We start from the raw sequence: 457,885 nt of genomic DNA on the forward strand, positions 1-457,885 counted from the left end.
GGTTGATCAGGCGCTTGCCCTTGTCGCTCGACTCGGCGTACTGGCGGTTAACGTACATGTCGCCCATCACCTTCCCATCTATGTGGCTGACGTTCTGTAGCCAGGCCCCGACGTGGTACTCGTTCACCGCCCGGACATCGCGCGCCGACACATGCTTGCCGTCCACTTTCGGGTGGCCCAGCGGCATCGGGTTACGCTCGAGCGTGTTGTAGGCCTTTTCGATTTCTGCTGCCGGGTACAACTTCCGGTTCATCACAATATCGTCCACGACAGGCGTGATGCCGCGAACCACGATATGTGGCTTGCCGTCGATGGTTTCAGTGGTGATGTTTGAAGCGGAGTTGACGACGGTCAGCACGTTAACGCGGTTGCGTTTCATGCTGGGTCCTCGTTAGTGGATTTCAGGCAATAAAAAAGGCCGCCGTGGCGACCTTGTCAGAATTTATGGCTTTAAAGCTCTATATGATTTTCATAGGCTTTATCAATACTATCCGCACCTTCATCTATCAGGGTGCTCAATCTCCGAGAACTCAGCTTTGCCCAGTTGCCTGTTGTAGCCATAACCATGAAACATAAATCGTCATCATGGTTTTCAACCAGCATCCAACCTAATTCTGCGAGCTCATAGTCAAGCTCAGAAAGGAAAGAAGCACGGATAGAGCTCCGGCCAGACATAGCGCGAAGAGTATTTTTCGAGATCTTGTATCGCGAAATATGTTTATCTTTTTCCTGCCCATAAAAATAGGCATTGAGAACAATCAGTTTTGCTGTGTGGGATGCGGATAAGCGATGATTTGACATGATATACCCTAATGTTTTGTAAATTAAGTTATGAGCCACTTCCTGGCTCAAACTAAATATCACACAACACCATTTAAGTGTCAATAACACCGTATCAACTAATTATATTTGGCGATATCAGTTTTCCATTGCTTTTGCTCTTTAGCCAACTTATCCGCTAACCCCTCATTGAAGATGCTTCCATCGTCGTTGAGCAGCACCGGGATCTGTCCGCAATAGCAGTGGTATTTATTACCATCTACTGCATACCAGTCGCGCACCTCTTGCACGGTTCTGACCTTTCCATGCCAGAATGCGTGCGTTGTCCTGGTGGTAGGCTTCAGCGCAGAAAGATGGAGAAGACCAGTATTCAGCCCGAGCCTCTCGGAAGCCCAGTCCGTCTCATTCCATTGAGCTTCACGAAGCGCGCCGACCTGCTCGGTCTGAGCAATGTTCTTCGCCTTCGACATAGACACATCGAGGCGCTTACTGATGAGGCTGGCCGTCTCGCGAGGATTCACGCCGCGCGCTACCGCATCGGTGATGATGTTGGTCAGGTCGCCGCGAGCGGTGTCGCTGATGACCTTCCAGTCACTGAACGTTGTCAGCCTGGCCGCCGATATCTGATTAAGATAACCGGGGCTGCTTAAAAGCTGCTGTAGCGTCGTCTGACTGGCGTAAACCTGGGACTGCTGCGAGAGGTTATTGAATGCCTCCAGCGTGCCGCGCTGCGCTTCTGCGACGACGTAATCCATCGCCCACAGGTTTTTCTCACCACCATCCAGCAGATAGTCATCGAGAATGCCCTGCACCGCCTCCAGCAGGTCCGCCAGTTCCTGCGCCGACATGTCGTAAATGAACTTACCGGCGTTGACCTGGTAGAGCCGCATGTCCGCGCCGTTGTCGTGGCAAAGAAAGTGCCAGTTATGGCTGTTTACCTCACGCTCTCTCCCGGTCAGGCGCTGAGCGAATAGTACTTTCAACGCTACCTTTATCGCGTAATACCTATCCTCAATGTCGCGCTCCATCCTGCTGACGGACTTACGCGACATTGTGGGGTCAACTTTCGACCGAGGTATCACCGGACCTTTCGGCTTCTGATTCTGGGTCGTCCAGTGGATCAGGCTTTGGCTGGTTGCCATCTGGCGGCACCTCATCATCAAGTTCAGGCAGGGCTTGCAGTTCGCCCGCCGCGCGTATCTCGTTTTCGGTGATTGCTGAGCGGCCAAACGCGTTCGTCGACTTCACGGCCACGTCCGCGAGCTTGTCCATGTTGGCAATCTTCTCTGCCTGGCTCGGCGCCAGTAGATCGGACCATCCCACTGTAACTTCTTCGCCGCTGGCTGGAGGAATGAAACCAAGCGTCCAGAAGCGGGTAACCACCTCAGTGATTACTTCGGTCAGGAAGCCATTGCGTCGGCTCATACGGGTTTTTGCCCAGTCCTTCGCATCTTCCGTGCTGGCCCTTTCTCCTGTCTGCATGCCCACCAGCACCTTCACCGGGATCGGCACTGTGGAGCAGAACTCATTGAGCGCAGTCCGCCATGTTGGCTCCGGGTCGGCAACTGCCACGGAAAGCACGCTGGTATCGCCCTCCTGCATGATGACGGCGCTATCTGTGCTGTCATTCAGGCGACGAACCTGGTCATCCATCCCTTCAGAGAGTTGCGCCTCGCTAACGCCCAGTGCTCTTGCCAGCTGCGCAAAACTTGTCTTGGCGCTGAAGTTAAAATTGAGCTGCCGACTGGCATTCTTCAGGAACCCCTCCGCCGCGCCGCCTGATACCTTCTCAAGATCCATCAGCTTGTTGAAGCCCTCTTCCAGCAGAGACTCGCCGGAATCCAGTCTTCCATCATCTGAACCTTCCGCCAGGATGATGACGCGATCAGGATGAACGTTGATGATTCGCCCGGGCTGGCCACTGCGTTGCTGCTGAACCGGTATCTCGGTAAATGAGTACATGCTAACAGCACCGTAGTCCTCGCTGTTCTGGTCCTCGTTATAACTGACAGGGTCGAGCTGAGCCTCCCAGACCGGGATTAGCCTGACGAGCGCCCTTTCTTGGAGTCTGCCGACCATCGCCTTATCGACAGGTTCCCACCAGGGCTTACTGTCTTTAACCTGGATGAGCAGCGCTGAGTAACGGCCCACTAGGTTACGTTTGTCAGCGCCCTTAATCTGCTTCCAGCAGCGTTTAAGCAGCTTATTGACCCTCTTATCCCAGGGTGTCTGCTGTGTGGCATCCTTAGTCTGGTCGCCTTCGTAAACGTCCGGGTAATCCTCCCAGCAGCCATCAACCATGCGCGCCACTGCGGCGCCAGCGATGGCATTGCGGCGGTATGCCCGGTAAAAGTCATCGAAGCAGAGATCCTGCGGGTACCCAAACTCCTGATACAGGCGCTTACGCTTGGTATTACTGGTGCCATTGAACAGTGCATTGACGTAACGCATCCGCTCGCGGTCGATGCTGGCATTCGTGGCGAGTTGTTTATTTTCGCTTTCGTTCACGGTTTCCTCCGTCAGCGCGAGCGCACCAACATGCCGGTAATTTTCTGTGGTGAGTGCAGTACTCGGTAGCGGGTAGCATCCCAGTCGTGGTCTTCCTGTTGGGTATCTACGTCATCTGGATTTTTGCTGTCGCGAACCAGCACTGGTATGCGGCTAATCCAGCCACGGCAATGCTCGAACACGTAAAAGGCAGGCTTCTCAGGGATTCCAGATTCCAGCTTCTTACCTTCAACTACAGCCTCAAGCATGTCGGCAAATACCGAGGCCCCGTTAACTCGTGAGCCTGGCTTCTTATTGGCTTCAAGCCATTCGACACCCTGATTTTCCATTTTCTGGCCGATCGACAACTCATCGTCACCGGTATTGAAAATGGCGCTATCAGCCGGGCCCGGGATAACTTCCGAGCATATTCCCGGAACAACGTTCAATTGGCCCTGCGTAACACCGTCTATTTGAATCTCTTCCGGCTCGTCGACGTCTTCGCCCACCAGCCGCTTGTCAATCCACGCCACGCCTTTCGCGACGTTGGTGGATGACATATTCAGGCCTTTGTTCAGCTCATCAGGCGGGCAGCCATACCATTCTCCGATCAGGATTAACGTCCCTGCCGGCGGGCAGAACTGCCGACCATCAGGCAGCTCGGCGGCAGTGCCATCAGCCTGCGCCCACCACAGATTAGAGAACGGCTTCGACTCACCCCAGTCATGGGAGCGGTCAACTGTCCAGCTATCCGGTATGCGGAACGGCTTAATGACGTGCAGCGATTCATTCCAAAGGTGGTCAAAGCGTCCGCCACTGGTCACATCCCAGGAGCCCTCTACCCACGCTTTGCGTCGGTTAGGGTCTTTAATTGCCATCAGCGTAGCGATGTACTGCGGGTCGAGGTACGGGTTCTCTTTGAACGATCCGTGGATGGCCACGCGGGTCAGCGTGATTTCCTCTTCTCGTTCTGTCTGAGGGTTGAACACCATTTGCCGGTCGCGCTGCACGGTTCCGCGCGGCGCTGGCTCAATGAAGCGCTTCTTCACCCAGGTATGCCCGATGCCAAACGGGTTGGTAGTGCTGAACGTTTCCAGCGGGATCGGCCTCAGTAACTTGCCATTCTCCAGCGGGTAGTTTTCCGGCCTGAACGATGAGCGCCGGCAGGAGAACATCATTTCGTAGAACTCTGGAGACTGCTGTTTCGTCAGCTCGTTAAAGCCAATGAACGGGAATTCCTGCCCGTGGAAATCCCAGTAGTCGTCCGCCTCTTTGCCGAAGCGGAAGAGCAGCTCCTCGCCAGTAGGCCATACCCATCGCAATTCGCTCGCAGATGACAGATAGCGCGCACCGTCGTTGAACAGGCGAAACATACGCTTCGACTGAGTGATGATGTCGGCAAGGTTCTTGTATTCGGTGTCGAAAATGACGCCGCGCCAGAACGAGCCATAACCCACGCCGACATTACGCCTGAACCTGGCTAACTGCGCAGCTGTCTTGCCCGGTCCGCGAGTGCCCTCGAACAGGATTTCGTTACACGGGCAGCTCAGCGCCAGGGACTGAGATCCAGGCAGTGGCTTCCATACAGCTTTGTAATTCATCCACCGAGCACCCCGTCCTGTTGTTTCTGCGCTGCCGCCTCCCAGTCATCCACGTTGTCACTGGTTGGCACCAGCATGACGTTATGGGTGACCTCTTTCGTTTCAGCCTTATTCTCGATGCTGTACGCCTCACGCTCGAGGCCGATCAGCGTCTTCAGGCTGTCACTGAGGTCTTTCATGGATTTAACACGGGAAGGCAGGCTGATCACTTTCTGATAAATTTCATTGAGCCGGTCCCGCCCTTTATCGTCGGGGTCAAACATGATGTCGCCCAACCGCTCGAGCGCGCTTACATCTGCGCACTGCGCACCAAGTTCATCGAATAGCGTGTTGGTCAGTTCACGAGCCCGGCGGATGTCTCCCCGGTGCTCCATGCGTACCGTGGCAATTACCTCGGCAGTCGCCTCTATCAGTACGCGCTCGGTCAAAGTGCTTTCGTTGCGTACCTGTTTGCGTACCTCCTGTTTGCGTACCAGATCTTCAGCCTTTTGCTGAATCTTCGCATTGAGGTCACGCGACCAGTCGTCACGCTTGGCACGCTTACGGATAGCGCCTTCGCTGATACCGTGCTGTGACGCTATTTCTCGGAGGGACATCACTCCGGCCCGGTACGCCGTCTCGATGGCCTCCCAGTCCGGTTTGCTCATTCGTTACTCCGTTGTTTGTTCTGCTGGCTGTTCGGTTTGCTCTGCCGGTACCGGCGTAAACTGCACGCGCTTCACATCGGCCGGAGCGAAGTAAAGCCACTCGCCCGTCTCGGTCGCCAGCGGCACAAAGCCGTTAACCAGCTCAGGCTGACGTCGTGACATCTTGCCCGTGAATGTTTCGCCTGTCTGGGTGGTTAGCGTGATTTGGTAGATGTCGGACATTGAGAGCCTCTTTATCCGCTTATGGGGATAATGCCATTACGATGAGGCTACTCATGGTGATGGCAATAAAAAACCACCCAAGGGTGGTTAGATTTATAAAACCTTTAGTTTTACATTTAGTGATTCGAGAATGCCTGCAAGGCGATTGGTATCGCCGCCCCTCATTATGTAATCTCGAAACTCACCTCGAAACTTATTCCATAAGACTTCGATCTCTGTTTCAGAGAAGAGATGTTCACACATGATCCATGCTTTGGTTGAGCCACTAAATGCATCCTTGAGAGCCATTTTATTGATGTATATCTGGGCAGGGTCAGCAACTCTATTTGCAACCTCAGGCGATGCTTGTAACCTTGCCCGAGCTAAATTGATCTGATGATAAGACCAATTTCTTGGCATAGAGTCCATAGCATAAATTAATTCAAGAATAGACCTCTTGAATTCCATCTTCAGCTTTAACATCTCTTGCTGACGCCAAGTATCCAAGGCGCTGAAAGCCATACCTAGAGTACCCAAGGAAATCAGAACACTGAATATAGTCGCAGCCATTGTCCACCACGCCCAATGTGCAGAGTCCTTAGCTGCCAACATAGCCTCTAATGCAATTTGTTTTTCGTCCATAATCACCCCTAATTTATCAAGGTGATTTTACTTGATTCAATCAATTTAAGCACTGCTCTTTGATGTATTCCTGCAAATAGCCGACCTGCTTCGTCACTGTGACGATTCGCTCTCTGAGGGTGAAATAATCCCGTTCAGCAGGGTCAGTAAGTCGGGGGCCGGGAGCATCGCCCAGGCTGCCGGTACTGGTCGCTCCGTTCGCGGGACATTTTGCGTTGAGCTGCAACCGACGCTTGCCAGAAGCAACATCGCGCTCAAGCTGATCGATAGTAGCCTTGGCATCTGCCATTTCTCCGGTGTATTTGGCATCCAGTGCCGCGACATCACGCTGACGCACCTGCATGTCTTTGATGGTGGCGTTCGCCAGGCTGAGTTTCTCAGTGGCTTTATCGCGCTGGTCTTTGTAGGTGATGGCGTTGTCGCGGTAGTGGTTAATCGCCCAGGCCATGGTAACGAGCAGGAAGATAACGACAGCACAGATGATTGCGGTTAATCGGCTCATTTCACACCGTCCAGGCAGAGCGCCTCTTCTTTCCCGGCACGAGTAACCAGACCAGGCAGAACCCTGCCGCCACCCCATACCCAGCGAGGGAACTGGTGGCATGCCGCTGTGATGTCCCCACTTCTGAGAAGAGAGAACATCGTGGAGGTGCGCATGTTCCCGCAGCCAGCTCGAAACGTTACCGATACAGCTGCCGAGAAAGTATTGTCAGACAGCTTGCGTCCATTTCCGTAGCGGTTAACGCAGGACTCAGCATCAAGGATGTTGCGCTCCCACTCGGCTGCGATCTGCTGGTCAGACTTAACGGTGCCGAGCTTTACGCCATGCGTATTACCCATTCCGTCAGTAAGCACACCTGCCGGGCACACATACGGATCACGTCGGCAAGATTCAGCGTTGCCGATTAACTCCAGCCCGCGCTCGTTAGTCCTGACATGGCCCGCATTCATCACGATTGCGATAATTGTAGCCACTGAACAAACGATCCCGGCCGCGCCACTCTTCTTACTCAGCTTCAAGTTCGCCACTGGACATTCTCCGCATTGCCTCCGTTACAACCTCGGCAGATGCCGGACGTTCGGAGTGGGGTTTCTCGCTTACCTCAGCAAGGTATTTAGCCAGTAACTGTGTACGTTTCTTTTCTTCTTCCAGCCGTTCACGCTCTTCTTTCCGTTTCGCGTAATAGGTCTTAATCGTGAAGTATGCAGAGACCAGCGCGCCGAGAATAAAGACGTAGTCCTGTAAACTGAGAACGGAAAATAACCCCAGAAGAGTTGACCACCAGTAAGGCAGATTGTGTCCATCTGTTGGGTTCATACGTTGCATTCCACACCTCCGGTTCCGGGGTGCTGTGTGGTAGTAGGGGAAAGGCCGTCAGACACGTTAGCTACGTGGCATCTGGAATTGATTGTCTGCGGCCTGGAATAAAAAACCTGGCGACAAGCCAGGAAGATGAGGGTAAGGCAATGTCGGCTCTATGGCCGAAGGGTCCCAGGTAGTGGGTTTGGGTCGCCCGTCTGGATTCGAACCAGCAATCATCCAATTATGATTTGGGAGCTTTACCGCTTAGCTACAGGCAAATAAAAAGGCCGCCTAAGCGACCTGTCTGTTGAGTTGCACCTTCACCACATTTTGAGCCCACGTAAAAAGCCTCTTAGGCCTTCAGCGTGCCTCCTGTAATGCGATGTGCACTCATCGATAACATCATGAGCTGACACAAAGCGAAGCGACTTACAACCGACCTCTTTGTGCAACTTGTTTTTGACGTTGAATATTCGAACACTAAAAGCATCATCCACCTTTCTGATTTCGTAACGATAGATGATGTTGTTAGTGCCGCCAACATAAAGCTGGAAGTTCTTCATGATGAGGTCTCTCTGTTTTCACTGGAGGCCATATTTTACATAAGTAAAAAAAGATTATTAACTTTTAAAGACCACTTGGTTTACATAAAGCACAAAAAACAAAGCCCCGCACGATGGCGAGGCTCTTAATTCTTTGTCGACAATCAAAGCTATGACGACGATATCAGATTTACATGAAATATATGCGTTTCAGTTCGGTTTTGCAAGAGTTGCGTGCGAATTTGTCGCCTTTTGTTGTGAACGTGATCGCGTTACTGAAATAAGCGCACCGCTATCTAGCCGCTTAAAGCTGTTACGCATCGCCTGCCAGTGAGGCAGATAGGTTTCTGTCCAGGTGGATTTCGCAACGCCCGCCAGTTCTGCAAGCGCCTGGTATTCGTACGTCTCACGGCCAGCCAGCTCAGCCTTTACGTCCTGTGCCGCTAGCCAGATAAGATTCTTCAGGCGCTCCATCGTCTTGCCGGCCACTTTCTTCGCGCCGAGCTGCTCCTGGAACTCTGCCCATGCCCACTGGGTGATAGCCCCCTGGTATTCGAAGCGGATATTCTCGCTGTAGTTCCACAGCAACCAAGCTTTCTGGTGGTCCTCCAGCGACAGGACAGCGCGGCGCCATGAGGCGGTGCCGAACTCAACCGGGCTGACTAACGCGATAGACGATCCCTTGGCGCGTGACTGGCTGCCGCTCATCGCCGGACCGTCCGGGTTAACTTTGCGGCCGGTGACCGGATCGGTGATTTTCTTCCGGCCCCGGCTGCGCGCCGTCGCGGTGAACTGCGCGTTTTCGGCGAAGGCTACCAGCTGCCCTTTCGTCGCCCCGCTCAGATCTGCGGTCGCCACAATGAGCTGCTGACGTACGTATTCCAGTTGCTGACTGTTCATGCGGCTTCCTTATGTGGCTGGTTGGTTTTAGTCTGGCTGTGCTTTGCTACTGGTGGCATGCAGGCGCGCTTAACGCTTTCTGCCTGGTACCGCAGGAAATCGGCGTGGTTCATGCGGCCTCCTGTCGGCGTGCCCGGCGTTTTTCCAGCGCGCGGGCTTTTCGTGTAAAAATGGATTTGATGCGTTGAAGGTATTGGATATCGAACCGGCGCGGCTCGTTGTCTGATTCAAGACGTTCGACGCGCTCCAAGCCAATACGCTCAATCAGCCGAATACGATACTCGACGGCATTACCGCTCAATTGACGATTGCACCGGGTGCAGGCTGAGTGGACGTTAAACACGTTGAATTTGAGGTGTGATGCAGCTCCGCGCGAACGGTAATGACTGGCATCAATAGCGCTACCAGTGAGGTAATTGCATTTGCCGAGGAGCGGATTGCCGCAGCTGACGCATTCTTTCCCCTCGTCCCGGATCCGGATGTAGCGGTTGAAGGCCGATTGAGCCTCCTTATCCCACTGGGATTTAGACTTTAGTGACTCGCGCTTTTCTTGTCGGCGTTTTCGCCCTGCCTTCTCTGCCTCTTTCTGTTCACTGATACGCTTAGCGGCCTCTTTCACCTTCTGCTTTGCCCTCAAATCCAGCGCGTAGATGGCGCCATGCTCAGGACAGCACCACCAGACGTTGTCGAAGGTAGCGGTGAATTTCTCTTTGCAGACCTTGCAGGTTCGACGGGTTGGTTTATGCATGATTCCTCCGTGCAGCGAGACGCAGCCATTTCTGATCCACCAGGCGGGCGGTGTAGCCTTTCAGTGTCGGGATGTCGGACGGCTTAACCGCGGGCTTACGCTTGCGGCGCGCATGAACGCGGAATATTTCGTTGGTGATGACGCGGGAAAGCGGAGTAGACATCAGGCCTCCTGCTTATCGCGCAGCTGCTGGTACTCGCAGCTCTGCGGGATGGTCAGGTGACAGCCGATGTTCATCGCCCAGGCTTCGACTTTGCACAGGAAGATGTACATCTCGCCGGTTTCCAGATCAGACGTATGGCGGAGTGACTGCACGGTCGTGACCTCTCCGGACAAGACATCCACCCGGTCTTTGCTTTCGTAGCCGAGATAGGTGTGCTTCATCGCGTCTTTGACCCACTCAGGCGTAGCGAAGGTCTTGCCGCGGGCGATGAGGTACTCGCTGATTTCCGTGTACCACATGTGGCTGAGCGCGTTCTGCGACAGGCTGCGCTTATCGCGCCATGGCTTAACCTGAAGGCGGAAACATTGCCCGGCATCCAGCAATGGCTGAATCTGCTGGCCGATGGCCGCGAAGTTACCGCGATGGAGTTTGATACCGTCTACTGGCAGAGTCATACGGCCTCCTTAACGGAAACCGCAGAATGAAGAAAATCGCAGGTGCATTTCTGCATCTGTGACAAGGTGAGGAGTTCAGATTGTGGTCGCATTTAAGTCCCCTTAAATGCGCAGAAGTCACCGGAGTTGTTCAGGCTCCGATGACATGATTATGGACGGTTGATTCAACAAAATCAACGTAAGAGAAAGGCCTCCGGAGAGGCCAATGAGTTAGTCGTCCACGCGTTTAAAGCACAGCGGGCAAACATCATTTCCACCGTGCTCTTCGTATGCGCCTTTAACGGCATCAGTCATCTCTTTAAAATTTTCAAATGGATGACCACCATTGCTTTTTTTATAAGCTCCAGCTGCGTATTTATAGATGTTAGCCTCATCTATGCCCTCATCAACATAAGCGCCCTCATGATGGGGGCACTGCGTTAAAGCGCCAACCCTACCGAGCATTTCCAGTGCCCAGCACTCTTGTTTCATGCAAAGTTGATCGATACTCATAACGCCTCCTGTTGGTTTTACATCGCCAAATGAATGTACCACCAAGCAATAAGAAATGAAGCAGTTAAATTGTAAAACATGTGTATATATCAATGAGTTACAATAGCTTGCTATTTTTTCTTACAGCCTTTCTGCGTCGAATGGGTTAGGCATCATCGCTTATCCCTTTTCAGTTTTGCTATCGGGTTGTTCCACGCGTCAATATCCTCCTGGATAAGTTTTCCTTTCCCTTTGCATAGTTCGCATTTTGCCAGCAACCCAAAGCACTCAGGACACTTAACAAATGGACCAAACTCTCTCTTCCATGAAAGCACGCGAGCATTGATGATTATCTTGTTTAAACTCTGCATCACTCCTCCTGCTGCGGTGCTGCTGGATACGCACTACCTTCCTGCCCTGGCTCGTTGCTTCCAGTGCATGCATTCCGGTGGTCATTGGCGTGCGGGCAGCGTTTGTTTCCGCACTCAGGACAGACAACGAAGCGCATGTCAGTAAGGGTTATTGGTCGGCAGGTTCGGCACCAGCAGTCTGGAGCGTTGAGAGCATCACGCTCTGCAAAGATTTTCTCACCGTCAATTGCTATGCCGGAGTTGCGAATGGTATCCACCGCATCGCGCAACTTGCAAGCCGTCGTTACAGGTTCAACCATATTGTTGGAGTCACCGGAATGGTCAACCATAGCGAGCTTATCCTCGGTATGGTTGGTTATCGCTTCCTGAAAGCGTTCAAGCTCCACGTACTCCTGGCATGACCAACCGCCATCAATGAAATCACGAGCTTCAACAGCGTCGAAAGTGAATGATGTTTCGCCACCAGTTGGTGAGGTTAAGCCGTACAGGTCTGCTACCGGCTTAAACTGTGTGGCTGGAATATTTTCCGGAATATTTTGCGGTTCGTTTTGTGGTCGATCGGCACCCTGAAGCATGGCGGCGCGGCGACCAGCTTTCCACGCAGATTCAGCCATAACACCAAGCATCTGCTTAGCTGCCGTGGTGTATTGATTATGCTGATAATGCTCATGCCATTCCCTGCCAAACCAAGAATAGAAATTATCGTCAGCATCAACTGAAACTGGATTCATTATCGGTGGCGATGGGTAAGCAACACGAAAAAGGGTGGATGGTTTCGCTTCAAGCAGTTCCTCTAAATGTTGTTTGTCGTAATCAGTCCAACTTCCATCGACCAATACTTGATACACCGGCTCCGCTTCGAGCGATGCCAGCGCCAGCTTCATCGCAGCAAGTGCCATCGCCGCATCTTCGTTTACAACGCCGGGCACCGCATCGCGCTCTTCTTCAAGCTCAGCGATAGTCTTTTGCAGCCATTCTTTGGTGACGTTGCTCATTGGGCGGCCTCCTGGGCTCCAAGTTTTTCCCATATTTTAAGGCTGTTATCCGGCATCAGCGCTTCACGCACGCATGGCTTGTAGTAGTGATGGAAAGCGAACGTCAGCCCGAGCTTAGTTGCACTCTGGTTCTTCGAGCTCAGCAAGCCAAGCCCCATGCAGATAGTTGTTGCAGTCCAGCCAGAGTGAAACCCGGTAGCACGTTTCATTACGGTTTCAGCCAGGATGGTGCGGAAATCAGTGCGGCCGAAATTCGTGTTTTCGAATGCTGCATTAATCACCTCATCAGTAAGGTGCGCGTCGATAGAGTTGCTCATTGGGCGGCTCCTTCTGCTTTCTTTTCATCAACGCTCCAGGCTGTAGCCAGCGCGCCAGTAACCTGCATAAACGAGTGCTTTACTTTCACCGAGAAGGTTTCTCCTGTTGCCGATACCGTTTCGATGATGGTCAGCTCGCCGCCGCTTTCGAAATCAGGGTAGAACTGCGTTACTAAATTACTTTCGACAATCACCGATCCGTCCGGCGTGTGCATTTTCAGTTTCATACCCCTACCCTCCCCCAAACCATCAATACCCTTCTCATCGCCGGACTGTTGCGGCACTCCTGGCAGATAACGTTTGTGTCCGTCCGCTGAATTAACTTCGACTTACCCTGCTTTATGCCCGGTATCGTGTCAGGGGCGTAGCGCTTGCCGTAACTGGTAAGGCTGTACAGGCGCTGGCCGTATTTTCCTTCACAGCTGATCAGGCCGTCGGCCAGCAACGTGCTCACCGTCCCGGATATCTTTTTGGTGTCCATACCGATAAGTCCTGCCAGTTTGACGCTGTTCAGGCCCGGGTTATTACGCAGGGCTGCCAGCACCTGCTCACGGATTGTTATGGTCATGTCACACCATCCCGTTCGACTTGTTGCGGTTGTACTTCGCCAGCAGCAGCTGGATCGGCGTCGGACCATGCTCGGCAGCCGGTGCTGCAATTGCCCGGCGTACCGGCGGCACTGGCTTACCCTCGGTGACGCGCTTCTCCCACATGTCCAGCAGATCGCCCGCCTCGCGTGCCAGTTCACCATGCGTTAACTGGCGTTCAGTGCTGCGGTGGCGCAACTCGACGCAGATGTGGTACATGACCGGCTGCGACCAGGGGAATTGTTCGCTGGAGGTGAATTCGAACGAACGTTTACGCCAGTCCCAGTACTCGGCGATCACCTGGTCAACGGTGATGCCCAGCACCCCGCCACTCTGTTTGCACCAGGCGACGAACTGGCCCGGCGACGGCAGGAATGGGCGCTCCTGGCGGCGGGCAATGCGCATACCAGCATCAACCTGAGCCATTGAGTGGATCCCGTTCTCCTGAAACGCCAGCAGCCACTGACGGCGGAATTCGTTCAGGTCGTCCTGACTGCGGAAGTTCGCCATGCTGGCCGGGAACGCGGCACGCAGTTGGTTGAACAGCCCGTTGAACACTTGAGCCACCTGCTCGACCGGTGCGCGTTCCTGATACTGCTCTGGCAGGTTATGGGCCATGCGGCTCATCTGCTCGCGGTCGTGGTTACGCATCTGCTCTGCAAGAGATTTCATCGAATCACCTCATAAGCCCAGTCAGTGTTGTTGAAGTCCAGATCCGGCTTGGCGGCACGCTGTTCACTTCCGGCGTTGCGCTGCATCGTCAGCTTGTCCCACTGCTTACGCAGGCTTTCCGGGCTCAGGATGTTGGTCTGCCAGAAGTGGTGTTTGCTTGCCCAGTCATACAGCGCGCAGATGTCCTGGTGCGACCGGTTGTCTATCTGGCGCATCAGGCGAACGGTGTTAGACCAGGAGGTCATGTCCGGGGCTTTGCAGGTTGGGTTAATCAGCTTCACCCTGGAGGAAATCCACTTAGCGATCTCGAGGTCTTCAGCCGATCCCCACTTCGCACCGGATGGGGTGTAAACCGCAGCTTCTGGATGAGCTGATAAAAATTTCTTCAGACGTGCGTCAGAGGATTCGTCAGAATTCTCGGACGAAGATCTTTTAATGTTTTTATTGTTGTTATTACATTGTTGTTCATGATTCTCGGTGAAACGCTCGGGTAAATGCGCTCCGTTATGCGCGGCATAACCTTCCGAAGCCGCGCCATTACTGGATTCGCCATGCTCGGCATTAAGCGCGGAGATATGCGCGGTGATACGCTCGGGTAAATCGTCCATTTTTTGAGCATATTCAGCGTAATTTGTGATGGTTATCACAGAGCCCTTTCGCTTCTCTCCGGATCGAGAAATCATCCCTTCACGCTCGAAAACATCAAGCATCCTGTCTACGGCGTGGCGACTGCATGGCTTCCCTTCCCTGTCGCATAAATTCAGCCCGAGATCGGCTGAGGTGGTGACCAGTTGTCCGGTTTGCAGCGGCCATTGGCGCCCTTTGAAGTTTGCTGTATATGGCTGTCGAGCAGCACACAGCAGCAGGTTTTCCCACAGCGTGCGCAGGAAGACGTCCTTCGACCAGGTTTGCTTAAGAACACTCCGGTACAACGGGATGAATCCGGTTTTCTGGTTCTCCATCCGGTTGCTCCTGGCGGCGGAATGCGCCGCGAAATTTGCGTAAGCGACGTTCGACACAGTTAAACCTCCTGCGCCTGGCGTTTTGGATTAGCGTTTGTCATAATGACCTCGCAATTGACTAGCGTTTGTTGCACCAGAAAGTCGGCTCTGTTCGCGCAGACCGGCTTTCGCCATTTCTGTAGTTCTCACATGACCCCCAGCATCGACGTCACCATCGTCATCAGCGGGCCTACCTGCTCAGGCATAAGGCGAAACAGCGACGCTATACCCTCGCTTACCTCTTTCAGCTTCTGATGCTCTGGAGCGTCCAGCAGCACGGCCTGTTTAGCTTCGGCGAGTTCTTTCTCGGCTTCAGCCAGACGAGACAATTTGCAATCGGCACCGATCAGGCGAGTGCGATACTCAACAGGCAGCACGGCCATGATTGCTGGCGTCAGCTGGCGAACGTTCTCGCGGTACTGTTCGGAGTCGAAACGGTTATCCAGGAAGCGGAACAGCTTCTGGCGCGCCCGGCTGATGTCTTCCGGAAAGCTGATGGTGGTCCCGCCCTGCTCCCGGTATTCGTTGATGATCAGCGCCGAAACGACGTCCTGATTGTCCAGCGCCGAAGACCATGCCCGGACCGCATCGCGGATCTTTTCGTGGTCTGGCGCCGCCTTATGTTGAGCGCGGTTTATCATCGCTCCCGGGTGTATTCCGGTATTGTGTTGATACGCAAGTGAATGCATTTGCTATTCCTGATGTTCCTGTTTCTTACTGTGAGGAAATTCGCGGTACTCGACCGCCTTAACCTCGCCAGTAGGAAGCTTGTTGATGAAAATCTGACGGCCGACCCTGATCGCTTTGCTAATTGCCGTTTGATGGACACCAATGGCATCAGCTGCTTTTACCTGGCCAACTTCGTCGACATACTCGGCGAGTGAAATTTTCATGTTTAGCGTTGCTCCTTACCGTTAATACAAAAACAATACCACAAGTATTAGATAAATCAATACCGCCGGTATTTTAAAAATATGAGCTTTGGTATTAATATCTGATAATGGAAAAGAAAAAGATCCTCACCCCCGCTCAAGTGGCTGATTCAAAGCGTTTAAAAGCCCTTTACGAAGCGAAGAAAAAAGAACTGGGTATTACTCAGCAATCCATTGCGGACGCGCTGGACATATCCCAGGGTGCCGTTGGCCATTATCTCAATGGAAGGAACGCTTTAAATACAGCGGTAGCATCGGTCTTTGCGAGGCTTCTTGGGATTAGTGTCTCTGATTTCAGCCCGTCACTTGCGAAGGATATCTCTGATATGAGCTCGGTGGCGTCGGAAAATACTTCTTTCGCAGGGCATTATTCACCTGGCTCAAAATATCCGGTGATTAGCAAAGTTCAGGCGGGCGCCTGGTGTGAAGCGGTTGAGCCGTACACCCTAAAGGATATAGACCTTTGGCTTGAATCAGATGCTCACATTCAGGGGGAGGCGTTCTGGCTGCAGGTAGATGGTGACTCGATGACAGCCCCTGCTGGTCTTAGCATCCCTGAAGGTACCTTCGTTCTTTTCGATACGGGCCGCGAGGCGATCAACGGCAGCCTAGTAATAGCAAAGCTATCTGATTCTAACGAGGCGACGTTTAAGAAGCTGGTGATCGATGGTGCACAGAAGTATCTGAAGGGCCTTAACCCGCAATGGCCACTCGTGCCGATTAATGGTAACTGCCGGATTATTGGGGTTGCTGTAGAGACAAAGTTGCGTTTAGTTTAAATGTGCTAAATATAAAATGCACAGACTATTGATTCAAATAGTAATTTCAGAATGCCGTGCAAACAATATCATACATATTTGAGACTTCTTCCTGTTGACATTTTCACCCTGGACTTACCATAATGGTAATAAAGATATGTAGTAGGTATAAGACTGGTGCGCCAAAGGAGCCCTTGAGAGATGGCGAAGAGCGCATCATTGAGGGAGGCCCGCTGTATCCTAACCTCCTGGCCGAGTTAGCAAGGTGCCAAGTAAACTCTGTTACACATAAGACAAATGATTTTTTAGCACTTCATCGTGTGGATCTGGGGGATGTTCGTACATACGTAGAACTAGCCTTAAAAGGTGGGCGATACATCAACTCACAGTGGTGCAATGGTAACGCTCCGAAAGGACTATTTGCATGTGATGCTTATGTAGTGCCTGCGCAATTGTACATACCCCACGAACGTTGCGAGTGCACAGTTATGTTATACGTAAAAGTATGCCTTTTAGACTCTGGAAACACGGTAGCAGTCATTTCATTGCATGAATCAACTGAAAACTAAGGACAAATCATGAAACGTTATTCACTCTGCCCAATATGCGGGGATGAAGGGTTGCATGAAACGAAAACCAAAATCCTCAGGGAGTTTGAGGGTTTTAAAAAAGAGGTCCCGTTCCATGCATCTGTTTGCGAATCATGTGGCTCAGAAACTCTGACAGTTCAGCAGGCAAAATTTAACAAACGCCAGATGACTGATTTTTATCGAGAAGCTGATGGATTGCTTACAGGCGGTCAGATAAAGGCAATCAGAGAGGATTTACATCTTACCCAATCTGAAGCAGCAATCATTTTTGGTGGGGGCAAAAACGCGTTTACTAAATATGAAAATGGTGACGTTACGCAATCATTTGCGCTGGATAAGCTTTTAAGAACGGCTTACTCGGTTCCCGCTGCTTTTGAGTTTCTCCGTAAAGGTTGTCCAGCCGTAACCACCGTAGAGTATACCAATCGCACTACCGAGTTAGAGATGATCAAGACTTATCTTGTTTCAAAAACTGGTCACCTTAAATACGCGAAAAGTCCTGCTGAAGATTCGGTAAAAGTCGTCATCCAGAATTATGTGTCTGAACCAACTCAGCATAATACTTGGCATATGATTGAAACGATTGCCTTAGGTAGTAAATTATGATTTTAAGAGAAGTAAAAGATGTACTGTTGAGAAAGTCTTCTCTCACTTTTGATGCTGACACAAACATTTTTATGTTAGAGGGCATGGATCTAACCCTTCACTCGAATAACCGTATTGTTAGCGTACAAGTTGCTGAAAAGTATGAAGATGAAGAGCTAACTAAGATAAGTCGATGCGCATGTCTTTTCAGGCTGCAATGTTCGATAAGAGCAACTGAAGCAGGGCAAGATCCAGAAACATCTAAAGTTCTGTTCGAAATTGAAGCTCAGCACGATGTTGTTTTTGACTCAGACTCAGTTGTAACAATCGAAGAGATAGAAAAGTTTAGCGCTGATGACATAATTAACAATGCGGCTTGGCCGTATTGGAAAGAGCATGTTACTTCGCTTTGTTCCAAAGCTGGACTCAGCCCTTTGCAGGTGCCATCAGCTCAGAAGAATGATCCAATAAAAATTACAGCCAAGCGAGAGTTGTAAACAAAACCGGCCGCGTGCCGGTTTTTTTGTGTCTGCCGATCCCCATTCGACCACCACCACCACGTCAGCGTAACCAATTGAATATTATGGGATGCTGGCATTAACGGCGTCTATTCCCCGCCAGCTGGTAAACAACCCGATCCCTCTGGTAAACGCTGTCATCCTTGGTAAACGATTTACCATTGGTGACACCGTTAACCATCTATAAGCCTTTCCGCACTATCTCAGCCGCATCCCTGTTCACGCCCTTCCCTATCACGTTTCCTGTTTCCTTCCGGTACTGCTTCAGCTTGTCGATGATGTTTTGCTGGGTCATGGGTAAATCAGCCAGTGACAATTCCATCACCGCCCGCCCCATCGCCTGAATTTTCATGCTTATACGCTCTTCATCCAGAACCATGCACATCCCTCCTGCTGTTTTTTTAAGCGTAGCACTGGTATTTACAAAAATAAAATCACATCAAATTCATACTCTTAGTATTAATCAAAGATTTATTAATACTGGCGGTATTGCTATATATTAATACCGCTAGTATTGTTAACCCATCGAAACGAAACATCGACAGCTGAGCGAAGTTAGCCAGCGGCGGATGCCCCGCCTGCTTCTTTAACAATTCAGACTGAGTGACAGGCAAGCCGTAGCGCTCCTGGCAAAAAGAAATGGCACCCGATGGGATCGAGGTAAGCACTGAGTCCGTATGCGTACGGTAGGTGTAGAGGACCACGCTGCGATGAGCTGATAAGTCACTCAATTTGAAACGCTCCGATGATGGGGCGCTGATTCAACTTAGAGGAGTGATTCCAATGAAGCGCTAAAGCGGACAGACCGCACTTTCAAGCCGCAGTAATGATGCGGCCCCGAGTCTCCGTGAGAGAGCCAGACGCAGGTCCGAACTGCGACATACCGCTGGTCAGGGTTAAACGAGGAAAAGGGTATGCCGGTAAAGCAGCGCGAACGCCAGAAGCGCACCGGTTATAAGCGGCGATGAGCGACAAGGTCTCAAGGGCATGAGCGCGGCCACTGCGAGAGTGTGGCGAAGTGCTTTGGGCTGGCAGACGGTTATCAGCTAGTTGGTGAGGTAATGGCTCACCAAGGCGACGACGGCCTTCCCTGCTTCATTGTGGGGAGCCAGCGCCAAAGCATTTCTCCCGCATCAGCGGGTAACGATAGAGGGTTTTATGGCAGACGAAGATTATACGATGGGGGAGTTTTGGCGAGACATGAAGCCAGAACTTAAAGAGCGGCGCAGAATGGCACGCAATTCGGCACATGAAGGGATGAAGGCATTCTTTCAGCGTAATGGGGTTGAGTTCGAAGAGGGAGAAAACACACTCATATTTCGCACGCCGCAAGGGACCGTTGCTTATTACCCGCCAAGCAAGCGGATGCAGCATAAAACCACATGGCGAACATGCAGCCCTACAGCATGCATGAATTACGTCAACAAACTCAGAGCCGCCTAACCAGCGGCTTTTTTCATACCTCACCGTTCTCGATGAGTGCGGTTAGTTATGACAACCGGCGGCCATCCACCGCCCATTGAAACACTGAATAAATGCGTTGAAGTCTTGTATTAACTGTTCCGTTCGCCGCGATAAGGCCAAGAGGAAATCATGGTAAACCAGCAGCAGATCAGAGAGGCCCAACGGCTCGCGTCGTTCGCGGTACTCCATCGCAATGCTCCGGCGTGGGAAGCAGCAAAGCGCCTTTACGCCATCGCCATCGGGAGGACTCTTCACTGATGGAAACTTTATTCGCGCTCGTCCTGACCGTGGCAATGACCAACGGTGATTATCAGGACGTCATTCTCGGCGTTTACGACAGCCAACAGGAATGCAGCCAGGCAGCAACAGAGCAGAAAGTAACAGCAGAATGCTGGCCGGTAGAAAGCATCCTTCGCAACGGCGAGTTCCCGGCGAAATCCATCGCGCAACAGTAACCACCCTATTCAACCGATCGGCCTGGCTTTCTGCGGGCGGCATCTGCACATCCAAATTTCAGGAGTTCAGCCATGAACGCATACCTCACTTACGACCGAATCGAAGATCGGCGCTGGGTTGAGCAGCAGCTCACCGACGAGAAGGAGAAGTGGATCGACAACCGGGCGAAAGAACTGATCGCCATGTTCCCGAAATATGCTCTGCAAATGAGTAGCCTGTTTCTCCCAAAAGAAGCGCAAATGGCACTAGTCGGTGAAAAGGCAGAGGAAGCCTATAACGACTATGTCACACGCATCTGTTACGACCGCGCCGAAGAAGAGTGGGATCGCCTTCATCCAACCTGCCCATTTTAAGGAGGGGCTATGAGCTTAACCCTTGTTGATTTCGTCAAACAACAGGAGCCGCTTTTCATGAAGGCGGCCACAGACGAGCGGATGGTGTGGGCGAAGGAAAGCCAGTTTGCCATCCAACTATTTCAGAACAACGACTACCTCGCGAAAGTCGCTTTCCAGAACCAGACCAGCACGCAGAACGCAATCATCAACGTTGCGGCTATCGGTATTTCGCTAAACCCAGCTCAGAAGCTGGCTTACCTGGTTCCGCGTAAAGGGGCTATTTGCCTAGACATCAGTTACATGGGCCTGATGCACATCGCGCAGCAGTCTGGCGCCATTAAGTGGTGCCAGTCGGCTATTGTTCGAAGAAACGACCAGTTCCGCCGCGAGGGGCTCGATAAGCCGCCAATCCACATCTACAACGACTTCGATACTGAAGAGCAGCGCGGGGACATCGTAGGCGCGTATGTAACGGTAAAAACTGACGATGGTGATTACCTCACCCATACGATGCGCATCGATGCCATCTACTCCATCCGTGACCGCTCAGAAGCGTGGAAGAAGTACAAATCCGACAATAGCAAGAAGTGTCCATGGGTCACCGATGAAGAGCAGATGATCCTCAAGACGGTCGTGAAGCAGGCAGCAAAATACTGGCCTCGCCGTGAGCGCCTGGACGCCGCCATAGACCACGTTAACACCGAGGGCGAAGAAGGTATCAACTTTACAGCAGAGCGTCAGCCTGAGCGCGATATAACGCCGCTTAGCGAAGCCACGCAGAAAGAGATAAACGACCTCCTTGTCTCTTTGGATAAGACATGGGATGCCGATCTTCTCCCTCTCTGTTCACGCATTTTCAAACGCCCTATCTCGCAGCCAGCCGACCTAACAGAAATGGAAGGTGTTAAGGCTCTCGGGTTCCTCAGGCAAAAGGCGGCAGCATGACACCAGAAATTATCCTGGCCCGGACCGGTATCGACGTAACTACTATCCAGCAAGGCGACGAGGCATGGCACCGGCTGCGCCTCGGCGTTATCACCGCCTCTGAAGTGCACAACGTCATCGCCAAGCCAAGATCGGGAAAGAAGTGGACAGACATGAAAATGTCCTACTTCCACACGCTGCTCGCCGAGGTATGCACAGGCGTCGCGCCAGAGGTTAACGCCAAGGCACTGGCCTGGGGTAAGCAGCACGAGGAAGATGCTCGTACCCTCTTCGAGTTCACCACCGACGTGAAAGTCACGGAGTCGCCGATCCTGTTCCGTGACGAGAGCATGCGCACCGCGTGCTCCCCTGACGGCCTGTGCAGTAACGGGTTCGGCCTTGAACTTAAATGCCCTTTCACCTCTCGCGACTTCATGAAATTCCGCCTTGGCGGTTTCGAAGCCATCAAGTCTGCGTACATGGCTCAGGTGCAGTACAGCATGTGGGTGACCGGGAAAGATGCCTGGTTTTTTGCCAACTACGACCCTCGCATGAAACGCGAAGGCATTCACCATGTCGTCGTTGAGCGGGATCCGCAGTACATGACCGATTTCAACGAAATGGTGCCGGAGTTCATTGAGAAGATGGACGAGGCGCTGGCAGAGATCGGCTTCACGTTCGGGGAACAGTGGAAATGAAACGCACACCCTTTTACCGCCGGCCAGGGCGAACCGGGCAATTCTCCGGCCTCCGTGAGCGCGTTATCTGGATGATTCAGACGCGGGGCCGCCCGGTCACCGGCAGCGAAATCGCTGAGAAGTTTGGCGTATCGCTCATTGAGTTTAACCGGGTCGCCAACGGAATCACCCGCGGCTCCGGACAGATAGCGCAGATCGTTGAGTCTGAGAAATGGCTCAACGAAGACGGCATCTGCGACCGGAAATTTAGCCTGACCAGCAAGCCAAAGGTTGTAACGCCGCAGGGTAAATCGCGGCTGTTCACCCGGCGCGCCATAGAGCAGTCACGGGAAGGCCGACGGCAGGAGTGCATTGAACGTGCCGCCCGGCGTCGCCGCCTCATTGCTCAGGGCCTATACATCGACGAAATGGAGTCAGTGCTATGAAAGCGTGGTCACTCGAAGAGCTGGCGCTGCTGTGGCGACACTCAAACGCTGAAGTCGCTGAGATTACCGGCCGCTGCATTGAAGAGGTAGGAGATAAGCGGCTGCAAACCAATATTGAGCGCAATGGCTGGGATGTTAAGGATCCTGAGCGGGAGGATGCATGAGCAAAGTAGGCGATTATTTCTTTGAGTTCCCTGCGTCGCGCGGCATGCAGGGTAGCACGGCGACTTACATGATCACGGCGCCTGCCCGCGCGCTAACGCGCATACTTGCGTCCGACAATCACGGCAGCACGCTCGAGCGCTCTCAACGCGAAATTAACCAGGCGCGAGTGAAGAAGTTTTACCAGTACCTCGTCAATGCATACCAAAATAAAGAGCCCTTCATCATCCCGCCGCTGGTCGGCAACTGCGACGCGGATATTGAGTTTGAAGAGTTCGGCAATACGAATGTGGGCGTGGCACGCTTCCCTATGGATGCGGTGATCAAGCTGTTCGACGGCCAGCACCGCGCCGCCGGGTTAGCTGAGTTCTGCCGGACTTACGGAGAGCCAATCAGCATCCCGCTGATGCTGACCCATAATCTCCCGCTGAAGGCACGCCAGCAGTTCTTCTCCGATATCAATAACAACGTCTCGAAACCTTCCGCTGCGATCAACATGGCCTATGACGGGCGTAATGATGTGGCCCAGGGGATGGTGTCGTTCCTGTCTCAGCACGACACCTTCTCAGAGGTGACAGACTTCGAGCACAACGTCGTTCCGGCGAAAAGTAAGTTGTGGGTGAGCTTCAAGGCGCTTAGCGACGCGACGGCCAAGTTTGCCAACGCGGGCAGTAAGCCGCTGGAAATGGGCGACATTGAATCCATCTGGGAGGCCTGGTTGGCCCTGACGCAAATCGAAGCGATTCGCCACGGCACCAGCCAGGCAGACTACAAGCGTGACTACATTCAGTTCCACGCGGTGATGATCAACGCCTTCGGCTATGCCGTTCAGCGGCTGATGGCTGACCACTCAATCGTAGATATCGTCCAGATGATTGAGGAACTGGCGAGCAGTGCGGGCTCCTCTGAGATGGAAGACTTCTTCCTGATTTCGCGATGGGGTGGCGTTTGTGTGAATGCCGAAAAAGAACGGCCAACGATCATTGCCTCCGTTCCGGCGCAGAAATCAGCTGCTGAAAGGTTGGTGTCCGTAATAAGAAACGGTGCACTGGAGGAACAAAATGCCGCAGCATAACTATCCAAATGGTAAGCCCTGGTCTGATTCCGACATTGCTTTTCTCCGGAGAATGGCCGGCGTAATGACGTTGCGTGATATTGCGTCAGAACTTAACCGCACTCACGCTGCGGTACGTACGATGAGTACGAGACTGTCCCTCAATCTTCGAGAAAGCTACGCCAGGTGGACCTCAGTAGAGCTTCAGATATTGAGATCGTGTGCCGGCACCATGAGTGCCACTCAAATTGCTGGAAAGCTCGGGCGCACTCTCGATTCTGTTAAGGGGAAAGCCAGCCTGTTGGGCTTAAGCCTGCTATGTATTGGCGAAAGACATCATCATGCAGTTTACAGTGATCACGACGTATCTCTATGTGTTGCGCTTCACGAAGAGGGCCTGTCACAAGCAGTCATAGCTGAAAAAATGGAGATACCAGCCCATAGCGTGCATGCATTTATCCATGGCAGGAGGCTTACCCATGAGGACACTTCATGGCGCAACCTATCACGAAAGGAAAACGCCTCATGACCGATTTCACCGGCAGCAACACGCCAGCGGATCAGCGGGACCTATGGCGCACGCCGCCAGCCCTATTCTCTTCACTTAATGCTGAGTTCTGTTTCCAACTGGATGCCGCCGCAGCGCCGCATAACGCTCTGTGCAGGAAGTTCATCACCGCCGAGCAGAACACTCTGGAAACGCCATGGGCTGATTACCTGAATGTGCCTGGCTACGTCTGGCTGAACCCGCCATACAGCGACATCATGCCGTTTGTTAAAAAGGCCGCCTCCGAGAGCGCCAACCAGATCGGCACGGTCATGCTCGTACCGGCAGACACTTCGGTTGGCTGGTTCAAAGAGGCTATCCAGACAGCCAGCGAGGTACGCTTCATCACCGCCGGGCGGCTGGCATTTATCAACCCGGTCACCGGTAAGCCAGTATCGGGAAATAACAAAGGGTCGATGCTCATCATCTGGCGACCTTACCCGCGTACACACTGCCACTTCGCAACTGTGGACAGGGACGAGCTTATGGCTTTCGGGGCGAAACTTCTCGCCCGCCGGGAGGCCGCATGACACCAGCAAATGAAAACGCCATCCGCGCCGCCTGCCGCCGCTGCACCGAGGAAATCCAGCAGGCCATGCGCAAGAAGCCAAAGCCAAACTGGAACGAAACTGTGCCTCCCATCATCAACAAGCATCACAAGAAAATTGAAGCTCTGGGAGTTAGCCTCCTGGAGTTCGTCGTCAAAACTGGCCGCCTTAACGGGCGGTTTGGAGTTGAATCGTGACCAAATACGCGAAACTGGATAGCGAAGTGTTAAGCGCTATCGGCGCTCAGCCTACCTCGTTTTCTGAACTATTTAGCCCTTCCGTCAGACAGGAGTGCCTCGTCATTGCTGAAGCAGAAGGAAAGCACCCGATGGACGTATTCCGCATCCTTGACCGCCGACTCCAGTCGCTCAGGAAGCTTGGTGTCATCCAGCACGTCAAAGGCAAGGGGTGGATACAGCCATGACATCCCAAATCACAAGGTCGCTAAAGCGGCCTTTTTTATTGCTGGCATTCACATTCAACCGAATTAACCGACAGTTCGCGGAGTGAGTATGGAAGAGTTTAAAGGCACTAAAGGTCGCTGGGTTTATAGCGCAGAGACAGGAACAATCCGCGGCGATGGTGGCCTTCTCGCTGAGTTACTGATTAATGGCTCCGAAGACGATAACGGCGCGCTCATGGCCGCCGCACCAGATTTACTGGAAGCGCTACAGCTAACCGAAAAAGCAATGGCAGAAGGTCGAAACATTACATACCCGGAATGGTACGGCGTAATCAACAAAGCCCGCGCGGCCATCCACAAAGCCCCCGGTAAGGAGTGACCATGGCCGATATCATCGATACCGCAGCAGAGATTGAAGAGCTTCAGCGTAACGCTGCCCTTTCCGTTCACCGACTGAACCGTAACGCCGTATCAGCTGAGCATTGCGCGGAATGCGGCGAGGATATCCCAGCGCCGCGGCGCGCTGCCGTTCCCGGCTGCCAGACGTGCGCGGAGTGCCAGGAAAGAAAAGAACATGCGCTTAAACATATTCGATGATCAAGTTATGATGAGTACAGTTTTAATGATTTAAGGATATGAAATGACCGCCATGCCTGTGCAAACAACGCTGGATTTAACGGATGTTCTATCAAAATTTTTTGTTCCATTACTTGTAGCTGCGCTAGCAGCATATTTCTCTACCAAGTTTGCTTTGAATAAATTTTACAAAGAAAAGTGGTGGGAAAAACGATTGGAAGCGTTCACAGAAATCATCAATATTGCGTATCGGATTAAGATGAGCAATGACTACTTTCTCCGTTGCGAATATGCGCAAATGGAACCTGGTGAGTCTCGGTTCAAACCACATCCGAAAGACATTGAAGATAAGTTACGAACTGAGTATTGGCTTGATCTTCAAGAGCTTGAAAGGATAGCGCAGTTAGCTGACTTCACATTAACAAGCAAAGTTAAAAGCTTGCTCGATGCTTATGTTAATGCGAGAAAGAAAATGATGGATGATTGGCATGAGGATGCTATAGAAAGTTATGAAGCGTCAGAAAAGGATCTCACTCTCTCGGGAAAGTTGCTTAGTAATTTAGTCGCAGAAGCCAAGCGCGAATTAAAAATTAACTAAGCACTTAATCAAAATCTCTTAATATTAAACCCGCCATTGAGCGGGTTTCTTTTTGCCTGGAGACAACCATGAGCGAAATGACCTTAATTGTGCCCAACGACTGGGTAACACAAGAGAAGCTCGTCGAGATTACCGGCCTTCGCCCGGGAACTATAGAGGCAGCTCGTAAAAAGTCCTGGATGGTTGGACGCGAATATCTTCACGTTGCACCTGATGGAAATCCAAAAGAAAACAGTGAGTGCATGTACAACCGCAAAGCTGTCGACCAGTGGGTTGAGAGCATGTCAAAGAAACAGCCGGGTGCGCGCCAATGAAGATCGGTTTATGCTTAGCGGGCTCTTGGACGTCAGGAGGGAATAATGGCTAAGTCAGCATACCCAACAGGCGTGGAGAACCATGGCGGTACGCTCCGCATATGGTTCATCTATAAAGGCAGCCGGGTGCGTGAAAGCCTCGGAGTGCCGGATACACCAAAAAACAGAAAGGTCGCTGGCGAGCTGCGCGCGTCAGTGTGCTTCGCGATAAAGACTGGCAATTTCAATTATGCGGCCCAGTTCCCGGATTCACCGAACCTGAGAAGGTTTGGGGTGGAGAGCAAGGAGATCACCGTGCTCGAACTGGCGAACAAGTGGCTTGAGCTGAAGCGCATGGAGATCAGCACCAATGCGATGTCACGCTATACATCTATAGTGCGCAACATGGTGCCCAGGATAGGTGGGGACAGGCTGGTATCTGCGGTGACGCAAGAAGACCTGCTGTTTATCAGAAAGGAATTGCTGACCGGTTATCACACCCTGAAGGTCGGGCAGAAAACGCCGGTAAAAGGACGATCAGTCCGGACGGTCAACAACTACATGAAGACCATGAGCGGGATGTTTAAGTTTGCCGCTGATAGCGGTTATGTACGGGTGAACCCGTTCACCGGGATCGCCATGCTCAAGCGGTCACGATGCGAGCCTGACCCGCTGACACGAGAGGAGTTCGTCAGGTTGATTAACGCCTGCGCCCACCAGCAACTGAAAAACATGTGGTCTCTTGCCGTCTACACCGGTGTGCGCCACGGAGAACTTGTGTCGCTGGCCTGGGAAGATATCGACCTGAAAGCGGGTACGATGATGATCCGCCGAAACCACACGTTAACGAAGGAGTTCACCCTTCCGAAAACAGAGGCCGGGACGGACCGTATCATCAACCTCATTCAGCCAGCGATCGACGTGCTGAAGAGTCAGGCAGAACTGACACGCCTGGGTAAGCAGTATCAGGTTGAGGTGAAGCTGCGCGAGTATGGCCGTACCGATGTGCATCCTTGCACGTTCGTGTTCAACCCGCAGATCGCATCACGTAATGGCCGTGCCGGGCATCATTACGCAGTGGGGTCGATTAACCAATCGTGGGAAGCGGCAATGCGACGCGCCGGGATTCGCTATCGCAGAGCATACCAGTCCCGACACACGTATGCATGCTGGTCGTTAGCTGCCGGTGCAAACCCGAACTTCATCGCGAAGCAAATGGGCCACACCGACGCGCAAATGGTTTACCGGGTGTACGGATCCTGGATGGCTGAAAATAACCAGGACCAGGTTCTCATCCTCAACCAGAAATTGAGTGAGTTTGCCCCATCCATGCCCCACGCCGTGGGATCGGATGGTTATTAATTATAAATATCATTAGGTTAGATAACCTAAACTTGCATGCCCATCACTTCCTGGTATGCCGACACCAGCTTGTTACGCACCTGCAACCCCATCTGCAATGACACCGACGCTTTTTGCAGATCGGCCATCACATCGTTGAGCGCCACGCCGGGTTCGCCAAGGGTAAATCTCTCAGCCTGGGTACGGGCCGCGTTTTGCTTGTCGCTGATCCGGTCCAGCGCCGCATGCAGTTGACCGGCGAAGCTAACGCCCGGCGGCTGGTCAGCCACGCTCTGATTACGGGCGGTCATCGCCGTTGCCTGTAACTGACTGAGTACCCCTTCAATGCCCTGTATAGCCATGACTCTCCCCTGGATGGTTTTTTACGAGGTCAAGACTAACAGCTTGTCAATAAGATAATGGCGGTAAATAGCGTTAAAAAACCAGGTTATTTGACGCATAGAAAATCCCGAATCATCAAATAATGGCAGGGCCATCAGTATGGAACTTTTGTCGTGTTTGCCGACCCGGGAGTCAGTTTTGTTTCTCTACACGAATAACGTAAACCACCAGGATTTAAGAGGTGCGCAATGAGTGCGACAGCAGCATCGACAGCGCCACAGAATAAATCACTCGAGTGGATGAACCGCCTTCGCGCCAACCCTAAGATCCCGTTGATTGTGGCAGGCGCTGCCGCCATTGCGATCGTTGTCGCGATGGTCTTATGGGCAAAAAGCCCGGATTACCGCACGCTCTACAGCAACCTTTCCGACCAGGATGGCGGTGCCATTGTCACCCAGTTAACCCAGATGAACATCCCGTATCGCTTTGCCGATAACGGTGGTGCGCTTGAAGTACCGGCAGATAAAGTGCACGAGCTTCGCCTGCGTCTCGCCCAGCAGGGGCTGCCAAAAGGCGGCGCGGTTGGGTTTGAGCTGCTGGATCAGGAAAAATTCGGCATCAGTCAGTTCAGCGAGCAGGTTAACTACCAACGCGCGCTGGAAGGTGAGCTGGCCCGTACGATTGAAACCTTAGGCCCGGTGAAAAGTGCCCGCGTGCACCTGGCGATGCCTAAGCCGTCCCTGTTTGTCCGTGAACAAAAGTCCCCTTCGGCCTCTGTGACCGTTAACCTCGAACCTGGCCGTGCGCTGGATGAAGGGCAGATCAGCGCCGTCACGCACCTGGTCTCCAGTGCGGTGGCCGGCCTGCCGCCGGGTAACGTTACGCTGGTGGATCAGAGTGGTCATCTGCTGACGCAGTCCAACACCGCAGGGCGCGATCTCAACGACGCTCAGCTGAAATACGCCGCGGATGTGGAAGGCCGTCTCCAGCGTCGCATCGAAGCGATTCTGGGCCCGGTGGTCGGCAGCAGCAACGTACACGCGCAGGTCACCGCGCAGATTGATTTCTCGAATAAAGAACAGACCGAAGAGCAGTACGCCCCGAACGGGGATGCCTCCCGCGCCGTGTTACGCTCGCGTCAGATCAATGAGACGGAACAGGTCGGCGGACAGTATCCTGGCGGTGTGCCGGGCGCGCTCTCTAACCAGCCTGCGCCTGCCAACGCCGCGCCAATCTCCACCCCGCCGGCAAACCCGCAGAACGGTCAGCAAACGAATCAGCAGACGACCTCGACCGCGAACAGTACCGGCCCGCGTAACAGCAGCCGTAACGAAACGACCAACTACGAAGTCGACCGGACTATCCGCCATACCAAACTGAACACGGGCGATATTCAGCGTCTCTCTGTTGCCGTGGTGGTGAATTACAAAACGCTGCCGGACGGTAAACCGCTGCCGCTCACGGCGGAGCAGATGAAGCAGATCGAAGATTTGACCCGCGAAGCGATGGGCTTCTCTGAAAAACGTGGCGATACCCTCAACGTTGTGAACTCACCGTTCAACCCGGTGGATGAGACCGGTGGCGAACTGCCGTTCTGGCAACAGCAGGCGTTCTTCGATCAGCTGATGTCCGCAGGCCGCTGGCTGCTGGTGCTGATTGTCGCGTGGCTGCTGTGGCGTAAGGGCGTTCGTCCTCAGCTACAGCGCCGTGCTGAAGCCGAGAAAGCCGCGCTGGAACAGAAGAACGCGCGTCCGGACGAGGAAGAAGCGGTTGAAGTTCGTCTCAGCAAAGATGAACAGATGCAGCAGCGCCGTGCTAACCAGCGTATGGGCGCAGAGGTGATGAGCCAGCGCATTCGCGAAATGTCAGATAACGATCCGCGCGTCGTCGCGCTGGTCATCCGCGGTTGGATGGGTAACGAACATGAGTAATACGCTTACAGGCACCGATAAGAGCGTCATCCTGCTGATGACCATTGGCGAAGATCGCGCGGCGGAAGTGTTTAAACACCTCTCCCAGCGAGAAGTGCAGATCCTCAGCGCGGCGATGGCCAACGTGCGCCAGATCTCCAACAAGCAGCTTACAGAAGTGCTGGCGGAGTTTGAGCAGGAAGCCGAGCAGTTTGCCGCGCTCAACGTCAACGCCAACGAATACCTGCGCTCCGTGCTGGTTAAGGCGCTGGGCGAAGAGCGCGCCGCCAGCCTGCTGGAAGATATTCTCGAAACGCGCGACACCGCCAGCGGGATCGAAACGCTCAACTTTATGGAGCCGCAAAGCGCCGCCGATCTTATTCGCGACGAGCACCCGCAGATTATCGCCACCATTCTGGTCCACCTCAAACGGGGTCAGGCAGCCGATATTCTGGCGCTGTTCGACGAGCGCCTGCGCCACGACGTGATGCTGCGTATCGCCACCTTCGGCGGCGTCCAGCCAGCCGCGCTGGCGGAGCTGACCGAAGTGCTGAACAACCTGCTCGACGGCCAGAACCTCAAGCGCAGCAAAATGGGTGGCGTGAGAACGGCAGCGGAAATCATCAACCTGATGAAAACGCAGCAGGAAGAGGCGGTTATTACGGCGGTACGCGAGTTCGACGGCGAGCTGGCGCAGAAAATTATCGACGAGATGTTCCTGTTCGAAAACCTGGTCGAAGTGGACGATCGCAGCATCCAGCGCCTGCTTCAGGAGGTGGACTCCGAATCGCTGCTTATCGCCCTCAAAGGCGCCGAGCAGCCGCTGCGCGAGAAGTTCCTGCGCAACATGTCCCAGCGTGCGGCCGATATCCTGCGCGACGACCTGGCCAACCGTGGCCCGGTGCGTTTGTCTCAGGTGGAAAACGAACAGAAAGCGATCCTGCTTATTGTTCGTCGTCTGGCAGAAACCGGCGAGATGGTGATTGGCAGCGGAGACGACACCTATGTCTGATGAACTGTCGTGGAAGCGCTGGACGCCTGACGACCTCTCCCCTCCCACCGCAGAGTTCACCCCTGCCGTTGTGTCGTCCGACGAGGGCGACGCCGGGGCGGGCATCCCCGAGCTGAGTGAAGAGGAACAGCGCGCCCAGATGCTGGCCCAGATGCAAATGCAGGCGCACGAGCAGGGCTTCAACGCCGGGATGAACGAAGGCCGTCAGACCGGGCACGCACAGGGTTATCAGGAAGGGCTGGCGAAAGGTTTAGAACAGGGCATTGAGCAGGCGCGCCAGCAGCAGGCGCCGCTGCATGCCCGCATGCAGCAGCTGGTGAGCGAGTTTCAGCACACGCTGGATGCGCTCGACAGCGTGATTGCCTCGCGCCTGATGCAGATGGCGCTGGAGGCGGCCCGTCAGGTGATCGGCCAGACGCCGGTAGTGGATAACGCCGCGCTGATTAAGCAGATCCAGGGGCTGCTCCAGCAGGAGCCGCTGTTCAGCGGCAAACCGCAGCTGCGCGTTCATCCTGATGATTTGCAGCGCGTGGAAGAGAGCCTCGGCGCGACGCTGAGCCTGCACGGCTGGCGGCTGCGCGGCGATCCGTCGCTCCATCACGGAGGCTGTAAGGTCTCGGCGGATGAGGGCGATCTGGATGCCAGCGTCGCGACCCGCTGGCAGGAACTGTGCCGCCTGGCGGCACCGGGAGTCATCTGATGACCGCTCGCCTTACGCGCTGGCTTAACACGCTCGATAATTTTGAAACGAAGATGGCGCAGCTGCCATCCGTTCGTCGTTATGGACGCCTGACCCGCGCCACCGGTCTGGTCCTGGAAGCCACGGGGCTGCAACTTCCGCTCGGCGCCACCTGCGTGATTGAGCGACAGGACGGGGGGGAGACGCGTGAAGTGGAAAGCGAAGTGGTCGGGTTCAACGGTCAGCGCCTGTTTCTGATGCCCCTTGAAGAAGTGGAAGGGATTTTGCCCGGCGCCCGCGTCTACGCGAAAAACATCAGCGGTGACGGCCTGCAAAGCGGCAAACAGCTCCCGCTCGGTCCGGCGCTGCTGGGCCGCGTGCTGGACGGAAGCGGCAAACCGCTCGATGGCCTGCCCTCCCCTGATACCACCGAAACCGGCGCGCTGATCACCCAACCCTTCAACCCGCTGCAACGCACGCCAATCGAGCACGTACTGGATACCGGCGTGCGGCCGATTAACGCCCTGCTCACCGTGGGACGCGGCCAGCGTATGGGGCTGTTTGCCGGCTCCGGCGTGGGTAAATCGGTCCTGCTCGGCATGATGGCGCGTTATACCCAGGCGGACGTTATCGTGGTAGGCCTGATTGGTGAGCGTGGTCGCGAAGTCAAAGATTTCATCGAAAACATTCTGGGTGCGGAGGGCCGCGCCCGCTCGGTGGTGATCGCTGCGCCTGCGGACGTGTCGCCGCTGCTGCGTATGCAGGGTGCCGCCTACGCCACGCGTATTGCGGAAGATTTCCGCGACCGGGGCCAGCACGTGCTGCTGATTATGGACTCCCTGACCCGCTACGCGATGGCGCAGCGTGAGATTGCGCTGGCCATCGGCGAGCCGCCCGCGACCAAAGGCTACCCGCCGTCGGTCTTCGCCAAGCTCCCGGCGTTGGTTGAGCGCGCGGGGAACGGCATCAGCGGCGGCGGCTCCATCACCGCGTTCTATACGGTACTGACCGAAGGCGATGACCAGCAGGACCCGATTGCCGACTCCGCGCGAGCGATCCTCGACGGCCATATCGTGCTGTCGCGCCGTCTGGCCGAAGCCGGGCACTATCCGGCAATTGATATTGAAGCGTCGATCAGCCGTGCGATGACGGCCCTGATCACCGAGCAACACTACGCCCGCGTGCGTAACTTCAAACAACTGCTCTCCAGCTTCCAGCGCAACCGCGATCTGGTAAGCGTCGGGGCGTACGCCAAAGGCAGCGACCCGATGCTCGATAAAGCGATTGCCCTGTGGCCGCAGCTGGAGGCATTTCTGCAACAGGGTATTTTTGAACGCGCCGACTGGGAAGATTCCCTCCAGGCACTGGAGCTGATTTTCCCGCAGGTGTAACACAGGTGGAGGGCGAAGGTCATGGCGCAGAACAGTGCGTTATCAACGCTGAAAGATCTGGCTGAAAAAGAAGTTGATGATGCCGCATTGCAGCTTGGCGCAATGCGACGCGGGTGCCAGCAGGCTGAAGAACAGTTGAAGATGTTAATCGACTATCAGCATGAATATCGCACCAACCTTAACACCGACATGGCGCAGGGCATTGGTAGCCAGCGCTGGATTAACTATCAGCAGTTTATCCAGACGCTGGAAAAGGCGATTGAACAGCATCGCCAGCAGCTCAACCAGTGGACGCAAAAAGTCGATACCGCGCTGAATTTCTGGCGCGAGAAAAAACAGCGGTTGCAGGCCTGGCAAACCTTACAGGATCGGCAGGTTGCAGCCTCGACCCTGGCGGAAAACCGTCTGGATCAGAAAAAAATGGATGAGTTTGCCCAGCGCGCATCAATGAGGAAACCAGAATGATCACACTGCAACAACTGCTGATGACCGACAGCGACCCATCCGGCGGCACGCTGACCGGGAAAGGCGCTGAGGGCGCGCAAGATTTTCTCTCTCTGCTGGCGGGCGCGTTGACCGAGACCACCGGCAAAGGCAAAGATGCCCCGCTGACGCTGGCGGATCTGAAAGCGGCGGGCAGCAAGCTCTCGACAGCGGCAAAGGAAAAAAACGGTGATACCACGCTCCAGGCCAAAATTGCCGAGCTGCTCTCCCGTCAGGAGACCCTGACTGGTGAAGATACCGCCGTCTCCCTGCAAAGCCTCGTCTCCGGCCTGAAACCCGCAGCGAATACGGATGCGCTGAAGACGCTGACCCAGCCGGAGGCGAAAACAAACAGCGAGACCACGACTGAAGAAGAGGAGCTGGCCGGGTTAAGCGCGCTGATGGCGATGTTACCGCACCAGCAGACCACCACCCCGGTAGCGACGCAGCCTGCGAGCACCGGGGAGATCGCCCCCCGTGCCGCCCTCCCCTCTGCGCTAGCCCAGACGGACAACGGCCAGCATCAGCCGCTTAGCCATGCGTTAACGGGTCAGGAAAAAATGCCGGTTCAGGACAGCGACACATCGCTGCCCGCCACGGCAGCCGTTACGCCAGCCGCCGTCGCAGAGAAGCAGGACGTAGCGAGCGCGGCGTCGTCTGCCGCCAGCCCAACCGCGACGCTGGCCCCGATCGTCAGTCACCTGGCGCCTTCACAGCCTGCCGCTACCGTTGCGACAGCGCCGGTGTTAAGCCAGCCGCTGGGCACGCACGAATGGCAGCAGAATCTGAGCCAGCACATCACCCTGTTCACAAAGCAGGGACAGCAGACCGCAGAGCTGCGTCTGCACCCGGAGGATCTGGGTCAGGTGCAAATTTCGCTTAAGCTGGATGACAACCAGGCGCAGTTGCAGATGGTTTCGCCCCACAGCCACGTCCGCGCGGCGCTGGAAGCGGCCCTGCCGATCCTGCGCACGCAGCTTGCGGAAAACGGCATTCAGCTTTCCCAAAGCAGCGTCAGCAGCGAGGGCTTTGCCGGGCAACAGCAGTCCTCATCCGGGCAGCAACAGCACGCTTCGCGTTCCGGCCAGCATGGTGGGTTTAACGATGAGAGCGAAGAGTTATTGCCTGCCCCTGCCGCCTTGCAATCCGCCGCGCGCGGCAGCCGTGCCGTAGACATCTTTGCCTAAACGCCAGAGGTAACGTGATTATCCCCGTCTTTTCCACGCTTTGACCTAAGCCGGACACGGGATAATCACCGTATTAAGCTGTACCGAAACAGGAAGCTCGTATCAGATGACAGACTCCGCTATCACCAAAAAAAGCAAGCGTTCCATCTGGATCCCGCTGCTGGTGTTGATTACCCTCGCGGCCTGCGCCACCGCAGGCTACAGTTACTGGCGTATGCAGCAGGAACCCTCCAGCGCGGCCGCCAAAGCTGAAGCGCCGCCTCCACCGGCGCCGGTCTTCTACCCACTGGATACGTTCACCGTCAATCTGGGCGATGCGGATCGCGTGCTTTACGTGGGTATTACGCTGCGTCTGAAAGATGAAGCGACCCGTGCACGTCTGAACGACTATCTGCCAGAAGTGCGTAGCCGTCTGCTGCTACTGTTTTCTCGTCAGGATGCCTCCGCGCTCGCCACCGATGTGGGCAAGCAAAAGCTGGTCGATGCCATCAAACAGACGCTGGCGACCCCGCTGGTAAACGGCCAACCTAAGCAGGAAGTCACTGACGTTCTGTATACAGCCTTCATTCTGCGGTAACGACATGGGCGACAGTATTCTTTCTCAGGCAGAAATCGATGCGCTGCTCAACGGCGACAGCGATAAGAGTGACGAACCGAAACCGGGTCTGACCGGCGACGATAATATTCGTCCCTACGATCCCAATACCCAACGTCGCGTGGTGCGCGAGCGCTTACAGGCGCTGGAGATCATCAACGAACGTTTCGCACGTCAATTCCGTATGGGGTTGTTTAACCTGCTGCGTCGTAGCCCGGATATCACCGTCGGTGCGATCCGCATTCAGCCGTATCATGAGTTTGCCCGCAACCTGCCGGTGCCAACCAACCTTAACCTGATCCATCTGAAACCGCTGCGCGGTACCGGCCTGGTTGTGTTCTCGCCAAGCCTGGTGTTCATCGCGGTGGATAACCTGTTCGGTGGCGATGGCCGTTTCCCGACCAAAGTGGAAGGCCGCGAGTTTACCCATACCGAACAGCGCGTGATTAACCGCATGCTGAAGCTGGCGCTGGAATCCTACAGTGACGCGTGGAAAGCGATTAACCCGCTGGAAGTGGAGTACGTGCGTTCCGAGATGCAGGTGAAGTTTACCAACATCACCACCTCCCCGAATGACATCGTCGTGAACACCCCGTTCCACGTCGAGATCGGCAACCTGACGGGCGAGTTCAACATCTGCCTGCCGTTCAGCATGATTGAACCGCTGCGCGAACTGCTGGTGAACCCGCCGCTGGAGAACTCACGTCACGAAGATCAGAACTGGCGTGAAAACCTGGTGCGTCAGGTGCAGCATTCGCAGCTGGAGCTGGTGGCCAACTTCGCCGACATCTCCATGCGGTTATCGCAGATCCTGAAATTACAACCCGGCGACGTTTTGCCGATAGATAAACCTGACCGCATTATTGCCCATGTGGATGGCGTACCCGTGCTGACAAGCCAGTACGGCACGATTAACGGCCAGTATGCGTTACGCGTTGAGCACTTGATCAACCCGATTTTGAATTCGCTGAATGAGGAACAGCCCAAATGAGTGACATGAACAATCCGTCCGATGAAAACAGCGGAGCACTGGACGATCTGTGGGCTGACGCGTTAAACGAGCAGAAAACGACGCCGACGAAAAGCGCGGCAGACGCGGTCTTTCAGCAGTTAGGCGGCGGCGACGTCAGCGGCACGTTGCAGGACATCGACCTGATTATGGACATTCCGGTCAAGCTGACCGTTGAGCTGGGTCGCACCCGCATGACCATTAAAGAGCTGCTGCGCCTGACCCAGGGTTCCGTGGTGGCGCTTGACGGTTTAGCGGGTGAGCCGCTGGATATTCTGATCAACGGCTACCTGATTGCACAGGGCGAAGTAGTGGTGGTGGCCGATAAATACGGCGTACGTATCACCGACATCATTACCCCTTCCGAACGCATGCGTCGTCTGAGTCGTTAAGTATGAAAACCCAAGCAACACTGTCCGCGCCCTCCGCCGTACCCGGCTCACCGCTGCTCCAGGTGAGCGGCGCGCTGTTCGGTATTATTGCCTTTATCCTTATCGCCGCCTGGCTGGCAAAGCGTTTCGGTCTGGCGGGGAAAACGGCCGGTACCCGCGGGTTGAAGGTCAGCGCCAGCACCCCGCTAGGACCGCGCGAGCGCGTGGTCATTGTGGAGGTGGAAGATGCACGACTGGTGCTGGGCGTGACCGCCTCCAGCATTAACGTCCTTCACACGCTCCCCCCTGCGCCTGTCACGGTGGAGGCTAACGCCCAGGCCCCTGCGGATTTCCAGTCCGTAATGAAGAGTTTGCTCAAGCGTCCCGGGAGATCCTGATGCGCCGTTTGTTATTCCTTACGCTGACAGGCCTGGGTCTGTTCGCGCCCTCTGTGTATGCGCAACTGCCGGGGCTGGTTTCCACGCCGCTGGCGAACGGTGGACAAAGCTGGTCCCTGTCCGTGCAGACGCTGGTATTCATCACCTCGCTGACCTTTATCCCGGCGATCCTGCTAATGATGACCAGCTTCACCCGCATTATCATTGTGTTTGGCCTGCTGCGCAACGCGCTCGGCACGCCGTCCGCGCCGCCCAATCAGGTGCTGCTGGGTTTAGCCCTGTTCCTGACCTTTTTCATTATGTCGCCGGTGATCGACAAGATTTACACCGAGGCCTACCAGCCGTTCAGCGAAGATAAAATTTCCATGCAGGTTGCCCTGGAAAAGGGCGCGCAGCCATTACGTGAATTTATGCTTCGCCAGACGCGCGAAGCGGATCTGGCCCTGTTTGCCCGTCTCGCTAACACCGGTGAGTTACAGGGGCCGGAAGCGGTGCCGATGCGCATTCTGCTCCCGGCGTATGTGACCAGTGAGCTGAAAACGGCGTTCCAAATTGGCTTCACCATTTTCATTCCGTTCCTGATTATTGACCTGGTGATCGCCAGCGTCCTGATGGCGCTCGGGATGATGATGGTCCCGCCCGCAACCATTGCCCTGCCCTTTAAGATCATGCTGTTCGTGCTGGTCGACGGCTGGCAGCTGCTGGTCAGCTCGCTGGCGCAGAGTTTCTACAGTTGAGGAGCGCGCAATGACGCCTGAGTCGGTCATGATGATGGGCACGGAGGCGATGAAAGTCGCGATTGCCGTCGCCGCGCCCCTGCTGCTGGTTGCGCTGGTCACCGGTCTGATTATCAGTATTCTCCAGGCCGCCACGCAGATTAACGAAATGACCCTGTCGTTCATCCCGAAGATCATTGCCGTCTTCGTGGCGATTATCGTTGCCGGGCCATGGATGCTCAATTTGCTGCTGGACTATATGCGCAACCTGTTCACCAATCTGCCTTACATCATCGGCTGACGGACGATGCTGCATTTCACCAGCGATCAGTTTGTTCAGTGGCTCGGGATCTATTTCTGGCCGATGCTGCGCATCATGGCGCTGATCTCCACCGCCCCCATACTCAGTGAAAAGTCGGTGCCTAAACGCGTCAAAATTGGGCTGGGCATCGTTATCACGATTATCGTTGCCCCTACCCTGCCGGCGGTGGATATCCCGATCTTTTCCCCGAATGCGATCTGGATTGCCCTGCAACAGGTGATGATTGGCGTGGCGGTCGGGTTTACGATGCAGCTCGCCTTCGCCGCGGTACGAACGGCGGGTGAACTTATCGGTTTGCAGATGGGCCTGTCTTTCGCGACGTTCGTTGACCCGGGCAGCCATCTGAATATGCCCGTGCTGGCGCGTATTATCGACCTGCTGGCGATGCTGTTGTTTCTCTCGTTCAACGGCCACCTGTGGCTCATCTCGATGCTGGTGGACACCTTCCACACGCTGCCGATTGGCGACTACCCGGTAAACAGCAACGCGTTTCTGGCGCTGGTGCGGGCTGCCGGGCTGATCTTCCTCAACGGGCTGATGCTGGCGCTGCCGATCATTACCCTGCTGCTCACCGTTAACCTCGCATTAGGTTTACTCAACCGAATGGCTCCGCAGCTGTCGGTATTCGTCATCGGCTTTCCGGTGACTTTGACGGTTGGCCTTTTATTAATGTCATTATTGATGCCACTTATCGCCCCCTTCTGCGAGCATTTATTCAGCGAGATATTCAATCTGTTAGCGGATATTGTCAGCGAACTTCCACGCAAATAATAACCCGCAGTGTTTGCAATGTCTTTCTGAGGATATTCCTAAAAATAATCTCGAAAAACATCTACCAGGATATATCTGACGCGGTTTAAATGTTTCTAACCACCTCACAATACTTAATATTTACTTTACTTTAAGATGATTCCTGGCAAATTATACGTAACTTTACGGGATAGTGAGTTCGCCTGAAAGTCTTTGTCATGCTCACAGGTTTTATTAGATTTTTTCCATCCCGTATGGCTGTTTATGAGCTCTCAGGCAGGTGGTGAATTATCGTTACGCATTGAGTGAGGGTATGCCATGTCAACGATCATTATGGATTTATGCAGCTACACCCGGCTAGGGTTAACCGGGTACTTAGCAAGCAGAGGGGTAAGAAAGAGAGACATCAACGATGCACACACCGTTGAAGAACTCGCAGCCGCTTGTGACGCCCACAAGCCCGGCGTGGTGTTTATTAATGAGGACTGTTTCATTCACGACCCCGCTAACAGTCAGCACATTAAGCAGATCATTAATCAGCATCCTAAGACCCTGTTTATTGTTTTTATGGCGATCGCCAATATTCATTTCGATGAGTATTTGTTGGTGCGTAAAAACTTATTAATCAGTTCGAAATCGATTAAACCAGAGTCGCTTGATGATATCCTGGGCGATTATTTGAATAAAGAAGTTAAGAATGTAGGGGCGGTTAACTTACCCACCCTATCATTAAGCAGAACTGAATCAAGTATGCTAAGAATGTGGATGGCTGGACAAGGGACAATTCAGATCTCAGACCAGATGAATATCAAGGCAAAAACAGTATCGTCACACAAAGGAAATATTAAAAGGAAAATTAAAACGCATAATAAGCAAGTCATATACCATGTCGTACGCCTGACAGATAATGTGACGAATGGGATTTTCGTTAATATGCGCTAATTTGCACGGCCATGTTGTACCCTACCTTGATCTCTGGCCTGGCCAGAGATTTTGCTTTTCAGTAGCCGGAGCCGGGGAGAAGACGCCCCCGACGCCGCCCTATTCCGCCGTTTCCACAAAGATCCCATCCGGGTGCCCCAGTTCGTTGAAGAACCAGATGCCGAGCGGGTAATCTTCCAGCGACACCAGATACATTGTGCCTTCATTAAACTCTTCTATAGCCAGCACCACGCCCGGGCGGCGCGGCCCACCGTCCGTTTTGACGGTTACCCGATCGTTGACCTTCATACATTCCTCCTGTGGTTTTGAGCCAGTGTAGAACAAATTGCATTGCCTGGCATCGCCACCTGGCGCGAATGGCGTTTTTGTGTGCGGTCTATACTTAACTGTTGAGACGATTAAATGAGGAACCCGCCATGAAGACCGACAAAGAGTACAGCGACACCATTAAGCGTGAGGTTGAAGTGGATGTCGATGCCCTGCTTGCCGCCATCAATGAATTCAGTGAGTCCGAAGTTCATCGCGCGGAGGATAATTCCGACCGTGTCGTGGTCAATGGTAGGGATTACCATACCTACCGTGAACTGGCTGAAGCATTCGAGCTGGATATCCATGACTTTAGCGTCTCGGAGAAGAACCGCTAAGGCGAAAAAAATCCCGGTCATGGGGATGACCGGGATCAAACTTGCTTATGCAAGAAGCACTTGTAAATTCGTTACACCAGGAAATCTGATGCAGGTAAGACATTATCCCCAACGGAATAGTCTTACAAGCATATATTCTCTTAGCGAATATTATATTTTATACATGTGAATTTTGGTTATGAGTATAAACATGCGCCGCGTGTGGGTTTGTCGGGATCGTTTCCACTTCAACGGCGCGTCAATGCCTGTTTTTTTAAGATTTATCTTAGGTGAAATCATCACCCGGGAGTCGTTATGCCTTCGTTTGAGGAGACTCTGCTTGTTTTTACCGACCTCGACGGCACGCTGTTGGATTTTCACACACTCGACTGGCAGCCTGCGGCCCCCTGGCTGGAAAAGTTAATGGATGAACAGGTACCGGTCATTCTGTGCAGCAGCAAAACCGCGTCCGAGATGGATGACATCCAGCAGGAGCTGGGGCTTGGCGGGTTGCCCTATATTGCGGAAAACGGCGCGGTGATCCAGCCTGACGTACGGTGGGAAAACGCCGCACGGTTCATCTCAGAAAAGAAGCATGACGATATCCGGCAGTGTATTGCCCGGGTACGCCAGGAGATGCATCTTAAATTCACCACCTTCGATGACGTGGACGAGCGCGTGGTCGCCGAATGGACTGGGCTGAGTCGTCCCCGCTCAGTGCTTGCGCGTAAACACGAGGCTTCCGTGACGCTGATCTGGCGTGACAGTGATGAACAAATGGAACGCTTTGCCGCCGAACTCGCCCGGCAGGGGCTGAAGATTGTCCAGGGAGCACGCTTCTGGCATATCCTGGATACCTGCTGCGGCAAAGACGTGGCGGTTCACTGGCTTGTGGACCAGTATCGCCTGCACGAGGGTTCCGAACCGACGACGCTGGGCCTGGGCGACGGCCCGAATGATGCCCCGCTGCTGGACAGCGTAGGCTTTGCCGTCGTGGTGAAGGGCTTCAACCGGGAGGGCGTCAGCCTTAAGAACAACGATCCCGCCCGGGTTTATCACACTCAGCACACCGGGCCGACCGGCTGGTGCGAGGGGCTTGATTACTTTTTGACGTGATCCTGCCAGATGACCCGGTTACGCCCGCGCTGTTTCGCCTCATACAGACGCGCATCGGCGGTGGATTGCAGATTTTCGAAGTGATAATTGCCCTTCTCCTGCGCGCCAGAGACGCCAAACGACGCACTTACGCGCAGGGTGGTACTTTTCTTAATCAGGATCTCTTTGCTGTCGATACGCTCGCGGATCTGCTCTGCGACTTCCGCCGCCTCTTCAAGCGTCATGCCCGGCAGCACCACACAGAACTCTTCGCCCCCGACGCGTCCGGCAATATCTTTAGTCCGGAGGGTGCTGGCAATCAGACCCGCGGCATGGGACAACACCTTATCACCCGCCTGATGCCCGAACCGATCATTGATGCTCTTGAAGCAATCAAGATCGATCTGAATGACCGAGAAAGGCAGCGACTGCTGTTCACACTGCTTCGCCAGCATTTTCGCCTGCTCGAACAGCGACCCACGATTATTCAGCCGGGTCAGAGGGTCGTGCCAGGCCTGCCATTGCAGCGAGCTCTGCATCGAATACATATTACTGACCATGCGCCGGATCACCAGCCATGAGATGAGCAGCATCGCGGTGAACAGCGCCCAAAGCAATGCCAGCACAATGCTGATGCTGCCAAAATCACCGCGCACCCCTTCATCCAGGGTGTGCACGCGCAGGACGATGCCATCAAAATGGTCGAGACGCTCCCAGCTCACAAAACGACTCCCCAGGCGAATGCCACCTTCGGAATCCGATTCTATCGCGTGCGCTATCTGCGCTAATTCGCGCGCGTCAAAATGATTAACGTCCGCAGCAGGTGATTCAGACGTTGCAAGCTGAGTAAGCCGACTGTCATACAGTTGGTATTCCCCTTCCGGGTTATCGCCCACGGCTTCCACCAGCAGGCGACGCAGGGTGGCAAAGGTGAAATCCATCGCCACCACGCCATACCAGACGTGATTGTAATAAACCGGCACGCTGGCGGTGATCAGCGGCTTTTTGCCGACAAAGGTGGAAGGCGGCGAGATAAACCAGCGCACGGCACGCGCACGGTTTTCACGCTCGGACTGTTGGGTAAACCAGGGCTGAGTGACCAGATGGTAATAGCGCTGCACGATATCGCTGGAATTTCCCGGCGTGTCCGTTTCCAGAAAGAATCCGGCGCGAGAGACATAAATCACGCGCTCTTCGTTGCGGGAAGGGCTGGATGCCAGACGCAGCAAATACCCCACTTCAAGCGCGGCGGACAGTTCATTATCAAGGTACTCATCATCACGGTTCAGAAGGGTCGTCTTTTCAACGAAGGCATCCGAAACACCGTTGATCGGTAACGTGCGCTGTTTATCAACCGCAATTTGCCAGCTGGGGGACGTGCGCAAATGCGCAAAACGCTTTACCGCATCATGCAGCACGCCAAACGCCAGCGGCGTTTCCAGCGCATCACGCATGCTGTGGCGAAAAAACAATATCTTATCGACGCTGAACTGAAGCTGTCTGTCCAGCGCACTGGCAACCGTTTCCAGATGGTTACGCTGGCTGGAGATATAAGCATCTTCCAGTACCACAACTTCGCGCCAGGTCAGGAGGGTGGAAAAGATCAGGACAACGATAAAACAGAAGTTAACAATCAAACGGGGATTGCTACGCTTATGCAGCCACTGCAAAAATGATTGTTTTACAACAAAGGTATCGTGCTGCACACACACTCCCTGATTGTCGCTCACCATCCGATATGATAAGTCTTCTGCCAGTAAAAACGCCCGGCAAGGCCGGGCGTTGTGTGATTAAGCCTTGTCGCGTTTTTGCCTTTTATTCGCAGGCTGAAGCTCGTCTTCACGAAAAGCCTCCCGCTTAATGCCGTATCCATCATGCCACCGACACTCCACCATTCCGCTGGAATACCCGGTGACGATCATGCCTGGACCACCATTTTTAGGCTTAACTTCATCACTGATCAAAAAGACCATACCTGCCTCCTGTATCAGGGTGAAACGTTTTCAATTTAGACGAGGAATGGTCTTTTTGCATCCGGGGTCAGCAATAATTAATGCGATTTCCCGCGTACTTTTTCAACCAGCTTAACAACGGCTACCACAATCAGACCGACGATAAAGCCCAGTACGAGATTAAGCAGTGTGGGCAGAATTGCAGCTACTACCGCTCCCTGGCCTGACGCAAAATGTTCAATCATGTGATGCAGCGAAGCAACACCGTGCACGATAATGCCGCCGCCGACCAGGAACATTGCCAGGGTTCCCACCACCGACAAGGTTTTCATCAGCCACGGCGCCAGCACCAGCAGGCTTTTCCCGATGCCGCGCGCAATTGCGCTGGATTTTTTTTCCAGCCAGAAGCCGATATCGTCCAGCTTGACGATCAGCCCGACCAGGCCATAAACCCCTATCGTCACGAGGATCGCAATGCCGGACAGGATCAGCACCTGGTTCATCAGAGGGGCATCTGAGACGATCCCCAGCGTAATCGCCACAATCTCGGCTGAGAGGATGAAGTCCGTGCGGATCGCGCCTTTGACCTTATCGCGTTCAAACGTTTTTGGATCCTGCGCGGCCAGCGCTTCCAGACGCTGCTGGCGCATTTCCGGGGTGTCTTTCTCTTTGCGTGCAGCGAACATATGCAACACTTTTTCGGCACCCTCGAAGCACAGGAACGCCCCGCCAATCATCAGCAGGGGCGTAATGGCCCAGGGTATAAAGGCGCTAATCAGCAGCGCCAGCGGAACGAGGATCACCTTGTTAATAAAGGACCCTTTCGCAACGCCCCACACCACCGGCAACTCACGGTTCGCCCGCACGCCGCTGACCTGCTGCGCGTTAAGCGACAAATCATCTCCCAGTACCCCGGCGGTCTTTTTCGCCGCCAGTTTTCCCATAACCGAAATGTCATCCAGCAAGGTGGCGATGTCGTCCAGTAATGTTAATAAGCTACTTCCTGCCAAAATCTCTTTCCTTCTTTTTTTGCTAATTAAGTGAATAGTATGGAACAAAACTCACCGCCCGGAAACTGGCACCGCGCGTCAACAAAAATTTCACATCAACAACACAATTAAAGCACTCGCCAGGCTGATAGTTTTGGCGTTAACTATGAGCGAACTTTTTATTTCGTCGTGAGGGACTATGCGTTTCCGGCATTTATTACCGCTCATTGGAGCACTCTTTTCCCTGTATATCATCTGGGGGTCCACCTATTTTGTCATTCGTGTAGGCGTGGAAAGCTGGCCCCCGCTGATGATGGCCGGTATTCGTTTCCTTACGGCCGGCGTGCTGCTGATGGCGTTTTTATTGCTGCGCGGCCACAGACTACCGCCGCGGCGTCCCCTGCTTAACGCCGCCCTGATTGGCCTGCTGCTGCTGGCGGTGGGCAATGGCGCGGTAACCGTCGCCGAACACCAGAACGTGCCGTCGGGAATCGCCGCCGTGGTCGTCGCAACCGTGCCGCTGTTTACGCTCTGCTTTAGTCGCCTCTTCGGGATCCGCACCCGTAAGCTCGAATGGCTGGGCATCGCGATTGGGCTTGTGGGTATCATCCTGCTGAACAGCGGCGGTAACCTGAGCGGGAACCCCTGGGCTGCCGTTCTGATCATGATCGGCTCCATGAGCTGGGCCTTCGGCTCGGTCTACGGTTCACGCATCGAGCTGCCCTCCGGGATGATGGCAGGTGCGATTGAGATGCTCGCGGCGGGCATTGTGCTGCTGATGGCCTCCGCGTTGACGGGTGAAAAACTGACGGCGATGCCAGACCTTTCAGGTTTCCTGGCCGTCGGGTATCTGGCGCTGTTTGGCTCGATTATCGCCATCAACGCCTATATGTACCTGATCCGCAACGTCTCACCGGCGGTTGCCACCAGCTACGCCTACGTTAACCCGGTGGTTGCCGTGCTGCTGGGTACCGGTTTTGCGGGCGAAGTGCTGTCGACGATTGAATGGCTGGCGCTGGGTGTGATTGTCTTTGCCGTGGTACTGGTCACGCTGGGTAAATATTTGCTGCCCGCGAAACCGATTGTCACGAGGTGTGAGGTGGAGAAACCGTGATCGGGTGAATGCCCTGGGTATCGATCTGCGCGGCCTGACCGCCGCCGCAGATCCACTCTTCCAGCCGCTCCGTCAGTTCCACGTCATTCAGCTTCATTCTTCCGCGCAGCGCGCACTCCCAGACAATCAGCACCCGCCAGCCCTGAGCGTAAAGCTGCGAAACATCGCGTTTATCACGCTCGACGTTCCTGCCAATCTTCTCCAGCCAGAAGTCGGTGCGTGTCGCCGGGACTTTAAACAGATAGCAGTCGTGATGATGCCAGAAACAGCCGTGGGTAAAGATGATGCACTGGTACGCGTCGATGACGAAATCAGGACGCCCGGCAAGCGTGGCATCCTGAACCCTGAATTCAAACCCGACGGCGGTTAGGAGGCCCGCGATCCGTTTTTCAATCGCGGTATCACGCGTGCCGATGACACGCATGTTTTTACTGCGCGTGGCCTTATTGTGAACGTCCGCCATTGACGGCCTTGCTCTGACGAAGCTGAACGGCCTTGCTGATGCGTGAGGCCAGCAGTTTAGCTACCGCGGCAAAGGCTGGCACCACCACCGAGTTGCCAAACTGACGATAGGCCTGGGTATCCGACACCGGGATGCGAAAACTGTAGCCCTGCGGCGTCTCAAAGCCCATTAAGCGGGCGCACTCGCGCGGCGTTAAGCGCCGCGGCCGGTGCTGTTGGTTCTGGGGATGGTCAAAATCTTTTTCGCCCAGCGCCTTATCCCAGCCGCGATCGATAAGAATTTCCGCGCCATCTTTGTAATAGCGCGCCGACAGCGTACGCGTCACGCTATCAGGATTAAGCGGATTGACCATGCCAAACCCAAAGCCATTGCCTTTGGCCTGATGCTTTTTGGCATAGCGATAGAGGTATTTCCACAGCACCGGCGTCAGAATGAATTTCGCATCGACGGCGGGCTCCAGCAGATCGGCCACCGTCGGTCGGCGCGCCGGATACAGCGAAGGCAAATCACGCAGCGTAAAATCGCCTTTCAGATTGAGATCGCGGCGAAAGCCCACCAGCACGATGCGTTCCCGGTGCTGTGGCAGGAAGTGTTTGCCGTCGATAATTTTCGGATCGTCCGGCCCCATGTCCTCTGCATCCGCCACGTCGTAACCCAGTTCATCCAGCGTTTGCATGATAATGCGGAAGGTTTTGCCGCCGTCATGACTCTTTAAATTCTTGACGTTCTCCAGCACAAAAATTGCCGGGCGGCGGGCATCAATAATCCGGGCAACGTCAAAGAACAGTGTGCCCTGCGTATCGCAGGCAAAGCCGTGTGCGCGTCCCAGCGCGTTCTTCTTCGACACGCCAGCCAGCGAGAACGGCTGGCACGGAAAACCTGCCAGCAGCACGTCGTGCGCCGGAATGGTATTGCGAATGTGTTCGGCGGCCTCTTCATCGCTGACGCCGGTTTTGTGGCTCAGCGTGACATCACGAATATCCGCGTTGAACTGGTGCGCGTCGGGATCGCAATACCAGTTGGCTTTATAGGTACGGACGGCATGTTTATTCCATTCACTGGTGAACACACACTGCCCGCCAATAGCTTCAAAGCCATGGCGAATGCCGCCGATACCGGCAAAGAGATCGATAAAGCGAAAGGCATAATTTGGATGCGCAGCAGGCGGACGCGGCAGCAGGTTGCGCAGATAGCGGAACTCACCGTCGCTCAGGCGGTGCCCTGCCCTGTCGCTTATCAGCAGCCGCTTGAGTATCGCCGGGCTCCAGTGGCTCTCGCCATGGGCCACCAGCTGGTTTGCCAGCGTTTTAGCATCATACATTTCCAGCAGCTGACGCAGGAGTGCCTGCACGGCTGCCGTTGATTTCTCAACCCGCTCAGGCGCGGGCACAGTCACTGATCGATTTTCCTGCATTCTCTTAACCGGACAATAAAGACAGAAAACAGAGTACCACAGTTCAGGATCGCACACTGCGACGGAAATGGGTCAATATCTGGCTGTCGGTTCCGAGGTAATCGCCCTGTAATTCGGCACTCAGCTTCGCCATAAACTGGATCAGGAAATCGGCATTGTGACGCGCAAGTTCGCGCCCCCGCGCGGTTTGCATGGTGTCAGGCAGGCGCAGGAGTTTGGTCTGAAAGTGGTCGAGCGCGAAGGCTTTATCATCCAACTCTCGTGTTCCGGCGAACGGGTCGTCGGCATCAAACAGCGCGGCGCCCAGCGCACCGGAGACGGCAAAGACGCGCGCCAGGCCGATAGCGCCTAACGCCTCCAGCCGGTCGGCATCCTGCACAATTTTGGCCTCCAGGCTTTGCGGCGCGATACCGGCACTGAAGCTGTGCGCTTCAATAGCATGCTCAACGGCTGCATAACGATCCGGCGGAAAATCAGGAAAGTCGCGACTGAGGATCTCGCGCGTTTTTCGCGCTGCCAGCCGCGAGGAGTGGCTACGTTCCGGGTGATTTTTCGGCAGGCTGACAATGTCATGGAAGTAGCATGCGGTCAGCACAACCAGCGGATCGCTATCCTCGTCAGCCATAATACCCTGCGCCGTCATCCAGACGCGGTGAAAATGGGCGATATCGTGCGCCGCATCATCAGTAAAATGATTTTCGTCGAGCCAGCGCTCAAAACGGTGTTGCCACTGCGCAAGTTCCATCAGCCTGTCCTGTTGCTCAAAAGTGAGTGAATTATAATACACCCGAATTAAAATCCTTTATAAATAGAATTACGAAATACTTAATAATAATTACCCGCTATATTTTCAATGAATTAATTCACGTGAAAAATAAAGAGATAAAAAGAAATATTTTGTAATATTTTTACCACTTTAATTACATTTATTTTTGAACCTAAATAATAATCCATAGAATAGTATCAGCCATGTAGTTACGGAGGGTAATTACATATATTCAGACAATTTATATTTAAAGGGAATATATAATGAAAAGAAAAGTTCTGGCAATTCTCGTACCCGCGTTATTAATGGCTGGCGCAGTAAATGCGGCGGAAATGTATAACAAGAATGGCAACAAAGTTGACCTGTACGGTAAGGTTGATGCGCGTCATACCTTCTCCGACAACCCAGGCGACGACGGCGATGAAACCTATGTACAGGTGGGTTTCAAAGGCGAAACGCAGATCACGAACGACCTGACAGGCTATGGCCAGTGGGAATATAAAACCTACGCTAACGACACCGAAGGCGCAGGGGATAAATCTTTCAACCGTCTGGCATTCGCTGGCCTGAAATATGGCGACTACGGCTCATTTGATTACGGCCGTAATTACGGCGTCGTGTATGACGTTGAAGCCTGGACCGATATGCTGCCGGTATTTGGTGGAGATTCTTACACCTGGACGGATAACTATATGGTTGGCCGTACTAACGGTGTGGCGACCTACCGTAACAATGATTTCTTTGGTCTGGTCGATGGCCTGAACTTTGCGCTGCAATATCAGGGAAATAATGAAGGTGGACCAAACGAAAATCAGGAAGGCACCAAAAACGGCCATGATGACGTTCGTTTCCAGAACGGCGACGGCTTCGGTATGTCTACCACCTATGACTTCGATTTCGGCCTGACGCTGGGTGCGGCTTATTCTTCCTCTGACCGTACTAACGACCAGGTCGCTTACGGCGCTGGCACCTATAACCGCTTCAGCAAATATGCTGGCGGTGAACGTGCGGAAGCGTGGACAATCGGTGCTAAATACGATGCTAATGATGTCTACCTGGCCATGATGTATGCGGAAACCCGTAACATGACTCCGTACGGCAACGATGGCATCGCCAACAAAACACAGAACTTTGAAGCCGTAGCGCAGTACCAGTTTGACTTCGGTCTGCGTCCATCCCTGGCGTGGGTCTATTCTAAAGGCATCGATTTGGGCGGTAACGATTATCACCCAGGCAATGGCTATGACTATGTAGACCAGGATCTGGTTAACTACATCGACGTGGGCATGACCTACAGCTTCAACAAAAACTTCTCCACCTACGTTGATTATAAAATCAACCTGCTGGACGAAGATGATGCCTTCTACAATGACAACGGTATTTCTACCGATGACATCGTTGGCGTAGGCATGACCTACCAGTTCTAATTCCCATCAATATTAAAGCCCGCGATGCGGGCTTTTTTTATTTGACGCTGAAATGTTATGGCGCTTCCTGCAAGGCCAGGCGAACAAACCCGTTATTCTGCGCCAGCAATTCGTGCGCTTTCCAGGCATCCAGCCCTGTCAGCACCATCAGTACCGCCGTTTTGCACTGGTGGTTACAGCTTTCCAGCGCGGCCTTCGCCTGAGCCCGGCTACATCCCCCCGCTTCCATCACAATGGCAATTTGTCGTTCGGCCCATCTGGTATTGCTTGCCTCCAGATCAACGCGCAGGTTGCTGTACACCCGTCCGGAACGTACCGCCAGACCGGTGGTGATCATATGCAGGATCATGCTTTGCGCAATGCCTGCTTTAGCGTTGGTATACCCGGCCACCACATCCGCGCCCAGATCGGGAGCAATGACCATACTCGCCAGCTGCGCCGCTTCACTTTGCGCATCCTCCGTAATGAGCGCAACCGTTGAGCCCAGAGACCACGCATGACGCATCGCGCCCCATACCCATGGGGTTTTGCCGCTGACGGACAGCGCCAGCATCATGTCATGCTCGCCAAATTCTATCGTCTGAAGGTCGGCAACGCCGCTCGCGTAGCTTCCGGCGTTATCACCTGCTGTTAACGTAATGACGGGGTGTTTGCCCGGCGCAAACGCTTCTGCCGCCTGCTCCGCCACGCGTCCGGACGCGCCCGCGCCGGTCAGCACCAGACGTCCGCCGTGACTAAGCGTCGCCGCCGCGTTATCCACCACGCGGGCCAGCATACTTAAGTGAGGGGTAAGTGCAGAAGAGATTTGCGCGTCATCCTGGTGTATGACGTTAAGCATATCCAGCGTCGATAATCTGTCGATGTTCATCGTGCTGGCGTGCCGTCTTTCCCTGGCCGTACCGGTAAGCATAATGCTCATAAACTGCCTCCTTATTATGGGTACCCTCACACTATAAAGTGTTTTATATAGGTCACCTGAGAGGAGGCTCACGAAACGCCTCTCTTTACATGGCTTTATGAAACGCCCGTCATCAGCGATAATTAGCCCTTTCTTATTCATCGCGGAGTGTTAATGAGCGATTTGCAGCCCTTCCCCCCGACGCGCAAGCGCCCTATGAAGCTGAATACGCTGGTTACACTGATGGTGTGCGCGATTATCGGCTCGGTGCTGCTGGTGGTCTTCGCGCTGTACTCTGTGCAGATCACCCGCGCCACGCGCGATGACGTGAAAGATACCGCGCTGGGTATCGCCAGGACGCTGGCCGACAGCCCGGAGATCAAGCGTGGCCTGATGGAATCGCCGCAGGCTGGCATCATCCAGCCGATTGCCGAGGCGGTGACGAAGCGCAACGACCTGCTGTTTACCGTGGTCACCGACCTGCGTGGGATCCGCTATTCCCATCCAAACGAAGCGCTGTTAGGTTTGCATTTTATTGGCGACGATCTGACGCCCGCCCTGGAAGGGAAAGAGAATGTCTCCGTTAACCGCGGCGCGCTCGCGGAAGCGCTGCGCGTCTTTACGCCCGTGTATGACGACCAGCACGACCAGATCGGCGTGGTGGTGGTGGGTATTTCGCTGAATAAAGTTGAAGATCAGATTGCCCGTGGGCGGCTCAACGCCGTGTGGACCATCTTATTCAGCGTTCTGATGAGCTCAGTGGCGATATGGGGTCTGGTCCGGGTTCTGAAACGTATCCTCTTTGGGCTGGAGCCTTACGAAATCTCAGCTCTCTTTGAGCAGCGCCAGGCCATGTTGCAGTCCCTGCGCGAAGGCGTGATGGCCGTGGATATGCACGGGCGCGTGACGATGATTAACCACACCGCCAGAGAAATATTACTCCTGACCTCAGGCCAGCACTCCGAAAGCAGCAGTGAACCGCTGCTGGCCAGCCTGCGCGAAGTATCCAGGACCGGCATTGCCCGCCAGGATCAGGAGATCGGCTGTAACGGGCGGCTGTTGCTCTGCAACATGGTCCCCGTGAAAAGCCAGAATCAGGTGATCGGGGCGATCAGCACGTTCCGCGATAAGACCGAAATCAGCCAGTTAATGCAGCGTATTGATGGCATGGTCAGCTACGTTGATGCCCTGCGCGCTCATACGCACGAGTTTATGAACAAGCTGCACGTGATCCTCGGCCTGCTGCACATGAAGCGCTACGATAAGCTGGAGGAGTACATCATCCAGACCGCGCAGAATTATCAGACGGATATCGGCGCGATACAACGTAAAGTTAAATCCCCGGTCATTGCGGGCTTCCTGCTGGGTAAAATTAACCGCGCTAAAGAGGCCGGAGTGACCCTGACGCTGGCGGAGGAGAGTCAGCTTCCCGACACCGCCAATGAAGAGCAGGTTGCGGTGCTGATCACCGTGCTGGGCAATTTAATCGAAAATGCCCTGGATGCGATGGAAGGCCAGCCGGAAGGCGAGATCGGCCTGCTGCTGCATTATCAGAACGGCTGGCTGAGCGGTGAGGTCAGCGATGACGGTCCCGGCATTGATCCCGAGCGGCTGGAGGCTATTTTTACAAAGGGCTACTCAACAAAAGGTGAAAACCGCGGCGTTGGGCTGTTCCTTGCGCGTCAGCAGATCCAGAATCTGGGCGGAGATATTACCGCCGAGTCGGAGCCTGGCGTATTTACCCAATTTTTTGTTCAGATCCCCTGGGATAGCGAGAGGAATATCGCGTGATAAATGTGTTAATTGTTGATGATGACGCCATGGTAGCCGACCTCAACCGTCTGTATGTTAACCGCGTTGAGGGTTTTAGCTGCTGCGGCGTCGCTTCCACGCTCAATCAGGCCGAGGCGTTGATCGCCAACCCAGGCCAGCCGATCGATCTGGTGCTGCTGGATGTCTATATGCAGCAGGATAACGGGCTGGATCTGCTGCCCATCATCCGCGCGTCGGGCCGCCCGATTGACGTCATCATGATCTCGTCGGCCTCCGACGCCGCAACGATCCAGACCTCAATGCACTATGGAGTGGTGGATTACCTGATTAAACCGTTCCAGTTCCCGCGTTTTGAAGAGGCGCTGAACGGCTGGAAGGCAAAGCGCAGCCTGATGGGATCGCATCAGTATTATGAACAGGCCGACGTCGACAGGCTGATCCACGGCGGCGCGCCGGAGCTGGCCGACAGCAAAAAATTACCGAAAGGCCTGACGCCGCAGACGCTGCGCACCATTTGCCAGTGGATCGACAGCCATCCGGAGATAGAGTTTTCCACCGACGATCTGGCGAATGCGGTCAACATTTCCCGCGTCTCCTGCCGCAAATACCTGATCTGGCTGGCGCAAATTAATATCCTGTTCACCAGCATTCACTACGGCGCTACCGGCCGGCCGGTATATCGCTACCGTTTGCAGCCGGAACAGGTCGGCCTACTCAAACAGTACTGCCAGTAATTCGGTAGCTGTCGTCCAGAAGGGTAAAACGGAAGTGGTGCATCGAGGAGATCACCACTTCTTTTGTTTTGGTGACAAAGATGGCTTCAATATCGGGGCGCGAACGCAGCGCGGCGCAGCCCTTTTCCACGCCCATGCCGTAGATCAGCGTGGTCCAGATATCGCCGTCGAGGGAGTCTGGCGAAATAATCGTCACGCTGTCCAGTTCGTTATCCAGCGGGTAGCCGGTGCGTGGGTCAAGTATGTGGTGATAACGTTTGCCGTTCAGCTCGAAGTAGCGCTCATAGGTGCCTGACGTCACCACCGACCGGTTTTCGACCGTCATGGCGCCAATCAGCGCGTCACCGGCGAACGGTTTTTTCAGGCCGACGCGCCAGCCGCCCTCCGGCGAGCCTAACGTCTGGACGTTGCCGCCAAGGTTGATCAGCCCAAGTTCAACGCCCTCTTTATGCAGGTAATCCCGCACCCTGTCGGCGATATAGCCTTTAGCAATGGCCCCCAGATCGATCTCCATTCCCTGGCGAGTAAGGAACACGCTGCTGTTGGCTTCATCCAGCACCACGTCCGCAGGATGCGTGATGCCCAGCAAGGCGGCGATCTCGTCCGCGGGCGGTACAGCGTCCCCCTTAAAGCCAATTTTCCAGCGCTTCACCAGCGGGCCGATCGCCAGGTTAAAGGCGCTGTCCTTAAGCAGGCTGGCCGCTTTCGCGCAGCGGATCAGCTCGAACACCGGGCGACTGACGGCAACCGGATGCTGACCGGCTGCATGGTTGATGTCCATTACCTGGGAGTGCGCTCGGTTAACGGTAAGCAGATCTTCGTACTGTTTGATCAGGCGAAACACGCGAGAGGCAAGCGCTTCGTCATGGGAAAAGAGTTTCAGGAGGATGGGCGATCCCATCAGAACGGCGGAGTAGCTGTAAACGCGATGGCTATCAGGCATTTCATGAGTCCTCAGATGTAGCCCCGGCAGGCACCGCGCCGCCGGGGAAACAGGAGCCTTACCGTGTTTTCGAACGCATAGCCGCCTGATGTCCTGCAAGCGTACCAAAAATAATGATATCTGCCACCGCGTTACCGCCGATGCGGTTACCGCCATGGATGCCCCCGACAACCTCACCCGCAGCAAACGCTCCCGGCAATACGTTGTGGTTGCTGTCCAGCACGCAGGTTTCTGTGTTAATGGTCACGCCGCCCATGGTGTGGTGAACGCCCGGTGCAATCTGAATGGCGTAGAACGGCCCTTCGTTGATTGGTGCACGCAGCGCGGTGGTGCGGCCGAAATCATCGTCGTGCTGTTTCTCCACAAAGCCGTTGTAGCGTTCCAGCGTTGCCAGGAACTGATGGTGATCCATCCCCAGCGCTTCCGCCAGGGCTTTTGGCGAGCTGGCGGTGGTAACAAACCCTTTCGCGATGTACTCATCCGCGGCTTTGTTTTTGGCGCGAACATGCTCGTCAAAGACGATATAAGCGTATTTCTCCGGCAGCGCGATGATTGACGCCGAGACTTTATCGCGGGTCTCCATTTCGTTAAAGAATCGGTTCCCCTGTTGATTGACCAGAATCGCCCCGCCGCCGCGGATGGATTCGGAAATCAGATACGACGTTTTCTGCTCAACGGTTGGGTGGATCTGAATTTCGCCCATATCCACGGTGCCCGCACCGATACGCTCCAGCAGCGCGATGCCGCCCCCGGTCGCCCCTTTGTGGTTGGTGGTAACGAACCCTGCCAGATCCGGACGGTATTTCACCACCATCTGGCTGTTGGCGCTGAAGCCGCCCGTTGCCACAATCACGCTTTTGGTTGCCACGGTGAGGGTTTCGTTCTCTTCGGTGGTCAGACGCACACCGGTCACTTCGCCGTTCTCGAAGATGATGTCGCTCACGGAGGTATCCAGCATCACCTCGATGTTACGCTTGTTGACGTTACGCACCAGGCCGCTGATCAGATACCCGCCCACTGCGGAACCGTCTTTCGGACGGTGCGTACGGTCGATGCTCATCCCGCCGGTGGTGGTAATGTCGTTCAGCATAATGCCGCGCGTGGCCAGCCATTCGATGGCCTGCGGCGCGTTCTCGACAAAGCGACGCAGCAGTTCAGGGTTGTTCTTGTTGCCACCGCCTTTCAGACTTTCCTGGTAGAACAGCTCTTTGCTGTCCTGAATACCCTTCACGCGCTGGAAGCGGGTCTCCGCCGCGTTCATCCCGGCCGAGGCTTTAATGGTGTTCCCGCCGATGGTAGGCATTTTCTCGACGATCAGCACGCTCGCGCCTTCGTCATGCGCCTGAATCGCCGCCGCCAGACCGGCGCCGCCGCTGCCGACCACTACCACATCCACGCTTTTAGTCTCATTCGGGTCTGCGCCCTCTTCTGCAGCCAGCGCTTTGCTGGATTTCAGCATCGCCTTCGAGACCGCTTTTTTCACCGCCTCGCTCTGGCTGGTCGCGCCCGTAATCGCGTCTACATGCGGGGTGTTGGCATCCAGAATACGGGTACGGATCTCTTCGAAGCTGGTGACAAACTCGACGTCTTCACTCGGGCCGGAGGCCAGTTCGATATCGGCGATGCGGTCGGTTTCGAGGCTGACGTTAATCACCAGCTCGTTAGCATCGTCCTGCACTTTTTCAATAAAGGTGCCCGGTTTGAATTTCGATTCGCCCATGCTCATGTCGCGGATCATCGCTTCCACCAGCGAGAAGCGCCACAGCGGTTCCGGGATGCTCAGTTCTTCGCGTCGGGTGCTGTCCATAAACAGCTCCAGGCTTTCGCCCGCCGCGATGCGATCGGTCCAGTCCGGATAGGCGATGGTGGCGCGGCCAACGGCAATCAGGTCGTAACCGTGATCCAGCGCTTCATTCACATCCGTGGCATTCACCACGCCGCCAACGCCCATTACCGGTACCTGCGCCAGCGTGTCAGAGCGCATGGCGCAGTATTTTTCGATAAGTGGCGTCGGGTCCTGAGTATCGACGATAGAAGGACGCAGGGCGGCGCCAAGGGAGAAGTGGAGATAATCTACCCCGCGCGCGGCCAGTTTTTCCAGCAGATACAGGGTGTCTTCGAAGCGAATGCCCGGGACTTCAAGCTCTTCCGGAGAGAAACGGTAGCCAATGATAAACGCGTCGTCCGCGTACTGGCGCACCATCTTGTGGGTAATGTCCAGCACCGCCAGCGGGAATTTCGCGCGGTTTTCGCGGCTGCCGCCCCACTCGTCGTCGCGCTGGTTAGAGTTCGGCGAGAAGAACTGCTGGATCAGATAGGTATTCGCCCCGTGTATTTCGACGCCGTCGAACCCGGCCTGAATTGCGCGGCGCACGGCTTCGCCGAACTTGCCGATCATGCCTTCCACCTCTTCCGCGGTCAGGGCAACCGGCGTGGCGGCACCGTCACGCGGCGCGGCAACGGCGCTTGGGCCAACCGGCGTGCGGCCCCCGATCAGTTTTGGGTCGACCATGCGGCCGCCGTGGTAGATTTGCAGCAGGGCTTTAGAGCCTTTGGACTTGATGGCGTCAGCGATTTTTGCCAGCCCGGCGATTTTCTCGTCGTTATCAATACCAATTGCCCCCGGGAACGCCAGGCCGAGATCGTCAACAAAACAGCACTCAACGATGATGGTGCCGATGCTGCCCGCGCGGGCGCGGTAGTACTCCACCAGTTCGCTGGTCACGGTGCCATCGTAATAACCGGTACAGGTTGTCATCGGGGCCATTAACAAACGGTTTTTCAGTTCAGTACCATTCGGTAATGTGAAGGGGCTTAAAATACGTTCGTTAGTGCTCATAATAGAAACTCCAAACTTTCAAAATTAAGAATTCGTTATCGGGATGATTTTTTATTTCGTGTTTTTTGCCGATGTCATGATAGTAATATAAAGCTTTTTTTAGTTTCTAAAGTCATTACGTTAGTTAATAAACTATTTAATCCCTTCGATAACATTAATAACACATTGGTGTTAGCGGGAATGTTTCACTCGTTCACAAGAATTTAAAAAAAGTTAAATTATAAAAGGTCAAACCAATACACCAAATCTATAAAAAAACCATATAAAACAACGATACACAAAAGCACCAGAATTTAAATGTTATAGTTTTGATACATAAAATGCGTAAAATTAGCGAATAACCACACTACTCAGAGTGGTTATTATAAAAAATATAAAAATAGCCATTCAGTTCCGTTTTTTTGATCGCGATCAATAGTTATGGCATTCAAAAGAGCAATATAAAAACATCATCATTTTTTATTTAGCGCAAACCAAAATGCGTTAAATCGCTATTAGTGAAAACACAAAACCGCACCTTAAATAACTAAAAAAAGCAAAAAGGATATTTCAATCGAATTTGTGTTTTCGCCGGGCGACGAATTTTTGACAACTTAAGACGTGAAACTATGAATACAAAAACTGCTGTAACGCCTCCTGCGGCGAATCTGGCATCAAATGGAACAGCAAAACGACTGCTGATGATGGCTTTGCCCGTCATTGTTGCCGTCCTGCTGTTGTTTGTCCCCGTTCCGGAAGGGCTGCCGCCTTATGCGTGGCACTACTTCGCCATCTTTGTCGGCGTCATCGTCGGCTTAATTTTCGAACCGCTGCCGGGCGCCGTGATCGGTCTTACCGGCGTCGTGGCGATTGCGCTGTGCAGCCAGTGGGTACTCTTTAGCCCGGAACAGCTGGCTGACCCAAAATTCAAGCTGGCGGGCGCCTCCTTTAAATGGGCGGTCAGCGGGTTTGGTAACTCCACCGTCTGGCTGATTTTCGGTGCCTTTATGTTCGCCGCAGGCTACGACAAAACCCGCTTCGGCCGCCGTCTGGCGCTGATTCTGGTGAAGTACCTGGGCCGTCGCAGCCTGACGCTCGGTTACGCCATTACGTTTGCGGATCTGCTGCTGGCCCCGTTCACCCCGTCCAACACCGCGCGCAGCGGCGGGACCATCTACCCGATCATCGCCAATCTGCCGCCGCTGTACGGTTCAAAACCCAATGACCCAAGCGCGCGCAAAATCGGTTCGTATCTGATGTGGGTAGCCATCACCGCGGCCTGTATCACCAGCTCGATGTTCCTTTCCGCTCTGGCACCTAACCTGCTGGCGCTGGCGCTGGTAAAAAGCACGGTTGGAATTGATATCTCCTGGGGGACCTGGTTCCTCGCCTTCCTGCCGCTGGGCATCCTGCTGATCCTGACCATGCCGCTGCTGGCCTACTGGTTCTACCCGCCGGAAGTAAAAGTGAATAACGAAGTACCGCTGTGGGCGACCCGTGAACTGGAAAAACTGGGCAAACTGTCGCGCAATGAGATCCTGCTGCTGGTATTCGTGTGCTGTGCGCTGCTGATGTGGATCTTCGCCGCGGCGTGGATTGAACCGGCCATGGCTGCCCTGCTGATCGTTGGCCTGATGCTGTGGACCGGCGTGCTGGAGTGGAACGATATCACCGGTAACAAAGCCGCGTGGAATACCTTCGTCTGGTTCGCCACCCTGGTGGCGCTGGCGGATGGCCTCTCCTCCACCGGTTTTATCAGCTGGCTGGGTAAAGAAGGCGGCCTGCTGATGAGCGGTATCTCTCCGGGTGTCGCCACCATCGTGCTGCTGCTGGCGTTCTACCTGCTGCACTACCTGTTCGCCAGCACCACCGCGCACACCACGGCGCTGCTGCCTGCGATGCTGACCATCGCCTCCACCATTCCGGGCATGAATATGGAAGTGTTCGTTCTGCTGATGGTGACCTCGCTGGGCGTGATGGGGATCATTACCCCCTACGGTACGGGTCCAAGCCCGATTTACTACGGTAGCGGCTACCTGCCAACCAAAGACTACTGGCGCCTCGGTACCATCTTCGGTGCCATCTTCCTGGCAGCTCTGCTGCTGATTGGCTACCCGTGGATGTCCATGATGTTCTGATTCCTGACCGCCGGACTTCTCCTCCGGCGGTTTTATTTTTGTGGAGCAATACGCTATGTCAAACAAACCGTTTATCTACCAAAACCCCTTCCCTCTTGCGCACGATGACACCGAATACTATCTGCTGACCAAAGAGCACGTTTCCGTTGCCGAGTTCGACGGTCAGGAAGTGCTGAAAGTCGAGCCAGAGGCGTTGACCCTGCTGGCACAGCAGGCCTTCCACGACGCGGCATTTATGCTGCGCACCTCTCACCAGAAGCAGGTTGCGGCTATTCTGAGCGACCCGGAAGCCAGCGAGAACGATAAGTACGTTGCCCTGCAATTCCTGCGCAACTCCGAAATTGCGGCGAAAGGCGTGCTGCCAACCTGTCAGGATACCGGCACCGCGATCATCATGGGCAAAAAAGGCCAGCGCGTCTGGACCGGCGGCGGTGACGAAGCGGCCCTGAGCCAGGGCGTCTATAACACATACATTGAAGATAACCTGCGCTACTCGCAGAATGCGGCGCTGGATATGTATAAAGAGGTGAATACCGGCACCAACCTGCCCGCGCAGATTGACCTCTACAGCGTGGACGGCGACGAGTATAAATTCCTGTGCATGGCGAAAGGCGGCGGTTCTGCCAACAAAACCTATCTCTACCAGGAAACCAAAGCGCTGTTCACTCCGGCGAAGCTGAAAAACTACCTGGTTGAGAAGATGCGGTCCCTCGGCACCGCAGCCTGCCCGCCGTACCATATCGCCTTCGTTATCGGCGGAACCTCAGCGGAAGCCACGCTGAAAACCGTTAAGCTGGCTTCTACCCGCTACTACGATGCGCTGCCAACCGAAGGCAACGAACACGGCCAGGCGTTCCGTGATGTTCAGCTCGAACAGGAACTGCTTCAGGAAGCGCAGAACCTTGGTCTGGGCGCGCAGTTTGGCGGCAAATACTTTGCCCACGACATTCGCGTAATCCGCCTGCCGCGCCACGGTGCCTCCTGCCCAATCGGCATGGGCGTCTCCTGCTCCGCTGACCGCAACATCAAGGCGAAGATTAACCGCGAGGGGATCTGGATTGAGAAGCTGGAGCACAATCCGGGCCAGTATATTCCTGAATCCCTGCGCCAGCAGGGAGAAGGCGACGTGGTAAGCATTGATCTGAACAAGCCGATGCCCGACATTCTGGCGCAGCTTTCCTCGCACCCGGTATCCACCCGCCTGTCGCTGAGCGGCACCATCATCGTGGCGCGCGACATCGCCCATGCGAAGCTGAAAGAGCTGCTCGACAACGGGGAAGAACTGCCGCAGTACGTTAAAGATCACCCGATTTACTACGCTGGCCCGGCGAAAACGCCAGAAGGTTACGCGTCTGGCTCCTTAGGCCCAACCACCGCCGGGCGTATGGACTCCTACGTGGACCTACTGCAATCCCACGGTGCGAGCATGATCATGCTGGCCAAAGGTAACCGCAGCCAGCAGGTCACCGACGCCTGCCATAAGCACGGCGGCTTCTACCTCGGCAGCATCGGCGGCCCGGCGGCGGTGCTGGCGCAAAACAGCATCAAGAGCCTGGAATGCGTGGCGTATCCTGAACTGGGAATGGAAGCCATCTGGAAAATTGAAGTGGAGAACTTCCCGGCGTTTATCCTGGTGGATGACAAAGGCAACGACTTCTTCCAGCAGATCCAGAATAAACAGTGCAAAGGGTGCTCACAGCGCTGAACGTTTCCATAACGCCGGAAGCAGCGACAGCGTATCGTTGATCAACCCGCGCTTGTCGCTGCCCGGCTTCCAGATAGTGACCATCGTCTGGCTTATCCCCTGGCTGCCCACTTCGGTGGGCAGCCTTTTTACATTTTTCCACTGCGTTGCCTGAAGATGGGTCGGCAAAAACCCCCAGCCGCAGCCCTGCTCCAGCAGGCCGCGCAGCATCTCCAGTTCGTTAGTGAAAAGCGTGTGCCCTGAAATTTGCAGGCGACGGGCAACCGGCTCGTCTGACGCGGGATGCATAATCACCTGTGGCACCAGAGAGAGATTGAGCAGCGACACCGGCGACGCAACCTCCGCAAAAAGCGCCGTTGCGGCGTAAAAATCCATTTCGATCGCCCCCAGCGCCCGCCACTCCATCTCATTGCCCACGCTGCGGTTGCGCGCCTGGCAGATCCCCAGATCGGCCTGACCGTTTGCCAGCATCGCTTCCGCCTCATCGCGCGATGCGCTGGTCAGGCTCAGGCGGATCTTTTTCGTCGCCAGTGTGGCAATCAGCGCCTGTAAAAAAGCTCTGGGGGTGAACGGATCGTAAGCGAGGGCAATGTCCTGCGTCGCGCTGTCCGGTACCGATCTGGCAAACGCCTCAAACGCTTTGACCTGGCGCATCAGCAGGTGCGCCTGCCGCTGAAGCTGCTCCCCCTCCGGCGTCAGGCGCAGGCTGCGCCCCTCCCGCAGGAACAGAGCATAGCCCAGCCCATCCTCAAGGAAATCGATCAGATCCCGCAGGGTAGTACGATCTTTGCCGAGTTTACTGGCCGCCTTCATCAGGCTGCCGTGTTCAGCGACGGCAGTGAACGCCTCAAGCTGGGCAAAGGAATAGATCAGTGATGCCACGCCATTCTCCACGCAATTTTTACGGGGGATTTTCCCCCATAACGCGTTTTTTATTATAGGCCGCAGGTTCTTAAACTGAAGTCCTTCCTGAGCCAAACGAGATAAATATGAAAATCAAAACAAACCGCACGCTGCTCGCGGCGCTGGTTGTCAGCAGCCTGCTCTCGCCCGCCGTTATGGCGGCCTGCAACGGTACCGACCTCACCACCTGTCCGGCGCCTTTCGATGCCAGACTCCCGGACGCGCATACCATGCTCACCTGGAACCAGGCCGATCGCGTGGTGGGCTTTCGCAATGACTACCGCAACTACGCAGGGGATGTGTTCCGCCACGGCAACGCTACGCCGCTGCTGCCCGCAGAAAAACCGCTCACCGATGCCCTCTATCAGGTGAAGGGTAAGAGTTACACTCTTCAGGATTACCTGAAACGCCAGAACGTCAGCGGCATGCTGGTGCTGAAAAACGGCAAAGTGGCCTATAAATACCTGGGTGAAGGCAATACCGACTCAACGCTCTGGACGTCGCGTTCCGTGGGCAAATCGGTGGTCTCCGCGCTGGTGGGTGCTGCAATTAAAGAAGGGAAAATCCACTCCCTGGACGACCTTGTCACCCAATACGAACCTGACTTAAAAGGCACCGCCTGGGAGGGCGTAACGCTAAAACAGCTCATCACCCACACCTCTGGCGTGGCGTGGAACGAAGATTACACCAACCCGCAATCTGACTTCGCCCGGCTTACCGAATGCGAAGCGAAGCCGGGCACCTACGACTGCGTGCGCACCCTGGTGAAGGGGTTACACCGTGAACACCCGGCGGGCGAAAACTGGTCCTATTCCTCGGGTGGCGCCTGGCTGTTAGGCGATGTGCTTGAGCGCGCCACCGGCATGACGCTCGCGGCGTATCTGGAGAAGACCATCTGGCAGCCGTACGGCATGGCGAGCGACGGCGTGTGGCATGCCTACAGCAAAGGCCAGCACGACGTGGGTGCGCATGGGTTCAACGCCACGCTGGAAGACTGGGGGCGTTTCGGGGAGTTTATCCTGCATAACGGTACGCTGCCGGACGGGAAGCAGATCCTCCCCGAGGGCTGGGTGAAACAGTCCTCAGCCTGGACACAGGCCAAAGGATCGGTGTCCGACGCGCATCCGAAGGGGTTATACGGCTACCAGTGGTGGAACAACGAAGTACCAGCCACCGCCACACACGTGGAGCCGAAAGTCGAAAATTCGCTGAAGGATTCCCTGTGGGCGCTGGGTATTTTTGGTCAGATGATCATGGTTAATCAGAAAGAAAATCTGGTTATCGTTCAGTGGTCCACCTGGCCGCAGGCAGAGCCGTCATTCAGCGCCCAGCCGCTGGAAGCGTCGCTGATGTTTAGCGCGATTGCGAACGCGCTGCGCTAATAATCCCGAGCCAGGCCCCGCCTGGCTTCTCACCTGCGCGATGTCACAAAACCGATATATCAGCAACTTAGCGAAATCGAGTAAATAAAAGATCACCGAAATGTTAAGTTATTGTTGAATATGTAAATACTGGTCAACGCTTTGTCATTAATGCACCACGCGCATCAGTCCATGCGCTATTTGCGCTTATTAATTTCCACTTCCTGATCCAGTTTTCAGAAACAGACGAGCATAACGTCACTATAAAACTGGAGATAATCATGGTTTCCTCAACCTCACCTGCAACGCTTCGTGCCAAAGCGGGCGCGATTTTCCGCGTCACGTCGGGCAACTTTCTTGAGCAATTCGACTTCTTTCTGTTCGGCTTTTATGCCACCTACATCGCCCATACTTTTTTTCCGGCAAGCAGTGAATTTGCGTCCCTGATGATGACCTTCGCCGTCTTTGGCGCGGGCTTTCTGATGCGTCCGATCGGAGCCATTGTGCTGGGAGCTTACATTGATAAAGTGGGTCGCCGTAAAGGGCTGATCGTCACCCTGTCAATTATGGCCGCCGGAACCTTCCTGATCGTGCTGATCCCTTCTTACCAGAGCATTGGCCTGTGGGCGCCGCTGCTGGTGCTGACCGGCCGCCTGTTGCAGGGTTTTTCGGCAGGCGCCGAGCTGGGCGGGGTTTCGGTTTATCTGGCGGAGATCGCCACGCCGGGCCGCAAGGGTTTCTACACCAGCTGGCAGTCGGGTAGCCAGCAGGTCGCCATTATGATCGCGGCGGCGATGGGCTTCGCCCTGAATGTGGTGCTGGAAGAGAGTGCCATTCGCGAATGGGGGTGGCGTATTCCGTTCCTGTTTGGCTGTCTGATTGTGCCGTTTATCTTTTTCCTGCGCCGCAAGCTCGAAGAGACCGAGGAATTCAGCGCCCGTCGCCACCATCTGGCAATGCGTCAGGTCTTCACAACGCTGCTCGCCAACTGGCCGGTAGTCGTCGCGGGCATGCTGATGGTGGCGATGACCACCACCGCGTTTTACCTGATCACCGTTTACGCGCCGACCTTCGGTAAAAAAGTCCTGATGCTCAGCGCGTCGGACAGTCTTCTGGTCACGCTGCTGGTGGCGGTGTCCAACTTCATCTGGCTTCCGGTGGGCGGCGCGCTGTCGGATCGCTTCGGGCGTAAACCGGTGCTGATCGCCATGACGCTGCTGGCGCTGGCGACCAGCTATCCGGCGCTGACGATGCTGGCCGCAGCCCCGAGCTTCTCAATGATGCTGACCGTGCTGCTGTGGCTCTCTTTCCTCTACGGCCTGTATAACGGCGCGATGATCCCGGCCCTGACGGAGATCATGCCAGCAGAGGTGCGCGTGGCGGGCTTCTCACTGGCTTACAGCCTGGCAACGGCGGTCTTTGGCGGTTTCACGCCGGTGATTTCGACTGCCTTAATTGAGTACACCGGCGACAAAGCCTCCCCGGGCTACTGGATGAGCTTTGCCGCCGTTTGCGCCCTGCTGGCAACGCTTTATCTCTATCGTCGTCGCACGTTAATCCTGCAAACTGCCGTTAAGGAGTGATCCCTCATGCTTACATTCAGAACGGTGATTGCCGCCCTGACCTTCGCCTCCCTCAGCGCGGGCGCGCTTGCGCAGGATGTGACGGTGATGATTTCTGGCGGCTTCAAAGCGGCGCTGGAGAAGCTGACGCCGCAGTACGAAGCGCAAAGCGGCGACAGGCTCATTGTGATCTCCGGCCCGTCGATGGGCAAAACGCCGCAGGCCATTCCGGCCCGGCTCGCCCGGGGCGAAAAAGCGGACGTGGTGATTATGGTGGGCGATGCGCTGGCGAAACTGGAACAGGATCGCAGGACGGCGGCGGGCTCCCGCGTGGAGCTGGCGGATTCGCCCGTCGGGATGGTCGTCAAAGCGGGCGCGCCGGTGCCGGATATCAGTACGGTGCCTGCCCTGCGGCAAACGCTGCTGAAGGCGCATTCCATGGCTTATTCCGACAGCGCCAGCGGCCGGTATGTAGAGAGCCAGCTGTTCCGTAAGCTGGGCATCGACGGCCAGGTCCACGATAAAGCGCACCGGGTTGAGCGTATCCCGGTGGCGTCTGAAGTGGCAAAAGGGAAATACGATCTCGGCTTTCAGCAGGTGAGCGAGCTTCTGCCGGTCCCGGGGGTGACGTTTGTGGGTAAGTTGCCTGACGACATGCAGTACATTACCCGTTTCGCCGGAGCCGTAACGCAGGAGGCCGACCATCCCGAACAGGGAAAAGCGCTGCTGGCCTTTCTCTCTTCGCCACAGGCCGCCAGCGTCATTACGGCAACGGGCTTAACGCCCGTCAGTGCACCTCGCGATACTGCTCGGTAATCAGCGTTTCGAGTTCGGCAGCAATATAGGACTGGATCCGCCCGCGGCGGCGGATCAGCCCCACGGTTCGCCTGACCTCAGGCTCGGTTAAGGGCACCGACGTCAGCAGCGAATGCTCTGCGCGGGGCATTGACATGGCGGGAACGGCCGCAATGCCGATCCCGGCTTCAACCATCCCCAGCATGGTCGTCACGTGCCGCGTTTCGCAGATGCTGGGGCGCTCAGGCCGAATATGCCCGACCCGCTGGTCGAGAAGATTGCGGTTGCCGGAGGTCTTATCCAGACCGATATAATCCTGCTGATAAAAAGCCTGCCACGTCAGGCTTTTTCTTTTTGCAAGCGGGCCGTCGCGCCGGCAGGCAGCCACGTAGACATCCTCCACCAGCGGGACAAACTCGATGTCGGGCTGCAAACTCCGGGCAAAGCAGATACCAAAATCCGCCTGTCCGCGGGTGACGGCCTCGATAACATTTCCGGCGCTGCTGTCGATCAGTTTTATGCGCACGCGGGGGTAACGGGACTGAAAGCGGCGGATAACATCCGGCATAAAGTAACAGGCGGCGGACGGCACCGTCGCCACGGTGATTAGCCCCGTACGCTCCTCGCTGGCCTTATCGATATCCGAAAGCATGGACTCCACATCAGCAAGCAGCTGTCCGCACCGGTCGGCAAAGGTCTGTCCATACAGGGTCAGCGTGACGCGCCGGGTGGTTCTGTCGAACAGTTTTGTCCCCAGTGCCGCCTCGAGCTTTTCAATTCTGCGACTCAACGCCGACTGGGAAAGGCAGATAGACTCCGCCGCAAGACGGAAATTGCCATATTCCAGTAAAGCGCGGAAGGCATAGAGATCGTTGAGGTCAAAATTGACGGGCATACTGACGGGATCCTTAAGCACGGTAGGGTAAGAAGAGATTTATCATAGTCGCGCACGACATACTTCACAAAATGAAGGGGATACCCCTAAAGCGCTATCAACCTGACGGCACATAGTGATAGTTTATGCGGGCTGGATTCCTCTTAAACAGGCTGCCAGTCTGCATGCAGCCGAAGAGGAGTGTCATACTGCTTAACAGAGTATGTTGGCATGCTAACAGCCCCTGACCTTTCCATTTTGTTCACGTGCGAGTAACGAGCAAAGCGATGATTAAGTGGCCCTGGAAAACGAACGACGCTGGTCGAAATATGGCGCTGCCCTGGGATGAGGCTCTGGCGATCCCCGTGCTGGCGAATCTCTTGCCTGAAGAGCAATCAAAGCTGATTCAGCTGGCCGAGCGTTTTTTACAGCAAAAACGGCTGGTACCGCTACAGGGCTTCGAACTGGATCCGCTTAAAAATTCCCGCATCGCCCTGCTCTTCTGCTTGCCGGTGCTGGAGCTGGGTATCGAATGGCTGGATGGCTTCCACGAAGTGCTGATCTACCCGGCGCCGTTTATCGTCGATGATGAGTGGGAGGATGACATCGGGCTGGTGCACAACCAGCGTATGGTGCAGTCCGGGCAAAGCTGGCAGCAAGGGCCAATCATCCTCAACTGGCTGGATATTCAGGACTCGTTCGATGCCTCGGGCTTCAACCTGATCATTCACGAAGTGGCGCATAAGCTGGATACCCGCAACGGCGATCGCGCCAGCGGCGTGCCGCTGATCCCGCTGCGTGAAGTCGCGGGATGGGAGCACGACCTGCACGCGGCGATGGAAAACATTCAGGATGAGATAGACCTGGTGGGTGAAAGCGCGGCCAGCATTGATGCCTATGCCGCGACCGATCCCGCCGAGTGTTTTGCGGTACTGTCCGAGTATTTCTTTAGCGCACCTGAGCTTTTTGCCCCGCGCTTCCCGGCGCTGTGGCAGCGTTTTTGCCAGTTTTATCAGCAGGATCCGCTCCAGCGTCTGCGGCAAAGTGAGGACGCAGCCAGCACCTCCCCTCATCCGTTCCACTAATGTTTAAGGGGTACGATCGGTCGATCGTACCCACACGCTCACCGCGAGAAACAGCAGCGCCATTCCCCATGCGGCAGTAATCAAAAACTGCTCACCGTAAAAGCGCGTCACCACAGGTACCAGCAGCGCGCTGGCCCCGTATCCCAGCGTATGGCTGGTGGCGATAACCCCTGCGCCTTTGCCCGTCGTCAGCCGATCGTTGAGCAAAAGCTGGTATCCCGGCGTTGCCATGGCGGCCCCCAGCGAAGTGATGACAATTCCCACGTAGAACAGGGCTAAACTGGCGAGACACATCAGCCCAAGACCCGCCACCATCAAGACCGCGGCAATTAAGAGTAAAACTCTCGGGGTAAAATGCTGCGGGCGTACTACCAGAAACTGCGCCGCCAGGGTCGCCAGCGCGGCCAGGCTCAGCAGCAGCGCGACATGATGGCTGATTTGCACGGCATCGCCATTAAATAACGGGTGAAGATGCGGCGATAAACCAAGCTGCATCAGGCTGACCAGCGCCGCCAGCAGCAGTGCCAGCACCAGGAAAGGCAGCATGGGGGCCTGTAACCGCGTCGACTGGTGCGCCACCGGCGGCAGCGGGGGATCGGCGGCTTCGCGCAGCACCAGCAGCAGCGCGATAAACGGCGCCAGCGCCATCAGCCAGAGCGGTGCGACCGGGCTGACGCTGAGCATCAGCGCGGCCAGAGGCGGTCCCAGCAGACGCCCGCAGCTAAGGCCAGAGCTTATCGTCGCCAGCGCCGCCATCCTTTTATCCAGCCCCGCGCGTTGAATGGCCCACGTCTGGGCCGCAGGCACCAGCCCTGATACCGTCAGGCCGTACAGCATGCGCGACAGCACCAGGCCTGCCATTCCCCAGAAAGCATTCAGCGCGCCGTTCGCCATCGCCCAGACCACCAGCGCCATCACGACAAAGCTCGCCAGATAGCCGCCCAGCGAGGCCAGCATAACGACCTTACAGCCGTGCCGCTCGCTCTGGCGTCCCCACCAGGGCGAGGCGGGTAAAAAGAGCATCGAGCCGAACATCAGCAGCCCGGCCCAGACGGAGAGCGACAGTCCGGTCAGGGAGACCAGCTGCGGCAGCATAACCAGCAAACCGTTTTGCCCAATACCTAATAAACCGGCGCCCAGTGCCAGGGGCCAGTTAGCTTTGGGGGCCACAACGTCAGTGAGATTCTCAGTACGGGTGCGCATAAAATTGTGAAGATAATGTCAATAAATGTGTGGAAATTATGAAGTTTATGAAAACAAATATTGCAAAAATAGTTGCCACTGTAAACAGAATGAATATCATAACGAGAATTATTATCAGTCATGGAATGAGGTACAACTATGCGTACTCTGCCCCGCTCCGCCGGTACAGATGTTGCGGCCCAGTGTTTTTTGAACGCGCTGCTGCGCGAAACGAAGGACTGGCACTATCTTCCCGCAACCCGTGCGGATGAGTTATCACAGATTCATATCCCGCTCTCCCCAACCCAGGCCATTCGGGTTCCGGTACGCTATTTCTCCCCCACACAGCATCACCAGTATCGTTTTCCGGCAACGCTGATTCAGGCCGACAGCGACGGCGGTGACACGGTCACATTTCATCAACTGATTGATTTCATTCTTCAAAAAGAGACGATAAAAGGCGAGCTGGATGCCGATACGCTGGCTCGCTTTAAGCAGCGCGTCCTGGAAAGCCATACGCACACCTGGCAGGCCATTGATTTACGCCACAACTGGGCAAACCTGCGCGATAAGCCGCTGACGTTTGCCGAAGCGGAACAGGCGCTGCTGGTCGGCCATGCTTTTCATCCTGCCCCAAAGTCGCACGAGCCGTTCAACGAGGCCGAGGCGCGTCGCTATCTGCCGGATTTCGCCTCCCGCTTCCCGCTGCGCTGGTTTGCGGTTGAGCATAAGCTGATTACCGGCGACAGCCTGAATGTCTCCCTGCGGGAACGTCTGCTGCGCTTTGCAGCGCAGAGCGCGCCGGCCCTTCTCGGTCACTTCACCGACACCTGCTGGCTGCTGCCGATGCACCCGTGGCAGGCCGACTATCTGCTGGAGCAGGACTGGTGCCAGCGTCTGGTAGAAAAAGGCGCCCTGCGCGATCTGGGCGAAGCCGGTGCGCAATGGCTACCCACCAGCTCTTCCCGCTCGCTGTACAGCGAAACCAACAGCGACATGATTAAGTTTTCCCTGAGCGTGCGGCTGACCAACTCCGTGCGCACGCTGTCGGTGAAAGAGGTTAAGCGCGGCATGCGCCTGGCGCGACTGGCGAAAACGGCACGCTGGCAGGAACTTCAGGCGCGCTACCCGACCATGCGCGTGATGCAGGAGGACGGCTGGGCGGGGCTGTGCGATGAGCACGGCGTCGTCCAGGAAGAGAGCCTGATGGCCCTGCGCGTCAACCTGCTGTTCGATACTCCTGAAACGCAAACCAACGTGCTGGTGAGCCTGACCCAGGCCGCGCCGGACGGCGGCGACAGCCTGCTCGCCGCGGCGGTGCGTCGTCTGAGCCAGCGTCTGGATCTCCCGCTCGCCCAGGCCGCGCGCTGCTGGCTGGACGCTTACTGCGACCGGGTATTGCTTCCGCTGTTCAGCGCCGAGGCGGACTACGGTCTGGTCCTGCTGGCGCACCAGCAAAATATCCTCGTTGAGATGCAGCAGGATTTCCCCGTCGGGCTGATCTACCGCGACTGCCAGGGCAGCGCCTGGACCGAAGGGGCCGACGCGTGGCTGAAAGAGGCAGGTGAAACCGAGGTGGAAAACCGCTTCGGTGAGAGCCAGCTGCTGCGCTACTTCCCTTATTACCTGCTGCTGAACTCTACCCTTGCCGTCACCGCCGCGCTCGCCGCCGCCGGCTTCGACAGCGAAGAGAACCTGATGTCCCGCGTGCGTGACGCGCTGGCCGAACTGCGCACGACGGCGAAGCAGACCCGCTGCCTCGATTACGTGCTCGACAGCCCGACCTGGAACTGCAAAGGCAACTTCTTCTGCTACCTGCACGATCGCAACGAAAACACCATCGTCGATCCGGCGGTGATCTATTTCGACTTTAGCAACCCGTTTTATAAGGAGAAGGCGTGATGGCAAACGCGAATATCGTCCATTCCGGCTACGGCTTTCGCTGCACGGCCACGGAACAAAACCTGCCGCTGACGCTGGGTCTCGACGGCAGCGCGGTGCTGGAGCGGCTGACCGGGCTCCCGGACGGCTGGCTGGTGGACGCCCTCGACCAGCTGTTTGTTGCCGCGCCCGCCCTGACCGGCATTACCCTGCCGTGGGCAGCCTGGCAGGATGAACCTCAGGCGCAGGCGCTGTTTAGCCTCGTTCACGGGGATTATCTGGCGCGTGAAATTTTCTGGCAGCTGCCGCTGTGGCTGAAAGGCGAACGTCCGCAGGCGAGCGGCGGAATGCAGTTTGACGAAAGCCGTCAGCTGTACTTCCCGCTGCGCCCTCACCGCCCGCAGAGCGAGGTGTACCGCCGTTACGATCCGCAGATTAAGCGCACCCTGAGCTTCCGCGTGGCGGACGTGGCCCAGGACGGCGAGCGTTTTACCCGCTGGATGAACAACCCGCGCGTAAATGCCTTCTGGGAGATGGCCGGTCCGCAGGCCGAGCAGGAGAACTACCTGCGTCGCCAGCTCGACTCGACCTATTGTTACCCGGTGATCGGCTGCTTTGACGATCAGCCGTTCGGCTATTTTGAACTCTACTGGGCGGCAGAAGATCGCATTGGCCGCCACTATCGCTGGCAGCCGTTTGACCGCGGGCTGCACATGCTGGTGGGTGAAGAAAACTGGCGCGGCGCGCAATACATCCGCAGCTGGCTGCGTGGCCTGAGCCACTATCTGTATCTCGATGAACCGCGCACCACGCGCATTGTCGCCGAGCCGCGCTTCGACAACCAGCGTCTGTTCCGCCATCTGGCGTCCGCCGGTTTCGACACGGTGAAAGAGTTCGACTTCCCGCACAAACGCTCCCGTCTGATCATGAGCGAGCGTCACCGCTTCTTCCACGAGGTGGAACTGTGAACGCACTCTGGCAGAAAGTGAACCGCGAGATGGTGGCGAAGATCCTCGCCGAACTGGAATATGAACGCACCCTGCGCGCCGAGCCGGTTTCGGCGGACAACTGGCGCATCAGTATGGGCAACGCGTGCTGGCAGTTTCGCGCCACGCGTGGGATATGGGGCTGGCTGCATATTGACCCTGATACCCTGACCACCACCAGCGGCGCGGCGGTCGAAGCGGAAAACGCGCTGCTGCAACTGGCCACCGTGCTGGAGATGAGCGACGCGCAAACGGCGGAGCACATGGAAGATCTCTACGCCACGCTGCGGGGTGACATGCAGCTGTTGCAGGCGCGTGAAACGCTGGATGCCGATGCGCTGATCCACCTCGACCCGGACGAACTACAGTGCCTGATGCGCGGTCACCCGAAGTTTATTTTCAACAAGGGACGCCGCGGCTGGGGGCTGGATGCCCTGCGCCTGTACGCGCCGGAATATCGCGGGCGTTTCCGCCTGCACTGGGTCGCCGTGCAGCGCGAGCGTCTGGTCTGGAGCAGCGACGCCGATTGCGATATTAACGCCCTGCTCTCCAGCGCCATGGACGATGCCGAGCGCGAGCGGTTCGACGCCCGCTGGCAGGAGCTGGATCTGGACGACAGCTGGCTGCCGGTGCCGCTGCACCCGTGGCAGTGGCAGCAAAAAATTGCCATTCATTTCCTGGCGCAGCTCGCGCGCGGTGAGATGGTAGAGCTGGGTGAGTTCGGCGATGAGTATCTGGCGCAGCAGTCCCTGCGCACGCTGACCAACGCCAGCCGTCGCGCGCCGTATGACATCAAGCTGCCGCTGACTATCTACAACACCTCCTGCTATCGCGGTATTCCGGGCAAGTATATCGCCGCCGGTCCGCTGGCCTCGCGCTGGCTACAGCAGCAGTTCGCCAGCGATGCCACGCTGATTCACTCCGGGGCGCAGGTGCTTGGCGAACCCGCAGCCGGATATCTGTCGCATCCGGGTTATACCGCATTGCCTGAGGCGCCGTACCGCTATCAGGAGATGCTGGGGGTGATCTGGCGCGAGAACCCATCCTGCTATTTACAGGATGGCGAACAGGCGGTGCTGATGGCGGCTCTGATGGAAACCGATAACCAGGGGCGCCCGCTGATTGACGCGTGGATCAAACGCTCGGGGTTAACCGCTGACGCATGGCTGGAAAAGCTGTTTGAGGCGACGGTGATCCCCTTCTATCACCTGCTCTGTCGCTACGGGGTGGCGCTCATCGCCCACGGCCAGAACGTCACGCTGGTGATGAAAGATTACGTTCCGCAGCGCATTTTGCTGAAGGATTTCCAGGGCGACATGCGCCTGGTGGATGAAGATTTCCCGCAGATGCAGAGCCTGCCGGAGCAGGTAAAAGCGGTGACGGCGCGCCTCAGCGCGGATTACATCATCCACGACCTGCAAACCGGCAACTTTGTCACGGTACTGCGCTTTATATCCCGCCTCACCCTGCAATGCGGCGTGAGCGAAACCCGCTTCTATCAGATCCTGGCGCTGGTGTTACGTCGCTATATGGCCGCCCATCCGGATCTTACGGCGCGCTTCGCGAAGTTCGACCTGTTTAAGCCGCAGATTATTCGCGTGATCCTCAACCCGGTCAAACTGACCTTCTCTGAACACGACGGCGGCAGCCGCATGCTGCCGAACTACGTCTGCGATCTTGATAACCCTCTTTTTCTGGTCTCCCGGGAGTCAGCGCAATGAAAACCTATGATTTCATCGGCATTGGTATCGGTCCGTTCAACCTCAGTATTGCCGCGCTGGCAGAGGGGCTGGACGGTTTTAGCTCGCTGTTTCTTGAACGCAAGCCGCACTTCTCCTGGCACCCGGGGATGATGGTGCCGGACTGCCATATGCAGACCAGCTTCCTGAAGGATCTGGTCAGCGCCGTGGAGCCAACCAACCGCCACAGCTTCCTGAACTATCTGGTACAGCGCAAAAAGTTCTACCGTTTCCTCACCACCGAGCAGCGCACCGTGTCGCGCGAGGAGTTTGCCGACTACCTGTGCTGGGCGGCGGATAACCTCACTAACCTGGCCTTCAGCCAGCAGGTACAGCAGGTCAGCTTTGATGAGCAAAACGGCCTGTTTGAGGTCGTGACCCAGCGGGATCGCTTCCTGGCGCGCCACGTCTGCGTGGGGATTGGGAAGCAGATCAATCTCCCAGACTGCGTCACCGCGCAGGACGACACCTGCTTCCACGCCAGCGAAATGATGCTGCGCACGCCGGATTTAGCGGGCAAGCGCGTCACCGTCGTCGGCGGCGGCCAGAGCGGTGCGGATCTGTTTTTAAATATCTTCCGTGGGGAATGGGGGCAGCCGCTGAGCCTCAACTGGGTGTCGCGCCGCAACAACTACAATGCGCTGGATGAAGCCGCGTTTGCTAACGAATATTTCACGCCGGAGTACGTGGACAGCTTCTCGACCCTTGGTGACGACGCCCGACGTCAGATGTTGCAGGAGCAGAAGATGACCTCCGACGGGATCACCACGGAGTCGCTGCTGGCCATCTATCGCGCCATGTATCACCGCTTCGAAGTGCTGCGCGAAAAACCCTGGGCGCACCTGATGCCGTCCCGCTCGGTGACGGCGCTGACGCGCCAGGAAACCGGACATCGCCTCAGCATCCAGCATCACCTGGACGGCGGGCGCGAACAGCTGGAGAGCGACGTGGTGATTTTCGCCACCGGCTACCGCGCCGTGCAGCCCGCGTTTCTCGCCCCGCTCTCTTCCCGACTGCGTCTGGATGAGAATGAAGCCTTCTGCATCAACAACGATTTCACCCTTGAATGGGACGGCCCGCAGAGCAACCGCCTGTTTGCCGTCAATGCCGGGATGCACCGTCTCGGTATTGCCGAACCCCAGCTCAGCCTGATGGCCTGGCGCGCGGCGCGAATTTTGAATCGCGCTCACGATGACGAGCCGTTTGAGCTGGCAACCACCCCCGGCGTGATCCACTGGCGGAGCACCACCAGCCCGGAGAGCAGCCAGGTTTTTAAATCATTAATGAAGACCACCGAGTACTGACACACACATTCAGGATCAACATAACAATGAAACGTTCTCATCTTTGGGTTTTAAATCCGTGCTTGCTTGCCATGCTTTCTACCTCTGCGTGGGCGGAAGAACAAAAGGAAGAAGATATTGTGGTCTCCGCCAGCCGGGCACATCGCAGCGTGGCAGAGATGGCGCAAACCACCTGGGTTATTGAGCGGGCGGAAATTGAGCAGCAGGTTCAGGGCGGGAAAGAGATTAAAGACGTGCTGGCCCAGCTGATCCCCGGTATGGACGTCAGCAGCCAGGGACGTACCAACTACGGCATGAACCTGCGCGGTCGCTCCATGATGGTGATGGTGGACGGCGTACGTCTGAACTCTTCCCGCGGCGACAGCCGCCAGCTCGACTCTATCGATCCGTTCAACATTGACCGTATCGAAGTGATCTCCGGCGCCACCTCGCTGTACGGCGGCGGCAGTACCGGCGGGCTGGTGAACATCGTCACCAAAAAAGGCCAGCCGGAGACCGAAGTGGAGTTCCAGACCGGGGCAAAAAGCGGGTTTAACAGCCATAACGACCATGATGAGAACGTCTCCGCAGCCGTGAGCGGCGGCAATGACAACGCCTCTGGCCGTCTGTCGGTCTCCTATCAGCGCTACGGCGGCTGGTATGACGGCAACGGCGACGAGGTGATTATCGATAACACCCAGACCGGCTTGCAGTATTCCGACCGTATCGACGTGATGGGGACAGGCACCATCAACATCGACGATCATCAGCAGCTCCAGTTAACCACGCAGTACTACAAGAGCGAATCCGACGGCAAGCACGGTCTGTTCCTTGGGGAGAATTTCGCTGCGGTCACGGGCGATGCCAAAGCCTATAACAAAGACAACCTGAACTCTGACCGTATCCCGGGCACAGAGCGTCACCTGATCAACCTGCAATACTCGAACACCGATTTCTGGGGTCAGGATCTGGTTGCGCAGATTTACTACCGTGACGAGAGCCTGACCTACTACCCGTTCCCGACGCTGAGCAAAGGCGCGGTGACCAGCATTGGCGCATCCCAGCAGAAAACCGATTTTTACGGCGGCAAGCTGACGCTGAACAGCAAGCCGATAGACGACCTGACCCTCACCTGGGGTGTGGATGCCGACCACGAAACGTTCGATGCCAACCAGCAGTTCTTCGACTTAAGCAAAGCGGCGGCGAGCGGCGGCATGGAGCTGGACAATGCCTACAACGTGGGCCGTTATCCGGGTTACAGCATTACCAACCTCGCGCCGTTCCTGCAAGCCAGCTATGACATTGACGCCATCACCCTCAGCGGCGGCGTGCGTTACCAGTACACCGAAAACAAGGTGGACGATTTTGTCGGCTACGCCCAGCAGCAGGCAATCGCCACGGGCAAAGCGACCTCCGCTGACGCGGTGCCGGGCGGGAAAACCGACTACAACAACTTCCTGTTTAACGCCGGGATCCTTGGACGTCTTACCGAACAGCAGCAGCTGTGGTTTAACTTCTCCCAGGGCTTCGAGATCCCGGACCTGGCGAAGTACTACGGCTCCGGCACCTATCAGCTGGTCGATGGTCACTATCGCCTGCAAAACAGCGTCAACGTGAACGACTCAACGCTGGACGGTATTAAGGTCAATGCTTACGAGCTGGGCTGGCGCTTCACCGGCGATAACCTGCGTACCCAGGTGGCGGCCTACTACTCGCTCTCGGATAAAACCATCACCATCAACAAGAGCGACATGACCATCAATCTGGAGGACGATAAACGTCGTATCTATGGGGTTGAAGGCCAGGTGGACTATTTCTTCACCGACAGCGACTGGAGCACCGGGGCGAACTTTAACGCCATCAAGTCCGAAACGCGTGAAAACGGGAAATGGGAGAAGCTGACGGTCGACAGCGCCAGCCCGTCTAAAGCCAGCGCATGGGTTAACTGGGCGCCGGGCGACTGGGCCCTGCGCGTGCAGAGCACACAAACCTTCGACGTGTCTGACGCCGACGGTAAGAAGATTGATGGCTATAACACCGTTGATTTCCTGGGCAGCTACGCCCTGCCGGTGGGCAAAGTCAGCTTCAGCGTGGAAAACCTGCTGGACAAAGACTACACCACCGCCTGGGGCCAGCGCGCACCGGGGCTGTATAGCCCAACCTACGGCGCACCGGGTCTTTATACTTATAAAGGCCGTGGACGTACGTTTGGCCTGAACTACTCCGTTCTGTTCTGATCCTGCGCGCCGCCTGCGGGCGGCGCATTTTGCTGTGCAATTTGAAAGCAAATTTGCTATTAAATCATCGCTTTGCTGAAATTCTCGGCAAACGAATAAAAACGGTGTTTTCCCCTTTGACAAGGCGCACGCAGGTCGATAATATGCGCCTCGTTCACACGATTCCTCTGTAGTTCAGTCGGTAGAACGGCGGACTGTTAATCCGTATGTCACTGGTTCGAGTCCAGTCAGAGGAGCCAAATTTGAAAAGCCTGCTTTTAGAGCAGGCTTTTTGCTTTTCAGCGCATGAGAAATGCAGGACGGCGCCCGTTGCCGTTTTAGTGTTTACCCCCACCTCCTCACCTGTCCCTGTTATATATTCCACTAATAAATAGAATCATTAATATCAATAACACATAACTATCATTCATCAAATATCGATCGGCAAAAACTATTAATTACATTCCGTGTGATATTCATCACAAAACGGGATTGCTCAACGTTTATTATTTATCGCATAGCAAAAGCAAATCGTTAGACCAGGAAAAATAATCTCATCAAGAGCTAAAGTTTTTTACTTATATACCCTATGGAGGTAATTGCTTTGCCATGGAAAGACCCATCATCAAATGCATTTTTTAGCTGGCTTTACATAATATTATTTGGCGCGTGGGGAGGACTTGTCAGATATCTCCTTGACGTTAAGTCAGGCCAGTCGGGAAGAAGTTTATTTTCTGCGTTAGCACAAATTATTGTATCAGGATTTACCGGTGTACTTGCTGGGTTGATGTCACAAAGCCTTGGTTCAGTATTTCATACTTCACTTGCAGTCAGCGGTATATCAGGTGCAATGGGTGTTGTTGCTCTTAATTATTACTGGAAGAAAATCTCTGGAGATAGTAATGATAAATCATGAATTTAGTAGAAAGACTGAAAAGAACCTTAAAGGAGTACATAAAGATCTTTCGGAGGTGATGAGAAAAGCATTGAAATTATCGCCTGTTGACTTCGGTATTTCTGAAGGGGTAAGAAACCAAAAACGACAGCTTGAGCTATTAGCATTAGGAAAATCATTAACGTCTAAAAGCAGGCATTTAACGGGGCACGCCGTCGATGTATTCGCGGTCATCAACGGTACCGTTTCATGGGATTTTAAACATTATCAGACAATTGCAACGGCTGTTTTTCAGGCCGCTAAGGAGCTATCTGTTGATGTTGAGTGGGGCGGCAACTGGACGGAAATAAAGGATGGCGTTCATTTTCAGCTATCACGAAAGATGTATCCTGAATAGAACCTAACACTTTTGACATGTATATTTCCGCAGAGAATACAGCGCATCGTTATTTTCCGGATGATTAACCATGTTCTTTTTACATAAATTTTATAATAGGAGAATGAGAATACAAAATCGCTTTTAATTATCACAGCACAAAATTATCCGTCAGGCGTTTATTTACTCGTTATTTATACAGGCGATGCTTAATTGCGCTGACAAAAAAACCATATATCTTATTGAATGAAATAAAAGGAATACCATCATGACAATTACTTATATTAAAACTGAACTTGCACCAGCCGACAACCAGCTCGCTGCATACCTTTATTTTACCTCAGATACCCCGGTAAGTTATTCTTACACTGTTACAAAAAGGACGACCAGTCCAACCAGCGTAGATTTTACCTATACATCGGATCTCATTTATGGTGTTACTCAAACCATTAAAATCCCTGTTATTGGTCTTTATGCGCAATATGCAAACAGTGTGCAGGTCGTATTTAAGGATGACACGGGTACTGAAGTTTTCAATCAGCCATTTATCATCAGTACAGAAGATCAGGAATATGATACATCTGTCATCTTCCACCTCGATATTGAGCAAACCGATCCTGCACTATTTACCTCTGTATGGGGAAACAGTTGGTTAATGGAATCCACTGGCCGAGGTTATGACCAAAATGGTGACCTGCGTTTTAACTTCTTATCGGTTTATCATCTCCAACCGCTGCGGATCCACAATGGCTACCTCTATACCGGCAGCGACGAAGATATGGCGTGGTACGGCCGTAGCTTTTTCAAAATTGATATCATGGGCAATGTCGTCCTTGAATTCGACATGCGTGATGCTGATGGCAATCACTATGCAAATACTCATGATGTAGTCTGGGACTCCGCGGGCGACATTTATATGTTTGGCACCGATAGCCCTAACCGACTAACCAACACGATGGCGCAAGATGCGCTGGTTCTGAAATTTAACGATCAGACAGGGAAAATGATTTGGGCGAAAAACTATACCAGCGAATATAGTGGTTCTCAAATTCTGAATAACAATACGCCTAATGATGTCCATTTTAACTCTCTTACATGGATTGCAAGCAGCCCAAATAACGAAGAAGCCATTATTGTCCATTCTCGCACAACGAGTACAACTTTTGGTATCTCTATCGTTGATGGCAGTATCTTGTGGGCAATCGACACAGGTAATTTCAACCCTCAGTTCCCGGCAAAACAAGCGACTATTCATATTGATAATTCGGGTATTACTCATTTTGAAAATGGTGCCCATACGGTGTGCATTACGAATAATAGTGCTTTTTCTGCCAGTATCGATCCTACCGCAGGAAAATTTGTCTTATCAGTGTTCGATAACCGATCTTGCGTAGATGAAAATGGCAACCCCGTTATTCGTCCGATAAATGACGCAGCGACGTCGGACCCCTATCAAACAGATCCAGCCCGCATTCTGTTCTATGCGGTCGACTTAGCAGCAGGCACCGCTGTTGAGATTCATGCGCCTGTAGAACTCCCAACGACGCCTATCCTCCAATGGACCGACTTTATGGGAGGCGTGTTTGATCATGGTGATTATTTCACTATTTTTACCTGCCATGCGCGCTCATTCTTTATCAGTGACGTAGACGGTAATATGGTTGCCTCTATCTATGATGTGATTTCTTTATCTGATGGCGCTCCTCAATACCCAGGGGAGGCCTACCGTGCAAGATTATTTAATGAAACGGAGCTTACTGACGTCATCACTGCGGCATCTATTTATGCAAATTAATCAAATGATGTAACAATCTGGAACAGATGCAATTGATCACTGCATATGTTAATAGGGGGTCATGTCGAGCCATGACCCCTTGATGCTATATACGAAGCGCACAGGTCATGACTTCATCGCCGAAAAGATTGAGCCATTATTCATACCTGAAGGCGCTAATGTAAATTTATCGTTATAGTCTTGCGCCAGGGAAAGTAGTATTTGCGTCACCCGCCCTGCGGATAGTTGCGCGCTGCGACTAAAATGCGTTTGTTTATATAGCCAGTTGATAAAGCACCTGCTGGCCGTTAAAGAGAGCCTTTTAGCGTTACTGCTATCCCCCCCTGTTAATGGGCAAACCATCTTACGGTTTCTTCCCTGCTCCCAAAGCTGCCACTGACTTTGCCACCAGCCATGCTGTGACGTTCTCTGAAAATTCCAGGGTATATCACTATCATTATCGTTGATTTCTTCTTCTATAAACCACATTTCACCTTGCCCCAGGCGAAACAAATTTGCCCAGGCGGTAATGACTGCTCCCCGAAGAAAGCATTCGTGTGAAATAACATGCATCTTTACCTCAGGAAAGAGGAGATTCAGTATTCGAAAATGCCCGTGAGCCGCTATCACCGGGCGCACAATCGAACCTCTGGCGTTACATTTCAGAGCCGCGCTTCCATACTGTATTTCATCGAACTGGCTCCGACGCAGAAACTGTGTCTCTCGCATATCAACGCGTTTTACAATATCAGCGTGATGCAAATCAGGCTCGATATTTCCCTTCCAGTGATAACGTAATGTTTCCCCACTTTGATGCTCAGTAAAATTAGTGGAGAGATGAATAATATTACCGCGAATCGCATCAAAACTGATCAGGACATACAATTTCTGTTCTGCAATTCTCCCCTGGAACGGTACAACCAGTGACACAGTTTCAATACGTTCTGGATACACTATTTTTCTTTGCTTTTGCTGTTTGGGTGTCCAGACTTTTTTGCAGGCGCGGCACTGAACGCGCTGTGTCCCCCGTGGGTTATAACCATAACAAATAGTTTTCGGGCAATAACATTCAGGGCAAAAATAACCGTTTTCTAAGGCATAGGCGCTTAAGCAAGAAAAAAGCCATTCATTAAATTGTTGTTCATTAAACAGAGGGGGATAACTCCCACATGCCCGGCAGTGCAATGCTGGATATCCCAGCCTGTAGTCTGGCCAACTGTAATCTTCAGATGCTGAGACTGGCAGCCCTAAATTACGGCAACCAAACGATTTACAGGTATTAATCGTAAACAGAATCAATATTAATCACCAACGATTTGAATGGGTCGGTGATTTTGTCGCATAACTCTTGCATAAGTGTGTGAGCAGGTTCGCATAAAAAATCCTTTCAGAACGTAAAGTAGCGAATCTTTATATGACTGAAAGGAACGAATTATGAAGATAAAGTTAATCGCTGCGGGTATTCTGACGACGCTACCATTTTGGGCCTGCGCTAAGGATGTCACCATCCTTTATACCAATGATCTCCATGCTCATGTAGAACCTTATAAAGTGCCATGGATTGCTGACGGCAAACGGGATATTGGTGGCTGGGCGAATATCACTACTCTGGTAAAAGAGGAAAAATCAAAAAGTAAAGCGACATGGTTTTTTGATGCAGGTGACTATTTCACTGGCCCTTATATTAGTAGCTTAACGAAGGGAAAAGCAATTATTGATATTATGAATACCATGTCGTTTGATGTTGTAACGATAGGTAATCATGAATTTGATTATGGCTGGGATAATACATTATTACAGCTAAGCCAGGCGAAATTCCCTGTCGTACAGGGCAACATATTCTATGAGAACAGCAGCAAATTATTCTGGGATAAACCTTATACCATCGTCGAAAAAGATGGCGTGAAAATTGGCGTCATTGGTTTGCACGGCGTGTTTGCCTTCAATGATACCGTCTCCGCGGCAACGCGCGTAGGCATTGAAGCGCGGGATGAAATTAAGTGGTTACAGCGCTATCTGGATGAACTGAAAGGCAAAGTCGACCTGACCGTATTGCTGGTCCATGAAGGTACACCGGCGCGTCAGTCCAGTATGGGAGGGACCGACGTACGACGTGCACTGGATAAAGATATTCAAACTGCAAGCCAGGTGAAAGGTCTGGATATTCTGATTACGGGACATGCGCATGTCGGTACGCCGGAACCGATTAAAGTTGGCAATACGCTGATCCTCTCGACCGACAGCGGCGGCATTGATGTGGGGAAACTGGTACTGGACTACACGAAGCCGCATCAGTTTACGATGAAAAATTTTGAGCTTAAAACCATTTACGCCGATGAGTGGAAGCCCGATCCGCAAACGAAACAGGTTATAGACGGCTGGAATAAGAAACTGGATAAAGTAGTTCAACAAACGGTGGCGCAGTCGCCGGTTGAGTTGACGCGCGCGTATGGTGAATCAGCCCCGCTGGGTAATCTGGCTGCGGACGCTCTACTGGTGGCTGCGGGTAAAAATACTCAGCTAGCCTTGACCAACTCGGGCGGCATTCGCAATGAGATCCCGTCGGGCGCAATTACGATGGGTGACGTCATCAGTACGTTCCCCTTCCCTAACGAGCTGGCCACAATGGATCTTACGGGTAAACAATTACGCACGTTGATGGAACATGCCGCAAGTTTAAGTAATGGCGTCTTGCAGGTTTCAAAAGGCCTGGAGGTGAAGTATGACAGCAGTAAACCAATCGGTCAGCGGGTCGTCGTATTTAACCTTAATGGCAAGCCGATTGAGGATGCGACAGTCTACCACATTGCCACTCAGAGCTTCCTTGCTGATGGCGGCGATGGTTTTACCACCTTTACCGAGGGTAAAGCGCGTAATACAACAGGCGGTTACTACGTTTCTAATGCCGTGATCGATTACTTCAAAGCGGGCAACACTATTACGGATGAGCAGCTCAACGGCATGCGCGTTGCTGATGTGAAAAAGTAAAGGTTCTTACCATACAGGCTTTTGGCGCCGCATTGGTGATGAATGCATTGAAATAAAATAAACGTTTAAGGGTTCATACCTCTACATGGACCCTTTTCAAGCTATTATTTTTTCAAGGGAATTGATTATGAAGAAAAATATAAAGCTGAGCCTGATTACGTTATGTTGGTTCGCAACGTTAACCGCTCAGTTCATGCAAAAGATGTAACAATTTACTATACCAACGATCTACATGCTCATGTCTCTCCTGGGAAACTACCCACCGTTGACAAAGAACGTCTGGTAGGAGGTTTTGCGAATATAGCGACCATCGTCAATGATGCTAAGAAAATAAGTAAAGATGTTTTTTTCTTTGATGCAGGTGATTACTTTACCGGGCCCTATATAAGTACCCTGACCAAAGGCGAAGCCATTATTGATATCATGAACACCATGCCCTTTGATGCTGTGTCAGTGGGAAACCACGAATTTGACTATGGCGTTGATAACATGGTTAAGCAGTTATCAAGAGCACACTTCCCCATTTTGTTAGGTAATGTTTTTTATACCAACAGTGAAAAGCCCGTCTGGAATACCCCCTGGACGGTTGTCGAAAAAGATGGCATCAAAATTGGCGTAATCGGGGTACATCAGAAATTTGCATTTTATGACACGATTGCAGCTAAGGCTTACGCTGGTTCAGAGGCGCGTGATGAAGAGCCTTATATTCAAAAAGGGCTTGATGCCTTAAAAGGTAAAGTGGATATCATCGTGCTGCTTATTCATGAAGGTACGCCAGCGCGCCAGTCAAGCTATGGAAACAAAGACGTAGCCAGAATGCTACAAGCTGATATCGATACCGCGAAGAAATTTAAGGGTATTGATGTATTAATCACAGGCCATGCCCATGTAGGGACGCCAGAACCGATTAAAGTTAATGACACTCTCATTGTTTCAACGGATGCCTATGGTACTGACATTGGTAAATTAGTATTGGATTTTAACCCTCAGACGAAGAAAATTGAGCGTTACAAAGGTGAATTAATCACTGTATTTTCTGATGAATATAAACCTGATCCAAAAGTACAGCTTAAAATTGATGAGTGGAATGCCAGTCTGAAAAAAATCACTGGCCAGGTTATTGGTTCGACAACGGCGCACTTTACGCGTTCATATGGGGAATCATCACCCGTCGGTAATTTGATAATTGATGCCATGATGGCAAAAGTGCCGGATGCCGTCGTTGGATTACAAAACAGCGGAGGGATACGTGCTGATTTCCCACAGGGAAATTTAACCTACGGCGATGTTATTACCACCTTCCCGTTTAATAATGACCTGGTTGAAATGGATCTTACCGGAAAAGATCTCACCGATTTAATGATCCATGCGACTAATCTCACCAATGGTATTTTGCAAGTATCAAAAAGCGTTCATGTTGTCTATGACAGTACAAAACCGCTGGGCAAACGTCTCATTAAATTCACTGTCAATAATCAACCCATAGATCCGACCAGGATATATCGGGTTGCTACACACTCATTTTGTGCGACAGGTGGCGATGGATTTGAAGCATTTTTAAAAGGGAAAAATATTAAAACTATTAACAGCACTACCTCTGCCGATTCAATTATTGATTATGTGAAGGCGCATAGCCCAGTTAAACCCGATCATGAAATGAGGGTGACTGATGTAAGCGCAGCAAAATGAATTAAACAAGAAGTGATTAAATACTGACATGTATTTTAAATACCACTCGCTTTTCAACATACTCCCATTAAAGGAAATACACGCATGAAAAAAATGAAATATCTTTTACCAGGCGCATTGATAATGCTCCCCATGATTGCGTTTGCGGACTCTGGTAATAATGAATATCTATCAGACTGGTGGCATCAAAGCATTAATATAGTCGGCAGCAACTCTACTCGCTTTGGGCCACAAAAAAGGTCCGATCTCTATCCAGAATACCGTGCGTGGGCACATGTGGATTGGTTTGATTTTTACGGCTATGCGGATTTACCTAAATTTTTTGGTTTGGGAAATGACAACGACATTGGTATTTGGGACAATGGCTCGCCATTCTTTACAGAAATAGAGCCACGTTTTAGTATCGGTAAATTAACGGGACTTGATCTGAGCGTTGGTCCATTTAAAGAATGGTATTTTGCTCACAACTATATTTATGATGCGGGTACTAACGAAGGACAGCGTCAAAGTACCTGGTATATGGGAATTGGGACGGATATTGATACGGGATTACCGATGACTTTATCTGCAAACATCTACGCTAAATACCAGGGGAATAATTATAACGCCGCCAACGAAAACGAATGGGATGGATATCGCTTTAAATTAAAATATGCTATTCCTTTAACTACACTGTTTGGCGGCAAGCTAAATTACATCGGTTTCACCAATTTTGATTTTGGCTCAGACTTAAAAGACGAATCAGGTGGCGAGCAACCCTTTTACTCCCGTACTAATGATTCAATAGTTTCTACCCATATCCTCAGCTTAGTTTACTCTCACTGGAGCTATGGCGCCACCCTTCGTTATTTCTATCATGGTGGGCAATTTGAAGAAGGCAGTAAAGCATATAATAGCAAAGGGCAGATCACCCGTATAGACTCTACGGGGTGGGCCTACTATTTAACTGCCGGATACACTTTTTAAATATGTCTAAAAGGAATTAGCCATTAAGAAATAAAATAATAATGCCATTCATTTATGGATGGCATTATTTTATTTAACCCGGTACACGTATCACCCAGGAAGACTTAGAGCCACTCTTACCGTTCCCGGCAGACAATGCGCCGCCGGGCAAAAACTAAATCTGATAATCAATCGCCACCTCTTCCGGCTCCATCACCTGGCGTTTGATCTCATCTACAGAGAGCCCCGCATTGCACAGCTCGATAAAACGCCACACATAGTTACGCTGAAGCTGCCCGCGCTTCAGCCCGAGCCAGACGGTGTTCGCATCGAACAGATGACGTGTATCCAGACGCACCAGATTACCAGCCTCATATTCTCCGCCAGACTGCTCGGCCACCAGGCCAATCCCCAGCCCTAACTCGACGTAGGTTTTGATCACGTCGGAATCCTGCGCGCTCAGCACCACGTCCGGCGTGAGCCCTTTACGCTTGAACGCTTCATCTATGCGCGAACGCCCGGTAATGCCCTGCCGGTAGGTGATAAGCGGCCATTTGACGATCTCTTCCAGCGTCAACGGTGAAACCTGGTTCAGCGGGTGTTCGGCGGGTAATAGCAGGCTGTGGTGCCAGCGGAACCACGGGAACGCCACCAGCAGCGGGTCATTGCTCAGCCGTTCACTGGCGATACCGATATCGGCCCCACCGTTATGCAGCAGCACTTCAATTTCCTGCGGCGTGCCCTGGATCAGTTCGAGACGTACGTCCGGGAAGATCTCACGAAATGCTTTGATAACCGTCGGAAGGCTGTAACGCGCCTGTGTATGGGTGGTGGCGATAGTCAGCACACCGGAAGCGTCGTTGGTAAAGAGATCCGCCAGCCGACGAACGTTGCTGGCCTCGTTGAGAATGCGCTCAGCGATGGTCAGCAATGCCTTGCCTGGCTCGGTCATACCCAGCAGGCGCTTGCCGCGACGGATAAAAATCTCAATGCCTAACTCCTCCTCCAGCTCGCGGATATGTCGGCTGACGCCCGACTGAGAGGTGTAAAGCATATTGGCGACTTCGGTCAGGTTGTAATCCCGCCTGGCCGCCTCACGAATAATTTTAAGTTGCTGGAAATTCACAATTCACTCCGGCGCATCTGACATAAGGCTATTGTTAGAGTCAGCCGGGCTGGAGAACAAATAATAAAAACCAGCATCTTATGCTTATTTGGAATATCAGCTGACGAGTTGCAGCTCGCGATTTTCCAGCGACGGCTTACTGACCAGAGACATCAGGATCTCTTTCACCGCCTGCGCCTGCGGTGACAGGGAGCCGCGCGCGGACATATTCAACGACAGCGGTAAGCTCATGGATGGCGTGGTGATGCGGGCCATCCAGCCGTTCGCCGCGCTGCACAGTGAACGTGCGGCAGATTCGGGCAGAACCGTTACACCCATGCCGCTGGCAATGGCGGCAGTCAGCGTGGAAATAGAATCAATCTCGCCGATAATTTTGGCCGTCAGACGACGCAGCGAGAACGCTTCGTCAACGCGCACGCGCACGGCACTGTAGTCACGCGGCAGGAACAGGTTCATCTCTGCCACAGCGGTTAAATCAATGCTCTGACCGGGGCAATCACGGGTACCGACCAGGTAAAGATCTTCCTTCAGCAGCGGCTGGCTGGTGATCCCGGCAACCGGGGAGCGATCGTACAGCACCGCCATATCCAGCTGACCGTTGAGCAGTTTGTCATTGAGTACGGAACCACTGTTCTCATGCAGATAAACCAGCACTTCCGGTAGCTCCGCGCGCACCGCCTGTAGCAGCGGCATGGTTACCGACGATGCAGCCGTTCCCGGCGCGAGGCCGATGGAGACATGGCCACTCAGGGTCTGCCCCACATTGTGCACGGCCAGCTGCGCCTGTTCACACTGACGCAGGATCGTGCGGGCATGGGTATATAAAATTTTTCCCGCTTCGGTAGGCGTTACGCCGCGCTTGGTGCGGATCAACAGTTGCTGGTCCATTTCGCCTTCCAGAGTCGCGACCTGCTGGCTCAGCGCAGGCTGCGCGATATGCAGCACTTCAGCCGCCTGGGTCAGGCTGCCGATATCGACGATTTTTACGAAGTATTTCAGTCGTCTTAAGTTCATGTTGCCCCCTGTTCGAAAATAGCGTGCCGGTAACGGCTGTGTTGTTAAACAGGTTTTGCAATATGGATGCCAGTTTTTTGCAGCGGGTGTATGTCGCTGCTAAGCGGCTGAAAATAAGGAAAGCCAATCACTGGTGCCTGTTTTGAGTCGAGGACAACGGTTTCCGATCTGCCCCATTCGGGGTATATCTGCACAATAATGGTGCATTCCGTTGGCAAAAACGTCACTTTGCTGGTTTTGTCAGCAAACAGTTCAAAGTCGGCGATCCATCCTTTGACAAGGCGTACGCAGGTCGATAATATGCGCCCCGTTCACACGATTCCTCTGTAGTTCAGTCGGTAGAACGGCGGACTGTTAATCCGTATGTCACTGGTTCGAGTCCAGTCAGAGGAGCCAAATTTGAAAAGCCTGCTTTTAAAGCAGGCTTTTTGCTTTTCTGCGTTCGGTCAGTTTGTCGGGTGGCGCTGCGCTTACCCGACCTACATTCTGCGTTCTGTAAAATTGTCGGGTGGCGGCTTCGCCTTACCCGACCTACGGTCCTGTAGGCCCGGTAAGCGCAGCGTCACCGGGCATAGCAAGCTTCACCGGCATCCCCGACCGCCGTTCCAGCTCAGCCCCCGCCCCTTCACTTATTAGCTGCGTCCTTTGTGCGGCTGAAATGGGCAGCGGCACCTTATTTGTCGATTCAAATTCCGCGCGATTGCGTGACAGCGGCTCGTGAACCTCTACCCAACGGCTACCGTCCGGCTCGGTGGTCACCTTTAAGGGCTGATCGATAAGCTGTACCCGCGTCCCCACCGAAACGTTATCGAACAGGTATTTGATATCGTTATTACGCAGGCGAATGCAGCCCTGGCTGACGCGCAGACCAATGCCGAAATTTGAGTTGGTACCGTGGATCGCGTACAGCCTGCCGATATAGAGGGCATACAGCCCCATCGGGTTATCCGGCCCGGCGGGAACGAACGCGGGCAACGTTTTCCCCTCTTTCGCGTAAGCGCGTCGCGTATTTGGCGTGGGTGACCAGGTTGGGCCTTCCTGTTTGCGCTCAACGGCGGTTACCCAGTTACGCGGCGTTTCGCGCCCGGCCTGACCGATGCCAATAGGCAGCACCTCAACCGTGTTGCTGCCGGGTGGATAATAGTAAAGTCGCATTTCCGCGACGTTCACCACAATCCCCTCGCGCACCGTTGGCGGCAGAATAAGCTGCTGGGGTACCACCAGCTGTGTTCCGGCTCGCGGTAAAAACGGATCCACCCCCGGGTTGGCTTCCAGCATATTGCTCAACCCCTGTCCGTGCTGCGCTGCAAACGCTTCGAGCGGCAGAGTATTGCCCTCAGGCACGGTGATGGTGATCGGCGCCCCCACCAGACGGCTGCCCTCGGGAGGGAGGGGGTAGGTTACAGCAGATGCAGCGGGAACCAGAATACCAAGCGTAAAAACGAACGAGGCAAATCGAATCATAGTGTTCTGTACTCAGTCAAAGAGAAAGCCTGCCGGTAGGCAGGCTTAGCCTACTCATTCAGTCATCTTTTCGTCGTGCGCCATCTCCGGGTAAGGACTTTTTCTGCTTCAACAATCATGAACATCGCAAACCCAATCAGGAAGGTAATGATCCAGTAGCGGAACGGTAGCGCTTCGGTACCGAACAGCATTTGCATGAACGGCGCATAGATGATCAGAAGCTGAAGGGCCAGAAGTACGCCGCTCACGATCCATATCCCCTTGTTAGCCAGCAGACCTTTACTCAGGGAGAAGCCGTCGGTGACGCGGCAGTTGAGCATGTAAAACCACTGGGCGGTGACCAGCGTTTGCAGCAACACGGTGCGAATGAACTCCGGTGAGTAGCCGCGTGGTTGCAGCCAGGCCTCCAGCACAAAGGCGCTGATGGCAATCATCAGGCCGACAAACACCACTCGCCAGATGGCATAACCGTCCATCACATGCAGGTTTGACTTACGCGGCGGCCGGTTCATGATGTCCTTCTCACCCGCTTCAAACGCCAGGCCAAACGACAGCGTTGCCGAGGTTGCCATGTTCATCCACAGGATCAGTACCGGCGTTAGTGGGATCAGGTTCCCCGCCAGCAGGGCAATAATGATCAGTAAGGCCTGGGCGATGTTGCTCGGGATAACGAACAAAATGGTCTTTTTCAGGTTGTCGTAGACCCGACGCCCTTCATGGACCGCCCGGGCAATGGTGGCAAAGTTATCATCCGTTAACACCATATCGGCGGCTTCTTTGGTGACTTCAGTACCTTTGATCCCCATCGCGATGCCGACATCCGCCCGCTTCAGCGCCGGCGCATCGTTCACCCCGTCCCCGGTCATTCCGACCACTTCCTGCTTACTTTGCAGCGCCTGCACCAGGCGGAATTTATCTTCCGGGCTGGTGCGGGCAAAGATATCGTATTTTTGCGCCGCCTCGCTCAGCTGGTGATCGTCCATCGCCTCCAGCTCGCGCCCGGTGATGGCGCTCGCCGCGTTGCCAATACCCAGCATCTGTCCAATGCTCATCGCCGTTTGTGGATGATCCCCGGTAATCATTTTCACGCGAATACCCGCCTGCAAGCAGTCGGCAATGGCCGAAATGGCTTCCGGGCGCGGGGGATCCATCATGCCCGCAATGCCGAGCAGTATGACCCCTTCTTGCAGATCCGCATGCGTCAGCTCGCGCTGCCCGCTGGCGGCCGGTTTCCAGGCCGCAGCCACCATGCGCAATCCCTCGCGCGCATACTCTTCAATCTTCTCTTCCCAGTAGTGCAGGTTGAACGGCTCCAGCCCGTTTTGGGTCTGCTGGTGCTGGCAAAGACGGAAAAGGACGTCCGGCGCACCGGTGATTAACATCACCTCTTCGTCGCCCAGGCGATAGAGGGTGGACATGTATTTATATTGCGAATCAAATGGGATTTTACTGCGCAATTCGGCGTCAATTGCCGGAAGCGGGATTTTGGCCGCCAGCACCTTCAGCGCGCCTTCGGTTGGACCGCCGGTGATTTTCCACAGCCCCTGCTCATCTTTGATCAGCTGGCTGTCATTACAGAGATCGACTGTGCGCAGATAGCGCTCAAGCACAGATCCCGGGGTCACGGTGACCGGTGTCGGATCGTCAACGGGGTGAATAGTACCCACCGGCTCGTAGCTGTCTCCCTCCACGCGGTAGGTGGTGTCCGCGGTAATCACCGCTTTTACCGTCATCTCATTCATGGTCAGGGTGCCGGTTTTATCCGAGCAGATAACCGTCATCGCCCCCAGCGTTTCCACGGTAGGCAGCTTGCGAATAATCGCCTTGCGACGCGCCATCGCCTGCACGCCCAGCGAGAGGATGATCGAGATAATGGCCGGTAATCCTTCCGGCACCGCCGCTACCGCAAGGCTAATCAACGACAGCACCAGCTCTGATACGGGCATATCACGGAAGATAAGACTGAAAACGAACAGCGCCAGCATCATTACCAGAATGGTGATAAAAATGGTCTTGCCGAGCTTGTCCATTTGCACCATCAACGGGGTACGGTGTTTTTCAATGTCTGACATCATCTGGTTGATATGGCCGAGTTCGGTCTCCCCACCGGTCGCCACCACCAACCCTTTTCCCCCACCGGAGCTGACGGTGGTGCCAGAATAAAGCAGGTTGTAACGGTCGCCTAACGGCAACTCCCCGTGGAGCGCATCGCTGCTTTTCTCCACTACCGTGGATTCGCCGGTGAGAATAGCTTCTTCCACCCGCAGATTGTGCGCCTCTGTCACGCGAAGATCGGCAGGAATGCGATCCCCGGCGCGTATCACGACGATATCTCCGGGCACCAGTGCTGTCGTCGGGATAGTTTCATGGTTGCCCTGCCGGATGACCACAGCCTCGCTGGAGAGCATATTGCGAATACTTTGCAGCGATTTCTCCGCATTGCTCTCCTGAATATGGCCAATCAGGGCGTTAATGATGGCTACCCCAAGAATGACAAACATATCCACCCAGTGTCCCATTATCAGCTTCAGCATCGCCGCCGCCAGAAGGACGTAAATAAGGACATCGTTGAAATGGGCCAGAAAGCGCAGCCAGCCAGGTTTACCCGGTTTTTGCGGTAAGGCATTTTCACCGTATTTTTCCAGCCTGGCAGTGGCTTCTGTACTGCTGAGTCCATCGAGGCTGGATTGGATATTTGTCAGGGTTTCATCAACGGTCTGTTGATAATACGGACGGTGAGGCTTTTCTGTTATCATCGTTCCTTCCTCAGGTTCTTTTCAGAAATCACCTTGCTTTCATGACATTAACGAATAACGAAAACAGGAACATGCGCGTAACGAACGATACTCGCCGCCTCTGACCCTAATAAATGAGTTTGAATATTTGGATTACGCGATCCCACAATAATCGCACCGACGTTAAGCTCATCCGCCAGTTTGATTACCTCATCACGTATATTCCCGCTGCGAACATGTAGATGGACATTTGCTTCTGGCAGGTTGATTTTTTTTACCAGCGCAGCCAGTTTTTCTTTAGCATTATTAATCATATATTCATCCATCTTTCTCGCGTCTGCAATAAAACCGCGGGTCAGTTCCGCCGAGAACTTTGGCATAACGTACAGCAGATGGACATTACCCGATGCGCTTTGCGCCAGGAATTGGGCATGCTGTAGTGCTTTATCAGACAACGCTGTTTCGTATACATCCACCGGCACCAGAATCGTTTTATACATATCAAGCATCCTTTTATAACCAACACAACAGTGAGTGAATCAGAAGAGATCGCATCAAACCCATGGGTACAGGCGTGAATGCCTTTTACGGAAAAAAAGGAATGGATGCTATTAAACGTAGCACAGGAATATCAGGATGTTATTCAAAGGGGATACACCATCGTAACGCTTGTTTCGCCTGAGTATGTCACGCCACTAATAATGGTTATTTAACATTTATTTATTCACCGACTATGCTCATAGTCAGGCATGCAACACGTTTATTCTCTTTATCCCGCGCCACCTTCAACCTCATGGAGGAATGCATGTACGGTTTAAGCCTGATTCGCCTTGGTTTGTTTATTGCGCTCGCTATTATCGCCAGCACAGCAATCGGTTTATTTACCTATGTGGTCGTCTCGGCCCTGGCAGAATAGCGCCACCCCAGCATTGATGACGAAATAAATAAAACAATTATTATCAGGGGAATACTGTGAAGCGCTACCTCTCTCTTCTGCCTGCTGTTTTATTGCTGCTGACGGCGTGCGATCCGAAACCCGACCGCGCCGCGCCCCTGCCGAAAATGGTAAAAGTCGCAGAGGTGGTCAAGGCCGGCAACGCGCAGCAGCGCGTGTTTCCCGCCCGTATTGAATCCGGCGACGCCACGGATCTCGCGTTCAAACGAGCCGGGCAGATTGAGACCCTGGACATTCGCCAGGGTGCCGTTGTCAAACAGGGGCAACGGCTCGCCAGTCTTAACGATCGCGAAGCCCGGCAGCGTCTGAACGACAGGCAAACGGCGGCGACCCTGGCGCAGAGGCAATTCGACCGCTTCCAGACGCTGGCGGGACGCCAGGCCGTGTCGAAAGCCGAGATGGATGTCCAGCGCGCCAACCGTGATTCAGCAAACGCCGCGCTACAGATTGCGCGCGAAGAATTAAGCCAGATGACGCTCGTCGCCCCCTTTAGCGGGACAGCGGCCAGCGTCCATGTGCGAAATCATCAGGTCGTCTCCGCCGGCCAGCCCGTCGTCACTTTGACCCGTACCGATCTGCTGGACGTGGTGTTCAGCCTTCCAGAGAACCTGTTTAACACCTTCGATATTCGCAATGCGCAGTACAAACCGGTAGTGAGGATCAACGCCCTGCCCGGTCGCGAGTTTACCGCTGTGTACAAAGAGCACTCAGGCAGTAGCGACAGCAACACATTGACCTGGCAGGTGATTTTAACCATGCCCCGCCCGGATGATTTTCCCGTCGTGGGCGGCGTCAGCGGAACGGTCACCATCAATTTAACCAACCTTCCGGCGGGCGTGGGCAGTGAGGCGCTGGTAGTGCCGGTTGAAGCGGTCTTTAACCCGGATAACCGCCCGCGCAATGAGCCACATGTCTGGGTGGTGACGGGCGAAGGCGATACGTTGCACCTTGAAGATCGTAAGGTCAGCGTGGGGCAAGTCAGCGCTGAGGGGGTCGTCATCGTCGGTGGGCTTAAGGCCGGTGAACGCGTGGTGGCCGCAGGCGTTGGGGAGCTACATCCCAACCAGCCGGTACGTATCTGGACGCGTGAACGGGGACTGTAATGGATATCTCTCGTCAGTTTATCAGCAACCCGGTTCGCGTCTGGCTGACTATTTTGCTGCTGGGCGTAGGCGGCATTATTGCCCTGTTGAACATTGGCAGACTGGAAGATCCGGCGTTTACCATCAAAACGGCGGTGGTGATCACCCATTATCCGGGCGCGTCGGCGCAGCAGGTTGAGGAAGAGGTCACCCTGCCGCTGGAAAATGCGCTTCAGCAGTTACCTTATCTGGATAACGTCAGCTCCATCTCCTCCAGCGGCCTGTCGCAGATCACGGTCAATATAGCCTCGCGCTACCACTCAAATGCACTGCCGCAAATCTGGGATGAACTGCGTCGCCGGGTGGGAGATGCCGCCAGACAGTTTCCACCCGGCGTAGTGACCCCGTTTGTAAATGACGATTTTGGCGATGTGTTCGGCTTTTTCTTTGCCATTTCCGGAGATGAATTCAGCAATCCGGAACTGGTCCGGTATGCCGAGCTGCTGCGCCGGGAGTTGGTCCTCGTGCCAGGCGTGGGCAAAGTGGCCATCGGCGGAGCCCTCACCCAGCAGATTAACGTGGACATTTCTCTGAGCAAAATGGCCGCACGCGGGATAACGCTGAACCAGCTTTCTGCCCAGCTCAGCAGGCTGAACGTGGTCTCCAGCGCGGGAGAGATCCCCTCCGGTACTGAGTCAATTCGTCTGCATCCTACCGGTGAATTCGAAAGTATTGACGAGCTGGCCGATCTCATCGTGACCCCGCCGGGCGTTGGGGCGGCTACCCGCTTACGGGATATTGCCACCCTGTCACGCGGGCTGGATGCCTCCCCTGCCAGCATCTACCATGCCAACGGCAGAAAAGCCGTCACCATGGGCGTCTCCTTTATCCCCGGCGTTAACGTGATCGACGTGGGACATGCCCTGGAGGCGAAGCTAGAGCAGATGTCAGCCGAGAAACCGGCAGGTATCCACATCGACCTGTTTTACGATCAGGCGGCGGAGGTCGGGCATTCCGTTAACGGATTTATCATTAACTTCCTGATGGCGCTGGCGATTGTCATCGGCGTGTTGTTGATCTTTATGGGCTTACGCAGCGGGATCATTATCGCCTTTTCCCTCGCCCTCAACGTGCTGGGCACGCTGCTGATCATGTATCTCTGGGGTATTGAACTACAGCGCATTTCACTGGGCGCGCTGATCATCGCCCTCAGCATGCTGGTCGACAATGCCATTGTTATTGTCGAAGGGGTACTGATAGCCCGACAGCAGGGCTCGTCCCTGATGAACGCCATTAGCGACATTATTCGCCGTTCTGCGCTGCCGCTGCTGGGAGCGACGGTCATTGCCATCCTGGCCTTTGCGCCCGTCGGGCTGTCGCAGGATTCCACTGGCGAATACTGTAAGTCGCTGTTTCAGGTTCTGCTGATTTCGCTCATGTTGAGCTGGTTCTCAGCCCTCACCATTACGCCAGTGCTGATTAAGTGGTGGCTGTTTAAACGAGATGCTGCACCGCCAAAGGCCGACGAAACGGATCCCTATGACAAACGCATCTATCGGATCTATCAGGGTGTGCTCAACGCGCTGTTACGGCGTAAAGCGCCAACGCTGGTAGTGATGGCCGCACTGCTGGCCGCCGCCATCTGGGGCTTTGGCTCGGTGCGGCAGAACTTCTTCCCCTCCTCCAGTACGCCAATTTTCTTTGTCGACCTCTGGCTCCCTTACGGTACCGACATTAACTGGACCGAGAAGATGACCGGTGATATCGAGAAAACCATTAACGGCCAGCCAGGCGTGGAAACTACGGTCTCGACGATTGGTCAGGGAAGTATGCGATTTATTTTGACCTACAGCGGACAGCGGCAGTACAGCAACTATGCGCAAATTATGGTGAGAATGGACGACCAGCGTAACATCCCCGCCCTGACCCGCCACGTGGATGAGTACATCGCACGGAACTATCCGCAGGTTAACGCCAGCACGAAGCGGGTGATGTTTGGCCCCTCCGGCGACAGCGCCATTGAAATACGTATTAAAGGCCCCGATCCTGACAGGCTGCGTCTGATCGCCAGCCAGGTAGACAACATCCTTACGCGCGATCCGGCGACGGACAGCGTCAGGAACGACTGGCAAAATCGCAGCAAAGTGCTCCGCCCGCAGTACGTCACTGCGCTGGGACGTGAGCTTGGCGTGGATAAGCAGGACGTCGATAACGCACTGGAGATGAATTTCTCCGGCAGTCGGGCAGGACTGTACAGAGAAGGCAGCGACCTGTTGCCCGTGGTGGTGCGCCCGCCGGAAAGCGAGCGGCTGGACGCCAATCACCTGAATAACGTTCTGGTCTGGAGCCAGACCCGGCAGCAGTATATTCCGCTGAGCAACGTCATCAGCGGCTTCGCGCTGGAGTGGGAAGATCCGCTGATCCTGCGCCGTGACCGCTCCCGCGTGCTGACCGTGCAGACCGACCCTGACCCGCTAAGCCAGCAAACCTCCGGCGATATTCTCGCCCGCGTGAAGCCGCAAATTGATGCCCTGCCCCTGCCCCACGGCTACAGCATTGAGTGGGGCGGTGACGCGGAGAACTCCAGCGAAGCGCAGCAGGGGCTATTTACCACGCTGCCGCTCGGCTATCTGGTGATGTTTGTGATCACGGTGCTGATGTTCAGTTCGGTGAAAAACGCCGTCGCCATCTGGCTGACCGTGCCGCTGGCGCTGATAGGCGTGACGCCGGGGTTTTTAATTACCGGCATCCCTTTTGGCTTTATGGCGTTGATTGGCCTGCTGAGCCTGAGCGGGATGCTGATCCGCAACGGCATTGTGCTGGTGGAAGAGATAGAACAGCAGAAAGTGCAGCAGGATCAGCACAGTGCGATCGTTTACGCCGCCACGTCGCGCCTGCGTCCCATCCTCCTCACCGCCTTTACGACCGTACTCGGCCTCGCCCCTCTGCTGCTGGATGTGTTCTTCCAGAGCATGGCCGTTGTGATTATGTTTGGGCTTGGGTTTGCTACAATCCTGACGCTGCTGGTACTCCCCGTAATTTACGCGTGTTTCCATCGTAAGGACAAAGCTGAACAACAATGAATGCGACAGGGCTGAATATCATCAAGACGCTGGGGTGTATGACGGCGGTTACCTTTTTCACCATCTACAACACCTGGGATCATTACGATTATGACTATCACTGGATCCTCGGTTTTTTAACCTTCATTTCGACCATCGCCACGCCGTTATTTTTTGTGGTTGCAGGGTATCTGGACGGGCAATCCCGACACGGCACGCGCTGGCAGCTGGATAAGATCAAAAGCCTGGTGATCGTCTTTCTGTTCTGGGTAACGATTTACTACCTGTGGGAGCCCTATCAGCGCGGATATCTGATCCAGCCCTGGTTCGTGTTCGCGTTTATCGTGATTTACACGTTTCACCCGGTGGTGGAGTGGCTCAGCCAGCGACGAACGCTCTTTTGCGGGGTAATTACCGCCCTGCTGCTTTTCTCATACGGGTACGATTTACTGTCAGCCCTCTATCCTGATGCCCATGTCCTTTCATTGTCGCCGCAGTATCGCCTGTGGACGTGGCTGCTGTTTTATCTGACGGGGCAGCTCTTTTGCGATCCGCAGATCGCGGCGTGGATCGGCCGCAAAAATGTGGTCAGGGCAGCGGTGATTGCCATACCGTTTATTTATCTCTTCACGTGGTTTTACGAGCGGCACTTCTTTTTTGCGCTATTTAAAGCAGACAGAAACGCCTTTATCCTCACCGGATCGCAAATCTACATTCTGATTATTGCCCTGGTGATTGCGGCCAACGGCGTGCGGTTTCGCCGCAATGCGGAGTTTAAAGAGTCCGTGCTGGCCGCCATTAGCAAAACCATGACCGGGGTCTATATTATGCACTACTCGGTGTTTCACCTGCTGACCGCGCTCATTCCGGTGACGTCCCTGAGCACCAAACTTGCTCTGATTGTGCTTACGTTTGTTACGTCGGTCCTGTTTTCGCTGCTGATCCTGTCCAACGCAGTGGCCAAAAAAGTGATCACCCTCTAAAAGCCCAGGCGCAGCCAGGCAAACAGCACGTTGCCGTTGTTGTAGGTCCCGGGAATATAGGTGAACTGGACGGTGACGCGCTTATATCCGGCAGAGAAAAGCGGGAAGATAAACGGCAGCGGGACATAGTTGGCAAAGTCGTCGCGTGCCGTGATCCCCGCAGCGGCCCCCAGCCCCAGACGGAAATCTTTTGCGTTATCCAGATACCAGCCTTTCTCCCAGCCGTAGCCCATCGCAGGCTGCCATTCGTTATGTGAATCTTTGAACATCATGGCAAAGAGCGCGCTCCAGTTGCCCTCGTCGTTGTAGCGGGACACGCCCAGCCCCCCGCCCCACGGCATTTCGTTGTAGTTGTCGGTTTTCTCTTTGTCATACATGAATCGAGCATGCCAGCTCAGAAACGGAAGGTAGAGATCGTAACGATCCGGCTGTTCCCAGGTTTGCGCAATATCGTCCGTTACTGCATCCCACCAGCGGTGAATACGCTGTTCGCCATAGACTTTCGGCTCCGCATGCAGCGGAGATACGACTAAAAACAGGACTACCCACAGTGCAGGAAAGAGGCGTTGCATCGTTATACCCTCAGCTTACGTCACGCAGCGATCGTTATTACTGTAAACCATTCAGCCCTAACCGGAGCCAAACAGGCTGATTTATGTTGTCGCCCGATAAGATGAAATTTATTTATTCTGCGCTTTCAGGAAAGATAAAAACGTTTTCTCAGGCCGCCTGTCGCGGTAGTCTCATACATTCCGTCAATATGACGGCCGTGATGTGAGTGACCTTTTCTTATACCAATAATTAAAAATCAGTACAGACAGGACAACTATGGACTCCACCCTTATCTCCGCTCGCCGCAACGAGGAGACACCTTCGCTTAACCGCGCCCGCCGCGCCGCTTTAGGTAGCTTCGCAGGCGCCGTCGTCGACTGGTATGACTTTCTGCTCTACGGTATTACCGCTGCGCTGGCCTTTAACCGTGAATTCTTTCCCCAGATCAGCCCCGCCATGGGCACGCTTGCTGCATTTGCCACCTTCGGCGTCGGTTTTCTGTTTCGTCCTCTGGGCGGGATAATTTTCGGCCACTTCGGTGACCGCCTTGGCCGGAAACGTATGCTGATGCTCACCGTCTGGATGATGGGCATTGCCACCGCGCTGATCGGTATTTTGCCCTCCTTTGCCTCGATTGGCTGGTGGGCCCCGGTGTTGCTGGTGACGCTGCGCGCCATTCAGGGCTTTGCCGTCGGCGGCGAATGGGGCGGCGCGGCATTGCTGTCCGTGGAAAGCGCGCCGAAGAATAAGAAAGCGTTTTACAGCAGCGGCGTGCAGGTGGGTTATGGCGTGGGTCTGCTGCTCTCCACGGGCCTGGTGTCGCTAATAAGCCAGCTCACGACAGACGAGCAGTTCCTGAGCTGGGGCTGGCGTATTCCGTTTATCTTCAGCATTGTGCTGGTCGTGGTGGCCCTGTGGATCCGTAACGGCATGGAAGAGTCGGCTGAGTTTGAGCGGCAGCAGCGCGAAAAACCGGTCGCGAAAAAACGGCTGCCGGTGATGGAAGCGCTGGTGCAGCACCCTGGCGCTTTTCTGAAAATCATTGCCCTGCGCCTGTGCGAACTGCTAACGATGTATATCGTCACCGCCTTTGCCCTGAACTACTCCACGCAAAACCTCGGCCTGCCGCGGGAATTGTTCCTGAATATTGGCCTGGTGGTGGGCGGGATCAGCTGCCTGACCATCCCCTGCTTCGCCTGGCTGGCGGATCGCTTTGGCCGTCGACGGGTGTATATCACCGGGGCGCTCATCGGCACACTCAGCGCCTGGCCGTTCTTTATGGCGCTGGAGGCACAGTCGGTCTTCTGGATTGTCTTCTTCGCGATCATGCTTGCGAACATCGCTCACGATATGGTGGTCTGCGTGCAGCAGCCAATGTTCACCGAGCTGTTTGGCGCAAGCTACCGTTACAGCGGCGCGGGCGTGGGATATCAGGTGGCGAGCGTGGTCGGCGGCGGGTTTACGCCGTTTATCGCCGCCGCGCTGGTGACGTTCTCAGGCGGTAACTGGCACAGCGTGGCGATTTATCTGCTGGCGGGTTGCCTGCTTTCTGCCGCCACCGCCCTGTTGATGAAGGAAACCACGCACAGCTGATCTCCTCACTTTTGTTTCACAGGCGTGTGCCATACTATCGGGTAAAGCCGCACACCTGTGGAACAAGGAGACAGACATGAATAATAAGGGCTCCAGCCTGACCCCGGCTCAGGCGCTGGAAAAACTCGACGCGCTGTATGAACAGTCCGTCAATGCACTGCGCAGCGCCATCAGTGACTATATCGAAACAGGGAAGCTTCCCGATGAAAAGGCCAGAACCCAGGGCCTTTTTGTTTATCCATCGCTCTCTGTCACCTGGGACGGCAGCGCCAGCAGCAATCCGAAAACCCGCGCCTATGCGCGTTTCACCCACTCCGGCTGTTACAGCACGACCATCACGCGACCTGCGCTGTTCCGCCCCTACCTGGAAGAGCAGCTTACTTTGCTGTATCAGGATTACGGCGCGCATATCAGCGTTGAACCGTCCCTGCACGAGATCCCTTACCCGTACGTGATAGACGGTTCAGCGCTGACGCTGGATCGCTCCATGAGCGCGGGGCTGACCCGCCACTTCCCGACCACTGAGCTGTCGCAGATTGGCGATGAGACGGCGGACGGGATCTATCACCCGGCAGAGTTTTCACCGCTGTCGCACTTTGATGCCCGCCGTGTCGATTTCTCGCTGGCACGCCTGCGTCACTACACCGGCACCCCAGCCGAACATTTCCAGCCGTTCGTGCTGTTTACCAACTACACCCGCTACGTAGACGAATTTGTCCGCTGGGGCTGTAGCCAGATCCTCGATCCGGACAGCCCTTACATCGCCCTCTCCTGCGCGGGCGGGATCTGGATCACCGCCGAAACCGAAGCACCGGAAGAGGCCATCTCCGACCTGGCGTGGAAAAAGCACCAGATGCCAGCCTGGCACCTGATCACCGCCGACGGTCAGGGCATTACGCTGATTAACATCGGCGTTGGCCCGTCGAATGCGAAAACCATCTGCGACCATCTGGCGGTACTGCGCCCGGACGTCTGGCTGATGATCGGCCACTGCGGCGGCCTGCGTGAAAGTCAGCTGATTGGCGATTACGTCCTCGCCCACGCTTATTTGCGTGACGACCATGTCCTTGACGCGGTTCTGCCGCCGGATATTCCTATCCCGAGTATCGCGGAAGTGCAGCGCGCCCTGTACGACGCCACCAAAGAGGTGAGCGGCATGCCGGGTGAAGAGGTGAAGCAGCGCCTGCGTACCGGTACGGTCGTCACCACCGACGATCGTAACTGGGAGCTGCGCTATTCCGCCTCCGCCCTGCGTTTCAATCTCAGCCGTGCGGTCGCAATCGATATGGAAAGCGCCACCATTGCCGCGCAGGGCTATCGCTTCCGCGTCCCTTACGGCACGCTGCTGTGCGTGTCCGATAAACCGCTGCACGGCGAGATCAAACTGCCGGGCCAGGCGAACCGTTTTTACGAAGGGGCGATCTCAGAGCATCTTCAGATTGGTATTCGCGCCATCGATTTACTGCGTGCAGAGGGCGACAAACTGCATTCCCGCAAGCTGCGCACCTTCAATGAGCCACCGTTCCGCTGATAACAAGGACCCACTCACCCGGCCTGGGATTCCGTAGGTCGGGTAAGCGGAGCGCCACCCGACAAACTGACCGAACGCAGAAAAGCAAAAAGCCTGCTTTAAAAGCAGGCTTTTCAAATTTGGCTCCTCTGACTGGACTCGAACCAGTGACATACGGATTAACAGTCCGCCGTTCTACCGACTGAACTACAGAGGAATCGTGTGAACGGGGCGCATATTATCGATGCGCCCTGAGGATGTCAAAGGGTGAATGCAGATTTTCAATCGTTTGCCGATTTATTCTCCACTTCGCACATTTGTCAGGCACTTGCCGTTTCCGAAACCTCCTGCTCCGGTTTTTTTCGCGGATATTTCCACAGCCAGCGCCCGCTCACCATGCGCCAGTAGAACAGCGCCCCGCGCACGGCCCAGTCAAGGAACATCCCCAGCCAGACGCCGACAACGCCCATACCCAACATTACCCCCAGCGTGTAGCCCGCCACAACGCGACAGCCCCACATGCCGAGCATGGAGACCCACATCGCAAACCGGGCATCGCGCGCCCCTTTCAGCCCGGCAGGAAGTACCCAGGACGCGGCCCAAATTGGCATAAACGCCGCGTTGAGCCAAATGAGCACCTTCACGACCTCTTTCACGTCATTTTCATGCGTATAGAACGAGGCCATCAGCCCGGCAAAAGGCGCAGTTCCCCACGCAATCGCCGTCAGTCCAATAGTTGAAAGCCAGAAGACGTGCCGAAGTTGCCGTTCCGCCTGCCCTATCTGCCCCTTTCCGAGACGTCTGCCGGTAATGATCGTCGACGCCGACCCCAGCGCGTTTCCCGGCAGGTTAATGAGCGAGGCGATGGAGAAGGCAATAAAGTTGCCGGCGATGACGTCTGTTCCCATCCCGGCAACAAACATCTGCGTCAGCAGTTTCCCACCGTTAAACAACACGGATTCGATGCTGGCCGGAATCCCGATCCCCATCACTTCCCAGATAATGGCGAAGTTAAGCGGACGGAAATAGCTTTTCAGTGTCAGGCGCAGCGATGGCGTAATTCCCGCCATCAGTACGCCAATTATCGCCGCCGCACCAATATAGCGGGAAATGGTTAGCCCCAAACCCGCGCCGACAAAGCCCAGCCCCTCCCAGGAAAAGACGCCGTAAATCAAAACGCTGCTGATAATGATATTCAGGATGTTCATGCCGCCGTTGATCAGCAGCGGAATTTTGGTATTTCCTGCTCCACGAAGCGCACCGCTACCAATCAGCGCGATGGCAGCCGCCGGATAACTCAGCACCGTCATTTCCAGGTAGGTGAGAGCCAGATCCTTCACCTCGCTGGTCGCTTCTCCCGCGACAATGTCGATAATTTCTTTGCCGTAATAATGGATAACCGCCGCAAGGATGATCGAAAAGAGGGTCATGATCATCAGCGACTGTCTGGCCGCTTCGCGGGCACGCTTCGGATCAAGCTTGCCCAGGCTAAACGCCACCACCACCGTCGTACCGAGATCGATAGCGGCAAAGAAGGACATCACCACCATGTTGAAACTGTCCGCCAGCCCCACCCCGGCCATGGCTTCTTTACCGAGCCAGCTCACCAGAAAAGTGCTCAGCACCCCCATTAGCAGGACGCAGGTATTCTCCAGGAAAATAGGCACGGCAAGGGGGGTGATTTCACGCCAGAACAGAACTCGATAGCTCTTACGTTTTGCATACCAGGGCGTGCGCATAATCGCCTGGCGTAGGGGTGCGGTGACGTTCAAAATGGACCTTAGCGAGAAAGTTGAAACTCCATTTCAAATGATGGGGCAGAAATGCGTATCCTGCAAAGTATTTTCCATAAAATTATGTTTGGATTTACAACAAAATGACGACAGAATCATCAATCAAACGCTTTTGCCTGAGATCAGGTTTGACAAAAGTTTTTTCGCCGCTAAGATAAGCCTCCACAACGATTCCTCTGTAGTTCAGTCGGTAGAACGGCGGACTGTTAATCCGTATGTCACTGGTTCGAGTCCAGTCAGAGGAGCCAAATTTAAAAAGCCTGCTTTTAGAGCAGGCTTTTTGCTTTTCTGCGTTCGTGAAATTGTCGGGTGGCGGCTTCGCCTTACCCGACCTACGTAATAACAGTCCTGTAGGCCCGGTAAGCGCAGCGCCACCGGGCAACAGAGTGTGCGATTACTCGCCTTTAGCGTCGACGTTTTTGATTTCGCCCATCACTTTCAGCTTCTTGGAGATGTCGCGACGCTCTTTGGACAGCTCAGCGTTTTTGATGATGTAGTCATCAACGCGATCTTCATAATCGCTCTTCATGCTGGCGATGATGCCCTGAATAGCTTCAACGCTCATGCCAGGCTTGATGTAGTCGCTCAGGTTGTCCAGCAGCAGGACACGTTTCTGGTTGTCACGGATCTTCTTCTCTACGTCCTGGATTTCGCGCTGTAGCTTGTTTTTGCGGCGGAACAGGCGGACGAACTCCAGAACATCCTGGAACGAAGGCTTGGTAGTTTCCATTTTTATACCCCTGATAATGTGAGATTCGGATTCGTTAAAGCAACCGTTTTAACAGACAGCGGCTGCGAATGACAATGAGTATATCGTTTAAAACCATCATAACCCTAATTGTTGCTGAATCGAAGCAGCAGGCATCACATACGCTTTTTATTTGCGCAGCGCCCGGCAAATCAGCTGCGATAACAACTCCAGCTGTCGCGCCAGCTCCATACTCAGCCAGACATAACCATGGATGGGCGTTTCCGCCACATTGTCTCCCTGGCGCTCATTCATCAGCTGTTTAAGCTCGGCGACGATTTCGTTCAGCCGCTCGCTGTTCGCCCGTATCGGCTGTGGGTTACCTTCATATAGCGCATGGGCGATGGTCAGCAGGGTTTGTTGCGTCATCTGCTGCGTCTCTTTCAGCGTATGCGCGTTGAGCATCAGAAGATGGCTGGGGCGTGAGGCCCAGTGGGCATTGATTTGCAGTTCAAGCATACAGACCAGATTACGGCTGACCGTCTGAATAGCTTCAAAAATGGCTTTCTGGATATGGGTTTCTTTGCTTGCCGGGGTAATCAACCCGCGCATTTTGACCACATCATTGAGGATTTTTTGCAGGTGCTTTTCCAGACGCGGGCGCTCAATCAGATTCGGCGAAAACCCGGCCTGGTAGACCCGGTTAAATGCCGTGACGTAGTTTGCCATCTGAATGCGCCAGTGCAGGAAGGCGCGCTGCGGCCAGATGCCGGTAAACAGCATGGCGAGCAACGAGCCGAGGATCACGTCCCCGCTTCGCCACAATGCGGTGGTCATATCGCCCGCCGGTGCGCCGACCACAACCGCGAGCGTAATGCCAATCAGCAGCGCCTGATACGGTTTCTTGCCGAGGGCCAGCCATCCACAAAGAAACATCGCCACCGCGCACCACAGCAACATGACCGGAAACGAAATCAGCTCCAGCTTCAGGGCGATAAGCCCAAGCGCTGAGCCTAAAACGGTGCCGCCTATGCGTTCGAAAGCGCGCGGGACCACGTTCCCCCAGAATGAGATCGGCCCCATCACCACCACCAGCGTGATCAGCGGCCACGTCCCTTCCGGGATATCCAGCAGACGAACCAGTACGAAGGTCAACACAAACGCCAGCGCAATGCGGCAACCGTGCACCACGCGATAATGTTTGTATAACCGAATTTCAAAAGGGGTTAATGACTTGTCGGGGCGCACACCCGTCTCCAGCTCTACGGCAAACCACAATTGTACTGTGTTTTCAGCCGGGTGGATCGCGCCCGGCTGAAAAACCCTGCATTCCGCAGGATTATCCCACTTTGTGCTCTACCGGTACAAACATCTCAATATCCCAGTAGCCGTCAGCATTGCCATCGTTAAGATAACGTTCGAAGCAGGGTTTTGCCGCGATCTGGAATTTGTTGTCTTCCAGCAGGGAGTTGAAGAACTGATACCATGGAGTGGCGAAATCATGATTTTCGACGCGCGCGGCGGCAATCGCATACTCTCCGGCAACAATTTCGGTCATCATCACCCCTTCGCTGTTCTCAGGGATAGTGAAATCGTCCGTTACCGTTACGGCGGTAACGCAGCGGAGCTTTTCTGCCGGCACGTCATCCGGATTGTCATAATAAACGGCCACCCACTCCTGCGGCTGAATATGACGCCCGTCTACCCACATGACCAGCTGTTCAAATCCCTGCTTGACCGTCTTTTCCCACGGCCCCACGAGATGAAAGCCAGCGATCGTACGTTTCTGTTGCTGCCTGATGCTGTAGTCCATGCTGCCTCCGTTTATTACTGTATATATATACACTGTAAAGCAGAATCGAGATTATCGGCAAACCAGGAGTGTTTATTATGTGAGCAGACTCGCAACACTGCCAGTCTGCCCAAAAAGGTCAGAGTTTATGATGCAGATAATCGCCGAGGCGGGAGAAAAGGCCGCCCTTTTCAACGCTTTCCAGCGTAACCAATGGCCAGTGCGCTACCACCTTGTCACGATCGTACAGCTGGATCTCCCCTACCCGCTGATGCGCGGCGATCGGCGCTTCCAGCTCTTTTTTATCCATCACGTATTTCGCCTTGATGTTCGGCACTTCCGATTTGGGTAATGCCAGCCAGAAGTCCTGATCCGTGCCCAGCGCGATCTGCTCTTTATCGCCGTACCAGATGCGCTCGGTTCCCACTTTTTTACCGTTATGCAGGATCTGCACCGTATCAAAATTTTGCTGTCCCCAGTGCAGCAGCTTGCGCGCCTGATCTTCACGTCCTTTCGGGCTGTCTGCCCCCATCACCACCGCAATCAGTCGACGCTGACCGTCCACCGCGGAGGCAATCAGGTTAAAGCCCGCGCCCGAGGTGTGACCCGTTTTCAGGCCATCCACGTTCATGGTCTTATCCCACAGCAGGCCGTTGCGGTTCTGCTGGGTGATGCCGTTCCAGGTCAGGCTCTTTTCGCTGTACATGTGATAGAACTCAGGCTCGCCGTGAATGATGGCCCGGGAAAGCACGGCGAGATCGTAAGCGGAGCTGTGCTGACCCGGTGCATCCAGCCCGTGTACGGTTTCGAAGTGGGTATCGCGCAGGTTCAGCTTTTCAACGTAGTCATTCATCATCCTGACGAACTGCGGCTGACCGCCCGCCACGTGATCCGCCAGCGCCACGCAGGCGTCATTGCCGGAATCAACAATCAGGCCGCGGCTGAGATCGCGCACGGAAACCCGATCGCCCTCCTTCAGAAACATCAGCGACGAACCGTCAAAGACCGGATTGCCTTTTGCCCATGCGTCACGTCCGACCGTCACAATGTCATCGGGGCTGATGCGGTGGCTATCAATAGCACGATCGACAACGTACCCCGTCATCAGTTTGGTCAGGCTCGCCGGATTACGCTGCTGATGTTCGTTGCCCGCCGTTAAGATTTGACCCGTGGTGTAATCCATCAATACCCAGGAGCCAGCCTGGATGGCAGGTGGCTGAGGTGAAAAATCCAGCGGCTCGGCAGCCAGCGCGGAAGAAATACTCGAAGCGAGTAAAGAAACAGCAATAAACAGACGGCGTTTCAAAGGTATATCCTCAGGTCAGTAAAAATCGATGACCTTTTTACGGGAGTTCTGATGTCGTTACCTGCCTTAATTGCAAAAAAATGTGACAGCACGCAGATTTTTTCGGAACAAATCTCGCAAATTTCTTGCCTGACGGTGCTTTTTATTCGGACTGCTCACCCCAATCGTTTACCATAGAGACGTCAATTTTTAACAGGATGAGATTACTGGTGTCTGACTCTGCCGCGCGCCCGACTTTTTTGTTCCACGATTACGAAACCTTTGGCACCCATCCGGCGCTGGACCGACCGGCGCAGTTTGCGGCTATCCGTACCGATGACGAATTTAACGTCATCGGCGAACCCGAGGTGTTTTACTGTAAGCCCGCCGATGACTATCTGCCGCAGCCGGGCGCGGTAATGGTGACGGGCATCACGCCTCAGGAAGCGCGGGATAAAGGCGTTAGCGAAGCAGAATTTGCCCGTCGCATCCACGACCTGTTCACGGTGCCCAATACCTGCGTGGTGGGTTACAACAATATCCGTTTTGACGATGAAGTGACGCGCAATATCTTCTACCGCAACTTCTACGATCCGTATGCCTGGAGCTGGCAGAACCGTAATTCACGCTGGGATTTGCTGGATATCATGCGCGCCTGCTATGCGCTGCGCCCGGAGGGGATTAACTGGCCGGAGAACGACGACGGCTTGCCGAGCTTCAGGCTCGAGCACCTGACGCGGGCCAACGGCATTGAGCACAGCAACGCCCACGACGCGATGGCAGACGTTTACGCGACCATCGCTATGGCGAAACTTGTAAAAACCGCGCAGCCGCGCCTGTTTGAGTATCTGTTGAGCCATCGCAGCAAGCAAAAGCTGATGACGCTAATTGACGTGCCGCAGATGAAACCGCTGGTGCATATTTCAGGGATGTTCGGTGCGTGGCGCGGGAATACAAGCTGGGTGGCGCCGCTTGCCTGGCATCCGGACAACCGTAACGCCGTCATCATGGTGGATCTCGCCGGAGATATCTCCCCGCTGCTTGAGCTCGACAGCGACACCTTACGTGAACGGCTCTATACCCCGAAAGAGGCGCTGGGTGACCTGCCAGCCGTACCGGTAAAACTGGTGCACATTAATAAGTGCCCGGTGCTGGCGCAGGCCAACACGCTGCGCCCGGAAGACGCCGACCGGCTGGGGATTAACCGTCAGCACTGCCTCGACAACCTGAAAGTGCTGCGCGACAACCCGCAGGTGCGCGAGAAAGTTGTCGCCATTTTTGCCGAAGCAGAGCCGTTCGTGCCGTCTGAGAATGTGGATGCGCAGCTTTATAACGGCTTCTTCAGCGATGCCGATCGCGCGGCGATGAACATCGTGCTGCAAACCGACCCGCGTAACCTGCCCGCGCTGGATATCACCTTCGCAGATAAGCGCATTGAGAAGTTGATGTTTAATTATCGCGCGCGCAACTATCCCGGCACGCTGGATGAAGCAGAGCAGGAACGCTGGTTACAGCATCGGCGCAACGTGTTTACGCCGGAGTTTCTTAATAGCTACGCCCAGGAGCTGGAGATGCTTTACGGTCAGTATGAAGGGAATGCTGAAAAGCAGGCGCTGCTGAAAGCGCTGTTCCAGTATGCGCAAGAAATTGTCTGAGTAGCGGGTACAAAAAAGCCGGAGGCGATGTCTCCGGCTTTTTTTTGCCGGGTGGCGCTAACGCTTACCCGGCCTACGAAACTGTAGGTCGGGTTGAGCATAGCCGTCACCCGACACAGTCTTACGCGACGTCTTCGTACTGAGGAACCGGGTTGCGGAAGCTTCTGGTCACGCAAGCCAGGTAAATCAGACCGATTGCACCCCAGATCAGACCCAGAACCATTGAGCTCTCTTCCAGGTTGATCCACAGGGCGCCCACCGTCAGGGCACCACACACTGGCAGCACCAGATAGTTGATGTGGTCCTTCAGCGTCTTGTTGCGCTTCTCACGGATCCAGAACTGCGAAATCACGGAGAGGTTAACGAAGGTGAACGCCACCAGCGCACCAAAGTTAATCAGCGCCGTGGCCGTTACCAGGTCGAATTTAATCGCCAGCAGGGCAATAGCGCCCACCAGCAGCACGTTCCACGCCGGGGTACGCCATTTAGGATGCACGTAACCGAAGAAGCGGGTTGGGAACACACCGTCACGGCCCATCACGTACATCAGACGAGAAACGCCCGCGTGCGCAGCCATACCGGAAGCCAGTACGGTGACGCTGGAGAAGATCAGCACGCCCCACTGGAAGGTTTTACCCGCCACGTACAGCATAATTTCAGGCTGTGATGCATCCGGATCTTTAAAGCGAGAGATATCCGGGAAGTACAGCTGTAAGAAGTAAGACGCACCGATGAAGATCAGGCCGCCAATCAGCGCGGTCAGGAAAATCGCTTTCGGGATCACGCGCTCAGCGTCTTTGGTCTCTTCAGACAGAGAAGAGATACCGTCGAAGCCCAGGAACGAGAAGCACAGGATAGTCGCACCGGTGATCATCGGCACTACGTGAGCGCCTTCAGACCAGAACGGACGGGTGCTGGTCAGCGTACCTGCGCCTTCACCGTGGGAAACGCCGTAGATGATCAGCCCAACGATAACCGCAACAATCCCCATCTGAAGGATCACAATCAGGGTGTTGAAGTTAGCCACGGTCTTGATACTGCGCAGGTTAGAGATGGTCATAAAGGCCACCAGCGCCACAACGAAGATCCACGACGGCACGGAAGGCACCAGCGCTTCGAAGTAAATTTTTGCCAGCAGAATGTTGATCATCGGCATGAACAGGTAGTCCAGCAGTGATGACCAGCCCACCATAAAGCCAACCGCCGGGCTAATGGATTTCTGAGCATAGGTGTACGCAGAGCCTGCGGACGGGAAACGGCGAACCAGTTTACCGTAGCTCAGCGCTGTAAAGAGGATGGCGACCAGCGCAAAGGCGTACGCCGTTGCAACGTGACCGTCAGTAAGGCCTGATACGATACCGAATGTATCGAACAGCGTCATCGGTTGCATATAGGCAAGGCCCATCATAACAACCGGAATCAACGTAAGCGTTTTACGTAATTCCACGCGAGAGGTGTTTGGAGTTGCGTTATGCGACATAGTTATTCTCCTTTACGGTGATAACCGCCACGTAAGCGAAAAATTGCCCCATTTCTTTCTTCCTCAGCGACAACAACTGTCGGATTTTAGTAAATATCTATCCGGTACGAAGCCCGGCCTCTTGGTTTTTAGTTTCGTTTCGTACATGCAAAAAAAAATAACCGACGCCTTTTATATCGTCGATTATTCATTTGTTTGCAGCGGCGGCATTTTGCCCTATTCCAGATACAAAAGGCAATACATTGAGAAACCTGCCCATAAATTAATTTTACTAACTGATTGATTTCCCATCATCTGCCTGAGCGTAAACTGTGGCGATAGCACTATTTGCTAAAATTTCGTCTCGCCACCAGGCGCTGGCAAGCCCGGCGGTCTGTTCATTCCAGCCCACCCATACCGATTCGTTACTGCTCTGCGCTAAAACCTGTTTTTCCACCAGCGCTCCGCTGTCAATAAACCGCTGCGCTAAATAACGGGGAAGGTAACCGCACCCCAGGCCGCTTATTTGCAGCTCCAGCTTGGTTTTAAAATCAAAAACGGTGATGGCCTCCTGCTCATCCAGCAGCTGCGATGAAATGCCGCATTCGGGGCGAGAACTGTCTCCAACCACAATGGCGCGATAGTTTTTAATGACGCGTCGGGTAACAGGCTCCGGTTCATTCGCCAGCGGGTGATGAGGCGCAACGGCAAAAACCTGCTCCAGAACGCCCAGCCGCGCAAAACCAAATTCACTTAACTGGGGAGGCTCATGCAGCGCCCCAACGATGATATCCGCCCTGCCCTGCGTCAGGGCCTCCCAGGAACCGCCCAGCACGCCATTGATAAAAACCAGCCGGGTGACGCTGTGGCGCTGATAGAACGCCTCAATAAGCGGGGTAAGCAGGGAGAAAGGGAATGTATCATCAACCCCAATCACCAGCTCATTTTCCCAGCCCTGGTGAAGTTTGACGGCCTGCTTTTCCAGCTCGCGAACCGTATGCAGCACGTCACGCCCTTTTTCCAGCAGCATCTGCCCTGTACGGGTGAAACGCGCGCGATGCCCGGTGCGGTCAAGGATTTGGATATTAAGATCGCTCTCGAGCTTTTGCACGGTGTAGCTCAGAGCCGAAGGGGTTTTATAGAGCTTCGCCGAGGCGGCGGCAAAGCTCCCCTCTTTTTCCAGCGCATCCAGAATAACAAGAACATCCAGCAGCGGTTTCATCTTCGCCCCCTTGCGGTGTGCGATTGTCTCCGCCGGCGCAATTATTCCATGGGCATAACCAGCGGATCGGGATACTGATATTCAAATCCCAGTTCATGGCAAATACGATTGCCATCAATAATTTTGCCTTTGCGTTCCCCCTGCGCCTCGCTGAATACCGGCGGCGCCAGACCCAGCTGGCGCGCCATCAGCGGATAAAAGGTACTGCGCGGCGGATGCGAAGGCGCACATATATTATAGATGTGCCCCCCTTTCGGAGCCTGCAAAAGCAGTTCTATTGCGCCGATAACATCCTCAAGATGCACAAGATTAACCCCGTGCTGGCCATCCGGCGCGGATTTACCGGCAAAGAAGCGCCCCGGATGACGCCCCGGCCCCACCAGTCCGGCCAGGCGTAAGATATCCACCTGCGTGCCAGGCAGATTGTGCAGCCAGTCTTCCAGCTCTTTCAGTACCCGGCCGCTGGCGGTCACCGGACGGCGCTCGGTGTTTTCTTTCGCCGTACCGTCGATATCGCCATAGACGGAGGTGGAGCTGGTGAAAATGATACGCGGGATATGGTGCGCCAGGGCGCTGTCGACAATCTCCTGCACCGCCTGCAAGTAAAAAGACTCACCCGGGCCGCTGCGCCGCGCCGGTAAGGTAATGACCAGCGCGTCCACATTCATCAGTTCATCCAGCTCGTCGGTATCGCAGATAAGCTCGGGTTCGAGACGCAGCTCGACACCATCAATGCCGCACATGCGTGCCGCTTCAACCCCATCTCGGGTGGTCTTACTCCCTGTCACCTGCCAGCCTTTCGCGGCTAATGACATCGCCAGTGGCATTCCTAACCATCCTAACCCGACAATCGCGACCTTTTTCATTACATTCTCCGCTTAACGATGCCTGTTATAAGGCTACGCCAGCCTGGTGGAACGCACAATTCATACCATCAATATGAAATGAATTAATGATCAAAAAAAGCCCTTGCTTTATGGCGTACAACTGGTTTAGGTTAAAAGACATCAAATGCATAAGCATTCAACGAGAATTTATATGACACGCGTTCCTTTTAAAAACCACCATCATCACCATCATCCTGACTAGTCTTTCAGGCGATGTGTGCTGGAAGACGTTTGGATCTTCCAGTGGTGCATGAACGCATGAAAAAGCCTCCGGAAGATCTTCTTCCGGGGGCTTTTTTTTGGACCGCATTCAGACAGGTTAAAACAGGTTAACGAGGAACACAGAATGTTAGATAACTCACGTTTACGCATAGCTATTCAAAAATCAGGCCGTTTAAGCGACGATTCACGCGAACTGCTGGCCCGTTGCGGGATTAAAATCAACCTGCACACCCAGCGCCTGATCGCCCTGGCTGAAAATATGCCGATCGACATTCTGCGCGTACGTGATGACGATATCCCGGGCCTGGTGATGGATGGCGTCGTTGATCTCGGCATCATCGGCGAAAACGTACTGGAAGAAGAGTTATTAACCCGCCGCGCGCAGGGCGAAGATCCGCGCTACTTTACCCTGCGTCGTCTGGACTTTGGCGGCTGCCGCCTGTCGCTGGCTACGCCGGTCGATGAAGCCTGGGACGGCCCGGCCGCGCTGAACGGCAAACGTATCGCCACCTCTTACCCTCACCTGCTGAAGCGTTACCTCGATCAAAAAGGCGTGCAGTTTAAATCCTGTCTGCTGAATGGCTCTGTTGAAGTGGCGCCGCGTGCGGGCCTGGCCGATGCCATCTGTGACCTCGTGTCCACCGGCGCCACGCTCGAAGCGAACGGCCTGCGCGAAGTGGAGGTGATCTACCGCTCCAAAGCGTGCCTTATCCAGCGCGACGGCGAGATGGCCGACGCCAAACAGCAGCTCATCGACAAACTGCTGACCCGCATTCAGGGCGTGATTCAGGCGCGTGAATCCAAATACATCATGATGCATGCGCCAACCGAGCGTCTGGACGAAGTGATTGCCCTGCTGCCGGGCGCTGAGCGTCCAACCATTCTGCCGCTGGCGGGCGACCAGCAGCGCGTGGCGATGCACATGGTGAGCAGCGAAACCCTGTTCTGGGAAACCATGGAAAAACTGAAGGCGCTGGGCGCAAGCTCCATTCTGGTGCTGCCAATTGAGAAGATGATGGAGTAACGACCATGAGCTTTAACACAATCATCGACTGGAATACCTATAGCGACGCGCAACAGCGCGAGCTGCTGATGCGCCCGGCAATTTCCGCCTCGGAGAGCATCACCCGCACCGTGGCGGAGATCCTTGATAACGTCAAAGCCCGCGGGGACGACGCGCTGCGCGAGTACAGCGCGAAGTTTGATAAAACTGAGGTCGACGCGTTACAGGTTACCGAGCAGGAAATCATTGATGCCAGCAATCGTCTGGGTGATGACATCAAACAGGCGATGGCCGTCGCGGTGAAAAATATTGATACCTTCCACACCGCGCAGAAATTGCAGGCGGTGGATGTGGAAACCCTGCCCGGCGTACGCTGCCAGCAGGTGACACGCCCGGTGGCGTCCGTTGGCCTCTATATTCCCGGCGGCTCTGCCCCGCTGTTTTCGACCGTCCTGATGCTGGCCACCCCGGCACGTATTGCCGGTTGTCAGAAGGTGGTGCTCTGCTCTCCGCCACCGATCGCCGACGAGATCCTGTATGCGGCGAAGCTGTGCGGCGTGCAGGCGATCTATAAAGTGGGCGGTGCGCAGGCGATTTCCGCCCTGGCGTTCGGGACGGGATCCATTCCGAAGGTCGACAAAATCTTTGGCCCGGGCAATGCCTACGTGACCGAAGCGAAGCGCCAGGTCAGCCAGCGTCTGGACGGCGCGGCGATTGATATGCCTGCCGGTCCGTCTGAAGTGCTGGCGATTGCCGACAGCGGCGCTACACCGGATTTCGTGGCCTCTGACCTGCTCTCGCAGGCCGAGCACGGCCCTGACTCGCAGGTGATTTTACTGACGCCAGATGCCGACATGGCAAAACGCGTGGGCGACGCCGTTGAGCGTCAGCTGGCTGACCTGCCGCGTGCGGAAACGGCGCGTCAGGCGCTATCCGCCAGCCGCCTGATTGTGGCCCGCGATCTTGACCAGTGCATCGCCATCTCCAACCAGTACGGTCCTGAGCACCTGATTATTCAGACCCGCAACGCGCGCGAACTGGTCGACAGCATAACCAGCGCAGGCTCGGTGTTTCTCGGCGACTGGTCACCGGAATCCGCCGGGGATTACGCCTCCGGCACCAACCACGTGCTGCCCACGTATGGCTATACCTCAACCTGCTCCAGCCTGGGGCTGGCGGATTTCCAGAAGCGCATGACCGTGCAGGAACTCTCCCGCGAGGGATTTGCCTCGCTGGCGTCGACCATTGAAACCCTGGCCGCCGCCGAGCGCCTGACTGCCCACAAAAATGCCGTGACGCTGCGCGTTGCCGCCCTGAAGGAGCAAGCATGAACATCGAAGAATTAGCCCGCGAAAATGTCCGTCGCCTGACGCCCTATCAGTCTGCGCGTCGTCTGGGCGGGAACGGCGACGTCTGGCTGAATGCCAATGAATATCCCACGGCGGTGGCCTTTGAGCTTTCGCAGCAGACGCTGAACCGCTACCCGGAGTGTCAGCCGAAAGCGGTGATCGAGAACTATGCGCAGTATGCAGGCGTGAAGCCTGAGCAGGTGCTGGTCAGCCGTGGGGCGGATGAAGGGATTGAGCTGCTGATCCGCGCCTTCTGTGAGCCGGGTAAAGACGCGGTGATGTACTGCCAGCCCACCTACGGGATGTACAGCGTGAGCGCCGAAACCTTTGGCGTGGCCTGCCGCAACGTGCAGGCGCTCGACAACTGGCAGCTGGATTTGCAGGGCATCGCCGATAACCTCGACGGCGTGAAGGTGGTGTTTGTCTGTAGCCCGAACAACCCCACCGGGCAGATTATTCATCCGCAGGATATCCGCACCCTGCTGGAGATGACGCGCGGCAAGGCGCTGGTCGTCGCTGATGAAGCCTATATTGAGTTCTGCCCGCAGGCGACGCTGGCAGGCTGGCTTGAAGAGTATCCGCATCTCGTTGTGCTGCGTACCCTTTCCAAAGCCTTCGCCCTCGCCGGCCTTCGCTGTGGATTTACGCTGGCGAATAAAGCGGTTATCGACCTGCTGCTGAAAGTGATTGCCCCGTATCCGCTCTCAACGCCGGTTGCCGATATTGCGGCACAGGCGCTGGCCCCGCAGGGCATCAGCGCGATGCGCGAGCGTGTGGCGCAGATCCTGGAAGAGCGTCAGTATCTTGTCGATGCCCTTAAAACGATTCCGTGCGTGGAGCAGGTGTTCGACTCGGAAACCAACTACATCCTGGTGCGCTTCACCGCCTCAAGCGCGATATTTAAATCGTTGTGGGATCAGGGCATTATCTTACGAGACCAGAATAAACAACCTACCCTGAGCGGCTGCCTGCGTATTACCGTCGGCACCCGTGCAGAGAGCCAGCGCGTGATTGACGCCCTGAAAGCGGAGAAAGTATGAGTCAGAAGTATCTCTTTATCGATCGTGACGGCACCATCATCTCGGAGCCACCCAGCGATTTTCAGGTCGATCGTTTCGACAAGCTGGCCTTTGAACCCGATGTGATCCCGGTGCTGCTGAAGCTTCAGAAAGCAGGCTATAAGCTGGTGATGATCACCAACCAGGACGGTCTGGGCACCGACAGCTTCCCGCAGGTAGACTTTGACGGCCCGCACAACCTAATGATGCAGGTGCTGACCTCGCAGGGCATCGCCTTCGACGAAGTGCTGATCTGCCCGCATATGCCTGCCGACGAGTGCGACTGCCGCAAGCCAAAAGTGAAGCTTGTTGAACGTTATCTGGCGGAAGAGGCGCTGGATAACGCCAACAGCTATGTGATCGGCGATCGCGTCACGGATATCACGCTGGCGGACAACATGGGCATTGCGGGCCTGCGCTATAACCGCGACACGCTAAACTGGGCAATGATTGGCGAGCAGCTCACCAGACGCGACCGCTATTCCCACGTTGAACGCAACACCAAAGAGACGCAGATCGACGTGAAGGTCTGGCTCGACCGCGAAGGCGGCAGCAAGATCCACACCGGCGTCGGTTTCTTTGACCACATGCTGGATCAAATCGCCACGCACGGCGGCTTCCGCATGGAGATCACCGTTAAGGGCGACCTGTATATCGACGATCACCACACCGTGGAAGATACCGGCCTGGCGCTGGGCGAAGCCCTGAAGCTGGCGCTCGGTGACAAGCGCGGCATCAACCGCTTCGGCTTTGTTCTGCCGATGGACGAGTGCCTGGCGCGCTGCGCGATGGATATCTCCGGGCGTCCGCACCTGGAATACAAAGCCGACTTTACCTATCAGCGCGTGGGCGATCTCAGCACCGAGATGGTGGAACACTTCTTCCGCTCACTTTCTTACACCATGGGCCTGACGCTGCACCTGAAAACCAAAGGCAAAAACGATCACCACCGCGTCGAGAGCCTGTTCAAAGCCTTTGGCCGTACCCTGCGCCAGGCGATCCGCGTGGAAGGTGACGCCCTGCCCTCGTCGAAAGGAGTGCTGTAATGAACGTGGTGATTCTGGACACCGGATGCGCCAATCTGAACTCCGTACAGTCGGCGATTATGCGCCACGGCTACGAGCCGGTGGTGAGCCGCGACCCGGACGTGGTGCTGCGTGCTGATAAACTCTTTCTGCCGGGCGTTGGCACCGCCCAGGCGGCGATGGATCAGATCCATGAGCGCGAGCTGGTGGATCTCATCAAAGCCTGTACTCAACCGGTGCTGGGCATTTGCCTCGGCATGCAGCTGCTTGGCCGCCGCAGCGAAGAGAGCAACGGCGTTGATCTGCTGGGTATTATTGAAGAAGACGTGCCGAAAATGACCGACCACGGCCTGCCGCTGCCGCACATGGGCTGGAACCGCGTTTATCCGAAGGCGGGCAACAGGCTGTTCCAGGGTATTGAAGACGGCGCGTACTTCTATTTCGTCCACAGCTACGCCATGCCCGTGAATGCCTACACCATCGCCCAGTGCAATTACGGCGAGGCGTTCACCGCCGCCGTGCAGAAAGATAACTTTTACGGCGTGCAGTTTCACCCGGAACGCTCCGGCGCCGCCGGTGCGCAACTGCTGAAAAATTTCCTGGAGATGTGATGATAATTCCCGCTTTAGATTTAATTGACGGCACGGTAGTTCGTCTCCACCAGGGCGATTACGGGCAGCAGCGCGACTACGGCAACGACCCGCTGCCGCGGTTACAGGCTTACGCCGCGGAGGGCGCTGAGGTGTTGCACCTGGTCGATCTGACCGGCGCGAAAGATCCGGCTAAACGCCAGATCCCGCTGCTTAAAACACTGGTGGCTGGCGTGGACGTCCCCGTGCAGGTGGGCGGCGGCGTGCGTACGGAAGCCGATGTTGCCGCCTTACTGAACGCGGGCGTGGCGCGCGTGGTAGTGGGTTCGACCGCTGTGAAAGATCCTGAGACGGTCAAGGGCTGGTTCCGCCGCTTCGGTGCGGATGCGCTGGTGCTGGCGCTGGATGTGCGCATTGACGCGCAGGGTAACAAACAGGTCGCGGTCAGCGGCTGGCAGGAAAACTCCGGCGTAACGCTGGAAGAGCTGGTCGGGATGTATCTTCCGGTAGGGCTGAAGCACGTCCTGTGCACGGATATTTCACGCGATGGTACGCTCGCAGGCTCTAACGTCTCGCTGTATGAAGAGGTTTGCGCGCGTTATCCGCAGGTGGCGTTTCAGTCCTCTGGCGGTATCGGCGACCTGGCGGATATCGCCGCTCTGCGCGGAACCGGTGTACGTGGCGTGATCGTGGGTCGCGCGCTGCTGGAAGGCAAATTTACGGTGAAGGAGGCGATTCAATGCTGGCAAAACGGATAATTCCCTGCCTGGACGTGCGTGATGGTCAGGTTGTAAAAGGCGTGCAGTTCCGCAACCACGAGATCATTGGCGACATCGTTCCGCTGGCAAAACGCTATGCCGAAGAAGGCGCAGACGAACTGGTATTTTACGATATCACCGCCTCCAGCGATGGCCGCGTGGTGGACAAAAGCTGGGTGGCGCGCGTGGCAGAGGTGATTGATATTCCCTTCTGCGTGGCGGGCGGGATTAAATCTGCTGACGATGCGGCGAAAATTCTCTCTTTCGGTGCGGACAAAATTTCGATTAACTCCCCTGCGCTTGCAGATCCGGAGCTGATTACGCGTCTGGCGGACCGCTTTGGCGTGCAGTGCATTGTCGTGGGGATCGACACCTGGTTTGATACCGCGACGGGCAAATATCACGTCAACCAGTACACCGGCGATGAAAGCCGCACGCGCGTCACACAATGGGAGACGCTGGACTGGGTGCAGGAAGTACAAAAACGCGGTGCGGGTGAAATCGTGCTGAACATGATGAACCAGGACGGCGTACGCAACGGTTACGACCTCGAGCAGCTGAAAAAAGTGCGCACGGTCTGCCACGTTCCGCTGATTGCCTCCGGCGGCGCGGGCACCATGGAACACTTCCTTGAAGCCTTCCGCGATGCGAACGTAGACGGCGCGCTGGCCGCTTCCGTGTTCCACAGACAGATTATCAATATTGGTGAGTTAAAAACGTACCTGGCCGACCAGGGCGTGGAGATCAGGGTATGTTAACAGAGCAACAACAGGCGCAGCTGGACTGGGAAAAAACTGACGGATTACTGCCGGTGGTTGTACAGCATGCCGTTTCAGGCGAAGTGCTGATGCTGGGATACATGAACCAGGAGGCACTGGCAAAAACGATCGACAGCGGCAAGGTGACGTTTTTCTCGCGCACCAAACAGCGCCTGTGGACGAAAGGGGAAACCTCGGGCCACTTCCTGAACGTGGTCAGCATTACGCCAGACTGCGACAATGACACCCTGCTGGTGCTGGTCAACCCGATTGGCCCGACCTGTCACAAAGGCACCAGCAGCTGCTTTGGCGAGGCGAGCCACCAGTGGCTGTTCCTCTATCAGCTGGAACAGCTGCTGGCAGAGCGTAAATCAGCGGATCCCGAGAGCTCGTACACGGCGAAGCTGTACGCCAGCGGCACCAAACGTATTGCGCAGAAAGTGGGTGAGGAAGGCGTTGAAACGGCGCTGGCGGCCACCGTGCATGACCGTGAGGAGCTGACGAACGAAGCGTCGGATTTGATGTATCACCTGCTGGTGCTGCTTCAGGATCAGGAACTGGATTTAACGACGGTGATTGAGAATTTGCGGAAACGACATAAATAAAAAAAGACCGGGGAGACCCGGTCTTTTTTGTGTGTAAATCAGGCTCTTGGCTTGTAGTTTCTCAGCGCGTTACGGCCGAGGACGACAGCAGAACCGATAATTCCGCCGAGCAGTACGGCAAGGATGAGGGTAATAGCAATTTTCGGGCTGTCGCGTCGGATAGGCAGGTTCGGCTTCATGACGTAACGATAGACGTGAATAGTGTCTGGGTTAACGTTGAGGTTCTGAATATCCAGTAAATTTTGTTTGGTTTGGTAGTAAGCGCCTGAGAAGACCAGCGGGCGAGACGCTTCGTTATCAACCATTGACTTGAGCGCTACGGTACCCAACAGGAACATGGTTTCCTGAGTAACATCCTGAGTCTGTTGAAGCTGCGGAGTGGTGATCTTAGCGGCTTCTGCGTTCTTCAGCGCCTCAGTAATCTGCTTGATGCGTAGATCTTTCTGCTCCTGAGCAACTTTCTCCTGATTCTGGAGGGAGTCGTTCAGGGTTGTGATCTGCTGCTTGAGGTTATCTCTGAGATCAAGCGTCAGTTCTTTTGCCGTCTGCTCGTCAACCTGCTGAATGTACTGAGCTAATTGCTTTTGAGCTGCTTCAGCGGATTCGCCCTGATAGCTTACGGTTAAAGGCAAACTTTGTCCTTTAACGGTAGGCTCAATAGTCAGTTTTTCCGGATCTTCCTGATTCTCCAGCGCCTGAGCTAATGCCGAGAAGGAGGAATTGAAACGTCCAATAGCACGATTCTGAATGTCTAACATGGAGGGAGCTGCCCCGCCATAGAGGATATTCAATGCATTGGAATAGGTGGCGATTTGTGCCGCATCAGGCTGGGCTATGATGGCTGATGACGTCCATTTCTCTTTGGCTACAGTGATGTAAACGCCAGCAAGAACGATAAAAGCAGCAATAAAAGCCCCTATTACCCACTTACCACGCCACAGCTGTAGCATTACATCAAGTAAATCAATTTGCTCCGGGTCATTGTTACGTGCGACCAGGTTATTGTTGTTTTGCGTCATACAATCCCTAACAGATGAAAAAGGGCAAAAATAATCTTGTTTCCATAGTGTATCTGTTGCTGGGGATTTTTCTATAAGAATCCGATGAGTTATATCGGAAAGATGGGTTATGTAAGTTAAAGGCGACGCGCTATCATAGTTGGATTCTGATGTCTGGGGCATCAATAAGAACACTGTAAATGAGGGAAGCTATGAAATTTCTGGTAACGGGCGCGGCGGGCTTTATCGGTTCTCATGTCAGCAAGCGCCTGCTTGATGCAGGGCATGAAGTTGTTGGGCTTGATAATCTGAATGATTACTATGACCCTAACCTCAAACTCGCTCGCCTTGAACTGCTTAAATCCGAGAGTTTCACCTTCCACAAGCTGGACTTAGCGGACTGCGAGGGCATGGCTGCGCTCTTCGCCAATGAGAAATTTGACCGCGTAATCCATCTTGCCGCACAGGCGGGTGTCCGTTACTCGCTGGAAAACCCGCATGCCTACGCTGATGCAAACCTGGTAGGTCACCTGAACGTGCTGGAAGGCTGTCGCCACAATAAGGTTCAGCATCTTCTGTATGCGTCATCCAGTTCTGTTTACGGCCTCAACCGTAAGATGCCGTTTTCTACTGACGACTCCGTAGACCATCCGGTTTCCCTGTATGCGGCAACCAAAAAAGCCAATGAGTTGATGTCGCATACCTATTCGCATCTGTACAATCTGCCGACCACTGGCCTGCGCTTCTTTACCGTCTATGGCCCATGGGGGCGCCCGGACATGGCGCTGTTTAAATTCACCAAAGCCATGATTGAAGGCAACAGCATCGACGTATACAACTACGGCAAGATGAAGCGCGACTTCACCTATATCGATGATATTGCGGAGGCGATTATTCGCCTACAAGACGTCATTCCTCAGGCCGATGCCGACTGGACAGTCGAAACCGGTTCGCCAGCAACCAGCTCTGCCCCGTATCGCGTGTATAACATCGGCAACAGTTCACCTGTCGAACTGATGGATTACATCACCGCGCTTGAAGAGGCGCTGGGCAAGGAAGCGGTGAAAAATATGATGCCGATCCAGCCGGGAGACGTGCTGGAGACCAGTGCGGACACCAAAGCGCTGTATGACGTTATTGGGTTTAAACCACAAACCTCAGTCCAAGAAGGCGTGAAAAACTTCGTCGACTGGTACCGCAACTTCTATAACGTTTAAAAACAAAAAACCCGGCAGATTGCCGGGTTTTTTTATATCACGATTTTAATCAGTCGCTGCCGAACAAATCGCGGGTATAGACTTTATCTTTCACGTCCGCCAGCTCTTCCGCCATACGGTTGGAGATAATTACATCCGCTTCTTTCTTAAACGCATCCAGATCGCGGATCACACGCGAATGGAAGAACTCATCTTCCTGCATCGCCGGTTCATAAATAATGACCTGTACGCCCTTCGCCTTAATACGCTTCATGATCCCCTGAATGGAAGAAGCGCGGAAGTTATCGGAACCGCTCTTCATGATCAGGCGATACACGCCCACCACTTTCGGCTGACGCGCGAGAATGGAATCCGAGATGAAGTCTTTACGCGTGCGGTTGGCATCCACAATGGCGGAAATCAGGTTGTTCGGCACCGCCTGATAGTTAGCCAGCAGCTGCTTGGTATCTTTTGGCAGACAGTAACCACCGTAACCGAAGGACGGGTTGTTGTAATGGTTACCGATACGTGGGTCAAGACACACGCCCTCGATGATCTGACGGGTGTTTAGACCTAAGCTCTCGGCATAGCTGTCAAGTTCGTTGAAGTAAGCCACACGCATCGCCAGATAGGTATTGGCGAAAAGCTTAATGGCCTCTGCCTCGGTGGAATCTGTGAACAGCACCGGAATATCTTTTTTGATTGCGCCTTCCTGAAGCAACGCAGCAAAACGCTCCGCACGCTCGGAACGCTCGCCAATCACGATACGGGATGGGTGCAGGTTATCGTATAACGCCCTGCCCTCGCGGAGAAATTCCGGCGAGAAGAAGACATTATCAATACCCAACTCTTCTTTAATCGATTTGGTGAAACCCACTGGAATTGTCGACTTGATGATCATCACTGCGTTCGGGTTGATTGCCGTAACGTCTTTAATCACCGCTTCAACGGTAGAGGTATTGAAGTAGTTGGTTTTAGGATCATAGTCGGTTGGCGTGGCGATGATGACGAAATCCGCATCGCGGTAAGCATCTTCTTTGTCCGTGGTAGCGCGGAAGTTCAGCGGTTTGGTCGCGAGGTATTCTTCAATCTCTTTATCGACGATCGGGGACTTCTTCTGGTTAAGCAGGTCCACTTTTGCCTGCACGATATCCAGCGCAACCACTTCATGGTTTTGTGCAATCAGAATACCGTTTGAGAGACCAACATAGCCTGTTCCGGAGATAGTTATTTTCATTTGTTTGACTTCTACACGTTTGAGTTTTTGATGACCATAACACAGTCACCACAATGATTAACTAAGCGTTTTTTATCGCTAACCTTCATTCGCTGTCAAGGTTTCAGGTTTTTTGAAAAATGTTTTTGCTGAACAAAAAGACCTGTCGTTACACTAAGCAAAGTACCTGTTTTACAGCGACAATAAGACGTTAAAGGGCAGTCGAGAGTAAGCAGAGGAAAACTGCTTACTTCGTCAAATCAGACTAATCCCTTGGTCAGATTCAGCAGATACTGACCATACCCGGTCTTTTTCAATGGTTCAGCGAGTACCCGAAGTTGTTCGGCATCAATAAAACCTCGTCGGAACGCAATCTCTTCAGGACATGAAACTTTTAGCCCCTGTCGCTCTTCAATTGTGGCGATAAAATTGCTTGCCTCGATCATACTCTGATGCGTTCCGGTATCCAGCCAGGCATAGCCGCGTCTCATCATCGCGACAGACAATCGTCCCTGCTGCATATAGATGCGGTTGATGTCGGTAATTTCGAGTTCACCTCGCTCGGACGGCGTTAAGCTTTTGGCCATCTCAATCACATCGTTGTCGTAAAAATAAAGACCGGTTATTGCGTAATTACTCTTGGGTTGCTGAGGCTTCTCCTCAAGGCCAATTGCAGTACCGTCTTTATCAAACTCAACGACGCCATAGCGTTCCGGGTCGCTGACATGATAGGCGAATACGGTCGCACCCTCTTGCTGGCTTGCTGCGCCTTCAAGCAGTCTGGGGAGATCGTGTCCGTAGAAAATATTATCGCCTAATACCAGCGCACAATTATCCTCACCGATAAACTCTTCACCCAGAATAAAAGCTTGTGCCAGTCCATCAGGACTTGGTTGCACTTTGTACTGGATATGCAATCCCCACTGGCTACCGTTCCCGAGCAGTTGTTCAAAACGCGGAGTGTCCTGAGGCGTGCTGATAATCAGAATATCCCGTATACCTGCCAGCATAAGCGTAGAGAGCGGATAATAGATCATTGGCTTATCGTAAATTGGCAACAATTGCTTGCTTACGGCCATAGTCACGGGATAAAGACGTGTACCCGATCCGCCAGCTAATATAATCCCTTTACGTTTCGTCATTTACTTACGCTCCCCATAATTTTGCTCAATCCAGCTCTTATAGGCGCCGCTTTTTACATTCGATACCCACTCCTGGTTATTCAAATACCATTCAACCGTTTTACGGATGCCACTTTCAAACGTTTCCACAGGAGTCCATCCAAGCTCGTCGCTAATTTTATGAGCATCAATTGCATAACGTCTGTCGTGACCTGGTCGGTCCGCGACATAAGTAATTTGTGCGCGATAGGATGTTTCTTTCGGTACCATTTCATCGAGCAGATCACAAATGGTCTGAACAACTTCAATATTTTTCTTCTCGTTATGACCGCCAATATTATAGGTTTCTCCCGGCTTACCCGTGGTCAGAACCGTATACAGTGCACGAGCATGGTCTTCAACGTATAACCAGTCACGGATTTGATCGCCCTTACCGTAAATCGGCAATGGTTTATTATCCAGCGCATTAAGGATAACAAGAGGAATCAGCTTTTCAGGAAAGTGGTATGGGCCATAATTATTCGAACAATTTGTCACAATCCCGGGTAAACCATAGGTGCGTATCCAGGCTCGAACTAAATGGTCGCTGGACGCTTTTGACGCTGAGTAAGGGCTGCTTGGCTGGTACGCTGTTTTCTCAGTAAACAGCGGTAACGGGGTGGAGTCATAATGTTCATCGGGATGAGGCAGATCGCCGTAAACCTCATCAGTTGAAATGTGATGGAAACGGAAAGTAGATTTTGCTGCCTCATCCAGTGAAGACCAGTAAGCACGGCTTGTTTCTAACAGGATATAGGTGCCAACAATATTGGTTTCAATAAACGCAGCGGGACCGGTAATAGAACGGTCGACATGGCTCTCGGCAGCCAGGTGCATTATCGCATCAGGCTGATGGGTAGCAAAAATACGCGCCATTGCCTCTTTATCACATATATCGGCATGCTCAAAAACATAGCGTTCGCTATCGCTTACTTCACGCAAGGATTCCAGATTACCGGCATAGGTCAATTTATCAACGTTAACAACGCTATCCCGAGTATTGCTAATAATATGTCGGATAACCGCGGAACCGATAAAACCGGCACCGCCAGTAACTAGAATTTTCACGCAATCTATTCCATTAAACAGTAGGTGGATCGGGCAAGATAAAAAAGCCCGGTATCTCTACCGGGCTTGATGGCATGGCTAACCGTATATTAATCCAGCCATTCGGTGTGGAACACACCTTCTTTATCCGTACGCTTATAGGTATGCGCACCGAAGTAGTCACGCTGTGCCTGAATCAGGTTCGCTGGCAGAACGGCAGCGCGATAGCTGTCGTAATATGCCACCGCAGCGGAGAAGGTCGGAACCGGGATACCATTCTGCACCGCGTACGCAACAACATCACGCAGCGCCTGCTGATATTCGTCAGCAATTTGTTTGAAGTAAGGCGCCAGCAGAAGGTTTGCGATACCCGCATTCTCAGCGTAGGCATCGGTGATTTTTTGCAGGAACTGAGCGCGAATGATACAGCCGGCACGGAAGATCTTCGCAATCTCGCCGTAGTTCAGATCCCAGTTATTCTCGTCAGATGCCGCGCGCAGCTGAGAGAAGCCCTGCGCGTAAGAGACGATTTTACCCAGATACAGCGCGCGACGGACTTTCTCAACGAACTCTGCTTTATCACCAGCGGGTTTGGCCTTCGGGCCAGACAGCACTTTAGATGCTGCAACGCGCTGCTCTTTCAGAGAAGAGATATAACGTGCGAAGACGGATTCGGTGATCAGGGACAACGGCTCACCCAGATCCAGAGAGCTCTGGCTGGTCCATTTACCGGTACCTTTGTTAGCGGCTTCATCCAGAATCACATCAACCAGGTATTTACCCTCTTCATCTTTCTTGGTGAAGATATCTTTGGTGATGTCGATCAGGTAGCTGTTCAGCTCGCCTTTATTCCACTCGGTGAAGGTCTCTGCGAGCTCCTCGTTGGAGAGGTTCAGGCCGCCTTTCAGCAGAGAGTAAGCTTCAGCAATCAGCTGCATGTCGCCATATTCAATGCCGTTGTGAACCATTTTCACATAATGACCAGCACCATCAGGACCGATATAGGTCACGCACGGCTCGCCATCTTCAGCTACGGCTGCGATTTTGGTCAGGATTGGCGCAACCAGTTCGTAAGCTTCTTTCTGTCCACCAGGCATGATAGATGGACCTTTCAGAGCGCCCTCTTCACCGCCGGATACGCCGGTACCAATGAAGTTGAAGCCTTCAGCAGACAGTTCACGGTTACGACGAATGGTGTCCTGGAAGAAGGTGTTGCCGCCATCGATAATGATGTCGCCTTTATCCAGATACGGTTTCAGTGAATCGATAGCTGCATCGGTACCTGCGCCCGCTTTCACCATTAACAGGATACGACGAGGTGTTTCCAGAGACTCAACGAACTCTTTAACCGTATAGAAAGGAACCAGTTTTTTGCCTGGATTCTCAGCGATGACTTCTTCGGTCTTATCACGGGAGCGGTTGAAAACGGAGACGGTATAACCACGGCTTTCGATGTTGAGCGCCAGGTTGCGCCCCATCACTGCCATACCGACAACGCCGATCTGTTGCTTGGACATTACATACTCCTGTCAGGTGTGGTCGCCGCGAATGATAGCGGCTTGGGAATCACTTCTCATAACTCTAAACAATACTAAAGTCGTTATCAAATAATTTCACAAAGCATTAACTATTTTTTATGATCAAAAGTTACCTGCAAATATTATTAAATGGCTTTAGCGATCGAGTACTATCACGCGTTATTTATATGGTCAATAAACTCATCATTCTTGAAAAATCGCACTAATTCAAATTTCTTGGGCTGGAATGAACTTGCATTAATGATTAGATTTTCGAGATCTTCGATATCCCAACAAATCATTGCAAATTCCTTTTCCCCCATATATTTAGCAATGTCAGACTGATGTTTATCCAAACGATCTAAATTTGGGGCAATGATGATTTTTTTCTCGTGATCTAAAAGAGAAAATATTGATCCAGCGCCTGCATGACTGATTACAAGATCATAATGAGAATATTCGTTCTCAATAGATTGAATAAATTCAACTTCCTTGTAATTTTCTGTTTCAGGGTTTGACAGGCCATTCGCCTTTTGGCACATAAAAAAATTGTTGGCCATATGTGGAAGCGCTGAAATTGATGCAATCTGCTTGATAAGTTTATCAAACCGAGTGGTGCCTACGGTCACTAAAATTTTCATAGCACTCCGGAAAATTTGGCTTTTTTATACTGTTTTAAAAGCGTCTTGTGCTGCACATAAAACTCATCCGCAATTAAAGACATGATTCTACCAGTGAAGGACTTCGTTTCGAATCTGGACCATGTTTCGAGATGAATTATTTTTGCACCAACAATATATTTAAAATAAAAAGCGGGAATAAGAGCTACACCGGGTCCCGTTGAAACGACTACTTTTATTCGATGAGTTTTATGAATCTGTAAACAGACCTTGATCTGATGTAACTGATTGAAGCGAAGCACACTAGTGAACGTTGAATATTTATTTCTAAATTCACGAGTGACATAATGCTTATCAGACCATTCTTCCTTAATTTTATAATCTGAGAGACTGATTTTATTTTTATTTATTTCTCCACCAATTCTTTTCATCAATCTGTTCATCTGGGCTCGGTGTCCTCCCTCGCCGTAAATGAATAAAGCACTATCCTCTATGTTCATGTTAAACTGCTTCTCCATTCTTAAAAGCCGTCCTGATCAGGATTCTAAAATAAGCGTATCTGATTAAATATAAAACCATCAGGAATAAAGACATTAATGGGATAAGATATATCACCGAAATACTAATGAAGTATTGCCATACCAAAAACAATGACAGAACCACAATAAATACAAAAAAGTTGAATATCAGTGAGATTTTTTCTTTACCAAGGAATAATATTATATTTGACTGAACTAGTGATAGTTGCGAAGAGAGAGTAAAAAGCATTACAGGCACGACGATTGCCAGTATTTCATTAAAGGTTACATAGGAAAGCGATAATTTAACATAAAAGATTAGTGGCAGGATACTACCAAAGCATACAAGCGCTGATATGATGATAACTTTTTTATTTATCGCAAGATAAACTTTTTCTTCTTTTGATTTAGCACACTCCACTAACTCTCGATAAAAGTAGTTCATGTATGCACGTGAGAAGACAGATATAATTCCAATTATGCTAATTGTGAGACCCAGTACCGACATTGATTCATCGGGAAGTAACTCACGGGAAAAGTAAGGTAATAGAAAAACGATCCCTGTAGAAATGAGCCCCACGAAGCCAACATTTAGGGAGAATTTCCAATCTAGCCCATTGAAAGCCTTGCTATCAGATACGGTTATCCACGCTCGCTTAACATATATGTAGTAAATAATTTGGTTAATTATTGTCGCGATAAAGTAAGCAAGGAAGAAAATATCAAGAGGTTTTAAAGAGACAAGATGCAGTTTGCACAGCAGCATTCCTGCCGCAAAAAGAACCAGCGCTAGCAAATCATAAATTAAGCCAGGTAGTGCCTTTTTATAATAAATATAATAATAACGATAGATTTGGTTGATAGCCAGGCATGCAAGAGAGCCAGCGAATATTAAGGTGTCAATTAAATTTAAGTCTAGTGTTGGAGTCGCCAGTGCTAAGGTAATAACCGAGGCTGCTGCAATACTAAGGAGTAAAACGTAATTAAAGTATTTCATGCTCACTTCAGAGCCATCTTTAATGAGCGTTGTACCAAGTCCCTGACCGAGGAATATAACTGTAACAGTTAAGAATGAATAATAAACAGCAAAGAGCGCAATGTCTTTTTGGACAAACACAAGAGTCAATAAAAAGAAGATTATAACCCTTGCTGCTCCAGAAGATACAGTATATCCAAGCCAAATTAATTTATTAATTACAAACATTTAAACGCCTCAAGCAGCTTCGTTTGCGCTATTTCTTTCGTATAGCTGTTTAAGACCGTTTGCTTAGCCTGGTGAGACATCGCTTGAAGCGTTTGTGGTGACATCTTGAGCATTTGCTCAATTTTAATTTTATAGTGTCCGTCCTCGTAAACAATAAAACCATTTTGGTTATTATCGATGAACTCGTTGAAAGAGGGGATATTACTTAGAAGTGGAATCATCCCCGTAGCCATCGCCTCCAAAGGAACCAGTCCAAGGCTTTCACTTTCTGAAGGATAGATTAGTACATCATGTTCCTGAAAAATTTCAGCCAAGCGAACGTGCCCTACAGCAGGCGAAAATTCAATATTTGGTAAATGAGCTGCACTTTTCACTAACGAACCCAGCTCTGGACCATCCCCAACAATAGTTAAGTGAATTTTACTTTTATCATCGTCGGACAGGTTTTCAATTGCCTGTATTGCCAGATCCACACGTTTACTCTTGATGAGTCGTCCAGCAAAAAGGAGTTTAAGCGGAGCACCGAATTCACGGTTTTTAAACGCAAAGAGTTGGGTATCAACGCCGCCAGAAGGGCTTATTGCACATTTAACTTCATCGAGTTGATATTCATTTTTGGTAAATTCCAGATAAGACTTTGAAGGAAACACTATTTTTACCGCATTTTTCAACGCATTAGAAACAATTGCCTTCTTAACACGAAAGAACATTCCACTGGTTCCGTTGAGCCGCTTAACGTCACCGCCGTGTACGTGCACCACAATTTTTTTTCTTCTGACGCAATTGCCCATTTTTACCGGCAGATAGCAATGAGACGCATAATGCAAATAAAGACAATCACTTTTGGTCAAAAGAACTTTAACCAAAATAGAGATATAAAAAACAAGATAGTTATAAATTTTAGTAACTTTGCTTTTTGAGATTTTATTAAGAACACATAATTCAATATCATGTCCATTATTACGGAGCGAATCAGCTGCGTTTTTAACGAACCCGCCCAGATGTGGCGTATCCGAACCTGGATACATATTACTTATGAGCAAAATTTTCATTCGAAGGCCTTTTCAATAGACTACCAACTATCGTGCTAATCGCTTTAATGATCATTACACATAAAAAGAATTTAAATGAGATATACATAAACACTTCTAAACCGTCACGCACCCAGAAGAAGCAGTAGCCAATGCAGGTTATAAATGTAATCTTTATCGTAATCATCCTGGTTTTTTTGGTTACTGCGTCAATGATTTTTAATGTGCTTCCAGTAATAAGTCCCCAAAGCCAAAACCAGGTTGTGCCAAACATAATAATAAAGCTACCTACTATCGTTGGTGATATGGTCAACTGCGTATCCATATTCAGGATATAGGTTGTATAAAAATAGCCGTTATTCAAAAAGTTAATCGGTTTTGACTCCCATAAAAAACGAGGAACAATAATCGCAAACTCATTGAAGAAGGTTGAAAAATACTGAATATTACCTGTTTTATCAATATATTCAATAATATCTTTGATTGCATAAATCGGAGAGAAAGAATCTAAAGCGAATGAAATCATGACTGATGAGCCAGACAGAAGCATACTGATCACATCATCAAGACTGGATCCATAACGCAGAGCACCCAATACAATTAAAGCTACACAGCAACATGCTGATAGTATAGCTATTTCATTTATACGGAGTACTTTTTTCTCATAGGCAAAATAAGTTATAGCAAGAACTGCCGCGCCCATTACATTTCTTGAGCCGCCTATAACGTAGTAATAAACAGAACCACAGAAAATAGCCAATGCGGTTGCCAATATAAAACGTAATTTAGTAGGTTTACGAAGAAAGAACACAATCGAGGAAGGAACAAATGCGTACATTAAAATAATTGACAGGCCGCCACCCGAATTCTGTTCAAGACGAGCTTCGTAACCACCACCAAATGCGACCCCATTATTTTTCACATAAATCATCAAAGCAAAAATGTATAAAACCAGACCACAAACGACAAATATTTTTGAGTTAATACTTCTGAACCATGAATTAGACAAATCATCTGAATGATTATACCGAGAGGACACTTTTATTGGTGTTATAAAATATGACAAATGGATTGCGAATAAACTTAAGAATGAGAACCAAAATACCTGAGTATATCCCTCCTCTAGCGGAATACCCTGTATCCAGACAGATAGATAATATACAAAATTCACCACGAAGTAAAAAATAGTAAAAACGCGAATATATACGCCTTTTATAAAGTATATGGTGCAAATAATATATAAAAGAGGAAGTAAAAAATACAGAGATGCCATCAATCTGCCTTTAGGTAAAATATTAGCATTACTAATAAAGGGAATGAGCCACAACGCTCAATATGGTCGGGCCACGCTACCGCCCTTGGCTCCTAAGCTACCAACATGCTTATATTCTATAACAAATTTTTGAACGCCGAATACGCAGGTCCGGTTCATAAAAATATGCGGATAATTGTCTGACGTATCTCACTTAGAAACAAGCAAAAAGTTATAGACTATCGTACTAAGACTCGCTCTTATCTGTGTCAGAAACATTAAAAGGTGGTAGCGTTCTATCCATTCCGAACGCTTACCACCTTAGATCAATACTTTGCGGGAGTATACCGAAGGTTTAGTGCTCTTTAAGCAGCTTCTCAATCCGGCTTCTGAACTTCGCCCCTTCCTTCAGGTTACGCAGGCCATAGTTCACAAAGGCCTGCATATACCCCATTTTCTTACCGCAGTCATAGCTATCGCCGGTCATCAGCATCGCATCAACCGACTGCTTCTTCGCCAGCTCAGCAATCGCATCGGTCAGCTGGATACGATCCCAGGCGCCCGGCTCGGTTTTTTCCAGCTCAGCCCAGATATCCGCATTCAGCACATAACGGCCTACCGCCATCAGGTCGGAGTCTAGCGTCTGCGGCTGATCGGGTTTTTCGATAAACTCAACGATCCGGCTCACCTGCCCTTCTGTCTCCAGTGGCTCTTTAGTCTGAATAACAGAATACTCGGAGAGATCGCCCTTCATACGTTTCGCCAGCACCTGGCTACGGCCCGTTTCATTGAAACGTGCCACCATTGCCGCCAGGTTGTAACGCAGCGGATCGGCGGAAGCGGTATCAATAATGATGTCCGGCAGAACCACGATGAACGGGTTATCACCCACCACCGGGCGCGCGCAGAGGATTGAGTGGCCCAGACCCAGCGGCTGCGCCTGACGCACGTTCATGATGGTCACGCCAGGAGGACAGATAGACTGAACTTCTGCCAGAAGCTGACGCTTAACGCGCTGCTCAAGCAGCGCTTCGAGTTCATAAGAGGTGTCGAAGTGGTTCTCAACGGCATTCTTCGAAGAGTGCGTCACCAGAACGATTTCTTTGATCCCCGCAGCAACAATCTCGTCGACGATGTACTGAATCATCGGCTTGTCAACGATCGGCAGCATCTCTTTAGGAATGGCCTTTGTGGCGGGCAACATATGCATGCCCAAACCCGCTACCGGTATGACTGCTTTCAAATTAATCATTATTTCTTCCACCTTAAAATGGTTGACGAATTATAGCTTTTAAACCTGTTTTCGCCAGCATGTTTTGCCGTAAATATGAAGTAATCCTAGGTCACCCCACCACAAATTACAGTAGTTGTAATCTGAATAGATCGCGATTCCGTACCAGGAATAGTCGCAAAATAGGCTGTAGGATTACCTGTGCGGCAGCGCAAAATTCAACCGTTCCGTATTCACCACGTGTTGATCGACCCGATCAATATCTACCGAACTCTGCCCCTTTTCATTTACCGCTTTTATGTTCGCGAGCGACAACAGCGTCTCGTTTTTGGCCATAAACTTCCCGCGCACGTCTTTGCGCAAGTCGAAGTTCATCTTAAGCGCTGGTCCCGTCGCCGACTCCTGCATCACGTTGATATTACGCAAGAAAAGATGCTGTGGCTTGTTGTGCAGCTCAAGCGTTGCCCGCTGCATGTTGACGTTGGTGATGGCAACAAACGAGGTGGCATTGCCGGAAGAAATCTGTATCCCGCGCAGCTTATAGGCAAGCTGTCGGTTATCCAGGCGAATATCGTTAAGTTTGAAGTTTTGCGGTATCGACAGATAATCACCCTTGATCACGCCATACCCGATTAACATTCCGGCGCTGTTCACCATATCGATATTATCAATAACGAAATTATCACAGCCATAAATAGCTACCGTTGCGTTATCAATTCCGGCCTTTTTACTGAAGTCGGGAGTAATATTGCTGGCCTTGATATTACGGATCACAAAGTGTTTACCGTTTTCAACATGGACCAACTGCCGACAGTTGCTGCCGGTGATATTTGCCACCACGAAGTTTTTAACGGTCTGCTGTTCCGGATAGTCATTGTCGTACGTGCTGCCAGCAAGCCCAATGCCTATCCCCCAGTTGATCTTGCCGTTTGTGCAGTTGATGTTATCGATCACGTGGTCAGAGATCAGGATATTGCGGTCGTTAATCGCCACGTTCCACTCAATCGCGTCACCCTGCAAATGGCTGAATTTACTGTTGGTTATGCGCGCACCGTCCACCTGATTATGAAAACCCTGGCGCAGAATGGCGTAGTTGGCCTGGCTCACGGCAATGCGATCGATAAGCAGGTTACGCATCACTCTCGGCTTTTTACCGCCGATGTAGATCTGGGTGACGGGGCCGAAGCCGCTCATCGCCAGCCCTTTAATGACACAGTCGGAGCCACGCACGTCCAGCGTAATGTTATGCGTGCGCCCCTCTCCTTCCCCAATGACCTTACAGCCTTCCTGGAGCACAAACCGCCCGCGGCCGTTGCCCTTCAGCGCACCGCGGATCAGCAGGGTTTTGCCATCAGGAATGAAAATGCCGGTATTGATGTTTTCACAGGTTAACCCGGCGGGAACAACAACGGTATCGCCCTCGGTAAATGCCTGCTTAAAGGCGGCGATCCAGTCGTTATTGTTGTAGCGATCGACAGAAACCGTCTTCCCGGTTGCCGCCCGCGCAGCGCGGGACGACAACAGCGGCATGGCAGCCAGGACGGATAAAGAAGAGACAAATCGGCGTCGGGTAATCTTTTTCAGCATACAACCTCAGCGTTACAGCGTTTGCAGCAGGCTCGCTAACTGGCGATTAATCACCTGCTGATTGAATTCTGCTTCAACTTTTTGCCGCGCATTTTGCAGCACAGGGATCAGCGTCTGCTGATCGATATCACTGAACGCAGCCAGACGATCCGCCAGCGCCAGCGCATTGTTTTCAGGGACCAGCCAGCCGGAATGCTCAGAGGTGATCAGCTCCGGGATACCGCTGTGCAGGGTCGAGACCACCGGAATGCCGACCGCCATCGCCTCCATCAGCGCCACGGGAATACCTTCCATATCGCCGTCGGCGCCGGTTACGGAAGGCAGCAGGAACACATCCGCGTCATCAAGCATGGCTTTCACTTCGTGGCTCGGCTTGAAGCCCGGCATCTCGACCACGTCTTCCAGCTGATACTGTTCAATCAGCGTGCGCAGGCGACGCTCCCACGGCCCGATACCCAGGATGCGGTAGTGGAAGTCCACGCCGCGCGCCTTCAGCTGGCGACAGGCTTCGATGGCTACGTGCAGCCCTTTCTTTTCGGTCAGGCGGGCAACAGAGATAATTTGCAGCGGCTTGCCCGGCACCTTAACCGGTCGCTGAGTGAAACGTTCCATATCCACGCCCATGCGTGAAACGGTGATTTTCTCGCTCGGGCACCCCATGGTTTTCAGGCGTCCGGCCCACAGGTTGCTTATCGGCAGCATCATGTCGCCACGGCGAAACAGCTGCTGATATTCCGGCGTGTAGTGGTTCAGTACTTCCCGGCTGGAGATGTCGATACCGTGGAAAATGGTTGCGATTTTGCCGTCAATCACCCCCAGCTCACGCAGTTTTGCCGCAGTTACGCCCGCCGGGCCAAAGTGGGCGATAAAGACATCGGCCCGGTACGGCTGGGCCGTTTGCCCGCAAATGGCGGAAAGGATCAGGTTGCGGGCCTCCGCCCCATAGCGCGACATATTCAGCGCCCGCCACGTCGAGGCGCGATGAAGGCCGCGCAGCGTCTGGCTGGCGCGATGGCGCAGTTTGTTCATTCGTCCGGTGGGTTCATCCTGCAACCAGCGGGTTTTCGCCTCCAGCCCATACCGGGTATACGCCGCATGGGTGTTTTGCGTATCGCCCTTTTGCAGGGCGATAATCTCCACGTCATACCCCATATCGATAAACGCGGTGATTTGGTTCAGCACAAAGGTTTCAGACGACAGCGGAAATTTCAGTAAGAAGAAACCAACCTTCATTTCCCCTCCCGGACGCGGTCGAGTACGGATTTCACCATGCCAATACCTTTTTCGCGTTCGGCTTTTACCGCTATCGCCAGACGTTCGTTGATCGCAGGCAGCTGGCCGAGCGTGTCGCCCACCATCGCACCCAGCGACCCGTCCAGCAGATGACGAATATCGACGGCCATTTCCGGCATACCGAGCTGCTGCATAATGCCCGCGGACTTGTGTTCGTAGTTAATGGCGATGGCTGGCGTGCCGAAGTTCATCGAGATAATGGCCGAGTGCAGACGCGTGCCCACGGTCAGGTCGCAGGCGGAGAGCAGCTTGCCCATCTCCAGATCGTTCAGCTCGTCCATCACCACGTGATAGCGGGACGGATCGTTCACCAGGTTGCGCAGGTTGAGCGCCACCATACGGTCATCTTTGTTGTAGCTGTCGATACCGGTACAGGTGGAAAGCGCCAGCACCTGGTAACCGCTGTCCAGCACGCGGTTCACCACATCGGCAAAGGCTTTCTCGTACGCCGCCTGGGTCGTGCCGAGGCGTTTATCGAACGGCGCAAGTTCACGCAGGGTAATGGCGACGGTTTTCTGCTTTGCCGCCACGTCGAGCCAGTGCTGTACCGCGTAGCTGGCCTGGAAACTGTCATCCTGATGATCCACCAGCCAGGCGGTGTCCACACCGTGCTCCACTTTGGTGGTGTCGATTTCACTGCGCTTCATCATGTCGAGGCTGACCGATTCACGCAGGATCAGCGCGTCGCAGTGGCCGAAGACATAGTTCGCCAGCTGGTTAAACTGCGGATCCTGGAATGGCCCGACGCTGTGGCCGATCATAAACAGCGGCTTTTTCGCCATGAACGTACAAAGTGCATGCTCAAACTGTGGCACGCCGTACAGATCGACGAAGAACGAACCGCCCACCTGAATAATGGCGTCATAGCCGGACAGCAGACGAACAAAATCGGTAAAGCCCTGCGCGATGGCAATGTTGCGCAGCTTGCCGGTGTCGGTCACGCGAGAAAGCAGCACCTGATGCTGGTAGCGGCGACGCAGCACTTTCTTCACGCGCCCCATCACGCCCGCGGCGTTGTTGTGCTGTTTCATCTGGCTGTAGAGCGGGTCGCCCATCACCGGGCGGTTCAGTAACCAGGATGAGCTGACCGGATAACGGCTCATCACATCCACTTCAGTCTCAGGCTTAAGGGTGTTAATTGCATCCAGTAAACCGCGCAGGATGGCGCTGTCGCCACGGTTGCCGCAGGTATGGTTGCCAAGAATAAGTAATTTCATAATGGCCTCGTAAAATTAGCCTGCGCGAAGCAGCGTTTTCATTTTTTCGTTACGGCAAAACTGGCGCTTCATCTCGACCACCAGCGCATTGCGTGACAGCACAATCATCACGCCGAACGCCAGCGCGCCTGCCGCGACCTGCACCGCAAGCAGCGCCGCCAGCGGCAGATGCCCGTTGAGCACCACGCCCAGGCCGTAGCTCACCGCAAGCGTCGGTAAGGAGAGATAGAACGGCAGCCACAGGCTGAGGATGTACTGACGGTAGCTGGAGCCCAGCACCGGTTTGATCATCACGAAGTAGCTCAGCACGGTATTGACGATTTGCACCAGCAGGAAGCCGAGCGTCACGCCAATGGCGCCCGCCATGTGGCCGCCCACAATAATTGCCGGAATAAACAGGAAGGTTTTAAACACGTTGAACTTGAAGCTGATATCCACGCGCGCCTTCGCCATTAGCAGAGAACCAATCGGGTTCCCCACCGAGCGCAGCAGCCCCACGACGCACAGCAGTTGCAGGATCGGGATGATGCTGTTCCACTTCTCGCCAAACACCAGCGGTACGAAATTGCTGGCAACCACCATCAGCCCCAGCAGCACCGGGAAGTTGATGATCCCCACCACGGAGAGCAGCTTGTAAAAGTTCACGCGCAGCTTTTCGGTATCGTCCTGAATTTTGGCGAACGCCGGGAACAGCACGCGGGTAATGATAGGGTTGAGCTTCATCGGCGGGACAACCGCGACGTTATACGCCAGGTTGTAGCCACCCGCGACGCTCGCTCCCAGAATGCGCGCCAGCACCAGCGTGGAGAGGTTAGTATTCACGTAGTTGATAATGCTGTCTGCCGTCAGCCACGCGCCGAAGCGCAGGTTGGATGAAACAGACGCCAGCGAAAAATGCAGCCCCGGGCGATAAATCTTACGGCCAAAGAAGCCGAACAGCAGCGTGCGCACGGCAGAGTTAACCAGGTAGCCGAGGATGGCGGTCATCGCCAGCGGCCAGAAATGGGCGCTGACCACGGTGAAGGTAAAGCCCGCCAGCACGGCGCTGGTTTCAATCATGCCGATTTTGTTGAACTCCAGCTCCTTCTGCATCAGCGCGCGGAACTGCTGCCCGTGCGGGATCACCACGAAAGCGAACGACAGGGTGCGCATCAGCGGCGCCAGGTCCGGGTTATGCAGCACGCCGGCAATCACATCGCTCAGCAGGAACACCAGTACGAACACGAAGATCCCCAGCCCGACGTTCAGCCAGTAGAGGGTGGTCAGCTCCAGATGGCTGATCTCCTTGCGCTGGATAATGGAGTTGGCGATACCAAAGTCCGACAGCGTATCGGCCAGGGCGATAATCACCAGCGAGACGGTCAGCAGACCAAACTGGTGGTTATCGATAATGCGCGCCAGCACCGTCATCTGCACCAGGCCGAGGCCAATAATGACGATGGTGGCCATGGCTGACCATTTCGCGCCGCTGATGGTTTTTTCTCGTAAGCTCATCTTAGTACGCCGCTTTGTTCACGAAGCCTTTGAAAATGGTCAGAAAAACAATCTTGATATCGAACCAGAGGCTCCACTCGCGGATGTACTCCAGATCGAACTCGATACGTTTTTCCATTTTTTCCAGCGTGTCGGTCTCGCCGCGCCAGCCGTTGATCTGCGCCCAGCCGGTGATGCCTGGCTTCACCTTATGGCGCAGCATGTAGCCTTCAATCAGGGTGCGGTACTGCTCGTTATGGGCCACGGCGTGAGGACGAGGCCCGACGATGGACATCCCGCCGGTGAACACGTTGATGAACTGCGGCAGCTCATCGAGCGAGGTACGGCGCAGGAAGTTGCCCACGCGGGTGACGCGCGGATCGTTCTGCGTCGCCTGGGTCACCACCTTGTCGTTCTCCATCACCTTCATGGAGCGGAATTTCCACACCATGATCGGCTTACCGTCCATGCCGTAGCGGGTCTGACGGAAGATGATCGGCCCCGGCGAGCTGAGCTTCACCGCCAGCGCAATGCAGCACAGCACCGGGGAGATGAGCAGCAGGATCAGGGACGAAAGGACGATATCTTCCACGCGCTTCAGCACGCGGTTAATCCCCGACAGCGGCGTGTCGTACAGTGGAACAACCGGTACCCCGTTCACCTCTTCAATACGGGAGTGGAGAATATTGAAGGTGAAGACATCCGGGATGAGGATCACCGAGCAGGTGGTATCCGCCAGCTCGCGCATCAGTTTCTTGATGCGGGATTCATCTTTCATCTGCATGGCGATGTAGACGTTATGAATTTTGCCAGCTTTCGCATCGTCAATAAGCTGTTCGTAGTTACCTGCCCAGTCGGACGGCACGCCGCCGGGCTTCGCGTCGTGATAAATCCCGACCACTTCAAAGCCTAACCACGGCTCTTTGCGGAAGCTGTCGAGCAACACCTGTCCCACCGGCAGGTCGCCCGCCACGGCAACGAAGCGACGGTTATACCCGCGGTTGCGCAGCCAGCCTGCGCCAAAGCGGATCAGCGAGCGGCAGACCACCATGCCAATGCTGGTTAACAGATACCAGCAGAGATAGGTCACAAGACGGTTATCAAAATCATGGCTGAACGCCACCAGCCCTGCGCTGAAAACCAGGCTTAAGGTCCAGTTCTGGAGCAGCAGCATCAGTTCGGTGGTCATTTTGACGCCGCGCCATGAACGATAAAAATCGGTCATGCCGCCGATCATCTGAAACACCACCAGCGCAATCAACGCCATCAGCAAGTGCATGTATAAGAACGACTGCCCGCTGACCCAACACACCGCCCACAGTCCGCCGACCATGATGGTGATATCAGAAAAACGCTGCACCATAGAGATTAACGATGCATTCGTTCTCGCTCGTTCGCGCTTTTTTAGATTTGTCATCGTTGTTCCTTTAGTTCTAAACCTTACCCCTCGCCCCTCACCCCGGCCCTCTCCCCAAAGGGGAGAGGGTGTTCAAGTTCCCTCTCCCCTTTGGGGAGAGGGTTAGGGTGAGGGGTAAGGTTTTCTTTTTACTGATTCAACAGCGCCAGAATGTCCTTCGTTCGGGCTTCCATCAGCGCGGTATCGGCGCGGGACTCCACGTTCAGGCGCACCACCGGCTCGGTGTTGGAGGAGCGCAGGTTGAAGCGCCACTGCGGGAACGCCATGCTGATACCGTCGGTACGGTCAATCTCCAGCGCATGAATGGCAAAGTGCTGTTCCACGCGGGCAATGGCCTCAGCGGGCTGTGCCAGTTTGCTGTTGATCTCGCCGCTCGCCGGGAACGCCGCCATGCGGTCACGCACCAGTTCACCCAGGCTCTGCCCTTTCAGGCACAGCAGCTCAGTCACCAGCAGCCACGGGATCATCCCGCTGTCGCAGTAGGCAAAATCACGGAAATAGTGGTGGGCGCTCATCTCGCCGCCGTAGATGGCGTCTTCCTCACGCATACGCTCTTTGATAAACGCGTGGCCGGTTTTGGACATCACCGGCTCGCCGCCCGCGGCCTTCACCACGTCGACGGTGTTCCAGGAAAGACGCGGATCGTGAATGATTTTCGCCCCCGGGTTTTTCTCGAGGAACGCTTCCGCCAGCAGGCCAACGATGTAGTAGCCTTCGATAAACTGCCCTTTCTCATCGAACAGGAAGCAGCGGTCGAAATCGCCGTCAAAGGCGATACCCATATCGGCGCCGTGCTCAATCACCGCGTTGCGGGTGTCGTCGCGGCACTCCGGCAGCAGCGGGTTAGGAATACCGTTCGGGAAGTTGCCGTCAGGCGTGTTGTGCACTTTGACGAAGGTCACCGGCACGTTCAGCGCCTTAAAGCGGGCTTCAAGTGCATCGACAACCGGGCCTGCCGCGCCGTTGCCGGAGTTAATCACCAGCTTCAGCGGTTTGAGGTTCGCCACGTTGATGTAGCCCAGCAGGTGGTCGATGTACTCTTTTTGCAGGTTAATCTGCTTATAGCTGCCGCGTCTGGCTTCATTGACCGGCGGGAAGTCGTTGGCCTCGGCCAGACGCTGCACGTCACGCAGGCCGGTGTCGCCGCTGATAGGACGCGCGCCCTTGCGTACCAGCTTCATGCCGTTGTAGTCCATCGGGTTATGGCTGGCCGTCACTTCGATACCGCCGTCCACGCCCAGGTGGAAGGTGGCAAAATAGATCTCTTCGGTACCGGAAAGGCCAATGTCCAGCACATCGACGCCCGCGTCCTGTAGCCCTTTCGCCAGCGCCAGCTTCAGGGATTTGCTGGTCAGACGCACGTCGCCGCCCAGCACGATAGTTTGTGGTTTCAGGTATTCGCCGTACGCGCGGCCGATGCGCCACGCAATGTCTTCGTTCAGCTCTTCGCCCAGCTTGCCGCGAATATCGTAGGCTTTAAAACAGGTTAATTTTTCCATGATGACCCCTTTTTCAGGCAACAGTTGGCCCTGACCATGTAATGGCCAAATTTATTTTTGTCATTCGTAGGCCCGGAAAGCGCAGCGCCACCGGGCATGATGCGGAGTGCTACACGCGCCCGTAGCGATCCTGGAAGCGGATGATGTCGTCCTCTTCCAGATAGGAGCCGGAACGCACCTCAATTAAGTCGAGCGGAATTTTCCCCGGGTTCTCCAGACAGTGCGTCGCCCCCAGCGGAATATAAATGGACTCGTTTTCACCGAGCAGCTTCACTTCACCGTCGATGGTCACTTTGGCGGTCCCCGCCACCACCACCCAGTGTTCGGCGCGGTGATGGTGCATCTGCACCGACAGCCCTTCTCCCGGCTTCACGGTGATGCGTTTCACCTGATAACGCTCGCCAGCGTCGATGGAGTCATATTTGCCCCACGGGCGGTAAACTTCACGGTGAATATGGTGTTCGTGGCGGCCATCGGCCTTGATCTTCTCCACCACTTTTTTAACGTCCTGCACGGCATTACGGTCGGCAATCAGCACCGCGTCTTTGGTCTGCACGACCACCAGATCCTTCACCCCTACCGTAGTGACGAGGCCAGATTCGGCGTAGACGTAGCTGTTTTCCGTTTTGTGGCTGATCACATCCCCGTGATGGACGTTACCCTCCGGGGTATGCGCGCTAATCTCCCACAATGACGACCAGGAGCCGACGTCGCTCCAGCCCGCATCCATCGGTACCACTACCGCATCTGCCGTACGTTCCATCACCGCATAGTCAATGGACTCTTCCGGACAGGCGCGGAAGGCTTCTTCGTCCACGCGGATAAAATCGAGATCCGGATCCACCACCGCCATCGCTTTTTCGCAGGCGCGTAAGATATCCGGGCGATATTTTTCCAGCTCTTCCAGGTAGCGACCGGCGCGGAACAGGAACATACCGCTGTTCCAGTAGTATTCCCCGCTGGCGACGTACGCCTGCGCGGTTTCCAGATTCGGTTTTTCGACAAACTGCGCCACGTCAAAGGCCACGCTGTCGCCTTCACCAGGCGTAACGCTGCCGCGGCGAATGTAGCCATAGCCGGTTTCCGGGAGATCCGGCACGATGCCGAAGGTCACCAGCTTGCCGTTCTCAGCGTAAGGAATCGCGGCGCGTACCGCATCGCGGAAGGCCTCTTCCTGCTGGATGACGTGGTCAGCCGCCAGCACCAGCATCAGCGGGTCGCAGTCCGGGCTGCTGCGTTTTGCCGCCAGCGCCGCAAGGGCAATGGCAGGCGCCGTGTTGCGTCCGGCAGGCTCCAGAATGATATTTTCGGTCAGTTTGTTCAGCTGGCGCAGCTGCTCGGCAACGATAAAGCGGTGCTGTTCGTTACAGATCACCACCGGGCTTTCACACTCCACGCCGTGCAGACGGTTAACCGTCGTTTGCAGCATGGTGAGGTCGCCTTTCAGGCACAGAAATTGTTTTGGATAAAGCACGCGGGACAGTGGCCACAACCGGCTCCCGGATCCACCCGCCATTACGACCGGATACAAAGTGGTTTGACTCATGATTTATCCCCGTATATCTGCAATAAATTGGCTCAGCACGTTCTCTTTCTCGAGCGTGCGTTCGGCATATTCACGTGCCACCGTGTTCTCTTTTGGCATGGCGAGTGCCTGCTCAATTCCGGTCACCAGCGCAGGAACCGATTCCGGCTCCACGCAAACGGCAATGCCCGGGTAGCTGTTGCACAGCTGGCCTAATTCTGTTGCGGCTTCTGCCGTAATCACCGCGTTTCCGCCCACTGCCAGAATGTTGGTCAGCTTGGACGGCAACACCGCATCCGCCGCGCCGCGTTTTTGCACCACCAGATGGCAATCCGCCATTTTCAGCAGCGCGGGCAGCGCGTCATAAGACTGAAGCGGGAAGAAGCGGATGTTGGTCAGTCCGCGCTCGCTGGCCATTTTTTCCAGCCGCGCTTTACCGCCGCCCTGCCCGACTATCACGAACATCCACGGGTGTTCGCTCAGCTGAAGCGCGGCGTCAATCACGCTCTCCAGCCCCTGTTTTTCGCCGATGTTGCCTGAGTAAAGAATGATTTTTTGCTCAGCAGGCAACCCGAGCTGCGCGCGTAACGCCTGCGCATCCTGGTCTGTCACATCGCGGAAGCGCGCCACTTCGGACCAGTTCGGAAAGAAGATCACTTTTTCCGCCGGGACGCCCTTCTCCTGCGCCTTGTTCATCATTGAGCGCGAAATGGTCGAGACGTAATCCACGTTGTGCAGACCGCTGCGCTCAAAGGCGCTGGCGAGCTTCGCCACCTTGCCGCCCTTGCCTTTCCCGGCCATCCCCAGCCCGAGCATGGCGTCCACTTCATAATCCTGAATGTGCAGCAGGGTGCGCGCGCCGGAGAGTTTGCCCAGCAGGCGCATGCCTGGCGTGCAGAACAGCGTCGGCACCACGCCGATGATGCGATCCGGCTTCCAGCGACGCTGCGCCATCAGCGGGAAGAAACTGCTCAGGGCAAAGCTGCCCAGATGAATTAAACGTTTCAGCGTCGAGGGCTGTTTCGGCACGTAGAGCGGGCAGCGCCAGACGGTCGCGGCGCCCTCTTCGCGGCGGTAGCGCCAGCTGGAATAGCGTTCGCCTACCTTCCACTCCGGGTAATACGGCGGGGCAGTAATCACCCGCACGTCATGTCCCTGGCTCGCCATCCACTCGACCATCTCGCCGGTGTATTTCCCGATACCGGTAAGCTCCGGCGAGTAGTTAATTCCGTAGACGAGGATTTTCATAGACCTGGCACCTCGGCCTGACGTTCCGCAAGGAAGTACGCCCGACTGTTGTCATGGACGTTGTCGCTTGCCAGCAGCGCCTCTGGCGTTAACCAGCGGTAATCGTCATGCTGAGAATCAGGCAGACGCAGGTCTGCCTCACTCACCTTCAGGCGGAACCCCAGCACGATGTAGTGCGTGGTGAACCCGGTGCCTGAAAAGTTATCGTCATAGAAGTGCTGCCAGACCCCGTAAAACTGGCCCGCTGCCATCGGCAGTTGCAGACCCAGTTCCGCCAGAGTGAGACGCTCAAACGCATCGGTAAGCGTCTCATCCTTCTGCACGCGCCCGCCGGGCACGAACCAGAAGCCCTGTGCAGGACGATTGGTTCGTTTCCCCAGCAAGAACTCGCCGCGTTCGTTCTCCACGATCAAATCGATTGAGATCAGCGGAGTGGAACGCACTACCGTGGCAAAATCTTCCTGACTTAAAAACATCATTACCCCCGGAAGCGGTGCTGGTTTTCCAGGAACCACTGGTAGGTGCTGGCCAGCCCCTGCTCCAGTGAGACCTCGTGATACCAGCCCAGCTGATGCAGACGGGTCACGTCCAGCAGCTTGCGCGGCGTGCCGTCCGGTTTGGTGGCGTCAAACACCACGCGTCCTTTGTAGCCCACCACCTGCGCGATGGTCTGCGCCAGCTCGCGAATGGTGCAGTCCACGCCGGTCCCGACGTTAATGTGCGACAGCATCGGCTCGGTGTTTTCCTGCCACACCTCGCGATCCAGCTCCATGACGTGAATGCTGGCCGCCGCCATGTCGTCCACGTGCAGGAACTCACGCATTGGCGTACCGCTGCCCCACACCACCACGTCCGGGGCGTTTTCGGCAGTCGCCTCGTGGAAACGACGCAGCAGCGCCGGGATCACGTGCGAATTGCTCGGGTGGAAGTTGTCGTGCGGTCCGTACAGGTTGGTCGGCATCACCGAGCGATAGTCGCGGTTATACTGACGGTTGTAGGATTCACACAGCTTGATCCCGGCAATTTTGGCAATCGCATACGGCTCGTTAGTGGCTTCAAGCGTGCCCTGCAACAGTTCGCTCTCGGCGATCGGCTGCTTCGCCATTTTCGGGTAGATACAGGATGAGCCGAGGAACAGCAATTTATTCACGTTGTACAGATGCGCCGCGTGAATGATGTTGCTTTCAATCATCATGTTCTCGTAGATGAAATCCGCCGGGTAGGTGTTGTTAGCGACAATGCCGCCCACCTTCGCCGCCGCCAGATACACCTGGTCGATACGTTCGCTGGCGAAGAAATCCTGCACCGCTTTGCTGTCAAGCAGGTTCAGCTCGTCGCGGGTGCGAACAATCACCTCAACGTCGCCGCGCTGTTCCAGCTGGCGAACAATCGCGGAACCCACCATTCCGCGATGACCGGCGACAAAAATACGTTGTTTTGTCATTCTCAGGACTCCAGCGCGATGGCAACCTCGTAGCCATGAGACTTGAGCAGGGAGTGTTTTTTCGCTGCTTCAAGATCTTTGGCCACCATCTCGGATACCATTTCTTGCAGGGTGGTTTCTGGTTTCCAGCCCAGCTTCTCGTGCGCTTTGGTTGGGTCGCCCAGCAGGGTTTCCACTTCAGCAGGACGGAAGTAACGCGGATCAACCTGGACAATCACGTCGCCTGGCTTCACGCCCGGTGCGTCGTGGCCGGTCACTGAAACAACGATACCCTTCTCTTCCACGCCGGTGCCTTCGAAGCGCAGCTTGATGCCCAGCTGTGCCGCAGCCATCTCAACGAACTGACGCACGGAGTACTGCACGCCGGTCGCGATCACGAAGTCTTCTGGCTGTTCCTGCTGCAACATCATCCACTGCATTTTCACGTAGTCTTTCGCATGGCCCCAGTCACGCAGGGAATCCATGTTGCCGAGGTGCAGGCAAGACTCCAGGCCCTGAGCGATGTTGGCGATCGCGCGGGTGATTTTGCGGGTCACGAAGGTTTCGCCGCGACGCGGAGATTCGTGGTTGAACAGAATGCCGTTACAGGCGTACATGCCGTAGGATTCACGGTAGTTCACGGTGATCCAGTAAGCGTACAGTTTCGCCACAGCGTACGGAGAACGCGGGTAGAACGGCGTGGTCTCTTTCTGCGGAATTTCCTGCACCAGACCGTACAGCTCAGAGGTAGATGCCTGGTAGAAGCGGGTTTTCTTCTCAAGACCAAGGAAGCGAATCGCTTCCAGCAGACGCAGCGTACCCATCGCATCCACGTCAGCGGTGTACTCCGGGGACTCGAAGGAAACCGCAACGTGGCTCATTGCCCCCAGGTTGTACACTTCGTCCGGCTGTACTTCTTGCAGGATGCGGGTCAGGTTGGAGGTATCGGTCAGGTCGCCGTAGTGCAGATGGAATTTCGGGTTTGCCGCATGCGGATCCTGGTAAATGTGATCGACACGCTCGGTGTTGAATGAAGAGGCACGACGCTTAATACCGTGAACTTCATACCCTTTTTCCAGCAGCAATTCTGCCAGGTAAGAACCATCTTGTCCGGTAACGCCGGTGATGAGAGCGACTTTAGACATGTTTATATTCCTCTGTACTTATCAAAGTTTTTCAGTTTCAACGCGTTCGCGTATCACCACTGCGGGGTTGCCACGGCAAATTTTATTTGCCGGAAGCGATTTAAAAACGCTGCTGCGGGCACCGACTACCGTGCCATCGCCAACAGAAACACCGGGTGCAACAAAGACGTCTGTTGCCAGCCAGCATTTTTCACCGATCACAACAGGCGAAGCGGTAATATCAAAATGCGGGCTCATAAAATCGTGGCTGCCGGTGCACAAATAACACTTCTGTGAAACCACCGAATTTGCGCCAATCGTAATCTCGCCAAGGGTATATAACACCGCGTCATCCCCAACCCAGGCGTAATCCCCAAGCGTTAATTTCCAGGGATAAGTAATTTTCACCGAAGGTCGAATGACTACGTTTTTTCCTATTTTTGCGCCAAACAGACGCAGTAAAAATGCGCGCCAGCGGTACAGTATTTGCGGCGACCAGGCAAATAACGTTGCCTGTACAGCCCACCACAGTTGAACTTTAATACCGCTCCCGCCCCGAAAACCTTTCGGCACGGAGAATCCATTTAATTCCTGCATTACGTTTCCTTATATCTCAGGCTTTGTTATATAAGGCTTTCGCTTTACCCGTCGTTTTCAGACGTAAGAAATAAGATAATTCCGCCCAGAACCCCGGCACGCGTAATATTTTACGCTGCACGTTTTTGGCATCCTGGCACAGTTCCAGATTATTCGAGGTTGACACGCCACCCATTGAAAATTCAGATACCAGTCCTTTAATTCGACGGAACGGGTAGCCAGATTTGTACAGGCTGGCCGCCAGGGCATAATCTGATGACACTTTATAGCGCAAATCGTAAGGCTGTTTTTTCAGGCCGCTCATTGGGAAGAAAATAGCCTGATGGCTGGCCGGCAGGCTGTGGTAGATATACCAGCCTGGTTTCGCGCCGCGCAGCACTTTTTTCCCCTCGCCGAAATCAAGCAGCGCATCACCAATAAACATGGCATCTTCTTTCTGGCGCGCCAGTTGACGGGCAAACAGCGCCACATCTTCATGGAACACATCGCCGGAATTGAGGAAGATCGCGTAACGCCCCTGCGCCATGTTGATGCCTTTATTCATGGCATCGTAAATACCTTTATCTTTCTCGCTGATGTAACGTAAGTTGAACTCACCGTTGAGTTTTTCCAGGAACTCCGCCGTGCCGTCGTTCGAGCCGCCATCGACCACGATCCACTCAAAAGTGAGGCTCGGATCGCGCGCCAGGTTGCGCAGCGAGCGCCAGGTTTTTACCACCCCTTCGTAGTTACGAAAGGCGACAGTAATGACGCTAAGAAACATAAATCACCTCATTTCGTCATACGCTCGTAATATTCAGCGCTTTGCGCAAAATAAACGGACATACAATTAAGAATGCATATTCCGGGCTAAATATTGACCCGGTAAAAAACAACGACACCGGTGTGAACAGATAAAGTTGCACGCGAAAGTTCTGGTTATCACCAAACGCGTTAATCATCATTTTGAAAACTTTAAACAGATACCACAGTGTCAACAGTACGGCGAACCAGGAAAAATAGATAATTAACAGATACAGACCATTGTCTATGGTTTTACCGACATCCGCACCGTTAAAGATTCCGAATGATGCAACATATTCGTAAAGTGAGCCGAATCTTACTACGCCATCAATATGGGTTAAGGAATAACCCACCATCACCAGTGGACCAATGATGCGATAATAGGACGACGAACCTTCCGTTCCCAAATCACCCAGACGTTCAGAAATGTACGGAAACGCAAATATTACGCCCACTAAAAATACCGTCAGAGAGATTATCGCCAGCGGCAGTTTTTTCTTAATCGCCTCTTTGTTCAGGTACTGGAACGCCCACTCCAGCAGGTAAAACAGAATAAACGTCATTACCCCGGAGAACGACCCTGACAGAACGATTCCTGCAAGAATCATAGCATCGGTCTTGGGGGTTTTGATACCGAACTGTTTGATGCTGAGCCAAATTGAGATTAGTGCCAGAGCAAAAAACGCCGGTTCAAAATAGAGCGCCGTTGTTCGCTTGCCACCAAACTTAATGAAGTTCAGTACATAGCTGTTACTGTATATAAGATATTTCGAAATTATTTCCATCAGGCTGCTGCCGCCTGTGAGAATAATTTGCACCATCTCCATTGCCGCAAGCACAACAATCAGCCCGACGACAAGATAAAAGAACCTGAGGATTTTCCTATAATTGTGCGGAGAAATAGTTTTAAAGCGAATACTCCACACCATGCCAATAATGATAACGATATAAACAAACAGCATGGTGGAGGTGACATATTTGCTGGCGTCCAGCGACTGACCAAAGATGTAGTTAAACGCCGTCAGACCAAACCCGATGCCCAGTGAAATCATCAGCTTTTTGAGGTTAAGCTTGTCAACGTAAAGCAACAACAGAACCGGCAGGAAGGTGACGATAGTGATCGGGAAGCTTTCACCGAGCTGGGCAATCTTAACGTTGACCAGCAGGTAGATCAGCGGCAGCAGCAGATAACTACAGATTCTGATAGAACGAGACATACTCCTCCAGCATCTGTTGTCCACTGTACGCTTTGCGGCTACGGTTGCGGAACGATTCCAGGTCCGTGCCAAAAACAGCCTGCGCGATATCGGCCTTCGACAACTGCACCAGCGGCAGCACCTCATTTTCACTGAAGGTTTTACCGCCGGATTTCTCCAGCACTTCCCGCGCGGCGTCGCTGTGGGTGGCAATCACCGGTACGCCGATGGAGAGCGCTTCGCACAGGATCAGCGGGTAGTTGTCCACGCGGGAGCTGAACACCAGCGCGTCCATACCGTTCAGCGCGCTCATCAGTTTGCGCTTGTCGGTTTCAAACCCGTGGTTCACCACGTTAGCGCCATCAAACGGCGAGAATTTGCCAAAGGTATGCAGCTCAATTTTGTCGCCGAGCGCCATCATGTCGCGCACCAGCTGCTGGTTGGTTTTGCCGTCGTAGCGCAGGTCATGGGCGACGACCGCAATTTTCGGCCTACCGGGGGTAACGGCTACGGGCGTCAGTTCGGCCAGGATCGCTTCCGTTGCCACATCAATACCGTTGTTAATGATCTGGCAGCGCCCTGCTCCGTACAGGCTATTAAAAGCGTCCGCCACGTGCTGGCTTGGGGAGATAAAGGTGCAGCCGAGCGAGAGCATATCGCGGAACAGCTGACGCTTACCCTCAACCAGCTGATGCGCGCGATCGACCTTCACAGGCGGGTAGTTGCTGAGCGTAGGGCATTTCTGGCAGTTATCTTTCCAGCCTTCGCAGCCGTCGGTAAAGGCGCAACGTCCGGTCACGCTCCAGTGGTCGTGCAGCGTCCAGACAAATCGGGTATCCGGCTTGTGCGCCTTCACCTTGCCACAAAACGCCACCACCTCTTCCAGATTCAGCCAGTAGCTGTGCAGCACGTGGAAGTGCAGCACAACCGGGCCGCGAGTGCGGGTGACGGTGCGGTAGAGATTATTCAGGTTGCCGAACAGGTCGCGGTTAAACAGGCGGAACAGCGCAATATTGGCGATGGAGGTCAGACGTGGCGTCTGCTTCAGCACCTGCGGATAGTTATCATGGCTGACGCTTTTCTTGCCGCCTTTACCGTAACCGTAAACAAAGCGCGACTGGAGTCCTTTTTGCAGCGCGCGCTGGTGCAGATCCAGCGCTACGCCTGCCGCCCCGCCCTCTGCGAGGCGTACGTTAAATTGCAGAATGTTCATTTAATCACCTTCACGCGGGCTTTCTCGCCCACCACCAGCGCGTTGTCCGGAATGCTGTCCAGCACCACGCTGCCTGCGCCAATCGTCACGTTATTGCCCACGGTAATGTCCCCGATCATCACCACGTTGGCGCCCAACTCGACGTTATTGCCAATCACCGGGCAGGCCAGGCTGTCTGGCCCGCGGTTGCCGATTGTCACCCCGTGGCGAATGGTGAAATCATCACCCGCGACGACGAACTTGTTGATGACCACCGCATAGCCGTGATGAATGGTAAAGCGGCGGCCAATGGTGGCAGCGGCCTGAATTTCATAGCCAAAAAAGCATTCGGTGATGATGCGGTACAGCACCAGCACCGGCGCGGCCCAGATATTGTTCAGCACATTTTTTTTGCGCCACACCGAGCAAAAGTGCGCAATACGGTAGGCCAGAACCATGCAGCACGGGCGCAGGCTCCAGCTGTTAGCGCGGCAATCTTCCAGAAACATTATTTCCCCCGAAGCCCGTCAGCCAGACGCTTGCCGTTACGTACCGACAGCAGCGTCAGCAGCGTGCGCCAGTTCATGCGCTTATTACGGATCTGATACAGGGTGAAGAGCTGATACTTCCGGCTGGCACGGTCAAACTTGTCCTTGTGCTTGCGGTAAAAATGGAAGTAGCCCGAGAATTTCTTCGGCGACGAGGTGATTTGCATCTCCCCGTGATTGATGTGCAGGATCTGCGTGGCCTCTTCCACCTTCCACGGCTCGCCGTACTCCACCACCATCCGCAGGAAGATGTCGTAATCCTGCGCGGCCTTCAGCTCGGTATCGAACAGGCACTCCTTAAAGCGCCATGCCCAGGTAAACACCTGATTGCCGATAATGTTGCGCTTGTAGAACAGGCGGCGGGAATACGGTGATTTCGGATACAGCGGCAGGCTGGCCGGCTGCGAATAGACCTCGCCCTGGCAGACATAGTCATTGGCATACAGAAACGCGTGGGTCACCAGCTGCGCTTTGTGCGACAGGAAGATTGACAGACGGTTTGGCGTCCATTCGTCATCGTCGTCGATACCGGTCAGATACTGCCCTTTCGCCTGCATAATCGCCTGGTTGCGCACCGCACACGCCCCGGAGTTGATGGCGTTGTGGGTGTACACCACGCGCGGGTCGTTCAGGTCTTCAACAAACTTTTGCAGTTGTTCGTAAGAGGAGGAACAGTCATCCACGATAATCAGTTCCCAGTTATCGTAATCCTGACGCAGGACCGATTTAATCGCGCGGATCGCCAGCTGCTGACGATTCCATGTCGGCATATAGATAGAAATCAAAGGGCGTTGTGTGGTCATGGTCTTCCCCTTATCCCTCACCCCGACCCTCTCCCGGAGGGAGAGGGAGAAAAGCTGCACCATGCAGTCCTCTCTCCCCCCTGGGGAGAGGGTTAGGATGAGGGGGATTATTATTTACTGTCAGACTTGTATTCGTACTCGTAGTAGCCGTAATCCTGATACCCGGTCGCGCGGCGGAAGATGGAGTTCAGAATGACCCCCTTAACCTCAATACCGTTCTGCTCAAAGCGGCTCAGGCTGGTTTCCACTTCCTTCAGGGTGTTCACCGCATAGCGTGCGACCATCAGCGTGGTGCCCGCATGACGCCCTACCACGGCAGCGTCGGTGACCGCCAGAATTGGTGGGGTATCGATCAGCACCAGGTCATAGTTTTTGCTCGCCCACTCAATCAGCTGCGTGAAGCGCTCGCTCATCAGCAGTTCAGACGGGTTCGGCGGCACCTGGCCACGCGGGATCAGGTCAAATTTCGGAATCGACGTCGGCTTGGCGCTCTCGCTGATTTCCCCTTTACCGAGCAGGATTTCCGACAGACCGTTAACGTTGTTGGTGCCCAGCAGCTCGTGGGTGTAGCCCTTACGCATATCGCAGTCGATCAACAGCACGCGCTTGTTGGTCTGGCTCACCACCGCCGCCAGGTTGGCGCAGACGAAGGTTTTACCGATTGACGGGCTGACACCGGTCATCATCAGGACGTTGTTTTTGGCCTGCATCATGGCGAAGTGGAGGCTGGTACGCAGGCTGCGCACCGCTTCAATCGCCAGGTCAGTCGGGTTACCCACGGCCAGCAGCTGGCTCTGTTTGTAACGCTTGACGCCCTTAACGGTTTTCACGCTGTCACGGGACTTCTGCCACTCTGAAAGCGGGATGCTGGCGTACACGCTGATCCCGTTCTCTTCCAGCACCTGCGGGCTTTCGATACCGCGGTTGAACAGCGAGCGCAGCAGCACGCCGACAATGGAAAGCATCAGGCCGAGAATAATGCTGCCGAGGATAATCAGCGCTTTCTTCGGCTTCAGCACGCCCGGCTGGGTAATCGCCGGGTCAACGATACGCACGTCGCCGACGGTGCTGGCTTCGGTGATTTTCAGCTCCTGCTGTTTGTTCAGCAGCTGCATGTAAACCTGCTGGCCGGATTCCACATCACGCGTCAGGCGTACAATTTCCTGCTGCGTCTTCGGCATCGCGGTCACGCGGTCATTCAGCTTCGCCTTCTCTTCTTCCAGGGTACGACGTTTCTCCAGCAGCGTGCGGTACGCCGGGTGACGTTTGGTATAGAGCTTGGAAATCTCCGCCTCTTTGAAGGTCAGCTCGTTCAGCTGCGCATCAATATTCACCATGGAGTCGAGAACCGATTTCGCCTCCAGCGGCAGATCGACGGAATCCTTGTCCTGACGGTACGCGTTCAGCTTGTTCTCAGCGTCATCCAGACGGGCGCGCACCTCCGGCAGCTGTTTACTGAGAAACGCCAGGCTTTTTGCGGCTTCCGCTGACTTGCGCTCAACGTTCTGCTCCAGATAGTTGCGGGTGATGCTATTGAGGATGTCGCGAATTTGATCCTTGTCTTCACCGGTGAAGGTCATGCTCAGGACGCCGGTGTCCTTGCCGTTTTCGGTGACGGTCAGGTTGTTTTGCAGGTTGTTGATCATCCCGAGCGTCGAGAATTTGGTGACCGTAAACTCCCCGCCCTCATGCGCCTGAATTGCGCTGACCTTGATGCTGACGCCCTCTTTGGTCAGCATCTGCCCCACCTCACCGCGTGCGCTGAAGCCCGCGTCGCTGGTCAGTTGATACTGTTTTGGTCCCAGCACGGTCAGGGTAAAGGTTTGGTCCCCTGCCCCTTTTGGGATCACGAAGTCGGTCACTTTTACCGTATCGTTACTGCGCCCCATCAGGCGATCCCAGCCTGCGCCAAATACCGGGAAGGTGTTTTTGGTGACCGCGATATCCAGCCCCAGATCGTGAACCGTTTTGCCCAGTACCAGGCGCGACTGGATCAGCTGAATTTCGGCTTCCGATGCCGGCGGCTTGTTGGCCAGCGCCGAGCCGATATCCTGAACCAGCGAGTTTCCGGTATTTTGTTCGATCTGCACCAGCGCGTCGGCGCTGTAAATAGGCGTCGCGAACAGCGTATAAACGATCGCCGCCACGGCAAAGATGGCGGTAATACCCAGCACCCACCATTTCGCTTCAATAACGGTCCCGACCAGGCGACCGATATCGATTTCATCACTGCCCGACGTCGGGGCGGCAGAAGGTCTTGTTTTTTCTGTCATTGTTATCCCTGCTGAGCTTTCAGTGCCTGCGCCCACTGACGGGCAGACTGGTCTAGTAAGGTGTATACCGCCTCAAAGGCCTCGCGGCTCTTGCGATACGGATCGGGAATTTCGCGCTCACCATCCCAGTGACCAAACAGCATCACCTTGCCGCGCATCTCCGGTGCGATATCGCACAGCGCGTGAATGTGGCGTTTTTCCATCGCGAGGATCAGGTCATATTCCCGGCACATCCGGCCAGAGACCTGTCGGGCAACGTGCCCGTCGAGTGAGAGGTTATGCTCAAGGGCAACGCTTGCGGCACGTTCGTCGGCACCTTTTCCGACCAGCGCGCCCAGCCCTGCGGAGTCGACCGTTAACGCAGGCTGGTAATTTTTCAACAGCCTTTCAGCCGTGGGGGAACGGCAAATGTTCCCCACGCACACCACCAGAATTTTGTTAAACATCGCGGCTTACCAGTTATGAACGTCGCTCGCCGTATCCGTCATGTAGCGAACGCCACTGATGGTAGGCAGCAACTGGTTGATCAGACGGTTCCAGCGGGCAACCGGCGCGGTGGTGACATAGACCACATCGTACGGCTGGAGACGGAACGACGTTGCCATGACCAGGGACGTCGCGTCGGACATATCCAGCTGGTAGATGTTGGCAATCTTGCCCTTCGCGTTCTCGCCTTTGATAGGACGGATCACGAAGATACCGCTGGCGTTGGAGGCGGTCAGATCGATGCCTTCCGCATTGCCCAGCGCTTCGGTCAGGGTCATACCGCTGAAGTCCATCTTGAGGGTGCTCTGTTTCTTCACTTCACCCATCACGAACACTTTCAGATCGTCGTTGCGCGGCACGTACAGAATATCGCCCGGATAAAGGAGGCGGTTCTGGGTCAGGTCACCGTTTTGCATCAGCGCCTGAAGCGAAATGCGCTGCTCTTTGCCGTTGTGGGTCAGCACCACGTTGCGCCAGTCAGCGCCGTCGGTTAAGCCGCCTGCGGCATTGATCGCATCGAGAACGGTGAGCGGGACGTTGGTGATCGCCTGCTGGCCGGATTTATTGACCTGGCCAGAGATATAGGCTTTCTGGGATCTGAACGCGGCGATATTAACGTCCACCTGCGGGTCAGCAATGTACTGCGCCAGGCGGCCGGTAATATCACTACGGATCTCAGCAAGCGTTTTGCCCGCGACGTGCACTTTGCCAATGTAGGGATAGAACATGGTGCCATCGGACTGAACCCAGTTACCGGTGTCACTTGAGCTGCGGTACTGGCCCGCAGGCGTGGTCAGTTCAGGGTGATCCCAGACGGTCACATTAATGACGTCACCCGGACCCACGCGATACTGGTAAGAGGCAATTTCCTGGTCCAGAGACATATTTGGCTGAGCAACATTTGGACGTGGGCGTAATTGTTCCACCAGACGTGGGGTTAATGGATACACATTCACCATTTTGTCGAGATCAAAATCAGCATCCTGCTGTTTAATCACATCCTTGCCCATTGTCGACATATTGCTGCCGGGAAAGACCGTGCAACCACTCATCAAGGTCACAGACACCAATAATGGCATCAATTTCATTTTGGATTTCATCATTGATTATTTATCACTTTGGCAGAGTAATTATCCTGTGCAATTAAAATAAGCGCGGATCGTGGTGACAATCAGAATGCAGTTAATCATTTAGTAATATAACTGGCATCAGTCCTAAAAAAAGCTTATTCATCCATTGGCTATTGACAGAATAATTGAGGCTGATTCACACGCTTTCAGGCACGCTACCGCCCTTGGCTTTCAGTTACCAATCCACTGACTAAACAATGCGTTATGGTTAGACACCCTCTTGGATAAGGCCTTTTGCGAAATATATCAAACGCCTCACAGGGGCGATTGATAATGTATAACCTTCACCAAAGACCGAAACAAAAATAGCAACAAGGAGATTTAACATTTGATGCTGGAAGAATTGTTGCAGCTAACCTAATAGCAGGCAAGGAGACAACCGTCCTAATATTCGTTTTTAAGATTAATATTAAGAGCAAAGTTTTAAGGTTTTCGGATTTTCTTTATATTGACAAAATAGATCGCCGGACCATTTATTGCGATATATCCTAAATATCGTCTTATGTAATTAAATCTTCGCAATTAACTTATTTACACCGCCCGGCAAATGGGGTTTACCTGAGTGTAGCATTAAGAGAAATCTCACCCCGGCATTGCAATTTCCGTCGGCTTTATCCATGATCGAAGTGTGACATTAGTCATATAACAGAAGGTATTGCATTTACTATGGAATGGATTGCCGATCCATCAATCTGGGCCGGGCTGGTGACGCTGGTCGTCATCGAATTAGTGCTCGGCATTGATAACCTGGTGTTTATCGCCATCCTTGCCGATAAATTACCCCCTTCACAACGCGACCGCGCCCGCGTGACGGGTCTTCTGCTCGCCATGGTGATGCGTCTGCTGTTACTGGCCTCAATCTCCTGGCTGGTGACGCTGACCAAACCCTTATTCAGCGTGCAGGGTCTGAGCTTTAGCGCCCGCGACCTGATCATGCTTTTCGGCGGATTGTTCCTGCTGTTCAAAGCCACGGTTGAGCTTAATGAGCGGCTGGAAGGAAAAGACAGTGAAAACCCCACCCAGCGACGCGGTGCAAAATTCTGGCCAGTGGTCGCGCAGATAGTGGTGCTGGATGCCGTCTTTTCTCTCGACTCCGTGATCACGGCCGTCGGGATGGTTGACCATCTGGCGGTGATGATGGCCGCGGTGATCATCGCCATCACCCTGATGGTGCTCGCCAGTAAAGCCCTGACGCGCTTCGTGAACAGTCACCCGACTATCGTCATCCTCTGTCTGAGCTTCCTGCTGATGATTGGCTTTAGCCTGGTCGCGGATGGTTTTGGCTTCCATATCCCGAAAGGGTATCTGTACGCCGCCATTGGTTTCTCGGTGCTGATTGAGTTTCTCAACCAGCTGGCCATTTTCAACCGTCGCCGTTTTCTCTCCGCGAACCAGACATTACGACAGCGCACCGCAGATACGGTGATGCGCCTGCTGAGCGGCAAAAAAGAGGATGCCGAGCTGGATGCTGAATCCGCGGCGATGCTTGCCGACCACAGCGACGGGCAGATCTTCAACCCGCAGGAACGCCGGATGATAGAGCGCGTGCTTAACCTCAACCAGCGCTCGGTGAGCAGTATCATGACCTCCCGCCATGACATTGAGCATATTGACCTGACGGCGCCGGAAGAGCAGATCCGCGCCCTGCTGGATAAAAACCAGCACACCCGCGTGGTCGTGACCGGCGGTGAAGAGGAAGAAGAGCTGCTGGGCGTGGTACACGTGATTGACCTCCTGCAACAGCAGCTCCATGGCGAGCCGCTCAACCTGCGGGCGCTGGTGCGCCAGCCGCTGGTCTTCCCGGAAGCGCTGCCGCTGCTCTCCGCGCTGGAGCAGTTCCGCAACGCGCGTACCCACTTCGCGTTTGTCGTTGATGAGTTTGGTTCTGTGGAAGGGCTGGTAACGCTCAGCGACGTGATGGAAACCATCGCTGGTAATCTGCCTAATGAGGTGGATGAGATCGATGCGCGTCACGATATTCAGAAAAACGCCGACGGCAGCTGGACCGCCAACGGCCATATGCCGCTCGAAGATCTGGTGCAGTTCGTTCCGCTTCCGCTGGATGAGAAGCGCGAATACCACACCATCGCCGGTTTGCTGATGGAATATCTGCAACGTATTCCGCAGCCGGGCGAAGAGGTCCAGGTGGGGGATTACATGATCAAAACCTTGCAGGTAGAGAGCCATCGCGTGCAGAAGGTGCAGCTGATACCGCTGCGCGGTGAAGATGAGATGGATTTTGAGGTGTAAAAAAGCCGGGTGGCGCTTCGCTTACCCGGCCTACGGTGTCTGGCTTTTATAGGCCGGGTAAGACAAAGCCGCCACCCGGCACAACAGGCATCACAGCTTATCGAGCAGTTTTTTCACGTCCTTACCTGACTGAGACTCTTTATTGCGGTCCACCCAGTCATTCAGCCGACGTTTCGCTTCATCCTGAAGGTGCTTCCGCAGGATCTGATCGACCTGCAAACTGTAATTCAACTCCTGCCATTTTCCGTACACGCGCAGCGGTATCGGCGTCTCTTTCAGGAACTCCACAAGCTGGCCTTCGCCTTCCCAGCCAGCCTTCACGCGGACGTTGAAGCGGGTGTCTGCCGTCTCTTTCACCAGATCCAGCGCGCCGGTTCCGGTCAGCGCCAGCAGTGACGACGTCCCCTGCATGTCGTCAAGCGAGAGCTGACCGTTGTCGAGGGCAAGCTCGCTGGTAAAGCTGTCCAGACGGGTTGCGCTGTCGTAGTTTTCATTCGCTTTCACGCTGCTGCTGCGTTCTACCGCCTGCTGCACCAGCTGCTGGAAGTTCAGCCCTTCCATGCGCGAATCTTTCAGCTCAACGTGCGCCTTCCCCTGCCAGCTACGACGGAAGGCGTCCGCATCAATCTTCGTACCAGAGAAATCCCCTGCCAGCGACAGCTGCCCCGTGAGGGCAATCGGGTAATTAAAGGCTTTCAGGATGGTGCCAATCTCAACGTTTTCCAGACGCGGCTGGAACGCGGCGCTGGCAACGTCTTTGCGTACATCCAGCGTGCCCGGCAGGGAGAGGTTCCCCGCTCCCATTTTTCCGCTGAGCTCGGAGATGACCAGCAGGCCGTTGTGGTTGAACATCTGGCTGCTGACGTCAGTAAAATCAATCCCACGCCAGCGCACGCTGTTCGCTTTCAGCAGAATGTCGGCGGTAAATCCGCGCAGGCCATTGTAGTCAGGCTGATCGAGATTTGAGGAGATCACCGGACGCGACTGCGTAACCTGGCTTTGCCCCACCTGCGTGGCTCCCTCATCGGTCGCGTTCACCGATTGGGGCGGAAGCAGGTTCTCGAGGTTCAGCTTGTCGAATTGCAGATCCAGCACCCACTTAGGTTTCTCATCAAGCGTGACGCTCGCCTGCCCCTTCAGGGCGCTGTCGTTGGCCTGGAGGTTGAGCGCGTTCAGTTCGAGCTGTTTGCGCTCTTCATGCCACACCGCCTGCATCGTGCCCTGGCCGGCAATCCCCTTCGCGGGTAAATCCGCGCCGGTCAGCTGCCAGTTAAGCTGCTGAACGTCCGCCGTCAGCTGGTGCGGATAATCAGAGGCGTTCACGTTCGCGTTCATCGACAGGTTGAGATCGCGCTGATTGCGGTTGATCCGCCCGGAGAACTCCATGGTGGCGTGATGGTTGGCGTCCTGCTCCATCCTGAGGTTGATATTGCGTACGGTGATCTGTTCGTCATCTTCATGCTGGAAAACCAGCACGCTGTCAGCAACTTTCAGATTACCAATATCGAACGACCAGCCGGTGTCAGACGGGACGTCAGGCAAGGTGTTTTCACGCGGTGCGACCGGAGCATCCGCCTGACGAACGGCTTCGGTTTGCGGCGTAAGCTGAATCACAGCCCCTTTCAGCATCACCTGTTCAACCTGGAGCTGATGGGATAACAGCGGGATGAGCGCGACATCAAGACGCATGTTATCCGCCGTGACCAGCGGCTGCGCGGCACCCGGCGCGGTGAGGGACATACGTCCGGAGAGAATGCTGAGCTGAGGCCAGACGTGCCAGCGCAGCGGCCCGTCCAGCTTGAGTTCATACCCGCTGCGCGCTTCCACCTGCCGCACCATGTAGGCCCGGAAGTCATTCGGGTTAACCAGCAGCACCAACGCTGAAAGGCCAGCCACCAGCACCACCAGCAAAATCATCAGCGTTGTCAGAACTCTTCTCATGGCTTCCTCAGTGAACTCACAGATCAGTCTTTATCGATACGACTGGCAACCGCACCCTGCTGGTTGCGATATTTTGCGTCCTGACGGCGGTTATAAGGACGGTCTGCCGGGCCGGTCAGCGGTTCAAAGCTCAACGCACCAATCATCATTCCCGGACGAAGCGCCAGCGGCAATTTACCGGCGTTAAAGAACTCCAGAACGATACGGCCAGACCAGCCCGGATCGATACGGTGCGCAGTGACGTGCACCATCAGGCCCAAACGCGCCAGGGAAGAGCGTCCGTCAAGCCAGCCGACCAGGTCCGCAGGCAGCGTGACCGATTCAAAGGTCACCGCCAGCGCCAGTTCGCCAGGATGGAGATAAAACGCCTCTCCTTCTTCGATGACGATTTCGTCGCTCATGACGCGATCCAGCGCCGCGCTGACTTCGTCTTTCGGCCCGCTGAGGTCGATAAACGGTGCCGTGTGGCCGCTGAAGGTGCGGAATTTATTCCCCAGACGCACATCGACGGTCACGCCGTTAATACGCTCAACCGGCGGACGCGGGGTGATAGACAGGCGGCCTTCATCCAGCCAGGCTTCTATATCGCGGTCACAAAGACGCATGGCACTTTCTCCTTTCGTGCATCGCGCCCTGAAGCCTTACGGCGTCAGGGCAAAACCAGGTTATCTCTGAACGGTACACAATTCACACGGCTTATTCAAAAAACTGACTGATTTTCGCTTTTAAGATATCAATGGCAATACGGTTTTTACCGCCGCGAGGCACGATAATATCGGCGTATTGTTTCGAAGGCTCAATAAATTGCAGGAACATCGGGCGAACGGTTTTCTGATATTGCGCCATCACGGAGTCCATGGAGCGGCCGCGTTCGTTAACGTCGCGTTTAATACGCCGCATCAGGCAGATATCCAGCGGAGTGTCGACGAAAATCGAGAAGTTCATAGATTCGCGCAGACGGGCGTCGGTGAGCAGCAAAATCCCTTCAAGGATAATCACCTTCTTGGGCTCGATACGGATCGTTTCCTGGGTGCGGGTATGTTCCACGTAGCTGTAGACGGGCAGCTCAATCGCCTCGCCGCGCTTGAGCGCTTCCAGATGCTGGAACAGCAGGCTGTGATCCATCGCACTGGGGTGGTCGTAGTTGGTTTTTACGCGCTCTTCCATCGAAAGATGGGATTGATCTTTGTAATAGCTATCTTCGGGAATCACACCGATATGCTCATCACCCACTTGTTCACGCAGTTCGCGATAAAGCGTACTGGCAATAAGACTTTTACCTGAAGCCGATGCGCCGGCGATGCCTATGATGACGCACTGATGAGACTTATCAGTCATAAATTTAGCGACCTGATTAACCTGGATGTAAGGAAGGACGACGCCGGAGCGTCAAACGCGGCAATTATAGGGATTTCGGGGGCGTGATACCAGTCGAATGCGCAGGTTATGCGAGGCGGGCTGAAAAGCGCTGTTTCACGCCTTTAGCAAAATTTTTACGCGCGGTTTTTCGCCATTTCATCACCCTTCTTCGCAGAGTAACTATTTTATAAGTCTATGAAGTCAAAATCTGACCACTCAGCATATGAATTGTAAAATGTTTGTACTAGCATAAACCAAATTATTAATTTCACGCGTCCGGACCTGGCTCCTGACAACATGGCGTCCCTGGATAGAGCGGTAATGAATAAACAATACCAGCGGGTTTTGGTTACTACCCCACATCCTTTACTGCGGCTTGTCTGTCTGGGTCTGGTCACGTTCATCTTCACCTTATTTTCCCTCGAGCTGACTCGCTTCGGTACGCTGCTGGCGCCACTATGGTTCCCGACTTCAATTATGATGGTGGCGTTTTACCGCCATGCGGGAAAAATGTGGCCCGGCATTGCGCTCGCCTGCTCCTTTGGCAATATTTTTGCCTCGTGGATGCTCTTCTCATGGGCATCGATCAACATCACCTACACGGCGATCAATATCATTGAGGCCACGGTTGGCGCGCTGTTACTGCGTAAGCTGCTCCCCTGGTATAACCCGCTGCAAAACCTCAACGACTGGGTCCGGCTTGCCCTCGGCAGTGCCCTGGTGCCGCCGCTGGTGGGGGGCGTTCTGGTTCATTTTCTGGTGCCGAGCGCGGAGCCGCTGCGTAATTTCCTTGTCTGGGTACTTTCAGAAGCCATTGGCGCACTGGCGCTGGTGCCGTTAGGTCTGCTGTTTAAGCCGCATTACCTGCTGCGCCACCGCAACCCGAAACTGCTGCTGGAAACGCTGGTGACCCTGGTCGTCACGCTGGTTCTTAGCTGGACGGCAATCACCTGGCTGCCGTGGCCATTCACCTGCATTATCGTTCTACTGATGTGGAGCGCGGTCCGTCTGCCGCGTATGGAAGCGTTCCTGATATTTTTATTCACCATCATGATGGTGTCCCTGATGATGGCGCGAAATCCGCTCTCCATGACGCCCTCCACCATGATCGTCACCTTCAACGCGCCGTGGCTCCCCTTCCTGATGATGCTGCTCCCCGCCAACATTATGACGATGGTGATGTATGCCTTCAGGGCCGAGCGTAAACATATTACGGAAAGCGAAGAACGTTTTCGCAATGCGATGGAGTATTCCGCGATTGGTATGGCGCTGGTGGGCATTGAGGGCCAGTGGCTCCAGGCCAACAAGGCGCTGTGTAATTTCCTCGGTTACAGCCAGTCTGAGCTTCAGTCGCTCACGTTCCAGCAGTTAACCTGGCCGGAAGATTTAAATACCGACCTGGAGCAGTTGCAACAGCTGATTCACGGCGAGATCAACACCTACACCCTCGAAAAACGCTACTACACCCGCAGCGGCGAGGTGGTGTGGGCGCTGCTGGCCGTCTCCGTTGTGCGCCATGCCGACGGCACGCCGCTCTACTTTATTGCCCAGATTGAAGACATCAACGATCTGAAACAGACCGAGTGGGTGAATAAGCGTCTGATGGAGCGTATCACTCTCGCTAACGAAGCCGGTGGCATCGGAATTTGGGAGTGGGATCTCGAGCCGGACGTGATCAGCTGGGATAAACGGATGTTTGAGCTGTACGAGATCCCCCCGCACATTAAACCCACCTGGCAGCTCTGGCATGCGGCCATGGTGCCTGAAGATCGTACGCACGCCGAACAGGTCCTGCGTGAGTCACTCCAGGCCAGGGTACCTTTCAAGCTGGAATTTCGCATTCGCGTCAAGGATGGCATTCGCCACATTCGTTCGCTGGCGAACCGGGTGCTGAACAAACAGGGCGAAGTGGAGCGGCTGTTAGGGATCAACATGGATATGACCGAGGTGAAGCAGCTGAACGAGGCGCTGTTCCAGGAAAAAGAGCGCCTGCATATCACCCTCGACTCTATCGGCGAAGCGGTGCTGTGTACCGACATCGACATGAACATCACCTTTATGAACCCGGTCGCCGAGAAGATGAGCGGCTGGTCGCAAAGCGAAGCGCTGGGTCAGCCCGTTCTGAAGGTGCTGCACATTACCTTCGGCGAGAACGGTCCGTTAATGGAAAACATCCACAGCGGCGATATGTCCCGTACCGATATCGAACAGGATGTGGTGCTTAACTGCCGCAATGGCGGCAGTTTCGACATTCATTACAGCATAACCCCCCTCAGCACTCTGGAAGGACACACCATCGGCTCGGTGCTGGTGATTCAGGACGTCACCGAGTCGCGCAAAATGCTGCGCCAGCTGAGCTACAGCGCTTCCCATGACGCCCTTACCCACCTGGCGAACCGCGTCAGCTTTGAAAACCATCTTAAGCGCCTGTTGCAGACGGTACAGGAGACCCATCAGCGTCACGCGCTGGTCTTTATCGATCTTGACCGTTTTAAGGCGGTGAACGATACGGCAGGCCACGCGGCGGGCGACGCTCTCCTGCGCGAACTCTCTTCGCTGATGCTGACCATGCTGCGCTCCAGCGACGTGCTGGCGCGTCTGGGCGGCGACGAGTTTGGCCTGCTGCTGCCGGACTGCAACGTCGAAAGCGCACGCTATATTGCGGGCCGGTTGATCGACGCCATCAACAACTATCATTTTTCCTGGGAAGGACGCCTGCACCGCATTGGCGCCAGCGCGGGGATTACGCTGATTGACGACACCAATTACCAGGCTGCGGAAGTGATGTCTCAGGCCGATATCGCCTGCTACGCCTCGAAAAACAGCGGGCGCGGCGTGGTCACCGTCTACGAACCCCAGCAGGAGCGGATCCACAGCGCGCGCAGCATGATGTCGCTGGATGAGCAGTGGCACATGATTAAAGATAACCATCTGCTGATGATCGCCCGCAGCGTCGCCTCGCCGCGCATTCCCGAGAGCAGTAGCTTCTGGCTCATTTCCTTGCGGCTGTGGACCAGCCAGGGAGAAGTGCTGGAAGAGCATGCCTTCCGCGCCGGGCTGGCGGAGCCGGAGCTGCTGCACGCCCTGGACCGACGGATATTCAGCGAATTTTTCCGTACCTATGCCGCACAGGTGGCGGCCAAAGGAATGGGCGTCGCGCTGCCGCTCTCAGAAGCGGGTTTAGCCAGCGTCACGCTGGTGGATGAGCTGCTCGACCTGATCACCAGAGGTCCGCTGCCGGCGCGGCTGCTGCATCTGGCGATCGCCGCTGATGTGCTGAGCAATACGGATGAAAACGTGCAGCAGGGTCTGCAAAAGCTTCGTCAGGCTGGCTGTCGCGTGGTGCAGACCCGGGTCGGACGCGATATGAACGTCTTCAGCCAGCTCAGCGCCAATACCGCTGATTATCTGCTGCTGGATGCAGACGTGGTGACCAACGTCCACGGCAATCTGATGGATGAGATGATGGTGACAATCATTCAGGGCCACGCCCAGCGTCTGGGCATAAAAACCATTGCCGGGCCATGCCATCAGTCGATCATGATGGATACGCTATCGGGTATCGGCGTTGACTTCATTTACGGCGACACCATCGGGGAAGCGCAGCCGCTCGATCTACTGCTGAATACCAGCTATTTCGCCATCAACTGACGGCGACCAGCCGTCGGTGTACCAGATATGTAACAGCGCATACGAGCGCCACGGCTGCCAGCGCTCGGCATAGCGACGGATCTGCGCGGGCGTCATACCTGCAAAGCGCTGTTTAATCAGATAGTCATCCGGCAGGAAAACATCCTTCGCCTGCCAGCCGCGCAGGGCCAGATAATTCGCGGTCCAGCGCCCGATGCCGGGGCGCTGCTGTAGCGCCTTCATCCCGGCCTCAACGTTCGCAGGCGGGAACAGCGGGAATTCACCGTCCACCACCGACTGCGCCAGATGAATCAACGACTCCGCACGCCTGAGCGGCATCCCGAGGGCTTTCAACGCCAGCGGATCTGCCGCGGCCAGCACCTCTGGCGGAGGAAAGCAGAGATAGCCCGGCGTATCCTCAATGGGTTCACCGCACAGCGCCACCACCCGTGACGCCAGTTTTGCCGCCATCGCCACGCTCACCAGTTGCCCGAGAATGGCGCGCACGCCCTGCTCGTAGGCATCCATCGCGCCCGGCAAACGTAACCCCGGCCGCGCCGCGCCGAGCTCGCCGAGAGTCTGCGCAATGCGCAGCGGGTCGCAATCGAGGTCAAACAGGCGGGCGATGCGGTCGAGGCAGATATCCGCCACCGGGATCAGGCCAGGGCTGAGCGACACCGCCAGCGTAGGGGTTGCGCTGTCTGGCGTAACCCGGAAAACGCCCTGGTGCCCGGCATAGCCAAAACTGCGCTCGTAGTAATCCTCCGTAACGGTCTCAACCCCCGTGACCGCACGCGCGGCAAGAAAGCCAAACATCCACGACCAGTCGTAGGGCGGTTGCCAGTTCAGGGTGTACATCGTCTCTCCTTTTGTATTTACCTCAGCATAAACCGAAAGATCGCCTTGCGCCTTGCTTTCATATTCCTGTTGTCGCCTGGCAGACATTTCGCTAAAGTCTCGCCCCTTCTCACCGGCATGGGGATTTATTGTGTTTATTGGATTCGACTACGGCACCGCAAACTGCTCGGTTGCGATAATGCAAAACGGACAACCGCAGCTCCTGAAAATGGAAAACGGCAGTACGCTGTTGCCGTCAATGCTTTGTGCGCCCACGCGTGAAGCGGTGAGCGAGTGGCTGTTCCGCCACCATCAGGTTCCGGCCACGGCGGCGGAGACCCAGGCGCTGCTGCGCCGTGCGGTCAGCTTTAACCGCGAGGAAGATATCGACGTTACCTCGTCCAGCGTGCAGTTCGGCCTCTCTTCCCTCGGGCAGTACATTGAAGACCCGGAAGAGGTCTACTTCGTTAAATCGCCGAAATCCTTCCTCGGCGCCAGCGGCCTGAAGCCGCAGCAGGTGGCGATGTTTGAAGATCTGGTCTGCGCGATGATGCTGCACATCCGCAATCAGGCGCAGTCCCAGGTGCCGGATGCCATCACCCAGGCGGTGATTGGCCGTCCGATTAACTTTCAGGGGCTGGGCGGCGACGAAGCCAACCAGCAGGCGCAGGGGATCCTTGAGCGTGCAGCGCACCGGGCAGGCTTCCGTGACGTGGTGTTCCAGTATGAGCCGGTTGCGGCGGGGCTGGATTTTGAAGCCACGCTGACGGAAGAGAAACGGGTGCTGGTGGTGGACATCGGCGGCGGTACGACGGACTGTTCATTACTGTTGATGGGTCCCCAGTGGCATCACCGTCGCGATCGTGAAAACAGTCTGCTGGGGCACAGCGGCTGCCGCGTGGGCGGTAACGATCTTGATATTGCCCTGGCCTTCAAGAGCCTGATGCCGCTGCTCGGCATGGGCGGTCAAACCGAGAAAGGCATCGCCCTGCCGATCCTGCCGTGGTGGAACGCGATTGCCATCAACGACGTCCCTGCCCAGAGTGATTTTTACAGCACCGCGAATGGCCGTTTCCTCAACGATCTGGTGCGTGATGCGCAGGATGCAGAGAAGGTCGCGCTGCTGTATAAGGTGTGGCGTCAGCGCCTGAGCTACCGCGTGGTGCGCACCGCCGAAGAGAGCAAAATTGCCCTTTCCGATCGTCCAGAGCATGCGGTTTCGCTGCCGTTTATCAGTGACGATCTGGCTACGGCTATCACTCAGGAAGGGCTGGAAATGGCGCTCACTCAGCCGCTTCAGCGTATTCTGGAGCAGGTGCAGTTAGCGCTTGAGAACGGCAACGTGAAGCCGGACGTAATTTACCTGACTGGCGGTAGCGCCCGTTCGCCGCTGATCAAGAAAGCGCTGGCGGAACAGCTGCCGGGGATCCCGATTGCCGGCGGCGATGACTTTGGCTCCGTTACGGCAGGGCTGGCGCGCTGGGCGCAGGTGGTGTTTAGCTAATGGGGTTGTGCCGGGTGGCGGCTTCGCCTTACCCGGCCTACAAGATCCTCCAACCATAGGCCGGGTAAGCGCAGCGCCACCCGGCGAAGGCGAAACCGCGGCGCCACACTCAGACAATTCCCGACAGTCTTCCATATTTCCTCCATTTTTCCGCTGTGTTAGCTGACTAAACTAGTATCATTCCCCGAAAGAGTTTCAGGATGAGAACGTATAACGATGAAAGGCAGTAACAAATCCCGCTGGGCAATCGCCGTTGGTCTGATTGTGGTGGTCCTGGCCGCCGCCTGGTACTGGCACAGCCAGTCCGCGAACTCCACGGCACCTGCTGGCGCTAATAGCCCCTCACAACGCTCAACGGGCGGCGGGCGCCACGGTATGCGCGGCGGTGCGCTGGCACCGGTGCAGGCGGCAACGGCGGTGAATAAAGCGGTGCCTCGTTATCTCTCCGGGCTGGGAACCATCACCGCCGCCAACACCGTGACGGTACGTAGCCGCGTGGACGGTCAGTTGATGGCCATCCATTTCCAGGAAGGTCAGCAGGTAAAAGCCGGCGATCTGCTGGCGGAAATCGATCCAAGCCAGTTTAAGGTGGCCCTGGCGCAGGCGCAGGGGCAGCTCGCGAAAGACAAAGCTACCCTCGCCAATGCCCGCCGCGATTTAACCCGCTATCAGCAGCTGGTAAAAACCAACCTCGTGTCGCGCCAGGAGCTGGACACCCAGCAGTCTCTGGTCAGTGAATCTCAGGGCACCATCAAGGCCGACGAAGCCGCGGTCGCCAGCGCCCAGCTCCAGCTCGACTGGAGCCGGATCACCGCGCCGATTGACGGCCGCGTGGGCCTGAAACAGGTTGATATCGGGAACCAAATCTCCAGCGGCGATACCACGGGCATCGTGGTGATCACCCAGACGCACCCTATCGATCTCGTCTTTACCCTGCCGGAAAGCGACATTGCGACGGTGATACAGGCGCAGAAGGCCGGAAAAGCGCTGGTGGTTGAAGCCTGGGATCGCACCAACAAGCAGAAGCTGAGCGAAGGTTCGCTGTTGAGCCTGGATAACCAGATCGACACCACCACCGGCACCATTAAGCTAAAAGCACGCTTCAACAATCAGGACGATGCCCTGTTCCCGAATCAGTTCGTCAACGCGCGAATGCTGGTCGCGACCGAAGAAAACGCGGTGGTGATCCCGACGGCGGCCCTGCAAATGGGCAGTGAAGGCAACTTTGTCTGGGTGCTGAACAGCGAAAACAAGGTCAGCAAACACCTGGTGAAAACCGGCATCCAGGACAGCCAGACGGTGGTGATCAGCGCCGGGCTGTCCGCTGGCGACCGCGTCGTCACCGACGGTATTGACCGGCTGACCGAAGGGGCGCAGGTCGAAGTGGTGGAAGCGCAGGATACAGGAGCAAAAGCCTGATGCAGGTGATGCCGCCGAGCTCTACAGGTGGGCCCTCACGCCTGTTTATTTTACGTCCGGTTGCGACGACCCTGTTGATGGTGGCGATCCTGCTGGCCGGGATCATTGGCTACCGTTTTCTGCCCGTGTCGGCGCTGCCGGAAGTGGACTACCCGACCATTCAGGTTGTCACCCTCTATCCGGGCGCCAGTCCGGATGTGGTGACGTCCGCCATCACCGCCCCGCTGGAGCGTCAGTTTGGCCAGATGTCTGGCCTGAAGCAAATGTCGTCCCAGAGCTCCGGTGGCGCTTCGGTCGTCACGCTTCAGTTCCAGCTCACGCTGTCGCTGGACGTCGCTGAGCAGGAGGTGCAGGCCGCGATTAACGCCGCCACAAACCTGCTGCCGTCTGACCTGCCGAATCCACCGGTTTACAGCAAGGTCAACCCGGCGGACCCGCCGATCATGACCCTTGCCGTCACCTCCTCCGCCATGCCGATGACCCAGGTGGAAGACATGGTTGAAACCCGCGTGGCGCAGAAGATTTCGCAGGTGACCGGCGTGGGGCTGGTGACGCTGGCGGGCGGTCAACGCCCCGCCGTGCGCGTCAAACTGAATGCCCTGGCCATTGCCGCGCTGGGGTTAACCAGCGAAACCATTCGCACCGCCATCAGCAGCGCCAACGTCAACTCAGCGAAGGGTTCGCTGGACGGCCCGACACGCGCGGTCACGCTCTCCGCCAACGACCAGATGCAGTCCGCCGATGAGTACCGTCAGCTGATCATTGCCTACCAGAACGGCGCGCCGATCCGTTTGGGCGACGTGGCAACCGTTGAACAAGGCGCGGAAAACAGCTGGCTCGGGGCGTGGGCCAATAAGCAGCAGGCGATTGTCATGAACGTTCAGCGCCAGCCGGGCGCGAACATTATTGATACCGCCGACAGCATTCGCACCATGCTGCCGCAGCTGGTGGAAAGCCTGCCAAAATCGGTCAGCGTGAAAGTGCTCTCTGACCGCACCACGAATATTCGCGCGTCAGTGACCGACACCCAGTTCGAGCTGATGCTGGCGATTGCGCTGGTGGTGATGATCATCTACCTGTTCCTGCGCAACGTCCCGGCAACCATCATTCCCGCCGTCGCCGTGCCGCTCTCGCTGGTCGGCACGTTCGCGGTGATGGTGTTCCTCGACTTCTCGATTAACAACCTGACGCTGATGGCGCTCACCATCGCCACCGGGTTTGTGGTGGACGACGCCATCGTGGTAATCGAGAACATCTCGCGCTATATCGAAAAAGGTGAAAAGCCGTTAGCCGCCGCGCTGAAGGGCGCGGGGGAGATTGGCTTTACCATTATCTCACTCACCTTCTCGCTGATTGCGGTGCTGATCCCGCTGCTGTTTATGGGCGATATCGTCGGGCGGCTGTTCCGCGAGTTTGCCGTGACGCTGGCGGTCGCCATTCTGATCTCTGCCGTGGTGTCGCTGACGCTGACGCCGATGATGTGCGCCCGCATGCTGAGCCACGAGTCCCTGCGCAAGCAAAACCGCTTCTCGCGCGCCTCCGAGCGGATGTTCGAGCGCATTATCGCCGCCTACGGCCGCGTGCTGGCGAAAGTGCTGAACCATCCGTGGGCAACGCTCGGCGTGGCGCTCGGCACCCTGGCGCTCAGCGTCATGCTGTGGATTTTCATTCCGAAAGGCTTCTTCCCGATTCAGGACAAAGGCATTATTCAGGGCACGCTTCAGGCGCCGCAGACGGTCTCCTTCGCCAACATGGCGCAGCGCCAGCAGCAGGTTTCTGAGATCATCATGAAAGATCCGGCCGTGGAAAGCCTGACTGCCTACGTGGGCGTGGACGGCACCAACCCGTCGCTCAACAGCGCGCGCCTGCAAATTAACCTTAAACCGCTCGATGACCGCGACGATCGCGTTAACGCGGTGATTGAACGCCTGCAAAGCGCGGTGGCGCGCGTGCCGGGCATTGAGCTGTATCTGCAACCGATCCAGGATTTAACCATTGATACGCAGGTGAGCCGCACGCAGTACCAGTTTACGCTCCAGGCCACCTCGCTTGAGGCACTCAGCACCTGGGTGCCGCAGCTGGTGGACAAGCTGAAAGCACTGCCGCAGGTTTCTGACGTCAGCAGCGACTGGCAGGATAAAGGGCTGGCGGCGTACGTGAACGTCAACCGCGACACCGCCAGCCGTCTGGGCATTACCATGTCCGACGTGGATAACGCCCTGTATAACGCCTTTGGCCAGCGCCTGATCTCCACCATCTATACCCAGGCCAACCAGTATCGCGTGGTGCTGGAACATAACACCGAAAACACGCCCGGGCTGGCCGCGCTGGACACGGTGCGCCTGACCAGCAAAGACGGCGGGATTGTGCCGCTCAGCGCCATTGCCAGCGTGGAAGAGCGTCACACCCCGCTGTCGATTAACCATCTCGATCAGTTCCCGTCCACCACCATTTCGTTCAACGTGCCGGACGGGTATTCCCTGGGCGAAGCGGTGGAGGCCATTCTGGGCGCGGAGAAAGAACTCAGCTTCCCGTCCGATATTCAGACCCAGTTCCAGGGCAGTACGCTGGCGTTCCAGGCCGCGCTGGGCAGCACCGTCTGGCTGATTGTCGCGGCGGTGGTGGCGATGTATATCGTGCTTGGCGTGCTGTATGAAAGCTTTATCCACCCAATCACCATCCTCTCCACCCTGCCGACGGCGGGCGTGGGGACGCTGCTGGCGCTGATGCTGGCGGGGAGCGAGCTGGACGTCATTGCGATCATCGGCATCATCCTGCTTATCGGCATTGTGAAGAAAAACGCCATCATGATGATCGACTTTGCGCTGGCCGCCGAGCGCGAGCAGGGTATGGCGCCGCGCGAGGCCATTTACCAGGCCTGTCTGCTGCGTTTTCGTCCGATCCTGATGACCACCCTCGCCGCCCTGCTGGGCGCGCTGCCGCTGATGCTGAGCACCGGCGTGGGGGCCGAACTGCGCCGTCCGCTGGGCATCGGGATGGTGGGCGGCCTGCTGGTGAGCCAGGTGCTGACGCTGTTTACCACGCCGGTTATCTACCTGCTGTTTGACCGTCTGGCCCTGTGGACGAAAAACCGCTTCCCGAAACGTGAAGAGGAGGCGTAAGTGAAGTTTTTCGCCCTCTTCATTTACCGTCCGGTGGCGACGATTTTACTCTCCGTCGCTATTACCCTGTGCGGCGTGCTGGGCTTCCGGCTGCTGCCGGTGGCCCCGCTGCCGCAGGTCGATTTCCCGGTGATCATGGTCAGCGCCTCGCTGCCGGGTGCCTCGCCGGAAACCATGGCGTCATCGGTGGCGACGCCGCTTGAGCGCTCGCTTGGGCGAATTGCCGGGGTTAACGAGATGACCTCCAGCAGTTCGCTGGGCAGCACGCGCATCATTCTGGAATTTAACTTCGACCGGGACATCAACGGCGCGGCGCGTGACGTGCAGGCCGCGATAAACGCCGCCCAAAGCCTGCTGCCAAGCGGCATGCCGAGCCGTCCAACCTACCGCAAGGCTAACCCGTCCGACGCGCCGATCATGATCCTGACGCTCACGTCAGAGACCTACTCCCAGGGCGAGCTGTACGATTTTGCCTCCACCCAGCTGGCGCAAACCATCGCCCAGATTGACGGCGTGGGCGACGTGGACGTCGGCGGCAGCTCCCTGCCCGCCGTGCGCGTGGGGCTGAATCCCCAGGCGCTGTTTAACCAGGGCGTGTCGCTGGACGACGTGCGTTCCGCCATCAGCAACGCCAACGTGCGTAAGCCGCAGGGCGCGATTGAGGACAACAGCCACCGCTGGCAGATCCAGACCAACGACGAGCTGAAAACCGCCGCCGAGTATCAGCCGTTGATTATTCACTACAACAACGGTGCGGAGGTGCGCCTGAGCGACGTCGCCAGCGTCACCGATTCGGTGCAGGACGTGCGTAACGCCGGGATGACTAACGCCAAACCGGCGATTTTGCTGATGATCCGCAAACTGCCGGAAGCCAACATCATCCAGACGGTGAACAGCATCCGCGCGCGCCTGCCGGAGCTTCAGGAAACGATTCCGGCGGCCATCGACCTCCAGATTGCGCAGGACCGCTCCCCTACCATTCGCGCCTCGCTTGAGGAGGTAGAGCAAACGCTGATTATCTCCGTCGCGTTGGTGATCCTGGTGGTGTTCCTGTTCCTGCGCTCGGGGCGCGCCACGCTGATCCCGGCGGTGGCGGTTCCGGTATCGCTGATAGGCACCTTTGCCGCCATGTACCTGTGCGGCTTTAGTCTTAACAACCTGTCGCTGATGGCGCTGACGATTGCCACCGGGTTTGTGGTGGATGACGCCATCGTGGTGCTGGAGAATATCTCGCGCCATCTGGAAGCGGGCATGAAGCCGCTCCAGGCGGCGCTTCAGGGGACGCGCGAAGTGGGATTCACGGTCCTGTCCATGAGCCTGTCGCTGGTGGCGGTGTTCCTGCCGCTGCTGCTGATGGGCGGCCTGCCGGGGCGACTGCTGCGCGAATTTGCCGTCACGCTTTCCGTCGCCATCGGTATCTCCCTGGTGATTTCGCTGACGCTGACGCCGATGATGTGCGGCTGGATGCTAAAGCGCAGCCAACCTCACTCGCAGCCGCGCAGGAAAGGCTTTGGCCGCGTCCTGATGGCGATGCAGTCAGGCTATGGCAAATCGCTGAAATGGGTGCTGAACCACACGCGTCTTGTCGGGCTGGTGCTGATCGGCACCATTGTGCTCAACGTCTGGATGTATATCACCATCCCGAAAACCTTCTTCCCGGAGCAGGATACCGGCGTGCTGATGGGCGGTATTCAGGCGGACCAGAGTATTTCGTTCCAGGCGATGCGGGGCAAACTGCAAGACTTTATGAAAATCATCCGGGAAGATCCGGCCGTGGATAACGTCACCGGCTTTACCGGCGGCTCACGCGTTAACAGCGGGATGATGTTTATTACCCTTAAGCCGCGCGGTGAACGTCACGAAACGGCGCAGCAGATCATTGACCGCCTGCGGCTGAAGCTTGCCAAAGAGCCGGGGGCAAATCTGTTTTTGATGGCCGTTCAGGATATCCGCGTCGGCGGACGACAGGCTAACGCCAGCTATCAGTACACCCTTCTCTCAGATGACTTAGCCGCCCTGCGCGAGTGGGAGCCTAAGATCCGTAAAGCGCTGGCCGCGCTGCCGCAGCTGGCGGACGTGAACTCCGACAGCCAGAATAACGGCGCGGAGATGGCGCTCACCTACGATCGCGAAACCATGTCCCGCCTGGGCATTAACGTTGAAGCGGCCAACAGCCTGCTTAACAACGCCTTCGGGCAGCGTGAAGTCTCCACCATCTATCAGCCGATGAACCAGTACAAGGTGGTGATGGAAGTTGATCCGCGCTACACCCAGGACATCAGCGCGCTGGACAAGATGTTTGTGATCAATAATGACGGCAAGGCGATCCCGCTGTCGTACTTCGCCAGCTGGCAGCCGTCGAACGCGCCGATATCGGTGAACCACCAGGGGCTTTCCGCCGCCTCGACCGTGTCGTTTAACCTGCCAACCGGCTCGTCGCTGTCTGAGGCCAGCGACGCCATCAACCGCGCCATGACCCAGCTCGGGGTGCCCTCCTCCGTGCGCGGCAGCTTTGCCGGTACGGCGCAGGTGTTCCAGGACACCATGAACTCGCAGGTCATTTTGATTCTGGCGGCTATTGCCACCGTTTATATCGTGCTGGGCGTGCTGTACGAAAGCTATGTGCACCCGTTGACCATTCTCTCCACGCTGCCTTCTGCGGGCGTGGGGGCGCTGCTGGCGCTGGAGCTGTTCGGTGCCCCGTTCAGCCTAATCGCGCTCATCGGGATCATGCTATTAATAGGTATTGTGAAGAAAAACGCGATTATGATGGTCGACTTTGCCCTGGACGCCCAGCGTAACGGCAACCTGACGCCGGACGAGGCGATATTCCAGGCCTGTCTGCTGCGTTTTCGCCCGATCATGATGACCACGCTGGCCGCGCTATTCGGTGCGCTACCGCTGGTTATATCCGGCGGTGACGGCTCTGAACTGCGCCAGCCGCTGGGGATCACGATTGTCGGCGGCCTGGTGATGAGCCAGCTGCTGACGCTCTACACCACGCCGGTAGTCTATCTGTTCTTTGACCGACTGCGGCTGCGTTTTTCGCGTAAAAAGAGAACCACGGTGACCGAGTAAATGACCGACCTACCCAGTAACGTTCGCTGGCAATTGTGGATCGTCGCGTTCGGCTTCTTTATGCAGTCGCTGGACACGACCATCGTGAACACCGCCCTTCCCTCGATGGCGAAAAGCCTGGGGGAGAGCCCGCTGCACATGCATATGGTGATTGTCGCCTACGTGCTGACGGTCGCCGTGATGCTGCCCGCCAGCGGCTGGCTGGCGGATAAAGTCGGTGTGAGAAACATCTTCTTCACCGCCATTGTGCTGTTTACCACCGGGTCGCTGTTTTGCGCCCAGGCCAATACCCTTGACCAGCTGGTGATGGCGCGCGTGCTACAGGGCGTCGGCGGCGCGATGATGGTGCCCGTCGGGCGGTTAACGGTGATGAAAATTGTTCCGCGCGCGCAGTATATGGCGGCGATGACCTTCGTCACCTTGCCCGGCCAGGTCGGCCCGCTGCTTGGCCCGGCGCTGGGCGGTATTCTGGTGGAGTATGCCTCCTGGCACTGGATCTTCCTGATCAACCTGCCGGTCGGTATTATCGGCACGATTGCCACCCTGACGCTGATGCCGAACTATAAAATGCAGACCCGGCGCTTTGATTTCGTTGGCTTTATCCTGCTGGCGGCTGGCATGGCGACGCTCACCCTGGCCCTCGACGGGCAAAAAGGGCTGGGGATCTCCTCCCTGTCGCTCGCCCTGCTGGTGGTGCTGGGGATCACCGCGATTCTCTGGTATCTGTGGCATGCCAGAGGCAACGCTAACGCGCTGTTCAGCCTGAATCTGTTCAGGAATCCCACCTACCGTCTTGGTCTGTTCGGCAGCTTTGCCGGACGCATCGGCAGCGGCATGTTGCCGTTTATGACGCCGGTGTTTTTACAGATTGGGATGGGCTTCTCGCCGTTCCACGCCGGGCTGATGATGATCCCGATGGTGCTCGGCAGCATGGGGATGAAGCGTATTGTGGTGCAGGTGGTGAACCGCTTTGGCTATCGCCGGGTGCTGGTGACCGCCACGATCGGGCTGGCGTTGGTTTGTCTGCTGTTTATGGCCGTGGCGCTGCTGGGCTGGTACTACATCCTGCCGCTGGTGCTGTTCTGCCAGGGGATCATCAACTCCATGCGCTTCTCGTCGATGAACACCCTGACGCTAAAAGATCTGCCGGACGAGCTGGCGAGCAGCGGTAACAGCCTGCTGTCGATGATCATGCAGCTCTCCATGAGCGTGGGGGTCACGGTCGCCGGATTGCTGCTCGGCATGTACGGGCAGCACCATCTCAGCGCCGACACCCCCGTCGCGCATCAGGTCTTTTTATACACTTACCTCAGCATGGCGGTAATTATCGCCCTGCCCGCTTTTATCTTTGCCAGAGTACCGAATGACACGACCAAAAACGTCGTGATCCGACGCGGCAAAAGGAGTGCACCATGAAATTCTGGCGTCCGGGGATCACCGGTAAGCTTTTTGTGGCGATTTTCGCCACCTGTATCGTCCTGCTGATTACCATGCACTGGGCGGTGCGGGTCAGCTTTGAGCGCGGCTTTATTGACTACATTAAGCACGGTAACGAACAGCGACTACAGGGCTTAAGCGACGCGCTGGGCGAACAGTATAGCCTGCACGGTAACTGGCGTTTTCTGCGCAATAACGATCGCTTTGTGTTTCAAATCCTGCGATCGCTGGAGCACGATAATGACGACGACCGCCCGGGGCCGGGCATGCCGCCGCACGGCTGGCGCACCCAGTTCTGGGTGATAGATCAGGAGATGCGCGTGCTCGTTGGCCCACGCTCTCCGGTACCGCCGGACGGTACAAAGCGCGCCATCACCTCGAACGGCGCCACGGTGGGCTGGGTTATCGCCTCGCCGGTCGAGCGGCTGACGCGCAACACCGACATCAACTTTGACCGCCAGCAGCGTCAGACCAGCTGGCTGATTGTCGCGCTTTCTACCCTGCTTGCGGCGCTCGCCACCTTCCCGCTGGCGCGCGGCCTGCTGGCGCCGGTTAAGCGCCTGGTGGAAGGCACGCACAAGCTGGCGGCGGGTGATTTCTCGACCCGCGTGGACACCCGCAGCCAGGATGAACTGGGCAAGCTGGCGCAGGACTTCAACCAGCTCGCCAGCACGCTGGAAAAAAACCAGCAGATGCGCCGCGATTTTATGGCCGACATTTCGCACGAGCTGCGCACCCCGCTGGCGGTGCTGCGCGGCGAGCTGGAGGCGATTCAGGACGGCGTGCGGCAGTTCACCCCCGAGTCCGTGGCCTCGCTTCAGGCGGAAGTCGGCACGCTGACCAAGCTGGTGGACGATCTGCATCAGCTTTCCATGTCCGACGAAGGCGCCCTGGCCTACCAGAAAGCCCCAGTCGACGTGATCAATATCCTTGAAGTTGTGACCGGCGCATTCCGCGAGCGCTTCGCCAGCCGTGACCTGAAAATTAACCTTTCGCTGCCGGACAGCGCGGTGGTATTTGGCGACAGAGATCGCCTGATGCAGCTGTTCAATAATCTGCTGGAGAACAGCCTCCGCTACACCGACGGCGGCGGCGCGCTGCATATCTCCGGCAGGCAGGAAAACGGGCGCTTTGCCCTGACCTTTGCGGACTCCGCCCCTGGCGTGAAAGATGCGCAGCTGGAAAAACTGTTCGAGCGCTTCTATCGCACCGAAGGTTCACGCAACCGCGCCAGCGGCGGTTCCGGCCTTGGGCTGGCGATTTGCGTTAACATTGTGGAGGCCCACGGCGGCACCATCCGCGCCGCCCATTCGCCTTTTGGCGGGGTTAGCATTACAGTAGAGTTACCTCTGGAACGGGATTTATCGAGGGAAGCATGACCGAGTTACCGATTGACGACAACACACCGCGTATTTTGATCGTGGAAGACGAGCCTAAACTTGGGCAACTGCTGATCGACTATTTGCGTGCCGCAAGTTACGCGCCAACGCTTATCAGCCACGGCGACCAGGTGCTGCCCTACGTGCGCCAGACGCCGCCGGATCTGATCCTGCTGGATCTGATGCTGCCGGGTACCGACGGCCTGACCCTGTGCCGGGAAATTCGTCGTTTCTCCGATGTTCCCATCGTGATGGTGACGGCCAAAATCGAAGAGATCGACCGTCTGCTGGGGCTCGAAATCGGCGCCGACGATTACATCTGCAAGCCTTACAGCCCGCGGGAGGTGGTCGCTAGGGTGAAAACCATCCTCCGCCGCTGTAAGCCACAGCGTGAATTGCAGGTGCTGGATGCGCAAAGCCCGCTGATTGTCGACGAAAGCCGCTTCCAGGCGAGCTGGCGCAGCAAACTATTGGATCTTACCCCAGCGGAGTTCCGCCTGCTGAAAACGCTCTCCCACGAGCCGGGAAAAGTGTTTTCCCGCGAGCAGCTGCTCAACCATCTGTATGACGATTACCGCGTGGTGACCGACCGCACCATCGACAGCCACATCAAAAACCTGCGCCGCAAGCTGGAGGCGCTCGACGCCGACCAGTCGTTTATTCGCGCGGTGTACGGCGTGGGTTATCGATGGGAAGCGGATGCGTGCAGGATTGCTTAATATTTGCTTTAACGATGATTACCTGCCCAGGTAATCATCGTTCTTCATAACATTCACTTTCTAACAACACCCCTACCTGATTTGACAATTGCAAATTGTAATGTTTGATGTTAAAAACGAAATAAATCACAATATTACGGCTTCAAGAAATGCAAAATGTTATTGGTAATTTATTCATTATCATCACCACAGCTATAAGCGTTGCCAGCCTTTTCTTGGGGTTATTTGCTTATAATAAAAAAATGAAAACAAAAGCAATACAAAAAATAGAACTCCTCATACCTAAAAAAAACAGAATAACCAAGTTTTCCGAGCAATGGGTAAGCGCTTTTTTCCTGGCATTCGGTAATCATGCATTCTCAAAAAGGCAATTAATTACCATACCGTTTTTATTGATTTTATATTCCAGTATCTTATTTGTAGTTTGGTATCTCTGGGTGCTGACTTTTAGAAATCCTGAGCACATCATTCCTCAACATCTGCCATTGACCATTAAAGTTGCATTACATGACTTTATTCATTTTGGCTTTTGGTACTCTTTACTGCTTGATGTGATGTCAATTTATCTTATCAGAGCTTACATTAACGCAGGTCTATCGAAAGGGTTTTCGTCTGTAAAATCGATCGTTTATTTTTCTTCAATTGTTCTGGGCGTTATGCTCTCATTTACACTTATCGTCACCCATCTTAAAAATGCTTCGATTGAGGACCTCTATATCCAGCAAGGCCTGTATTTTGAAGACAGACCTGTAATGACATGGAACCCGCTGGAAGTGATACGGTCTTCACTGGATTTCATCGATAACGAAACCATGATTATCTTTACCTCAAAAGGGGCAATATCTAACTACTTCATTCCGCAGGCTATCATGTTTTACCTTTCCATGTTTACGCAATTGACGCTGCTTATTGTTTTCATCAGCTATATGATCACAAAAATACTGCATAACATTCGAACAGTTGCCATCTGGACAGTCAAGTATTCTGGAACGGCTACGATGAATGCCATTGGTTTCATTCTTATCGCCGGTATTATTCTACTTGCTTTAATATATTTGTGTTTGTATGTCATATCGCTAATGGTTTAAAGATACGAAGTATTATGTCATCTGAAAGGGGTGAGGCGCTTTACCTCCCCGCCCCGCAGCGCTACAATGCCCGCCCTTAAAGTGGGGGATCTCCCCTTACCGCTGCACCAGGTGCACGCGGATCTGACCTGTCATCAGAACGAGAACAAACATGTTTAAACCGGAACTCCTTTCCCCGGCGGGAACGCTGCAAAATATGCGTTACGCTTTCGCCTATGGTGCCGACGCCGTTTACGCGGGCCAGCCGCGCTACTCGCTGCGCGTGCGTAACAACGAATTCAACCACGAGAATCTTCAGCTCGGCATCAATGAAGCGCATGCCCTGGGCAAAAAATTCTACGTGGTGGTGAACATCGCGCCGCACAACGCCAAGCTGAAAACGTTCATTCGCGACCTGAAGCCGGTCGTGGAGATGGGGCCGGACGCGCTGATCATGTCGGACCCGGGTTTAATCATGCTGGTTCGGGAGAACTTCCCGGAGATGGACATTCACCTCTCGGTGCAGGCTAACGCCGTCAACTGGGCAACGGTGAAATTCTGGAAACAGATGGGGCTGACCCGCGTCATTCTGTCCCGCGAGCTGTCCCTCGAAGAGATCGAAGAGATCCGCACCCAGGTGCCGGATATGGAGATCGAAATCTTCGTTCACGGCGCGCTGTGCATGGCCTACTCCGGCCGCTGCCTGCTCTCTGGCTACATCAACAAGCGTGACCCGAACCAGGGCACCTGCACCAACGCCTGCCGCTGGGAATATAACGTTCAGGAAGGCAAAGAAGATGACATCGGCAATATCGTGCACAAACACGAGCCGATCCCGGTCACCAACGTTGAGCCAACGCTGGGTATCGGCGCGCCTACCGACAGCGTGTTTATGATCGAAGAAGCCAAACGTCCGGGCGAATACATGACCGCCTTCGAAGACGAGCATGGCACCTACATCATGAACTCCAAAGATCTGCGCGCCATCGCACACGTCGAGCGTTTAACCCAGATGGGCGTACACTCCCTGAAAATCGAAGGCCGCACCAAGTCTTACTACTACTGCGCCCGTACCGCACAGGTGTATCGCAAAGCCATCGACGATGCCGCCGCCGGTAAACCGTTCGACACTAGCCTGCTGGAAACGCTGGAAGGTCTGGCGCATCGCGGCTATACCGAAGGTTTCCTGCGTCGTCACACCCACGACGACTACCAGAACTACGAGCATGGCTACTCGATTTCCGAACGCCAGCAGTTTGTAGGCGACTTCACCGGCGAACGTAAAGGTCCGCTGGCCGCCGTCGCCGTAAAAAACAAATTCACTAAAGGCGACAGCCTGGAGCTGATGACGCCTCAGGGCAACATGAACTTCCGCCTGGAGCACCTGGAAAACAAAAAAGGTGAGGCGATAGAGGTCGCTCCTGGCGACGGCCATGTGGTCTGGCTGCCGGTTCCTGAAGAGGTAGAGCTGGAGTTTGCACTGCTGATGCGTAATTTTGAAGGTGAAAATACCCGAAATCCACACGGCAAATAGTCAATCAACGGGATTTTTTCACGCTGGGATAATTCTTAGAATCGGATCACATACCGCTTCGTTCAATACGGGTATTATCCCCCCGCTGAAAAACATAACCCATAAATGCTAGCTGTACCAGGAACCACCTCCTTAGCCTGCGTAATCTCCCTTACGCGGGCTTATTTTTTACCTTTCATCCTGTTCTTACCCGCTTTTTCCTTCTCTGGGATACACTCTTTCTATAGTTAAAAAAGGGAGCAACCCGGATGGCATCCTATCCAGACAGTTTATTAATTCTCAATGGCAAAAGTGCAGGCAACGATCTGTTGCGCCAGGCGATCACCGAATTGCGTGAAGATGGCGCGCGCATTCACGTGCGGGTGACCTTTGAAAAAGGCGATGCGGCACGCTATATCGACGAAGGCATCAGGTTAGGTGCTGAGACCATCATTTCAGGCGGCGGCGACGGAACAATCAACGAGATCGCTGGTGCGCTTATTGACCTCAACACAGCACATCGCCCGGTGATGGGCATTTTACCGCTCGGTACCGCCAATGATTTTGCCACCAGCGCCGGCATACCTGAGGATTTAGGCAAAGCACTGCAACTGGCTATCCTCGGGAAAGCGACCGCCGTCGACATTGCACAGGTGAATGAAAGAACCTGTTTTATCAACATGGCAACGGGCGGTTTCGGCACGCGGATCACCAGCGAAACGCCGGAGAAGCTGAAAGCCGCGCTGGGCGGCGTCTCGTACCTCATTCACGGCCTGATGCGCATGGACACCCTCAAGCCCGACAGCTGTGAAATCCACGGTGAGAACTTCCACTGGCAGGGCGACGCGCTGGTGATTGGTATCGGCAACGGACGTCAGGCAGGCGGCGGACAGCAGCTTTGCCCGGAAGCCCTGATTAATGATGGTCAGCTACAGCTGCGCATTTTTACTGGCGACGGGCTGCTGCCCGCGCTGTTTACGACGCTGACGCAGCCAGAGGAGAGCCCCAATATTATCGCCGGGAAATCCGCGTGGTTTGAAGTGATCGCCCCACACGGCATGACCTTTAACCTTGATGGCGAACCGCTGAGCGGAGAGAAATTCCGCATCGAAGTGGTTCCGGGCGCGTTGCAGTGCCGATTACCGCCGGATTGTCAGCTCTTGCGCTGATGGTTTGCCGGGTGGCGGCTACGCCTTACCCGGCCTACAGGACCGATCGCGTAGCCGCCACCCGGCTACCTAATACACCGCCACCTCCCGCGCCATCTCGCGGGAATACTGCTGTGAGGCATTGACCAGCATCCGCGTATAGTCGGTTTTGGCCTGCCCGGCGACCAGTTCGTCCACCGTCAGGCTTTCAAGGATTTTGCCATACTGCATTACCGCCACCTTCTGACACAGATGGGCAATCACGCCCAGATCGTGGGTCACCATCAGGTAGGTCAGGTTCGACTCACGCTGAAGTTCCGCCAGCAGGTTGAGGATTTCCGCCTGCACCGAGACGTCCAGCGCCGAGGTAGGTTCATCCAGCAGCAGCACCTGCGGCTCCAGAATCAGCGCCCTGGCAATCGCCACGCGCTGGCGCTGCCCGCCGGAAAGCTGGTGCGGATAGCGATCGCGAAACGCCCGGCTAAGCCCAACTTTATCCAGCAGGGCGTGAACGCGCCGCTCCCGATCTTTTATGCGGTGAATGTGCAGCGGCTCTTCCAGAATATCGCCGATGGTGTGACGCGGATGCAAAGAGCCGTACGGATCCTGAAATACCATCTGCACCCGGCGGCAGCGTTCCTGGCTGATACGTTTTTCCAGCCGCTTGCCGTTAATCGCCAGCTCGCCCTCCCAGTGGGTAAACAGCCCGGCAAGGCATTTCAGCACCGTGGTTTTGCCCGAACCGGACTCCCCCACCAGGCCGTAAATCTCGCCGTCCCTCACGCTGATATTCACATCGTCCAGCACCTGATTACGCTTCTCGCCCTCGCCAAACGTCAGGTTAAGGTGTTGTATCTCGATCATCTCTGCTCCTTACTCGGTGAGCCAGCTGGCCTGACGCTGTAATACCGGCAGCGTCGGTCGGCGATGGTTGATTTCCGGTAGCGCGCTGATGAGCCCCTGGGTGTAGGGATGCCTGGCGTTGTGCAGATCCTTCGCGGCAATCGACTCCACCACCCGTCCGGCGTACATCACCAGCACCCGGTCGCAGAAGCTGCGCACCAGGTTGATGTCGTGGCTGATAAAGATCAGCCCCAGACCGCGGGACTGCACCAGGTCGTCGAGCAGGCCCAGCACCTGCAAACGCACCGACACGTCCAGCGCCGAAGTCGGCTCGTCGGCAATGACCAGCTCGGGATCGGCGATCAGCATCATGGCGATCATGATGCGTTGCCCCTGCCCGCCGGAAATCTCGTGCGGGCAGAGGTGATACACCCGTTCCGGCTGGCGAATGCGCACCACGTCGAGCATCTCCAGCACTCTGGCTTTGGCTTCCGCCTTGCGCCCCGGATGATGGGTCAGCCAGGCTTCGGCAATTTGGTCGCCCACGCACACCACCGGGTTAAGGGAGTATTTCGGGTCCTGCATGATCATCGAGATGCGCTTGCCGCGAATGCCGCGCATCTGCGCCTCGCTGACGGCCTGTAAATCGACATCGCCAAACTGCATCCGCGCGGCGCGGATCTGCGCTTTGGCCGGATGCAGGCGTAGCAGCGCCCGCCCGACGGTGGATTTACCGGAACCGGATTCACCGACAATCGCCAGCTTTTCGCGTCCGAGCTGGAAAGAGACGCCGCGCACCGCGTGGGTGACCGCGCCGCCGTTGATAAAATCGACGTGGAGATCGCGCACGTCGAGCATCGGGTTATTCGCTACGAGGATCGAGGATGTCACGCAAGCCATCTCCTAAGAAGTTGAACGCCAGACTGTTGATCAGGATCGCCAGCCCCGGAATAGTCACCACCCACCAGCACTCCATCATGTAGGTACGACCGCTGGAGATCATCGCTCCCCACTCCGACTCCGGCGGCTGTGCGCCAAGGCCAAGAAAGCCCAGCCCGGCGGCGGTGAGAATGATCCCCGCCATGTTCATGGTGATGCGGATAATCACTGACGGCAGGCACAGCGGGACAATGTGACGCCACAGTACGCGCACCGGGGAAGCACCCTGAAGCCGCACGGCGGAGACAAAATCGGCCTGGCGCAGAGAGAGAGTTTCGGCGCGCGCCAGACGGGCAATCGGCGGCCAGGCGGTGAGCGTAATCGCAATCACCACGTGCTCCAGCCCCGGCCCGAGCGCCGCGACAAACGCCAGCGCCAGCACCAGGCTCGGGAAGGAGATAAAGATATCGGTGACGCGCATCAGCACCGCGTCCACCCTGCCGCCGAAGTAGCCTGCGGTCACGCCCAGCAGCAGCCCCAGCGGGCCAACGGTCACGGAGACCAGCAGCACGATGTAGAGCGTGATGCGCGCGCCGTACACCAGCCGGCTGAAGATGTCCCGGCCAAACTCGTCGGTGCCGAACCAGTGCAGTGCGTTCGGGGCGACCAGCGCGTTATTGAGGTCCTGCACCAGCGGGTTGTACGGCGCGATCAGCGGGGCAAACGCCGCCACAATCAGCAGCAGCAGGATAATCCCGCCGCCGATGGCGGTGAGCGGATTGCGCGCCATCTTGCCGACGAAGCCCGCGGCGCGGCCCAGCGTGCGTCTGATACGCTGGCGGCGTTCGGATGGCCCGGTCCCCAGCGGCGAATCCAGAGAAACGGTCATGATTTCGTCCTCGGGTCAAAGAGTTGATACAGCATGTCGGAGAGCAGGTTCAGCATCACGAAGATGACCCCCACCAGCAGCACGCAGCCCATGACCGCGTTCATATCCCCGAGCAGCAGGCTGCCGGTGAGATACGAACCGAAGCCCGGCCAGGAGAAGACGGTTTCAATCAGCACCGCCCCCTCCAGCAGCGAGCCGTAGGCCAGCGCCACTACCGTCAGGAGCTGCACGAGAATGTTGCGAAACGCGTGATTCCAGATCACCTGACGTTCAGTTAAGCCCTTCACCCGGGCAGTGATAATGAACTCCTGCGACAGCTGCGCCAGCATAAAGCTGCGGGTCATGCGGCTGATATAGGCCAGGGAGTGGAAGCCAAGCAGCGACGCGGGCAAAACCAGATGGTTAATGGCGTTCCAGAACACCGCGCCGTTTCCGGCCAGCAATGCATCCACCGTCATCAGTCCGGTGCGGCGTGGGACTACCCCCTCCAGTCCGAGATCCAGACGTCCCGCGCCTCCCACCCAGCCAAGCCAGGCGTAGAACAGCAGCAGCCCCATCATCCCGACCCAGAAAATCGGCGTGGAATAACCCGCCAGACTGATGATGCGCACCACGTAGTCGGAAACGCTGTTGCGCCGCGCCGCCGCCAGTACGCCCAGCGGAATGCCCAGACCCGCACCTACGATAATCGCCATCGTCGCCAGCTCGAGCGTCGCCGGGAAGACGCGCAGAATATCGGCAGTCACCGGTTTACCCGTCAGCAGGGCATTGCCCAGATCGCCGTGCAGCAGGTTATTGAGGTAAATACCGAACTGAGCCAGCAGCGACCGGTCGAATCCCAGCTGGTGATAGACCTGCTGATAGGTGCTGTGGTCGGCATCCGGTCCGACAATCGCCAGCACCGGATCAACGGGCATTACGCGGCCGATGAAAAAGGTCAGCAGCAGAAGGCCGAACAGCGTCACCACCACCTGCGTTAACCGCTTTGAGAAGCGCCGGGTCCGTGAGCCGGGCGCGAGAATTGCCACACTCATTTGTCACCTCCGGTTTTGTAGACCTCACGCAGGAAGGTGGTGGCCGACGGGTGCGACTGGAAGTTCTTCACCTCGTTACGCACCACCACCGAATCGACCATCTGTGACAGAGGGATCATCGCCGGGATCAGCGCGTCGTAGCGGACCTGGATCTGCTGGTAGTCGGCGATCTGTTTTTCCGGATCGCGCTCCAGCAGGGCCTTGTCGATCATTTCGTTGAGCGGCTTGTCGTAGAAGCTGGTACGCCAGCCCTGGAAGTTGGTCAGACGGGCTTCATCGCTGTTGTCCGGGTTATAGACCAACGCCCGCAGGCTGGAGTGCGGATGGGGTTCGACGCCGCTACCGCCGCGCCCCACCAGCATGTCGAACTTGCGCTCGCGCATTGCGCCGTAAATCTGGTTCCCGGTGCCGGTGATGATTTTGGCGTTGATGCCCGCCTGCATCAGCGTCGACTGCACGGCGATGGCGATATTGAGGAACGGCTGATCCGCCAGCACCCGCAGGGTGGTGTCAAACCCGTCCGGGTAGCCCGCCTCCGCCAGCAGCTTTCTGGCGCGCGGGATATCGAGCCTATAGCCAGGGTCCGGCAGCGTGGACGGCATACCCGCCTTGATCGGGCGCTGGTGCAGCACGCCGTAGCCCGGCATCAGCGCGCTGTTGATGCCCTGATAGTCAATCAGATAGCGCACCGCTTCGCGCACCTTCGGGTTAGCGAAATGGGCCTCTTTCATGCTCATCGCCACGTAGTACACCGTGCCTTTCTGCACGGCTTCGACGGTGAGCTGTGGGTCTTTGCGCAGGGCGTTAATGTCCGCCACCGCCATGTTGTTGGCAACGTCGAGGTCGCCTTTCTCAATCATCAGGCGCAGGGTTTGTGACTCCTGGAAATGACGCAGCACCACCCGGCTCATTTTGGGTTCTTCCCGCCAGTATTGCGGGTTGCGCTGCATGCGCAGCACATCCTTCGCCTGCCAGGTTTCCAGCATAAACGGGCCGGAACCCGCTTCGTTGGTGGTAAGCCAGCGGTTGCCCCAGTCGTTATTCACCGCGTGCTGCTGCACCGTTTTGCTGTCGAGCACGCCGAGGTTGCCGAGCGCGCCGAGGGAGTAGATCACCAGCTGCGGATCGTTAGGCTTAGGCAGAACAATTTGCACCGTGTAGGCATCGGGGGCGCTGATTTGGCTGTCGATGTTTTGCTTAGAAAATCCATACGACTTCCACACCGAGGCCTGGGCAAGGTTGAGGTGCAGCAGACGGCGCATCGACCAGACCACATCCTCCGCCGTGAGCGGGTTGCCAGAGTGGAATTTAACGTCGTCACGCAGGTGAAAGGTCAGGGTTTTACGGTCCGGCGAAATATCCCAGGACTTCGCCAGCGCGGGCCTGACGTTGGTGAGCGCGTTCGGGTCCAGCTCCACCAGCGAGTCGTAGAGATTGACCACAATGCCGACCACTTCGTTACCGGTCATTGCCGCCGGATCGAGGGTCAGCAGGTTATTCATGTTCATGCCGATGATGAGCTGGTCGGGCGGCGTTTTCGCGTACGCCGCACCGCTCCCCATCATCAGCGAGAGCGCGAGCAAGCACGCCCCGGCTAAGGGAGATCGTTTCATGTATATATCGCCTGTAGGGTACGTTTTTATCTGTCAGTCGTGGCTGACGGTATTGGCTTCGATATATGCAAAATTAATGTCTTCGCCCAGTCCCGGGCGGGTCGGCAGACTGACCATGCCGTTTTCGTCCATAGGGTCCACCAGGCTGTTGAGGTACGCCGCCGGTTGGTCGTAGTCGAGGAACGGGTGCAGCAGGCCGCGCTCGTACCAGCGGCAGTTTTTGATGGCGCCAATCACCGCCAGGCTGGCCGCGCCGTTGCCGTGTATTTCGCAGTCCATGCCAAAAGATTCCGCCAGGTTCGCCACCTTCAGCGTTGGGGAAATGCCGCCCACGCCGTTCGACCCTGCGCGCAGGATGTCGCAGGCCCCGGCTTTGATCCAGTCAGCACGGCTGTGGTGCTTTCCGCCCAGGCTTTCCGGCCCGATAACCGGAATCGAGAGGTTCTCCGCCAGCCACGCGTAGGAGGCCATGCTCTCCTCTTCCATCGGCTCTTCAAACCAGGCGAAGTCAAGCTTTTCCAGCGCTTTGCCGATGTACAGCGCCTCGGTACGGCTGTACCAGTGGTAGCCGTCAATCATCAGGTCAATGTCCGGGCCAACCGCTTCACGCACGGCGGCACAGGCTTTGACGTCCATCTTTGGATTGGGGGCGAAAGAGACCGGCGGCATCCAGGTGTGCAGCTTGATGGCCTTGTAACCGCGCGCCACCAGCTTTTCGGCAAAGCTGGCGTACTCCTCCGGCGTGGATAATCCGCCCGGCAGATCGTCGCCGCACATGGTGCTGCCATAGGCCGGCACCTTATCGCGATAGCCGCCAAGCAGTTTCCAGACCGGCAGGTTGAGCTTACGGCCAATCAGATCCCACAGCGCCTGTTCAACGAAGCCCAGCGCACGCTCGGTCAGCTGATGCGCGCTTCCCCGCTGCCAGTGCGCCAGATCCTGCCAGATGCGTTCCCGGTTGAATGCGTCCTGCCCCACCAGCACTTTGCGAAAGAAGGTATTGACCACAAAGGGGCGCACCACTTCCGGCGGCGCGAACGAATATCCGCGGGTGCCCTCTTCTGCCGTGATGGTCAGCATCGCCATTTTGGCCATGCTCTCCGGCCCAGGATGCGAATGCCCCGCGGCGTCAGAGACCCGACGCGTCGGGTACTGAAAAACGGTGACGTTTACAGATTCAATTTTCATTATCGGTCCTTAAGTCCGGCGATAAGCCCAGAAGCAGAAAATGACAAAGGGGTTTTATGATTTTAAAAATGCGTTTCAGTATGTAATTTAAGCATAAAAAATCAGCACGTCCTCGGACAAAACGCGTTAAGGAGAGGCTATTTTTTGGGCATATGCACGGTCGGACGTGACAATTTTCACAAATGCGCGGGGAAATGTGAGGTTGATCGGGAGACGTTATTTGAAGGTAAGCGCAGAAGCAGGAATATGCTGACCGGCAACAACCCGCGGAAACTTCTGCGCTTACAAATCAGTCAACTAACCCGCTTCCGGGGCTGGAACGGCAAGCGTTTCCAGCAGCGCATGCATAGACGCATACCGGCCACTGGCATTGTTAAAGCTGGCATGATGGCACGCTGGCGAGACGATGAGGGTTTTGAGCCCCGCGCTCAGGGCGGCACGGTAGCCGCTCTGGCTGTCCTCAATCACTATGCACTGTGAGGCCGCCAGGCCTAATTTTCGCAGCGCAGAGAGATAGACCGCAGGATGCGGTTTACCGTAGCGTTCATCGTCGGCGCTGCAAATGACCTCAAAATAGTGGCCGATACTGAGTTTCTCTAGCACAGCATGCACGATTTCATACGATGAAGAGGTGGCAAGTGCAATCCGGTAGCCTGCCTCACGGAAGTATGTCATCACGTCGTAGACGCCCTCTATCGCTTTGCCTTCCCGGCTAATCAGTTCGATGATGCGCAGACGGATGGCCGCTTCAATCAGTGCAGGATCGGCCTCAAGCCTGCAATATTCGCACCAGGTCCGGGCAATCTCATCCAGCCGCTTGCCTTTTGTCAGTGACTCACACTCTTCGTCGCTGACCTCAGCACGCCAGCCTGCCAGAGCTGCTTTTTGCGCCTGACGCCACAGGCCTTCGGAGTCAATGATGACGCCATCCATGTCAAAAATTACCGCCTTAACATCCATCATACGTCTCCGTGATTGGCCCGACGCTGCCGTCAGGCCTTAATAAATTACGAAATTCCGACCGTTTCACCCTTGCAGGTTTCCTGACGAACAAACCCAGGCTGTTCAACCCGAATAAACGGACACAGGATAAAGGCCACGACATACAGCGCCGTGTAGGCAATGACCACGCCGAGCGTGCTGAACCAGGGCAGCAGCACCACGGCAATCGCCGGCGCAAGGAAGTTAGACAGGCCGGCTGACAGGTTATACACCGAAATCGCCGCCCCCTTGTGCCGCGGCTCCAGCGCCGGGAACACCGCCGCCATCGGTACGAAGGCCGCCACAAAAATCCCCAGCGCGATGGCCGGCACCAGTGCCATGGCAAAGTTATGCCCGAAGTGCTGCGGAATGTAGTAAAACGCCAGGCTCGAGAGCGCCATCCCGATGCAGCCAAACCAGCGCACCACCCGCATCCAGCCCATTTTTTCCGCCACCACGCCCCAGAAGACGTTCGAGAAGATGGTGGTGAAGAAGAATACTGCCCAGACCTGAAGCCACTCGGAGGTGGTGAAGCCCAGTTCGTCAACAAACATCATCGGCATGATGACGGCAAACCCGAACAGGGAGAGGGTGTTGATGATACGCACCATGCTGGAGAGCAGAATACTGCGGTTGGTGTAGAGCAGCGTCGCCGCACGGCCCAGCTCGGCGAATTTTTCCCGGGTGGAGAGAGTCTGCATATGCCGTGGCGTTTCCACCTTACGCATAGAGACCAGCGCAATGATCCCGCCGGTTACGCAAAACGCCAGTGCCAGCCACAGGGTGCCCATCTCCCCGATGTGCGGAATGGTAAAGCTAGGAATGTAGCTGCCGAACACGCCGATGCCGATAGAGTAAACCGCCCAGAACCAGCCCAGCGCCGCGCTGGTACTGTCACTGCGAACGTTATGCACAATGGCGACGATAAAGGCATAGAGGAACAGCGGATAGGCCAAGCCGCGGATCCCGTAGAACAGCAGAATTAATGCGTAATTTGCCTGACCCAGACCAAAAACGAGAAACAGGACGTGGAAAACGCACCACAGGACGAAGCCAATCAGCATGGTTTTTTGCGGGGTGATGATTTCAGCCACCACGCCGGAGATCCACGCGGAGAGCGCCGCCGCGAGACCGTAAAGCGTGAAGGCGAAAGAGGCTTCAGCAGGCGTGAAGCCCAGCGCCTTAATATAGTGCGACAGGAATGCCAGCTCGAAACCATCGCCCGTCATAAAGACCGCGATAGCGATATACCCCCAGACCAGACTCAGGGGTAATCCCAGCCATTGTTTGTTATTTAACGACATATTGACCTCGTTTTTAGGGTACAGGGAACCGCTCCGGCAGCATCGCCGGAGGGTCTTTGCCACAGAATTATGGGTTTCGGTAGTTCAGGTCGTTTTGGTAAAGCGCGTTAAACTGCTGGTAACGCGTCATCAGCGCACGGTGGCGCGCCGGATCGCTGCGCCAGGTTTTATAGACTTCAGGTTTTTCGCACACGGAAGCCAGCGGCTTACCGGCTGCGAGACAGGCCAGCCGTGCAGCCCCCAGCGCACCGCCGGTTTCGCCGCCCTTATGCGTCACCACCGGCATCGCCAGAATATCGGCCAGCAGCTGGGCCCAGAAGGGGCTCCGCGCCCCGCCGCCGACGAGGGAGCACTGTTCAATCTGCGTGCCGCTCTCCTGCAACACGCGAAGGCCATCGGCAATACCGAAGCTGACGCCTTCCAGCACCGCATACCCCATCAGCGCACGCTGGCTGGAGTGCGTTAGCCCCCAGAACATGCCCCGTGCACAGGGATCGTTATGCGGCGTACGTTCCCCGGAAAGGTAGGGCAGGAACATCGGCGCGCTCGCTTTCTCCGCATCGCTTAGCTGGGCGATCTCCTCAAGCAATGCCAGCTCCGTGACGCCCACCAGACGGCAAAACCACTGTAGACAACTGGCGGCGCTTAACATCACGCTCATCTGATGCCACAGGTTTGGCAGCACGTGACAGAACGCGTGCACGGCAGACTGGGGCGCCGGACGGTAGGCATCTGTGACCACAAACAGCACGCCGGAGGTGCCCAGCGAAATAAACGCATCGCCCGGCGAAACGGCCCCAACCCCTATCGCGCTGACGGCGTTATCTCCCCCGCCGCCGGCAACGATAACCGAGGGGTTCAGACCCCACCGCTGCGCTACCGCAGGTTCGAGTAGCGCCGAGACCTCACACCCTTCCACCAGCGCAGGCATGGCGGCACGCGACAGCTCACATTTTTCCAGCAGTGCATCCGACCAGTCTCGTTTTCCCACATCCAGCCACAGCGTCCCGGCCGAGTCCGACATATCAGAGATTTTTTTTCCGGTCATTTTGAAGCGCAGATAATCCTTCGGCAGCAGCACGGTGGCGAGACGGCTGAAGTTCTGCGGCTCATGACGGCGCACCCAGAGCAGCTTTGGTGCCGTAAACCCCGGCATTGCCAGGTTCCCCGCCACCTGGTGCAGTTCGGGCGCCATCTCTTCCAGCTCTGCGCACTCCTGCGCGCAGCGGGTGTCATTCCACAGGATGGCCGGACGCAGGGGTTCACCCGCGGCATCCAGCAGTACCGCACCGTGCATCTGCCCGGAAAGGCCAATGGCTTTTATCGCCTGCCAGTGGTGGCCGCACTTCTCCCGGAGGGTGGCAATCAGGTATTCGGTTGCCTCCCACCAGGCTTCCGGCGATTGTTCAGACCAGTGCGGCTTCGGACGCTGTATCGTCAGCGGCGCGCTATGGGTGGCGACAACGCCGTTGTTTTCGTCAATGACCAGCGCCTTTACTTCTGATGTGCCAAGATCGATGCCCAGATACATACCCACCTCTCACTTAATCAGCGCGTAGACGTCAGCGATTTTTTCACGCAGAAGCGCGGCAAAATCTTCCCGGCCGGTCAGATCGCCAAACAGGGCGGTATCGCTGGCATATCGGGCTATCGGATCGTCCGATTCGAACATCGCATGTACCGCAGAGGCGTTGAGGATACCGTCCTGGTATTCATATGGCAGCTTGCCGTGATGCCACTGCTCCATATAGACGTAGAACAGCGCAGGCAGCATAGCGGTAGCGTCAGGACGTACGCCGCGCTGGTAACATTCACGCAGCGTTGGGGCTATCATCGCCGGGATCTTCGAGAACCCGTCGGCCGCGACGCGCTGGTTGGTGTCCTGAATCCAGGGGTTGGTAAAACGCTTAAGCACTACGTCGCGGTAGGCTGGCAGATCGATGCCATTATCTCCCAGGCAGGGAATGACATCTTCCGTCACGTAGCGGTCGGCAATCTTGTAGATAAACTCTGTCAGCGTGCTTTCATGGATATACTGCTGCCCGACCAGAGTACCCGCCCAGGCGATACAGCTATGGGAGGCATTGAGGATGCGGATCTTCGCCTCTTCATAAGGGATGACGGATCCCACCAGCTCCACGCCCACCGTTTCCAGCGCGGGACGAACGTCGCGGAAATTGTCTTCAATCACCCACTGAATAAAGCGTTCCCCCATAACCGGGGCGTTATCGTCTATGCCCGTCCGGGCCTTAATGCGCGCCGGGAGATCGGCCGCCGGACGCGGTGTGATGCGATCCACCATGGTATTCGGACAGGTCGCATTAGCACTCAGCCAGTCGATGACCCTCTGTTTGCCGCTGAGGGTTAAGAATTCAATCAACCCGTCGTGGAAGCGCTCGCCGTTATGCCGCACGTTGTCACAGTTAAGCAAGGTTACCGGACCCGCTCCGTTCGCCATACGCGCTTCGAGGATGCGGGCAATTGTCCCGTAGATGGTTTTACAGCCGCCCTTAATATCGCTCGCCAGATCGGCATTGGCCACATCCAGCCTGTGGCTGGTATCCAGATAGTAGCCCCCCTCCGTCACGGTAAACGCGATGACCCGAGTCTGCGGGTTCGCCCCTTCGGCAATCAGCGGCTGCAAATCCGCCTGCCACGGGATCAGCGTCTGAATCGAGGCGATCTCTTCATAGTCTCTCTCGCCTTCCGGGCTGACGGTCTCCAGTACATATCGCCCCTTCTGCGCGGCCAGCGCCTGCACCACATGTTCAGCATCGTTGCGTATGTTGCCCGCAGCGATGTGCCAGCGCGTATCGCCGCCGGCAATCAGGCGGTGCAGATACCACGCCTGATGCGCACGATGAAAAGACCCCAGCCCAATATGTAGCCATGTGTATTTCTCGGTCATTGTTCTGTTCTCCAGTGAGGTTATGGCTGAACTGTATATGATCATTTGATTAAAATAAGAGCTACAGATCACAAAAGAACAAATGACCATTCAAATAACAAATGATCAATAAAGAGCAAACTGCTTGCCTCAGCGCGGAGCACCCGCCAGAATGACAGACAATTGTTGTGGGTGTTGACCGCCCTCAACCCCACTCTTGAGGCAGGGAAACGTGAGCAAAGAAGATGACATCAGGCTCGATCAAAAAGTGCGGGCGGCATGGATGTATTACATCGCCGGGCTTAATCAAAGCGAAATTGCCAGCCAGCTCGGCACATCAAGACCGGTGGTGCAGCGGCTGATTGCCGCCGCGAAAGAGGAAGGCATTGTCTCGATTGGGCTTCATCACCCTGTCGCTAACTGCCTCGATTATGCGCAACTTCTCGCGGAAAAATATCACCTGACCCACTGCAACATTGTGCCCGTCTACCGCAATGAAAGCGCGCTGGATAGCGTGACGTTTGGCTGTTATCAGCTGATGGCCCGCTACCTGCAAGGTGATAAACCCACGGTTGTCGGAATTGGCTCCGGACTGACGCTAAAAAAAACCATCAAGCGTATCGATTTTGACAGCCACAACACCCGCTGTGTCGCCCTGATCAGCGCCATGAACGAGCACGGGCAATGTAACTATTACGATGATGTGCCGTTGCTGCTGGCGCGTAAAATTCAGGGAAAATATTACCAGTGGCCGGCGCCGCGCTATGCTCAGTCCAGCGAGGAGCATGAGATGTGGTGCTCAAACCGCCTGTTCCGTAACGTCTGCGCCGTGGCGGATGCGGCCGATGTGATTTTTGTCGGCATCGGGGCGCTGGGCAAGCAGAGCCCTATCTTCAAAGACGGGTTTATCGATGAGGCACAGCTGGAAGAGTTGACCCAGCGCGGTGGCGTTGGCGAAATACTCGGACGCTTTATCGATGCCGACGGCAACGTCATCGACAGCCAGATTAATCGCTTTATTACCAGCTACGATATTCGCCAGAGCCAGTGTCCACGTATTGCGGCCGCCTGCGGCGAGGATAAACGCCCGGCGATCCTTGCCGCCCTCAAAGGCGGCTGGGTAAACGGTCTGGTGACGGATGAACAGACCGCGCGCTGGCTGCTGACGCGTCAGGGCTAGCCCGTGACGCTCTGGCTGCCAATCAGTTCCGGTGGGATCTCAATACGCCTGACCGAGGTATCACCGGAATCGAGAATTTCAAATACCTTCTCCAGCATCGCCGGGACGTCCTGGCGCACCATGTCGATATCATGTCCCAGCAGAGAGACAAATGGGTCCCAGTCAAAACAACCCATCGGCGGCTGATTTTGGCCGGTCTGCCCGTATTGGGCCAGCCAACGTACCACCCCCTCCAGCGAAATGGTCGAATTGACAAACAGCCCCTTTAGCGCCGTCGATGGCGACGGGAAGGTGGCTCTGAGCTGCTGCTCCACGCGCGATGACGAGTATCCTGTGACCAGCAGCTGCTGTTCCGGAACGGTCAGCCCATGGGCCTGATGGGCATCAAGGAACCCGCGCAGGCGCTCTGCGGTGTTGTTATCACTCCGGCGTCCGCCCACGAAGGTCAGCGGAGCCAGCGAACCAAACCGTCTAAAGCTGCTGGCGAGGATCCGCTCTGTCAGCATCTTCGCGCCGCCGTAGTTATCCGAAATGATAGAGGGCGCCAGGGTGCCCGGCAGATCAAGATTTAGTGTAGGTACGCCCGCCTGATGACAGAGTTCAGCAATTTTGTCCGGGTGTGTCGCCCCCGTGGCAATGACCCAGTCAACCTGCCAGGAGAGCATGGCACGGGCGGCATCCAGCTCGAGTTCCGGCTGTCGGCGTGTGCAGGTAATAATCGGCAACAGCCCTCTGGCACGCGCCATCTCTTCGAATTTTTCCGCTATAGAGCCGAAATAGCGGTTGTCATATTTCGGCACAATCATGCCGATAACGTTCGATTTCTTGCTGCGCAGCAGGCTTGCCTGACGGTTAACCGCGTAGCCCTGCTCTTGTGCAATGCGGGTTACCTTCTCTGCCAGGCTGGCGCTGATGCGGCGTTTCTTCCAGTTGCCATTCAAAATAGCACTCACCGCGCTGGCAGAAACGCCGGTGAGTTCCGCCAGATCGTAAATGGTCGTTTTCTTCGTTTTCTCAACGCGCGTCACAAAATCGCCTCTTCATTTTGAATGTCTCTTGCTGGAGAAATAAGCAAGTGCTAGATCTGCTTCATCGATTGAGCAGTTTGCTTCACGCGTCAGTCAGAACCCCCGTTCTTCACGCGAAAGCAGACACACCCTAAAAATCATCTCTGCATAAAGGATTATAAAATGAATCACTCTGTCCCCTCCATGAATAGTTCCCTTCAGGGCAAAGTCGCTGCTATCACTGGCGCCGCCTCAGGTATTGGCCTGGAGTGTGCAAAAACGCTGCTCGGCGCTGGCGCTAAGGTGGTGTTAATCGACCGGGAAGGCGAAAAGCTTCAGCGCCTTGTCGCCGAGCTGGGCGAGAACGCGTTTGCCCTGCAAATCGATCTGTTCAAACCCGAGCAAGTCGACGCGATGCTGAGCGACATTGTCGGCCTCGCCGGCGGCCTGGATATTTTTCACGCCAATGCAGGCGCCTACATCGGCGGGCCGGTTGCTGAAGGCGACCCGGACGTCTGGGATCGCGTACTGAACCTGAATATCAACGCCGCCTTCCGCTGCGTTCGCGCCGTACTGCCGCATATGATTGCGCAGAAGTCAGGCGATATTATCTTCACCAGCTCCATTGCGGGCGTGGTGCCGGTTATCTGGGAGCCGATCTACACCGCGTCCAAATTTGCCGTTCAGGCGTTCGTGCATACCACCCGTCGTCAGGTCGCGGAACATGGCGTACGCGTCGGAGCCGTTCTGCCTGGGCCGGTAGTGACGGCTCTGCTCGACGACTGGCCGCAGGCCAAAATGGATGAAGCGCTGGCAAACGGCAGCCTGATGCAGCCGATTGAAGTCGCAGAATCGGTGTTGTTCATGGTGACCCGTTCGAAGAACGTTACCGTCCGGGATCTAGTGATTCTGCCTAACAGCGTCGATCTTTAAGGGCCGTAAGGATGAAGAGTACACCAGAAACCGTTATCGGCGTAGACGTCGGCTCCGGCAGCGTTCGCGCGGGCATTTTCGATCTCAGCGGCAGGCTGCTTTCCCACGCGACGCAGAAAATTGCCACCGTGCACCGCAGCGGAAGCCGCGTGGAGCAGTCCAGCGCCGAGATCTGGCAGGCCGTTTGCCGCTGCATCCGCGAGGCGCTGGCGCGCTCCGGGACGACTCCGCAGAGCGTTGCCGGCATCGGGTTTGACGCCACCTGCTCGCTGGTGGTGTTGGACAACAATGGCGAACCGCTGGCGGTCAGCCCTGACGGTGAAGCGGAAAACAATATCATCGTCTGGATGGATCACCGTGCGACAGACCAGGCGGAGCGCATCAACGCCACCCATCATCCGGTGCTGGACTACGTTGGCGGAAAAATATCGCCCGAAATGGAGACGCCCAAGCTGCTGTGGCTGAAAGAAAACCACCGAGAGGTCTACGATCGCGCCTGGCAATTTTTCGATTTGGCCGATTTCCTGACCTGGCGCGCGACCGGCGATGTCACCCGTTCCATCTGTACCGTAACCTGTAAATGGACGTGGCTGGCCCATGAGAATCGCTGGGACCCGGACTATTTCCGCACCGTTGGCCTGGACGAGCTGGCCGGAGAAGATTTTGTCCGCATAGGGCAGCATATTGCCGCCCCCGGCACCCCTTGCGGCGAGGGCTTAACGGAGCAGGCCGCGCGTGAGATGGGCTTGCTGCCAGGCACGCCGGTGGCGGTAGGGTTAATTGATGCCCACGCTGGCGGCATCGGGACGTTGGGCGTTGGCGGCGGCGCGCTGAACAATCTTGCGTATGTCTTTGGCACCTCATCGTGCACCATGACCAGCGCCGAGAGCGCCGTTTTTGTGCCCGGCGTTTGGGGGCCTTATTTTAGCGCGATGGTACCTGGACTGTGGCTGATTGAGGGCGGACAAAGCGCCGCGGGTGCCGCTATCGATCGGTTATTAAGTTTCCATCCTGCCGCACCGCAAGCGCGCCAGCTGGCACAGGAGTCAGACCTGCCGCTGCCGGTTTACCTGGCGGACAGGCTTTTACAGACCTTCGCCACCGCCTCAGAGGCGGTGAACCTGGCAGCAGGACTGCACGTGGTACCCGAATTTCTGGGTAACCGCGCGCCCTTTGCCGATCCTCATGCGCGGGCCACGATCTGCGGGCTGGGCATGGAGAACGATATCAATAACCTGATGGCACTGTATGTGGCCGGTCTGTGTGGTATCGGTTACGGTTTGCGACAAATCATTGACGCCCAGCGTGAATGCGGCGTACAGACCGAAAATATCGTTATCAGCGGCGGCGCGGGCCAGCACCCTTTCGTTCGCCAGCTGCTGGCAGATACCTGCGGGCTGCCGGTGTTAGCGACCCAATGCAGCGAACCGGTATTACTGGGTTCGGCCATTCTCGGGGCGGTGGCGGGAAATATAGCGCCTTCAGTGACCGATGCCATGAAACAATTTACCCACGTGGATAAATATTTCTATCCGCAAGCGAACTTTCAGTCCCTTCATCTGCGTCGATACGAGGCTTATAAGCAGTTACAACAGACTGCGACAGTAATCAGAGAATAAATACACGTCAGTATATTTAGAGAAAAAGACAATAAGAAAACTCACGCCGGAATATTTCCGGTGTGGGCTTACCTGTACGCTACAAACGAGGTCAATATGTCCGAAATAAATAAACAGTGGCTGGGATTGCCGCTGAACCTGCTATGGGGATATCTGGCGATCGCGGTCTTTATGACGGGTGACGGTTTCGAGCTGGCATTCCTGTCGCACTATATTAAATCACTGGGCTTCACGCCTGCTGAAGCCTCTTTCGCCTTCACGCTCTACGGTCTCGCGGCGGCGCTCTCCGCGTGGATCTCCGGCGTGGTGGCTGAAATCATCACCCCGCAAAAAACCATGCTGATTGGCTTCGTCCTGTGGTGCGTTTTCCACGTCCTGTTTCTCGTTTTTGGTCTGGGTCAGGCAAATTACGCATTAATGCTGCTGTTTTACGGGATCCGCGGCCTGGCCTATCCGTTATTTTTGTACGCCTTCATCGTGGTCATTATTCATAATGTGCGTAGCGATAAATCCAGCTCGGCGCTGGGCTGGTACTGGGCGGTTTATTCCGTAGGTATTGGCGTGGCGGGCAGTTATATTCCGAGCTTTACCATTCCGCACATCGGGGAGATGGGCACCCTGTGGCTGGCACTGGCGTTTTGTCTGGCGGGGGGAGTCATCGCCATGGTATCCCTGCGCAGCGTCAAAACCCCAACGCACATGCATAATCTCTCCACCCGGGAAAAATTCGCCGAGCTGGGCCGTGCAGCGACGCTGCTCTACACCAACCGCAGTATTCTGCTCTCCAGCATGGTGCGTATCATCAACACCCTCTCCCTGTTCGGGTTTGCCGTCATCATGCCGATGATGTTTGTTGACGAGCTGGGCTTCACCACCTCCGAGTGGCTTCAGGTCTGGGCGGTATTCTTCTTCACCACCATCTTCTCGAACGTCTTCTGGGGCGTGGTGGCGGAAAAAATGGGCTGGATGCGGGTGGTGCGCTGGTTTGGCTGCATCGGGATGGCGCTCTCGAGCCTGGCGTTTTACTACATTCCGCAGCACTTCGGGCATAACTTTGCCATGGCGCTGGTCCCGGCCATCGCGCTGGGGATTTTTGTGGCGGCCTTCGTACCGATGGCGGCGGTGTTCCCGGCGCTGGAGCCGCGGCACAAGGGGGCGGCGATTTCGGTGTATAACCTGTCAGCCGGTCTGTCTAACTTCCTTGCGCCGGCGATTGCCGTGGTGCTGCTGCCCTGGTTCAGCACGCTCGGCGTGGTCATCGCCTATACGGTGCTTTATCTGCTGGCTTTTGTTCTGTGTGCCTTTATCCGCGTCACGCAGCCGGGCTTAGAAAAAGCAAATAGCAGCAAGAGAAGGATGGCGGGTCTGCTGAATACTCCTCATCCTGAAACGCTGAAGGAGTAAGCGAGAGAACTTTCCTGCCGGGTCACGCTTATCCCGGCAGGAAGATGCGTGCGATTAGGCAATCGTCACTTTATTGTCCAGATAGACATCCTGAACCGCATTAATCAGCTTCACGCCGTCGGCCATGGATTTTTTAAACGCTTTGCGGCCCAGGATCAGCCCCATTCCGCCGGCGCGTTTGTTAATCACCGCCGTGCGCACCGCGTCGGTCAGATCGGTTTCACCGCCTGCTGCACCGCCGGAGTTAATCAGCCCGGCGCGGCCCATGTAGCAGTTAGCCAGCTGGTAGCGCACCAGATCGATAGGGTTGTCGCTGGTCAGCTTGCTGTAGACGCGGTCGTCGGTATAGCCAAAGTTCACCGCTTTATACCCGCCGTTATTCTCGGCCATTTTCTGTTTCACGATGTCCGCGCCGATGGTTGCCGCCAGGTGATTTGCCTGACCGGTCAGATCCGCTGATACGTGGTAATCCACGCCGTCTTTCTTAAACGCGTTGTTACGCAGATAGGCCCACAATACGGTCACCATCCCCAGCTCGTGCGCGCGCTCAAACGCGGCAGAGATCTCTTCTATCTGCCGACGCGACTGCTCAGAGCCAAAATAGATAGTCGCCCCGACCGCTACCGCACCCATGTTGAACGCCTGTTCGACGCTGGCGTACAGTGTCTGGTCGTATTCGGTTGGGTAGCTCAGGGTTTCGTTGTGATTCAGCTTGACGAGGAACGGAATGCGGTGAGCATAGCGGCGGGAAACGGAGGCCAGCACGCCATACGTCGATGCCACACAGTTACAGCCCGCTTCAATCGCCAGCTCGACAATGTTTTTCGGGTCAAAGTAGAGCGGGTTAGCAGCAAACGACGCTCCCGCCGAGTGCTCTACGCCCTGGTCAACGGGCAGAATGGAGAGATAGCCGGTCCCGCCCAGACGACCGGTATTGTAAAGCGTCTGCATGTTTCGCAGTACGGCAGGCGGACGGTTGTTGTCGACCATGACGCGGTCTACGTAATCATGGCCAGGCAGATAAAGCTGGTCGGCTGGAATGGTCATACAACGATGCTGTAAAAGGCTGTCGGCGTCTTTGCCAAGCAGTTGCGCAATATCAGTCATAGTGATGCTCCCGTAAGTCCGACATGATGTCGGAGCGTGTGATCCAAGCCCACGTTTTTGCAGGCAGACTAAGCCTGGTACCGACTTAACCTATTTTCCACCATTTGCAACTTTTTTAAGCACAATCTGCTGGCTCGTTTCGTGTACAACATTTTTGTTACACTGATCAAACAATCGCCTTAAAGGTATTTAAAAGGTATTATCACATGGTATGTTACATGCGTACCTCTGACATGCAGGATTAAAAAATGAAAACGAAAGTCCAACTGTCATTCATGATGTTCGTTGAATGGTTTATCTGGGGCGCATGGTTTGTGCCGCTGTGGCTGTGGCTGAGTAAGAGCGGGTTTACCGCCGGGGAAATTGGCTGGTCGTACGCCTGTACCGCGATTGCCGCGATCCTCTCTCCCATCCTTGTCGGCTCGCTGACGGACCGTTTCTTCGCCGCCCAGAAAGTGCTGGCCGTGCTGATGTTCGCTGGCGCGATTCTGATGTATTTCGCAGCACAGCAAACCCAGTTCAGCACCTTCTTCCCGCTGCTGCTGGCCTACTCCCTGACCTATATGCCGACCATCGCGCTGACCAACAGTATCGCCTTCGCGAACGTCGATGACGTGGAGGCTGATTTCCCGCGCATTCGCGTGATGGGCACCATCGGCTGGATTGCCTCCGGCCTGGCGTGCGGCTTCCTGCCGCAGATGATGGGCTATAGCGACATCTCTGACACCAATATCCCGCTGCTGATGACCGCTGCCAGCTCCCTTCTGCTTGGCGTCTTCGCGCTGTTCCTGCCGAATACCCCGCCGAAGAGTACCGGCAAGCTGGATTTCAAAGTGATGCTGGGGCTGGATGCGCTGATCCTGCTGCGCGATAAAAACTTCCTGGTGTTCTTCTTCTGCTCGTTCCTGTTTGCCATGCCGCTGGCCTTCTACTATATCTTTGCCAACGGCTATCTCACCGAAGTGGGGATGAAAAACGCCACCGGCTGGATGACCCTCGGCCAGTTCTCTGAAATCTTCTTCATGCTCGCTCTGCCATTCTTTACCAAACGCTTTGGTATTAAGAAGGTCTTGCTGCTGGGCCTGATCACCGCCGCCATTCGCTACGGTTTCTTTGTTTACGGCGGCGCCGAGCAATACTTCACCTACGCCCTGCTGTTCCTCGGCATTCTGCTGCACGGCGTAAGCTATGACTTCTATTACGTCACCGCGTACATCTACGTGGATAAAAAAGCGCCCGTGCACATGCGCAACGCGGCGCAGGGCTTGATCACGCTGTGCTGTCAGGGCTTTGGTAGCCTGCTGGGTTACCGTCTCGGCGGCGTGATGATGGAAAAAATGTTCGCATATAAAGAGCCGGTGAATGGGCTGACCTTCAACTGGGCCGGAATGTGGACGTTTGGTGCAATCATGATTGTGGTGATTGCCGTGCTGTTTATGCTGTTTTTCCGCGAATCGGATAAAGAGATCACCGCAATTGAGGTGGTTGATGGCGATACCGCGCTGACACGAGGGGAAGTTAAATGAAACAAGACCGTATTCTCGGTGCTCTTTACGGGCAGGCGTTAGGGGATGCGATGGGGATGCCGTCGGAGCTGTGGCCGCGCAAGCGGGTGAAAGCGCACTTCGGCTGGATCGACCGTTTCTTACCCGGCCCGGCTGAGAATAATGCCGCCTGTTACTTTAAGCAGGCCGAATTTACGGATGATACGTCGATGGCGCTGTGCCTGGCCGACGCGATTATCGAATGCGACGGGGAAATTAACCCTGACGTTATCGGTAAGCATATTCTGGACTGGGCGCTGGATTTTGACGCGTTCAATAAGAATGTGCTCGGCCCGACCTCCAAAATTGCCCTGAACGCCATCCGTGACGGCAAGCCGGTGAGCCAGCTGGAAAACAACGGCGTCACCAACGGGGCGGCGATGCGCGCCTCCCCGCTGGGATGCCTCCTGCCAGCCACGCGTCTGGCGCACTTCGTGGAACAGGTTGCGTTAGCCTCCAGCCCGACCCATAAATCGGATCTCGCCATCGCCGGTGCGGTGGTGATCGCCTGGGCGGTTTCACGCGCTATCGACGGCGAACGCTGGCATCACATCGCCGATGCCCTGCCGGGTATTGCCCGTGCGGCGCAGGAGGCGAACACGACCACCTTCAGCGCATCGCTTTCCGCTCGTATTGAGCTGGCCCTGAAAACCGTGCGCGAAGCCAACGGTACCGAGTCCGCCAGCGAGCAGATCTATCAGCTTATTGGCGCGGGCACGAGCACCCTTGAGTCCGTTCCGGCGGCGATTGCGATGGTCGAACTCGCGGGTACCGATCCGAACCGCTGCGCGGTGTTATGCGCCAACCTGGGCGGTGATACTGACACTATCGGCGCGATGGCAACGGCCATCTGCGGCGCGCTGCACGGTGTACAGGCCATTGATCCGGCACTCAAAAACGAACTTGATGCCGTAAACCGGCTCGATTTCGGCCACTACTGCGAAAAACTGCTGCACTTCCGGGAGCAAAGGGAGGGCGTATGAGTGCTTTTGCCCGCCGTCTCGAAACCCTTCACGCCACGCGCCCCGTAACGGTACTCGGCGCGGCGGTTATCGACGTGATTGCCGACGCCTACGCCCTGCCCTGGCGCGGGTGTGATATCGAGCTGAAGCAACAGGGAGTGAATATTGGCGGCTGCGCGCTGAATATCGCCATCGCCCTGAAGCGGCTCGGCATTGCTGCGCAAAACGCCCTTCCCGTCGGCCACGGCGTGTGGGCCGATATTATCCGTAACGCCATGGCGAAGCAGGATCTGCACAGCGCCGTGGAAGCGGAAACGGGCGATAACGGCTGGTGCCTGGCGCTGGTGGAGCCTGACGGTGAACGGACCTTTATGTCGTTTAGCGGCGTGGAGAACCAGTGGCAGCAGCGCTGGCTGGACGGGTTAAGCGTGCCGGCAGGGAGCCTGATCTCTTTGTCCGGCTACCAGCTGGCGTCCCCCAGCGGTGAGCTGCTGACGGCCTGGCTGGAAAGTCTTCAGGATGCGACGCTCTTTATCGATTTCGGTCCGCGCATCGCGGATATTCCCGACCCGCTGATGGCGCGGATCATGGCCTGCAAACCGATCGTCTCGCTCAATCGTCAGGAGGCGGAACTTGCCGCCGAATGGCTTGGCGTAAACGTGGAACAGCTGGGCACACGGTGGCAGCAGAGGTTTGGCGCTGCGCTGATCGTACGCCATGATAAAGACGGGGCGGTCTGGTACGACGGTGACGCTTCCGGACACGTTCCGGCGTTTCCTGCTACCGTGGTCGATACCATCGGCGCGGGTGACAGCCATGCGGGAGGTACCCTTGCCGGGCTGGCCGCGGGATGGTCACTGCCAGAGGCGGTGCAGCTTGGCAATGCCGTAGCCGCCTGGGTAGTCAGCCATCGCGGTGGCGACTGCGCCCCCACGCGCGAGGTCCTACTCCTCGCACACAAAGACGTATAGGTCGCTGCGGCAGTAGCTGATGCTGTACTCAATTGGCCGGTGCTGTTGATCGAGCGCGACTTGCTTGATCACCAGCACCGGTATCTTATCGTCCATCTTGATATGTGCCTGAAACTCGCTGTCCGGCATCCGGGCGCTGACGCGGGAACGGGTGCGCTGCGGAAAGATATTCTGGCTGCGGAAGTAATCGTAAAGCGAGACGCCGATGTCGTCCGGATTGGGGATTAATCCTACCGGTACCCAGGACTCCTCTATTGATACCGCATCGTCATCCACGTAGCGGATGCGCTTAAGCAGAAATACATCGCTGTCCGGCGCAAGGGAAAGGTGGCGGGCGATCTCTTCCGGGCACTTCACGACGCGTTTATTAACCCACAGCGTGTTGGGCGTTTTGCCCCGCAGCACCACCTGCTGAGAAAACCCGCGCGCCTCTTTTAGCGAATATTCAAAGATATTGTTGATTTGCGTACCGTATCCACGCGCGCGGGTGACGACGCCGGCCTCTTCCAGCGCCTGCATCGCTTTACGCACCGTAATGCGCGACACACCGGCCAGCTGGCTCAGATCGCGCTCGCCCGGCAAAATATTACCGTGCGCGAGCACGCCGCTGCGTACCGCGTTTTTAACCGTTTCGGCAAATTTCAGGTACAACGGCGTGTTGTCCGGTGCGGCAATTCGTTCCTTGAGTTGAGCAATTAACCGGGTATGCGCTTGTTCCATCTCTGTTTTTCTCTGGCATAAGGTTTTATGCCAGTATACGGCTTACCACCATGCATGAAAATGGTGAACCGGCCCAATACCGTGACCCACTTCCAGAGAATCGGCTTTTGCCAGCGCGCACGAGAGCCAGATCTTCGCCTCCTGCACCGTATCCGCCCAGTTCGCGTTTCGGGGACGCAGCGCCGCCAGCGCCGCCGAGAGCGTACATCCCGTGCCGTGGGTGTTTTTGGTCTGTACCCGCGGGGCAGTGAAACGTTGCGCGCCATCGCGGGTGAAGAGCCAGTCCGGGCTTTCTGCATCATCAAGATGACCACCTTTCATCAGCACCGCGCTGCATCCCATCGCCAGCAGCGCATTGCCCTGCTCTTTCATCTCACGTTCGTTTTGCGCGTGTGACGCATCCAGCAGCGCGGCGGCTTCAGGGAGGTTTGGCGTGATCAGCGCCACCTGCGGCAGCAGCTTTTTACGCAGGGTGTCGATGGCAGAGGCGGAGAGCAACGGATCGCCGCTTTTGGCCAGCATCACGGTATCGAGCACCACGTTTTTTATCTGATAACGTTTGAGACGTTCAGCGACCGCTTCAACAATGTCCGCCTCTGCAAGCATGCCGATTTTGGTGGTGTCGATGCGTACATCGCTGAATACCGAATCCAGCTGTGCGGCGACAAAATCCGGCTCAATACGATATACCGACTGTACACCGCGCGTGTTTTGCGCCACCAGCGCGGTGATAACCGAGCATCCGTAAGCGCCGAGCGCAGAGAAGGTTTTCAGGTCTGCCTGGATCCCCGCTCCGCCGCTGGGATCGGTTCCCGCAATAGTCAGGGCATTAATGCGTGTCATACCAGCTCCTCCAGCGCGTAAAGCGCATCCAGAAACGCCGGGGCAAAGCTGCCGGGGCCCCGGCTGTGAGTCAGTGCAGCTGACCCTGCGCGCTTCATAAAGCCGCAGGCTGCCGTCGCATTATCAAGCCTGTCGCCAGGCAGCGAACAGCAGGCGGCGACGACCGCCGAGAGCGCACAGCCTGTTCCCACCACGCGGGTCATCAGCGGGTCGCCGCCCGCGACTGTACGGGTTCGCTGACCATCAGTGATGTGATCCACTTCTCCTGTGACGACCACAACGGCGTGGGTCTGGCGGGCGAGCGTCTGCGCAGCGGTCAACGCGCTCGCCGCCGTATCGGTGGAATCAACCCCGCGCCCGCCCGCACTCATTCCGGCAAGGGCGAGGATTTCGGAGGCGTTTCCACGAATGGCCGCAGGTTTAAGGGACAATATTTGCTGGCAAAATCGGGTGCGGTATGCCAGCGCGCCAACCGCAACCGGATCCAGAACCCAGGGCGTACCCGCGGCTACCGCGCTCTCAATAGCCCGACGCATCGACTGGGCGCGCGGCGCGGTGAGTGTACCCACGTTGATGAGCAGGGCATCGGCAAGCGCGGCAAACTGTTCCGCTTCCTCGGCTTCGATCACCATTGCCGGGGAAGCACCCAGCGCGAGCAAAACGTTGGCGGTGAAGGTCTGCACGACATCGTTGGTCATACAGTGCGTGAGCGGGGAACGGGTTCGGAATTGATGTAAAACGTGTGAGTCTAGCAGGTCAGGCTGCATGGTTTCGCTCCTGCCGTGCGTGAAGAAGCGATGACCGGGTAGGCATCTGACTTCCCTACGCTGGCATTATCCAGATCAGGTAATACGGGTATTTCTCAGCCCATCAGTGATGGGGCACCCCGAGTCATGAAGATTGAATCTCTATACTTTTTGCCAGCTTAGGGGAAGTTGCTTGCTCTTGCAAGCCCACCCTTCCGGTTATCGCTTCTTCACGCTGTACCCCACCTTGTACCTCAGTTTGTACCCCATATCTGTATGACAAAACCCCTTGATTATCTAAATTAGCTAATTTATATTATTTATCTAAACTTGATAAGTGAGATATGCAAATGACAGAAACCCAGATCTACGAGAACATTAAGCAAGCCATCAACAGCGCACCGCGAAATGGTCAAACGGTTGAAATGCACCTCCAGATGATCAAATACGCCGACCACCTGAAAAACGTCACTGCTAAAGAGTTTTGCGAGGGTGTGGGACTTAAAGCCAGTTTTGGTACTGAATTCAGCAAAATGAGGAATCTCACCGAACGGCTTAAAGCCGCTGGGCTTGATACCTCGAAGCTGTGATTAACAAGATCATCGGTATCTACGTTTAGTTAACGAGGTTGGATGGATGAGTGCACGTGAAGCATATCGGCAGTATCGAGAAGCGGTGACTGCTTGCAAGGGCATTTTTGCCCGAGGTGGTAATGTCACTGGTGATTATGGTGAACATCTCGTAAAGCAACTTTATGGCGGTGAATTATTGCCAAACTCCCATAAAAGCGCCGATGTAAGATTAGGCGATGGCACGCTATTGCAGGTCAAAACCAGAGTCAATAAAACCCAGTTAGGCGGAATTCGCTCCTGGGATTTCGATTACCTGATCGGTATTCAGCTTAATGACGATGCCGAAGTCATGTTGGCAGTTCGTGTCCCTGTAGATGTTTGTCGCCAAATTGCCGGATATGCCAGCCATGATAACAAATTTGTGATCCATCTTAATGGCGTGCTTCTTAAAACGCCTGGCGTAGAAAACGTCACCGAAGAGTTTCAGTCAGTGTAATCCCTAAGTGTTCGTTTTTTTCTTTTCTGGATGCGGGTGGCAATGTACCAGACAGCGCGAAAGAATAAGAAGATGTAGAGCTGGGTAATCATAATCCTCCTGGTTAAAATGGTATTGAATCAAAATCTTCTTCCGTTTGCGGAGTAAAGACTTCTGTTCTTCCAGTGCGTTCAGAAACCACTCTGGAAATTAGTTGGTAGGCTGCGTTCTCATCACCCATTGTCTCTGTTAGCGCCCATTTCACAGCGGCACCTGGTGGTTGTCCATTCGGTTTGCAAATAGCTACACCGCCCCAGGGAAACTCTGGACTGTCCTGCTGAATGGGCATCGTTGGTGCCGATTGATAATCAAAGTCATCCCAGGCACAAGGAATGTCATCCCAATCAGGAATTGACTGTTCCTCTGCGGCCTTAACTGGCTCAGGGGCTGGCACTTCGTCAGACACTGCTACAGGCAGCTGCTCTGTTAATGCTTCTGGTGGGGTAATGTGAGCATCGGTGAAAGGAAATGCAGTGTAAATGCTCGTTTGCCCTTTCCTGTCCTCGACGTGGACAACTCCCAAATCTTCAAACATCCTGATAATGTTTCGTGCCTGTCGAGCCTCCACCCTGCCAACTTTGCCTAATGTATCTTGGTTGGCGTAGCATTCTTTACCTTGCTCGTTAAGTCCTGCGATAAAGCTATAAATTGCTATCGCTGAGGCGGTGGCTTTATATCTTTTCCCAGATGGCGAATACCAATATCGAAACATCGTAAGCCAGCTTTCAGTGGCTACGTATCTTTGTTTACCTTTGGCACGGCGGCTTTGCGCTTTTGCTTCTTCAATGGTTTTAACTGCGGGTGTTGATTTCTGTTTTGTCATTTGTTTCCTCTTTAGTAAGGACGGTGGTTAATAGTTCGTTTACCAATTTTGGGATCGATTTCCCTTCTGCGTTGGCACGCTGTAATAAAGATTGGAAAGTTGCTGAGTCAAAGTTGATCTTCATTGTCTGTTCCTTTTTCTGGGTTAGCTGGTCACTGGCGTGAAGTTTGGCGTTGCTCGCCATTCGTCAAAGCGTCGGATCGCTTCCTCGAACATCTCCACTCTATCGGGCTGTTCATTCTTACGCGCCCGGACAAGTGAACTGTAAACAAGTGTTCGTGTTGTTCGGCCTGTGATCAAATCTGCGTAGATTTGGTCAACGTTGAAGTAACGCATGTTATTTGCTCCTGTTTGGTTTTCTCCAGACGCAAAAAAGCCCCCGCACCAAACACCTGGTGGAGGCTGCAATTCATGCGTGATGGAATGTTGTTAGATGGAGGTTCAAATGATAACGCTTATCACTATACTTCTCATAGTACACTAAAGACGCACCTGTTGTCAAGAGATTTTTCAATAACTTCTAAAAAGTCAAGCGCATTAAGTGCTTTATACAAAAAGTTGATGGTTGCTGTAAACTGAAATTTATGGTAGAAGTTGCCACCAGAGAAGACAGCCACAAGAAACACAAAAAAACAGCCTGTAACGCTCTCTGCGACGTTCTGAGGGCTTTCAGGCTACCATTCATCACCCACCCTCTTTAATCGCTCTACGGGCTTCCTGTGCGTTCTGGTGATGTATGGCGCACCTCTGGCACTTATCCCAACCCCAAGAACCCATAACACGACTACAGAAGTACGAGGGTTAACAGGTGATTGGTTGGTTGGATTGGTGAACTGGAACCGTAGCATGGTGAACAGTGAACTTTAGCCTCTGACTTGCTGAAACCTTACATGGATGAACGTTAGTTCATGAATGGATGGTTGAGGTTAGTCAGCTTATCAGGTGGTCAATCAACGGTAGTTGGTTGGTCAGATGATAATTCCGCGCACAGCGCTAAGATTCTTGTGCAACCGTTTCACGGTGGCAAAGCCATTGCACAATACAGATGTTAAGAGAACGCTGTCGCTTGTTCCATGAGCGGTACGGGGCTGACCGAGGAGCCAACCAAAGGCGAAACAGGTCACTTGCCCGGAGAGTACCGAGCAGGGACAATGCAAAAAAGATGATGATGATTATTATTCTTGCGCGGGGTAGCCTGACCTAAGTCAGCGCAAATATCAGAAGATCTTAAAGATTATAAAGATAGAGTATTAATTAGGTTATTAACTATAGTATTGGTGGCAATCATTGCCGGGGTAGGAAGGTAAACATTGCCGGGGTAGTGCGGCATTGATTGCCGGGTACATAGGTAACTATTGCCTACCCTCAGCCCTTCACCCAACGGTAGAGCGTCGCCCTGCTCACTGCGTACCGTCCATACAACAACCCTAAGATTAATCCTACTAAAGCGATGGTTAATAATGGTAAACCCACTGGTAATTCGCATTTAAAGAAGCACCATTGATGCGGGGTAAAGCTGCCATACCCACCGAGATCGTAACAATTAAAACTATCATCTACCGTGCATAAAACCTTGCTCCGTGCGGGATTCACAGAAATGATAATAAAATCATTATGATGCTTATGTTAAGCAAACTGCCTTGATTCGAATTTTAAATTACCCGTCTCGTTTTATCCCAGCGACTACCGAGCATCATCAGTGTCAAATGTCTTCGCAAATGGGCACTTGCCCTTTGTTACGTAGGTGAACAGGTAAATGCTGTTCTGGTATGTGCAGAGCGTCTTTCCGCTCTCCGTCGTTTCCTGCTGGGGATCGGTCATTGTGATCTGCCCTGCTACCGCCAACGGTGAAAACAGTAGTCCTGACATCACCAACATTGCCTTATTCATAAGTCCTACTCCAGTTGATTGTGATCGTCGAATGACTCAGTGCTCAATATTTATACCACAGCATTGTGCCACTCAAATCGATCGATTTTACTGATCCATAAGATCAATTTTATTAATTAAAGTGGTAAGATAAGGTAATGCGCTAACAGCGCCTTGTCACCAAATCAAACAAGAATAAGGAAGACCATGAAAAGATTGATTCTCGCGGCGCTGATCGCTCTCCCCTTCGTCTCAAGTGCAACCACATTCACCTGTAAGGCGATCCAGGAAGGGCAGATCGATTCTGGTAGCCAAAAATCCTCAGTAGAGACTCGTCTTGATGTTCAGGACAAAAGTATGAAAGTGAGCATGGGTGGTAAAACCTGGCGGCTGGGTTTCATTGGAGAGAAAAGTATTGCGAAGATGTACGCCACCCCAGACGGTGGAATAGCGGTTACTTACATCGACAACGGCAGTGATCCAATTTTCGTTATGCGCCCAACTAACAACGATGGTGAAACGGCACTTTACACGCTGAGCCTGTGTTCTGAGATCTAAACGAAGGCGTGAGCAATCACGCCCAATAAGTTGACCATCAATTCCAAGTTTCCAACCTCCACATATTCTCGTTCTAAGCCTCTATTCTTAAACCTTTGCTATCCAGTCTCAAAACCATCTCCTTATAAGACCAAACCGACGCAACGACAGAATGCGGCTTCGCCTTGTCTTAAAAGGTTGATCTTTAATTTTGGGACACCTATTATTTTGATACTACCTTTTGAGACTTAGAGAACATCATGACAACTCTGATCGGATATGTGCGAGTTTCCACCAGCGACCAAAACGTTGAAAACCAGAAGCAGCAGATTGCCGGTGCTGGTTATAGCATTACTCGCTGGTACAGCGATGAAGCAGTAAGTGGTGCAATCAAGGCAGGAGAGCGTCCCGGGTTTGGTGAACTACTCAGTTATGTGCGAGAAGGCGATACGCTGATCGTAATTGCTATAGACCGCTTGGGACGTAACACCATTGATGTACTATCTACTGTTGAAATGTTGCAAATGAAGGGTGTGAAAGTAGTCAGCTTGCGCGAAGGGTTTGATCTTTCAACACCAGTGGGTAAAGCCATGCTCACTATGATGGCAGGACTTGCCAGCCTGGAAAAAGACCTAATCGCGGAGCGTAGAACAGCAGGTATTAAACGTGCTCAGTCGGAAGGGAAGCATTGTGGCAGACCAATTAAAGCAACCGTTGAACAGGTACGAGAGTTACTGGCTCAGGGTTACTCTCCAACAGTCGTACAAGATAAGTTAGCGATCAGCAAAGCCACTTTTTATCGACTAAAGACATTTGATCATCTCTCTGATATTTGAGAATTTCGGCTATCGTAAATGGGTGATCTGAAAAAAACATGCTTAACGCTCGACACAAAGCGGTACTGCTGTTCCAAGCTCCGTATCAGAGAAATTTGCACAGCACTGGGCACTAAATGCCAAGAAGCATATCCCCACCACCTAAATGTGATAAAGCCCATTAAAACAATATGTCATCATAGTAGTTTTGCTTCACCAATAGTACAATGCTCTGATTAGCATGAATTTTGTTCGCTATGATAGAGCAAAATAATCACTCAACGTTACTATTTTGTGGGAGTATTCCTTTGTCCGCCCTTCAAATACTAAATGCGATTGCCGTAAGAATTACTCCGCCAGAAGATGAAAAAAAAGACTGGTCTTATCAGATTGGTGCTGCATGGCCTACAGACCAAGAAGAAGTAATCAAGTTTACCTCGCAGGTTGATCACAAATTTAATAAAAGCAGCAAATCATATGCTCAGTTTGCACGCCCTTATCTTAAAAACTCGTTCCCGGGTAATTTATTAGAGCATCTGGATGGAAAATTAAACTTCCTCGCATTTATCGATAATTTCGTCCAGAAAAAACTCATTATCTCCGCAAAAAAATCCAGGGCAAGTAATGGCGCTGTGTTAGTTTTCACTCATTATAAATCTGAGTTTGTTGATGATAATGGGAAATCAAACATTCTCCATGAGAGATTATTAGTTTTAATGCTGAAAAACGCAGATGCTCTGCGTTTCAAAGAAAACCTTCAACTAAATCCTGTCGATATTATTGACTTGGATAAATTTCTGCAAGGCGCAAGAATCGATGCCCTGAGATTCGTGTCAGATGACGAAGAGGAAAAAGAAAAAAATAATTTATGCTTTATAAGAGGTTCTGGAGATGTCCGTCAGTATTTCATTGAATCCATAGGCGCAGATAATGTAGTCTCTAATCAAAAGAGCAGCGAACAATGTATATTAGCTTTAAATACATTTGTTAAAGAGCATCAATTCCCTCGAGCATTGCGTGAAAAAATCGATTCTAAAATCACTGAACTTTTCAATTCATTCAAGAGAGGACAAACCGTATCTCTCGATAAAATTCAAACCAAAATAGATGCATTAATTCCTGAAGAGTATGCAGAACATAAAGGCAGTTTTGTCGAGTTTGTTAATGAGAATGGTTTTGAAGTTAACGAAGAGTTCGAAATAACGGCTAAAGAGAAAAAGCAACTTGAGTGGCTTGATTTTGAAACTGCGATTGCAAAACTAAGTGTGAAAAAACATCAAATTGGTTTGCCTAATTCAGATTGCCCGGTCATCTTTGATGAGGAAACAAATGAAATCAGAATCACTCAGAAAGTAACCGATCCAATAATCATCGCAAAACTGAAAGAATTCGCTAATGAATAGTGAAACTATCAATTCTCTACTTTTCATCAAAGATAGAGCTGAAAGCATAAGCTATCAAGACCCATATCATGTATGGCTCTTTTCAACCAGTGTCCTCGCTGACATAGAAGAAGCTGTTGAAAAGTTGAAGGCTATTGAAGCACTTGCCTTAGAAGTGGACATTCAAGGCAGCAAAATGGAACTTTCTTTACAGCTTACAAACGAAATTGGCTGGTTTTCCTCTGTCGAAGAATACTTCAAAAACCTCAGAATTAAGGTCAGAAATAAAGCTGAACCATTCAGCTCATTTTATATAGAAAAATTGGATTCAGTACAAATAGAGAAAATATGCCAATCGACAAAAATATATTTACAATGGTGTGATTTACTTTCTCGAATATCTGATCATACAGATTACGATAATACTACATTCTGGCCAACTTATGTCTTCGTCATGGAGGGCGGTAAAGGTAAAAAAATCACCTCACATCGTCTGTCCTTGAAATCTTTAGACAATACTTTCCTACAAGACATACAATCTTCGCCATGTGATCTAACAACGTTAACCAGTGGCGATTTACACTCGTATGAACGTAGGTTAGTTATGCGTTCATCCTTGGTCGAAACTTACACTGAAAGTGAGAATCAAAATGATTTCCTAAGCAGTTTGCTTAAAGATCCTTGTTTGTTTTGGGAAACTTTTTCAGTCAACTATGAAATTTATATTAACAAGTATTCTATAAACAAAATCATTTATGAAGTAGAATCACAAAAACTTGATTTCTTGTCCAAGTTAAATAATTTAATTCAAGAAAATCAAACTAAATCATTGACAATCCCTGCTGTTTTAGTCAGTACTGCCATCATAAAAGGTTGGTCATTATCTGCACTGTTATTGATTTTTGTTGCAATGCTTTTGACGAGTGCAGTTGTTTTTATCGGCATACATAACTCACGAAAATCACTTAATGACATAATGGAAAGTGCAAATAGAACATTAACATTACTCTTGAAAGAAAATACTGACCCGCAGAATATTGTTGTAAATAACAAGATCACTGAAGTAATAGGATCAGCAAATGATAAAATCAAGAAGAAAAAAGAAAATGCTGATTCAACATTATTTTATATCGAGTTATTAATATTTATTGGTTTAGTTGTTTGGGCTGCCTTTGTTGCCTACCAGTTTAGAGACTACTTGTTACAGTTATTATAACTAACCATTCGGTTTTTCTATCCACATTCCCCCCACCTCCAAAGCAAGTGGTTAGTGGAATAGATCTAAATAATAGGCTACTCCACTTTTTATAAGACCATTTAAACATTGAAATCATTCGCTGTTTTGTGTCTAATTTCTTTAGGCAAGTATAGTTACATCTTATCTCTACCTTCAATTCCCTTCAATGCATTAGCCGGTAAACTTTGAAACATAGCATCAATCTCTTTATGCCGTGTAATCTGTTCTGAGACGATAACATTGAGCAGCTTAAATAGACCATGGGCTAACCGAGGGTCATCATCAAGGCTAATCTCCCCGGGATGGACAGCCTGATTGCCAACAATTCGACATATATCAGCCGCTTTCTATACTAACGGGGGTAATCTTTTTGCAACAAGTGACTTTATATCTTCATTTATATTTTTACTTGGCTCACCTAAATGGATCATCAGTTTCTATTCGGTTTAGATGTTATGGCAGAGGAGTCAATGATACTCAGGCCATCCATGCGTCCCCCTAAAGGTTACATCCTCAAAAGTGCCATATCCATGGCATAAGTACGATAATTTACAGTCAGGATTCCCAGTGAAGGCCATCGATTACATAAGAAACTGAGGATAGAGGGAACGTATGTAAATAACGTTTAGTAATCCCGCCACTCTTTTCATGACCAACTGTCTGCTGAAGGTGCAGAATATTTTTCACCCAACCAGCCATGGCAGCAGAGCAGACGCTGTGACGGATGGAGTGTAATAAACGCCGCTGCCCGTAATCATCCACATATGGGATACCAAGTTGATCACGCAGATCAGCGAACACTTTGCCGATTTTCGTCATGTTCGTACCTGCTACTTCTGAAAAAATCCGATCTTTCCACTGGCTATCAACATACTCCATAAAACCCCATTCGATTAACTTAGGGTGGATGACTACCTGCCTGGTAGCGTTCTCAGTTTTCCCCTGCCCTCCTTCGGCAATCAGGAAATAGTAACGCTGGCTATCTTCGTCGAATTTGATTTGTGACTTTTCCAGTTTGGCAATCTCGCCTCTTCTGGCTCCGGTATATGCAAGCAGCAATGTGATCCATTTTTGCCAGTTGTCAGGCTGCTTAAGCGCCCACCCTACAAATTTTTTCATCTCCGCTGTGCTGTATGCACCAAATCTCGCTTTCGATGGTGCAGCCACTACGCCATCAGTTGGCGACTTAGATAAAATGTCTTTGCTTTCCGTGAGGAAGGTTTTGAACAGTGATTTATACAGCTTGAGATGCTTATGGATGGCCTCAACGCCTACCAGTTGATCCGGTGGAACATCATCGCACTCAATCAGTTGCTGAATCGACATTGAGCGGTAAGGCTGAACAACACGCTTTGGAAGGTTTTCAACGAGTTCCATCACCTGTTTAATGTCCTGTTTACTAATCGCCGCTACATCAGTTTCCCCTCCTAAGACCGTTAACAGCACTTCCATGTAGCGCTCATTTGCCATTGAGATCGATTTCGTCCAGTTGCGTCCCTTTTCGTCTTTGTACATCGTCCACGCATCCGAGAGAGTTAGCACTTTTTCCGGTTCGGCTGGCGATTGAGATTCCACGATTTCAATAGGAGGAGCTATCTGCTGGTGGGCCAAAAATGGATTTCTCGCAGCCTTGCGTTCTGACGCAATCAGATTAGACAAAAATAATTCAAACACGAGGAGCGGCGTAGCTAATGATTGAACAAAAGGAATGTGTGGCGTAACGCCAATCATCAAAGCAGATGCTTCACGATAGCTGTCAGTGAGGAGAGATTTCTTATACATCTTGCCATTTGAAAGCCGGATTTGCAGGTAGTAGTTGCCGTTTCGCTGAAACGTATATGGAAGAGTTTTGTACCCCATGAATACACCCTTTTTGTACCTCAAGTGCATTACGCACCGACAAAAAGAGAGTCAATCTCATGATAAGTAGGCCGAATTTCGGCCCCCTACGCTGGCATTATCCAGATCAGGTAATACGGGTATTTCTCAGCCTTCACAAAGAAGGGCACCCCGAGTCAAATTACTTATAAAACAGCTACTTACGAAATAGCAATTCGTAGTCATGTAGTGTAACCGGGGGGTAACCCGGGTGCAAGGGGTTTTGGGCTGTCCGTTAATCCCCTGTAACGAACAATAAACGACAAGATATTAACTACCCTCTATATGTATACATTATTGTTTAGTTAATTATCCCGCCAGATTTGTTAAGAACACATGAAAAATATTATTTACTCACTGTGCTGAGAAATATTATTTTTATCCATAATGACGCACCGGGAGTGCTTTTATAAGACAGCCCACCTTCTTTCGTATGAAATAAACCCACATATTAATGTAAACATTTATTTTGCAGAATTTTATCTCTGTCAAACACTTAATTTAACTCTCTCATTTACCACCTCATTTTCACCTTAATGTTTACATTAATAACAACCGCAAAATGACTTTTACGCCGTCGGAACTATTCATAATATTTATGACTTAGATCAACATCATTGGTTTGCGTTTAATTGATAGTTTACTCGCGTTACTAAATAAGATTTAGACAACGTTCACCCGTTTTTTAAATCCACAAAACAAAGCGATTCAGCTTCAGTATTTTTCGACAATTAATGATGTGAGCTTTTCAAATGAAATCTATGAATAAAACCTTTATTGCTATTTTTGTAATGGGCGTTGTCTTAGCGGGTACAATGAGCCAGGCTGAAGCCGCGAATACGGTTTGGGACGATCGGCAAATCACTAATATTGTAAATGACCATCAGGATCAGATTACACAAAACAACGCTGATAGCATTAACCGTGATATCGCAACGGATAACCGCTTAACGCAGGTTAATGACGACCTTCAGTCCACAAAACCAGGCGTGTTAGTCGTGGATAAAATGGCTAACGACGCACATCAGAAAGCGTTGCTTGTCGATACCGCCAGTCTGAAAAGTGAGACGGCCCTACAGGGTGTAGCGACTAACGGCACAGCCATTATCAACCTTCAACACGTCGATAATATTCAGGATAGCCGCCTTACTGCTCTCGAAAATGCACCTAAACCCATCAACGGTACAGATGGAGCGAAAGGTGATAAAGGGTGATACTGGCGCACAAGGCATTGCGGGAAGAAATGGGCGCGACGGTGTAGACGGTCATAACGGTAAAGATGGTGTGACAACCACCATAACACAACGATAGCTGGATACGGCTACCCAGGCGAAGGTCGCTAAAAATAGCCTGGCTGTTACCGCCGCCACGCAGGATCTGCAAGCCACCAGGCAGACATTACTGGCAATGAATACTAACACCAGCCAGCAATTTAAATCTCTGCGTGATGAAGTGGACAATAATAAGAAGCAGGCCAATGCCGGTATTTCAGGGGCGATGGCGGGTTTGCCACAAGTGCAAACCAATCAACGCGTCATGTTCTCTGCTGGCGGCGCGACTTACAACGGCGAGAGCGCGCTTGCTGTCGGTGCATCCGTTAACTTTAATTCCCATGTCATCGCGAAAGTGAGCTTCTCAGATGATACCGCGAATAATATGGGCGCTTCGGTTGGGATTGGAATGGGCTTTTAAAGCGTAAAACAATCATCGGGACAAATATAAAGCCTCATTTTAGCGGATGAGCATTTCGTTGATACAAAAAGATGTCTAAATATATTTTTATTTCGGTAGCCCTGTATCTGATGCTGATTTCGGTCGGGATCTGGATCGGCGTGATGTATGTCTCCTGGTATTTGTGTCGTTTTTAAGGCGGTAAAATGAAAAAAGTAATGATGTTCGTTATAGGTACTGCGGTGCTTGCAGGTTGTGTCTCGCCTGCGCACGCCATAAACGCCCATTATCGCGCTCAATTAGAGCGTTCGGGATGCACGCAAATGAGCGCTGGCGATGGCTCTTGTGATATCAGCAAAACCAAAGCGGAAAACGCGGCACAACACGAACCAGCGACATCCATTCACGATCCCCTGCGTGAAGCCTCGTTCTCGTCGGACACGGTTAACGCCACGCTTTCTAACGGCTTTTTTAGCGCCACCGTTAACGGCAAGAAAGCCAGCGTTAAACGCCTGAATGCGAATTTCTATGAGATCCGTGGTAATGGTTTTGTGATATCGCTAAGCCTGGATGAAAACGGTATTACGGACGCGTCGTGGAATAAAACGAAGGGACGCGAACACGGTATTTTACGCGTTAGCCAGAAATAAACAGCGTAAGGAGGCTCACTGCCTCCTTTTCACCTGACAATCGCACGATTTGTCACACTCTTTTGTCTGATTTTACAATGCGGATAAATCATACGTAAGCTACTGTTTTTATTTAGCATAAAGTGCAATCTCCCCCATACAAACGGCGTTCTTCCCTGCCCTGTGCCCTGTGTCACAAAACAGTAAGCAAATTAACCATTGAGCCCGGTGACAAAAGGCTCTATATTGGCGGCGTTTTTTTCAGGCCCCATCTGTTTTTTAACTTTTTATTCAATCGTTGCTCATAACGAAGCGGCGGTTGTAGGAGTGATATGATGACGGATAAAGTCCGTATTGACACCGTAGATGCCCACAAAAGCAACGAAACCTATCTGGCCCGTCAGGCCGAATTTGAATCTAACGTCAGGAGTTATCCGCGCAAATTGCCTTTAGCGATTACGAAAGCAGAAGGCGTGTGGATCACCGATGCAGATAATAAAGAATACCTTGACTGTTTAGCAGGCGCAGGCACCCTCGCGCTTGGACACAATCATCCTGATGTGCTGAAAAGCATCCAAAATGTCATTACCAGCGGCTTGCCGTTACATACCCTGGATCTGACCACGCCGTTGAAAGACGCGTTTTCAGAATACCTGCTCTCTCTGTTGCCTGGTCAGGGCAAAGAGTACTGCCTGCAATTCACTGGCCCGTCCGGGGCTGACGCCGTTGAAGCGGCGCTGAAGCTGGCGAAAAAAGTGACCGGTCGTAGCGGTATCATCAGTTTCTCTGGTGGTTACCACGGTATGACCCACGGCGCACTGTCCGTCACCGGCAACCTGTCTCCGAAAGAAGCGGTTGACGGTATGATGCCAGAAGTCCAGTTCATGCCTTACCCACACGAGTACCGTTGCCCACTGGGTATCGGTGGTGAAGCGGGCGTGAAGGCGCTGACCTACTACTTCGAAAATCTGATTAACGACGTCGAAAGCGGCGTGCGTAAACCTGCCGCGGTGATCCTCGAAGCCGTTCAGGGTGAAGGTGGCGTGAACCCGGCGCCTGTTGAGTGGTTGCAGCGCATCCGTAAAGTCACTCAGGAACACGGTATCCTGCTGATCCTCGACGAAGTCCAGGCTGGCTTTGCCCGTACCGGTAAATTCTTTGCCTTCGAACACGCTGGCATTGAGCCAGACATCATCGTGATGTCTAAAGCAGTCGGTGGCGGTCTGCCGCTGGCCGTGCTCGGTATCAAAAAGCAGTTCGATGCATGGGCGCCAGGTCACCATACCGGTACTTTCCGCGGCAACCAGCTGGCGATGGCTACCGGTCTGACCACGCTGAAGATCCTGAAAGACCAGAACATCGCGGGCAAAGTAGCTGCACAGGGCGAATGGCTGAAAGGCCAGCTGAAAGAGATGGCGAAACGCTATCCGGTGATCGGCCACGTTCGCGGTCTGGGCATGATGATCGGTATTGAAATCGTTAAGCCACATGAAGCCGCCGATCACATGGGTTGCTTCCCGGGCGATGGCGAGCTGTCTGCACTGATCCAGAAGAAATGCTTCGAAGCCGGCCTGATTCTGGAGCGTGGCGGCCGTAACGGTATCGTTCTGCGTCTGCTGCCTTCTCTGCTGATCAGCGATGACGAGCTGAAAGTCTTCCTGGATAAATTCGAGCAGGCACTGCTTGCTGCGGGCGTTAGCCCGGCGTAACCGGAGTTGTTGAATACGATGTCTGATTCAAACCCAATTTTGTTCTCCTCTGCGCAGAGCATTGAAGCTTACCAGCAGGCGATTGAACAAAGCACTCAGGCTGTGATGCAGTGGCTGAAACAGCCTGAGATGTACCAGGGCAAAACGGTCGCGGAGCTGCGCGACCGTATTAAGCTGGATTTCAACCCGAAAGGGCTGGGCAACGAAGCGGCGATCGAACGCGCCGTGGAGTTCTTCCTGAAAGACAGTTTGTCCGTTCATCACCCGCAGTGCGTGGCGCACCTGCACTGCCCAAGCCTGGTGGTTAGCCAGGCGGCGGAAGTGCTGATCAACGCCACTAACCAGAGTATGGACTCCTGGGATCAAAGCCCGTCCGCAACCATCATTGAGATCAAACTGATCGAATGGCTGCGTACCCGCGTGGGTTATCAGGCTGGCGACGCAGGCGTCTTCACCAGCGGCGGCACCCAGAGTAACCTGATGGGGCTGATGCTGGCGCGTGACGCGTTCTTTGCGCGTCAGGGCCACTCGGTTCAGCAGGACGGTCTGACAGGCGATCTGCGTAAGATCCGCGTGCTGTGTTCGGAAAATGCCCACTTCTCCGTGCAGAAAAACATGGCGCTGATGGGTCTGGGCTACCAGTCCGTGGTGCAGGTGAAAACTGACGAATTCTCCCGCATGGATCTCACCGATCTGGCGGCGAAAATCGAACAGTGCAACGCGAACGGCGAGCAGATCCTGGCGATTGTGGCCACGGCCGGTACGACCGATGCGGGTGCTATCGATCCGCTGCGTGCTATTGCTGAGCTGGCTGCGAAACAGAATATCTGGGTGCACGTTGATGCGGCCTGGGGCGGCGCGCTGCTGATGTCTGAGCAGTATCGTCACTACCTGGACGGTATCGAGCTGGTGGATTCCGTCACCCTGGACTTCCACAAGCAGTTCTTCCAGACCATCAGCTGCGGTGCGTTCCTGCTGAAAGAAGCGCGTCACTATGAACTGATGCGCTATCAGGCGGCCTATCTGAACTCTGAGTTCGATGAAGAAGCGGGTGTACCTAACCTGGTCTCCAAATCTCTGCAAACCACGCGCCGTTTCGACGCGCTGAAACTGTGGATGAGCCTGGAAGCGCTGGGTCAGGAGCAATACGCGGCAATCATCGATCACGGCGTGACGCTGGCACAGCAGGTTGCGGCTTACGTGAAAGAGCAGTCTGCTCTGGAACTGGTGATGCAACCCCAGCTGGCAAGCGTGCTGTTCCGATTCCGTCCGCAGGCGCAGATGGATGACGCCGGTATTGCCCTGCTGAACCAGAAAATTGGCGATGCGCTGCTGGAGTCTGGTCGTGCAAACGTCGGTGTGACCGAGCATAACGGTATCACCTGCCTGAAGCTGACCCTGCTGAACCCAACCGTGACGCTGGAGGACGTAAAAATCCTGCTGTCTCTGGTTGAGCGTACCGCGCAGGAAGTGATGGCGAAGTAATGCTTACCCCTCTCCCACCCGGGAGAGGGATTGTTTTTCCCGCGCTAACGCCTTTCCCCTTTTTTCCTCGAAGCATAACCGTATTCATACTGGCTGTACCCCGAGCTGTAATACAGCGCTGCGGATTTAACAATATCGTTGAGGATTGTGCCGCTGACCTTCACGCCAACGTGCTGTAACCGTTTAACGGTATTCTCCATCTCTTTCACGCTGGTTTTATCGAAACGGGCAACCATTAGCGTTGTTCCGGCTGCTCTGGCGACCAGCGCGGCATCGGTGACGGCCAGGACCGGCGGAGTATCAATGATGACAATGTCATATTGCTCGTTAACCCAGGACATGACGGAAAGGAATCTTTCGCTTAACAGCAATTCTAACGGGCGCAGGGGGTCCGGGCCGCAGGTGATGACGTCAATTCCCCCTTTTTCAGCATGCTGAATGACCTCCGCTAAGTCGCGTTTTCCTTCGAGCAGGCAGGACAATCCGTGGCGGTTCTCCAGACCAAAAATATTATGAACATAGCCCTGGCGCATATCCGCATCAATAAACAGCACCCGCTGACCGCTCTGCCCGGCGATGGCCGCCAGATTCGTCGCCACCAGCGTTTTTCCGCAGTCCTGCGTGGGGCCAGAAATCATCACAATGCGGTTCTCAGCCTCCATCATGGTGAAATGCAGACTGGTGCGCAGCCCGCGTACTGCTTCAACAAACATATCAGCAGGGCGATCGACGGGCAGGAAAGGCACATCCGAGGTTTTGTGTTTCCAGCGACGAGAAAACGGATTTTTTCTGCGCAACTGCGTTTTACTCCACAGCCACTGTGAACGTGGCAACGTAGCCAGAACCGGCATCCCCTGCGCTTCCAGCTGTTCGGAAAGCGTGATCCCACGTTTGAACGCCTGACGTACCAGCACGGTCCCCATTGAGAGCATTAGCCCGAACAGCGCGCCAAGAACGATGATTAACGCTTTACGCGGCTTTATCGGGTCCGGCAGCGTAACAGCCTCATCAATGATCCTCACGTTTCCGACAGCGCTGGAGCGGGAAATATTCAGCTCCTGCTGGCGCGTCAATAGCTGTAAATAAATCGTGCGACCCGACTCAACATCGCGGCTCAGGCGTAAAATCTCCTGCTGCGTGGAGGGCATAGCTGACACACGGTTATTGAGACGCTCCCGTTCCCGCTCAAGGGTCTGTCTCTTTTCATGCAATGCACGATAGGTAGGGTGACTTTTTTTAAAGAGCTGGGAGATCTCTGCCTCCCGGAACGTCAGCTCATTTAGCTGATTCTCAACGTTAACAACCTGATCCAGGACAGATTTTGCCTCCAGAGACAGGTCCACCGAGTCGCGCTGCGCCCGGTAGGCATTCAGCCGCGCTTCTGCCTGATCAAGGTCCGCGCTGATTTTCGGCAACTGCTCCTGTAAAAAATCCAGACTACGAGAATCCTGAGCCTCCTGGCGCGCGATATTTTGCTGGAGATAATTTTCAGCAATTGCATTCAGCACCCGGGCGATGCTGTCAGGGTCTTCGCCCGTCAGGGTTAAGGTAACGATACCGCTCTGTTTCTCCGATTCTGCAACCGTGAGACGCTTCTTCAGCGCGTTGATCGTCTCAAGCCGCGTCAACGACTTAAGCGAAAATTGCGTGCCTGGCTCAGCCTCAATCGACGTCACCAGCAGAACGATCCCTTGCGTAACCAGCGTTTTCCCAACCTGACCGTCGGCCTCAATGTTTTCGCCCGTCAGGTGATATTTTCCCGCTTCCTGTACGGTCAGCGTGAGCTCTTGCGCTTTGCCTTCCACCTGCGGGATCTGGAGTTCGCCTAACGTGATTTTGCCCTGCTCACGCCCTTGCAGACGCTGCCAGAGACGCCCCACCACAGGCAAAACGCGCTGCTTTGCCTGCTGTGTCAGAGCTAATTTGTCAACGGTCTCGCCGAGGATCATGCGGGATTTCAGCAGTAAAATTTCAGGGGCAACATCCGGCGACACATCGGTGCCCAGCTGGCTCAAACCTTTGAGCAGGTTGTTATCCTGTTTGTTTTCAATTTGCACCATGGCATCCGCCTGATAAACAGGTGGCGCAATCCAGGCATAGAGACCGGCGCACAGGATGAACAGGAACGTCACGCACAGAATCATCGTGCGGTGGTCGATCATCTCGACGAGCAAACGAACGAGATCGACTTCATGTTGTTGGGGTGCCGCTGCACCATAATTGTCTGTTGTGTAAGACGACATTAATGCTTCATTCCTTTCTGACCTAAACGACGTGCCCATTCCTGACTGGCTTTACCCAATAGCCCAAACACATATTCAAACGCTTCCCGGCTTTGACGGTAGGGATCGGGGATCTCCTGCGGCTCCAGCCATTGCCCAAAAAGCAGCGACTTTCCTCGAATCTCCGGCGCCATGGCCGCAATGAAGCGAAGATGTTCCGGCTCCATAACCAGGATAAGATCGGATCCCTGCATCAAATTGCGTGTCAGCCTGCGCGCCACATGACCGTCGAGGGAAATCCCATGCCGCCAGGCTACGTCCTGGGCGCTGTCATCCGCCGGGCACCCTTCAAGCCCGAATATGCCCGCCGAGGCGATATATCTGTCGGGCAAGTGCTGGCGTAAAAGCCGCTCCCCAATCGGAGAACGGCAGACATTTCCGGTGCAAACCACGAGTATTGATTTGAACATTATTGCGGCCACGATCTGATGTAACGAACCGTTTCGGTAAGGTCATGCACCCCGCTGATGGTCGGAACAAGCTGTGATATCACGCGATTCCAGCGGGACAGTGGTGCAGTGGTGACATAGACAATGTCATAGGGCTCAAGCTGAAACTCGGTGCCTAACACCATGGCTGATGCGTCCTGAGCATTGAGCTGGTAGAGGTTGGCAATTTTTTCTGAACGCTCGCTTTTCGGCAGCGAACGAATGACAAAAATTCCGGTGGCATCGGCCATATTCTGGTTCAGCCCACCGGCATTGCCCAGCGCTTCGGCCAGGGTCATGCCGCTGCGATCCATTTTCAGCGTGCTCTGTTTAACGACCTCGCCCATGACGAACACTTTCAGCGCATCGTTACGGGGGACAAACAGAATATCGCCGGGATAGAGCAGCTTATTTTGCGTGAGATCGCCATGCTGCATCAGCGCATATAGCGAGAGGCGCGTGTCCTTCCCATTATGCGTCAGCACGACATTGCGCCAGTCCGCGTCGGCAGAGAGCCCCCCAGCGGCGTTCACGGCATCCATGACCGTTAACGGGATATTGGTAATAGCCTGCTGCCCTGACTTCACCACCTCGCCCGTCACATAGGCTTTTTGTGAGCGAAAAGAGGCGACGCTGACATCCACCTGCGGGCTTTCAATAACATTGTTCAGCCGGGCCGTGATCTCCTCGCGTACCCGTGCGACCGTTTTGCCAGCCACCGGCAATTTACCGACATAGGGATAGAAAAGCGTGCCGTCGGCATTGACCCAGTTACCGGTGTCACTGGCGCTACGATACTGCCCTGCCGGGGTTGTCAGTTCAGGGTGATCCCAGACGGTGACGGTTAGAATATCCCCAATGCCGATACGGTATTCCCAGTTTTTGACCTGTTCATCCAGATTAGGATTTGCCTGAGATTTCAAAACCGATGGCCGCAATTTTTCAATTAACGAAGGCGTAAGAGGATAAACATCAATCCGTTTCTCAAGACGATCATTTGCATCTTCTGCGGCAATTATCTTTTTCCCAGCGAGATCGAGATGCTGGCCAGGATAAAATACGCAGCCAGATAAGGGGGTAATAATTAAAAATAATATCGATACAACTGTTGTGTTTTTCATTTATTACATAATATCTTTTATAGTAGTGATTATCGTATACAGGATAAAACATTAACATTTCACTCAAGCACAACTTGCTGTTATTCAATGAATTAACAGAAATACAAAGAGTATTTATAAAACCACACGACATTCCTTTGGGCAGACTTTACAGCCCTGCATTGTCTTAATCAGGCTTTCGGAAAGAGGGTTTCAGGCAATCTTAAATGTTCTATTTGTTGAATGCATGCCTGAATCTTAGTAAATTTGCCTTGAAAATGTTTTTTCAGAATTAATTAATAAACCAATAATTATGTTATCTGTATAAGCTCATATTTATTCGTCGAAGTAATAATTAATGACGGTTGCGACTACACAAAACCGTGCACTTTTGTTACATTTTTTGCAAACTCACCCTGTGAGGATACTTAAAATGAACTGTCTGCCATCCGTTAGCGGATCTGCACACAAAAAGTATCAGTAACGATATGACTGGAGAAAAAATGGCTAAGCGTAAATTGTTGCTTCTGGGTGTATTACTGTCACTGGCGGGGGCCGCGCACGCTGCACCGCAAACATCGACAGCGCCTTCCGGCATCAAGGCCTATGAAGAGCAAGAGTTTATTGCCGATTTTACGAAGTTTAAAATCGGCGACACCGCGCCCGCGCAGTATCAGACGCCTGAGTACACCATCAAACAGTACCAGCTGCGTAACCTTCCCGCGCCCGATGCCGGCACACACTGGACCTACATGGGTGAGAATTATGTTCTGATTGGCGATGCCGATGGCAAAATCTACAAAGCCTATAACGGAGATATTTTCTATCACCGCTGATACGATCCTAATCCGTCCGTGGCAGGAGAGCGATCGCCCTTTCCTGCGCACGCTCTTCCTTCACGCCCGACGTGAAGCCTGGCCGTGGATGGACAGTTCTGCGTGGCAGCTTGAAGATTTTGACGCGGCAACCCTGGACGAAGGGATTTGGGTGGCGGAGCAGGATGGGCACCGACTTGGCTTTGCCTCAGTCTCGACGAACGATAATTTTTTGCACAACCTGTTTGTCGATCCGAACTATCAGAGCCTGGGCGTCGGACATGTGTTGCTTGAACACGTGCAGAAGACGTTTACCAGCACGGGTTCACTCAAGTGTCTGGTGAAGAATGAGCGGGCGGTTGCGTTTTACCAGCGCCACGGCTGGCACATTGAGGCGACGGGAGATTCTCCGGACGGAGAGTATTATTTGATGCACTATCGGCTTGGGTAAAGTCAGGTGGCGCTACGCTTACCTGACCTACAAAATCGAGGTAGGCCGGGTAAGGCGAAGCCGCCACCCGGCACTAACGCGCAGAGGCGTTACACCGCGCGGAAGGCGATTTCACCCGGAATGACTTCGCCCTGCCAGTAAAGCTGCGCCGCAACGCGCCCCGCCAGCTGACGATAGATTTCCGTGAATTCGCTATCCGGACGGCTGACCACCGTTGGCTTACCGCTATCCAGATCTTCACGCAGTGTGATATGCAGCGGCAGTTGCCCCAGCAGTTGCGTGTGGTATTGCGCCGCCAGCTTTTCGGCGCCACCGGTACCAAAGATAGGCTCATGGTGCCCGCAGTTGCTGCAAATATGCATGCTCATGTTCTCGACGATACCCAGTACCGGCACCTCTACCTTCTCGAACATGACGATACCTTTTTTGGCGTCGATCAGCGCGATATCCTGCGGCGTGGTGACCACGACGGCGCCGGTGACCGGGATGTTCTGCGCCAGCGTCAGCTGGATATCACCTGTGCCCGGCGGCATGTCCAGTACCAGATAATCGAGGTCAGGCCACATTGTCTCCTGCAACATTTGCAGCAGCGCCTTGCTGGCCATCGGGCCACGCCAGACCATTGCGTTATCGTCCGTGACCAGGTAACCAATGGAGTTGGTCGCCAGACCGTGCGCCACGATTGGCGCCATGTGGGTGCCGTCCGGCGAAGTTGGACGCTGGTTTTCCGCCCCCAGCATGTTTGGAATGGACGGGCCGTAGATATCCGCATCCAGAATGCCGACTTTCGCCCCTTCAGCCGCCAGCGCAAGCGCCAGGTTCACGGCGGTCGACGATTTACCCACCCCGCCCTTGCCCGAGCTGACGGCGATGATGTTCTTCACGCCGTTAACGCCCGGCTGATTTTTCACGCGCTTGAGCGTGGCGATGCTGTGGCTTAGCTTCCAGTCAATTGCTTTTGCGCCGGTAATGCGCAGCAGCTCAGAGCTGGTTTGCTCTTTCAGAGCATCAAAGGCGCTGGTCCAGACGAACGGCATCTGAAGCTCAATGTGCAGCGTATCGTCCAGCCATGCGACGTGATGAAGCGCTTTCAGCGTCGTGAGATTGTGCTTCAGGGTTGGATGCTGAAAATTAGCCAGCGTCCCGGCGACCATTGCTCGTAAGGCTTCCGGTGATTTGGCCTGGGATTGAGAACTCATCCCGACTCCTTTGTTCTTGTGAATAAGACCTTAGACAAACAAGTTTACCTGAAAGGCCGCGGTTTGTGCTTACTTAATAATGCCCCTTTTGGTAATATCGAAAACCCTTTTCACAGTTAAAAGAAGTAATGCCTACTATGACTCAAGTCGCGAAAAAAATTCTGGTAACGTGCGCCCTGCCGTACGCCAACGGCTCAATCCACCTCGGCCACATGCTGGAGCATATCCAGGCTGATGTCTGGGTCCGTTACCAGCGAATGCGCGGCCACGAGGTGAACTTCATCTGTGCGGACGATGCCCACGGCACGCCGATCATGCTGAAAGCGCAGCAGCTGGGCATTTCCCCGGAACAGATGATCGCCGAAATGAGTCAGGAGCATCAGACCGATTTTGCTGGCTTTGACATCAGCTATGACAACTATCACTCCACGCACAGCGACGAAAACCGCGAGCTGTCAGAGCTGATCTACACCCGTCTGAAAGAGAACGGTTTCATTAAAAACCGCACCATCTCTCAGCTGTACGATCCGGAAAAAGGCATGTTCCTGCCGGACCGTTTCGTCAAAGGCACCTGTCCGAAATGTAAATCCCCGGATCAGTACGGCGATAACTGCGAAGTGTGCGGCGCGACCTACAGCCCGACCGAGCTTATCGAACCGAAATCCGTGGTTTCCGGCGCGACGCCGGTGATGCGTGACTCCGAGCACTTCTTCTTCGACCTGCCGTCGTTCAGCGAAATGCTGAAGGCGTGGACCCGCAGCGGTGCATTGCAGGAGCAGGTCGCGAACAAAATGCAGGAGTGGTTCGAATCCGGTCTGCAACAGTGGGATATCTCCCGCGATGCGCCCTACTTTGGCTTCGAAATCCCGAACGCGCCGGGAAAATATTTTTACGTCTGGCTGGATGCGCCGATTGGCTACATGGGGTCGTTCAAGAATCTGTGTGACAAGCGCGGCGACACCGTCAGCTTCGACGAATACTGGAAGAAAGATTCCGATGCCGAGCTGTATCACTTCATCGGTAAAGACATCGTTTACTTCCACAGCCTGTTCTGGCCAGCAATGCTGGAAGGCAGCAACTTCCGCAAGCCGACCAACCTGTTCGTACATGGCTACGTAACGGTGAACGGCGCGAAGATGTCTAAATCTCGCGGGACGTTTATTAAGGCCAGCACCTGGCTGAACCACTTCGACGCGGACAGCCTGCGCTACTACTACACCGCGAAGCTCTCTTCCCGCATCGACGATATCGACCTGAATCTGGAAGATTTCGTGCAGCGCGTGAACGCGGACATCGTCAACAAGGTGGTGAACCTGGCGTCCCGTAACGCAGGTTTTATCGCCAAACGCTTTGACGGCGTGCTCTCTGCGGAACTGGCCGATCCTGAGCTGTATAAAACCTTCACCGACGCCGCCGCTGCGGTTGGCGAAGCCTGGGAAAGCCGTGAATTCGGTAAAGCCATTCGCGAAATCATGGCGCTGGCAGACGTGGCCAACCGCTATGTCGACGAGCAGGCGCCGTGGGTGGTGGCGAAACAGGAAGGCCGCGACGCCGACTTGCAGGCGATCTGCACCATGGGTCTGAACATGTTCCGCGTGCTGATGACCTGGCTCAAGCCGGTTCTGCCGCAGCTGGCAGCCCGCGCGGAAGCATTCCTGAACACCGAACTGACCTGGGATGCCATCCAGCAGCCGCTGCTCGGCCACAAGGTGAACACCTTCAAGGCGCTGTATAACCGCATCGAGATGAAGCAGGTTGACGCGCTGGTGGAAGCATCCAAAGAAGAGGTGAAAGCGGCCGCCGCACCGGTGACCGGCCCGCTGGCGGACGATCCGATTCAGGAGACCATCACCTTTGATGATTTCGCCAAAGTCGACCTGCGCGTGGCGCTGATCGAAAACGCGGAGTTCGTGGAAGGTTCTGACAAACTGCTGCGTCTGACCCTGGATCTGGGCGGCGAGAAGCGTAACGTCTTCTCCGGCATTCGTTCCGCGTATCCCGATCCGCAGGTGCTGATTGGTCGTCAGACCGTGATGGTGGCAAACCTGGCGCCGCGCAAAATGCGCTTCGGCATCTCTGAGGGGATGGTGATGGCCGCAGGCCCGGGCGGGAAAGATATCTTCCTGTTAAGCCCTGACGAAGGCGCGAAGCCGGGTCAGCAGGTGAAGTAATAAAAAAGCCGGATGAGAATCCGGCTTTTTTTTGCCCGGCGGCGCTACGCTTGCACGGGCCTACGGGTTTTGTAGGCCGGGTCAGGCGAAGCCGCCATCCGGCTAAAATCACCCCTTCTGGTTATGCACCCGCTGCGTCAACCCACGCAGGAAATAACGCAGAAACTGATCCCCACACTCGCGGTAATTCTTATGATCCGGCGCGCGCATCATGGCGGTGATTTCCGGCATCGACACGCGAAATTTCTGCTCGGTCATGATCGCCAGAATGTCGTCAGTTTTCAGGGAGAAAGCAATACGCAGCTTTTTCAGCACCGTGTTGTTATTCACCCGACGCTCCAGCGCCAGCTCAGGCGCAGATTCATCTTTGCCGCGCTTGTCGTAGATCAGGCCATTCAGAAAGCCCGACAGAATAATGTCCGGGCAGCGAACAAAACCCTCTTCATCTTCTTTAGTCATCCAGGTGTCGAACCCGGCGGACGTGGATTCCATGTCGGAGAGCGCAAGAATGCGCACCATGTCATTATTGTTCGCTTTCAGGGTGTAGCGCAGGCTACGAAGAATATCGTTACTTAGCATAGAGCCTTCGAATGTCGATGATGCAATGGCGCGCAGTGTACCAGTTTTACAGCCCTATCGCCTCTTTCAAACTTTTCAGGTAGCGACGACTGACGGGAACGGTTTGCCCGGCACGTAACACCAGCTCGGCCTGGCCGTTATCTTCCAGACGGATCTCTTTCAGGTGCGCCATGTTCACCAGATACTGACGATGGCAGCGGATTAGCGGCGTGCGGCTCTCCAGCGTGCGCAGGGTCAGCTCGGTAAAGCCTTCGTTACCTTCAGCGCTGGTGACGTATACCCCGCTCAGACGGCTGCTGACAAAGGCAACGTCGTCCATTTGCAGGAGGTAAATCCGGCTGTGCCCGGTACAGGGTATAAACTTCAGGGGCTGCTGATGCTCCGGCAGCAGCGTCACGTCCTGCACGGTACGCTCCTGATGCAGGCGGGTCAGGGTCTTTTCAAGCCGTTTCTCTTCAATCGGCTTCAGCAGATAATCAAATGCGTGCTCTTCAAACGCCTTTACCGCGTACTCATCAAAGGCCGTCAGAAAGACGATATAGGGACGGTGCTCCGGGTCGAGCATGCCGACCATCTCCAGCCCGCTGATGCGCGGCATCTGAATATCGAGGAACAGCACGTCCGGGCGCAGTTTATGCACCGCACCGATGCCTTCAATCGCATTGGCACATTCCCCCACAACCTCGATATCACTCTGCTCCTGCAACAGAACACGCAGGTTTTCCCGTGCTAACGGCTCATCATCGACAATCAGCACTCTTAACATGCGTTCTCCTCCAGCGGCAATCGTAAGGTAATTCGGGTATAGCGGTCTGGCTCACAGGCGACGGTGATACCGCAGTCGTCACCAAAATGCGCGCGCAGGCGTTTATCCACCAGGCTCATGCCCAGACCGCCTGACGCGGAAGCTTCATACAGCCCCGCGTTGTCTTCAATATCCAGCACCAGATGGCGGTTAAAACGGGAAGCGGAAATCATAATCTCTCCACTTCCCAGCAGCTGCGACGTCCCATGCTTAATGGCATTTTCTACAATCGGTTGCAGGGTAAAGGCCGGAAGATGCTGATACGCCAGATCGTCCGGGACGGATAACGACACCTGTAAACGTGACTGGAAGCGCGCTTTTTCAATTTGCAGATAGGCGTTTACATGCTCAATCTCGTCCGCGAGGGTGACGATCTCCGAGGGTCGCTTCAGATTTTTGCGGAAAAAGGTCGAGAGAAATTGCACCAGCTGCGCGGCCTGATCGCTGTCGCGGCGGATCACCGCCTTCAGCGTGTTGAGCGCGTTAAACAGGAAATGCGGGTTCACCTGAGCGTGCAGGAGCTTAATTTCTGACTGCGTCAGCAGCGCTTTTTGCCGTTCATACTGCCCCGCCAGGATTTGCGCCGAAAGCAGCTGGGCGATCCCCTCCCCCAGCGTGCGGTTGATGGAGCTGAACAGGCGGTTTTTGGCTTCGTAAAGCTTAATAGTGCCCATGACGCGCTGGTTTTCACCCCGCAGGGGAATGACCAGCGTAGAGCCGAGTTTGCACTGCGGATGCAGGGAACAGCGGTACGGCACTTCATTTCCGTCGGCATACACCACTTCACCCGTTTCAATAGCGCGCAGGGTATAGGCCGAGGAGATCGGTTTGCCCGGCAGATGGTGGTCGTCGCCGGTACCGGTAAACGCCAGCAGCTTCTCGCGATCGGTAATCGCCACGGCTCCGATATCCAGCTCTTTATACAGCACCTGCGCCACCTTCATACTGTTCTCCTCGTTGAATCCCTGCCGCAGGATCCCTTCCGTCGACGCCGCAACTTTTAAGGCGGTGGCAGAAAATGCCGAGGTGTATTTTTCGAACATGGCGCGTTTGTCGAGCAGAATGCGCATAAACAGCGCCGCACCTACGGTATTGGTGACCATCATCGGTGCGGCAATGCTGCTGACCAGATGTAACGCATCGTCAAACGGGCGCGCGATCAGCAGGATGATCGCCATCTGCGCCATTTCCGCCACGAAGGTAATCGCCCCTGCGGTAAAGGGACTGAACACTTTATCCGGGCGACCGCGCTTAATCATATAGCTGTGGACGAGACCACCGAGCAGCCCTTCGACGATGGTGGAGATCATGCAGCTCAGCGCCGTCATACCGCCCATCGAATAGCGGTGCAGGCCGCCGGTTAACCCCACCAGACCGCCGACAACCGGGCCTCCGAGCAGCCCGCCCATTACCGCGCCGATGGCGCGCGTATTGGCGATGGAATCTTCGATATGGAGACCAAACCAGGTCCCCATAATGCAGAATATGGAAAATACGACGTAGCAGAGGAATTTGTGCGGCAGACGGACGGTGACCTGCATCAGCGGGATAAACAGGCGCGTTTTGCTCATCAACCAGGCGATGACAAGGAACACGCACATCTGCTGAAGCAACAGCAGCACCAGATTAAACTCGTACATACTCACAAACCGCACATTCTAAAAACGCGTAACATACACTGATAGCGGTTAACTTTCTTTGAAACGTGCCAAAAAAGCGATAAATCGTGTCCGCCATCACACCTTTTGCCGGAGATAACCTGTCTTTCGTATAATTTGTACAAAAAAGAATCAAATCTTCCTGGTTCCGCAAAGTGGGTCTACAGTTAAGCTGGGGACGCGCAAGCCTGGGGGCGAAAATGGCGCTTTACACAATAGGTGAAGTGGCACTCCTGTGTGATATCAATCCCGTTACGCTACGGGCGTGGCAGCGACGGTATGGATTGCTTAAGCCGCAAAGAACGGACGGGGGGCACCGCCTGTTTAACGATGCGGATATTGACCGGATCCGCGAGATCAAAAGCTGGATCGACAATGGCGTACAGGTCGGCAAGGTAAAATCGCTTCTGAGCCAGGACGATCCAGATACGCAGCTTCTCTGGCGCGAGCAGCAGGAAACGCTGCTGAGGCTGTTGCAGAGTGGCAATTTGCAGCGTCTGCGCGGCTGGATCAAAGAACAGGGTCGAGACTACCCGGCGCAAACCTTGATCACCCATCTTTTTATTCCCCTACGGCGTCGGCTTCAGTGTCAGCAAACCACCTTACAGGCACTGCTCAGCATGCTTGATGGCGTGCTGATTAACTATATTTCCGTCTGTCTTGCCTCAGCGCGGAATAAAAACAGCAAAGATGCGCTGGTGATCGGCTGGAACGTACACGATACCACCCGACTGTGGCTCGAAGCCTGGATTGCCACCCAGCAGGGCTGGCGCGTTGACGTGCTTGCCCACTCCCTGGCCCAGCTCAGGCCGGAACTGTTTGAGGGACAGACGCTGCTGGTCTGGTGCGGCGAAGTCCCCTCCGCTTCCCAGCAGCAGCTCCTGACGGAATGGCGCGAACATGGTTATCCCGTTTACTCGCTGGGGCCAAATGCGTCGTAACGGCATTTAATGGTTCATTAACAGCTGCGCTTCACCGTATAATTGTTCCGTTAACAACAGGAGCACATGATGAAGGCAACGAAACTGGCCGTAATTACCCTCTTTGCACTGATGGCCATCAGCGGTATCGGTGGCGTTATGCTTGCAGGTTATTCATTTATTGTTCGCGGCGGTGTTGGCTGAGGTATCCGGCCAGGCGTTCAAACAGGCGATCCACCACAATCGCCGCCAGCGCAACCAGAACCGCCCCCTGAATAATGTAAGCCGTATTAAACCCGCTTAACCCGATAATGATCGGCGTTCCCAGCGTATTGGCTCCGACCGTCGAGGCGATGGTTGCCGTACCAATGTTGATAATCACGGACGTTCGCACGCCGGCGATAATCACCGGTGCGGCCAGCGGCAGTTCGACCTTCACCAGCCGCTGCCAGGCGCTCATCCCCATCCCTTCCGCTACGCTCAGCACCGATGCAGGCACCGCCGCAATCCCCGCCAGCGTCCCTTGCAGAATGGGCAACACGCCGTACAAAATCAGCGCAATGATGGCAGGCTCCTGCCCAAAACCGATCGCCGGCACGGCAATCGCCAGCACGGCCACCGGCGGGAAAGTCTGCCCCGTTGCGGCGATGGTCTCCACCAGCGGACGAAACTCCCTGCCCGCGGGTCTCGTCACCGCAATCCCGGCGCCTGTGCCCAGCACGATGGCAATCACGCTTGACACCGCCACCAGCCAGAAGTGCGCCAGGGTGAGATTAACAAAGCTCTCCTGCTGGTACACCGGGCGCGGCAGCCCGGGGATAAGCGCATTAAACAGCGCCGCGCTGTGCGGCATCAGGTAGAGTAAGGCGATAAACAGCCCTGTCAGCCAGAGTAACGGATCACGGACCCACTTCACGCGTCACCTCCCCCGCCAGCAGATCGCGAAAATGGATCGTCCCACATGGCGTCCCCTGCCCGTCCGCAACGGGTAACACCTCGCACTGCCGGGCGACAAACGCCGACAGGGCATCGCGCAGGCTCATCCCATCGTGCAGCGGTTCACCACCGATTTGCGCATCCTGCGGACGCAGATAGTCCCTGACGGTGCGCAGCGAGAGCAGCCTGACGCCCAGCTCGCTGCGGCCAAAAAATTCACGCACAAAATCATTCGCCGGCGAGGTTAACAGCTCAAGCGGCGTACCCTGCTGGACGACTTCGCCGTGATCCATCAGTATCAGACGATCGGCCAGCCGCAGCGCTTCGTCGATATCATGCGTCACCAGCACGATGGTGCGCCCTAGAATACGGTGGATGCGACTCATCTCCGCCTGAAGTGCGCCGCGGGTGACCGGATCCAGCGCGCCGAAGGGCTCATCCATCAGCAGCACCTGCGGGTTAGCGGCCAGCGCGCGCGCCACCCCGACCCGCTGCTGCTGTCCGCCGGAAAGCTGGTGCGGATAGCGGTCGCGAAGCGACGCGTCCAGGCCCAGCAGCGCCATCAGCTCGTCGACACGCTCATTGATCTTCCCCCGGGACCATTTTTCCAGCTGTAGCACGGTGGCAATGTTCTGGGCCACCGTCCAGTGGGGAAACAGGCCGATGGACTGAATGGCGTAGCCCATACGCCGCCGCAGTTCCAGCACCGGCAGGCTGCGGATCTCCTCTCCGGCAAAGCGAATCGTCCCGCTGTCATGTTCCACCAGCCGGTTGATCATCTTCAGCGTCGTCGATTTTCCCGACCCCGACGTCCCGATCAATACCGAGAACGCCCCCTCGGCAAAATGCAGATTGAGGTGGCTTGCCGCCGGACGGCCCGCAAAGGTTTTACTCACATCATGAAATTCAATCATTGGCTCTTCTCCTGAGCAGCGCGAGCCACAGGGCAAACAATGCATCCAGTACGACCGCCAGCGCAATCGTGGGCACAACGCCCAGCAGCACCAGATCCAGCGCGCTGCTCAGCAGCCCCTGGAACACCAGTGCCCCAAAGCCGCCCGCCCCGATCAGCGCGGCAATCACCGCCATCCCCACGGTTTGCACCGTCACCACCCGCAGGCTGCGAACCAGCAGCGGAAGCGCAAGCGGCAGCTGTATTTTCCAGAAACACTGGCGCGCACTCATCCCCATCGCATGGGCGCTTTCCAGCACGTCAGGCGGAACCTGGCTTAACCCCGCCACCACGCCGCGCACCAGCGGCAGCAGCGCATACAGCACAAGGGCGATAAGGGCAGGCGTCAGCCCGGTTCCGGCAATGCCTGCCGCGGCCAACGCAGGGAAGGATTTCACCAGACCGGCCAGGGGGGCAATCAGCAGGCCAAACAGGGCAACGGAGGGGATGGTCTGAATAACGTTGAGCACGGTAAAGACGGCCCCCTGGCGGCTGGGATGCCGGTAGCACCCGATGCCCAGCGGCACGCCCAGCAGCAGCGCCGGGATCAGCGTCCCGAACAGGATCGTCAGATGTTGCGCCAGCGCGTTGTCAAACACCTCCTGGCGGTTGGCGTACTCTTTTAACAGCGAGAGTTGATTCAGATCGCCGCTGAAGAGGATCAGCAGAGGGATAACCCAGAATTGCGCGTTCAGCAGCCAGCGCCAGACGGGTAGCGGCGTGAGACGGCGAATGGCATCGCTACAGACCAGCAGACAAAGTGCCAGCCACAGCCACAGCCCGCTGCCAATCGACGTGCGCGCCAGTGGGCTTTCAACCGAGGCCATCTGCGTTGCCGCCTGTCCCGCGTTCCAGAACAGCACGATAAACAGTGCTTCGCTGAGCAGAAGCGTCAGCCAAAGGGCGGCTCGCCCTGGCCAGAAGGCTAAGGCTACAGTACTCGCCAGCGCCGCGCCCAGCAGTAGCGGCGTAAATGACCAGATCTGCCAGAGCGCGCGCGGTTCGCCCGACACCAGACGGTTTGGCGCGACATTTACAAAGGGTAACGCGACCGCCGCAATGGCCACACAGGCCAACAGCAGCAGGACGCGGTTATGACATTTTATTGGCACAGCCTTGTCCCGTTACTTCACAAGCCCTTGTTGTTTCAGGAAGTCGGCAGCCACCTTTTTGGCATCCAGCCCCTCAACGGCAATGCTGGCATTCAGCTGTTGCAGCGTTTTCGCATCCAGTTTTTCAAACACCGGTTTGAGCCATTCCGCAATATCCGGGTAGGCTTTCAGCACCGCCTCGCGCACGACCGGGGTTGGGGCGTAAATGGGCTGAACGCCTTTCGGGTCGGTCAGGGTTTGCAGACCAAGCGCCGCGACCGGGCCGTCGGTGCCGTAGGCCATCGCCGCGTTGACGCCGGAGGTTTGCTGCGCCGCCGCCTTAATGGTCACCGCCGTGTCGCCGCCCGCCAGCGAGAGCAACTGGGACTGATCGAGCTTGAAATCATAGGCTTTTTCAAACGCTGGCAGGGCATCAGCGCGCTCGATAAACTCTGCCGAGGCCGCGAGCTTAAACTCGCCCTTCTCTTTCAGGTAGCGGCTGAGATCGTCAAGCGAGGTGAGCTTGCCTTTCTCGGCAATATCTTTACGCACCGCGATGGTCCAGGTGTTGTTGGCCGGTGCCGGCGTAAGCCAGACCAGCTTATTTTTTTCCGCGTCCAGCTTTTTGACTTTTTCGTACCCGGCTTTGGCATTTTTCCAGGCCGGATCGTTTTCATCCTTGAAGAAGAATGCCCCGTTGCCGGTGTATTCCGGGTAGATATCCAGCTCGCCGGACGTGATGGCACCGCGCACGACAGGCGTGGTGCCAAGCTGTACTTTATTGACCGTTTTCACGCCGTGGCTTTCGAGTACCTGCAAAATGATATTGCCGAGCAACGCGCCCTCGGTATCAATTTTGGAACCCACCTTAACCGGCTCTGCGGCCTGTAGCGGCAGGCTTAGCGCCGCCAGAAGCACCGCCGATCCTGTTATCCCCTTAATAATCGTCATTCTGCTTTCCTCATTATTTTGTGGCCTTTTTCATAGGCTTGAGACAAAAGCGTAGCTTAAAACAGCGAATTTAACCGTTTTTCGTACAAGATGAGAGGCATCCCCCGCCAGGCGGGGGATGGGGAGGAAGGTAAGATTATTGCAGCTCGAATTCGGCTTTGTTCACGCGGGCGGAATCCACGCCAATGAAGACGCTGAATTTGCCAGGCTCGGCATCGTATTTCATCTGCTGATTCCAGAACTTCAGCGCATTCACGTCAATCGGGAAGCTGACCGTTCTGGTTTCGCCCGGTTTCAGGTTGACCTTCTCGAAGCCGCGCAGCTGTTTCACCGGACGGCTCATGGAGGCCGTGACATCCTGAATGTACATCTGGATCACCGTCGCGCCTTCGCGTTTGCCGCTGTTGGTCACCTCCACGCTGGCGGTCACTTTGCCGTCATGCTTCATCGTAGGCGCTGACATTTTCACGTCAGAGACCTTAAAGGTGGTGTAGCTCAGGCCATAGCCAAACGGATACAGCGGGCCGTTCGCCTCATCGAAATAACGAGACGTGTACTTGTTCGGCTTGTCGGCGTTATACGGACGACCGGTGTTCAGGTGGCTGTAGTAAACCGGGATCTGCCCGACGGAGCGCGGGAAGGACATCGGCAGCTTGCCGGACGGGTTGTAATCGCCAAACAGCACGTCGGCAATGGCGTTACCGCCTTCGGTACCGGCGAACCAGGTTTCCAGAATGGCGTCAGCCTGCTGGTCTTCTTTCACCAGCGCCAGCGGACGCCCGTTCATCAGCACCAGCACCAGCGGCTTGCCGGTGGCTTTCAGGGCCGCGATCAGATCGCGCTGGCTTTGCGGGATAGTGATGTCGGTCCGGCTGGAGGCTTCGTGCGCCATCCCCTGCGCTTCACCCACCACCGCGACCACCACGTCGGACTGCTTCGCGGCGTTCACCGCTTCGTCGATCATCTCTTTCGGCGTGCGCGGATCCACCTTCACCGCTTCCTCATACTGGTTGAGGAAGGTCACGATGTCTTTATCGTTGGTGACGTTCGCGCCTTTGGCGTAAACCACTTTTGCATTATCACCCACGGCGCTCTTAATGCCGGTCAGCACGGTAACGGACTGATCCGCCACGCCTGCGGCGGACCAGCTGCCCATGACGTCACGCTTGCTGTCGGCCAGCGGACCGACCACGGCAATGGTGCCGGATTTTTTCAGCGGCAGCGTGTCGAGACGGTTTTTCAGCAGCACCAGGCTTTCGCGCGCTACTTCCCGGGCTTCTTTACGGTGCAGACGGCTTTCGGCGTTGGTGTCCGCCGGGTCTGAATCCTTCGGCCCCAGATGGCTGTAAGGATCGTTAAACAGCCCCATGTCATATTTCACGTTCAGCACGTGGCGAGCGGCGTCGTCCAGCTCTGCCATCGTCACTTTGCCGCTCTTCACCAGCCCCGGCAGGTATTTGCTGTAGTACTCGTCGCTCATGCTCATGTTGATGCCGGACTTGAGCGCCACGCGTACCGCGTCTTCCGGATCGGACGCCGTGCCGTGTTTAATCAGCTCTTTAATCGCGCCGTGGTCAGAGACGGTAATGCCCTTAAAGCCCCACTGGTCGCGCAACACGTCTTTCAGCAGCCACGAATCGGAGGTGGCAGGCGTGCCGTTGAGAGAGTTCAGCGCTACCATCACCGCGCCGCTCCCCGCGTCCAGCCCTGCCTTGTATGGCGGCATGTAGTCGTTAAACAGGCGCTGTGGGCTCATGTCGACGGTGTTGTACTCTTTACCGCCCTCCACCGCGCCATAGGCGGCGAAGTGCTTGACGCTGGTCATCACCGAGTAACGATCTGCCGGGCTTTTGCCCTGCATCGCTTCCACCATGGTTTTGCCCATCGTGGCGGTTAAATACGTGTCTTCACCGAAGCCCTCCGAAGCGCGGCCCCAGCGCGGATCGCGGGAGACGTCAACCATCGGCGCCCAGGTCATATTCAGGCCGTCGTCTGCGGCTTCATATGCCGAAACGCGCCCGACGGTTTTCACCGCATCAAGATTAAAAGAGGAGGCTAAGCCGAGGCTAATCGGGAAGACGGTACGCTGGCCGTGCACCACGTCATAAGCGAAGAACAGTGGAATTTTCAGGCGGCTCAGCTCCATCACCTGATCCTGCATCTTGCGGATATCCTGGCGGGTAACGGTGTTAAAAATGGCCCCTACCTGCCCGTCTTTGATCATCTCGCGAATGGCTTCTTTCGGGTTATCCGGACCGACGCTGATCAGGCGCAGCTGGCCGATTTTCTCATCGACCGTCATCTTTTTGAGTAAATCCGTGACAAAGGCGTCGCGGGCTTCGGGCGTGAGCGGGTGATTACCAAACAAATCCTCTGCCTGCGCAGGTTGCTGCGCCAGGCTGACGGCGACACCTACAGAACATAGCCATTTCATGTTGTTATTCTCTCTCATCAATAACCGCGGGAAGCACCCGGCCAGACCGTGCGAAAAGCGCAGTGTGCCATAAAGCCTGAAAACCTTGCAGGGTTATTCTCTGATTTTTCTCATGAATACCCGACCGCTCAACGGCTAATCGCGCTATGCTTTACAGCGAGAAATTTGCCCCACCACAAGGAGTGGAAGATGTCTTCTGTTCGAACTGACGATAACACTACATTTATTAACGAACTGTCTCGCCTGGTTGGTCACTCTCACCTGCTTACCGACCCGGCCAAAACCGCCCGCTATCGGAAGGGCTTTCGCTCCGGCCAGGGCGACGCGCTGGCGGTAGTCTTCCCCGGTACGTTGCTCGAACTGTGGCGCGTGCTCAGCGCCTGCGTTGCGGCAGACAAGATTATTTTAATGCAGGCTGCGAATACCGGCCTGACCGAAGGCTCCACGCCGAACGGCAACGATTACGATCGTGACATCGTGATTATCAGCACCCTGCGCCTCGACAAACTGCACCTGCTGGACAAGGGCGAACAGGTGCTCGCCTTCCCCGGCACCACGCTTTACTCGCTGGAAAAAGCGCTTAAGCCGCTGGGACGCGAACCGCACTCGGTGATCGGCTCATCGTGCATTGGCGCCTCGGTGATCGGCGGGATCTGCAATAACTCCGGCGGCTCGCTGGTGCAGCGCGGCCCGGCTTACACGGAAATGTCGCTGTTCGCCCGTATCGATGAAAACGGCAAGCTGACGCTGGTTAACCATCTGGGGATCGATCTGGGCGTAACGCCTGAACAGATCCTCAGCAAACTTGACGATGACCGCGTGAAGGACGAAGACGTTCAGCACGATGGCCGTCACGCGCATGACCACGATTACATCACCCGCGTGCGCGATATCAATGCCGATACGCCGGCGCGCTATAACGCCGATCCGGATCGCCTGTTTGAATCCTCCGGCTGCGCGGGCAAGCTGGCCGTTTTTGCGGTGCGCCTCGATACCTTCCCGGCAGAGAAAAAGCAGCAGGTGTTTTACATCGGCACCAATCAGCCGGAGGTGCTGACGGAGATCCGTCGTCATATTCTGGCCGAGTTCACTCATCTGCCGGTGGCGGGCGAGTATATGCACCGGGACATTTACGACATCGCCGAGCGCTACGGCAAAGATACCTTCCTGATGATCGACAAGCTCGGCACCGACAAAATGCCGTTCTTCTTCACTATGAAGGGCCGCACCGACGCGATGCTGGAGAAAGTATCGTTGTTCAAACCGCACTTCACCGACCGCTTTATGCAGAAGCTGGGCCACGTCTTCCCGGCGCATTTACCGGAGCGGATGAAGACCTGGCGCGACAAGTATGAGCACCATCTGCTGCTGAAAATGGCCGGGGACGGCATTGCCGAAGCGCAGAGCTGGCTCACCGAATTCTTCAAAACCGCCGACGGGGATTTCTTTGCCTGTACGCCGGAAGAAGGCAGCAAAGCCTTCCTGCACCGCTTCGCCGCGGCGGGTGCTGCCATCCGTTATCAGGCGGTGCATTCCGAAGAGGTGGAGGATATTCTGGCGCTGGATATCGCCCTGCGTCGCAACGATACCGAGTGGTTTGAACATCTGCCGCCGGAGATCGACAGCAAGCTGGTGCATAAGCTCTATTACGGCCACTTTATGTGCTATGTCTTCCATCAGGATTACATCGTCAAAAAAGGGGTTGATGCACACGCGCTGAAAGAACAGATGCTGGCGCTGCTGCACGAGCGTGGCGCGCAATATCCTGCCGAGCACAACGTAGGACACCTGTACAAAGCGCCGGAGACGCTTAAACAGTTTTATCGCAAAAATGACCCTACAAACAGTATGAACCCGGGCATTGGTAAGACAACGCGGAAGAAATACTGGAAAGAGAGTGCCGAAACAGAGGAACACAATACGCAAGCCTCTGATGAACTCTTATAGCCAAATTTAAGAGATTGTTAAGCCCTCCTCAAACGTACTAGAGTATCTGCCTGTTGCCAGAGAAACGTTTCTCTGGCTTTCCAAACAAGGAGCGGGCAGAACATGTCGGCTGTAGAAATTTTCCCCGAAACTGAAATCGAGGTGCGCGACGCCCTTCCTGACGATGCGCATGCCATCTCGGCGATATACGCCTGGCATGTGCTTCATGGCCGTGCGTCCTTCGAGGAAATTCCTCCCACCGTCGATGAGATGCGTCAGCGGATGAAGAGCGTGACCGACAGCGGTTTACCGTGGCTGGTTGCGCTGTATCGCGGCATTGTTGTCGGCTACTGCTACGCCACGTTTTATCGTCCACGCCAGGCCTACCGGTACACCCTTGAGGAATCCATCTATGTGGATGCCAGCACTACCGGGCGCGGGTTTGGCTCGGCCTTACTCCAGGCACTGATCGCCCGTTGTGAACAAGGACCCTGGCGGCAGATGATTGCCGTGGTTGGTGACGGAAACAATAATGCGGGATCGTTACGGCTGCATAAAAAACATGGCTTCGAGGTTGTCGGTCAACTGCGCAGCGTGGGGTATAAGAAGGGCGACTGGCGGGATACGTTGATCATGCAGCGTCCACTCAACGATGGTGACTGGACGCTGCCGGAGTAGGCGCTTTCGCCCGGTGGCGCTTCGCTTACCGGGCCTACGTATCGGGGCCGCTTTAGGGCCGTAGGCCGGGTAAGGCGAAGCCGCCACCCGGCACAGACAGGCGGCTCAGTCGTTCTGCGCCGTCGCCATCTGTTCCGCTTTCTGCTTTTTATACGCCAGCGCTGAAGCCGGCACCGGCTGCACTTTCCCGGTTTCAATCCAGGTGCGCAGGCGGCTGGCGTCCGCAAAGTGGGTATATTTGCCGAAGGCATCCATCACCACCAGCGCCACTGGCTTACCGTTAAACACGGTGCGCATCACCAGGCAGTGCCCTGCCGCATTAGTGAATCCGGTCTTGGTTAACTGAATATTCCAGTTATCGCGATACACCAGATGGTTAGTGTTGCGGAACGGCAGCGTATACGCCGGGTTCGAGAATGTCGCCATCTCCTCACGCGTGGTACTGAGCTGACCGATCAGCGGGTATTGCTTACTGGCGATCAGCAGCTTGGTTAAATCACGCGCCGTCGAGACGTTATGAATCGACAGACCGGTTGGCTCTACGAAATGGGTATTTTTCATCCCCAGCGCTTTGGCTTTGGCGTTCATCGCGCGGATAAACGCGTCGTAACCACCAGGATAATGGTGGGCAAGGCTTGCCGCCGCGCGGTTCTCAGAGGACATCAGCGCCAGCAGCAGCATATTTTTACGGCTGATTTCACTGTTCAGACGCACGCGAGAGTAGATCCCTTTCATCTCTGGCGTGTGGCTGATATCCACCTTCAGCTTTTCGTCCAGCGGCAGTCGTGCATCAAGCACCACCATCGCGGTCATGACTTTGGTTATGGAAGCGATCGGGCGCACCAGATCCGGATGACTGGCGTAGATCACCTTGTTGGTATTCAGGTCAACGATCATCGCGCTGCCGGACGCAATCTGGGGTTGCGCAGCAGCGGTGGCGACTGCGGTCGTTTTGGCGATGGCTGGCGCGGTAGCGGAGACGCCCAGCAGCAGCGCAAGACTAAGGAGTGACACTCGAAATTTCAGCATGATGAGACTTCTGATAATGATTCACGCACGTTATGACGTACACCGCCTGTGTCAACGGATAAACACAGGCTGGCTTCGGCATCATAGCGATCACCGTGCGTTGTCGCCAGCGGAGAATCATAACCAGATGCTGCATTGCTGGCATTTACGCCAGCAATGCAGGGAACTTAAAAGAGACGGTATCCATAACCCCAAAGAATAACTGTCAGGGCCAGTAGCGCCTCAAGGACCAGTACGCCGATGGCAAGCGTAGAGCTGGAGAAGCTCAGGCCCTCTTCTTTATTGATATTGAGGAAGGTTGGCACCCCTACATACAGCAGATAACCGGTGTAAAAGAGGGCAACCGTACCGATCAGCGCGCACAGCCAGACCAGTGGATAGAGCGCGACAATACCGCTCAAAAACAGCGGGGTCGCGACGTATCCGGCGAAGACCATACAGTGTGCCAGCGACGGGCGCTGCGGATAGTTGCGCGCCATCCAGTGGATGACCCGCCCCATCACCGCCACCCCGGCCAGCATCAGGCCATAAAACAGAATGGCCAGGTACAGTCCGGTAAACCAGGAAAGCTGAACCACGGTGCCGTCACCAAAGTTCCAGCCTATCTGCGTAGTACCAATAAACGCGCAGACCACCGGCACCGCTGCCATCAGCAGGACATGGTGGGTATAGTGATGCGCGACCGTTTCGTTCTCGTTACGGATCACCTGCATTTCACGATCGGGATGGGAGAAAAGTCCCCAGACATGGTTCATAACGCCCCCTTGTTGTCGGCCCGTCAGCGATAGCTTAAGTATAATGCAGGCTTTAGATTATTTTATGTACAGTGGGAAATTTCCGTTGATTGCCGCGCGGTTGATGGATGGGGTATATGATTAACGCAGGCACAGTAAGGGAGATGACGTTTACGTAATGGATATCAACGGTCTTATTGAACAATATGGATACGCCGCGCTGGTGATCGGCAGCGTCGCGGAAGGCGAAACCATCACGCTGCTGGGCGGGGTGGCCGCACATCAGGGATTGCTGAAATTCTCGCTGGTGGTCGCCGCCGTCGCGTTGGGCGGTATGATTGGCGATCAGCTGCTCTACTTTCTGGGGCTGCGCTTTGGCCCGACGCTTTTGCAACGTTTTGCTAAGCATCAAAAGAAAATTCGCCGTGCTCAGCGGCTTATCCAGCGACGTCCCTGGCTGTTTGTGATTGGTACCCGCTTTATGTACGGCTTTCGCATCATCGGGCCAATACTGATTGGCGCGAGCCGCTTACCGCCGAAAATCTTCCTGCCGCTGAACATTCTCGGGGCGATTGCCTGGGCACTGATTTTCACCACGCTTGGCTACGTGGGTGGCGAAGTAATAGGTCCGTGGCTGCATAATCTCGATCAACATCTTAAACACTGGGCCTGGTTGATCCTGGTTGTTGCGGTGGTGATTGTGGTACGGCTGTGGCTCAAGCATCGCGAAAAGCGGCGGGATGAAGAGTGAGTTCGGCCTGCTGCCCCTCACCCTACCCCTCTCCCCAAACGCTATACACCCTCTCCCCTTGGGGGAGAGGGCTGAGGTGAGGGGAATGCTTATTCCGCAGGCTTAAACTGCGGATTCGCCAGCATAAAACCGCCGTCGACGATAAACGACTGCCCGGTGGTGTAGCTGGCGTCGCTGTCACACAGCCACGCCACCAGGCTGGCAATTTCTTTGGTATGCCCTGGCCGTGCCAGCGGGATTTCCGGCATTGCGCCTTCTTTCACTTCGCTGTCGTCCATATCATTCATCGGCGTGGCGATCGCTCCGGGCGCAACGGCGTTCACCAGAATCTTATGTTTAACCAGCTCCAGCGCCATCGACTTTGTTAACCCGCCCAGCGCATGTTTGGCCGCCGTATAGGCGCTGGCGTCCGGCAATGGCGTATGTTCATGCACCGAGGTGATATTCACGATCCGCCCCCCTTCCCCCTGCTTCACCATCTGACGCGCCGCGATTTGCGAGCAGAGAAACGCGCCGTCCACGTCAACGGTGAATATGTGCCGCCAGTCGTCAAACGACAGGTCCAGAAATGGCGCTTTATTCATCGCCCCGGCATTGTTAACCAGCACATCCAGCCGCCCGAAACGCGTAATCAGGGTTTCAATGGCCTTTGCGCCTTCCGGCAAATTGCTTAAGTCGAGATGAATGGCCTCGGCACGCTGCCCGCGCGCTTCAATTTCACGGCAGGTTGCCAGCGCCCCTTTCTCATCTGAATGCCAGGTTACTCCGACATCAAACCCGCGTTCGGCCAGCATCAGGGCCGTCGTTTTGCCAATTCCTGAATCCGATGCGGTAACAATTGCGACTCGCGTCATACTCACCTCCTGATAATCTGCAAAGAGGTAAGTATAGATAATGCGCAATGTTAGCCGTGATGATATCCGCCACCCAGCGCGGAGGTGAGCTGGAGCGTGGCATCCACGTATTGACCTTTCAGCATCAACCCGGCAATACGCTCTTTGAGCGCCGGAATTTTTGCTTCACTCACCCGGGAGCCGGCAATGATCCCGGCGCTGAAACGCGCCTGTGCCAGCGCAACGACGCGCGCCGCATCTTTTTCGATCTGCTGCTGGTGCTGATTTTTGGCGGTCAGAGTATCCACTTCGCTGGCCGTCCGGGCAACCTGGTTTACGGCATCTACCACGGCCTTGTTGTAGTTCGCCACGGAGAGGTTGTTTTGCGCCTGGGCGATATCCAGGTTCGCATTCAACCGACCGCTGTCAAAAATTGGCAGCGTCAGCCCGGCGGTTACGCCCATTTGCTGCGCAGATGAGCGGAACAGGTCACTCAGGTGCAATGCATCCTGCTGCAAGAATGCCATCAAATTGATGTCAGGGTAGAACGCGGCTCTGGCGGCATCCACTTCGCTCATGGATGCTTCGATATACCAGTGCGCCTCCTGCAAATCCGGGCGCCGAGCCAGCAGTTCATAACCGAGCGTTGATGGCAACGACGCCTCTGCGTCAGGTAAGGCATGCCGGGCGAGCGTGACTGAAGGGGTATGGGTCAACGCATTCAGACGCGCCTCAATGACCTTCATTTTGCCGTGCACGTCAGCGAGCTGTTCATCGGTTTTGCTGGCATTGATATCCGTTTCAACGCCTTCCACCGAGGAGGTAATGCCGTGCTGATAAAGCTCGCGATCGGCACCGATGATATTTTCCTGCTCCCGTTTGATTTGCGCGAGTACGTCACCCACCGCGGCCTCGGTCTGCCAGTCCCAGTACAGCCGCGCGACGCTGCTGGCGAGCAGCTGGCGGGTCTGCTCCAGCTCCGCTTTTTGCGCATTCACCTGACCGATGCGGGCCTCAATTTGGGCGCGGTTTTTACCCCATAAATCCAGATCCCAACCCGCCGTCAGACCAAAGGTGCCGTTGGTGTACCAGGGGCCGGTTGTCCCCGCCGCCGGGTCGGTCAGCGCAAATGGCCCCATCAGCCCCTCTGCCGACATTTTTTGCCGTTCAACATCTGCGGAAAAATCCAGCTGTGGACCCTCAGCAGCGACAGCGGCTTTCGCCTGTGCTTCCGCCAGGGTGATACGCTGACGGGCAATTTGCATATCCGGCGCATCCGCCAGCGCTTTGTCGATCAGCGCGTTGAGCTGGGGGTCGTTAAAGTCTTTCCACCATTCGCTTTTTGGCCAGTCGGCATGACGCAGTTGGGTATTTACAGCTGCGGCGGCGGCTTGCGTTTTTACTGGAGACACCGTGGCATGTTCCGGCGCGCAGGCGGCCAGCATAAAAACAAGAGGAGCACTCAGAGATAAAGTAAGAGAACGTTTCATTACGCCATGAACTCAAAAAAATAAAGGCGCAACTTACGCTTACTGACGTTCCGTTTTTTAGTAACGCGTGGCAATCTGCATATTGTTATACATTTTCATATCCGGAAATTTATTCCCCAAGACAATGATTTAATTTCATGTATTCATGCTAATTATGAATTGACTGCTACACTTACTTCGACAGACATACGCAGGAGAGGCGAATGAAAATATTATTGTGGGTTATTTTGATTATATTTCTGATAGGGCTGCTGGTGGTAACCGGCGTATTCAAGATGATTTTCTGATTCCGTTGCCCGGCTCCGCGCCGGGCAAACACTTCACACTTCGCTCAGGATTTTGACTGGATCACCCGGGCAATATCCGCAGACGTCTGTAGCGTACGGATCTCCTGAAATAATCCCAGCGCGTCGTCGTACTCTTTACGCAAATAACTCAGCCACTGCTTAATGCGCGCGACGTGATACAAGCCGGTATCGCCTTGCTTTTCCAGCCGCGTGTATTTTTGCAGTAGTTTCACCACATCCGCCCACGGCATCCGCGGCTCATTATATTTCACCACCCGGCTGAGGTTCGGCACGTTCAGCGCACCGCGGCCAATCATCACGGCATTACAGCCGGTCTCTTTGAGGCAGGCCTGCGCGCTCTCGTAATCCCAGATTTCGCCGTTGGCAATCACCGGGATCGTAAGCCGTTTGCGGATCTCGCCAATCGCCTGCCAGTTAATGCGCTCGGCTTTATAACCATCCTCTTTGGTTCGCCCGTGCACCACCAGCTCGGTGGCGCCCGCCTGCTGCACCGCGTCAGCAATTTCAAACTGCTTGTCGTCGCTGTCCCATCCCAGACGCACTTTGACCGTCACCGGCAGATGCGATGGAACCGCCTCACGCATGGCCTTTGCGCCGCGATAAATCAGCTCCGGATCTTTAAGTAGCGTCGCCCCCCCACCGCTGCCGTTGACCAGCTTTGACGGACAGCCGCAGTTAAGATCGACGCCGTACGAACCAAGCGCTACCGCGCGGGCGGCGTTTTCAGCCAGCCACTCAGGATACTGGCCGAGCAGCTGGACGCGCACCAGCGTACCGGACGGAGTGCGGCTCTGACGATGCAGTTCCGGGCAGAGACGATAAAATGATTTTTCTGGCAGCAACATATCGACCACGCGCAGAAACTCCGTCACGCAGAGATCGTAATCGTTCACCTCGGTAAGCAGCTCGCGCACGAGAGAGTCGAGCACACCTTCCATCGGGGCCAGTAAAACACGCATTCTGAGTACCTGTGAAAAAAGACGCGCTATAGTAGCTGCTCTCTATGTATGTTGAAAGCCCAGCGTTCCATTGCGGAATGTCTGGTATGCCCAAAATTCATGATGTGATCCGTGGCACATTTTCAGGTTTAATTGTATGATGAATACGTCTCAGCAAGGACTTTCACCATGAGCAAATCACTGAATACTATCTGGCAATACCTTCGCGCCTTCGTCCTCATTTATGCCTGCCTGTACGCCGGCATTTTTATCGCTTCGCTGCTGCCGATTACGATACCCGGCAGCATTATCGGCATGCTGATCCTGTTTGTGCTACTGGCATTACAGGTGCTGCCCGCGAAATGGGTTAATCCGGGGTGCTTCGTTCTCATTCGCTATATGGCCCTGCTTTTTGTGCCTATCGGCGTTGGGGTGATGCAGTATTACGATGTGCTTAAAGCGCAGTTCGGCCCGATTGTGGTCTCCTGCGCCATCAGTACGCTGGTGGTATTCCTGGTCGTCAGCTGGAGTTCACACATTGTGCATGGCGAACGCAAGGTCGTCGGGGAGAAAACAAAAAAATGATGGCGAATATCTGGTGGTCCCTGCCGTTAACCCTGGTGGTGTTCTTTGCTGCGCGTAAGCTTGCGGTGCGTTTCAAAATGCCGTTGCTCAACCCGCTGCTGGTCGCCATGGTGGTGATTATTCCTTTTCTGCTGCTCACCGGCATTCCTTATGAGCGTTACTTCGCCGGGAGCAAGATCCTCAACGATTTGTTGCAGCCTGCCGTGGTGGCGCTGGCGTTTCCTTTATATGAGCAACTGCATCAGATCCGCGCGCGCTGGAAATCCATCATTACCATCTGCTTTGTGGGTAGCCTTGTTGCGATGATCACCGGTACCTCGGTGGCCTTATTGATGGGCGCGTCGCCGCAGATCGCCGCCTCTATCCTGCCTAAATCCGTCACCACGCCGATTGCCATGGCCGTGGGCGGCAGCATCGGGGGCATTCCGGCCATCAGCGCCGTGTGCGTGATTTTCGTCGGTATCCTGGGCGCGGTGTTTGGTCATACGCTGCTGAATATCATGAAAATTCGGACCAAAGCGGCACGCGGTCTGGCGATGGGTACCGCCTCGCACGCGCTGGGCACCGCACGCTGCGCGGAACTGGATTATCAGGAAGGGGCATTCAGCTCGCTGGCGCTGGTGATCTGCGGGATTATCACTTCCCTGGTCGCGCCGTTTATCTTCCCGATTATTCTGGCAGTCATGGGCTAAAATTTGCGATGCGTCGCGCAAATTTCATTTTCATTTCATAAGTTGCACACATAATGAGATTTGGATCACATATAAAGGCCGTACGGCTCCGTACACTACCGATCCATTAACCTTGATGAGGCAACGTCATGCATCCACGTTTTCAAGCTGCTTTCTCTCAGCTTGCAGAGAATTTGCAATCAGCCCTGGCTCCGGTTCTGGCGGATGCGCATTTCCCCGCCCTGCTGACGGCAGATCAGGTCACGACCCTTAAACAGGCAACGGGGCTGGACGAAGACGCGCTGGCTTTCGCCCTGCTGCCCCTGGCGGCTGCCTGCGCCCGCGCTGACCTTTCCCATTTCAACGTAGGCGCAATTGCGCGCGGCGTGAGCGGAACCTGGTACTTCGGCGGAAACATGGAGTTTCTTGGTGCGACCATGCAGCAAACCGTCCACGCGGAGCAGAGCGCCATCAGTCACGCCTGGCTGCGCGGCGAAAAAGCCCTGCGCGCCATCACCGTCAACTATACCCCTTGCGGCCACTGCCGCCAGTTTATGAATGAGCTGAACAGCGGTCTTGAACTGCGTATCAACCTGCCGGGACGCGCACCGCATACGCTGGGTGATTACCTGCCGGATGCTTTCGGCCCGAAAGATCTTGAGATCAAAACCCTGCTGATGGACGAGCAGGACCACGGTTATGCGCTCTCGGGAGATGAGCTGAGCGAAGCGGCCATTGCCGCCGCCAATAAAAGCCACACGCCCTACAGCAAATCTCCAAGCGGCGTCGCCCTTCAGTGCCGCGACGGCCGCATCTTCACCGGCAGCTATGCAGAGAACGCCGCATTTAACCCGACGCTGCCTCCGCTCCAGGGTGCCCTGAACCTGCTTAGCCTGAACGGGTATGACTACCCGGATATTCAGCGCGCAATCCTGGCTGAAAAGGCCGATGCGCCGCTGATCCAGTGGGACGCGACCGCAGCCACGCTGAAAGCGCTGGGCTGTTCAACCATCGACCGCGTGCTGCTGGCATAATCTGTTCGGCGGGCAGAGTTGCCCGCCAGTCTGACGAAAAACCCCTCAGTTGAATCGCTGTTTCTTGCGCTAACCAGGCGGGTACAGTAGCCTGAGGGAAATTTCATCATCGGTACGAGCCATCTGCATGTTAAAGCGCGTGTTTTACAGCCTGTCTGTCCTGGTCGGCATACTGCTGTTGATCGTGCTGGGCCTCGACCGCTGGATGAGCTGGAAAACAGCCCCCTACATTTTTGATGACCTACAGGATCTCCCCTACCGTCAGGTTGGTGTGGTGCTTGGCACCGCCAAGTATTACCGCACTGGCGTCATAAATCAGTATTACCGGTATCGTATTCAGGGCGCGCTGAACGCCTATAACAGCGGCAAGGTGAACTATCTGCTGCTGAGCGGCGATAACGCGCTGCAAAGCTATAACGAGCCGGTGACGATGCGCAAAGATCTGATTGCCGCAGGCGTCGACCCGGCCGATATCGTGCTCGACTACGCCGGATTCCGCACGCTTGATTCCATCGTGCGTACCCGCAAGGTGTTCGACACCAATGATTTCATCATCATTACCCAGCGTTTCCACTGCGAGCGGGCGCTGTTTATCGCCCTGCATATGGGCATTCAGGCGCAGTGTTATGCGGTGCCATCGCCAAAGGATATGCTGAGCGTGCGCGTACGTGAGTTTGGCGCTCGTTTTGGCGCGCTGGCTGACCTGTACTTATTCAAACGTGAACCGCGCTTTTTAGGCCCGCTGGTGCCGATCCCAACGATGCACGAAGTGCCGGAGAATGCACAGGGTTACCCGGCGGTAACGCCAGAGCAGTTGCTGGAAATTCAGAAGAAGTAATAACTTTTGTCGGGTGGCGGCTTCGCCTTACCCGACCTACGATCGCGATTTTGTAGGCCCGGTACGCGTCGCGCCATCGGGCAAAAAAAGGCCCGCTACGTGAGCGGGCCTTTTCATTCTGAAGATCTTACTTCTTACGCGCGTACTTCAGTGAATCCAGCGCAACCGCGAAGATGATGATGGCGCCCTTGATGATGTACTGCCAGTAGGGGTTCACGCCGATGTAGGTCAGGCCGTAGTTGATAACGGTGAAGATGATCACACCGGTCACCACGCCCAGCACGGTCCCCACGCCGCCGCTGAAGGAGACGCCGCCAACCACGCAGGCTGCAATCGCATCCAGTTCGTACATAAAGCCGAGGTTGTTGGTTGCAGAGCCGATACGGCCCGCTTCCAGCATCCCGCCGAAGGCGTAGAAGACCCCGGACAGGGCGTAAATCATCAGCAGGTTCAGAGCCACGTTGACCCCGGACACTTTCGCCGCTTCAGGGTTACCGCCGATAGCAAAGATGTTTTTACCGAAGCGGGTTTTGTTCCACAGGATCCAGACGAACGCCACCGCAATCAGCGCATAGAAGGTGATGTAAGAGAGACGGAAGCTGCCCAGCGCAACAAACCCCTGCGTGAAGGTCGAGAAGCCGCTGTCGAAGCCAGAGATTGGAGACGCGCCGACGAAATCGTAGTACAGGGAGTTGATACCATAAACGATGATCATCGTGCCAAGCGTGGTGATGAATGGCGTAACGTTCAGGTAAGCAATGATGATGCCGTTAATCAGGCCAATTACCGCGCCGATGGCGCACACGATCAGGATCACCACGAAAATCGGCATGGTCGCCATCTCCGGGAACACCTTGTTGGCGTTTTCCATCGACTGCAACAGGGTTGCCGCAATGACCGCCGCCAGACCCACCTGGCGCCCTGCCGAAAGGTCAGTCCCCTGGGTAACGATAAGTCCCGCCACGCCAAGCGCGATAATAATACGTACGGAAGACTGGGTCAGAATGTTACTCAAGTTCAGCAGACTTAAGAACGTAGGGTCCTGGAAAATAATAATCGCCAGCAAGACTAAAAGAACAACGTAAATACCGCCTTCTTTCAGATAAGTGAGAAAACTTTTTTTATTTAACGCACTCATGAGGAGCCCCTGATCTTAAAGGTGCAAAGACGCAAGACGCAAAATTTCGTTTTGCGTTGTCGTTTTGGTTTCAACAATACCGGCAACGAGACCATTGCTCATAACCAGAATACGGTCTGTGATCCCTAACAATTCCGGCATTTCGGAAGAAATAATAATGATCCCTTTATCTTTTTTCGCCAGCTCGGCGATTAGCTGGTAAATCTCAAATTTTGCACCCACGTCGATACCGCGCGTAGGTTCATCCAGCATCAGAATTTCAGGCTGGGTTAATAGCCAGCGACCAATAATGACTTTCTGCTGGTTCCCTCCCGAGAGTGAGCCAATTTGCGTGCGGTGGCCCGGCGTTTTCACGCGCATGGAGTCAATCACCCACTGGGTATCGCTCTTCATGCGGGAATTATCCAGCAGCCCGACTTTATTTTTATAATTGCGAATATTAGAAATTAACGAGTTAAAGTTAATATCCAGATAAGCGTAAATACCGGTGGAACGACGCTCTTCCGTCACCAGCGCAAAGCCATTATTAATGGCTTCGTTGGCGTTGTGGTTGTTGATCTTCTTACCGTGCAGCGTAATGGTGCCTTCGGCTTTCTCACGGATACCAAACAGGGTTTCCACGATATCGGTGCGCTTGGCGCCCACCAGCCCTGCGATGCCAAGGATCTCCCCCTTGTGCAGATCGAAAGAGACATCGCGGATAGACGGCTGACGCAGCGAGGTCAGGTTACGCACCTCCAGAATCACTTCGCCTGGCTTGTTTTCTTTATCCGGGAAGCGCTGGTTCAGAGAACGGCCAACCATCATGGCGATGATCTTGTCCATATCCAGCCCTTCCAGCGGCTGGGTGGCGATCCACTGGCCGTCGCGCAGGATGGTGATTTCATCGCACAGCTGGAAGATCTCTTCCATTTTATGTGAGATATAGACAATGCCGCAGCCGCGATCTTTCAGCTTACGAATAATGGTAAAAAGGTGGTTAACCTCTTTTTCCGTTAATGACGATGTCGGTTCATCCATGATCACGATTTTCGCATCATAGGAGAACGCTTTGGCAATTTCGATCATCTGCATCTGGGAAACGGATAATGTCCCGACGCGTGCGCGCGGATCGATATCAATATCCAGCTCATCAAAAATGGCTTTGGTGTCGCGATACATTTTATCCTGATCGACAAAGACACCTTTGGTTGGATAACGACCCAACCACATATTATCCATAACTGAACGTTGCAGAACCAGGTTTAATTCCTGGTGTACCATCGAGATACCGTTCTCCAGCGCTTCTTTCGCTGAATGGAAGTCGATCTCTTTTCCCTGAAAAAGAATGCTGCCAGAATCTTTTTGATAGATCCCAAAGAGGCATTTTAATAATGTTGATTTACCCGCACCGTTTTCACCCATTAACGCATGAATAGAGTGTGGACGAACTTTTAAATTAACATTATCGAGCGCCTTAACACCGGGGAATGACTTGTTGACACCGGTCATTTCCAACAAGTATTCACCGGACGACTGAGTAGTTGTGCTGACCATAATTATACCTTGTTGGCCTCGCATATCGCGTTATAAAAGGGCGCAACGAATTGCGCCCAGTGAAGACAATGCAGATAACTTATTTACCGATAAACTCAGCCAGGTTGGACTGGTCTACGCCCACGTAAGGAACGCGAACGATTTTGTTGTCAATTTTCCAGTTAGTCCCGTCAGCGGCGCCTTTACCGTCGGCCAGGTTTTTCGCCAGATCGAAGGTGGCTTTCGCCTGGTTGTTGGCATCGTTCAGCACGGTACCGGCCATAGCGCCAGATTTCACCAGCGCCAGCGCTTCTGGCAGGGCATCCACACCGAACACAGGAATGGCGGACTTGTTGTGGGCTTTCAGGGCTTCAACGGCACCCATTGCCATCGCATCGTTGTTGGCGATGACCACTTCAATTTTGTTGGCGTTCGGACCAGAGAGCCACGCGTCCATCTTATCTTTCGCCTGAGCGGTGTCCCACATTGCGGTGTCTAACGCCAGCTGCTGGGTTTTCAGGCCCTTGTCGTTCAGCTCTTTAATAACGTAGGTGGTACGTGCTTCAGCATCCGGATGGCCCGGTTCGCCTTTCAGCAGAACGAACTGAATCTGACCATCTTTGTTCAGATCCCAGTTCGGGTTCGCCGCCCAGTGTTTCGCAATCAGATCGCCCTGGATAATCCCGGACTCTTTGGAGTCGGTACCCACGTAATACGCTTTGTCGTAGCTGTCCAGCGCCTTACGGGAAGGTTCTTTGTTGAAGAAGACAATTGGCACGTTCTGGCCGCGCGCTTTCTCGATCACCGTGCCTGCCGCCGCCGGGTCCACCAGGTTAATAGCCAGCGCTTTCACGCCTTTTGCCAGAAGAACGTCAATCTGATCGTTCTGTTTGGACTGGTCATTCTGGGAGTCATTCATCAGCAGCTGCACGTCTGGCGCTGATTTAGCATCTTTTTCAATTGCTTTACGCACAACGGACATGAAGTTGTCGTCGTATTTATAGATAGTCACGCCAATACGGGTATCCGCTGCGTGCGCTGCTGCGCCAAAAAGCATGCTTGCCATGACAGCAGACAGAGTCAACACCTTCTTATTCATGGTATCTCCGGTTTTTTTTATGCAGGGTAGTTCTTGTGAAAAACGGTCGGCGGGCAGAAGTTAATAAAACGTTACTGATCGCCGAAGTTCACTTATAAAATGTCCAGCTTCCGTGTTCGGTAACGCTCCAGAAATGCGTTTTATTCGTTGTTTGAGGCATGCTAGTAACGGTAAAAGTGAATAATCACCGTTACATTGTGTTTCAGCCCCTAAAACGCTGACATCATAGACAGCGGCTTGTTAAGATACTGTGAATTTACTCACAGATTGAAAACGGTTACATCACGTGATGTTATCAGTTAGTGATCGGAGCCACAGTTTGTCGGATAGCGACCGAATGGCGGCGTACTAAAGTCGGCATAAAACAATGCGTTGCGTCAGGATCTAACAGCCCTGCCGCCCCCTGTAACGCCAGCTCTGTCGCCAGTTTCGCCATCGACGCAATGGGGTAACGCACCGTTGTCAGCTGCGGATCGGTGTAACGGGCAATCGGGATATCGTCAAAGCCGATCAGCGATAAATGCTGTGGCACCGCAATGCCGTTGTCTTTCAGCGCGGTAAGCGCACCTGCCGCCATGCTGTCGTTATAGGCAAACACGGCCGTCAGCTGAAGATTACGCCCCAGCAGTTCCACCATTGCCGCTTCACCGCCCTGCATGTCCGGCGAACCGGTACCTACCCAGCTTTCCAGCGGCGCAATGCCCTGCTCTTTCAGGGCGTTTTGCCAGCCCTCGCGGCGCATCATGTCGTCTTCAATACCGTGGCTGGAGGCCAGATAACCAATGCGCTGATGGCCGTTGCTGATGAGCATCCGCGTCGCCATCATCGCGCCGCTGATGTTATCCAGACCGACGCAGCGGTGCGCGTAGCCGGGGACGATACGGTTGATCAGCACCATGCCGGGGATCTGCTCCATAAACCCGGCCAGCTCTTCATCGCTCAGGGCTTTAGAGTGCACAATCAGGGCGTTACAGCGCTGGCGGATCAGTACCTCAATGGCATAACGCTCTTTTTCAGCCTCGTGATAGCTGTTGCCAATCAGCACATATTTCTGGTGCTGCTGGGCAACGACGTCCACCGCTTTGACCAGCGCGCCGAAGAAGGCGTCCGACACGTCCATCACCACTACGCCAATGGTATCGCTGACCTGCGTCGCCAGCGCCTGGGCATTAGCGTTTGGCCGGTACCCCAGCTGGGTCACGGCTTTCATTACGGTTTCACGCGTTTCAGGGCTGACCAGCGCACTGTTGTTCAGCACGCGGGAGACAGTAGCAACAGAAACACCCGCCTGGCGGGCGACGTCACGAATGGTGATCATATTCACCACCCTTTAAAGGATTGCAGCAACTCACAGACACCCCCTGTGTTTAGCAAGGTGGCTATTCTGGCAGCGAGAGAGAGGAGACTACGTGAAGAAGCTCACACAGATGAAAACGCTTACATCCGTTTTGTTAATGATTGTGATCCAGATCGTTATCTGGATGTATTACGCAATGACACGCCCGAAGCACGGACGGTTAACCGTCGCCATGCCCATTCCAGCGGGCCCTGGCGGAAAAAACGCAGCCAGACAACCGAAAACACCACGTTAACAATCCAGACCGGAATAACAAAAGCCAGCAGCGTCAGGCGGTCGAATTTCATAAACAGGCCGAATCGGTAGAAAAGCGTGGTGCATATCAGCGTTTGCAGGATGTAATTGCTTAACGCCATCCGCCCAACGCAGGCCACCGCACTGACGATCCACAGGCGGGAAAGCTGGGGCCAGAAGCCGTAGATCAGCGCCGCATAGCCAATAGTCTGGAACGGCGCGCTCAGTTCGCGCGGCACCTGCAACAGGAATGCACACCAGCGGTAATCCCACTGAAGATGCCACTGCATCATCACCGCCGGGAGGTTGATGATCACGCCGAGCAGCACCAGCCCTGCTCCCGTACGACGATAGTGTCGCAGGCTAAATTCCCCTTTCAGCCAGCCGGTGCGCATCAGGACTGCGCCCATCAGCATCATCCCCGCCAGCTGCCAGCCGTATTGCGCGCCCAGCGCCAGCAGGTTATCGCCGAGCATATCGGCCCGGTTGCCTATCGCTTCCATGCCGCCTTTCAGCTTCCAGAACTGCTCATATTGCAGGTTGGCCGCATCCGGGATCCATGAACGACTGGTGGAAGCATCGGCAATCATGCCAAGCAGCAATAACACGGCCAGTCCCATGACATAGAGCATCACGCCGGTATTAAACAGGCTTTTCACACCGGGCGCGTCGCGGATCAGCCGCCAGCAAATCAGCCCCACCAGACCATACGCGAGCAGAATATCGCCGTCCCAGAACAGCAGCCCGTGAATAAAACCGAGGATAACCAGCAGCGTTAAACGCGATTGGATCCAGCGCGTACCGCGTTTGAGGAGAAGCTGAAGTCCCGCGCCAAACAGAAGCGCAAAGAGGGTCAGGAATTTAACCTGTGCAAAGAGATCGAGGATTGCCCACGTCCAGGCGTCGCTGCGCGTGATGTCGCCATACCACGCAGGATTCAGATAAGCGGCCTTCGGCAGACCGAAGGCGCTGATATTCAGCAGCAGGATACCGAGAATGGCGACGCCGCGAACAAAATCGAGCGTGACGTTTCGCTCCATGGTCCCTGCCCTGTCTGATTAGTTGTGGTGACGCACGGCGCGCAGGAACTCCTGGCGGGTGTTCTGGCTCGATTTGAACAGGCCGCCCAGCGAAGTGGTGGTGGTTGCGCTGGTTGCATCACGCACGCCGCGCGCTTTCACGCAGTAGTGCACCGCGTCGATAGACACCGCCACGTTGTTAGTACCCAACAGAGTTTGCAGTGCGGTCAGGATCTGCTGCGTCAGACGCTCCTGCACCTGCGGACGCTGGGCAAAGAACTGCACGATGCGGTTGATCTTGGACAGGCCAATGACCGTATCTTTTGGAATATAGGCCACCGTCGCTTTACCATCGATGGTCACAAAGTGATGCTCGCAGGTGCTGGTCAGCGTGATATCGCGTACCGTCACCATCTCATCGACCTTCATCTTATTTTCAATGACGGTGATTTTCGGGAAGTTCGCGTAATCCAGGCCGGAGAAAATTTCGTCGACGTACATCTTCGCGATGCGGTGCGGCGTCTCCATCAGGCTGTCGTCGCTCAGATCGAGATTCAGCAGTTGCATGATCTCCGTCATATGGCCGGCGATCAGACTCTTGCGGGTATCATTGTCCAGCTCCTGCACGGGCGGGCGCAGTGGCGTTTCAAGACCGCGCGCAACCAGCGCTTCATGGACAAGGGCTGCTTCTTTACTGAGTGATGACATTCTTTTCTCCTGCAGGTGTGGCGTCTTTTGCCCTCGTTGTGGCAAAAGTGTGCGCTCATTGTGCGTGAGGCGACGCACATAATCCAGTATTCACGACGATAATTATTGCAATTGCTGTTGCCTTTCAGCCTGACGGTTCCAGACTAACGCTCCGCCAACGAACAGCGCGATCCCCGCCAGCCCCAGCGCAGGTTCCAGCCGATGCGTGAGCCAGGTCGACAGTGCCGACGTGACCGGACCCACCAGCTGACCAATGGCATACCCGGTGGTGAGCAGTCCCGCCATATAACGCGTGTGGTCTGGCGCCAGCTCGCGACCATACAAAAGAGAGAGCTGCACGGCGCAGAGGAATCCGCCGCCCACCAGCAGCCCACCCGTCAGCAAGCCGCCTATGCCCGGCAGCAGCCAGGCCGCCAGCACGCCAATCCCCTGTAACCACAGAACAATCGCCAGCCTGCGGTTAGCGCTTGATGTATGCCGCAGGGCAATGCTGAGCGCAATTCCCACCACCGAGGCGGCGCCAAATATCGGCCAGACAAACTGGGCAAACAGGCTGCCAGGAAAACGCACCGCCGCCATTTGCGATAAAAAGGTCGCCGGGAGGATATAGCCGAACCCTGCCAGGCTGTAGCTCCAGACCAGACGCTTGAGATCTGCGGTCAGCAGCAGCGGTTCAGGCGCGGTACCGGGCCGATGGAGCTGCCCGGACCGCGGCAGGTAGCGCGCCACCAGCACAATCAGCACCAGCGCCAGTACGCCGTAGATTTGCCATGCCGCCCCGGCGGACAAGGATTTCGCCTGAATATAGACCGCCAGCAGGCCGCTCAGGGCGATGCCGGCCCCGGGTCCGGCAAAGACGGCCGCACTGAGTCCCGGTTTGCCCAGCTGCCCCAGCCGCTCGTTGGTCCAGGCGGCAATCAGCACCATCGACCAGCCGCTCATGCAGCCGATCACAAAGCGCAGCAGACCGTGAACAACGGCATTATCTGCCGCCGCGGAGAGCAGCGTTAGCGCCACCGCACCGGTGATGCCAAGCCAGAGACGCGTTTCAACGAAGCGATGGGCGCGCATGGCATCCCATGCCCCCACCAGATAGCCCAGATAGTTCATTGCCGCCACCAGCCCCGCGCTGGTAAGCGTGAGTTGCCCGGCGGCTATCATCAGCGGCACCTGAGGCGTGAAGGCGAAGCGCCCTATCCCCATCGCCACGACCAGAACCACAAATCCGCTGAGCGCGATACGCAGCGCCATGATCGCTCCAATTGTTAAAGAAAAGTAAATTTATGATGCAACATCTCGCCGTCCTGCGAAAGTGAAAGTTGCTCACAGGTCAATGAAAACTCTGTATTATGCGTTTTATGAATCGTCTTACCTTTAAGGAGCCCTGCATGGAACTGCTCGAAGAGCATCGTTGTTTTGAAGGTCGACAGCAGCGCTGGCGGCACGACTCCACCACGCTGAATTGTGCTATGACGTTCAGCATTTTCCTGCCCCCTGCGGACAATCCACCGGTGCTGTACTGGCTTTCAGGCCTGACCTGCAACGACGAAAACTTCACCACCAAAGCGGGTGCCCAGCGTATTGCCGCCGAACTGGGCATTGCGCTGGTGATGCCAGATACCAGCCCGCGTGGCGATGACGTGGCCGACGATGCCGGATACGATTTGGGTAAAGGCGCCGGGTTCTATCTCAACGCCACGGAACAACCGTGGGCGAGCCATTACCGCATGTATGACTACATTCGCGATGAACTGCCTGCCCTGGTGCACTCTCAGTTCGCGGTCAGCGAGCGCTGCGCGATAAGCGGACATTCGATGGGTGGCCACGGGGCGCTGATAATGGCGCTGAAAAATCCGGGGAAATACACCAGCGTGTCCGCATTTGCGCCGATTGTGAACCCAACGCAGGTGCCGTGGGGGCAAAAAGCCTTTACGCACTATCTGGGTGAAGATGCAGAAAAATGGCAGGAATGGGACAGCTGCGCGTTGATGCTGGCGAGCGATTCGGTGAATGCGATCCCAATGCTTATCGATCAGGGCGATGCGGATCAGTTCCTCGCCGGACAGCTACAGCCTGCGGTGCTGGCGGAAGCCGCGCGCCAGAAGGACTGGCCGCTAACGCTGCGCATTCAGCCGGGATACGACCACAGCTATTACTTCATGGCGTCCTTTATTGAGGATCATCTCCGCTTCCATGCGGAGCATCTGTTCAGATAAGTTCCGCCTTTTGCCCGGTAGCGCCTCCTGCCTACCGGGTCTTCCCCTCCCCCTCTTTACATACTTTTATCCGCTTGAATCCAGCCTGATTTCTGTCGCCGACACCCAAACACAAATGATTTCAATTATCATTTGTGTTTACAATTCTACATTCTTTTGTACAATTCCAGGCTCTTCTCCATCTCAAAGAGTTCTTACAAGACAAAATCATACAGTTCTCAGGGTTATCCCGATGGAGTTTTATTCATTTTTATACGGAATGTACAAATGACAATACCGCGCATTAAGCTCCTGGCCGTCGCCATTGGCGCTGCCACATGTTCCCCCTTCGTTCACGCAGCCGATCAGGACACCGTTGTCGTCACCGCGACGGGTTTTGAACAAAAAATCCAGAATGCCCCCGCCTCCATCTCTGTGATTTCAAAACAGCAGATTGAAGATAAAGCCTACCGTGATGTTACCGATGCCCTGAGAGACGTCCCGGGCGTTGTCGTCACTGGCGGCGGGAGCAGCAGTGATATCAGTATTCGCGGCATGGCCTCTCAGTACACCCTGTTCCTGGTGAACGGCAAACGCGTCAGTACGCGAAGCACCCGCCCCAACAGCGACAACTCGGGTATTGAACAAGGCTGGCTGCCGCCGCTGGAGTCCATTGAGCGCATCGAGGTCATCCGCGGCCCGATGTCCTCGCTTTACGGCTCCGATGCTATGGGTGGCGTAATTAACGTCATTACCAAAAAAGTCTCGAACACTAAAGCCTGGACCGGTTCGTTGCATGGCGATGCGACCTTCCAGGAAAACAATGATTCCGGCGATATCTTCCAGACCAACGCCTACGCTTCTGGTCCCCTGATCGACGGACTGCTGGGCGCAAAAGTGACGGGGCTGTTGTCACGCCGCGCAGAAGATAAAATCGTGAACGGCTATAACGAGCAGAAAATGCGTAACGGTGGCATTACGCTGAACTTCACGCCGGACGAGAAGAACGATTTCGACCTCGACTTTGCTCGCGAGCTTCAGGACAGAAACAGCACCCCGGGGATGTCGAAAGCGGCTGAAACCTGCCGGGGAACAACCTGTACGCCAAATACCAAAAGCGACTCGCGCTATGAACACACGACCTACTCGTTAACCCACAGCGGGTATTACGACGATTTCAATACCACCAGCTATATCCAGCAGGAAGAGACCAATAATCCAGGTCGCAAAATGCGCTCCTATAACACCACCTTCAACAACCAGAACCAGATTTTCCTCGGCGATCATACGTTGACCCTCGGCGGGCAGTATCGTTATGAGAAACTGCGCGACAAGGGTAATCAGCTGGAAGCTGCTGACGGCCTGAACAAACTGACGCGCTGGAGCTGGGCCCTGTTTGCCGAAGATGAATGGGCAATGACGGAAAGCTTTACGTTGACCGGCGGCCTGCGTATGGACAAAGACCAAAACTACGGTACTAACTGGACGCCGCGCGGTTACGGCGTATGGCACCTGGCCGATCAGTGGACGTTAAAAGGCGGGGTTTCGGCTGGCTATCGTGCGCCGGATCTGCGTCAGTCGTCTGCCAGCTGGGGCCAGGTAACGGGTGGCGGCCGTCTTGACGGTATCATCGTTGGCAACCCGGATCTGAAACCAGAGAAGAGTCTGAGCGAAGAGCTCGCCCTGCTCTGGGATAACAACGATAACCTGAATGCCGGCGTAACGCTGTTTAATACCGACTTCAAGGACAAGATTACGGAAGTTCGCCGCTGTAACAGCAGCGCCGATCCCGCCTGTACGATTGGCGATCACAGCTATGATTTCGTCAGCGATCGCGTCAACGTGGACAAAGCCAACATGCGCGGTGTGGAGTCCTCCTTCGGGTGGAAAATCACGCGCGATGTGAACTGGACTGCAAACTACACCTATACGGAGTCCGAGCAGAAGAGCGGCCAGTTCTCCGGCAAGCCACTGAACAAAATGCCGAAACACATGTTCAACACTACCCTGGACTGGCAGGCGACGCCAGATGTCGGATTCTGGAGCCGTCTGAACCTGCGCGGTAAAACGTCTGAGTACCTGAGCCGCACGTCAATGTCCCAGGGTACGCCGTCCTACACTCAGGTTGATGTCGGTATGCGCTACAACGCCAACAAAAACCTGCTGGTTACTGCCGGTGTGTATAACGTGCTCGATAAGCAGATTGATTACGATACGTATGACACCGTGCTGGATGGCCGTCGCTATACCGTCGGCATGACCTACAGCTTCTGATCTGCCCATAAAAAAGCCCGCTCAACTGAGCGGGCTAAAAGAGAGGAAGTGCGGTTATTGTTTAAATCGTTCCGGGAAATCCATTTCACTGTAGCGAACGAAGCGTGTTCCTTTCGTCAGTTTGTAGCCAAACCAGATGATCAGGAACAGCGGAATGCCAATATAGGTGGCCGTGACGGCGCCCCAGTCAATGGTGTCCGCAAGGAAGGCCTCATAGTTCTGACCCAGGGTAATAATCAGGCACAGAACGAAGGCGAAGATCGGCCCCAGCGGGAAGAACCCTGACCGGTACGGCAGATTATTCAGATCATGACCCTGCTTGACGTACCCGCGACGGAAACGGTAGTGGCTGATGGCAATGCCCAGCCAGGCAATGAAGCCCGTCATACCAGAGGTGTTAAGCAGCCACAGGTAGACCGTCTGATTGCCGAACATGGAGGTCAGGAAACAGAGACCCGCAATCACCGTGGTCGCATACAGCGCGTTGCGCGGCACGCCACCGCGAGACAGTTTCGAGAAAATACGCGGCGCTTTACCGTCGCAGGCCAGGGTGTAGAGCATGCGGGTGGAGGCGTACATCCCGGAGTTACCCGCAGACAGTACCGCCGTCAGGATCACCGCGTTCATCACCGCCGCGGCAGAGAGCAGACCCGCGTGCTGGAAGACCAGCGTGAACGGGCTGACGCTGATGTCTTTCACATCGTTACGCAGCAGGCTTGGGTCGGTATACGGAATAATCAGGCTGATAATCAGGATCGCGAACACATAGAACAGCAGGATACGCCAGAACACCTGACGCACCGCGCGCGGAATGTTCTTCTCCGGGTTTTCGGATTCACCGGCCGCGATACCAATCAGCTCGGTACCCTGGAAGGAGAAGCCGACAATCATCGCCACGCCAATCATCGCCGAGAAGCCCCCGGCAAACGGCGCATCGCCTATAGTCCAGTTACTCCAGCCCGCCGGTTCAGCCCCTTTGAAAATACCAACGATCATCGCCACACCGACGACGATAAAGATGATGACGGTTGCCACTTTAATCAAAGAGAACCAGTATTCCGCTTCGCCAAAGCCGCGCACGGAGATGTAGTTCAGCAGGAAGATGACCGCCAGGAACAGGGCGCTCCAGATCCAGCCTGGCGTGTCCGGGAACCACCAGGTCATCACCAGCTGTGCCGCGACGAGGTCAACGGCGATGGTCACCGCCCAGTTGTACCAGTAGTTCCAGCCCAGCGCGAAGCCGAAGCCTTCCTCAACGTATTTTTGTCCGTAGGTCGAAAACGAACCAGACACCGGCATGTATGCCGCCAGTTCACCCAGGCTGGTCATCAGGAAGTAGACCATCAGGCCAATCAGGATATAAGAGAATAGTGCCCCACCCGGGCCGGCTGTCGAAATTGTTGCGCCAGAGGCAACGAAAAGACCCGTACCGATGGAGCCGCCAATGGCGATCATCGTCAGGTGACGCGCCTTAAGTGCGCGACGTAGCGCGGGCGCTTCTGTGGTTTTAGTTTCTGAAACCATGTGAAAATGCTGTCCATTCAATAAATGAGGCGCGATTGTAGCAGACGATCTGCGTTGCTTCCGGCAGAAATGCTCAGTTATAAGAGAGCTTCATGACTCGGCCAGGATTATAAGTAAAGCATAAAAATGTGGGGTGATAAGCGCACATAGCCCCGGTAAGCGAAGCGCCACCGGGGAACGTTAAATGGCGCAGTAGCGCAGAAAACGCTGGAGCGAGCTGGAAAGGTGTTTCTGACGATGATGGATGCACCACAGCGTGCGCACCAGCTTCGGCAGCGGAACGGGGATCTCAACCAGAGAGCCGGTCTCCAGCTGTTCGGCAATCACCCGTCGGGAAAGACAGCTAATGCCCAGGCCATGACGCACCGCATGCTTAATCGCCTCGGAGTTACCTAACTCCATCCCTAACTGGAACTGCGGCAGATGAGACAGCAGCAGATAATCGACAATCTCACGCGTGCCGGAGCCCTGCTCTCGCAGGATCCACTGCGCCTGCGCCAGACGCTCCAGCGTCACCTCGCCCTGGAGTAAAGAAGAGGCCGGGGAGGCAAACACCACCAGCTCATCCTCCAGCCAGGGTTCCGCAATGATATCCACGTTGTGGCACGGCCCTTCGATAAGCCCGATGTCCACGCGGAAATCGATCACCGCGTTGATCACGTCCTGGCTGTTGCCGACGCTCATTTCCAGCGGCAGGGTCGGAAAATCCCGGCGGTAGCGGGCAATCACTTCCGGCAGGATGTAGTTACCGATCGTGCTGCTGGCGTAGACGCGAATAGCGCCGTTGTCCTCGCGGAACAGCTGTTCGATCTCCGTCGCCTGCTCCAGCAAGGCCAGGGCACGCGGATACAGCAGGCGGCCATGTTCGTTCACCACCAGCCGCTTTCCTACCCTGTCGAAAAGCTGAACGCCCAGTTGCCCTTCAAGATCGGTCAAGGCCGCGCTAACGGCGGACTGCGAGAGCGCCAGCATTTGTGACGCTTGGGTTGTCGAGCCGCTTTTCAGCACCTCGGCAAAAACTTCCAGCTGACGCAATGTAATGTGCATGGTTGCTTACCACTTATAAAGATTGATTATAAATATATAATCAATTTTATTTTTAAGCCAGAGCGCCGTAACCTTTAGCCAGACAAAGGAGAAGGTTATGTCAGAAATCACCTTACAACATCATCGTACAGTGTGGCACTTCGTGCCGGGTCTCGCGCTCAGCGCCGTGGTTACCGGCGTGGCTTTATGGGGCGGGAGTATACCGGCGGTTGCCGGCGCAGGGTTCAGCGCCCTGACGCTGGCCATTCTGCTTGGCATGGTGGTCGGGAACACCGTTTATCCACACATCTGGAAATCCTGCGACGGCGGCGTGATTTTCGCCAAGCAGCATTTATTACGTCTCGGGATCATCCTTTATGGCTTCCGTCTCACCTTTTCGCAGATTGCGGATGTCGGTGTCAGCGGGATTGCCATTGACGTCCTGACCCTTTCGAGCACCTTTTTACTGGCGTGCTTTATCGGCCAGAAGATCTTTGGGCTGGACAAACAGACCAGCTGGCTGATCGGTGCGGGTAGCAGCATCTGCGGCGCGGCGGCGGTATTGGCAACAGAACCCGTCGTTAAAGCCGAAGCCAGTAAAGTCACGGTTGCCGTCGCGACGGTAGTTATCTTCGGTACGCTGGCGATCTTCCTGTATCCGGCCATGTATCCGCTGGTGGCGCACTGGTTTAGTCCGGAAACCTACGGCATTTATATCGGCTCAACCATGCACGAAGTGGCGCAGGTGGTGGCGGCAGGTCACGCCATTAACCCGGAAGCGGAAAACGCGGCGGTCATCGCCAAAATGCTGCGCGTGATGATGCTGGCCCCGTTCCTGATTTTCCTCGCGGCGCGGGTTAAACAGCTTGCTCCGGCAGGCGGCAGCGAGAAAAGCAAAATCACCATTCCGTGGTTTGCGATCCTGTTCATCGTGGTCGCTGTCTTCAACTCTTTCCACCTGCTGCCAAAAGCGATGGTGGATATGCTGGTGACGCTGGATACGGTCCTGCTGGCGATGGCGATGGCGGCGCTGGGCGTCACCACACACGTCAGCGCGCTGAAAAAAGCCGGCGCGAAACCGCTGCTGATGGCGCTGGTGCTGTTCATCTGGCTAATCGTTGGCGGTGGTGCGATTAACCTTGCGGTACACAGCCTGTTGGCATAAACCATCTCGTCCTTCTCCTGTTAACCCGCTATCATAGGCATTTCGGGTTAACAGGAGTCTTTTTATGAAATATGTTGGAGCGCACGTCAGCGCTGCCGGTGGCCTTGCGAATGCCGCCATTCGCGCCGCCGAAATCGAGGCGACCGCTTTCGCCCTGTTCACCAAAAACCAGCGCCAGTGGCGCGCCGCAGCGCTCACCGCTGAAGTGATTGATGATTTCAAAGCCGCCTGTGAGAAATACCACTATGGGCCTGGCCAAATCCTCCCCCATGACAGCTACCTCATTAACCTCGGTCACCCGGTTGCCGAGGCGCTGGAAAAATCCCGCGAAGCGTTCCTGGATGAGGTTCAGCGCTGTGAACAGCTGGGGCTGACGCTGCTGAACTTCCATCCCGGCAGCCATCTGATGCAGATTGACGAAGACGCCTGTCTGGCGCGCATCGCCGAGTCCATCAACATGACGCTGGATAAAACCCAGGGCGTGACGGCGGTGATTGAGAATACTGCCGGTCAGGGCAGCAACCTCGGCTTTAAGTTTGAGCATCTGGCGGCGATCATCGACGGCGTGGAAGATAAATCCCGCGTGGGGGTGTGCATCGATACCTGTCACGCCTTTGCCGCCGGCTATGACCTGCGCACAACCGAGGCCACGAAAAATACCTTCGAGGAGTTCGAGCGTATTGTCGGTTTTAAATACCTTCGCGGTATGCACTTAAACGATGCGAAAAGCGCGTTCGGCAGCCGCGTTGACCGCCACCACAGCCTGGGCGAAGGTAACATCGGCCATGATGCGTTCCGCTTTATCATGCAGGACGCCCGCTTCGACGGTATTCCGATGGTGCTCGAAACCATTAACCCGGATATCTGGGCGGAAGAGATTGCCTGGCTGAAGGCGCAGCAAACCGCTGAACAGGCGGCATAAAAAAAGCCGGGCTGCTTACGCACCCGGCTTTTTTTGTAGGTCGGGTAAGGCGAAGCCGCCACCCGACACCTCTTTTAGGCTGCTTTTGCGACCACTTCCGCTTCCGGGCGCTTCAGCACCGCGTAAGACAGGCCTGCCACCAGCGTACCGGCAACAATCGCCAGCAGATAACCCAGCACCGGCGTGATGGCGCCAGGGATGAGCAGGACGAACAGACCGCCGTGCGGCGCCATCAGTTTCGCACCTACCGCCATGGAGATAGCCCCCGTCACCGCACCACCCACGATACAGCACGGCAGAACACGCATTGGATCGCGTGCCGCAAACGGGATTGCGCCTTCGGTGATGAAGCACAGGCCCAGCACCAGCGCCGCTTTACCGCCTTCCTGCTGCGCTTTATCGAACTTACGGCGGGCAATAATCGTCGCCAGACCGAGCGCCAGCGGAGGCACCATACCGGCCGCCATGATCGCCGCCATCGGCGCGTAGGTCTGGGTACTCAGCAGGCCAACGCCAAACGCATATGCCGCTTTGTTCACCGGACCACCCATGTCGGTACACATCATACCGCCGAGGATTGCGCCCAGCAGCACCGCGTTCGCCGTCCCCATGGTTTGCAGCCAGTGGGTCAGACCTTCCAGAATGCCCGCGACCGGCTTACCAATCAGGTAAATCATCGCCAGACCGACCACCAGGCTGGAAATCAGCGGGATGATCAGGATAGGTTTCAGCGCCTCCATACTCTGCGGTAGCTTCAGCTTCGAGCTGATCAGCTTCGCCACATAACCGGCGAGGAAACCGGCAATGATACCGCCGATAAAGCCAGAACCGGTGCTCACGGCGAGCATACCGCCGATAAGACCCGGCGTCAGACCCGGACGGTCAGCAATGGAGAAGGCGATAAAGCCCGCCAGCACCGGCACCATCAGCGCAAACGCGGAGCCGCCGCCAATCTGCATCAACGCAGCCGCCAGCGTGCCCGGCTCTTTAAACGCCTCGATACCAAAGGCGAAGGAGAGCGCAATGCACAGGCCGCCCGCCACTACCATCGGCAGCATGTAAGACACGCCCGTTAACAGGTGACGATAGGCACCGGCAGACTCTTTCTTGCCTTCGGTCGGCGTTTTTGCCGCACCGGTTGCCTGATACGGTTTGGCTTCTGCCAGCGCCTTATCAAACTCCTGCGCGGTCTTCTTCAGCGCCAGGCCGGTAGAGGTACGGTACATCGGCTTGCCGGCAAACTTCGCCAGATCCACTTCGATATCCGCCGCCACAATCACCAGATCGGCTTCCGCCACCTCTTCCGGCGTGATGGCATTGCCCGCACCAACAGAGCCGCGGGTTTCAACCTTCACCCACCAGCCACGTTTTTTCGCTTCGGTTTCAATGGCTTCAGCCGCCATAAAGGTGTGCGCCACACCTGTCGGGCAGGCCGTTACCGCAACAATGCGTTTCGGCCCAGCGGCGGCAACCGGCGCCGCCTCAACAGGTGCGCTGTAAACCGTCGCATGACCTTTTGCTTCGCTCAGAAACAGTTCAGGGTGTGCCACCGCGCGATTAATATCACCCAGCCACACTTTTTTGCCGTTCAGGGCGCTGTCAGCGGGGATTTTGTCGCCCAGAACAATCGCCATTTCAGCATCACCCGGGTTATCAATGATATCCAGATGCGCTTTTTGTGCCGCCGCGCCCAGCAGGGTCTTCGCCATATAGGCACGAGCCTGTCCGAGACCGGAGTCAATGATCAGCAGCGTTTTCATTATTCCTCTCCTGCTGTTAGTTAAAAGGTTTTAAGTCAACGCGCGCCATCATCGCGGCTAACTGGGTACGATCGGTAATACCGACATTGCTCTGGCTCACGGCCAGGGCCGCAACGGCGGTAGCAAGACGTAAGGTATGTTCACTGGATTCGCGCATCAGCAGACCGTAGATCAGGCCGCCAACCATCGAATCCCCGGCACCCACGGTGCTGACCACCTCCATTGAAGGCGGTTTGGCAATCCATTCCCCGGAGGCGTTAACCCACAGGGCACCTTCTGCACCCAGCGAAATCACCACGTGAGCGATACCCTGCTCGCGCAGCGCATGGGCAGCGTCAATCACATCCTTTAATTCTGGCAGCTTACGGCCCGCCCAGATCTCCAGTTCGCGGCGGTTAGGTTTAACCAGCCATGGCGAGGCTTTCAGACCGGCGACCAGCGCGTCGCGACTGCTGTCGAAAATAATGCACGGGCACTGGCTGCGCAGGCGCGTCATCCAGTCGGTGAACGCTTCCGGGCTGACGCCGGACGGCAGACTGCCGCTGACGCACACCATGTCAAACTGGCCCAGCCAGCTCAGGGAATCGGCAACAAAGCGCTCCCAGTCAGCCGGGGTCACTTCGAAGCCGGAGAAGTTCAGATCGGTCACTTCACCGTCTTTCTCGGTCAGCTTAACGTTGATGCGGGTACGGCCCTGCACAACCTGAAAACGGTTAGCGATGCCCAGTTCACTGAACAACTGCTGAAAACCATCCTGGTTGTCTTTACCGAGGAAGCCGCCTACGGTGACGTCGATGCCGAGATCTTTCAGCACCTTCGCCACGTTAATCCCTTTTCCTGCGGCATGCAGGCCGGTCGTCCGCACCAGGTTGACTTCGCCACGCTCAATTTCCGGGCAGAAACCCACCAGATCGTAAGCCGGGTTCAGCGTAATGGTCGCAACACGTCTGCTCATTATGCGCCCTCCCCCAGACCGGCCGCGATGGCGTCGCCAATCGCTTTCAGCGCCTGTTCAGCATCCGCACCCTGCGCGGTAAAGCGCAGACGATGGCCTTTCTTCACGCCCAGCGCGACAACTTTCATCAGGCTGCGCCCGTTGGCTGGTTTACCCGAACCGTCCAGATTGGTCACGGTGATCTCACTTGCAAATTGTTTAATGGTATTCACCAGCATGGTGCCCGGACGGGCATGCAGGCCGTGTTCGTTACGCACCACGTACTCTGCGCTCAGCAGGTCATCCGTCAGCGCATCGTCGCTGGTCAGCAGGGCCAGCACCGTCGCCGCGTCTGCGTTCAGCAGTTTTTCAGCTTTATTGTTCAGCAGCAGATCGCCCAGACGCTTCAGCACGGATACCGGCTGATCGTCCGCCATGGCGACCGTTACCAGCATCGCGGCGCGTTCGCCGTCTGTCTCAAAGGCAACCGCAGCACGGCTGACCGCGATAGCGCTACGCAGGTTGCCTTCAGCACTGTCGTTCAGCCAGATGCCCTGACCCAGGTTTAATGGCTTATCATTGATGGCGCGCGTCACAAAAGTGGTATCTGCCGCTCCCACTTCTTTCAGGCGGGCCGCGTTCAGCGCCTGGAGCGTCAGCAAATCGGACGCAACGACGTCCAGCGTCAGGGTTTCATTATCCAGCTTCAGCGCTTCGCTCTGTTTTTCGCCCATCAGCAGGGCACGCAGCTCTTCAGCAGTGGTGGCGGATTTAAGCTGTTCCGCGACGGCATCATCACTCAGCACGTGCGTCAGCTGACGCAGCAGGCCCAGGTGTTCATCACCGCTGGCCGCGATGCCGATCGCCACATAAGCCACCTGCCCCTCGCCCCACAGCACGCCCTGCGGGAACTGGAAGACCTGCACGCCGGTTTTCAGCACCTGATCGCGGGTGTCCGTGGTGCCGTGCGGAATTGCAATACCGTTACCGAGAAAGGTGGAGGTCTGCTGTTCACGCGCCAGCATGCCGTTGACGTAGCCGTCAGCCACGTTGCCAGCCTGCACGAGCGCAGCGGCGACCTGGCGAATAGCCTCTTCTTTATTCCCGGCCTGTTCGCCCGGGTGAATATCCTGAACAGATAACTGGAACATGATTCTCCTCTCCTGCTGAAATTGAATCGTTTCAGCTTAACTGAGAAAATAGGCGCTAACCTGCTTCGTCAGGACAGGCAAGATAGCGCTGAAACGTTTCAAGAAGTCTTGTCTTTTCTACAAAAGGTTGCAAGAAAAGTTACATTTCTTGTTGCAGAATTTAGAAGTGCAGCACATTTCTTCTTCAGTCGGGAGGTTTTTGCTGATGTTCAGCAAACAGGTTCAGCACACTTCAGCGAAACGGCGATAAACTGAAATGCTATTTTGATTTATTGTGGCAATCTTGATTTTGCCCTCTGTTTATTTAATGACAGGCGGCGTAAACTCCGCCTCTCTCTGTTACTCGCAAAGACTGAACATGCATAACACCCCCGCTGCCGCCTCACCAAAGCCTTTTGATTTGACGTCAACGGCGTTTTTGATCGTTGCTTTTCTCACCGGTATTGCCGGTGCGTTACAAACGCCTACGCTGAGCCTGTTTCTGACCAACGAAGTTCACGCCCGCCCGGCGATGGTTGGCTTCTTCTTCACCGGGAGCGCCATCATCGGCATTTTCGTCAGCCAGTTTCTAGCCGGGCGTTCAGACCGCAAAGGCGATCGCAAAAGCCTGATCGTTTTTTGCTGCCTGCTCGGGGTGTTTGCCTGCCTGCTGTTTGCCTGGAACCGTAACTACTTCATTCTGCTGTTCGTGGGCGTCTTCCTGAGCAGTTTCGGCTCGACCGCCAACCCACAGATGTTCGCCCTTGCCCGCGAGCATGCCGACCGCACCGGGCGAGAAGCGGTGATGTTCAGTTCGATACTGCGCGCGCAGGTGTCGCTGGCCTGGGTGATTGGCCCCCCGCTCGCCTACGCGCTGGCGATGGGTTTTGGCTTTACGGTGATGTACCTCAGCGCAGCCGTGGCCTTCGTGGTATGCGGCGCAATGGTCTGGTTCTTTCTGCCCTCCATGCGCAAAGAGCCGAAAGTGGCGACCGGTACGCTGGAAGCTCCGCGACGTAACCGGCGCGACGCGCTGCTGTTATTCATTATCTGTACGCTAATGTGGGGAACCAACAGCCTCTATATCATTAATATGCCGCTGTTTATTATTGATGAGTTGCATCTGCCGGAGAAGCTGGCCGGGATCATGATGGGAACCGCCGCGGGGCTTGAGATCCCCACCATGCTGATTGCGGGCTATTACGCGAAGCGCTTCGGCAAGCGCTTTTTGATGCGCGTCGCCGCCGTAGCCGGGCTGCTGTTTTATGTCGGTATGCTGACGGTTCATACGCCAGCCCTGCTTCTTGCTTTACAGCTGCTGAACGCCATTTACATCGGTATCCTGGCCGGTATCGGCATGCTCTACTTCCAGGATCTGATGCCGGGTCAGGCAGGCTCTGCCACCACCCTTTATACTAATACCACCCGCGTGGGCTGGATTATTGCAGGCTCACTGGCGGGCGTTGTGGCTGAAATCTGGAACTATCATACGGTGTTCTGGATTGCGCTGGTGATGTGCGTCCTGACGCTGAGCTGCCTGACGCGAATCAAAGATGTTTAAGGCGCGGTGAGCGCTTCCAGCTCAAGCAGATAAGTGATGGCCTGCTGGCGCGTACTGCCGCACATTTCGGCGGTTGGCTGGAGCCCGGAGCACACCTTCGGGCGCAGGGGCGAGCCAAAGATCATGCACAGGTTAGTGTCAGAGAGCTGAACGCAGCGGGTATTGGCAGGCTTGCCCTCCGGCATGCCTGGAATGGGGCTTGAGATGGACGGTGCGGTACAGCACGCGCCACAGTCGGAACGACAATCCATACATGCTCTCTGTTGGTGGCAGATGCCCGCGCAGTCGGGCATTGCGCGCACAGTAACACCTTTTATGTATTGATAGCAAAACCCACGAATTCCGCTTGCCTGAAAGGCCGCGCGCGAGTAATTTGGCGCGATATTTTTTACCTCCCGTAAACAGGATTACTGCAATGCCAAGAGCGAACGAAATTAAGAAAGGTATGGTACTGAATTACAACGGCAAACTGCTGATTGTGAAAGATATCGACATTCAGGCACCCAGCGCCCGCGGCGCAGCAACGCTGTACAAAATGCGTTTCTCCGATGTCCGCACCGGCCTGAAAGTGGAAGAACGTTTTAAAGGCGACGATATCGTCGATACCGTGACCCTCACCCGTCGCTACGTTGATTTCTCCTACATCGACGGCAACGAATACGTGTTCATGGATAAAGAAGATTACACCCCGTATATCTTCACTAAAGATCAGATCGAAGAAGAGCTGCTGTTTATTCCAGAAGGTGGGATGCCGGACATGCAGGTGCTGACCTGGGATGGCGTGCTGCTGGCGCTGGAGCTGCCGCAGACCGTTGATCTGGAAATTGTTGAAACGGCGCCGGGCATCAAAGGCGCGTCTGCAAGTGCGCGTAACAAACCGGCTACCCTGACTACCGGTCTGGTCGTACAGGTGCCAGAGTACCTGTCAGCGGGCGAGAAAATCCGTATCCATATCGAAGAAAAACGCTATATGGGTCGTGCTGACTGATTGCGGCGTTTGCCGGGTGGCGGCTGCGCCTTACCCGGCCTACAAAAACACAAAAACCGGCCTCAGAGCCGGTTTTTCGTAGGCCCGGTAAGCGTAGCGCCACCGGGCGATCAGGCTTAAAGAAGTTCAGGATACTTCGTCATTTTCAGCGCCAGCTCGATACCGCGCACTTCCGCCATCCCTTTCAGACGGCCAATCGCCGAATACCCTGGATTCGTTTTCTTGCGCAGATCGTCCAGCATCTGGTGCCCGTGATCCGGACGGAACGGGATAGGACGTACATCCCCCGCCTGCTTACGACGTACCTCTTCAGAGAGAATGGCATCCACCACCGCAACCATGTTCACGTCGCCGCCAAGATGGGCTGCTTCGTGGAAGGTTTTCGGGTTCTCTTCACGGCAGGTTGCACGCAGGTGGGTGAAATGAATGCGATCGCCGAAGGTTTCGATCATCCGCACCAGATCGTTATCCGCCCGCACGCCATACGAGCCCGTACACATGGTAAAGCCGTTGTAGATGCTGTCCACCGTCTCTTTCAGCCACTGCATATCTTCAATCGTAGAGACGATACGCGGCAGGCCGAGGATAGGACGCGGTGGATCGTCCGGATGAACCGCCAGCCGCACGCCGACTTCTTCTGCCACCGGCACGATAGCGCGCAGGAAGTGCGCCATGTTTTCACGCAGCTGGTTTTTATCGATATCGCCATATTCCGCCAGGCGCGCGCGGAACTGATCGAGGGTATAACCCTCTTCCGCACCGGGCAGGCCCGCGATGATATTGCGAACCAGCTTCTCAATGTCCGCTTCACCGGCGGCATTGAACCACGCCAGCGCCTGCTGCTGCTCTTCGGCGGTGTAGTCTGCTTCCGCCCCCGGACGCTTCAGAATGTGCAGTTCGAAAGCCGCAAAAGCGATTTGATCGAAACGCAGCGCCTTCGAACCATCGGCCATTTCATATTCCAGGTCGGTACGCGTCCAGTCCAGGATCGGCATAAAGTTGTAGCAGACGGTATCAATACCACAGGCTGCCAGGTTACGAATGCTCTGCTGATAATTCGCAATCCAGGTATCACACTCACCGGAGTGGGTTTTGATATCTTCGTGAACCGGAATACTTTCCACAACAGACCAGGTTAACCCCTTCTCTGCCAGCTGAGCCTGACGCTTTTGGATTTCCTCCACCGGCCACACCTGACCGTTCGGAATATGATGCAGCGCCGTGACTACACCCGTTGCGCCAGCCTGACGCACATCATCAAGAGAAACCGGATCGTTCGGCCCGTACCAACGCCAGGTTTGTTCCATTGCCCCACCCTCTCAAGTTGTTATACCAATACGTGTTACTTCAATGACGACTACCATACATGTTTAATCGAAGTGGTCAATACAGCACGCGGCATTGATTGATCAAACTCACATAACAGGGATATTTACGGCTTACCAATTTAATTTGTTGTCATATAACTTTACACTGGCATTGTTAATTAATGGTTAATCAGGTGTGTATTACATGAAGACTATTGCCTCCACCGCGCTTCCTGCTCATGTCCAGCAGCCCCGCTACGATCGCGAGCAGTTACGCTCCCGCATCGTCCATTTCGGTTTTGGCGCGTTCCACCGGGCGCATCAGGCGTTGTTAACAAACCGGGTACTGAATGCCAAAGGAGGCGACTGGGGAATTTGTGAGATTAGCCTCTTTAGCGGCGATGTCCTTATGGGCCAGCTCCGGGCGCAGGATCATCTGTTTACCGTGCTGGAGAAAGGTGCCGAAGGCAATCAGCCCATTATTATCGGTGCGGTAAAAGAGTGCCTGAACGCCAAACTCGACTCGCTGGCAGCCATTATTGAGAAATTCTGCGAACCGCAGGTGGCAATTGTCTCCCTCACCATTACCGAAAAAGGCTACTGTATCGATCCGGCGACGGGAAAACTGGATATGCGCAACAGCCGCATCCTGCACGATCTTGAGCACCCGTCTGAGCCGCATTCCGCGCCGGGTATTCTGGTTGAAGCCCTTCATCGCCGCCGCGAGCGGGGCCTGCCGGCGTTTACCGTGCTCTCCTGCGACAATATTCCCGACAACGGCCACGTGGTGAAAAATGCCGTTCTCGGCATGGCCGGAAAGCGTTCCGCAGAGCTGGCCGCATGGATCGAGGCACACGTGAGCTTCCCTGGTACCATGGTCGACCGAATCGTGCCCGCCGCCACCGACGCCTCACTCGCGGAAATCACCCAGGAACTTGGCGTTGAAGATCCCTGCGCCATCAGCTGTGAACCGTTCATTCAGTGGGTAGTGGAAGATAACTTTGTCGCCGGGCGTCCGGAGTGGGAGGTGGCAGGCGTACAGATGGTTGAGGATGTCCTGCCCTGGGAGCAGATGAAGCTGCGGATGCTGAACGGCAGTCACTCCTTCCTCGCGTATCTGGGCTACCTTGCCGGCTACGCGCACATAAATGAATGTATGCAGGACGACAGTTTCCGCGAGGCGGCCCGCAGGCTGATGCTGAATGAGCAGGCCCCTACGCTGCGCATCACCAACGTTGATCTGACAGCCTATGCTGACAGCCTGCTTGACCGCTTCGCCAACCCGGCCCTACAGCATCGTACATGGCAAATCGCCATGGACGGCAGCCAGAAGCTGCCTCAGCGCATGCTGGATGGGATCCGCGTGCATCTTGAGCGTAACACCGCCTGGCCATTACTGGCGCTGGGGGTGGCGGGCTGGATGTGCTACGTCAGCGGTACGGACGAACAGGGCAACGCCATTGACGTACGCGATCCGCTGAGCGACAAGTTTCAGGCCATTGTCGCTACCAGCAGCGACGCAGAACGCGTTAGCGCCCTGCTGACGCTAAATGAAATCTTTGGCGACGACCTGCCGCAAAACCCTGTCTTTGTCGAGGCAATCACCAGCGCGTACCAGCGCCTCGTCCGGCTCGGCGCGCGCCAGGCCGTTATCGAAACGTTAAAAATTTAGCGATTATTGCGTTTAAGGCGAACGGTTTTGTGCTCCGTTCGCCCTCCCTCTTCTCAATGCCCGATTTTTTCGTCAGGATGATAGATAGTTGTTACTACATCACAATTATTTATCGGAGCGCACGTGACCAAAACCAACCTGATCACCGGTTTTCTCGGCAGCGGTAAAACTACGTCCATTCTGCATTTGCTGGCCAATAAAGACCCGGCGGAAAAGTGGGCCGTGCTGGTCAACGAATTTGGCGAAGTGGGGATCGACGGCGCGTTGCTCGCCGACAGCGGCGCGATGGTGAAAGAGATCCCGGGCGGGTGTATGTGCTGCGTGAATGGTCTGCCGATGCAGGTCGGGCTGAATACGCTGCTGCGTCAGGGCAAGCCGGACCGTCTGCTGATTGAGCCCACCGGGCTGGGGCATCCTAAGCAAATCCTTGATTTACTGACCGCCCCGGTATACGAGCCGTGGCTTGAGCTGCGTGCGACGCTTTGCCTGCTCGACCCCCGCCAGCTGCTGGATGAAAAAGCGATCAATAATGACAATTTCCGCGACCAGCTCGCCTCGGCAGATATTATCGTGGCGAATAAATCCGATCGCGCGACGGCTGAGAGTCAGGCCGCGTTCCAGTCCTGGTGGCAGCAGGCTGGCGGTGGACGTCAGTATGTGCAGACGACCCAGGGCAACATTGATGGCGCCTTGCTCGACCTTCCCCGCCTCAACCAGACGCAACTGCCTGCCAGCGCTGAGCATTCGCATAGCCACGGCGCGAAGCAAGGCCTGGCTGCACTGAGCCTGCCGGAGCATCAGCGCTGGCGTCGCAACCTGAATAGCGGCCAGGGGCACCAGGCCTGCGGGTGGATCTTCGATGCCGATACGGTTTTCGACACCATTGGTATACTGGAATGGGCGAGACTCGCGCCGGTTGAGCGGGTAAAAGGGATCATGCGCACTCCGGATGGTCTGGTGCGCATTAACCGTCAGGGCGAGGATTTCTTTATTGAAACCCAGAACGTCGCGCCACCCGACAGCCGGATAGAGTTAATTAGTGCGGTTAATACCGACTGGAATGCCCTCCAGTCAAGCCTGTTGAAGCTTCGTTTAAGTTTGGGCGGCTAACGTTGCCCCTGATTTCACACATTGCTGAAGACTATGACGACTCGACTTCCTGCTATTTTATTGCTCAACGCTGCCGGCCTGGCGATCTTTTTCTCCTGGTATATCCCGGCGGATCACGGTTTCTGGTTCCCGCTGGATTCCGGGCTGTTCCACTTCTTTAACCAGGCGCTGGCGAAGAGTGAAGCCTTCCTGTGGCTGGTGGCGATCACCAACAACCGCGCGTTTGACGGCTGTTCGCTGCTGGCAATGGGCTGTCTGATGCTCTCCTTCTGGCTGAAGGAAGACAAAACGGGTCGTCGCCGTATTCTGATTATCGGCCTGGTGATGCTGCTGACGGCCGTGATTATCAACCAGCTGGCGCAGCATCTGATGCCGGTTAAACGCGCCAGTCCTTCGCTCTTTTTCCCGAATATTAACCGCGTCAGCGAGCTGCTTCATATTCCAACCAAAGATGCCTCGAAGGACAGTTTCCCGGGCGACCACGGTATGATGCTGCTGATTTTTGCAGGCTTCATGCTGCGCTATTTTGGTAAAAAAGCCTTCACCATCGCCCTGGTTATTGTGGTGGTATTTGCATTCCCGCGGGTGATGATTGGCGCTCACTGGCTGACAGATATCGCCGTAGGCTCCCTCACGGCGGTGTTAATTGGTTTACCGTGGGTGCTGATGACCCCACTGAGCGATCGCATAATAGGCATTTTTGATCGCTATCTTCCTGGCAAATTTAAACAAGCCGGAAACAAATAAATAACGAAAATTAACACCATTCATCAGGGATCGTTTTCGATCCCTGCGTCACTTCTTTTCGGCGTCATTCAACGCTGTCATCATCCCGTCATACAATTCGTGATAAAAATGAAGCAATTGCAGGGATTACCGATATGAATGGCGGCATTTTGAGCAATTCCGCGCTGTAACTTTGTGTATCACATTTTCTTATAAAAAAACGGACTTTTTTGCTCGCAATACCCCGTGCAATCGGTTAACCTCGAACTCGTTTTGCCCCACTGAGATAATAATTATCATGGTGAATAATTTTGTGCGTTGAGCCACAGTTTTCGCCATAAAGAATTGTCTCATTGTGAACAGATTATTAGTCTCGTCACGGTTGGCATTTTTATAACGATATTTTCGTTAAGGACTTCAAGGGAAAACAAACAAAATGGTCAAATCTCAACCAATCTTGAGATATATCTTGCGGGGGATCCCGGCGATTGCAGTGGCGGTTCTGCTTTCGGCATGTAGTACGACGAATACCGCGAAGAATATGCATCCTGAGACGCGTGTTGTGGGAATGGAAGATTCCTCTTCACTGCAAGCCTCTCAGGATGAATTTGAAAATATGGTACGTAATCTCGACGTTAAGTCGCGTATTATGGATCAGTATGCTGACTGGAAAGGCGTGCGTTACCGTCTGGGCGGCAGCACCAAGAAAGGCATCGATTGTTCCGCGTTCGTACAGCGTACGTTCCGTGAGCAGTTTGGGTTAGACCTTCCGCGTTCTACTTATGAACAGCAGGAAATGGGCAAATCCATTTCGCGCACTAAACTGCGCACGGGCGATTTAGTCCTGTTCAGAGCGGGTTCAACCGGTCGACACGTTGGCATCTATATCGGTAACGATCAGTTTGTCCATGCTTCCACCAGCAGTGGTGTGACGATTTCCAGCATGAACGAACCTTACTGGAAGAAGCGCTACAACGAAGCTCGCCGCGTTCTGAGCCGTAGTTAATATTGCTGTCGTATCGTTGGTTATCCCTTGGCTGGCGATACGATAAAAAAAGCACTGCTCCGGCAGTGTTTTTTTTTGCCCGTTACACTGATAACTATCCAGCGGCATTTCAGGAATCACGACATCTATGTTTACCCGCTACTTCTCCAGCAACCGCAAGATTCTGTTTCTCAGTTTCCTTACGGGGTTATTCACTGCCCTGCTCCTGGGAGCATTACAGTTTTACTGGAGTTATCACAAGCGAGACGTCAGATTCGATACCCTTATTACCGATTTAAGCGTCTACATGGAGAGCTATTTTGATGAGCTCAAAATGTCGATTGATACGCTCCAGCCACTCACGCTAAACAGCTGCGAGGAAGTGAGTGCCGCCCTGACCTCCCGGGCGGCCTTTAGCATCAATGTGCGCGCCTTTTTGCTGGTCAGGGATAAAAACGCCTACTGCTCTTCCGCCACCGGCCCGATGAATGTCCCTCTGGAAGCGCTTATTCCTGAACTGCACATCAATAAACAGGTTGATATGGCGCTCCTGCCGGGCACCCCCATGATGCCGGACAAGCCCGCGATTGCCATCTGGTATCGCAACCCACTGGTGAAGGACGGCGGTGTATTTACCTCCGTTAATCTTAACCTGACTCCTTATCTCCTCTACACCTCAAGACAGGATGAGTTTGCCGGTATTTCCATCATTATTGGCGATTATGCGTTATCAACCCATTCCGGAACGCTGGTCCCTGCACGTGATTTGCCTGATATCCCGGTCCGTACCGCCACGCTGAAAAATGTGCCTCTGACCATCCATGTTTATGCGGAAGCCTGGACGACCGATGATGTGCTGTACGCCCTGTTTTTCGGCCTGGTCTGCGGTATCGCGGCGGGCCTGTTGAATTTCTATATTCTTACTATCCGTCTTAATCCGGGGAAAGAGATCCTAACGGCCATCAAACGCGACCAGTTTTACGTGGTCTATCAACCCGTCGTGGATGCGCAGTCGCTCAAAATGACCGGGCTGGAAGTCCTGATGCGCTGGAAGCATCCGGTGATGGGAGAAATTCCACCGGATGCCTTTATTAATTTCGCTGAAGCGCAGAAGCTGATTGTCCCGCTGACGCTGCATCTTTTTGACCTGATTATCCGCGATGCCCCTGTCCTGCAAACGGTGCTCCCGCCTGGGGCCAAGTTTGGGATCAACATCGCGCCCGGGCATCTGCATGCGGAAAGCTTTAAAGAGGATATGCGCGCGTTTGCCGCCGCCCTTCCACCCGATCACTTCCAGATTGTGCTGGAAATAACCGAGCGCGATATGATCAACCACCGCGAGGCTAATCAGCTATTCGAATGGCTGCACGAAGAAGGTTTTGAAATTGCCATCGATGATTTTGGCACCGGCCACAGCGCGCTGATCTATCTGGAACGCTTCACGATGGATTACCTGAAAATTGACCGTGGCTTCGTGAATGCCATCGGGACTGAAACCGTCACCTCGCCAGTGCTTGACGCGGTGCTGACGCTGGCAGAACGCCTGAATATGTTAACCGTTGCCGAGGGTGTTGAAACGCCGGAGCAGGCGGCGTGGCTGCGCGAGCATGGCGTGAACTATCTTCAGGGCTACTGGATCGGCCGCCCAATGCCGCTGGAGCAGTTCAGGACGTGGCAACCCGACATCACGCTCGGGGAATAATTTCACAATCACGGCGCTGTCCCTTATTATTCTGTTCAACCGAGCCTGCCTGTGAACAAAGGGATCCGCCGCACTATGATTATGCGCGTTGTGTTGACGCTATTGGCGCTGGTGAGCCTGTCGAGCCAGGCGCAGACCATCAAAGAGAGCACGGCCTTTGCCGTCATTGGCGAGCCGAAGTACGCGGTTAACTTTAACCACTACGATTACGTTAACCCCGCCGCCCCGAAAGGCGGAAACGTGACGCTTTCCGCCACGGGAACGTTTGACAACTTTAACCGCTTTGCCCTGCGCGGCGTGGCGGCAGCGCGTACCGAATCCCTCTATGACACGCTGTTCGTCACCTCCGACGACGAGCCCGGCAGCTATTATCCCCTGGTCGCCGAGAACGTGCGATACGCCGATGATTTCAGCTGGGCAGAAATCGCGATTAATCCGCGGGCGCGTTTTCACGACGGTACGCCGGTTAGCGCCCGTGACGTGGCATTCACCTTTCATAAATTTATGACCGAAGGCGTGCCGCAGTTTCGTCTGGTGTACAAGGGCACCACGGTGAAAGCCATCGCCCCGCTGACCGTGCGAATCGAACTCCCTGAGCCGAACAAAGAGAATATGCTGAGCCTGTTCTCCCTGCCCGTCATGCCCGAATCCTTCTGGAAAAATCATAAGCTGAGCGATCCCCTCTCTACCCCGCCGCTGGCCGGAGGGCCGTATCGCATTACCGACTGGCGAATGGGCCAGTACGTGATCTATTCCCGGGTGAAAGATTACTGGGCAGCCACGCTGCCGGTAAACCGGGGCCGCTGGAACTTCGATACAATCCGCTACGACTACTACCTGGATGATAACGTGGCCTTCGAGGCATTTAAGGCGGGCGCGTTTGATTTACGTGTCGAGAACAGCGCCAAAAATTGGGCGACCCGCTATATCGGAAAAAATTTCGCGAAAGGCTATATCGTTAAAGACGAACACAAAAACGAATCCGCGCAGGACACGCGCTGGCTGGCGTTTAATATTCAGCGCCCGGTTTTTTCCGATCGTCGGGTGCGTGAAGCCATTACCCTGGCGTTTGATTTCGAATGGATGAACAAAGCGCTGTTTTACGGAGCCTACAGCCGGGCGAACAGCTATTTCCAGAATACTGAATATGCCGCCCGTGATTATCCCCACGCGGACGAGCTGGTTTTGCTGGCGCCAATGAAAGCGGAGCTTCCGCCGGAGGTGTTCACCCGCGTATTTGAACCGCCCAAATCCGACGGAAACGGGTTCGACCGGGACAACCTGCTGAAAGCCAGCAACCTGCTGGATGATGCTGGCTGGGTGCTGAAAAATCGGCAACGGGTTAATGTGCAAACCGGTAAACCGCTCAGCTTCGAACTGCTGATTGCCTCCGGCGCAAACGATCAGTGGGTGCTGCCATTTAAGAAGAACCTTGCCCGGCTTGGCGTCACCATGAATATCCGCCAGGTCGATATGGCCCAGTTAACCAACCGCAAGCGCAGTCGCGATTACGACATGATGCAGACCCTGTGGGCCGCGCAGCCGTGGCCAAGTTCAGATCTGCAAATCTCCTGGGCATCGGGGTATATCGACTCCTCCTACAACGCCCCGGGCGTAAAGAGCCCGGTGATTGATGCGCTGATTGCAAAAATTGTCGCCGCTCAGGGCGATAAGAACAAGCTTCTGCCGCTTGGCCGCGCGCTCGATCGGGTCTTAACCTGGAACTATTACATGCTGCCGATGTGGTATATGGGCGAAGATCGCGTGGCCCGCTGGGATAAATTCTCCCTGCCTGCCGTTCGCCCGGTCTACACCCTCGGCTTTGACACCTGGTGGTATGACGTGAATAAAGCCGCAAAACTGCCCGCAGAGCGGCGTTAAGGAGTGACGATGGGCGCTTATCTTATCCGCCGGCTGCTGTTAGTGATCCCGACGCTGTGGGCCATCATTACCATTAACTTTTTTATCGTCCAGATCGCCCCCGGCGGTCCGGTGGACCAGGCAATTGCGGCAATAGAATTTGGTTACGCTGGCGGCATGCCGGGCGGCGGCGGTGAAGGAATGGGGGCCAGCCATGCCCGGACGGGCGTGGGCAACATCAGCGAAAGCCACTACCGGGGCGGTCGCGGACTGGATCCGGAGGTGATCGCCGAGATCACCCATCGCTATGGTTTTGACAAGCCGCTGCACGAGCGTTATTTCAGGATGCTCTGGGATTATGTCCGTTTCGATTTTGGCGACAGCCTGTTTCGCAGCGCCTCGGTATTAACCCTGATCAAACAAAGCCTGCCGGTTTCCATCACGCTCGGACTGTGGGGGACGCTGATTATTTATCTGGTCTCCATTCCGTTGGGGATCCGAAAAGCGGTCTACAACGGTAGCCGTTTCGATATCTGGAGCAGCACATTCATTATCATCGGCTACGCTATCCCGGCGTTTCTGTTTGCCGTGCTGCTGATTGTCTTTTTCGCCGGCGGCAGTTATTTCGACCTCTTCCCGCTGCGCGGGCTGGTCTCTGCGGATTTCAGCACCCTGCCGTGGTATCAGAAAATCACCGATTACTTCTGGCACATCACGCTTCCGGTGCTGGCGACGGTCATCGGCGGTTTTGCGGCGCTTACGATGCTGACCAAAAACGCCTTTCTTGATGAGATCCGCAAACAGTACGTCGTCACCGCGCGCGCCAAAGGCGTCGGTGAAAAGCAGATCATGTGGAAGCACGTTTTTCGTAACGCCATGCTGCTGGTGATTGCCGGTTTCCCCGCCACGTTCATCAGTATGTTTTTTACCGGCTCGCTGCTGATAGAGGTGATGTTCTCGCTCAACGGATTAGGGCTGCTGGGCTATGAGGCCACCGTCTCCCGTGATTATCCGGTGATGTTTGGCACACTCTACATTTTCACCCTGATCGGCCTGCTGCTGAACATCATCAGCGATATCAGCTATACGCTGGTCGATCCCCGTATCGATTTTGAGGGTCGCTGATGTCGCGTTTAAGCCCCGTCAATCAGGCCCGCTGGGCGCGCTTTCGCCACAACCGTCGCGGCTACTGGTCGCTGTGGATCTTCGCCGTCCTGTTCGCCTTAAGTATGTGTTCGGAACTGATTGCCAACGATAAGCCCCTGCTGGTGCATTTCAAAGACCGCTGGTATGTGCCGGTGCTGGCCACCTACAGCGAAAGCGATTTTGGCGGCCCGTTTGCGACGCCAGCCGAGTACCAGGATCCCTGGTTACGAGAACAGATAGCGCAGCACGGCTGGGCTATCTGGGCGCCGATTCGTTTTGGCGCGAACAGTATTAACTTCGCCACGTCCACCCCCTTCCCTTCGCCGCCTTCCGCGCAAAACTGGCTGGGAACGGACGCCAACGGCGGCGATGTGCTGGCGCGCATTCTCTATGGCACCCGCATCTCGCTCCTATTTGGGCTGCTGCTGACGCTCTTTAGCAGCGTAATGGGCGTTGTGGCGGGCGCCGTGCAGGGCTATTACGGGGGTAAAATAGATTTATGGGGACAGCGCGTGATTGAAGTCTGGTCCGGTATGCCGACGCTGTTTCTGATTATCCTGCTGTCCAGCGTGGTACAGCCTGGCTTCTGGTGGCTGCTCGGGATCACCGTCCTGTTCGGCTGGATGGCGCTGGTCGGCGTGGTGCGCGCGGAGTTTCTGCGTACGCGGAATTACGACTATATTCGCGCTGCGCAGGCGTTAGGCGTGAGCGATGGCGCAATCATCTTCCGCCACATGCTTCCCAATGCTGTGGTGGCGACCCTCACCTTCCTGCCGTTTATTTTGTGCAGCTCCATTACCACCCTGACGTCGCTTGATTTTCTTGGTTTCGGTTTGCCGCTGGGCTCACCGTCCCTTGGCGAACTGCTGTTGCAGGGCAAAAACAATCTCCAGGCCCCCTGGCTGGGCATCGCCGCATTCCTCTCCGTGGCGGTGCTCCTTTCCCTGCTGATTTTTATTGGCGAAGCCGTGCGCGATGCCTTCGATCCCAACAAGGCGGTATGACATGACCCGGCCTCTTCTGAGTATAGAGAACCTGTCGATTGCGTTTTCAAAACAGGGCGAATCACGCACGGTGGTGACGGATTTATCGTTGCAGATCCAGCGCGGAGAGACGCTGGCGCTGGTCGGGGAATCCGGCTCCGGTAAGAGCGTTTCGGCGCTGTCGGTGCTGCGCCTGCTCCCTTCCCTGCCGGTCAGCTATCCGCAGGGGGATATTCTGTTCCATGGACAATCGCTGCTGAACGCTGACGAGCAAACCCTGCGCGGCATTCGTGGCAACAACATCGCCATGATTTTTCAGGAGCCGATGGTGTCGCTCAACCCACTGCATACCCTGGAAAAACAGCTCTATGAAGTGCTGTCACTTCATCGGGGAATGCGTAAAGAGGCAGCGCGGGGTGAAATTCTGGACTGCCTTGAACGCACCGGTATCCGTAATGCGGCGAAACGGCTGAACGATTTCCCGCACCAGCTTTCCGGCGGCGAGCGCCAGCGCGTGATGATTGCAATGGCCCTGCTCACGCGCCCCGAACTGCTGATTGCCGATGAACCTACTACCGCGCTGGACGTCACGGTACAGGCACAAATTCTGCAACTGCTGCGCAAACTGCGCGACGAGCTGAACATGAGCCTGCTGTTTATTACGCACAACCTGAGCATCGTGAAAAAGCTCGCTGACGCGGTGGCCGTGATGCAAAACGGCCGCTGCGTGGAACAGAACCGGGCATCCGCCCTGCTGAGCGCGCCTCAGCACCCGTATACACAGCGCCTGCTCGATAGCGAACCCGCTGGCGACCCGGTTCCGCTTAACGCTGACAGCGCGCCGTTGCTGAGGGTTGAGGGGCTGTCGGTGTCATTCCCGATCCGCAAAGGCATTTTGCGTCGCGTGGTCGATCACAATCATGTTCTGAAAGACATGAGCTTCGCTCTGCGTCCGGGCGAATCGCTTGGGCTTGTGGGCGAGTCCGGTTCAGGCAAAAGCACCACCGGCCTGGCGCTGCTGCGCCTGATCGCCTCTCAGGGAAGCATTGTTTTTGACGGCATGCCGCTGCAAAACCTGAATCGCCGGATGATGCTTCCCGTGCGTCCGCGGATGCAGGTGGTATTTCAGGATCCAAACTCTTCGCTTAACCCGCGCCTGAGCGTATTACAGATTATTGAAGAGGGCCTGCGCGTCCACCAGCCGACAATGACGGCGCAACAGCGTGAAATCGACGTGATGCGGGTGATGGCGGAAGTGGGTTTAGATCCCGAGACCCGGCACCGGTATCCGGCTGAGTTTTCCGGCGGACAGCGCCAGCGTATAGCGATTGCCCGCGCGCTGATCCTGAAACCGGAGCTGATCGTGCTGGACGAGCCAACCTCTTCCCTGGACCGCACCGTGCAGGCGCAAATTCTGGCGCTGCTGAAGGGGCTACAGGAAAAGCATCGGCTGGCCTATATCTTTATCAGCCACGATTTACAGGTGGTGCGTGCGCTTTGCCATCAGGTGGTGGTATTGCGGCAGGGAGAAGTCGTTGAGCAGGGAGAGTGCCAGCGCGTATTCACCGCGCCGACGCAGGATTACACACGCCAGCTATTGTCCGCTGACTAGCACTCAGAAAGGATATTGACCGGAGAACGGCTCGGCAATGGCCACGCCGAAGTTTTTCAGACGACAGGTGGCGGCAAACTCATCCTGGCTGTTAACAAACAGGCACGGCTCACCTTCGCATTCCAGCACGGAGCTGTCCACTTCGATGTCCGTCAGCGCCTGGCTGAGACGTTCCATGACCGGCCACGCATTTTCATCGCTCGGGCTGAGCAGTTTGAGGGCCACCAGACAATTATCCTCCCCGGCAACGCTTTGCGGAATCGGTTCAACTTTCGAACCTGCAAAACCCGTCGACCAGCGATAGCTCTGGGGCAAGCGATGGACAATGGAGAGTTGTAATGTATTCACGTTCAGATCCCCGGAAGCAAATTTACTTCACAATTTATTTACATTTATAGTAACACATCATCGCCAACCTGCACTGTTTAGCGGATTTTATAGGCGTTGCAGGCTCGCGTCGGCGCTATATGTACCCGTTTCTGCGATCTAACTCAACCTTTTTAAATACAATGATGTGACTTTTTACATAAATAGATTTTACATAAAAGAAACAAACACAGGGTAAACGAACGGAGGGTTGGTTGATATGGGTCAACAAAAAGGCCCGTCACGGGCCTTAAGTGGTCATTTATGCGCCGTCTTTCGCGGCCGGCTGGCGTAAAGATAGAAGAGAATGGAGCAGGTCGCGCAGAGGGCAATCGCCCACAGCATCGGCCAGGCGGTATTAAACGTCGCCGTCGAGAGCAGCGCCCCGACTATCGCGCCAATTCCGAAACGGAACGTTCCTGCCAGCGACGAGGCGGTGCCCGCCATATGCGGAAATTCGTCGAGGATCACCGCCATCGCGTTGGATGAAACCATCGACACGCAGCCGACAAACGCCGCCACGCCCACCACCAGCGCCCAGAAACCGACGCCCAGCAACGCGCTCAATACCAGCCAGATAGCCATCACGAACTGGATCCACAGCCCGGCGCGGAACATATTCAGCGCCCCAACCCGCCGGACAAAGCGGCTGTTGATAATGGTCATCACAAACAGGAACACAATATTCAGCGCGAAGTAGTAACCAAAATGCTGGGGTGACACATGGTTCAGTTCGATGTACACAAACGGCCCCGCGCTCAGGAACGAGAACATTCCGGCAAAGCTGAAGCCGCTGGCCAGCATATAGCTCAGCACACGCTTATGGCGAAACAGCGAGGCAAAGTTGCCAAGCGTGGTGCGAACGTGGAACTTCTGACGGCGCTCGACCGGCAGCGTTTCATCGATAAAGACGAAGATCATCACCGAGGCCAGCAGCGCGGCAATCGCCAGGATCCAGAAAATCGCATGCCAGCTGAACCACACCAGGACCGCCCCGCCCACCATGGGGGCGACCAGCGGCGCAATTGTCGTGACCAGCATGACGAACGACATCATGCGTGAGAACTCTTCCTTCGGGTAGACGTCGCGCATCAGCGCGTTAATCACCACGCTTGCCGCAGCCGCCGCCAGGCCATGGAAGAAGCGCATCACAATCAGCTGATCGATACTCTGCGCCAGCGCGCAGGCCACCGCCACCGCGGCAAATATCAATGTCCCGCCCAGGATAACCGGTTTACGCCCCAGGCTGTCGGCCATTGGTCCATAAAAGAGCTGACCGAGGGCAAAACCAAGAATGTAGGTGCTGAGCGTCATCTGCGCGCTGCCTGCCGGTACGCCAAACTGCGCGGAAATCACCGGCAGCGCGGGCAGATACATATCGATAGACAGCGGCATCAGCATGGCCAGCAGGCCAAGGATAAATACAATTTTAAACGACGAGTGTGGCCTGGTGGTCACAGGGTTCTCCTGAATTTAGCGTGAAGGCAGCCCGACGCTGGCAATCTCTTCTTCCGTCAGCGGGCGATATTCCCCTGGGGCCAGGTCTGGATCGAGTTCAATCGCGCCGATACGTTCACGATGCAGCCCCACAACGTGGTTGCCCACGGCGGCAAACATCCGCTTTACCTGATGGTAGCGGCCTTCACTGATGGTCAGACGGACGTCCGTGGGGGTGAGGATTTCCAGCACCGCCGGTTTGGTCAGATCCTTCTCATTATGCAGCTGAACGCCTTTCGCGAATTGCTCTGCCGTGTCATCCGAGACCGGAGACTCAAGCATCACCCGATAGGTTTTCTCACAGTGATGGCGCGGGGAGGTGATGCGATGCGACCACTGGCCGTCATCGGTCATCAGCACCAGGCCGGTAGTATCGATATCCAGTCGCCCTGCCGCATGCAGCTTGTGCGCCACAGGTTCGTCGAGGAAATAGAGCACCGTCGGGTGATCCGGATCGTCCGTTGAACAGACGTAACCTTCCGGTTTGTTGAGCATGAAGTAGCGCGGGCCATTCTGCTGGGTCAGCGGGTTGCCGTCATACTCCACCTGGTGCTCAGGCTGGAGTTTAAAAGCGCTGTCTTTCACAATGTCGCCGTCCACGGTTACGCGGCTGGCGCGAATTTCACGCCCGGCAATAGCGCGGCTTACGCCGAGTTGCTGAGCGATAAACTTATCAAGTCGCATGAAATCTTTTTAGCCTTAATGGTGCTGGAAGTCGGACTACGCGTCCGAAAAAGAAGCAGTCAGAAACAGTTCAGTATAATGGTCTGGTTGCGCCACTCAAGGGAAAAAGTTTCGTGGCATACTATATGCGAGTTAACTGAATAGAGAAGCCATGACGTTCACATTACGCCCCTATCAGCAGGAAGCCGTTGATGCCACCCTCGCCTGGTTTCGCAAGCATCGGGAGCCCGCCGCCATCGTTCTCCCGACCGGAGCCGGTAAAAGCCTGGTGATTGCCGAACTGGCGCGCCTGGCCCGCGGACGCGTGCTGGTGCTGGCGCACGTCAAAGAGCTGGTGGCGCAAAACCACGCCAAATATTGCGCGCTCGGCCTGGAGGCCGACATTTTTGCCGCCGGACTGAAGCGCAAAGAGAGCCACGGAAAAGTGGTGTTTGGCAGCGTACAATCCGTTGCGCGCAACCTGGAACTGTTTCGCAGCGAGTTTTCCCTGCTGATTGTCGATGAGTGTCACCGCATCAGCGATGACGACGACAGCCAGTATCAGCAAATCCTCACTCATCTGAAAAAGGTGAATCCTCACCTCCGTCTGCTTGGCCTCACCGCCACGCCGTTTCGTCTGGGCAAGGGCTGGATTTATCAGTTTCATTATCACGGCATGGTGCGTGGCGATGAAAAGGCCCTGTTCCGCGACTGTATCTATGAGCTTCCGCTGCGCTACATGATCAAGCACGGCTACCTGACGCCGCCGGAGCGGCTGGATATGCCCGTCGTGCAGTACGATTTCAGCCGTTTACAGGCGCAGAGCAACGGGCTGTTCAGCGAGGCAGATCTTAACCATGAGCTGAAAAAACAGAAGCGGATCACGCCGCATATCATCAGCCAGATTGAAGAGTTCGCGCAAACGCGCAAAGGGGTGATGATTTTTGCTGCCACTGTCGAACACGCGCGCGAAATTACGGGGCTGCTGCCCGCCGACGACGCGGCGTTAATTACCGGTGAAACCCCCGGCCTGGAGCGCGACAGCCTGATTGAGGACTTCAAAGCTCAGCGGTTCCGCTATCTGGTGAATGTCTCCGTACTAACCACCGGCTTTGACGCCCCGCACGTCGACCTGATTGCGATTCTTCGCCCGACGGAATCCGTCAGCCTGTATCAGCAGATTGTTGGCCGCGGGCTGCGTCTGGCGCCGGGCAAAACCGACTGTCTGATCCTTGATTACGCCGGTAACCCGCACGATCTCTATTCGCCGGAAGTCGGCACGCCAAAAGGCAAGAGCGACAACGTGCCCGTTCAGGTTTTTTGCCCTGCCTGCGGGTTTGCCAACACCTTCTGGGGGAAAACCACCGCCGACGGCACGCTGATCGAACATTTTGGCCGCCGCTGTCAGGGCTGGTTTGAAGACGATGAAGGCCATCGCGAACAGTGTGACTTCCGCTTCCGCTTCAAAAACTGCCCGCAGTGCAATGCCGAAAACGACATTGCCGCCCGCCGCTGTCGGGAGTGCGACACGGTCCTGGTCGACCCGGACGACATGCTGAAAGCGGCGCTGAAGCTGAAAGATGCGCTGGTGCTGCGCTGTTCCGGCATGGCCTTACAGCCCGGCGCGGATGAAAAAGGCGAGTGGCTAAAAATTACCTACTACGACGAGGATGGCGCAGACGTCAGCGAGCGGTTCCGGGTCCAGACGCCCGCCCAGCGCACCGCGTTCGAGCAGCTCTTTATCCGCCCGCATACCCGCACGCCTGGCGTGCCGCTGCGCTGGATAACCGTGGCCGATATCGTGCGCCAGCAGGCGTTACTGCGCCATCCTGATTTTGTTGTCGCCCGTAAAAAAGGGCAGTTCTGGCAGGTGCGTGAGAAGGTCTTTGACTATGAAGGACGCTTTCGCCGGGCAAACGAATTGCGCGGTTAACGGGACTTTTCGTTGATGCGCGAGCCATTTGAGTATAAAATGCCGCCCGCTCCACATCCGTGAGGCAGAACACTCACCTGCTGCTGGGTCGCCTGTAGTAGGGTTTTAAATACAGAGAGAAATCAATGTTCACTATCGAAGCAGAAGTACGTAACGTGCAGGGTAAGGGTGCGAGCCGCCGCCTGCGTACCGCAAACAAGTTCCCGGCTATCGTTTACGGTGGCGAAGCTGCTCCAGTTGCTATTGAACTGGATCACGACAAAGTATGGAACATGCAGAACAAAGCTGAATTCTACAGCGAAGTTCTGACCATCGTTGTTGACGGTAAAGAAGAAAAAGTGAAAGTTCAGGCTGTTCAGCGTCACGCGTTCAAGCCAAAACTGACTCACATCGACTTCGTTCGCGCGTAATCGCAAACCTGTCGAGAAAAACCCCGCGTTTGCGGGGTTTTTTTATGGCTGTTACTTACCGCCTGAGGTGCGACGCTGAAGCTGGTCGCGCAGATTCGGCGGCGTGCCTTTAATGGTCAGCGTGTCGGTGGCCGGGTCCCAGAAGATACGTTCCCCGAGCAGCATGGCATCAAAGTTAATGGTTAACCCACCGCCGCTACCGGCAAATTTCGTCAGCTGACGCAGCGTACTGCGATCCGCCGGGAAGCTCTCTTCCAGCTCATAGCCTTTTTCCGCAGTAAATTCCTGGAAGCTGACTTCGCTGACGCCTGCCAGCTCTTTGGACAGCGACTCCAGCTCAATCTCTTCTCCAGCCTGTAACTGCTCGTTGCAGTAGCTGTAAACCTGCTGACGCACGGTCTGACGCTCAGATTTATCAAGCTGCGCCTCAGCCGTAAAGTCATCCACCGCCTGGAGGAGACCTTTGTTCTGCGCTTTGGCATTCAGCCCTTCGCTGGCGCCGAGGAAGTCCATAAAGAAATCCGCCACTTTGCGGCCCACGCGGCCTTTAAGGAAGGTCAGATAGCGCGTTGATTCCGGGTTGGTTTCCCATTCGGTTAAATCGATACGCGCCACAATATCCGCATGGTTGATATCCAGGTAGTGCGTTGAGCTGATATCCAGCTGCTCGTTCACGCGCATACTGCTTAAGTTATTCAGCACGGTGACCAGCAGATACTCTACCGCCAGATAGCGGTAGTGGCAGAACAGGACGATACCGCCATCGGCGAAGGGATATTTCGCCAGCTCGTCACGCAGACGGCCAGTAGCAGCGCGGCTGAATGCCAGGAAATCCTCTTCGCCCTGACGTTGCAGGCGCAGGCTATCCGCCAGTTCGCTCTCTTCGCTGAACAAGCCATAGGCTTTATTTTTCGCGCTGTAGACGCGATGCAACTCCGCCATCATCTCGACAACGGTAGGCGTTGGTTCCAGTAACGAATCGCGCAGCACCACTTCAAGGGTTTGCTCATCACGCTTGATAAGCTGGTGCAAGGCAATCTGGTTGATTTCCAGACTCATGATAAACTCTCCTTTTAGACCGGGCGGTATTCAACCACCACCAACGCATGTGTGCAACAGAAGATAAAAAAGGGGAAAAAAAGCTGTTGCTACGGTAATATGTCGCCCTTCTCTCAACAAACTGATTTTGATTTATGCCACAACATTCCCGCTACAGTGACGAACACGTTGAACAATTGCTCAGTGAGCTGGTCAACGTACTGGAAAAACATAAAACGCCAACCGATCTCTCCCTGATGGTTTTGGGAAATATGGTTACCAACCTGATCAATACCAGCGTTGCTCCGGCTCAGCGTCAGGCGATCGCCAAATCTTTCGCCCAGGCTTTGCAGTCCTCCGTTAGCGACGACCAGGCACACTAAGGGAAACGAACAACAGTTTATGGTGACGAATCGTCAGCGCTACCGTGAAAAAGTCTCCCAGATGGTCAGCTGGGGGCACTGGTTTGCCCTGTTCAACATTCTGTTGGCGATGGTGCTCGGCTGCCGTTATCTGTTTGTGGCGGACTGGCCAACCACGTTAACCGGGCGCATCTACTCGTGGATGAGCCTTGTTGGTCACTTTAGCTTTCTGGTCTTCGCCACCTATCTGCTGATCCTGTTCCCACTGACGTTTATCGTCATGTCGCAGCGGCTGATGCGCTTCCTGTCCGCCATTCTTGCGACGGCGGGCATGACGCTGTTGCTGATCGACAGCGAAGTCTTTACCCGTTTCCACCTGCACCTGAATCCTGTCGTCTGGGAGCTGGTGATTAACCCGGATCAGAACGAGACCGCGCGCGACTGGCAGCTGATGTTTATCAGCGTGCCGATTATCCTGCTGATCGAAATGCTGTTCGCCACGTGGAGCTGGCAAAAACTCCGCAGTCTGACCCGACGCCGCCATTATGCGAAGCCCGTCGCGGCGCTCTTTTTCGCCTCATTTATCGGTTCGCACCTGATGTATATCTGGGCAGATGCGAACTTCTACCGCCCGATTACCATGCAGCGCGCAAATCTGCCGCTCTCCTATCCGATGACGGCGCGTCGTTTCCTCGAAAAACACGGCCTGCTGGACGCGCAGGAGTATCAGCGTCGTCTGGTCGAACAGGGTAATCCTGAAGCGGTCAGCGTGCAGTATCCCCTGAGCGATCTGAAATATCGCGACATGGGCCGCGGTCAGAACGTGCTGCTGATTACCGTCGATGGCCTGAACTATTCCCGCTATGAGAAGCAGATGCCGGCGCTGGCTGAATTCGCTGAGAACAACATCGTATTCACTCAGCATATGAGCTCCGGTAATTCGACCGACGCGGGTATTTTCGGCCTGTTCTACGGCATTTCACCGAGCTATATGGACGGCGTGCTGTCGGCCCGTATTCCGGCGGCATTGATTACCGGGCTTAATCAGCAGGGCTACCAGCTGGGGCTGTTCGCCTCTGATGGTTTCAACAGCTCGCTGTACCGCCAGGCGCTGCTGTCTGATTTCTCACTGCCCGCCGCGCAGAGCCAGTCTGACGATCGGACCGCTGACCAGTGGATAGACTGGCTGAAGCGCTATGCGCAGGAAGATAACCGCTGGTTCTCCTGGGTTGCGTTTAACGGCACAACGCTTGATGACAGCAATCAGAAAGGCTTCGCGCGCCGCTATAGCCGTGCGGCGGGCGATGTCGATGCGCAGATCGGCCGCGTGCTGACCGCCCTGCGCGACGCGGGCAAGCTGGATAATACGGTCGTGATTATCACGGCGGGGCATGGCGTGCCGCTCGGCGACGAGGCGAAGGGCATGGAGTGGTCGCGTCCGAACCTGCATGTTCCCCTGGTGATCCACTGGCCGGGCACTCCCGCGCAGCGCATCAACATGCTCACCGACCATAAAGACGTCATGACCACGTTAATGCAACGGCTGCTGCACGTCAGCACACCGGCAATTGAGTACTCGCAGGGACAAGACCTCTTTAGCGCCACGCGGCGTCATAACTGGGTCACGGCTGCTGGCGGAAACACGCTGGTGGTGACCACGCCAACGTTGTCCCTGGTGCTGAACAGCAATGGCAATTACCAGACGTATAACCTCGAAGGTGAGAAGCTGAAAGACCAGAAGCCGCAGCTCAGTTTGCTGTTGCAGGTGCTGACAGACGAGAAGCGCTTTATCGCTAACTGATTATTTATGAATCAGTTAGCGTTGCTTGCCCCTTGCATTCAAAAAGGAATCGAGTAGTATTCCTTTTATGCGTCGGCACGTAGCGCAGCCTGGTAGCGCACCGTCATGGGGTGTCGGGGGTCGGAGGTTCAAATCCTCTCGTGCCGACCAAAACTACACAAAAAAACCAGCCGCTTATGGCTGGTTTTTTATTGCCTGTCTCCGCATGCGCAATGCTTAGTGTTTTTCACGCCCACCGAGAAAGAAAATCCCCAGCGGAATCGCCAGCAGGACGGTGAACACCAGGCTGTAAACAAAGATCATCGCCGATTGCAGGACAAACATGCTGGTTGTCCAGGCAGAGAGCGGGATGTTGTACTGCTCAATCACACCGACAATGGTTGCTCGCCCCACGCATGCAGCAGCAATCATAAACACAACCAGTAACGCCAGCAGGAACTTGCGGCCTTCAGGTGTCTTCAGTTTTTCCCCTACCATCTCCCCTCCCTTTACAGATGAATAACAATAATTAACGCGTAAAATAACACGATTGCCGCATCGACTCCAACACAGCATTAAACACCAATAAATGAACATAAAAGCAGTGCATTACTCCGTTTAAAATGAAAATATGAGTAAATTGCGCCAACTATTCACGTGCTATATGTTAGTCTTTCCAGGATCGTTTTAACAAAAAGGAATGACAGTGAAAAACGCACCTAAATTTGCCATCGCCCTCATCGCCGCTGCGTGCGCCAGCACCAGTGCTTTCGCCAGCGAAACCCAGAAAGAGCAGCCGCTGGAAAAAGTTGCTCCGTATCCGCAAGCGGACAAAGGGATGAAGCGCCAGGTTATTCAGCTCCCGGCTCAGCAGGATGAAGCAAATTTCAAAGTTGAGCTGTTAATCGGCCAGACGCTGGAAGTGGACTGCAACCAGCATCGCCTGGGCGGCCAGCTGGAAAGCAAAACGCTGGAAGGCTGGGGCTATGACTACTATGTCTTCGACAAAGTAACCTCGCCAGTCTCCACCATGATGGCGTGCCCGGACGGCAAGAAAGAGAAGAAATTTATTACCGCGTATCTGGGTGATAACAGTCTGCTGCGCTATAACAGCAAGCTGCCGATCGTCGTATACACGCCGGAAAACGTGGATGTGAAATATCGCGTATGGAAGGCGGATGAGACGGTAGGACAAGCGGTAGTTCGTTAATAATAAGTCGGGTGGCGCTCTCGCTTACCCGACCAGGAAAGGGTGCGTTCTGGTGCCCTCACCCCAACCCTCTCCCACCGGGAGAGGGAGAAAACACTAAAAACGGTAACGGATGTTACCGTTTTGCGTTTACCTTACAGCGCGATATCCGCTACCGGCTTGCTTTCCGCCTGAGGCTTCAGCTCTGCCTTAGGCGCAGCATCCGCAGCCTGCGGTTTGACGTATTGCAGTTGCAGAACGCGGCTGGTGTATTCCAGCTCTTGTTCCGTGGCTTCAACGTTACCGTTCAGCTTCGTACCGTAGGATGGAATAATGGTTTTCAGCTTCGCCTGCCATTCCGGGCTGGATACTTTGTCCTTAAACACTTTTTCCATCAGGTGCAGCATGATTGGCGCAGCGGTAGACGCCCCCGGAGATGCCCCCAGCAGCGCGGCAATGGTGCCATCCTTATCGCTTACCACTTCGGTACCCAGACGCAGCACGCCGCCCTCTTTCGGATCGCGTTTGATGATCTGCACGCGCTGACCCGCCTGCCACAGACGCCAGTCTTCTTTCTTCGCCTGCGGATAGTACTCTTTCAGCGCCTCGAAGCGCTCTTCATCAGAGAGCATCACCTGGCTAATCAGGTATTTCACCAGATCGAAGTTATCCAGCCCCACGTCCATCATTGGCTTGACGTTTGACGTCGTGGTCGCGCTCAGCAGATCCCACAGGGAACCGTTTTTCAGGAATTTGGTGGAGAATGTGGCGAACGGCCCGAACAGCACTACGCGCTTACCGTCCAGCATACGGGTGTCGATATGCGGAACGGACATCGGTGGTGCGCCCACAGAGGCCTGACCGTACACTTTCGCCAGATGACGGTTAACCACTTCCGGGTTTTCCGACACCAGGAACTGGCCGCCAACCGGGAAGCCCGCGTAGTCGTCCGCTTCCGGAATACCGGACTCCTGCAACAGTTTCAGCGCCGCGCCGCCCGCACCGATAAACACGAACTTCGCCTTAATCACATGCTCGGCTTCGTTGTTTTTCAGATCGGCAACGGTCACGCTCCAGCTGTTATCCGCGTTGCGCTTGAAACCACGCACTTCGGAGCTGAGTTGCAGGTTAAAGTTCTCTTTTTTCTTCAGAGAGGACACCAGCTGACGGGTGATTTCACCGTAGTTAACGTCAGTACCAATTTCAGTGCGGGTCGCCGCTACTTTCTGGTTCGGATCGCGGCCTTCCATGACCAGCGGCGCCCACTCTTTGATTTGAGCGTGATCTTCAGAGTATTTCATCCCGCGGAAAAGCGTGCTCTGTTGCAGGGCAGCGTAGCGCGCGCGCAGGAAGTTGACGTTTTGATCGCCCCACACAAAGCTCATGTGCGGTACGGTGTTGATGAAGGAGTGCGGATTGTGCAACACACCGCTGTTCACCTGGTGAGACCAGAACTGACGTGAGATCTGGAACGCTTCGTTGATCTCTACCGCCTTCTCGATACTAATGGAACCGTCCTTTTTCTGCGGCGTATAGTTCAGTTCCATGAGTGCCGAGTGCCCCGTCCCGGCGTTGTTCCAGCCGTTAGAGCTTTCCTGTGCCACGCCATCGAGGCGCTCGACCATGGTCATGGACCAGTTCGGCTCTAATTCCTGAAGATACGTTCCCAGCGTGGCGCTCATGATGCCGCCACCAATTAAAAGGACATCCGTTTCCTGCTCTTTTGGTGCGTCAGCCTTCGCCGCCATCGAGACGACGTTCAGCCCCACGGCCAGAGAAAAGAGCACGGCAGTCATTTTTTTCATCATTTATGCCTTAGTTGAATAGTGCTTGATGCGTGGAAATTACAGGTGAAACACGCTGCGGTGGCACGGTAGCAACTTTTAAATATTGTTTAAAGGTTACGAAATTATTGTAATTGTGAAATTTAATGATGGATTGTTTGTAGGGATTTGGCAGACAGGCTGGCACCCGACGATTTTCCTGGCTATCATGCTGCACTTTGTGATCGCGCGCACGGAAGCCTGCCCCTACCAGCGAATTGTTATGTCATTACCCCACTCGTCTGTACCTCAAGAAGGCCATGTCGCCACTGTTTTACGTTCGCCTCACCGTCTGATGCGCGAAACCCTGGCCGGTGTGATTACCGCGCTGGCGCTGATCCCGGAAGTGATTTCGTTTTCCGTGGTCGCGGGCGTGGATCCGAAAGTGAGCCTTATCGCCTCCGTGGTGCTCTGTTTCGCCCTTTCCCTGCTCGGCGGGCGTCCGGCCATGGTGACGGCGGCGGCAGGTTCCGTCGCGCTGGTGATTGGGCCGATGGTCCATCAACACGGCGTACAGTACATTCTGCCCGCAGTGGTGATGGCAGGCGTGATTCAGATCCTGTTCGGCGCGCTGGGTATGGCGCGGCTGATGCGCTTTATTCCCCAGTCGGTGATGACCGGGTTTGTTAACGCCCTTGGCATTTTGATTTTCTTTGCCCAGGTGCCCCATTTCTGGAGCCGAAGCCCGCTGATTGTGGGCCTGTTCGTGCTGACGCTGCTGATTGTGCTCTGGGTGCCACGCTATATCAAAAGCGTGCCCTCCCCGCTGATTGCCATTGTGCTGCTGACTTTGTTCACCGTCACCAGCGGGCAAATCCTGCCGACGGTAGGGAATGAAGGTTCCATGGGCGGCGGTTTGCCGGGCTTTACGCAACTGCTGGTGCCGCTCAATCTGGAAACCCTGAGCATCATCTGGCCGTGCGCGCTAAGTATCGCTTTCGTTGGCCTGCTGGAATCCTTGTTGACGGCAAAACTGGTGGACGAGCTGACCGCTACCCCCTCCAGTAAGCGCCGCGAGAGCATCGGACTGGGCGTGGGCAATATTATGGCCGGGTTCTACGGCGGCATTGCGGGCTGCGCGATGATTGGGCAGACCATCGTTAACGTGGAGATGGGGAAAGGCAGAAGCCGTATCTCCACCCTTGCGGCGGGCATCGTACTGCTGGTGCTGGTTACGGCGCTCAGCGAGGTGATGGCCAAAATTCCGATGGCGGTACTGGCGGGAATTATGGCCATTGTGGCCGTCAAGACCTTTAGCTGGCATAGCGTTCAGCCCGGAACGCTGAAAAACGCGCCGGTGGCTGAAACCGTCGTGATGCTGGTGACGGTTGTGGCAACGGTTTTCACCGGCAACCTGGCGATTGGCGTGCTGGGCGGGATTGTGATGATGTTCATCCTCCCTGCCCGACTTAAGCAAAAAGCGCTGGCTACAGAAGAAAAATCGTCGCCAGTCCAAGAAAAATAAAGAAACCGCCGGTATCGGTAATGGCGGTGATCATCACGCTCGATCCCACCGCGGGGTCGCGCCCCAGCCGGGTCATGGTCAACGGGATAATCACGCCCATCATCGCCGCCACCAGCAGATTCAGCACCATCGCCAGCATCATGACCCCGCCCAGCGCCATATCATCATACAGCCACCAGGTAATGCCGCCCATGATGCCGCCCCAGACCAGGCCATTAATAAGCGCGACGCCCATCTCCCTGAAAATCAGCCACGAGAAATTACCCGGCTGAATGTTTTCCAGCGCCAGGGCGCGAACGATCATGGTGATAGTCTGGTTACCGGTGTTCCCGCCGATCCCCGCCACAATCGGCATCAGCGACGCCAGGGCCACCAGCTGGGAAATGGTATGTTCAAAGCCGTCAATAACGCGGGACGCCACGAACGCGGTGCATAAATTGATGGCGAGCCACGCCCAGCGGGTTTTGACGGCCTTGCCGACGGAGGCATGAACGTCATCTTCGGCACTGATCCCGCCAAGGGCACGCAGGTCGTTATCGGTCTCTTCATAGACCACGTCAACGATCTCATCGATGGTCAGACGCCCCATCAGCTTGCCCACCGAATCCACCACCGCCGCGCTCACCAGGTCATCACGTTCGAAGGTACGCGCCGCTTTTTCGGCATCGTCTTCCGGCGAGAAGACCATCGGCTCGGTTTCCATGACCTCACTCACCCGCTGCTGAGTGCTGTTAAGCAGGATCGTTTTCAGCTCCAGCTCCCCGAGCAGGGTTTTATCCCGCGAGGTGACGAACAGTTTATCGGTGTTGTCCGGCATACTGCCCAGGCGACGAAGATAGCGCTGCACCGTACCCAGGGTAACGTCCGGACGCACGGTGATGACGCCAAACTCCATGATCGCGCCGACGCTGTTTTTCTCGTAGTGCATCACCTGACGCACGCGCGCCCGCTCTTCGGCTGGCAGGGAAGCCAGCAGGCGTCCGGTCAGGTTGCGCGGAAGATGCTGAACGAGGTAAATCTGCTCATCGATATCCAGCGTTTGCAGGGCGTCAAGGATGTCCCGGTCGCTCATCTCATCGATAAGGTCATCCCAGACGTTTTCCGAGGCTTCAAGCAATACCTGACCGCGCTCGTGATCCTGCACCAGCCGCCACAGGGCGTGGCGCTCTTCGGAAGGCAATGCCTCCAGGGTGTCCGCCAGGTCCGGGGGCGGTAAATGTGCAACCAGCGCACCTACCTCAGCAATATCGTCGGCCAGCGTGCCGACATCATATTGCTCAGCCAGGGTTAGCTTACCCAATAACGTTGACGTGACCGCTTTATCGGTCGTCAGGAGCCAGATGAGCCGCGCACGCTCCTGGTCACGCTGCCTGGCGCTGTTTTTCTTTAATACCGACATCAATCATAAATCCATTAAATGAGTTGGCGTTAAGCATAGCGCGGGGATATGTAAATAAGAATAAACGGCGGGTCGGGATGGAGAAAAAAACGGCATATATGAAAAATTAGTGTGCCGGGCGCCACCCGGCACAATTGCAATCAGGCCGTACGCGCCACCGCGTCCCGTGACGCTGCATCGCGCTCATCGCCGGTCAGCTCGCTCAGCTTGCCGTCGCGCATCTCCAGCAGACGGTCGGCGTGAATGAAGTAGTGATCGTCATGGCTGATGGCAAAAATGGTTTTCCCCATCGCCTGCATCAGCGGCAGCAGGACCTGATAAAACTCGCGACGGAAGTGCGGGTCCTGATCGGCGGCCCACTCATCCAGCAGGATGATGTCACGCTCTTCGGCCAGCGCCAGCAGCAGCGCCACGCGTTTCTTCTGCCCTTTCGACAGTTTGAGATTCAGGATTTTGCCATCCTGTAGCTCCAGTTTGTGTGACATTTGCAGGTGCGCAAGCCACTTCTCCACCAGCGCCGGATCCGCCTGCTGCCCTTCCGGTCCCAGCAGCCGGTCGAACAGCCAGACGTCGGTAAATACCGCCGAGAAGAGCTTGCGGTAGTCCTCCGGTTTCTCCGCGCTCAGCGCTTTACCATCCAGCAAAATTTCACCCGCCTGCGGCTGGTAGAGGCCCGTCAGCAGCATCGCCAGCGTAGATTTGCCGCTGCCGTTGCCGCCGATAAGGAACAGCAGTTCGCCGCGATGAATGGTCAGGTTTATCGGCCCTACGGAGAAGGCGTTATCCTGATAGCGGAAGGTAACGTTACGCAGCTCCAGCGTTTGCCAGTTCGGGAAGGCCTGCGGGCGCGGGAACTCAGCCTTAAACGGCGCAAGGTCGAATTTCTTCAGCTTGTTGAAGGCCACCTGAGCGCTCAGCAGCGTCGGCAGTGCGCCAACGGCCGACAGCAGCGGCGTGCGTAAAAACAGCAGCGTCAGGGAGTAGGTTGCCGCCACATTGGTATCCGCCCACCCCAGGCTGTTCGCCATCCAGAACACCAGGCCAATCGCGCCCAGCATCATGATGTTGGACCAGTTCACGGCGCTCAGGTGGAACGTATCGGCGCGGATAATGTGATGACGATATTCGTGCGCATCCGGGATATAAAGATGGTTGAAGATATGCTCGGCACGCTCGCGGTTCAGCGTCAGCTCTTTGCGCCCTTCCAGCACCGTCTGATAATCGTTATAGAGCTTGTCTTCCGTTTCGCGCAGCACTGCCATGTGCTTATAGACGCGTGATACCAGCAGGAACCCGCCCCAGATGGTAATAACAATCCACAGCGCCGTTACCGCCAGCATTTTGCTGGAGAGCCAGGCGAGATAGGCTGCCGAGCCAAATGTCAGGATGATCCCCTGCACCAGCTCCGGCAGGCGCACAAAGGCGATGGTAATGGCGCGCACATCGCTGGTCAGCCCCGCCAGCAGAGAGGCACTTCCCAGCTGTTCGATGCGTTCCACCTGAGTATCAAGGATCCGTTTGATGAACTCACTGCGCAGACGGAAAACGAAATGGTGGCCGAGGGCGGTCAGCGCCAGCTGTGACCCGAGCGTGACTGCCATCAGCAGCAGCAGTAAACCCAGAAATTCCGGCAGGACTGAGAGTGACGTGTCGACCATTTCGATCAAACGCACGTTAATGAAGGCAATCAGGCCGATCCCCAGCGCCGCGCTGGCAAGGCTTAACGCCATCACCGCGATAAAAGGCCAGCGATACTGCCGCCAGACAAGAAGAAGTAGTTGCATGCAGAGCAATCCGGACAAGAAAAATCAGCCAGCAGTGTAAACTGCCTTTCACACACATCAAGAATAATTCTTATTTTTATTCTCTGTATGCCGCCTGACGGAACGTGAGGTTGTAGCGAAATGCCCCCGCCACCGGGTGATCGCCAGGTTTAAGCGGCTGAATACCGTGGTAAAAAAGCCGTGATTCACCGCCCCAGACCACCACATCACCATGCTCCAGCATCAGCCGTTTGAGCGGGTCGTTGCGCCGCAGGCCGCCAAACTGAAAGACAGCGGGCAGCCCAAGGGATACCGAGACGATCGGCGCGCGCAGGTCCGGCTCGTCCTTATCCTGATGCAAGGAGAGCTTTGCCCCAACGGCATAGCGGTTGATAAGACAGGCATCGGGTCGAAAATCAGGATAGCCGGCCGCCACGGCGGCGTCATGACACAGCGCCTGAAACGCCTCCGGCATCGGCGGCCACGGCTGATCCGTCAGCGGATCGTTCGCGGCATATACATAGCCCCGCTCATTCGTCGCCCATCCCAGTTCGCCGCAGTTGGTCATCGCCACGGACATGGTATACCCGCCTGGCGTAACCATATGGCGAAATGGTGAACAAGCGGTAACGGCATCAATACCGTCGAACAGCGCCGCCGCGCGGGAAAGCGCGAAGCGTCTCAGGATCGTCGCCCCCGGCGCGAGCGGCTCGTGCCAGGGTTCAGCATCAGCAAAAAGATCGAGCATTATCCCTCCGGGTTGTTCGCCTCACGTTTCAACAATAGCATCTTACGCGCTGCTCCCCAGCGATAACCCGACAGCGCACCGTCGTTACGCACCACGCGATGACAGGGGATGACTATCGCCAGTTTGTTGGCACCGCAGGCCCCCGCCACGGCACGTACGGCATTGGGTTTACCAATGGCCTTCGCCACCTGCTGATAGCTTGCCGTTTCACCGCAGGGGATATCCCGCAGCGCCTGCCAGACCTGCTGCTGGAAGGCGGTACCACGAATATCCAGCGGCAGCGTCAGCGGCGTCGCGCGGCTGTCGACAGAGGCAATAACCTGCCGAACACGCCCGGCAAACGCGCCTTCCATCGGTTCACGGACGGCAAGCGGAAACAGTGACAGCAGCTCAGCCGTCAGCCCGGCGTCGTCATCACCCAGCAGTATTGCGCAGATCCCGCGCTCGCTTTCCGCCACCAGACAGCGGCCCAGCGAGCAGTCACTGATGGCATAGCGGACCGCAGCCTCTCCGTTGCGGTACTGTTTTGCCGTCATGCCCAGCGCGCCGTTGGCTTTACGGTAGTAGCTGCTGCCGTCCGGAAAGCCAGCGGCCAGTACGGCGTCGGTGATTTTACCGCCCTGTGCAAGCAGGGTGCGCAGGCGTTGTTCACGCGCGGCCTGCTGCCATGCTTTCGGCGTCATGCCGGTGACGGATTTAAACAAGCGGTGGAAATGGAACGGACTCATGGCAACCTGCTGCGCCAGTGCCTCCAGGTTCAGCGCGGCATCCTGTTCAAGCAGTCGACAGGCCAGCGCAATGTTGGCCTTTTTCTGCGCCATAGGGTCGACCTGGTCCGGCCTACAGCGCTTACAGGGGCGGAAACCCGCCTGCGCGGCCTGGTGAGCATCAGGATAAAAGCAGACATTTTTACGCAGCGCGTGGCGGGCGCGGCAGGACGGACGACAATAAATGCCGGTCGTCTGCACGGCAAAGACAAACTGGTTATCCGCACGCGGATCGCGGGCCAGTACGGCCTGCCAGCGATCCTCATCGGTAAGATAGGTTGTGTTTTTCATTATCGGCTCCTCTTACAAGCATACGCTCAGCTTGCCTGAACGCCACCGAACAAAAACCCGCAACCTTGCTTTTTAATTTTTTTCGCTCACCAGGAAGCTATTGAACTGCGGCGAACTCCAGGTTTTAAATCCGTCAGCCTCTTTGGTGATCATATAGACGGCCAGCCCTTCCTGACGCACCACCTCTTTGGCCTTCTCCGTGCCGAGCACCATCAATCCGGTATCCCAGGCATCCGCTTCCAGCGCGGTTGGGGCTATCACCGTCACGGACACCAGGTTGTGGGTAATCGGGCGTCCGGTTTGCGGATCAATCACGTGCGAGATACGTTTGCCATCCAGCTCGTAATAGTTGCGGTAGCTTCCGGAGGTGCTGATACCATGCCCGTTGATGTCGACAATCGCCTGCACCGCGTTCTGCTGATCGGTTGGTTTTTGGATGGCCACTCGCCACGGCCTGCCGCTGGCGTTCATGCCCCGGCTGACGAGCGCGCCCCCGACGGAAACCAGATAACGCGGAATGCCTTCCTGCGCCATCAGGGCCGCGAGATGATCCGCAGCATACCCCTCGCCTACCGTGGAGAGATCGACAAACAGGTCGGGAATATCTTTTTGCAGGTATTGCTGACCGTACTGGGAGATCACCGCCAGATGCTGTAACCCCGTACGGGCGCGGGCGTCGTCGATGGCGGCTTGATCGGGTGTAGTCACCGGCTGCTTGTTGGGGCCAAATCCCCACAGGTTCACCAGCGGCCCCACGGTCACATCCATTGCGCCGTTGGTTTTGTAGCCCACGCGCATGGATTCCGTGACGATATCGGCCATCGCTTCGCTCACCGGCCACAGCGAGGTGCTGCTGGAGCGATTGAAACGCATCAGCGCTGAGTCATTTTTATAGGTAGAGAGTAGCTGATCGTCGGCATCCAGCTGCGCCTGAATTTTACCGCGTAATTCTTCAGCGCGGGATTTATCAATATCCATCACGCTGACGCGCCAGAAGGTCCCCATGGTTTTCCCTTCCAGCACCGTCGCGGCGGGTGCGTCGATTTTTGCGGGCTGTGTGGAAGAGTCACACGCGGTCAGGAGTAAAAAAGTCGCCAGAACGCTGGCGCGTAAAAAAGTCATATCCATTGGTTATTATCCTCATGCCAGGGCGGCAAGAGTACACTAAAACAGCGTATTTGTAAGACCCTAAAAAAGCATGAAAAAAGGGGCCTGATGGCCCCTTTGTCGCTGTATGAGCAATTAGAACTGGTAAACCAGACCCAGCGCGACGATATCGTCAGTACCGATACCTGCTGCGCGAGTGAAGTCGTTCTCATCAACCAGGTTGATTTTGTAATCAACGTAGGTGGACATGTTTTTGTTGAAGTAGTAAGTCGCGCCAACATCAACATATTTCAGCAGATCCTGGTCGCCGTAGCCGTTTTCCAGGTCCTTACCTTTAGATTGCAGGTACGCCACGGATGGACGCAGACCGAAGTCGAACTGATACTGCGCAACCACTTCGAAGTTCTGCGCTTTGTTAGCCCAGCCCAGGTCGCCCGCACGGGTCGCGTTGTAAGTCTGAGTATACTGTGCAGCCAGGTAGATGTTGTTCGCGTCATATTTCAGACCACCGGTGTAGGTCTCAGCACGATCGCCGTTACCGTAGGCCATGGCGTTCTGGTCATCAGTACGTTTAGAGCTGGTGACCGCCGTACCGAGTGCGAAGCCTTCGCCCAGATCGTAGGTCAGAGAGCCACCGTAGCCATCACCGTTCTGACGCAGTGCCTCACGACCGTTGTTGGTCTGGCCTTCGCCGCTTGGGCTGCCGTTTTTACCCTGGTACTGCAACGCGAAGTTCAGACCATCAACCAGACCGAAGAAGTCCTGGTTACGGTAGGTCGCGAAGCCGTTACCACGCTGCTGCATGAAGTTGTCAGAACCGTAGGTGTCGCCGCCGAATTCCGGCAGAACGTCGGTCCAGGAAGTCACATCGTAAACAACGCCGTAGTTACGACCGTAGTCGAATGAACCCGCATCAGCGAATTTCAGACCTGCGAACGCCACACGCGTCCATGAGTTGTTTTCGTTCTCACCAGAGTTGCCCTGGATCTGGTATTCCCACTGGCCGTAACCGGTCAGCTGGTCGTTAACCTGAGTTTCGCCTTTGAAGCCCAGACGCATGTAGGTCTGGTCGCCGTCTGCACTGTCGTCATCAGAGAAATAGTGCAGACCATCCACTTTACCGTACAGATCTAATTTGTTGCCGTCTTTGTTATAAATTTCAGCCGCATTTGCTGCGCCTGCCACCAGCAGAGCTGGTACCAGGAGGGACAGTACTTTAACTTTCATTTTATTAACCCTCTGTTATATGCCTTATTATTTACCACTGCTTACTGGTCAACCCTCTTAACCAGTCGGCAAGTTCATTCTCCTCAAAAATGCAGAATAATCCAACAGGAATATGATACGAAAACTTTGAAGATGTTTCACTTTACCATCAACATGTTTCAATTTGTAAATTTGAAGGAACTTTTACAGAGCATAAATAGTTTAAAAATATAGCACGGATAATCAAAACAAAAATATATTCTATTTAATACAAGTGATTAGCTTAAAAAACGGTACAGCACTGAATGACAAAAAAATTCCCTTCAACACCACTAAAATAACTCTCGCTATCATCATTAACTTTATTTATTACCGTCATTCAGTTCTGAATGTCTGTTTATCCCTAATTGAACCGGATGCTTCGCATTCGGTTTTTTTTTACCTTTCTTTACGTCAGCCTACATTTTATGTGCTACCCCTCAGAAATGATAACGACTATTAACTAAATCCAGCATCCGGCTTTCGCTGAATTCTTTTTTATGCTATTGAAATTAATTTCTTGTTTATTCGTGCTATTTTCCTGCCGGTGCGATCGCGTATTTATACATTTCACGGGGTTTTGTACACCTTTCATCCGGGGACGTTGAAGCCGCTTACCCGGATAAAAAGTCAAGGTCATACCGTTAACGACGCTGGAAATTCAGTTATTACCCTTTATACTGCCCTATCCCATTACCGCGCGGCCATTACGGGTTAAACACATCGATGAGTCAGACTGAAACTACCGCCCCGAGCAAATTCTCCCTTCTACCGGGCAGCATCACCCGTTTCTTTCTTCTGTTGATCGTTGTGCTGTTAGTCACAATGGGGGTGATGGTTCAGAGCGCCGTTAATACCTGGCTTAAAGATAAAAGCTATCAAATCGTCGATATCACCCATGCGGTGCATAAGCGCATTGATACGTGGCGCTATGCGACCTGGCAAATCTACGACAATATCGCTGCCGCGCCTGCCACCTCGTCAGGCGAAGGGTTGCAGGAAACGCGCCTTAAGCAGGATGTGTATTACCTTGAAAAACCGCAGCGCAAGACGGAAGCCCTGATTTTCGGCTCGCACGACAGCGCAACGCTTGAGATGACGCAGCGGATCTCCTCCTATCTGGACACCCTGTGGGGCGCCGAGACCGTACCGTGGTCAATGTATTACCTGAACGGTCAGGACAACAGCATGATCCTGATCTCGACCCTGCCGCTTAAGGATCTTTCGTCCGGCTTTAAAGAGACCACCGTTGGCAGTATTGTGGATTCCCGTCGGGCAGAAATGCTGCAACAGGCCAACGCGCTGGACGAGCGAGAAAGTTTCTCGTCATTACGCCGTCTTGCCTGGCAGAATGGCCACTACTTTACGCTGCGAACCACCTTTAACCAGCCGGGCCATCTGGCGACCGTGGTTGCCTTCGACCTGCCGATTAACGATCTCATCCCACCGGATATGCCGCTGGACAGTTTCCGTCTGGAGCCAGACAACAGCACCCAAAATATGCGCACGCCGTCGGATAAAGAAGGCGCGGACAGCGTAGCGATCTCCTTTAATGGCTCAAAGATTGAGATTGCCTCATCGCTCAACTCAACCGGTATGCGTCTGGTGTGGCAGGTGCCTTTTGGCACCCTGATGCTTGATACTCTGCAAAACATTCTGCTGCCGCTTTTGCTGAATATTGGCCTGCTGGCGCTGGCGCTGTTTGGCTACAGCACCTTCCGTTTCCAGTCGGGCCGCCAGAGCGACTCGACGTCGGTATCAGCCGGGACCAGCAACGAGTTGCGCATTCTTCGTGCCCTGAATGAAGAGATTATTTCCGTGCTGCCGCTTGGGGTGCTCGTTCACGACCAGGAGGCTAACCGCACGGTAATGAGCAATAAAATTGCCGATCACCTTCTGCCGCATCTTAACCTGCAAAATATTACGGCCATGGCGGACCAGCACCAGGGCGTTATTCAGGCCACCGTTAATAATGAACTGTATGAGATCCGTCAGTTCCGCAGTCAGGTCGCCTCGCGCACGCAAATCTTCATCATTCGCGATCAGGATCGCGAAGTGCTGGTGAATAAAAAGCTCAAGCAGGCGCAAAGGCTGTACGAGAAAAACCAACATGGCCGCGCGGCGTTTATGCAAAATATTGGCGATGCCTTTAAACAACCGTTAAAGTCACTCGCCACGCAGATTGCTGATCTGAGCACGCCGGAAAGCCGACAGCTCAGCAGCCAGGCCGACTCCCTGGTTCGTCTGGTGGACGAAATCCAGCTTGCGAACATGCTGGAGAATGACATCTGGAAGGGCACCCCTACGCTCTTTTCCATCCAGGACCTGATTGATGAGGTGGTGCCGGAAGTCCTGCCGGTGATCAAGCGCAAGGGACTCCAGCTGCTGATCAACAACCATTTACCGGCCAACGACGAACGTCACGGCGATCGCGATGCCCTGCGTCGCATCCTGATGATGTTGATACAGTATGCCGTCACCACGACGCAGATCGGCAAGATCACCCTTGAAGTCAGCACCGATGAGTCCACCGACGATCGTCTGACGTTCCGCATCCTGGATACGGGCGAAGGCGTCACAGTGAGCGAAATTGATAACCTGCACTTCCCGTTCCTGAACGATACCCAGCGCGACCACTACGGTAAGGCGAATGCCCTCACCTTCTGGCTTTGCGATCAGCTGGCGCGTAAGCTGGGCGGTCATCTGAACATTAAGGCCCGCGAGTCCCTCGGCACCCGCTACTCTTTACACGTGAAAATGGCGGCGAATCCCCAGGAAGAGGATGAAGAGCGTCTGCTGGACGATGTGGTGGTGATGGTGGATGTGACCTCCAGTGAGATCCGTAATATCGTCGTTCGTCAGCTGGAAAACTGGGGGGCGTCCTGCATTACCCCGGACGAAAGGCTCGCGAGTCAAGAATTTGATCTATTTTTAACTGATAATCCGTCTAATCTTACTGCCTCAGGCTTGCTTTTAAGCGATGATGAGCCAGGCGTGCGGAAAATCGGCCCTGGGCAGCTGCGCGTCAACTTTAATATGAGCAATGCAATGCAGGAAGCTGTATTACAACTGATTGAAGAGAATCTGGCGCAGGAAGAGATCCTGGAGTCACCGTTAGGCGGCGATGAAAATGCCGAACTCCATGCCAGCGGATATTATTCGCTCTTCGTTGATACAGTACCAGATGATGTTAAGCGGTTGTATACTGAGTCCGCTGCGCAGGATTTTGCAGCGCTGGCACAGACAGCACACCGGCTTAAAGGGGTGTTTGCCATGCTTAATCTGGTTCCCGGCAAGCAGTTATGTGAAACGCTGGAACATCTAATTCGTGAGAAAGATGCCTCTGGCATTGAAAAATACATCAGCGACATTGACGCTTACGTCAAGAGCTTGCTGTAGCAAGGTAGCCTTATACATGAACAATATGAACGTAATTATTGCCGATGACCATCCGATTGTACTGTTCGGTATTCGCAAATCACTTGAACAGATCGAGTGGGTGAATGTAGTCGGTGAATTTGAAGATTCCACAGCCCTCATTAACAATCTGCCTAAACTTGATGCGCACGTGCTCATTACCGATCTCTCCATGCCTGGAGATAAGTACGGTGATGGGATCACGCTCATCAAATACATTAAACGCCACTTCCCGGACATTTCGATCATTGTTCTGACCATGAACAATAACCCGGCGATCCTGAGCGCCGTTCTGGATCTCGATATTGAAGGGATTGTGCTGAAACAAGGCGCACCTACCGATCTGCCAAAAGCGCTGGCGGCGCTACAGAAAGGGAAGAAATTCACTCCTGAGAGCGTCTCACGCCTGCTTGAAAAAATCAGCGCGGGTGGTTATGGCGACAAGCGTCTCTCGCCTAAAGAGAGTGAAGTTCTGCGTCTGTTCGCTGAAGGTTTCCTGGTCACTGAAATCGCCAAAAAGCTGAACCGCAGTATTAAAACCATCAGTAGCCAGAAAAAATCCGCGATGATGAAGCTGGGTGTGGATAACGATATCGCCCTGCTGAACTATCTCTCTTCCGTGACGCTGAGCGCAACGGACAAAGATTGATCTTCGCTTGGCGCTCGCGCTTAACCGGCCTACAGATCCCGTAGGCCCGCGCAAGCGCAGCGCCGCCCGGCACATAAAAAAGGCCCTTTCGGGCCTTTTTTATTGTCTCGCTTTTCGTACCCGTTCCGCATACACGGACAGCGTCTGCTTCAGTACATCCAGCGTGACCGGCTTCGACAGGCAGCTGTCCATTCCTGACTCCAGACAGCGCTGCTTCTCCTCCGCCAGCGCGTTGGCTGTCACCCCGACCACCGGCAGCGTCAGCCCCAGCTGTCGGATACGCTGCGTCAGACGGTAGCCGTCCATGTTAGGCATGTTCACATCGCTGAGCACAATATCAATATGGTTCTTACTTAAGACATTCAGGGCATCCACGCCATCATTGGCCGTTTTACACTGATAGCCCAGAGAGCCAAGCTGATCTGCGAGCAGACGACGGTTAATTGGATGATCGTCGACGACCAGAATCATCATATCGTCGTTCACCGACGCCAGCTCATCAGGGGAAGCCAGCACGGTGGCGCCGTCGCTGTCCTCAAGCTGCACGCTGTAAATACGCGCCAGCAAGCCCAGCAGCTCGTGCGGTGTCGCCACGCTGTGCACCCATACCCCAGGCGAACGCTCAAGCGGAATACCGATATGACGGCGGCAGAACATCACTACGCCGCGCCCCGCCCACGCCTGCTCCGGCTCAACATCGGCGATCAGCATGTCATCCGCGTCCGGCGTCTGGCCTTCGTAGCGTGAAACCCGCACGCCGCTGCTGGTCAGCATCGAGGTCAGGAAATCATGTAAGGAGGCGTTGTGCACCGCCAGCCAGCAGTGCTTATCGCTCAGCCCGTCGACGGTGGTTTTCGCCGGATAGTGCGCCGAATAGAGCGGAATACGAATGGTGAACTGGCTGCCCATGCCTGGCTCTGTATCGACGGAGATATCTCCATCCATCATACTGATAAGCTTCTCGCAAATCGCCAGACCTAGCCCGGTCCCCTGGAAATTACGCTGGACGCCGGTTCCCACCTGGAAGAACGGATCGAACAGGCGAACGACCTCTTTCGCCGGAATGCCAACACCCGTGTCGCGCACGCGAATGGTCAGGTACTCCCCTGCCCGACAGACGTGCAGCACAATACAGCCGATATCGGTGAATTTGATGGCGTTGCTCAGCAGGTTTGAGATGACCTGTTGCAGACGCATCGGATCGCCATGCAGCGTCAGCGGCACATCCGGCTCGATAAAGCAGTACAGCCCAAGCTGTTTACGCACCACCAGCGGCAGGTAGTTGGCGCAGATATGGTTCATCACTTCGCGCGGGGAGAACTCGCGCGGCTCTATTTTCAACTGCTCGGATTCAATTTTAGAGAAATCGAGAATATCGCTGATGATTTTCAGCAGCAGGCTGGACGAGTTATTCATGGCCGTCACCAGCCGGTCGACCCCTTTCGGCAGCTCTTTGGTCTGGAGCAGATCGAGGTTACCGATAATGCCGTACAGCGGCGTTCGCAGCTCATGGCTGACGGTCGCGAGGAACATCGATTTCGACTGACTGGCCTGCTCCGCCGCCTGCGCCATATCCTGCAACGACTCTTCCATTTTCACGCGCGCAGAGACGTCCACCAGCACGCAAATGGCCACGTTTTCATTGCGGTAGCGCGAATGGACGAAGCTAATTTGCAGGTTGGTGTGGGTGCTGGTCAGCACATCCACAAAGTTAACCTGCTGACCGCAGATGATCTGCGTTAACCGCTGGCGGTCTTCATGCGTGAGCATGTTCAGGTAGTTATGGGCAAGCTCATTACTGAGGATATTTGTCCCGTCCTGAGTACGCAGGATGCAGATCCCCACCGGCGCCGAGGCGACAATTTTACGGTTAAACTGCTCATGCTCTTCCAGACGCTGAGCATCCGCTTCCGCCGGAATAAAGATCCGCCGCTCATACATTCTCGCCAGCATAAACAGCGCGACGCCTACCGCGATGTTCAGCAAAATGGCGTTAAGGATCAGGATGCGAATGCGCTCCAGCACCTTGTCCACCGGCAGCGAGTAGACAATGCTCAGCGACGATGGCGGTAAACTTTTCTTCAGCACCAGCTCGCGGAACCCGGAGGTATAGCCAAACCATGACCGCTCCTGCATCCAGCTGGGCTCCACCTTCAGGCGGTTTTCAGGCCCGGTAAGGGAGATGAGCGAATGGCCGTTTTCATCCAGAATGGTCACGCCCATCGGCAGACTGCCCGGCGTGAAGAAGTTTTCCATGCGGATGGTTTGTTCAATCCCCAGCAGCGCTTGCAGGCGGTTTCCGAGGTAAACCGGAGTCAGGGCATAGAAATAGCCGACGCCCATGCGCGGCCCCTGGCTTATCCAGAAGATGTTGTTCCCGCGCTCTTCCTGAGGCGCATTGCGGTATTTAACTATGCGCTCATGCAGGCTTTTCAGCGCATCTTCGCGTTCGACGGGCATATCCCGCAGGCCGAAATCCGCCATGCAGAGATTTTCGTTGCTAATCAGGTAGACGCGGTTCAGATCGTAGGCGGCCGAGAAGTTATCGCGCCAGTAGCGCATAAACCATGACAGGGACTCCAGTGAACCACGCCAGGCTTTGCCCATGGCGGAACAATCGGAGTCCGGGAAGAGCGGTTCGAAATCAGGTACTTCGGTTTTTTCATCCCGACCGCGGATGGCAAGAATGCCGTTCTCCGCCGTGAGTCGATTCTCAGCAATATACTTAAGCTCTTTCATCACGTCAGAGGTGCGCTGGATATAGCGCTGGGCCTGATCCGAGCTTAAGTTAAACTCCTGGCGGATCTCCGCTTCTTTCTGGTGTAACGCGTTAACGATGTAAAACACCGAGAGCAGTGCCACCAGCAACCATAGCAGTAGCGCAAGCGCCCGAAACAGATAGCGAGAGACTTTTAACGTGGTACGAAAGGAGACGAGGTATTTCAAAGGGGCGAGGCTCCGCCGTCGGGGTCAAAAAGAATGTGGTTAAGGTAGCGGTAAACGCGGCTTGTCGCAACGTTCACTTGTCTGCTTGCGCAAAACAAAAGGGCCGGAAACCGGCCCTTTATGCGTCAGGAGACGTTACTCGTCAGCGTCATCCGCTGCTTCATCATCGGTGTCCGCTTCCGGGGCGATTTCATCATCCCCTTCCGCGACGCTGCCGTCGATAGAGTCGAGCTCTTCGTCATCCACCGGCTCAGCAACGCGTTGCAGACCGACGACGTTTTCATCTTCCGCAGTACGGATGAGGATAACGCCCTGGGTGTTACGACCCACCACGCTGATCTCAGACACGCGGGTACGCACCAGCGTACCGGCATCGGTGATCATCATGATCTGGTCCGCGTCGTCCACCTGCACCGCGCCAACAACGGAACCGTTGCGCTCGGTCACTTTGATGGAGATAACGCCCTGCGTGCCGCGAGACTTGGTCGGGTATTCGCTTTCCGCCGTACGTTTACCGTAGCCGTTCTGGGTGACGGTCAGGATTGCGCCTTCGCCACGCGGAACGATCAGGGAAACCACGCTGTCTTCACCCGCCAGCTTGATACCACGCACGCCGGTCGCCGTACGACCCATTGCGCGCACGGCGTTCTCTTTAAAGCGCACCACTTTACCGGCGGCAGAGAACAGCATCACTTCATCGGAACCGGAGGTCAGATCCACGCCGATCAGCTCATCGCCTTCGTTCAGGTTCACCGCGATGATCCCGGCAGAACGTGGACGGCTGAACTCGGTCAGCGCGGTTTTCTTCACGGTACCGCTCGCGGTCGCCATAAAGACGTTCACGCCCTCTTCGTACTCGCGTACCGGCAGAATAGCGGTGATACGTTCGTTCGCTTCCAGCGGCAGCAGGTTGACGATAGGACGACCCCGCGCGCCACGGCTCGCTTCCGGCAGCTGATAGACTTTCATCCAGTACAGACGGCCCCGGCTGGAGAAGCAGAGGATCGTGTCGTGGGTGTTGGCCACCAGCAGACGGTCAATGAAGTCTTCTTCTTTAATACGTGCCGCAGATTTGCCTTTACCGCCACGACGCTGTGCTTCATAGTCGGTCAACGGCTGATACTTCACGTAGCCCTGGTGAGACAGCGTCACTACCACGTCTTCGCGGTTGATCAGATCTTCAATGTTGATATCAGAGCTGTTGGCCGTGATTTCGGTGCGACGCTCGTCGCCGAACTGATCGCGAACCAGCTCCAGCTCTTCACGGATCACTTCCATCAGGCGCTCTGCGCTACCCAGGATATGCAGCAGCTCGGCAATCTGCTCCAGCAGCTCTTTGTACTCGTCGAGCAGTTTTTCATGCTCAAGGCCGGTCAGTTTCTGCAAACGCAGATCCAGAATCGCCTGGGCCTGCTGTTCAGTCAGGTAGTACTGACCGTCACGCACGCCGAATTCCGGTTCCAGCCACTCAGGACGCGCAGCGTCATCACCGGCACGTTCCAGCATTGCCGCCACGTTGCCCAGATCCCATGGACGCGCAACCAGCGACGCCTTCGCTTCTGCCGGCGTCGGCGCACGGCGGATCAGCTCGATGATCGGGTCGATGTTCGCCAGCGCAACGGCCAGTGCTTCAAGGATATGGGCACGGTCGCGCGCTTTGCGCAGTTCGAAGATGGTACGACGGGTCACCACTTCACGGCGGTGACGCACGAACGCGCTCAGGATCTCTTTCAGGTTCATGATCTTCGGCTGGCCATGGTGCAGCGCGACCATGTTGATACCGAAGGAGACCTGAAGCTGAGTCTGGGAGTAAAGGTTGTTCAGCACAACTTCACCCACCGCGTCGCGCTTGATTTCAATCACGATGCGCATACCGTCTTTATCAGACTCGTCACGCAGCGCGCTGATGCCTTCAACGCGTTTTTCTTTTACCAGCTCGGCGATTTTTTCAATCAGTCGCGCTTTGTTCACCTGATACGGGATCTCGTGAACAATAATGGTTTCACGGCCGGTTTTAGCGTCCGCTTCCACTTCGGCGCGGGCACGGATGTAAATCTTGCCGCGACCGGTGCGGTACGCTTCTTCAATACCGCGACGGCCATTGATGATTGCCGCCGTCGGGAAGTCCGGGCCCGGGATGTGTTCCATCAGCCCTTCAATGCTGATGTCTTCATCGTCAATGTAGGCCAGGCAGCCGTTGATCACTTCCGTGATATTGTGCGGTGGAATGTTGGTTGCCATACCGACGGCGATACCGGACGAACCGTTCACCAGCAGGTTTGGGATCTTCGTTGGCATAACGTCAGGAATTTTTTCCGTGCCGTCGTAGTTATCAACGAAATCAACCGTCTCTTTTTCCAGGTCAGCCATCAGCTCATGGGCAATCTTCGCCAGACGGATTTCCGTATAACGCATTGCCGCGGCGGAGTCGCCGTCGATAGAACCAAAGTTACCCTGACCATCTACCAGCATGTAACGCAGCGAGAAGGGCTGCGCCATACGGACAATGGTGTCGTACACCGCGGAATCACCATGAGGATGGTATTTACCGATTACGTCACCAACGACACGGGCAGATTTTTTGTAGGCTTTATTCCAGTCATTGCCCAATACGTTCATGGCGTATAGTACGCGACGGTGTACCGGCTTCAGGCCATCGCGGACGTCCGGCAGCGCACGGCCAACAATGACCGACATCGCATAGTCCAGATAGGAGCTTTTCAGCTCTTCCTCGATGTTAACCGGTGTAATTTCTCTCGCAAGGTCGCTCATCTAACCGCTATCCCTCTACTGTATCCCGGATTCAAAGGTCGCAAATTATAACACAGCCGCGGTGATACAGGTAAACCTATACGCTTTATTCACAGGGATTGCCTGATATACTCATTTGTCTTGCTAAATAAGGAGTAAAAGCGCCCATGAATGCCGAAAAATCCCCGGTGGCTCACAACGTTGACCACGAAGAGATTGCCAAATTTGAAGCGGTGGCGTCCCGCTGGTGGGATCTCGAAGGTGAGTTCAAACCTCTGCATCGTATTAACCCGCTGCGTCTGGGCTATATCGCGGAGCGTTCCGGCGGTCTGTTCGGTAAGAAAGTACTCGACGTCGGCTGCGGCGGCGGCATCCTGGCGGAAAGTATGGCGCGTGAAGGGGCCACCGTCACCGGTCTGGACATGGGCTTCGAACCTCTACAGGTTGCGCGTCTTCATGCGCTGGAGTCCGGCGTACAGGTAGAATATGTCCAGGAAACCGTGGAAGAGCACGCGGCAAAACATGCGCACCAGTATGACGTGGTGACCTGCATGGAGATGCTGGAGCACGTTCCCGATCCGCAGTCGGTGGTCAGCGCCTGTGCAAAACTGGTGAAACCGGGTGGACAGGTCTTCTTCTCGACCATCAACCGCAACGGCAAAGCCTGGCTGATGGCCGTGGTAGGCGCGGAATACGTGCTGCGCATGGTGCCGAAAGGGACGCACGACGTGAAGAAGTTCATCAAGCCTGCCGAACTGCTGGGCTGGGTTGACCAGACATGGCTTAAGGAGCAGCACATGACGGGTCTGCACTACAATCCGCTGACGGATAAATTCAAACTGGCCCCGGGCGTGGATGTTAACTATATGTTGCACACAACCGCCAAAAACGACTAACGTCATCCGTTATTCTTATAATGATTGCGCGACATCATGTTGCGCAATTCTGACCTCCCGTTGAAGAAATCAGCACTCGATCAAATTTTGAATTTTTTTTCTTAATTATTGACATCTCTTCCAGGCCTTACGGCACGAGGACTTAGCCTTTTTTACCCTTTCACAACCTCAATTTAACGTCAAAATCAACCCTTGTGCTGAAAAGATTCGATACTAGAATACTCACCATATAGCGTTCTTCTTATCGCAAAACCCCTATATGTAGTATTTATCCACAGAGTTAGTCACAAGACGGTTCTGTGGATAAGCGGGGGATATTTTTTTATTTCACGGACAGGTAAAAACCCACATGAATCAGAGTCTGCTGGTGACAAAGCGCGACGGTACCACCGAGCGTATCAATCTGGACAAAATCCATCGAGTTCTCGACTGGGCAGCAGAAGGACTGAACAACGTATCTATCTCCCAGGTTGAACTGCGTTCTCACATTCAGTTCTACGACGGCATCAAAACGTCTGATATCCACGAAACCATTATCAAAGCCGCGGCAGATCTGATCTCCCGCGACGCACCGGATTATCAGTACCTCGCTGCGCGTCTGGCGATTTTCCACCTGCGTAAAAAAGCCTACGGCCAGTTCGAGCCGCCGAAGCTTTACGATCACGTAGTGAAAATGGTCGAGCTGGGCAAATACGACACGCATCTGCTGGAAGACTATACGGAAGAAGAGTTCGAGCAGATGAACGGGTTTATCGATCACTGGCGCGACATGAACTTCTCCTACGCAGCGGTGAAGCAGCTCGAAGGCAAATACCTGGTTCAGAACCGTGTGACGGGCGAAATCTACGAGAGCGCCCAGTTCCTCTATATTCTGGTGGCCGCCTGCCTGTTCTCTAATTACCCGCGTGAAACCCGTCTGGACTACGTGAAGCGTTTCTACGATGCGGTCTCTACGTTCAAGATTTCTCTGCCTACGCCAATCATGTCTGGCGTGCGTACCCCTACCCGTCAGTTCAGCTCCTGCGTACTGATCGAGTGTGGTGACAGCCTGGATTCCATCAACGCGACCTCCAGCGCCATCGTGAAATACGTCTCCCAGCGTGCCGGTATCGGCATCAACGCCGGTCGTATCCGTGCGCTGGGCAGCCCGATCCGCGGCGGTGAAGCGTTCCACACCGGCTGTATTCCGTTCTACAAGCACTTCCAGACGGCAGTAAAATCCTGCTCTCAGGGCGGCGTGCGTGGTGGTGCAGCGACCCTGTTCTACCCGATGTGGCACCTGGAAGTGGAAAGTCTGCTGGTTCTGAAGAACAACCGCGGCGTGGAAGGCAACCGCGTGCGTCACATGGACTACGGCGTGCAGATCAACAAGCTGATGTACACCCGTCTGCTGAAAGGGGAAGACATCACCCTGTTCAGCCCGTCCGACGTCCCGGGTCTGTACGACGCGTTCTTCGCCGATCAGGACGAGTTCGAGCGTCTGTACACCAAATATGAAAAAGACGACAGCATTCGTAAGCAGCGCGTGAAGGCGGTAGACCTGTTCTCCCTGATGATGCAGGAACGTGCCTCTACCGGCCGTATCTACATCCAGAACGTGGACCACTGCAACACCCACAGCCCGTTTGACCCGGTGGTTGCGCCAGTGCGCCAGTCTAACCTGTGCCTGGAGATCGCCCTGCCGACTAAACCGCTGGAAGACGTGAACGACGAAAACGGTGAAATCGCGCTCTGTACGCTGTCCGCGTTCAACCTGGGTGCGATTAAGAGCCTGGACGAGCTGGAAGAGCTGGCCGTGCTGGCAGTTCGCGCGCTCGACGCCCTGCTGGACTACCAGGATTACCCAATCCCGGCCGCTAAACGCGGTGCAATGGGCCGTCGCACCCTGGGTATCGGCGTGATCAACTTCGCCTACTGGCTGGCGAAAAACGGCAAGCGTTACTCCGACGGCAGCGCCAACAACCTGACGCACCAGACGTTCGAAGCGATTCAGTACTACCTGATGAAAGCGTCCAACGAGCTGGCGAAAGAGCAAGGCGCGTGCCCGTGGTTCAACGAAACCACCTACGCGAAAGGCATTCTGCCAATCGACACCTACAAGAAAGACCTGGATGCGATCGTCAGCGAGCCGCTGCATCTCGATTGGGAAGGCCTGCGCGAGTCCATCAAGACCCACGGCCTGCGTAACTCCACGCTCTCTGCCCTGATGCCGTCCGAGACCTCGTCGCAGATCTCTAACGCCACCAACGGTATTGAACCGCCGCGCGGCCACGTCAGCATCAAAGCGTCGAAAGACGGCGTGCTGCGTCAGGTGGTGCCGGATTACGAAACGCTGGGTAACAACTACGAGCTGCTGTGGGAAATGCCAAACAACGACGGCTATCTGCAACTGGTGGGTATCATGCAGAAGTTTATCGACCAGTCGATCTCTGCCAATACCAACTACGACCCAACGCGCTTCCCGTCTGGCAAGGTTCCGATGCAGCAACTGCTGAAAGACCTGCTCACCGCCTACAAATTTGGCGTGAAAACGCTGTACTATCACAACACCCGTGATGGTGCGGAAGACGCCCAGGACGACCTGGTGCCGTCAATTCAGGACGATGGCTGCGAAAGCGGCGCATGTAAGATCTAAGCACTTCGCCGGGTGGCGCTACGCTTACCCGGCCTACGGTTTTTTAGGCCCGGCAAACGCAGTGCCGCCGGGCAATAAAATCTCAACAGGACTCACCGCAATGGCATATACCACCTTTTCACAGACGAAAAACGACCAGCTCAAAGAGCCGATGTTCTTCGGCCAGCCGGTCAACGTGGCACGCTACGATCAGCAAAAATATGACATCTTCGAAAAGCTGATTGAAAAGCAACTCTCCTTCTTCTGGCGTCCGGAAGAAGTTGACGTTTCCCGCGACCGTATCGATTTCCAGGCGCTGCCGGAACACGAAAAGCACATCTTTCTCAGCAACCTGAAGTACCAGACGCTACTGGACTCCATCCAGGGCCGTAGTCCAAACGTGGCGCTGCTGCCGCTGATCTCGATTCCTGAGCTGGAAACCTGGGTAGAGACCTGGGCGTTCTCCGAGACGATCCACTCCCGCTCTTACACCCACATCATCCGCAACATCGTGAACGATCCGGCGGTGGTGTTTGACGATATCGTCACCAATGAGCAGATCCAGAAGCGCGCGGAAGGCATTGCGCACTACTACGACGAGCTGATCGAGATGACCAGCTACTGGCATCTGATGGGCGAAGGCACGCATAACGTGAACGGCAAAACCATTACCGTAAACCTGCGGGCCCTGAAAAAGCAGCTGTACCTGTGCCTGATGAGCGTCAACGCGCTGGAAGCAATCCGCTTCTACGTAAGCTTCGCCTGCTCCTTCGCTTTTGCCGAGCGCAAGCTGATGGAAGGTAACGCCAAAATTATCCGCCTGATCGCCCGTGACGAAGCCCTGCACCTGACCGGCACCCAGCATATGCTGAACCTGCTGCGCAGCGGCGCGGACGACCCGGAAATGGCTGCGATTGCCGAAGAGTGCAAGCAGGAATGCTACGATCTGTTCGTGCTGGCCGCCCAGCAGGAGAAAGAGTGGGCAGACTACCTGTTCCGCGACGGCTCCATGATTGGCCTGAACAAAGACATTCTGTGCCAGTACGTGGAGTACATCACTAACATCCGCATGCAGGCTGTGGGTCTCGATCTGCCATTCCAGACGCGCTCTAACCCGATTCCGTGGATCAACACCTGGCTGGTGTCCGATAACGTGCAGGTTGCGCCGCAGGAAGTGGAAGTGAGTTCTTATCTGGTCGGTCAGATTGATTCTGAAGTCAACACCGACGACCTGAGCGATTTCCAGCTCTGATGAGCCGCGTAACGCTGAGCCTTTCTGGTACAGAGGTGTTGTGCCAGGAAGAGCACCCTTCTCTGCTGGTGGCGCTTGAAGCGCATCAGGTAGAAGTAGAGTACCAGTGTCGTGAAGGCTACTGCGGCTCCTGCCGCTGCCGTCTGGTCGCAGGCCAGGTAGACTGGCTGACCGAACCGCTGGCCTTTATCAGCGAAGGGGAAATTTTGCCCTGCTGCTGCCGGGCAAAAGGCGATATTGAGATCGAGATGTAATTATGTCGGGTGGCGCTTCGCTGACCCGACCTACAAAACCGCAGTTCGTAGGCCGGGTAAGGCGCAGCCGCCACCCGGCAATTTCAGCGTTTATCCTTCAAAAAGCTCACCGCTTTATCCGGGAAATCCGTAAACAACCCGTCCACATCCGCCTGGTTATACAGCACGTCGTAAAGCTGATTCACGTCCGTCGCATACTCCGGCAGCTGGTCTGCGCGTACGGTATACGGATGCACCTGCATCTTGCTCGCATGCGCCTCTTTCACCATCGCCGTCAGCTTCACGTGACCCGGCGTTGAGCCTTCCGCCACCAGCATGTGGTAATCCGGCCCGATGCCGTCGGCGTACTGCGCAATCTGCTTCATCGCGCCCGGCTTAAACATCCAGTCATAGCTGTAGTTCACCCACTTCCCGTCCGGCTGTTTTTCCTGGGTTTCATTCCAGTCGGTATACGCAATCAGCTGCACCAGATTGAGATCCATCCCCATTTTCGGCTCCAGCTCGGTTTTGATGCGCTTCAGTTCCGCGGCGTCGAAACATTGCAGGAAAACCTTATCCTGCTTGCTGGTGTAGCCGTACTTTTTCAGTACCTCCAGCGTCTTCGCGGCAATGTCCTTCCCTTCCTGATGGTGGAACCACGGCGCTTTGATTTCCGGGTAGATACCGATATTTTTTCCTGTCGAGTGGTTCAGCCCCTGAACAAACTCGATCTCCTCTTCGAAGGTGTGAATACGGAAGTCAGACTTGCCCATCGGGAAACGTCCCGGATAGACCTGTACCTTCTTACCGTTTTCAATCTCGAAGCCCTCGGTAAACTTCAGCGAGCGGATCTCCGCCAGCGTGAAGTCGATGGCGTAGTAGCGACCATCTTTACGGGCGCGATCCGGGAAACGCTCCGCCACGTCCGTCACGCGGTCAAGATAGTGGTCATGCAGAACGACCAGCTGGTCGTCCTTCGTCATCACCAGATCCTGCTCCAGATAATCCGCGCCCTGGGCATAGGCCATCGCTTTTGCCGGCAGCGTATGCTCCGGCAGATAACCGCTGGCGCCACGGTGGGCGATCACGATCTTATCCGCCGCCAGCGCGGAGCCTGTCATCAGGCCCGCCAGCAGCAGACCTGTCGCTAACTGAGTTAATTTCATCGCAATGCTCCTTATTGACGACGCGCCAGCACTTCGGCGTGGTGACGTTTTTCACCAATCATCACAACAACCAGCAGCAGAACAGCCAGCACGCTGCCGCCAATCATCACCATAAAGCCGCCATCCCAGCCGAAGAAGTCGACGGTGTAGCCGACGATGGCGCTCGCAGCGACCGAACCGCCGAGGTAGCCAAACAGACCGGTAAAGCCTGCCGCCGTGCCTGCCGCTTTCTTCGGCGCCAGCTCCAGGGCATGCAGACCAATCAGCATAACCGGACCATAAATCAGGAAGCCGATGACGATCATACAGGCCATATCCACACCCGGATTCCCCGGCGGGTTAAGCCAGTAAACGACCGTCGCGATGGTGACCAGCGTCATAAAGAACACGCCCGTCGCCCCACGGTTGCCCTTAAACACTTTGTCCGACATCCAGCCGCAGATCAGCGTGCCGGGAATGCCCGCGTATTCATACAGGAAATAGGCCCAGGAGGATTTATCCAGCGCGAAGTGCTTCACCTCTTTCAGGTAGGTTGGCGACCAGTCGAGGATGCCGTAGCGCAGCAGGTAGACAAATACGTTTGCCACCGCGATGTACCACAGCAGCTTGTTCGGCAGCACGTACTTCATGAAGATCTGCTTTGCCGTCAGCTCTTCTTCGTGCTTCTCGCTGTAATCATCCGGGTAGTCGTTTTTGTACTCTTCAATCGGCGGCAGGCCGCAGGACTGTGGGGTGTCGCGCATCAGAGCGAAGGCGATAATCGCCACCAGAATGGCGCCAAAGGCTGGCATATAGAGCGCGGCATGCCAGTCGTTGAACCAGGCCATCCCCAGCAGGAACAGCAGCGGCGGAAGCCCGCCCCCGACGTTATGTGCGCAGTTCCACACAGATACAATTCCACCACGCTCTTTCTGTGACCACCAGTGAACCATGGTGCGTCCGCATGGCGGCCATCCCATCCCCTGGAACCAGCCGCAGAGGAACAGCAGCACGAACATGATGGCAATGCTGGAGGTCGCCCACGGCACAAAGCCCATGAACAGCATCACCGCTGCCGCGAGGATCAGACCGGCGGGCAGGAACACGCGCGGATTCGAACGATCCGACACCGACCCCATAATGAACTTCGAAAAACCGTACGCGATGGAGATCCCCGACAGCGCAAATCCCAGATCGCCGCGAGAGAAGCCCTGCTCCACCAGGTACGGCATGGCGAGCGCAAAGTTTTTACGTACCAGATAGTACGCCGCATACCCGAAGAAGATCCCGAGGAAGATTTGCCAACGCAGACGGCGGTAGAGAGGATCAATCTCTGCCTCTGGCAGTCGCGCCCGATGTGGCGCAGGTTTAAAGATACTGAGCATAACAGCCTCCGTGGCCTTTCAAAAAATGACCGGGCATCTCGCGCCCGGCTACAGAGGCGGCGATGTTAAGAAATCACGGTGAATGTTACTGTGAATCAACGCACAGATTGTTACAGAAATATGACAGAATGCGCAAAAAAGCGCATGAAATCACGTTTCACTTTCGAATTTCGCGCGTTTATGTTCGAAATCAAACAAACCACACGATCAATGTGGCTAAATGCTAAAAAACGAACATAGAGGAAAGGCAATGACAATTCACGATCCACGCTTCAGCGATGTGATTATCATTGGCGGTGGCGCGACGGGTGCCGGCATCGCACGCGACTGCGCCCTGCGGGGATTGAGCGTCACGCTTCTGGAACGCCACGATATCGCCACCGGCGCGACGGGACGTAATCACGGTCTGTTGCACAGCGGCGCCCGCTATGCGGTCACTGACGCTGAGTCAGCACGCGAGTGTATCGCTGAAAACCAGATCCTCAGGCGCATCGCCCGCCACTGCGTTGAACCGACCAACGGTCTTTTTATCACCCTTCTAGAAGATGACCTCGGCTTTCAGCAAACCTTTATCACCGCCTGCACGGCGGCAGGCATTCAGGCCGAGGCGATCGATCCTGCGCAGGCGCGCCGTCTTGAACCCTCGGTAAACCCGGCGTTACTGGGCGCGGTAAAAGTACCGGACGGAACCGTTGATCCTTTCCGCCTGACCGCCGCCAATATGCTCGACGCGCGGGAACATGGCGCCCAGATCCTGACCGGGCATCACGTCACCGGGCTTATTCGTGAAGGTAATACCGTGCGCGGGGTGCGCGTGTTTGATGCGCAGTACAACGAACACCGCGAGCTGTATGCCGCCGTCGTGGTCAACGCGGCGGGGATCTGGGGCCAGCGCATCGCGGAATACGCGGACCTGTCGGTGCGCATGTTCCCGGCGAAAGGCTCGCTGCTGATCCTCGACCACCGCATCAATAACCATGTCATCAACCGCTGCCGTAAACCGTCTGACGCCGATATCCTCGTGCCGGGGGACACCATTTCGTTAATCGGCACGACCTCAATGCATGTGGACTACAGCGAAATTGATTACAACCGCGTCACCGCTGAAGAGGTGGATATCCTGCTGCGCGAAGGGGAAAAGCTGGCCCCGGTGATGGCGCAGACGCGTATTCTGCGTGCCTACGCGGGCGTGCGTCCCCTCGTCGCCAGCGATAACGATCCGAGCGGGCGTAACGTCAGCCGCGGCATCGTGCTGCTCGATCACGCCGAACGCGACGGCATGGACGGGTTTATCACCATTACCGGCGGCAAGCTGATGACCTACCGGCTGATGGCCCAGTGGGCCACCGATGCCGTCTGCCGTAAGCTCGGCAACACCGCACCGTGCGTGACGGCGGAACAGGCTCTGCCCGGCTCGCAGCAATCGACAGAAAAAACGCTGCACAAAATCATTTCACTCCCTGCCCCGCTTCGCGGTTCGGCGATTTACCGCCACGGGGACCGCACCCCAACCTGGCTCGGTGAAGGGCGACTCAGCCGCAGCCTGGTGTGCGAATGCGAAGCCGTGACCGCAGGCGAGGTGCAGTATGCCGTGGAAAACCTGACGGTGAACAACCTGCTCGATTTACGCCGCCGCACGCGCGTCGGGATGGGCACCTGTCAGGGGGAGCTGTGCGCCTGCCGTGCCGCCGGGCTGCTGCAACGTTTTCACGCCACCACCTCAACCCAGTCGCTTGCCCAGCTCAGCGATTTTTTAAACGAGCGCTGGAAGGGCATTCAGCCCGTCGCCTGGGGCGATGCCCTGCGCGAAAGCGAGTTTACCCGCTGGGTCTATCAGGGGCTTTGCGGTCTGGAGAAGGAGCACAACCATGAAATTTGATACCGTGATTGTGGGTGGGGGACTGGCGGGCCTGCTGTGCGGCCTCAAACTGACGCAGCGGGGTCTGCGCTGCGCCATTGTCACTCGCGGTCAGAGTGCCCTGCACTTCTCTTCCGGCTCGCTGGATTTACTGGGCGCGCTATCGTTCGCCGATCTGCCGCCTGAACATCCCTACCGCCTGACGGGCGCAGAGAATATGGCCCGCTTTGCCTGCGAAACCGAACACCTGCTCACCACCTGCGGCGCACGCATGCAGGGTGACGCCGAGCAAAATCATCAGCGCGTCACGCCGCTCGGCACCCTGCGCGCCGCCTGGCTTAGCCCGGAAGAGGTGCCTGTCGCCCCCATCGCTGCCGAGCGCGTGCGGGTGGTGGGGATCAGCGGCTTCCTCGATTTCCAGCCGCATCTGGCCGCCGCGTCTCTCAGACAGCAGGGTGTTCAGGTGGATACGGCGGAGATTGATCTCCCCGAACTCGACGTGCTGCGCGAAAACCCCAGCGAGTTTCGTGCGGTGAACATTGCCCGCCTGCTGGATAATGAAAGTTACTGGCCGCAGCTGTACGCGGCGCTTCAACCGCTCGGCGAGACCTGCGACGCCCTGTTTATGCCCGCCTGTTTTGGCTTAACGGACAACCGGCTCTGGCGCTGGCTCTCGGCGCGCCTGCCCTGTACGCTCGGTTTACTGCCGACGCTCCCCCCTTCCGTGCCCGGCATTCGTCTGCACACCCAGCTTCAGCGTCAGTTTGTTGCCCAGGGTGGCGTCTGGATGGCAGGCGACGAGGTGAAAAAAATCATCCTGGCTGAGGGCGCGGTAAGCGAAATCTGGACCCGCAACCACGGCGACATCCCGCTTCGCGCACGCTTTACGGTGCTGGCAAGCGGCAGTTTCTTCAGTAACGGTCTGCTGAGCAGCCGGGATGGCGTGCGTGAGGCGATCCTCGGTCTGGACGTCCGGCAAAGCGCTTCCCGCGCGGACTGGTATCAAAGCGATTTCTTCACCCCGCAGCCCTGGCAGCAGTTCGGCGTGATCGTCGACAGCCAACTGCGCCCGCGGCTGGGCGGGGAACCGGTTGAAAATCTTTACGCCATCGGCTCGGTTCTGGGCGGGTACGATCCCGTGGCGCAGGGCTGCGGTGGCGGCGTCTGCGCCGTCACTGCGCTGCATGTCGCGGAGCAGATTATCCAGCGCAGGGAGGGAGCACAATGAACGACACCCAATTTGAAAGCTGTATCAAATGCACGGTCTGCACCACGGTTTGCCCGGTCAGCGGCGTCGATCCGCGCTATCCCGGCCCGAAACAGGCCGGTCCCGACGGGGAGCGTCTGCGCCTGAAGGATGGCGCGCTCTACGACGAGGCGCTGAAATACTGCATCAACTGCAAACGCTGCGAAGTTGCCTGCCCGTCGGACGTGAAAATAGGCGATATCATCCAGCGCGCCCGCGCCCGCTACAGTACGCAAAAACCGACGCTGCGTGACGCGATACTGAGCCACACCGATCTGATGGGTAGCCTCTCGACGCCTTTCGCGCCGGTCGTCAATGCCGCCACCGCCCTGAAGCCGGTGCGCAGGCTGCTGGATGCGACGCTCAAAATCGACCATCACCGCAGTCTGCCGAAATATTCTCACGGCACCTTCCGCCGCTGGTTTAAATCCGTGGCGGCAGAACAGGCGCAGTTCTCTGAGCAGGTCGCCTTCTTCCACGGCTGCTACGTGAACTACAACCATCCGCAGCTGGGGAAAGACCTGCTGAAAGTCCTGAACGCCATGGGAACGGGCGTTCAGCTGCTGAGCAAAGAAAAGTGCTGCGGCGTTCCGCTGATTGCCAACGGCTTCATCGACAAAGCGCGCAAGCAGGCGAGCAGCAACGTCACCTCTTTACGTGAGGCGATCGTCGACAAAGGGATACCGGTACTGGCGACGTCGTCAACCTGTACCTTCACGCTGCGCGATGAATATCCGCATCTGCTGGAGGTGGATAACACCGGCCTGCGCGAGCACATTGAGCTGGCGACCCGTTTTCTCTGGCGCAAACTGGACAGCGGGCAGACGTTACCGCTGGGCAAATTGCCGCTGAAGGTGGTGTATCACACGCCATGTCATATGGAGAAGATGGGCTGGTCGATCTATACGCTTGAGCTGCTGCGTCTGATCCCGGGGCTGGAGCTGACGGTGCTGGACTCACGCTGCTGCGGCATCGCTGGCACCTACGGCTTCAAGCGTGAAAACTACCCAACGTCACAGGCCATTGGCGCGCCGCTGTTCCGCCAGATTGAAGAGAGCGGCGCAGATATCGTGGTGACAGACTGCGAAACCTGTAAGTGGCAGATCGAGATGTCCACCAGCAAACGCTGTGAACATCCCATTACCTTGCTGGCAAAAGCGCTGGCGTAACCGTTGCCGGGGACTCTGCCCCGGCACACTCTCACTCTACGAACAGCGATTCCACGACGTTGATCCAGCCGTGCTCGCTGGCGACCTCTTTCCCGTTCAGCCAGCGGCGCAGCATGTTCAGCGCCATCATCGCGCACACCTCCTGACGCACGGCCAGGCTGTGGCGGGTAATGCTCATCCTGACCCGCAGGGCGTGCGTCCCTTCCGGCGTTGCCAGGGCAAAGTTGAGGTGCTCCTCATCCAGCCCGCCCACAAACAGCGCCAGCCCGGCGAAATGCTTCACTCTGCGCTCGGACGCCCAGCGCGCCGTCTGCGCCAGCGTCTCCTGCTGGAACGGCACCACTTCACTGGCCAGCAGCGGCGCACCCGCACGGGTAAGCTGAAGCGCCAGAAGCCCACCGGTAAACTGCTCGCTTAACGTCACGCTCAACTGGCGGGACTGCAAATGCGCTGCGATCTGCGCCGGCAGCCCTTCCGTTCCTTCGAAAATCAGGCTTTCCCCGGCGACGCGCTGCACTTCCGGCCACAGCGCCAGCATGGCGGCTTTCTCTGACGCCGGTCCGGTCAGCTTCAGTTCAATAATCGGCATGGAGGAGCGATAGCCCATCGACACGCCAGGAGGCAGTTGCAGGTGATCGAGGCTCTGGGCCAGATCGCTTTCCGAGCGACCAAAGGTGGTCAGACGCAGGCACAGCGGCGGTTCAGGCAGCGTAAAGCGCGCGCGCAGGCGCGGCAGGATCTGCTGCTCGACCATCACTTTAAATTCCGACGGGACGCCCGGGGTGAAGAACATCAGGCAGCGGTTCAGCTGAACGGCAAACCCGCAGGCGGTGCCGACCGGGTTATCAATCAGTTCCGCGCTGGCGGGAATTTCAGCCTGCTTGCGGTTGCTGGGGGCCATCACGCGGCCACGCCCGGAGAAAAAGCGCTCCATCTGTGCCAGCCACGCCTCGTGCAGAACCAGGCCTTCGCCTTTGGCCGTGGCGGCGGCCAGCGCGCTGAGATCGTCGCTGGTGGGTCCCAGCCCGCCGTTCACAATCAGCACGTCGCAGCGTTCGCTGCGCTCGCGCAGAACGTTGACCAGCGACTCAAGATTGTCACCTACGGTGTTGCGGCGCGTTAACGGTAATCCTTGCTCAAAGAAGAGATCGGCGAGCCAGGCGGCATTGGTATCAATGATTTGCCCATGCAGCACTTCGTCGCCAGTGGATAACATTTCCACATTTATCATTGTGTTCTCCCATTTCAATGGTCAAAACACTATAGCGCAATCGAGGACCGGGGGAAGAGAGAAACTGGCGCGACTGAACGCCGCGCCGAGAGGATTAGAAACCGGCGCTCACGCCAATGTACGGGCCGTCTGCCAGGGCGTTGTCGCGGTTGCCGTCTTTACCGGCCAGGTTCAGATAGCGATAGCCCGCTTCGATGGTGATCGGACGCATGATGGTCCAGCGCGCGCCGGCATTAGCTTCCTGATAGCTGTCGATACCGCTGGAGAGGGAATCCGGGGAGTAGTAGTACTCACCGAACAGGCCAAAGCTGTCGCCAATTTTCCACTGCAAGCCGCCGCCCACTGCCGCCGCGTAGCCTTCGTCGCCGTCGTTCGGGTTGGTGTAAATGCCTTTACCGCCGACGGTCGCCAGGAAGGGACCCAACGGCACGTTGAAGCCGAGGCCCAGGCTTGCCGCATCCCCATCGTCGTCGTTGTGCGTCCAGCCGCCGGTCATTGCCAGGCCTGCGCTATCCGTGCCAAGACCAAAGCCCAGATGGGTATAATCTTGTCCCGCCGAGCCGTTGAAGGAAATTGCGTTTGCCGCTGCTGAAACAAACATCAGGCCGCTTAAGCCCATTAATGCCACTTTTTTCATTGTCGTGATCCCGCACAATTTATTCAGAGATGTCCAAAAACCGCGAGATTTTAACCTGACTGCCTGTGTGATCAATGGACTCCGCGTGCGGCGGGCAATTAGTTTGTAACGATTTGATAATATCGGCATTTATACCAGCATCAGAAAGCGCATTTTCACGCTCAGCCCACCCAGATTTTCACTGGGCATCAGCTGAAGATGGCTGCGGTGCAGGCGGGCAATATCGTTAGCCAGCGCCAGGCCAATGCCGGACCCGGCGGCATCGCCCACGTTATCCAACCGATGAAACGGCAGCATGGCCTGGGAGATCTGGTCTTCAGCAATGCCCGGTCCGCTGTCCTCCACGCTCAGCTCAACGGCATCGTTAGCCGTGCGCAGGTACACCGTCACGACGCCCTGCTCCGGTGTGTATTTGATTGCGTTCTCCAGCAGGTTGGCGCAAAGTTCGCCCAGCAACACGTCATCCCCCTCAATCATTACCGACTGCTGTACGCCGTCATAACCGAGATCGATACCCTTGCTGCGCGCCTGCGCCAGCCGGGAAAAGCAGCAGTTTTGCACCACCTGTACCAGATCGACAGGCGCAAACTGTCGCTCCCCCTGCTCTTTTCGCTTCACCGCCGAAAGCTGCAACAGCCTTTCCGTCAGCACGATGGTGTTATCCAGCGTGACGTTCATCGCCCGTAAGCTCTCCTGCCACAGCGCCGGATCGTTACGCGTCAGGGCAACCGATACCTGGGTTTTCAGCACCGCCAGCGGCGTTTTGAGCTGGTGTGAGGCGTCGGCGTTAAAGCGCGCCTGCCGCGAAAGTACGCCGCGCAACCTGTCGATATAGCGGTTAAATGCCACAATCAGCAGCCGCGTTTCCGACCAGGGCAGCAGCTCCGGCAGCGGAGCCAGCAGCCCGGGCTCACGGCGCACCATCAGGGACGAGAGCTGCCGCATCGGGCGCAGCACACGACGCAGCAGCCACGCGGTCAGGACCAGCGTAAGCAGCACCAGCAGCCCCTGCGACACGAGCGAGGAAAACAGCAGCTGAGTGGCCAGATAGCGCCGCGACTGCAACGTTTCGGCGACGTAGATCTCCGCCATCCCGAACACACTGTCCTCGTTAACCGGCTGGAGCAGCTTCGCCACGCGGATCGCCTGCCCGCGATACTCGGTATGATAAAACCACGCCAGCGCCGGATAGTGTGTAGTGCGCGACGTGGAGGGAGGCATATTCGGCAGATCGTCGTAGCCGGAGATCGTCCGCCCGTCAGGGTCCACGACCTTGTAATAGAGGCGATCGTTCATGTTCAGCTCGAAGCTGTCGAGCACGACCCAGGGCACGTTCACCTGGAGCTTGCCGTTGTGCACCACCAGCCGCTCTGACACCGTGCGCGCCGAGGATAACAGCGTGCGGTCATAGGCCTGCGTCGCCGCCTGTAACGCGCTAACGTAGCTGTTAAAGGCTGACAGCCCCCATAACAGCAGCAGCGGCAAACCCAGAAAAAGCAAAAGTTGCAGGTAAAGCGACTGCGGCTTAACCCACCTCATCGCCGCACTCCAGCACGTAGCCCAGCCCCCGGAGGGTAATGATCCGCACCCCGCTGCCGGTCAGCTTCTTACGCAGGCGGTGAATATAGAGATCGATGCTCTCGGGGCTGACGTCGTCGTTCAGGCTGAATACCTGGTCGAAAAGCTGTTGCCGGGAGACGGGACGGGTCCGGCGGTGCATCAGCACCTTCAGCAAAGAGAGTTCGCGCGGCGTGAGGGAAAGGGGTTCATCGCGCAGCAGAAAAAAGCCTTCATCATCGTACTCCAGCTCTCCCAGCCGCTGGCGCTCCTGGGTTCGTCCTTCGCTGCGGCGCAGCAGCGCGCGCAGGCGGGCATCAAGCTCCTCCAGCTCGAACGGTTTCGGCAGGTAGTCATCCGCCCCGGCATTCAGCCCCTTCACCCTGTCTGCCACGTTGCTGCGGGCGGTAAGAAACAGCACCGGCAGCGTCTGCCCGCGCTTTCTCAGGCGATGCACCACCTCCAGCCCGTCGAAGCCGGGCATGCCGATATCAAGGATCGCGACGGCATAGTTTTCTCCCTGCAAAAGATGATCGGCCGCCCGTCCATCGTTGACGCAATCCACGGCAAATCCGTTTTGTACCAGCGCTTTTTCCAGCCAGTGAGCCAGCTCACGATTATCTTCCGCCAGTAAGAGACGCATATCACATCCTGTAAAGTTGGTGTCGCAGTGAAAGGGAAATGAAAGGTTATTGTTTTAACAATCACGCAACGGAACCGCTACAAGGTGGTTCACATAATCAGAAAAAATACACCCGTACCCGTACTCCCGGTTCTCCGGCGTGAGGATAAACGATGAAAAAACAATTACTTTCTACCCTTGCTGCAAGCGTATTGCTGTTGAGTGCCTCTGTCGTCCAGGCGCAGGACGCGCCATCCCGTACCGAATGTATCGCCCCGGCCAAACCCGGCGGCGGCTTCGACCTGACCTGTAAGCTGATTCAGGTCAGCCTGCTGGAGACGAAGGCCATCGAGAAACCGATGCGCGTCACCTACATGCCCGGCGGCGTGGGCGCGGTAGCCTATAACGCCATCGTCGCGCAGCGCCCTGCCGAAGCGGGCACCGTGGTGGCCTTCTCCGGCGGTTCGCTGCTAAACCTGTCGCAGGGGAAATTTGGTCGTTATGACGTGAATGACGTGCGCTGGCTCGCCACCGTAGGCACCGATTACGGCATGATCGCCGTGCGCGCGGACTCCCCGTGGAAATCCCTGAAAGATCTGCTGACCGCCATGGAAAAAGATCCGAACAGCGTGGTCATTGGCGCGGGCGCCTCTATCGGCAGCCAGGACTGGATGAAAGCCGCGCTGCTGGCGCAGCAGGCCAAAGTGGATCCGCACAAGATGCGTTACGTGGCCTTTGAAGGCGGCGGCGAGCCGGTGACGGCGCTGATGGGCAATCACGTCCAGGCGGTATCGGGCGATCTCAGCGAAATGGTGCCCTACCTGAGCGGGGATAAGATCCGCGTGCTGGCGGTCTTCTCGGAAAACCGTCTGCCGGGCCAGCTGGCAGACGTCCCAACCGCTAAAGAGCAGGGTTATAACCTGGTCTGGCCGATCATCCGCGGCTTCTTCGTCGGGCCAAAAGTGACCGACGCCGAGTACCAGTGGTGGGTGGATACCTTCGCAAAACTTCAGCAAACCGAGGAGTTCAAAAAACAGCGCGATCTGCGCGGGCTGTTTGAGTTCAACCTGAACGGCAAGCAGCTGGACGAGTATGTCAAAAAACAGGTGAATGACTACCGCGAACAGGCGAAAGCCTTTGGTCTGGCGAAATAACCGGAGGCGCTATGAGCGATCGCATTTTTGCCGGGATATGGCTGCTGCTCTGCATTGGCGGCATGTTCGTCGCCTGGCAGATCCACAGCGAATACAGCTATGAACCCGTGGGGCCACGCCCCTTCCCCGTCGGCATAGTCGGCCTGATGCTGCTCTGCTCGGTGGCGCTGCTGCTGCGCCATCCGGATACCGTGGAGTGGCCGCCACGCCGTACGCTGCAACGTCTGCTGGTAATGGTAATTGTCCTGCTGATGTATGCGTGGGGCTTTGAGTGGCTCGGCTTCCCGATTGCCACCGCCCTGCTGACGATGGTGATTGGCATACTGTTTAACGCCTCGCTGCCTGCGGCGGGGATCTCCGGGGTCGTACTGGGCATTTTACTCTGGTACGCCTTCGACCGCCTGCTGGACGTGACCCTGCCGCTCGGCGCATGGTTTAACTAACGGAGCACGCTATGGATACCTGGATCTATCTCTCTCAGGGGTTCGCGGTAGCGATGACCCCGGAAAACCTGGTGATCGCCCTGATCGGCTGTTTCGTCGGGACCATCGTCGGCCTGCTGCCGGGCCTTGGCCCTATCAACGGCGTGGCGATTTTACTGCCGCTGGCCTTTGCGCTGCACCTGCCTGCGGAATCGGCGCTGATCCTGCTGGCGACGGTCTATATCGGCTGCGAATACGGGGGGCGTATTTCCTCGATTCTGCTTAACGTGCCCGGTGATGCCGCCGCCATTATGACCGCGCTGGATGGCTACCCGATGGCGCAGCAGGGGCGCGGCGGCGTGGCGCTCTCTATTTCTGCCGTCAGCTCGTTCTTTGGCTCCATGATCGCCATTGGCGGCATCATCCTCTTCGCCCCGGCGCTGGCCCAGTGGTCGCTGGCGTTTGGTCCGGCCGAGTATTTTGCCCTGATGGTGTTCGCCATCGCCTGTCTCGGCAGCATGATGGCGCAGAATCCGCTGAAGTCGTTTTTGTCTGCGTTGATTGGCCTCAGTCTGGCCACCGTCGGCGTGGATGCCAACACCGGGGTTTATCGTTTTACCTTCGACAGCGTTCATCTCTCCGACGGCGTGCAGTTTATCGTCGTGGTGATTGGTCTGTTCTCTGTCTCAGAAATCTTACTGATGCTGGAGCATACCAGCAGCGGGCAGACGCTGGTGCGTAAAACCGGACGTATGCTCTTTAATGCCAAAGAGGGGGCGCAGTGTATTGGCGCCACCCTGCGTTCGTCGGTGATCGGTTTCTTCGTCGGCATTCTGCCCGGCGCGGGGGCTACTATCGCCAGCGCTATCACCTACATGACCGAGAAAAAGCTGAGCGGTAACAGCGACAGCTTCGGCAAAGGCGATATCCGCGGCGTGGCAGCGCCGGAGGCGGCGAATAACGCCTCGGCCTGCGGCTCGTTTATCCCGATGCTGACCCTCGGCGTGCCGGGCTCCGGCACCACGGCGGTAATGATGGGCGCGCTGACGCTCTATAACATCACCCCGGGTCCGGCGATGTTTACCGAGCAGCCCGATATCGTCTGGGGTTTGATTGCCGCCTTGCTGATCGCCAACGTGATGTTGCTGGTGATGAACATCCCGCTGATCGGCCTGTTCACCCGCATGCTGACCATTCCCCTGTGGTTCCTGGTCCCGGCCATCGCCGCCGTCTCTGCGGTTGGGGTGTACGCGGTGCACAGCACCACCTTCGACCTGGTGTTGATGGTGCTGCTCGGCGTGCTGGGCTACATTCTGCGCAAGATGCACTTCCCGATGTCGCCGCTGATTTTAGGGTTTGTGCTGGGGGAAATGCTGGAGCAGAACCTGCGCCGCGCCCTCTCCATCAGCAACGGCAACATGGGGATCCTGTGGGAGAGCAGCGTGACGAAGATCCTGCTGGCAATGGCGATTATGGTGATTGTCGTGCCGCCGGTGCTGCGCTGGGTCCGTCGACGCCAGCACAAACCGCAGCCGGATATCGGCTGATTAGCCCCTCAACAGGGCATTGACCCACTGCTTTAACGCCTGGCGGGAGATTTTAATCCCGCCATTTTTCAGTTCTGACGGCAGCGCCAGCCAGTGTACCGGCTGCTCAAAGCGCGCCAGCCTGCCCTGAACCCACTCCGGCAACAGCGTGATATCCGTGCCCGGCTCGCATTCCACTACCGCCACCGGACGTTGCCCGTACTCGGCATCATCCAGCGGAACGACAAACGCCTGGCTTACCTGCGGATGCGTGGCGATAACGCGCTCCAGCGCTTCGGGCTGGATCCCTTCTCCGCCGCTGAAAAAGAGATTGTCCATTCGGCCCAGAATGGTCAGGCGTCCGTCATGCCACTCGCCGCGATCGCGGGTGGCGAACCAGCCCTGCTCATTGACCAGCGGCAATAATGCGCCGTCTCGCCAGTAGCCCGCCGCCATGCTTTCCGCCCGGATCCAGACTTCACCGTTCACCACCTGAACGTCTCTGCCCGGCAGCGCGCTGCCCACGTCCGGCGCGCCGTCGGCCTCTTTGGCGCAGACGGTGGAGGCGAACTCGGTCAGACCGTAACCGCAGAACGTACGGATCCCCTGCTCGCGCGCCTGTTCGGTCAGCGCAACGGGGATTTCCGCCCCGCCGAGCAGCACGGCTTTCAGCGCGACGGGATGGTGTGAATTAAGCAGCCGCCACAGCTGCGTTGGCACCAGCGAGGCGTGGGTACAGCCCTGTAGCGCCTGCTCCAGCGGCTGTTTTTCACGCACGGTGAGACGGCCTCCGCCCTGCAACCAGCGCCACAAAATCCCCTGACCGGAGACGTGAAACAGCGGCAGAGAGAGCAGCCAGTCGTCGCTACCGCCGTAAGGCATCAGCGCCAGCACGCCCTTTGCGCTGGCAAGGTGGGCGGCACAGGTGTGCACCGCCGCTTTCGGCAAGCCGGTGGAGCCAGAGGTGAGCGTCATTGAGGCCAGCCGTTCTGCCCGCCACGTGACGCCGCCCTGCCCCTCGCCCTCTCTTAATACCAGACCGGGCAGACCGTCATACTCACCGTTAAGCACCAGCGCAAAGCGCAGGGTCATCTGCGGCAGGAGGACGTCCAGCAGCGGACGGGGAAGCTGAGGGTTCACCGGCAAAATGCGGGCGCCGCACTGAAGCAGCGCCAGCCAGGCCAGCAGGGTCTGCGGGTGGTTGTGGGCGAGCAGCATGACGCCGTCACCGTCCGTAACGCCCTGAGACTGAAAACCGGCTGCGAGACGATCGATACGCTCGCCCAGCTGAGACCAGCTGAGCGTTATATCGTCTAAACGCAGCGCAAGTTTATCGGCACGCCGGGTGCGCCAGTGCCGCCACGGCCAGTCGGTAAAACTCATCGCAGTGGCTCCAGCGCCCCGACGTCGAGGCACGGCAAGGTGCTGCCAGGCCACTGGCGAATCAGCTGGGCCTGCATCAGGTTTAGCGTATCGAGACCGGGAACGGTGTCCGGCGTTAACCATGCAGCGATGCGCGCCAGCTGCGTCAGGCCGAGGCTGGATTCGATGGATGAACTGATCACCGCCGTCAGCCCTGCGGCATGGGCCGCCGCAACCTGCTCGCGCACCTTGTCGAGGCTGCCGGTCAGCGTTGGCTTAATCACCACGGCCCTGACGCCCGGCTCGGCGGCAAACGCGAAATCGGCTTCGCGCAGGCTCTCATCCCAGGCAATGGCGATGCCGGTTTCCCGGGCGAAGGCGCGAGAGTCGTCGCGCGTTTTGCACGGCTCTTCAAGAAACGCGATGCGGCTGCGGTACGCCGGGTTGACGTACTTCGCAAACTGCTGCGCCCTGAGCGGCGTCCAGGCGCGGTTGGCGTCCAGGCGCAGGTGCAGATCGGGAATGGCTTCCAGTAACAGGTTAACCACCATTCCGTCGCGCACCGCTTCGTACAGGCCAACCTTTATTTTCGCCACCTTCTCGCCAGGCATCGCGGAAAGGAGCGCGAAAAGTTCATCCGGATCGCCGGTACAGAGCGGCGCGGCGCGATAATTCGCCGCGTCCGGCAAACTGCCGTCCAGCTCTGCCAGCGCACAGCTGATGCCGAACGCGGCGGAAGGAATGTCCGGCAGCGCCGGATCAGCCCCCTCACGCCATTCATGCGCCCAGGCCATCAGCGCAGCCTGCGCCTCGTCCAGCGTTTCCAGGCTAAAGCCCGGAAGCGGGGCGATTTCGCCCCACCCTTCCCGCTCGCCCTGCCGAAGATGCACGAAAAAGCCGTCACGGGTTTTTAACCGCCGTTCACGCAGCACCACGCCCGCGTCCATCGGTATCTGCCAGCGGTAAACCTGCGCGCAACGCATTACGGGTTCCGTTTGTATTTGCTGAAGTCTGGCTGGCGTTTTTCGTTGAACGCGTTGCGCCCTTCCTGACCCTCTTCGGTCATGTAGAACAGCATGGTGGCGTTACCCGCCAGCTCCTGAAGGCCCGCCTGACCGTCACAGTCGGCGTTGAGAGCCGCTTTCAGGCAGCGCAGCGCCATTGGGCTGTTTTGCAGCATTTCGCGACACCAGCGCACGGTCTCTTTTTCCAGATCGGCGATCGGCACCACGGTGTTAACCAGCCCCATATCCAGCGCTTCCTGGGCGTTGTACTGACGGCACAGGAACCAGATTTCGCGGGCTTTTTTCTGACCGACAATGCGCGCCATATAGGACGCGCCCCAGCCGCCGTCGAAAGAGCCGACTTTCGGGCCAGTCTGACCGAAAATGGCATTTTCCGCCGCGATCGTCAGGTCACACATCATGTGCAGCACGTGACCGCCGCCGATGGAATACCCTGCCACCATCGCGACCACCGGTTTTGGACAGGTGCGGATCTGGCGCTGGAAATCCAGCACGTTCAGGTGGTGCGTGCCCGCATCATCCTGGTATCCGCCGTAGTCACCGCGGACTTTCTGATCGCCGCCGGAGCAGAAGGCTTTCTCCCCTTCCCCGGTGAGGATGATGACGCCGATAGTGTCGTCGTAGCGGGCATCCGCCAGCGCCTGGATCATCTCTTTTACGGTCAGCGGACGAAATGCGTTGCGCACCTGTGGACGGTTGATAGTAATTTTGGCGATACCATCGGCGGATTTGTGGTAACGAATGTCGGTGTAGCCTTCGGAGCAGTCCTGCCATTCAACCGGCGCGTAAAGCATGTGTTCATCAGGATAGATCATAGCGTGTCCTTTGTTCGATAACGCAGTATCTGAGCCAGACTCGCGGCAACCGCGTCCGGGTTGTCCCGGTGGGCGTTGTGTCCGGCGTGAGGGATAGCATGACGCGTGGCGTTAATTTCAGCGGCGATAGCTGCAAACTTCCCGTCACGTTCGCCATAGAGATAGTCAAAAGAAAAATCACGCGCGATGAGCGCGGGACGTAAATCAGGCTGAACGGCAAGCGAGGTGGCCTCCAGCATCTCTGCCAGCCTCGGGCCGTTGTTCCGGCTGCGCAGCGCGATCAGCGCCCTGCGCTGATCATCCGTAAGTGAGGCAAAGACCGGCTGTTGATACCAGTCGGCAAAGACGGCCTCCAGCGGCTCACTGCGAAACCGTGACGCCCAGCGGCGGTCAGAGATCAGCCGGGCCTGGCGCGCATCGGCGTCTTGCAGGCCCGGGTGTCCACCTTCCACAATCACCCCGTCTAACCCCGCAGGATGCTGGCAGGCATGGAACATCGCAATGCGGCCGCCGAGGGAGTACCCCACGAGCCAGTATCTTAGTATGTTGTAACTAACAAGGGTATGCGAGAGCAATTCACTTACCTCTGCAAACCCCGTCACGCCCGTATCCGCTGAACCACCGTGCCCAGGCAGGTCAAGGTAGAGCCGGGGGTAGTCATGCAGCGACGCCCCGACAGCCTGCCACTCGCGACAGTCGCCGGAAAAACCGTGCAGGAAAACCAGCCAGGGGTAGCCTGGTTTTCCTGGCTGGGAGAGGCCTGCGAGGATCACAGGTGACTCACCTGCGCAAGCAGATGTTGCAGCTTCTGCGCGCCGTCAGCATCGTTTACCACCAGCTCAATCAGCGTCGCGCCAGGCTGCCGCCAGGCGGTGTTCAGCGCCGTCTCCAGCGCGTCCCAGTTTTCCGGGCGATGGTACTTGAGGCTGAACATGGCGGCGGCGTGTTCGAACTGCACGTTTTGCGGCATCAGATAGAAGCGCTCACGCTCGCTTTGCGGCGTCGGCAGCAACGAGAAAATCTGCCCGCCGTTATTGTTCACAACAATCAGCACGAACGGGGCCGACGCCCGACGCAGGAGCGCCAGCGCGTTGAGATCGTAGAGGGCTGAGAGATCCCCCACAATCGCCAGCGTGGATTTCGCGCTGGCCCGCTGTACGCCAGCGGCAGTGGAGATCAGGCCGTCAATGCCGCTCGCGCCCCGGTTGCTGTACACCGGATAACCCGCCGGCAGCTGCGAAAAGGCGTCAATCAGGCGCACCACCAGGCTGTTACCGACAAAAAGTTGTCCCTGCTCGGGAAGATATTTGCGGATACGGTGCGCCAGCCCGGCTTCACTGAACGCCTCGCACTGCGTTTTGGTGAGTTCCCACGCCTGACGTGACAGCGCCGGGATCTCCACCGCCCAGGGTTTGCGTTTTTCCGCCGGATGCAATTCCAGCCAGCTGTCAATGTTGCTCACCAGGCGGCGGCCGCGATGGTGCGCCGGGTCAAGGCGTCCTTCGAGCGGATCCACCAGCCAGTACTCTTCTGGGGTACAGGTGGCCTGCCACTGGAGCAGACGCTTCCCCGTCAGGCTCGATCCCAGCTGGACGACAATCTGCGCCTGCGCCAGCTCGGTAACCGCTTTCGCGTTACCCAGCCAGAGGTCGGCGCAGGGCAGCGGCTGGCCCGTCTGGGAAAGCACGTCACCAATCAGCGGCCAGCCAAGCGTTTGTGCCCACTCCGCCGCCAGCTTGCCTTCCGCCGCACTCATCCGCCCGGCAATCACCACGCCGCGCTTCTGGCGCCAGAAGAACCAGTCGCGCTGTTTTGCGCTTTCCAGATGCGTCTGCTCGCGCAGCCAGGGTTTTTCGCTCTCCCACCAGTCTCCCAGCTGCTGTTGCCAGACGAGGCCAGTATCGTTCATTTCACCGTACAGCGGCTCGGCAAACGGGCAGTTAATGTGCAGCCCGCCGCTGCGCAGTGCGTTCATGGCGTGGTCGAGGGTTGAGACCAGCCAGCTGGCGGGAATATCCTGGGTGGGGCGCGGCAACGAGACCGTCTGTGAAGGATGCGAGGCAAAAATGCCAGGCTGACGAATCGCCTGGTTAGCGCCGCAGTCAATAAGTTCCGGGGGACGGTCGGCAGTGAGTAAAATCAGCTTTTCGCCGGTTAATCCCGCTTCTATCAGCGCCGGATAGAGGTTCGCCACCGCCGTGCCGGAGGTGACTATCACCGCCACGGGCGCTTTGCTGACTTTCGCCAGCCCGAGCGCCAGATGGCCCAGACCCCGCTCATCAAAATGGGTGTGGTGAATAAAAGCCCGGTTTTCCGCGGCAGCAAGGGTGAGCGGCGTGGAGCGAGAGCCCGGGGCAATACACACATGCCTGACACCATGACGGGTCAGGGCTTCAAGGATCACCGCCGCCCAGCGTCGGTTAAAAGAACTTACTGACATGAGATTGTCCAGTATCAAGAATGCGACACAGTATAAATAATAGAAAAAGTCAGAATTTTGATATGAATCGGGATTGCACGAATCAGTATTAATCCCTTAGGAGAAGGGAACGCAGCCCGGCGGCCTTGTTTTCGATCTCCTGCCACTCCTGCTCCGGATCGGAGCCGCTGACGATGCCCGCCCCCGCATAAAGACGCAGCGCAGCGTCGTGAACGCGGGCGGAGCGTAATGCCACACAGAATTCGCTTTGATCGCGCGATAAATAGCCCGCCGACCCGGCGTACCACTCCCGGTCAAACGGCTCCACTTTCGCAATAAATTCTCGCGCCGCCTGTCGCGGCAGCCCGGCCACCGCCGCCGTCGGTTGCAGAATATGCAGGCACTGCTCGTCGTCAGGCTGTTTAAGTTCGGTCCAGATACAGCGACGTAAATGCTGCACCTTGCGCAGACGCAGCACCTGCGCAGGCAGGATCTCCAGCGTCCGGGTATGGTGCTGAAGACGCTGGCAGATATCTTCCACCACCAGCATATTTTCCCGCTGATTTTTGTCGTCGTTCATCAGCCAGTCGCCCAGACGCTGAGCCTGCTTATCGTCAGAATGGCTGGCGACGGTGCCTGCCAGCGCTTCAGTGCGCAGCAGCGTGCCGCGTCGCCGCCACAGGCGTTCAGGCGTCGAGCCGAGGAACGCGTTGCTGGCGTCAAAGACCATACAAAAATGATAGCAGTTGAGGTTTAGCGCGCGGCTGGCAGCCATCAGCGCGATGGCGTTCACGGGCTGCTGGCAATGCACGTCTGTAGCACGTGCGAGGACCACTTTCTCAAAATCGCCGCGAGCAAGGGTATCCGTCGCCTGACGAATCAACGCCAGCCATTCCGGTTTTTCCGGATGATGGGTTTCCTGCACAATCTGCACGGACAACGGGCGGATCGGCGCGGCGTCGCGCAGGTTATCGACAAAATTCAGCGCCTCACGGGCATCTTCCCGCAGCGACGTTTCGCTCCACAGTTGCAGACGCAGCGTGGCGACCCCGCCAGACCGTCGCCAGAGAAGGCGCGGTAAAAACAACTTGCCCTGCGCCGGGTTGAAGGCGTTCAGGCCGCAGATACGGGTGTCATTGGCTACGTCGTGGGTGTGCAAAAACCGCGAGGCCGAGGCCAGAGAATCGAAATGGGCGAGGCTTCCGAGCGCGGCAAGTTCTTCATCACCGCTGCGCTGTTGCCAGTAAAACTGAGGATAGCATCGCTGCACACCGAGCCAGGCCAGCGGATCGAAGGCGTCGTTTAACGGGAAAGAGACATCGAAATGGCGTAAACCGGGTGTAGCTGGCAATGCTTGCGCAAGCTGAGTACGCAGGCTTTGCAGCGCGAGGAAAATCGAGTGCACGCGAACCTCTCCCTGTTAAAGCCTTATATTATACGGGGTACTGACGATAAATAGCAGTACCCACGTGTAGGGAGTGGTTTACCGGCTTAACGACGGGCTAACAGCAGACCCAGCACCAGCCCTACGGCCGCACCGACCCCAATGCCCTGCCACGGTTTTTCATGCACATAATCGTCGGCACGATAAACCGCCTGCTTGGCGCGGTAGTAGTAATTGTCGGATGCGTTACTGACGCGGTTTTTCACGTCATGCAGCGCCTGCTCGGCGCGGGCTTTGAGCTCAATGTACTTCTGATCGGCAGGATCGCCTGAAGAGCGCAGCACTTCTTCCAGCGTTTCGCTTAGCAGCGTCAGGTCGTCGTCGACTCGGGTATCCCAGGATTGAAATGACATATTTTTCTCCATGTTAGTACACCAGTCCGGTAACTATAGACAACGTATTGCTATTGCGCCTGTTTCGCTTCGCGTGCCATGCCGATGTGTGGGATGCCGTCTTCGTCGTAAATGTCCGTGACCGGGGTAAAACCAAAATGGCCATAGAATGATTGCAAATGCGCCTGCGCGCCCAGGTATAACGCCTTGTCCGGCCACTGTTTCTGGCATGCGCCCAGCGTTTTTTCCATCAGCTGATAGCCCAGCTTTTCACCGCGCGCGCGGCAGCTGATAATGACGCGGCCAATGACGACAGGGTCAAAATCCTCTTCGCTTTTCAGAATCCTCGCATACGCCACCAGCTCGTTATCGCGCCAGCCTAGGATGTGCCGGTTCTCGCCGATCAGGTCATCGCCGTCGATATCCTGATACGGGCAGGTTTGTTCAACCACAAAGACTTCGCAGCGCAGCTTGAGCAGGGCGTAGAGTGAATGCACGGTCAGTTCGCTGTGGTGTAGATCTTGCCACTGGATCATGTGTTTCTCCTTCCTGGTGTTCATCACGTTATACTAAACCCCTTCCCATTCGGCAAAGGGCTGATTGCGTTATGGAACTGATTTTTCTGGGTACGTCCGCCGGGGTGCCAACCCGCTCACGAAACGTGACGGCGATTCTGCTGGATCTTAAGCATCCTACCCGCGGTGGGCTGTGGCTGTTTGACTGCGGCGAGGGTACGCAACATCAGCTGCTGCATACCTCATACCACCCGGGGAAAGTGGATAAAATATTTATCACCCATCTGCACGGCGACCATCTGTTTGGCCTGCCGGGCCTGCTGTGCAGCCGTTCGATGGCCGGTAACGCTAACCCGCTGACCATTTATGGCCCCGCGGGTATTCAGGAATTCGTTGAAACCACGCTGCGCCTGAGCGGCTCGTGGACCGATTATCCGCTGGAGGTGTTAGAGATCGGCGAGGGTCTGGTGTTCGATGACGGAGATTACCTGGTGCGCGCTTACCCGCTTAACCATCCGGTGGAATGCTACGGCTATCGCGTTGAGGAGCATGACAAGCCCGGGGCGCTGAACGCCGCCGCGTTGCAGGCTGATGGGGTGAAACCAGGCCCGCTGTTCCAGCGTCTGAAGCACGGCGAGACCGTCACGCTGGAAGACGGGCGCGTCATCAACGGTCAGGATTACCTCGCCCCACCGCAGCCGGGCAAAAAACTGGCTATTTTTGGGGATACCGCCCCCTGCCCTTCGGCGCTCAGGCTTGCCAGAGGTGTAGATGTGATGGTGCATGAGGCGACGCTGGAAGCGGCGATGGAAGAAAAAGCCAACAGCCGGGGGCACAGCTCTACGCGTCAGGCGGCGCAGCTGGCACGTGAGGCTGGCGTCCGGAAACTGATTGTTACTCACGTCAGCTCACGCTATGACGTCCGCGGCGCTGAAAGCCTGCTGGCAGAGTGCCGGGAAGTATTTCCGGCATGCGAGCTGGCGGAAGATTTTGCTCAGGTCAGCGTTTAGTCCTTCATTTTTCCCTCAGCGTGCCGATAACGATTAAAAGGCCAGCATTTCTCTTGAGGGTAGAATGGATAATTTCCAGAAAGATATTGATGACAGGGCAAACCTGACCCTGTCCAACCGTTTTGAACTGTTGCTGTTCCGTATTGGCACCTCTCTGAACGAAAATAAATCCGAGCTGTTCGGCATCAACGTATTCAAATTGCGCGAAATTGTGCCGATGCCGACCTTCACCAAACCGGCGGGAATGAAGTCTCCGCTGATGGGGATGGTGAACATTCGTGACCAGGTGATCCCGGTGATCGATCTGGCCGCCGTCGCCAGCTGCAAACCAGCCACCGGGCTGAACATCCTGCTGATCACCGAATATGCCCGCAGCGTGCAGGCGTTTGCCGTGGAATCGGTGGAAAACATCATGCGTCTGGACTGGAAGCAGGTGCACGCCGCGGAAACCGCCGTCAGCGGTCGCTACATCACCAGCATTGCCTGTCTGGATGAGAAGACCGATACTAACGATCTGGCGATGGTGCTCGACGTGGAGCAGATCCTGTACGACATCACCCCGGCGAACCACGATCTGCACGCCACCCATCTGGAAACCACCAAATTCAACATCAAGCCTGGCTCTGTCGCGATTGTTGCAGAAGATTCAAAAGTAGCGCGCTCAATGCTGGAGAAGGGATTGCAGGCGATGGAGATCCCGGCCCAGCTGCATATCACCGGCAAAGACGCATGGGAGAAAATCACTCAGCTGGCCGCGCAGGCACAGGCCGAGGGCGTTCCCGTTACCGATAAGATTGCCCTGGTATTAACCGACCTCGAAATGCCGGAGATGGACGGATTTACGCTGACGCGCAAAATCAAAACCGACCCGGTACTGAAAGATATTCCGGTGGTGATCCACTCGTCTCTTTCCGGCAACGCGAACGAAGATCATATTCGCAAAGTGAAGGCGGACGGCTATGTGGCGAAGTTTGAGCTGAACGAGCTGTCGTCGGTGATTGAAGAGGTGCTGGACCGCTCGATGAAGAAGATTGAAGGGCCGTTGATTAGCCGCAAGCAGCTGGCTTAGTCGGGTGGCGCTACGCTTACCCGATCTACAGGACCCGTAGGCCCTGCAAGCGTAGCGCCGCTGGGCATGTTTTACTCTGTGCGGGCTGGTGCCCTCACCCCGGCCCTCTCCCACGGGGAGAGGGAGAAAACAATAAAAAACCCGCCGAGGCGGGTTTTTTGTTTTTACATCAGCGGCATCGCGCGCTGCACGATATCAATCAGCGGCTGCGGATAGATACCGAAGATCAGCACCAGCAGCGCGGAGATGAGCACCACAATGCCCCCCGCGCTGTACTGCCAGTTAGACGGCGCATCGCGGTTGAGCTGCTGAGGCGCGCTCAGGTACAGGCTCACGGCAACGCGCAGGTAGTAGTAGAGACCAATCGCGGAGCCGATAACGACACCCGCCGTCAGCCACCACAGACCCGCCTGCACACCGACGGCCAGCACGTAGAACTTACCGATAAAGCCCAGCGTCATCGGGATACCCGCCAGAGAGAGCATCATCACGGTCATTACCGCAGACAGAATCGGACGGTGCCAGAACAGACCACGGTAGGAGAACAGAGAATCCGCATCCGGGCCACGGTACGGGCTGGACATCAGGCTCACCACGCCGAACGCGCCGAGGCTGCTAAACAGGTAACCGGCCAGATAGACGCCCACAGTTTCCATCGACATCTCACCGCTTTGCAGCGCAATCAGCGCCACCAGCAGGTAACCCAGATGGGAGATAGAGGAGTAGCCCAGCAGACGCTTGATGTTGGTCTGGCTCAGCGCCATCAGGTTACCGAAGATGATGGACACGAACGCGATAATGCCCAGCACCACGCGGACCGCTTCGCTGTCGCCCACCGGGGCGTACAGGAACAGACGCATGACCACACCGAAGATAGCGATTTTGCTCGCCGTCGCCAGGAAGGTCGAGACTGGTGCAGGGGCACCCTGGTATACGTCTGGCGTCCACAGGTGGAACGGAACCAGTGAGAGTTTAAAGCCAAGGCCAACAATCATCATGCCCAGACCCGCCAGCAGCAGCGGCTCATGCATCATGCCGTCGCCAAGGCTCTTACCGAGCGCCATGAAGGAGAGATTACCCGTCTGTGCGTACAGCAGCGCGATACCAAACAGCAGGAACGACGACGCGGCAGCAGACAGGATCGTGTACTTGATTGCCGCTTCCAGAGAGCGCTTCTGGCGGAAAGCGTAACCAATCAGGCCGAACAGCGGGAGTGAGATCAGCTCAATACCGAGGAACAGCGCGGCCAGGTGGTTCGCGTTCGCCAGCAGAATACCGCCCAGTGCGGCAATCAGTACCAGCAGGTAAAACTCTTCTTTGTTGTCGTTGTAACCTTCGAGCCACGGGTACGCAAAGGTACAGGTTGCCAGGCTCGCCAGCAGCACCAGACCGGTGTAGAGCATGGCGTAACCGTCAACGCGCATCAGCGGCGTGACGTCCATCGCTCCCGCCTGGCCAACAAACCAGAGGGAAACTAACGCAGCGTTCAGACCCAGAACGGACAGGGTCGCATTCAGGAAGTGATTGCGTCGCCACGCAATGGAGAGCATCACAACCACCACCGTCAATCCGACGATCAGCAGCGGTAGCAGCGCGATCAGTTGTTGTGGAGTTATTGTCATGGCGAATTACGGCCTTGTAGTAGAAGCAGAATTAACAAACCACTGCTGGATGTTACCCATCGCGGAGTGCGAGGTATCCAGAATCGGCTGCGGATAGAAGCCCAGCAGCACCAGCAGTACGACCAGCAGCAGGATGATGAACAGCTCACGCAGCGACATCCCCGGCAGTTCTTGTGCAGCAATTTCACTCTTCGCTTTACCGAAGTAAGCGCGGTGCAGCATCGCCAGCGAGTACACGGAGGCAAACACCAGACCAAAGGTGGAGATGACGGTGATCGTCGGTACCACGTTGAAGCTGCCGAACAGGATCATAAACTCGCCGACGAAGTTACCGGTACCCGGCATACCCAGAGTCGCCACCGCGAAGAACATGGAGAGCGCCGGCAGCCATTTCATTTTGCCCCACAGGCCGCCCATCATACGCATGTCGCGGGTATGCAGACGTTCGTACAGCTGACCACACAGGATGAAGAGACCGGCAGCAGACAGGCCGTGCGCAATCATCTGGATCACCGCGCCCTGGTATGCCAGCTGGCTGCCGGTGTAGATGGCAATCAGCACGAAGCCCATGTGGGAAACGGAGGTGTAAGCAATCAGACGTTTGATGTCGTACTGCGTGAAGGCCATCCATGCACCGTAGAAGATACCGATCACGCCCAGCCACATGGCAATCGGCGCGAACTCTGCGGAGGCGTTCGGGAACAGCGGCAGGGAGAAACGCAGCAGACCGTAGGCCGCCGTTTTCAGCAAGATACCCGCCAGGTCAACGGAACCCGCCGTTGGCGCCTGAGAGTGCGCGTCCGGCAGCCAGCCGTGCAGCGGTACGACCGGCATTTTCACCGCGAAGGCGATGAAGAAGCCGAGCATCAGCAGGTATTCCACACCGTGAGACATCGGGGTCTTCAGCAGGTCTTCGTAGTTGAAGGTCCACACGCCGGTCGCATTGTAATGCACAAATACCAGCGCCAGGATGGCAATCAACATCACCAGACCACTCGCCTGGGTGTAGATGAAGAACTTGGTGGCCGCCGTGATACGCGTTTTACCGTCGGATGCCTTGTGGCCCCACAGCGCGATCAGGAAGTACATCGGCACCAGCATCATCTCCCAGAAGAAGAAGAACAGGAACATGTCGATGGCCAGGAACACGCCGATCACGCCGCCCAGGATCCACATCAGGTTCAGGTGGAAGAAGCCCTGGTATTTTTCGATTTCTCGCCAGGAGCAGAGTACCGCCAGAACGCCGAGCAGACCGGTCAGCACCACCATCAGCAGCGACAGACCGTCAATCGCGAGGTGGATCGTAATACCGAAACGTGGGATCCACGGCAGAATGAACTCAGACTGCCACTGCGGAAGGCCCGCGGACTGGGTCAGTGAGTAGCCACCCTGCAACCAGAGTTGCAGACCAAGCGCGAGCGTCAATCCCATGGTGATCAGCGCGATCCAGCGCGGCATCTTCACGCCAAAGCGTTCGGTCTGCCAGCACAGGAAGCCGCCGATGAAGGGAATTAATATTAGCCAGGGTAGTAACATGGCGATTTTTATTCCTTGTTAAAGTCCCTCAGGGACCGATTTTCAACGAATTCGACAAAATTCACGTTTGAGTGCGGGGCCTTTTGCCCGGTGGCGCTTCGCTTACCGGGCCTACGGTCCGTAGACAATCCCCGCTAACTCAAAATCAACGCAACACCATCAGCAGCGCCAGTATGACAACCGCACCGATGCTCATGGACGCCACATACCAGCGCAGATAACCGTTCTCGCTGAACAGCAGGCCTTTACCTGCAAAGCGAGAGAGGATCGCCGGGATATTCATCAGGCTGTTCAGTGGATCGCGCTTCAGCAGCCACGCAATGCCCAGGAACGGCTTCACGAAGATCATGTCGTACAGCCAGTCGAAGCCCCATGCGTTGTACCACCAGGTGCCCAGCAGACGGCCCGGCGCGCTGTTGGCAACGGCAGTCACCAGCGTGCGTTTGCCCAGCCACAGCCATGCGGCAATCAGGATGCCCGCGATAGCCACTACGCCGGAGGTGATTTCAAGCGTCAGAACGCGACCGTGCTCAAGCTCGGTTGTCGCCGGCAGTACGCCCTGCAACGGTGGCACAATCATCGCGCCAACGAAGGTGGACAGGACCAGCAGCACAATCAGCGGCAGGTGGTGGGTAATCCCCTTCCCTGCGTGAGCGTGAATTTGTTCTTTACCGTGGAAGACGATGAAAATCATACGGAAGGTGTACAGGGAGGTCATAAACGCACCGACCAGACCCGCAACCATCAGATTGATATGACCATTCGCCATGGCGCCCGCCAGGATTTCGTCCTTACTGAAGAAGCCCGCGGTGATCAGCGGCAGTGCCGCCAGCGCCGCGCCGCCTACCAGGAAGCAGACATAAACCAGCGGGATGGACTTACGCAGTCCGCCCATTTTGAAGATGTTCTGCTCGTGGTGGCAGGCCAGAATCACCGAACCGGATGAGAGGAACAGCAGCGCTTTAAAGAACGCGTGCGTCATCAGGTGGAAAATGGCCGCGTCCCACGCCTGAACGCCCAGCGCCAGGAACATGTAACCAATCTGGCTCATGGTGGAGTACGCGAGAACGCGTTTGATGTCGGTCTGCACCAGCGCGGCAAAGCCTGCCAGCACCAGCGTAACCGCACCGACAATACCCACCAGATGCAGAATTTCCGGGGTCATCAGGAACAGGCCATGGGTACGCGCAATCAGGTAGACACCGGCGGTAACCATGGTCGCGGCGTGGATCAGCGCGGAGACAGGGGTTGGACCCGCCATCGCGTCGGCCAGCCATGTCTGCAACGGCAGCTGCGCGGATTTACCCACAGCGCCACCCAGCAGCATCAGCGTTGCCCACCACAGCATGTTGTTGCCTGCTTCGAAGTGCGCCGGCGCCAGTTCCACCATTTCGCGGAAGTTCAGCGTGCCCAGTTCGTTGTAGAGAATGAACAGCGCGAAAGCGAGGAACACGTCACCCACGCGGGTCACGACGAACGCTTTCATGGCCGCTGCGCCATTCTTCGGATCGGTGTAGTAGAAACCGATCAGCAGGTAAGAACACAGACCCACGCCTTCCCAGCCCAGATACATCAGCAGCAGGTTATCGGCCAGCACCAGAACCACCATGCTGGCGATAAACAGGTTGGTGTAGGCGAAGAAGCGGGAGTATCCCTCTTCACCGCGCATGTACCAGGAGGCGAACATGTGGATCAGGAAGCCGACGCCGGTAACTACGGAGAGCATGGTCAGAGACAGACCATCCAGCACCAGGTTGAAACCGATGTTGAAGTTACCGACCGACATCCAGTTCCACAGCGGTACGCTGTAGGCCTGACGTCCATTGTTAAAGAAGTCGATACCCGCATACGCTGTGACCAGCGCAGCCAGGCCGATAGAGCCAATGCCCACGGTGGCAGACAGATTCTCAGACCAGCGGCCGCGAGAAAACGCCAGCAGCACGAAGCCAATCAGCGGAAAAATAATGGTTAAGGCAAGCATGTTCATCCACGCAACTCACTTACTGAATCGATGTTCAGGTTCTGGCGGCGACGATGGAGCTGTAGCAACAGCGCCAGGCCAATACTCGCTTCAGCAGCCGCGAGGCTGATGGCGAGAATGTACATCACCTGACCATCGGTCTGGCCCCAGTAGCTACCGGCGACCACAAAGGCCAGCGCGGAAGCGTTGATCATGATTTCCAGACCGATCAGCATAAACAGCAGATTGCGGCGGATAACCAGACCAGTTAAGCCCAGAACGAATAAAATCGCAGCGAGGATCAGTCCATGTGTTAAGGGGATCATGCGCGTTCCTCCGTTTTTCTTTTCGCGCGGTCGTCAGTGCGGTTGCTCAGCACCTCGCCGACACGCTCTTCGCGGCCAACGTGGAAGGCCACAACCAGACCCGCCAGCAGCAGCATTGAGGCCAGCTCAACCGCCAGAACGTACGGACCAAACAGGGTGATACCCACGGCTTTCGCGCTGATTGGCGTCCCGTCGATACCCTGGTCGTTGACGCCCAGAATGGCGTAAACAATCACCGCCAGCATGATGGCCGACAAAATTGCCGGACCAATCCACACCTGCGGTTTTAACCACTGACGTTCCTGCTCAATTTCAGAGCCGCCCAGGTTCAGCATCATCACCACGAACACAAACAGCACCATGATGGCCCCGGCGTAGACGATGATTTCCAGCGCACCAGCGAAGTGCGCGCCCAGCGCAAAGAACACCCCGGAAATAGCCAGCAGCGAAATGATTAAATACAGCAGCGCATGCACCGGATTGGTGTGCGTGATCACTCGCAGCGTAGCCAGGATGGCGATAAGGCCACAGATATAAAAAGCGAATTCCATTGCCCTCTCCTTACGGTAACAGGCTCTTGACGTCGATAGGCTTAGCTTCGTTCTCTGCTTCGCCTTTATCTTTGCCGTCGATTGCCATACCCGCCATCCGGTAGAAGTTATATTCCGGGTATTTGCCCGGACCGGAAATCAGCAGATCCTCTTTCTCGTACACCAGATCCTGACGCTTGTACTCACCCAGCTCGAAGTCTGGAGTCAGCTGAATCGCCGTGGTTGGGCACGCTTCTTCACACAGACCGCAGAAAATGCAGCGTGAGAAGTTGATGCGGAAGAACTCAGGGTACCAGCGGCCGTCTACCGTCTCTGCTTTTTGCAGAGAGATACAGCCCACCGGACACGCTACCGCACACAGGTTACAGGCAACGCAACGCTCGGAACCGTCCGGGTCGCGCGTCAGCACGATACGTCCACGGTAGCGCGGCGGCAGATATACCGGCTCTTCCGGGTACATCCGGGTTTCGCGTTTGGCAAACGCATGCAGGCCGATCATCCAGATACTGCGTACCTGGGTGCCGAAACCTACCAATAATTCTTTTAAGGTCATGATCTCAAAGCCCCTTATGGCTGCTGCCAGAGAATGACAGCCGCCGTTACCAACAAGTTGACGAGCGTCAGCGGCAGGCACACTTTCCAGCCGAAGGACATTACCTGGTCATAACGCGGACGCGGTAACGCTGCGCGAATCAAAATGAACATCATCATGAAGAACGCGGTTTTCAGCGCGAACCAGATGAACGGCGGTAAGAACGGGCCATGCCAGCCACCAAAGAACAGCGTTACCATCAACGCGGAAATGGTGACGATACCGATGTACTCGCCCACGAAGAACAGACCGAACTTCATACCGGAATATTCAATGTGGTAACCGTCGGCCAGTTCCTGTTCGGCTTCTGGCTGGTCAAACGGGTGACGGTGACACACCGCCACGCCCGCGATGGCAAAGGTAATAAACCCAAAGAACTGCGGGATAACGTTCCAGATGTCGGCCTGGTTGTTGACGATGTCGGTCATGTTAAATGAACCGGCCTGCGCCACCACGCCCATCAGAGAGAGACCCAGGAACACTTCGTAGCTCAGCGTCTGCGCGGAAGCACGCATCGCACCCAGCAGCGAGTATTTGTTGTTACTGGACCAGCCTGCGAACAGCACCGCGTAAACCGCGAGGCCTGCCATCATCAGGAAGAACAGAATGCCGATGTTCAGGTCAGCCACCACCCAGGTCGGGCTGACCGGAACGATAGCAAACGCCAGCAGCAGCGAGGTGAAGGCAATCATCGGCGCCAGCGTAAAGATCACGCGGTCCGAGAAGCGCGGAACCCAGTCCTCTTTAAAGAACATCTTGATCATGTCCGCGACCAGCTGGAGTGAACCACCCCAGCCCACGCGGTTCGGTCCGTAACGGTTCTGGAACAGACCGAGCAAACGACGTTCACCAAAGCTCATGAACGCGCCGCAGGTGACGACCACCAGCAGAATCACAACCGCTTTCAGAATGCTCAGCAGGATGTCGATAAGATCCGGCGTTAACCAACTCATGCTTTTGCCTCCTGAAGGTTATCAAGATGCGCACCCGCCAGGACCGGCGCGATGCCAGGCATACCCATCGGCAGACCCACCTGCCCTGCTGACAGGCGTTCAGAAATAATCAGCGGCAGGCTGATTGTCTGGCCGTCGTAGCTAAAGGCAATGTTCGCACCCGCGTTAACGCCAAGCTTCGCGGCATCCGCCGGGTTGAGCTTGATGTACGGCTGCGGCATACGCTGCTGGAATACCGGAGAACGCTGGGACATTTCGTCGCTACCGAACAGATGGTAGTACGGTGCAATACGCCAGTGACCTTCCTGCGCCTGGAAGCTCGCCGGAACGGTGGTGAAGAAGTCCAGACCGGTTTCGGAGGCTTCAATCAGACGCACGCCCGGATCGCCGTGGCGCAGGTGACCGCCCACTTCAGCCTGGAACTTGTTCCATGCCTGCGGGGAGTTCCAGCCCGGTGCCCATGCAAACGGGATTTGCGAACGCGGCGCAGACGGCTGGTTGTTCCCTTCCATCGAGAAGGCAAACATGGTGTCTTTGTCCTGCGGCTGACGCGGTTCGTGCACGCTGATGTTGGCGCGCATCGCGGTACGACCGCTGTAGCGGTGCGGCTCACGCGCCAGTTTCTGGCCGCGAATGCGGAAGCTTGCGTCAGGCGCGGCGTCTTTAATACCCGCCAGCTGAGGCAGTTTCTCAACAACCGCGTCGATAACGTGGTCGAGCTGCGTCCAGTCCACTTCACGGCTCTGCACGGTGCTGTGCAGAGAGTGCAGCCAGCGCCAGCTTTCCAGCATCACGGTGTTGCTGTCGTAGTAGGCCGGGTCATAAACCTGGAAGAAACGCTGGGCGCGGCCTTCGTTGTTGATCACCGTCCCGTCGCTTTCTGCGAAGCTTGCCGCAGAGAGAACCAGGTGCGCTTTGTCCATGATCGCGGTGCGCTGATGGTCGATAACCATCACCAGCGGCGCTCTGGAGAGCGCGGCGTCAACGCGAGCGGCAGAAGCATGGCGATGCAGGTCGTTTTCCAGCACCACAACGGCGTCAGCGGCACCGGATTCCAGTTCGCTTAACGCGTCTTCCAGCGAGCCGCCGCCAATCATACCCAGACCGATGCTGTTCACCGCACGGGCAATCATGGTAACTCCGACGTCAGCGCCGCGGCCCTTCAGGGCTTTGGCAACGTTCGCTGCGGCCTGAATGATTTCAGCGCTACCGGCGTTGGTACCGGAAATAATCAGTGGTTTCTTCGCCCCCGCCAGTGCCTGAACAATCACATCGACCTTGTTTTGCAGGTCGCGATCCAGTTCAACGGCCGGCGAGTTGCTGTCCAGCGCGTGGGCAATGGCAAAGCCGAGGCGCGCCTGATCTTCAACCGGCGCGCAGTAGGTCCACGCGGCGATATCGTCCAGACGGGTGTTGTCAACGTTAGTCACAAACAGAGGATGCTTCGCGCGCTGGCCGATGTTAAGGATGGCCGCAATCTGCCAGTCAGCCACTTTCTGCGCCGCTGCCATTTCACGTGCTTTGCCTTTCACCGCCTGACGAACCGCCAGAGCCGCGCGTGCGCCAGTCTGCGTCAGGTCTTCACCGAGCACCAGAACCGCATCATAGGATTCAATTTCGCGCAGCGCAGGCGTATGAATGCCGCCTTCACGCAGCACTTTCAGCACCAGCTGGAGACGTTCCTGCTCGCCCTGGGCGATACCGGTGTAGAAGTTTTCCGCCCCAACCAGCTCGCGCAGCGCGAAGTTGCTTTCGATGCTGGCGCGCGGGGAACCGATGCCGATCACTTTCTTCGACTGACGCAGAATATCTGCCGCGCCCTGCATCGCCTGCTCAGCGTTGAGGGTAATGACGTCATCGCCACGGCGCTGAACCGGCTGACGCGGACGGTCTTTCAGGTTCACATAGCCATAGCCGAAACGACCGCGGTCGCAGAGGAAGTAGTGGTTAACTGTACCGTTGTAACGGTTTTCGATACGACGCAGTTCGCCGTAACGTTCACCCGGGCTGGTGTTACAGCCAAGGGAGCACTGCTGGCAGATGCTTGGCGCAAACTGCATGTCCCATTTACGGTTGTAACGTTCAGAGTGGGTTTTATCCGTGAATACGCCGGTCGGACAGATTTCTACCAGGTTACCGGAGAATTCGCTTTCCAGCGTACCGTCTTCCGGACGACCGAAGTAGACGTTGTCATGCGCGCCATATACGCCCAGATCCTGTCCGTCTGCATAATCTTTGTAATAACGCACGCAGCGGTAGCAGGCGATGCAGCGGTTCATTTCGTGAGAGATGAACGGCCCCAGATCCTGGTTACGGTGGGTACGCTTGGTAAAGCGATAGCGACGGAAGCTGTGACCGGTCATGACGGTCATATCCTGAAGGTGGCAGTTACCGCCCTCCTCACACACCGGACAGTCGTGCGGGTGGTTGGTCATCAACCACTCCACCACGCTTTCACGGAACTGTTTGGCTTCTTCGTCATCAATCGAAATAAAGGTGCCTTCGGCGGCTGGTGTCATACAGGACATCACCAGGCGACCACGCGTGTCTTCCGCGTTTTGATATTGCTTCACCGCACACTGGCGGCAAGCACCGACGCTGCCCAGCGCCGGATGCCAGCAAAAGTACGGAATATCGAGGCCAAGAGACAGACAAGCTTCCAGCAGGTTGTCCGCCCCGTTGACTTCGTATTCTTTGCCGTCTACATGAATCGTAGCCATTAGCATGCTTCCAGTTGGCTCGGCCGAAACCGAGCGTTAATCAAAATTCTGTTTTTACCAGCGCGCTTTCAGCAGGTTCGGCTGAATACCATTGATCGAATGGGTATTGCTGAACGGCTGCTTGATGCCTGCTTCGAATTCGTCGCGGAAATATTTAATCGCGCTTTGCAGCGGCTCGACGGCGCCCGGTGCGTGGGCACAGAAGGTTTTACCCGGCCCTAAGAATCGACACAGTTGCTCAAGTGTCTCGATATCGCCAGGCTGGCCTTCGCCACGTTCGATAGCACGCAGGATCTTCACGCTCCACGGCAGACCATCACGGCACGGTGTGCACCAGCCGCAGGACTCGCGGGCGAAGAACTCTTCCAGGTTACGCACCAGGGATACCATGCCGATCTCGTGGTCGACGGCCATCGCCAGCGCGGTACCCAGACGGCTGCCTGCTTTACCAATGCTTTCGAACTCCATTGGCAGGTCAAGGTGGGCTTCGGTCAGGAAGTCCGTCCCTGCCCCACCCGGCTGCCAGGCTTTGAATTTCAGGCCATCGCGCATGCCGCCGGCGTAGTCTTCAAGAATTTCACGTGCGGTGGTGCCGAACGGCAGCTCCCAGACGCCAGGGTTCTTCACGCGACCGGAGAAGCCCATCAGCTTGGTACCGGCATCTTTGCTTGAGGAGATGCCCTGATACCACTCCACGCCGTTCGCGAGGATCGCCGGGACGTTACACAGGGTTTCGACGTTGTTGACGCAGGTCGGTTTACCCCACACGCCGGAGCTTGCCGGGAACGGTGGCTTGGAGCGCGGGTTCGCGCGGCGGCCTTCCAGGGAGTTAATCAGCGCGGTTTCTTCACCGCAGATATAACGTCCGGCACCGGTGTGCACGAACAGCTCGAAGTCAAACCCGGTGCCCAGGATGTTTTTACCCAGCAGACCGGCTTCAGTGGCTTCGGCAATCGCGCGACGCAGGTTTTCAGCCGCTTCGATGTATTCACCGCGCAGGAAGATATAGCCACGGTACGCTTTCAGCGCGAACGCGGAGATCAGCATGCCTTCCACCAGCAGGTGCGGCAGCTGTTCCATCAGCAGGCGGTCTTTATAGGTACCCGGCTCCATTTCATCGGCGTTACACAGCAGGTAACGGATGTTCATGGATTCATCTTTCGGCATCAGGCTCCACTTCAGACCGGTGGAGAAGCCCGCGCCGCCGCGGCCTTTCAGGCCAGACTCTTTCACCGCGTTAACGATGTCGTCCGGCGCCATGCCGCCGAGGGCTTTACGCGCGCCGGCATAGCCGTTTTTGCTCTGATATTCGTCGAGCCAGACCGGCTGTTTGTCATCACGCAGACGCCAGGTCAGCGGATGCGTCTCAGCAGTACGAATTACAGTTTTCATTTGTACTGCTCCAGCAGGTCAGGAATTGCTTCCGGCGTCAGATGGCTGTGAGTGTCCTCATCAATCATCATGGTCGGCCCCTTGTCGCAGTTACCCAGGCAGCAGGTTGGCAGCAGAGTAAAGCGTCCGTCGAAGGTGGTCTGGCCCGGCTTGATATTGAGTTTCTTCTCAATCGCAGCCTGAATGCCCTGATAACCGGTGATGTGGCAGACCACGCTGTCACAGTAGCGGATCACATGGCGGCCTACCGGCTGACGGAAGATCTGGCTGTAGAACGTGGCTACGCCTTCTACGTCACTTGCCGGAATGCCCAGCACTTTCGCGATCTCGTAGATCGCCCCATCCGGCACCCAACCACGCTGTTTCTGTATGATTTTCAGCGCTTCAATGGACGCCGCACGCGGGTCTTCGTAGTGGTGCATCTCGTGCTCAATGGCGGCACGCTCTGCTTCACTCAGCTCAAAAGCCTCGGTTTGTGGTTGTTGATTCTCGTGCATAATTAGCGGTCCACATCTGACATAACAAAATCGATACTACCCAGATACACAATCAGGTCGGAGACCAGACTGCCGCGAATGGCGGCCGGGATCTGCTGCAAGTGTGCGAAGCTTGGCGTACGCACGCGGGTGCGGTAGCTCATGGTGCTGCCGTCGCTGGTGAGGTAGTAGCTGTTGATACCCTTGGTCGCTTCAATCATCTGGAAGGATTCCTGTGCCGGCATGACCGGGCCCCAGGAAACTTGCAGGAAGTGGGTGATCAGGGTTTCGATATGTTGCAGCGTGCGCTCTTTCGGTGGCGGCGTCGTCAGCGGGTGATCCGCCTTGAACGGGCCTTCCGGCATGTTATTGAGGCACTGCTCAAGGATGCGCAGGCTCTGGCGCAGCTCTTCCACTTTCAGAATCACGCGGGTGTAGCAGTCGGATACGCCGCCGCCAACCGGGACTTCAAAGTCGAAGTTCTCGTAACCAGAGTAAGGACGGGCTTTACGCACGTCGAAATCAATACCCGTCGCACGCAGACCTGCACCTGTGGTTCCCCACTCCAGCGCTTCTTTCGCGCCGTAGGCAGCAACGCCCTGGGAACGGCCTTTCAGGATGGAGTTACGCAGCGCGGCTTTCTCGTAAGACGCCAGACGTTTTGGCATCCAGTCGAGGAATTCACGCAGCAGACGGTCCCAGCCGCGCGGCAGATCGTGCGCCACACCGCCGATGCGGAACCAGGCCGGGTGCATACGGAAACCGGTAATCGCTTCCACCAGATCGTAGATTTTCTGACGGTCGGTAAAGGCGAAGAAGACCGGCGTCATCGCGCCGACGTCCTGAATGAACGTGGAGATGTACAGCAGGTGGCTGTTAATACGGAACAGTTCAGACAGCATCACACGAATCACGTTAACGCGATCCGGGACGGTGATGCCTGCCAGCTTCTCAACGGCCAGCACGTATGGCATTTCGTTCACGCAGCCGCCGAGGTATTCGATACGGTCGGTGTACGGAATGTAGCTGTGCCAGGACTGACGCTCGCCCATCTTCTCGGCACCACGGTGGTGATAGCCGATGTCAGGCACGCAGTCGACAATCTCTTCGCCGTCAAGCTGAAGAATAATACGGAATGCACCGTGCGCAGACGGGTGGTTTGGACCGAGGTTGAGGAACATGAAGTCCTCGTTTTCGGTGCCGCGCTTCATGCCCCAGTCTTCCGGCTTGAAGGTCAGCGCTTCCATCTCCAGATCCTGCTTGGCTTTGGTCAGCTCAAACGGGTCAAATTCGGTGGCGCGTGCCGGGTAGTCTTTACGCAGCGGGTGGCCGGTCCAGGTCTGCGGCATCATGATGCGCGTCAGATGCGGGTGACCGTCGAAGGTCATGCCGAACATTTCCCAGGTTTCACGCTCGTACCAGTTGGCGTTCGGGAAAAGTTTGGTGATCGTCGGCAGATGCATGTCGTTTTCAGACAATGCCACCTTGAGCATGATATCCGTGTTGCGGTCTATTGAGATCAGGTGGTAGAAAACGGAAAAATCCGCAGCAGGGAGACCCTGGCGGTGCGTTCTCAGACGTTCGTCCATGCCGTGTAAGTCAAACAGCATGACGTAAGGTTTTGGCAATTTCTTGAGGAAATCGACAACTTCCAGTAATTGCTCACGCTTCACCCAAACAACGGGTACCCCGGTGCGGGTGGCCTGAACAGTAAAGGCATCCGGCCCAAAACGGTTGCGCAGTTCGCCAATGACGGGGTCATCGAGATGATCCCGGGTCTGCCAGGCGGCTTCTTGCGCGGTTAAGTCGGTCATATTGTTCACCATTGCAAATGGTCCGTGGTGACTGTTAAGCCTGGCTTCGCGCTATTTGAGTAGTGATATGCGAAGGTGTTCTCCAGGCCCACAGGCGCAAATTAAATTTCGTCAGGCGTACGCAGGTTGGTGACGGCAATACGTTCACCACGTTTACGCTCGCGCTCAGACTGCATGTTCGCGCGATAGACACCCTGATCGCCAACAACCCATGAAAGCGGGCGGCGTTCTTTACCAATTGACTCCTGGAGCAGCATCAGCGCCTGCATATAGGCCTCTGGACGCGGCGGGCAGCCCGGGATGTACACATCCACCGGAATGAACTTATCAACGCCCTGCACAACGGAATAAATGTCGTACATACCGCCGGAGTTTGCACATGCGCCCATGGAGATAACCCATTTTGGCTCCAGCATCTGGTCATAAAGACGCTGAATAACCGGTGCCATCTTGGTAAAGCAGGTCCCGGCCACCACCATCAGGTCAGCCTGACGTGGAGAAGCACGCAGTACCTCGGCCCCAAAACGCGCAACGTCATGCACCGCAGTGAATGACGTCACCATTTCAACGTAGCAGCAAGAAAGGCCAAAGTTGTATGGCCAGATGGAGTTCTTACGACCCCAGTTGACCATGTCGTGCATGGCATGTTCGAGCTTGCCCATGTACACGCTTTTGTTGACTTCTTGCTCCAGGGGGTCGGTTACGATCTCCTGTTTTTGCAGGGGGTAACGGTCATTCTCACCGTTAGGATCTATGCGGGTGAGCGTATAATCCATCTTATTGCCTCGCTGTTACTGCTGACGATTAGAGATACTGTTTTCCGGGTTGATGTGTTCACGGCGTGAACGCACAGGTGTCCAGTCCAGCGCGCCAATACGCACCAGATAAACCAGACCGGCCAGTAACACTAAAATGAAAATTGCGGCCTCGACAAAGCCCACCCAACCACTTTCGCGAATGGAGGTAGACCACGCGAAGAGGTAAAGCGCTTCCACGTCAAAAATGACGAAGAACATGGCTACCAGGTAGAACTTGGCAGACAGGCGTAAGCGAGCGGTACCTACTGAATCAATACCTGATTCGAAAGGTGTGTTTTTGTGCCTTGCGCGGGCGCGACCGCCCAGGAACCAGCCGCCGACTAACATCAGGCAGCACAGGCCAATGGCTACAATAAGAAAGATTGCGAATGCCCAGTGATGAGCGATGACTTCTGTGGATGTTGACATACTCATTGCTTACTCATCAAAAGTGATACCGACGACACTGCTCTTGCTGGCAGATGGGCATCACATCGATTCATGGGGAGGAACAAAATAACCTTACACTAACTGTCAGAAATGAGACATAGACAGCAAAATGATGGGGTTTTTTACTCCTTTCTATAACCTTTTGTCAACTTTAACAAAGGTTTCTTCACATTAAATTACAACGTGCGATTCTCATTAACATTTGGTGCCCTTTAACCCTGGTGGGTACATGACTTTCCGTCAAATGCATCTTGTTGAATCGTGTCCGTTTTGGAAGTAAAAAAAATAACCCTCCTATTTTGACAGGATTTGCCAACGATTCCTCCCCCCAAATGGGAGTATTTTCTTGATCTGAGACACGCTTTTGTTAATTCAATCAAAAAAACAGCAACATATTTCCTGTTTTTTTAACATCGGCGGGGTATGAGGTAAGTTAGAACAGGTATTGTTTACATCTTAACCAAAAACATTTTCTGCATTGATAAATAAGCGGTATTTGCTTCATCCCTGCTCCGTTCACGGTTATGAATAGCAAAAAAAACCACTCGCAGGAAAAAATCATGCGAGTGGCTCTTTTTTGCACTTACATTTTGTTACGAGAATTTTGAGGGAATGATCACTCAAAATCCCCTTCCACGATCAGGGAGTCGTCCCCTCCTTCGGGAGTAACAGGCGCGTACTGCCATGGATTGTGGTAGTTTTCCATTGCCTCGAACACCACTTTTGCCAGCTCGTTGTTGCTGGCGGCGTTATGGCACAGCAGGTACTCCGTATCCGGCAACGACGGGAGTCCCTCGGATTGACCCAGCACACGCAGATCGGGGCTCATCATCTCCACCGGACGGGCCGTTACGCCAAGCCCGGCCTTCACCGCCGCTCGCACTGCGGGCAAGGTTGACGCCACGTACGCCAGGCGCCATGGAATACCGGCTTCGTTGAGCGCAGCCAGCACCATATCGCGGAACGGACTCGGATCGTCCAGCAGGACCAGGGGTATCGGCTCACCTTTCTGCAATACATACTCCGCGGCACAGTACCAGTGCGTTGGAGAAGTACGCAGCGTCAGGCTGTCAAACTGGCCAGGTCGATGCGTGGTGACCACCAGGTCAACCTCGTTTTCTTTCAGCATCTCAACCATGAAGGCATTGCGTTTAACGCTAACGTCCAGGGCAAGCTTCGGATAAACCGAGCTAATTCGGTTGAGAAGGAAGGGTAAAATGGTATCTGCTGATTCATCTGACGCCCCTAATGTTAACACTCCCTGAAGGTTGCTAAACATTAATGACATACAGGCTTCATCATTAAAGCGCAGTATCTTTCTGGCATAACCCAGAAGCTGAATACCATGTTCTGTTAAAAGCTTATTACGTCCATGACGCGCAAAAAGCTCTTTACCAACCAGTTGTTCCAGCCGCTGCATTTGCTGACTCACGGCGGACTGGGTACGGCAAACGGCGGCAGCAGCTGCTGCAAAAGTGTTGAGATCGGCGACCGCAACAAACGTTCTCAGCAGATCGAGGTCGAGATTCATTATCGGACGATTTGCATTTATCATATCTTTTCACTTTCAGGTTGCTCGTGCGGAGCTGCCCGGGTTGAAGCTGTGTGTAACAGTTAAGCAATTCCTTCTGAAGAGTTTCCCTCGCATCCCGGCCCGGCAGACTGCCTGACAGATAGTTATTGTACTGCGGTATATCACCAGTCAGAAATCACGTTTCATGACGTTATTTTTATTCTCTTGCGTCCAGGATATTTCGTTGTTTGCAGGTCGATGTTAATACCATAAAGAGTAAGACATGTTTTCTGCCATCTATATCGCAGCGTTGGCAACGTAGCAAGATGTGACTTACCCAATCAGCCAGAGATAATTTTAACAATAACAATCGATTAATACAGGAAAGCAGTATCCGATATACGTAACAGGCCTATCGCTATGCTGCATTCCCGAAACACATCTTAACCCAAATCCACTATATTTATAAGTCTTATTGCAATATTAAGGATTTACCGCCAATGATAAGCAACTACACTCTTTTTATTAAAATTAACGAAAGTTGCATTTTCGTCGTTAATAATAAATAAAGTTTAATTTAGATTCAGGCCATTCATTAATAACCCTTAACATTAATTTCACATGAGTAACTTTTAACCTGGCTTTGCTAATATGGCAATCGGTATCTCAGCATTCAGGTTTTACGAATGGTCACTCAGGGGGACTAATGCATCAGCCCGAATCGTCTTTTTATTTATTCCAGAATAATATTCATCTTTATATGAAATTTTTAGCACAAACAACCCAATCTCCCTCTTTATCACGATAAATTCAGACACAAAATCACTCCGTCGTTAGAGTAAGCGATCACCGCGGCATTGCCCGGTTGGACGAAATCTTCTTCTGTGCGCCCTTCAAAACGAAGCGCGGTGGGAGTACATTGTTCCGTGCTCACTTCCACGGCAGGAAGTTGCAATAATAGCGAAAAGGTTAAAGGTTCATGTCCCCTATCGAAAAATCCAGCAAGCTCGACAACGTCTGTTACGACATCCGTGGCCCGGTACTCAAAGAGGCAAAACGCCTTGAAGAGGAAGGCAATAAGGTTCTGAAACTCAACATCGGCAACCCCGCGCCATTTGGTTTTGAAGCGCCGGATGAGATCCTGGTGGATGTGATCCGTAACCTGCCCACTGCACAAGGCTACTGCGATTCAAAAGGGCTTTATTCCGCCCGTAAAGCCATCATGCAGCACTATCAGGCTCGCGGTATGCGCGACGTCACCGTTGAAGATATCTACATTGGCAACGGTGTCTCGGAGCTGATCGTTCAGGCGATGCAGGCGCTCCTGAACAGCGGCGATGAAATGCTGGTTCCTGCCCCGGATTATCCGCTGTGGACGGCTGCGGTGTCCCTGTCCAGCGGTAAAGCGGTGCACTACCTGTGCGACGAATCCTCTGACTGGTTCCCGGATCTGGATGATATTCGCGCCAAAATTACCCCGCGCACCCGGGGTATCGTGATCATTAACCCGAATAACCCGACGGGTGCGGTCTATTCAAAAGAGCTGCTGATGGAGATCGTCGAGATCGCCCGCCAGCACAACCTGATCATCTTTGCCGACGAGATTTACGACAAGATCCTGTACGACGCGGCGCAGCACCACTCTATCGCTGCGCTGGCGCCCGATCTGCTGACGGTCACCTTTAACGGACTGTCTAAAACTTACCGCGTTGCCGGTTTCCGTCAGGGCTGGATGGTACTGAACGGTCCGAAAAAACATGCGAAAGGCTACATTGAAGGGCTGGAGATGCTGGCATCCATGCGTCTGTGCGCCAACGTACCGGCGCAACATGCGATCCAGACAGCACTCGGCGGCTATCAAAGCATCAGCGAGTTTATCGTTCCAGGCGGCCGCCTGTATGAACAGCGCAACCGCGCATGGGAATTGATTAATGATATTCCGGGCGTCTCCTGCGTGAAGCCTAACGGCGCGCTGTACATGTTCCCGAAAATCGACGCGAAGCGCTTCAATATTCACGACGACCAGAAAATGGTGCTCGACTTCCTGTTGCAGGAAAAAGTGCTACTGGTTCAGGGGACGGCGTTTAACTGGCCGTGGCCGGATCACGTGCGTATCGTCACCCTGCCGCGCGAAGACGATCTCGAGATGGCCATCAGCCGCTTCGGGCGCTTCCTCTCCGGGTACCATCAGTAACGCTGACTTTTCGCCGGGTAGCGCTGCGCTTACCCGGCCTACAACATCCGCAAATTTGCATCTTCCCTCCCCTCCCCGCACAATGAAGTCTGTCGCAGTGAAGACATAAGGTAACCTATGAGTCAGAGTCATTTCTTTGCCCACCTCTCCCGCCTGAAACTCATCAACCGCTGGCCGCTGATGCGCAATGTGCGTACTGAAAATGTGTCTGAGCACAGTTTGCAGGTTGCCATGGTCGCGCACGCGCTGGCCGCGATTAAAAACCGCAAATTCAACGGGCAGGTGAATGCCGAACGTATCGCCCTGCTGGCGATGTATCACGATGCATCGGAAGTGCTGACCGGGGATCTGCCTACGCCGGTGAAATATTTCAACTCGCAGATTGCCCAGGAATATAAGGCCATTGAGAAGATTGCCCAGCAGAAGCTGATCGACATGGTGCCTGAAGAGCTGCGCGATATCTTCGGGCCGCTGATCGATGAGCATCAGTATACGGAAGAGGAGAAATCCCTGGTTAAGCAGGCCGATGCGCTGTGCGCCTACCTGAAGTGTCTGGAAGAGTTATCCGCCGGGAATAACGAATTTTTACTGGCAAAAACGCGTCTGGAAAAAACGCTGGAATCCCGTCGCAGCGAAGAGATGGACTACTTTATGCGCGTGTTTGTGCCGAGCTTCCATTTGTCGCTGGATGAGATTAGCCAGGATTCGCCACTCTGATTTTCGCCCAGCGGCGCTGCGCTTGCAGGGCCTACGGGGTTGTAGGCCGGGTAAGGCGTAGCCGCCACCCGGCAAAATGCTCAGAACGGAAACAGGACCGGTATCAATACCACGCACACCACCATCACCAGCACGGTGAACGGCACACCCAGCTTCACGAAATCACTGAACCTATAATTCCCGGGCCCCAGCACCAGCGTATTGACCGGGGAAGAGACCGGCGTCATAAATGCCGCTGACGCCGCCATCGCAACCATCATCGCAAACGGATACGGCGAAACGCCCATCGATTTTGCCATCGCCAGCGCAATGGGCGCCATCAGCACCGCCGTTGCGGTATTGGAGATGAACAAACCGATGGTGGCACACATGACGAACAGGCAAACCATCATCAGGTACGGACCATATCCCCCGCCCGCGTCCATTAAGCCTTTCACGATCAAATCCACCCCGCCGGTTTTCTGTAGCGCCAGGGCGAAGGGCATCATCCCGACGATGAGAATGATGCTCGGCCAGTGAATCGCTTTGTAAGCGCTTTCGGCGTCAATACAGCGGAATTTGCCCATTAACAGACAGGCGATTATCGCCGCCACCGGGTTAGGGATCTCGTCCGTCAGCATCAGCGCGACCATCAATACCAGGCAAAAAATCGCATGGGGCGCCTGGCTGTGCGCCGGTGATGCATCGTTCTCTTCAATCGGCATATTCAGCACCACAAAATCGCGGCCTTTCTGCCCGAGCTGGCTAATCAGTTTCCAGTTGCCGACCACGAGGAAGATATCCCCCAGCAGGATCGGCTCATCCACCACCGCCCCTTCAAGGGCTACGCCATCGCGCTTCAGGCCCACCACGTTGAGGCCATAGCGGGTACGAAAGCCGATTTCACGCACGGTTTTGCCCAATAACTCCGATTCCGGGATCAGCGACACCTCGGCCATTCCCACATCCAGCGCCTGGTCAGAGAAATACTCGCCGCGCAGGACCATCGGCTCCAGCAGCTGCTCGCTACAAAACTCCCGCAGATCCACGTCTGCGGTGGACATATCAATCAGCAGGACGTCACGCGCGCGAAACTCTGACACCCCGTTCACGTTAACGATCACCCGACGAAAACGACGCCAGCGCTCAACCCCGATGACGTTCGCGCCATAGCGTTCACGTAGCTTAAGGTCATCCAGCCGCTGCCCCACCATAGGCGATCCCGGGCGGATAGCCAGACGTCGGGCACGCCCGGTCAGACGATACTCTTTAATCAGATCGCGGAAAGAGCGCCGCTTCCAGCCCTCTTTGGCTTTATCCTGCTTCTCCCCTTTCAGCGCGAAACGGGTCAATAGCATATAGATAATGCCCATCACCAGTACCACCAGCCCGATCGGCGTAACGCTGAAAAAGCTAAACCCCTCAAGCCCCTCACGGATCAGTTCGCTGTTCACGACGAGGTTCGGCGGCGTCGCGACCAGCGTCATCATGCCGCTGATGAGCCCGGCGAAGCTCAACGGCATCATCAGCCGCGACGGGGAGATCTGCATCCTCATGCAGACGCTCAGCACGACCGGAATAAAGATGGCCACGACGCCCGTAGAGCTCATAAACGCGCCCAGCCCGGCGACCGTCAGCATCAGGTAAATCAGCATTTTGGTTTCGCTGCTGCCCGCCACCTTAACCAACCACGACCCCATCATCGTCGCCACGCCGGTGCGTACCAGCCCGTCGCCAATAATAAACAGGGCGGCAATCAAAATAACGTTGGGATCGCTAAACCCGGAAAAGGCTTCCGGCAGGGAAAGGGTACCGCTCAGAATGAATGCGACAATCACAAACAGGGCGACGGCATCCATGCGCACCTTGCCCGTGGCAAAAAGAATGATGGCGATTAACAGCAGGCTCAGGACCCAAATCAGTTCACCGTTCACAACATGTCCTTGTCAGTGGAGGAGAAGCAATTCTGCCATAAAAAAGCCCCGGTAATGCGGGGCTATATCATGGGATTACATTTTTAGCGAGACGGTTACAACTCCGTCTGACGCCTTCGAGACGTCGATGGCGGTCAGGGTGTTAAGCACAAAATCCGCCTCCTCCAGCCGGGGGGAACCCGCCGGGACGTTAACGGCAATGACGTGGCTTCCGGCGTTCAGCCCGGCCAGCACGCCTGCCGCCGCGTCTTCCACCACCACGCACTCCGCTGGCGCAAGGCCAAGCAGTTCAGCGCCGAGCAGAAACGCATCCGGTTCAGGCTTGCCGCGCTTCACGCGCTCAGCGGTAATGAATACGTCCGGCGTCGGTAAACCTGCCGCCTTATGACGGGCATGCGCGACGGGAACCGAGCCGGAGGTGACGATAGCCCACGGGATCTGCGCTTCATTCAGGTGCTCAAGCAGTTCACGCGCACCGGGCAGCGCGGTGATGCCTTCGGTATCGGTAGCTTCAATCTGCTCAAGATAGCGGAACTCCGCCTGAATCTCTTCCTCAGAACGTCCCGCAAGGAAGTGCCGCAATGAGGTAATGGCCTGTTTGCCATGGATGAAATTCAGTACGTCCTGATGGTCGATGTCGTGCCGGTCGGCCCAGTGGCACCACGAGCGCTCCACCACCGGTAGCGAATCCACCAGCGTACCGTCCAGATCAAACAGAAAACCTTTACACTGCACACGCACCTCCGTCAGGCATTAATGATTTGTTGAATTTCGTTGCTGCTTAAATGGTACTGACGCGGACAGGCGTGCCACGCGCTCAGCATACGTTGATACTTATCCCACATCGGGGTCTGGGCGTTGAAGCCGTGCGTACCCGCATCAAAATGGGTGTAACGCCCTTCGGTATTCACCATAAAGCGTACATAGCTCAGATAGCGCGCTTCCGTCGCAGCATCAAAGCCCAGGAACGTCACGCGGCGCTCGTCAATGGTCTGCTGGTCCTTCAGATTGGTCCAGGACACATGCAGCGCATGGTACATCTCCATGATGTCGATAACGATACGGCAGGTTTCCTCTTTCAGTTCGCCAAATTCGCGATCCAGTTCGCGCATCTGCAAGCCAAAACCACGTTCAACAATGGTTTGCAGGCGGCTGTAGCGTGCAGCGTTATCGGGATCAAGCATAGTCATCATCTTGTACTGGTTAGACAAAATCAGACGTTGAGCATGGGTCATTTCCATCTTTCGACTCCTGTAGCGCATTGCACTGTAAAAAAAAGACACGGTAACTGATTGTTACTGTGCCTTCTTTTGGTCGTCGTTTCGATGATCAATCACAAGTCATCGAGGAATGTTTTATCAAGCTGTTTAAACGCACGCTTGAGGGTATCCGCCAGCGCCTGATAGTCTGGCTTGCCTTCAACCGGCGCCAGCGCCTGGCCCGCCTCCTCCAGTTTTCCACGCACTTCATAAAACCAGTGTAAAACAGAAGGCGGAAGTGGCGTGACGGAACGTTTGCCTAACCACCATAGCCCCTGCATCGGCAGGCTTAAAGCAAAAAGCGCCGTCGCGACGGCAGGGCCAAGCTGTCCACCTAACGCTATCTGCCAGCACAGGGTAAAAACGGCAATCGGGGGCATAAAGCGAATCGCATAGCGCGTGGCGCGAATAGTGCGATTTTCAATAAACATGGGCGCGAGGCGCTTTTCCATCGGCCATGTCTTTGCGTAATGCTGTCCCCGACGAAACAGACTAAAAAAGTTCACGGACGGGATTTCGGGTGTCGACATGGCTGTACCTCAACTTCACATATAAAAATTAAAATTTTCGTGCAAAACCACAACAGGCTATGACAACGTTCAAAATATTTTGTCATCGCTACCCCGTATCGGGTATCCTGTGCCAGCCTGATAGGGCCGTAGACGATAAGCGTTAACTCGTCAAATTATCGCATATTATGCCATTGTCTGAAAAATGTTCAAAATGGCTTAAAATCATAGGTATTTCTTCCATCCTGCCAGAATGTTTGTTTGGCATGATGTTAATCATAAATGTCTGGGTCAGCATGCGTTACGCTTTTAGACTCACTGACGTTTTTTTAGCCACGTATCAATAATAGGTACTTCCATGTCGAGTAAGTTAGTACTGGTTCTGAACTGCGGTAGCTCCTCACTGAAATTCGCCATCATCGATGCGCTCAACGGTGACGAGTACCTCTCTGGTTTGGCCGAATGTTTCCATCTGCCTGAAGCACGTATCAAGTGGAAGATGGACGGCAGCAAACAAGAAGCGGCTTTAGGTGCAGGCGCCGCTCACAGTGAAGCGCTGAACTTTATCGTTAACACTATTCTGGCACAAAAACCAGAACTGTCTGCTCAGCTGACCGCAATTGGTCACCGTATCGTCCACGGCGGCGAAAAATACACCAGTTCCGTGGTAATCGACGACTCCGTGATCCAGGGTATCAAAGACTCTGCGTCTTTCGCACCGCTGCATAACCCGGCTCACCTGATCGGTATCGCTGAAGCACTGAAATCCTTCCCGAGTCTGAAAGACAAAAACGTGGCCGTGTTTGATACCGCGTTCCATCAGACCATGCCGGAAGAGTCTTACCTCTATGCCCTGCCATACAGCCTGTACAAAGAGCACGGCGTCCGTCGTTACGGCGCACACGGCACCAGCCACTTCTATGTGACTCAGGAAGCCGCAAAAGTGCTGAACAAGCCGGTTGAAGAAGTCAACATCATCACCTGCCACCTGGGCAACGGTGGTTCTGTTTCCGCTATCCGCAACGGTAAGTGTGTTGACACCTCTATGGGTCTGACCCCGCTGGAAGGTCTGGTGATGGGTACCCGTTCCGGTGATATCGACCCGGCGATCATCTTCCACCTGCACGACACCCTGGGCATGAGCGTTGACGACATCAACAAAATGCTGACCAAAGAGTCTGGCCTGCTGGGCCTGACCGAGGTCACCAGCGACTGCCGTTACGTTGAAGACAACTACGCAGAAAAAGCTGACGCTAAACGTGCAATGGACGTTTATTGCCACCGTCTGGCGAAGTACATCGGTTCTTACACCGCGCTGATGGAAGGCCGTCTGGATGCTGTTATCTTCACCGGCGGTATCGGTGAGAACGCGGCAATGGTACGTGAACTGTCCCTGGGCAAACTGGGCGTTCTGGGCTTCGAAGTTGATCATGAGCGTAACCTGGCTGCCCGCTTCGGCAAGTCTGGCTTCATCAACAAAGAAGGCACCCGCCCTGCTATCGTTATCCCAACTAACGAAGAGCTGGTCATCGCGCAAGACGCGCACCGCCTGACTGCCTGATTCCACACCGCCAGCAATGCTGGCGGTGCTGTTTTGTAACCCGCCCAACGCGGCGGTAACGAAAGAGGATAAACCGTGTCCCGTACTATTATGCTGATCCCTACCGGAACCAGCGTCGGCCTGACCAGCGTCAGCCTCGGCGTGATCCGCGCTATGGAACGCAAAGGCGTTCGTCTGAGCGTCTTTAAGCCTATCGCCCAGCCACGTGCCGGTGGCGATGCGCCAGACCAGACCACCACCATCGTTCGCAAGAACTCCAATCTGCCAGCGGCTGAACCGCTGAAGATGAGCCACGTTGAATCTCTGCTCTCCAGCAACCAGAAAGACGTGCTGATGGAAGAGATCATTGCCAACTACCACGCAAACGCGCAGGACGCGGAAGTGGTGCTGGTTGAAGGCCTGGTCCCGACCCGTAAACACCAGTTTGCCCAGTCTCTGAACTTTGAAATCGCGAAAACCCTGAACGCAGAGATCGTTTTCGTGATGTCTCAGGGCACGGATACCCCAGAGCAGCTGAAAGAGCGTATCGAACTGACGCGCAGCAGCTTCGGCGGTGCGAAAAACACCAGCATCACCGGCGTGATTGTTAACAAGCTGAACGCGCCAGTAGATGAGCAGGGCCGTACGCGTCCTGACCTGTCCGAAATTTTTGACGACTCTTCCAAAGCGAAAGTCATCAAAGTTGACCCGGCTAAGTTGCAGGATTCCAGCCCGCTGCCTGTTCTGGGCGCGGTGCCATGGAGCTTCGATCTGATTGCCACCCGTGCAATCGATATGGCGCGTCACCTGAACGCCACCGTGATCAACGAAGGCGATATCAACACCCGCCGCGTGAAGTCCGTAACTTTCTGCGCACGTAGCATTCCACACATGCTGGAGCACTTCCGTGCAGGTTCCCTGCTGGTAACCTCCGCAGACCGTCCGGACGTGCTGGTTGCAGCCTGTCTGGCCGCGATGAACGGCGTGGAGATCGGCGCGATCCTGCTGACCGGCGCCTACGAGATGGACCCACGCGTAAGCAAGCTGTGCGAACGTGCGTTCGCCACTGGCCTGCCAGTCTTCATGGTGAACACTAACACCTGGCAGACCTCCCTGAGCCTGCAAAGCTTCAACCTCGAAGTGCCGGTTGATGACCACGAGCGTATCGAGAAAGTTCAGGAATACGTTGCGGGCTACATCAACGCAGACTGGATCGAATCCCTGACGGCGACCTCCGAGCGCAGCCGTCGTCTATCTCCTCCAGCCTTCCGTTACCAGCTGACCGAGCTGGCGCGTAAAGCGGGCAAACGCGTGGTTCTGCCAGAAGGCGACGAACCACGTACCGTTAAAGCGGCAGCCATCTGTGCAGAGCGCGGTATCGCGACCTGTGTGCTGCTGGGTAACCCGGATGAGATCAACCGCGTTGCGGCGTCTCAGGGCGTTGAGCTCGGCGCGGGCATCGAAATCGTTGATCCTGACGTGGTCCGCGAAAGCTACGTTGCCCGTCTGGTTGAGCTGCGTAAGAACAAAGGCATGACCGAAGCCGTTGCGCGCGAGCAGCTGGAAGACAACGTGGTGCTGGGTACGCTGATGCTGGAGCAGGACGAAGTTGACGGTCTGGTTTCCGGTGCGGTTCACACCACCGCGAACACCATCCGTCCACCGTTGCAGCTGATCAAAACTGCACCGGGCAGTTCTCTGGTCTCCTCCGTGTTCTTCATGCTGCTGCCTGAACAGGTTTACGTTTACGGCGACTGCGCGATCAACCCGGACCCAACCGCAGAGCAGCTGGCAGAAATCGCTATCCAGTCTGCGGACTCCGCGATTGCCTTCGGTATCGAACCACGCGTCGCGATGCTCTCCTACTCCACCGGCACCTCTGGTGCAGGTAGTGACGTAGAGAAAGTCCGTGAAGCGACCCGCATTGCACAGGAAAAACGTCCGGATCTGATGATCGACGGCCCGCTCCAGTACGATGCCGCGGTAATGGCTGACGTGGCGAAATCCAAAGCGCCGAACTCGCCGGTTGCAGGTCGCGCTACCGTGTTCATCTTCCCGGATCTGAACACCGGTAACACCACCTATAAAGCGGTACAGCGTTCAGCAGACCTGATCTCCATCGGGCCAATGCTGCAAGGCATGCGCAAACCTGTGAACGACCTGTCCCGTGGTGCGCTGGTTGACGATATCGTCTACACCATCGCGCTGACCGCGATCCAGTCTTCGCAGCAGCAGTAATTGTAAGGTCTTGCCGGATGTCGCTTCGCTTATCCGGCCTACAGGACCGTAGGCCCGGTAAGCGCGAGCGCCACCGGGCAACAAAAAGGCGACCACAAATGGTCGCCTTTTTTATTACAGCAGCTCCCGCGCCGCCGACACAATGTCATGTGCCGTCAGGCCATACTCCTTCTGCAAGAAGTCCTGCGTACCCACCTGACCATACCGTTCCTTCACCCCCACCCGCCGCATAGGCACCGGACAGGTTTCCACCAGCACTTCCGCCACCGCCGACCCCAGCCCGTTGTGAATGCTGTGATTTTCGCAGGTCACAATACGCCCGGTTTTCTCGGCATAGTTTTTCACCAGCATCCGATCGATGGGCTTCAGGGTAAACATGTCGATGACCGCTGCGCTTACCCCCTCCTGCTCCAGCTGGCGCGCCGCCTCCAGCGCTTCCGCCACCATAATGCCGTTAGCAATCAGGGTAATATCGGTTCCCTCGCGCAGCACGTTGCCCTTGCCGATGGTGAAGGTTGACCCCGGGGCATACACGCTCGGCGCCTGTTTACGGATGGTCCTTACCCAGTAAAAGCCTTCCAGGTCGATAAGCTGACGCAGCACATCTTCGAACATCACCGCATCGGTCACCTCAAGCACCACTGAATGCGCCAGACCGCGCACGATGCCCATATCCTCAAAAGACATATGCGTCCCGCCGTTGTGGCAGGCCGTCACGCCCGCATCCGAGGCAATCACCTTCACGTTATTGCGCTGGTAGTCCAGGGACATAAACAGCTGGTCGAAGCAGCGACGGCTGGCAAAGGCGGTAAAGGTATGGACGAACGGCTTACGTCCGGTGAGCGACAGCCCGGCGGCCGTCCCAATCACGTTGGCCTCCATAATGCCGCAGTTGATAACGTGCTGTGGATAATCACGCGCTACGCCGTCCATCGCCATCGAACTCATCAGATCCGCTTCGAGCGCAATGATCTCGCTCCCGGCCTCAATCTGTTTTGCCACAAAACCCGCGTAGACCTTACGCATCTCAACGGCATCTTTCTGTCCTGTCGGTGCAACCTTAATCATGTGAAGCCTCCAGTTGGCGAATCGTCTCGTTAAGCGCCGCTTTGCTCTCCTCGGTTAATCGCAGGTGATGCGAGTTGCTGAGCTGTTCCAGATATGGCACCCCCTGCCCTTTGATGCTGTCGAGGATCACCACCCGCGGACGCGCATCGGCCTCAGGGATCGGCGCGGTCACCTCCAGCAGCGCCGGAATGTCATCCCCTTTCACCGTCACCACGTCAAAACCAAAGGCGCGGAATTTGCCTTCCAGGTCGAAGGCGCTGATGATTTCGTCCAGCTCGCCGTCGAGCTGCTGTTTGTTCCAGTCCACGAATACCGTCAGGTTGTTCAGTCGATGGTGAGCGATAAACTGGAAGGCTTCCCAGCACTGCCCTTCATTCAGTTCTCCGTCGCCAACGATGCAAAACACCCGGTTTGGCCTTCCTGCCAGCTTGTGCGACAGCGCCATGCCGCCAGCGATGGAGATCCCCTGCCCCAGTGAACCGGTGGTGGCATCCACGCCGCGTGTTTTCAGGCGATCCGGGTGACTTGGCAGACGCGTCCCGTTCTGGTTCAGCGTGCTCAACTCTTCAATCGGGAAGTAGCCCTTAATCGCCAGCGTGCTGTACAGCGCCGGCCCCGCATGGCCTTTCGACAGCACAAAGTAATCGCGCTCTGGCCAGTCCGGATCGGCCGGGTCAATTTTCATTACCGCGCCGTACAGAACGGCCAGCGTTTCAACGACTGACATGCTGCCGCCGTAGTGACCAAAACCCAGCTGCGTAAGGGATTTCAGCGTCTCAAGGCGGATCTGACGCGCCAGTTCGGTTATTTCATTCTCATTCATGATTTGGCTCCGGGGTTTTCCTGCGCGTTACCGCTGGCAGGTTTGTTTTTAGCGAAGACGTTGTAGGCCACCAGCAGCGCGAACAACACAACAACCAGTCCGGTGATGGCAAGCGGCGACAGGAAGCGTGCCAGGTTGCCCAGCACAATCCCGACCGCACCAAAATCAGCGTCCGAGAAGGTCGTATTCGCAAAGCCAATTGCGCCCAGAACAGGCAGCAGCAGGACCGGGAGGAAGGTGATCAGCAGGCCGTTAGCAAAGGCGCCAATCATTGCCCCGCGGCGTCCACCGGTGGCGTTACCGAACACGCCCGCCGTTGCGCCGGTGAAGAAGTGCGGAACGACGCCCGGGAGGATCAGCACCCAGCTAAACTGACCGCAGATGAACAAGCCCACAATCCCGCCGAGGAAGCTAAACAGGAAGCCAATCAGCACCGCGTTTGGCGCATACGGGTAGACCACCGGGCAGTCCAGCGCAGGCCGCGCATTGGGCACCAGTTTTTCCGAGAAGCCGGTAAAGGCCGGGACGATTTCCGCCAGAATCAGGCGCACGCCCTGCAAGATGATGAACACGCCTGCCGCGAAGGTGATGGCCATAATGATGGCGTACACCAGGTAGTTCTGGCCGCCGCTGAAGGTGGCCTCCACGTACTCACGTCCGGCGCTCACCGCCATGATCAGGTAGATAATCATCATGGTCAGGGAGATGGAGATTGAACTGTCACGCAGGAAGCTAAGGTTCTTCGGCAGGTTCATCTCTTCGGTGGAGCGCGAGCCTTTCCCGACCTTGCTGCCAATCCAGCCGGACAGCACGTAGCCCAGCGTGCCGAAATGACCGAAGGCGATCTCATCGTTGCCGGTAATACGCTTCATATAGCGCTGCGCAATCGCCGGGAAGAAGGCCATAATCAGGCCGAGGATCAACGAACCGGTAAAGACCAGCCCGACCCCCTCGAAGCCTGCAACCGTCAGGATCACGCCGATCATGCATGCCATGTAGAAGGTGTGATGCCCGGTGAGGAAGATGTATTTCAGGCGGGTAAAGCGCGCAACAATAATATTCGCCACCATCCCGAAGGCCATAATGAGCGCGGTGGAAGCGCCATATTTCTCCAGGGCAATCGAGACAATAGCTTCATTGTTGGGAATAATGCCCTGAATATTAAAGGCGTGCTCAAACATACCGCCGAGCGGATTTAAAGAGCCCACCAGCACAGTTGCGCCGCCGCCCAGTACAATAAAGCCGAGAATGGTTTTAATTGTGCCTTTTACCACATCCGAAAAGGCTTTTTTCTGCGCCACAAGACCAATCAGAGCAATTAACCCGACCAGCACTGAAGGGACTTTTAAAATATCAACAACGAAATTCAGCGTTTCAAGGATAAACATATCCACCTCGCCTTATCAGGATTATTGTCTTTCGAACCAGGCGCGCAGCTGCGCTTCGAGTTCGTTGATATCGATGATATTGTTGATTACCACCAGCTGGCTTTCCGGCACGCTGGCGCTGGCGGCAATGTCTTTCGCCATTACAAACAGGTCCGCCGCGCCCGGCGTGGCCGAGGAGAGATCGGAGTGTTCAACTTCGGCCTCAATTTCCAGTTTTTTGAGCACCTTTTTAATATTCATTTCGACCATAAAACTGCTGCCCAGGCCGGAGCCGCAAATAGCCATGATTTTCATTGTTATCCCCTTTTTTGAGTAGAGTACGCCCCATCACGCTGACGCGTAATGTTGAGATGAATCGGATTAAATAATTAAATCAGAAGCGATCGATAACGGTTTTTATCTCCTCCAGCGTATTCGCCCGATGTAATTCAGCCATATCTTCGTCGCTGGAAAATAATTCCGCTAAGGCTGAGATCATTTCGATATGGCTATGCTTGTCCGGTGCCGCCAGCATCACAATCACATCGACGGGGTCAAACTCACCGGCACCAAAAGAGACGCCCTGTTTTAGTTTTAATAATGACAGGCCAAGTCCTTTCGCCCCTTCTTCCGGTCGCGCATGTGGCATTGCCAGCCCTGGAGCCAGCACATAGTAGGGACCTAACGTCTGGTGCTGCTCGATGATAGCCGTGACATATTCCGGCGCAATGACCTGCAAATCCAGCAGCGGTTTCGCGCACAGTTCCAGCGCCTGGGGCCAGCTTTCAACGCTATCCTGTAGGATGATGGTTGTATCATATATCCACTTTTTGAGCATTTTTCACTCCCGCTAAAGACCAGACATGGGCAAACTCTATTCAACCCATCAATCAATGACTGCGATCGCGATCACAAAGATAGCGCTACCAACGACTAACATGCAGAACTGTGATAGCGCTATCAAATTGCTATCATAGTGCGAAATCACAGCAAAAAAAGGGATTTAAGGCGTATACTGCCTGTCACGTAAAATGAAGGATGAAACTGAATCGCGTCCTGTCAGCAGGAAGATGTATGTCTTTAACCCGAAAACGGCGCAGTACCGGAAAAGTAACGCTCGCGGATGTCGCACAGCTTGCCGGCGTAGGCACGATGACTGTTTCCCGTGCCCTCCGCACGCCCGAACAGGTTTCCGATAAACTGCGTGAAAAAATTGAAGCCGCGGTGCAGGAGCTGGGTTATATGCCCAATCTTGCCGCCAGCGCACTGGCATCGGCGTCGTCATGGACGATCGCGATGGTAGTTCCCAACCTTTCCGAAGCTGGCTGTTCCGAGATGTTCGCCGGGCTACAGCAGGTGCTCCAGCCAGCCGGATACCAGATCATGCTGGCGGAATCTCAGCATCGTCTTGAACAGGAAGAGAAACTGCTCGAAACGCTGCTGGCCTCGAATATCGCCGCGGCGATACTGCTCAGCGTCGAGCACTCCGATACCGTACGCCACTGGCTGAAAAACGCCTCTATCCCGGTGATGGAAATGGGTGCAATGCGTGCCGATCCGATTGATATGAATATCGGGATTGATAACGTCGCCGCCATGTATGAACTTACCGAGATGGTGATTCAGCGTGGCTACCAGAATATCGGCCTGCTGTGCGCTAACCAGGAGCAGTGGATTTTTCAGCAGCATTTGCAGGGCTGGTACAAGGCGATGCTGCGCCACCACCTGTCGCCGAACAGAGTGATTAATGCCGCCATGCCGCCGAACTTCTCCACCGGTGCGGCACAACTGCCAGAGTTCCTGCTGGCGTGGCCGGAACTGGATGCGCTGGTGTGCGTATCAGATGAACTGGCCTGCGGCGCGCTGTATGAGTGCCAGCGTCGACGCATCAAAGTGCCGGACGATTTAGCGGTCGTGGGCTTTGGCGACAGCGACGTCAGCCGCGTCTGCCAGCCGCCGCTGACAACGATGGCAGTACCGCATCGCAAGATTGGGATTGAAGCCGGGAAAGCGTTACTGGAACGTCTGAATGACGGAGACTGGCGCGATCATAAACCCATCGCGTCCAGCCTGTGTCTGCGGGAAAGCTGTTAAGGCTTACTCAGCCTCTTCCTCTTTTTCCGCCTTATTTTCCGGTTTAGCGGATTCGTTTTTGGCGTTGCGGGTCATCCACAGCGCCAGTGCTTTAAGGGAATCGGGCGTGAACTCGTCGCAACGCGCAGTAATCTCTTCCGGCGTCATCCAGCACACTTCGCTCACTTCCTCTTCCTGCAAGGCGAAAGGTCCGTGGGAAACGCAGCTGAACAGCCCGCCCCAGACGCGACAATGTTCATCTTCGAAATAAAATTGCCCGTGCTCGGCAAACGGCACGCCAGCGATACCTAACTCTTCTTCCGCTTCACGACGCGCGGAATCCAGCAATACTTCATCGGCCTGCACGACGCCACCCGCTGTGGCATCCAGCATACCAGGAAGAAAATCTTTGGTGTCGGTGCGACGCTGGACCAGAATCTTGCCCATGCCGTCATGAACAACGATGTAAGTCGCGCGGTGACGCAGACGCTCCGCACGCATTTGTTCGCGGCTGGCCTGCGCGATCACTTCATTCTCTTCGCTGACAATGTCAACCCACTCAGTACTTGCCAAATGATTCTGCTCCACCATCGGGAAACCTTCTCGTCTAAGCGCTCTTTTGGCGCGTTTGCAGTTGTGGTGTAACTTACGGATTAATCGCTATCTGCGCAATAACTTGCTGATCATTAAGTGCGATAACGCTTAATGTCCCGTCTTCATACATGCCGTAGCTTGCCGGATTGCCACCTTTAGGAATGCTGACAGACCCGGGATTAAAGTGATAAAACGCCCCGCGTTTTTCCGCCACCGGAATATGAGTATGACCATAAACCAGGACATCGCCAGCGGCGAGTGACGGCAGGTTATCCGGGCCGAACAGGTGCCCGTGGGTCAGGAACAAACGGCTGTTTTCCATCAACACCTGTTGCCAGGGAGCGGTGATGGGAAAATTCAGCAGCATCTGGTCAACTTCGCTGTCACAGTTGCCGCGAACGGCGATAATGCGCGAGGCAAAATGATTAAGTTTTTCCGCCACCTGCGCGGGAGCGTAGCCTTCCGGCAACGCATTGCGTGGGCCGTGGTTTAACACGTCGCCCAGGATCACCAGCCATTGCGCTCCGCTTTGGGCGAACAGAGAAAGCACGCGTTCGGTCGCGGGCAGCGATCCATGAATATCCGACGCAAACATCAGTTTCATCAGTTACTCCTCAGGAATTCAGACTGCCCCTATCATACCTCAAGCGCCCCGTCTTATCAGCCCGCGCGCTTAGCAGAGAGTGCCAGATAGCGCTGTACCGACGCGCGTTGCCACTGGAATGTGGCGTAATCCACCAGCAGCTGTGGGACGTCATCCCCGTTGAGGATCAAGCGATTGAGCATCAGCGCCAGATCGGTGTCGGCAATACACCACTCGCCAAACAGGTTGGGGTTACCCTGCGCCAGCAGCGATGACGCAGTTTCGATCAGCTTCCGGGCGCTGGATAAGCCTTCCTCGCTGAGGGCGGGCTTTTTGACGCCAGCGAACACCACATCCGTAGAGCGTTCTGTGCGAATCGGCACCAGGTCGCTACGCAGCCATGCCTGGATCTGGCGGGCGCGGGCACGCTTTTGCAGATCGTGAGGATAGATGCGTTCCCACTCTGGCGGGGCAAAGCGGTCCTCAAGATATTCGTCAATCGCCGAGGATTCACTCAACTCAAAACCGTCGATCTCCAGCACAGGGACTCGGCGAGTGAGCGCGTAGCCCTGCCACTGGGGCTTCAGATGTTCGCCGCTGTCCAGGTCGACGGTTTTCAGACTAAAAGTAAGCCCCTTTTCTGCCAGCGCCACATAAACGCTCATGACATAAGGAGAAAAAAAGTTCGCATCGGACCACAACGTTATTACAGGCTGGCTCATAACATCCTCATCGGCTGATCGGTTTTCACTCAACATATAATCTCTTTGCCTCGCTGTCACTTGATGAAAACTCACGATTTACAACAAGCACCTATACTGATTTTTTATGGCAACACTATTCGCACTGACAGGAGTTGAGAATGATAGATCTCTATTATGCCCCCACCCCTAATGGCCATAAGATCACCCTCTTTCTCGAAGAAGCCGAAGTGGACTACCGGATCATTCGCGTGGATATCAGTAAAGGCGACCAGTTCCGCCCCGTTTTTCTGGCCATATCGCCCAACAATAAAATTCCGGCCATCATTGATAACCTGCCTTCTGACGGCGGCAAACCGTTAAGCCTGTTTGAGTCTGGAGAGATTTTGCTCTATCTGGCAGAGAAAACCGGCAAGCTCCTGAGCGGTGAATTGCGCGAGCGTCATCACACGCTGCAATGGTTATTCTGGCAGTCGAGCGGCCTGGGGCCAATGCTGGGGCAGAATCACCACTTTACCGCCTATGCGCCGCAGACGATCCCTTACGCCATTGAGCGATATCAGGTCGAAACCCAGCGCCTGTACGGGGTCCTGAACCGTCGGCTGGAAAAATCACCGTGGCTGGGAGGTGAGCATTACAGCATTGCAGATATCGCCTGCTGGCCGTGGATTAACACCCATGAACGCCACCGGATCGATCTGGCCACTTATCCGGCAGTGAACAACTGGTTTGAGCGCATCCGGACGCGCCCGGCCACCGAACGCGCCATGCAAAAAATCCATCAGATTTGAGCCTGCGCCCCGTTGGGTGCAGGTGTTTTCCTCATGTATGATGAGGTGAAAATACTGACACGGAGAAGACCTGCAATGTCCCAGCATGACGCTATTATTCGTATAAAAAACTTACGCTTACGCACGTTCATTGGTATCAAAGAGGAGGAGATCGCGAATCGCCAGGATATCGTGGTGAATGTAGTGATCCACTACCCGGCAGACAAGGCGCGTGCCAGCGAGGACATCAATGACGCGCTGAACTATCGCACGATCACCAAAAGCATCATCCAGTACGTTGAGAACAACCGTTTTGCGCTACTGGAAAAATTAACTCAGGATGTGCTCGACATCGCACGCGAACACCACTGGGTCACTTATGCTGAAGTGGAGATCGATAAACTTCACGCCCTGCGCTACGCCGACTCCGTCTCCATGACGTTAAGCTGGCAGCGCCAGGCGTAAACCTGGAGGTTGTATGAAGATCCTGCTCACCGGCGGTACGGGCCTGATTGGTCGCCATCTCATTCCACGTTTGCAGGCGTTGCATCACGACATTACCGTGGTCACGCGCAGCCCGGAGAAAGCGCGCCAGGTGCTGGGCGTCGGCGTTGAGATCTGGAAAGGCCTGGCGGAAAGGCAGGATCTGAACGGCTTTGACGCCGTCATCAACCTTGCTGGCGAACCTATCGCCGATAAACGCTGGACCGAAGAGCAAAAACAGCGTTTATGCAGCAGCCGCTGGAACATGACCGAAAGGCTGGTTGAGCTGATTCGCAACAGCGAGACGCCGCCTTCGGTGCTGATTTCCGGCTCTGCTACAGGCTACTATGGCGATCTCGGTGAAGTGGTGGTGACCGAAGAGGAGCCGCCGCACAACGAGTTTACCCATAAACTCTGCGCCCAGTGGGAGCGCATCGCCTGCGCGGCGCAAAGCGATCGTACCCGCGTCTGCCTGCTGCGCACCGGCGTGGTACTTGCGCCGAAGGGCGGTATTCTCGGTAAAATGCTGCCGCCGTTTAAAATGGGGCTTGGCGGGCCCATCGGCAATGGTCGTCAGTATCTGGCGTGGATCCATATCGAGGATATGGTCAACGGCATTCTCTGGCTGCTGGATAACGATCTGCGCGGGCCATTTAACATGGTATCCCCTTACCCCGTACGTAATGAACAGTTTGCTCACGCCCTGGGCCATGCCCTGCATCGCCCGGCGGTGCTGCGCGTGCCTGCGACGGCGATTCGTCTGTTGATGGGTGAGTCTTCGGTGCTGGTGCTGGGCGGGCAGCGCGCGCTGCCAAAACGGCTGGAAGCGGCCGGGTTTACGTTCCGCTGGTATGACCTGGAAGAAGCGCTGGGGGATGTGGTAAGATAAAATAAATAATGAGACATCTGACAGCATTTTAACTAGTGACTTATAGTAATTTTGTTAGGCTATAAAACAAATAAATCTATAAGGAAATTTAAATGCGTTTGGATAATTTAAGTATAAAAAATTTTAGAAAATTAAAAGACTGCACAATAAACTTTAGAGATGCAACGTTCTTAATTGGTTCCAATAATGCTGGAAAGTCTAGTGTTTTTAGGGCATTGCAATTACTCCATCAAAACATCAACCCTTCATCAGATGATTATTCTAAATGCTTTAATCAAGAACGTGATGATTACATAAAACAAGAAACGATAGAAATAATAGGAGAATACCATAATATTCCTGACGAAGCGGAAGCATGGATAGGTTTTAAGGGTAGAATCATTAGGAATGAACACCCTTTACCAGGAGAAACAACTAATAAAATTGTTTACAGGAAAGTGTGGAGTATTACAAGCACAAAACCTGAAATTTTCATAATGGAGAAAAATAAAAACAGAAGTGACAAGTATGTTGCAGCGCAAACCCCTTCAGAACTTGAAGGCGAGGATTTTACCATTGAATTTCTAATAGAGCATTTCGGGGTTGATAATTTAACATCATCGTTGAATACAAAAGCAAATAAAGAAAAAGCAAACGAACTACCGCAACTATGGGATGTTGTTGCAGATTCTGAAGCAACTTGGGTAAAAAACCCAGGAGGCATTCCAGGAAATATAATATCTAAACTGCCGAAGGTAATTATCATCCCAGCCGAATCTTGCATGTCTGAATTAACTAACCAAAATGGTGCTCTATTAAATCTCCTAGGCGACCTATTCAAAAGTGTTAGAAACAAATCTGATAACTACACCCAAGCTCAGCAACATCTTTCCTTACTAGCCAGAGAAATGAATCCACAGGACAGGGAAACAGATTTCGGACGCTTAATACAAGATCTCAATAAGATGGCACATTCTTTATTCCCTAATGCATCTATACATGTTACCGCAAATTTAGATGATGCAGATAAAGTAATTAAACCATTATTTAATGTTGAGATGGAAAGTAATGTCAGAACTTCAGTAAGTTATCAAGGCCATGGGATTATTAGATGCACTGCTTTTCAGTTGATTAGATTTATACAAGATTATTTGAATGCGCATGAGGAATCCCAAAGATCAACAATTTTATGCTTTGAAGAACCAGAAATATATTTGCATCCTGCTGCTGCAAGCCAGATGAGAGATACGATTTATCAATTCGCATCGGGCATAAGTCAAATTGTAGCGACAACACATTCTCCTTATATGATAAATTTAGGATCTGATACTAGTTTAAGCCTCACTAAATTCTCTGTAAGCGAAAATGATTTCACTTCCACACATTCTTTTAATCTTGAAAAAGCATTCACAAGTTTAACAGGGAATGAAAAATTAAATCTTAAAATGCTTCTGAAGATAGATGATTATATTGCTAGAATATTTTTTACAAATAAATGTATATTTGTCGAAGGTGATACAGAAGAAGTTGTGGTAAGAGAAACTATTAAAAGATTATCTCCGGAGCAAAAATCTATTGCTATAGGTAATTGCGAGGTTTTGCGCGTCAGAGGAAAGTCAGTTATGATTTCCATGGCTAAATATCTTAATGCATTAGGAATTGACTACATCTTTTTACACGATTCTGATATAGGCACACCTAAAGCGGAATTAATTAATCCATTGATTTTAGCCGAAACAGGTGAGGCACGTAGAATAATGATTAATAATTGTATAGAAGATCTTCTCGGCTATGATGCGCCTTCAAAGGATAAACCATATAAAGCATATAATTTTATACAGGACGAATGGGGAGCTGATTTTAGTACCCTTCCCCAAAACTGGCGAGATATATTTTTAAATCTACACTCACCTTATCTCGATCATCTCCGTTAAATAATTATCAAAGCCAACTATTTACGAGTTGGCTTTTTTATAATTTTCAATATATTCAGCCAAGTCATCCTCAACCGTATAAAAATAACAAGCCGGGATATTCAGCACATCCGCCAACTTGCATGCCAGTGCAAAGTCAGGCGTGTGGATCCCCTTCTCATACTGGTTCATACGTGCGCTAGCCGTCGCTTCATCAATCCCCGCAAGGATCCCAAGTTTTTGCTGCGATAGTCCGGCTTTCAGTCGCGCCGCTTTAAGTCGATGGGGAAGCATGATGACTCTTCAAAATCTGGAAATAGAGTCATGATTCTGGTATCCCGTTATTGAAATTGTACTAAGTATTACTTAGTATTTGTATCTGCAATTTTAACAAAATCATATATAAAGGAAAATGTATGAATAGAAATCAGGACATGCACCCAGCAGATATCATCGCCATGCTCCACAAGCGTAAGCTGTCACTTGCAGCTCTTTCACGCCAGGCGGGTTTAAGTTCTTCTACGCTTGCAAACGCGCTCTCCAGGCCGTGGCCCAAGGGGGAAAAGATCATCGCGTATGCTCTTGAAAGAGATGCGGCATCGATCTGGCCCAGTCGCTATTACGATCAATATGGCAACTATGTCGATCGTTCGAAGCTCATGAGAACCAAACGCTAGTCCCTCATCACAAAAATCCATTCTGTTTGCCAGTTCCATTCCGGTGTTAAGGTAATAAGCCTGATCCATCGGAATGGCGTAACTATGGCAACCATCACTACAACCCGGCTTCACCTCACCCCTTTCGAACCTTCTGACTGGGCGTTCTTCCGCTCTCTGCGTGAAGACCCCGCCATCATGCGCAATATGGCCGCTATCACGCCGGAAAAAGAGACGCGCCGCGTATTTGCCGCGCGCCTGATGGCGGAGCATGTCTTTGTGATCCGTCTGCATAACGACGTTACGCCGCTCGGGGATATCGGCCTGCAAATCAGTGCGGCGAACCGTGAAGAGGCGGATATTGGCTACACGGTTGTGCCTGCCGCGCAGGGAAAAGGCATTGCCAGCGAGGCGCTGCACGCGGTGTGCGAGTATGCATTTAACCAGACGGGCGTGAAGGCGATAAACGCGTACGTGCTGGCAGATAACGTTGGGTCGGTGCGGGTCCTTGAGAAAGCGGGTTTTGTGCGCACGCAGGTGCTGGAGAAGGCGTACGAGATTAACGGCGTACGGTATGACGACTGGGTGTATCGGCTGGAGTGTTGAATGCCGGGCGGCACTGCGTTTGCCCGGCCTACGGGTTTTGTAGGCCCGGTAAGCGAAGCGCCACCGGGCAATTGGGCGGCTCTGCGGCCTGATGCCCTCACCCCGGCCCTCTCCCACAGGGAGAGGGAGAAAGGCCAAACCTACTTCAACGAGCCTTTCAGGAACTGCTGCAACCGCGGGCTTTGCGGGTTCGCCAGCACCTCATCCGGATGACCCTGCTCTTCAATTTTCCCCTGATGCAGGAAGATAACGTGGTTAGAAACGTTACGGGCGAAGCCCATCTCGTGCGTCACCACCACCATCGTTTTGCCCTCTTCCGCCAGCTTTTGCATGATGCGCAGCACTTCGCCAACGAGTTCAGGATCCAGCGCGGAAGTCGGTTCGTCAAACAGCAACACTTCCGGCTCCATCGCCAGCGCACGGGCGATGGAAACACGCTGCTGCTGCCCCCCTGACAGGTGCACCGGATATTTGATCTGCTGCCGCTCGTCGATACCCACTTTCGCCAGGTATTTGACCGCACGCTCGCGGGCTTCCTGCTTGCTTAAGCCGAGCACCTGAACCGGCGCTTCCATCACGTTCTCCAGCACCGTCATGTGGCTCCAGAGGTTGAAGTGCTGGAACACCATCGTCAGGCGTGTACGCAGCAGGCGCAGCTGGTTTTTATCCGCCACTTTAAGCTGGCCGTCTTTATCACGGACCATATTAATGTTCTGTCCGCTCACCACAATCGATCCTTCGCTCGGCTTTTCGAGGAAGTTGATGCAGCGCAGGAAGGTACTTTTACCCGAACCTGATGAGCCGATAATACTGATCACGTCGCCCGCGTTAGCCTCCAGCGACACCCCTTTCAGCACTTCATGTTCGCCGTAGCGCTTGTGCAAATCAATTACGTTTAATTTGTTCTCAGCCATCATAAATTCTCAGTGCGTCGACGGTTTTATATGCTGCAACCAGCGTTTTTCAGCCTTACGAAACAGACTGATCAGGACGTAAGAAATGATCAAATAGAGCACTGCCGCAATGCCAAACGCCGTAAACGGCTGGTAGGTGGCAGAGTTAATATCGCGGGCAATCTTTAACAGATCCGGTACCGTGGCGGTAAACGCCAGTGCCGTCGAATGCAGCATTAAAATCACTTCGTTGCTGTAGGCCGGCAGCGCAATACGCAGCGCCGAAGGCAGAATAATACAGCGGTAGAGCTTCACGGACGAGAAGCCGTACGCGCGCGCCGCCTCGATCTCACCGTGCGGCACAGAACGGATGGCCCCGGCGAAGATCTCGGTGGTATAGGCGCAGGTATTGAGGGTCAGCGCCAGCACCGTACAGTTCAGACCGCTGCGGAAGAACGCGTTCAGCATCTCGGTGCCTTTCACGATCTCCAGCGTGTACATCCCGGAATAGAACACCAGCAGTTGCACGTACAGCGGAGTACCGCGAAACACGTAGGTGAATAGCCAGATAGGGAACTGGATAAATTTATTGTTCGACACGCGGCCAATGGCAAGAAACACCGCCAGAATGCCGCCCATTACCACCGAGGAGATCAGCAGCCACAGCGTGATGGCCACGCCAGTAAAGCGGTAGCCATCCGTCCACAGCAGGGATTTCCAGTACTCCTGAATAATCTCAATCACAGGTCAGCCCTCTTCACACCCACGGAGTAGCGACGTTCGAGCAGAAGCAGCACACCATTGGAGACGGTCGTAAAGACCAGATAAATTACGCCGCAGACCACCGCAAAATAGAACGGTTCCCAGGTGCTTTTACCCGCCAGCTGCGTGGCCTTCACCACATCTTCCAGACCCAGCAGGGAGACCAGCGCCGTAGCCTTGAGAATAACCTGCCAGTTGTTACCGATGCCCGGCAGCGCGTAGCGCATCATGGCCGGGAACATGATCCGGCGAAACGTTTGTGAGGAGGTAAAACCGTAGGCGGTCGCCGCTTCAATATGCCCTTTCGGCACGGCCATGTAAGCGCCGCGGAAAGTCTCAGTGAAATAGGCACCGTAGATAAAACCAAGGGTAATAATACCGGCCACCATCGGGTCGATATCGATCTGCTCCATGCCGATGGCATCCGTCACGCCGTTAAGTGCGATTTGCAGGCCGTAAAAGATCAGCAGCATCAGCACCAGGTCAGGCACGCCGCGAATCAGCGTGGTATAGCCTTCAAATATCAGCGCCAGCGGTCTGTTGGCGGATAATTTTGCCCCCGCGCCCGCCAGGCCTATCAGCACCGCCAGCACCACGGAGCTGATAGCCAGCTCAAGGGTGACAAGCGCGCCCTGTAAAATAACGCCAGAAAATCCGTACAGCATACCGCGTGCCCTGCCGTCTCGTGAGTGGTGGAACCGTGTCTTTTCCCCTCCCGCAACGGGAGGGGCCGCACGTTATCAGACGGGGCGATTAGCCGCCGTAAACGTTAAAATCGAAGTACTTTTTAGCCAGCTTGTCATAGGTGCCGTCCGCGCGCATCTCGGCGAACGCTTTGTTCAGGGCTTCACGCAGTTCGTTGTCTTCTTTACGCAGGCCCATACCGGTACCGACGCCAAAGAGTTTTTCGTCCTTAATGGACGGACCGCCGAACTTGTAATCTTTACCCACAGGCTGTTTCAGGAAGCCTTCGCTTGCCGCCACTTCATCCTGGAATGCCGCGTCAATACGGCCTGCCGTGAGGTCTGCGTAGATGTTTTCCTGGCCCTGGTAAGAGACAATTTCAATCCCCTTTGGCGCCCAGTGCTCGTTGCCGTAGGTTTCCTGCGTCGTACCCTGCAACACGCCCACGCGTTTGCCTTTCAGAGATTCAAGGGTTGGCTGAATGTCAGAGGATTTCGCCACCACCAGACGTGAGTCCGCCGCATAGAGTTTGTCCGTGAAGGCAATCTCCTGCTGACGTTTTTCTGTGATGGACAGGGAGGACATGATCACGTCAATTTTCTTCGCTTTCAGGGACGGGATCAGCGCATCCAGCGGGTTTTCAACGTAGGTACATTGCACTTTAATGCGTTTGCACAGCTCGTTAGCCAGATCAATGTCAAAACCGACCAGTTCCCCCTTCGCATTCTTCGATTCGAAAGGCGCATAGGTTGGGTCAGTTCCAATACGAATTTTCTGCGGAATTGCTGCGAATGCCGCGGTGGCGCTGGAAAAAGCCAGTACCAGAGAAAATGACAACACCAGTTTTTTCATATCTGTCCTCAACAAACTGTCTTAATACGAGATTTTTACGACGACGGGGTGTTGTTAATGTGCCATTAATCCCCTCATTCAGGCAAAGATTAATGCCTTTGAACGGGAATTTTTGCATTTTAAATGCTTAACTATGCACACAGCGATCCAGTATGGTGCATGTGTTGCACCATACTGGAACATAACCCCGTTAAGATGCACCACTTCAGTGCATCTTATTCAGGCATTAATCACCGTAGACGTTGAAATCGAAGTATTTCTTCGCCAGTTTGTCGTAGGTACCGTCTTTACGCAGCTCATTAAACGCTTTGTCGAAGGCGGCTTTCAGCTCGGTATCATCCTTACGCAGGCCAATACCGGTACCGTCGCCAAAGTATTTTTTGTCTTTTACCGACGGGCCGGCAAAGGCGTACTCTTTACCCGCAGGCTGTTTCAGGAAGCCTTCGCTCGCGGCGACTTCATCCTGAAACGCGGCATCCAGACGGCCTGCCGCCAGGTCAGAGTAGATTAGATCCTGGTTCTGGTAAGCCACAACATCGACGCCCTTCTCGCGCCAGTTAGCATTGGCGTAACCTTCCTGGGTCGAGCCCTGAAGCACGCCAACATGTTTGCCTTTCAGCGAGTCGATGGTCGGCTGGATTGGCGAGCCTTTCGCGGCAATCAGACGTGAGTCGGCAGCGTAGAGCTTCTCAGAGAAGGCGATCTCCTGCTGACGTTTTTCCGTGATGGAGAGAGAAGAGATAATGGCATCAATTTTCTTGGCTTTCAGCGACGGGATCAGCGCGTCAAAGTCACTGCCCACCCATGTGCATTTCACTTCCATGCGTTTGCACATCTCATTTCCCAGATCGATATCAAACCCCACGAAGTCGCCTTTCGCATCCTTGGAGGAGAATGGCGCGTAGGTTGCGTCTGTACCGATACGAACTGTCTGTGGAAGCGCTGCATAGCTACTTGCTGCTGCACTCAAGCCCACGAGCAAAGACAGAGCCAGAACCGTCTTCTTCATACATTTACCCTCAAGAACCGTGATTTTATTATGGTTTATGTTGTGTGTTGTGTTGCAGGCTGTTCTTGCAGGTCTTATGCCACATTGTCGTCGGGTTAAAATTTCGACGTTAAATATGTTAATAAAACGTTGCGATACTGCCTTAATGGTGAAAGATAGCAGGTCTGCCGAACGAACCGGAAAGAGAAAAAGGGAAAAAGCGAATTAAATGTCGAGGATATGATCGCGGTTGCAGTTTTGCCCTGAAACAGGGCAAATTGTCTTTTCATGCACCTTGTTTGTGCACAGCTTCACGCCCCCTGCCAGCGGGTAAAGAGATCTTCCGGCAGGTCGATATCGAACTGATCCAGTACGCGGTTAACGGTCTGGTTGATGACATCGTCCAGCGTTTGCGGACGATGATAGAACGCGGGGACCGGCGGCATAATCACGGCCCCCAGTTCGGCTGCCTGCGTCATTAAACGCAGATGTCCCAGGTGCAGCGGCGTTTCCCGCACGCAAAGCACCAGAGGACGACGCTCTTTCAGCACCACATCCGCTGCACGCGTCACCAGCGTGTCGGTATAGCTGTTTACAATGCCGGAAAGAGTTTTAATCGAACAGGGCAAAATAACCATGCCGGCCGTTTTAAACGAGCCCGAAGAGATGCTGGCGGCGATATCGCGGGCATCGTGGACAACGTCAGCCAGGGCCTGAACGTCGCGCAGTGAGAGATCGGTTTCAAGAGAGAGGGTCTGACGCGCCGCCTGGCTCATCACCAGATGGGTTTCTACGCCTGCAACGTCACGCAGCACCTGTAAAAGCCGGACGCCATAAATCGCGCCGCTGGCACCGCTGATCCCTACAATGAGTCGTTTCATGATTTTCGCCCTTGCTGATTTCAGGGCAGACTGTGCAGGATTTTACGGGGAGTTGCAAGTGAGGGCGAGCGCCCTCACCTGCATACGCATCAACCTTCGTTGTGCATCTCTAAGCTTTCGAGATCGTTTTGCAGCTGGACGGCTTTCGCATCGTCGTTACGCAGCGAATCCAGATAGTCGAGATACTGCTGGTCAACGTCTTTCGTTACGTAGATCCCATTGAATACCGAGCATTCGAACTGCTGAATATCCGGGTTCTCGGCGCGCACCGCGTCGATCAGATCGTTCAGATCCTGGAAAATCAGGCCGTCGGCACCGATGATCTGCCGAATTTCGTCTACTTCACGACCGTGAGCAATCAGCTCGTTAGCGGTTGGCATATCAATGCCATACACGTTCGGGAAGCGAATTTCCGGCGCTGCGGAGGCGAGATACACTTTCTTCGCCCCGGCCTCACGCGCCATCTCGATGATCTGCTCAGACGTCGTGCCGCGCACAATGGAGTCGTCCACCAGCAGCACGTTCTTGTCGCGGAACTCGGCACGGTTAGCGTTCAGCTTACGACGTACGGACTTACGACGCAGCTGCTGGCCCGGCATGATAAAAGTGCGGCCCACGTAGCGGTTTTTTACGAAGCCCTGACGGTACGGCTTGTCCAGAATACGGGCAATTTCCAGCGCGATATCACAGGAGGTTTCAGGGATTGGGATCACGACATCAATGTCGAGATCGTCCCACTCGCGGGCAATCTTCTCGCCCAGCTTCGTCCCCATGTTGACGCGCGCGCTGTAAACGGAAATCTTGTCGATGAACGAGTCCGGACGCGCGAAGTAAACGTATTCGAACAGGCACGGGTTGCTCACCGGGTTGTCGGCGCACTGACGGGTAAACAGCTGGCCCTTCTCAGTGATGTAGACCGCTTCGCCTGGCGCGACATCACGCAGGAATTCGAAGCCCAGAGTGTCCAGCGCCACGCTTTCGGAGGCAACCATGTACTCGGAACGGCCATCGCCGAGGTCACGTTTGCCGAGCACCAGCGGGCGAATGCCATTTGGATCGCGGAAGGCCACCATGCCGTGACCGATGATCATCGCCACGCAAGCATACGCGCCACGGATCAGGCGGTTAGTCGCGGCAACGGCGGCAAAAATGTTGTCTGCTTCCAGCGGATAATGGCGGAAGTTATCCAGTTCGCTGGCAAAGATATTGAGCAGGATTTCAGAATCAGAGGTGGTGTTAATGTGGCGACGTTTCTCTTCGAACAGCTTTTTACGCAGCTCGTGGGCATTGGTCAGATTGCCATTGTGGGCAAGCGTGATGCCATACGGGGAGTTAACGTAAAAAGGCTGAGCCTCAGAGGCGCTGGAACTGCCAGCAGTAGGATAACGAACGTGACCGATCCCCATATTACCTTGCAGACGCTGCATATGGCGGGCTTCAAACACATCGTTTACCAGGCCATTCGCCTTGCGTAAACGGAAGCAGTTGTTTGCATCAATGGTGATGATACCCGCAGCATCCTGCCCACGGTGCTGAAGCACCGTTAACGCGTCATAAATCGACTGGTTTACCGGCATGAAACCGGCGATACCGACAATACCGCACATTCGTCTTTTCCTCGTTAAGCCACATCTCAGGGTTTATGCCCTGGGCAAGAAACTCGACGAGCTTTGCAGATAGTCAAAGAACCATCTGATGATGAAGCTGAACTCCGGAATGAGCTGCGATTTTTGCCAGTCTTCACTTTTGGAGAACCCGGTAAAGGTATCCAGGAAGAACAGGATCGCGGCCACAATGAGCACGCCTCGCAACGCGCCGAAACAGATGCCGAGTACCCTGTCCGTTCCTGACAGACCGGTTTTCTCGACCAGCTGACCTATCACGTAATTGACGATAGCGCCGACAATCAGCGTCGCGATAAACAGCACCGCGATGGCGATTCCGTTTCGGACCAGTTCATCTTCAAAGCCCGTGAACCAGACAGACAGGTAAGTGTAGTAATGACTGGCAACAAAGAAAGCACAACCCCAGGTTACCAGCGATAACGCTTCACGAACAAAGCCACGGATCAGGCTAACCAGACAGGAAAAACCAATCACCGCAATGATGGCGTAATCAATCCAGACCATATGTGTCCCACGATTAAACGCCCTGTCATCCAGTTCGGGGCGAATTCTAACAGAAAAAGAAAACGTTTGCGTAGGGATTTCCTTCCCACGCGTAAATAAAAAAGGCGCTGAAAAAATGCTCAACGCCACCGCACCGTTGACGTTTCTGTGAACGTCTGCCTCCCCCTCACCCCGGCCCTCTCCCTCAAGGGAGAGGGTTAGGGTGAGGGGGTAATTTCTATCAGTTTGCGCTGTAGTTCATCACCACACCGCTCAGGCCGGAGATTTGCTTCAGCTCGCCAAGCGAACCTTTGAGCTTATCTTTAGACGCATCCGGCCCGACGAGGATACGGGTAATTTTACCCTGTACCGGCGTGGTGGGTGAAGTATAAACACGGTATCCCGCGCCGCGCAGTTTACTCACGATCTCATTGACCTTATCTGCATTTTTCAACGCACCGAGCTGAACGACATAGGCTTTACCCGTAGGGGCGGCCTCCTGCTGGGTCTGTTTGGCCGGTGGCGGCGTTTCCGTTGCCGCAGCCAGCTGCTCGTCGGCTTTGTCACGCTGCGGTTTAGGCTGCGTTTTCTCTACCGGCTTCGGTTTTTCAACCGGTTTGGGTTGCTCTACCGGTACAGGATCGATTTCAACGTTGTTATTCGCGGCCAGACGCGACGGATCAAGAGACGGCGCGGCTGCATCACCTGCGCGCACCTCTTCCGCTGCACCTTCTGGCGGCTGGGCAGGCAGCGCCTGCGTTGCCGCTGGCAGCATATCGGGCTCGTCGCGATCGCCCGGTTTGGGTACCAGCGGAATGGCCGCAAATTCATCCTGGTAATGCTTTTTTTGCCCGTCGAGCAGTCCCGGGAGAATAATCACCCCGAGCGCGACCAGCACAATGGTTCCTGTTAAACGGTTCTGAAACTTACTCGCCACCGGTTCTCCCCGCGTCCATCACTTCCATGACATGTGCCACCGTGTGGAATGACCCACACACCAGCACGGTATCTTCTGGTTTAGCCTCCGCCATCGCGGCACGCCAGGCCGAAACCACACTGTTGTAGATTTCGCCTTTGCCGAGATGTTCCATCAACTGCTCAGCAGTCGCGCCGCGCGGCCCTTCCAGAGGAGCACAATACCAGCTATCGACCACACTCTCCATGCAGGCCAGCGTGCCGCCGATATCTTTATCATGAAGCATACCGATAACCGCCAGCACGCGCCCGGTTTTTGGTAACGATTTGAGACGTCCTGCGAGGTACGCCGCCGCATGCGGGTTATGTGCAACATCCAGAATCAGACGCGGTGACTCACTTACAATCTGAAAACGTCCCGGCAGCAGTGCGTTCTGAATGCCGTCGCGGATCGCCTGCTCACTTACCGCTAATCCGCTGGCGCGCAGGGCTGCCAGCGCAGTCGCCGCGTTAGGCTGTGGCACCTGCGGAAGGGGCAGACTCTCCAGCACGCCCTGCGCATCGCTGAAGCGCCAGCCTTTGTCCTGCACCTCATACTGCCAGTCCACGCCGCGACGCAGCAGACGAGCGCCCTTCTCTTTCGCTACCTCAGCAATGGTATGCGGCATGTCCGGTTCGCCTACCACGGCAGGCTTATTGGCCCGGAAAATACCGGCCTTCTCACGGCCAATGCTCTCGCGGTCCGGGCCCAGCCAGTCGGTGTGATCCAGCGCGATGCTGGTGACGACGGCGACATCCGCATCCACCATATTGGTGGCATCCAGACGCCCGCCCAACCCCACTTCCAGGATCACCACGTCCAGCTGCGCCTGCTTAAACAGCCACAGCGCCGACAGGGTGCCGTATTCGAAATAGGTTAATGAGGTTTCGCCGCGCGCCGCTTCGATAGCGGCAAACGACGCCGTATGGGCGGATTCCGCCAGCTCGGTGTTTTGCACGCGCACGCGCTCGGTATAGCGCACCAGATGCGGCGAGCTGTAAACGCCAACCTTGTACCCCGCCGCCATCAGGACAGATTCCAGCGTGCGGCAGGTGGTGCCTTTACCGTTAGTGCCGGCCACGGTAAATACGAAAGGCGCGGGTTTCAACACGTCAAGACGCGCGGCAACCTGGCTTACGCGCTCAAGGCCCATGTCGATAGTTTTACTGTGCAGGTTTTCCAGATAAGAAAGCCACGCGGCCAGGGGCGACGTGGCTTGAGGAATGCTTTTATTTTCCATGATGCCCGGTTGTCATTAACGGTTTAGAAAGCAAAAGGGCAGCGCCATTCGGCCCTGCCCTTTTCAGTTATCAGGCCTCGGGTTCCTGATCCGGTACCACCACGCCTTCGCGCGGCTCGTCCGGGTTCGGCGCCGGCAGATTCATCAGCTTCGCCAGGACGCTTGCCAGTTTCAGGCGCATTTCCGGACGGCGGACGATCATGTCGATGGCGCCCTTCTCAATGAGGAACTCACTGCGCTGGAAGCCCGGCGGCAGTTTCTCACGTACGGTCTGCTCGATAACGCGAGGACCCGCAAAGCCGATCAGCGCTTTTGGCTCAGCGATGTTCAGGTCGCCCAGCATCGCGAAGCTTGCAGAAACGCCGCCCATGGTTGGATCGGTCAGTACCGAGATGTACGGCAGACCGCGCTCCTGCATTTTCGCCAGCGCCGCAGAGGTTTTCGCCATCTGCATCAGGGACATCAGCGCTTCCTGCATACGTGCGCCACCGGAGGCGGAGAAGCAGATCAGCGGGCAGTTGTCTTCCAGCGCCTGCTCAACGGCACGCACGAAGCGCGCGCCAACCACAGAGCCCATTGAGCCGCCCATAAAGGAGAACTCAAACGCGGCGGCAACCACCGGCATCTCGTGCAGGGTGCCTTTCATGACGATCAGCGCGTCTTTCTCGCCGGTCTCTTTCTGCGCAGAGGCCAGACGATCTTTGTATTTTTTGGAGTCGCGGAACTTAAGCACATCTTTTGGCTCCAGTTCGCTGCCCAGTTCTACCAGAGAACCTTCGTCCAGCAGGCTATGCAGGCGGTTGCGCGCCGACATACGCATATGGTGGTCACACTTCGGACACACCTCAAGATTGCGTTCCAGCTCTGCGCGATACAGAACCTGGCCGCAGCTATCACACTTCGTCCATACCCCTTCAGGAATGCTCGCTTTACGCGTTGGGGTAATGTTGCTTTTAATTCGTTCAATCCAGCTCATTGATAACCTTTCTGCCTGAACCTGGTCGTATGCCAGTTTTGCTGTAAGAGGCGAATAATGCCATTTTTGCCTCCAACAGACCATGAATGTTGCACATTAAAACATAACAGCCCGAAACTTTGGATAAAAAAGTGGTCGAACCGCCAGCATGCATTTACTTCGCTTGCTTTGCCGCCGCGCGTTTGTGACGGATAATTTCGATGACGCCAGGCAGTACGGAAAGCACAATAATCGCTACAATCAGTAACTTAAGGTTTTCCTGAACCACCGGCAGATCGCCAAACAGGTAGCCTGCATAGGTGAACAGCAGCACCCACAGCAGCGCGCCCACCACGTTGTACATGGCAAAATGACGATAGGACATGTGACCCATTCCCGCCACAAACGGTGCAAATGTACGCACAATAGGCACAAAACGGGCAAGGATAATGGTCTTACCGCCATGGCGCTCATAGAACGCATGGGTTTTATCTAAATAACTGCGGCGGAAAATCTTCGAGTCCGGATTACTGAACAACCGCTCGCCAAACACCCGCCCGATGGTGTAGTTGACCGCATCACCAACAATCGCGGCGATGATCATCAGGACCACCATCAGATGGACATTCAGGTCATTCGTTGGCAGTGCGGATAACGCGCCCGCCACGAACAGCAGTGAATCTCCCGGCAGGAACGGCGTAACCACAAGGCCGGTTTCACAGAACAGAATGAGGAACAGAATGGCGTACACCCAGACGCCGTACTGCGCGACCAGCTCCGCCAGGTGAACATCAATATGCAGGATGAAATCAATCAGAAAACGTATTACGTCCATATTGTCTAAGCCCTAATTGCACCTTTGTTTAGTCCGCTAAAAACAGCGGGCCCATTGGCGGTTTTGGCAGGTCGAACCGGTCCGGATAATCCACCGAAACCAGATACAGCCCTTCCGCTTTCGCCGTTGCTGCCGCAAGCGTTCTGTCCTTCGCTGCCAGCAGTTCTGCAATCCAGCTCTCCGGCTGGTGTCCGGCGCCCACTTCCATCAGGCTGCCTACAATATTCCGCACCATATGATGTACAAAGGCATTGGCTTTGATATCCACCACCACATACGCGCCATAACGACTGACGTTAATGTGCATGACGTTACGCCACGGCGTACGGGACTGACACTGCACCGCACGAAACGACGTAAAATCATTCTCACCAATCAGACACTGCGCCGCACGCTGCATACATTCTGCATCCAGCGGTTCATAAAAATGCGTCACGCCCTGGCTTAACACCGCCGGGCGCAGGCGCTGGTTATAGATGACATAACGGTAGCGCCGCGCCGTCGCGCTGAAACGCGCGTGAAAATCATCCGGCACAGCTTTCACCCAACGCACGGCAATGTCACCAGGCAAATTCGCATTTACACCCAGCGTCCAGGCCGCGGCTTTGCGCACGGCGGTGGTGTCAAAATGCACCACCTGCCCCGTGCCGTGAACGCCGGCATCGGTGCGGCCCGCACAGAAGACGCTTATCGGTTCGTTCGCCACCTGAGAGAGCGCTTTCTCCAGCTTCTCCTGGACGCTGCGCACCTCATTCTGCCGCTGCCAGCCATAGTATTTACTGCCATCGTATTCAATGCCGAGGGCAATTCTGTGGACCGGCTTTTGTTCCACATCTGACATCAGTACAGATACTCCTGCACCAGTTTTTCCGCGATTTTGACCGCCATCAGCGCGCCGCCAAAACGCACGTTGTCGGCAACGGACCAGAACTGCACCTGCTCCGGCATACCGTAATCGTTACGCACGCAGCCCACAGAGAGATGCGCGCTGCCGGTGGCGTCGCCCACCTGCGTCGGGAATTCGCTCTCTTCGGACAGGACAATGTCCTCACCGCGGCCAAACGCGTCGCGGGCTTCTTCAGCCGCCAGCGGACGCAGGGCTTCAAACCCGACCATCTGCGCGTGGCCGTAAAAGACCGGAGACTGCACGACATTCGCGGAGATCATCAGCCCGTCATCCTGCAAAATTTTGCGTGCTTCATCGACGATACGACGCTCTTCCCGCACCGAACCTTCACGATCCGGCAGCAGCGGCAGCATGTTGAACGCCAGCTGGCGGCCAAAGAAATCATCTTCGTCGATCGGGATACCGTTCAACAGCTTCGCGCTCTGCCCTGCCAGTGCGTCTACGGCTTTTTTACCGTTAGCGGAGGCTGAAAGCAGGCTGGTCACGGAAATACGCGACAGGCCACCGTCGTCGATCAGCGGCTTCAGCGCGGTCAGCAGCTGGCTGGTGAGGCTGTTCGGTACTGCAATGATGTTGCGGTTGCGGTAGTCAGCCAGCACAAACGGGTTGACGTCCGGCACCACCAGCGGCACATCCGGCTCCAGGGAGAACAGGCCGCTCAGGTCGATCACCAGACAGCCTGAACTGGTCGCTTCTTCAATGTAAGACGCCGTGGCTTCCGCACCTGCGGCAAAAAACGCCAGCTGAGCCTGCGTCCAGTCAAACGCGGCGGCATCCTGCACCATCACGGATTTGCCGCCGAAACGCAGATGTTCTCCTGCGCTGTCGGTACGCGCCAGTGCGTAAATCTCACCCACCGGGAACTGACGCTCAGCAAGGGTTTCAAGCAGGGCTTCGCCCACGGCGCCAGTGGCACCCAAAATGGCAATGTTCCAGCCTTCAGACATGGTGGTTTACTCCAGAAATAAAAAGCGTCCCTGCCGGAATATCCGACAGGGAGCATTAAGAAGACATTAACGTGCCGGGTGGTGAACGGCGTTAAATCCCAGTTTATGCAGCAGCCCCGCCGCTGACGCGTCATCGCACATGACATACAGGGAAGACCACTCGCGGCGCTCAAGGTAATTTTTGCGCAGCTTGTCAAACTCACCCGGAATACCCGCCACTTTACGCAGCAGCGCGTCATCGCGGCGCACATCATACACCAAATGCACCAGTCTTTTCAGCGTTGCCTCATCCAGCGGGCCATGAAGGGTAATGCGGCCGAATTCCGGGGCGGGCAGCAGCGTATCCAGCGCCACCTGCTGCGGATGGCCGATAAAGGCGCTGTAAGCCTCAAACACCTGGGTTGTGCCACGCGCTTTGCCTTCAAGGGTATAACCCGCGATATGCGCGGTACCCACGTCCACCTTATTCAGCAAGGCGACGTTGAGATCCGGCTCTGGTTCCCAGACGTCCAGCACGACGCTAAGCTCTTGTCCTTCGTCGAGACATGCCAGCAGCGCCGCGTTATCCACCACCGGTCCCCGGCAGGCATTTATCAGAATAGTGCCAGCCTTCAGACGGCGGATCAGTTTTTCGTCGGCCAGGTGCAGAGTCTTGTACGGCCCCTCTTTAAAGAGCGGTGTATGGAAGGTGATGACGTCGCACTCGTCGACCAGCTCATCCAGCGTGCGGAAGTCGCCTTCATCGCCATTATCCTTACGCGGCGGATCGCACAGCAGGGTGCGGATACCCCAGGCTTCCAGACGCTTTTGCAGACGTCCGCCCACGTTGCCCACACCCACAATCCCGACGGTGCGGTCTTTCAGCGCAAAACCATCGCGCTCGGCCAGCATCAATAGCGAGGAGAAAACATATTCCACGACGGCAATGGCGTTACAGCCTGGCGCCGCGGAAAAACCAATCCCCGCCTGCTTAAGCCACTGGTCATCCACATGATCGGTCCCGGCCGTTGCCGTCCCGACAAATTTAACCCCTTTGCCGGTGAGCAGTGCCTCATTTACTTTGGTCACCGAGCGCACCATCAGGGCGTCTGCATCGTCCAGTTCGCTGACCGGAATCGGGCGACCAGGGACAGCCTTAACCTCACCCAGGCGGCTGAACAGCTCACGGGCGTAAGGCATATTTTCATCAACGAGGATTTTCACGTCTGAGTACCTGTTTGAGAGGAAGTAAACCTGCCAAGTGTGCCATAATCTCGCCGCCGGGCATATATCTCCGCCCGGTTACGCAGAGTTTGACTTTAAGGATTTTTGACGATGCAGCCCATTTCAGGTACGCCTCCGCGCCCTCCGGGTGAAGGCCCCGTAACGCCCAACACGCCAGGCGAACAACCGCTCTCCACGCAGCAACGCACCGCACTGGAGCGTCTGATCACGCGTCTTATTGCGTTAACCTCACAGCAAAACGCAGAGGTATGGGCCGGCGTTAAGCACGATTTGGGCGTAAGAAACGATGCGCCGCTACAGTCGCGCCATTTCCCTGCCGCCGAACAAAACCTGAACCAGCGTCTTACCAGCGCACAGCAGCAACATACTACCCGCCAGATTATCTCGCAGCTGACCGAGCTATTGGGCCAGGGGAATAATCGCCAGGCGGTGAGTGATTTTATCCGTCAACAGTACGGTCATACCGCCCTGAGCCAGCTTTCGCAAGAACAGCTGAAAACCGTGTTGACCCTGCTACAAAGCAATCAGCTTTCTATCCCGCAGCCGCAACAGCGCCCGTCTACAGAGCGGCCATTGCAGCCTGCGGAGCATAATACGCTCAAGCAGATGGTCACTAAGCTGGCTGCCGCTACCGGCGAACCCACAAAGCTTATCTGGCAATCCATGCTGGAACTTTCCGGTGTGAAAGCGGGCGAGATGATCCCGGCAAAACAGTTTACCCATCTGGTCACCTGGCTCCAGGCGCGTCAGACGCTCAGCACCCAGAGCGCCCCGACCCTGCACAGCGTACAGGCGGCGCTGAAACAACCGCTGGAACCGCACGAGTTCGATATGATTCGGGATTACGCTCAGCAGAGCTGGCAGGCTACGCCGCAAACGGTGCTGACCACCGCGCAGGTGCAGGATGTGCTCAATCAGATCTTCATTCGCCGCGCCGAGCGGGAAGGCGGCGTGCCGGAGGTAAGAAACATTCAGCCGATCTACAGCCCGCTGTTTGCCCCCGTAGTTGATACGTTCAAAACGCTTTCTGCCCGTCCGGGATTGATGTTTATCGCGTTGGTGATTGCGCTGGCGATTTTCTGGCTGGTTGCGTGAGGATTTGCCCGGTGGCGCTTCGCTTACCGGGCCTACAACGGCTCGAACAGTAGGCCCGGTAAGGCGTAGCCGCCACCGGGCAAAAACTACGACCTGCGAAACGCCACCAGCGTCACCACAATTCCCACCACCGCTGACACCGCACCGGCCAGGAAGACGGAAGGATAGCCAAACGACGTTGCAAGCAGCCCCGCCAGCGGCCCGGTGACCCCGTATGAGATATCCTGAAACGCCGCATAGCCGCCCAGCGCCGTGCCGCGCACCTGCGGAGCGACGCGCTTCACCACTTCAACGCCCAGCGCCGGGAAGATCAGCGAGCAGCCGCAGCCGGTTAACGCCGCACCCAGCAGCGCAACGGATGCGGACGGCGCCTGCCAGAGCAGTACCAGCCCCACGGTCTCAATGACAAGTGACGCCACGGCCACCTTCACGCCGCCAAAGCGATCCGGCATCCAGCCAAACAGCACGCGCATCAATACAAACGCGCCGCCAAAGGCCGTCAGCGTAAAGCCCGCCATCGCCCAGCCGCGGCTCATGAAATAGAGGGAGACAAAGGTACCAATAACCGCGAAGCCCACCCCCTGAAGCGCCAGCCCGAGGCCCGGCTGCCAGATTTGCCCCACCACGCTCCACAGCGAAGGACGCTCGCCTTTATGGGCGGGCACCTTACGCACCGAACCGTTACACGCCCACGCCAGCAGCGGCAATACCATGGTGGTGCCTGCCAGCGCCGCAAAACCAAACTGGCTGTGGATCAGCAGCCCCAGCGGTGCGCCTGCCGCCAGCGCGCCGTAAATCGCCATTCCGTTCCAGGACATCACTTTTCCGGAACGCGCAGGCCCCACCAGCCCCATTCCCCAGGTAAGGGTGCCGGTCAGCAGCTGGCTTTCGCCAAAGCCGAGGATCAGGCGCCCTGCCACCAGCAGCGCGAATTTATACGCTGCATCTATTGGCAACAGCGCCGCCAGCAGCCAGGCTCCCCCCGCCAGCCCGCAGGCAAACATGCCCTGCAACGCCGAGCGTTTTGCGCCGTGCTGATCCGCCAGGCGACCGGCGTAGCCCCGGGTTAATACCGTCGCTAAAAACTGAATGCCCACCGCAATACCGACCATGGTGTTGCCATAGCCCAGCTCCTGGTGAACGAACAAGGGGATCACCGGCAGCGGCAGGCCAACGGTCATATAGGTCAGAAACACCGCAAAGGCGATGCGGAAAAGGGAAAGGTTCCCGGAAGGAGCGCTCTTCTCAGGGGTAACAGCCTTCATGCATAACTCCGTGTTCAGGCATAAAAAAGGGAGCCGCGCGGCTCCCTTCTACTATACCTTCAAACGCTTACGCTTTCAGCTTACGCATCACCAGCGTGGCGTTGGTGCCGCCGAAACCGAAGCTGTTGGACATAACGGTCGTCAGCTCACGTTCGGTGGTTTCGGTCACGATGTTCAGGCCAGCCGCCTGCTCGTCCATCTCTTCGATGTTGATGCTTGGCGCGATAAAGCCGTTTTCCAGCATCAGCAGAGAGTAGATCGCTTCCTGCACGCCCGCCGCTCCCAGAGAGTGACCGGTCATGGCTTTGGTTGCAGAGATAGCCGGGCTATTGTCGCCGAACACTTCACGGATCGCACCCAGCTCTTTCACGTCGCCTACCGGCGTTGAGGTGCCGTGGGAGTTCAGGTAGTCGATTGGAGTATCAACACCGTGCATCGCCATCTTCATGCAGCGCACCGCGCCTTCACCAGATGGAGCAACCATGTCAGCGCCGTCAGACGTTGCGCCGTAGCCCACGATCTCAGCATAGATGTGCGCGCCACGCGCCAGCGCGTGTTCCAGCTCTTCAACCACAACCATACCGCCGCCGCCAGCGATAACAAAACCGTCGCGGTGTGCGTCATAAGTACGGGACGCTTTGTCTGGCGTTTCGTTGTATTTGGTGGACAGTGCGCCCATCGCGTCGAACTCACAGGCCATTTCCCAGCCCAGCTCTTCGCCGCCGCCAGCAAATACGATGTCCTGTTTGCCCAGCTGGATCTGCTCAACCGCATTACCGATACAGTGTGCGGAGGTCGCACATGCGGAGCTGATGGAGTAGTTCACACCGTGGATTTTGAACGGCGTTGCCAGGCACGCGGAAACCGCTGAACCCATGGCTTTGGTCACAACATATGGACCGACCGCTTTCAGGCCGCGCGGGCTGCGCATGGCGTCAGCACCGAACACCTGAGCTTTAGAGGAACCGCCGGAGCCTGCAATCAGGCCCACGCGTGGGTTGTTCTGGTAAGCGTCTTCGCTCAGACCAGAATCCTTGATCGCTTCCTGCATGGAAAGATAGGCGTAGATAGAGGCATCGTTCATGAAACGAACCACTTTACGGTCAATTAAACCGGTGGTGTCCAGTTTAACGTTACCCCATACGTGGCTACGCATTCCAGAATCTTTAAACTCTTCAGAGAAAGTGATCCCGGAGCGTCCTTCACGCAGAGATGCCAGGACTTCCTGCTGGTTATTACCGATGCTGGAAACGATGCCCAGGCCAGTAATCACTGCACGTTTCATTCAATACCTCTGTAAGTCGCACTATAAAAAGTTTCGAGTCGCACAATAGCGTACACTTGTACGCCGAACAAGTCCGATCAGCCATTTTCTGTGGAAATTTGCACCGATGGGCTCACATCGCTAAGATCGTGCCACTGCCTGTCGGACGAGTAACTTACGTGAAACAAAACGCCATACAACCTGCCAACCTCGAATTCAACGCTGAGGGTACACCTGTTTCCCGAGATTTTGATGACGTCTACTTTTCTAATGATAACGGACTGGAAGAGACGCGCTATGTCTTCCTCGAAGGAAATCATCTCAGCACCCGCTTCCCTGAGCATCCGCGCAGCCTGTTTGTCGTAGCGGAGAGCGGTTTCGGCACCGGGCTGAATTTTCTGACCCTCTGGCAGGCGTTCGACCAGTTTCGCGCTGCACACCCCGAGGCTACCTTACAAAGATTACATTTCATCAGTTTCGAAAAATTTCCGCTTACCGCGCACGATCTGCGGCTTGCCCATCAGCGCTGGCCGGAGCTTACCCACTGGGCGGAACAGCTTCAGGCCCAGTGGCCTCCGGCTATCGGTGGCTGTCATCGTCTGATTCTGGACGACGGACGCGTCACCCTCGACCTGTGGCTGGGCGACATTAACGACCTGACCGATAAGCTCGATGACTCAATGAATCAGAAGGTGGACGCCTGGTTCCTGGATGGTTTTGCGCCCGCCAAAAACCCGGACATGTGGAGCCCGCACCTGTTCAGCGCCATGGCACGTCTGGCGCGCCCGGGCGCGACGCTTGCTACCTTCACCTCGGCGGGATTTGTTCGCCGTGGGTTGCAGGAGGCGGGGTTTACCATGCGGAAAACCAAAGGCTTTGGCCGCAAACGCGACATGCTGGTCGGGGTGATGGAACAGGATCTGGCGATCCCGGCGCAGGCCCCCTGGTTTGCCCGTCGCACCAGCACCTCGCGTGAGGTCGCCATTGTGGGCGGGGGTATCGCCAGCGCCCTGCTCTCGCTGGCGCTGCTGCACCGTGGCTGGCAGGTGACGCTCTACTGCGCTGACGAGGCGCCGGCGACGGGCGCATCAGGCAACCGTCAGGGCGCGCTTTATCCCTTATTAAGTTCACACGATCCGGCACTGTTCCAGTTCTTCCCGGCGGCGTTTACGTTTGCTCGCCGCCTTTACGATAGCCTGCCGGTTGCGTTCGACCACAACTGGTGCGGCGTGACGCAGCTCGGCTGGGACGAGAAGAGCCAGCAGAAAATCACACAAATGCTGTCGCTGGGTCTGCCGGAGGCCATCGCCCATGCCGTCACGGCGCAGCAGGTTGCAGAGACCGCTGGCGTCGACACCGGCTGCGGGGGTATTCAGTATCCACTCGGCGGCTGGCTGTGTCCGGCTGAACTGACTTCTGCGGCGATAGCCCTCGGGCAGTCGCGTGGGTTGACAGTGCATTATGCCCATAAGGTTCAATCGCTAAGCCGCACTGCGCACTGGAATTTGCGTTTCGCTAACGGCAAAGAGGCGCAGCATGCCAGCGTTGTGCTGGCCAACGGGCATCATATCAGCCAGTTTACCCAGACAGCGTCATTGCCGGTTTATCCGGTCGGCGGCCAGGTAAGCCATATTCCTGCCGCCCCCCAACTGAGCAAACTGCGTCAGGTGCTGTGTTACGACGGCTACCTGACGCCGCAAAACCCGTCCAACGGCCATCACTGCATCGGTGCCAGCTACCATCGCGGTGAAACAGATATGCAGTACAGCGAAGCGGATCAGCAGCAAAACCGCCAGCGCCTGCTCGACTGTTTCCCGGATGCGTCGTGGGCAAAAGAGGTGAATGTCGGTGAGGGTCAGGCGCGCTGCGGCGTACGCTGCGCGACCCGCGATCACCTGCCGATGGCGGGAAACGTGCCGGACTATGACGCCACGCTTGAAGTCTATCAGGATCTTGCTGACAACAAAGAAACGGCGGTAAGTGCTCCCGTTCACCCCGAGCTGTTTATGCTGGGTGGCTTAGGCTCGCGGGGATTATGCTCCGCGCCGCTGCTGGCTGAAGCGTTAGCCGCGCAAATGAGCGACGAGCCGGTTCCGCTGGACAGGGTTACGCTCGCGGGGCTGAATCCAAACCGACTGTGGGTGCGGAAATTGCTGAAGGGGAAAATGGTCAAGTAGGGTGCGGTCTGGTGCCCTCACCCCGGCCCTCTCCCTGTGGGAGAGGGCGGTGATACACTTACTTCGCTTTCGCCTGCTGGAACAAATTGTCCCACATGCCCAGCACTAAAGACTGGTCGCGCGGAGAGAGTTCCCCGGCCAGAATGGCTTTTTCCAGGCTGCGAGTGACTTCCGCGTGAACGGCGTCGGCAGAGTGATCGTCCCCGGCTTCCAGCGCGGCTACCGCCAGCGTCAGGTGACCACGCAGATAACCGCTGGCGAACAGCTCATCATCACTGGCGTGTTCCACCATGTCATCAATTAACGCCAGAATGCGTGATTCAAATTCTGCGATCATCTTCTTTCCTCTGTTAAAGATCTTCCGGCCAAGGGAAGCATTCCGCCGTGATCTCCGGCGTGTGGTAATAATTCTGTAAAGCCTCGATCAAGCGTGCCGGACGTGCCGGGATGCCTTTCTCAAGATATTCCATCACCTGCGCATGAACGCGGCGCTGGAAGACGATACGGTCTGGCTCGAAGTCGCCTTCGAGATTGTCACAGCTTACGTTGAACGGGAAACCCGCCGCTACGCAGAACAGCCATTCGAGCGCCTGAGGTTTCACCTCCACATCTTCGAACTGCCCCTGGGTGGCGGCGTCGCGCCCGTCCGGGCAGTACCAGTAACCAAAGTCCACCAGCTCGCGACGCGCTTTCCCGGCGATACACCAGTGCGAAATTTCGTGCAAACCGCTGGCGTAAAAGCCGTGGGCAAAGATGATGCGGTTATACGGAACCTCGTCATCAGCAGGAAGATAGATCGGTTCGTCGTCGCCTTTAATCAGACGGGTATTAAAATCATCAGCAAAACAGCTATCGAAGATCTCAATCAGCTGTTCGTAGTTATGCGTACTGTTCATTAGTTCATCCCCAACCAGGTGAGGATCTCCTGTCCATGGCTGTCATAAAGAAGTTTGGCGCTCATCACCGCCGAGACGACAACAATCATCGGGCGGATCAGCTTTTGCCCTTTGCTTAATACCAGACGCGAGCCTGCGCGCGCGCCCAAAAACTGCCCTGCCATCATCACAAACCCGGTTGCCCAGATAACCTTGCCGCCAATGATAAACAGCAGCAGACCGCCAACGTTGGAGGTCGCGTTGAGGACTTTGGCGTGGGCGGTGGATTTGGCGAGGTTGAATCCGGCCAGCGTCACGAATGCCAGCGCATAAAACGAACCTGCCCCCGGGCCAAAGAAGCCATCGTAAAAACCGACGCAGCCACCGGCAATCAGCGCAAACGGCAGGCCGTGAAGACGACGCTGTCGATCTTCTTCCCCGAGCTTTGGCATCAGCAGGAAATAGAGGCCGATACAGATAACCAGCAGCGGCAGGATCTGGCGCAGAATGTCGGACTGTACGTGCTGGACCAGCAGCGCACCCGCCGTTGAGCCAATAAACGTCATCAGGATATTGAGCTTCTGATCGGCGAGATTCACCACTTTGCGCCGGATGAAATAGAGCGACGAGGAGAGCGAACCGCCGCATGCCTGGAGTTTGTTGGTGGCAAGCGCCTGGGCAGGGCTCATGCCTGCCGCCAGCAGCGCCGGAACGGTGAGCAACCCGCCGCCGCCCGCCAGGGCATCGATAAATCCGGCTAACATCGCAACAAAAAAGAGCACCGCCAGCAGCAGCGGTGACACCATGAACAGATCGACGAAATTATCCATTAAAGTACATGCTCATCCAGTAGCGCCTGGCAGGAAGGCGGCAACGGAGGCGGTGTCTTCTTCTCAGGCTTAGAGGTTCCAGGCTTGGCTGGTTCAAACCAGCTTTGCAGTTCGTAACCACAACCATCGCCAGGCGGTGGCAGCGGCTGATCTTCACATTCCAGGCTGTTCGCCGGACAGCGCAGGCGAACATGCATATGCGCCCGGTGCTGGAACCACGGGCGCACTTTACGCAACCAGTCGCGATCCGTTCCCGCATCCAGGCAAAGCTGCTGCTTGATGGCCGGATTAACAAAGATCCGCGTGACGTCGTTATCCTCTGCCGCCAGCTTAATCATGCTGGAAATTTCCGGCGACCAGCGCGAGGCGACGACCCGTTTACCGTCGGCCGAGACCAGATCCAGCGCCTGCGGTTTCAGCAGCTGCGCTGAGCTCCAGCGCGTTTTCGGCAATTGCAGGAAGATATCCACATCCAGTCCGGTCTGGTGGCTGGCGTGACCGCCGTTGAAGCGACCACCGGCAGGCATCCCCATATCGCCAATCAGCACCGTCCCCAGCCCCAGGTTATGCACCTGGTTGCCAAGACGCTGAATAAACAGCAGCAGGTCAGGATGGCCGAAATAACGGCGCTGATCGGTACGCATCACCTGATAAGTATCCGACTGCAACGGCAGCGCCTGCGCACCGACGATACACCCGTTGGAGAAAGCGCCAATGGACTGCGCACTCCCCGCTACCGGGTGGGTGATTTTCTGCCACGGCGTAGCGGCCAGGCTTGCTCCACTGGCCAGCAGCGCCAGCAGAGCGATTGCGGTTTTTTTCATAGTTACCAGCGTGGAATGGTGGTCGTCACATCCGCATTCTGCGCGCGCTGGCGCAGGAAGTGATCCATCAGCACGATTGCCAGCATCGCTTCTGCGATCGGCACCGCGCGGATCCCCACGCACGGATCGTGACGCCCTTTGGTGATCATCTCAACTTCATCGCCAGCGCGGTTAATCGTGTGGCCCGGGACGGTAATGCTGGACGTTGGTTTCAGCGCAATATTGGCAATAATTTGCTGCCCGCTGCTGATGCCGCCCAGAATGCCACCCGCATGGTTACTCTGGAAACCCGCCTTCGTGATTTCGTCGCGGTTCTGGCTGCCGCGAAGCTTGACCACGTCAAAACCGTCGCCGATTTCGACGCCTTTCACCGCGTTGATGCTCATCAGCGCGTGGGCGATGTCGGCGTCAAGGCGGTCAAATACCGGCTCGCCCCAGCCAGCCGGCACGCCGTCGGCCACCACGGTGACTTTCGCACCAATGGAGTCGCCCTCTTTTTTCAGGCCACGCATCAGCTCATCCAGCGCGTCCAGCTTGTCGGCATCGGCGCAGAAGAACGGGTTGAGCTCTACCTGATCCCAGTCTTTGATTGCCAGCGGAATGTCGCCCATCTGGGACAGACAGCCGCGGATAACGATGCCGAATTTCTGCTGGAGATATTTTTTGGCAATTGCCCCTGCCGCCACGCGCATCGCGGTTTCACGCGCGGAAGAACGCCCGCCGCCGCGATAGTCGCGAAAGCCATATTTTTGTTCGTAGGTATAGTCGGCGTGACCAGGACGGAAAACGTCCTTAATCGCGCCGTAGTCCTGAGAACGCTGATCGGTGTTTTCAATCAGCAGACCAATGCTGGTCCCTGTGGTACGGCCTTCAAATACGCCGGAGAGAATTTTGACCTGGTCCGGCTCGCGACGCTGCGTGGTGTAGCGAGAGGTACCCGGACGACGACGGTCAAGGTCATGCTGTAAATCGGCTTCGGTCAGTTCGATGCCTGGCGGGACGCCATCAACGATACAACCCAGTGCCAGACCGTGCGACTCGCCAAAGGTGGTCACACGGAATACCTGTCCAATACTGTTTCCTGCCATCACGGCTCCGATGTTGTTGTTTGTGTTTGAGCGTTGTGAAACGGGCCGAAGCCCGCTGGATTAATCTTTGTAAATGCTGAAGTATTCGCGTGCATCAAGCAGTTGCGCCTTGGTCAGCATAAAGACGCCGTCACCGCCGTTGTCGAACTCAAGCCAGGTGAACGGCACATCCGGGTACTGCTCTATCAGATGTACCATGCTGTTGCCTACTTCACAAATCAGAACGCCGTCGTCGGTCAGATAATCCGGCGCGCAGGCCAGGATGCGGCGGGTCAGCTTCAGCCCGTCAGAGCCTGACGCCAGGCCCAGCTCCGGCTCGTGACGATACTCGTTCGGCAGGTCGGACATATCTTCTGCATCCACGTACGGCGGATTGGTGACGATCAGGTCGTATTGCAGCGTCGGCAGGTCGCGGAACAGGTCAGAGCGGATAGGCGTGACGTGATGAATCAGCCCGTGCTCTTCAATGTTGTGTTCGGTGACGGCCAGCGCGTCGGTGGAGATATCGACGGCGTCCACTTCCGCTTCCGGGAAGGCGTACGCGCAGGCAATGGCGATGCAGCCGCTGCCGGTGCACATATCAAGAATGTGCTGCGGCTGATGGTTAATCAGGCCGTCAAAATGGTTGTTGATCAGCTCGCCAATCGGCGAACGCGGCACCAGCACGCGCTCATCAACGTAGAATTCGTGGCCGCAGAACCAGGCTTTGTTGGTCAGGTAAGCCACCGGAATGCGCTCGTTTACGCGACGGATCACGCGCTCAACGATGCGGTGTTTTTCACTGGAGGTCAGGCGCGCGGTGCGCATGTCTTCCGGAATATCCAGCGGCAGGTAGAGAGACGGCAGCACCAGCTGCACGGCCTCATCCCACGGATTGTCGGTACCGTGTCCGTACCAGATATTGGCGGCGCTGAAGCGGCTAACCGACCAGCGCAACATGTCCTGTATGGTATGCAGCTCGTTTACTGCTTCATCGACAAAAATTTTATCCACTCTTTCCTCCAGGGCATGCTCGCATAATTTTCGGCGGCTAGTTTGCCATGAAGACGGCGATAAATCAGCAATGACGCGTACCGCTTGAGGTTAAAAAATGCGTTTAGTCGGGTACACTATCGGAAATACGAGATGAGAATGACGAATGAAAAAGAAAACATCGCTCAGCGAGGAGGATCAGGCTCTATTCCGCCAGCTGATGACCGGGACGCGTCAAATCACGCACGACACCATTGTCCATCGCCCGCAGCGTAAAAAAGTCAGCGAGGTACCGGTCAAACGGTTGCTCCAGGAGCAGGCCGATAACAGCCACTATTTTTCAGATGAGTTTCAGCCGCTGCTAAATACGCAGGGTGCGGTGAAATACGTGCGCGAAGACGTCAGCCATTTTGAACTGAAAAAATTACGCCGGGGAGATTACTCGCCGGAGCTGTTCCTCGATCTGCATGGGTTGACCCAGATGCAGGCGAAACAGGAGCTGGGGGCGTTGATCGCGGCATGTCGTCGCGAGCATGTTTTTTGCGCCTGCGTGATGCACGGCCACGGCAAACATATTCTTAAGCAACAGACACCGCTGTGGCTGGCTCAGCATCCACACGTGATGGCTTTTCATCAGGCGCCAAAAGAGTACGGCGGAGATGCCGCATTGCTGGTATTGATTGAGGTGGAGGAGTGGCAGCCGCCAGAATTGCCCTGACAGGATGGCGGGAGGCACGCTGCACCCCGCCATATCGCACGTCACGTCAGATGGCTTTTGCCATCTTCAGGTTGCACGGACTCATTTGCCAGTTAAAGACCCCTTTGCCGGTTTCGTCGAGGGTGACGTTGGCAATGGCGGACGTTGTGAACATCGGTGGCGTTTCGCCCGGGCACAGCTCAGATACCAGATAGCCGACCAGCGGCAGGTGGGAAATGACCAGTGCGGAAGCGACACCTTCATTGCACAGCGCCTGAAGGTAAGCACTGACAAGGCCAACATCGCCACACGGCGTGAGTTCAGGGAGAACATCCACACTGGATGGCAGGTTCATACACTCCCTTACCACATCCAGCGTCTGTTCTGCCCGCAGGAACGGACTCACCAGAACGCGTTCAATGTCCACTTTTTGACCTTTAAGCCATGTCGCCATCTGACGGGATTCGTCGCAGCCACAGACGGTTAAAGGACGTACTGAGTCACTGGCGGCATCGAGTGCCGCGTCGCCGTGACGCATGATAAAAACTTGCATATTGCACCGCTTTTGTTAACCAGAATCACCGGCGTTAACTACCCGCGATTAATGCTCTGAGGTAGAAAACCCGATGGCCGGGCATTGTGCCTGATCCATTCGGTGAATGAAACGCTGTTTTTTACCTCAATGGCGTAAGTATAGTCAATCTCTGTTTACAATTTCGCCAGAACAGGTTCCATCACCTCAGGATTTACCCTTCTTTGACTTCAGTTTACGCAATCAGTTTCCCTTGCGGGCCAGAATGTCTGACCCCGTTCCGCCATCTGCAATAATTCGTCACAAGGTGTAAACCGTGGACCGTATTGCGAGGCCAGACGTTGCAGGATCGCAACCACTTCACCCGCCCCGAGGGTGTCCATATACCGGAACGGACCGCCAAGGAATGGCGGAAAACCGATACCAAACACGGCGCCGATATCGCCGTCGCGCGCGCTTTTGATCACCTGCTCACCAAAGCAGCGCGCCGCTTCATTGAGCATCATCATCACGCAGCGCTCAGCACACTGAACCGCCGACAGTTTTCCCTGACCCGTGACAGGAATAAGCGCATAAACCGAAGGGTCGACCTGTTTCTTGCTTTTACGCCCTTTCACGGCGTAAAGATAGAAACCGCGTTCATTTTTTCTGCCTTTGCGATCGTCCTTCAAAATTGCAGAAACAAAGTTTGCAGGCGGCGCAAAACGATCGCCATAAGCCGCTTCCAGCACAGGGATAATTTTAGTCCCCGTATCAATTCCTACCTCATCCAAAAGTTGGATTGGGCCGACGGGGAAACCAAACTTCACCAGAGCGTCATCGACGTGCTCAATTTTCTCCCCTTCCGTCAGCAACCGCATCGCTTCGTTAATGTAAGGTGCCAGAATGCGGTTGACGTAGAAGCCGGCTTTGTCCGCGACCACAATCGGGGTTTTGCCCTGTTTTTTCGCCAGTTTCACCACGGTGGCAATAGTTTGCGGGCTGGTTGTGGCATGTGGAATAACCTCCACCAGCGGCATTTTTTCGACAGGGCTGAAATAGTGCAGCCCTATCACCTGCTCCGGGCGCACGGCTTTCGCCGCGATGTCGCCGATCGGCAAAGACGAGGTGTTTGACGCGAAAATGGTGTGCGGCGCGCAATGCTGTTCAACGTCCGCCACCATCTGCTGCTTAAGGGCGAGATCTTCGAACACGGCTTCAATCACCAGATCGCGGTGTGCAAACCCACTGTAGTCGGTGGCGCCAGTGATCATCGCGAGGGTTTTATCACGCTCACTGGCCTTGATATGGCGGCGTTTCACTTTGCGATCAAGGTTCTGCCAGCTGTACTGCAACGCGTGGTTGATACCCTTAGGGTTGATATCTTTGATACGTACGGGCAATTTGCCTTTGCTGGCGGTGACAAATGCGATGCCGCCGCCCATCAGCCCACCACCCAGAACGCCAACGGCGCGCAGCGGAGCCGGTTCAGCTTCACTGCCCGGATCTTTTTTAACCTCCGTGCTGGCAAAGAAAATGCCGCGCAGCGCCTGCGATTGCGGCGTCATCGCCAGCTCGCCAAAGGCTTTCGCTTCCGCAGCATAACCGCTGCTGCTGCCCTGCGATAAACCGGTTTCAATCACCTTCAGAATGCGCGTCGCTGCCGGATAGTTCCCTTTGGTTTTTTGCTCAGTTTTTTTACCCACCATATTGAACAGCAGCGTGCGCCCCAGCGGCCCGGCGAGGATACGCTCGCGCACCGGCAGAGGGCGTTTCGCCTGACGACCTTTCAGCGCCCGCTCAACGGCGGCTTCAAGCAAGATGGCGTGCGGAACGACCTCATCAACCAGACCCGCCTTTAACGCCTGGCGGGCGCGCAGCTGTTTACCGGTTAAAATCATCTCAAGCGCCGTACTGACGCCTACCAGACGCGGCAGGCGCTGCGTGCCACCTGAACCGGGCAGCAATCCAAGCTGTACCTCCGGCAGTCCGAGTACGGTTTTCGCATCGTCGGTACAAATGCGGCTGTGACAGGCCAGCGCCAGCTCAAGCCCACCGCCCAGGCAGGCCCCGTGGATCGCAGCGACAACGGGTATCGACAGCGCATGGATCTCCGCCATTACCTGCTGCCCCTGACGCGCCAGGTCTTCTGCTTCCTGAGCGCTTTTCGCCCGGGCAATCATGTTGATATCGGCCCCGGCAATAAAGTTATCCGGCTTTGCCGAGATAAATACCAGGCCACGTATCGCTTTGTTTTCGCGGATCTGTCTGAGCATCGCACGCACCTGAACGCCGAACTCGGCCTTCAGGGTGTTCATCTTTTCGTCGGGTACATCAATGGTGATAACAGCCACGTTATCAAGGCGAACAGCCAGATTAAATGCAGATGTCGTTTCCATTATTCAGCCTCCAGAACCATTGCTGCACCCAGGCCGCCCGCCGCACAGGCGGTAACGAGACCAAAACCGCCGCCGCGGCGACGCAGCTCGTGCAAAGTCTGAGTTATCATTCTCGCGCCGGTCGCCGCAAATGGATGGCCGTAGGCGATGGATCCGCCAAGCACGTTAAACTTACTCTGATCCACTTCGCCGGTCGCGTGGGCGCGGCCCAGTACATCGCGCGCGAAGCGCTCGCTTGCCAGCAGCTGAATGTTTGCCAGGGTTTGTGCGGCAAAGGCTTCGTGCATATCGATCAGGGTTAAGTCAGCCAGCGTCAACCCCGCACGCTCCAGCGCCAGCGGCGTGGACCAGGCCGGACCGAGCAGCATGTCCTGCCAGACATCAATGGCGGTAAAGGCGTAGCTACGCAAATAGCCCAGCGGTGTTATGCCAAGCTCTTTCGCCCGGGATTCCGTCATCAGGATCACGGCGGCGGCACCGTCCGTCAGTGGCGTACTGTTGGCCGCCGTAACGGTGCCATGTTTACGATCAAACGCCGGGCGCAGTTTTGCATAATCCTCCAGCGTCGAGGTGCCACGGATATTGTTATCTTCCACCAGCGGTTCGCGGAAAGGCGGGATGTAAGCCGTCATCACCTCGTCGGCAAGTTTGCCTTCCGACCAGGCCTTCGCAGCGAGCTGATGCGAGCGATGCGCCAGTGCATCCTGCTGTTCGCGGGTAATACCGTAGGTTTTTGCCATCTGCTCGGCAGTGTCGCCCATACGCAGGCCGGTGGAGTATTCAGCAACGGCAGGTGGCACGGGCATGAGGTCGCGCAGACGTAAACGCGAGAAGAGTTTGAGCTTCGCACCGGTGGTCCGGGCTTTGTTGGCATCCACGAGGATGCGGGCCAGCTGTTTGCTAACACCGATGGGCAGCACGGAGGAGGAATCCGCGCCGCCGGCGATCCCCGCGCGAATGGTCCCCGCCATCAGGCTTTCCGCCACGTTCGCCACCGCCTGGAAACTGGTGGCGCAGGCGCGGCTGACGCTGTATGCGTCGGTGTGAACATTCATGCCGGTGCCCAGCACGATTTCACGTGCGATATTGGGCGCTTCCGGCATTTGCACCACCTGGCCGAAAACCAGTTGCTCAATAACCTCTGGCGGGATCTCGCTGCGAGCCAGCATCTCCCCCACCACCATTTTTCCCAGATCGACAGCCGGTATACCGTGAAACGCGGTTGCCTGACGCGCAAACGGCGTACGTAACCCGCTGACAATGGCAATGCGGTCACCGTGTCGGGTGATAAGCGGTAATGCCTGACTCATAACACTCCCCTGTAAAAAAATTTTGCGCACACATTAAGTGGTCTGACCTGATAATAGTCTTAACTATTTTTTTACATTGAGCCAATCGGGGAAGCGAAAAATTGCGAGCTAAGGCACAGAGAAGAAAAAGAAAATGCCCCTGCATGGCAGAGGCATTTGTGAGATTTGTTGCCGGGTTGCGGCGTTGCCTTACCCGGCCTACACGATCGTAGGCCCGTGCAAAAAGTATTAACGCAGGCCCAGCTGGAAGATCAGCGTTTCTGCTTCGCAGGCGAACACAAAGTCGATATCCAGCTGCACGCCGCCTTCCACTTCCGTGAAGGTGGATTTGATTTCACACGGATCGGATTCGACTTCACGCGCGCGCTGGCTCAGCGCGGCCAGCGTCTCTTCCGCTTCAGCGCGGTTAGGGAATACGCGGCTGTAAGAGGCGGTGCAATCGGTGTTGTCCATAATGGTGCCAACATCCATACAGCAGCAAACCGGGGTTTCATCAGCACTGCATTTACTCATAGCTCAATTTCCTCTGTATTCGCGCAGGGCGCGAGATAAACACGATGCGTCTATTTTACGCCCCCGGACGAGCCCCCTCCAGCCGTTAATGGCGCAAAATCGGATAAGTGAGCAATATCACACTAAAAAATGATCTAAAACAAAATTCCCCTTTTCAGAGGAATCGCACTGGTCACAATTTTGCCAACCAGATCTCGTTTCAAGAAACATATCTGAAAATATTAATAAACAAACTTGCAACATCCCAGCTGGTCAGACCTATACTCTCGCCACTGGTCTGATTTGTAAGTCATACCTCAGACCCTACACTTCGCGCTCCTGTTACGGTATGTAACAATTATTGAATAAAAATAACTCAATGAGGTTATGGTCATGAGCCAGAAAACCCTGTTCAAACAAACTGCTTTAGCAGTTGCAGTGGCAATCGTCTCAACGTCCGCCTGGTCAGCGGGCTTCCAGTTAAACGAATTTTCTTCCTCTGGCCTTGGCCGTGCGTATTCCGGGGAAGGTGCGATTGCCGATGACGCAGGCAACGCGAGTCGTAACCCGGCACTGATCATGATGTTTGATCGCCCTACCTTCTCTGCCGGTGCGGTTTACATCGATCCTGATGTCAACATTTCTGGCAAATCTCAGTTCACCGGCGCAGATCTGAAGGCGGATAACATTGCGCCGACCGCGTGGGTGCCTAACCTGCACTTTGTTGCGCCAATCAATGAACAGTTTGGTTGGGGTGCCTCTGTCACCTCTAACTATGGCCTGGCAACGGAGTTCAATAACAACTATCCGGCCGGGGAATACGGCGGTAAAACCGACCTGACGACCCTGAACCTCAACCTGAGCGGCGCATATCGTCTGAACGATAATTGGAGCTTTGGTCTGGGCTTTGATGCGGTCTACGCCGATGCAAAAATCGAGCGTTACTCCGGGGAGCAAACTGCTGCGCTGCCAAAAAACAGCAATAAAATTGCCAGCCTGAAAGGTGATGAATGGGGTTACGGCTGGAACGCCGGTATCCTGTATGAACTGGATAAAAACAACCGCTGGGGTCTGACCTATCGCTCAGAAGTGAAAATTGATTTCGATGGCGATTACAAAAGCGGCATCCTGAGCCCAGTCAACGGTATGGTGCCAGGCGCAGGTACCACCATTCCATGGGGTACCTCGAATCAAACCGTACCGGGCTCACTGTCGCTGCATCTGCCAGAAATGTGGGAAGTGTCAGGTTATAACCGCGTTGCGCCGCAGTGGGCAATTCACTACAGCCTCGCGTATACCAGCTGGAGCCAGTTCGAGGAGCTTAAAGCCACCGGCAGCAACGGCCAGACGCTGTTCTATAAAGACGAAAGCTTCCACGATGCTTACCGTATCGCGCTTGGTACGACCTATTATATGGATGATAACTGGACGTTCCGTACCGGCGTGGCATTTGATGACAGCCCGGTACCGGCCGATAAACGTTCCATCTCCATTCCGGATCAGGACCGTTTCTGGGTGAGTGCGGGGGCAACCTACGCGTTCAACGAGAATGCCTCTATCGACGCGGGCGTGTCGTACATGCATGGCCAGAAGGTGACCTTCCAGGAAGGCCCGTACGAGTTTACCTCTGAAGGTAAAGCCTGGCTGTTTGGTACCAACTTCAACTACGCGTTCTAATCCCAACACGATCAAAAAAGGTGAGCATTGCTCACCTTTTTTATTTATTCCGAATCGATATCTTTTAATTCGTTCTCAATGGCTTTCGCGTTCGGATTATCTTCCGGCTTCAGCTTACCGCCGTTGGCAATAAAGTCATGGTTCTGGAAGTAGGCCTCGCGGACCATGATGTACGGATCGGAAGACTGACGCAGCAGACCATCAGAATCCAGCAGTTGCGCACGTGTTTCAATTCCTTCCACGGTCCATTTACCAATCGACAGCGGCCAGGTGAGCCATGACAGCACAGGATACAGCGTATCCACCATGTCGCCGCCATCATCACGCACGGTAAAGCTGCCGTAGAATGGCAGGTGCATATACGGACCATAACCTACGCCATAGTGACCCAGCGTGCTGCCGAAACGGTGCGGCTGTTCACGCTGTAATTTCGGGTTCGCCATGCCCGCGACATCAATTAAGCCGCCCATACCCAGCAGGGAGTTCAGGAAGAAGCGGGTGAAATGCACCATCCCCTGATACGGGTCGCCCTGGAGGAAGTAGTTCACCATAACCGCTGGCTCTTCCAGGTTACTGGTAAAGTTGCTCAGCCCGTTACGCGCCGGCTGCGGAACGTAGTCACGCCATGCCACGGCAACCGGACGAACCAGATATGGATCCAGCACATTATAGTTAAAGCTGTACATTGAACGGTTAAATCCTTCGAGAGGATCGGAGCGTCCCGTTTGCTCGCCAGAGCTGGCGCAGCCCACAAGCATTGTTACGCCCAGCGCAAGCGCCGACAGCCGAAGCTTCATAAATTTCTCCCTGTTCAATATGGCTATCGTTGAATGCCATCTGTGACGGAGCCTGTGATGCTCCGCCTGAAACGTGCAAGTGATTGTAACAGCACGCTTACCGATGTCTACGAGGACAATGACGACCCGCTCGCGTCATCACGCTAATTTCAGCATAGCCTGTCTTTCAGAATTCGTTTCGCTGGCAATTTTATATTGGCTTTGAAAGAGATGTCTCACCTTTATTGCCATTTTCAGCAATTTAAGAGCATCCCCACGGGGAAAGCGCTAAAAGCCGCTACGCTTAAATGAGCAATTACCCCGAAGGAGCTGTTATGAAAGACATTAGCGAAGAGAAAATTGGTGAAAGCAAAGAGGAGCTTGAGATTGAAAGTGAGGAGAAAGACCGGGGAGAAGAGATAGAAGTCGATGAAGATCGCCTGCCGTCGCGCGCCATGGCTATTCATGAGCATATTCGCCAGGACGGGGAAAAAGAGATGGAGCGCGACGCGATGGCCCTGCTGTGGTCAGCCATTGCAGCCGGTCTGTCGATGGGCGCCTCTCTGCTCGCCAAAGGGATATTTCACGTTCAGCTGGAAGGCGTGCCGGGCGGGTTTTTGCTGGAAAATTTAGGCTACACGTTCGGCTTTATTATCGTCATTATGGCGCGACAGCAGCTATTTACGGAGAATACCGTCACTGCCGTACTGCCCGTCATGCAAAATCCGACCCTCGGTAATTTCGGTTTACTGATGCGCCTGTGGAGCGTCGTGCTGCTGGGTAACCTGATCGGTACGGGCATAGCCGCCTGGGCGTTCGAGTATATGCCAATATTTGATGAACCGACCCGCGACGCATTTGTGAAAATTGGCATGGATGTGATGAAAAACACGCCGGTTGAAATGTTCTCTAATGCCATAATTTCCGGCTGGATCATCGCCACTATGGTCTGGATGTTCCCGTCAGCGGGCAGCGCGAAAATCGTGGTAATTATCCTGATGACCTGGCTTATCGCACTCGCCGATACCACACACATTGTTGTCGGAACCGTTGAAATCCTTTATCTGGTATTTAACGGCACACTCCACTGGAGTGACTTTTTCTGGCCGTTCGCCCTGCCAACCCTCGCAGGCAACATTTGTGGCGGGACCTTTATCTTTGCGCTGTTGAGCCATGCACAAATCCGTAACGACATGTCCAACAAGCGTAAGGCCGAGCTTAAGGCTCAGGAAAAAAAGGATAAAACTGCTGAAAAATCGGCGTGAACGGTGACTCTTTGACCAGTCAGGCGGCAATGCGCTTAACGAAAAGTGTAAATAACGCTATACTCTTGCCGCTTCGTCCCCTTAGTTAAATGGATATAACGAGCCCCTCCTAAGGGCTAGTTGCAGGTTCGATTCCTGCAGGGGACACTTCTGTCTTTCCTTACGCCCCCTTCCAAAGCTCCACGCAGTTTCGGCCACGCCGTTTCGCGCCGTATGAGGCTTCATCCGCCGCCTGAATCAATCGCTCGTAATCGGGATGCCCGTTGAACATCGCAACGCCTATCGAGAGGGAGAGCGGGATAATATCGCCGGTTGGGGAGTTAACCTTGATTTTTTCCACCCGCCTGCGGATACGCTCGGCAATTCGCAGCGCGTCCACCTCTGAGATTTCCGTTAGCACGATCAGAAATTCATCGCCGCCGTAGCGAAAAACGTAATCACAGGTTCGCACGTTGTCGTAGAACGCGCCGGAGACTTTTCGCAGGATCTCGTCCCCGGTATTGTGCCCCCAGGTATCGTTGATTTGTTTAAATTTGTCGACGTCAATCAGCAGCGTCGAGAGCTTTGTTCCCGCCCGGGTGGCGTGCAGGATTTCGCGTTTGAAGATGGTTGGCAGGAAACGGCGATTCAACAGGCGGGTCAGGACATCAACCCCCACCTCGTGTCGCGACACTTCGTCAAACAGTTCGCGCAAAAGCGTGATGATTTGCGAGAGGGTATTACGCATTCGCTGCAAGAATTTATCCCGCTGCGCTTTATCACTCAGACCCTGCCCTGCAAGACGGACCTCGTTAAAAAGGTCATCGAATTCCTGAATCAGACGAGAGATATGACCGGCCTCAGCGATCCCGCTGAAGTAGTGCCGACCTTTATGGCTAAACCACAGTCCAAATTCAGACTGCCCCAGCGGCAGACTGTTGCCGATACTGGAATTAAGCGTGATCTTATACAGAAGCACCATTTCCCATGACAGCAGCGCCGCGGTCTGTCTCTCCTTCTCCTCTTCTGCGTTCTCCATTAAGGAAAAGATGCGATAATTTTCGTCCTCTTTCGCCGCATTGTTCTCGCTAAATACATAGGCCCGCGACATCACTTCCATGGCCAGATCGATACTGTTTATCGCGTAGTGATAAATATGCAGCTTCACCTCAGGCGAATGGGCGCTGGTAGTAATGACAGGTAACAGCAGCTTTTTCAGAACACGGAAGCCCATTTCAACTAAATCAACCGAAATACCAATACGGGCATGAACATCCGCAGCGCGCTGCTGCGCCCGCATCTGCTCTTCAACCTGCTCCACACGGCATGAGAGCACATCAATAAGCCAGCGACGAAGCGCCTCCTGAAGCTGCCTCTCCACCTGTTCGGTTGTCAGGAATTCAGCTGCCGATGGATCTGCCAGCACAACACGATAGAATTCAGCGACCAGGGGAGTTGCGTTGTCTCTGGCAAGCTCAGTCGCAAGCCGATGCACATCGGGATCGGTTTCATTAATCAGCTTCACCCACTCTTCTTTCACCGTTTGCAGGTAGGTTTCCATGGTCTGCACCTTCAGGAGACATGCGGGAACGCAGATTTAACAATAGCAAAATCAAACCACTCCGCAATTGCCGCTTTTTTAAACAAAAACGAGTGATGGCTCATAATGTATAACGGTGCTACATTATGCCGCCCACCCAAGTCAGCAATGGCCAGGCAACGTCGTAAAGAACGGTAAAGCCTGCAACCATGACCTCGTCCTACGGTCTCAATGGCACGTGGTATCGCGAAGTCTGCGCTACCTTCACAGGCTTTACAAAGGTTCCACTATTTTGTCTCAATCCAAATTTCAGCGGGCGTTTTTGCACCCGCGCTACTGGTTTACATGGTTCGGCCTTGGCGTACTTTGGCTGCTGGTTCAACTTCCATATCCCGTGATCCGTTTCCTGGGTTCTAAGCTCGGCAGCGCATCGCGTTACTTTCTTAAGCGTCGTGAATCCATTGCCCGAAAAAATCTCGAACTGTGCTTTCCGCATTACAATGCGCGGCAGCGCGAAACGCTGATTGCGGAAAACTTTAAATCTATCGGTATGGCGCTGCTTGAAACCGGTATGGCCTGGTTCTGGCCAGACGAGCGTGTCCGTAAATGGTTTGACATGGAAGGCCTGGATAACCTGAAACGTGCCCAGATGCAAAACCGCGGCGTGATGGTTGTGGGTGTGCATTTTATGTCGCTTGAGCTGGGCGGCCGCGTTATGGGTCTTTGTCAGCCAATGATGGCAACCTATCGCCCGCATAACAGCGCGCTTATGGAATGGGTACAAACGCGGGGCCGCATGCGTTCTAATAAGGCGATGATCAGCCGTAACAATCTCCGCGGTATGGTTGGCGCCCTGAAAAAAGGTGAAGCCGTCTGGTTTGCCCCGGATCAGGACTACGGTCCTAAAGGCAGCAGTTTTGCCCCTTTCTTTGCGGTTAAAGATGTCGCTACGACGAACGGTACCTTTGTGATTTCACGTCTCTCAGGCGCCGCGATGTTGACGGTGACCATGGTCAGAAAAGCGGATAAGTCAGGCTATCGTCTGCATATCTCCCCAGAGATGGCGAACTATCCTGAAGATGAGAGTGAAGCCGCGACCTTTATCAATAAGGTGATTGAGTTTGAAATTATGCGTGCGCCTGAGCAGTATCTGTGGATGCACCGCCGCTTTAAAACCCGCCCCCTGGGCGAAGCCTCGCTCTATATCTGACCCCTTTCGAAGGTTAGTTTCGCTAAGAAACTAACCTTTTCAAACACCTGTAATCGCAGTGCGTAACGGCTTTTTTCGACCGTCGCTCAACAGGCATTTATTGCGTACCGAAATCAAACTGTCGCCGTTCCACGACACTCGTAAGTGTAGGAAATTATTTAAAAAAATGCCTCTTGTCACTCCTGAAATTTAGGCGTACATTAGCGCCGTCTGGCGACAGGAAAGCACAGAATTCAGAGCTGAAGTTAGCGACGTCACGGGATAATTCCGATTTCCCCTTTCGCATGATTTCAACTCTCTATACTCAGTTGGACTCTGTTTTTTTAATGCGTACCGGAAGATACGCGGAGCGATGAAACGTGAAATATTTCTTTATGGGCATTTCGGTTATTGTTTTAGTTTGGGCCGGAACGTTTGCTCTGATGATCTAGTTAAGAAAATGCAGTCAAAAAAACAGGCGCCGTTGGCGCCTGTTTTTTTTGTTGTCCGTTACGACTCGGGTTGTTCCGCAACGCTCTTCGCTGCAAGCAGGCCATCCGCGCGGAACATGCTTTTAATGCCCCGCACTGCCTGACGGATACGGTCGCTGTTTTCAATCAGCGCGAAACGCACGTGCGTGTCACCGTAGTCACCAAAGCCAATGCCTGGAGAGACGCAAACCTTCGCGTCCTGAAGCAGTTTTTTGGCAAATTCCAGAGAGCCCATCGCCGCATACGGCTCAGGGATTTTCGCCCAGACGTACATAGAGGCTTTAGGCATTTCCACCATCCAGCCTGCTTCATGAAGCCCTTTTACCAGCACATCACGGCGGCGTTTGTACTGAGCGGCAATATCGAGCACGCATTGCTGATCCCCTTCCAGCGCCGCGATGGCCGCGACCTGTAACGGCGTAAAGGTGCCATAGTCATGGTAGCTTTTAATACGCGCCAGGGCGCTCACCAGCGTTTTGTTTCCCACCATAAAACCAATTCGCCAGCCCGCCATGTTGTAGCTTTTCGACAGGGTGAAAAACTCAACCGCCACATCGCGGGCACCCGGTACCTGCATAATTGACGGCGCTTTCCAGCCATCATAAACGATATCGGCGTAGGCGAGATCGTGTACCACCAGCACGTCGTAACGCTTAGCCAGCGCGACCACTTTCTCGAAGAATTCAAGTTCAACGCATTGTGCCGTTGGGTTTGACGGGAAACCGAGGATCATCATTTTCGGCTTCGGATAGCTTTCACGAATCGCCCGTTCCAGCTCGTTAAAGAAGTCGACGCCTTCCACCAGCGGGACAGAACGCACCTGCGCGCCGGCAATCACCGCCCCATAGATGTGAATCGGGTAGCTCGGATTCGGCACCAGTACGGTATCGCCGTGATCCAGCGTCGCCAGCATCAGGTGGGCCAGCCCCTCTTTGGAGCCAATGGTCACAATCGCTTCACTTTCAGGATCGATATCGACCTGATAACGATCCTGATACCAGCGGGAGATCGCCCGACGTAAGCGTGGAATGCCGCGTGAGGTGGAATACCCATGGGTATCAGGACGCTGCGCAACCGTGCAGAGTTTCTCAACGATATGCGGCGGCGTTGGGCCGTCAGGGTTACCCATACTGAAATCGATAATGTCTTCGCCGCGCCGACGCGCAGCCATTTTCAGTTCAGCAGTGATATTGAAAACATAAGGGGGGAGACGATCGATACGCGTAAAACGGCGTTCAGGACTGAATTCAGCCATAGATTCCTCAGAGTCACGTTAGCGCCCGGACCGTCCGAGCGACGCTGCCACCCGTGTGGCGTGCTTAGAAAATAACCTGAAGAAAAAGACGCTGTCGAGAGGATAACGGCAAAACAATATTTTGCGCTAAAACGGGAATGTGATTGCAGTGAAAAGCGGAACTCTTATCGCGAACAGGCAGTTTTAAGCGCTACGATTTAACACAATATTTTCAGTATCGTTACCTGACGTTTCTCCCCAAACGGAAAAGCACCGACTTTCAGTCAAAAGCCAGCAATCCCCTTTGATAATTATGGTTTTTCCCCATTTGATAAATCTGATGGATAGCTGGTCATCAGGCCCTATGTTTTCTATCATAGATTTTTCCCGTTTTCCCAGGCCTGACCGTGCACGAAATCTTCAATATGCTCCTGGCGGTGTTCGACCGCGCGGCATTAATGCTGATCTGTCTCTTTTTCCTTATCCGCATCCGCTTGTTCCGCGAACTGTTGCATAAATCTGCCCATTCGCCAAAAGAGCTGCTGGCCGTCACGTTTATCTTTTCGATGTTTGCCCTGTTCAGCACCTGGTCCGGGGTGCCGGTAGAAGGCTCGCTGGTGAACGTGCGCATCATCGCCGTCATGTCGGGCGGGATCCTCTTTGGTCCCTGGGTAGGGATTATCACAGGCATCATCGCCGGCACCCATCGATACCTGATTGATATTGGCGGCGTGACGGCAGTCCCCTGCTTTATCACCAGCATTATTGCCGGGCTGCTCTCGGGCTGGATTAACCGCAAAATCCCGAAAAAGCAGCACTGGCGTGCAGGGATTATCGCGGGGATGGTCTGCGAAACGCTGACCATGATCCTGGTCATCGTCTGGGCGCCAACCGTTGCGCTGGGGCTGGATATCGTCTCGAAGATCGGTATTCCTATGATCCTCGGGAGCGTCTGTATCGGTTTTATCGTGCTGCTGGTGCAAAGCGTGGAGGGCGAAAAAGAGGCCAGCGCCGCGCGTCAGGCCAAGCTGGCGCTGGATATCGCCAACAAGACGCTGCCGCTTTTCCGACACGTTAACGCCGAATCTTTACGTCAGGTTTGCGATATCATCCGCCGTGATATTCACGCCGATGCGGTCGCCATCACCAATATTGACCACGTGCTGGCTTACGTTGGCGTCGGGGAGCACAATTATCGCGACAGCGACGATACCATCAGCCCGACCACCAGACAGGCGATTAACTACGGAAAAATCATCATTAAAAACAATGATGAAGCCCACCGGACGCCAGAGATCCACTCAATGCTGGTGATCCCGCTGTGGGAAAAAGGCGTGGTCACGGGGACGCTGAAAATTTACTACTGCCATGCGCACCAAATCACCTCCTCGCTCCAGGAGATGGCGATTGGCCTGTCGCAGATTATCTCCACTCAACTTGAGGTTTCGCGTGCAGAGCAGCTGCGCGAGATGGCAAATAAGGCAGAGCTGCGCGCCCTGCAAAGCAAGATCAATCCCCATTTCCTGTTTAACGCGCTGAACGCTATCTCCTCTTCCATCCGTCTGAATCCGGATACCGCGCGGCAGCTGATATTTAATCTGTCGCGCTATCTGCGCTACAACATTGAGCTAAATGACGACGAGCAGATCGACATCAAAAAAGAGCTGTATCAAATCAAGGATTACATCGCCATCGAGCAGGCACGCTTTGGCGATAAGCTCACGGTCATTTACGATATTGATGAAGAGGTCAGCTGCGTGATCCCAAGCCTGCTGATCCAGCCTCTGGTGGAAAACGCCATTGTTCACGGTATTCAGCCGTGTAAAGGCAAAGGCGTAGTAACGATTAGCGTGACGGAAAGCGGTAACCGCGTGCGCATCGCCGTGCGCGATACCGGGCACGGCATCGATCCGAAAGTCATCGAGCGCGTCAAATCAAACGAAATGCCGGGCAACAAGATCGGACTGCTGAATGTGCATCACCGGGTCAAACTGCTGTACGGTGACGGGCTGCATATTCACCGTCTTGAGCCGGGCACCGAAATTGCCTTTTATGTTCCGAATGAGCGAACGCCCGTGAATGCCCCCATATCCTTGTTGCCGTAGGCCGGAGTAACAGATGAAAGTCATCATCGTAGAAGATGAAATTCTGGCTCAACAGGAGTTGAGCTGGCTTATCAAAACCCACAGCCAGATGGAGATTGTTGGCTGTTTTGAGGATGGTCTGGACGTGCTGAAATTTTTACAGCATAACCGGGTCGACGCGATATTCCTCGATATTAATATTCCGTCGCTGGACGGCGTCCTGCTGGCGCAAAATATCAATCAGTTCGCCCACAAGCCGTTTATTGTGTTTGTCACCGCGTGGAAAGAGCATGCCGTGGAAGCCTTCGAGCTTGAGGCGTTTGACTATATTCTGAAGCCGTACCAGGAGTCGCGTATTATCAGCATGCTGCATAAGCTGGAAGCCGCGTGGCAGCAGCAAGCATTACCCGCCAGTGCCAGCCCGGTAGCGCGGGAAAACGACACGATTAATCTGGTGAAGGACGAACGGATCATCGTCACGCCTGTCGACGATATTTACTATGCCGAAGCGCATGAAAAAATGACGTTTGTCTATACGCGGCGTGAATCCTACGTCATGGCGATGAACATCACCGAATTCTGCAATAAACTCCCGGCCGCTCACTTCTTCCGCTGCCACCGCTCGTTCTGCGTCAACCTGAACAAGATCCGCGAAATCGAACCCTGGTTTAATAACACCTATATTTTGCGGCTGAAGGATCTGGATTTTCAGGTGCCGGTAAGCCGCAGCAGAGTGAAAGAGTTCCGCCAGCTCATGCACCTGTAGCGCGTTCCCTCTCCCGCAGGAGAGGGGAATGAGCATCAGAGGATCTGACCCAGTACCTGACGCAGATGCGCCCCGGAGCCCAGTAAGCCTGGGTTGTCGTGGACAATCAGGTAAACAGGAATGTCCTGGACATAGCTCCTGAAGCGGCCTTTGTCTTCGAAACCGCCACGGAAGCCGGAGGCGGTAAAGAAATCGAGGAAGCGCGGCACGATCCCGCCCGCAATATAGACCCCGCCAAAGGTGCCAAGGTTCAGAGCCAGGTTGCCGCCGAAACGCCCCATAATGACGCAGAACAGCGACAAAGCACGGCGGCAGTCAATACAGCTGTCGGCCAGCGCGCGTTCGGTCACATCTTTAGGTTGCAGATTTTCCGGCAGACGACCGTCTGATTTTACAATCGCCCGATACAGGTTCACCAGGCCCGGGCCAGAAAGCACCCGCTCGGCCGACACGTGACCAATCTCAGCGCGTAGCTCCTCAAGAATAATGCCCTCTTCTTCGCTGTTCGGCGCAAAATCCACGTGACCGCCCTCGCCCGGCAGGCTGACCCAGCGTTTGTCGACGTGGACCAGGTGCGCCACCCCCAGGCCGGTGCCTGCGCCGTAAACGGCAATCGGTTTGCCTTCAACCGGGGCCGTACCGCCGAACTGAATCAGATGCTCTGGTTTAAGCATTGGGATAGCCATGGAAACCGCAGTGAAGTCGTTGATAATTTCAAGGTGCGAGAAGCCGAGGTTTTTCCGCATTTCGGCAATTGAGAAGGCCCACGTGTGGTTGGTCATCGCCACCCAATCGCCGGTGATCGGACAGGCAATAGCGATACAACCGTCTTCAACGCTCACTTTATGCTCTTCCAGATAGACGCGAACCACCGCTTCCAGGCTTGGGTAATCCAGCCCTGAATAGGTTTTCGCCTGAGAAATTGCACCGCTGTTCACATCGCACAGGGCAAGGCGCGCGTTGGTGCCGCCTACATCACCTACCAAAGCATACTTTGTCATTCTTCTACTGCTCCGCTAAAGTCAGAATAAATCTTTGGGACACTGTAAATTCAAGGCGTGATAACAACAACGACCAGAAGGTGACTGCCCATGGATTATCGATCTTCGTCACATTATAACTTTACCGTTTCAGCACCTTTTGCACTATTGCCACAATGCTGATTGTGCAAAGTAACGTTAAGCCGTTTTGTACAAGGAAATCATCATGCTCCATCCGCGAGCCAGAACCATGCTGTTATTGGCTGTCCCGGCGCTGATTATTGGCGTGGCGTCGAGCCTGGTGCTCATCGTCGTCATGAAAGTGGCGGCGGTGCTGCAAACGATTTTATGGACCGCGCTTCCGGTAAAACTCGGCATCAGCATTGACTCGCCGGGCTGGATCATGATGATGCTGACCCTGACCGGGATTGCCGTAGGGCTGGTGATCCGCTATAGCCCGGGTCATGCCGGGCCGGACCCGGCACTGGAACCCTTGATTGGCGCCCCTGTCTCTCCCTCTGCTCTGCCGGGGCTTATTATCGCGCTGATTATCGGTCTTGCGGGCGGCGTAAGCCTCGGGCCTGAACATCCCATTATGGCGGTTAATATCGCGCTGGCGGTCTTTCTGGGGGCGCGTCTTTTTCCGCGCGTTGGCGCGCTGGACTGGACGATCCTGGCGTCAGCAGGCACCATCGGGGCGCTGTTTGGCACTCCGGTCGCGGCTGCGCTCATTTTTTCGCAAACCCTCAGCAGTGATCATGAAGTACCGCTGTGGGATAAACTCTTCGCGCCGCTAATGGCCGCCGCTGCGGGAGCCCTCACCACCAGCCTGTTTTTCCATCCCCATTTTTCACTCTCCATCCCCCACTACGGCCAGATGCAACTCACCGATATTTTCAGCGGTGCCGTCGTCGTCGCGATCGCCATTGCGCTGGGGATGGTCGCGGTGTGGTGTCTCCCTCGCCTGCATCGTCTGATGCACAGGCTGAAGCATCCGGTGCTGATTCTGGGCATGGGGGGTTTTATTCTGGGCGTTTTAGGCGCCATCGGCGGGACGGTTACGCTGTTTAAGGGTCTGGACGAGATGCAGCAGCTGGCCTTCAGCCAGGTCTTTAGCGTCTCCGATTATCTGCTGTTCGCGCTGGTAAAACTGGCGGCGCTGGTGGTCGCTGCGGCCTGTGGTTTCCGGGGAGGTCGTATCTTCCCGGCGGTATTTGTTGGCGTCGCGCTGGGGCTGATGCTGCATGAGCACGTTGACGCTGTCCCTGCGGCGATTACCGTCTCCTGTTCCATTCTGGGGCTGGTACTGGTGGTCACGCGCGATGCGTGGCTGAGCCTGTTTATGGCGGCCGTTGTCGTGCCGGATACCACGCTTCTGCCGCTGCTCTGTATCGTGATGTTGCCCGCCTGGCTCCTGCTGGCGGGCAAACCGATGCTGATGGGATGGCGAAACGACAGGTAATCAGGCGTTATTGCGCGCCTCCAGCGCTTTGGTCAGCGCGCTCAGCAGCGGCGGAATATCGGCTTTCGGCAGCATCACCTCGATCAGCGAAAGCCGCTCATGGTGTGCCACTTTATCCAGCACCTCCGCCAGCGCTTCCGCTTCGCTGACGCGCCAGCACTCTGCCTGAGGCGCCAGGCTCAGCGCCTGCGGGATCTGCGTCCAGTTCCAGAGGGCAATATCGTTATAGCGCTGCTCCGGCCCGTGGATGGCCCTTTCCACCGTGTATCCTTCGTTGTTAAGCACCAGAATAATCGGGCGCTGTTTGTCGCGCAGCATCGATCCCAGCTCCTGAATGGTCAACTGCGCGGCGCCGTCACCCGTCAGGACAATCACGCGTCGGTTCGGACACGCCGTTTGCGCGCCAAATGCTGCCGCCAGCGTGTAGCCAATCGATCCCCACAGCGGCTGGACGATAAAGTTCACGTCCGCCGGTAAACGCAGATCGATAGCGCCGAAAGCAGACGTTCCCTGGTCAGCCAGAATAATGTCTCCGGGGCGGATAAACGTTTGCAGGGTACGCCAGAAGCTCTCCTGAGTCAGCGCCCCTTCGATAGTCGGGAACGAAAAGCCGCTGTGATCCAATGGCGCTCGCGTATCACGAACATAGGTTTTACACAGCGCTGTCAGCGTTTCAATGGCCTCCCTCATCGGGATACCCGTAAACCAGACGTCGCCGACGCGGGACGCGTGGGGCTGAACCTCTATCGTCTGGTCTGGCGTCAGCTGGTGGGTAAACCCGGCAGTGAGCGTATCGGTAAAGCGCGTGCCAATACACAGCACCGTATCAGCCCCCTCGATGGCCTCTTTGACCGGCGCGGCGCTCGCCGATCCGCTGTAGGTGCCGTAAAAACCGCTCTGTCGTTCGTCAAAAATGCCCTTGCCCATCAGCATGGTGGCGTGTGCCATCGGCACCTCTTTCACCCACGTCTGAAGGGCCGTGCGCAGACCATGGCGGAGTACCAGGAAGTCCGCTAACAGCGCGGTGCGTTTGCTCGTGGACAAGCGCTTTTCGGCAGCCTCACGGAACGCCTGCAAGCAGGCTAAATCAGCCGGTGCGGGGTTAACAGTGAGAGCGCTTACAGGGGGCGTAGCGGCTTTTTTCGCCACATCAGCGGGCAGCATCAGGTAGCCCGGACGGCGCTCCCGCAGCATAGTGGTCAGGACTCTGTCAATTTCATAGCAGGCGTTTTGTTCGGTAAGTACCGCCTGTGCAACGGTGATGGGTTCGCTCATATGATAGAAATGGCGGAACTCGCCGTCGCCCAACGTATGGTGCAATAACTCTCCTCGCTGCTGCGCCGCCATACCCGGGGCCCCCACAATATGGAGGACGGGAACATGTTCGGCAAAGCTGCCCGCCACACCGTTCATGGCGCTTAACTCCCCAACGCCGAATGTCGTCAGGAGCGCGGCAAAGCCCTTACAGCGGGCATAACCGTCTGCGGCGTAAGACGCGTTCAGTTCATTGGCACAGCCCACCCAGCAGATGTCCGGGCTGTCTATCACGTGATCGAGAAATTGCAGGTTATAGTCGCCTGGCACACCAAACAGATGATCGGCACCACAATCTGTTAGTCGGTCCAGCAGGTAATCGGCGACGCAATAGGGGGTACGCATATTATAAGTGTCCTTCTGACGTTGACCTCACTCTGAGTATTAAATAAGCGTGAAGCGTGTCCAGAATTGGCGACAATCAGGGTCTGGAAAGAATGCTTTACGAAAAAAGCTGAGCTATGCTCATTTTCTTCAGGTTAGTGTAAACGTATACACTGATGTTTCTTTCCAGCGCCAGAGGTCTCGCCAATGGGTTATCAGCCTGACAAAAATCGTTATCAGACAATGCAATATCGCCGCTGTGGGCAAAGCGGCCTTAAGCTTCCCGCCATCTCGCTGGGGCTTTGGCATAATTTTGGCGACGCGACGTTACTCGAAAACAGCCGTCAACTTTTACAGCGTGCTTTCGATTTGGGTATTACGCATTTTGACCTTGCCAATAATTACGGCCCGCCTCCTGGTTCGGCCGAACGTAATTTCGGGCGCATTTTGCAGGAGGATTTCCTGCCCTGGCGCGATGAGCTAATCATCTCCACCAAAGCGGGCTACACCATGTGGGACGGGCCTTACGGCGACTGGGGCTCACGTAAATATCTGATCGCCAGCCTGGACCAGAGCCTCAGGCGTATGGGGCTGGAGTATGTCGATATTTTCTATCACCACCGCCCGGATCCACAAACGCCGCTACGTGAAACCATGAAAGCGCTTGACCATGTGGTGCGTCAGGGCAAGGCGCTGTACATCGGTCTGTCCAACTACCCGGCAGAAGTGGCAAGGCAGGCGATTGAAATACTGGAGGATCTGGGCACGCCATGTCTGATCCACCAGCCGAAGTACTCCATGTTTGAACGTGCGCCTGAAGAGGGGTTGCTGGACGTGTTGCAGCATAAAGGGGTGGGATGTATCCCCTTCTCCCCCCTGGCGGGCGGACAGTTGACCGATCGCTATCTGAACGGTATCCCGGCGGATTCTCGCGCAGCAAGCGGCAGTAAGTTCCTTAACCCGGAGCAGATCACCGACAAAAAGCTGGAAAAGGTACGCAAGCTGAATGCGCTGGCGGAAAACCGGGGGCAAAAGCTATCGCAAATGGCACTGGCCTGGATCCTGCGCCACGATGCGGTGACATCCGTGCTCATCGGCGCAAGCAAGACCGGACAAATTGAAGATGCAGCAGGCGTGCTTGAGAATTGTCGGTTCACGGCAGAAGAGCTGAAGACGATAGATACGATCCTGTCCAGTTCAGATTAAAAACACTTTTAGCAAAAAGTGCTCTCGTTCCTGATTTAGGAGTTGAGGCGATGAAACGAATGTTTACCAACTCGTAAAATTGCGTTAACAGGTCGCACAGCGGCCCCGATCGTGAAGGAGAAGAGTATGTTCAGGTCACTGATTCTTGCAGCGGTATTACTGGTTTCGGCCCCGCTGGTCGCCAGTGCGGGCGAAATCACCCTGTTGCCATCGATTAAATTACAAATTGGCGATCGTGATGACTACGGCAGATATTGGGACGGTGGCTACTGGCGCGACCGTGACTACTGGCATCGCCATTATGAATGGCGTCAAAACCGCTGGTGGAAACACGATAACGGCTATCACCGTGGCTGGGATAAGCGTAAGGCTTACGAACGCGGCTACCGCGAAGGCTGGAACGATCGTGACGACCGCCGTGGCGGCTGGGGTCATGGAAAAGGCAGAGGCCACGGTCACGGCCATCACCATTAACAACAAAAAGGAGCCTTCCGGCTCCTTTTTCTTTTACAGGCCTGCGGCTGTGCCTATCAGCAACCACAAGTTTAACGCCACCACCACGACCACAATGGCCCACCCGGCGCGCTTCACCCACGTCGAATTCACCAGTTCGCCCATCAGCGATTTATTACTGGTGAAGATCAGCAGTGGCACCAGCGCCAGCGCAATCCCGAAACTTAGCAGTACCTGACTCATCACCAGAATGCGGGTCGGATCCAGCCCCATCAGGATCACAACAAAGGAAGGCAGCATCGTGACCGAGCGGCGAACCCACAGCGGAATATGGAAACGTACGAACCCCTGCATCACCACCTGCCCGGCCAGTGTCCCCACAACCGTAGATGAAAGACCCGCAGCGACCAGGCTTAAACCAAAAATAGTGGCAGCGGCATGACTCAGCAACGGCTCCAGCGTCAGGTAAGCCTGGTCGAGATCGGCAACCCCGGTATGCCCGTTAAAGTGGAACGCGGCGGCGGCGGTCGCCATCATCGCCAGATTCACAAATCCGGCAATGGTCATCGCGATAGTCACATCCCATTTCGAGGCGGAGTAGCGCTCTTTACTCGTCCCGCCATGCAGATTCTGGGTTAATGAAGAGTGCAGATAAATGACGTGCGGCATAATGGTCGCCCCCAGCACCCCGGCAGCCAGAAAAACGGCTTCAGAAGTGGGTAACGACGGGATCACCATCCCTTTCGTCAGCTGCGCCAGATTCGGCTGGGAGAAAATCAGCTCAACAATATAGGCGGCAGCGACAAACAGCAGCAGGCCGCCGATGACTTTCTCCAGCGGTTTTTGTCCCCGCCGCTGGAGCATCAGAATCAGGAAAGTGGCGATACCGGTCAGCACGGCCCCCTGAAGCAGGGAGACGCCCAGGATAAGCTTGAAGCCGATCGCCGCCCCGATAAACTCGGCGAGATCGGTGGCCATGGCGATAATTTCCGCCTGAACCCAGTAAAACCAAACCGCCGGACGTGGATAATGATCGCGGATTTGCTCCGCCAGGTTTTTTCCGGTAGCAATACCCAGCTTCGCGGAGAGCATCTGAATCAGCATCGCCATCAGGTTGGCCCAGACCACAACCCACAGCAGTTTATAGCCGAAACTGGCCCCGGCCTGAATGTTGGTCGCAAAATTACCCGGATCGATGTAGCCAATCGCGGCAATGAATGCCGGTCCCATTAATGCGAACCGCAGCTTGCGTGCCGCTCTGCCGCTGCTACTCTCTACGCGACTATTCGTCATTTCTGCCTCTGGAAATATAGCCTTTGCTATGTTTTATGCTATCAAAATGAGAATGATTATCAAGTTCATTTGTAATGGTTAACATGATTTCTCTGATAGCCAGGAACGATAGACAGGCAGGTGGAGCAAGGTCACAGAATGTGAAAATGCGCAGACATTTGTGAAGCGTAGCACACAAACTTAACTTTTCACTCATTTACCTAACATAACAAAAATGTATTGTTGATCACTATTTTTGAGACTCGTCACAGGATGTAACTATAGTGTGGGCTTGATCTCGTTTTCTTTGTGCTTGTTACATAGAATGTGCACGGAAATTAAACCTGCCTCATATTTGGAGCAAATATGGACCGCGTCCTTCATTTTGTCCTGGCACTCGTTGTCGTTACTGCACTTGCATTGCTGGTCAGCACAGACCGCAAAAAAATTCGTATCCGCTATGTTGTCCAACTGCTGGTCATTGAAGTTTTACTTGCGTGGTTCTTCCTGAACTCCAACGTAGGCCTGGGCTTCGTGAAAGGCTTCTCCGAAATGTTCGAAAAACTGCTCGGATTTGCCAACGAAGGGACAAACTTCGTCTTTGGCAGCATGAACGATCAGGGTCTGGCCTTCTTCTTCCTGAAGGTGCTCTGCCCTATCGTCTTCATTTCTGCCCTGATCGGTATCCTTCAGCACATCCGCGTTCTGCCGGTGGTTATCCGTGCGATCGGCTTCCTGTTATCGAAAGTTAACGGCATGGGCAAACTGGAATCCTTTAACGCAGTCAGCTCGCTGATTCTCGGTCAGTCTGAGAACTTCATTGCGTATAAAGATATTCTCGGCAAGATGTCCCGTAACCGCATGTACACCATGGCGGCAACCGCAATGTCTACCGTTTCCATGTCTATCGTGGGCGCGTATATGACCATGCTGGAACCAAAATACGTAGTTGCGGCGCTGGTTCTGAACATGTTCAGCACCTTTATCGTGCTTTCGCTGATTAACCCGTACCGCGTGGATGCCAGCGAAGAGAACATTCAGATGTCAAACCTGCACGAGGGACAGAGCTTCTTCGAAATGCTGGGTGAATACATTCTGGCGGGTTTCAAGGTTGCAATTATCGTCGCCGCGATGCTGATTGGCTTTATCGCGCTGATCGCTGCGCTGAACGCCCTGTTTGCGGCCGTACTCGGTATCTCCTTCCAGGGCATTCTGGGCTACATCTTCTACCCGATTGCCTGGGTGATGGGCGTGCCCGCTCACGAAGCGTTGCAGGTGGGCAGTATCATGGCAACGAAACTGGTTTCCAATGAGTTCGTGGCGATGATGGATCTCCAGAAGATTGCCAGCACACTCTCCCCTCGTGCGGAAGGGATCCTGTCCGTCTTCCTGGTCTCCTTCGCGAACTTCTCTTCCATCGGTATTATCGCTGGTGCGATTAAAGGCCTGAACGAAGAGCAAGGTAACGTCGTTTCTCGCTTTGGCCTGAAGCTGGTTTACGGTTCAACACTGGTGAGCGTCCTGTCTGCCTCTATCGCAGCACTGGTTCTGTAATTCATACCGCGTAATAAAAACCGGGAGTCCTCGCTTCCGGTTTTTTTATGCCTCCAGCGCCGTCAGGGGCAGTGGTTTACCAATCAAATAGCCCTGCAAATAGTCCACGCCGAATCGCAGCAACATCTCGCGTTGTTCAGCCGATTCCACATATTCAGCCACCACACAAAGCGATTTCGTTTTGGCCATGTTGCAAATGGACTGCACGATCATCGCATCCATGCTGTCGGTGCAGATATCTTTCACGAAGCAGCCATCGATCTTAATGATATCGGCCTCCAGCCGCTTCAGGCGCTCAAAGTTGGCATAGCCGGTACCAAAGTCATCAATAGCAATCCGGAAGCCGTAATCCCGCAGCTGCTGGATATTGTTGATGCTGCTTCCCGAGTCAGAGAAAGCCTGTTCCTCGGTGATCTCAATGACGATATCTTGCGGCGCAATGGTGTAGCGTTCAAAAAGCGCGATGATCTCAGCCGCTATCTCATTTTGCATCAGCGTCAGCGGCATCAGATTAACGGAGAACCGCGTTCCGGCCCGTTCGGACGGATGGCTGCGCATCCACATCAGCAATTTTTCCACCACGTTCAGGTCAAATCGGTGGCTCAGGTTAAACTGAGCAATCAGCGGAATAAAGCGATCAGGCGTGATGATCTCACCCTCGCTTTCAAGCCTTGAGAGGATTTCAAAGTACCCTTCCCCACGCGCGTTATGGATTGGCTGGGCGTAAAGGTGAAGCCCACCGATATCAAGGGCGCGTTTTATGCGGGCCAGCATCAGCACTCTGTCCGTCGTCTGACCGGAGACATCATCCAGACTGTTGGTTAACGCCAGGACGTTGTGCCCGGCACAGGACTGCTCGGAGAGCCAGCTCAGCTGACCCAGCGTGTGATGCAGGCTTTCTCCATCCGGCACTTCACCCCAGGAGGCGCCAAACTCGATGTCGAGCTCAGTCTTGTTCCAGATAATCTTACGGCTGTTCAGATGATCAACCATATATTGCAGACGTTCAGCCGTGCCCGGACCCAGCAAGACCACTACCAGCTCACTGCCCGGCAACTGGAAGAGCTTCTCGTCTTTTTGCAATAACGGTTGCAGCGACGCGGTTATCATCTTTTTACAATGTACACGCATGAGGATGCCGTAGTGACGGCTCAGGAATTCGAGATTATCCAGGCGCAGGCAGCAGACTTTGGCCTCGGGATGGTGCTGTAAAAACACTTCCAGCGCACGAATGTTAGGCAGACCGGTGAGCGGATCGGTAAGCGCCCTCTCCTGCCACCCCTGTTTCAGCCATTCACTTTTCTGATAGATCCGCGACATGTAAAGCAGGCAGATGGCGAAAGAGATTAGCACCGACAGGATAAAGGAGAGCGAGTGGCCCGATTCAACGCCATTAAGAAAATTATAATTATAGGTCAACAGCATGAGCGCCGAGGCCGCCCAGAATAAAGAGATGAGCGCATAGCTCAGACGACCAATCCCCAGGGTGAAAAGAATGAAAACGATTGGCATCAAATAACCCGCAATAAACTGCGACTCAAAAGGCGCGCATAAAATAGCGATCATCGAGATCAACAGCATCAGCCACACAACGATAAATAACGCTTTTTTGTGACAAAAGAGGGGCTTCACGCTTCGCCGCCAGAATGTTCGGGCATAGCGAGGATTAATAATCATTCTTAACGGATAATAGAACATCATGGTGAAAATCAGGGCGGCACAAATCAGACTCTGAATATCGATAACGTTATAAATTGCAGAGCCTTCGCCGAAATATGAGGAGATTGTCACCGGGAAATCAAATAAATATCCCGCCAGATACATCGATAATTTGATGCCCACAGGCACCATAAATCCGAGCCAGAAAATACGTATGCCAATGTACTTATTAGGTATGCTGTGTCGCCAGCGCTTGCCCAGCACCAGACGGATGACGCCACAGGCGGCGAAGACGGTAAACGTCTGACAACATAATAATACGGCAGATTGTAGTGGTGCTAAATCAAGATTATAAATATTAGTAATACTAAAACTTAACAGCAAAGGAATGATTGCCCGCCGTCCAAATAACAACACGATGGCGAGCATGGCACTTAAGGGCAACCACGCCAGATAAACATCATTTTCGCTGACGATGGCCCGTGGAGAGATATAACGAGAAAAAGGAATCGCAATCAGGCTTAGCGCCAGGGCAACCATAAATATCTTTACATTATTGTAAATTTTTCTATTCATTAATCCGGATAATCTATTTTACCATCGTCTCATTGACCGCATGGATAATAGGTTTATTAATAACACGAATCAAGTTCAGGTCTATTTATAGACTTGTTTATTGATTTGGATTGAGGTGAGGTGTAGAAAACGACGTTAATTGCAACAAAAACAGTCTAAAATATTTTACAAGATATAAAAAAACCCCCGTCTTGCGACGAGGGTTTAAATTTTGGTGGAGCTAAGCGGGATCGAACCGCTGACCTCTTGCATGCCATGCAAGCGCTCTCCCAGCTGAGCTATAGCCCCACATGTTACTTTACCTACCGCACTCTGTTGGGTTCAGAGTTTGGTGGAGCTAAGCGGGATCGAACCGCTGACCTCCTGCATGCCATGCAGGCGCTCTCCCAGCTGAGCTATAGCCCCGTCGTAAAGCTGTCATGTTGACGGGCGGCATAATATGAATTCCGCCGCAGAGTGTCAACGGCAAATTCAGCCTCCGCCTTTCAATCGCCGAAAAATCATGCAAATGAATCACTTTGCGAGCCTGCTCGCAGCCAGGAGTTAAGCTTGTCACGTTTTCACGTAAAACGGTGCTATAAAATGAACCACTAATTAACCCCACAGATATTCAGGAAATTGTATGATCAAGGAACGAATGACGCCAGAAGAGTTAGCCCTGCTCACTGGTTATAGCCGACAGACCATCAATAAATGGGTACGCAAAGAGGGTTGGATTACATCGCCAAAGCCAGGCGTTCAGGGTGGCAAAGCGCGTCTGGTACACGTCAATGAAAAAGTGCGCGACTTTATTCGCAGCGCGCGCAGGGCAACAGAGACGCCGGAACTGCCAGATAAGACGTACCACGAGGGCTCGCTTCATGCCCTGCTCCTGACGCTGGCGAATGAAATGACGCCGGAAGAGCAAAAGCAGATGACATCACTGTTACTGCGGGAAGGGATTACCGGCTTGTTACAACGTTTAGGGATTCGCGACCAACGCTGATATGAAAAGATTACGCAGCAAAATGACCACGGAAGAGCTGGCGGACAGTCTGGGCGTAGCCCGACAAACCGTTAATCGCTGGATACGACAGAAGGGATGGAAAACGGAGGGTATCAACGGTGTAAAAGGCGGAAGAGCGAGGGTGATATGTATTGATGCGCACGTTAAGGAGCACATCATTAGTCTTCCCGCCATTCGTAACCGTCGGGCTGTATACCATGTGGCGGAAAGCCCTTCCCACTACGGCGTGGCAACCTCATCCTGCCTGCTTCCACAAATTATCGACTCGCTGGAAAACATGACGACTGTCGAACAGGAACGTTTGCACAAGTTGCTCGCTCGTGAAGGGTTGCAGGGTTTTCTCACGCGTCTTGGTATTGCTGAATAACAGGCATAAAAAACGGCAGGTTACCCTGCCGTTTTTTGTATTACACGAGTATTACTGCTGGCTTTCACGCTCAGCAATAAAGCCCAGCGCTTTGTTGATACGCGCAACGCTACGTGATTTGCCGATGGCATGAACGGTCACGTCCAGCGCCGGAGACTGGCCTGCCCCCGTCACCGCAACGCGCAGCGGCATACCGACTTTACCCATGCCAATTTCCAGCTCATCAGCGGTAGTCTGAATCGCGTGGTGAACATTTTCCGCAGTCCATTCGGTAATGGCTTCGAGTTTGTCACGCACCACTTCCAGCGGCTGACGCGCAACCGGACGCAGGTGTTTCTTGGCCGCGTCGGTGTCGAACGCGTCAAACTCTTCATAGAAGTAACGGCAGCTTTCAGCAATTTCTTTCAGCGTTTTGCAACGCTCGCCAAGCAGCTTCACCAGATCCGCCAGTTCAGGGCCCGTACGGGTATCGATGTTTGCCTGTTCAATGTGCCATTGCAGATAAGTCGCCACATATTCTGGCTGCATGGTATTGATGTAATGATGGTTCAGCCACAGCAGTTTATCAGTGTTGAACGCGCTGGCTGATTTGCTGACAGAGTTCAGAGAGAACAGCTCGATCATCTCTTCGCGGCTGAAGATCTCCTGGTCACCATGAGCCCAGCCCAGACGCACCAGGTAGTTCAGCAGCGCTTCCGGCAGATAGCCGTCATCACGGTACTGCATCACGCTCACCGCGCCATGACGTTTGGACAGCTTTTTACCGTCGTCACCGTTGATCATTGATACGTGCGCATACACCGGTACAGGCGCGTTCAGCGCTTTCAGAATGTTGATCTGACGCGGGGTGTTATTGATATGGTCTTCACCACGGATCACGTGAGTGATTTCCATATCCCAGTCGTCCACAACTACGCAGAAGTTATAGGTTGGCGATCCGTCAGTACGACGAATGATGAGGTCATCCAGCTCCTGGTTGCTGAATTCGATCGGGCCACGGATCTGGTCATCAAAGATAACAGAGCCATCCTGTGGGTTAGCAAAACGCACTACGCAAGGCTCATCCGCGGCATGCTCGCTGTGGTCATGGCGGCAACGACCGTCATAACGCGGTTTTTCGCCTTTTGCCATTTGCTCTTCACGCAGCGCATCCAGACGCTCCCTGGAGCAGTAGCACTTATAGGCCGTGCCTGCCACCAGCATCTCGTCAATTACGGCGTTATAGCGGTCAAAACGTTTGGTCTGGAAGTATGGGCCTTCGTCCCACGCCAGATTCAGCCAGTTCATCCCATCCATAATGGCTTCAATTGCTTCCGGCGTTGAGCGCTCCAGATCGGTGTCTTCAATACGCAGCACAAACTCACCGTTGTTGTGACGTGCGAAAAGCCAGGAGTAGAGAGCGGTACGTGCACCACCGACATGCAGATAGCCTGTCGGGCTCGGCGCGAAGCGAGTTTTGATTTTCATGAAATGGCCTTACGTTATAAAGATGCCGGTAATCGGCAAATTCCGGGAAGAAAACAATGGGCAATATTCTATCACTGTGGGCCGATTCCTCAATGTCGATCACTTTATCCGGTTCGAGATTGCTGTTTTTGTTTATAAATCATGCGCCACAGTCCGTTTTGCGATCGTTTTGACTAATTTTACGACGAACGAATAAAAACTTTAGAAAATGCGTTGACTCATTTTCAACTCTCCCTATAATGCGACTCCACACAGCGGGGGTGATTAGCTCAGTTGGTAGAGCATCTCCTTTACACGGAGGGGGTCGGCGGTTCGAGCCCGTCATCACCCACCATCTACTTCGGTAGACTCGCAGTGTAGATAAGCATTGAGATTGGGCGATTAGCTCAGTTGGTAGAGCATCTCCTTTACACGGAGGGGGTCGGCGGTTCGAGCCCGTCATCGCCCACCATTTCGGGTCGTTAGCTCAGTTGGTAGAGCAGTTGACTTTTAATCAATTGGTCGCAGGTTCGAATCCTGCACGACCCACCAATGTAAAAAAGCGCCCTAAAGGCGCTTTTTTGCTATCTGCGATATAGCACATCCCCATTGCAGCCAGACCGCTTGTTTTACTCAAGCTCACGCCTTCTTTGCCGATACCTCTATTTTATGGCGAAAAGGATCTCAATATGACAACTCTTAAGCCCGTTTCTCTGTCGGCGATGGAAATCGGCAGCGTAGATAACAGCTTCGGCGGAAACGACATTGCTTCTCAAATCACCCGTCTGACCAAACAGATAACGAAAGTCACTCAGCAGCTCAAAGAAGTGGCCATGGGTGATGCCACAGCAGAAGAGAAGCAAAAGCAGCAGGAATTACTCGAATCTCAGCTGGCTATGTTGCAGGCACAGCTGGCGCAATTGCAGCGTCAGCAGGCAGAAGAGGCGATGCCAAAACAGGAAAAAGGTCAGGCAGTCGCGGAAGGCATCAATAAGCCCTCCGCGGAGCATCAGATTAATATCTACATCTGATTATTGGTTTCGTTAAAAAGTGGATCGCGTGTGCGGGCCTCCATCAAACGTTCGGCCTGCATACGCACCACATCCCAGCAGGCATGCGCCGCGCCGGAAAGTGACCTGTTTTTACGGCGTACCAGCATCAGCTGGCGTTCGACACAGGGTACGAAACGCTTCACCGTTAAACGACTCCCCTGCGGCAGTGGCAGCGCCAGCGCCGGCAGAACGCTGATGCCAATCCCCGCTTCGACCATCGGGAAGAGCGTGGCAGGATGCCCAATCTCCTGCACAATGGTTGCCTTAACGCCCTGCGCGGCCAGAGCGGCATCTATCAGCGGACGGCTGCCTGATGCATAATCCTGTAACACCAGGTTTGCCCCCTGCAAGGCCTGCCAGGCCACGTGTGGCAGCGATGCCAGCGGATCATCATCGCGGCAGAGCAATAAAAAGGGCTCCGAGAGCACCACTTCACATTCCAGGTCGCTTACCGCTCCGGGATCAATAACGATGCCAAAATCCACATCCCCCTGACGGATACTCTCCAGTACCCACTGCTGCGGCCTGTCGTGCAAAACAAAATCGATATCCGGATAGCGGTGATTACTTTCAGCGATACACTGGGGAATAAGATGCGCTGAAATCGTCTGGCTCGCCGCCACTCTCACGGTACCGGAAAGCTGTTGTCCGAGCCGGCCAACATCCCTGAGCGTACTGTTCAGTTCATCCAGCAGCCTTTCCAGTCGCATTGCCAGCTGCTGTCCCGCTTCGGTGAGTACCACTTCTCGCGTCGTACGGTCGAGCAGCTTCACTCCCGTTTGCGTTTCAAGCTCCTTAACGCTATGGCTCACCGCCGACTGGCTGAGGCCAATGATCTCCCCTGCCCGGCTAAAGCTGCGGGCCTGCGCGACGGTGACGAAAACGCGAAGCTGACGTAACGAATAATTCATCTGTTTAATTCATGAATGGATGCAATAAATCAATTTTATTTCTCAAAGGGAAGAAAGCACAATAGCGGCATCTATTTTCAGGAGTGATTATGAAACTTTTTCGTATCCTTGATCCGTTTACGCTGACCCTGATTAGTGTCGTCTTGCTGGCCTCGTTCTTCCCGGCGCGGGGCAGTTTCGTTCCGGTTATTGAAGGACTGACCACGGCAGCCATTGCCCTGCTGTTCTTTATGCATGGCGCCAAACTCTCCCGGGAAGCCATTATTGCAGGCGGTAGCCACTGGCGACTGCACCTGTGGGTAATGTGCAGCACCTTTATCCTCTTCCCGGTTTTGGGCGTGCTGTTCGCCTGGTGGGCGCCGGTGAATGTCGATCCGGCGCTGTATACCGGTTTCCTTTATCTGTGCATTTTGCCGGCCACCGTGCAGTCCGCTATTGCCTTTACCTCGCTGGCGGGCGGTAACGTCGCGGCGGCGGTTTGTTCTGCTTCCGCTTCCAGCCTGCTGGGGATCTTTGTTTCACCGCTACTGGTCGGTCTGCTGATGAACATGCACGGGGCGGAAGGCAATCTGGAGCAGGTGGGTAAAATTTGTCTGCAACTGCTGCTGCCGTTTGTGCTCGGACACTTATCCCGTCCCTGGATTGGGGCGTTTGTGGCAAAACATAAAAAATGGATCGGGAAAACGGACCAAAGCTCAATTCTGCTGGTGGTTTACACGGCCTTCAGCGAAGCCGTGGTGAACGGCATCTGGCACAGGGTGGGCGCTGGATCGCTGCTGTTTATTGTGGTGGTAAGCATCGTTTTGCTGGCCATTGTCATCGCGGTTAACGTCTTTGTGGCCCGCAAATGCGGCTTCAATAAGGCCGATGAAATCACCATTGTATTTTGCGGATCGAAAAAGAGCCTGGCCAACGGGATCCCGATGGCCAATATTCTGTTCCCGACGTCCGTCATTGGGATGATGGTGTTGCCGCTGATGATTTTCCATCAGATCCAGCTGATGGTGTGTGCGGTACTGGCGCGGCGTTACAAGGCGCAGACTGAAAAGCTGGCGCAGGATGAGACCCGCGCCGCGAAAGTTTAAGGACGTTTCAGGGGCTGAACCAGCTGGGTCAACCCCTCTGTTTTGATCAGTAACGTGATAGCCATCAGCTCGCCCAGACGCCCGGCGGGGAACTCATCCTTACGGGCAAACCACAGCAGATACTCTTCCGGTAGATCAATCAGCCTGCGACCCTTATATTTACCGAACGGCATCTCCGTATTGGCGATCTCAACGAGCTGCTCTTTTTCCACGTCACTCTCCTAACAGGCGCATCATTTCCGCTTCGTCGATTACCTCGATGCCAAGCTCCTGCGCTTTTGCCAGCTTCGAACCGGCCGCTTCCCCGGCAATCACCAGGTCGGTTTTCTTCGATACGCTGCCCGCCACTTTTGCCCCCAACGCCACCAGGCGCGCTTTCGCGTCATCGCGCGAGAGCTGGCTCAGGCTGCCGGTCAGCACCACCGTTTTACCGGCAAACGGGCTGTCGATCTCTTCGGCATTAACCACTACCGGTGCAGGCCAGTGAATGCCCTGTTCCAGTAATTTACCGATCACTTCACGGTTGCTCTCTTCGGCGAAGAAGTTGAAAACGTGGGTAGCGACCACAATGCCGACATCAGGGACTTTCTGTAGCTCGTCGATGGTGGCTTTCTCCAGCGCGTCCAGCGTGCCGAAATACGCCGCCAGCCCTGCCGCCGTCGCCTCTCCGACTTCACGAATGCCAAGCGCGTAAAGGAAACGGGCAAAGGTGGTGTTTTTGGCCGCCTCGAGCGCGTTAACGATGTTCTGGGCAGATTTCGGCCCCATACGATCAAGACCGGTCAGCTTACCTGCCGTCAGGGTAAAGAGGTCCGCTGGCGTATGGACGTACTCTTTCTCAACTAACTGGTCGATAATCTTGTCACCCATTCCGTCGACGTCCATCGCCCGGCGGGAGACAAAGTGCTTCAGGGACTCTTTACGCTGCGCGCCGCAGATTAACCCGCCCGTACAGCGCGTTACCGCTTCACCTTCCACGCGCTCAACGTCCGAACCACATACCGGACAGTGGGCTGGAAACTCGATGGCACGGGTATCGGCAGGACGTTCAGACTCAACAACGTTAACCACCTGTGGGATCACGTCGCCCGCGCGGCGAATCACCACTTTGTCACCAATGCGCAGGCCCAGGCGGGCAATTTCATCGGCGTTATGCAGCGTGGCGTTACTTACCAGCACGCCAGCCACCTGCACAGGCTCCAGACGCGCCACAGGCGTAATCGCCCCCGTACGCCCTACCTGAAACTCCACGTCGCGAACGAAGGTCATCTGCTCCTGCGCCGGGAACTTAAAGGCTACCGCCCAGCGCGGCGCACGGGCCACAAATCCTAACTGTTCCTGCAACGCCAGCGAGTTAACCTTGATCACCACGCCATCAATATCAAACCCGAGCGTGGGACGATCCTCTTCAACCTTGTGATAGAACGCCAGCACCGCCTCCGGAGAGTCGCAGAGCTGCACGCGGTTGCTAACCGGTAACCCCCACTCTTTGAACTGCATTAAACGACCCAAGTGAGTATCTGGCAGGTCACCGCCTTCCAGGATCCCGACGCCGTAGCAGAAGAAAGTAAGCGGTCGCTTCGCGGTGATTCGTGGATCGAGCTGACGCAGCGAACCTGCCGCCGCGTTACGCGGGTTTGCAAACACTTTCCCACCGGTACGACGCGCTTCTTCGTTGATCTTCTCGAAGCCCGCCTGCGGAAGGAACACTTCCCCGCGCACTTCCAGCCGGGCGGGAATGTTATCGCCACGCAGTTTCAGCGGGATCGCACGAATAGTGCGCACATTAGTGGTGATGTCTTCCCCGGTAGTGCCGTCGCCGCGCGTTGCGGCACGCACCATCACGCCGTTCTCATAAAGAATGCTAACGGCCAGACCATCCAGCTTTAGCTCGCAGCACCAGCTCAGATTGTCGATGCTCTTCAGGCGATCCTGCACACGCTTGTTGAAAGCCAGAAAACTCTCTTCATCAAACACGTTATCCAGCGACAGCATCGGCACTTCATGTCGCACCTGGCTGAAAGCGCCCAGCGGTTCCGCGCCAACGCGCTGCGTTGGGGAATCGGGCGTAATCAGTTCGGGGTGCTGCGCTTCCAGCTCGCGCAGTTCACGCATCAGGCGGTCATATTCCGCATCCGGCACTTCCGGTGCGTCCATAACATGATAGAGATATTCATGATGGCGAAGCGTGGTTCGCAGTTCAGTAAGTTGTTGTTCGATTGAGTCCATATCGCACCATCAATGAGAAAAACCCCCGACAGGCGGGGGTTGAGGAGGAGGTGAAGTTAACGCGACGATTACGCGTTCGCTTCCTTAACTTCGCGGATGCGGTCCTGATACTCGCGCAGTTTCTGCGGCGTCATCATTCGACGCTGATCGTCGAGCACCACACCGCCCACTTCGTCGGCGATGTGCTGAGCGGACTGTAGCATCAGCTTAAAGTTTTGCAGCTCGTCACCGTAGGACGGCACCTGCATAAAGATCGTAACCCCCGGCGTGACGAAATCACCGGTCATTTCCGGGTCAAACGTGCCTGGATTGACCATATTGGCCAGGCTAAACAGCGCCGGACCGCTACCGTCAGGACTCAGGTGGCGATGGAAAATATTCATGTCGCCGAACTTGAAGCCTGCCTGTTGGATGCTGTTAAGCAGCACGTCACCGTTCAGATGGGTGCCATGATGAGCAGCCACGTTCATGATGATCACTGCTTCTTTACGCTGCGGCTTTTCAACAACCGGTTCTGGCTCTGCGACCGGCTCTGGCTCAACGCGCGGAGCGGGCTGTGGCGCAGGCGGTTCAGGCTGCGGCTGCGGTTGTTGTACCGGCTGCGGCTGCTGAACAGGCTGTGGCTGATGCACTGGCTGTGCAGGCTGTTGCACAGGTTGCGGCTGTACAGGCTGTGGCGCAACGGGCTGCTGTTGCACAGGCTGCTGCGGCGGATGACGAACAGGTTCTTCCACTGGCGGCGGCGCTGGCTGGCGCGGCTGGGCAGAAGCATACGGTGGTTGATACTGGTGCTGCGGAGCGCGGGGGGCTTCATGCTCTCCATGCGCTGCGCCGGGCGCAGTATTGACCCGATGAACACGAACTTCACCCACGCCGTCGTCGTCAGGACCGTCGATGTCGTCTTCAACGTCATCGTCGTCACGACTGGACTTCATGCGCTTCAGTGGACGATCGCGAAACATAGAGGAACGCTCTTTACGGCTGGTCCAGAAACCATGTACCAGTAAAGCGATTATGGCGATCGCGCCAACAATGATTAATATCAGACGCAAATCCTGCATCATTATATTCTCTGTTGTTCTAACACCTTGCCACCACGGCAAACATTTACTCACTAAGAGTATTTGCCGTTTACGTCAAGTGCAAGTGTATGCAGAGCATTCACAGCATAAAGATGAACTAAATCGTGCTTTTTGCTGGTTTTTCGAACATTTCCGAACTGGTCATTGGCCCGTAACTGGATAATATAGGCGGGCAATTCCACTGGTTGTGTAAAAAGGAGTACAGCCTGGTATGGTTTCAACATCTTCTTCTGCCCCACGCAGCGGGGTCTGGTACTTTTCTCAGGGCTGGAAACTGGTCTCCCTGCCGGGCATTCGACGCTTCGTTATTTTGCCGTTACTGATCAACATTATTCTGATGGGCGGGGCCTTCTGGTGGCTGTTCACCAGACTGGAAAGCTGGATCCCTTCCCTGATGAGCTATGTGCCGGACTGGTTACAGTGGCTAGACTACCTGCTCTGGCCGATTGCGGTTATCTCCGTGCTGCTGGTTTTCGGCTATTTCTTTTCGACGATAGCAAACTGGATAGCCGCGCCGTTCAACGGTCTGCTTGCCGAACAGCTGGAAGCGCGCCTTACCGGTGCGACGCCACCTGACACGGGCGTACTGGGGATCGTGAAAGATCTCCCCCGCATCATGAAGCGTGAATGGCAGAAGTTCGCCTGGTACCTGCCGCGGGCGATTGTGCTGCTTATTCTTTATTTTGTACCCGGGATTGGCCAGACGGTCGCGCCCGTGCTGTGGTTCCTGTTCAGCGCCTGGATGCTCGCTATCCAGTACTGTGATTATCCGTTCGATAACCACAAAGTGCCGTTTAAAGAGATGCGCACTGCCCTGCGCACTCAGAAGGTTGCCAACATGCAGTTTGGCGCGCTGACCAGCCTGTTCACCATGATCCCTTTCCTGAATTTGTTCATCATGCCCGTCGCCGTTTGCGGCGCGACGGCGATGTGGGTGGACTGCTACCGTGCTAAGCACGCGTTATGGAAGTAATGCAAAAATGTGTAAAAGAGGGGTGGCTTATGCCGCCCCTTATTCCATACTGATCCCCATTATTTCCTTGCAGCATATAGATATGCGATTTCCTTACTTCCCCATACCTGTTCAACAGGTATGCTGGGTCGGTATCCCAATTTCATACAGTTAAGGACAGGCCATGAGTAAGATTTATGAAGACAACTCGCTGACTATCGGTCATACGCCCCTGGTTCGACTGAACCGTATCGGTAATGGACGCATTCTGGCGAAGGTCGAATCTCGTAACCCAAGCTTCAGCGTTAAATGCCGTATCGGTGCGAATATGATTTGGGATGCTGAAAAGCGTGGCGTGCTGAAACCTGGCGTTGAGCTGGTTGAACCCACCAGCGGCAATACCGGTATCGCTCTGGCCTATGTTGCGGCGGCGCGTGGCTACAAGCTGACGCTGACTATGCCTGAAACCATGAGCATTGAGCGTCGTAAGCTGCTGAAAGCGCTGGGTGCGAACCTGGTCCTGACCGAAGGCGCAAAAGGCATGAAGGGCGCGATTCAGAAGGCCGAAGAAATTGTTGCCAGCGATCCGGCAAAGTATCTGCTGCTCCAGCAGTTCAGCAACCCGGCCAACCCGGAAATTCATGAGAAAACCACCGGCCCGGAAATCTGGGAAGATACCGACGGTCAGGTTGATGTGTTTATCTCCGGCGTAGGCACCGGCGGTACGCTGACCGGTGTGTCTCGCTATATTAAAGGCACGAAAGGTAAAAAAGATCTGATTACCGTTGCCGTTGAGCCAACCGACTCACCGGTGATCGCTCAGGCGCTGGCAGGCGAAGAGATCAAACCTGGCCCACACAAAATCCAGGGTATCGGCGCTGGCTTTATTCCAGGCAACCTGGATCTGAAGCTGATCGATAAAGTCGTCGCCATTACCAATGAAGAAGCCATCTCCACGGCGCGTCGCCTGATGGACGAGGAAGGCATTCTGGCGGGTATCTCTTCCGGTGCGGCGGTTGCGGCAGCCCTCAAACTGCTGGAAGATGAAACCTTTACCAATAAGAACATTGTGGTTATCCTACCGTCTTCGGGTGAGCGTTACTTAAGCACAGCACTGTTTGCCGATCTCTTCACAGAGAAAGAACTGCAACAGTGATGCCAGAATGTTAAAAACGCGTAAAAAAGCACCTTTTCAGGTGCTTTTTTGTGGCCTGCTTCAAAGTTTTACCCCTCCTGGCATTGCTTCACCCCGTTGGGTCTGGTATTTAAACCAGCAATTATTTTGATGCGCGAAATTAATCGGTGAACGAAATAGCGCTGCTGAATCGATTTTATGATTTGGTTCAAGTCTTGCTTTCACTGCATAATGTTTAATGACGATTGAAACGTCAGCGCTAACTATACAGGCTAAAGTTAAGTCGCCAGGCTAGACTTTAGTTCCACAACACTAAACCTATAAGTTGGGGAAATACAATGTTCCAGCAAGAAGTTACCATTACCGCTCCGAACGGTCTGCACACCCGCCCTGCTGCTCAGTTTGTTAAAGAAGCGAAAGGCTTCACTTCTGAAATCACTGTGACTTCCAACGGCAAAAGCGCTAGCGCAAAAAGCCTGTTCAAGCTGCAAACTCTGGGCCTGACTCAGGGTACCGTTGTTACCATCTCCGCTGAAGGTGAAGACGAGCAGAAAGCAGTTGAGCATCTGGTTAAGCTGATGGCTGAACTCGAGTAAGTTTACCGGGTTCTTTTCAATATCAGTCACAAGTAAGGTAGGGTTATGATTTCAGGCATTTTAGCATCCCCGGGTATCGCTTTCGGCAAAGCATTGCTGCTGAAAGAAGACGAAATCGTCATTGACCGGAAAAAAATTTCTGCCGACAAGGTTGATCAGGAAGTTGAACGTTTTCTGAGCGGTCGTGCCAAGGCATCTGCGCAACTGGAAGCGATTAAAACTAAAGCTGGCGAAACTTTCGGTGAAGAAAAAGAAGCCATCTTCGAAGGGCACATTATGCTGCTCGAAGATGAGGAGCTGGAGCAGGAAATCATAGCCCTGATTAAAGATAAAGGCATGACGGCCGACGCGGCTGCGCATGAAGTTATCGAAGGTCAGGCATCTGCCCTGGAAGAGCTGGACGATGAATACCTGAAAGAACGTGCGGCTGACGTACGTGACATCGGTAAGCGCCTGCTGCGCAACATCCTGGGTCTGGCCATCATCGATCTGAGCGCGATTCAGGACGAAGTCATCCTGGTTGCCGCTGACCTGACCCCGTCTGAAACCGCACAGCTGAACCTGAACAAGGTGCTGGGTTTCATTACTGATGCAGGTGGACGTACCTCCCACACCTCAATCATGGCGCGTTCTCTGGAGCTGCCAGCCATTGTGGGTACCGGTAGCGTTACCTCCCAGGTGAAAAACGACGATTATCTGATTCTGGATGCCGTAAACAATGTGGTTTACGTCAACCCAACTAACGATGTGATCGAGCAGCTGCGTTCCGTTCAGGAGCTGGTTGCTACCGAGAAAGCGGAACTCGCTAAACTGAAAGATCTGCCAGCTATCACGCTGGACGGCCATCAGGTTGAAGTGTGCGCTAACATCGGTACCGTACGTGACGTTGACGGCGCTGAGCGCAACGGCGCGGAAGGTGTAGGTCTTTATCGTACTGAATTCCTGTTCATGGATCGCGACGCTCTGCCAACGGAAGAAGAGCAGTTTGCAGCGTACAAAGCGGTTGCGGAAGCGTGCGGCTCGCAGGCTGTAATCGTCCGTACCATGGACATCGGTGGCGACAAAGAGCTGCCGTACATGAACTTCCCGAAAGAAGAGAACCCGTTCCTGGGCTGGCGTGCCGTGCGTATCGCCATGGATCGCAAAGAGATCCTGCGTGACCAGGTTCGCGCTATTCTGCGTGCCTCCGCTTTCGGTAAACTGCGCATCATGTTCCCGATGATCATCTCTGTTGAAGAAGTGCGTGCACTGAAGAAAGAGATCGAAATCTACAAACAGGAACTGCGCGACGAAGGTAAAGCATTTGACGAATCCATTGAGATCGGCGTGATGGTGGAAACACCGGCAGCCGCGACCATTGCGCGTCATTTAGCCAAAGAAGTTGATTTCTTTAGTATCGGTACCAATGATTTAACGCAGTACACCCTGGCAGTTGACCGTGGTAATGATATGATTTCACATCTCTACCAGCCAATGTCACCGTCCGTACTGAATTTGATCAAGCAAGTTATTGATGCTTCTCATGCAGAAGGTAAATGGACTGGCATGTGTGGTGAGCTTGCAGGCGACGAACGTGCTACACTTCTCTTGCTGGGTATGGGTCTGGACGAATTCTCTATGAGCGCCATTTCCATCCCGCGCATTAAGAAGATTATCCGTAACACGAACTTCGAAGATGCGAAGGTGTTAGCAGAGCAGGCTCTTGCTCAACCGACAACGGACGAGTTAATGACGCTGGTTAACAAGTTCATTGAAGAAAAAACAATCTGCTAATCCACGAGATGCGGCCCAATTTACTGCTTAGGAGAAGATCATGGGTTTGTTCGATAAACTGAAATCTCTGGTTTCTGATGACAAGAAAGACTCCGGAACTATTGAGATTGTTGCTCCGCTCTCCGGCGAGATCGTCAACATCGAAGACGTGCCGGATGTAGTGTTTGCTGAGAAAATCGTTGGTGATGGCATTGCTATCAAACCAACTGGCAACAAAATGGTTGCTCCAGTTGACGGCACCATCGGTAAAATTTTTGAAACCAACCATGCGTTCTCTATCGAATCCGATAGCGGTATCGAACTGTTCGTTCACTTCGGTATCGACACCGTTGAACTGAAAGGCGAAGGCTTCAAACGTATCGCAGAAGAAGGCCAGCGTGTTAAAGTTGGCGACCCGGTAATTGAATTCGATCTGCCGCTGCTGGAAGAAAAAGCGAAGTCTACCCTGACTCCGGTTGTTATCTCCAACATGGACGAAATCAAAGAACTGATCAAACTGTCTGGCAGCGTCACCGTGGGTGAAACCCCGGTTATCCGCATCAAGAAGTAATTCTTGCCGCACAGAAAAATGGCGCCTTCGGGCGCCATTTTTGTTTATGCCGGCAGGATAAGCTCGTCATAGCCTTTCGACTGCGTATAGATCATAACGTCAGTCACCCGATCGCCCGCCATGCGAATGGCATCGGCAACGGTTTTCCCTCCCACAATGCCGCTGACCAGCTCCGAACAGAACAGATCGCCCGTTCCTTTCAGATCCGTCTCTACGCGCGGGTGCGCGCTTACGGTAACACCTTCTTCGCTCACCAGCACAACGTGGATATTCTGCGGATCGTCAGACACTGGCGCACTGGTGATCGCTACCCATTTCAGCGAGTCGGACAGCAGCCCCTGCGCGGCGGCAATGGCGCTCTCCGGCGTACGGCACGGTTTGCCGCTCAGCACTTCCAGTTCATACACGTTGGGCGTAATGCCCTGGGCCAGCGGGAGCAGATGCTCACGGTAGGCTTCAGGAATATCCGGCTTCACGTACATCCCGCTATCGATATCCCCAATTACCGGGTCGACCAGCACCAGCAGATCGGGATGTTGCACTTTGATTGCCTTCAGCCACTGCGCCAGCAGCGCGATCTGGCTGGCGCTGCCCATATAGCCGGTGGTGACCGCTTTAAGCTCGCGCAGGATCTCGCGCTCTTCCAGCGCCTTAAGGTAGCCGCTGAACCACTCGTCCGGGATCACCCCGCCGTAGAAGGTGTCGTAGTGCGGCGTATTGCTGAACAGCACCGTTGGCACGGCGGTAACGTTCAGCCGGTGGGTTCGAATATTCGGCACCGCGATGCTGTTTCCCACGCTGCCGTACACCACCTGCGACTGTACGGCGACAATATCGGTTTGCTGCGCCCGGGTTTTATCCCGGAATAAAATCATCTCCATGACGCTTAAATCCCCGCCCCCTGCGAATAACTCTCTTCACCAAAGACGCCGGTAGACAGATAACGGTCGCCGCGATCGCAAATAATCGCTACGACCACCGCCCCCGGCGTGGACTCAGCCACCCGGATCGCGCCCGCTACGGCACCGCCAGAGCTGACGCCGCAGAAGATACCTTCACGCACGGCCAGCTCACGCATGGTATTTTCCGCCTCGCGCTGATGAATATCCAGCACCTGGTCCACAAGCTGCGCATTAAAGATGCCCGGCATATACTCCGCCGGCCAGCGGCGGATGCCCGGAATACTGCTCCCCTCTTCCGGTTGCAGGCCGACAATCGTCACCGGCTTCTCCTGTTCGCGCAGAAAGCGTGACACACCGGTGATCGTGCCCGTGGTCCCCATGCTGGAGACAAAGTGGGTGATGCGCCCGTCGGTTTGCTGCCAGATTTCCGGGCCGGTGGTGGTGTAGTGCGCGTACGGGTTGTCCGGGTTGTTGAACTGGTCGAGGAGCTTGCCTTCCCCGCGCTCCGCCATCGCTAACGCTAAATCTCGCGCCCCTTCCATCCCCTGCTCTTTGCTCACCAGAATCAGCTCGGCTCCATAGGCGCGCATGGCGGCCCGGCGCTCCTGGCTCATGTTATCCGGCATCAGCAGCTTCATGCGGTAGCCTTTCAGGGCGGCAATCATTGCCAGCGCGATACCGGTATTTCCGCTGGTGGCCTCAATGAGCACGTCGCCTGGCTTAATTTCACCGCGCTTCTCGGCCTGGACAATCATCGACAGTGCCGCCCGGTCTTTCACCGACCCCGCCGGGTTATTGCCTTCGAGTTTGACCCAGATTTCGCTGCCGTTATCAGGCCCCATGCGCTGAAGTTTGACCAGAGGGGTGTTGCCGATGGTGTGTTCGAGTGTATTCACGATTTTTACTCAATAAAAAAGCCGGGTGGCGCTTAGCTTACCCGGCCTACAAGACGCAGTGATAACTGTAGGCCCGGTCAGCGCAGCGCCACCGGGCGATAAACATACTAATAACCTATCAGGCTGACTCCGCCAGAGCAATATCCTCGCGCGTTTCAATGCGCTCGTTACCGTGATAAATGCGCGCGTGTTGCAGCCCGACAAACAGGCGCTCCCCCCGGTGTGGCGGCACGTCGTCACGCATAACCACGGTCAGCGGCTCGGTGTACCAGCCCAGGGGCTGTACCACCAATTGGGTGTAGTGCCCTTTAGGGCTAGCTTCCAGCACCTGCACCGGAAGCGGTGAATCCAGGCTGGTACGGCGGCTGACGTCCACTTCCCACGGACGCAGGAACAGATCCACCGGCCCCTGATGCGCGGAGGTATACCCCAGCGGCCAGCGGTGCGCGCCAACGTGGAACTGACCGCCGCGAATGGTGCCCTGAAGGCGGTTTACTTCCCCCATAAACTCCAGCACAAAGCGGGTCGCCGGTTCACGCCAGAGCTGCTCTGGCTCGTCAACCTGCTCAATGTTGCCCTGACTCATTACCACCACGCGATCGGCCACTTCCATCGCCTCTTCCTGATCGTGGGTCACGAAAACGCTGGTGAACTGGAGTTCCTCATGCAGCTGACGCAGCCAGCGGCGCAGCTCTTTTCGCACCTGCGCATCCAGCGCGCCAAACGGTTCGTCCAGCAGCAGGATTTGCGGTTCAACGGCTAACGCACGCGCCAGCGCCACGCGCTGCTTCTGCCCGCCGGAAAGTTGAGCCGGGAAGCGGTCCGCCAGATGCGCAAGCTGCACCATCTCCAGCAGTTTGGTCACTTTCGCTTTGATGGCGGCGGCATCTGGACGTTCACGACGCGGCAGCACGGTCAGGCCAAACGCGATGTTGTCGAATACCGTCATGTGGCGGAACAGCGCATAATGCTGAAATACAAAGCCCACTTTACGGTCGCGGGCATGCAGGCGGCTAACGTCCGTACCGTGGAAGCGAATATGTCCGCTGGTCTGGTGTTCAAGCCCGGCGATAATACGCAGCAGCGTGGTTTTACCGGAGCCAGACGGCCCCAGCAGCGCCACCATTTGTCCGGAAGGGATATCCAGCGAGATATCATTCAGCACCTGGGTGCGACCAAAAGACTTCTTAATATTGGCAATCTCAATGCTCATGATTTCCCTCCTGATGCTGACGTTTTTCCTGATTCTCTAAACGCCACTGCACCACACTCTTCAAAAACAGGGTCAAAATCGCCATCAGCGTCAGCAACGCTGCGGCAGTAAAGGAACCGACGGTGTTGTAGTCCTGTTCCAGTAATTCAATCTGTAACGGCAGCGACAGGGTTTCGCCGCGAATCGAGCCGGATACCACCGACACCGCGCCAAACTCACCGATCGCACGGGCGTTGGTCAGCACCACGCCGTAAAGCAGTGCCCAGCGGATATTCGGCAGCGTGACGCGGCGGAACATCTGCCAGCCGGAAGCGCCGAGCAGCACCGCGGCTTCATCTTCATGGCTGCCCTGGCTGAGCATCACCGGCACCAGCTCGCGCACCACGAACGGACAGGTGACAAAGACGGTCACCAGCACCATCCCCGGCCAGGCGAACATGATTTGCAGGTCGTGTTCATCCAGCCAGCCGCCCAGCGGGCCATTGGAGCCGTAGAAGAGCAGATAAACCAGACCCGCCACCACCGGAGACACCGCAAACGGGATATCCAGCAGGGTCAGCAGCAGCTGACGCCCCGGGAAGTTAAAGCGCGTTACCAGCCAGGCCAGCAATACGCCAAACACCAGATTCACCGGGACGGTGATCAGAGCAATCATCACCGTCAGCCAGATGGCGTGGAGCATGTCCGGATCGGCCAGGTTTTGCAGCGCGGGCATAATCCCTTTGCTGAAGGCCTGCACGAAGATGTACACCATCGGCACGACGAGAATGAATGCGGAGACCAGCACGCCGGTACCAATCAGAAACCATTTGCCCCAGTTGATGCGGGGCGCGTCATAGCGCTTCAATTGCGTAACTTCCGCCATCAGTGACCTACCACACGTCGACCAAAGCGACTTTGCAGAGTGTTAATCGAAAACAGTAGCAGCAGCGACGCGGCAAGGATCACCGAGGCAATCGCGCTCGCGGCCGGATAATCAAACTCCTGCAAACGGACAAAAATCATCAGCGAGGTCACTTCGGTTTTCCACGCGATGTTCCCGGCGATAAAAATGACCGCGCCAAATTCACCGAGGCTGCGGGTAAAGGAAAGCGCCACCCCCGCCAGCAAGGCCGGAGAAAGTTCCGGCAGCACAACCTTACGGAAACTCTGCCAGCGCGTGGCGCCCAGGGTTTCCGCGGCCTCTTCGTATTCGGGGCCTAACTCTTCCAGCACCGGCTGCACGGTACGTACCACAAACGGGATGCTGGTGAAGGCCATCGCCACCGCGATACCGATCCAGGTATAGGTCACTTTAATATCAAACTTCGCCAGCCATTCGCCGTAAAAGCCGTTCACGGAGAACAGCGACGCCAGCGTCAAACCGGCCACCGCCGTCGGCAGGGCAAACGGCAGATCCATCAGGGCGTCGAGCAGCGTGCGGCCCGGGAAGCGATAGCGGGTTAAGATCCATGCCATCAGCAGGCCAAACACGCCGTTAAAAATCGAGGCCACGAACGCAGACAGCAGCGTGACCTTGTAGGCTGCCACCACCTGCGGATTGGTGACCACTTCCCAGTACTGGGACCAGCTCATCTCAGCGAGCTGCATCACCAGAGCGCTGAGCGGTAACAATAAAATCAGACAGACGAACAGCAGGCTGGTCCCGAGGCTTAAGGTAAAACCCGGCAGCACACGTCTTGTTGATCCTGCAAACATTACTTACGCCCCGCCGCCAGCAATTTGTCTAACTCACCGCCGCTGGCAAAATGCGTTTTCATCACCTCAGGCCAGGCGCCGAAATGATCTTCCACGCGGAACAGCTCGGTCTGCGGGAATTTGTCTTTCAGCTTGTTCATCACGTCCGGATTATTAACGCGGTAGTAATAGTCAGTAATCACCGTCTGCGCCTGCGGGCTGTACAGATAGTTGAGATAGGCTTTTGCCGCTTTCTCTGTGCCGTTGGCTTTGACGTTTTTATCCACCCACGCCACCGGGAACTCGGCCAGAACGTTGGTTTTCGGGATAACCACTTCGAAGCCCTGCGCTTCGTACTGTTTACGAATATTGTTCACTTCGGATTCAAAGCTGATCAGCACATCGCCCAGCCCGCGCTCGGCGAAAGTGGTGGTTGCGCCCCGGCCGCCGGTGTCAAACACTTCGACATTTTTCAGGAACTGGGTCATAAACTGTTCGGTTTTCGCTTTATCGTTACCGTCAGCTTTGTCCGCCGCGCCCCACGCCGCCAGATAGGTATAACGCGCGTTGCCGGAGGTTTTCGGATTCGGGAAAATCAGCTTGACGTCAGAACGCACCAGGTCGTTCCAGTCGTGAATGTTTTTCGGGTTGCCCTTGCGCACCAGGAAGCCCATGGTGGAGTAGAACGGCGAACTGTTGTTCGGCAGGCGGCTTTGCCAGTCCGCCGGGATCAGCTTGCCTTTGTCGTGCAGGATCTGCACGTCCGTGACCTGGTTGTAGGTCACCACATCCGCTTTCAGCCCCTGCAAAATGGCCAACGCCTGCTTGGATGAACCAGCGTGCGACTGTTTGATGGTCAGCTTGTCGCCGTTGTTATCTTTCGCCCACTGCTGTTCAAATGCGGGATTAAGGGCGGCAAACAGCTCGCGTGAAACATCATAAGAACTGTTCAGCAACTCGGTTGCCTGCGCCTGCGCCACCAGCAGTAAACCTGCCAGTGCCAGCGAT

General features: G+C 55.1%; 423 protein-coding genes, 12 tRNA genes, 2 pseudogenes, 2 riboswitches and 1 other annotated feature (2 of these 440 running past the window's edge). Of the genes and pseudogenes, 189 read left to right on the top strand and 248 right to left on the bottom strand.

Features of this window, described 5'->3' with window-relative positions; translation table 11 throughout:
* The 26 genes from SK50_RS16025 to SK50_RS16155 all read right to left on the bottom strand — a co-directional run.
* Positions 1–379, bottom strand: partial view of a hypothetical protein gene (locus tag SK50_RS16025; RefSeq protein ID WP_048229680.1) — the 5' end (the start) only. 1,007 nt of this gene lie to the left of the window's left edge; only the first 379 of its 1,386 coding nucleotides appear in the window; its start codon is at positions 377–379; its stop codon lies beyond the left edge, outside the window.
* A gap of 71 nt (positions 380–450) precedes the next feature.
* Entirely contained in the window at positions 451–801 is a 351-nt protein-coding gene (locus tag SK50_RS16030; RefSeq protein WP_156171093.1) for a hypothetical protein, read from the bottom strand.
* Positions 802–899: 98 nt separating this feature from the next.
* A complete protein-coding gene (locus SK50_RS16035; protein ID WP_048229991.1) occupies positions 900–1,808 on the bottom strand; it encodes a phage minor head protein in 909 nt (302 codons plus the stop codon).
* Between the two features lie 31 nt (positions 1,809–1,839).
* The gene (locus SK50_RS16040) at positions 1,840–3,288 is read right to left on the bottom strand and encodes a DUF1073 domain-containing protein (RefSeq protein WP_048229683.1); all 1,449 of its coding nucleotides are present in this window, start codon (positions 3,286–3,288) and stop codon (positions 1,840–1,842) included.
* 11 nt (positions 3,289–3,299) lie between these two features.
* A complete protein-coding gene (locus SK50_RS16045; protein ID WP_048229685.1) occupies positions 3,300–4,868 on the bottom strand; it encodes a terminase in 1,569 nt (522 codons plus the stop codon).
* Positions 4,865–5,515, bottom strand: a complete 651-nt coding sequence (locus SK50_RS16050) for a hypothetical protein (protein ID WP_045142317.1) — start codon at positions 5,513–5,515, stop codon at positions 4,865–4,867. Before SK50_RS16050 ends, SK50_RS16045 begins: the two co-directional genes overlap by 4 nt.
* A 3-nt stretch (positions 5,516–5,518) precedes the next feature.
* Complete coding sequence (locus tag SK50_RS16055) at positions 5,519–5,737, bottom strand: hypothetical protein (protein ID WP_013097720.1); 219 nt, start codon at positions 5,735–5,737, stop codon at positions 5,519–5,521.
* 93 nt (positions 5,738–5,830) lie between these two features.
* Entirely contained in the window at positions 5,831–6,358 is a 528-nt protein-coding gene (locus SK50_RS16060) for a hypothetical protein (RefSeq protein WP_032652818.1), read from the bottom strand.
* Between the two features lie 40 nt (positions 6,359–6,398).
* Entirely contained in the window at positions 6,399–6,860 is a 462-nt protein-coding gene (locus tag SK50_RS16065) for a lysis protein (RefSeq protein ID WP_047727187.1), read from the bottom strand.
* The gene (locus tag SK50_RS16070; protein WP_080031250.1) at positions 6,857–7,309 is read right to left on the bottom strand and encodes a lysozyme; all 453 of its coding nucleotides are present in this window, start codon (positions 7,307–7,309) and stop codon (positions 6,857–6,859) included. The genes SK50_RS16065 and SK50_RS16070 overlap by 4 nt, the downstream gene beginning before the upstream one ends.
* 55 nt (positions 7,310–7,364) lie before the next feature.
* Positions 7,365–7,685 carry a hypothetical protein gene (locus SK50_RS16075; protein WP_017383027.1) on the bottom strand — a complete coding sequence of 107 codons (321 nt, stop codon included), beginning with the start codon at positions 7,683–7,685 and terminating at the stop codon, positions 7,365–7,367.
* Between the two features lie 179 nt (positions 7,686–7,864).
* A tRNA-Ile gene (locus tag SK50_RS16080) sits at positions 7,865–7,939 on the bottom strand.
* A 474-nt stretch (positions 7,940–8,413) separates the two neighbouring features.
* The gene (locus SK50_RS16090; RefSeq protein ID WP_048229687.1) at positions 8,414–9,103 is read right to left on the bottom strand and encodes a bacteriophage antitermination protein Q; all 690 of its coding nucleotides are present in this window, start codon (positions 9,101–9,103) and stop codon (positions 8,414–8,416) included.
* A complete protein-coding gene (locus tag SK50_RS24195) occupies positions 9,100–9,216 on the bottom strand; it encodes a hypothetical protein (protein ID WP_101731559.1) in 117 nt (38 codons plus the stop codon). Before SK50_RS24195 ends, SK50_RS16090 begins: the two co-directional genes overlap by 4 nt.
* Complete coding sequence (locus tag SK50_RS16095; RefSeq protein ID WP_048229689.1) at positions 9,213–9,851, bottom strand: recombination protein NinG; 639 nt, start codon at positions 9,849–9,851, stop codon at positions 9,213–9,215. Before SK50_RS16095 ends, SK50_RS24195 begins: the two co-directional genes overlap by 4 nt.
* On the bottom strand, positions 9,844–10,014 hold the full coding sequence (locus SK50_RS16100; protein WP_048229690.1) for a NinE family protein: 171 nt from the start codon (positions 10,012–10,014) through the stop codon (positions 9,844–9,846). Before SK50_RS16100 ends, SK50_RS16095 begins: the two co-directional genes overlap by 8 nt.
* Positions 10,014–10,469 carry a YbcN family protein gene (locus tag SK50_RS16105; protein ID WP_048229692.1) on the bottom strand — a complete coding sequence of 152 codons (456 nt, stop codon included), beginning with the start codon at positions 10,467–10,469 and terminating at the stop codon, positions 10,014–10,016. The genes SK50_RS16100 and SK50_RS16105 overlap by 1 nt, the downstream gene beginning before the upstream one ends.
* A gap of 210 nt (positions 10,470–10,679) precedes the next feature.
* Entirely contained in the window at positions 10,680–10,961 is a 282-nt protein-coding gene (locus SK50_RS16110; protein WP_023300401.1) for a hypothetical protein, read from the bottom strand.
* A 349-nt stretch (positions 10,962–11,310) separates the two neighbouring features.
* On the bottom strand, positions 11,311–12,306 hold the full coding sequence (locus SK50_RS24200) for a hypothetical protein (protein WP_053070549.1): 996 nt from the start codon (positions 12,304–12,306) through the stop codon (positions 11,311–11,313).
* Positions 12,303–12,623: a hypothetical protein gene (locus tag SK50_RS16125; RefSeq protein WP_050595165.1), complete on the bottom strand. Its 321-nt coding sequence runs from the start codon at positions 12,621–12,623 to the stop codon at positions 12,303–12,305. Before SK50_RS16125 ends, SK50_RS24200 begins: the two co-directional genes overlap by 4 nt.
* Entirely contained in the window at positions 12,620–12,850 is a 231-nt protein-coding gene (locus tag SK50_RS16130) for a hypothetical protein (protein ID WP_032671034.1), read from the bottom strand. Before SK50_RS16130 ends, SK50_RS16125 begins: the two co-directional genes overlap by 4 nt.
* On the bottom strand, positions 12,847–13,191 hold the full coding sequence (locus SK50_RS16135; RefSeq protein WP_048229696.1) for a Ren protein: 345 nt from the start codon (positions 13,189–13,191) through the stop codon (positions 12,847–12,849). The genes SK50_RS16130 and SK50_RS16135 overlap by 4 nt, the downstream gene beginning before the upstream one ends.
* Before the next feature lies 1 nt (position 13,192).
* On the bottom strand, positions 13,193–13,882 hold the full coding sequence (locus tag SK50_RS16140) for a replication protein P (protein WP_048229697.1): 690 nt from the start codon (positions 13,880–13,882) through the stop codon (positions 13,193–13,195).
* Positions 13,879–14,844: a replication protein gene (locus SK50_RS16145; RefSeq protein ID WP_048229699.1), complete on the bottom strand. Its 966-nt coding sequence runs from the start codon at positions 14,842–14,844 to the stop codon at positions 13,879–13,881. Before SK50_RS16145 ends, SK50_RS16140 begins: the two co-directional genes overlap by 4 nt.
* A gap of 185 nt (positions 14,845–15,029) precedes the next feature.
* A complete protein-coding gene (locus SK50_RS16150; RefSeq protein WP_048229700.1) occupies positions 15,030–15,572 on the bottom strand; it encodes a toxin YdaT family protein in 543 nt (180 codons plus the stop codon).
* Between the two features lie 3 nt (positions 15,573–15,575).
* Complete coding sequence (locus tag SK50_RS16155) at positions 15,576–15,776, bottom strand: Cro/CI family transcriptional regulator (RefSeq protein ID WP_006176184.1); 201 nt, start codon at positions 15,774–15,776, stop codon at positions 15,576–15,578.
* 107 nt (positions 15,777–15,883) lie between these two features.
* Here SK50_RS16155 and SK50_RS16160 point away from each other — a divergent pair, with 107 nt between their 5' ends.
* The 3 genes from SK50_RS16160 (at position 15,884) to SK50_RS16170 (ending at position 18,245) form a co-directional block, all read left to right on the top strand.
* Entirely contained in the window at positions 15,884–16,594 is a 711-nt protein-coding gene (locus SK50_RS16160; RefSeq protein ID WP_048229703.1) for a LexA family protein, read from the top strand.
* Positions 16,595–17,151: 557 nt separating this feature from the next.
* Positions 17,152–17,769 carry a type II toxin-antitoxin system MqsA family antitoxin gene (locus SK50_RS22885; RefSeq protein ID WP_006809781.1) on the top strand — a complete coding sequence of 206 codons (618 nt, stop codon included), beginning with the start codon at positions 17,152–17,154 and terminating at the stop codon, positions 17,767–17,769.
* Positions 17,766–18,245 (top strand): hypothetical protein, encoded by a 480-nt coding sequence (locus tag SK50_RS16170; protein ID WP_006809782.1) that lies wholly within the window; start codon positions 17,766–17,768, stop codon positions 18,243–18,245. The genes SK50_RS22885 and SK50_RS16170 overlap by 4 nt, the downstream gene beginning before the upstream one ends.
* A 202-nt stretch (positions 18,246–18,447) precedes the next feature.
* Here SK50_RS16170 and SK50_RS16175 read toward each other — a convergent pair whose 3' ends face one another.
* Positions 18,448–18,645: a hypothetical protein gene (locus tag SK50_RS16175; RefSeq protein WP_006809783.1), complete on the bottom strand. Its 198-nt coding sequence runs from the start codon at positions 18,643–18,645 to the stop codon at positions 18,448–18,450.
* A gap of 779 nt (positions 18,646–19,424) precedes the next feature.
* On the opposite strand from SK50_RS16175, the gene SK50_RS16180 reads away from it, so the two are divergent.
* The 10 genes from SK50_RS16180 to SK50_RS16225 all read left to right on the top strand — a co-directional run bounded on the left by SK50_RS16180 (position 19,425) and on the right by SK50_RS16225 (position 25,076).
* Positions 19,425–19,709, top strand: coding sequence for a hypothetical protein (locus SK50_RS16180; protein ID WP_045343392.1), 285 nt, complete (start codon positions 19,425–19,427; stop codon positions 19,707–19,709).
* A 278-nt stretch (positions 19,710–19,987) separates the two neighbouring features.
* The gene (locus SK50_RS16185; protein ID WP_048207095.1) at positions 19,988–20,185 is read left to right on the top strand and encodes a DUF1482 family protein; all 198 of its coding nucleotides are present in this window, start codon (positions 19,988–19,990) and stop codon (positions 20,183–20,185) included.
* Between the two features lie 72 nt (positions 20,186–20,257).
* Positions 20,258–20,539, top strand: a complete 282-nt coding sequence (gene gamL, locus SK50_RS16190; RefSeq protein ID WP_048229705.1) for a host nuclease inhibitor GamL — start codon at positions 20,258–20,260, stop codon at positions 20,537–20,539.
* A gap of 9 nt (positions 20,540–20,548) precedes the next feature.
* The gene (locus SK50_RS16195) at positions 20,549–21,466 is read left to right on the top strand and encodes a recombinase RecT (protein ID WP_047653460.1); all 918 of its coding nucleotides are present in this window, start codon (positions 20,549–20,551) and stop codon (positions 21,464–21,466) included.
* Positions 21,463–22,143, top strand: a complete 681-nt coding sequence (locus SK50_RS16200) for a lambda exonuclease family protein (protein ID WP_046619588.1) — start codon at positions 21,463–21,465, stop codon at positions 22,141–22,143. Before SK50_RS16195 ends, SK50_RS16200 begins: the two co-directional genes overlap by 4 nt.
* A complete protein-coding gene (locus tag SK50_RS16205) occupies positions 22,140–22,568 on the top strand; it encodes a hypothetical protein (protein WP_048229708.1) in 429 nt (142 codons plus the stop codon). Before SK50_RS16200 ends, SK50_RS16205 begins: the two co-directional genes overlap by 4 nt.
* Positions 22,565–22,732 (top strand): hypothetical protein, encoded by a 168-nt coding sequence (locus SK50_RS24035; RefSeq protein WP_017693154.1) that lies wholly within the window; start codon positions 22,565–22,567, stop codon positions 22,730–22,732. The genes SK50_RS16205 and SK50_RS24035 overlap by 4 nt, the downstream gene beginning before the upstream one ends.
* Entirely contained in the window at positions 22,729–23,805 is a 1,077-nt protein-coding gene (locus SK50_RS16210; protein WP_048229709.1) for a DGQHR domain-containing protein, read from the top strand. The genes SK50_RS24035 and SK50_RS16210 overlap by 4 nt, the downstream gene beginning before the upstream one ends.
* Positions 23,806–24,309: 504 nt before the next feature.
* Complete coding sequence (locus tag SK50_RS16220; RefSeq protein ID WP_048229711.1) at positions 24,310–24,861, top strand: phage N-6-adenine-methyltransferase; 552 nt, start codon at positions 24,310–24,312, stop codon at positions 24,859–24,861.
* Positions 24,858–25,076, top strand: a complete 219-nt coding sequence (locus SK50_RS16225) for a hypothetical protein (RefSeq protein ID WP_045617910.1) — start codon at positions 24,858–24,860, stop codon at positions 25,074–25,076. Before SK50_RS16220 ends, SK50_RS16225 begins: the two co-directional genes overlap by 4 nt.
* Before the next feature lie 68 nt (positions 25,077–25,144).
* Here SK50_RS16225 and SK50_RS23930 read toward each other — a convergent pair whose 3' ends face one another.
* A complete protein-coding gene (locus tag SK50_RS23930; RefSeq protein ID WP_155858404.1) occupies positions 25,145–25,306 on the bottom strand; it encodes a hypothetical protein in 162 nt (53 codons plus the stop codon).
* An 85-nt stretch (positions 25,307–25,391) separates the two neighbouring features.
* Here SK50_RS23930 and SK50_RS16235 point away from each other — a divergent pair, with 85 nt between their 5' ends.
* From SK50_RS16235 to SK50_RS16255, 5 genes are all read left to right on the top strand, one after another.
* Entirely contained in the window at positions 25,392–25,661 is a 270-nt protein-coding gene (locus SK50_RS16235) for a hypothetical protein (protein ID WP_048229712.1), read from the top strand.
* Between the two features lie 2 nt (positions 25,662–25,663).
* Complete coding sequence (locus SK50_RS16240; RefSeq protein ID WP_053070551.1) at positions 25,664–25,879, top strand: TraR/DksA family transcriptional regulator; 216 nt, start codon at positions 25,664–25,666, stop codon at positions 25,877–25,879.
* A gap of 43 nt (positions 25,880–25,922) precedes the next feature.
* Entirely contained in the window at positions 25,923–26,456 is a 534-nt protein-coding gene (locus SK50_RS16245; protein WP_048229713.1) for a hypothetical protein, read from the top strand.
* Between the two features lie 68 nt (positions 26,457–26,524).
* Positions 26,525–26,770, top strand: coding sequence for an excisionase family protein (locus SK50_RS16250; RefSeq protein ID WP_032634816.1), 246 nt, complete (start codon positions 26,525–26,527; stop codon positions 26,768–26,770).
* A 45-nt stretch (positions 26,771–26,815) separates the two neighbouring features.
* On the top strand, positions 26,816–28,111 hold the full coding sequence (locus SK50_RS16255) for a tyrosine-type recombinase/integrase (protein WP_048229714.1): 1,296 nt from the start codon (positions 26,816–26,818) through the stop codon (positions 28,109–28,111).
* Positions 28,112–28,137: 26 nt separating this feature from the next.
* On the opposite strand, the gene fliE is transcribed toward SK50_RS16255, so the two are convergent.
* The gene (gene fliE / locus SK50_RS16260; RefSeq protein ID WP_003859612.1) at positions 28,138–28,452 is read right to left on the bottom strand and encodes a flagellar hook-basal body complex protein FliE; all 315 of its coding nucleotides are present in this window, start codon (positions 28,450–28,452) and stop codon (positions 28,138–28,140) included.
* A gap of 228 nt (positions 28,453–28,680) precedes the next feature.
* On the opposite strand from fliE, the gene fliF reads away from it, so the two are divergent.
* The 14 genes and pseudogenes from fliF to rcsA all read left to right on the top strand — a co-directional run bounded on the left by fliF (position 28,681) and on the right by rcsA (position 40,197).
* A complete protein-coding gene (gene fliF, locus SK50_RS16265; RefSeq protein ID WP_017383346.1) occupies positions 28,681–30,363 on the top strand; it encodes a flagellar basal-body MS-ring/collar protein FliF in 1,683 nt (560 codons plus the stop codon).
* The gene (gene fliG / locus SK50_RS16270; protein WP_003859608.1) at positions 30,356–31,354 is read left to right on the top strand and encodes a flagellar motor switch protein FliG; all 999 of its coding nucleotides are present in this window, start codon (positions 30,356–30,358) and stop codon (positions 31,352–31,354) included. The genes fliF and fliG overlap by 8 nt, the downstream gene beginning before the upstream one ends.
* Complete coding sequence (gene fliH, locus SK50_RS16275; RefSeq protein ID WP_032619386.1) at positions 31,347–32,054, top strand: flagellar assembly protein FliH; 708 nt, start codon at positions 31,347–31,349, stop codon at positions 32,052–32,054. The genes fliG and fliH overlap by 8 nt, the downstream gene beginning before the upstream one ends.
* Entirely contained in the window at positions 32,054–33,424 is a 1,371-nt protein-coding gene (fliI, locus tag SK50_RS16280; protein ID WP_017693144.1) for a flagellar protein export ATPase FliI, read from the top strand. Before fliH ends, fliI begins: the two co-directional genes overlap by 1 nt.
* Positions 33,425–33,445: 21 nt before the next feature.
* Positions 33,446–33,889, top strand: a complete 444-nt coding sequence (gene fliJ / locus SK50_RS16285; protein WP_045344372.1) for a flagellar export protein FliJ — start codon at positions 33,446–33,448, stop codon at positions 33,887–33,889.
* The gene (fliK, locus tag SK50_RS16290; protein ID WP_045344371.1) at positions 33,886–35,094 is read left to right on the top strand and encodes a flagellar hook length control protein FliK; all 1,209 of its coding nucleotides are present in this window, start codon (positions 33,886–33,888) and stop codon (positions 35,092–35,094) included. The genes fliJ and fliK overlap by 4 nt, the downstream gene beginning before the upstream one ends.
* Before the next feature lie 106 nt (positions 35,095–35,200).
* Entirely contained in the window at positions 35,201–35,671 is a 471-nt protein-coding gene (gene fliL, locus SK50_RS16295; RefSeq protein ID WP_003859598.1) for a flagellar basal body-associated protein FliL, read from the top strand.
* 4 nt (positions 35,672–35,675) lie between these two features.
* Entirely contained in the window at positions 35,676–36,680 is a 1,005-nt protein-coding gene (gene fliM / locus SK50_RS16300) for a flagellar motor switch protein FliM (protein WP_003859594.1), read from the top strand.
* Positions 36,677–37,090 carry a flagellar motor switch protein FliN gene (gene fliN, locus SK50_RS16305; RefSeq protein WP_003859592.1) on the top strand — a complete coding sequence of 138 codons (414 nt, stop codon included), beginning with the start codon at positions 36,677–36,679 and terminating at the stop codon, positions 37,088–37,090. The genes fliM and fliN overlap by 4 nt, the downstream gene beginning before the upstream one ends.
* 2 nt (positions 37,091–37,092) lie before the next feature.
* Entirely contained in the window at positions 37,093–37,467 is a 375-nt protein-coding gene (gene fliO, locus SK50_RS16310; protein WP_015572438.1) for a flagellar biosynthetic protein FliO, read from the top strand.
* A complete protein-coding gene (fliP, locus tag SK50_RS16315) occupies positions 37,467–38,204 on the top strand; it encodes a flagellar type III secretion system pore protein FliP (protein ID WP_015572437.1) in 738 nt (245 codons plus the stop codon). The genes fliO and fliP overlap by 1 nt, the downstream gene beginning before the upstream one ends.
* Positions 38,205–38,214: 10 nt before the next feature.
* Positions 38,215–38,484: a flagellar biosynthesis protein FliQ gene (gene fliQ, locus SK50_RS16320; protein WP_003859587.1), complete on the top strand. Its 270-nt coding sequence runs from the start codon at positions 38,215–38,217 to the stop codon at positions 38,482–38,484.
* A 6-nt stretch (positions 38,485–38,490) separates the two neighbouring features.
* Positions 38,491–39,283: pseudogene (gene fliR / locus SK50_RS16325) on the top strand (flagellar biosynthetic protein FliR); the annotation flags it as partial.
* A 290-nt stretch (positions 39,284–39,573) separates the two neighbouring features.
* The gene (gene rcsA, locus SK50_RS16330) at positions 39,574–40,197 is read left to right on the top strand and encodes a transcriptional regulator RcsA (protein ID WP_017383340.1); all 624 of its coding nucleotides are present in this window, start codon (positions 39,574–39,576) and stop codon (positions 40,195–40,197) included.
* Between the two features lie 99 nt (positions 40,198–40,296).
* Here the strand turns inward: rcsA and dsrB are convergent, their stop codons facing one another.
* Positions 40,297–40,485 carry a protein DsrB gene (gene dsrB / locus SK50_RS16335; protein ID WP_003859583.1) on the bottom strand — a complete coding sequence of 63 codons (189 nt, stop codon included), beginning with the start codon at positions 40,483–40,485 and terminating at the stop codon, positions 40,297–40,299.
* 128 nt (positions 40,486–40,613) lie between these two features.
* Here dsrB and yodD point away from each other — a divergent pair, with 128 nt between their 5' ends.
* Positions 40,614–40,841: a YodD family peroxide/acid resistance protein gene (yodD, locus tag SK50_RS16340; RefSeq protein WP_048229716.1), complete on the top strand. Its 228-nt coding sequence runs from the start codon at positions 40,614–40,616 to the stop codon at positions 40,839–40,841.
* Between the two features lie 294 nt (positions 40,842–41,135).
* Positions 41,136–41,936: a mannosyl-3-phosphoglycerate phosphatase-related protein gene (locus SK50_RS16345; RefSeq protein WP_017383338.1), complete on the top strand. Its 801-nt coding sequence runs from the start codon at positions 41,136–41,138 to the stop codon at positions 41,934–41,936.
* Here the strand turns inward: SK50_RS16345 and dgcQ are convergent.
* The 3 genes from dgcQ to SK50_RS16360 form a co-directional block, all read right to left on the bottom strand.
* Positions 41,921–43,621, bottom strand: a complete 1,701-nt coding sequence (gene dgcQ, locus SK50_RS16350) for a cellulose biosynthesis regulator diguanylate cyclase DgcQ (RefSeq protein ID WP_017383337.1) — start codon at positions 43,619–43,621, stop codon at positions 41,921–41,923. The two genes, SK50_RS16345 and dgcQ, sit on opposite strands and share 16 nt — an antisense overlap.
* Before the next feature lie 84 nt (positions 43,622–43,705).
* Positions 43,706–43,888 (bottom strand): YodC family protein, encoded by a 183-nt coding sequence (locus SK50_RS16355; protein WP_003859574.1) that lies wholly within the window; start codon positions 43,886–43,888, stop codon positions 43,706–43,708.
* Between the two features lie 77 nt (positions 43,889–43,965).
* On the bottom strand, positions 43,966–44,877 hold the full coding sequence (locus tag SK50_RS16360) for a DUF808 domain-containing protein (protein WP_017383336.1): 912 nt from the start codon (positions 44,875–44,877) through the stop codon (positions 43,966–43,968).
* A gap of 178 nt (positions 44,878–45,055) precedes the next feature.
* Between SK50_RS16360 and yedA the strand changes: the two genes are divergently transcribed.
* A complete protein-coding gene (gene yedA, locus SK50_RS16365; protein ID WP_017693141.1) occupies positions 45,056–45,970 on the top strand; it encodes a drug/metabolite exporter YedA in 915 nt (304 codons plus the stop codon).
* On the opposite strand, the gene SK50_RS16370 is transcribed toward yedA, so the two are convergent.
* From SK50_RS16370 to SK50_RS16380, 3 genes are read right to left on the bottom strand one after another with little or no spacing between them, the layout of a single operon-like run.
* A complete protein-coding gene (locus SK50_RS16370) occupies positions 45,942–46,433 on the bottom strand; it encodes a very short patch repair endonuclease (protein ID WP_048229717.1) in 492 nt (163 codons plus the stop codon). The two genes, yedA and SK50_RS16370, sit on opposite strands and share 29 nt — an antisense overlap.
* On the bottom strand, positions 46,414–47,847 hold the full coding sequence (locus tag SK50_RS16375) for a DNA cytosine methyltransferase (protein WP_156171094.1): 1,434 nt from the start codon (positions 47,845–47,847) through the stop codon (positions 46,414–46,416). The genes SK50_RS16370 and SK50_RS16375 overlap by 20 nt, the downstream gene beginning before the upstream one ends.
* 43 nt (positions 47,848–47,890) lie before the next feature.
* Positions 47,891–48,592: a phosphohydrolase gene (locus SK50_RS16380; RefSeq protein WP_017693138.1), complete on the bottom strand. Its 702-nt coding sequence runs from the start codon at positions 48,590–48,592 to the stop codon at positions 47,891–47,893.
* Between the two features lie 284 nt (positions 48,593–48,876).
* On the opposite strand from SK50_RS16380, the gene ompC reads away from it, so the two are divergent.
* A complete protein-coding gene (gene ompC / locus SK50_RS16385) occupies positions 48,877–50,040 on the top strand; it encodes a porin OmpC (RefSeq protein ID WP_017693137.1) in 1,164 nt (387 codons plus the stop codon).
* Between the two features lie 55 nt (positions 50,041–50,095).
* On the opposite strand, the gene SK50_RS16390 is transcribed toward ompC, so the two are convergent.
* Positions 50,096–50,959, bottom strand: a complete 864-nt coding sequence (locus SK50_RS16390) for an N-acetylmuramic acid 6-phosphate etherase (protein ID WP_017693136.1) — start codon at positions 50,957–50,959, stop codon at positions 50,096–50,098.
* A 153-nt stretch (positions 50,960–51,112) separates the two neighbouring features.
* Here SK50_RS16390 and SK50_RS16395 point away from each other — a divergent pair, with 153 nt between their 5' ends.
* Positions 51,113–52,729 (top strand): sensor histidine kinase, encoded by a 1,617-nt coding sequence (locus SK50_RS16395; RefSeq protein WP_045344363.1) that lies wholly within the window; start codon positions 51,113–51,115, stop codon positions 52,727–52,729.
* The gene (dcuR, locus tag SK50_RS16400) at positions 52,726–53,445 is read left to right on the top strand and encodes a two-component system response regulator DcuR (RefSeq protein ID WP_003859556.1); all 720 of its coding nucleotides are present in this window, start codon (positions 52,726–52,728) and stop codon (positions 53,443–53,445) included. Before SK50_RS16395 ends, dcuR begins: the two co-directional genes overlap by 4 nt.
* Here dcuR and SK50_RS16405 read toward each other — a convergent pair.
* Both SK50_RS16405 and SK50_RS16410 read right to left on the bottom strand, forming a co-directional pair.
* Positions 53,426–54,388 (bottom strand): FAD:protein FMN transferase, encoded by a 963-nt coding sequence (locus tag SK50_RS16405; RefSeq protein ID WP_017383329.1) that lies wholly within the window; start codon positions 54,386–54,388, stop codon positions 53,426–53,428. The two genes, dcuR and SK50_RS16405, sit on opposite strands and share 20 nt — an antisense overlap.
* A gap of 58 nt (positions 54,389–54,446) precedes the next feature.
* Complete coding sequence (locus SK50_RS16410) at positions 54,447–57,227, bottom strand: flavocytochrome c (protein WP_048229721.1); 2,781 nt, start codon at positions 57,225–57,227, stop codon at positions 54,447–54,449.
* Between the two features lie 608 nt (positions 57,228–57,835).
* Between SK50_RS16410 and SK50_RS16415 the strand changes: the two genes are divergently transcribed.
* Together SK50_RS16415 and fumA are read left to right on the top strand one after the other, a co-directional pair.
* A complete protein-coding gene (locus SK50_RS16415; RefSeq protein WP_017383327.1) occupies positions 57,836–59,344 on the top strand; it encodes an anion permease in 1,509 nt (502 codons plus the stop codon).
* 55 nt (positions 59,345–59,399) lie between these two features.
* On the top strand, positions 59,400–61,049 hold the full coding sequence (fumA, locus tag SK50_RS16420) for a class I fumarate hydratase FumA (protein ID WP_045344360.1): 1,650 nt from the start codon (positions 59,400–59,402) through the stop codon (positions 61,047–61,049).
* Here fumA and SK50_RS16425 read toward each other — a convergent pair.
* Positions 61,038–61,943, bottom strand: coding sequence for a LysR family transcriptional regulator (locus SK50_RS16425; RefSeq protein ID WP_017693131.1), 906 nt, complete (start codon positions 61,941–61,943; stop codon positions 61,038–61,040). The genes fumA and SK50_RS16425 overlap by 12 nt on opposite strands.
* A gap of 95 nt (positions 61,944–62,038) precedes the next feature.
* Here SK50_RS16425 and SK50_RS16430 point away from each other — a divergent pair, with 95 nt between their 5' ends.
* The 3 genes from SK50_RS16430 (at position 62,039) to SK50_RS16440 (ending at position 65,691) form a co-directional block, all read left to right on the top strand.
* The gene (locus SK50_RS16430) at positions 62,039–63,334 is read left to right on the top strand and encodes a serine hydrolase domain-containing protein (RefSeq protein ID WP_017693130.1); all 1,296 of its coding nucleotides are present in this window, start codon (positions 62,039–62,041) and stop codon (positions 63,332–63,334) included.
* 260 nt (positions 63,335–63,594) lie between these two features.
* Complete coding sequence (locus tag SK50_RS16435; RefSeq protein WP_017693129.1) at positions 63,595–64,896, top strand: MFS transporter; 1,302 nt, start codon at positions 63,595–63,597, stop codon at positions 64,894–64,896.
* A gap of 6 nt (positions 64,897–64,902) precedes the next feature.
* Positions 64,903–65,691, top strand: coding sequence for a substrate-binding domain-containing protein (locus SK50_RS16440; RefSeq protein WP_017693128.1), 789 nt, complete (start codon positions 64,903–64,905; stop codon positions 65,689–65,691).
* Here SK50_RS16440 and SK50_RS16445 read toward each other — a convergent pair.
* Complete coding sequence (locus SK50_RS16445; RefSeq protein WP_017383321.1) at positions 65,663–66,565, bottom strand: L-proline-binding transcription factor PsrA; 903 nt, start codon at positions 66,563–66,565, stop codon at positions 65,663–65,665. The genes SK50_RS16440 and SK50_RS16445 overlap by 29 nt on opposite strands.
* A gap of 266 nt (positions 66,566–66,831) precedes the next feature.
* Here SK50_RS16445 and mtfA point away from each other — a divergent pair, with 266 nt between their 5' ends.
* Positions 66,832–67,629, top strand: coding sequence for a DgsA anti-repressor MtfA (mtfA, locus tag SK50_RS16450; RefSeq protein ID WP_017693127.1), 798 nt, complete (start codon positions 66,832–66,834; stop codon positions 67,627–67,629).
* 3 nt (positions 67,630–67,632) lie between these two features.
* Here the strand turns inward: mtfA and SK50_RS16455 are convergent, their stop codons facing one another.
* Complete coding sequence (locus SK50_RS16455; RefSeq protein WP_045344357.1) at positions 67,633–68,832, bottom strand: MFS transporter; 1,200 nt, start codon at positions 68,830–68,832, stop codon at positions 67,633–67,635.
* A 138-nt stretch (positions 68,833–68,970) separates the two neighbouring features.
* On the opposite strand from SK50_RS16455, the gene SK50_RS16460 reads away from it, so the two are divergent.
* From SK50_RS16460 to SK50_RS16495, 9 genes are all read left to right on the top strand, one after another.
* On the top strand, positions 68,971–70,713 hold the full coding sequence (locus tag SK50_RS16460) for an IucA/IucC family protein (protein WP_017693125.1): 1,743 nt from the start codon (positions 68,971–68,973) through the stop codon (positions 70,711–70,713).
* Positions 70,713–71,660, top strand: a complete 948-nt coding sequence (locus SK50_RS16465) for a GNAT family N-acetyltransferase (protein WP_017693124.1) — start codon at positions 70,713–70,715, stop codon at positions 71,658–71,660. Before SK50_RS16460 ends, SK50_RS16465 begins: the two co-directional genes overlap by 1 nt.
* Positions 71,657–73,399 carry an IucA/IucC family protein gene (iucC, locus tag SK50_RS16470; RefSeq protein WP_017693123.1) on the top strand — a complete coding sequence of 581 codons (1,743 nt, stop codon included), beginning with the start codon at positions 71,657–71,659 and terminating at the stop codon, positions 73,397–73,399. Before SK50_RS16465 ends, iucC begins: the two co-directional genes overlap by 4 nt.
* The gene (locus tag SK50_RS16475; RefSeq protein ID WP_017383315.1) at positions 73,396–74,721 is read left to right on the top strand and encodes a lysine N(6)-hydroxylase/L-ornithine N(5)-oxygenase family protein; all 1,326 of its coding nucleotides are present in this window, start codon (positions 73,396–73,398) and stop codon (positions 74,719–74,721) included. The genes iucC and SK50_RS16475 overlap by 4 nt, the downstream gene beginning before the upstream one ends.
* A 26-nt stretch (positions 74,722–74,747) precedes the next feature.
* Complete coding sequence (locus tag SK50_RS16480; RefSeq protein WP_048229724.1) at positions 74,748–76,937, top strand: TonB-dependent siderophore receptor; 2,190 nt, start codon at positions 74,748–74,750, stop codon at positions 76,935–76,937.
* A 163-nt stretch (positions 76,938–77,100) separates the two neighbouring features.
* Positions 77,101–77,176 (top strand) — tRNA-Asn (locus SK50_RS16485).
* A 329-nt stretch (positions 77,177–77,505) separates the two neighbouring features.
* Positions 77,506–77,832 (top strand): phage holin family protein, encoded by a 327-nt coding sequence (locus SK50_RS23370; protein WP_017693121.1) that lies wholly within the window; start codon positions 77,506–77,508, stop codon positions 77,830–77,832.
* Entirely contained in the window at positions 77,819–78,208 is a 390-nt protein-coding gene (locus SK50_RS16490) for a M15 family metallopeptidase (protein WP_017693120.1), read from the top strand. Before SK50_RS23370 ends, SK50_RS16490 begins: the two co-directional genes overlap by 14 nt.
* A gap of 247 nt (positions 78,209–78,455) precedes the next feature.
* Positions 78,456–79,982: an aryl-sulfate sulfotransferase gene (locus SK50_RS16495; RefSeq protein WP_017693119.1), complete on the top strand. Its 1,527-nt coding sequence runs from the start codon at positions 78,456–78,458 to the stop codon at positions 79,980–79,982.
* A gap of 105 nt (positions 79,983–80,087) precedes the next feature.
* On the opposite strand, the gene SK50_RS16500 is transcribed toward SK50_RS16495, so the two are convergent.
* Positions 80,088–81,263 (bottom strand): cytoplasmic protein, encoded by a 1,176-nt coding sequence (locus SK50_RS16500; protein WP_085939390.1) that lies wholly within the window; start codon positions 81,261–81,263, stop codon positions 80,088–80,090.
* Between the two features lie 132 nt (positions 81,264–81,395).
* Between SK50_RS16500 and SK50_RS16505 the strand changes: the two genes are divergently transcribed.
* The 3 genes from SK50_RS16505 (at position 81,396) to SK50_RS16515 (ending at position 85,604) form a co-directional block, all read left to right on the top strand.
* Positions 81,396–82,949: a bifunctional metallophosphatase/5'-nucleotidase gene (locus tag SK50_RS16505; protein WP_048229726.1), complete on the top strand. Its 1,554-nt coding sequence runs from the start codon at positions 81,396–81,398 to the stop codon at positions 82,947–82,949.
* A 162-nt stretch (positions 82,950–83,111) separates the two neighbouring features.
* Complete coding sequence (locus SK50_RS16510; RefSeq protein ID WP_048229727.1) at positions 83,112–84,638, top strand: bifunctional metallophosphatase/5'-nucleotidase; 1,527 nt, start codon at positions 83,112–83,114, stop codon at positions 84,636–84,638.
* Between the two features lie 84 nt (positions 84,639–84,722).
* Entirely contained in the window at positions 84,723–85,604 is an 882-nt protein-coding gene (locus SK50_RS16515) for a nucleoside-specific channel-forming protein Tsx (protein ID WP_017693117.1), read from the top strand.
* 154 nt (positions 85,605–85,758) lie between these two features.
* Here SK50_RS16515 and cbl read toward each other — a convergent pair whose 3' ends face one another.
* Both cbl and nac read right to left on the bottom strand, forming a co-directional pair.
* On the bottom strand, positions 85,759–86,709 hold the full coding sequence (gene cbl, locus SK50_RS16520; protein WP_017383311.1) for an HTH-type transcriptional regulator Cbl: 951 nt from the start codon (positions 86,707–86,709) through the stop codon (positions 85,759–85,761).
* A gap of 96 nt (positions 86,710–86,805) precedes the next feature.
* The gene (gene nac / locus SK50_RS16525; RefSeq protein ID WP_003859531.1) at positions 86,806–87,723 is read right to left on the bottom strand and encodes a nitrogen assimilation transcriptional regulator NAC; all 918 of its coding nucleotides are present in this window, start codon (positions 87,721–87,723) and stop codon (positions 86,806–86,808) included.
* Between the two features lie 320 nt (positions 87,724–88,043).
* Here nac and SK50_RS16530 point away from each other — a divergent pair.
* Positions 88,044–88,119 (top strand) — tRNA-Asn (locus tag SK50_RS16530).
* 135 nt (positions 88,120–88,254) lie between these two features.
* Here the strand turns inward: SK50_RS16530 and ldtA are convergent.
* The 3 genes from ldtA to SK50_RS16545 all read right to left on the bottom strand — a co-directional run bounded on the left by ldtA (position 88,255) and on the right by SK50_RS16545 (position 92,422).
* Positions 88,255–89,187 (bottom strand): L,D-transpeptidase, encoded by a 933-nt coding sequence (gene ldtA / locus SK50_RS16535; protein ID WP_048229728.1) that lies wholly within the window; start codon positions 89,185–89,187, stop codon positions 88,255–88,257.
* A 62-nt stretch (positions 89,188–89,249) separates the two neighbouring features.
* Positions 89,250–91,943: a cation-transporting P-type ATPase gene (locus SK50_RS16540; RefSeq protein ID WP_017693116.1), complete on the bottom strand. Its 2,694-nt coding sequence runs from the start codon at positions 91,941–91,943 to the stop codon at positions 89,250–89,252.
* A gap of 47 nt (positions 91,944–91,990) precedes the next feature.
* Entirely contained in the window at positions 91,991–92,422 is a 432-nt protein-coding gene (locus SK50_RS16545) for a universal stress protein (protein ID WP_003859525.1), read from the bottom strand.
* Positions 92,423–92,894: 472 nt separating this feature from the next.
* Between SK50_RS16545 and SK50_RS16550 the strand changes: the two genes are divergently transcribed.
* The 3 genes from SK50_RS16550 to SK50_RS16560 are packed head-to-tail and all read left to right on the top strand — an operon-like array spanning position 92,895 to position 98,004.
* Positions 92,895–93,980, top strand: coding sequence for an efflux RND transporter periplasmic adaptor subunit (locus SK50_RS16550; RefSeq protein WP_022648590.1), 1,086 nt, complete (start codon positions 92,895–92,897; stop codon positions 93,978–93,980).
* Positions 93,980–97,042 carry an efflux RND transporter permease subunit gene (locus SK50_RS16555; protein ID WP_045344351.1) on the top strand — a complete coding sequence of 1,021 codons (3,063 nt, stop codon included), beginning with the start codon at positions 93,980–93,982 and terminating at the stop codon, positions 97,040–97,042. Before SK50_RS16550 ends, SK50_RS16555 begins: the two co-directional genes overlap by 1 nt.
* A gap of 38 nt (positions 97,043–97,080) precedes the next feature.
* Positions 97,081–98,004, top strand: a complete 924-nt coding sequence (locus SK50_RS16560; protein WP_162184665.1) for an acyltransferase — start codon at positions 97,081–97,083, stop codon at positions 98,002–98,004.
* Here the strand turns inward: SK50_RS16560 and pagP are convergent.
* Positions 98,001–98,576: a lipid IV(A) palmitoyltransferase PagP gene (gene pagP, locus SK50_RS16565; protein WP_003859516.1), complete on the bottom strand. Its 576-nt coding sequence runs from the start codon at positions 98,574–98,576 to the stop codon at positions 98,001–98,003. The genes SK50_RS16560 and pagP overlap by 4 nt on opposite strands.
* 256 nt (positions 98,577–98,832) lie before the next feature.
* Here pagP and shiA point away from each other — a divergent pair, with 256 nt between their 5' ends.
* Positions 98,833–100,149 carry a shikimate transporter gene (gene shiA / locus SK50_RS16570; RefSeq protein ID WP_048229729.1) on the top strand — a complete coding sequence of 439 codons (1,317 nt, stop codon included), beginning with the start codon at positions 98,833–98,835 and terminating at the stop codon, positions 100,147–100,149.
* A gap of 76 nt (positions 100,150–100,225) precedes the next feature.
* The gene (locus SK50_RS16575; protein ID WP_015572404.1) at positions 100,226–101,680 is read left to right on the top strand and encodes an AMP nucleosidase; all 1,455 of its coding nucleotides are present in this window, start codon (positions 100,226–100,228) and stop codon (positions 101,678–101,680) included.
* A 120-nt stretch (positions 101,681–101,800) separates the two neighbouring features.
* On the opposite strand, the gene SK50_RS16580 is transcribed toward SK50_RS16575, so the two are convergent.
* A tRNA-Asn gene (locus SK50_RS16580) sits at positions 101,801–101,876 on the bottom strand.
* A gap of 103 nt (positions 101,877–101,979) precedes the next feature.
* Complete coding sequence (gene emmdR / locus SK50_RS16585; RefSeq protein ID WP_023294986.1) at positions 101,980–103,398, bottom strand: multidrug efflux MATE transporter EmmdR; 1,419 nt, start codon at positions 103,396–103,398, stop codon at positions 101,980–101,982.
* A gap of 226 nt (positions 103,399–103,624) precedes the next feature.
* Here emmdR and SK50_RS16590 point away from each other — a divergent pair.
* A tRNA-Asn gene (locus SK50_RS16590) sits at positions 103,625–103,700 on the top strand.
* Positions 103,701–103,846: 146 nt separating this feature from the next.
* Here SK50_RS16590 and SK50_RS16595 read toward each other — a convergent pair.
* The 4 genes from SK50_RS16595 to dacD form a co-directional block, all read right to left on the bottom strand.
* Positions 103,847–104,182 carry a DUF496 family protein gene (locus SK50_RS16595; protein WP_000450410.1) on the bottom strand — a complete coding sequence of 112 codons (336 nt, stop codon included), beginning with the start codon at positions 104,180–104,182 and terminating at the stop codon, positions 103,847–103,849.
* 147 nt (positions 104,183–104,329) lie between these two features.
* The gene (locus tag SK50_RS16600) at positions 104,330–105,388 is read right to left on the bottom strand and encodes an FUSC family protein (RefSeq protein ID WP_017693112.1); all 1,059 of its coding nucleotides are present in this window, start codon (positions 105,386–105,388) and stop codon (positions 104,330–104,332) included.
* 91 nt (positions 105,389–105,479) lie between these two features.
* A complete protein-coding gene (gene sbmC, locus SK50_RS16605) occupies positions 105,480–105,953 on the bottom strand; it encodes a DNA gyrase inhibitor SbmC (RefSeq protein WP_017693111.1) in 474 nt (157 codons plus the stop codon).
* Positions 105,954–106,071: 118 nt separating this feature from the next.
* Positions 106,072–107,244, bottom strand: a complete 1,173-nt coding sequence (gene dacD / locus SK50_RS16610) for a serine-type D-Ala-D-Ala carboxypeptidase DacD (protein ID WP_047740833.1) — start codon at positions 107,242–107,244, stop codon at positions 106,072–106,074.
* A gap of 191 nt (positions 107,245–107,435) precedes the next feature.
* Here dacD and sbcB point away from each other — a divergent pair, with 191 nt between their 5' ends.
* Positions 107,436–108,872, top strand: coding sequence for an exodeoxyribonuclease I (sbcB, locus tag SK50_RS16615; protein ID WP_015572402.1), 1,437 nt, complete (start codon positions 107,436–107,438; stop codon positions 108,870–108,872).
* Between the two features lie 121 nt (positions 108,873–108,993).
* Here sbcB and SK50_RS16620 read toward each other — a convergent pair whose 3' ends face one another.
* The 4 genes from SK50_RS16620 to SK50_RS16630 form a co-directional block, all read right to left on the bottom strand.
* Positions 108,994–110,352 carry an APC family permease gene (locus tag SK50_RS16620; protein WP_006811203.1) on the bottom strand — a complete coding sequence of 453 codons (1,359 nt, stop codon included), beginning with the start codon at positions 110,350–110,352 and terminating at the stop codon, positions 108,994–108,996.
* A complete protein-coding gene (yoeI, locus tag SK50_RS23935; RefSeq protein WP_099458931.1) occupies positions 110,342–110,404 on the bottom strand; it encodes a membrane protein YoeI in 63 nt (20 codons plus the stop codon). The genes SK50_RS16620 and yoeI overlap by 11 nt, the downstream gene beginning before the upstream one ends.
* 219 nt (positions 110,405–110,623) lie before the next feature.
* Positions 110,624–111,553, bottom strand: a complete 930-nt coding sequence (locus SK50_RS16625) for a LysR substrate-binding domain-containing protein (protein WP_015572401.1) — start codon at positions 111,551–111,553, stop codon at positions 110,624–110,626.
* 41 nt (positions 111,554–111,594) lie between these two features.
* Positions 111,595–112,419, bottom strand: a complete 825-nt coding sequence (locus SK50_RS16630; protein ID WP_017383300.1) for an SDR family oxidoreductase — start codon at positions 112,417–112,419, stop codon at positions 111,595–111,597.
* 172 nt (positions 112,420–112,591) lie between these two features.
* Here SK50_RS16630 and hisL point away from each other — a divergent pair, with 172 nt between their 5' ends.
* From hisL to hisIE, 9 genes are all read left to right on the top strand, one after another.
* The gene (gene hisL, locus SK50_RS23940; RefSeq protein ID WP_099516347.1) at positions 112,592–112,642 is read left to right on the top strand and encodes a his operon leader peptide; all 51 of its coding nucleotides are present in this window, start codon (positions 112,592–112,594) and stop codon (positions 112,640–112,642) included.
* Positions 112,618–112,741: a sequence feature (His leader region), on the top strand. It overlaps the preceding gene by 25 nt.
* A gap of 45 nt (positions 112,742–112,786) precedes the next feature.
* Positions 112,787–113,686, top strand: a complete 900-nt coding sequence (gene hisG, locus SK50_RS16635; protein ID WP_000886595.1) for an ATP phosphoribosyltransferase — start codon at positions 112,787–112,789, stop codon at positions 113,684–113,686.
* Between the two features lie 5 nt (positions 113,687–113,691).
* On the top strand, positions 113,692–114,996 hold the full coding sequence (hisD, locus tag SK50_RS16640) for a histidinol dehydrogenase (protein ID WP_048229730.1): 1,305 nt from the start codon (positions 113,692–113,694) through the stop codon (positions 114,994–114,996).
* Positions 114,993–116,054, top strand: a complete 1,062-nt coding sequence (hisC, locus tag SK50_RS16645) for a histidinol-phosphate transaminase (protein WP_017693107.1) — start codon at positions 114,993–114,995, stop codon at positions 116,052–116,054. Before hisD ends, hisC begins: the two co-directional genes overlap by 4 nt.
* Positions 116,051–117,118 (top strand): bifunctional histidinol-phosphatase/imidazoleglycerol-phosphate dehydratase HisB, encoded by a 1,068-nt coding sequence (gene hisB / locus SK50_RS16650; RefSeq protein ID WP_017693106.1) that lies wholly within the window; start codon positions 116,051–116,053, stop codon positions 117,116–117,118. The genes hisC and hisB overlap by 4 nt, the downstream gene beginning before the upstream one ends.
* On the top strand, positions 117,118–117,708 hold the full coding sequence (gene hisH, locus SK50_RS16655) for an imidazole glycerol phosphate synthase subunit HisH (RefSeq protein WP_015572396.1): 591 nt from the start codon (positions 117,118–117,120) through the stop codon (positions 117,706–117,708). The genes hisB and hisH overlap by 1 nt, the downstream gene beginning before the upstream one ends.
* Positions 117,708–118,445 (top strand): 1-(5-phosphoribosyl)-5-[(5-phosphoribosylamino)methylideneamino]imidazole-4-carboxamide isomerase, encoded by a 738-nt coding sequence (gene hisA, locus SK50_RS16660; protein WP_017693105.1) that lies wholly within the window; start codon positions 117,708–117,710, stop codon positions 118,443–118,445. Before hisH ends, hisA begins: the two co-directional genes overlap by 1 nt.
* Positions 118,427–119,203: an imidazole glycerol phosphate synthase subunit HisF gene (gene hisF, locus SK50_RS16665; protein WP_017693104.1), complete on the top strand. Its 777-nt coding sequence runs from the start codon at positions 118,427–118,429 to the stop codon at positions 119,201–119,203. The genes hisA and hisF overlap by 19 nt, the downstream gene beginning before the upstream one ends.
* The gene (gene hisIE / locus SK50_RS16670; RefSeq protein ID WP_017693103.1) at positions 119,197–119,808 is read left to right on the top strand and encodes a bifunctional phosphoribosyl-AMP cyclohydrolase/phosphoribosyl-ATP diphosphatase HisIE; all 612 of its coding nucleotides are present in this window, start codon (positions 119,197–119,199) and stop codon (positions 119,806–119,808) included. Before hisF ends, hisIE begins: the two co-directional genes overlap by 7 nt.
* Before the next feature lie 38 nt (positions 119,809–119,846).
* Here hisIE and wzzB read toward each other — a convergent pair whose 3' ends face one another.
* The gene (gene wzzB, locus SK50_RS16675; protein ID WP_017693102.1) at positions 119,847–120,827 is read right to left on the bottom strand and encodes an LPS O-antigen chain length determinant protein WzzB; all 981 of its coding nucleotides are present in this window, start codon (positions 120,825–120,827) and stop codon (positions 119,847–119,849) included.
* Positions 120,828–121,018: 191 nt separating this feature from the next.
* Here wzzB and SK50_RS16680 point away from each other — a divergent pair, with 191 nt between their 5' ends.
* On the top strand, positions 121,019–122,023 hold the full coding sequence (locus SK50_RS16680; RefSeq protein ID WP_017693101.1) for an NAD-dependent epimerase: 1,005 nt from the start codon (positions 121,019–121,021) through the stop codon (positions 122,021–122,023).
* Between the two features lie 49 nt (positions 122,024–122,072).
* Here SK50_RS16680 and ugd read toward each other — a convergent pair whose 3' ends face one another.
* From ugd to SK50_RS16830, 30 genes are all read right to left on the bottom strand, one after another.
* Complete coding sequence (gene ugd, locus SK50_RS16685) at positions 122,073–123,239, bottom strand: UDP-glucose 6-dehydrogenase (RefSeq protein ID WP_017693100.1); 1,167 nt, start codon at positions 123,237–123,239, stop codon at positions 122,073–122,075.
* Positions 123,240–123,478: 239 nt separating this feature from the next.
* Positions 123,479–124,360, bottom strand: a complete 882-nt coding sequence (gene rfbA, locus SK50_RS16690; protein ID WP_017693099.1) for a glucose-1-phosphate thymidylyltransferase RfbA — start codon at positions 124,358–124,360, stop codon at positions 123,479–123,481.
* A complete protein-coding gene (gene rfbB, locus SK50_RS16695) occupies positions 124,361–125,446 on the bottom strand; it encodes a dTDP-glucose 4,6-dehydratase (protein WP_017693098.1) in 1,086 nt (361 codons plus the stop codon). It lies immediately after the preceding gene.
* An 89-nt stretch (positions 125,447–125,535) separates the two neighbouring features.
* Positions 125,536–126,942: an NADP-dependent phosphogluconate dehydrogenase gene (gndA, locus tag SK50_RS16700; protein ID WP_017693097.1), complete on the bottom strand. Its 1,407-nt coding sequence runs from the start codon at positions 126,940–126,942 to the stop codon at positions 125,536–125,538.
* A gap of 173 nt (positions 126,943–127,115) precedes the next feature.
* On the bottom strand, positions 127,116–127,583 hold the full coding sequence (pssE, locus tag SK50_RS16705) for a PssE/Cps14G family polysaccharide biosynthesis glycosyltransferase (protein ID WP_017693096.1): 468 nt from the start codon (positions 127,581–127,583) through the stop codon (positions 127,116–127,118).
* Positions 127,580–128,080: a PssD/Cps14F family polysaccharide biosynthesis glycosyltransferase gene (gene pssD / locus SK50_RS16710; RefSeq protein ID WP_017693095.1), complete on the bottom strand. Its 501-nt coding sequence runs from the start codon at positions 128,078–128,080 to the stop codon at positions 127,580–127,582. The genes pssE and pssD overlap by 4 nt, the downstream gene beginning before the upstream one ends.
* A complete protein-coding gene (locus SK50_RS16715) occupies positions 128,064–129,284 on the bottom strand; it encodes a hypothetical protein (RefSeq protein WP_048229731.1) in 1,221 nt (406 codons plus the stop codon). Before SK50_RS16715 ends, pssD begins: the two co-directional genes overlap by 17 nt.
* Positions 129,275–130,336: a glycosyltransferase family 4 protein gene (locus tag SK50_RS16720; RefSeq protein WP_226874335.1), complete on the bottom strand. Its 1,062-nt coding sequence runs from the start codon at positions 130,334–130,336 to the stop codon at positions 129,275–129,277. The genes SK50_RS16715 and SK50_RS16720 overlap by 10 nt, the downstream gene beginning before the upstream one ends.
* Positions 130,314–131,588 carry a WzyE family oligosaccharide polymerase gene (locus tag SK50_RS16725; protein ID WP_017693092.1) on the bottom strand — a complete coding sequence of 425 codons (1,275 nt, stop codon included), beginning with the start codon at positions 131,586–131,588 and terminating at the stop codon, positions 130,314–130,316. Before SK50_RS16725 ends, SK50_RS16720 begins: the two co-directional genes overlap by 23 nt.
* 334 nt (positions 131,589–131,922) lie before the next feature.
* The gene (gene galF, locus SK50_RS16730) at positions 131,923–132,819 is read right to left on the bottom strand and encodes a GalU regulator GalF (RefSeq protein WP_045142424.1); all 897 of its coding nucleotides are present in this window, start codon (positions 132,817–132,819) and stop codon (positions 131,923–131,925) included.
* A gap of 174 nt (positions 132,820–132,993) precedes the next feature.
* The gene (gene wcaM / locus SK50_RS16735; RefSeq protein WP_017693090.1) at positions 132,994–134,385 is read right to left on the bottom strand and encodes a colanic acid biosynthesis protein WcaM; all 1,392 of its coding nucleotides are present in this window, start codon (positions 134,383–134,385) and stop codon (positions 132,994–132,996) included.
* Positions 134,386–134,397: 12 nt separating this feature from the next.
* Positions 134,398–135,618 (bottom strand): colanic acid biosynthesis glycosyltransferase WcaL, encoded by a 1,221-nt coding sequence (wcaL, locus tag SK50_RS16740; RefSeq protein WP_017383280.1) that lies wholly within the window; start codon positions 135,616–135,618, stop codon positions 134,398–134,400.
* On the bottom strand, positions 135,615–136,895 hold the full coding sequence (wcaK, locus tag SK50_RS16745; protein ID WP_017383279.1) for a colanic acid biosynthesis pyruvyl transferase WcaK: 1,281 nt from the start codon (positions 136,893–136,895) through the stop codon (positions 135,615–135,617). The genes wcaL and wcaK overlap by 4 nt, the downstream gene beginning before the upstream one ends.
* A gap of 15 nt (positions 136,896–136,910) precedes the next feature.
* On the bottom strand, positions 136,911–138,389 hold the full coding sequence (gene wzxC / locus SK50_RS16750; protein ID WP_003863527.1) for a colanic acid undecaprenyl disphosphate flippase WzxC: 1,479 nt from the start codon (positions 138,387–138,389) through the stop codon (positions 136,911–136,913).
* 1 nt (position 138,390) lies between these two features.
* Positions 138,391–139,785, bottom strand: a complete 1,395-nt coding sequence (wcaJ, locus tag SK50_RS16755) for an undecaprenyl-phosphate glucose phosphotransferase (RefSeq protein WP_006811236.1) — start codon at positions 139,783–139,785, stop codon at positions 138,391–138,393.
* A 128-nt stretch (positions 139,786–139,913) separates the two neighbouring features.
* Entirely contained in the window at positions 139,914–141,284 is a 1,371-nt protein-coding gene (gene cpsG, locus SK50_RS16760; RefSeq protein WP_017693089.1) for a colanic acid biosynthesis phosphomannomutase CpsG, read from the bottom strand.
* 109 nt (positions 141,285–141,393) lie between these two features.
* Positions 141,394–142,830 (bottom strand): mannose-1-phosphate guanyltransferase, encoded by a 1,437-nt coding sequence (gene cpsB, locus SK50_RS16765; RefSeq protein WP_048229732.1) that lies wholly within the window; start codon positions 142,828–142,830, stop codon positions 141,394–141,396.
* A gap of 3 nt (positions 142,831–142,833) precedes the next feature.
* A complete protein-coding gene (gene wcaI, locus SK50_RS16770) occupies positions 142,834–144,057 on the bottom strand; it encodes a colanic acid biosynthesis fucosyltransferase WcaI (RefSeq protein ID WP_022651482.1) in 1,224 nt (407 codons plus the stop codon).
* Complete coding sequence (locus SK50_RS16775; RefSeq protein WP_065186924.1) at positions 144,054–144,533, bottom strand: GDP-mannose mannosyl hydrolase; 480 nt, start codon at positions 144,531–144,533, stop codon at positions 144,054–144,056. The genes wcaI and SK50_RS16775 overlap by 4 nt, the downstream gene beginning before the upstream one ends.
* A gap of 2 nt (positions 144,534–144,535) precedes the next feature.
* Positions 144,536–145,501, bottom strand: a complete 966-nt coding sequence (locus tag SK50_RS16780; protein WP_023303988.1) for a GDP-L-fucose synthase — start codon at positions 145,499–145,501, stop codon at positions 144,536–144,538.
* A gap of 2 nt (positions 145,502–145,503) precedes the next feature.
* A complete protein-coding gene (gene gmd / locus SK50_RS16785; protein WP_003863514.1) occupies positions 145,504–146,625 on the bottom strand; it encodes a GDP-mannose 4,6-dehydratase in 1,122 nt (373 codons plus the stop codon).
* 21 nt (positions 146,626–146,646) lie between these two features.
* The gene (gene wcaF, locus SK50_RS16790; RefSeq protein ID WP_015572376.1) at positions 146,647–147,201 is read right to left on the bottom strand and encodes a colanic acid biosynthesis acetyltransferase WcaF; all 555 of its coding nucleotides are present in this window, start codon (positions 147,199–147,201) and stop codon (positions 146,647–146,649) included.
* A 16-nt stretch (positions 147,202–147,217) separates the two neighbouring features.
* Positions 147,218–147,964, bottom strand: a complete 747-nt coding sequence (wcaE, locus tag SK50_RS16795) for a colanic acid biosynthesis glycosyltransferase WcaE (protein WP_003863510.1) — start codon at positions 147,962–147,964, stop codon at positions 147,218–147,220.
* Between the two features lie 16 nt (positions 147,965–147,980).
* On the bottom strand, positions 147,981–149,201 hold the full coding sequence (gene wcaD / locus SK50_RS16800) for a colanic acid polymerase WcaD (RefSeq protein ID WP_045344347.1): 1,221 nt from the start codon (positions 149,199–149,201) through the stop codon (positions 147,981–147,983).
* The gene (gene wcaC / locus SK50_RS16805) at positions 149,176–150,393 is read right to left on the bottom strand and encodes a colanic acid biosynthesis glycosyltransferase WcaC (protein WP_017383273.1); all 1,218 of its coding nucleotides are present in this window, start codon (positions 150,391–150,393) and stop codon (positions 149,176–149,178) included. The genes wcaD and wcaC overlap by 26 nt, the downstream gene beginning before the upstream one ends.
* Positions 150,390–150,881: a colanic acid biosynthesis acetyltransferase WcaB gene (gene wcaB / locus SK50_RS16810; RefSeq protein ID WP_003863505.1), complete on the bottom strand. Its 492-nt coding sequence runs from the start codon at positions 150,879–150,881 to the stop codon at positions 150,390–150,392. The genes wcaC and wcaB overlap by 4 nt, the downstream gene beginning before the upstream one ends.
* Positions 150,881–151,723: a colanic acid biosynthesis glycosyltransferase WcaA gene (wcaA, locus tag SK50_RS16815; protein ID WP_017383272.1), complete on the bottom strand. Its 843-nt coding sequence runs from the start codon at positions 151,721–151,723 to the stop codon at positions 150,881–150,883. Before wcaA ends, wcaB begins: the two co-directional genes overlap by 1 nt.
* 110 nt (positions 151,724–151,833) lie before the next feature.
* Positions 151,834–153,996, bottom strand: coding sequence for a tyrosine-protein kinase Wzc (gene wzc / locus SK50_RS16820; protein ID WP_015572374.1), 2,163 nt, complete (start codon positions 153,994–153,996; stop codon positions 151,834–151,836).
* 2 nt (positions 153,997–153,998) lie between these two features.
* The gene (gene wzb / locus SK50_RS16825; protein ID WP_003862078.1) at positions 153,999–154,442 is read right to left on the bottom strand and encodes a low molecular weight protein-tyrosine-phosphatase Wzb; all 444 of its coding nucleotides are present in this window, start codon (positions 154,440–154,442) and stop codon (positions 153,999–154,001) included.
* Positions 154,443–154,448: 6 nt separating this feature from the next.
* Positions 154,449–155,585 (bottom strand): polysaccharide export protein, encoded by a 1,137-nt coding sequence (locus tag SK50_RS16830; protein WP_003862079.1) that lies wholly within the window; start codon positions 155,583–155,585, stop codon positions 154,449–154,451.
* Positions 155,586–156,278: 693 nt separating this feature from the next.
* Between SK50_RS16830 and SK50_RS16835 the strand changes: the two genes are divergently transcribed.
* On the top strand, positions 156,279–157,862 hold the full coding sequence (locus SK50_RS16835; protein WP_015572372.1) for a TerC family protein: 1,584 nt from the start codon (positions 156,279–156,281) through the stop codon (positions 157,860–157,862).
* Positions 157,863–157,952: 90 nt separating this feature from the next.
* On the opposite strand, the gene asmA is transcribed toward SK50_RS16835, so the two are convergent.
* From asmA to udk, 3 genes are all read right to left on the bottom strand, one after another.
* Positions 157,953–159,803, bottom strand: coding sequence for an outer membrane assembly protein AsmA (asmA, locus tag SK50_RS16840; RefSeq protein WP_048229733.1), 1,851 nt, complete (start codon positions 159,801–159,803; stop codon positions 157,953–157,955).
* 23 nt (positions 159,804–159,826) lie between these two features.
* Complete coding sequence (gene dcd / locus SK50_RS16845; RefSeq protein ID WP_017383269.1) at positions 159,827–160,408, bottom strand: dCTP deaminase; 582 nt, start codon at positions 160,406–160,408, stop codon at positions 159,827–159,829.
* A 91-nt stretch (positions 160,409–160,499) separates the two neighbouring features.
* Entirely contained in the window at positions 160,500–161,141 is a 642-nt protein-coding gene (gene udk / locus SK50_RS16850; RefSeq protein WP_000130320.1) for a uridine kinase, read from the bottom strand.
* Positions 161,142–161,483: 342 nt separating this feature from the next.
* Here udk and SK50_RS16855 point away from each other — a divergent pair, with 342 nt between their 5' ends.
* Positions 161,484–164,813, top strand: a complete 3,330-nt coding sequence (locus tag SK50_RS16855; protein WP_048229734.1) for a diguanylate cyclase — start codon at positions 161,484–161,486, stop codon at positions 164,811–164,813.
* On the opposite strand, the gene alkA is transcribed toward SK50_RS16855, so the two are convergent.
* Positions 164,778–165,650 (bottom strand): DNA-3-methyladenine glycosylase 2, encoded by an 873-nt coding sequence (gene alkA / locus SK50_RS16860; RefSeq protein ID WP_045344342.1) that lies wholly within the window; start codon positions 165,648–165,650, stop codon positions 164,778–164,780. The genes SK50_RS16855 and alkA overlap by 36 nt on opposite strands.
* A 130-nt stretch (positions 165,651–165,780) precedes the next feature.
* Here alkA and yegD point away from each other — a divergent pair, with 130 nt between their 5' ends.
* The 10 genes from yegD (at position 165,781) to yegS (ending at position 182,036) form a co-directional block, all read left to right on the top strand.
* The gene (gene yegD, locus SK50_RS16865) at positions 165,781–167,133 is read left to right on the top strand and encodes a molecular chaperone (protein ID WP_045344341.1); all 1,353 of its coding nucleotides are present in this window, start codon (positions 165,781–165,783) and stop codon (positions 167,131–167,133) included.
* 216 nt (positions 167,134–167,349) lie between these two features.
* A complete protein-coding gene (locus SK50_RS16870; protein ID WP_045344340.1) occupies positions 167,350–168,552 on the top strand; it encodes an MdtA/MuxA family multidrug efflux RND transporter periplasmic adaptor subunit in 1,203 nt (400 codons plus the stop codon).
* Complete coding sequence (locus SK50_RS16875) at positions 168,552–171,674, top strand: MdtB/MuxB family multidrug efflux RND transporter permease subunit (RefSeq protein WP_048229736.1); 3,123 nt, start codon at positions 168,552–168,554, stop codon at positions 171,672–171,674. The genes SK50_RS16870 and SK50_RS16875 overlap by 1 nt, the downstream gene beginning before the upstream one ends.
* The gene (gene mdtC / locus SK50_RS16880; protein ID WP_048229738.1) at positions 171,675–174,752 is read left to right on the top strand and encodes a multidrug efflux RND transporter permease subunit MdtC; all 3,078 of its coding nucleotides are present in this window, start codon (positions 171,675–171,677) and stop codon (positions 174,750–174,752) included. It begins immediately after the preceding gene.
* The gene (locus tag SK50_RS16885) at positions 174,753–176,168 is read left to right on the top strand and encodes an MFS transporter (RefSeq protein ID WP_048229739.1); all 1,416 of its coding nucleotides are present in this window, start codon (positions 174,753–174,755) and stop codon (positions 176,166–176,168) included. It abuts the gene before it with no gap.
* A complete protein-coding gene (gene baeS, locus SK50_RS16890; protein WP_015572365.1) occupies positions 176,165–177,568 on the top strand; it encodes an envelope stress sensor histidine kinase BaeS in 1,404 nt (467 codons plus the stop codon). The genes SK50_RS16885 and baeS overlap by 4 nt, the downstream gene beginning before the upstream one ends.
* On the top strand, positions 177,565–178,287 hold the full coding sequence (gene baeR, locus SK50_RS16895) for an envelope stress response regulator BaeR (protein WP_015572364.1): 723 nt from the start codon (positions 177,565–177,567) through the stop codon (positions 178,285–178,287). Before baeS ends, baeR begins: the two co-directional genes overlap by 4 nt.
* A 149-nt stretch (positions 178,288–178,436) precedes the next feature.
* Complete coding sequence (locus tag SK50_RS16900) at positions 178,437–179,375, top strand: hypothetical protein (RefSeq protein ID WP_015572363.1); 939 nt, start codon at positions 178,437–178,439, stop codon at positions 179,373–179,375.
* A gap of 151 nt (positions 179,376–179,526) precedes the next feature.
* Complete coding sequence (gene yegQ, locus SK50_RS16905; protein ID WP_017383261.1) at positions 179,527–180,888, top strand: prephenate-dependent tRNA uridine(34) hydroxylase TrhP; 1,362 nt, start codon at positions 179,527–179,529, stop codon at positions 180,886–180,888.
* 248 nt (positions 180,889–181,136) lie between these two features.
* Positions 181,137–182,036 carry a lipid kinase YegS gene (gene yegS / locus SK50_RS16910; protein ID WP_015572360.1) on the top strand — a complete coding sequence of 300 codons (900 nt, stop codon included), beginning with the start codon at positions 181,137–181,139 and terminating at the stop codon, positions 182,034–182,036.
* Between the two features lie 69 nt (positions 182,037–182,105).
* Here the strand turns inward: yegS and SK50_RS16915 are convergent, their stop codons facing one another.
* The 10 genes from SK50_RS16915 to dalD all read right to left on the bottom strand — a co-directional run bounded on the left by SK50_RS16915 (position 182,106) and on the right by dalD (position 193,654).
* Positions 182,106–182,879: an ABC transporter ATP-binding protein gene (locus SK50_RS16915; RefSeq protein ID WP_032104609.1), complete on the bottom strand. Its 774-nt coding sequence runs from the start codon at positions 182,877–182,879 to the stop codon at positions 182,106–182,108.
* 9 nt (positions 182,880–182,888) lie between these two features.
* Positions 182,889–183,749 carry an ABC transporter ATP-binding protein gene (locus SK50_RS16920; RefSeq protein WP_032666825.1) on the bottom strand — a complete coding sequence of 287 codons (861 nt, stop codon included), beginning with the start codon at positions 183,747–183,749 and terminating at the stop codon, positions 182,889–182,891.
* Complete coding sequence (locus tag SK50_RS16925) at positions 183,721–184,626, bottom strand: ABC transporter permease (RefSeq protein ID WP_045344337.1); 906 nt, start codon at positions 184,624–184,626, stop codon at positions 183,721–183,723. Before SK50_RS16925 ends, SK50_RS16920 begins: the two co-directional genes overlap by 29 nt.
* Positions 184,623–185,660, bottom strand: coding sequence for an ABC transporter permease (locus tag SK50_RS16930; RefSeq protein ID WP_017693076.1), 1,038 nt, complete (start codon positions 185,658–185,660; stop codon positions 184,623–184,625). Before SK50_RS16930 ends, SK50_RS16925 begins: the two co-directional genes overlap by 4 nt.
* On the bottom strand, positions 185,657–187,273 hold the full coding sequence (locus SK50_RS16935) for an ABC transporter substrate-binding protein (RefSeq protein WP_045344336.1): 1,617 nt from the start codon (positions 187,271–187,273) through the stop codon (positions 185,657–185,659). The genes SK50_RS16930 and SK50_RS16935 overlap by 4 nt, the downstream gene beginning before the upstream one ends.
* Positions 187,274–187,306: 33 nt before the next feature.
* Positions 187,307–188,461 carry a mandelate racemase family protein gene (locus SK50_RS16940; protein ID WP_015572356.1) on the bottom strand — a complete coding sequence of 385 codons (1,155 nt, stop codon included), beginning with the start codon at positions 188,459–188,461 and terminating at the stop codon, positions 187,307–187,309.
* Positions 188,462–188,758: 297 nt separating this feature from the next.
* Positions 188,759–189,424 (bottom strand): HAD family hydrolase, encoded by a 666-nt coding sequence (locus tag SK50_RS16945; protein ID WP_077266483.1) that lies wholly within the window; start codon positions 189,422–189,424, stop codon positions 188,759–188,761.
* Positions 189,425–189,468: 44 nt separating this feature from the next.
* Complete coding sequence (locus SK50_RS16950; protein WP_017693074.1) at positions 189,469–190,746, bottom strand: RbtT/DalT/CsbX family MFS transporter; 1,278 nt, start codon at positions 190,744–190,746, stop codon at positions 189,469–189,471.
* A gap of 67 nt (positions 190,747–190,813) precedes the next feature.
* Complete coding sequence (xylB, locus tag SK50_RS16955; protein WP_023304094.1) at positions 190,814–192,277, bottom strand: xylulokinase; 1,464 nt, start codon at positions 192,275–192,277, stop codon at positions 190,814–190,816.
* A gap of 9 nt (positions 192,278–192,286) precedes the next feature.
* Entirely contained in the window at positions 192,287–193,654 is a 1,368-nt protein-coding gene (gene dalD, locus SK50_RS16960) for a D-arabinitol 4-dehydrogenase (protein WP_017693073.1), read from the bottom strand.
* A 211-nt stretch (positions 193,655–193,865) separates the two neighbouring features.
* On the opposite strand from dalD, the gene SK50_RS16965 reads away from it, so the two are divergent.
* Positions 193,866–194,813 (top strand): sugar-binding transcriptional regulator, encoded by a 948-nt coding sequence (locus SK50_RS16965; protein ID WP_017693072.1) that lies wholly within the window; start codon positions 193,866–193,868, stop codon positions 194,811–194,813.
* Here the strand turns inward: SK50_RS16965 and SK50_RS16970 are convergent.
* Positions 194,810–195,841, bottom strand: a complete 1,032-nt coding sequence (locus SK50_RS16970) for a LacI family DNA-binding transcriptional regulator (protein ID WP_045344924.1) — start codon at positions 195,839–195,841, stop codon at positions 194,810–194,812. The genes SK50_RS16965 and SK50_RS16970 overlap by 4 nt on opposite strands.
* Positions 195,842–196,003: 162 nt before the next feature.
* On the opposite strand from SK50_RS16970, the gene SK50_RS16975 reads away from it, so the two are divergent.
* From SK50_RS16975 to SK50_RS16985, 3 genes are all read left to right on the top strand, one after another.
* Positions 196,004–196,753 carry an SDR family oxidoreductase gene (locus SK50_RS16975; protein ID WP_017693070.1) on the top strand — a complete coding sequence of 250 codons (750 nt, stop codon included), beginning with the start codon at positions 196,004–196,006 and terminating at the stop codon, positions 196,751–196,753.
* A gap of 11 nt (positions 196,754–196,764) precedes the next feature.
* Positions 196,765–198,372, top strand: a complete 1,608-nt coding sequence (locus SK50_RS16980; protein WP_017693069.1) for an FGGY-family carbohydrate kinase — start codon at positions 196,765–196,767, stop codon at positions 198,370–198,372.
* Positions 198,373–198,468: 96 nt separating this feature from the next.
* Positions 198,469–199,776, top strand: coding sequence for an RbtT/DalT/CsbX family MFS transporter (locus SK50_RS16985; RefSeq protein ID WP_017693068.1), 1,308 nt, complete (start codon positions 198,469–198,471; stop codon positions 199,774–199,776).
* Between the two features lie 54 nt (positions 199,777–199,830).
* On the opposite strand, the gene fbaB is transcribed toward SK50_RS16985, so the two are convergent.
* Positions 199,831–200,883 (bottom strand): class I fructose-bisphosphate aldolase, encoded by a 1,053-nt coding sequence (fbaB, locus tag SK50_RS16990; RefSeq protein ID WP_015572352.1) that lies wholly within the window; start codon positions 200,881–200,883, stop codon positions 199,831–199,833.
* A 248-nt stretch (positions 200,884–201,131) separates the two neighbouring features.
* Between fbaB and SK50_RS16995 the strand changes: the two genes are divergently transcribed.
* The 3 genes from SK50_RS16995 to SK50_RS17005 are packed head-to-tail and all read left to right on the top strand — an operon-like array spanning position 201,132 to position 204,360.
* Complete coding sequence (locus SK50_RS16995; protein WP_003859236.1) at positions 201,132–202,409, top strand: nucleoside permease; 1,278 nt, start codon at positions 201,132–201,134, stop codon at positions 202,407–202,409.
* The gene (locus SK50_RS17000; RefSeq protein WP_015572351.1) at positions 202,406–203,410 is read left to right on the top strand and encodes an ADP-ribosylglycohydrolase family protein; all 1,005 of its coding nucleotides are present in this window, start codon (positions 202,406–202,408) and stop codon (positions 203,408–203,410) included. Before SK50_RS16995 ends, SK50_RS17000 begins: the two co-directional genes overlap by 4 nt.
* Positions 203,407–204,360 carry a PfkB family carbohydrate kinase gene (locus SK50_RS17005; protein ID WP_045141678.1) on the top strand — a complete coding sequence of 318 codons (954 nt, stop codon included), beginning with the start codon at positions 203,407–203,409 and terminating at the stop codon, positions 204,358–204,360. Before SK50_RS17000 ends, SK50_RS17005 begins: the two co-directional genes overlap by 4 nt.
* Here the strand turns inward: SK50_RS17005 and SK50_RS17010 are convergent.
* From SK50_RS17010 to thiM, 3 genes are read right to left on the bottom strand one after another with little or no spacing between them, the layout of a single operon-like run.
* On the bottom strand, positions 204,334–205,080 hold the full coding sequence (locus SK50_RS17010; protein ID WP_003859242.1) for a GntR family transcriptional regulator: 747 nt from the start codon (positions 205,078–205,080) through the stop codon (positions 204,334–204,336). The genes SK50_RS17005 and SK50_RS17010 overlap by 27 nt on opposite strands.
* A gap of 42 nt (positions 205,081–205,122) precedes the next feature.
* Complete coding sequence (gene thiD / locus SK50_RS17015; RefSeq protein ID WP_032669493.1) at positions 205,123–205,923, bottom strand: bifunctional hydroxymethylpyrimidine kinase/phosphomethylpyrimidine kinase; 801 nt, start codon at positions 205,921–205,923, stop codon at positions 205,123–205,125.
* Positions 205,920–206,690, bottom strand: a complete 771-nt coding sequence (thiM, locus tag SK50_RS17020) for a hydroxyethylthiazole kinase (RefSeq protein WP_017693063.1) — start codon at positions 206,688–206,690, stop codon at positions 205,920–205,922. The genes thiD and thiM overlap by 4 nt, the downstream gene beginning before the upstream one ends.
* Positions 206,691–206,725: 35 nt before the next feature.
* A riboswitch (TPP riboswitch) is annotated at positions 206,726–206,822 on the bottom strand.
* A 197-nt stretch (positions 206,823–207,019) separates the two neighbouring features.
* Between thiM and SK50_RS17025 the strand changes: the two genes are divergently transcribed.
* Together SK50_RS17025 and SK50_RS17030 are read left to right on the top strand one after the other, a co-directional pair.
* The gene (locus SK50_RS17025; RefSeq protein ID WP_001318412.1) at positions 207,020–207,259 is read left to right on the top strand and encodes an HTH-like domain-containing protein; all 240 of its coding nucleotides are present in this window, start codon (positions 207,020–207,022) and stop codon (positions 207,257–207,259) included.
* Positions 207,260–207,305: 46 nt separating this feature from the next.
* Positions 207,306–207,737: a DUF6998 domain-containing protein gene (locus SK50_RS17030; RefSeq protein WP_032444776.1), complete on the top strand. Its 432-nt coding sequence runs from the start codon at positions 207,306–207,308 to the stop codon at positions 207,735–207,737.
* 103 nt (positions 207,738–207,840) lie between these two features.
* Here the strand turns inward: SK50_RS17030 and SK50_RS17035 are convergent, their stop codons facing one another.
* The 4 genes from SK50_RS17035 to SK50_RS24205 form a co-directional block, all read right to left on the bottom strand.
* Positions 207,841–208,599, bottom strand: a complete 759-nt coding sequence (locus SK50_RS17035) for a hypothetical protein (protein WP_048229742.1) — start codon at positions 208,597–208,599, stop codon at positions 207,841–207,843.
* Positions 208,568–208,723, bottom strand: coding sequence for a hypothetical protein (locus tag SK50_RS24040; protein WP_048229743.1), 156 nt, complete (start codon positions 208,721–208,723; stop codon positions 208,568–208,570). The genes SK50_RS17035 and SK50_RS24040 overlap by 32 nt, the downstream gene beginning before the upstream one ends.
* 20 nt (positions 208,724–208,743) lie before the next feature.
* Positions 208,744–208,935: a hypothetical protein gene (locus SK50_RS17045; RefSeq protein ID WP_072202930.1), complete on the bottom strand. Its 192-nt coding sequence runs from the start codon at positions 208,933–208,935 to the stop codon at positions 208,744–208,746.
* Between the two features lie 1,347 nt (positions 208,936–210,282).
* Positions 210,283–210,477 carry a hypothetical protein gene (locus tag SK50_RS24205; protein ID WP_248274861.1) on the bottom strand — a complete coding sequence of 65 codons (195 nt, stop codon included), beginning with the start codon at positions 210,475–210,477 and terminating at the stop codon, positions 210,283–210,285.
* A 198-nt stretch (positions 210,478–210,675) separates the two neighbouring features.
* Here SK50_RS24205 and SK50_RS17055 point away from each other — a divergent pair, with 198 nt between their 5' ends.
* The 4 genes from SK50_RS17055 to SK50_RS17070 all read left to right on the top strand — a co-directional run bounded on the left by SK50_RS17055 (position 210,676) and on the right by SK50_RS17070 (position 214,418).
* Positions 210,676–211,026 carry a hypothetical protein gene (locus SK50_RS17055; protein ID WP_032161738.1) on the top strand — a complete coding sequence of 117 codons (351 nt, stop codon included), beginning with the start codon at positions 210,676–210,678 and terminating at the stop codon, positions 211,024–211,026.
* Between the two features lie 239 nt (positions 211,027–211,265).
* On the top strand, positions 211,266–211,841 hold the full coding sequence (locus SK50_RS17060) for a recombinase family protein (protein WP_048229744.1): 576 nt from the start codon (positions 211,266–211,268) through the stop codon (positions 211,839–211,841).
* Between the two features lie 236 nt (positions 211,842–212,077).
* Complete coding sequence (locus SK50_RS17065) at positions 212,078–213,223, top strand: nucleoid-associated protein (RefSeq protein ID WP_255353963.1); 1,146 nt, start codon at positions 212,078–212,080, stop codon at positions 213,221–213,223.
* A complete protein-coding gene (locus tag SK50_RS17070) occupies positions 213,216–214,418 on the top strand; it encodes a hypothetical protein (protein WP_048229745.1) in 1,203 nt (400 codons plus the stop codon). The genes SK50_RS17065 and SK50_RS17070 overlap by 8 nt, the downstream gene beginning before the upstream one ends.
* 155 nt (positions 214,419–214,573) lie before the next feature.
* Here SK50_RS17070 and SK50_RS24210 read toward each other — a convergent pair.
* Positions 214,574–214,876, bottom strand: a pseudogene (locus SK50_RS24210) (DUF4145 domain-containing protein); the annotation flags it as partial.
* Between the two features lie 118 nt (positions 214,877–214,994).
* Positions 214,995–216,299, bottom strand: coding sequence for a tyrosine-type recombinase/integrase (locus tag SK50_RS17075; protein ID WP_048229746.1), 1,305 nt, complete (start codon positions 216,297–216,299; stop codon positions 214,995–214,997).
* A gap of 67 nt (positions 216,300–216,366) precedes the next feature.
* A riboswitch (TPP riboswitch) is annotated at positions 216,367–216,462 on the bottom strand.
* 616 nt (positions 216,463–217,078) lie between these two features.
* Here SK50_RS17075 and SK50_RS17080 point away from each other — a divergent pair.
* The 5 genes from SK50_RS17080 (at position 217,079) to SK50_RS17100 (ending at position 221,811) form a co-directional block, all read left to right on the top strand.
* Entirely contained in the window at positions 217,079–217,531 is a 453-nt protein-coding gene (locus SK50_RS17080; protein ID WP_032654239.1) for a hypothetical protein, read from the top strand.
* 193 nt (positions 217,532–217,724) lie between these two features.
* Entirely contained in the window at positions 217,725–218,009 is a 285-nt protein-coding gene (locus SK50_RS17085; protein WP_032654241.1) for a YadA C-terminal domain-containing protein, read from the top strand.
* A gap of 185 nt (positions 218,010–218,194) precedes the next feature.
* Entirely contained in the window at positions 218,195–218,638 is a 444-nt protein-coding gene (locus tag SK50_RS17090; RefSeq protein ID WP_032654244.1) for a hypothetical protein, read from the top strand.
* Between the two features lie 311 nt (positions 218,639–218,949).
* The gene (locus SK50_RS17095) at positions 218,950–220,326 is read left to right on the top strand and encodes a diaminobutyrate--2-oxoglutarate transaminase (RefSeq protein WP_015572345.1); all 1,377 of its coding nucleotides are present in this window, start codon (positions 218,950–218,952) and stop codon (positions 220,324–220,326) included.
* 18 nt (positions 220,327–220,344) lie between these two features.
* On the top strand, positions 220,345–221,811 hold the full coding sequence (locus SK50_RS17100; RefSeq protein ID WP_023304100.1) for a pyridoxal phosphate-dependent decarboxylase family protein: 1,467 nt from the start codon (positions 220,345–220,347) through the stop codon (positions 221,809–221,811).
* A gap of 44 nt (positions 221,812–221,855) precedes the next feature.
* On the opposite strand, the gene SK50_RS17105 is transcribed toward SK50_RS17100, so the two are convergent.
* From SK50_RS17105 to SK50_RS17115, 3 genes are read right to left on the bottom strand one after another with little or no spacing between them, the layout of a single operon-like run.
* Positions 221,856–224,054: a polysaccharide biosynthesis tyrosine autokinase gene (locus tag SK50_RS17105; protein WP_045343767.1), complete on the bottom strand. Its 2,199-nt coding sequence runs from the start codon at positions 224,052–224,054 to the stop codon at positions 221,856–221,858.
* Positions 224,054–224,503 carry an arsenate reductase/protein-tyrosine-phosphatase family protein gene (locus SK50_RS17110; protein ID WP_017383364.1) on the bottom strand — a complete coding sequence of 150 codons (450 nt, stop codon included), beginning with the start codon at positions 224,501–224,503 and terminating at the stop codon, positions 224,054–224,056. The genes SK50_RS17105 and SK50_RS17110 overlap by 1 nt, the downstream gene beginning before the upstream one ends.
* Entirely contained in the window at positions 224,503–225,642 is a 1,140-nt protein-coding gene (locus tag SK50_RS17115; RefSeq protein ID WP_045343770.1) for a polysaccharide export protein, read from the bottom strand. The genes SK50_RS17110 and SK50_RS17115 overlap by 1 nt, the downstream gene beginning before the upstream one ends.
* 482 nt (positions 225,643–226,124) lie before the next feature.
* Between SK50_RS17115 and SK50_RS17120 the strand changes: the two genes are divergently transcribed.
* Both SK50_RS17120 and SK50_RS17125 read left to right on the top strand, forming a co-directional pair.
* Entirely contained in the window at positions 226,125–226,457 is a 333-nt protein-coding gene (locus tag SK50_RS17120; protein WP_017383366.1) for an RcnB family protein, read from the top strand.
* A complete protein-coding gene (locus SK50_RS17125; RefSeq protein WP_032619327.1) occupies positions 226,408–226,887 on the top strand; it encodes a GNAT family N-acetyltransferase in 480 nt (159 codons plus the stop codon). The genes SK50_RS17120 and SK50_RS17125 overlap by 50 nt, the downstream gene beginning before the upstream one ends.
* 89 nt (positions 226,888–226,976) lie before the next feature.
* On the opposite strand, the gene apbC is transcribed toward SK50_RS17125, so the two are convergent.
* Positions 226,977–228,086 (bottom strand): iron-sulfur cluster carrier protein ApbC, encoded by a 1,110-nt coding sequence (gene apbC, locus SK50_RS17130; RefSeq protein WP_017383367.1) that lies wholly within the window; start codon positions 228,084–228,086, stop codon positions 226,977–226,979.
* A 137-nt stretch (positions 228,087–228,223) separates the two neighbouring features.
* On the opposite strand from apbC, the gene metG reads away from it, so the two are divergent.
* Positions 228,224–230,257, top strand: a complete 2,034-nt coding sequence (metG, locus tag SK50_RS17135) for a methionine--tRNA ligase (protein WP_015572338.1) — start codon at positions 228,224–228,226, stop codon at positions 230,255–230,257.
* Positions 230,258–230,365: 108 nt separating this feature from the next.
* Here metG and SK50_RS17140 read toward each other — a convergent pair whose 3' ends face one another.
* Genes SK50_RS17140 through SK50_RS17150 form a run of 3 tightly spaced genes read right to left on the bottom strand, consistent with a single transcriptional unit; the run spans position 230,366 to position 233,281 of the window.
* Positions 230,366–230,836 carry a YehS family protein gene (locus SK50_RS17140; RefSeq protein ID WP_015572337.1) on the bottom strand — a complete coding sequence of 157 codons (471 nt, stop codon included), beginning with the start codon at positions 230,834–230,836 and terminating at the stop codon, positions 230,366–230,368.
* Positions 230,837–230,882: 46 nt separating this feature from the next.
* On the bottom strand, positions 230,883–231,602 hold the full coding sequence (gene btsR, locus SK50_RS17145) for a two-component system response regulator BtsR (protein ID WP_015572336.1): 720 nt from the start codon (positions 231,600–231,602) through the stop codon (positions 230,883–230,885).
* Positions 231,596–233,281, bottom strand: a complete 1,686-nt coding sequence (locus SK50_RS17150) for a sensor histidine kinase (protein ID WP_032648895.1) — start codon at positions 233,279–233,281, stop codon at positions 231,596–231,598. Before SK50_RS17150 ends, btsR begins: the two co-directional genes overlap by 7 nt.
* A 218-nt stretch (positions 233,282–233,499) precedes the next feature.
* On the opposite strand from SK50_RS17150, the gene mlrA reads away from it, so the two are divergent.
* Complete coding sequence (gene mlrA, locus SK50_RS17155) at positions 233,500–234,240, top strand: HTH-type transcriptional regulator MlrA (protein WP_017693055.1); 741 nt, start codon at positions 233,500–233,502, stop codon at positions 234,238–234,240.
* 69 nt (positions 234,241–234,309) lie between these two features.
* Positions 234,310–234,423: a protein YohO gene (locus SK50_RS23380; protein WP_017383372.1), complete on the top strand. Its 114-nt coding sequence runs from the start codon at positions 234,310–234,312 to the stop codon at positions 234,421–234,423.
* On the opposite strand, the gene SK50_RS17160 is transcribed toward SK50_RS23380, so the two are convergent.
* The 5 genes from SK50_RS17160 to bglX form a co-directional block, all read right to left on the bottom strand.
* The gene (locus tag SK50_RS17160; RefSeq protein ID WP_017383373.1) at positions 234,398–235,135 is read right to left on the bottom strand and encodes an ABC transporter permease; all 738 of its coding nucleotides are present in this window, start codon (positions 235,133–235,135) and stop codon (positions 234,398–234,400) included. The two genes, SK50_RS23380 and SK50_RS17160, sit on opposite strands and share 26 nt — an antisense overlap.
* On the bottom strand, positions 235,119–236,069 hold the full coding sequence (locus SK50_RS17165; protein WP_015572334.1) for an ABC transporter ATP-binding protein: 951 nt from the start codon (positions 236,067–236,069) through the stop codon (positions 235,119–235,121). Before SK50_RS17165 ends, SK50_RS17160 begins: the two co-directional genes overlap by 17 nt.
* Entirely contained in the window at positions 236,062–237,219 is a 1,158-nt protein-coding gene (locus tag SK50_RS17170; RefSeq protein WP_045343775.1) for an ABC transporter permease, read from the bottom strand. The genes SK50_RS17165 and SK50_RS17170 overlap by 8 nt, the downstream gene beginning before the upstream one ends.
* Positions 237,220–237,231: 12 nt before the next feature.
* Positions 237,232–238,149, bottom strand: coding sequence for a glycine betaine ABC transporter substrate-binding protein OsmF (locus tag SK50_RS17175; RefSeq protein WP_015572333.1), 918 nt, complete (start codon positions 238,147–238,149; stop codon positions 237,232–237,234).
* Positions 238,150–238,285: 136 nt separating this feature from the next.
* Positions 238,286–240,583, bottom strand: a complete 2,298-nt coding sequence (gene bglX / locus SK50_RS17180; RefSeq protein ID WP_048229748.1) for a beta-glucosidase BglX — start codon at positions 240,581–240,583, stop codon at positions 238,286–238,288.
* Positions 240,584–240,772: 189 nt separating this feature from the next.
* Here bglX and dld point away from each other — a divergent pair, with 189 nt between their 5' ends.
* Positions 240,773–242,530, top strand: coding sequence for a D-lactate dehydrogenase (gene dld / locus SK50_RS17185; protein ID WP_048229750.1), 1,758 nt, complete (start codon positions 240,773–240,775; stop codon positions 242,528–242,530).
* Positions 242,531–242,632: 102 nt separating this feature from the next.
* A complete protein-coding gene (locus SK50_RS17190; RefSeq protein WP_015572330.1) occupies positions 242,633–243,187 on the top strand; it encodes a GNAT family N-acetyltransferase in 555 nt (184 codons plus the stop codon).
* A 105-nt stretch (positions 243,188–243,292) separates the two neighbouring features.
* Here SK50_RS17190 and pbpG read toward each other — a convergent pair whose 3' ends face one another.
* Together pbpG and SK50_RS17200 are read right to left on the bottom strand one after the other, a co-directional pair.
* Positions 243,293–244,216 (bottom strand): D-alanyl-D-alanine endopeptidase, encoded by a 924-nt coding sequence (pbpG, locus tag SK50_RS17195; RefSeq protein ID WP_015572329.1) that lies wholly within the window; start codon positions 244,214–244,216, stop codon positions 243,293–243,295.
* Between the two features lie 167 nt (positions 244,217–244,383).
* Complete coding sequence (locus SK50_RS17200) at positions 244,384–244,971, bottom strand: Yip1 family protein (protein WP_003859296.1); 588 nt, start codon at positions 244,969–244,971, stop codon at positions 244,384–244,386.
* A 157-nt stretch (positions 244,972–245,128) separates the two neighbouring features.
* On the opposite strand from SK50_RS17200, the gene SK50_RS17205 reads away from it, so the two are divergent.
* A complete protein-coding gene (locus SK50_RS17205) occupies positions 245,129–245,701 on the top strand; it encodes a DedA family protein (RefSeq protein ID WP_015572327.1) in 573 nt (190 codons plus the stop codon).
* An 89-nt stretch (positions 245,702–245,790) separates the two neighbouring features.
* Here SK50_RS17205 and SK50_RS17210 read toward each other — a convergent pair whose 3' ends face one another.
* The 3 genes from SK50_RS17210 to dusC all read right to left on the bottom strand — a co-directional run bounded on the left by SK50_RS17210 (position 245,791) and on the right by dusC (position 249,291).
* Complete coding sequence (locus SK50_RS17210) at positions 245,791–246,555, bottom strand: SDR family oxidoreductase (RefSeq protein ID WP_023295053.1); 765 nt, start codon at positions 246,553–246,555, stop codon at positions 245,791–245,793.
* Between the two features lie 50 nt (positions 246,556–246,605).
* Positions 246,606–248,024: a multidrug resistance outer membrane protein MdtQ gene (gene mdtQ / locus SK50_RS17215; protein ID WP_032619324.1), complete on the bottom strand. Its 1,419-nt coding sequence runs from the start codon at positions 248,022–248,024 to the stop codon at positions 246,606–246,608.
* Between the two features lie 331 nt (positions 248,025–248,355).
* The gene (dusC, locus tag SK50_RS17220; RefSeq protein WP_015572323.1) at positions 248,356–249,291 is read right to left on the bottom strand and encodes a tRNA dihydrouridine(16) synthase DusC; all 936 of its coding nucleotides are present in this window, start codon (positions 249,289–249,291) and stop codon (positions 248,356–248,358) included.
* A gap of 168 nt (positions 249,292–249,459) precedes the next feature.
* Here dusC and SK50_RS17225 point away from each other — a divergent pair, with 168 nt between their 5' ends.
* From SK50_RS17225 to sanA, 4 genes are all read left to right on the top strand, one after another.
* Positions 249,460–249,855, top strand: coding sequence for a CidA/LrgA family protein (locus SK50_RS17225; RefSeq protein WP_003859308.1), 396 nt, complete (start codon positions 249,460–249,462; stop codon positions 249,853–249,855).
* Positions 249,852–250,547, top strand: a complete 696-nt coding sequence (locus SK50_RS17230) for a CidB/LrgB family autolysis modulator (protein WP_015572322.1) — start codon at positions 249,852–249,854, stop codon at positions 250,545–250,547. Before SK50_RS17225 ends, SK50_RS17230 begins: the two co-directional genes overlap by 4 nt.
* Positions 250,548–250,675: 128 nt before the next feature.
* Positions 250,676–251,560 carry a cytidine deaminase gene (cdd, locus tag SK50_RS17235; protein ID WP_032103253.1) on the top strand — a complete coding sequence of 295 codons (885 nt, stop codon included), beginning with the start codon at positions 250,676–250,678 and terminating at the stop codon, positions 251,558–251,560.
* 127 nt (positions 251,561–251,687) lie between these two features.
* Positions 251,688–252,398 (top strand): outer membrane permeability protein SanA, encoded by a 711-nt coding sequence (gene sanA, locus SK50_RS17240; RefSeq protein WP_017383381.1) that lies wholly within the window; start codon positions 251,688–251,690, stop codon positions 252,396–252,398.
* A gap of 127 nt (positions 252,399–252,525) precedes the next feature.
* Here sanA and mglC read toward each other — a convergent pair whose 3' ends face one another.
* From mglC to SK50_RS17275, 7 genes are all read right to left on the bottom strand, one after another.
* Positions 252,526–253,536, bottom strand: coding sequence for a galactose/methyl galactoside ABC transporter permease MglC (gene mglC, locus SK50_RS17245; RefSeq protein ID WP_003859318.1), 1,011 nt, complete (start codon positions 253,534–253,536; stop codon positions 252,526–252,528).
* A 15-nt stretch (positions 253,537–253,551) separates the two neighbouring features.
* Positions 253,552–255,072, bottom strand: coding sequence for a galactose/methyl galactoside ABC transporter ATP-binding protein MglA (gene mglA / locus SK50_RS17250; RefSeq protein ID WP_003859320.1), 1,521 nt, complete (start codon positions 255,070–255,072; stop codon positions 253,552–253,554).
* A 79-nt stretch (positions 255,073–255,151) separates the two neighbouring features.
* Positions 255,152–256,150: a galactose/glucose ABC transporter substrate-binding protein MglB gene (mglB, locus tag SK50_RS17255; RefSeq protein ID WP_017383382.1), complete on the bottom strand. Its 999-nt coding sequence runs from the start codon at positions 256,148–256,150 to the stop codon at positions 255,152–255,154.
* Between the two features lie 295 nt (positions 256,151–256,445).
* Positions 256,446–257,468 carry an HTH-type transcriptional regulator GalS gene (galS, locus tag SK50_RS17260; protein WP_003859324.1) on the bottom strand — a complete coding sequence of 341 codons (1,023 nt, stop codon included), beginning with the start codon at positions 257,466–257,468 and terminating at the stop codon, positions 256,446–256,448.
* A 155-nt stretch (positions 257,469–257,623) separates the two neighbouring features.
* Positions 257,624–258,781 (bottom strand): DUF418 domain-containing protein YeiB, encoded by a 1,158-nt coding sequence (gene yeiB / locus SK50_RS17265; RefSeq protein WP_048229752.1) that lies wholly within the window; start codon positions 258,779–258,781, stop codon positions 257,624–257,626.
* An 18-nt stretch (positions 258,782–258,799) separates the two neighbouring features.
* Entirely contained in the window at positions 258,800–259,468 is a 669-nt protein-coding gene (folE, locus tag SK50_RS17270) for a GTP cyclohydrolase I FolE (protein WP_015572317.1), read from the bottom strand.
* 102 nt (positions 259,469–259,570) lie between these two features.
* Positions 259,571–260,719 carry a YbfB/YjiJ family MFS transporter gene (locus SK50_RS17275; RefSeq protein ID WP_017383385.1) on the bottom strand — a complete coding sequence of 383 codons (1,149 nt, stop codon included), beginning with the start codon at positions 260,717–260,719 and terminating at the stop codon, positions 259,571–259,573.
* Positions 260,720–260,856: 137 nt separating this feature from the next.
* On the opposite strand from SK50_RS17275, the gene fghA reads away from it, so the two are divergent.
* Positions 260,857–261,684: an S-formylglutathione hydrolase gene (gene fghA / locus SK50_RS17280; RefSeq protein WP_017383386.1), complete on the top strand. Its 828-nt coding sequence runs from the start codon at positions 260,857–260,859 to the stop codon at positions 261,682–261,684.
* A gap of 267 nt (positions 261,685–261,951) precedes the next feature.
* A complete protein-coding gene (locus tag SK50_RS17285) occupies positions 261,952–263,937 on the top strand; it encodes a ligand-gated channel protein (protein WP_015572315.1) in 1,986 nt (661 codons plus the stop codon).
* Positions 263,938–263,991: 54 nt separating this feature from the next.
* Here the strand turns inward: SK50_RS17285 and SK50_RS17290 are convergent, their stop codons facing one another.
* Positions 263,992–265,461, bottom strand: coding sequence for an amino acid permease (locus tag SK50_RS17290; protein WP_045343786.1), 1,470 nt, complete (start codon positions 265,459–265,461; stop codon positions 263,992–263,994).
* 180 nt (positions 265,462–265,641) lie between these two features.
* Entirely contained in the window at positions 265,642–266,508 is an 867-nt protein-coding gene (gene yieE, locus SK50_RS17295; protein WP_017383387.1) for a DNA-binding transcriptional regulator YeiE, read from the bottom strand.
* A gap of 97 nt (positions 266,509–266,605) precedes the next feature.
* On the opposite strand from yieE, the gene SK50_RS17300 reads away from it, so the two are divergent.
* A complete protein-coding gene (locus SK50_RS17300; RefSeq protein ID WP_017383388.1) occupies positions 266,606–267,652 on the top strand; it encodes a YeiH family protein in 1,047 nt (348 codons plus the stop codon).
* A 64-nt stretch (positions 267,653–267,716) separates the two neighbouring features.
* Positions 267,717–268,574, top strand: a complete 858-nt coding sequence (nfo, locus tag SK50_RS17305; protein WP_017693043.1) for a deoxyribonuclease IV — start codon at positions 267,717–267,719, stop codon at positions 268,572–268,574.
* 74 nt (positions 268,575–268,648) lie between these two features.
* Here nfo and fruA read toward each other — a convergent pair whose 3' ends face one another.
* The 3 genes from fruA to fruB are packed head-to-tail and all read right to left on the bottom strand — an operon-like array spanning position 268,649 to position 272,419.
* Positions 268,649–270,334, bottom strand: coding sequence for a PTS fructose transporter subunit IIBC (gene fruA / locus SK50_RS17310; protein WP_032103241.1), 1,686 nt, complete (start codon positions 270,332–270,334; stop codon positions 268,649–268,651).
* A 16-nt stretch (positions 270,335–270,350) separates the two neighbouring features.
* Positions 270,351–271,289, bottom strand: a complete 939-nt coding sequence (fruK, locus tag SK50_RS17315; RefSeq protein ID WP_006811313.1) for a 1-phosphofructokinase — start codon at positions 271,287–271,289, stop codon at positions 270,351–270,353.
* Positions 271,289–272,419, bottom strand: a complete 1,131-nt coding sequence (gene fruB, locus SK50_RS17320; RefSeq protein WP_017693041.1) for a fused PTS fructose transporter subunit IIA/HPr protein — start codon at positions 272,417–272,419, stop codon at positions 271,289–271,291. The genes fruK and fruB overlap by 1 nt, the downstream gene beginning before the upstream one ends.
* 358 nt (positions 272,420–272,777) lie before the next feature.
* Between fruB and setB the strand changes: the two genes are divergently transcribed.
* Positions 272,778–273,959, top strand: a complete 1,182-nt coding sequence (gene setB, locus SK50_RS17325) for a sugar efflux transporter SetB (RefSeq protein ID WP_015572310.1) — start codon at positions 272,778–272,780, stop codon at positions 273,957–273,959.
* On the opposite strand, the gene SK50_RS17330 is transcribed toward setB, so the two are convergent.
* Positions 273,956–274,210, bottom strand: coding sequence for a YkgJ family cysteine cluster protein (locus SK50_RS17330; protein ID WP_003859353.1), 255 nt, complete (start codon positions 274,208–274,210; stop codon positions 273,956–273,958). The two genes, setB and SK50_RS17330, sit on opposite strands and share 4 nt — an antisense overlap.
* Before the next feature lie 164 nt (positions 274,211–274,374).
* Between SK50_RS17330 and yeiP the strand changes: the two genes are divergently transcribed.
* Positions 274,375–274,947, top strand: a complete 573-nt coding sequence (yeiP, locus tag SK50_RS17335) for an elongation factor P-like protein YeiP (protein ID WP_003859355.1) — start codon at positions 274,375–274,377, stop codon at positions 274,945–274,947.
* A gap of 116 nt (positions 274,948–275,063) precedes the next feature.
* Here yeiP and uxuA read toward each other — a convergent pair whose 3' ends face one another.
* Positions 275,064–276,254, bottom strand: coding sequence for a mannonate dehydratase (gene uxuA, locus SK50_RS17340; RefSeq protein ID WP_017383391.1), 1,191 nt, complete (start codon positions 276,252–276,254; stop codon positions 275,064–275,066).
* A gap of 205 nt (positions 276,255–276,459) precedes the next feature.
* Here uxuA and SK50_RS17345 point away from each other — a divergent pair, with 205 nt between their 5' ends.
* The 9 genes from SK50_RS17345 to yejF all read left to right on the top strand — a co-directional run bounded on the left by SK50_RS17345 (position 276,460) and on the right by yejF (position 288,050).
* Positions 276,460–277,926, top strand: coding sequence for a mannitol dehydrogenase family protein (locus tag SK50_RS17345; RefSeq protein WP_048229753.1), 1,467 nt, complete (start codon positions 276,460–276,462; stop codon positions 277,924–277,926).
* Positions 277,927–278,049: 123 nt separating this feature from the next.
* Positions 278,050–279,036: a CobW family GTP-binding protein gene (locus SK50_RS17350; protein WP_017383393.1), complete on the top strand. Its 987-nt coding sequence runs from the start codon at positions 278,050–278,052 to the stop codon at positions 279,034–279,036.
* Positions 279,037–279,069: 33 nt separating this feature from the next.
* Complete coding sequence (locus SK50_RS17355; protein WP_017693036.1) at positions 279,070–279,783, top strand: phosphatase PAP2 family protein; 714 nt, start codon at positions 279,070–279,072, stop codon at positions 279,781–279,783.
* A 415-nt stretch (positions 279,784–280,198) separates the two neighbouring features.
* Complete coding sequence (gene mepS / locus SK50_RS17360) at positions 280,199–280,768, top strand: bifunctional murein DD-endopeptidase/murein LD-carboxypeptidase (protein ID WP_003859364.1); 570 nt, start codon at positions 280,199–280,201, stop codon at positions 280,766–280,768.
* Between the two features lie 127 nt (positions 280,769–280,895).
* A complete protein-coding gene (locus tag SK50_RS17365; protein ID WP_045343796.1) occupies positions 280,896–282,449 on the top strand; it encodes a cyclic di-GMP phosphodiesterase in 1,554 nt (517 codons plus the stop codon).
* A gap of 75 nt (positions 282,450–282,524) precedes the next feature.
* Positions 282,525–284,330: an extracellular solute-binding protein gene (locus tag SK50_RS17370; RefSeq protein ID WP_017383396.1), complete on the top strand. Its 1,806-nt coding sequence runs from the start codon at positions 282,525–282,527 to the stop codon at positions 284,328–284,330.
* A gap of 9 nt (positions 284,331–284,339) precedes the next feature.
* Positions 284,340–285,434 (top strand): microcin C ABC transporter permease YejB, encoded by a 1,095-nt coding sequence (locus tag SK50_RS17375; protein ID WP_048229754.1) that lies wholly within the window; start codon positions 284,340–284,342, stop codon positions 285,432–285,434.
* Positions 285,434–286,459: a microcin C ABC transporter permease gene (locus tag SK50_RS17380; protein ID WP_017693033.1), complete on the top strand. Its 1,026-nt coding sequence runs from the start codon at positions 285,434–285,436 to the stop codon at positions 286,457–286,459. Before SK50_RS17375 ends, SK50_RS17380 begins: the two co-directional genes overlap by 1 nt.
* Position 286,460: 1 nt before the next feature.
* Positions 286,461–288,050: a microcin C ABC transporter ATP-binding protein YejF gene (gene yejF, locus SK50_RS17385; protein WP_048229755.1), complete on the top strand. Its 1,590-nt coding sequence runs from the start codon at positions 286,461–286,463 to the stop codon at positions 288,048–288,050.
* Positions 288,051–288,053: 3 nt separating this feature from the next.
* Here the strand turns inward: yejF and SK50_RS17390 are convergent, their stop codons facing one another.
* The 3 genes from SK50_RS17390 to rsuA form a co-directional block, all read right to left on the bottom strand.
* Positions 288,054–288,398: a YejG family protein gene (locus SK50_RS17390; RefSeq protein ID WP_003859372.1), complete on the bottom strand. Its 345-nt coding sequence runs from the start codon at positions 288,396–288,398 to the stop codon at positions 288,054–288,056.
* A gap of 276 nt (positions 288,399–288,674) precedes the next feature.
* Positions 288,675–289,874 carry a Bcr/CflA family multidrug efflux MFS transporter gene (locus SK50_RS17395; RefSeq protein ID WP_045614620.1) on the bottom strand — a complete coding sequence of 400 codons (1,200 nt, stop codon included), beginning with the start codon at positions 289,872–289,874 and terminating at the stop codon, positions 288,675–288,677.
* A gap of 15 nt (positions 289,875–289,889) precedes the next feature.
* Positions 289,890–290,597, bottom strand: coding sequence for a 16S rRNA pseudouridine(516) synthase RsuA (gene rsuA, locus SK50_RS17400; RefSeq protein WP_017383401.1), 708 nt, complete (start codon positions 290,595–290,597; stop codon positions 289,890–289,892).
* Positions 290,598–290,748: 151 nt separating this feature from the next.
* Between rsuA and SK50_RS17405 the strand changes: the two genes are divergently transcribed.
* Positions 290,749–292,509, top strand: a complete 1,761-nt coding sequence (locus SK50_RS17405; RefSeq protein ID WP_015572299.1) for a DEAD/DEAH box helicase — start codon at positions 290,749–290,751, stop codon at positions 292,507–292,509.
* A gap of 125 nt (positions 292,510–292,634) precedes the next feature.
* On the top strand, positions 292,635–292,919 hold the full coding sequence (gene rplY, locus SK50_RS17410) for a 50S ribosomal protein L25 (protein ID WP_015572298.1): 285 nt from the start codon (positions 292,635–292,637) through the stop codon (positions 292,917–292,919).
* A gap of 51 nt (positions 292,920–292,970) precedes the next feature.
* Here the strand turns inward: rplY and yejK are convergent, their stop codons facing one another.
* Positions 292,971–293,978 (bottom strand): nucleoid-associated protein YejK, encoded by a 1,008-nt coding sequence (yejK, locus tag SK50_RS17415; protein ID WP_017693031.1) that lies wholly within the window; start codon positions 293,976–293,978, stop codon positions 292,971–292,973.
* A gap of 134 nt (positions 293,979–294,112) precedes the next feature.
* Here yejK and SK50_RS17420 point away from each other — a divergent pair, with 134 nt between their 5' ends.
* The 3 genes from SK50_RS17420 (at position 294,113) to SK50_RS17430 (ending at position 296,270) form a co-directional block, all read left to right on the top strand.
* Positions 294,113–294,340 (top strand): YejL family protein, encoded by a 228-nt coding sequence (locus tag SK50_RS17420; protein WP_001135586.1) that lies wholly within the window; start codon positions 294,113–294,115, stop codon positions 294,338–294,340.
* Between the two features lie 19 nt (positions 294,341–294,359).
* The gene (gene yejM, locus SK50_RS17425; RefSeq protein ID WP_017383404.1) at positions 294,360–296,120 is read left to right on the top strand and encodes an LPS biosynthesis-modulating metalloenzyme YejM; all 1,761 of its coding nucleotides are present in this window, start codon (positions 294,360–294,362) and stop codon (positions 296,118–296,120) included.
* A gap of 73 nt (positions 296,121–296,193) precedes the next feature.
* Positions 296,194–296,270 (top strand) — tRNA-Pro (locus tag SK50_RS17430).
* 66 nt (positions 296,271–296,336) lie between these two features.
* On the opposite strand, the gene SK50_RS17435 is transcribed toward SK50_RS17430, so the two are convergent.
* Entirely contained in the window at positions 296,337–296,597 is a 261-nt protein-coding gene (locus SK50_RS17435) for a DUF2534 family protein (RefSeq protein WP_045343803.1), read from the bottom strand.
* A 202-nt stretch (positions 296,598–296,799) separates the two neighbouring features.
* Between SK50_RS17435 and eco the strand changes: the two genes are divergently transcribed.
* Positions 296,800–297,309 carry a serine protease inhibitor ecotin gene (eco, locus tag SK50_RS17440; RefSeq protein WP_032648923.1) on the top strand — a complete coding sequence of 170 codons (510 nt, stop codon included), beginning with the start codon at positions 296,800–296,802 and terminating at the stop codon, positions 297,307–297,309.
* 134 nt (positions 297,310–297,443) lie between these two features.
* On the opposite strand, the gene mqo is transcribed toward eco, so the two are convergent.
* A complete protein-coding gene (gene mqo, locus SK50_RS17445) occupies positions 297,444–299,093 on the bottom strand; it encodes a malate dehydrogenase (quinone) (RefSeq protein WP_017693029.1) in 1,650 nt (549 codons plus the stop codon).
* Positions 299,094–299,280: 187 nt separating this feature from the next.
* Here mqo and SK50_RS17450 point away from each other — a divergent pair, with 187 nt between their 5' ends.
* Complete coding sequence (locus tag SK50_RS17450; protein ID WP_047642587.1) at positions 299,281–300,576, top strand: SulP family inorganic anion transporter; 1,296 nt, start codon at positions 299,281–299,283, stop codon at positions 300,574–300,576.
* Here SK50_RS17450 and mgtE read toward each other — a convergent pair.
* The 6 genes from mgtE to SK50_RS17480 form a co-directional block, all read right to left on the bottom strand.
* On the bottom strand, positions 300,539–301,975 hold the full coding sequence (gene mgtE, locus SK50_RS17455; protein WP_006811337.1) for a magnesium transporter: 1,437 nt from the start codon (positions 301,973–301,975) through the stop codon (positions 300,539–300,541). The genes SK50_RS17450 and mgtE overlap by 38 nt on opposite strands.
* Positions 301,976–302,115: 140 nt before the next feature.
* Positions 302,116–303,759 (bottom strand): multidrug ABC transporter permease/ATP-binding protein, encoded by a 1,644-nt coding sequence (locus SK50_RS17460; RefSeq protein ID WP_017383408.1) that lies wholly within the window; start codon positions 303,757–303,759, stop codon positions 302,116–302,118.
* Positions 303,760–303,835: 76 nt separating this feature from the next.
* Positions 303,836–304,486, bottom strand: coding sequence for a DNA oxidative demethylase AlkB (gene alkB / locus SK50_RS17465; protein ID WP_003859395.1), 651 nt, complete (start codon positions 304,484–304,486; stop codon positions 303,836–303,838).
* Positions 304,486–305,544 carry a bifunctional DNA-binding transcriptional regulator/O6-methylguanine-DNA methyltransferase Ada gene (gene ada / locus SK50_RS17470; protein ID WP_039270337.1) on the bottom strand — a complete coding sequence of 353 codons (1,059 nt, stop codon included), beginning with the start codon at positions 305,542–305,544 and terminating at the stop codon, positions 304,486–304,488. The genes alkB and ada overlap by 1 nt, the downstream gene beginning before the upstream one ends.
* A 72-nt stretch (positions 305,545–305,616) precedes the next feature.
* Positions 305,617–306,672, bottom strand: coding sequence for an FAD:protein FMN transferase ApbE (gene apbE / locus SK50_RS17475; RefSeq protein ID WP_015572290.1), 1,056 nt, complete (start codon positions 306,670–306,672; stop codon positions 305,617–305,619).
* 114 nt (positions 306,673–306,786) lie between these two features.
* Complete coding sequence (locus SK50_RS17480; protein ID WP_017693024.1) at positions 306,787–307,878, bottom strand: porin OmpC; 1,092 nt, start codon at positions 307,876–307,878, stop codon at positions 306,787–306,789.
* Positions 307,879–308,622: 744 nt separating this feature from the next.
* Between SK50_RS17480 and rcsD the strand changes: the two genes are divergently transcribed.
* Together rcsD and rcsB are read left to right on the top strand one after the other, a co-directional pair.
* Entirely contained in the window at positions 308,623–311,295 is a 2,673-nt protein-coding gene (gene rcsD / locus SK50_RS17485; protein ID WP_017383411.1) for a phosphotransferase RcsD, read from the top strand.
* 16 nt (positions 311,296–311,311) lie between these two features.
* On the top strand, positions 311,312–311,962 hold the full coding sequence (gene rcsB / locus SK50_RS17490) for a response regulator transcription factor RcsB (protein ID WP_003859405.1): 651 nt from the start codon (positions 311,312–311,314) through the stop codon (positions 311,960–311,962).
* A gap of 99 nt (positions 311,963–312,061) precedes the next feature.
* Here the strand turns inward: rcsB and rcsC are convergent, their stop codons facing one another.
* The gene (gene rcsC / locus SK50_RS17495; protein WP_045343806.1) at positions 312,062–314,908 is read right to left on the bottom strand and encodes a two-component system sensor histidine kinase RcsC; all 2,847 of its coding nucleotides are present in this window, start codon (positions 314,906–314,908) and stop codon (positions 312,062–312,064) included.
* A gap of 135 nt (positions 314,909–315,043) precedes the next feature.
* The gene (gene gyrA, locus SK50_RS17500; RefSeq protein WP_015572288.1) at positions 315,044–317,680 is read right to left on the bottom strand and encodes a DNA topoisomerase (ATP-hydrolyzing) subunit A; all 2,637 of its coding nucleotides are present in this window, start codon (positions 317,678–317,680) and stop codon (positions 315,044–315,046) included.
* A 146-nt stretch (positions 317,681–317,826) separates the two neighbouring features.
* Between gyrA and ubiG the strand changes: the two genes are divergently transcribed.
* The 4 genes from ubiG to yfaE all read left to right on the top strand — a co-directional run bounded on the left by ubiG (position 317,827) and on the right by yfaE (position 322,675).
* Positions 317,827–318,555 (top strand): bifunctional 2-polyprenyl-6-hydroxyphenol methylase/3-demethylubiquinol 3-O-methyltransferase UbiG, encoded by a 729-nt coding sequence (gene ubiG / locus SK50_RS17505; protein ID WP_006811346.1) that lies wholly within the window; start codon positions 317,827–317,829, stop codon positions 318,553–318,555.
* A 349-nt stretch (positions 318,556–318,904) separates the two neighbouring features.
* Positions 318,905–321,190, top strand: a complete 2,286-nt coding sequence (gene nrdA, locus SK50_RS17510) for a class 1a ribonucleoside-diphosphate reductase subunit alpha (protein WP_045341046.1) — start codon at positions 318,905–318,907, stop codon at positions 321,188–321,190.
* A 100-nt stretch (positions 321,191–321,290) separates the two neighbouring features.
* The gene (gene nrdB / locus SK50_RS17515; RefSeq protein WP_032620274.1) at positions 321,291–322,421 is read left to right on the top strand and encodes a class Ia ribonucleoside-diphosphate reductase subunit beta; all 1,131 of its coding nucleotides are present in this window, start codon (positions 321,291–321,293) and stop codon (positions 322,419–322,421) included.
* A complete protein-coding gene (gene yfaE / locus SK50_RS17520) occupies positions 322,421–322,675 on the top strand; it encodes a class I ribonucleotide reductase maintenance protein YfaE (protein ID WP_003859419.1) in 255 nt (84 codons plus the stop codon). The genes nrdB and yfaE overlap by 1 nt, the downstream gene beginning before the upstream one ends.
* Before the next feature lie 83 nt (positions 322,676–322,758).
* On the opposite strand, the gene glpQ is transcribed toward yfaE, so the two are convergent.
* Together glpQ and glpT are read right to left on the bottom strand one after the other, a co-directional pair.
* The gene (gene glpQ / locus SK50_RS17525) at positions 322,759–323,820 is read right to left on the bottom strand and encodes a glycerophosphodiester phosphodiesterase (RefSeq protein WP_017693020.1); all 1,062 of its coding nucleotides are present in this window, start codon (positions 323,818–323,820) and stop codon (positions 322,759–322,761) included.
* Positions 323,821–323,831: 11 nt separating this feature from the next.
* Positions 323,832–325,184, bottom strand: a complete 1,353-nt coding sequence (glpT, locus tag SK50_RS17530; protein WP_003859423.1) for a glycerol-3-phosphate transporter — start codon at positions 325,182–325,184, stop codon at positions 323,832–323,834.
* Positions 325,185–325,434: 250 nt separating this feature from the next.
* Here glpT and glpA point away from each other — a divergent pair, with 250 nt between their 5' ends.
* From glpA to glpC, 3 genes are read left to right on the top strand one after another with little or no spacing between them, the layout of a single operon-like run.
* Entirely contained in the window at positions 325,435–327,063 is a 1,629-nt protein-coding gene (glpA, locus tag SK50_RS17535; RefSeq protein WP_045343808.1) for an anaerobic glycerol-3-phosphate dehydrogenase subunit A, read from the top strand.
* Complete coding sequence (gene glpB / locus SK50_RS17540) at positions 327,053–328,270, top strand: glycerol-3-phosphate dehydrogenase subunit GlpB (protein WP_017693018.1); 1,218 nt, start codon at positions 327,053–327,055, stop codon at positions 328,268–328,270. Before glpA ends, glpB begins: the two co-directional genes overlap by 11 nt.
* Positions 328,267–329,457, top strand: coding sequence for an anaerobic glycerol-3-phosphate dehydrogenase subunit GlpC (glpC, locus tag SK50_RS17545; RefSeq protein WP_023295077.1), 1,191 nt, complete (start codon positions 328,267–328,269; stop codon positions 329,455–329,457). The genes glpB and glpC overlap by 4 nt, the downstream gene beginning before the upstream one ends.
* Before the next feature lie 31 nt (positions 329,458–329,488).
* Here the strand turns inward: glpC and SK50_RS17550 are convergent, their stop codons facing one another.
* The 4 genes from SK50_RS17550 to tctD all read right to left on the bottom strand — a co-directional run bounded on the left by SK50_RS17550 (position 329,489) and on the right by tctD (position 333,525).
* Complete coding sequence (locus SK50_RS17550; RefSeq protein WP_017693016.1) at positions 329,489–330,688, bottom strand: nicotinamide mononucleotide deamidase-related protein YfaY; 1,200 nt, start codon at positions 330,686–330,688, stop codon at positions 329,489–329,491.
* 94 nt (positions 330,689–330,782) lie between these two features.
* The gene (locus tag SK50_RS17555; RefSeq protein WP_017383419.1) at positions 330,783–331,325 is read right to left on the bottom strand and encodes a YfaZ family outer membrane protein; all 543 of its coding nucleotides are present in this window, start codon (positions 331,323–331,325) and stop codon (positions 330,783–330,785) included.
* Between the two features lie 129 nt (positions 331,326–331,454).
* Positions 331,455–332,864, bottom strand: a complete 1,410-nt coding sequence (locus SK50_RS17560; protein WP_045343810.1) for a sensor histidine kinase — start codon at positions 332,862–332,864, stop codon at positions 331,455–331,457.
* Positions 332,851–333,525: a transcriptional regulator TctD gene (gene tctD / locus SK50_RS17565; RefSeq protein WP_006811361.1), complete on the bottom strand. Its 675-nt coding sequence runs from the start codon at positions 333,523–333,525 to the stop codon at positions 332,851–332,853. Before tctD ends, SK50_RS17560 begins: the two co-directional genes overlap by 14 nt.
* A gap of 152 nt (positions 333,526–333,677) precedes the next feature.
* Between tctD and SK50_RS17570 the strand changes: the two genes are divergently transcribed.
* The 3 genes from SK50_RS17570 to SK50_RS17580 are packed head-to-tail and all read left to right on the top strand — an operon-like array spanning position 333,678 to position 336,627.
* Entirely contained in the window at positions 333,678–334,658 is a 981-nt protein-coding gene (locus SK50_RS17570; protein ID WP_006811363.1) for a Bug family tripartite tricarboxylate transporter substrate binding protein, read from the top strand.
* Positions 334,659–334,669: 11 nt separating this feature from the next.
* Positions 334,670–335,101 carry a tripartite tricarboxylate transporter TctB family protein gene (locus SK50_RS17575; protein ID WP_003859443.1) on the top strand — a complete coding sequence of 144 codons (432 nt, stop codon included), beginning with the start codon at positions 334,670–334,672 and terminating at the stop codon, positions 335,099–335,101.
* An 11-nt stretch (positions 335,102–335,112) separates the two neighbouring features.
* The gene (locus SK50_RS17580; protein WP_006811365.1) at positions 335,113–336,627 is read left to right on the top strand and encodes a tripartite tricarboxylate transporter permease; all 1,515 of its coding nucleotides are present in this window, start codon (positions 335,113–335,115) and stop codon (positions 336,625–336,627) included.
* On the opposite strand, the gene menE is transcribed toward SK50_RS17580, so the two are convergent.
* The 8 genes from menE to SK50_RS17620 form a co-directional block, all read right to left on the bottom strand.
* Positions 336,628–337,989, bottom strand: coding sequence for an o-succinylbenzoate--CoA ligase (gene menE / locus SK50_RS17585; RefSeq protein WP_045333677.1), 1,362 nt, complete (start codon positions 337,987–337,989; stop codon positions 336,628–336,630).
* Positions 337,986–338,951 carry an o-succinylbenzoate synthase gene (menC, locus tag SK50_RS17590; protein WP_017693010.1) on the bottom strand — a complete coding sequence of 322 codons (966 nt, stop codon included), beginning with the start codon at positions 338,949–338,951 and terminating at the stop codon, positions 337,986–337,988. The genes menE and menC overlap by 4 nt, the downstream gene beginning before the upstream one ends.
* The gene (menB, locus tag SK50_RS17595; protein ID WP_003859452.1) at positions 338,951–339,808 is read right to left on the bottom strand and encodes a 1,4-dihydroxy-2-naphthoyl-CoA synthase; all 858 of its coding nucleotides are present in this window, start codon (positions 339,806–339,808) and stop codon (positions 338,951–338,953) included. The genes menC and menB overlap by 1 nt, the downstream gene beginning before the upstream one ends.
* The gene (gene menH, locus SK50_RS17600) at positions 339,805–340,581 is read right to left on the bottom strand and encodes a 2-succinyl-6-hydroxy-2,4-cyclohexadiene-1-carboxylate synthase (protein ID WP_017693009.1); all 777 of its coding nucleotides are present in this window, start codon (positions 340,579–340,581) and stop codon (positions 339,805–339,807) included. The genes menB and menH overlap by 4 nt, the downstream gene beginning before the upstream one ends.
* A complete protein-coding gene (menD, locus tag SK50_RS17605) occupies positions 340,578–342,248 on the bottom strand; it encodes a 2-succinyl-5-enolpyruvyl-6-hydroxy-3-cyclohexene-1-carboxylic-acid synthase (RefSeq protein ID WP_017693008.1) in 1,671 nt (556 codons plus the stop codon). Before menD ends, menH begins: the two co-directional genes overlap by 4 nt.
* Before the next feature lie 88 nt (positions 342,249–342,336).
* Positions 342,337–343,632, bottom strand: a complete 1,296-nt coding sequence (gene menF, locus SK50_RS17610; protein ID WP_017693007.1) for an isochorismate synthase MenF — start codon at positions 343,630–343,632, stop codon at positions 342,337–342,339.
* Positions 343,633–343,718: 86 nt separating this feature from the next.
* Positions 343,719–344,024, bottom strand: coding sequence for a stress response protein ElaB (gene elaB, locus SK50_RS17615; RefSeq protein WP_017693006.1), 306 nt, complete (start codon positions 344,022–344,024; stop codon positions 343,719–343,721).
* A 50-nt stretch (positions 344,025–344,074) separates the two neighbouring features.
* Positions 344,075–344,539 (bottom strand): GNAT family N-acetyltransferase, encoded by a 465-nt coding sequence (locus SK50_RS17620; protein ID WP_048229758.1) that lies wholly within the window; start codon positions 344,537–344,539, stop codon positions 344,075–344,077.
* 71 nt (positions 344,540–344,610) lie between these two features.
* Here SK50_RS17620 and rbn point away from each other — a divergent pair, with 71 nt between their 5' ends.
* Entirely contained in the window at positions 344,611–345,528 is a 918-nt protein-coding gene (gene rbn, locus SK50_RS17625; RefSeq protein WP_015572275.1) for a ribonuclease BN, read from the top strand.
* A gap of 64 nt (positions 345,529–345,592) precedes the next feature.
* Entirely contained in the window at positions 345,593–346,597 is a 1,005-nt protein-coding gene (locus SK50_RS17630) for a chemotaxis protein (RefSeq protein ID WP_048229760.1), read from the top strand.
* A 164-nt stretch (positions 346,598–346,761) separates the two neighbouring features.
* On the opposite strand, the gene nuoN is transcribed toward SK50_RS17630, so the two are convergent.
* The 14 genes from nuoN to lrhA all read right to left on the bottom strand — a co-directional run bounded on the left by nuoN (position 346,762) and on the right by lrhA (position 363,341).
* Entirely contained in the window at positions 346,762–348,219 is a 1,458-nt protein-coding gene (gene nuoN / locus SK50_RS17635) for an NADH-quinone oxidoreductase subunit NuoN (protein ID WP_015572273.1), read from the bottom strand.
* Positions 348,220–348,225: 6 nt separating this feature from the next.
* The gene (nuoM, locus tag SK50_RS17640; protein ID WP_003861498.1) at positions 348,226–349,755 is read right to left on the bottom strand and encodes an NADH-quinone oxidoreductase subunit M; all 1,530 of its coding nucleotides are present in this window, start codon (positions 349,753–349,755) and stop codon (positions 348,226–348,228) included.
* Between the two features lie 145 nt (positions 349,756–349,900).
* Positions 349,901–351,742, bottom strand: a complete 1,842-nt coding sequence (nuoL, locus tag SK50_RS17645) for an NADH-quinone oxidoreductase subunit L (protein ID WP_015572272.1) — start codon at positions 351,740–351,742, stop codon at positions 349,901–349,903.
* A complete protein-coding gene (gene nuoK / locus SK50_RS17650; RefSeq protein ID WP_003861496.1) occupies positions 351,739–352,041 on the bottom strand; it encodes an NADH-quinone oxidoreductase subunit NuoK in 303 nt (100 codons plus the stop codon). Before nuoK ends, nuoL begins: the two co-directional genes overlap by 4 nt.
* A complete protein-coding gene (gene nuoJ, locus SK50_RS17655; RefSeq protein ID WP_003861493.1) occupies positions 352,038–352,592 on the bottom strand; it encodes an NADH-quinone oxidoreductase subunit J in 555 nt (184 codons plus the stop codon). Before nuoJ ends, nuoK begins: the two co-directional genes overlap by 4 nt.
* 10 nt (positions 352,593–352,602) lie before the next feature.
* Positions 352,603–353,145, bottom strand: coding sequence for an NADH-quinone oxidoreductase subunit NuoI (nuoI, locus tag SK50_RS17660; protein ID WP_003861491.1), 543 nt, complete (start codon positions 353,143–353,145; stop codon positions 352,603–352,605).
* Between the two features lie 14 nt (positions 353,146–353,159).
* Positions 353,160–354,137, bottom strand: a complete 978-nt coding sequence (nuoH, locus tag SK50_RS17665) for an NADH-quinone oxidoreductase subunit NuoH (RefSeq protein ID WP_003861490.1) — start codon at positions 354,135–354,137, stop codon at positions 353,160–353,162.
* Positions 354,134–356,857 (bottom strand): NADH-quinone oxidoreductase subunit NuoG, encoded by a 2,724-nt coding sequence (gene nuoG, locus SK50_RS17670; RefSeq protein WP_003861488.1) that lies wholly within the window; start codon positions 356,855–356,857, stop codon positions 354,134–354,136. Before nuoG ends, nuoH begins: the two co-directional genes overlap by 4 nt.
* Positions 356,858–356,911: 54 nt before the next feature.
* Positions 356,912–358,249: an NADH-quinone oxidoreductase subunit NuoF gene (gene nuoF / locus SK50_RS17675; protein WP_003861487.1), complete on the bottom strand. Its 1,338-nt coding sequence runs from the start codon at positions 358,247–358,249 to the stop codon at positions 356,912–356,914.
* Complete coding sequence (gene nuoE / locus SK50_RS17680) at positions 358,246–358,746, bottom strand: NADH-quinone oxidoreductase subunit NuoE (protein WP_048229763.1); 501 nt, start codon at positions 358,744–358,746, stop codon at positions 358,246–358,248. Before nuoE ends, nuoF begins: the two co-directional genes overlap by 4 nt.
* Positions 358,747–358,748: 2 nt before the next feature.
* Positions 358,749–360,551, bottom strand: a complete 1,803-nt coding sequence (gene nuoC / locus SK50_RS17685) for an NADH-quinone oxidoreductase subunit C/D (protein ID WP_074172728.1) — start codon at positions 360,549–360,551, stop codon at positions 358,749–358,751.
* A gap of 89 nt (positions 360,552–360,640) precedes the next feature.
* Complete coding sequence (nuoB, locus tag SK50_RS17690) at positions 360,641–361,315, bottom strand: NADH-quinone oxidoreductase subunit NuoB (protein WP_003861482.1); 675 nt, start codon at positions 361,313–361,315, stop codon at positions 360,641–360,643.
* Between the two features lie 15 nt (positions 361,316–361,330).
* Positions 361,331–361,771, bottom strand: coding sequence for an NADH-quinone oxidoreductase subunit NuoA (nuoA, locus tag SK50_RS17695; protein WP_003861475.1), 441 nt, complete (start codon positions 361,769–361,771; stop codon positions 361,331–361,333).
* Between the two features lie 631 nt (positions 361,772–362,402).
* A complete protein-coding gene (lrhA, locus tag SK50_RS17700; RefSeq protein ID WP_017693002.1) occupies positions 362,403–363,341 on the bottom strand; it encodes a transcriptional regulator LrhA in 939 nt (312 codons plus the stop codon).
* A 937-nt stretch (positions 363,342–364,278) separates the two neighbouring features.
* Here lrhA and alaA point away from each other — a divergent pair.
* Positions 364,279–365,493, top strand: coding sequence for an alanine transaminase AlaA (alaA, locus tag SK50_RS17705; protein ID WP_003861471.1), 1,215 nt, complete (start codon positions 364,279–364,281; stop codon positions 365,491–365,493).
* Positions 365,494–365,610: 117 nt separating this feature from the next.
* Positions 365,611–366,210, top strand: a complete 600-nt coding sequence (gene yfbR, locus SK50_RS17710; RefSeq protein ID WP_003861468.1) for a 5'-deoxynucleotidase — start codon at positions 365,611–365,613, stop codon at positions 366,208–366,210.
* An 80-nt stretch (positions 366,211–366,290) separates the two neighbouring features.
* Here yfbR and SK50_RS17715 read toward each other — a convergent pair whose 3' ends face one another.
* From SK50_RS17715 to yfbV, 4 genes are all read right to left on the bottom strand, one after another.
* Entirely contained in the window at positions 366,291–368,123 is a 1,833-nt protein-coding gene (locus SK50_RS17715) for an SLC13 family permease (protein ID WP_045343812.1), read from the bottom strand.
* Between the two features lie 75 nt (positions 368,124–368,198).
* Positions 368,199–368,858, bottom strand: a complete 660-nt coding sequence (locus SK50_RS17720) for a sugar phosphatase (protein ID WP_045343814.1) — start codon at positions 368,856–368,858, stop codon at positions 368,199–368,201.
* A gap of 11 nt (positions 368,859–368,869) precedes the next feature.
* Complete coding sequence (locus tag SK50_RS17725) at positions 368,870–369,364, bottom strand: YfbU family protein (protein ID WP_003861461.1); 495 nt, start codon at positions 369,362–369,364, stop codon at positions 368,870–368,872.
* 92 nt (positions 369,365–369,456) lie between these two features.
* Entirely contained in the window at positions 369,457–369,912 is a 456-nt protein-coding gene (yfbV, locus tag SK50_RS17730) for a terminus macrodomain insulation protein YfbV (RefSeq protein WP_017383434.1), read from the bottom strand.
* 337 nt (positions 369,913–370,249) lie between these two features.
* On the opposite strand from yfbV, the gene ackA reads away from it, so the two are divergent.
* Both ackA and pta read left to right on the top strand, forming a co-directional pair.
* Positions 370,250–371,452 carry an acetate kinase gene (gene ackA, locus SK50_RS17735; protein ID WP_015572267.1) on the top strand — a complete coding sequence of 401 codons (1,203 nt, stop codon included), beginning with the start codon at positions 370,250–370,252 and terminating at the stop codon, positions 371,450–371,452.
* 75 nt (positions 371,453–371,527) lie between these two features.
* Positions 371,528–373,669: a phosphate acetyltransferase gene (pta, locus tag SK50_RS17740; RefSeq protein ID WP_017383435.1), complete on the top strand. Its 2,142-nt coding sequence runs from the start codon at positions 371,528–371,530 to the stop codon at positions 373,667–373,669.
* A gap of 114 nt (positions 373,670–373,783) precedes the next feature.
* On the opposite strand, the gene SK50_RS17745 is transcribed toward pta, so the two are convergent.
* The 5 genes from SK50_RS17745 to SK50_RS17765 form a co-directional block, all read right to left on the bottom strand.
* Positions 373,784–374,737, bottom strand: coding sequence for a transketolase family protein (locus SK50_RS17745; protein ID WP_015572265.1), 954 nt, complete (start codon positions 374,735–374,737; stop codon positions 373,784–373,786).
* Positions 374,730–375,560, bottom strand: a complete 831-nt coding sequence (locus SK50_RS17750; RefSeq protein WP_039270261.1) for a transketolase — start codon at positions 375,558–375,560, stop codon at positions 374,730–374,732. The genes SK50_RS17745 and SK50_RS17750 overlap by 8 nt, the downstream gene beginning before the upstream one ends.
* The gene (locus SK50_RS17755; protein ID WP_017383437.1) at positions 375,557–376,948 is read right to left on the bottom strand and encodes a PTS ascorbate transporter subunit IIC; all 1,392 of its coding nucleotides are present in this window, start codon (positions 376,946–376,948) and stop codon (positions 375,557–375,559) included. Before SK50_RS17755 ends, SK50_RS17750 begins: the two co-directional genes overlap by 4 nt.
* 21 nt (positions 376,949–376,969) lie before the next feature.
* Positions 376,970–377,242, bottom strand: coding sequence for a PTS sugar transporter subunit IIB (locus SK50_RS17760; protein WP_003861447.1), 273 nt, complete (start codon positions 377,240–377,242; stop codon positions 376,970–376,972).
* Positions 377,243–377,321: 79 nt separating this feature from the next.
* Positions 377,322–377,765 (bottom strand): PTS sugar transporter subunit IIA, encoded by a 444-nt coding sequence (locus SK50_RS17765; protein WP_017383438.1) that lies wholly within the window; start codon positions 377,763–377,765, stop codon positions 377,322–377,324.
* Positions 377,766–378,001: 236 nt separating this feature from the next.
* Between SK50_RS17765 and SK50_RS17770 the strand changes: the two genes are divergently transcribed.
* A complete protein-coding gene (locus SK50_RS17770; RefSeq protein WP_017383439.1) occupies positions 378,002–379,021 on the top strand; it encodes a LacI family DNA-binding transcriptional regulator in 1,020 nt (339 codons plus the stop codon).
* Positions 379,022–379,024: 3 nt separating this feature from the next.
* Here SK50_RS17770 and yfcD read toward each other — a convergent pair whose 3' ends face one another.
* Genes yfcD through yfcF form a run of 3 tightly spaced genes read right to left on the bottom strand, consistent with a single transcriptional unit; the run spans position 379,025 to position 380,899 of the window.
* Positions 379,025–379,591, bottom strand: a complete 567-nt coding sequence (yfcD, locus tag SK50_RS17775; RefSeq protein ID WP_006811396.1) for an NUDIX hydrolase YfcD — start codon at positions 379,589–379,591, stop codon at positions 379,025–379,027.
* Positions 379,592–379,646: 55 nt separating this feature from the next.
* On the bottom strand, positions 379,647–380,198 hold the full coding sequence (yfcE, locus tag SK50_RS17780) for a phosphodiesterase (RefSeq protein WP_003861437.1): 552 nt from the start codon (positions 380,196–380,198) through the stop codon (positions 379,647–379,649).
* Between the two features lie 56 nt (positions 380,199–380,254).
* Positions 380,255–380,899, bottom strand: coding sequence for a glutathione transferase (gene yfcF / locus SK50_RS17785; protein ID WP_017692996.1), 645 nt, complete (start codon positions 380,897–380,899; stop codon positions 380,255–380,257).
* A 140-nt stretch (positions 380,900–381,039) separates the two neighbouring features.
* Here yfcF and yfcG point away from each other — a divergent pair, with 140 nt between their 5' ends.
* The 4 genes from yfcG to SK50_RS17805 all read left to right on the top strand — a co-directional run bounded on the left by yfcG (position 381,040) and on the right by SK50_RS17805 (position 384,933).
* Positions 381,040–381,669, top strand: coding sequence for a GSH-dependent disulfide bond oxidoreductase (yfcG, locus tag SK50_RS17790; RefSeq protein ID WP_003861434.1), 630 nt, complete (start codon positions 381,040–381,042; stop codon positions 381,667–381,669).
* Between the two features lie 75 nt (positions 381,670–381,744).
* Complete coding sequence (folX, locus tag SK50_RS17795) at positions 381,745–382,113, top strand: dihydroneopterin triphosphate 2'-epimerase (protein WP_003861432.1); 369 nt, start codon at positions 381,745–381,747, stop codon at positions 382,111–382,113.
* Between the two features lie 13 nt (positions 382,114–382,126).
* Positions 382,127–383,020: a TIGR01777 family oxidoreductase gene (locus SK50_RS17800; RefSeq protein ID WP_045343816.1), complete on the top strand. Its 894-nt coding sequence runs from the start codon at positions 382,127–382,129 to the stop codon at positions 383,018–383,020.
* 92 nt (positions 383,021–383,112) lie between these two features.
* Positions 383,113–384,933, top strand: coding sequence for an ATP-dependent nuclease (locus SK50_RS17805; protein WP_047642539.1), 1,821 nt, complete (start codon positions 383,113–383,115; stop codon positions 384,931–384,933).
* 21 nt (positions 384,934–384,954) lie between these two features.
* On the opposite strand, the gene SK50_RS17810 is transcribed toward SK50_RS17805, so the two are convergent.
* On the bottom strand, positions 384,955–385,206 hold the full coding sequence (locus SK50_RS17810) for a helix-turn-helix transcriptional regulator (protein ID WP_045343822.1): 252 nt from the start codon (positions 385,204–385,206) through the stop codon (positions 384,955–384,957).
* Between the two features lie 122 nt (positions 385,207–385,328).
* Between SK50_RS17810 and SK50_RS17815 the strand changes: the two genes are divergently transcribed.
* Together SK50_RS17815 and SK50_RS17820 are read left to right on the top strand one after the other, a co-directional pair.
* Positions 385,329–385,589 (top strand): helix-turn-helix domain-containing protein, encoded by a 261-nt coding sequence (locus SK50_RS17815; RefSeq protein WP_048229765.1) that lies wholly within the window; start codon positions 385,329–385,331, stop codon positions 385,587–385,589.
* An 84-nt stretch (positions 385,590–385,673) separates the two neighbouring features.
* The gene (locus SK50_RS17820; protein WP_048229766.1) at positions 385,674–386,174 is read left to right on the top strand and encodes a GNAT family N-acetyltransferase; all 501 of its coding nucleotides are present in this window, start codon (positions 385,674–385,676) and stop codon (positions 386,172–386,174) included.
* A 140-nt stretch (positions 386,175–386,314) separates the two neighbouring features.
* Here SK50_RS17820 and hisP read toward each other — a convergent pair whose 3' ends face one another.
* The 15 genes from hisP to pdxB form a co-directional block, all read right to left on the bottom strand.
* Entirely contained in the window at positions 386,315–387,088 is a 774-nt protein-coding gene (hisP, locus tag SK50_RS17825; protein ID WP_003861426.1) for a histidine ABC transporter ATP-binding protein HisP, read from the bottom strand.
* Between the two features lie 9 nt (positions 387,089–387,097).
* Positions 387,098–387,811: an ABC transporter permease gene (locus SK50_RS17830; protein WP_003861424.1), complete on the bottom strand. Its 714-nt coding sequence runs from the start codon at positions 387,809–387,811 to the stop codon at positions 387,098–387,100.
* Entirely contained in the window at positions 387,808–388,494 is a 687-nt protein-coding gene (locus SK50_RS17835) for a histidine ABC transporter permease HisQ (RefSeq protein ID WP_015572256.1), read from the bottom strand. The genes SK50_RS17830 and SK50_RS17835 overlap by 4 nt, the downstream gene beginning before the upstream one ends.
* An 88-nt stretch (positions 388,495–388,582) precedes the next feature.
* Positions 388,583–389,365, bottom strand: a complete 783-nt coding sequence (gene hisJ / locus SK50_RS17840; RefSeq protein ID WP_048229768.1) for a histidine ABC transporter substrate-binding protein HisJ — start codon at positions 389,363–389,365, stop codon at positions 388,583–388,585.
* Between the two features lie 226 nt (positions 389,366–389,591).
* Positions 389,592–390,374: a lysine/arginine/ornithine ABC transporter substrate-binding protein ArgT gene (argT, locus tag SK50_RS17845; RefSeq protein ID WP_015572255.1), complete on the bottom strand. Its 783-nt coding sequence runs from the start codon at positions 390,372–390,374 to the stop codon at positions 389,592–389,594.
* A gap of 290 nt (positions 390,375–390,664) precedes the next feature.
* Positions 390,665–391,234: a UbiX family flavin prenyltransferase gene (locus SK50_RS17850; protein ID WP_015572254.1), complete on the bottom strand. Its 570-nt coding sequence runs from the start codon at positions 391,232–391,234 to the stop codon at positions 390,665–390,667.
* 89 nt (positions 391,235–391,323) lie between these two features.
* Entirely contained in the window at positions 391,324–392,841 is a 1,518-nt protein-coding gene (purF, locus tag SK50_RS17855) for an amidophosphoribosyltransferase (protein ID WP_006811407.1), read from the bottom strand.
* A gap of 33 nt (positions 392,842–392,874) precedes the next feature.
* Positions 392,875–393,363, bottom strand: coding sequence for a colicin V production protein (gene cvpA, locus SK50_RS17860; protein WP_000262116.1), 489 nt, complete (start codon positions 393,361–393,363; stop codon positions 392,875–392,877).
* A 220-nt stretch (positions 393,364–393,583) separates the two neighbouring features.
* Positions 393,584–394,279 carry a cell division protein DedD gene (gene dedD / locus SK50_RS17865; protein ID WP_017383444.1) on the bottom strand — a complete coding sequence of 232 codons (696 nt, stop codon included), beginning with the start codon at positions 394,277–394,279 and terminating at the stop codon, positions 393,584–393,586.
* On the bottom strand, positions 394,269–395,537 hold the full coding sequence (gene folC / locus SK50_RS17870) for a bifunctional tetrahydrofolate synthase/dihydrofolate synthase (protein ID WP_045343830.1): 1,269 nt from the start codon (positions 395,535–395,537) through the stop codon (positions 394,269–394,271). Before folC ends, dedD begins: the two co-directional genes overlap by 11 nt.
* 70 nt (positions 395,538–395,607) lie before the next feature.
* Entirely contained in the window at positions 395,608–396,513 is a 906-nt protein-coding gene (gene accD, locus SK50_RS17875; protein ID WP_014884667.1) for an acetyl-CoA carboxylase, carboxyltransferase subunit beta, read from the bottom strand.
* 154 nt (positions 396,514–396,667) lie between these two features.
* Positions 396,668–397,327 carry a DedA family protein gene (locus tag SK50_RS17880; RefSeq protein WP_003861406.1) on the bottom strand — a complete coding sequence of 220 codons (660 nt, stop codon included), beginning with the start codon at positions 397,325–397,327 and terminating at the stop codon, positions 396,668–396,670.
* 28 nt (positions 397,328–397,355) lie between these two features.
* The gene (truA, locus tag SK50_RS17885) at positions 397,356–398,168 is read right to left on the bottom strand and encodes a tRNA pseudouridine(38-40) synthase TruA (RefSeq protein WP_023295093.1); all 813 of its coding nucleotides are present in this window, start codon (positions 398,166–398,168) and stop codon (positions 397,356–397,358) included.
* Positions 398,168–399,181 (bottom strand): aspartate-semialdehyde dehydrogenase, encoded by a 1,014-nt coding sequence (locus tag SK50_RS17890; protein ID WP_023304157.1) that lies wholly within the window; start codon positions 399,179–399,181, stop codon positions 398,168–398,170. The genes truA and SK50_RS17890 overlap by 1 nt, the downstream gene beginning before the upstream one ends.
* A 66-nt stretch (positions 399,182–399,247) precedes the next feature.
* Complete coding sequence (pdxB, locus tag SK50_RS17895) at positions 399,248–400,384, bottom strand: 4-phosphoerythronate dehydrogenase PdxB (RefSeq protein ID WP_017692991.1); 1,137 nt, start codon at positions 400,382–400,384, stop codon at positions 399,248–399,250.
* Positions 400,385–400,495: 111 nt separating this feature from the next.
* On the opposite strand from pdxB, the gene flk reads away from it, so the two are divergent.
* Complete coding sequence (gene flk, locus SK50_RS17900) at positions 400,496–401,500, top strand: flagella biosynthesis regulator Flk (RefSeq protein WP_045343832.1); 1,005 nt, start codon at positions 400,496–400,498, stop codon at positions 401,498–401,500.
* Between the two features lie 86 nt (positions 401,501–401,586).
* Here the strand turns inward: flk and SK50_RS17905 are convergent, their stop codons facing one another.
* Both SK50_RS17905 and fabB read right to left on the bottom strand, forming a co-directional pair.
* Positions 401,587–402,765 (bottom strand): MFS transporter, encoded by a 1,179-nt coding sequence (locus SK50_RS17905; protein ID WP_045343834.1) that lies wholly within the window; start codon positions 402,763–402,765, stop codon positions 401,587–401,589.
* A gap of 67 nt (positions 402,766–402,832) precedes the next feature.
* The gene (gene fabB, locus SK50_RS17910) at positions 402,833–404,050 is read right to left on the bottom strand and encodes a beta-ketoacyl-ACP synthase I (protein WP_017383449.1); all 1,218 of its coding nucleotides are present in this window, start codon (positions 404,048–404,050) and stop codon (positions 402,833–402,835) included.
* Positions 404,051–404,208: 158 nt separating this feature from the next.
* Between fabB and mnmC the strand changes: the two genes are divergently transcribed.
* A complete protein-coding gene (gene mnmC / locus SK50_RS17915) occupies positions 404,209–406,206 on the top strand; it encodes a bifunctional tRNA (5-methylaminomethyl-2-thiouridine)(34)-methyltransferase MnmC2/FAD-dependent 5-carboxymethylaminomethyl-2-thiouridine(34) oxidoreductase MnmC1 (RefSeq protein ID WP_048229772.1) in 1,998 nt (665 codons plus the stop codon).
* 58 nt (positions 406,207–406,264) lie between these two features.
* On the opposite strand, the gene SK50_RS17920 is transcribed toward mnmC, so the two are convergent.
* Genes SK50_RS17920 through prmB form a run of 6 tightly spaced genes read right to left on the bottom strand, consistent with a single transcriptional unit; the run spans position 406,265 to position 410,816 of the window.
* Positions 406,265–406,543, bottom strand: a complete 279-nt coding sequence (locus SK50_RS17920; RefSeq protein WP_017383451.1) for a YfcL family protein — start codon at positions 406,541–406,543, stop codon at positions 406,265–406,267.
* 13 nt (positions 406,544–406,556) lie between these two features.
* Positions 406,557–407,102, bottom strand: coding sequence for an elongation factor P hydroxylase (locus SK50_RS17925; protein ID WP_003861390.1), 546 nt, complete (start codon positions 407,100–407,102; stop codon positions 406,557–406,559).
* Complete coding sequence (locus SK50_RS17930) at positions 407,102–407,911, bottom strand: sulfite exporter TauE/SafE family protein (protein WP_003861386.1); 810 nt, start codon at positions 407,909–407,911, stop codon at positions 407,102–407,104. The genes SK50_RS17925 and SK50_RS17930 overlap by 1 nt, the downstream gene beginning before the upstream one ends.
* Positions 407,911–408,735: a penicillin-insensitive murein endopeptidase gene (gene mepA, locus SK50_RS17935; protein ID WP_015572248.1), complete on the bottom strand. Its 825-nt coding sequence runs from the start codon at positions 408,733–408,735 to the stop codon at positions 407,911–407,913. The genes SK50_RS17930 and mepA overlap by 1 nt, the downstream gene beginning before the upstream one ends.
* A gap of 2 nt (positions 408,736–408,737) precedes the next feature.
* Complete coding sequence (aroC, locus tag SK50_RS17940) at positions 408,738–409,823, bottom strand: chorismate synthase (protein WP_015572247.1); 1,086 nt, start codon at positions 409,821–409,823, stop codon at positions 408,738–408,740.
* A 60-nt stretch (positions 409,824–409,883) separates the two neighbouring features.
* Positions 409,884–410,816: a 50S ribosomal protein L3 N(5)-glutamine methyltransferase gene (prmB, locus tag SK50_RS17945; protein ID WP_003861381.1), complete on the bottom strand. Its 933-nt coding sequence runs from the start codon at positions 410,814–410,816 to the stop codon at positions 409,884–409,886.
* 145 nt (positions 410,817–410,961) lie between these two features.
* On the opposite strand from prmB, the gene smrB reads away from it, so the two are divergent.
* Positions 410,962–411,513 (top strand): endonuclease SmrB, encoded by a 552-nt coding sequence (smrB, locus tag SK50_RS17950; protein WP_015572246.1) that lies wholly within the window; start codon positions 410,962–410,964, stop codon positions 411,511–411,513.
* Positions 411,514–411,559: 46 nt separating this feature from the next.
* Here smrB and sixA read toward each other — a convergent pair whose 3' ends face one another.
* The 4 genes from sixA to SK50_RS17970 form a co-directional block, all read right to left on the bottom strand.
* Positions 411,560–412,045, bottom strand: coding sequence for a phosphohistidine phosphatase SixA (sixA, locus tag SK50_RS17955; protein WP_045343836.1), 486 nt, complete (start codon positions 412,043–412,045; stop codon positions 411,560–411,562).
* Between the two features lie 209 nt (positions 412,046–412,254).
* Entirely contained in the window at positions 412,255–414,402 is a 2,148-nt protein-coding gene (gene fadJ, locus SK50_RS17960; RefSeq protein ID WP_045343838.1) for a fatty acid oxidation complex subunit alpha FadJ, read from the bottom strand.
* Entirely contained in the window at positions 414,402–415,712 is a 1,311-nt protein-coding gene (fadI, locus tag SK50_RS17965; RefSeq protein WP_017692982.1) for an acetyl-CoA C-acyltransferase FadI, read from the bottom strand. Before fadI ends, fadJ begins: the two co-directional genes overlap by 1 nt.
* Before the next feature lie 228 nt (positions 415,713–415,940).
* Entirely contained in the window at positions 415,941–416,225 is a 285-nt protein-coding gene (locus tag SK50_RS17970) for a YfcZ/YiiS family protein (RefSeq protein WP_003861368.1), read from the bottom strand.
* Between the two features lie 372 nt (positions 416,226–416,597).
* On the opposite strand from SK50_RS17970, the gene fadL reads away from it, so the two are divergent.
* A complete protein-coding gene (fadL, locus tag SK50_RS17975) occupies positions 416,598–417,881 on the top strand; it encodes a long-chain fatty acid transporter FadL (protein ID WP_032102746.1) in 1,284 nt (427 codons plus the stop codon).
* A 44-nt stretch (positions 417,882–417,925) separates the two neighbouring features.
* Here the strand turns inward: fadL and mlaA are convergent, their stop codons facing one another.
* Positions 417,926–418,678, bottom strand: a complete 753-nt coding sequence (gene mlaA, locus SK50_RS17980; protein ID WP_045343840.1) for a phospholipid-binding lipoprotein MlaA — start codon at positions 418,676–418,678, stop codon at positions 417,926–417,928.
* 314 nt (positions 418,679–418,992) lie between these two features.
* On the opposite strand from mlaA, the gene SK50_RS17985 reads away from it, so the two are divergent.
* On the top strand, positions 418,993–419,922 hold the full coding sequence (locus tag SK50_RS17985; protein ID WP_048229778.1) for a formate/nitrite transporter family protein: 930 nt from the start codon (positions 418,993–418,995) through the stop codon (positions 419,920–419,922).
* A gap of 75 nt (positions 419,923–419,997) precedes the next feature.
* Positions 419,998–420,069, top strand: a tRNA-Arg gene (locus SK50_RS17990).
* A 13-nt stretch (positions 420,070–420,082) separates the two neighbouring features.
* Here SK50_RS17990 and SK50_RS17995 read toward each other — a convergent pair.
* Entirely contained in the window at positions 420,083–421,462 is a 1,380-nt protein-coding gene (locus SK50_RS17995) for a diguanylate cyclase (RefSeq protein WP_048229780.1), read from the bottom strand.
* A 268-nt stretch (positions 421,463–421,730) separates the two neighbouring features.
* Between SK50_RS17995 and lpxP the strand changes: the two genes are divergently transcribed.
* Both lpxP and ypdK read left to right on the top strand, forming a co-directional pair.
* Positions 421,731–422,651, top strand: coding sequence for a kdo(2)-lipid IV(A) palmitoleoyltransferase (gene lpxP / locus SK50_RS18000; protein WP_181010115.1), 921 nt, complete (start codon positions 421,731–421,733; stop codon positions 422,649–422,651).
* 359 nt (positions 422,652–423,010) lie between these two features.
* On the top strand, positions 423,011–423,082 hold the full coding sequence (gene ypdK / locus SK50_RS23945; RefSeq protein WP_099458937.1) for a membrane protein YpdK: 72 nt from the start codon (positions 423,011–423,013) through the stop codon (positions 423,080–423,082).
* Between the two features lie 58 nt (positions 423,083–423,140).
* Here ypdK and alaC read toward each other — a convergent pair whose 3' ends face one another.
* Complete coding sequence (alaC, locus tag SK50_RS18010; protein ID WP_017383460.1) at positions 423,141–424,376, bottom strand: alanine transaminase; 1,236 nt, start codon at positions 424,374–424,376, stop codon at positions 423,141–423,143.
* Positions 424,377–424,762: 386 nt separating this feature from the next.
* Between alaC and SK50_RS18015 the strand changes: the two genes are divergently transcribed.
* Together SK50_RS18015 and SK50_RS18020 are read left to right on the top strand one after the other, a co-directional pair.
* Positions 424,763–426,460 carry a sensor histidine kinase gene (locus SK50_RS18015; protein ID WP_032619300.1) on the top strand — a complete coding sequence of 566 codons (1,698 nt, stop codon included), beginning with the start codon at positions 424,763–424,765 and terminating at the stop codon, positions 426,458–426,460.
* 13 nt (positions 426,461–426,473) lie between these two features.
* Positions 426,474–427,205, top strand: coding sequence for a LytR/AlgR family response regulator transcription factor (locus SK50_RS18020; RefSeq protein WP_017383462.1), 732 nt, complete (start codon positions 426,474–426,476; stop codon positions 427,203–427,205).
* A gap of 35 nt (positions 427,206–427,240) precedes the next feature.
* Here SK50_RS18020 and glk read toward each other — a convergent pair whose 3' ends face one another.
* Positions 427,241–428,206 (bottom strand): glucokinase, encoded by a 966-nt coding sequence (glk, locus tag SK50_RS18025; protein WP_045327736.1) that lies wholly within the window; start codon positions 428,204–428,206, stop codon positions 427,241–427,243.
* Positions 428,207–428,411: 205 nt separating this feature from the next.
* Between glk and SK50_RS18030 the strand changes: the two genes are divergently transcribed.
* Positions 428,412–429,647 carry an ion channel protein gene (locus SK50_RS18030; RefSeq protein WP_045141727.1) on the top strand — a complete coding sequence of 412 codons (1,236 nt, stop codon included), beginning with the start codon at positions 428,412–428,414 and terminating at the stop codon, positions 429,645–429,647.
* Here SK50_RS18030 and ipdC read toward each other — a convergent pair whose 3' ends face one another.
* On the bottom strand, positions 429,648–431,306 hold the full coding sequence (ipdC, locus tag SK50_RS18035; protein WP_023295103.1) for an indolepyruvate decarboxylase: 1,659 nt from the start codon (positions 431,304–431,306) through the stop codon (positions 429,648–429,650).
* Positions 431,307–431,492: 186 nt separating this feature from the next.
* Between ipdC and mgrA the strand changes: the two genes are divergently transcribed.
* Together mgrA and SK50_RS18045 are read left to right on the top strand one after the other, a co-directional pair.
* Positions 431,493–432,491: an L-glyceraldehyde 3-phosphate reductase gene (mgrA, locus tag SK50_RS18040; RefSeq protein ID WP_017692976.1), complete on the top strand. Its 999-nt coding sequence runs from the start codon at positions 431,493–431,495 to the stop codon at positions 432,489–432,491.
* Positions 432,492–432,617: 126 nt separating this feature from the next.
* The gene (locus SK50_RS18045; RefSeq protein WP_033487398.1) at positions 432,618–432,965 is read left to right on the top strand and encodes a DUF2502 domain-containing protein; all 348 of its coding nucleotides are present in this window, start codon (positions 432,618–432,620) and stop codon (positions 432,963–432,965) included.
* Between the two features lie 33 nt (positions 432,966–432,998).
* Here the strand turns inward: SK50_RS18045 and SK50_RS18050 are convergent, their stop codons facing one another.
* A complete protein-coding gene (locus SK50_RS18050; RefSeq protein WP_023295104.1) occupies positions 432,999–434,237 on the bottom strand; it encodes an Nramp family divalent metal transporter in 1,239 nt (412 codons plus the stop codon).
* A 345-nt stretch (positions 434,238–434,582) separates the two neighbouring features.
* On the opposite strand from SK50_RS18050, the gene nupC reads away from it, so the two are divergent.
* A complete protein-coding gene (gene nupC, locus SK50_RS18055; RefSeq protein WP_006811440.1) occupies positions 434,583–435,770 on the top strand; it encodes a nucleoside permease NupC in 1,188 nt (395 codons plus the stop codon).
* 45 nt (positions 435,771–435,815) lie between these two features.
* Here the strand turns inward: nupC and SK50_RS18060 are convergent, their stop codons facing one another.
* The 3 genes from SK50_RS18060 to SK50_RS18070 all read right to left on the bottom strand — a co-directional run bounded on the left by SK50_RS18060 (position 435,816) and on the right by SK50_RS18070 (position 438,410).
* Positions 435,816–438,005: a sensor domain-containing phosphodiesterase gene (locus tag SK50_RS18060; protein ID WP_017692974.1), complete on the bottom strand. Its 2,190-nt coding sequence runs from the start codon at positions 438,003–438,005 to the stop codon at positions 435,816–435,818.
* Positions 438,006–438,217: 212 nt separating this feature from the next.
* A tRNA-Ala gene (locus SK50_RS18065) sits at positions 438,218–438,293 on the bottom strand.
* Between the two features lie 41 nt (positions 438,294–438,334).
* Positions 438,335–438,410 (bottom strand) — tRNA-Ala (locus tag SK50_RS18070).
* 217 nt (positions 438,411–438,627) lie between these two features.
* Here SK50_RS18070 and SK50_RS18075 point away from each other — a divergent pair.
* Positions 438,628–438,990, top strand: coding sequence for a YfeC-like transcriptional regulator (locus SK50_RS18075; protein ID WP_017383468.1), 363 nt, complete (start codon positions 438,628–438,630; stop codon positions 438,988–438,990).
* Between the two features lies 1 nt (position 438,991).
* Positions 438,992–439,378, top strand: coding sequence for a YfeC-like transcriptional regulator (locus SK50_RS18080; protein WP_032667710.1), 387 nt, complete (start codon positions 438,992–438,994; stop codon positions 439,376–439,378).
* Between the two features lie 51 nt (positions 439,379–439,429).
* Here the strand turns inward: SK50_RS18080 and gltX are convergent, their stop codons facing one another.
* Positions 439,430–440,845, bottom strand: a complete 1,416-nt coding sequence (gene gltX, locus SK50_RS18085; protein ID WP_017692972.1) for a glutamate--tRNA ligase — start codon at positions 440,843–440,845, stop codon at positions 439,430–439,432.
* A gap of 258 nt (positions 440,846–441,103) precedes the next feature.
* On the opposite strand from gltX, the gene SK50_RS18095 reads away from it, so the two are divergent.
* The 4 genes from SK50_RS18095 (at position 441,104) to SK50_RS18110 (ending at position 441,855) form a co-directional block, all read left to right on the top strand.
* Positions 441,104–441,179 (top strand) — tRNA-Val (locus SK50_RS18095).
* Positions 441,180–441,220: 41 nt separating this feature from the next.
* A tRNA-Val gene (locus SK50_RS18100) sits at positions 441,221–441,296 on the top strand.
* 4 nt (positions 441,297–441,300) lie between these two features.
* A tRNA-Lys gene (locus tag SK50_RS18105) sits at positions 441,301–441,376 on the top strand.
* 137 nt (positions 441,377–441,513) lie between these two features.
* Entirely contained in the window at positions 441,514–441,855 is a 342-nt protein-coding gene (locus SK50_RS18110; protein WP_045344328.1) for a FlxA-like family protein, read from the top strand.
* Here SK50_RS18110 and SK50_RS18115 read toward each other — a convergent pair.
* Positions 441,846–442,787 (bottom strand): LysR family transcriptional regulator, encoded by a 942-nt coding sequence (locus SK50_RS18115; RefSeq protein ID WP_017692971.1) that lies wholly within the window; start codon positions 442,785–442,787, stop codon positions 441,846–441,848. The two genes, SK50_RS18110 and SK50_RS18115, sit on opposite strands and share 10 nt — an antisense overlap.
* Before the next feature lie 89 nt (positions 442,788–442,876).
* Between SK50_RS18115 and SK50_RS18120 the strand changes: the two genes are divergently transcribed.
* Positions 442,877–443,872 carry a bile acid:sodium symporter family protein gene (locus SK50_RS18120; protein WP_045344326.1) on the top strand — a complete coding sequence of 332 codons (996 nt, stop codon included), beginning with the start codon at positions 442,877–442,879 and terminating at the stop codon, positions 443,870–443,872.
* Here SK50_RS18120 and SK50_RS18125 read toward each other — a convergent pair.
* From SK50_RS18125 to zipA, 3 genes are all read right to left on the bottom strand, one after another.
* On the bottom strand, positions 443,869–444,084 hold the full coding sequence (locus tag SK50_RS18125; protein ID WP_003861328.1) for a DUF3820 family protein: 216 nt from the start codon (positions 444,082–444,084) through the stop codon (positions 443,869–443,871). The genes SK50_RS18120 and SK50_RS18125 overlap by 4 nt on opposite strands.
* 1 nt (position 444,085) lies before the next feature.
* A complete protein-coding gene (gene ligA / locus SK50_RS18130) occupies positions 444,086–446,101 on the bottom strand; it encodes an NAD-dependent DNA ligase LigA (RefSeq protein WP_017383473.1) in 2,016 nt (671 codons plus the stop codon).
* 68 nt (positions 446,102–446,169) lie between these two features.
* Positions 446,170–447,165 carry a cell division protein ZipA gene (gene zipA / locus SK50_RS18135; RefSeq protein ID WP_015572226.1) on the bottom strand — a complete coding sequence of 332 codons (996 nt, stop codon included), beginning with the start codon at positions 447,163–447,165 and terminating at the stop codon, positions 446,170–446,172.
* Between the two features lie 229 nt (positions 447,166–447,394).
* Here zipA and cysZ point away from each other — a divergent pair, with 229 nt between their 5' ends.
* The 5 genes from cysZ to crr all read left to right on the top strand — a co-directional run bounded on the left by cysZ (position 447,395) and on the right by crr (position 452,189).
* Positions 447,395–448,156: a sulfate transporter CysZ gene (gene cysZ / locus SK50_RS18140; RefSeq protein WP_006811452.1), complete on the top strand. Its 762-nt coding sequence runs from the start codon at positions 447,395–447,397 to the stop codon at positions 448,154–448,156.
* 163 nt (positions 448,157–448,319) lie between these two features.
* Complete coding sequence (gene cysK, locus SK50_RS18145; protein ID WP_006811453.1) at positions 448,320–449,291, top strand: cysteine synthase A; 972 nt, start codon at positions 448,320–448,322, stop codon at positions 449,289–449,291.
* Positions 449,292–449,608: 317 nt separating this feature from the next.
* Positions 449,609–449,866, top strand: coding sequence for a phosphocarrier protein Hpr (gene ptsH / locus SK50_RS18150; RefSeq protein WP_000487600.1), 258 nt, complete (start codon positions 449,609–449,611; stop codon positions 449,864–449,866).
* 45 nt (positions 449,867–449,911) lie between these two features.
* The gene (gene ptsI, locus SK50_RS18155) at positions 449,912–451,639 is read left to right on the top strand and encodes a phosphoenolpyruvate-protein phosphotransferase PtsI (protein WP_048229788.1); all 1,728 of its coding nucleotides are present in this window, start codon (positions 449,912–449,914) and stop codon (positions 451,637–451,639) included.
* Between the two features lie 40 nt (positions 451,640–451,679).
* A complete protein-coding gene (crr, locus tag SK50_RS18160) occupies positions 451,680–452,189 on the top strand; it encodes a PTS glucose transporter subunit IIA (RefSeq protein ID WP_003861316.1) in 510 nt (169 codons plus the stop codon).
* A 44-nt stretch (positions 452,190–452,233) separates the two neighbouring features.
* Here crr and pdxK read toward each other — a convergent pair whose 3' ends face one another.
* The 6 genes from pdxK to SK50_RS18190 all read right to left on the bottom strand — a co-directional run.
* The gene (gene pdxK, locus SK50_RS18165; RefSeq protein ID WP_017383475.1) at positions 452,234–453,070 is read right to left on the bottom strand and encodes a pyridoxine/pyridoxal/pyridoxamine kinase; all 837 of its coding nucleotides are present in this window, start codon (positions 453,068–453,070) and stop codon (positions 452,234–452,236) included.
* A 5-nt stretch (positions 453,071–453,075) separates the two neighbouring features.
* Positions 453,076–453,987 (bottom strand): cysteine synthase CysM, encoded by a 912-nt coding sequence (gene cysM / locus SK50_RS18170; RefSeq protein WP_017383476.1) that lies wholly within the window; start codon positions 453,985–453,987, stop codon positions 453,076–453,078.
* Between the two features lie 118 nt (positions 453,988–454,105).
* Positions 454,106–455,200, bottom strand: coding sequence for a sulfate/thiosulfate ABC transporter ATP-binding protein CysA (gene cysA / locus SK50_RS18175; RefSeq protein WP_017383477.1), 1,095 nt, complete (start codon positions 455,198–455,200; stop codon positions 454,106–454,108).
* Entirely contained in the window at positions 455,190–456,065 is an 876-nt protein-coding gene (gene cysW, locus SK50_RS18180; protein WP_003861305.1) for a sulfate/thiosulfate ABC transporter permease CysW, read from the bottom strand. Before cysW ends, cysA begins: the two co-directional genes overlap by 11 nt.
* Positions 456,065–456,898 (bottom strand): sulfate/thiosulfate ABC transporter permease CysT, encoded by an 834-nt coding sequence (gene cysT, locus SK50_RS18185; protein ID WP_017383478.1) that lies wholly within the window; start codon positions 456,896–456,898, stop codon positions 456,065–456,067. Before cysT ends, cysW begins: the two co-directional genes overlap by 1 nt.
* Positions 456,898–457,885, bottom strand: the 3' portion of a protein-coding gene (locus SK50_RS18190; RefSeq protein WP_017383479.1) for a sulfate ABC transporter substrate-binding protein. It continues 26 nt past the right edge of the window; the window shows 988 of its 1,014 coding nt (coding positions 27–1,014); its start codon lies off the right edge, out of view — the gene reads right to left on this strand; it ends in the stop codon at positions 456,898–456,900. The genes cysT and SK50_RS18190 overlap by 1 nt, the downstream gene beginning before the upstream one ends.

The organism is Enterobacter sp. BWH64 (assembly GCF_001037645.1).
Lineage (GTDB): Bacteria > Pseudomonadota > Gammaproteobacteria > Enterobacterales > Enterobacteriaceae > Enterobacter > Enterobacter hormaechei_C.

What these genes read in the sequence shown, in the direction of transcription:
- SK50_RS16100 (WP_048229690.1), bottom strand. Translation starts at nt 10,014, where the DNA reads ATGTCTACTCCGCTTTCCCGCGTCATCACCAACGAAATATTCCGCGTT.
- SK50_RS17435 (WP_045343803.1), bottom strand. Translation starts at nt 296,597, where the DNA reads ATGGTAGGGGAAAAACTGAAGACACCTGAAGGCCGCAAGTTCCTGCTG.
- SK50_RS16255 (WP_048229714.1), top strand. Translation starts at nt 26,816, where the DNA reads ATGGCTAAGTCAGCATACCCAACAGGCGTGGAGAACCATGGCGGTACG.
- fliP (WP_015572437.1), top strand. Translation starts at nt 37,467, where the DNA reads ATGCGCCGTTTGTTATTCCTTACGCTGACAGGCCTGGGTCTGTTCGCG.
- SK50_RS16065 (WP_047727187.1), bottom strand. Translation starts at nt 6,860, where the DNA reads ATGAGCCGATTAACCGCAATCATCTGTGCTGTCGTTATCTTCCTGCTC.
- SK50_RS17460 (WP_017383408.1), bottom strand. Translation starts at nt 303,759, where the DNA reads ATGCAACTACTTCTTCTTGTCTGGCGGCAGTATCGCTGGCCTTTTATC.
- pssE (WP_017693096.1), bottom strand. Translation starts at nt 127,583, where the DNA reads ATGAAAATTTTAGTGACCGTAGGCACCACTCGGTTTGATAAACTTATC.
- SK50_RS16465 (WP_017693124.1), top strand. Translation starts at nt 70,713, where the DNA reads ATGGCAAACGCGAATATCGTCCATTCCGGCTACGGCTTTCGCTGCACG.
- tctD (WP_006811361.1), bottom strand. Translation starts at nt 333,525, where the DNA reads ATGCGTCTCTTACTGGCGGAAGATAATCGTGAGCTGGCTCACTGGCTG.
- cysZ (WP_006811452.1), top strand. Translation starts at nt 447,395, where the DNA reads ATGGTTTCAACATCTTCTTCTGCCCCACGCAGCGGGGTCTGGTACTTT.
- SK50_RS17100 (WP_023304100.1), top strand. Translation starts at nt 220,345, where the DNA reads ATGTCTGATTCAAACCCAATTTTGTTCTCCTCTGCGCAGAGCATTGAA.
- yfcD (WP_006811396.1), bottom strand. Translation starts at nt 379,591, where the DNA reads ATGGTGGAGCAGAATCATTTGGCAAGTACTGAGTGGGTTGACATTGTC.
- SK50_RS23380 (WP_017383372.1), top strand. Translation starts at nt 234,310, where the DNA reads ATGAAGGCAACGAAACTGGCCGTAATTACCCTCTTTGCACTGATGGCC.
- pagP (WP_003859516.1), bottom strand. Translation starts at nt 98,576, where the DNA reads ATGCAACGCCTCTTTCCTGCACTGTGGGTAGTCCTGTTTTTAGTCGTA.
- SK50_RS16725 (WP_017693092.1), bottom strand. Translation starts at nt 131,588, where the DNA reads ATGGCATCTCTGTATTTTTTACTTCCTCTTTTATATATTATTTGCACC.
- SK50_RS17630 (WP_048229760.1), top strand. Translation starts at nt 345,593, where the DNA reads ATGGATAATTTCCAGAAAGATATTGATGACAGGGCAAACCTGACCCTG.
- fadI (WP_017692982.1), bottom strand. Translation starts at nt 415,712, where the DNA reads ATGAGTCAGGCATTACCGCTTATCACCCGACACGGTGACCGCATTGCC.
- SK50_RS24040 (WP_048229743.1), bottom strand. Translation starts at nt 208,723, where the DNA reads ATGAAGATCAACTTTGACTCAGCAACTTTCCAATCTTTATTACAGCGT.
- cpsG (WP_017693089.1), bottom strand. Translation starts at nt 141,284, where the DNA reads ATGGAAAAATTAACCTGTTTTAAAGCCTACGATATTCGCGGCAAGCTG.
- elaB (WP_017693006.1), bottom strand. Translation starts at nt 344,024, where the DNA reads ATGTCATTTCAATCCTGGGATACCCGAGTCGACGACGACCTGACGCTG.
- SK50_RS16475 (WP_017383315.1), top strand. Translation starts at nt 73,396, where the DNA reads ATGAAAACCTATGATTTCATCGGCATTGGTATCGGTCCGTTCAACCTC.
- wzzB (WP_017693102.1), bottom strand. Translation starts at nt 120,827, where the DNA reads ATGACGCAAAACAACAATAACCTGGTCGCACGTAACAATGACCCGGAG.
- SK50_RS16835 (WP_015572372.1), top strand. Translation starts at nt 156,279, where the DNA reads ATGGAATGGATTGCCGATCCATCAATCTGGGCCGGGCTGGTGACGCTG.
- SK50_RS16395 (WP_045344363.1), top strand. Translation starts at nt 51,113, where the DNA reads ATGAGCGATTTGCAGCCCTTCCCCCCGACGCGCAAGCGCCCTATGAAG.
- SK50_RS17745 (WP_015572265.1), bottom strand. Translation starts at nt 374,737, where the DNA reads ATGATTAAGGTTGCACCGACAGGACAGAAAGATGCCGTTGAGATGCGT.
- mdtQ (WP_032619324.1), bottom strand. Translation starts at nt 248,024, where the DNA reads ATGAAACGTTCTCTTACTTTATCTCTGAGTGCTCCTCTTGTTTTTATG.
- sbmC (WP_017693111.1), bottom strand. Translation starts at nt 105,953, where the DNA reads ATGGACTACAGCATCAGGCAGCAACAGAAACGTACGATCGCTGGCTTT.
- SK50_RS16220 (WP_048229711.1), top strand. Translation starts at nt 24,310, where the DNA reads ATGACCGATTTCACCGGCAGCAACACGCCAGCGGATCAGCGGGACCTA.
- mglB (WP_017383382.1), bottom strand. Translation starts at nt 256,150, where the DNA reads ATGAATAAGAAGGTGTTGACTCTGTCTGCTGTCATGGCAAGCATGCTT.
- SK50_RS16105 (WP_048229692.1), bottom strand. Translation starts at nt 10,469, where the DNA reads ATGACTCTGCCAGTAGACGGTATCAAACTCCATCGCGGTAACTTCGCG.
- SK50_RS16715 (WP_048229731.1), bottom strand. Translation starts at nt 129,284, where the DNA reads ATGTTTGTAATTAATAAATTAATTTGGCTTGGATATACTGTATCTTCT.
- SK50_RS17420 (WP_001135586.1), top strand. Translation starts at nt 294,113, where the DNA reads ATGCCACAACATTCCCGCTACAGTGACGAACACGTTGAACAATTGCTC.
- SK50_RS16110 (WP_023300401.1), bottom strand. Translation starts at nt 10,961, where the DNA reads ATGAGTATCGATCAACTTTGCATGAAACAAGAGTGCTGGGCACTGGAA.
- SK50_RS16900 (WP_015572363.1), top strand. Translation starts at nt 178,437, where the DNA reads ATGCAAAATGTTATTGGTAATTTATTCATTATCATCACCACAGCTATA.
- SK50_RS16235 (WP_048229712.1), top strand. Translation starts at nt 25,392, where the DNA reads ATGGAAGAGTTTAAAGGCACTAAAGGTCGCTGGGTTTATAGCGCAGAG.
- yegQ (WP_017383261.1), top strand. Translation starts at nt 179,527, where the DNA reads ATGTTTAAACCGGAACTCCTTTCCCCGGCGGGAACGCTGCAAAATATG.
- mqo (WP_017693029.1), bottom strand. Translation starts at nt 299,093, where the DNA reads ATGAAAAAAATGACTGCCGTGCTCTTTTCTCTGGCCGTGGGGCTGAAC.
- SK50_RS16060 (WP_032652818.1), bottom strand. Translation starts at nt 6,358, where the DNA reads ATGGACGAAAAACAAATTGCATTAGAGGCTATGTTGGCAGCTAAGGAC.
- ptsH (WP_000487600.1), top strand. Translation starts at nt 449,609, where the DNA reads ATGTTCCAGCAAGAAGTTACCATTACCGCTCCGAACGGTCTGCACACC.
- SK50_RS17330 (WP_003859353.1), bottom strand. Translation starts at nt 274,210, where the DNA reads ATGGATTGTCGTTCCGACTGTGGCGCGTGCTGTACCGCACCGTCCATC.
- SK50_RS16885 (WP_048229739.1), top strand. Translation starts at nt 174,753, where the DNA reads ATGACCGACCTACCCAGTAACGTTCGCTGGCAATTGTGGATCGTCGCG.
- SK50_RS16345 (WP_017383338.1), top strand. Translation starts at nt 41,136, where the DNA reads ATGCCTTCGTTTGAGGAGACTCTGCTTGTTTTTACCGACCTCGACGGC.
- fruA (WP_032103241.1), bottom strand. Translation starts at nt 270,334, where the DNA reads ATGAAAACGCTGCTGATCATTGACTCCGGTCTCGGACAGGCTCGTGCC.
- yejK (WP_017693031.1), bottom strand. Translation starts at nt 293,978, where the DNA reads ATGAGTCTGGAAATCAACCAGATTGCCTTGCACCAGCTTATCAAGCGT.
- thiM (WP_017693063.1), bottom strand. Translation starts at nt 206,690, where the DNA reads ATGCAGCCTGACCTGCTAGACTCACACGTTTTACATCAATTCCGAACC.
- udk (WP_000130320.1), bottom strand. Translation starts at nt 161,141, where the DNA reads ATGACTGATAAGTCTCATCAGTGCGTCATCATAGGCATCGCCGGCGCA.
- folX (WP_003861432.1), top strand. Translation starts at nt 381,745, where the DNA reads ATGTCCCAGCATGACGCTATTATTCGTATAAAAAACTTACGCTTACGC.
- nuoH (WP_003861490.1), bottom strand. Translation starts at nt 354,137, where the DNA reads ATGAGTTGGTTAACGCCGGATCTTATCGACATCCTGCTGAGCATTCTG.
- fliF (WP_017383346.1), top strand. Translation starts at nt 28,681, where the DNA reads ATGAGTGCGACAGCAGCATCGACAGCGCCACAGAATAAATCACTCGAG.
- SK50_RS16175 (WP_006809783.1), bottom strand. Translation starts at nt 18,645, where the DNA reads ATGGTTCTGGATGAAGAGCGTATAAGCATGAAAATTCAGGCGATGGGG.
- SK50_RS18080 (WP_032667710.1), top strand. Translation starts at nt 438,992, where the DNA reads ATGAAAAGATTACGCAGCAAAATGACCACGGAAGAGCTGGCGGACAGT.
- SK50_RS17070 (WP_048229745.1), top strand. Translation starts at nt 213,216, where the DNA reads ATGAATAGTGAAACTATCAATTCTCTACTTTTCATCAAAGATAGAGCT.
- SK50_RS17835 (WP_015572256.1), bottom strand. Translation starts at nt 388,494, where the DNA reads ATGCTGTACGGATTTTCTGGCGTTATTTTACAGGGCGCGCTTGTCACC.
- alaA (WP_003861471.1), top strand. Translation starts at nt 364,279, where the DNA reads ATGTCCCCTATCGAAAAATCCAGCAAGCTCGACAACGTCTGTTACGAC.
- SK50_RS23930 (WP_155858404.1), bottom strand. Translation starts at nt 25,306, where the DNA reads ATGTCATGGCTGTATCCACCCCTTGCCTTTGACGTGCTGGATGACACC.
- SK50_RS16595 (WP_000450410.1), bottom strand. Translation starts at nt 104,182, where the DNA reads ATGGAAACTACCAAGCCTTCGTTCCAGGATGTTCTGGAGTTCGTCCGC.
- SK50_RS17560 (WP_045343810.1), bottom strand. Translation starts at nt 332,864, where the DNA reads ATGAGGTGGGTTAAGCCGCAGTCGCTTTACCTGCAACTTTTGCTTTTT.
- yieE (WP_017383387.1), bottom strand. Translation starts at nt 266,508, where the DNA reads ATGCACATTACATTGCGTCAGCTGGAAGTTTTTGCCGAGGTGCTGAAA.
- glpT (WP_003859423.1), bottom strand. Translation starts at nt 325,184, where the DNA reads ATGCTCAGTATCTTTAAACCTGCGCCACATCGGGCGCGACTGCCAGAG.
- SK50_RS16775 (WP_065186924.1), bottom strand. Translation starts at nt 144,533, where the DNA reads ATGTTTTTAAGTCAGGAAGATTTTGCCACGGTAGTGCGTTCCACTCCG.
- SK50_RS16075 (WP_017383027.1), bottom strand. Translation starts at nt 7,685, where the DNA reads ATGCAACGTATGAACCCAACAGATGGACACAATCTGCCTTACTGGTGG.
- SK50_RS17150 (WP_032648895.1), bottom strand. Translation starts at nt 233,281, where the DNA reads ATGTACGAGTTTAATCTGGTGCTGCTGTTGCTTCAGCAGATGTGCGTG.
- SK50_RS17200 (WP_003859296.1), bottom strand. Translation starts at nt 244,971, where the DNA reads ATGAACCATGTCTGGGGACTTTTCTCCCATCCCGATCGTGAAATGCAG.
- rfbA (WP_017693099.1), bottom strand. Translation starts at nt 124,360, where the DNA reads ATGACGAAACGTAAAGGGATTATATTAGCTGGCGGATCGGGTACACGT.
- hisIE (WP_017693103.1), top strand. Translation starts at nt 119,197, where the DNA reads ATGTTAACAGAGCAACAACAGGCGCAGCTGGACTGGGAAAAAACTGAC.
- nuoA (WP_003861475.1), bottom strand. Translation starts at nt 361,771, where the DNA reads ATGAGTATGTCAACATCCACAGAAGTCATCGCTCATCACTGGGCATTC.
- SK50_RS17550 (WP_017693016.1), bottom strand. Translation starts at nt 330,688, where the DNA reads ATGATAAATGTGGAAATGTTATCCACTGGCGACGAAGTGCTGCATGGG.
- nuoF (WP_003861487.1), bottom strand. Translation starts at nt 358,249, where the DNA reads ATGAAAACTGTAATTCGTACTGCTGAGACGCATCCGCTGACCTGGCGT.
- wcaK (WP_017383279.1), bottom strand. Translation starts at nt 136,895, where the DNA reads ATGAAATTACTTATTCTTGGCAACCATACCTGCGGCAACCGTGGCGAC.
- cysK (WP_006811453.1), top strand. Translation starts at nt 448,320, where the DNA reads ATGAGTAAGATTTATGAAGACAACTCGCTGACTATCGGTCATACGCCC.
- hisC (WP_017693107.1), top strand. Translation starts at nt 114,993, where the DNA reads ATGAACATCGAAGAATTAGCCCGCGAAAATGTCCGTCGCCTGACGCCC.
- alaC (WP_017383460.1), bottom strand. Translation starts at nt 424,376, where the DNA reads ATGGCTGAATTCAGTCCTGAACGCCGTTTTACGCGTATCGATCGTCTC.
- SK50_RS16625 (WP_015572401.1), bottom strand. Translation starts at nt 111,553, where the DNA reads ATGAAACCGCTGCTGGATGTTCTTGTTATTCTGGATGCGCTGGAAAAA.
- uxuA (WP_017383391.1), bottom strand. Translation starts at nt 276,254, where the DNA reads ATGGAACAAACCTGGCGTTGGTACGGGCCGAACGATCCGGTTTCTCTT.
- lrhA (WP_017693002.1), bottom strand. Translation starts at nt 363,341, where the DNA reads ATGATAAATGCAAATCGTCCGATAATGAATCTCGACCTCGATCTGCTG.
- SK50_RS17805 (WP_047642539.1), top strand. Translation starts at nt 383,113, where the DNA reads ATGCGTTTGGATAATTTAAGTATAAAAAATTTTAGAAAATTAAAAGAC.
- nupC (WP_006811440.1), top strand. Translation starts at nt 434,583, where the DNA reads ATGGACCGCGTCCTTCATTTTGTCCTGGCACTCGTTGTCGTTACTGCA.
- hisH (WP_015572396.1), top strand. Translation starts at nt 117,118, where the DNA reads ATGAACGTGGTGATTCTGGACACCGGATGCGCCAATCTGAACTCCGTA.
- accD (WP_014884667.1), bottom strand. Translation starts at nt 396,513, where the DNA reads ATGAGCTGGATTGAACGAATTAAAAGCAACATTACCCCAACGCGTAAA.
- SK50_RS16445 (WP_017383321.1), bottom strand. Translation starts at nt 66,565, where the DNA reads ATGCCCGTCAATTTTGACCTCAACGATCTCTATGCCTTCCGCGCTTTA.
- wcaB (WP_003863505.1), bottom strand. Translation starts at nt 150,881, where the DNA reads ATGTTTCTGGAAGATTGCCGCGCTAACAGCTGGAGCCTGCGCCCGTGC.
- cdd (WP_032103253.1), top strand. Translation starts at nt 250,676, where the DNA reads ATGCATCCACGTTTTCAAGCTGCTTTCTCTCAGCTTGCAGAGAATTTG.
- SK50_RS17620 (WP_048229758.1), bottom strand. Translation starts at nt 344,539, where the DNA reads ATGATCCAGTGGCAAGATCTACACCACAGCGAACTGACCGTGCATTCA.
- SK50_RS17765 (WP_017383438.1), bottom strand. Translation starts at nt 377,765, where the DNA reads ATGCTCAAAAAGTGGATATATGATACAACCATCATCCTACAGGATAGC.
- SK50_RS16095 (WP_048229689.1), bottom strand. Translation starts at nt 9,851, where the DNA reads ATGCATAAACCAACCCGTCGAACCTGCAAGGTCTGCAAAGAGAAATTC.
- nuoL (WP_015572272.1), bottom strand. Translation starts at nt 351,742, where the DNA reads ATGAACATGCTTGCCTTAACCATTATTTTTCCGCTGATTGGCTTCGTG.
- SK50_RS24200 (WP_053070549.1), bottom strand. Translation starts at nt 12,306, where the DNA reads ATGAGCAACGTCACCAAAGAATGGCTGCAAAAGACTATCGCTGAGCTT.
- emmdR (WP_023294986.1), bottom strand. Translation starts at nt 103,398, where the DNA reads ATGCGCACGCCCTGGTATGCAAAACGTAAGAGCTATCGAGTTCTGTTC.
- SK50_RS17205 (WP_015572327.1), top strand. Translation starts at nt 245,129, where the DNA reads ATGGATATCAACGGTCTTATTGAACAATATGGATACGCCGCGCTGGTG.
- fliO (WP_015572438.1), top strand. Translation starts at nt 37,093, where the DNA reads ATGAAAACCCAAGCAACACTGTCCGCGCCCTCCGCCGTACCCGGCTCA.
- ubiG (WP_006811346.1), top strand. Translation starts at nt 317,827, where the DNA reads ATGAATGCCGAAAAATCCCCGGTGGCTCACAACGTTGACCACGAAGAG.
- SK50_RS16205 (WP_048229708.1), top strand. Translation starts at nt 22,140, where the DNA reads ATGAAACGCACACCCTTTTACCGCCGGCCAGGGCGAACCGGGCAATTC.
- SK50_RS16155 (WP_006176184.1), bottom strand. Translation starts at nt 15,776, where the DNA reads ATGAAAATTTCACTCGCCGAGTATGTCGACGAAGTTGGCCAGGTAAAA.
- mgrA (WP_017692976.1), top strand. Translation starts at nt 431,493, where the DNA reads ATGGGTTATCAGCCTGACAAAAATCGTTATCAGACAATGCAATATCGC.
- mlaA (WP_045343840.1), bottom strand. Translation starts at nt 418,678, where the DNA reads ATGAAGCTTCGGCTGTCGGCGCTTGCGCTGGGCGTAACAATGCTTGTG.
- eco (WP_032648923.1), top strand. Translation starts at nt 296,800, where the DNA reads ATGACAGTGAAAAACGCACCTAAATTTGCCATCGCCCTCATCGCCGCT.
- SK50_RS16925 (WP_045344337.1), bottom strand. Translation starts at nt 184,626, where the DNA reads ATGACCGTTTCTCTGGATTCGCCGCTGGGGACCGGGCCATCCGAACGC.
- SK50_RS16510 (WP_048229727.1), top strand. Translation starts at nt 83,112, where the DNA reads ATGTTGGTTCGCAACGTTAACCGCTCAGTTCATGCAAAAGATGTAACA.
- SK50_RS17570 (WP_006811363.1), top strand. Translation starts at nt 333,678, where the DNA reads ATGAAAAAACAATTACTTTCTACCCTTGCTGCAAGCGTATTGCTGTTG.
- SK50_RS16915 (WP_032104609.1), bottom strand. Translation starts at nt 182,879, where the DNA reads ATGATCGAGATACAACACCTTAACCTGACGTTTGGCGAGGGCGAGAAG.
- SK50_RS18115 (WP_017692971.1), bottom strand. Translation starts at nt 442,787, where the DNA reads ATGAATTATTCGTTACGTCAGCTTCGCGTTTTCGTCACCGTCGCGCAG.
- SK50_RS17815 (WP_048229765.1), top strand. Translation starts at nt 385,329, where the DNA reads ATGAATAGAAATCAGGACATGCACCCAGCAGATATCATCGCCATGCTC.
- SK50_RS16985 (WP_017693068.1), top strand. Translation starts at nt 198,469, where the DNA reads ATGTCCGAAATAAATAAACAGTGGCTGGGATTGCCGCTGAACCTGCTA.
- yfbR (WP_003861468.1), top strand. Translation starts at nt 365,611, where the DNA reads ATGAGTCAGAGTCATTTCTTTGCCCACCTCTCCCGCCTGAAACTCATC.
- menE (WP_045333677.1), bottom strand. Translation starts at nt 337,989, where the DNA reads ATGAGTTTTACCGACTGGCCGTGGCGGCACTGGCGCACCCGGCGTGCC.
- hisB (WP_017693106.1), top strand. Translation starts at nt 116,051, where the DNA reads ATGAGTCAGAAGTATCTCTTTATCGATCGTGACGGCACCATCATCTCG.
- SK50_RS17210 (WP_023295053.1), bottom strand. Translation starts at nt 246,555, where the DNA reads ATGACGCGAGTCGCAATTGTTACCGCATCGGATTCAGGAATTGGCAAA.
- SK50_RS16930 (WP_017693076.1), bottom strand. Translation starts at nt 185,660, where the DNA reads ATGAGTGTGGCAATTCTCGCGCCCGGCTCACGGACCCGGCGCTTCTCA.
- smrB (WP_015572246.1), top strand. Translation starts at nt 410,962, where the DNA reads ATGAAAAAGAAAACATCGCTCAGCGAGGAGGATCAGGCTCTATTCCGC.
- SK50_RS16195 (WP_047653460.1), top strand. Translation starts at nt 20,549, where the DNA reads ATGAGCTTAACCCTTGTTGATTTCGTCAAACAACAGGAGCCGCTTTTC.
- cpsB (WP_048229732.1), bottom strand. Translation starts at nt 142,830, where the DNA reads ATGAGTCAAACCACTTTGTATCCGGTCGTAATGGCGGGTGGATCCGGG.
- glpC (WP_023295077.1), top strand. Translation starts at nt 328,267, where the DNA reads ATGAACGACACCCAATTTGAAAGCTGTATCAAATGCACGGTCTGCACC.
- glk (WP_045327736.1), bottom strand. Translation starts at nt 428,206, where the DNA reads ATGACAAAGTATGCTTTGGTAGGTGATGTAGGCGGCACCAACGCGCGC.
- SK50_RS17985 (WP_048229778.1), top strand. Translation starts at nt 418,993, where the DNA reads ATGAAAGACATTAGCGAAGAGAAAATTGGTGAAAGCAAAGAGGAGCTT.
- ipdC (WP_023295103.1), bottom strand. Translation starts at nt 431,306, where the DNA reads ATGCGTACCCCCTATTGCGTCGCCGATTACCTGCTGGACCGACTAACA.
- SK50_RS16380 (WP_017693138.1), bottom strand. Translation starts at nt 48,592, where the DNA reads ATGGAACTTGCGCAGTGGCAACACCGTTTTGAGCGCTGGCTCGACGAA.
- SK50_RS16050 (WP_045142317.1), bottom strand. Translation starts at nt 5,515, where the DNA reads ATGAGCAAACCGGACTGGGAGGCCATCGAGACGGCGTACCGGGCCGGA.
- SK50_RS17105 (WP_045343767.1), bottom strand. Translation starts at nt 224,054, where the DNA reads ATGTCGTCTTACACAACAGACAATTATGGTGCAGCGGCACCCCAACAA.
- SK50_RS24035 (WP_017693154.1), top strand. Translation starts at nt 22,565, where the DNA reads ATGAAAGCGTGGTCACTCGAAGAGCTGGCGCTGCTGTGGCGACACTCA.
- yfaE (WP_003859419.1), top strand. Translation starts at nt 322,421, where the DNA reads ATGAGCCGCGTAACGCTGAGCCTTTCTGGTACAGAGGTGTTGTGCCAG.
- SK50_RS16070 (WP_080031250.1), bottom strand. Translation starts at nt 7,309, where the DNA reads ATGAATGCGGGCCATGTCAGGACTAACGAGCGCGGGCTGGAGTTAATC.
- sanA (WP_017383381.1), top strand. Translation starts at nt 251,688, where the DNA reads ATGTTAAAGCGCGTGTTTTACAGCCTGTCTGTCCTGGTCGGCATACTG.
- fghA (WP_017383386.1), top strand. Translation starts at nt 260,857, where the DNA reads ATGGAACTGCTCGAAGAGCATCGTTGTTTTGAAGGTCGACAGCAGCGC.
- yeiB (WP_048229752.1), bottom strand. Translation starts at nt 258,781, where the DNA reads ATGGAGCGAAACGTCACGCTCGATTTTGTTCGCGGCGTCGCCATTCTC.
- SK50_RS17970 (WP_003861368.1), bottom strand. Translation starts at nt 416,225, where the DNA reads ATGAGTAAATGCAGTGCTGATGAAACCCCGGTTTGCTGCTGTATGGAT.
- ldtA (WP_048229728.1), bottom strand. Translation starts at nt 89,187, where the DNA reads ATGATTCGATTTGCCTCGTTCGTTTTTACGCTTGGTATTCTGGTTCCC.
- SK50_RS16630 (WP_017383300.1), bottom strand. Translation starts at nt 112,419, where the DNA reads ATGAAAAAGGTCGCGATTGTCGGGTTAGGATGGTTAGGAATGCCACTG.
- SK50_RS17450 (WP_047642587.1), top strand. Translation starts at nt 299,281, where the DNA reads ATGCTGCACTTTGTGATCGCGCGCACGGAAGCCTGCCCCTACCAGCGA.
- yejM (WP_017383404.1), top strand. Translation starts at nt 294,360, where the DNA reads ATGGTGACGAATCGTCAGCGCTACCGTGAAAAAGTCTCCCAGATGGTC.
- SK50_RS17375 (WP_048229754.1), top strand. Translation starts at nt 284,340, where the DNA reads ATGGGCGCTTATCTTATCCGCCGGCTGCTGTTAGTGATCCCGACGCTG.
- ackA (WP_015572267.1), top strand. Translation starts at nt 370,250, where the DNA reads ATGTCGAGTAAGTTAGTACTGGTTCTGAACTGCGGTAGCTCCTCACTG.
- SK50_RS24195 (WP_101731559.1), bottom strand. Translation starts at nt 9,216, where the DNA reads ATGAACCACGCCGATTTCCTGCGGTACCAGGCAGAAAGCGTTAAGCGC.
- SK50_RS22885 (WP_006809781.1), top strand. Translation starts at nt 17,152, where the DNA reads ATGAAACGTTATTCACTCTGCCCAATATGCGGGGATGAAGGGTTGCAT.
- SK50_RS16620 (WP_006811203.1), bottom strand. Translation starts at nt 110,352, where the DNA reads ATGTCGCATAACGCAACTCCAAACACCTCTCGCGTGGAATTACGTAAA.
- SK50_RS17095 (WP_015572345.1), top strand. Translation starts at nt 218,950, where the DNA reads ATGATGACGGATAAAGTCCGTATTGACACCGTAGATGCCCACAAAAGC.
- nuoE (WP_048229763.1), bottom strand. Translation starts at nt 358,746, where the DNA reads ATGCACGAGAATCAACAACCACAAACCGAGGCTTTTGAGCTGAGTGAA.
- ompC (WP_017693137.1), top strand. Translation starts at nt 48,877, where the DNA reads ATGAAAAGAAAAGTTCTGGCAATTCTCGTACCCGCGTTATTAATGGCT.
- SK50_RS16575 (WP_015572404.1), top strand. Translation starts at nt 100,226, where the DNA reads ATGAATAATAAGGGCTCCAGCCTGACCCCGGCTCAGGCGCTGGAAAAA.
- gyrA (WP_015572288.1), bottom strand. Translation starts at nt 317,680, where the DNA reads ATGAGCGACCTTGCGAGAGAAATTACACCGGTTAACATCGAGGAAGAG.
- asmA (WP_048229733.1), bottom strand. Translation starts at nt 159,803, where the DNA reads ATGAGAAGAGTTCTGACAACGCTGATGATTTTGCTGGTGGTGCTGGTG.
- dld (WP_048229750.1), top strand. Translation starts at nt 240,773, where the DNA reads ATGTCTTCTGTTCGAACTGACGATAACACTACATTTATTAACGAACTG.
- SK50_RS16375 (WP_156171094.1), bottom strand. Translation starts at nt 47,847, where the DNA reads ATGCAGGAAAATCGATCAGTGACTGTGCCCGCGCCTGAGCGGGTTGAG.
- yfcG (WP_003861434.1), top strand. Translation starts at nt 381,040, where the DNA reads ATGATAGATCTCTATTATGCCCCCACCCCTAATGGCCATAAGATCACC.
- mtfA (WP_017693127.1), top strand. Translation starts at nt 66,832, where the DNA reads ATGATTAAGTGGCCCTGGAAAACGAACGACGCTGGTCGAAATATGGCG.
- SK50_RS18020 (WP_017383462.1), top strand. Translation starts at nt 426,474, where the DNA reads ATGAAAGTCATCATCGTAGAAGATGAAATTCTGGCTCAACAGGAGTTG.
- galS (WP_003859324.1), bottom strand. Translation starts at nt 257,468, where the DNA reads ATGATCACCATTCGTGACGTCGCCCGCCAGGCGGGTGTTTCTGTTGCT.
- SK50_RS16405 (WP_017383329.1), bottom strand. Translation starts at nt 54,388, where the DNA reads ATGCCTGATAGCCATCGCGTTTACAGCTACTCCGCCGTTCTGATGGGA.
- SK50_RS16225 (WP_045617910.1), top strand. Translation starts at nt 24,858, where the DNA reads ATGACACCAGCAAATGAAAACGCCATCCGCGCCGCCTGCCGCCGCTGC.
- SK50_RS16140 (WP_048229697.1), bottom strand. Translation starts at nt 13,882, where the DNA reads ATGAAATCTCTTGCAGAGCAGATGCGTAACCACGACCGCGAGCAGATG.
- cysT (WP_017383478.1), bottom strand. Translation starts at nt 456,898, where the DNA reads ATGTTTGCAGGATCAACAAGACGTGTGCTGCCGGGTTTTACCTTAAGC.
- fliE (WP_003859612.1), bottom strand. Translation starts at nt 28,452, where the DNA reads ATGGCTATACAGGGCATTGAAGGGGTACTCAGTCAGTTACAGGCAACG.
- wcaL (WP_017383280.1), bottom strand. Translation starts at nt 135,618, where the DNA reads ATGAAGGTTGGTTTCTTCTTACTGAAATTTCCGCTGTCGTCTGAAACC.
- SK50_RS16390 (WP_017693136.1), bottom strand. Translation starts at nt 50,959, where the DNA reads ATGAGCATTATGCTTACCGGTACGGCCAGGGAAAGACGGCACGCCAGC.
- dalD (WP_017693073.1), bottom strand. Translation starts at nt 193,654, where the DNA reads ATGACCGAGAAATACACATGGCTACATATTGGGCTGGGGTCTTTTCAT.
- SK50_RS16975 (WP_017693070.1), top strand. Translation starts at nt 196,004, where the DNA reads ATGAATCACTCTGTCCCCTCCATGAATAGTTCCCTTCAGGGCAAAGTC.
- SK50_RS17125 (WP_032619327.1), top strand. Translation starts at nt 226,408, where the DNA reads ATGGCAAAATCTACAAAGCCTATAACGGAGATATTTTCTATCACCGCT.
- yegS (WP_015572360.1), top strand. Translation starts at nt 181,137, where the DNA reads ATGGCATCCTATCCAGACAGTTTATTAATTCTCAATGGCAAAAGTGCA.
- SK50_RS16505 (WP_048229726.1), top strand. Translation starts at nt 81,396, where the DNA reads ATGAAGATAAAGTTAATCGCTGCGGGTATTCTGACGACGCTACCATTT.
- SK50_RS16355 (WP_003859574.1), bottom strand. Translation starts at nt 43,888, where the DNA reads ATGGTCTTTTTGATCAGTGATGAAGTTAAGCCTAAAAATGGTGGTCCA.
- nuoK (WP_003861496.1), bottom strand. Translation starts at nt 352,041, where the DNA reads ATGATCCCCTTAACACATGGACTGATCCTCGCTGCGATTTTATTCGTT.
- fruK (WP_006811313.1), bottom strand. Translation starts at nt 271,289, where the DNA reads ATGAGCAGACGTGTTGCGACCATTACGCTGAACCCGGCTTACGATCTG.
- SK50_RS16055 (WP_013097720.1), bottom strand. Translation starts at nt 5,737, where the DNA reads ATGTCCGACATCTACCAAATCACGCTAACCACCCAGACAGGCGAAACA.
- flk (WP_045343832.1), top strand. Translation starts at nt 400,496, where the DNA reads ATGCAGCCCATTTCAGGTACGCCTCCGCGCCCTCCGGGTGAAGGCCCC.
- setB (WP_015572310.1), top strand. Translation starts at nt 272,778, where the DNA reads ATGCATAACACCCCCGCTGCCGCCTCACCAAAGCCTTTTGATTTGACG.
- fliK (WP_045344371.1), top strand. Translation starts at nt 33,886, where the DNA reads ATGATCACACTGCAACAACTGCTGATGACCGACAGCGACCCATCCGGC.
- fadL (WP_032102746.1), top strand. Translation starts at nt 416,598, where the DNA reads ATGAGCCAGAAAACCCTGTTCAAACAAACTGCTTTAGCAGTTGCAGTG.
- SK50_RS16995 (WP_003859236.1), top strand. Translation starts at nt 201,132, where the DNA reads ATGAAAACGAAAGTCCAACTGTCATTCATGATGTTCGTTGAATGGTTT.
- zipA (WP_015572226.1), bottom strand. Translation starts at nt 447,165, where the DNA reads ATGATGCAGGATTTGCGTCTGATATTAATCATTGTTGGCGCGATCGCC.
- SK50_RS16540 (WP_017693116.1), bottom strand. Translation starts at nt 91,943, where the DNA reads ATGATAACAGAAAAGCCTCACCGTCCGTATTATCAACAGACCGTTGAT.
- SK50_RS18110 (WP_045344328.1), top strand. Translation starts at nt 441,514, where the DNA reads ATGACAACTCTTAAGCCCGTTTCTCTGTCGGCGATGGAAATCGGCAGC.
- wzb (WP_003862078.1), bottom strand. Translation starts at nt 154,442, where the DNA reads ATGTTTAACAAAATTCTGGTGGTGTGCGTGGGGAACATTTGCCGTTCC.
- thiD (WP_032669493.1), bottom strand. Translation starts at nt 205,923, where the DNA reads ATGACACGCATTAATGCCCTGACTATTGCGGGAACCGATCCCAGCGGC.
- mglC (WP_003859318.1), bottom strand. Translation starts at nt 253,536, where the DNA reads ATGAGTGCGTTAAATAAAAAAAGTTTTCTCACTTATCTGAAAGAAGGC.
- SK50_RS17480 (WP_017693024.1), bottom strand. Translation starts at nt 307,878, where the DNA reads ATGAAAGTTAAAGTACTGTCCCTCCTGGTACCAGCTCTGCTGGTGGCA.
- SK50_RS17355 (WP_017693036.1), top strand. Translation starts at nt 279,070, where the DNA reads ATGACGACTCGACTTCCTGCTATTTTATTGCTCAACGCTGCCGGCCTG.
- SK50_RS16030 (WP_156171093.1), bottom strand. Translation starts at nt 801, where the DNA reads ATGTCAAATCATCGCTTATCCGCATCCCACACAGCAAAACTGATTGTT.
- SK50_RS16045 (WP_048229685.1), bottom strand. Translation starts at nt 4,868, where the DNA reads ATGAATTACAAAGCTGTATGGAAGCCACTGCCTGGATCTCAGTCCCTG.
- rsuA (WP_017383401.1), bottom strand. Translation starts at nt 290,597, where the DNA reads ATGCGACTTGATAAGTTTATCGCTCAGCAACTCGGCGTAAGCCGCGCT.
- pssD (WP_017693095.1), bottom strand. Translation starts at nt 128,080, where the DNA reads ATGGAGAAGCAGTTTAACATGAACATAGAGGATAGTGCTTTATTCATT.
- yejF (WP_048229755.1), top strand. Translation starts at nt 286,461, where the DNA reads ATGACCCGGCCTCTTCTGAGTATAGAGAACCTGTCGATTGCGTTTTCA.
- dsrB (WP_003859583.1), bottom strand. Translation starts at nt 40,485, where the DNA reads ATGAAGGTCAACGATCGGGTAACCGTCAAAACGGACGGTGGGCCGCGC.
- SK50_RS17115 (WP_045343770.1), bottom strand. Translation starts at nt 225,642, where the DNA reads ATGAAAAACACAACAGTTGTATCGATATTATTTTTAATTATTACCCCC.
- SK50_RS16185 (WP_048207095.1), top strand. Translation starts at nt 19,988, where the DNA reads ATGGAAACTTTATTCGCGCTCGTCCTGACCGTGGCAATGACCAACGGT.
- baeS (WP_015572365.1), top strand. Translation starts at nt 176,165, where the DNA reads ATGAAATTCTGGCGTCCGGGGATCACCGGTAAGCTTTTTGTGGCGATT.
- nfo (WP_017693043.1), top strand. Translation starts at nt 267,717, where the DNA reads ATGAAATATGTTGGAGCGCACGTCAGCGCTGCCGGTGGCCTTGCGAAT.
- sbcB (WP_015572402.1), top strand. Translation starts at nt 107,436, where the DNA reads ATGAGATTACTGGTGTCTGACTCTGCCGCGCGCCCGACTTTTTTGTTC.
- metG (WP_015572338.1), top strand. Translation starts at nt 228,224, where the DNA reads ATGACTCAAGTCGCGAAAAAAATTCTGGTAACGTGCGCCCTGCCGTAC.
- SK50_RS16250 (WP_032634816.1), top strand. Translation starts at nt 26,525, where the DNA reads ATGAGCGAAATGACCTTAATTGTGCCCAACGACTGGGTAACACAAGAG.
- SK50_RS17755 (WP_017383437.1), bottom strand. Translation starts at nt 376,948, where the DNA reads ATGTTTATCCTTGAAACGCTGAATTTCGTTGTTGATATTTTAAAAGTC.
- SK50_RS16370 (WP_048229717.1), bottom strand. Translation starts at nt 46,433, where the DNA reads ATGGCGGACGTTCACAATAAGGCCACGCGCAGTAAAAACATGCGTGTC.
- wzxC (WP_003863527.1), bottom strand. Translation starts at nt 138,389, where the DNA reads ATGAGCTTACGAGAAAAAACCATCAGCGGCGCGAAATGGTCAGCCATG.
- SK50_RS16875 (WP_048229736.1), top strand. Translation starts at nt 168,552, where the DNA reads ATGCAGGTGATGCCGCCGAGCTCTACAGGTGGGCCCTCACGCCTGTTT.
- dusC (WP_015572323.1), bottom strand. Translation starts at nt 249,291, where the DNA reads ATGCGTGTTTTACTGGCCCCGATGGAAGGTGTGCTCGACTCTCTCGTG.
- yedA (WP_017693141.1), top strand. Translation starts at nt 45,056, where the DNA reads ATGCGTTTCCGGCATTTATTACCGCTCATTGGAGCACTCTTTTCCCTG.
- cysA (WP_017383477.1), bottom strand. Translation starts at nt 455,200, where the DNA reads ATGAGCATTGAGATTGCCAATATTAAGAAGTCTTTTGGTCGCACCCAG.
- hisF (WP_017693104.1), top strand. Translation starts at nt 118,427, where the DNA reads ATGCTGGCAAAACGGATAATTCCCTGCCTGGACGTGCGTGATGGTCAG.
- wcaE (WP_003863510.1), bottom strand. Translation starts at nt 147,964, where the DNA reads ATGTTTCTTAGCGTCATTACTGTCGCCTTTCGTAACTACGAAGGGGTG.
- cysW (WP_003861305.1), bottom strand. Translation starts at nt 456,065, where the DNA reads ATGGCGGAAGTTACGCAATTGAAGCGCTATGACGCGCCCCGCATCAAC.
- bglX (WP_048229748.1), bottom strand. Translation starts at nt 240,583, where the DNA reads ATGAAATGGCTATGTTCTGTAGGTGTCGCCGTCAGCCTGGCGCAGCAA.
- fliJ (WP_045344372.1), top strand. Translation starts at nt 33,446, where the DNA reads ATGGCGCAGAACAGTGCGTTATCAACGCTGAAAGATCTGGCTGAAAAA.
- SK50_RS16720 (WP_226874335.1), bottom strand. Translation starts at nt 130,336, where the DNA reads ATGAAAATTTTGCTCATAAGTAATATGTATCCAGGTTCGGATACGCCA.
- folC (WP_045343830.1), bottom strand. Translation starts at nt 395,537, where the DNA reads ATGGAAAATAAAAGCATTCCTCAAGCCACGTCGCCCCTGGCCGCGTGG.
- SK50_RS16240 (WP_053070551.1), top strand. Translation starts at nt 25,664, where the DNA reads ATGGCCGATATCATCGATACCGCAGCAGAGATTGAAGAGCTTCAGCGT.
- SK50_RS17090 (WP_032654244.1), top strand. Translation starts at nt 218,195, where the DNA reads ATGAAAAAAGTAATGATGTTCGTTATAGGTACTGCGGTGCTTGCAGGT.
- SK50_RS16455 (WP_045344357.1), bottom strand. Translation starts at nt 68,832, where the DNA reads ATGCGCACCCGTACTGAGAATCTCACTGACGTTGTGGCCCCCAAAGCT.
- mepA (WP_015572248.1), bottom strand. Translation starts at nt 408,735, where the DNA reads ATGAAAAAAACCGCAATCGCTCTGCTGGCGCTGCTGGCCAGTGGAGCA.
- fadJ (WP_045343838.1), bottom strand. Translation starts at nt 414,402, where the DNA reads ATGGAAACGACATCTGCATTTAATCTGGCTGTTCGCCTTGATAACGTG.
- SK50_RS17230 (WP_015572322.1), top strand. Translation starts at nt 249,852, where the DNA reads ATGATGGCGAATATCTGGTGGTCCCTGCCGTTAACCCTGGTGGTGTTC.
- mgtE (WP_006811337.1), bottom strand. Translation starts at nt 301,975, where the DNA reads ATGTCGGTATTAAAGAAAAACAGCGCCAGGCAGCGTGACCAGGAGCGT.
- hisG (WP_000886595.1), top strand. Translation starts at nt 112,787, where the DNA reads ATGTTAGATAACTCACGTTTACGCATAGCTATTCAAAAATCAGGCCGT.
- SK50_RS16555 (WP_045344351.1), top strand. Translation starts at nt 93,980, where the DNA reads ATGGATATCTCTCGTCAGTTTATCAGCAACCCGGTTCGCGTCTGGCTG.
- SK50_RS16780 (WP_023303988.1), bottom strand. Translation starts at nt 145,501, where the DNA reads ATGACAAAACAACGTATTTTTGTCGCCGGTCATCGCGGAATGGTGGGT.
- SK50_RS16200 (WP_046619588.1), top strand. Translation starts at nt 21,463, where the DNA reads ATGACACCAGAAATTATCCTGGCCCGGACCGGTATCGACGTAACTACT.
- SK50_RS17405 (WP_015572299.1), top strand. Translation starts at nt 290,749, where the DNA reads ATGACGTTCACATTACGCCCCTATCAGCAGGAAGCCGTTGATGCCACC.
- SK50_RS17750 (WP_039270261.1), bottom strand. Translation starts at nt 375,560, where the DNA reads ATGAATGAGAATGAAATAACCGAACTGGCGCGTCAGATCCGCCTTGAG.
- SK50_RS16940 (WP_015572356.1), bottom strand. Translation starts at nt 188,461, where the DNA reads ATGAAAATTGAATCTGTAAACGTCACCGTTTTTCAGTACCCGACGCGT.
- SK50_RS16460 (WP_017693125.1), top strand. Translation starts at nt 68,971, where the DNA reads ATGCGTACTCTGCCCCGCTCCGCCGGTACAGATGTTGCGGCCCAGTGT.
- SK50_RS17060 (WP_048229744.1), top strand. Translation starts at nt 211,266, where the DNA reads ATGACAACTCTGATCGGATATGTGCGAGTTTCCACCAGCGACCAAAAC.
- SK50_RS18030 (WP_045141727.1), top strand. Translation starts at nt 428,412, where the DNA reads ATGCTCCATCCGCGAGCCAGAACCATGCTGTTATTGGCTGTCCCGGCG.
- galF (WP_045142424.1), bottom strand. Translation starts at nt 132,819, where the DNA reads ATGATTAATTTGAAAGCAGTCATACCGGTAGCGGGTTTGGGCATGCAT.
- SK50_RS16035 (WP_048229991.1), bottom strand. Translation starts at nt 1,808, where the DNA reads ATGGAGCGCGACATTGAGGATAGGTATTACGCGATAAAGGTAGCGTTG.
- SK50_RS17005 (WP_045141678.1), top strand. Translation starts at nt 203,407, where the DNA reads ATGAGTGCTTTTGCCCGCCGTCTCGAAACCCTTCACGCCACGCGCCCC.
- SK50_RS17080 (WP_032654239.1), top strand. Translation starts at nt 217,079, where the DNA reads ATGAATAAAACCTTTATTGCTATTTTTGTAATGGGCGTTGTCTTAGCG.
- SK50_RS17820 (WP_048229766.1), top strand. Translation starts at nt 385,674, where the DNA reads ATGGCAACCATCACTACAACCCGGCTTCACCTCACCCCTTTCGAACCT.
- nrdB (WP_032620274.1), top strand. Translation starts at nt 321,291, where the DNA reads ATGGCATATACCACCTTTTCACAGACGAAAAACGACCAGCTCAAAGAG.
- SK50_RS16090 (WP_048229687.1), bottom strand. Translation starts at nt 9,103, where the DNA reads ATGAACAGTCAGCAACTGGAATACGTACGTCAGCAGCTCATTGTGGCG.
- rcsA (WP_017383340.1), top strand. Translation starts at nt 39,574, where the DNA reads ATGTCAACGATCATTATGGATTTATGCAGCTACACCCGGCTAGGGTTA.
- SK50_RS16980 (WP_017693069.1), top strand. Translation starts at nt 196,765, where the DNA reads ATGAAGAGTACACCAGAAACCGTTATCGGCGTAGACGTCGGCTCCGGC.
- gmd (WP_003863514.1), bottom strand. Translation starts at nt 146,625, where the DNA reads ATGTCTAAAGTCGCTCTCATCACCGGCGTTACCGGACAAGATGGTTCT.
- SK50_RS17930 (WP_003861386.1), bottom strand. Translation starts at nt 407,911, where the DNA reads ATGGATAATTTCGTCGATCTGTTCATGGTGTCACCGCTGCTGCTGGCG.
- rplY (WP_015572298.1), top strand. Translation starts at nt 292,635, where the DNA reads ATGTTCACTATCGAAGCAGAAGTACGTAACGTGCAGGGTAAGGGTGCG.
- alkA (WP_045344342.1), bottom strand. Translation starts at nt 165,650, where the DNA reads ATGTACACCCTGAACTGGCAACCGCCCTACGACTGGTCGTGGATGTTT.
- SK50_RS16545 (WP_003859525.1), bottom strand. Translation starts at nt 92,422, where the DNA reads ATGTATAAAACGATTCTGGTGCCGGTGGATGTATACGAAACAGCGTTG.
- menB (WP_003859452.1), bottom strand. Translation starts at nt 339,808, where the DNA reads ATGATCTATCCTGATGAACACATGCTTTACGCGCCGGTTGAATGGCAG.
- gamL (WP_048229705.1), top strand. Translation starts at nt 20,258, where the DNA reads ATGAACGCATACCTCACTTACGACCGAATCGAAGATCGGCGCTGGGTT.
- apbE (WP_015572290.1), bottom strand. Translation starts at nt 306,672, where the DNA reads ATGGATATGACTTTTTTACGCGCCAGCGTTCTGGCGACTTTTTTACTC.
- gndA (WP_017693097.1), bottom strand. Translation starts at nt 126,942, where the DNA reads ATGTCCAAGCAACAGATCGGCGTTGTCGGTATGGCAGTGATGGGGCGC.
- hisJ (WP_048229768.1), bottom strand. Translation starts at nt 389,365, where the DNA reads ATGAAAAAACTGGTGTTGTCATTTTCTCTGGTACTGGCTTTTTCCAGC.
- SK50_RS16130 (WP_032671034.1), bottom strand. Translation starts at nt 12,850, where the DNA reads ATGAAACTGAAAATGCACACGCCGGACGGATCGGTGATTGTCGAAAGT.
- pdxK (WP_017383475.1), bottom strand. Translation starts at nt 453,070, where the DNA reads ATGGAGATGATTTTATTCCGGGATAAAACCCGGGCGCAGCAAACCGAT.
- gltX (WP_017692972.1), bottom strand. Translation starts at nt 440,845, where the DNA reads ATGAAAATCAAAACTCGCTTCGCGCCGAGCCCGACAGGCTATCTGCAT.
- SK50_RS17345 (WP_048229753.1), top strand. Translation starts at nt 276,460, where the DNA reads ATGAAGACTATTGCCTCCACCGCGCTTCCTGCTCATGTCCAGCAGCCC.
- nuoG (WP_003861488.1), bottom strand. Translation starts at nt 356,857, where the DNA reads ATGGCTACGATTCATGTAGACGGCAAAGAATACGAAGTCAACGGGGCG.
- SK50_RS17850 (WP_015572254.1), bottom strand. Translation starts at nt 391,234, where the DNA reads ATGAAACGACTCATTGTAGGGATCAGCGGTGCCAGCGGCGCGATTTAT.
- SK50_RS17025 (WP_001318412.1), top strand. Translation starts at nt 207,020, where the DNA reads ATGACAGAAACCCAGATCTACGAGAACATTAAGCAAGCCATCAACAGC.
- SK50_RS17035 (WP_048229742.1), bottom strand. Translation starts at nt 208,599, where the DNA reads ATGACAAAACAGAAATCAACACCCGCAGTTAAAACCATTGAAGAAGCA.
- shiA (WP_048229729.1), top strand. Translation starts at nt 98,833, where the DNA reads ATGGACTCCACCCTTATCTCCGCTCGCCGCAACGAGGAGACACCTTCG.
- SK50_RS17045 (WP_072202930.1), bottom strand. Translation starts at nt 208,935, where the DNA reads ATGCGTTACTTCAACGTTGACCAAATCTACGCAGATTTGATCACAGGC.
- SK50_RS18075 (WP_017383468.1), top strand. Translation starts at nt 438,628, where the DNA reads ATGATCAAGGAACGAATGACGCCAGAAGAGTTAGCCCTGCTCACTGGT.
- SK50_RS17890 (WP_023304157.1), bottom strand. Translation starts at nt 399,181, where the DNA reads ATGTCTGAAGGCTGGAACATTGCCATTTTGGGTGCCACTGGCGCCGTG.
- SK50_RS16830 (WP_003862079.1), bottom strand. Translation starts at nt 155,585, where the DNA reads ATGATGAAATCCAAAATGAAATTGATGCCATTATTGGTGTCTGTGACC.
- SK50_RS17120 (WP_017383366.1), top strand. Translation starts at nt 226,125, where the DNA reads ATGGCTAAGCGTAAATTGTTGCTTCTGGGTGTATTACTGTCACTGGCG.
- alkB (WP_003859395.1), bottom strand. Translation starts at nt 304,486, where the DNA reads ATGCTCGATCTTTTTGCTGATGCTGAACCCTGGCACGAGCCGCTCGCG.
- SK50_RS17920 (WP_017383451.1), bottom strand. Translation starts at nt 406,543, where the DNA reads ATGATCGCAGAATTTGAATCACGCATTCTGGCGTTAATTGATGACATG.
- SK50_RS17800 (WP_045343816.1), top strand. Translation starts at nt 382,127, where the DNA reads ATGAAGATCCTGCTCACCGGCGGTACGGGCCTGATTGGTCGCCATCTC.
- SK50_RS23370 (WP_017693121.1), top strand. Translation starts at nt 77,506, where the DNA reads ATGGAGGTAATTGCTTTGCCATGGAAAGACCCATCATCAAATGCATTT.
- btsR (WP_015572336.1), bottom strand. Translation starts at nt 231,602, where the DNA reads ATGTTAAGAGTGCTGATTGTCGATGATGAGCCGTTAGCACGGGAAAAC.
- wcaD (WP_045344347.1), bottom strand. Translation starts at nt 149,201, where the DNA reads ATGTCTCGTTCTATCAGAATCTGTAGTTATCTGCTGCTGCCGCTGATC.
- nuoJ (WP_003861493.1), bottom strand. Translation starts at nt 352,592, where the DNA reads ATGGAATTCGCTTTTTATATCTGTGGCCTTATCGCCATCCTGGCTACG.
- truA (WP_023295093.1), bottom strand. Translation starts at nt 398,168, where the DNA reads ATGTCAGATGTGGAACAAAAGCCGGTCCACAGAATTGCCCTCGGCATT.
- SK50_RS17225 (WP_003859308.1), top strand. Translation starts at nt 249,460, where the DNA reads ATGAGCAAATCACTGAATACTATCTGGCAATACCTTCGCGCCTTCGTC.
- SK50_RS17275 (WP_017383385.1), bottom strand. Translation starts at nt 260,719, where the DNA reads ATGGCGCTGCGTATCGCGCTCAGCGGATTTGTGGTTCTGGTCGTGGCG.
- SK50_RS16480 (WP_048229724.1), top strand. Translation starts at nt 74,748, where the DNA reads ATGAAACGTTCTCATCTTTGGGTTTTAAATCCGTGCTTGCTTGCCATG.
- nuoN (WP_015572273.1), bottom strand. Translation starts at nt 348,219, where the DNA reads ATGACAATAACTCCACAACAACTGATCGCGCTGCTACCGCTGCTGATC.
- SK50_RS17165 (WP_015572334.1), bottom strand. Translation starts at nt 236,069, where the DNA reads ATGATTGAATTTCATGATGTGAGTAAAACCTTTGCGGGCCGTCCGGCG.
- SK50_RS17995 (WP_048229780.1), bottom strand. Translation starts at nt 421,462, where the DNA reads ATGGAAACCTACCTGCAAACGGTGAAAGAAGAGTGGGTGAAGCTGATT.
- SK50_RS16170 (WP_006809782.1), top strand. Translation starts at nt 17,766, where the DNA reads ATGATTTTAAGAGAAGTAAAAGATGTACTGTTGAGAAAGTCTTCTCTC.
- SK50_RS17770 (WP_017383439.1), top strand. Translation starts at nt 378,002, where the DNA reads ATGTCTTTAACCCGAAAACGGCGCAGTACCGGAAAAGTAACGCTCGCG.
- wzc (WP_015572374.1), bottom strand. Translation starts at nt 153,996, where the DNA reads ATGACAGAAAAAACAAGACCTTCTGCCGCCCCGACGTCGGGCAGTGAT.
- folE (WP_015572317.1), bottom strand. Translation starts at nt 259,468, where the DNA reads ATGTCATCACTCAGTAAAGAAGCAGCCCTTGTCCATGAAGCGCTGGTT.
- SK50_RS17925 (WP_003861390.1), bottom strand. Translation starts at nt 407,102, where the DNA reads ATGAACAGTACGCATAACTACGAACAGCTGATTGAGATCTTCGATAGC.
- fliM (WP_003859594.1), top strand. Translation starts at nt 35,676, where the DNA reads ATGGGCGACAGTATTCTTTCTCAGGCAGAAATCGATGCGCTGCTCAAC.
- SK50_RS17725 (WP_003861461.1), bottom strand. Translation starts at nt 369,364, where the DNA reads ATGGAAATGACCCATGCTCAACGTCTGATTTTGTCTAACCAGTACAAG.
- SK50_RS17905 (WP_045343834.1), bottom strand. Translation starts at nt 402,765, where the DNA reads ATGAAGGCTGTTACCCCTGAGAAGAGCGCTCCTTCCGGGAACCTTTCC.
- fbaB (WP_015572352.1), bottom strand. Translation starts at nt 200,883, where the DNA reads ATGACTGATATTGCGCAACTGCTTGGCAAAGACGCCGACAGCCTTTTA.
- SK50_RS17380 (WP_017693033.1), top strand. Translation starts at nt 285,434, where the DNA reads ATGTCGCGTTTAAGCCCCGTCAATCAGGCCCGCTGGGCGCGCTTTCGC.
- hisD (WP_048229730.1), top strand. Translation starts at nt 113,692, where the DNA reads ATGAGCTTTAACACAATCATCGACTGGAATACCTATAGCGACGCGCAA.
- fabB (WP_017383449.1), bottom strand. Translation starts at nt 404,050, where the DNA reads ATGAAACGTGCAGTGATTACTGGCCTGGGCATCGTTTCCAGCATCGGT.
- SK50_RS17140 (WP_015572337.1), bottom strand. Translation starts at nt 230,836, where the DNA reads ATGCTAAGTAACGATATTCTTCGTAGCCTGCGCTACACCCTGAAAGCG.
- SK50_RS16180 (WP_045343392.1), top strand. Translation starts at nt 19,425, where the DNA reads ATGGCAGACGAAGATTATACGATGGGGGAGTTTTGGCGAGACATGAAG.
- yfcF (WP_017692996.1), bottom strand. Translation starts at nt 380,899, where the DNA reads ATGAGCCAGCCTGTAATAACGTTGTGGTCCGATGCGAACTTTTTTTCT.
- hisP (WP_003861426.1), bottom strand. Translation starts at nt 387,088, where the DNA reads ATGGCTGAGAACAAATTAAACGTAATTGATTTGCACAAGCGCTACGGC.
- SK50_RS16135 (WP_048229696.1), bottom strand. Translation starts at nt 13,191, where the DNA reads ATGACCATAACAATCCGTGAGCAGGTGCTGGCAGCCCTGCGTAATAAC.
- cvpA (WP_000262116.1), bottom strand. Translation starts at nt 393,363, where the DNA reads ATGGTCTGGATTGATTACGCCATCATTGCGGTGATTGGTTTTTCCTGT.
- SK50_RS17030 (WP_032444776.1), top strand. Translation starts at nt 207,306, where the DNA reads ATGAGTGCACGTGAAGCATATCGGCAGTATCGAGAAGCGGTGACTGCT.
- ligA (WP_017383473.1), bottom strand. Translation starts at nt 446,101, where the DNA reads ATGGACTCAATCGAACAACAACTTACTGAACTGCGAACCACGCTTCGC.
- SK50_RS16435 (WP_017693129.1), top strand. Translation starts at nt 63,595, where the DNA reads ATGGTTTCCTCAACCTCACCTGCAACGCTTCGTGCCAAAGCGGGCGCG.
- rcsD (WP_017383411.1), top strand. Translation starts at nt 308,623, where the DNA reads ATGAGTCAGACTGAAACTACCGCCCCGAGCAAATTCTCCCTTCTACCG.
- wcaM (WP_017693090.1), bottom strand. Translation starts at nt 134,385, where the DNA reads ATGCTGAAAAAGATTACCCGACGCCGATTTGTCTCTTCTTTATCCGTC.
- SK50_RS18050 (WP_023295104.1), bottom strand. Translation starts at nt 434,237, where the DNA reads ATGACGAATAGTCGCGTAGAGAGTAGCAGCGGCAGAGCGGCACGCAAG.
- fliL (WP_003859598.1), top strand. Translation starts at nt 35,201, where the DNA reads ATGACAGACTCCGCTATCACCAAAAAAAGCAAGCGTTCCATCTGGATC.
- aroC (WP_015572247.1), bottom strand. Translation starts at nt 409,823, where the DNA reads ATGGCAGGAAACAGTATTGGACAGGTATTCCGTGTGACCACCTTTGGC.
- SK50_RS16145 (WP_048229699.1), bottom strand. Translation starts at nt 14,844, where the DNA reads ATGGAGAACCAGAAAACCGGATTCATCCCGTTGTACCGGAGTGTTCTT.
- dcd (WP_017383269.1), bottom strand. Translation starts at nt 160,408, where the DNA reads ATGCGTCTTTGTGACCGCGATATAGAAGCCTGGCTGGATGAAGGCCGC.
- SK50_RS16430 (WP_017693130.1), top strand. Translation starts at nt 62,039, where the DNA reads ATGAAAATCAAAACAAACCGCACGCTGCTCGCGGCGCTGGTTGTCAGC.
- SK50_RS16495 (WP_017693119.1), top strand. Translation starts at nt 78,456, where the DNA reads ATGACAATTACTTATATTAAAACTGAACTTGCACCAGCCGACAACCAG.
- SK50_RS17010 (WP_003859242.1), bottom strand. Translation starts at nt 205,080, where the DNA reads ATGGAACAAGCGCATACCCGGTTAATTGCTCAACTCAAGGAACGAATT.
- menC (WP_017693010.1), bottom strand. Translation starts at nt 338,951, where the DNA reads ATGCGTTGCGCGCAGGTTTACCGCTGGCAGATACCGATGGACGCGGGC.
- SK50_RS16560 (WP_162184665.1), top strand. Translation starts at nt 97,081, where the DNA reads ATGACGGCGGTTACCTTTTTCACCATCTACAACACCTGGGATCATTAC.
- fliI (WP_017693144.1), top strand. Translation starts at nt 32,054, where the DNA reads ATGACCGCTCGCCTTACGCGCTGGCTTAACACGCTCGATAATTTTGAA.
- menD (WP_017693008.1), bottom strand. Translation starts at nt 342,248, where the DNA reads ATGTCAGTAAGTTCTTTTAACCGACGCTGGGCGGCGGTGATCCTTGAA.
- nrdA (WP_045341046.1), top strand. Translation starts at nt 318,905, where the DNA reads ATGAATCAGAGTCTGCTGGTGACAAAGCGCGACGGTACCACCGAGCGT.
- nuoC (WP_074172728.1), bottom strand. Translation starts at nt 360,551, where the DNA reads ATGGTGAACAATATGACCGACTTAACCGCGCAAGAAGCCGCCTGGCAG.
- sixA (WP_045343836.1), bottom strand. Translation starts at nt 412,045, where the DNA reads ATGCAAGTTTTTATCATGCGTCACGGCGACGCGGCACTCGATGCCGCC.
- SK50_RS16150 (WP_048229700.1), bottom strand. Translation starts at nt 15,572, where the DNA reads ATGCATTCACTTGCGTATCAACACAATACCGGAATACACCCGGGAGCG.
- SK50_RS16160 (WP_048229703.1), top strand. Translation starts at nt 15,884, where the DNA reads ATGGAAAAGAAAAAGATCCTCACCCCCGCTCAAGTGGCTGATTCAAAG.
- SK50_RS17365 (WP_045343796.1), top strand. Translation starts at nt 280,896, where the DNA reads ATGTTTACCCGCTACTTCTCCAGCAACCGCAAGATTCTGTTTCTCAGT.
- yeiP (WP_003859355.1), top strand. Translation starts at nt 274,375, where the DNA reads ATGCCAAGAGCGAACGAAATTAAGAAAGGTATGGTACTGAATTACAAC.
- SK50_RS16125 (WP_050595165.1), bottom strand. Translation starts at nt 12,623, where the DNA reads ATGAGCAACTCTATCGACGCGCACCTTACTGATGAGGTGATTAATGCA.
- purF (WP_006811407.1), bottom strand. Translation starts at nt 392,841, where the DNA reads ATGTGCGGTATTGTCGGTATCGCCGGTTTCATGCCGGTAAACCAGTCG.
- SK50_RS16515 (WP_017693117.1), top strand. Translation starts at nt 84,723, where the DNA reads ATGAAAAAAATGAAATATCTTTTACCAGGCGCATTGATAATGCTCCCC.
- SK50_RS18060 (WP_017692974.1), bottom strand. Translation starts at nt 438,005, where the DNA reads ATGAATAGAAAAATTTACAATAATGTAAAGATATTTATGGTTGCCCTG.
- glpA (WP_045343808.1), top strand. Translation starts at nt 325,435, where the DNA reads ATGACAATTCACGATCCACGCTTCAGCGATGTGATTATCATTGGCGGT.
- nuoB (WP_003861482.1), bottom strand. Translation starts at nt 361,315, where the DNA reads ATGGATTATACGCTCACCCGCATAGATCCTAACGGTGAGAATGACCGT.
- SK50_RS17065 (WP_255353963.1), top strand. Translation starts at nt 212,078, where the DNA reads ATGATAGAGCAAAATAATCACTCAACGTTACTATTTTGTGGGAGTATT.
- SK50_RS17000 (WP_015572351.1), top strand. Translation starts at nt 202,406, where the DNA reads ATGAAACAAGACCGTATTCTCGGTGCTCTTTACGGGCAGGCGTTAGGG.
- glpQ (WP_017693020.1), bottom strand. Translation starts at nt 323,820, where the DNA reads ATGAAATTAACTCAGTTAGCGACAGGTCTGCTGCTGGCGGGCCTGATG.
- baeR (WP_015572364.1), top strand. Translation starts at nt 177,565, where the DNA reads ATGACCGAGTTACCGATTGACGACAACACACCGCGTATTTTGATCGTG.
- SK50_RS17085 (WP_032654241.1), top strand. Translation starts at nt 217,725, where the DNA reads ATGAATACTAACACCAGCCAGCAATTTAAATCTCTGCGTGATGAAGTG.
- SK50_RS16440 (WP_017693128.1), top strand. Translation starts at nt 64,903, where the DNA reads ATGCTTACATTCAGAACGGTGATTGCCGCCCTGACCTTCGCCTCCCTC.
- SK50_RS17370 (WP_017383396.1), top strand. Translation starts at nt 282,525, where the DNA reads ATGATTATGCGCGTTGTGTTGACGCTATTGGCGCTGGTGAGCCTGTCG.
- SK50_RS16245 (WP_048229713.1), top strand. Translation starts at nt 25,923, where the DNA reads ATGACCGCCATGCCTGTGCAAACAACGCTGGATTTAACGGATGTTCTA.
- SK50_RS17300 (WP_017383388.1), top strand. Translation starts at nt 266,606, where the DNA reads ATGTCAGAAATCACCTTACAACATCATCGTACAGTGTGGCACTTCGTG.
- xylB (WP_023304094.1), bottom strand. Translation starts at nt 192,277, where the DNA reads ATGTATCTGGGCATCGATCTTGGCACATCAGAAGTAAAGGCGCTGGTC.
- pbpG (WP_015572329.1), bottom strand. Translation starts at nt 244,216, where the DNA reads ATGCTGAAATTTCGAGTGTCACTCCTTAGTCTTGCGCTGCTGCTGGGC.
- SK50_RS17175 (WP_015572333.1), bottom strand. Translation starts at nt 238,149, where the DNA reads ATGACGATTATTAAGGGGATAACAGGATCGGCGGTGCTTCTGGCGGCG.
- glpB (WP_017693018.1), top strand. Translation starts at nt 327,053, where the DNA reads ATGAAATTTGATACCGTGATTGTGGGTGGGGGACTGGCGGGCCTGCTG.
- fruB (WP_017693041.1), bottom strand. Translation starts at nt 272,419, where the DNA reads ATGTTCCAGTTATCTGTTCAGGATATTCACCCGGGCGAACAGGCCGGG.
- mglA (WP_003859320.1), bottom strand. Translation starts at nt 255,072, where the DNA reads ATGGTCAGCACAACTACTCAGTCGTCCGGTGAATACTTGTTGGAAATG.
- ada (WP_039270337.1), bottom strand. Translation starts at nt 305,544, where the DNA reads ATGAAAAACACAACCTATCTTACCGATGAGGATCGCTGGCAGGCCGTA.
- SK50_RS16410 (WP_048229721.1), bottom strand. Translation starts at nt 57,227, where the DNA reads ATGAGCACTAACGAACGTATTTTAAGCCCCTTCACATTACCGAATGGT.
- hisA (WP_017693105.1), top strand. Translation starts at nt 117,708, where the DNA reads ATGATAATTCCCGCTTTAGATTTAATTGACGGCACGGTAGTTCGTCTC.
- fliN (WP_003859592.1), top strand. Translation starts at nt 36,677, where the DNA reads ATGAGTGACATGAACAATCCGTCCGATGAAAACAGCGGAGCACTGGAC.
- SK50_RS16680 (WP_017693101.1), top strand. Translation starts at nt 121,019, where the DNA reads ATGAAATTTCTGGTAACGGGCGCGGCGGGCTTTATCGGTTCTCATGTC.
- SK50_RS17290 (WP_045343786.1), bottom strand. Translation starts at nt 265,461, where the DNA reads ATGGTTTCAGAAACTAAAACCACAGAAGCGCCCGCGCTACGTCGCGCA.
- argT (WP_015572255.1), bottom strand. Translation starts at nt 390,374, where the DNA reads ATGAAGAAGACGGTTCTGGCTCTGTCTTTGCTCGTGGGCTTGAGTGCA.
- mepS (WP_003859364.1), top strand. Translation starts at nt 280,199, where the DNA reads ATGGTCAAATCTCAACCAATCTTGAGATATATCTTGCGGGGGATCCCG.
- SK50_RS16855 (WP_048229734.1), top strand. Translation starts at nt 161,484, where the DNA reads ATGAATAAACAATACCAGCGGGTTTTGGTTACTACCCCACATCCTTTA.
- SK50_RS16870 (WP_045344340.1), top strand. Translation starts at nt 167,350, where the DNA reads ATGAAAGGCAGTAACAAATCCCGCTGGGCAATCGCCGTTGGTCTGATT.
- mlrA (WP_017693055.1), top strand. Translation starts at nt 233,500, where the DNA reads ATGGCGCTTTACACAATAGGTGAAGTGGCACTCCTGTGTGATATCAAT.
- SK50_RS18120 (WP_045344326.1), top strand. Translation starts at nt 442,877, where the DNA reads ATGAAACTTTTTCGTATCCTTGATCCGTTTACGCTGACCCTGATTAGT.
- SK50_RS16210 (WP_048229709.1), top strand. Translation starts at nt 22,729, where the DNA reads ATGAGCAAAGTAGGCGATTATTTCTTTGAGTTCCCTGCGTCGCGCGGC.
- SK50_RS17810 (WP_045343822.1), bottom strand. Translation starts at nt 385,206, where the DNA reads ATGCTTCCCCATCGACTTAAAGCGGCGCGACTGAAAGCCGGACTATCG.
- yfcE (WP_003861437.1), bottom strand. Translation starts at nt 380,198, where the DNA reads ATGAAACTGATGTTTGCGTCGGATATTCATGGATCGCTGCCCGCGACC.
- fliH (WP_032619386.1), top strand. Translation starts at nt 31,347, where the DNA reads ATGTCTGATGAACTGTCGTGGAAGCGCTGGACGCCTGACGACCTCTCC.
- wcaI (WP_022651482.1), bottom strand. Translation starts at nt 144,057, where the DNA reads ATGAAAATCCTCGTCTACGGAATTAACTACTCGCCGGAGCTTACCGGT.
- SK50_RS18045 (WP_033487398.1), top strand. Translation starts at nt 432,618, where the DNA reads ATGTTCAGGTCACTGATTCTTGCAGCGGTATTACTGGTTTCGGCCCCG.
- SK50_RS16415 (WP_017383327.1), top strand. Translation starts at nt 57,836, where the DNA reads ATGAATACAAAAACTGCTGTAACGCCTCCTGCGGCGAATCTGGCATCA.
- rcsB (WP_003859405.1), top strand. Translation starts at nt 311,312, where the DNA reads ATGAACAATATGAACGTAATTATTGCCGATGACCATCCGATTGTACTG.
- yfbV (WP_017383434.1), bottom strand. Translation starts at nt 369,912, where the DNA reads ATGTCGACACCCGAAATCCCGTCCGTGAACTTTTTTAGTCTGTTTCGT.
- apbC (WP_017383367.1), bottom strand. Translation starts at nt 228,086, where the DNA reads ATGAGTTCTCAATCCCAGGCCAAATCACCGGAAGCCTTACGAGCAATG.
- SK50_RS16935 (WP_045344336.1), bottom strand. Translation starts at nt 187,273, where the DNA reads ATGAAACGATCTCCCTTAGCCGGGGCGTGCTTGCTCGCGCTCTCGCTG.
- nuoI (WP_003861491.1), bottom strand. Translation starts at nt 353,145, where the DNA reads ATGACCTTAAAAGAATTATTGGTAGGTTTCGGCACCCAGGTACGCAGT.
- SK50_RS17575 (WP_003859443.1), top strand. Translation starts at nt 334,670, where the DNA reads ATGAGCGATCGCATTTTTGCCGGGATATGGCTGCTGCTCTGCATTGGC.
- fliG (WP_003859608.1), top strand. Translation starts at nt 30,356, where the DNA reads ATGAGTAATACGCTTACAGGCACCGATAAGAGCGTCATCCTGCTGATG.
- rbn (WP_015572275.1), top strand. Translation starts at nt 344,611, where the DNA reads ATGGAACTGATTTTTCTGGGTACGTCCGCCGGGGTGCCAACCCGCTCA.
- SK50_RS16950 (WP_017693074.1), bottom strand. Translation starts at nt 190,746, where the DNA reads ATGTCGTTAAATAACAAACAATGGCTGGGATTACCCCTGAGTCTGGTC.
- yodD (WP_048229716.1), top strand. Translation starts at nt 40,614, where the DNA reads ATGAAGACCGACAAAGAGTACAGCGACACCATTAAGCGTGAGGTTGAA.
- SK50_RS17055 (WP_032161738.1), top strand. Translation starts at nt 210,676, where the DNA reads ATGAAAAGATTGATTCTCGCGGCGCTGATCGCTCTCCCCTTCGTCTCA.
- SK50_RS24205 (WP_248274861.1), bottom strand. Translation starts at nt 210,477, where the DNA reads ATGTTGGTGATGTCAGGACTACTGTTTTCACCGTTGGCGGTAGCAGGG.
- fliQ (WP_003859587.1), top strand. Translation starts at nt 38,215, where the DNA reads ATGACGCCTGAGTCGGTCATGATGATGGGCACGGAGGCGATGAAAGTC.
- SK50_RS17285 (WP_015572315.1), top strand. Translation starts at nt 261,952, where the DNA reads ATGACAATACCGCGCATTAAGCTCCTGGCCGTCGCCATTGGCGCTGCC.
- ugd (WP_017693100.1), bottom strand. Translation starts at nt 123,239, where the DNA reads ATGAAAATAACTATCTCCGGAACAGGCTATGTTGGTCTCTCAAACGGT.
- SK50_RS17110 (WP_017383364.1), bottom strand. Translation starts at nt 224,503, where the DNA reads ATGTTCAAATCAATACTCGTGGTTTGCACCGGAAATGTCTGCCGTTCT.
- SK50_RS17190 (WP_015572330.1), top strand. Translation starts at nt 242,633, where the DNA reads ATGTCGGCTGTAGAAATTTTCCCCGAAACTGAAATCGAGGTGCGCGAC.
- SK50_RS16945 (WP_077266483.1), bottom strand. Translation starts at nt 189,424, where the DNA reads ATGATGGATGTTAAGGCGGTAATTTTTGACATGGATGGCGTCATCATT.
- wcaA (WP_017383272.1), bottom strand. Translation starts at nt 151,723, where the DNA reads ATGACCACACAACGCCCTTTGATTTCTATCTATATGCCGACATGGAAT.
- SK50_RS17075 (WP_048229746.1), bottom strand. Translation starts at nt 216,299, where the DNA reads ATGGGGTACAAAACTCTTCCATATACGTTTCAGCGAAACGGCAACTAC.
- SK50_RS16490 (WP_017693120.1), top strand. Translation starts at nt 77,819, where the DNA reads ATGATAAATCATGAATTTAGTAGAAAGACTGAAAAGAACCTTAAAGGA.
- SK50_RS17760 (WP_003861447.1), bottom strand. Translation starts at nt 377,242, where the DNA reads ATGAAAATCATGGCTATTTGCGGCTCCGGCCTGGGCAGCAGTTTTATG.
- nac (WP_003859531.1), bottom strand. Translation starts at nt 87,723, where the DNA reads ATGAACTTAAGACGACTGAAATACTTCGTAAAAATCGTCGATATCGGC.
- wcaC (WP_017383273.1), bottom strand. Translation starts at nt 150,393, where the DNA reads ATGAACATTCTGCAATTTAACGTACGCCTCGCAGAGGGCGGGGCGGCA.
- crr (WP_003861316.1), top strand. Translation starts at nt 451,680, where the DNA reads ATGGGTTTGTTCGATAAACTGAAATCTCTGGTTTCTGATGACAAGAAA.
- ptsI (WP_048229788.1), top strand. Translation starts at nt 449,912, where the DNA reads ATGATTTCAGGCATTTTAGCATCCCCGGGTATCGCTTTCGGCAAAGCA.
- SK50_RS17555 (WP_017383419.1), bottom strand. Translation starts at nt 331,325, where the DNA reads ATGAAAAAAGTGGCATTAATGGGCTTAAGCGGCCTGATGTTTGTTTCA.
- SK50_RS17880 (WP_003861406.1), bottom strand. Translation starts at nt 397,327, where the DNA reads ATGGACGTAATACGTTTTCTGATTGATTTCATCCTGCATATTGATGTT.
- wcaJ (WP_006811236.1), bottom strand. Translation starts at nt 139,785, where the DNA reads ATGACAAATCTAAAAAAGCGCGAACGAGCGAGAACGAATGCATCGTTA.
- wcaF (WP_015572376.1), bottom strand. Translation starts at nt 147,201, where the DNA reads ATGCAGGAATTAAATGGATTCTCCGTGCCGAAAGGTTTTCGGGGCGGG.
- fumA (WP_045344360.1), top strand. Translation starts at nt 59,400, where the DNA reads ATGTCAAACAAACCGTTTATCTACCAAAACCCCTTCCCTCTTGCGCAC.
- SK50_RS17580 (WP_006811365.1), top strand. Translation starts at nt 335,113, where the DNA reads ATGGATACCTGGATCTATCTCTCTCAGGGGTTCGCGGTAGCGATGACC.
- nuoM (WP_003861498.1), bottom strand. Translation starts at nt 349,755, where the DNA reads ATGTTACTACCCTGGCTAATATTAATTCCCTTCATCGGCGGCTTCCTG.